The organism is Filimonas effusa (genome assembly GCF_004118675.1).
Classification (GTDB): Bacteria; Bacteroidota; Bacteroidia; order Chitinophagales; family Chitinophagaceae; genus Filimonas; species Filimonas effusa.
Window position 1 is genome coordinate 692,059 of sequence record NZ_SDHZ01000002.1, and the last position, 461,373, is coordinate 1,153,431.

368 protein-coding genes, 1 tRNA gene and 3 pseudogenes (2 of these 372 cut by a window edge) are annotated in these 461,373 nt (G+C 46.3%); 152 read left to right on the plus strand and 220 right to left on the minus strand.

Annotated elements, in window-relative coordinates; genetic code table 11:
• On the plus strand, nucleotides 1–317 hold the 3' end of the coding sequence (fumC, locus tag ESB13_RS14095) for a class II fumarate hydratase (protein ID WP_129004295.1). Its footprint begins 1,081 nt before the window's first position; 317 of the gene's 1,398 nt are visible here — the last part of the coding sequence; the start codon falls outside the window, past its left edge; its stop codon occupies nucleotides 315–317.
• 49 nt (nucleotides 318–366) lie between these two features.
• Here fumC and ESB13_RS14100 read toward each other — a convergent pair whose 3' ends face one another.
• Nucleotides 367–1,239, minus strand: a complete 873-nt coding sequence (locus ESB13_RS14100) for a hypothetical protein (RefSeq protein ID WP_129004296.1) — start codon at nucleotides 1,237–1,239, stop codon at nucleotides 367–369.
• A 111-nt stretch (nucleotides 1,240–1,350) separates the two neighbouring features.
• The gene (locus ESB13_RS14105; protein WP_129004297.1) at nucleotides 1,351–2,349 is read right to left on the minus strand and encodes a 2-hydroxyacid dehydrogenase; all 999 of its coding nucleotides are present in this window, start codon (nucleotides 2,347–2,349) and stop codon (nucleotides 1,351–1,353) included.
• A gap of 78 nt (nucleotides 2,350–2,427) precedes the next feature.
• On the opposite strand from ESB13_RS14105, the gene ESB13_RS14110 reads away from it, so the two are divergent.
• Nucleotides 2,428–3,381, plus strand: coding sequence for a DUF4886 domain-containing protein (locus tag ESB13_RS14110; RefSeq protein WP_220399681.1), 954 nt, complete (start codon nucleotides 2,428–2,430; stop codon nucleotides 3,379–3,381).
• Nucleotides 3,382–3,521: 140 nt separating this feature from the next.
• On the opposite strand, the gene ESB13_RS14115 is transcribed toward ESB13_RS14110, so the two are convergent.
• The 8 genes from ESB13_RS14115 to ESB13_RS14150 all read right to left on the minus strand — a co-directional run bounded on the left by ESB13_RS14115 (nucleotide 3,522) and on the right by ESB13_RS14150 (nucleotide 12,532).
• Entirely contained in the window at nucleotides 3,522–4,040 is a 519-nt protein-coding gene (locus ESB13_RS14115; RefSeq protein WP_129004299.1) for a hypothetical protein, read from the minus strand.
• 7 nt (nucleotides 4,041–4,047) lie between these two features.
• Nucleotides 4,048–4,707, minus strand: coding sequence for a lipoprotein signal peptidase (locus ESB13_RS14120; protein WP_129004300.1), 660 nt, complete (start codon nucleotides 4,705–4,707; stop codon nucleotides 4,048–4,050).
• Nucleotides 4,708–4,763: 56 nt separating this feature from the next.
• Nucleotides 4,764–7,229: a bifunctional UDP-N-acetylmuramoyl-tripeptide:D-alanyl-D-alanine ligase/alanine racemase gene (locus tag ESB13_RS14125; RefSeq protein ID WP_129004301.1), complete on the minus strand. Its 2,466-nt coding sequence runs from the start codon at nucleotides 7,227–7,229 to the stop codon at nucleotides 4,764–4,766.
• A 57-nt stretch (nucleotides 7,230–7,286) separates the two neighbouring features.
• Nucleotides 7,287–8,267 carry a TerC/Alx family metal homeostasis membrane protein gene (locus ESB13_RS14130; protein WP_129004302.1) on the minus strand — a complete coding sequence of 327 codons (981 nt, stop codon included), beginning with the start codon at nucleotides 8,265–8,267 and terminating at the stop codon, nucleotides 7,287–7,289.
• Nucleotides 8,268–8,277: 10 nt separating this feature from the next.
• Entirely contained in the window at nucleotides 8,278–10,035 is a 1,758-nt protein-coding gene (gene gldG, locus ESB13_RS14135; RefSeq protein WP_129004303.1) for a gliding motility-associated ABC transporter substrate-binding protein GldG, read from the minus strand.
• On the minus strand, nucleotides 10,035–10,757 hold the full coding sequence (gene gldF, locus ESB13_RS14140; protein WP_129004304.1) for a gliding motility-associated ABC transporter permease subunit GldF: 723 nt from the start codon (nucleotides 10,755–10,757) through the stop codon (nucleotides 10,035–10,037). Before gldF ends, gldG begins: the two co-directional genes overlap by 1 nt.
• 159 nt (nucleotides 10,758–10,916) lie before the next feature.
• Nucleotides 10,917–11,267, minus strand: coding sequence for a HesB/IscA family protein (locus ESB13_RS14145; protein ID WP_129004305.1), 351 nt, complete (start codon nucleotides 11,265–11,267; stop codon nucleotides 10,917–10,919).
• A gap of 5 nt (nucleotides 11,268–11,272) precedes the next feature.
• Nucleotides 11,273–12,532: an IscS subfamily cysteine desulfurase gene (locus ESB13_RS14150; RefSeq protein ID WP_281275054.1), complete on the minus strand. Its 1,260-nt coding sequence runs from the start codon at nucleotides 12,530–12,532 to the stop codon at nucleotides 11,273–11,275.
• A gap of 30 nt (nucleotides 12,533–12,562) precedes the next feature.
• Between ESB13_RS14150 and mce the strand changes: the two genes are divergently transcribed.
• Nucleotides 12,563–12,976 (plus strand): methylmalonyl-CoA epimerase, encoded by a 414-nt coding sequence (gene mce / locus ESB13_RS14155; RefSeq protein ID WP_129004306.1) that lies wholly within the window; start codon nucleotides 12,563–12,565, stop codon nucleotides 12,974–12,976.
• 102 nt (nucleotides 12,977–13,078) lie between these two features.
• Entirely contained in the window at nucleotides 13,079–13,717 is a 639-nt protein-coding gene (locus ESB13_RS14160; protein ID WP_129004307.1) for a hypothetical protein, read from the plus strand.
• A 192-nt stretch (nucleotides 13,718–13,909) separates the two neighbouring features.
• On the opposite strand, the gene rnc is transcribed toward ESB13_RS14160, so the two are convergent.
• The 4 genes from rnc to ESB13_RS14180 form a co-directional block, all read right to left on the minus strand.
• On the minus strand, nucleotides 13,910–14,614 hold the full coding sequence (gene rnc / locus ESB13_RS14165) for a ribonuclease III (RefSeq protein WP_129004308.1): 705 nt from the start codon (nucleotides 14,612–14,614) through the stop codon (nucleotides 13,910–13,912).
• Between the two features lie 4 nt (nucleotides 14,615–14,618).
• Nucleotides 14,619–15,872, minus strand: coding sequence for a beta-ketoacyl-ACP synthase II (gene fabF / locus ESB13_RS14170; protein ID WP_129005008.1), 1,254 nt, complete (start codon nucleotides 15,870–15,872; stop codon nucleotides 14,619–14,621).
• A 109-nt stretch (nucleotides 15,873–15,981) separates the two neighbouring features.
• Entirely contained in the window at nucleotides 15,982–16,218 is a 237-nt protein-coding gene (locus tag ESB13_RS14175) for an acyl carrier protein (RefSeq protein ID WP_026751146.1), read from the minus strand.
• 77 nt (nucleotides 16,219–16,295) lie between these two features.
• The gene (locus tag ESB13_RS14180; protein ID WP_129004309.1) at nucleotides 16,296–17,537 is read right to left on the minus strand and encodes a sterol desaturase family protein; all 1,242 of its coding nucleotides are present in this window, start codon (nucleotides 17,535–17,537) and stop codon (nucleotides 16,296–16,298) included.
• A gap of 116 nt (nucleotides 17,538–17,653) precedes the next feature.
• On the opposite strand from ESB13_RS14180, the gene ESB13_RS14185 reads away from it, so the two are divergent.
• Nucleotides 17,654–18,094, plus strand: coding sequence for a GNAT family N-acetyltransferase (locus ESB13_RS14185; RefSeq protein WP_129004310.1), 441 nt, complete (start codon nucleotides 17,654–17,656; stop codon nucleotides 18,092–18,094).
• A gap of 79 nt (nucleotides 18,095–18,173) precedes the next feature.
• On the opposite strand, the gene ESB13_RS14190 is transcribed toward ESB13_RS14185, so the two are convergent.
• The 4 genes from ESB13_RS14190 to ESB13_RS14210 all read right to left on the minus strand — a co-directional run bounded on the left by ESB13_RS14190 (nucleotide 18,174) and on the right by ESB13_RS14210 (nucleotide 23,470).
• Nucleotides 18,174–18,650: a YcxB family protein gene (locus ESB13_RS14190; protein ID WP_129004311.1), complete on the minus strand. Its 477-nt coding sequence runs from the start codon at nucleotides 18,648–18,650 to the stop codon at nucleotides 18,174–18,176.
• Nucleotides 18,651–18,742: 92 nt separating this feature from the next.
• On the minus strand, nucleotides 18,743–19,276 hold the full coding sequence (locus tag ESB13_RS14195; RefSeq protein WP_129004312.1) for an RNA 2'-phosphotransferase: 534 nt from the start codon (nucleotides 19,274–19,276) through the stop codon (nucleotides 18,743–18,745).
• Nucleotides 19,273–19,719 (minus strand): hypothetical protein, encoded by a 447-nt coding sequence (locus tag ESB13_RS14200; RefSeq protein ID WP_129004313.1) that lies wholly within the window; start codon nucleotides 19,717–19,719, stop codon nucleotides 19,273–19,275. Before ESB13_RS14200 ends, ESB13_RS14195 begins: the two co-directional genes overlap by 4 nt.
• Before the next feature lie 178 nt (nucleotides 19,720–19,897).
• On the minus strand, nucleotides 19,898–23,470 hold the full coding sequence (locus ESB13_RS14210; RefSeq protein WP_246022544.1) for a vitamin B12-dependent ribonucleotide reductase: 3,573 nt from the start codon (nucleotides 23,468–23,470) through the stop codon (nucleotides 19,898–19,900).
• Between the two features lie 352 nt (nucleotides 23,471–23,822).
• On the opposite strand from ESB13_RS14210, the gene ESB13_RS14215 reads away from it, so the two are divergent.
• Complete coding sequence (locus ESB13_RS14215) at nucleotides 23,823–24,584, plus strand: phosphoglycerol geranylgeranyltransferase (protein ID WP_129004314.1); 762 nt, start codon at nucleotides 23,823–23,825, stop codon at nucleotides 24,582–24,584.
• 63 nt (nucleotides 24,585–24,647) lie between these two features.
• On the opposite strand, the gene ESB13_RS14220 is transcribed toward ESB13_RS14215, so the two are convergent.
• The 4 genes from ESB13_RS14220 to ESB13_RS14235 form a co-directional block, all read right to left on the minus strand.
• Entirely contained in the window at nucleotides 24,648–25,553 is a 906-nt protein-coding gene (locus ESB13_RS14220) for a hypothetical protein (RefSeq protein ID WP_129004315.1), read from the minus strand.
• 274 nt (nucleotides 25,554–25,827) lie between these two features.
• The gene (locus ESB13_RS14225) at nucleotides 25,828–27,117 is read right to left on the minus strand and encodes a M20/M25/M40 family metallo-hydrolase (RefSeq protein WP_129004316.1); all 1,290 of its coding nucleotides are present in this window, start codon (nucleotides 27,115–27,117) and stop codon (nucleotides 25,828–25,830) included.
• 53 nt (nucleotides 27,118–27,170) lie between these two features.
• A complete protein-coding gene (locus ESB13_RS14230; protein ID WP_220399682.1) occupies nucleotides 27,171–27,902 on the minus strand; it encodes a LytR/AlgR family response regulator transcription factor in 732 nt (243 codons plus the stop codon).
• 22 nt (nucleotides 27,903–27,924) lie between these two features.
• Nucleotides 27,925–28,977, minus strand: a complete 1,053-nt coding sequence (locus ESB13_RS14235; protein ID WP_246022546.1) for a sensor histidine kinase — start codon at nucleotides 28,975–28,977, stop codon at nucleotides 27,925–27,927.
• A 265-nt stretch (nucleotides 28,978–29,242) separates the two neighbouring features.
• On the opposite strand from ESB13_RS14235, the gene dxs reads away from it, so the two are divergent.
• A complete protein-coding gene (dxs, locus tag ESB13_RS14240) occupies nucleotides 29,243–31,219 on the plus strand; it encodes a 1-deoxy-D-xylulose-5-phosphate synthase (protein ID WP_129004318.1) in 1,977 nt (658 codons plus the stop codon).
• Nucleotides 31,220–31,481: 262 nt separating this feature from the next.
• Here the strand turns inward: dxs and ESB13_RS14245 are convergent, their stop codons facing one another.
• The 4 genes from ESB13_RS14245 to frr form a co-directional block, all read right to left on the minus strand.
• On the minus strand, nucleotides 31,482–32,312 hold the full coding sequence (locus tag ESB13_RS14245; protein WP_129004319.1) for a segregation and condensation protein A: 831 nt from the start codon (nucleotides 32,310–32,312) through the stop codon (nucleotides 31,482–31,484).
• 114 nt (nucleotides 32,313–32,426) lie between these two features.
• A complete protein-coding gene (gene mscL, locus ESB13_RS14250; protein ID WP_129004320.1) occupies nucleotides 32,427–32,855 on the minus strand; it encodes a large conductance mechanosensitive channel protein MscL in 429 nt (142 codons plus the stop codon).
• A 63-nt stretch (nucleotides 32,856–32,918) separates the two neighbouring features.
• Nucleotides 32,919–33,668 (minus strand): PPK2 family polyphosphate kinase, encoded by a 750-nt coding sequence (locus tag ESB13_RS14255; protein ID WP_129004321.1) that lies wholly within the window; start codon nucleotides 33,666–33,668, stop codon nucleotides 32,919–32,921.
• Nucleotides 33,669–33,861: 193 nt separating this feature from the next.
• The gene (frr, locus tag ESB13_RS14260; protein ID WP_129004322.1) at nucleotides 33,862–34,425 is read right to left on the minus strand and encodes a ribosome recycling factor; all 564 of its coding nucleotides are present in this window, start codon (nucleotides 34,423–34,425) and stop codon (nucleotides 33,862–33,864) included.
• A gap of 120 nt (nucleotides 34,426–34,545) precedes the next feature.
• On the opposite strand from frr, the gene ESB13_RS14265 reads away from it, so the two are divergent.
• Entirely contained in the window at nucleotides 34,546–35,391 is an 846-nt protein-coding gene (locus ESB13_RS14265) for a transketolase (RefSeq protein ID WP_129004323.1), read from the plus strand.
• Between the two features lie 100 nt (nucleotides 35,392–35,491).
• Here ESB13_RS14265 and ESB13_RS14270 read toward each other — a convergent pair whose 3' ends face one another.
• The 3 genes from ESB13_RS14270 to rbfA all read right to left on the minus strand — a co-directional run bounded on the left by ESB13_RS14270 (nucleotide 35,492) and on the right by rbfA (nucleotide 41,014).
• Entirely contained in the window at nucleotides 35,492–39,259 is a 3,768-nt protein-coding gene (locus tag ESB13_RS14270; protein WP_129004324.1) for a DUF3857 domain-containing protein, read from the minus strand.
• A 110-nt stretch (nucleotides 39,260–39,369) separates the two neighbouring features.
• On the minus strand, nucleotides 39,370–40,587 hold the full coding sequence (locus ESB13_RS14275; RefSeq protein WP_129004325.1) for an FtsX-like permease family protein: 1,218 nt from the start codon (nucleotides 40,585–40,587) through the stop codon (nucleotides 39,370–39,372).
• A gap of 25 nt (nucleotides 40,588–40,612) precedes the next feature.
• Entirely contained in the window at nucleotides 40,613–41,014 is a 402-nt protein-coding gene (gene rbfA / locus ESB13_RS14280) for a 30S ribosome-binding factor RbfA (RefSeq protein WP_129004326.1), read from the minus strand.
• Between the two features lie 57 nt (nucleotides 41,015–41,071).
• Here rbfA and ESB13_RS14285 point away from each other — a divergent pair, with 57 nt between their 5' ends.
• A complete protein-coding gene (locus ESB13_RS14285) occupies nucleotides 41,072–42,880 on the plus strand; it encodes an ABC transporter ATP-binding protein (protein WP_129004327.1) in 1,809 nt (602 codons plus the stop codon).
• A gap of 60 nt (nucleotides 42,881–42,940) precedes the next feature.
• On the opposite strand, the gene ESB13_RS14290 is transcribed toward ESB13_RS14285, so the two are convergent.
• The 5 genes from ESB13_RS14290 to ESB13_RS14310 form a co-directional block, all read right to left on the minus strand.
• On the minus strand, nucleotides 42,941–46,504 hold the full coding sequence (locus tag ESB13_RS14290) for a PKD domain-containing protein (RefSeq protein ID WP_164974214.1): 3,564 nt from the start codon (nucleotides 46,502–46,504) through the stop codon (nucleotides 42,941–42,943).
• 75 nt (nucleotides 46,505–46,579) lie between these two features.
• A complete protein-coding gene (locus tag ESB13_RS14295; protein ID WP_129004329.1) occupies nucleotides 46,580–53,881 on the minus strand; it encodes a T9SS type B sorting domain-containing protein in 7,302 nt (2,433 codons plus the stop codon).
• A gap of 18 nt (nucleotides 53,882–53,899) precedes the next feature.
• The gene (locus ESB13_RS14300; protein ID WP_164974215.1) at nucleotides 53,900–55,678 is read right to left on the minus strand and encodes an OmpA family protein; all 1,779 of its coding nucleotides are present in this window, start codon (nucleotides 55,676–55,678) and stop codon (nucleotides 53,900–53,902) included.
• Between the two features lie 20 nt (nucleotides 55,679–55,698).
• Nucleotides 55,699–56,721 (minus strand): PorP/SprF family type IX secretion system membrane protein, encoded by a 1,023-nt coding sequence (locus ESB13_RS14305; protein WP_246022547.1) that lies wholly within the window; start codon nucleotides 56,719–56,721, stop codon nucleotides 55,699–55,701.
• Nucleotides 56,722–56,782: 61 nt separating this feature from the next.
• Entirely contained in the window at nucleotides 56,783–56,998 is a 216-nt protein-coding gene (locus tag ESB13_RS14310; RefSeq protein WP_129004331.1) for a response regulator transcription factor, read from the minus strand.
• A gap of 206 nt (nucleotides 56,999–57,204) precedes the next feature.
• Here ESB13_RS14310 and ESB13_RS14315 point away from each other — a divergent pair, with 206 nt between their 5' ends.
• Nucleotides 57,205–58,896, plus strand: a complete 1,692-nt coding sequence (locus tag ESB13_RS14315; protein WP_129004332.1) for a helix-turn-helix transcriptional regulator — start codon at nucleotides 57,205–57,207, stop codon at nucleotides 58,894–58,896.
• A gap of 135 nt (nucleotides 58,897–59,031) precedes the next feature.
• Here the strand turns inward: ESB13_RS14315 and ESB13_RS14320 are convergent, their stop codons facing one another.
• Both ESB13_RS14320 and ileS read right to left on the minus strand, forming a co-directional pair.
• Complete coding sequence (locus tag ESB13_RS14320) at nucleotides 59,032–60,015, minus strand: TraR/DksA family transcriptional regulator (protein WP_129004333.1); 984 nt, start codon at nucleotides 60,013–60,015, stop codon at nucleotides 59,032–59,034.
• Between the two features lie 4 nt (nucleotides 60,016–60,019).
• Nucleotides 60,020–63,403 (minus strand): isoleucine--tRNA ligase, encoded by a 3,384-nt coding sequence (ileS, locus tag ESB13_RS14325; RefSeq protein ID WP_129004334.1) that lies wholly within the window; start codon nucleotides 63,401–63,403, stop codon nucleotides 60,020–60,022.
• 191 nt (nucleotides 63,404–63,594) lie between these two features.
• Here ileS and ESB13_RS14330 point away from each other — a divergent pair, with 191 nt between their 5' ends.
• Both ESB13_RS14330 and ESB13_RS14335 read left to right on the plus strand, forming a co-directional pair.
• Nucleotides 63,595–64,809, plus strand: coding sequence for a DNA recombination protein RmuC (locus ESB13_RS14330; protein WP_129004335.1), 1,215 nt, complete (start codon nucleotides 63,595–63,597; stop codon nucleotides 64,807–64,809).
• Nucleotides 64,810–64,853: 44 nt separating this feature from the next.
• Nucleotides 64,854–65,480: a class I SAM-dependent methyltransferase gene (locus ESB13_RS14335; protein ID WP_129004336.1), complete on the plus strand. Its 627-nt coding sequence runs from the start codon at nucleotides 64,854–64,856 to the stop codon at nucleotides 65,478–65,480.
• A 9-nt stretch (nucleotides 65,481–65,489) separates the two neighbouring features.
• On the opposite strand, the gene ESB13_RS14340 is transcribed toward ESB13_RS14335, so the two are convergent.
• Nucleotides 65,490–66,248, minus strand: coding sequence for an energy transducer TonB (locus ESB13_RS14340; protein ID WP_129004337.1), 759 nt, complete (start codon nucleotides 66,246–66,248; stop codon nucleotides 65,490–65,492).
• Between the two features lie 198 nt (nucleotides 66,249–66,446).
• On the opposite strand from ESB13_RS14340, the gene ESB13_RS14345 reads away from it, so the two are divergent.
• Nucleotides 66,447–66,884 carry a nuclear transport factor 2 family protein gene (locus ESB13_RS14345; RefSeq protein WP_129005011.1) on the plus strand — a complete coding sequence of 146 codons (438 nt, stop codon included), beginning with the start codon at nucleotides 66,447–66,449 and terminating at the stop codon, nucleotides 66,882–66,884.
• A gap of 60 nt (nucleotides 66,885–66,944) precedes the next feature.
• Nucleotides 66,945–68,315: an oxygen-independent coproporphyrinogen III oxidase gene (gene hemN / locus ESB13_RS14350; RefSeq protein WP_129004338.1), complete on the plus strand. Its 1,371-nt coding sequence runs from the start codon at nucleotides 66,945–66,947 to the stop codon at nucleotides 68,313–68,315.
• Nucleotides 68,316–68,956: 641 nt separating this feature from the next.
• Here hemN and ESB13_RS14355 read toward each other — a convergent pair.
• Nucleotides 68,957–69,511 (minus strand): CopD family protein, encoded by a 555-nt coding sequence (locus ESB13_RS14355; RefSeq protein ID WP_129004339.1) that lies wholly within the window; start codon nucleotides 69,509–69,511, stop codon nucleotides 68,957–68,959.
• 13 nt (nucleotides 69,512–69,524) lie between these two features.
• Nucleotides 69,525–70,562, minus strand: coding sequence for a ferrochelatase (gene hemH / locus ESB13_RS14360; protein ID WP_129004340.1), 1,038 nt, complete (start codon nucleotides 70,560–70,562; stop codon nucleotides 69,525–69,527).
• 178 nt (nucleotides 70,563–70,740) lie between these two features.
• Here hemH and hemA point away from each other — a divergent pair, with 178 nt between their 5' ends.
• From hemA to hemL, 8 genes are all read left to right on the plus strand, one after another.
• Nucleotides 70,741–71,964: a glutamyl-tRNA reductase gene (gene hemA, locus ESB13_RS14365; RefSeq protein WP_246022549.1), complete on the plus strand. Its 1,224-nt coding sequence runs from the start codon at nucleotides 70,741–70,743 to the stop codon at nucleotides 71,962–71,964.
• Nucleotides 71,965–72,003: 39 nt separating this feature from the next.
• Nucleotides 72,004–72,957 carry a hydroxymethylbilane synthase gene (gene hemC, locus ESB13_RS14370; RefSeq protein ID WP_129004342.1) on the plus strand — a complete coding sequence of 318 codons (954 nt, stop codon included), beginning with the start codon at nucleotides 72,004–72,006 and terminating at the stop codon, nucleotides 72,955–72,957.
• A complete protein-coding gene (locus ESB13_RS14375; RefSeq protein WP_129004343.1) occupies nucleotides 72,944–73,654 on the plus strand; it encodes a uroporphyrinogen-III synthase in 711 nt (236 codons plus the stop codon). Before hemC ends, ESB13_RS14375 begins: the two co-directional genes overlap by 14 nt.
• A 2-nt stretch (nucleotides 73,655–73,656) precedes the next feature.
• The gene (hemE, locus tag ESB13_RS14380; protein ID WP_129004344.1) at nucleotides 73,657–74,688 is read left to right on the plus strand and encodes a uroporphyrinogen decarboxylase; all 1,032 of its coding nucleotides are present in this window, start codon (nucleotides 73,657–73,659) and stop codon (nucleotides 74,686–74,688) included.
• 50 nt (nucleotides 74,689–74,738) lie between these two features.
• Nucleotides 74,739–75,749, plus strand: coding sequence for an alpha/beta fold hydrolase (locus ESB13_RS14385; protein WP_129004345.1), 1,011 nt, complete (start codon nucleotides 74,739–74,741; stop codon nucleotides 75,747–75,749).
• A 9-nt stretch (nucleotides 75,750–75,758) separates the two neighbouring features.
• Entirely contained in the window at nucleotides 75,759–76,706 is a 948-nt protein-coding gene (hemF, locus tag ESB13_RS14390) for an oxygen-dependent coproporphyrinogen oxidase (protein ID WP_129004346.1), read from the plus strand.
• A gap of 40 nt (nucleotides 76,707–76,746) precedes the next feature.
• Nucleotides 76,747–77,724: a porphobilinogen synthase gene (gene hemB / locus ESB13_RS14395; RefSeq protein WP_129004347.1), complete on the plus strand. Its 978-nt coding sequence runs from the start codon at nucleotides 76,747–76,749 to the stop codon at nucleotides 77,722–77,724.
• A 238-nt stretch (nucleotides 77,725–77,962) separates the two neighbouring features.
• Nucleotides 77,963–79,249, plus strand: a complete 1,287-nt coding sequence (gene hemL, locus ESB13_RS14405; protein WP_129004348.1) for a glutamate-1-semialdehyde 2,1-aminomutase — start codon at nucleotides 77,963–77,965, stop codon at nucleotides 79,247–79,249.
• A gap of 200 nt (nucleotides 79,250–79,449) precedes the next feature.
• Here the strand turns inward: hemL and ESB13_RS14410 are convergent, their stop codons facing one another.
• Entirely contained in the window at nucleotides 79,450–79,788 is a 339-nt protein-coding gene (locus ESB13_RS14410; protein WP_129004349.1) for a hypothetical protein, read from the minus strand.
• Between the two features lie 426 nt (nucleotides 79,789–80,214).
• Here ESB13_RS14410 and ESB13_RS14415 point away from each other — a divergent pair, with 426 nt between their 5' ends.
• Nucleotides 80,215–80,493 carry a type II toxin-antitoxin system RelE/ParE family toxin gene (locus tag ESB13_RS14415; protein WP_129004350.1) on the plus strand — a complete coding sequence of 93 codons (279 nt, stop codon included), beginning with the start codon at nucleotides 80,215–80,217 and terminating at the stop codon, nucleotides 80,491–80,493.
• A 12-nt stretch (nucleotides 80,494–80,505) separates the two neighbouring features.
• Entirely contained in the window at nucleotides 80,506–80,796 is a 291-nt protein-coding gene (locus ESB13_RS14420) for a HigA family addiction module antitoxin (protein ID WP_129004351.1), read from the plus strand.
• Here ESB13_RS14420 and ESB13_RS14425 read toward each other — a convergent pair.
• The 4 genes from ESB13_RS14425 to ESB13_RS14440 form a co-directional block, all read right to left on the minus strand.
• On the minus strand, nucleotides 80,788–81,345 hold the full coding sequence (locus ESB13_RS14425) for a PIN domain-containing protein (RefSeq protein WP_129004352.1): 558 nt from the start codon (nucleotides 81,343–81,345) through the stop codon (nucleotides 80,788–80,790). The genes ESB13_RS14420 and ESB13_RS14425 overlap by 9 nt on opposite strands.
• A complete protein-coding gene (locus ESB13_RS14430; RefSeq protein WP_220399683.1) occupies nucleotides 81,342–81,806 on the minus strand; it encodes a helix-turn-helix domain-containing protein in 465 nt (154 codons plus the stop codon). The genes ESB13_RS14425 and ESB13_RS14430 overlap by 4 nt, the downstream gene beginning before the upstream one ends.
• A 359-nt stretch (nucleotides 81,807–82,165) precedes the next feature.
• Nucleotides 82,166–82,990: a hypothetical protein gene (locus ESB13_RS14435; protein WP_129004353.1), complete on the minus strand. Its 825-nt coding sequence runs from the start codon at nucleotides 82,988–82,990 to the stop codon at nucleotides 82,166–82,168.
• Between the two features lie 135 nt (nucleotides 82,991–83,125).
• A complete protein-coding gene (locus ESB13_RS14440) occupies nucleotides 83,126–84,052 on the minus strand; it encodes a helix-turn-helix domain-containing protein (protein ID WP_129004354.1) in 927 nt (308 codons plus the stop codon).
• Between the two features lie 250 nt (nucleotides 84,053–84,302).
• Between ESB13_RS14440 and gyrB the strand changes: the two genes are divergently transcribed.
• Entirely contained in the window at nucleotides 84,303–86,282 is a 1,980-nt protein-coding gene (gene gyrB / locus ESB13_RS14445) for a DNA topoisomerase (ATP-hydrolyzing) subunit B (RefSeq protein WP_129004355.1), read from the plus strand.
• A gap of 71 nt (nucleotides 86,283–86,353) precedes the next feature.
• On the plus strand, nucleotides 86,354–86,560 hold the full coding sequence (locus tag ESB13_RS14450; RefSeq protein ID WP_181955304.1) for a hypothetical protein: 207 nt from the start codon (nucleotides 86,354–86,356) through the stop codon (nucleotides 86,558–86,560).
• Between the two features lie 218 nt (nucleotides 86,561–86,778).
• Here ESB13_RS14450 and mfd read toward each other — a convergent pair whose 3' ends face one another.
• Complete coding sequence (gene mfd / locus ESB13_RS14455) at nucleotides 86,779–90,204, minus strand: transcription-repair coupling factor (protein WP_129004356.1); 3,426 nt, start codon at nucleotides 90,202–90,204, stop codon at nucleotides 86,779–86,781.
• 225 nt (nucleotides 90,205–90,429) lie between these two features.
• Between mfd and ESB13_RS14460 the strand changes: the two genes are divergently transcribed.
• Nucleotides 90,430–92,337, plus strand: coding sequence for a histidine kinase dimerization/phosphoacceptor domain -containing protein (locus ESB13_RS14460; RefSeq protein WP_164974216.1), 1,908 nt, complete (start codon nucleotides 90,430–90,432; stop codon nucleotides 92,335–92,337).
• A gap of 27 nt (nucleotides 92,338–92,364) precedes the next feature.
• Nucleotides 92,365–92,976 carry a response regulator transcription factor gene (locus tag ESB13_RS14465; RefSeq protein WP_129004358.1) on the plus strand — a complete coding sequence of 204 codons (612 nt, stop codon included), beginning with the start codon at nucleotides 92,365–92,367 and terminating at the stop codon, nucleotides 92,974–92,976.
• 144 nt (nucleotides 92,977–93,120) lie between these two features.
• Here ESB13_RS14465 and ESB13_RS14470 read toward each other — a convergent pair whose 3' ends face one another.
• Genes ESB13_RS14470 through dtd form a run of 4 tightly spaced genes read right to left on the minus strand, consistent with a single transcriptional unit; the run spans nucleotide 93,121 to nucleotide 96,366 of the window.
• Nucleotides 93,121–94,584, minus strand: coding sequence for a glycine--tRNA ligase (locus tag ESB13_RS14470; RefSeq protein WP_129004359.1), 1,464 nt, complete (start codon nucleotides 94,582–94,584; stop codon nucleotides 93,121–93,123).
• A gap of 32 nt (nucleotides 94,585–94,616) precedes the next feature.
• Nucleotides 94,617–95,570, minus strand: coding sequence for a YihY/virulence factor BrkB family protein (locus ESB13_RS14475; RefSeq protein ID WP_129004360.1), 954 nt, complete (start codon nucleotides 95,568–95,570; stop codon nucleotides 94,617–94,619).
• Between the two features lie 16 nt (nucleotides 95,571–95,586).
• Nucleotides 95,587–95,913 (minus strand): nucleotide pyrophosphohydrolase, encoded by a 327-nt coding sequence (locus ESB13_RS23870; RefSeq protein WP_181955305.1) that lies wholly within the window; start codon nucleotides 95,911–95,913, stop codon nucleotides 95,587–95,589.
• Complete coding sequence (gene dtd, locus ESB13_RS23875; protein WP_181955306.1) at nucleotides 95,914–96,366, minus strand: D-aminoacyl-tRNA deacylase; 453 nt, start codon at nucleotides 96,364–96,366, stop codon at nucleotides 95,914–95,916.
• A gap of 30 nt (nucleotides 96,367–96,396) precedes the next feature.
• On the opposite strand from dtd, the pseudogene arfB reads away from it, so the two are divergent.
• The 3 genes and pseudogenes from arfB to ESB13_RS14495 all read left to right on the plus strand — a co-directional run.
• Nucleotides 96,397–96,804, plus strand: a pseudogene (gene arfB / locus ESB13_RS14485) (alternative ribosome rescue aminoacyl-tRNA hydrolase ArfB); the annotation flags it as partial.
• Nucleotides 96,805–96,838: 34 nt separating this feature from the next.
• Nucleotides 96,839–98,344 (plus strand): oligosaccharide flippase family protein, encoded by a 1,506-nt coding sequence (locus ESB13_RS14490; RefSeq protein WP_129004362.1) that lies wholly within the window; start codon nucleotides 96,839–96,841, stop codon nucleotides 98,342–98,344.
• A 132-nt stretch (nucleotides 98,345–98,476) separates the two neighbouring features.
• Entirely contained in the window at nucleotides 98,477–99,667 is a 1,191-nt protein-coding gene (locus ESB13_RS14495) for a hypothetical protein (RefSeq protein WP_129004363.1), read from the plus strand.
• A gap of 90 nt (nucleotides 99,668–99,757) precedes the next feature.
• Here ESB13_RS14495 and ESB13_RS14500 read toward each other — a convergent pair whose 3' ends face one another.
• On the minus strand, nucleotides 99,758–100,975 hold the full coding sequence (locus ESB13_RS14500; RefSeq protein WP_164974217.1) for an erythromycin esterase family protein: 1,218 nt from the start codon (nucleotides 100,973–100,975) through the stop codon (nucleotides 99,758–99,760).
• Nucleotides 100,976–101,200: 225 nt separating this feature from the next.
• Here ESB13_RS14500 and ESB13_RS14505 point away from each other — a divergent pair, with 225 nt between their 5' ends.
• From ESB13_RS14505 to ESB13_RS14520, 4 genes are read left to right on the plus strand one after another with little or no spacing between them, the layout of a single operon-like run.
• Entirely contained in the window at nucleotides 101,201–102,364 is a 1,164-nt protein-coding gene (locus tag ESB13_RS14505) for an iron-containing alcohol dehydrogenase (protein ID WP_129004365.1), read from the plus strand.
• Between the two features lie 30 nt (nucleotides 102,365–102,394).
• Nucleotides 102,395–103,096, plus strand: a complete 702-nt coding sequence (locus ESB13_RS14510; RefSeq protein WP_246022551.1) for a type 1 glutamine amidotransferase domain-containing protein — start codon at nucleotides 102,395–102,397, stop codon at nucleotides 103,094–103,096.
• A 4-nt stretch (nucleotides 103,097–103,100) separates the two neighbouring features.
• Complete coding sequence (locus ESB13_RS14515; protein ID WP_129004366.1) at nucleotides 103,101–103,988, plus strand: helix-turn-helix domain-containing protein; 888 nt, start codon at nucleotides 103,101–103,103, stop codon at nucleotides 103,986–103,988.
• Between the two features lie 13 nt (nucleotides 103,989–104,001).
• On the plus strand, nucleotides 104,002–104,637 hold the full coding sequence (locus ESB13_RS14520; RefSeq protein ID WP_129004367.1) for an NAD(P)H-dependent oxidoreductase: 636 nt from the start codon (nucleotides 104,002–104,004) through the stop codon (nucleotides 104,635–104,637).
• Nucleotides 104,638–104,770: 133 nt separating this feature from the next.
• On the opposite strand, the gene ESB13_RS14525 is transcribed toward ESB13_RS14520, so the two are convergent.
• The 7 genes from ESB13_RS14525 to ESB13_RS14555 all read right to left on the minus strand — a co-directional run bounded on the left by ESB13_RS14525 (nucleotide 104,771) and on the right by ESB13_RS14555 (nucleotide 115,791).
• Nucleotides 104,771–107,989 carry a TonB-dependent receptor gene (locus tag ESB13_RS14525; protein WP_129004368.1) on the minus strand — a complete coding sequence of 1,073 codons (3,219 nt, stop codon included), beginning with the start codon at nucleotides 107,987–107,989 and terminating at the stop codon, nucleotides 104,771–104,773.
• Between the two features lie 49 nt (nucleotides 107,990–108,038).
• A complete protein-coding gene (locus tag ESB13_RS14530) occupies nucleotides 108,039–108,293 on the minus strand; it encodes a hypothetical protein (protein ID WP_129004369.1) in 255 nt (84 codons plus the stop codon).
• 91 nt (nucleotides 108,294–108,384) lie between these two features.
• A complete protein-coding gene (locus ESB13_RS14535; RefSeq protein ID WP_129004370.1) occupies nucleotides 108,385–108,771 on the minus strand; it encodes a hypothetical protein in 387 nt (128 codons plus the stop codon).
• A gap of 201 nt (nucleotides 108,772–108,972) precedes the next feature.
• A complete protein-coding gene (locus ESB13_RS14540) occupies nucleotides 108,973–109,953 on the minus strand; it encodes a hypothetical protein (RefSeq protein ID WP_129004371.1) in 981 nt (326 codons plus the stop codon).
• Between the two features lie 34 nt (nucleotides 109,954–109,987).
• Complete coding sequence (locus ESB13_RS14545) at nucleotides 109,988–111,889, minus strand: RagB/SusD family nutrient uptake outer membrane protein (RefSeq protein WP_129004372.1); 1,902 nt, start codon at nucleotides 111,887–111,889, stop codon at nucleotides 109,988–109,990.
• 43 nt (nucleotides 111,890–111,932) lie between these two features.
• Nucleotides 111,933–115,112 (minus strand): SusC/RagA family TonB-linked outer membrane protein, encoded by a 3,180-nt coding sequence (locus tag ESB13_RS14550; protein ID WP_129004373.1) that lies wholly within the window; start codon nucleotides 115,110–115,112, stop codon nucleotides 111,933–111,935.
• 283 nt (nucleotides 115,113–115,395) lie between these two features.
• Nucleotides 115,396–115,791, minus strand: coding sequence for a helix-turn-helix domain-containing protein (locus ESB13_RS14555; RefSeq protein WP_164974218.1), 396 nt, complete (start codon nucleotides 115,789–115,791; stop codon nucleotides 115,396–115,398).
• 242 nt (nucleotides 115,792–116,033) lie between these two features.
• Here ESB13_RS14555 and ESB13_RS14560 point away from each other — a divergent pair.
• The 3 genes from ESB13_RS14560 (at nucleotide 116,034) to ESB13_RS14570 (ending at nucleotide 118,465) form a co-directional block, all read left to right on the plus strand.
• A tRNA-Leu gene (locus ESB13_RS14560) sits at nucleotides 116,034–116,115 on the plus strand.
• Between the two features lie 451 nt (nucleotides 116,116–116,566).
• Nucleotides 116,567–117,358, plus strand: coding sequence for a helix-turn-helix transcriptional regulator (locus ESB13_RS14565; protein ID WP_129004375.1), 792 nt, complete (start codon nucleotides 116,567–116,569; stop codon nucleotides 117,356–117,358).
• A 36-nt stretch (nucleotides 117,359–117,394) separates the two neighbouring features.
• On the plus strand, nucleotides 117,395–118,465 hold the full coding sequence (locus ESB13_RS14570; RefSeq protein ID WP_129004376.1) for a hypothetical protein: 1,071 nt from the start codon (nucleotides 117,395–117,397) through the stop codon (nucleotides 118,463–118,465).
• A gap of 348 nt (nucleotides 118,466–118,813) precedes the next feature.
• Here ESB13_RS14570 and rsgA read toward each other — a convergent pair whose 3' ends face one another.
• Together rsgA and ESB13_RS14580 are read right to left on the minus strand one after the other, a co-directional pair.
• Nucleotides 118,814–119,869: a ribosome small subunit-dependent GTPase A gene (gene rsgA / locus ESB13_RS14575; RefSeq protein WP_129004377.1), complete on the minus strand. Its 1,056-nt coding sequence runs from the start codon at nucleotides 119,867–119,869 to the stop codon at nucleotides 118,814–118,816.
• A gap of 288 nt (nucleotides 119,870–120,157) precedes the next feature.
• Nucleotides 120,158–127,198 carry an autotransporter-associated beta strand repeat-containing protein gene (locus ESB13_RS14580; RefSeq protein WP_129004378.1) on the minus strand — a complete coding sequence of 2,347 codons (7,041 nt, stop codon included), beginning with the start codon at nucleotides 127,196–127,198 and terminating at the stop codon, nucleotides 120,158–120,160.
• Between the two features lie 300 nt (nucleotides 127,199–127,498).
• Between ESB13_RS14580 and ESB13_RS14585 the strand changes: the two genes are divergently transcribed.
• A complete protein-coding gene (locus ESB13_RS14585; RefSeq protein WP_129004379.1) occupies nucleotides 127,499–128,107 on the plus strand; it encodes a hypothetical protein in 609 nt (202 codons plus the stop codon).
• A gap of 88 nt (nucleotides 128,108–128,195) precedes the next feature.
• Nucleotides 128,196–129,143 carry a DUF3667 domain-containing protein gene (locus tag ESB13_RS23965; protein ID WP_220399684.1) on the plus strand — a complete coding sequence of 316 codons (948 nt, stop codon included), beginning with the start codon at nucleotides 128,196–128,198 and terminating at the stop codon, nucleotides 129,141–129,143.
• Nucleotides 129,144–129,159: 16 nt separating this feature from the next.
• On the opposite strand, the gene ESB13_RS14595 is transcribed toward ESB13_RS23965, so the two are convergent.
• Nucleotides 129,160–129,885: a LytR/AlgR family response regulator transcription factor gene (locus ESB13_RS14595; RefSeq protein ID WP_129004380.1), complete on the minus strand. Its 726-nt coding sequence runs from the start codon at nucleotides 129,883–129,885 to the stop codon at nucleotides 129,160–129,162.
• Nucleotides 129,886–130,923 carry a sensor histidine kinase gene (locus tag ESB13_RS14600; RefSeq protein ID WP_164974219.1) on the minus strand — a complete coding sequence of 346 codons (1,038 nt, stop codon included), beginning with the start codon at nucleotides 130,921–130,923 and terminating at the stop codon, nucleotides 129,886–129,888.
• Between the two features lie 249 nt (nucleotides 130,924–131,172).
• On the opposite strand from ESB13_RS14600, the gene ESB13_RS14605 reads away from it, so the two are divergent.
• The 6 genes from ESB13_RS14605 to ESB13_RS14630 all read left to right on the plus strand — a co-directional run bounded on the left by ESB13_RS14605 (nucleotide 131,173) and on the right by ESB13_RS14630 (nucleotide 139,238).
• Nucleotides 131,173–132,537 (plus strand): TolC family protein, encoded by a 1,365-nt coding sequence (locus ESB13_RS14605; RefSeq protein WP_220399685.1) that lies wholly within the window; start codon nucleotides 131,173–131,175, stop codon nucleotides 132,535–132,537.
• A gap of 4 nt (nucleotides 132,538–132,541) precedes the next feature.
• Nucleotides 132,542–133,612: an efflux RND transporter periplasmic adaptor subunit gene (locus ESB13_RS14610; RefSeq protein ID WP_129004382.1), complete on the plus strand. Its 1,071-nt coding sequence runs from the start codon at nucleotides 132,542–132,544 to the stop codon at nucleotides 133,610–133,612.
• 20 nt (nucleotides 133,613–133,632) lie between these two features.
• A complete protein-coding gene (locus tag ESB13_RS14615; protein ID WP_129004383.1) occupies nucleotides 133,633–136,806 on the plus strand; it encodes an efflux RND transporter permease subunit in 3,174 nt (1,057 codons plus the stop codon).
• A gap of 60 nt (nucleotides 136,807–136,866) precedes the next feature.
• A complete protein-coding gene (locus tag ESB13_RS14620) occupies nucleotides 136,867–137,445 on the plus strand; it encodes a TetR/AcrR family transcriptional regulator (protein WP_164974220.1) in 579 nt (192 codons plus the stop codon).
• A gap of 53 nt (nucleotides 137,446–137,498) precedes the next feature.
• Nucleotides 137,499–138,515: a hypothetical protein gene (locus ESB13_RS14625; RefSeq protein WP_129004385.1), complete on the plus strand. Its 1,017-nt coding sequence runs from the start codon at nucleotides 137,499–137,501 to the stop codon at nucleotides 138,513–138,515.
• A 153-nt stretch (nucleotides 138,516–138,668) separates the two neighbouring features.
• Nucleotides 138,669–139,238, plus strand: coding sequence for a sigma-70 family RNA polymerase sigma factor (locus ESB13_RS14630; RefSeq protein ID WP_129004386.1), 570 nt, complete (start codon nucleotides 138,669–138,671; stop codon nucleotides 139,236–139,238).
• Between the two features lie 186 nt (nucleotides 139,239–139,424).
• Here the strand turns inward: ESB13_RS14630 and ESB13_RS14635 are convergent, their stop codons facing one another.
• The 4 genes from ESB13_RS14635 to ESB13_RS14650 all read right to left on the minus strand — a co-directional run bounded on the left by ESB13_RS14635 (nucleotide 139,425) and on the right by ESB13_RS14650 (nucleotide 146,325).
• Nucleotides 139,425–140,246: a hypothetical protein gene (locus ESB13_RS14635; protein WP_129004387.1), complete on the minus strand. Its 822-nt coding sequence runs from the start codon at nucleotides 140,244–140,246 to the stop codon at nucleotides 139,425–139,427.
• Between the two features lie 79 nt (nucleotides 140,247–140,325).
• Nucleotides 140,326–141,825: a hypothetical protein gene (locus ESB13_RS14640; protein ID WP_129004388.1), complete on the minus strand. Its 1,500-nt coding sequence runs from the start codon at nucleotides 141,823–141,825 to the stop codon at nucleotides 140,326–140,328.
• Between the two features lie 117 nt (nucleotides 141,826–141,942).
• Complete coding sequence (locus tag ESB13_RS14645) at nucleotides 141,943–145,191, minus strand: TonB-dependent receptor (RefSeq protein ID WP_164974221.1); 3,249 nt, start codon at nucleotides 145,189–145,191, stop codon at nucleotides 141,943–141,945.
• Nucleotides 145,192–145,329: 138 nt separating this feature from the next.
• Complete coding sequence (locus tag ESB13_RS14650) at nucleotides 145,330–146,325, minus strand: FecR family protein (RefSeq protein WP_129004390.1); 996 nt, start codon at nucleotides 146,323–146,325, stop codon at nucleotides 145,330–145,332.
• Between the two features lie 220 nt (nucleotides 146,326–146,545).
• Here ESB13_RS14650 and ESB13_RS14655 point away from each other — a divergent pair, with 220 nt between their 5' ends.
• The 7 genes and pseudogenes from ESB13_RS14655 to clpX all read left to right on the plus strand — a co-directional run bounded on the left by ESB13_RS14655 (nucleotide 146,546) and on the right by clpX (nucleotide 153,548).
• Nucleotides 146,546–148,000 carry a S41 family peptidase gene (locus ESB13_RS14655; protein WP_129004391.1) on the plus strand — a complete coding sequence of 485 codons (1,455 nt, stop codon included), beginning with the start codon at nucleotides 146,546–146,548 and terminating at the stop codon, nucleotides 147,998–148,000.
• A gap of 357 nt (nucleotides 148,001–148,357) precedes the next feature.
• A complete protein-coding gene (tig, locus tag ESB13_RS14660) occupies nucleotides 148,358–149,719 on the plus strand; it encodes a trigger factor (protein ID WP_129004392.1) in 1,362 nt (453 codons plus the stop codon).
• A gap of 111 nt (nucleotides 149,720–149,830) precedes the next feature.
• Nucleotides 149,831–150,022 (plus strand): annotated as a pseudogene (locus tag ESB13_RS14665) (hypothetical protein); the annotation flags it as partial.
• 573 nt (nucleotides 150,023–150,595) lie between these two features.
• Nucleotides 150,596–150,769: a hypothetical protein gene (locus ESB13_RS23800; RefSeq protein ID WP_164974222.1), complete on the plus strand. Its 174-nt coding sequence runs from the start codon at nucleotides 150,596–150,598 to the stop codon at nucleotides 150,767–150,769.
• A gap of 93 nt (nucleotides 150,770–150,862) precedes the next feature.
• Nucleotides 150,863–151,558 carry a ClpP family protease gene (locus ESB13_RS14670; RefSeq protein WP_129004393.1) on the plus strand — a complete coding sequence of 232 codons (696 nt, stop codon included), beginning with the start codon at nucleotides 150,863–150,865 and terminating at the stop codon, nucleotides 151,556–151,558.
• 24 nt (nucleotides 151,559–151,582) lie between these two features.
• On the plus strand, nucleotides 151,583–152,215 hold the full coding sequence (locus tag ESB13_RS14675; protein ID WP_129004394.1) for a ClpP family protease: 633 nt from the start codon (nucleotides 151,583–151,585) through the stop codon (nucleotides 152,213–152,215).
• Between the two features lie 100 nt (nucleotides 152,216–152,315).
• Nucleotides 152,316–153,548, plus strand: a complete 1,233-nt coding sequence (gene clpX / locus ESB13_RS14680) for an ATP-dependent Clp protease ATP-binding subunit ClpX (RefSeq protein WP_129004395.1) — start codon at nucleotides 152,316–152,318, stop codon at nucleotides 153,546–153,548.
• A gap of 71 nt (nucleotides 153,549–153,619) precedes the next feature.
• On the opposite strand, the gene ESB13_RS14685 is transcribed toward clpX, so the two are convergent.
• From ESB13_RS14685 to porX, 7 genes and pseudogenes are all read right to left on the minus strand, one after another.
• Nucleotides 153,620–154,690 (minus strand): sensor histidine kinase, encoded by a 1,071-nt coding sequence (locus ESB13_RS14685; RefSeq protein WP_129004396.1) that lies wholly within the window; start codon nucleotides 154,688–154,690, stop codon nucleotides 153,620–153,622.
• Between the two features lie 111 nt (nucleotides 154,691–154,801).
• The gene (locus ESB13_RS14690; protein ID WP_129004397.1) at nucleotides 154,802–155,941 is read right to left on the minus strand and encodes an acyl-CoA dehydrogenase; all 1,140 of its coding nucleotides are present in this window, start codon (nucleotides 155,939–155,941) and stop codon (nucleotides 154,802–154,804) included.
• A 165-nt stretch (nucleotides 155,942–156,106) separates the two neighbouring features.
• The gene (locus ESB13_RS14695) at nucleotides 156,107–157,141 is read right to left on the minus strand and encodes a ComEA family DNA-binding protein (protein WP_129004398.1); all 1,035 of its coding nucleotides are present in this window, start codon (nucleotides 157,139–157,141) and stop codon (nucleotides 156,107–156,109) included.
• Nucleotides 157,142–157,160: 19 nt separating this feature from the next.
• Nucleotides 157,161–157,934, minus strand: a complete 774-nt coding sequence (locus ESB13_RS14700) for an MBL fold metallo-hydrolase (RefSeq protein ID WP_129004399.1) — start codon at nucleotides 157,932–157,934, stop codon at nucleotides 157,161–157,163.
• 42 nt (nucleotides 157,935–157,976) lie between these two features.
• On the minus strand, nucleotides 157,977–158,267 hold the full coding sequence (locus ESB13_RS14705) for a hypothetical protein (RefSeq protein ID WP_129004400.1): 291 nt from the start codon (nucleotides 158,265–158,267) through the stop codon (nucleotides 157,977–157,979).
• 69 nt (nucleotides 158,268–158,336) lie between these two features.
• Nucleotides 158,337–158,678: pseudogene (locus ESB13_RS14710) on the minus strand (DUF4143 domain-containing protein); the annotation flags it as partial.
• A 314-nt stretch (nucleotides 158,679–158,992) separates the two neighbouring features.
• The gene (porX, locus tag ESB13_RS14715) at nucleotides 158,993–160,549 is read right to left on the minus strand and encodes a T9SS response regulator signal transducer PorX (RefSeq protein WP_129004401.1); all 1,557 of its coding nucleotides are present in this window, start codon (nucleotides 160,547–160,549) and stop codon (nucleotides 158,993–158,995) included.
• Between the two features lie 124 nt (nucleotides 160,550–160,673).
• On the opposite strand from porX, the gene ESB13_RS14720 reads away from it, so the two are divergent.
• From ESB13_RS14720 to ESB13_RS14730, 3 genes are all read left to right on the plus strand, one after another.
• On the plus strand, nucleotides 160,674–161,897 hold the full coding sequence (locus ESB13_RS14720; RefSeq protein ID WP_129004402.1) for an HD domain-containing protein: 1,224 nt from the start codon (nucleotides 160,674–160,676) through the stop codon (nucleotides 161,895–161,897).
• A gap of 85 nt (nucleotides 161,898–161,982) precedes the next feature.
• Nucleotides 161,983–163,035, plus strand: coding sequence for a UDP-3-O-(3-hydroxymyristoyl)glucosamine N-acyltransferase (lpxD, locus tag ESB13_RS14725; protein ID WP_129004403.1), 1,053 nt, complete (start codon nucleotides 161,983–161,985; stop codon nucleotides 163,033–163,035).
• A gap of 71 nt (nucleotides 163,036–163,106) precedes the next feature.
• The gene (locus ESB13_RS14730) at nucleotides 163,107–164,519 is read left to right on the plus strand and encodes a bifunctional UDP-3-O-[3-hydroxymyristoyl] N-acetylglucosamine deacetylase/3-hydroxyacyl-ACP dehydratase (RefSeq protein ID WP_129004404.1); all 1,413 of its coding nucleotides are present in this window, start codon (nucleotides 163,107–163,109) and stop codon (nucleotides 164,517–164,519) included.
• Nucleotides 164,520–164,636: 117 nt separating this feature from the next.
• Here the strand turns inward: ESB13_RS14730 and ESB13_RS14735 are convergent, their stop codons facing one another.
• Nucleotides 164,637–165,047, minus strand: coding sequence for a hypothetical protein (locus ESB13_RS14735; protein WP_129004405.1), 411 nt, complete (start codon nucleotides 165,045–165,047; stop codon nucleotides 164,637–164,639).
• A 208-nt stretch (nucleotides 165,048–165,255) separates the two neighbouring features.
• On the opposite strand from ESB13_RS14735, the gene ESB13_RS14740 reads away from it, so the two are divergent.
• From ESB13_RS14740 to ESB13_RS14760, 5 genes are all read left to right on the plus strand, one after another.
• A complete protein-coding gene (locus tag ESB13_RS14740) occupies nucleotides 165,256–168,465 on the plus strand; it encodes a S41 family peptidase (protein WP_129004406.1) in 3,210 nt (1,069 codons plus the stop codon).
• A 6-nt stretch (nucleotides 168,466–168,471) separates the two neighbouring features.
• On the plus strand, nucleotides 168,472–169,521 hold the full coding sequence (locus ESB13_RS14745; protein ID WP_129004407.1) for an LLM class flavin-dependent oxidoreductase: 1,050 nt from the start codon (nucleotides 168,472–168,474) through the stop codon (nucleotides 169,519–169,521).
• Nucleotides 169,522–169,736: 215 nt separating this feature from the next.
• Entirely contained in the window at nucleotides 169,737–170,039 is a 303-nt protein-coding gene (locus tag ESB13_RS14750) for a polyhydroxyalkanoic acid system family protein (RefSeq protein WP_129004408.1), read from the plus strand.
• 629 nt (nucleotides 170,040–170,668) lie between these two features.
• Nucleotides 170,669–171,424, plus strand: coding sequence for a glycoside hydrolase family 11 protein (locus ESB13_RS14755; RefSeq protein ID WP_129004409.1), 756 nt, complete (start codon nucleotides 170,669–170,671; stop codon nucleotides 171,422–171,424).
• A 352-nt stretch (nucleotides 171,425–171,776) separates the two neighbouring features.
• Complete coding sequence (locus ESB13_RS14760) at nucleotides 171,777–172,079, plus strand: hypothetical protein (RefSeq protein WP_129004410.1); 303 nt, start codon at nucleotides 171,777–171,779, stop codon at nucleotides 172,077–172,079.
• On the opposite strand, the gene ESB13_RS14765 is transcribed toward ESB13_RS14760, so the two are convergent.
• Complete coding sequence (locus ESB13_RS14765) at nucleotides 172,076–172,774, minus strand: zinc metallopeptidase (protein WP_181955307.1); 699 nt, start codon at nucleotides 172,772–172,774, stop codon at nucleotides 172,076–172,078. The two genes, ESB13_RS14760 and ESB13_RS14765, sit on opposite strands and share 4 nt — an antisense overlap.
• Nucleotides 172,775–172,892: 118 nt before the next feature.
• Here ESB13_RS14765 and ESB13_RS14770 point away from each other — a divergent pair, with 118 nt between their 5' ends.
• Entirely contained in the window at nucleotides 172,893–173,408 is a 516-nt protein-coding gene (locus ESB13_RS14770) for a DinB family protein (protein ID WP_129004411.1), read from the plus strand.
• 5 nt (nucleotides 173,409–173,413) lie between these two features.
• Here the strand turns inward: ESB13_RS14770 and ESB13_RS14775 are convergent, their stop codons facing one another.
• Nucleotides 173,414–174,166, minus strand: a complete 753-nt coding sequence (locus tag ESB13_RS14775) for a metallophosphoesterase (RefSeq protein WP_129004412.1) — start codon at nucleotides 174,164–174,166, stop codon at nucleotides 173,414–173,416.
• Nucleotides 174,167–174,371: 205 nt separating this feature from the next.
• Between ESB13_RS14775 and ESB13_RS14780 the strand changes: the two genes are divergently transcribed.
• Nucleotides 174,372–175,271 carry an alpha/beta fold hydrolase gene (locus ESB13_RS14780; RefSeq protein ID WP_129004413.1) on the plus strand — a complete coding sequence of 300 codons (900 nt, stop codon included), beginning with the start codon at nucleotides 174,372–174,374 and terminating at the stop codon, nucleotides 175,269–175,271.
• Between the two features lie 164 nt (nucleotides 175,272–175,435).
• On the opposite strand, the gene leuS is transcribed toward ESB13_RS14780, so the two are convergent.
• The gene (leuS, locus tag ESB13_RS14785) at nucleotides 175,436–178,216 is read right to left on the minus strand and encodes a leucine--tRNA ligase (protein WP_129004414.1); all 2,781 of its coding nucleotides are present in this window, start codon (nucleotides 178,214–178,216) and stop codon (nucleotides 175,436–175,438) included.
• Between the two features lie 140 nt (nucleotides 178,217–178,356).
• On the opposite strand from leuS, the gene ESB13_RS14790 reads away from it, so the two are divergent.
• The 5 genes from ESB13_RS14790 to ESB13_RS14810 all read left to right on the plus strand — a co-directional run bounded on the left by ESB13_RS14790 (nucleotide 178,357) and on the right by ESB13_RS14810 (nucleotide 182,879).
• Nucleotides 178,357–179,232 (plus strand): cell division protein FtsX, encoded by an 876-nt coding sequence (locus tag ESB13_RS14790; protein ID WP_129004415.1) that lies wholly within the window; start codon nucleotides 178,357–178,359, stop codon nucleotides 179,230–179,232.
• A 37-nt stretch (nucleotides 179,233–179,269) separates the two neighbouring features.
• Nucleotides 179,270–179,521 (plus strand): DUF3098 domain-containing protein, encoded by a 252-nt coding sequence (locus ESB13_RS14795; RefSeq protein WP_129004416.1) that lies wholly within the window; start codon nucleotides 179,270–179,272, stop codon nucleotides 179,519–179,521.
• A gap of 89 nt (nucleotides 179,522–179,610) precedes the next feature.
• On the plus strand, nucleotides 179,611–180,408 hold the full coding sequence (locus ESB13_RS14800) for an undecaprenyl-diphosphate phosphatase (RefSeq protein WP_129004417.1): 798 nt from the start codon (nucleotides 179,611–179,613) through the stop codon (nucleotides 180,406–180,408).
• 185 nt (nucleotides 180,409–180,593) lie between these two features.
• Complete coding sequence (locus tag ESB13_RS14805) at nucleotides 180,594–182,045, plus strand: MFS transporter (RefSeq protein ID WP_246022553.1); 1,452 nt, start codon at nucleotides 180,594–180,596, stop codon at nucleotides 182,043–182,045.
• 9 nt (nucleotides 182,046–182,054) lie between these two features.
• Entirely contained in the window at nucleotides 182,055–182,879 is an 825-nt protein-coding gene (locus ESB13_RS14810; RefSeq protein WP_129004418.1) for an MBL fold metallo-hydrolase, read from the plus strand.
• Nucleotides 182,880–183,107: 228 nt separating this feature from the next.
• Here the strand turns inward: ESB13_RS14810 and ESB13_RS14815 are convergent, their stop codons facing one another.
• Together ESB13_RS14815 and ESB13_RS14820 are read right to left on the minus strand one after the other, a co-directional pair.
• Nucleotides 183,108–183,902 (minus strand): DUF3108 domain-containing protein, encoded by a 795-nt coding sequence (locus tag ESB13_RS14815; RefSeq protein WP_246022555.1) that lies wholly within the window; start codon nucleotides 183,900–183,902, stop codon nucleotides 183,108–183,110.
• A complete protein-coding gene (locus tag ESB13_RS14820; protein ID WP_164974223.1) occupies nucleotides 183,903–184,829 on the minus strand; it encodes a lysylphosphatidylglycerol synthase domain-containing protein in 927 nt (308 codons plus the stop codon).
• A gap of 222 nt (nucleotides 184,830–185,051) precedes the next feature.
• On the opposite strand from ESB13_RS14820, the gene ruvC reads away from it, so the two are divergent.
• Nucleotides 185,052–185,627 (plus strand): crossover junction endodeoxyribonuclease RuvC, encoded by a 576-nt coding sequence (gene ruvC / locus ESB13_RS14825; RefSeq protein WP_246022557.1) that lies wholly within the window; start codon nucleotides 185,052–185,054, stop codon nucleotides 185,625–185,627.
• 14 nt (nucleotides 185,628–185,641) lie between these two features.
• Here ruvC and ESB13_RS14830 read toward each other — a convergent pair whose 3' ends face one another.
• From ESB13_RS14830 to rsmA, 4 genes are all read right to left on the minus strand, one after another.
• Nucleotides 185,642–186,031, minus strand: coding sequence for an HIT family protein (locus ESB13_RS14830; RefSeq protein WP_129004420.1), 390 nt, complete (start codon nucleotides 186,029–186,031; stop codon nucleotides 185,642–185,644).
• Nucleotides 186,032–186,036: 5 nt separating this feature from the next.
• Complete coding sequence (gene greA / locus ESB13_RS14835; protein WP_129004421.1) at nucleotides 186,037–186,510, minus strand: transcription elongation factor GreA; 474 nt, start codon at nucleotides 186,508–186,510, stop codon at nucleotides 186,037–186,039.
• Between the two features lie 181 nt (nucleotides 186,511–186,691).
• Nucleotides 186,692–187,624, minus strand: a complete 933-nt coding sequence (locus ESB13_RS14840; RefSeq protein ID WP_129004422.1) for an NAD(P)-dependent oxidoreductase — start codon at nucleotides 187,622–187,624, stop codon at nucleotides 186,692–186,694.
• Between the two features lie 19 nt (nucleotides 187,625–187,643).
• Nucleotides 187,644–188,435, minus strand: coding sequence for a 16S rRNA (adenine(1518)-N(6)/adenine(1519)-N(6))-dimethyltransferase RsmA (gene rsmA, locus ESB13_RS14845; RefSeq protein WP_129004423.1), 792 nt, complete (start codon nucleotides 188,433–188,435; stop codon nucleotides 187,644–187,646).
• Nucleotides 188,436–188,508: 73 nt separating this feature from the next.
• Here rsmA and pdxA point away from each other — a divergent pair, with 73 nt between their 5' ends.
• Both pdxA and ESB13_RS14855 read left to right on the plus strand, forming a co-directional pair.
• Nucleotides 188,509–189,606, plus strand: coding sequence for a 4-hydroxythreonine-4-phosphate dehydrogenase PdxA (gene pdxA, locus ESB13_RS14850; protein WP_129004424.1), 1,098 nt, complete (start codon nucleotides 188,509–188,511; stop codon nucleotides 189,604–189,606).
• 14 nt (nucleotides 189,607–189,620) lie between these two features.
• Nucleotides 189,621–190,490 (plus strand): aldose 1-epimerase family protein, encoded by an 870-nt coding sequence (locus ESB13_RS14855; protein ID WP_129004425.1) that lies wholly within the window; start codon nucleotides 189,621–189,623, stop codon nucleotides 190,488–190,490.
• A gap of 68 nt (nucleotides 190,491–190,558) precedes the next feature.
• Here ESB13_RS14855 and ESB13_RS14860 read toward each other — a convergent pair whose 3' ends face one another.
• Nucleotides 190,559–190,849: a helix-turn-helix domain-containing protein gene (locus tag ESB13_RS14860; protein WP_129004426.1), complete on the minus strand. Its 291-nt coding sequence runs from the start codon at nucleotides 190,847–190,849 to the stop codon at nucleotides 190,559–190,561.
• 93 nt (nucleotides 190,850–190,942) lie between these two features.
• Between ESB13_RS14860 and ESB13_RS14865 the strand changes: the two genes are divergently transcribed.
• Nucleotides 190,943–193,312, plus strand: coding sequence for an outer membrane beta-barrel family protein (locus ESB13_RS14865; protein WP_129004427.1), 2,370 nt, complete (start codon nucleotides 190,943–190,945; stop codon nucleotides 193,310–193,312).
• A 160-nt stretch (nucleotides 193,313–193,472) separates the two neighbouring features.
• On the opposite strand, the gene ESB13_RS14870 is transcribed toward ESB13_RS14865, so the two are convergent.
• The 8 genes from ESB13_RS14870 to ESB13_RS14905 form a co-directional block, all read right to left on the minus strand.
• Nucleotides 193,473–194,099 (minus strand): hypothetical protein, encoded by a 627-nt coding sequence (locus ESB13_RS14870; RefSeq protein WP_129004428.1) that lies wholly within the window; start codon nucleotides 194,097–194,099, stop codon nucleotides 193,473–193,475.
• Nucleotides 194,100–194,121: 22 nt separating this feature from the next.
• The gene (locus ESB13_RS14875; RefSeq protein WP_129004429.1) at nucleotides 194,122–196,347 is read right to left on the minus strand and encodes a TonB-dependent receptor; all 2,226 of its coding nucleotides are present in this window, start codon (nucleotides 196,345–196,347) and stop codon (nucleotides 194,122–194,124) included.
• Between the two features lie 90 nt (nucleotides 196,348–196,437).
• Nucleotides 196,438–198,015, minus strand: a complete 1,578-nt coding sequence (gene atpA / locus ESB13_RS14880) for a F0F1 ATP synthase subunit alpha (RefSeq protein ID WP_129004430.1) — start codon at nucleotides 198,013–198,015, stop codon at nucleotides 196,438–196,440.
• Nucleotides 198,016–198,048: 33 nt separating this feature from the next.
• Nucleotides 198,049–198,612 (minus strand): ATP synthase F1 subunit delta, encoded by a 564-nt coding sequence (atpH, locus tag ESB13_RS14885; RefSeq protein WP_129004431.1) that lies wholly within the window; start codon nucleotides 198,610–198,612, stop codon nucleotides 198,049–198,051.
• Between the two features lie 2 nt (nucleotides 198,613–198,614).
• Entirely contained in the window at nucleotides 198,615–199,109 is a 495-nt protein-coding gene (gene atpF, locus ESB13_RS14890) for a F0F1 ATP synthase subunit B (protein ID WP_129004432.1), read from the minus strand.
• A 90-nt stretch (nucleotides 199,110–199,199) separates the two neighbouring features.
• Complete coding sequence (gene atpE, locus ESB13_RS14895; RefSeq protein ID WP_129004433.1) at nucleotides 199,200–199,448, minus strand: ATP synthase F0 subunit C; 249 nt, start codon at nucleotides 199,446–199,448, stop codon at nucleotides 199,200–199,202.
• A gap of 51 nt (nucleotides 199,449–199,499) precedes the next feature.
• Nucleotides 199,500–200,636: a F0F1 ATP synthase subunit A gene (gene atpB, locus ESB13_RS14900; protein ID WP_129004434.1), complete on the minus strand. Its 1,137-nt coding sequence runs from the start codon at nucleotides 200,634–200,636 to the stop codon at nucleotides 199,500–199,502.
• Nucleotides 200,637–200,715: 79 nt separating this feature from the next.
• Entirely contained in the window at nucleotides 200,716–202,530 is a 1,815-nt protein-coding gene (locus ESB13_RS14905; protein WP_129004435.1) for an ABC transporter ATP-binding protein, read from the minus strand.
• A gap of 65 nt (nucleotides 202,531–202,595) precedes the next feature.
• Here ESB13_RS14905 and ESB13_RS14910 point away from each other — a divergent pair, with 65 nt between their 5' ends.
• From ESB13_RS14910 to ESB13_RS14925, 4 genes are all read left to right on the plus strand, one after another.
• Nucleotides 202,596–204,860 (plus strand): RelA/SpoT family protein, encoded by a 2,265-nt coding sequence (locus tag ESB13_RS14910; RefSeq protein WP_129004436.1) that lies wholly within the window; start codon nucleotides 202,596–202,598, stop codon nucleotides 204,858–204,860.
• A 146-nt stretch (nucleotides 204,861–205,006) separates the two neighbouring features.
• Nucleotides 205,007–206,269, plus strand: coding sequence for an adenylosuccinate synthase (locus ESB13_RS14915; protein WP_129004437.1), 1,263 nt, complete (start codon nucleotides 205,007–205,009; stop codon nucleotides 206,267–206,269).
• Nucleotides 206,270–206,355: 86 nt separating this feature from the next.
• Nucleotides 206,356–206,832: a hypothetical protein gene (locus ESB13_RS23805; RefSeq protein ID WP_164974224.1), complete on the plus strand. Its 477-nt coding sequence runs from the start codon at nucleotides 206,356–206,358 to the stop codon at nucleotides 206,830–206,832.
• Between the two features lie 100 nt (nucleotides 206,833–206,932).
• The gene (locus tag ESB13_RS14925; RefSeq protein ID WP_246022558.1) at nucleotides 206,933–208,153 is read left to right on the plus strand and encodes an anthranilate synthase component I family protein; all 1,221 of its coding nucleotides are present in this window, start codon (nucleotides 206,933–206,935) and stop codon (nucleotides 208,151–208,153) included.
• Between the two features lie 22 nt (nucleotides 208,154–208,175).
• On the opposite strand, the gene ESB13_RS14930 is transcribed toward ESB13_RS14925, so the two are convergent.
• The 13 genes from ESB13_RS14930 to ESB13_RS14990 form a co-directional block, all read right to left on the minus strand.
• On the minus strand, nucleotides 208,176–209,285 hold the full coding sequence (locus ESB13_RS14930) for a lytic transglycosylase domain-containing protein (protein ID WP_129004439.1): 1,110 nt from the start codon (nucleotides 209,283–209,285) through the stop codon (nucleotides 208,176–208,178).
• A gap of 86 nt (nucleotides 209,286–209,371) precedes the next feature.
• Nucleotides 209,372–210,814, minus strand: a complete 1,443-nt coding sequence (gene gatA, locus ESB13_RS14935) for an Asp-tRNA(Asn)/Glu-tRNA(Gln) amidotransferase subunit GatA (protein ID WP_129004440.1) — start codon at nucleotides 210,812–210,814, stop codon at nucleotides 209,372–209,374.
• 36 nt (nucleotides 210,815–210,850) lie between these two features.
• Nucleotides 210,851–211,057 carry a Sec-independent protein translocase subunit TatA/TatB gene (locus tag ESB13_RS14940; RefSeq protein WP_129004441.1) on the minus strand — a complete coding sequence of 69 codons (207 nt, stop codon included), beginning with the start codon at nucleotides 211,055–211,057 and terminating at the stop codon, nucleotides 210,851–210,853.
• Nucleotides 211,058–211,174: 117 nt separating this feature from the next.
• Nucleotides 211,175–211,525, minus strand: a complete 351-nt coding sequence (gene rplS / locus ESB13_RS14945; RefSeq protein ID WP_129004442.1) for a 50S ribosomal protein L19 — start codon at nucleotides 211,523–211,525, stop codon at nucleotides 211,175–211,177.
• A 98-nt stretch (nucleotides 211,526–211,623) separates the two neighbouring features.
• Complete coding sequence (locus ESB13_RS14950; protein ID WP_129004443.1) at nucleotides 211,624–213,474, minus strand: glycoside hydrolase family 2 protein; 1,851 nt, start codon at nucleotides 213,472–213,474, stop codon at nucleotides 211,624–211,626.
• Between the two features lies 1 nt (nucleotide 213,475).
• On the minus strand, nucleotides 213,476–215,638 hold the full coding sequence (locus tag ESB13_RS14955) for an alpha-galactosidase (protein WP_129004444.1): 2,163 nt from the start codon (nucleotides 215,636–215,638) through the stop codon (nucleotides 213,476–213,478).
• Between the two features lie 36 nt (nucleotides 215,639–215,674).
• Nucleotides 215,675–218,029, minus strand: coding sequence for a glycoside hydrolase family 2 TIM barrel-domain containing protein (locus tag ESB13_RS14960; protein ID WP_129004445.1), 2,355 nt, complete (start codon nucleotides 218,027–218,029; stop codon nucleotides 215,675–215,677).
• Nucleotides 218,030–218,066: 37 nt separating this feature from the next.
• Nucleotides 218,067–220,301, minus strand: a complete 2,235-nt coding sequence (bglX, locus tag ESB13_RS14965; protein WP_246022560.1) for a beta-glucosidase BglX — start codon at nucleotides 220,299–220,301, stop codon at nucleotides 218,067–218,069.
• Nucleotides 220,302–220,332: 31 nt separating this feature from the next.
• Complete coding sequence (locus ESB13_RS14970; RefSeq protein WP_129004446.1) at nucleotides 220,333–221,985, minus strand: RagB/SusD family nutrient uptake outer membrane protein; 1,653 nt, start codon at nucleotides 221,983–221,985, stop codon at nucleotides 220,333–220,335.
• A gap of 18 nt (nucleotides 221,986–222,003) precedes the next feature.
• Nucleotides 222,004–225,039 carry a SusC/RagA family TonB-linked outer membrane protein gene (locus ESB13_RS14975; protein ID WP_164974225.1) on the minus strand — a complete coding sequence of 1,012 codons (3,036 nt, stop codon included), beginning with the start codon at nucleotides 225,037–225,039 and terminating at the stop codon, nucleotides 222,004–222,006.
• 32 nt (nucleotides 225,040–225,071) lie between these two features.
• Nucleotides 225,072–226,745, minus strand: a complete 1,674-nt coding sequence (locus tag ESB13_RS14980) for a RagB/SusD family nutrient uptake outer membrane protein (RefSeq protein WP_129004448.1) — start codon at nucleotides 226,743–226,745, stop codon at nucleotides 225,072–225,074.
• Nucleotides 226,746–226,761: 16 nt separating this feature from the next.
• Nucleotides 226,762–230,193 (minus strand): TonB-dependent receptor, encoded by a 3,432-nt coding sequence (locus tag ESB13_RS14985; protein ID WP_164974226.1) that lies wholly within the window; start codon nucleotides 230,191–230,193, stop codon nucleotides 226,762–226,764.
• A 182-nt stretch (nucleotides 230,194–230,375) separates the two neighbouring features.
• Nucleotides 230,376–231,563: a FecR family protein gene (locus ESB13_RS14990; protein ID WP_129004450.1), complete on the minus strand. Its 1,188-nt coding sequence runs from the start codon at nucleotides 231,561–231,563 to the stop codon at nucleotides 230,376–230,378.
• A gap of 150 nt (nucleotides 231,564–231,713) precedes the next feature.
• On the opposite strand from ESB13_RS14990, the gene ESB13_RS14995 reads away from it, so the two are divergent.
• Entirely contained in the window at nucleotides 231,714–232,301 is a 588-nt protein-coding gene (locus tag ESB13_RS14995) for an RNA polymerase sigma factor (protein WP_129004451.1), read from the plus strand.
• Between the two features lie 2 nt (nucleotides 232,302–232,303).
• Here the strand turns inward: ESB13_RS14995 and ESB13_RS15000 are convergent, their stop codons facing one another.
• From ESB13_RS15000 to rny, 3 genes are all read right to left on the minus strand, one after another.
• A complete protein-coding gene (locus tag ESB13_RS15000) occupies nucleotides 232,304–233,908 on the minus strand; it encodes a DUF4832 domain-containing protein (protein ID WP_129004452.1) in 1,605 nt (534 codons plus the stop codon).
• The gene (locus ESB13_RS15005) at nucleotides 233,823–236,111 is read right to left on the minus strand and encodes a glycoside hydrolase family 3 N-terminal domain-containing protein (RefSeq protein ID WP_129004453.1); all 2,289 of its coding nucleotides are present in this window, start codon (nucleotides 236,109–236,111) and stop codon (nucleotides 233,823–233,825) included. The genes ESB13_RS15000 and ESB13_RS15005 overlap by 86 nt, the downstream gene beginning before the upstream one ends.
• 167 nt (nucleotides 236,112–236,278) lie before the next feature.
• The gene (gene rny, locus ESB13_RS15010) at nucleotides 236,279–237,841 is read right to left on the minus strand and encodes a ribonuclease Y (protein WP_129004454.1); all 1,563 of its coding nucleotides are present in this window, start codon (nucleotides 237,839–237,841) and stop codon (nucleotides 236,279–236,281) included.
• A gap of 490 nt (nucleotides 237,842–238,331) precedes the next feature.
• Between rny and ESB13_RS15015 the strand changes: the two genes are divergently transcribed.
• Entirely contained in the window at nucleotides 238,332–238,859 is a 528-nt protein-coding gene (locus tag ESB13_RS15015) for a hypothetical protein (RefSeq protein WP_129004455.1), read from the plus strand.
• A 49-nt stretch (nucleotides 238,860–238,908) separates the two neighbouring features.
• On the opposite strand, the gene ESB13_RS15020 is transcribed toward ESB13_RS15015, so the two are convergent.
• The 7 genes from ESB13_RS15020 to ESB13_RS15050 form a co-directional block, all read right to left on the minus strand.
• Nucleotides 238,909–239,205 (minus strand): cell division protein ZapA, encoded by a 297-nt coding sequence (locus ESB13_RS15020; RefSeq protein WP_129004456.1) that lies wholly within the window; start codon nucleotides 239,203–239,205, stop codon nucleotides 238,909–238,911.
• A 27-nt stretch (nucleotides 239,206–239,232) separates the two neighbouring features.
• The gene (locus tag ESB13_RS15025; protein WP_129004457.1) at nucleotides 239,233–239,523 is read right to left on the minus strand and encodes a hypothetical protein; all 291 of its coding nucleotides are present in this window, start codon (nucleotides 239,521–239,523) and stop codon (nucleotides 239,233–239,235) included.
• 6 nt (nucleotides 239,524–239,529) lie between these two features.
• On the minus strand, nucleotides 239,530–241,965 hold the full coding sequence (gene pheT, locus ESB13_RS15030; protein WP_129004458.1) for a phenylalanine--tRNA ligase subunit beta: 2,436 nt from the start codon (nucleotides 241,963–241,965) through the stop codon (nucleotides 239,530–239,532).
• Between the two features lie 50 nt (nucleotides 241,966–242,015).
• Nucleotides 242,016–243,122, minus strand: coding sequence for a PA0069 family radical SAM protein (locus ESB13_RS15035; RefSeq protein WP_129004459.1), 1,107 nt, complete (start codon nucleotides 243,120–243,122; stop codon nucleotides 242,016–242,018).
• A gap of 259 nt (nucleotides 243,123–243,381) precedes the next feature.
• A complete protein-coding gene (locus ESB13_RS15040) occupies nucleotides 243,382–243,984 on the minus strand; it encodes a 2'-5' RNA ligase family protein (protein WP_246022562.1) in 603 nt (200 codons plus the stop codon).
• Between the two features lie 38 nt (nucleotides 243,985–244,022).
• A complete protein-coding gene (locus ESB13_RS15045; protein ID WP_129004460.1) occupies nucleotides 244,023–244,634 on the minus strand; it encodes a 2'-5' RNA ligase family protein in 612 nt (203 codons plus the stop codon).
• A 177-nt stretch (nucleotides 244,635–244,811) separates the two neighbouring features.
• A complete protein-coding gene (locus ESB13_RS15050) occupies nucleotides 244,812–246,086 on the minus strand; it encodes a sensor histidine kinase (RefSeq protein ID WP_129004461.1) in 1,275 nt (424 codons plus the stop codon).
• A gap of 121 nt (nucleotides 246,087–246,207) precedes the next feature.
• On the opposite strand from ESB13_RS15050, the gene ESB13_RS15055 reads away from it, so the two are divergent.
• On the plus strand, nucleotides 246,208–249,264 hold the full coding sequence (locus tag ESB13_RS15055) for an AsmA family protein (RefSeq protein ID WP_129004462.1): 3,057 nt from the start codon (nucleotides 246,208–246,210) through the stop codon (nucleotides 249,262–249,264).
• A 4-nt stretch (nucleotides 249,265–249,268) separates the two neighbouring features.
• Entirely contained in the window at nucleotides 249,269–249,706 is a 438-nt protein-coding gene (locus ESB13_RS15060; protein WP_129004463.1) for a DUF6526 family protein, read from the plus strand.
• 92 nt (nucleotides 249,707–249,798) lie between these two features.
• Here ESB13_RS15060 and ESB13_RS15065 read toward each other — a convergent pair whose 3' ends face one another.
• The 4 genes from ESB13_RS15065 to ESB13_RS15080 form a co-directional block, all read right to left on the minus strand.
• Nucleotides 249,799–250,245, minus strand: coding sequence for a response regulator (locus tag ESB13_RS15065; RefSeq protein WP_129004464.1), 447 nt, complete (start codon nucleotides 250,243–250,245; stop codon nucleotides 249,799–249,801).
• A gap of 13 nt (nucleotides 250,246–250,258) precedes the next feature.
• Nucleotides 250,259–251,356, minus strand: a complete 1,098-nt coding sequence (locus ESB13_RS15070) for a sensor histidine kinase (RefSeq protein ID WP_129004465.1) — start codon at nucleotides 251,354–251,356, stop codon at nucleotides 250,259–250,261.
• Nucleotides 251,357–251,428: 72 nt separating this feature from the next.
• Entirely contained in the window at nucleotides 251,429–251,671 is a 243-nt protein-coding gene (locus ESB13_RS15075) for a hypothetical protein (RefSeq protein ID WP_129004466.1), read from the minus strand.
• 371 nt (nucleotides 251,672–252,042) lie between these two features.
• Entirely contained in the window at nucleotides 252,043–252,564 is a 522-nt protein-coding gene (locus ESB13_RS15080; protein WP_129004467.1) for a DUF6265 family protein, read from the minus strand.
• A 156-nt stretch (nucleotides 252,565–252,720) separates the two neighbouring features.
• On the opposite strand from ESB13_RS15080, the gene ligD reads away from it, so the two are divergent.
• The 5 genes from ligD (at nucleotide 252,721) to ESB13_RS15105 (ending at nucleotide 261,047) form a co-directional block, all read left to right on the plus strand.
• Complete coding sequence (gene ligD / locus ESB13_RS15085) at nucleotides 252,721–255,543, plus strand: DNA ligase D (protein ID WP_129004468.1); 2,823 nt, start codon at nucleotides 252,721–252,723, stop codon at nucleotides 255,541–255,543.
• 6 nt (nucleotides 255,544–255,549) lie between these two features.
• Nucleotides 255,550–255,741 carry a DUF3606 domain-containing protein gene (locus ESB13_RS15090; RefSeq protein ID WP_129004469.1) on the plus strand — a complete coding sequence of 64 codons (192 nt, stop codon included), beginning with the start codon at nucleotides 255,550–255,552 and terminating at the stop codon, nucleotides 255,739–255,741.
• A gap of 371 nt (nucleotides 255,742–256,112) precedes the next feature.
• Nucleotides 256,113–256,625, plus strand: a complete 513-nt coding sequence (locus tag ESB13_RS15095) for an SMI1/KNR4 family protein (protein ID WP_129004470.1) — start codon at nucleotides 256,113–256,115, stop codon at nucleotides 256,623–256,625.
• Nucleotides 256,626–256,948: 323 nt separating this feature from the next.
• Nucleotides 256,949–259,393 (plus strand): phosphoenolpyruvate synthase, encoded by a 2,445-nt coding sequence (gene ppsA, locus ESB13_RS15100; RefSeq protein ID WP_129004471.1) that lies wholly within the window; start codon nucleotides 256,949–256,951, stop codon nucleotides 259,391–259,393.
• A gap of 334 nt (nucleotides 259,394–259,727) precedes the next feature.
• Nucleotides 259,728–261,047, plus strand: coding sequence for a hypothetical protein (locus ESB13_RS15105; RefSeq protein WP_246022564.1), 1,320 nt, complete (start codon nucleotides 259,728–259,730; stop codon nucleotides 261,045–261,047).
• A gap of 105 nt (nucleotides 261,048–261,152) precedes the next feature.
• Here the strand turns inward: ESB13_RS15105 and ESB13_RS15110 are convergent, their stop codons facing one another.
• The 4 genes from ESB13_RS15110 to ESB13_RS15125 form a co-directional block, all read right to left on the minus strand.
• Nucleotides 261,153–261,869 carry a hypothetical protein gene (locus ESB13_RS15110; protein WP_129004473.1) on the minus strand — a complete coding sequence of 239 codons (717 nt, stop codon included), beginning with the start codon at nucleotides 261,867–261,869 and terminating at the stop codon, nucleotides 261,153–261,155.
• Between the two features lie 95 nt (nucleotides 261,870–261,964).
• On the minus strand, nucleotides 261,965–262,273 hold the full coding sequence (locus tag ESB13_RS15115; protein ID WP_129004474.1) for a hypothetical protein: 309 nt from the start codon (nucleotides 262,271–262,273) through the stop codon (nucleotides 261,965–261,967).
• A gap of 86 nt (nucleotides 262,274–262,359) precedes the next feature.
• Complete coding sequence (locus ESB13_RS15120) at nucleotides 262,360–264,804, minus strand: TonB dependent receptor (RefSeq protein WP_129004475.1); 2,445 nt, start codon at nucleotides 264,802–264,804, stop codon at nucleotides 262,360–262,362.
• Between the two features lie 210 nt (nucleotides 264,805–265,014).
• Nucleotides 265,015–267,486: a TonB-dependent receptor domain-containing protein gene (locus ESB13_RS15125; RefSeq protein WP_246022565.1), complete on the minus strand. Its 2,472-nt coding sequence runs from the start codon at nucleotides 267,484–267,486 to the stop codon at nucleotides 265,015–265,017.
• A gap of 226 nt (nucleotides 267,487–267,712) precedes the next feature.
• On the opposite strand from ESB13_RS15125, the gene ESB13_RS15130 reads away from it, so the two are divergent.
• From ESB13_RS15130 to ESB13_RS15150, 5 genes are all read left to right on the plus strand, one after another.
• Nucleotides 267,713–268,690 (plus strand): hypothetical protein, encoded by a 978-nt coding sequence (locus tag ESB13_RS15130; RefSeq protein WP_129004476.1) that lies wholly within the window; start codon nucleotides 267,713–267,715, stop codon nucleotides 268,688–268,690.
• A gap of 105 nt (nucleotides 268,691–268,795) precedes the next feature.
• Entirely contained in the window at nucleotides 268,796–271,435 is a 2,640-nt protein-coding gene (locus ESB13_RS15135) for an MGH1-like glycoside hydrolase domain-containing protein (RefSeq protein WP_129004477.1), read from the plus strand.
• Between the two features lie 383 nt (nucleotides 271,436–271,818).
• Nucleotides 271,819–272,367 (plus strand): type 1 glutamine amidotransferase domain-containing protein, encoded by a 549-nt coding sequence (locus ESB13_RS15140; RefSeq protein WP_129004478.1) that lies wholly within the window; start codon nucleotides 271,819–271,821, stop codon nucleotides 272,365–272,367.
• A 226-nt stretch (nucleotides 272,368–272,593) separates the two neighbouring features.
• A complete protein-coding gene (locus tag ESB13_RS15145; RefSeq protein WP_129004479.1) occupies nucleotides 272,594–272,773 on the plus strand; it encodes a type II toxin-antitoxin system HicA family toxin in 180 nt (59 codons plus the stop codon).
• A gap of 27 nt (nucleotides 272,774–272,800) precedes the next feature.
• Complete coding sequence (locus tag ESB13_RS15150) at nucleotides 272,801–273,199, plus strand: type II toxin-antitoxin system HicB family antitoxin (protein ID WP_129004480.1); 399 nt, start codon at nucleotides 272,801–272,803, stop codon at nucleotides 273,197–273,199.
• Nucleotides 273,200–273,292: 93 nt separating this feature from the next.
• Here ESB13_RS15150 and ESB13_RS15155 read toward each other — a convergent pair whose 3' ends face one another.
• From ESB13_RS15155 to ESB13_RS15165, 3 genes are all read right to left on the minus strand, one after another.
• A complete protein-coding gene (locus ESB13_RS15155) occupies nucleotides 273,293–274,033 on the minus strand; it encodes an energy transducer TonB (RefSeq protein WP_129004481.1) in 741 nt (246 codons plus the stop codon).
• Between the two features lie 134 nt (nucleotides 274,034–274,167).
• Nucleotides 274,168–274,539 carry a hypothetical protein gene (locus ESB13_RS15160; protein WP_129004482.1) on the minus strand — a complete coding sequence of 124 codons (372 nt, stop codon included), beginning with the start codon at nucleotides 274,537–274,539 and terminating at the stop codon, nucleotides 274,168–274,170.
• Between the two features lie 92 nt (nucleotides 274,540–274,631).
• Entirely contained in the window at nucleotides 274,632–274,847 is a 216-nt protein-coding gene (locus tag ESB13_RS15165; RefSeq protein ID WP_129004483.1) for a helix-turn-helix transcriptional regulator, read from the minus strand.
• Nucleotides 274,848–274,989: 142 nt separating this feature from the next.
• Here ESB13_RS15165 and ESB13_RS15170 point away from each other — a divergent pair, with 142 nt between their 5' ends.
• Nucleotides 274,990–275,832 (plus strand): HEPN domain-containing protein, encoded by an 843-nt coding sequence (locus ESB13_RS15170; protein WP_129004484.1) that lies wholly within the window; start codon nucleotides 274,990–274,992, stop codon nucleotides 275,830–275,832.
• Between the two features lie 42 nt (nucleotides 275,833–275,874).
• Here the strand turns inward: ESB13_RS15170 and ESB13_RS15175 are convergent, their stop codons facing one another.
• Complete coding sequence (locus ESB13_RS15175) at nucleotides 275,875–279,414, minus strand: methylmalonyl-CoA mutase family protein (RefSeq protein ID WP_129004485.1); 3,540 nt, start codon at nucleotides 279,412–279,414, stop codon at nucleotides 275,875–275,877.
• Nucleotides 279,415–279,542: 128 nt separating this feature from the next.
• Here ESB13_RS15175 and ESB13_RS15180 point away from each other — a divergent pair, with 128 nt between their 5' ends.
• Together ESB13_RS15180 and galK are read left to right on the plus strand one after the other, a co-directional pair.
• Nucleotides 279,543–280,487 (plus strand): aldose 1-epimerase, encoded by a 945-nt coding sequence (locus tag ESB13_RS15180; protein ID WP_129004486.1) that lies wholly within the window; start codon nucleotides 279,543–279,545, stop codon nucleotides 280,485–280,487.
• Between the two features lie 5 nt (nucleotides 280,488–280,492).
• A complete protein-coding gene (gene galK / locus ESB13_RS15185) occupies nucleotides 280,493–281,656 on the plus strand; it encodes a galactokinase (protein WP_129004487.1) in 1,164 nt (387 codons plus the stop codon).
• A gap of 122 nt (nucleotides 281,657–281,778) precedes the next feature.
• Here galK and ESB13_RS15190 read toward each other — a convergent pair whose 3' ends face one another.
• Nucleotides 281,779–282,168 (minus strand): RidA family protein, encoded by a 390-nt coding sequence (locus ESB13_RS15190; protein ID WP_129004488.1) that lies wholly within the window; start codon nucleotides 282,166–282,168, stop codon nucleotides 281,779–281,781.
• Between the two features lie 102 nt (nucleotides 282,169–282,270).
• On the opposite strand from ESB13_RS15190, the gene ESB13_RS15195 reads away from it, so the two are divergent.
• The 4 genes from ESB13_RS15195 (at nucleotide 282,271) to ESB13_RS15210 (ending at nucleotide 285,579) form a co-directional block, all read left to right on the plus strand.
• Nucleotides 282,271–282,885, plus strand: coding sequence for a 3-hydroxyacyl-CoA dehydrogenase family protein (locus tag ESB13_RS15195; RefSeq protein ID WP_129004489.1), 615 nt, complete (start codon nucleotides 282,271–282,273; stop codon nucleotides 282,883–282,885).
• Nucleotides 282,886–282,939: 54 nt separating this feature from the next.
• A complete protein-coding gene (gene tsaB / locus ESB13_RS15200) occupies nucleotides 282,940–283,617 on the plus strand; it encodes a tRNA (adenosine(37)-N6)-threonylcarbamoyltransferase complex dimerization subunit type 1 TsaB (protein ID WP_129004490.1) in 678 nt (225 codons plus the stop codon).
• A gap of 109 nt (nucleotides 283,618–283,726) precedes the next feature.
• Nucleotides 283,727–284,056 carry an ArsR/SmtB family transcription factor gene (locus ESB13_RS15205; RefSeq protein WP_129004491.1) on the plus strand — a complete coding sequence of 110 codons (330 nt, stop codon included), beginning with the start codon at nucleotides 283,727–283,729 and terminating at the stop codon, nucleotides 284,054–284,056.
• A 110-nt stretch (nucleotides 284,057–284,166) separates the two neighbouring features.
• Nucleotides 284,167–285,579 (plus strand): MBL fold metallo-hydrolase, encoded by a 1,413-nt coding sequence (locus ESB13_RS15210; protein ID WP_129004492.1) that lies wholly within the window; start codon nucleotides 284,167–284,169, stop codon nucleotides 285,577–285,579.
• A 30-nt stretch (nucleotides 285,580–285,609) separates the two neighbouring features.
• Here the strand turns inward: ESB13_RS15210 and ESB13_RS15215 are convergent, their stop codons facing one another.
• From ESB13_RS15215 to ispG, 3 genes are read right to left on the minus strand one after another with little or no spacing between them, the layout of a single operon-like run.
• On the minus strand, nucleotides 285,610–286,494 hold the full coding sequence (locus tag ESB13_RS15215; RefSeq protein WP_129004493.1) for a lysophospholipid acyltransferase family protein: 885 nt from the start codon (nucleotides 286,492–286,494) through the stop codon (nucleotides 285,610–285,612).
• A gap of 42 nt (nucleotides 286,495–286,536) precedes the next feature.
• Entirely contained in the window at nucleotides 286,537–288,135 is a 1,599-nt protein-coding gene (nadB, locus tag ESB13_RS15220; protein ID WP_129004494.1) for an L-aspartate oxidase, read from the minus strand.
• Nucleotides 288,136–288,180: 45 nt separating this feature from the next.
• The gene (gene ispG / locus ESB13_RS15225) at nucleotides 288,181–290,193 is read right to left on the minus strand and encodes a (E)-4-hydroxy-3-methylbut-2-enyl-diphosphate synthase (protein WP_129004495.1); all 2,013 of its coding nucleotides are present in this window, start codon (nucleotides 290,191–290,193) and stop codon (nucleotides 288,181–288,183) included.
• A gap of 119 nt (nucleotides 290,194–290,312) precedes the next feature.
• Between ispG and ESB13_RS15230 the strand changes: the two genes are divergently transcribed.
• Together ESB13_RS15230 and ESB13_RS15235 are read left to right on the plus strand one after the other, a co-directional pair.
• Nucleotides 290,313–290,582: a hypothetical protein gene (locus tag ESB13_RS15230; RefSeq protein WP_129004496.1), complete on the plus strand. Its 270-nt coding sequence runs from the start codon at nucleotides 290,313–290,315 to the stop codon at nucleotides 290,580–290,582.
• 131 nt (nucleotides 290,583–290,713) lie between these two features.
• Nucleotides 290,714–290,995 carry a hypothetical protein gene (locus ESB13_RS15235; RefSeq protein WP_129004497.1) on the plus strand — a complete coding sequence of 94 codons (282 nt, stop codon included), beginning with the start codon at nucleotides 290,714–290,716 and terminating at the stop codon, nucleotides 290,993–290,995.
• A gap of 23 nt (nucleotides 290,996–291,018) precedes the next feature.
• On the opposite strand, the gene ESB13_RS15240 is transcribed toward ESB13_RS15235, so the two are convergent.
• From ESB13_RS15240 to kbl, 4 genes are read right to left on the minus strand one after another with little or no spacing between them, the layout of a single operon-like run.
• Nucleotides 291,019–291,672, minus strand: a complete 654-nt coding sequence (locus tag ESB13_RS15240) for a tetratricopeptide repeat protein (RefSeq protein ID WP_129004498.1) — start codon at nucleotides 291,670–291,672, stop codon at nucleotides 291,019–291,021.
• Entirely contained in the window at nucleotides 291,666–292,670 is a 1,005-nt protein-coding gene (locus ESB13_RS15245) for a VWA domain-containing protein (RefSeq protein WP_129004499.1), read from the minus strand. The genes ESB13_RS15240 and ESB13_RS15245 overlap by 7 nt, the downstream gene beginning before the upstream one ends.
• Nucleotides 292,671–292,699: 29 nt before the next feature.
• The gene (locus ESB13_RS15250; protein WP_129004500.1) at nucleotides 292,700–293,542 is read right to left on the minus strand and encodes a class D beta-lactamase; all 843 of its coding nucleotides are present in this window, start codon (nucleotides 293,540–293,542) and stop codon (nucleotides 292,700–292,702) included.
• Between the two features lie 56 nt (nucleotides 293,543–293,598).
• On the minus strand, nucleotides 293,599–294,786 hold the full coding sequence (gene kbl / locus ESB13_RS15255; protein ID WP_129004501.1) for a glycine C-acetyltransferase: 1,188 nt from the start codon (nucleotides 294,784–294,786) through the stop codon (nucleotides 293,599–293,601).
• 237 nt (nucleotides 294,787–295,023) lie between these two features.
• On the opposite strand from kbl, the gene ESB13_RS15260 reads away from it, so the two are divergent.
• The 5 genes from ESB13_RS15260 to ESB13_RS15280 all read left to right on the plus strand — a co-directional run bounded on the left by ESB13_RS15260 (nucleotide 295,024) and on the right by ESB13_RS15280 (nucleotide 298,819).
• Complete coding sequence (locus tag ESB13_RS15260; protein WP_129004502.1) at nucleotides 295,024–295,296, plus strand: hypothetical protein; 273 nt, start codon at nucleotides 295,024–295,026, stop codon at nucleotides 295,294–295,296.
• A 106-nt stretch (nucleotides 295,297–295,402) separates the two neighbouring features.
• A complete protein-coding gene (locus ESB13_RS15265) occupies nucleotides 295,403–295,888 on the plus strand; it encodes an RNA polymerase sigma factor (RefSeq protein ID WP_129004503.1) in 486 nt (161 codons plus the stop codon).
• Between the two features lies 1 nt (nucleotide 295,889).
• Nucleotides 295,890–297,188 (plus strand): hypothetical protein, encoded by a 1,299-nt coding sequence (locus tag ESB13_RS15270; RefSeq protein WP_129004504.1) that lies wholly within the window; start codon nucleotides 295,890–295,892, stop codon nucleotides 297,186–297,188.
• A gap of 36 nt (nucleotides 297,189–297,224) precedes the next feature.
• Entirely contained in the window at nucleotides 297,225–298,121 is an 897-nt protein-coding gene (locus ESB13_RS15275; protein WP_129004505.1) for an outer membrane beta-barrel protein, read from the plus strand.
• 176 nt (nucleotides 298,122–298,297) lie between these two features.
• On the plus strand, nucleotides 298,298–298,819 hold the full coding sequence (locus ESB13_RS15280) for a L,D-transpeptidase family protein (protein ID WP_129004506.1): 522 nt from the start codon (nucleotides 298,298–298,300) through the stop codon (nucleotides 298,817–298,819).
• 377 nt (nucleotides 298,820–299,196) lie between these two features.
• Here ESB13_RS15280 and serS read toward each other — a convergent pair whose 3' ends face one another.
• The gene (gene serS, locus ESB13_RS15285; RefSeq protein ID WP_129004507.1) at nucleotides 299,197–300,471 is read right to left on the minus strand and encodes a serine--tRNA ligase; all 1,275 of its coding nucleotides are present in this window, start codon (nucleotides 300,469–300,471) and stop codon (nucleotides 299,197–299,199) included.
• Between the two features lie 64 nt (nucleotides 300,472–300,535).
• Here serS and ESB13_RS15290 point away from each other — a divergent pair, with 64 nt between their 5' ends.
• The 5 genes from ESB13_RS15290 to ESB13_RS15310 all read left to right on the plus strand — a co-directional run bounded on the left by ESB13_RS15290 (nucleotide 300,536) and on the right by ESB13_RS15310 (nucleotide 303,270).
• The gene (locus tag ESB13_RS15290) at nucleotides 300,536–300,883 is read left to right on the plus strand and encodes a hypothetical protein (protein WP_129004508.1); all 348 of its coding nucleotides are present in this window, start codon (nucleotides 300,536–300,538) and stop codon (nucleotides 300,881–300,883) included.
• Nucleotides 300,884–300,952: 69 nt separating this feature from the next.
• Nucleotides 300,953–301,333 (plus strand): glycine cleavage system protein GcvH, encoded by a 381-nt coding sequence (gcvH, locus tag ESB13_RS15295; RefSeq protein WP_129004509.1) that lies wholly within the window; start codon nucleotides 300,953–300,955, stop codon nucleotides 301,331–301,333.
• A 43-nt stretch (nucleotides 301,334–301,376) separates the two neighbouring features.
• A complete protein-coding gene (locus ESB13_RS15300; protein WP_246022567.1) occupies nucleotides 301,377–301,922 on the plus strand; it encodes an RNA polymerase sigma factor in 546 nt (181 codons plus the stop codon).
• Entirely contained in the window at nucleotides 301,922–302,761 is an 840-nt protein-coding gene (locus tag ESB13_RS15305; protein WP_164974227.1) for an anti-sigma factor, read from the plus strand. The genes ESB13_RS15300 and ESB13_RS15305 overlap by 1 nt, the downstream gene beginning before the upstream one ends.
• Before the next feature lie 113 nt (nucleotides 302,762–302,874).
• The gene (locus ESB13_RS15310) at nucleotides 302,875–303,270 is read left to right on the plus strand and encodes a VanZ family protein (protein WP_129004511.1); all 396 of its coding nucleotides are present in this window, start codon (nucleotides 302,875–302,877) and stop codon (nucleotides 303,268–303,270) included.
• Between the two features lie 235 nt (nucleotides 303,271–303,505).
• On the opposite strand, the gene ESB13_RS15315 is transcribed toward ESB13_RS15310, so the two are convergent.
• The 8 genes from ESB13_RS15315 to ccoS form a co-directional block, all read right to left on the minus strand.
• Nucleotides 303,506–304,267 carry a tyrosine-protein phosphatase gene (locus ESB13_RS15315; RefSeq protein WP_129004512.1) on the minus strand — a complete coding sequence of 254 codons (762 nt, stop codon included), beginning with the start codon at nucleotides 304,265–304,267 and terminating at the stop codon, nucleotides 303,506–303,508.
• Between the two features lie 82 nt (nucleotides 304,268–304,349).
• Nucleotides 304,350–305,069, minus strand: a complete 720-nt coding sequence (locus tag ESB13_RS15320) for a sulfite exporter TauE/SafE family protein (RefSeq protein ID WP_129004513.1) — start codon at nucleotides 305,067–305,069, stop codon at nucleotides 304,350–304,352.
• Complete coding sequence (locus tag ESB13_RS15325) at nucleotides 305,069–305,512, minus strand: FixH family protein (protein WP_129004514.1); 444 nt, start codon at nucleotides 305,510–305,512, stop codon at nucleotides 305,069–305,071. Before ESB13_RS15325 ends, ESB13_RS15320 begins: the two co-directional genes overlap by 1 nt.
• A gap of 31 nt (nucleotides 305,513–305,543) precedes the next feature.
• Nucleotides 305,544–306,962: a cytochrome c oxidase accessory protein CcoG gene (ccoG, locus tag ESB13_RS15330; protein ID WP_129004515.1), complete on the minus strand. Its 1,419-nt coding sequence runs from the start codon at nucleotides 306,960–306,962 to the stop codon at nucleotides 305,544–305,546.
• A 6-nt stretch (nucleotides 306,963–306,968) separates the two neighbouring features.
• Nucleotides 306,969–308,153, minus strand: a complete 1,185-nt coding sequence (locus ESB13_RS15335) for a cbb3-type cytochrome c oxidase N-terminal domain-containing protein (protein ID WP_220399686.1) — start codon at nucleotides 308,151–308,153, stop codon at nucleotides 306,969–306,971.
• 13 nt (nucleotides 308,154–308,166) lie between these two features.
• Nucleotides 308,167–308,328: a CcoQ/FixQ family Cbb3-type cytochrome c oxidase assembly chaperone gene (locus ESB13_RS15340; protein WP_129004516.1), complete on the minus strand. Its 162-nt coding sequence runs from the start codon at nucleotides 308,326–308,328 to the stop codon at nucleotides 308,167–308,169.
• Nucleotides 308,329–308,340: 12 nt separating this feature from the next.
• Nucleotides 308,341–310,482 (minus strand): cytochrome-c oxidase, cbb3-type subunit I, encoded by a 2,142-nt coding sequence (ccoN, locus tag ESB13_RS15345; RefSeq protein ID WP_129004517.1) that lies wholly within the window; start codon nucleotides 310,480–310,482, stop codon nucleotides 308,341–308,343.
• A gap of 19 nt (nucleotides 310,483–310,501) precedes the next feature.
• Nucleotides 310,502–310,678 (minus strand): cbb3-type cytochrome oxidase assembly protein CcoS, encoded by a 177-nt coding sequence (gene ccoS, locus ESB13_RS15350; protein WP_129004518.1) that lies wholly within the window; start codon nucleotides 310,676–310,678, stop codon nucleotides 310,502–310,504.
• A gap of 160 nt (nucleotides 310,679–310,838) precedes the next feature.
• Here ccoS and ESB13_RS15355 point away from each other — a divergent pair, with 160 nt between their 5' ends.
• A complete protein-coding gene (locus tag ESB13_RS15355) occupies nucleotides 310,839–311,849 on the plus strand; it encodes a hypothetical protein (protein ID WP_129004519.1) in 1,011 nt (336 codons plus the stop codon).
• A gap of 16 nt (nucleotides 311,850–311,865) precedes the next feature.
• Here ESB13_RS15355 and ESB13_RS15360 read toward each other — a convergent pair whose 3' ends face one another.
• The 4 genes from ESB13_RS15360 to ESB13_RS15375 form a co-directional block, all read right to left on the minus strand.
• Entirely contained in the window at nucleotides 311,866–314,295 is a 2,430-nt protein-coding gene (locus ESB13_RS15360; protein WP_129004520.1) for a heavy metal translocating P-type ATPase, read from the minus strand.
• 11 nt (nucleotides 314,296–314,306) lie between these two features.
• The gene (locus ESB13_RS15365; RefSeq protein ID WP_129004521.1) at nucleotides 314,307–314,825 is read right to left on the minus strand and encodes a hemerythrin domain-containing protein; all 519 of its coding nucleotides are present in this window, start codon (nucleotides 314,823–314,825) and stop codon (nucleotides 314,307–314,309) included.
• A gap of 90 nt (nucleotides 314,826–314,915) precedes the next feature.
• A complete protein-coding gene (locus ESB13_RS15370) occupies nucleotides 314,916–315,626 on the minus strand; it encodes a Crp/Fnr family transcriptional regulator (protein WP_129004522.1) in 711 nt (236 codons plus the stop codon).
• Nucleotides 315,627–315,705: 79 nt separating this feature from the next.
• Nucleotides 315,706–316,677 (minus strand): M23 family metallopeptidase, encoded by a 972-nt coding sequence (locus ESB13_RS15375; protein ID WP_129004523.1) that lies wholly within the window; start codon nucleotides 316,675–316,677, stop codon nucleotides 315,706–315,708.
• A 113-nt stretch (nucleotides 316,678–316,790) separates the two neighbouring features.
• On the opposite strand from ESB13_RS15375, the gene alaS reads away from it, so the two are divergent.
• Nucleotides 316,791–319,466: an alanine--tRNA ligase gene (alaS, locus tag ESB13_RS15380; protein ID WP_129004524.1), complete on the plus strand. Its 2,676-nt coding sequence runs from the start codon at nucleotides 316,791–316,793 to the stop codon at nucleotides 319,464–319,466.
• Between the two features lie 295 nt (nucleotides 319,467–319,761).
• Here the strand turns inward: alaS and ESB13_RS23810 are convergent, their stop codons facing one another.
• The 4 genes from ESB13_RS23810 to ESB13_RS15395 all read right to left on the minus strand — a co-directional run bounded on the left by ESB13_RS23810 (nucleotide 319,762) and on the right by ESB13_RS15395 (nucleotide 321,853).
• Nucleotides 319,762–319,926 (minus strand): hypothetical protein, encoded by a 165-nt coding sequence (locus tag ESB13_RS23810; protein WP_164974228.1) that lies wholly within the window; start codon nucleotides 319,924–319,926, stop codon nucleotides 319,762–319,764.
• A gap of 9 nt (nucleotides 319,927–319,935) precedes the next feature.
• Nucleotides 319,936–320,382 (minus strand): DUF6934 family protein, encoded by a 447-nt coding sequence (locus ESB13_RS15385; RefSeq protein ID WP_129004525.1) that lies wholly within the window; start codon nucleotides 320,380–320,382, stop codon nucleotides 319,936–319,938.
• 132 nt (nucleotides 320,383–320,514) lie between these two features.
• A complete protein-coding gene (locus ESB13_RS15390) occupies nucleotides 320,515–320,775 on the minus strand; it encodes a hypothetical protein (RefSeq protein WP_129004526.1) in 261 nt (86 codons plus the stop codon).
• A gap of 166 nt (nucleotides 320,776–320,941) precedes the next feature.
• Nucleotides 320,942–321,853, minus strand: coding sequence for a HEPN domain-containing protein (locus ESB13_RS15395; protein ID WP_129004527.1), 912 nt, complete (start codon nucleotides 321,851–321,853; stop codon nucleotides 320,942–320,944).
• A 368-nt stretch (nucleotides 321,854–322,221) separates the two neighbouring features.
• On the opposite strand from ESB13_RS15395, the gene ESB13_RS15400 reads away from it, so the two are divergent.
• The 7 genes from ESB13_RS15400 (at nucleotide 322,222) to ESB13_RS15435 (ending at nucleotide 330,067) form a co-directional block, all read left to right on the plus strand.
• Complete coding sequence (locus ESB13_RS15400) at nucleotides 322,222–322,584, plus strand: hypothetical protein (protein WP_129004528.1); 363 nt, start codon at nucleotides 322,222–322,224, stop codon at nucleotides 322,582–322,584.
• A gap of 387 nt (nucleotides 322,585–322,971) precedes the next feature.
• Entirely contained in the window at nucleotides 322,972–323,520 is a 549-nt protein-coding gene (locus tag ESB13_RS15405) for a hypothetical protein (protein WP_129004529.1), read from the plus strand.
• 311 nt (nucleotides 323,521–323,831) lie between these two features.
• Nucleotides 323,832–324,578: a hypothetical protein gene (locus ESB13_RS15410; RefSeq protein ID WP_129004530.1), complete on the plus strand. Its 747-nt coding sequence runs from the start codon at nucleotides 323,832–323,834 to the stop codon at nucleotides 324,576–324,578.
• Nucleotides 324,579–325,065: 487 nt separating this feature from the next.
• Nucleotides 325,066–325,791, plus strand: a complete 726-nt coding sequence (locus ESB13_RS15415; RefSeq protein ID WP_129004531.1) for a DUF4197 domain-containing protein — start codon at nucleotides 325,066–325,068, stop codon at nucleotides 325,789–325,791.
• Between the two features lie 560 nt (nucleotides 325,792–326,351).
• Nucleotides 326,352–327,374 carry a PDZ domain-containing protein gene (locus ESB13_RS15425; protein ID WP_129004533.1) on the plus strand — a complete coding sequence of 341 codons (1,023 nt, stop codon included), beginning with the start codon at nucleotides 326,352–326,354 and terminating at the stop codon, nucleotides 327,372–327,374.
• A gap of 99 nt (nucleotides 327,375–327,473) precedes the next feature.
• Complete coding sequence (gene gatB, locus ESB13_RS15430; RefSeq protein WP_129004534.1) at nucleotides 327,474–328,922, plus strand: Asp-tRNA(Asn)/Glu-tRNA(Gln) amidotransferase subunit GatB; 1,449 nt, start codon at nucleotides 327,474–327,476, stop codon at nucleotides 328,920–328,922.
• A gap of 8 nt (nucleotides 328,923–328,930) precedes the next feature.
• Nucleotides 328,931–330,067, plus strand: coding sequence for a TlpA disulfide reductase family protein (locus ESB13_RS15435; RefSeq protein ID WP_129004535.1), 1,137 nt, complete (start codon nucleotides 328,931–328,933; stop codon nucleotides 330,065–330,067).
• A gap of 283 nt (nucleotides 330,068–330,350) precedes the next feature.
• Here the strand turns inward: ESB13_RS15435 and ESB13_RS15440 are convergent, their stop codons facing one another.
• From ESB13_RS15440 to ESB13_RS15465, 6 genes are all read right to left on the minus strand, one after another.
• Complete coding sequence (locus tag ESB13_RS15440; protein ID WP_129004536.1) at nucleotides 330,351–331,205, minus strand: retropepsin-like aspartic protease; 855 nt, start codon at nucleotides 331,203–331,205, stop codon at nucleotides 330,351–330,353.
• Nucleotides 331,206–331,330: 125 nt separating this feature from the next.
• Entirely contained in the window at nucleotides 331,331–331,840 is a 510-nt protein-coding gene (locus ESB13_RS15445) for a hypothetical protein (protein WP_129004537.1), read from the minus strand.
• Between the two features lie 33 nt (nucleotides 331,841–331,873).
• Complete coding sequence (locus ESB13_RS15450; protein ID WP_129004538.1) at nucleotides 331,874–333,331, minus strand: SusD/RagB family nutrient-binding outer membrane lipoprotein; 1,458 nt, start codon at nucleotides 333,329–333,331, stop codon at nucleotides 331,874–331,876.
• A gap of 10 nt (nucleotides 333,332–333,341) precedes the next feature.
• On the minus strand, nucleotides 333,342–336,581 hold the full coding sequence (locus tag ESB13_RS15455) for a SusC/RagA family TonB-linked outer membrane protein (protein ID WP_129004539.1): 3,240 nt from the start codon (nucleotides 336,579–336,581) through the stop codon (nucleotides 333,342–333,344).
• A 409-nt stretch (nucleotides 336,582–336,990) separates the two neighbouring features.
• Entirely contained in the window at nucleotides 336,991–339,324 is a 2,334-nt protein-coding gene (locus ESB13_RS15460; RefSeq protein ID WP_129004540.1) for an efflux RND transporter permease subunit, read from the minus strand.
• A gap of 99 nt (nucleotides 339,325–339,423) precedes the next feature.
• Nucleotides 339,424–342,840 carry a TolB-like translocation protein gene (locus ESB13_RS15465; protein ID WP_246022569.1) on the minus strand — a complete coding sequence of 1,139 codons (3,417 nt, stop codon included), beginning with the start codon at nucleotides 342,838–342,840 and terminating at the stop codon, nucleotides 339,424–339,426.
• Between the two features lie 118 nt (nucleotides 342,841–342,958).
• On the opposite strand from ESB13_RS15465, the gene ESB13_RS15470 reads away from it, so the two are divergent.
• The gene (locus tag ESB13_RS15470) at nucleotides 342,959–343,594 is read left to right on the plus strand and encodes an MBL fold metallo-hydrolase (RefSeq protein ID WP_129004541.1); all 636 of its coding nucleotides are present in this window, start codon (nucleotides 342,959–342,961) and stop codon (nucleotides 343,592–343,594) included.
• Between the two features lie 388 nt (nucleotides 343,595–343,982).
• On the opposite strand, the gene ESB13_RS15475 is transcribed toward ESB13_RS15470, so the two are convergent.
• Entirely contained in the window at nucleotides 343,983–346,148 is a 2,166-nt protein-coding gene (locus ESB13_RS15475; protein WP_129004542.1) for a hypothetical protein, read from the minus strand.
• Nucleotides 346,149–346,285: 137 nt separating this feature from the next.
• On the opposite strand from ESB13_RS15475, the gene ESB13_RS15480 reads away from it, so the two are divergent.
• The gene (locus ESB13_RS15480; protein WP_129004543.1) at nucleotides 346,286–346,963 is read left to right on the plus strand and encodes a response regulator transcription factor; all 678 of its coding nucleotides are present in this window, start codon (nucleotides 346,286–346,288) and stop codon (nucleotides 346,961–346,963) included.
• A 41-nt stretch (nucleotides 346,964–347,004) separates the two neighbouring features.
• Nucleotides 347,005–348,054 carry a sensor histidine kinase gene (locus tag ESB13_RS15485; RefSeq protein WP_129004544.1) on the plus strand — a complete coding sequence of 350 codons (1,050 nt, stop codon included), beginning with the start codon at nucleotides 347,005–347,007 and terminating at the stop codon, nucleotides 348,052–348,054.
• Nucleotides 348,055–348,636: 582 nt separating this feature from the next.
• Here ESB13_RS15485 and ESB13_RS15490 read toward each other — a convergent pair.
• Nucleotides 348,637–349,836: a hypothetical protein gene (locus tag ESB13_RS15490; RefSeq protein ID WP_246022570.1), complete on the minus strand. Its 1,200-nt coding sequence runs from the start codon at nucleotides 349,834–349,836 to the stop codon at nucleotides 348,637–348,639.
• A 169-nt stretch (nucleotides 349,837–350,005) separates the two neighbouring features.
• Here ESB13_RS15490 and ESB13_RS15495 point away from each other — a divergent pair, with 169 nt between their 5' ends.
• Nucleotides 350,006–350,599, plus strand: coding sequence for an FUSC family protein (locus ESB13_RS15495; RefSeq protein WP_129004545.1), 594 nt, complete (start codon nucleotides 350,006–350,008; stop codon nucleotides 350,597–350,599).
• A gap of 92 nt (nucleotides 350,600–350,691) precedes the next feature.
• Here the strand turns inward: ESB13_RS15495 and ESB13_RS15500 are convergent, their stop codons facing one another.
• From ESB13_RS15500 to ESB13_RS15510, 3 genes are all read right to left on the minus strand, one after another.
• The gene (locus tag ESB13_RS15500) at nucleotides 350,692–350,973 is read right to left on the minus strand and encodes a hypothetical protein (protein ID WP_129004546.1); all 282 of its coding nucleotides are present in this window, start codon (nucleotides 350,971–350,973) and stop codon (nucleotides 350,692–350,694) included.
• Between the two features lie 296 nt (nucleotides 350,974–351,269).
• Nucleotides 351,270–352,742 carry a hypothetical protein gene (locus tag ESB13_RS15505; protein ID WP_129004547.1) on the minus strand — a complete coding sequence of 491 codons (1,473 nt, stop codon included), beginning with the start codon at nucleotides 352,740–352,742 and terminating at the stop codon, nucleotides 351,270–351,272.
• 24 nt (nucleotides 352,743–352,766) lie between these two features.
• Complete coding sequence (locus ESB13_RS15510) at nucleotides 352,767–355,535, minus strand: TonB-dependent receptor (RefSeq protein ID WP_129004548.1); 2,769 nt, start codon at nucleotides 355,533–355,535, stop codon at nucleotides 352,767–352,769.
• 184 nt (nucleotides 355,536–355,719) lie between these two features.
• Between ESB13_RS15510 and ESB13_RS15515 the strand changes: the two genes are divergently transcribed.
• The 7 genes from ESB13_RS15515 (at nucleotide 355,720) to ESB13_RS15545 (ending at nucleotide 361,387) form a co-directional block, all read left to right on the plus strand.
• Nucleotides 355,720–356,367: a DUF47 domain-containing protein gene (locus ESB13_RS15515; RefSeq protein WP_129004549.1), complete on the plus strand. Its 648-nt coding sequence runs from the start codon at nucleotides 355,720–355,722 to the stop codon at nucleotides 356,365–356,367.
• A 24-nt stretch (nucleotides 356,368–356,391) separates the two neighbouring features.
• On the plus strand, nucleotides 356,392–357,405 hold the full coding sequence (locus tag ESB13_RS15520) for an inorganic phosphate transporter (RefSeq protein WP_129004550.1): 1,014 nt from the start codon (nucleotides 356,392–356,394) through the stop codon (nucleotides 357,403–357,405).
• A 65-nt stretch (nucleotides 357,406–357,470) separates the two neighbouring features.
• On the plus strand, nucleotides 357,471–358,526 hold the full coding sequence (gene galE, locus ESB13_RS15525; RefSeq protein WP_129004551.1) for a UDP-glucose 4-epimerase GalE: 1,056 nt from the start codon (nucleotides 357,471–357,473) through the stop codon (nucleotides 358,524–358,526).
• 43 nt (nucleotides 358,527–358,569) lie between these two features.
• On the plus strand, nucleotides 358,570–359,535 hold the full coding sequence (locus ESB13_RS15530) for a transketolase family protein (RefSeq protein ID WP_129004552.1): 966 nt from the start codon (nucleotides 358,570–358,572) through the stop codon (nucleotides 359,533–359,535).
• 104 nt (nucleotides 359,536–359,639) lie between these two features.
• Nucleotides 359,640–360,185 carry an RNA polymerase sigma factor gene (locus ESB13_RS15535; RefSeq protein ID WP_129004553.1) on the plus strand — a complete coding sequence of 182 codons (546 nt, stop codon included), beginning with the start codon at nucleotides 359,640–359,642 and terminating at the stop codon, nucleotides 360,183–360,185.
• A 37-nt stretch (nucleotides 360,186–360,222) separates the two neighbouring features.
• Entirely contained in the window at nucleotides 360,223–360,969 is a 747-nt protein-coding gene (locus ESB13_RS15540; RefSeq protein WP_129004554.1) for a hypothetical protein, read from the plus strand.
• 13 nt (nucleotides 360,970–360,982) lie between these two features.
• Nucleotides 360,983–361,387, plus strand: a complete 405-nt coding sequence (locus tag ESB13_RS15545; protein WP_129004555.1) for a hypothetical protein — start codon at nucleotides 360,983–360,985, stop codon at nucleotides 361,385–361,387.
• A gap of 83 nt (nucleotides 361,388–361,470) precedes the next feature.
• On the opposite strand, the gene ESB13_RS15550 is transcribed toward ESB13_RS15545, so the two are convergent.
• The 8 genes from ESB13_RS15550 to purD form a co-directional block, all read right to left on the minus strand.
• On the minus strand, nucleotides 361,471–362,211 hold the full coding sequence (locus ESB13_RS15550; RefSeq protein ID WP_129004556.1) for an MBL fold metallo-hydrolase: 741 nt from the start codon (nucleotides 362,209–362,211) through the stop codon (nucleotides 361,471–361,473).
• A gap of 32 nt (nucleotides 362,212–362,243) precedes the next feature.
• Entirely contained in the window at nucleotides 362,244–363,584 is a 1,341-nt protein-coding gene (gene rodA / locus ESB13_RS15555) for a rod shape-determining protein RodA (RefSeq protein WP_129004557.1), read from the minus strand.
• Nucleotides 363,585–363,587: 3 nt separating this feature from the next.
• Nucleotides 363,588–365,711, minus strand: a complete 2,124-nt coding sequence (gene mrdA / locus ESB13_RS15560; protein ID WP_129004558.1) for a penicillin-binding protein 2 — start codon at nucleotides 365,709–365,711, stop codon at nucleotides 363,588–363,590.
• Nucleotides 365,712–365,777: 66 nt separating this feature from the next.
• Nucleotides 365,778–366,311: a rod shape-determining protein MreD gene (locus tag ESB13_RS15565; protein WP_129004559.1), complete on the minus strand. Its 534-nt coding sequence runs from the start codon at nucleotides 366,309–366,311 to the stop codon at nucleotides 365,778–365,780.
• The gene (gene mreC / locus ESB13_RS15570; protein ID WP_129004560.1) at nucleotides 366,308–367,159 is read right to left on the minus strand and encodes a rod shape-determining protein MreC; all 852 of its coding nucleotides are present in this window, start codon (nucleotides 367,157–367,159) and stop codon (nucleotides 366,308–366,310) included. The genes ESB13_RS15565 and mreC overlap by 4 nt, the downstream gene beginning before the upstream one ends.
• A gap of 28 nt (nucleotides 367,160–367,187) precedes the next feature.
• Nucleotides 367,188–368,213 (minus strand): rod shape-determining protein, encoded by a 1,026-nt coding sequence (locus ESB13_RS15575; protein WP_076375708.1) that lies wholly within the window; start codon nucleotides 368,211–368,213, stop codon nucleotides 367,188–367,190.
• Nucleotides 368,214–368,280: 67 nt separating this feature from the next.
• Nucleotides 368,281–369,564, minus strand: a complete 1,284-nt coding sequence (locus tag ESB13_RS15580) for a tetratricopeptide repeat protein (RefSeq protein WP_129004561.1) — start codon at nucleotides 369,562–369,564, stop codon at nucleotides 368,281–368,283.
• 19 nt (nucleotides 369,565–369,583) lie between these two features.
• Nucleotides 369,584–370,867, minus strand: a complete 1,284-nt coding sequence (gene purD, locus ESB13_RS15585; RefSeq protein WP_129004562.1) for a phosphoribosylamine--glycine ligase — start codon at nucleotides 370,865–370,867, stop codon at nucleotides 369,584–369,586.
• Between the two features lie 208 nt (nucleotides 370,868–371,075).
• On the opposite strand from purD, the gene ESB13_RS15590 reads away from it, so the two are divergent.
• Together ESB13_RS15590 and ESB13_RS15595 are read left to right on the plus strand one after the other, a co-directional pair.
• Nucleotides 371,076–372,797: a peptide MFS transporter gene (locus ESB13_RS15590; protein WP_129004563.1), complete on the plus strand. Its 1,722-nt coding sequence runs from the start codon at nucleotides 371,076–371,078 to the stop codon at nucleotides 372,795–372,797.
• Nucleotides 372,798–372,809: 12 nt separating this feature from the next.
• Nucleotides 372,810–374,855: an OPT family oligopeptide transporter gene (locus ESB13_RS15595; RefSeq protein ID WP_129004564.1), complete on the plus strand. Its 2,046-nt coding sequence runs from the start codon at nucleotides 372,810–372,812 to the stop codon at nucleotides 374,853–374,855.
• Nucleotides 374,856–375,152: 297 nt separating this feature from the next.
• On the opposite strand, the gene ESB13_RS15600 is transcribed toward ESB13_RS15595, so the two are convergent.
• The 5 genes from ESB13_RS15600 to ESB13_RS15620 form a co-directional block, all read right to left on the minus strand.
• The gene (locus ESB13_RS15600; RefSeq protein WP_129004565.1) at nucleotides 375,153–376,958 is read right to left on the minus strand and encodes an OmpA family protein; all 1,806 of its coding nucleotides are present in this window, start codon (nucleotides 376,956–376,958) and stop codon (nucleotides 375,153–375,155) included.
• A gap of 14 nt (nucleotides 376,959–376,972) precedes the next feature.
• Entirely contained in the window at nucleotides 376,973–377,971 is a 999-nt protein-coding gene (locus ESB13_RS15605; RefSeq protein ID WP_129004566.1) for a PorP/SprF family type IX secretion system membrane protein, read from the minus strand.
• A gap of 26 nt (nucleotides 377,972–377,997) precedes the next feature.
• Nucleotides 377,998–380,289, minus strand: a complete 2,292-nt coding sequence (locus tag ESB13_RS15610; protein ID WP_129004567.1) for a DUF7507 domain-containing protein — start codon at nucleotides 380,287–380,289, stop codon at nucleotides 377,998–378,000.
• Between the two features lie 246 nt (nucleotides 380,290–380,535).
• Nucleotides 380,536–381,720, minus strand: a complete 1,185-nt coding sequence (locus ESB13_RS15615) for a helix-turn-helix domain-containing protein (protein WP_129004568.1) — start codon at nucleotides 381,718–381,720, stop codon at nucleotides 380,536–380,538.
• Nucleotides 381,713–382,819 (minus strand): helix-turn-helix transcriptional regulator, encoded by a 1,107-nt coding sequence (locus tag ESB13_RS15620; RefSeq protein WP_129004569.1) that lies wholly within the window; start codon nucleotides 382,817–382,819, stop codon nucleotides 381,713–381,715. Before ESB13_RS15620 ends, ESB13_RS15615 begins: the two co-directional genes overlap by 8 nt.
• Before the next feature lie 988 nt (nucleotides 382,820–383,807).
• Here ESB13_RS15620 and ESB13_RS15625 point away from each other — a divergent pair.
• Nucleotides 383,808–384,167, plus strand: coding sequence for a hypothetical protein (locus ESB13_RS15625; protein ID WP_129004570.1), 360 nt, complete (start codon nucleotides 383,808–383,810; stop codon nucleotides 384,165–384,167).
• 7 nt (nucleotides 384,168–384,174) lie between these two features.
• Here the strand turns inward: ESB13_RS15625 and acs are convergent, their stop codons facing one another.
• Nucleotides 384,175–386,106 (minus strand): acetate--CoA ligase, encoded by a 1,932-nt coding sequence (acs, locus tag ESB13_RS15630; protein ID WP_129004571.1) that lies wholly within the window; start codon nucleotides 386,104–386,106, stop codon nucleotides 384,175–384,177.
• A gap of 116 nt (nucleotides 386,107–386,222) precedes the next feature.
• Here acs and ESB13_RS15635 point away from each other — a divergent pair, with 116 nt between their 5' ends.
• The 4 genes from ESB13_RS15635 to ESB13_RS15650 are packed head-to-tail and all read left to right on the plus strand — an operon-like array spanning nucleotide 386,223 to nucleotide 389,539.
• Nucleotides 386,223–387,701: an MFS transporter gene (locus ESB13_RS15635; RefSeq protein WP_129004572.1), complete on the plus strand. Its 1,479-nt coding sequence runs from the start codon at nucleotides 386,223–386,225 to the stop codon at nucleotides 387,699–387,701.
• A 21-nt stretch (nucleotides 387,702–387,722) separates the two neighbouring features.
• On the plus strand, nucleotides 387,723–387,938 hold the full coding sequence (locus tag ESB13_RS15640; RefSeq protein ID WP_129004573.1) for a DUF6814 family protein: 216 nt from the start codon (nucleotides 387,723–387,725) through the stop codon (nucleotides 387,936–387,938).
• A 26-nt stretch (nucleotides 387,939–387,964) separates the two neighbouring features.
• Nucleotides 387,965–388,870 (plus strand): gliding motility-associated ABC transporter ATP-binding subunit GldA, encoded by a 906-nt coding sequence (gldA, locus tag ESB13_RS15645; RefSeq protein ID WP_129004574.1) that lies wholly within the window; start codon nucleotides 387,965–387,967, stop codon nucleotides 388,868–388,870.
• 3 nt (nucleotides 388,871–388,873) lie between these two features.
• Entirely contained in the window at nucleotides 388,874–389,539 is a 666-nt protein-coding gene (locus tag ESB13_RS15650; protein ID WP_129004575.1) for a DUF2461 domain-containing protein, read from the plus strand.
• Between the two features lie 7 nt (nucleotides 389,540–389,546).
• Here the strand turns inward: ESB13_RS15650 and ESB13_RS15655 are convergent, their stop codons facing one another.
• The 8 genes from ESB13_RS15655 to ESB13_RS15690 form a co-directional block, all read right to left on the minus strand.
• Entirely contained in the window at nucleotides 389,547–389,903 is a 357-nt protein-coding gene (locus ESB13_RS15655) for an MmcQ/YjbR family DNA-binding protein (RefSeq protein ID WP_129004576.1), read from the minus strand.
• Between the two features lie 86 nt (nucleotides 389,904–389,989).
• Nucleotides 389,990–390,979, minus strand: coding sequence for an aspartate-semialdehyde dehydrogenase (locus ESB13_RS15660; protein WP_129004577.1), 990 nt, complete (start codon nucleotides 390,977–390,979; stop codon nucleotides 389,990–389,992).
• A gap of 267 nt (nucleotides 390,980–391,246) precedes the next feature.
• Entirely contained in the window at nucleotides 391,247–393,280 is a 2,034-nt protein-coding gene (locus ESB13_RS15665; protein WP_129004578.1) for a M13 family metallopeptidase, read from the minus strand.
• 83 nt (nucleotides 393,281–393,363) lie between these two features.
• Nucleotides 393,364–394,287: a PfkB family carbohydrate kinase gene (locus ESB13_RS15670; protein ID WP_129004579.1), complete on the minus strand. Its 924-nt coding sequence runs from the start codon at nucleotides 394,285–394,287 to the stop codon at nucleotides 393,364–393,366.
• Between the two features lie 180 nt (nucleotides 394,288–394,467).
• The gene (locus ESB13_RS15675) at nucleotides 394,468–396,480 is read right to left on the minus strand and encodes an OmpA family protein (protein WP_129004580.1); all 2,013 of its coding nucleotides are present in this window, start codon (nucleotides 396,478–396,480) and stop codon (nucleotides 394,468–394,470) included.
• 45 nt (nucleotides 396,481–396,525) lie between these two features.
• Complete coding sequence (locus ESB13_RS15680; protein ID WP_129004581.1) at nucleotides 396,526–397,527, minus strand: PorP/SprF family type IX secretion system membrane protein; 1,002 nt, start codon at nucleotides 397,525–397,527, stop codon at nucleotides 396,526–396,528.
• Nucleotides 397,528–397,566: 39 nt separating this feature from the next.
• The gene (locus ESB13_RS15685) at nucleotides 397,567–401,709 is read right to left on the minus strand and encodes a PKD domain-containing protein (protein WP_129004582.1); all 4,143 of its coding nucleotides are present in this window, start codon (nucleotides 401,707–401,709) and stop codon (nucleotides 397,567–397,569) included.
• Between the two features lie 34 nt (nucleotides 401,710–401,743).
• Nucleotides 401,744–410,599 (minus strand): right-handed parallel beta-helix repeat-containing protein, encoded by an 8,856-nt coding sequence (locus ESB13_RS15690; protein WP_164974229.1) that lies wholly within the window; start codon nucleotides 410,597–410,599, stop codon nucleotides 401,744–401,746.
• 365 nt (nucleotides 410,600–410,964) lie between these two features.
• Here ESB13_RS15690 and ESB13_RS15695 point away from each other — a divergent pair, with 365 nt between their 5' ends.
• From ESB13_RS15695 to paaE, 4 genes are all read left to right on the plus strand, one after another.
• Nucleotides 410,965–412,989 (plus strand): tetratricopeptide repeat-containing sensor histidine kinase, encoded by a 2,025-nt coding sequence (locus ESB13_RS15695; protein WP_129004584.1) that lies wholly within the window; start codon nucleotides 410,965–410,967, stop codon nucleotides 412,987–412,989.
• A 17-nt stretch (nucleotides 412,990–413,006) separates the two neighbouring features.
• Nucleotides 413,007–413,627 carry a response regulator gene (locus tag ESB13_RS15700; RefSeq protein ID WP_246022571.1) on the plus strand — a complete coding sequence of 207 codons (621 nt, stop codon included), beginning with the start codon at nucleotides 413,007–413,009 and terminating at the stop codon, nucleotides 413,625–413,627.
• A 106-nt stretch (nucleotides 413,628–413,733) separates the two neighbouring features.
• Nucleotides 413,734–414,324 (plus strand): TetR/AcrR family transcriptional regulator, encoded by a 591-nt coding sequence (locus ESB13_RS15705; protein WP_129004585.1) that lies wholly within the window; start codon nucleotides 413,734–413,736, stop codon nucleotides 414,322–414,324.
• Nucleotides 414,325–414,536: 212 nt separating this feature from the next.
• Entirely contained in the window at nucleotides 414,537–415,607 is a 1,071-nt protein-coding gene (paaE, locus tag ESB13_RS15710; protein ID WP_129004586.1) for a 1,2-phenylacetyl-CoA epoxidase subunit PaaE, read from the plus strand.
• Between the two features lie 369 nt (nucleotides 415,608–415,976).
• On the opposite strand, the gene ESB13_RS15715 is transcribed toward paaE, so the two are convergent.
• The 3 genes from ESB13_RS15715 to ESB13_RS15725 all read right to left on the minus strand — a co-directional run bounded on the left by ESB13_RS15715 (nucleotide 415,977) and on the right by ESB13_RS15725 (nucleotide 419,039).
• Entirely contained in the window at nucleotides 415,977–417,530 is a 1,554-nt protein-coding gene (locus ESB13_RS15715; protein WP_129004587.1) for an Rne/Rng family ribonuclease, read from the minus strand.
• Between the two features lie 350 nt (nucleotides 417,531–417,880).
• Nucleotides 417,881–418,738: a tetratricopeptide repeat protein gene (locus ESB13_RS15720; RefSeq protein WP_129004588.1), complete on the minus strand. Its 858-nt coding sequence runs from the start codon at nucleotides 418,736–418,738 to the stop codon at nucleotides 417,881–417,883.
• A gap of 10 nt (nucleotides 418,739–418,748) precedes the next feature.
• Nucleotides 418,749–419,039, minus strand: coding sequence for an HU family DNA-binding protein (locus ESB13_RS15725; protein WP_129004589.1), 291 nt, complete (start codon nucleotides 419,037–419,039; stop codon nucleotides 418,749–418,751).
• A 151-nt stretch (nucleotides 419,040–419,190) separates the two neighbouring features.
• Here ESB13_RS15725 and mutY point away from each other — a divergent pair, with 151 nt between their 5' ends.
• The 6 genes from mutY to ESB13_RS15755 all read left to right on the plus strand — a co-directional run bounded on the left by mutY (nucleotide 419,191) and on the right by ESB13_RS15755 (nucleotide 425,278).
• Nucleotides 419,191–420,255 (plus strand): A/G-specific adenine glycosylase, encoded by a 1,065-nt coding sequence (mutY, locus tag ESB13_RS15730; protein WP_129004590.1) that lies wholly within the window; start codon nucleotides 419,191–419,193, stop codon nucleotides 420,253–420,255.
• 413 nt (nucleotides 420,256–420,668) lie between these two features.
• Nucleotides 420,669–421,124: a single-stranded DNA-binding protein gene (locus ESB13_RS15735; protein WP_129004591.1), complete on the plus strand. Its 456-nt coding sequence runs from the start codon at nucleotides 420,669–420,671 to the stop codon at nucleotides 421,122–421,124.
• A gap of 114 nt (nucleotides 421,125–421,238) precedes the next feature.
• Nucleotides 421,239–422,603 carry a gliding motility-associated protein GldE gene (gene gldE, locus ESB13_RS15740; protein ID WP_246022572.1) on the plus strand — a complete coding sequence of 455 codons (1,365 nt, stop codon included), beginning with the start codon at nucleotides 421,239–421,241 and terminating at the stop codon, nucleotides 422,601–422,603.
• A 32-nt stretch (nucleotides 422,604–422,635) separates the two neighbouring features.
• The gene (gene gldD / locus ESB13_RS15745) at nucleotides 422,636–423,247 is read left to right on the plus strand and encodes a gliding motility lipoprotein GldD (RefSeq protein ID WP_246022574.1); all 612 of its coding nucleotides are present in this window, start codon (nucleotides 422,636–422,638) and stop codon (nucleotides 423,245–423,247) included.
• A 55-nt stretch (nucleotides 423,248–423,302) separates the two neighbouring features.
• Entirely contained in the window at nucleotides 423,303–423,890 is a 588-nt protein-coding gene (locus ESB13_RS15750; RefSeq protein WP_129004592.1) for a DUF3109 family protein, read from the plus strand.
• An 11-nt stretch (nucleotides 423,891–423,901) separates the two neighbouring features.
• Nucleotides 423,902–425,278 carry a LutB/LldF family L-lactate oxidation iron-sulfur protein gene (locus ESB13_RS15755; RefSeq protein ID WP_129004593.1) on the plus strand — a complete coding sequence of 459 codons (1,377 nt, stop codon included), beginning with the start codon at nucleotides 423,902–423,904 and terminating at the stop codon, nucleotides 425,276–425,278.
• A 23-nt stretch (nucleotides 425,279–425,301) separates the two neighbouring features.
• Here the strand turns inward: ESB13_RS15755 and ESB13_RS15760 are convergent, their stop codons facing one another.
• From ESB13_RS15760 to ESB13_RS15790, 7 genes are all read right to left on the minus strand, one after another.
• Nucleotides 425,302–426,453 (minus strand): serine hydrolase domain-containing protein, encoded by a 1,152-nt coding sequence (locus ESB13_RS15760; RefSeq protein ID WP_164974230.1) that lies wholly within the window; start codon nucleotides 426,451–426,453, stop codon nucleotides 425,302–425,304.
• Between the two features lie 151 nt (nucleotides 426,454–426,604).
• Nucleotides 426,605–428,125 (minus strand): bifunctional phosphoribosylaminoimidazolecarboxamide formyltransferase/IMP cyclohydrolase, encoded by a 1,521-nt coding sequence (purH, locus tag ESB13_RS15765; RefSeq protein ID WP_129004595.1) that lies wholly within the window; start codon nucleotides 428,123–428,125, stop codon nucleotides 426,605–426,607.
• Between the two features lie 31 nt (nucleotides 428,126–428,156).
• Complete coding sequence (locus ESB13_RS15770) at nucleotides 428,157–430,250, minus strand: ComEC/Rec2 family competence protein (protein WP_129004596.1); 2,094 nt, start codon at nucleotides 430,248–430,250, stop codon at nucleotides 428,157–428,159.
• A 129-nt stretch (nucleotides 430,251–430,379) separates the two neighbouring features.
• The gene (locus ESB13_RS15775; protein WP_129004597.1) at nucleotides 430,380–431,600 is read right to left on the minus strand and encodes a DegT/DnrJ/EryC1/StrS family aminotransferase; all 1,221 of its coding nucleotides are present in this window, start codon (nucleotides 431,598–431,600) and stop codon (nucleotides 430,380–430,382) included.
• Between the two features lie 50 nt (nucleotides 431,601–431,650).
• Nucleotides 431,651–433,210, minus strand: coding sequence for a glycoside hydrolase family 10 protein (locus tag ESB13_RS15780; RefSeq protein WP_129004598.1), 1,560 nt, complete (start codon nucleotides 433,208–433,210; stop codon nucleotides 431,651–431,653).
• A gap of 49 nt (nucleotides 433,211–433,259) precedes the next feature.
• Nucleotides 433,260–433,712, minus strand: coding sequence for a MarR family winged helix-turn-helix transcriptional regulator (locus ESB13_RS15785; protein WP_129004599.1), 453 nt, complete (start codon nucleotides 433,710–433,712; stop codon nucleotides 433,260–433,262).
• Nucleotides 433,713–433,769: 57 nt separating this feature from the next.
• Nucleotides 433,770–434,801: a radical SAM/SPASM domain-containing protein gene (locus ESB13_RS15790; protein ID WP_129004600.1), complete on the minus strand. Its 1,032-nt coding sequence runs from the start codon at nucleotides 434,799–434,801 to the stop codon at nucleotides 433,770–433,772.
• Nucleotides 434,802–434,886: 85 nt separating this feature from the next.
• On the opposite strand from ESB13_RS15790, the gene ESB13_RS15795 reads away from it, so the two are divergent.
• On the plus strand, nucleotides 434,887–435,669 hold the full coding sequence (locus tag ESB13_RS15795) for a glycoside hydrolase family 25 protein (protein ID WP_129004601.1): 783 nt from the start codon (nucleotides 434,887–434,889) through the stop codon (nucleotides 435,667–435,669).
• 85 nt (nucleotides 435,670–435,754) lie between these two features.
• Here the strand turns inward: ESB13_RS15795 and ESB13_RS15800 are convergent, their stop codons facing one another.
• The 4 genes from ESB13_RS15800 to ESB13_RS15815 form a co-directional block, all read right to left on the minus strand.
• Nucleotides 435,755–436,177, minus strand: a complete 423-nt coding sequence (locus ESB13_RS15800; protein WP_129004602.1) for a YybH family protein — start codon at nucleotides 436,175–436,177, stop codon at nucleotides 435,755–435,757.
• Nucleotides 436,178–436,300: 123 nt separating this feature from the next.
• On the minus strand, nucleotides 436,301–436,990 hold the full coding sequence (locus ESB13_RS15805) for a class I SAM-dependent methyltransferase (RefSeq protein ID WP_129004603.1): 690 nt from the start codon (nucleotides 436,988–436,990) through the stop codon (nucleotides 436,301–436,303).
• Between the two features lie 114 nt (nucleotides 436,991–437,104).
• Complete coding sequence (locus tag ESB13_RS15810) at nucleotides 437,105–437,893, minus strand: alpha/beta hydrolase (RefSeq protein WP_129004604.1); 789 nt, start codon at nucleotides 437,891–437,893, stop codon at nucleotides 437,105–437,107.
• A 72-nt stretch (nucleotides 437,894–437,965) separates the two neighbouring features.
• Entirely contained in the window at nucleotides 437,966–438,562 is a 597-nt protein-coding gene (locus ESB13_RS15815; protein WP_129004605.1) for a Crp/Fnr family transcriptional regulator, read from the minus strand.
• Between the two features lie 85 nt (nucleotides 438,563–438,647).
• Between ESB13_RS15815 and ESB13_RS15820 the strand changes: the two genes are divergently transcribed.
• Both ESB13_RS15820 and ESB13_RS15825 read left to right on the plus strand, forming a co-directional pair.
• Entirely contained in the window at nucleotides 438,648–439,295 is a 648-nt protein-coding gene (locus tag ESB13_RS15820) for a hypothetical protein (RefSeq protein WP_129004606.1), read from the plus strand.
• Nucleotides 439,296–439,472: 177 nt separating this feature from the next.
• Nucleotides 439,473–440,927, plus strand: coding sequence for an RNA-binding domain-containing protein (locus tag ESB13_RS15825; RefSeq protein ID WP_164974231.1), 1,455 nt, complete (start codon nucleotides 439,473–439,475; stop codon nucleotides 440,925–440,927).
• Between the two features lie 23 nt (nucleotides 440,928–440,950).
• Here the strand turns inward: ESB13_RS15825 and ESB13_RS15830 are convergent, their stop codons facing one another.
• The 5 genes from ESB13_RS15830 to mnmD form a co-directional block, all read right to left on the minus strand.
• Nucleotides 440,951–441,946, minus strand: a complete 996-nt coding sequence (locus ESB13_RS15830) for a PorP/SprF family type IX secretion system membrane protein (protein WP_129004607.1) — start codon at nucleotides 441,944–441,946, stop codon at nucleotides 440,951–440,953.
• Between the two features lie 65 nt (nucleotides 441,947–442,011).
• Nucleotides 442,012–442,968, minus strand: a complete 957-nt coding sequence (locus tag ESB13_RS15835; RefSeq protein ID WP_129004608.1) for a T9SS type B sorting domain-containing protein — start codon at nucleotides 442,966–442,968, stop codon at nucleotides 442,012–442,014.
• 18 nt (nucleotides 442,969–442,986) lie between these two features.
• Nucleotides 442,987–443,844 (minus strand): hypothetical protein, encoded by an 858-nt coding sequence (locus ESB13_RS15840; protein ID WP_129004609.1) that lies wholly within the window; start codon nucleotides 443,842–443,844, stop codon nucleotides 442,987–442,989.
• A 21-nt stretch (nucleotides 443,845–443,865) separates the two neighbouring features.
• Nucleotides 443,866–445,476: an immunoglobulin domain-containing protein gene (locus ESB13_RS15845; protein WP_129004610.1), complete on the minus strand. Its 1,611-nt coding sequence runs from the start codon at nucleotides 445,474–445,476 to the stop codon at nucleotides 443,866–443,868.
• A gap of 328 nt (nucleotides 445,477–445,804) precedes the next feature.
• On the minus strand, nucleotides 445,805–446,506 hold the full coding sequence (gene mnmD / locus ESB13_RS15850; RefSeq protein ID WP_129004611.1) for a tRNA (5-methylaminomethyl-2-thiouridine)(34)-methyltransferase MnmD: 702 nt from the start codon (nucleotides 446,504–446,506) through the stop codon (nucleotides 445,805–445,807).
• Between the two features lie 37 nt (nucleotides 446,507–446,543).
• On the opposite strand from mnmD, the gene ESB13_RS15855 reads away from it, so the two are divergent.
• The gene (locus ESB13_RS15855; RefSeq protein ID WP_129004612.1) at nucleotides 446,544–447,152 is read left to right on the plus strand and encodes a DNA-3-methyladenine glycosylase family protein; all 609 of its coding nucleotides are present in this window, start codon (nucleotides 446,544–446,546) and stop codon (nucleotides 447,150–447,152) included.
• On the opposite strand, the gene ESB13_RS15860 is transcribed toward ESB13_RS15855, so the two are convergent.
• The 12 genes from ESB13_RS15860 to ESB13_RS15915 form a co-directional block, all read right to left on the minus strand.
• A complete protein-coding gene (locus tag ESB13_RS15860; RefSeq protein WP_129004613.1) occupies nucleotides 447,142–447,570 on the minus strand; it encodes a hypothetical protein in 429 nt (142 codons plus the stop codon). The two genes, ESB13_RS15855 and ESB13_RS15860, sit on opposite strands and share 11 nt — an antisense overlap.
• Nucleotides 447,571–447,846: 276 nt before the next feature.
• Complete coding sequence (gene obgE, locus ESB13_RS15865; RefSeq protein WP_129004614.1) at nucleotides 447,847–448,839, minus strand: GTPase ObgE; 993 nt, start codon at nucleotides 448,837–448,839, stop codon at nucleotides 447,847–447,849.
• A gap of 32 nt (nucleotides 448,840–448,871) precedes the next feature.
• On the minus strand, nucleotides 448,872–449,465 hold the full coding sequence (locus tag ESB13_RS15870; RefSeq protein ID WP_129004615.1) for an acyltransferase: 594 nt from the start codon (nucleotides 449,463–449,465) through the stop codon (nucleotides 448,872–448,874).
• Nucleotides 449,466–449,564: 99 nt separating this feature from the next.
• Nucleotides 449,565–450,347: an enoyl-CoA hydratase-related protein gene (locus ESB13_RS15875; RefSeq protein ID WP_129004616.1), complete on the minus strand. Its 783-nt coding sequence runs from the start codon at nucleotides 450,345–450,347 to the stop codon at nucleotides 449,565–449,567.
• Between the two features lie 117 nt (nucleotides 450,348–450,464).
• On the minus strand, nucleotides 450,465–450,983 hold the full coding sequence (paaD, locus tag ESB13_RS15880) for a 1,2-phenylacetyl-CoA epoxidase subunit PaaD (protein WP_129004617.1): 519 nt from the start codon (nucleotides 450,981–450,983) through the stop codon (nucleotides 450,465–450,467).
• A gap of 89 nt (nucleotides 450,984–451,072) precedes the next feature.
• Entirely contained in the window at nucleotides 451,073–451,933 is an 861-nt protein-coding gene (gene paaC, locus ESB13_RS15885; protein WP_129004618.1) for a 1,2-phenylacetyl-CoA epoxidase subunit PaaC, read from the minus strand.
• A 56-nt stretch (nucleotides 451,934–451,989) separates the two neighbouring features.
• Nucleotides 451,990–452,289, minus strand: coding sequence for a 1,2-phenylacetyl-CoA epoxidase subunit PaaB (gene paaB, locus ESB13_RS15890; RefSeq protein ID WP_129004619.1), 300 nt, complete (start codon nucleotides 452,287–452,289; stop codon nucleotides 451,990–451,992).
• Nucleotides 452,290–452,317: 28 nt separating this feature from the next.
• Nucleotides 452,318–453,274 carry a 1,2-phenylacetyl-CoA epoxidase subunit PaaA gene (gene paaA / locus ESB13_RS15895; protein ID WP_246022577.1) on the minus strand — a complete coding sequence of 319 codons (957 nt, stop codon included), beginning with the start codon at nucleotides 453,272–453,274 and terminating at the stop codon, nucleotides 452,318–452,320.
• A gap of 137 nt (nucleotides 453,275–453,411) precedes the next feature.
• Nucleotides 453,412–454,014: a porin family protein gene (locus tag ESB13_RS15900; RefSeq protein ID WP_129004620.1), complete on the minus strand. Its 603-nt coding sequence runs from the start codon at nucleotides 454,012–454,014 to the stop codon at nucleotides 453,412–453,414.
• Between the two features lie 130 nt (nucleotides 454,015–454,144).
• Nucleotides 454,145–454,498, minus strand: a complete 354-nt coding sequence (locus tag ESB13_RS15905) for a Rieske (2Fe-2S) protein (protein ID WP_129004621.1) — start codon at nucleotides 454,496–454,498, stop codon at nucleotides 454,145–454,147.
• Nucleotides 454,499–454,506: 8 nt separating this feature from the next.
• Nucleotides 454,507–455,694: a GTPase HflX gene (gene hflX, locus ESB13_RS15910; protein WP_129004622.1), complete on the minus strand. Its 1,188-nt coding sequence runs from the start codon at nucleotides 455,692–455,694 to the stop codon at nucleotides 454,507–454,509.
• A gap of 174 nt (nucleotides 455,695–455,868) precedes the next feature.
• Complete coding sequence (locus tag ESB13_RS15915) at nucleotides 455,869–456,615, minus strand: outer membrane beta-barrel protein (RefSeq protein WP_129004623.1); 747 nt, start codon at nucleotides 456,613–456,615, stop codon at nucleotides 455,869–455,871.
• A 202-nt stretch (nucleotides 456,616–456,817) separates the two neighbouring features.
• Between ESB13_RS15915 and ESB13_RS15920 the strand changes: the two genes are divergently transcribed.
• The gene (locus ESB13_RS15920; protein ID WP_129004624.1) at nucleotides 456,818–457,195 is read left to right on the plus strand and encodes a response regulator; all 378 of its coding nucleotides are present in this window, start codon (nucleotides 456,818–456,820) and stop codon (nucleotides 457,193–457,195) included.
• Here the strand turns inward: ESB13_RS15920 and ESB13_RS15925 are convergent.
• From ESB13_RS15925 to ESB13_RS15940, 4 genes are all read right to left on the minus strand, one after another.
• Nucleotides 457,192–457,830, minus strand: coding sequence for a response regulator transcription factor (locus ESB13_RS15925; RefSeq protein WP_129004625.1), 639 nt, complete (start codon nucleotides 457,828–457,830; stop codon nucleotides 457,192–457,194). The genes ESB13_RS15920 and ESB13_RS15925 overlap by 4 nt on opposite strands.
• Nucleotides 457,827–458,504, minus strand: a complete 678-nt coding sequence (locus ESB13_RS15930) for a sensor histidine kinase (RefSeq protein ID WP_164974232.1) — start codon at nucleotides 458,502–458,504, stop codon at nucleotides 457,827–457,829. The genes ESB13_RS15925 and ESB13_RS15930 overlap by 4 nt, the downstream gene beginning before the upstream one ends.
• A gap of 77 nt (nucleotides 458,505–458,581) precedes the next feature.
• Nucleotides 458,582–459,262: a hypothetical protein gene (locus ESB13_RS15935; RefSeq protein ID WP_129004627.1), complete on the minus strand. Its 681-nt coding sequence runs from the start codon at nucleotides 459,260–459,262 to the stop codon at nucleotides 458,582–458,584.
• A gap of 3 nt (nucleotides 459,263–459,265) precedes the next feature.
• The gene (locus tag ESB13_RS15940; RefSeq protein WP_129004628.1) at nucleotides 459,266–459,694 is read right to left on the minus strand and encodes a hypothetical protein; all 429 of its coding nucleotides are present in this window, start codon (nucleotides 459,692–459,694) and stop codon (nucleotides 459,266–459,268) included.
• 164 nt (nucleotides 459,695–459,858) lie between these two features.
• Here ESB13_RS15940 and ESB13_RS15945 point away from each other — a divergent pair, with 164 nt between their 5' ends.
• Entirely contained in the window at nucleotides 459,859–461,118 is a 1,260-nt protein-coding gene (locus tag ESB13_RS15945) for a pyridoxal phosphate-dependent aminotransferase (RefSeq protein WP_129004629.1), read from the plus strand.
• 75 nt (nucleotides 461,119–461,193) lie between these two features.
• On the opposite strand, the gene ESB13_RS15950 is transcribed toward ESB13_RS15945, so the two are convergent.
• Nucleotides 461,194–461,373 carry the 3' portion of a hypothetical protein gene (locus tag ESB13_RS15950; RefSeq protein ID WP_129004630.1) on the minus strand. It continues 72 nt past the right edge of the window, so 180 of the gene's 252 nt are visible here — the last part of the coding sequence; its start codon lies off the right edge, out of view — the gene reads right to left on this strand; it ends in the stop codon at nucleotides 461,194–461,196.

A 461,373-nucleotide genomic window follows, 5' to 3' on the forward strand; every position in this document is an offset into this window, starting at 1 on the left:
ATGTATTCAAGCCTGTAATGATCTACAACTTCCTGCACAGCGCGCGCCTGATTGGCGACGGTTGTGTAAGCTTCAACGATAAATGTGCAGAAGGCATTGAGCCTTTACATGACAATATCAAAAAGCATGTAGACAACAGCCTGATGCTGGTTACAGCTTTAAATACCAAGATCGGCTATTATAAAGCGGCGGAGATCGCCCAGAAAGCACATAAAGAAGGCACTACCTTAAAAGAAATGGCAGTGAAGTTAGGCTACCTGACTCCTGAAGAATTTGATGAGTGGGTGGTACCTGCTAAAATGGTAGGAGAATTATAGTTTATAATAAAATCTAAAGAAAAAAGCCCGGAAGTGATCCGGGCTTTTTTTATAAGGTAGATACTCTTGCCCTGAACTGCCCGCTTATATTTATCGTTCCCCCGGCAGCTGCCACTGCAGCGCCGCTGAAAGTACCCTGGGCTATGCGGGTAGTGTTATCGTAAGAAGTGATGGTGATGGTAACATTGCCTCCCGCGGCCGCATTGTTTGGTCTTGCCGCATAGATCTCCGTTGAAGTACTGGCTTTTGCAAAAAGGTAATCGGCAGCGGTTTGCGTATTATACGTATCGCCTGCATTAAGTGTACGTGCGGTGGACAAAGCCATTACCAGCCTGAAGGTGGTGTCGGCATTGGCAGCGCTTCTGCCCACAATGGTGAACGCATTTACACCGCCGGTTTCGGTAGAAAAGTAGGCGGTATCGATGGTTCCGTTATAGCTTTTAGCAGGATCGGAAAACTGCCAGGCAGTGGCCGACTGGTTAGGATCACCGGCACCGCCGCCATCTGTAGCTGTTACAGAAAAGCCGCAGGTAGTGGTATCGAAACTTACCGTAAAGTCGCTGGTAATGGGCAGAATGGGTGTACCTGTTGCGCCTAGTTTTACTTTATAGGAACCCACTACAGAAAAATAGCCTGAATCGACAAAGGAGATCCCGTTCAGCGTATCTGTACTTATGTAGTAAGAACCGGGTTTATTGATGGTAAGGGAAACTTCTGCGTAGTTGGAGTCGTTCATGACAACACCTGCATCGTAGGTACCGTGGATGGTGATACCGGAGCAGTTGCCGTTTTCATCTTTTACAAGGGCACCGGTAGCCGGCGTTCCCCCGCTGCCGGTTTCCAGGCTATATTCTTTGGCGCAGGAGGCCAGTAAGCAGACAGCTGAAAACAATACGATTCCCTGGCGTAATAACTTTCTCATTTACAACAAATTGTATTTATGTCAATGACATGACATCCCTTGCTGAAGAGGGTTGCCGCCATCAACATCATCTATCTTGCATATTTGATGCCGTTTTTTATCAGATGGATATTATACCAATAACGCTGCCTTTTGGGTTAAATTGTTTGCTTCGGCGAGTTCCGCAATATTTTTAAGGGTGGTAATAGCGATCTGGGAGAGGGCTTCGGCGGTAAAGAATGCCTGGTGGGCTGTTACAAGCACATTAGGGAAGCTCATCAGCCTTTGAATGGTATCGTCGGTGATGATATCGTCGGAAAGATCGCGGAAGAACAGTTTTTCTTCCTGTTCGTATACGTCGATGCCCAGGGCGCCTATTTTGCCGGCTTTCAGGGCTTCAATTACAGCTGCGGTATCTATGAGTCCACCCCGGCTGGTATTGATGATGGTGACGCCTGGTTTTACCAATTCCAGGGTATCTTTATTGATCACGTGCCTGGTTTGCTCTGTCAGCGGGCAATGCAGTGAAATGATATCGGATTGTTTCAGTACTTCTATCAATGGCAGGAACTCCACGCCTGCTGCTTCCATTTCTTTATTGGCAACCAGGTCGAATGCGAGGATACGGCATCCGAATCCCTGCATGATGGTACAAAAGGCGCGGCCGATATTACCGGTTCCCAGTACGCCAACAGTTTTGCCGTGGATATCGAATCCGAGTAGGCCGTTCAGTGCGAAATTCTGTTCGCGGACGCGGTTATAGGCTTTATGCGTTTTACGGTTCAGGGTAAGCAGCATGGCAACGGCATGTTCAGCCACTGCTTCGGGTGAATAAGCCGGCACGCGACATACCCGAAGGCCGTAGCGTTTTGCCGCTTCGAGGTCTACGTTATTGAAGCCGGCGCAACGCAGGGCAATGATCTTTACGTTCAGGGCAGAGAGCTGGATGATCACCTCTTCTGTGACCTTATCGTTCACGAACACACATACTGCATCACTTCCCTGCGCCAGGTTAACCGTTTGAAGCGTCAATTCAGACTTATGATAAACGATATCAAAACCGTAGCTGTCATTAAACTTATTGAAGAATGTTTTGTCGTACTGCTGTGTCGAAAAGAAAATGACCCTCATAAGAAATGAATACCTTTAGTGGCATTGCTAAGATAAACAGAGAACAGTATTAATCATTCAACCAATATGCTATTAATTATGAGAGAAATACTCAAAAACTACCGGTTTGCCTGCCTTACAATTTGTTTGTTCCTATTTGCTTCCGCACCAGCGCTTGCGCTTCCTTTAAAAGAAGATACCCTGCACCAAAGCGCCCTTGCCAAAAATGATACACTCCGTTTGTTCATTATCGGTAACAGCTTTTCACAGAATGCTTCCAAGTACCTGCCTCAGCTGGCAGCAGAGGGCAAGCACCCTTTAAAAATAGGCCGCGCTGAATTACCCGGATGCCCCATGGAAAGGCATTGGCGCCATGCCGCTGCTGCAGAGGCTAATCCTGCCGACAGTAATGGCATGCCTTATAAAGGTAAGTCGTTGCGTACGCTGCTTTCCGAAGACAAATGGGATATCGTGACCATTCAGCAGGCGTCTGTCTTTTCTTCCGATTCCAGTACGTATTATCCCTATGCGCGTAACCTGTACAATTATGTAAAGTCTATTTGTCCCGGTGCAGAGGTGGTGATCCACCAGACATGGGCGTATCGTTCCGATGACAAGGTTTTTGGGCAAACAAGTCCTGCGCCTCATAAAACGAATGCCAAAGATGCAGAGGAGATGTACCTGAAATCACGTGCGGCTTATCATAAAATTGCAGGGGAACTGAAGATACGTATACTTCCTGTTGGGGATGCTTTCTGGAAGGTGACCACAGATCCGGCCAGGCAGTTTAAAAAAGATACATCCTTCAATTATGCCAATCCTGTTTACCCGGCGGTGCCTGATCAAACCAATTCATTACATATGGGGTACAGGTGGGAAAACAAGAAGTTCGGTTACGATGGGCATCATGCCAATACAGCGGGTTGTTTTTTGGGAGCGCTGGTATGGTATTCGAAGTTATTTCATGAATCGCCGCAAAAGCTCAAGTATTGCCCCGGGGGTGTGAGTGCGGAGTTTTGCTCTTATCTTAAGAAGGTAGCGGCAAAAGAATAGAGATAATATTACACATTATATTCCAGTACCAGTAAGCGTTGATAGCTTTTTAGCAACAGTTTCTTTAAACATTTTAATAAAAGTTACAACGCTTCCTCCTCTTCTCTCATGACATTATCCAGGCAATAAAAAAGAACAAACTAGCTCTTCAATACCGGGCGTTGGCGGGGAGGGATCTTTATAGCCGGGTTGAGATTCGGCAGTATTTTTCTTAAGCTTGTTATGTCTTTACCTGAAGCATCTACGAACGTCCAGTTAACACCATTATCTGATGAAATTGCAATGAGTGTAGATGTATTCTGTAAAATTCCTTCCGGCATTTTAATCTCTATATGCTGCGCTATAGTTGTCTGCCATTCCTTTCCATACATTACCATTTGGGCAGGTTCACCAAAAGTCACTTTTTCGAAATTGATTCCTTTTTCTTTCATTTCATCGATCCCTTTCTTCACCACTTCAATCATTTTAGGAGCCCCTCCCATCGATTTAACTATTGACGGATAGGTATAAAGTACAAAGGTCTTAAGATCGCCACTGATAAGCGCTTTGCCCATATTAGCTGCCTGCTGCTTTAAATTCGCTGCAGCATCTTTCACCTGCCCAAACGAGGCCGTAAATAATACCAAAAGGAAGATAGAAGTGAGGCTAAAGGATTTCATATATTATCTACTCCACCGGTGTTCCGGCTTCTTTTTCTTTGGCGATTTTGTCTTTGCTTTGGGGGAAGAACTTTTGCTGCCAGATGAGGATGGCTATTACGCCGGCTGAAATGGAAGCATCTGCGAGGTTGAATACGGGGCGGAAGAATTCGAACTCTTCGCCGGCCCAGAAGGGGAACCATTGCGGGTAATGCGCATTGGTGATCAGCGGGAAGTATAACATGTCAACCACCTTGCCATGCAGGAAGCTGGTGTAGCCGCCGCCTGCGGGGAAGATCTTCGCAACGTTCTGCATAAAGGGATCGCTGTTCTCGAAGATGAGGCCGTAGAACATGCTATCGATAAGGTTGCCCAATGCACCGGCATAGATAAGGCCTGCACAGATGATGAATCCTTTATGATATTTTTGAGCAATGAACTTACGCAGGTAAAAGGTACCGATAACAACCGCCACCAGTCTGAAAAGGGTAAGTAAGATCTTGCCGATGCCGCCGCCAAATTTCCAGCCCCAGGCCATTCCCTCGTTCTCAACAAAGTGAAGGCGGAACCAGCTGCCCAGCACGCGGTGCTCTTCACCTATGTAATAATTGGTTTTAATATAGATCTTCAATGCCTGGTCTGCCAGCAATATCAACACGATCAGCAACACCAAATGTTTTCCTTTCATATACTTGTAAAAAGGGTCGTTATTTATTAGTGGGCCAAAGATAGGGGCTTTTTTTACTATTCCTCAACATATACCCGCTTTACCCGCTGGCCTATGGCAGTAAGTATTTCGTAGGCAATGGTGCCACTCCATTCAGCCACCTGCTGAACGGGAAGGTTGGGACCAAAGACTTCTACCAGGTCGTTTTCGGTGATGCCGGGAATATCGGTAACATCTACCATGAGCATATCCATACAAACGGTGCCTACTACCGGCGCCAGCTGGCCTTTGATCCACACTTTGCCGTTGCCATTGCCCAGTTTCCGGCTGTATCCATCGGCATAACCGATGCGGAGGGTAGCAATGACCGAGTCGCGGGATAGCTGGCCTCTGCGGTTATAACCTATTGTTTCTCCTGCTTTTACGTTTCGCAGCTGGGCAATGGTGGTGGTAAGGGTGGCCACTGTTTTCAGCGACAGCTGGTGCGTATTGGCGGAATCAACGCCATATAATCCTATTCCCAGCCTAACCATATCGAACTGAAGGGCAGGCAGGCGGAAGATGGCGGCGGAATTGGAAAGGTGGCGAATAAACGGATACCCCAGCGCCTCCTGTATTTTGTGGCAGTTTTCGCGGAACCTGGCGGCCTGTTGCCCGGTGAACGCATCTTCGGCAGGGTCTTCGCTCGCTGCCAGGTGGCTGAATACGGAGCGGACCGCTATACGGTTACCATACCGTTCGAGCAGTGCCTTCAGCGCAGGCATATCGTGCGACTCAAAACCCAGGCGATGCATACCGGTATCGAGCTTCAGGTGAACGGGATAAGATTCCAGCGCCTGCTGTTCCAGGAAATGAAGAAAGGATTGCAAGACCGGAAACGAAAACAGCTCGGGTTCCAGGTTATACTGTACGAGCGTTTCGAAAGCCGCTTCGTCGGCATTCAAAACCAGCACGGGCAGGCTTATCCCTGCTTTGCGGAGGTCAACCCCTTCATCGGCATAAGCCACTGCGAGATAATCGACCTGGTGAAATTGTAAAACACTTGCCACCTCGGCGCTGCCGCTGCCATAGCCAAAAGCTTTTACCATTGCCATGAGACGGGTGCCGGGTTTCAGCTGCTGCTGGTATTGTTTGAGGTTGTGACTTAAGGCGGAAAGATTTATTTCCATCATCGTCTGATGCACCCTGCGGGCCAGCATGGTCACCATTTGTTCGAAGGCAAATAAACGTGCGCCTTTCAGCAGAATGGCTTCGTTACGGAAATGATTGGCGTTCACCTGTTGCAGGAACTGTGCAGTACCGGTGTATTGCTCTACCCGCGCGGGCAGGCTGGCTAATGCCGCTTTCCATTGCTGCCATAAGGGGCCTATGGTAATAACACGCCCTACCTGTTTCTGTGCCAGCATATGCGCTACGGCATGGTATACCGGTTCGGGCGTATGTTCCGGCAGATCGGACAGGATCACTGTTTTGCTATGAAACTGTTGTTGCTGTTGCAGGAACTCCAATGCAATGGCAAACGAGCTAAGATCGAAGCTATAGCTATCGTTGATAAGGGCGCATCCGTTCAATGCCTGTACCAGTTGCAGGCGCATGTCTACGGGTTGCAGCAGTAACATTCTTTCCGCGATACTATCATCGGGCATTTCACTATGCAGTAATACTGCCCAGCATGTGATGGCGTTGCGCACAGACGCTTCATCGGTGAAAGGAATAACGATGGTACGTTGCTGCCCATTATATATAGCGGTGATGCTTGTTGAGTGTGCGGCTCTTTCGGTGCCAGTGATATATAAGTCGGCTTCTTTGGTATGGCCGGTGGTAAATAACGGTACTTCAAGATCCTGGGCGGCCTGTTTTACCCTCTCGTCGTCGATAGCGCAGAAGAGCAGTTGCACCTGTTTAAACAGCAGCATTTTTTCCTGCAGTTTCTGCTGCCAGCTGCTGAAGCCTTCGTTATGTGCTTCGCCGAGGTTGGTGAAGATGCCGTAGGTGGGTTGTATTATGTGCTGCAACTGCTGCATTTCGCCGGGCAATGAGATGCCTGCTTCGAAGATGGCCAGCGAATGATGGCTGTTCATTTGCCAAACACTTAGCGGCACGCCTATCTGGGAGTTGTAGCTGCGCGGGCTGCGCACAATACGTTCATCGGGTTGCAGGAGCTGGAAGAGCCATTCTTTTACGATGGTTTTACCATTACTGCCGGTTATACCCATTACGGGATACTGAAACCTGCTGCGGTGCCTGGCGGCTATGAGCTGTAATGCTTCGAGCGTGTTGCCGACCACGAGGCAGGAAACATTTTTTATTTCGGGAGGCAGGGTATCGTGCTGGATCATAAAGAACCTGACACCCCTGTTATAGGCTTCGCGGATATACTTGTGTCCATCGCGCAGGGAAGTTTGCAGTGCAATGAACAACGAAGTTTCCGGGAAAGAGATCCGCCTGCTGTCGGTAACGAGGTACTGAATTTCGCCGGCGGCATGATCCTGGATAAGGCTGCCGCCGGTAAAACCGGCGATCTCAGCAATAGAATAGGCCATAATACATTATGTTATATACAATAGCAACGCTACTGTCAACTATATCACCTGCTGTTATTACAGGGAGCCATCTTTAACTTCGGGTGGCACACCTTTCCGGGCAGCATAGAGGGAGTACAGTATAGAGCCTGCTATACATACTACGATAACGGCCAGCGATATATAAATAGATATACGGATGTGGAAAAACTCGATGAGCATTTTCACACCTATAAAAACCAATACAACTGCGATACCCTGCTGCAGGTAATCGAATTTGGAAACGGCGCCGCGCAGCAGGAAGAAAAGACTTCTTAAACCAAGTACCGCAAAGATGTTGCTGGAGTAGATCACGAGCACATCATCGGCTGTAAAAGGCTGGTCGGCTCTTTCCCGTACCAGGGATACTACAGTGGGGATGCTGTCGAGTGCGAATACGATATCGGTAGCGGCAAGCATGAGCACCACCATGGCAAGACTGGTGAAATAGATCTTGTTGTTATGCTTCAGCAGGTAACGGCCTTCGGGCGGAAGGTTGGTGACCCTGAATAACCTGGTAGCCCAGATATAGATCTTCGATTTTTCGGGTTCGAATTCTTCTTCTTCTTTCTTTGCAAACAGCTTGATACCGGTATAGAGCAGGAAAGCACCAAAAACATAAAGCAGCCAATGAAACCTGGCGATAAGCTCAATACCCAGTGCAATGAACACTACACGGAAAAGAATTGCCAGCAGAATACCTATGAGCAACGCTCTTCCCGAATCCTGCTCTCCTACTTTAAAGAAGGAGAAGATAAGGATGAACACGAAGATATTATCGATACTAAGACTCCATTCCATGAGATAGGCGGAGACGTATTTGGTAGCCACCACGGCATCTTTTTCGAACCAGAGGAAGACCCAGAAGGCCAGCGAAAGTCCCACCCAGAACAAGGTTTGGATAAGCGCTTTTTTGATGGTGATGGTGGCGTTCTTTTTACTCATCAGCCCCAGATCGAACAACAATGCTATTACCAGTACGAGACCAAAAACGAGATAGATCAACTGATTCGTGCTCATTGATTTTTATTTAAACTGCTTTCACAGCGAATTTGTTTTTACGGCGCCATTGCAATACGAGGCCAAACAGTAATACCAGCAGAACAGGAATGACGATATTAATGAACTGCCACAGACCGCGTTGTTCTGTTACCTTTTGTTTATCGAGCAGGCGTAGGGTGATGTCTTTGTTTCTGCTTTCAAAGATACCACTGGTACTAACGAGATAATCAACACTGTTGAGAAAAAATTCCCTGTTGGCAAAACGATAGTTTTCGAAAGGCAGCATCCCCATAGGCAGAGGCCCCGTGGTAGTGCTTACGGCATTGGTAGCGATATCGGCATCGGAGATCACTATTTGTTTGGTGGGTGTTACGGAAGCCTGTGCAAATGGTTTTCCCAGCGCACGGGCAACAGAATCTTTTACCGCCGGCACCAGCCTGTTGGCAAAGAGGGAGGTGAATTCACCTTCGAGCAATACTGCTACCGGGATATGACTTTTATTGAAGGAGCGGAAGTCATCTTCTGTTCTCACACTATTAAGACTTACCAAAGCCGGAGAGCTGAGCGTACGGCTGTTTGAATCGGACGCCAGCAGAACGGTTTTACGCACACCCGGCGACTGAACGGTATCGATACTCGAGGGGAATACCGGTAATACCCTGTCGAGGTTCCTGGAGATAGGGTTGTTGTTGGCTACCGACAGGAAGGGATAATAAGGCCAGGGCTGGCGTTGCATCCTGGGACTGTTGTCGGGATTGTAACCAATGACCAATGGTATTTTGGAACAGTTGAGATCCTGCAACAGGTCACTGTTGATACGTACGCCGTATTTGAAAAGCAGGTCGTCGATGTTGAGGTTTCTGTCGAATGCCACGAAATCGGCCTGGCTGCGCATGAGGCTATCCAGTTCTGCATAGAGTTTATCGATACACCAGATGATTTTCCCGCCGTGCATTACATACTGATCGAGTTTCAGTTTGTCTTCATCGGTGAAGGGGATAGTTGGTTTTACGATGAGTAAGGCGTTGATGTCTTCGGGCCTGGGATAACCTTGTTTAAGATCGAATACGCCGAGGCGGTATTCGTTACGCAGGTTTTCGCCGAGGTCGTTTACGCGGAGGTCTACGGGTTCGCCATTGCCTACGGCATAGGCGACGGTGGGAATATAGGTGCGGGTAAGCTTATCGATAGCATCGGCAAACTTGAATTCGAGCAATGCTTCGGCTGCGTTGCGGGTAGCTTCTTTGTCTTCCTGCGGCACATCGGTAAGCACGTTATAGTTGCGGAACACTTTGCGGCTGCTGCGCAGGTCTACGGCATAGGGTTTCCTGTTCTTGTAGTACACCAGCGCCGAAGGCATGATCATCTGGCTGGTGGCTTTGGCGTCGTCGTTGGAAACAGTTTCACTTCTTTCAAATACTACACCCATACGTGCAAGACTATCGAAGAGCACCATTTTAGCTGTGTCGGAAAGACCTTCGCCGGGCTTTTCGAATTCCACTCTTACATTATTATTACTTACATCGCGGAACTCGGCAAGCAGGTCTTTTACGGCATTGCCCAGTTTACGGTAATCGGAAGGCAGTTCGCCGGTAAGGAAGACCTTAACTGTAACGGGAGTATCGAGCTGCAGCAGCAGTTTCTGTGTAGAAGCGCTAAGGCTGAAACGTTTTTCGGCAGTAAGATCTACACGGTGATGCCAGCCAACGGAGATAGCGCAGACTGTAAAGAACAAGGCCAGGATTATCATCCAACCCCAGCGGGAGCGTATGAGACCACGGATCATTATCGCTTGGTTATATTTCGTTGCGTAATAAAGAGGAAGAAGTAAATGATGCCGGCAAAATACACCAGGTCGCGGGTATCGATAACGCCGCGGCTGATGCTGTTATAATGGAAGTGAATGCCGAACATTTCGATATAGTAATCGGGCCCTGCACGAAACACCGGTAATTTACTGATAGCTTCAAAGCCGGTGTATAACAGGAAACAGATAAAGGCTCCTGTAATAAACGCCACTACGGTATTGGGTGTAAAGCTGCTGGCGCAGATGCCTACAGAAGTGAATACGGCGCCCAGCAGGAAAAGGCCGATATAACTGCCGATGGTGCTACCTACATCTATCCCTCCTATTGCGCTCAACTGTTGAATAGAGATCCCATAAATAACGGTAGGCAATAACGCCACCGCTACAATGATGAGCGCTCCGAGGAATTTACCCCATACGAGCTGTGCGGGTGTGATGGGCCATGTTTTCAGCAGTTCGAATGTTCCTGCTTTGTATTCATCGGACAGGCTGCGCATGGTAATGGTGGGCACCAGGAAAAGCAGGATCCAGGGACAAAGGTTGAAGAAGCCGCTGAGGGAGGCATAGCCAAAATCGAGCAGGCTGGTATCGGGGAACACGAACAGGAAAAGGCCGTTAAGCAGGAGGAAGATGGCTATAGCAATATAACCGGTTAAGTTATTAAAGAACTGCCGCCATTCTTTTTTACAAATGATCCACATAGCCCAAAGCTAAGTTTTTTTAGGATGGATTGAGTTGAATAAGAAAGCAATACCCACGGCAGCTTTCAACCGCATTCCGCAGTTCATAAGCCGCCCTGAAAATAAAGAGGCCGACCGCTATTATTTGGCCAGCCCCGGTTTTATTTTTTGTAAAGCCTGTTATACTGCAAAGCTTTCGCCGCAGGCGCAGCTCCGGGTAGCATTGGGGTTATTGAATGTAAACCCTTTGCCATTGAGGCCATCGGAGAAGTCGAGTTCGGTATTCACGAGGTACAGGAAGCTTTTAAGATCGGTCACCACTTTCAGTCCTTTATCTTCAAACACCTGGTCGCCAGGTTTCAACTGGTTATCGAAATCCATTTTATAGCTCAGGCCGGAGCAACCTCCTCCTACAACAGATACACGCAGAAAATAAGAAGGATCATCTCCATGCCCTGCCTCTTCTATCAGCTTTACCACCCTTTCTTTGGCTTTATCAGTTACTATGATACTATTTTCTGTAGCAACCATGATTTCTATTTTAAGTTAATGTATTCGGTTTTACTGTTTTTGAACATTTCCCAGCGGGGGCTCAGTTGCCTGAGCTCATTCACCACCTGGGTCACCTGTTCTACCACATAGTTTATTTCTTCTTCGGTTGTGAACCTTCCTATTGCAAAACGCAGCGAACTATGTGCCAGATCGTCGTTCACGCCCAGCGCCTTCAGCACATAACTGGGTTCCAGCGAAGCGGAGGTACAGGCCGAACCGGAAGAAACGGCAATATTTTTATTGATGCCCATGAGCAGGCCATCGCCTTCGGTATAATTAAACGAGATGTTGGCTGTGTGTGGCAAACGTTGTGTAACACTGCCATTGAGCTGCGTTTCTTCTATAGCCAGCAAAGCAGTTTCCAGTTTATCGCGGAGGGCTTTGTTCTTTTTACTTTCGGCATCCATTTCGAGGCGGCAGATCTCACATGCCTGCCCCAAACCTACAATACCGGGAACATTTAAAGTACCGCTGCGCATACCGCGTTCATGGCCGCCGCCGTCGATTTGGGCGGTTAGTTTTACCCGGGGATTTTTCCTGCGCACGAATAAGGCGCCTACGCCTTTGGGACCATATATTTTATGACCACTGAAGGCCAGGATATCGATACCATCGTCGTTCACGTTCACGCGGATCTTACCTACGGCCTGCGTGGCATCGGTAAAGAAGAGCACACCGTGTTTTCTGGCGATGGCGCTTATTTCGGAGATGGGCTGAACCACACCGGTTTCGTTGTTCGCATACATCACAGCAACCAGGATAGTAGAAGGTTTTATAGCTGCCTCCAGTTGTTCAAGGTCAATGAAGCCTTCTGGCGAAACGGGCAGGTAAGTGATCTCCGCACCCAGTTTTTCGAGGTGGCGGCAGGTATCGAGCACTGCCTTATGTTCTGTAGCTACGGTGACGATGTGATTGCCTTTGCCGGCATACATTTCGAACACGCCTTTGATGGCGAGGTTCACGGCTTCTGTAGCGCCCGATGTAAAAATGATCTCTTTGGATTCGGAGCCCAGCAGTTTTGCAATTTGTTCGCGGGCATATTCCACTGCTTCTTCCGCCTCCCACCCGAAGGGATGCTGGCGACTGGCGGCGTTGCCAAAATGTACTGTAAAATAGGGCATCATAGCTTCCAACACCCTGGGGTCCATGGGTGTTGTCGCATTATGATCCAGATATACGGGTACTTTCAGCATCATCTCCAGTCCAAACTTTAAAATAGTATACAACAAAAATAAGGCAAACATGCCTACATTAGGTGTTAAAACGATTGTTCCATGCAAACACTTGAACATATTGGAATTGCTGTAAAAAGCCTGCAAACCGCTATCCCGCTTTACAAAACACTGCTTAACACTACCTGCTACAAGACAGAGACGGTAGAAAGCGAAAAAGTAAATACCGCCTTTTTTCAAACAGGCGAAGCCAAGGTGGAACTGTTAGAGAGCACTGACCCTGAAGGTGTTATAGCCCGTTATATTGAAAAGCGGGGAGAAGGATTACATCATATCGCTTTTGAAGTAGCCGATATTCATGCTGAAATGAAACGGTTGGAAGATGCCGGGTTGCGGTTGTTGAATCCTGTACCCAAAAGAGGGGCAGATAATAAGCTGGTTTGTTTTATACATCCTGCCAGCACCGGCGGGGTATTGATGGAAATATGCCAGACCGTGCCCGAAAACCTCCCTTAATACTTTGTTTAATAACAACTTATTACAATAACACCACGTTAAAGGTTTGATTTACAGCCAGTAGGGAATAAAGGTTGCTTACACAATGGTAAAGCAACAGCTATGAAAAAGATAAAAGCACTTATCATATTGCCTGTCATGGCATTAGCGCTGCTGGCACAGGGATGTGGCAGCAGTTCGCGGATCACCACCAGCTGGAAGGATACGGAAGCCAGCATGCCTGCCTTAAAAAAGGTATTGGTGCTGGGCTTATTCATGGACAAAGACCGTGTGCTGCGACTGAAGACCGAACAGGAGCTGGCCGCCAGTTTAAAGGCATTGGGTTATGACGCCATTACCGCAGCCGAGGAATATGGACCAAAGTCGTTCCAGAACATGAAAGAAGAACAGGCGCTGCAAAAACTAAAATCCATTAATGTCGACGGCATTGTAACCGTTACGCTGCTGGATAAAAACAAAGAAAAGTATTATGTTCCCGGTAATGTAAGTTATGCGCCCTATCCTATTATGCGCCGTGGTTTCTGGGGTTATTATTCTTATTACTATCCACGCGTGTATGATCCGGGGTATTACCAAACCAGCACGACCTATTTTTTTGAAACAAGTTTGTATACGGTAAACGGTAACAGGTTACTGTATTCTGCGCAATCGGAAGCGTTTGATCCCTCCTCGGTAAGTTCACTGGCTAATGATTATGCGGTGGCTATTGTGAAGGATATGAGGAAACAGCGGGTGATTTAGGGCGTCAGGGCCCCGTGGCTTTTGCTAAAAAAAGAGGGGGTTTGGCCGGGTATCGCTTAAAGCTTCCTAAAAGCTTCTTTAAAGCTTCTCAGGAGCTTCTTTAAGAAACAGCTTTTTTTTAGCAAAATGCGTTGCCCGGCATTCATTTGCTAAAGATCTTGTCAGAGCATTCGCTGTTACTTTAAAGCTGTTTTATAGTTTCAGTCTTTCTATGGCCTGCTGTGCGGCGATCTGGCTGGCGTCTTTTTTATTGAAGCCTTTGCCCTGGGCAATGGTTTCGCCGTCGAGTACAGCGCCGATGGTGAAGACGCGGCGGCCGTTTTCCATTTTTTCTTCGAGGGTTTCGAACTCGAGGATCTTGCCGTTCTTGCTGGCCCAGCCGATGAGTTTGTTTTTGAGATTGATATCTATTTGTTCGAGATCGTCGACAAAGAGGTGGGGCAAAACGATATGGCGAAGTACCCAGGTTTGGGTGCGCTTATAGCCTTTATCGATGTAAACGGCGCCTACAACGGCTTCGAGGGTATTACCGAAGATCTGGCTTGCTTTGAGGGAGCCATCGAACTTGTTGTAGATGGTGAGTTTTTTGAGGCCCATTTTGAGGGCGATATCGTTAAGCTGCTGGCGGTTCACCATTTTGCTTCTCATTTCGGTGAGGAAGCCTTCACCGCGATAAGGATACCGCTTGAATAAATAGTCGGCTATTACGGTACTAAGTACTGCATCGCCAAGATATTCAAGACGCTCATTATTTTCTTCCGGTCCTTCTTTAACCGATCTATGGCTCAGCGCCGTCTGGTATAGTGAGATATTGCCGGGTTTTATGCCCAGAACATTAGTCAGCTGCCTTTCAAACGTTGGTTGGCCTTTCTTAAAGATGTTTCTGAAAAATTGCACAGCCTCAATCTACATATTTTTTCACTATCAGCGAAGCATTATGTCCACCAAATCCGAAAGTGTTGCTTAATGCTGCGTTGACGGTACGTTTCTGGGGTTTCCAGAATGTAAAGTTCAGGTTAGGATCGAGGTCGGGATCGTCGGTAAAGTGATTGATAGTAGGAGGAACGATATCATGCACTACGCTCATCACACAGGCGATAGCTTCGATAGCGCCGGCGGCGCCGAGCAGGTGGCCTGTCATAGATTTGGTAGAGCTGATATTGACGTTATAGGCATGTGCGCCAAAGACACTCTGGATGGCTTTTACTTCGGCGAAGTCACCTAAAGGAGTAGAGGTGCCATGAACGTTGATGTAGTCGATTTCGTGTGGTTGCATACCAGCGTCGTCGAGGGCTGCGAGCATTACATTTCTTGCTCCGAGGCCTTCGGGATGAGGTGCTGTTATGTGGTGTGCATCGGCAGCAGCGCCGCAGCCACCTATTTCGCAGTAGATGCGTGCACCTCTTGCGAGGGCGTGTTCAAGTTCTTCGAGCACGAGCATACCTGCGCCTTCGCCCATTACAAATCCGTCCCTGTCTTTATCGAAAGGGCGGGAAGCTGTTTTGGGGTCATCATTTCTTTCGCTGAGGGCCTTCATGGCGTTGAAGCCACCTACGCCGGCTTCGCTCACCACACTCTCACTGCCACCAGCGAGGATGATATCGGCTTTACCAAGGCGGATAAGGTTGAAGGCATCCATTACTGCGTGCGTAGAGGAAGCGCAGGCAGAAACGACTGCGTAGTTGGGACCTCTTAAGCCGTGGCGCATAGAGATCTGGCCTGCGGCGATATCGAGGATCATTTTGGGAATAAAGAAAGGGTTGAAACGGGGTGTTCCATCACCCTTTGCAAATTCGGTCACTTCATTCTGGAAGGTGATCAGGCCACCGATGCCACTGGAGAAGATAACGCCAATGCGATCTGCATTCATGGTTGCTTTGTCGATGCCAGCATTAGCCATAGCCTCATCACTTACAGCCAGGGCTGTTTGTGTGAAACGGTCAATTTTCCGCGCTTCTTTTTTGTCGAGAAACTGGGTTGGTTCAAAATTTTTAAGCTCGCAGGCGAAACGGGTTTTGAATTTACTGCAATCGAACTGCTGTATAAAATCCGCACCAGAGGTTCCGTTTAATAAGCCATTCCAGTATTCGTCGAGCGTATTTCCTATAGGTGTTAAAGCGCCAAGACCGGTGACTACTACTCTTTTTAATTGAATATGCTGCATGTATGGTAAGCCCATGTTTGAAGTGATAATCCGCCCGCGGGAGCAAAAAAAGTGCTTCCGCCAGGCGGATTAATAATATCGCATAGAACGGGGGGAGCCGTTACTTGGCATGCTCTTCCAGATAAGCCACTGCCTGACCAACGGTAGTAATAGTCTCGGCTTGTTCGTCAGGGATAGAGATGTTGAATTCTTTCTCGAACTCCATGATCAGCTCTACTGTGTCTAAAGAATCTGCGCCCAGATCGTTGGTGAAAGAAGCCTCATTGGTTACTTCAGCTTCGTCTACTCCTAATTTGTCAACAATGATCTTCTTTACTCTTGTTGCAATGTCTGACATTTTGAAAAAGTTTTGTTACAGGCGCAAAAATATAATTTTTGGCATTCCGGCAATTATTTAGACCATTTTTGTTTTTACTATCCACCATTTTCTTTTTCAGTGCCTGCTTCAGCGCCGAATAAATAGTTGAAATAGAAGCCCTTCACAGTATTGAAATAGTAGGTAAATACCGCCAAAATCAGTGTAATTACCGATAAAGTAATGGCTTCCTGCCTTAAAAAACCAATTCCGGCAAGTACTATAAGGAGGCGTAAATATTCGAGATAGAACACCCATTTTTTTTGTTCCATGATGGCTCCTGTGTTGATCAAACTAATTAAAAGGAATGCCGAGAGCAGGGTTAGCTGGGAAGCGGAAAGCATTTTTTCGAAAAGACAGACCATGAAAAGCAATAATAGCGACACGGCTGTTTGTACCGAAATATACTGCCGCTGTACCCTGGTCATTTTCAGGTTTTGCTTGCCGGCGAGGAGTTTGTCTTCCAGGAGATCCCTGTTGCCGGCATCGAGGTTATCGGGTTTGCCGAAGATGATGTTCAGGCGTTGTTTCCATGAGCTGGCTTTTGAAACGGCGTAGGCTATTTCGAGCAGGAAGTGGAAGTGCTGCCATAGAAAGCTATAACGTTCCAGGGGTTTGGTGAGGCCGTAGGTGATCCTGATATCTTCTTCTTTCTGAAAGGTGCCAAAGAGTTTATCCCAGATAATGAGCACATCGCCATAGTTCTTATCGAGGTACTCGTCGTTGGAGGCGTGGTGCACCCGGTGGTGCGAGGGTGTCACCAGCACATATTCGAGCCATCCCAGCCTGCCGATAGTTTGCGTATGAATGAAAAACGGGTACAGGCCGTGGATGAGCAGGAAAAGCGTGATCATTTCGGGCGGGAAGCCTATTAAAGGCAGCACGGCCCAGAAAAGGCTGCGTACAACGGCCTGGAAAACGGTAATACGTGCCGAAACGGTGTAATTAAAGTCTTCGCTCTGGTGGTGGACCACATGCACCGCCCAGAACAGGTTGATCTCGTGCGCCAGGCGATGGTACCAATACCAGACGAGGTCGGTAAGCAGGAAAAGCAGCACCCAGGTGTACCAGTGCGGGGTAATGGAGAAGAGCGCGAAGTTATCGTAGATGTATTTGAAGAAGTAAAAGAACAGACCTGTGACAAAAACATCTGTCAGTCGTTCTGCGATGCCCACGTTAAGATTGGCGATGGTTTCCTGGAACTGGAAGTAGTTTTTGCCTGTTTTCCGGCAATACCAGTATTCGAGTCCAATGAAGAAGAGAAAAAAGGGAACTGCCCAGCCGATAATGTTTAAGCTCATAGACGGATCTTTTAGTCTACCGCTAAAGTAGAGTAAATATCTATTCGGTGTATCCCTCTCCTGTTTTCTGTATGGAACTAAAGGCTTATCTTGGGGAACAACAGCTTCTAACGATTATGGCAATCAGAGTAATAGATTATGGCACCCCGGAATACAATCAGATGCTGGAGCTCAGGTACCAGATACTGCGTAAGCCGCTGGGGTTGGAATTTGTTCCCGAAGAACTGGAAAAGGAAGTGGATGACATTCTCATTTGCTGCATGGAAGATGACAAACTGGAAGGCTGCTGCCAGCTCACGGATATTGGCGATAAAACGTTGCGACTGAGGCAGATGGCTGTGATCTCGGGCTTACAGGGCAAGGGCGTAGGGCGTATGCTGATGCAGTTTGCCGAAAACATAGCACGTGATCTTGGTTATAAGAAAATAGTGATGCATGCGCGTAAAACGGCCCTTGGCTTTTATGAAAAGCTGGGGTACAAGGTTGTAGGTGAAGAATTTGAAGAGGTGTTGTTACCGCATTTTGAAATGGAGAAGGAGTTGATTTCCTTAAGATAAACGAATAAACGGCAGTAGTATAACGGCATTCTATGCCACAACCTAACGGCGCAGCAACTGCTATCAATTACAACCTTGCTTATTTAGTGCCGATCTTACTTCGCAGGAGGGCGCGCAGCTCATGGGTGAATTCCTGGCTCATATTGTCTTTGGGGACCAGGAAGAACGAACGGGTATTGAAGTAGAGATGAATGAAGTTAGGACTTTCGATATAAGTAGAAAAGGAACTCCAGTTCCAGTCCACATAACCACGGGTACTTTCGAGACGAACAAATTCTTCGCGGAAAACGATGGTAAAGGAATCCAGGAAGGTCTGGCTTCTTTTATAGACCGTGAGCGGTAACAGGTACCAGAACGAAGCCATCATAAACAGCCAGAGGCAGGATCCGAGCAGGAAATACTCCGGGCGCACTTTCTTCATGTAAAACAACACCGCAGCAACGATCGCAAATACATTCACCAGGATGATGAGAATACGTATTTCCGGGCGTGAAATAAAGTGATAACGGAGGGCCTGTAACACTTTTTTCCTGTCGTATGAAAAGCTAAGGTGCATATGATGTTCTATAAAATACGCAAAAATAGGTAAAAATAGACCAGCTTATTGATCTGGATAAGTTGTTCCTGCATACTCTGCTTTTTGTTTCATCAACACTCCAGGTATATCGGCGGAATGGAATCTGACAGCCAGATGCCGTTTTCTTCTTTATAAAATAAAACCTGGTTATTAAAAGCCTGCTTTGCTTTTACTTTAATGATCACCAATTCGCCTGCCCTACGGCTGCCTACTATTTTAGCGGTGCGCTCATCGATGGACAAATGCACATACTGCCTGTCCATTGACAGCAGCCCTTTTTCTTTTATGCTTTCCAGGTAACCGCGGATGGTTCCGTGGTATAAATATTCAGGCGGCTCCGATGCCTGTTTTACGATCTTCTCTTCTATGGAGTGCCCGTAGTAGGCTCTTATTTTTCCATCCAGTATCTGGAATCGCTTTTTTTCGGCTTTAGCAAGCATTTCTATGATGGCCTCTTCCGTGGTAGGCAGCCCTTTATCGTTTAGTGCGTTCAGCAGGCTGGCAAGGGATACCCAACCTTCGTTATCCAAATGAAGGTTGTACTCCAGCGGTGCATGGCGAAGGGCGTGTGAAATAGTTTTACTTATTTTTATTGCATCAGTCATAAAGAGAATGTATTTGAGCGCCCACCTGTTAATATAGCATCGAATTCCTTTTCAAAGGCTAATTTGTTTTCCTCGAAACCAGGTTCCAGGGAAAAGACGAAATTTTTAGCCCGCAAATGGTCCAGGAATGCTTCATTTATTTCCATGTACAGGAATTTCTTCAGGTAATGAGGGAAATAGGAGGGCCAGATCCATACCCCGTCTGTAAAGTAAGCATCCGGACCAATCAACTCCCTTGTTTGAAGATCTGCGACATATCCCATCCAGCCTGTTAAGAAACAGCCTTGTTCAAGATAGGTCATTAGCTTTTTATTGTCGGCACGTTGCCTATCGGTAAAAGCATTCACCGGTGTAGAATTGAGTACATCCTTAAACACCGCAGCTCCAGGAATATATTTGTCGTGCTCAGTTATAAAGCCAACAAGTTTTATAGGTAGAGACATTGTTGAAAGGTTGAGGGTGCCAGGCACATGCCCGGGAGCTTAAAATAAAGAAAAATAAACGGTATTGAATTCATTTCATCCAACAGCAATGACAAAAGAGTAAGCAACAGGCATACATAGAAAAGGGCCACCCCGGATTGGGACAGCCCTTTTCTATATATTATCTATCGTGGTAAAATTAACTGCACCCCATGCTATTACCACAGTTAAGGCATTTATAGCAGGTGCCGCTGCGTACGGTAATGTGTCCGCAGGTATTACATGCAGGTGCATCGCTTTGCATACTCTTGGCTGCTGCATTCATAGCCGCAAGGCCCGCTTCTGTTTTTACTGCTGCTTTTTGTGTCTTATGAGCCGATGGGCTTCCACCGCTGTTGGCGGAGCTACCCGATGTTATCGTTAAACCAGGTGTCGCTGCTCCGGATGCAGAAGCTGAAGAAGCCACTGTAGGCGCAACTCTTACGCTGCTAAGTTCAGGCTTTTCCAGTTCGGCGATGAGTTCATCGTCTTCTGTGCCGAGATTCTCCACTTCTGGTTTATCCAACACATGCACCAGATCGGTACGGCCCAGGTATTCGTATGCCAGTGCGCGGAATACAAAGTCGATGAGGGATGTGGTGGACTTGATGTTCGGGTGATCGACCATACCGGAGGGTTCGAATTTGGTGAAGACGAACTTCTCAACGAATTCTTCCAGTGGCACACCGTATTGCAGGCCTACTGAAACTGATATGGCAAAGCAGTTCATGAGGCTGCGGAGGGTTGAACCTTCTTTGGCCAGGTCGACGAAGATCTCGCCGAGGGTACCGTCGCCATATTCACCTGTGCGCAGGAAGATGGCCTGGCCGTTGATCTTGGCTTTTTGTGTAAAGCCGCGGCGTTTGTTTGGCAGTGAGCGGCGTTCTACGATACGGGCCAGTTCGCGTTTCAGCTGGGTATCGGGGGAAGCCTGTACCCTTTTCTGCACTTCATCGAGCAGTTCCTGGATGGTGAGGCTGCCGAGGTCGATCATGGTTGCGCCCTGCTTTTCGGCAGCAGCGGATGTACCTGCTGCTACTGCGTCGGTAGCTGCCGCCTTGCCGACTGCATTGCCGGTTGTGGCTGCATTGCCGGTTATGGCTGCACTGTTGGCTGTGGCAGCACTGTTGGTTGTGGCTGCCTTGTTGACTGTGGCAGCGTTATCGGCTGTTTCTGTATTTTCTGCTGTGGTTTCGTCGCCGGTCTTTTTCTTTTTATCGGATTTGGTGCTCAGGGGCTGAGACAGTTTAGAGCCATCGCGATAAAGGGCATTGGCTTTGAGGCCCAGCTGCCAGCTCATGAAGTAACATTCGGCGATCTCTTCTACCGATGCTTCGTGCGGCAGGTTGATGGTTTTGGAGATGGCGCCGCTCAGGAATGGCTGGCAGGCTGCCATCATACGGATATGGCCGTGGGCGTGGATATAACGCTGGCCTTTTTTACCGCATTTGTTGGCGCAGTCGAATACCGGCAGGTGTTTTTCCTGGAGGAAAGGAGCGCCTTCGAGTGTCATGGTGCCGCAAACATAGTCGTTGGCAGCGTCGATCTCTTCTTCGGAGAAGCCGAGGGCATCGAGGAGGTCGAAGTTCCAGTCGGCGTACTGTTGTTCTGTAAAGCCGAGGCGTTGCAGGCAGTCGTCACCGAGGGTGAAGCGGTTAAAGAGGAAACCTATTTCGAAAGCAGCTCTTGCCGCGTCGTTGAGCTTTTTAATTTCTTCGGGCAGGAAGCCTTTCTGCGCGAGGGACTGGTTGTTGATGAAGGGTGCGCCGTTGAAGCTGGCGGCACCTACGGCATAATTGATAATGTTTTCTATCTGGCCGTTGGTATATCCGAGGCGTTCGAGTGCTGCCGGAACGGACTGGTTGATGATCTTAAAGTAGCCGCCGCCGCTGAGTTTTTTAAATTTCACGAGGGCGAAATCGGGTTCTACGCCGGTGGTATCGCAGTCCATCACCAGGCCGATGGTGCCTGTAGGTGCGATCACGGTAGTTTGTGCGTTGCGGTAACCATATTGTTCGCCGAGCTGAACGGCGTCGTCCCATGCTTTTGTGGCTGCGGAGAGCAGGTAGTTGGGGCAATATTTCGCCTGGATACCTACGGGTTTTACGCTAAGGCCTTCGTAGGCGTCGGCTGCGTCGTAAGCTGCGGCCCTGTGGTTACGCATGACGCGCATCATATCGACCTTGTTTTCAGCATATTTATCGAAGGCGCCGAGGAAGGCGGCCATTTCGGCGGAGGTTTTATAAGCGATACCGGTCATGATAGCCGAGATCGCGCCTGCGATGCCGCGTGCTTCTTCGCTATCGTAAGCGATGCCGCTAACCATGAGCATGGTGCCGAGGTTGGCGAAGCCCAGTCCGAGTGTGCGGTAGTCGAAAGACAGCTGTGCCACTTCTTTAGATGGGAACTGTGCCATGAGGACAGATATTTCGAGCACTACGGTCCATAACCTGCAGGTATATTCGAAGCCGGTAACGTCGAAGCGGTTTTGTGCTGCGTCGTAGAACTTCATGAGGTTTGCGGAGGCGAGGTTACAGGCGGTATTGTCGAGGAACATATATTCCGAGCAGGGGTTGGAGGCGTTGATGCGTCCTCCCTGCGGGCAGGTATGCCATTCGTTGATGGTGGTATCGTATTGTGTACCGGGGTCGGCGCAGCGCCATGCGGCGTAGGCCACCTGGTTCCAGAGGTCCCTGGCGGGGACTGTTTTCATTACCTTACCGTTCATCCTGCCTTTGAGTTCCCAGTTGCCGTTTTCTTCGAGCACTTTGAAGAATTCGTTGGGGATGCGGATGGAGTTATTGGAGTTTTGTCCGGATACGGTAGCGTAGGCTTCGCCTTCGTAGCTATTATCGTAACCTGCGGCGACCATGGCAGCGACCTTTTTCTCTTCTTCCACTTTCCAGTTGATGAATTCGAGGATCTCGGGGTGGTCGAGGTCGAGGCAAACCATTTTAGCTGCGCGGCGTGTGGTGCCGCCGCTTTTGATGGCGCCTGCTGCGCGGTCTCCGATTTTCAGGAAAGACATAAGACCTGAGGAGGTACCTCCGCCGCTAAGTTTTTCGCCGGAGGCGCGGATCTGGGAGTAGTTGGTACCTACGCCGGAGCCATATTTAAAGATACGTGCTTCGCGTACCCAGAGGTCCATGATACCGCCTTCGTTCACGAGGTCGTCGTTCACGGAGAGGATAAAGCAGGCGTGTGGTTGCGGGCGTTCGTATGCGTTTTCAGATTTCTTCAGTTGTTTGTCATTGGGATCGACGTAGTAGTGTCCCTGTGGTTTGCCGGTGATGCCATAGCTTTCGTGCAGGCCGGTATTAAACCATTGGGGGCTATTGGGAACGCATGCCTGGTTAAGGATGCTGTAGACCAGTTCATCGTAGAAGATCTGGGCGTCGTTGGCGGAGGCGAAGTAGCCATACCGTTCGCCCCAAACTTTCCAGCAGTTAGCCATGCGGTGTGCCACCTGTTTAACGGAGGTTTCGCGGCCTGAGGAGCCATCGGGCTGGGGCACGCCTGCTTTGCGGAAGTATTTCTGAGCCAATATATCTGTCGCTATCTGGCTCCATTGTTTCGGCACTTCCACGTTATTCATTTCGAAAACAACTTCGCCATTAGGATTACGGATTACGCTGGTACGGTAATCGTATTCGAATAAATCGAACGGGCTCACTTCATCTTTGGTGAAGCGGCGCTGAAATAACAGCCCCTTGGGGGATTGTTGTTTAGCCATATCCAGAACAGTTTATATAGAGGTTAGAAAATGATAGTTTCCGGGTACCGGGTAGAGGGCGAAATTAGACCCCTGGGTGAGATTTTAAAAGGTGGAAATATCAACAGATTGTGGACAATAAAAAACCATTACCGGCACGAAAAACGGCATCTCATTTGTACAGGTAATGTGTATTGTGGATTTTTTTACAACATTTTCGCGGTGGTATGGCCTAAGATTGCTTGTTATTTCACATCTTTATGTTTAATATCCTGCCTTGAGAGCTGACTACCCCCCAGTCGACCTTAAAAAATAATAAAAATTAAAACGGGAACTTTTTGCATTTTTGCAGGGAGCACCTATAACAATTTGCATGAAGCATAAGCTATACCATCAATTGGCGGAGAGAAGGCAACTGGGACGAAAATCGTTCGCAGTGCTTATCGATCCTGATAAAGTGGATATTCCTCAACTAGATAAGCTGATAGCGTTGGCGGTGAATTCCGGCGTGGACTATTTTTTTGTCGGGGGCAGTTTGGTTATTACCAATCATTTAGATGAATGCATTCAACATATAAAAGCGTCGTGCGATATCCCGGTGCTTTTATTTCCTGGTTCGCCTTCACAGGTAAGCCGTTATGCTGATGCGTTATTATATCTTTCTCTTATTTCGGGCCGTAATCCTGAGTTGCTGATTGGTCAGCATGTGCTTAGTGCGCCTATGGTGAAGAAAAGCGGTCTTGAAATTATCCCTACCGGTTATATGGTGATAGATGGCGGTGCGCCCACCACTGTTTCTTATATTTCAAATGCCACTCCTATTCCATCGGATAAAAATGATATAGCGTTATGTACTGCGATGGCCGGTGAAATGCTGGGTATGAAGCTGATATATATGGATGCCGGCAGCGGCGCCAAACGTCCTATTTCAGAGACGATGATAGAAAGGGTTTCGGCACATATCGACTGTCCGCTGATCATTGGCGGCGGTATTGTTAATCCTGAGAAGGCTTATCTTAATTGTAAGGCCGGGGCCGATGTTATAGTAGTGGGTAACGCCATCGAGAAAGATCCTTCGCTGATAAAGGAAATGAGTGCTGCTATCAGGCAGGTGGGGGTAGTAGAAGGCAGATGAGATTAAAGCAGACAAGTTTTAAGCGTTAGCAATATATAATAGCCGCCTCAATACCCGCTGCATTTATTTGCGAAGCCGCTTTTGAGCATTGTAATGAGAATCAATCAGGCCCTGCAGGACACATATATTGGAGTTGCCTGCAAAATAGGCTTCCGCAGGCAACAGTGTATGATTCACATTAACGCTTGAATAATCGACTTTTCCGTTTGTTTCACGAGCACCTGGATATTCTTCATAATAATAAAAGAAAAGGTGGCCTGATTTAACATAACCAAATATATCTCTGGCTCCCCCTACTCCAGCGGGATCCAAAGCTATTCGCTGCTGAAAGCCAACAGGCTGTTTTCCCATGGCAGCTATTGCCCCATAAGCTACTGAATCGCTCACACTCGTATCCAGTAGCCTGTAGCCAGAGACGGGGCTTTTCAGTGCCGTCCCTACAAGTTGCCGTCCTTTTAAAACAACATAAAGCACCTTGCTGGTATCAAGATTATAATATTCCGCAGCATTGACTCCTGTGTCATACATGACTATATTCGGCACTATATAATATACGGGTATAGCTTGAAATGTATAATCGCTAACATCTGTCAAATATTCCAGGGTTCCCAACATGCTGCGCTTTACCCCTTTTTCTTTTTTCAGACTTTCTGCAATCTTTGCCTTCACTTCGGGCGCCTGCACTTCTGCTTTTTTCATAAAGCTCTGATAAACGGGATGGTTGATATCACCCGGTTTAACCAAATCATTTACAAAATAGGTCTGATAAAAGCCCACCACAGAATCCTGCTTTTTATAGGCATTCGGGTAGATTTTACCAATAGCAGTATCTATATTTCGTGTAATGACATATTTAGAAGGAGCTTCAACGGCAGGCTGACTGATCGTCTCATCCTTAGTTTGTTTCGCATGTTGTGCATATATATTACCTGCCCATAACATGCAGGCTATTAGTATTGTTACTTTCATATCAGTAAATTTTGCATAACACATCTCTTATTATAAAAATCATAAAAACATGAAACCGGGAGAGTAGAAACAATCCCGGGTATATTCATGAGAAAACTAAACCAACAAGAGTATCTTATATGTAGTAACAATGCTATGTTTCCACAACATCATTCCATTGAGTTAGTAAGTTAATAGGTATATCGGAAACCAATGTCCCTGCCGGTGTCAAGGTATGGGGGAATACCGGTTAAGCGCCCGGCAAAGGTAATAAAAAATTAATCTTTTTGCGTGCTTATTTTAGACTGTTGGTATCAACACGGGATGGAGTGTCTTTACCGCTGACGATCGAAGCGGAGCTAATGGCTATCGCCTTTATCACTTCTGTCATATTAGGAATATCCAATGTTTTAACCTCGTCGGACAATTTGTGATAATTGGGTTCGATATCCATTTTAGATGTTGATATGGTATGCGCGGGAACGCCGAGTCGTGCCAGGGTTGCGTTATCTGAGCGATAGAACAATTGTTCTTTGGGATATGGATCGGGATAGAAGCGGAAAGCAGATCCCTGGAGGTTCTTTTCGAGGATAGCGCCCATATCAGTTTTTTCATATCCTGTTATATAGGCCGATTTATCGCCCCATTTGGAAGGAGTGCCTATCATCTCGATATTAAACATGGCTACCACCTGTTCGGGGTTCAGTTGTTTTGAGAAGTATTGGGAGCCGAAGCCGCCGATCTCTTCGGCGTCGAAAGCTACAAACAGGATGGTACGTTCGTTATTATTAAGGGTTTTGAAGTATTTGGCCAATAAGATCACTGCGGTGATGCCTGCCGCGTCGTCGTTTGCGCCGTTATAAACGGAGTCGCCATTTTCAGGAGTACCGGCGATACCCAGGTGATCGAAGTGACCTGAGAAGATCACGTATTCATTTTTGCGGGTACTGCCGGGCAGTACGCCGGCGATGTTACGCAGTTCGAGCTTATCGACTTCCTGTACCAGTTCGAGCAGGTAGTTATCGGGTATGGTTGAAGTAAGTACGAATAAGATATCGGGTGAGTTATCGAAGATGCTTCTTCTGAGGCTATTGAGCCTGGGGAATACCGAGGCATAGCTTTCGTCGATCCATACGATGGTATTCTCTGAGCCCTGCAGGTAAGCGGCAGCGCGCATCAATGCATTACGACCTTCGCCGGGGCCTATAACGGCTGTGGCGTAGCCTGATTTATTGGAAACGCTTAACATGCCTTTGGGAGAGATACCTATCAAGCGATCGCTTCCCAGCTTATTGCCATTAAGTACCACATTGCTGCTTCTGAGTTTGGTTTTAACCATGCTGAAGGGCTGCTGGAAACTGGTTCCTTTCATGGGCTGCAGTCCTGCTTTTTGGAACTCTTCGGCGATAAAGGCTGCTGCGCGGATACCTCCGGGGGTACCGGCTTCCCTGCCCTGCATGTGATCGCTGGCAAGCGTTTCTTCGATACGCAACACTTCGTTTCCGCGGATGATGCCGTTAAGATCCTGGGCGTGTGAATGACAGACTGCCAATGATATGGCTGCAAATAAGATAATATGTTTCATCAGGTATGTTGTTCAGATTAAAATTAAGTGTTTGAGCCGGGGCTACTATATTTCTATAAGCTCATCATTTCCTTAAACTTCACTGTCTGGCGGCGGCTTACTTCAATTTTCTCTCCTCCTTTCAGTTCGAGCAGCAGGCCACCATTGAAGTAGGGTTCAATGCGCTCGATCCAGCGGAGGTTGATGATATGTTTCCTGTTGGCGCGGAAGAAGGTACGTTCGTCGAGTCTTTCTTCCAGGGCGTTGAGAGATTTTAAGATCAGGGGTTTGTTGGTGCCGAAGAACACTTTGGCGTAGTTGCCCACGCTTTCGAAGAGTCTTATTTCGCCGAGCTTTACAAACCAGCAGCGTTCGCCGTCTTTTACGAAGACCTGGTCTTCATCGGTCAGGGGTCCCCTGTTAATGCCGGCTTCTTCTGCTTTTTCGCGGTGCAGTTCGTCCTGCAGTTTACAGATGGCGTCGGTAAGGCGTTTGGGTTCGATAGGTTTCAGCAGGTAGTCGAGCGCATTTACTTCGAAAGCCTTGAGGGCGTATTCGTCGTATGCTGTTGTAAAGATGACGCGGGGAGATTTTTCGAGTTCGGCCAAAAGGTCGAAACCTGTTTTACCGGGCATCTGGATGTCGAGGAAAATAAGGTCGGGGTTGAGGCGTTCTATTTTTTCAATGCCTTCATCTACGTTCGACGCTTCATCGATCACTTCAACGGATGCGTGCTCCTGGAGCAGTTTTTTGAGTTCGTTTCTGGCCAGACGTTCATCGTCGACAATGATTGCTTTAATAGACATATAATAGTTTTAAATGTACAACCTACATATTATGGATAGGCATGGTAACTTTGGCTTCCACCATGTTATCGCCGCTATCCTTTATTTCAAAAGCAGCTTTGGATCCGAACAGGATCTTGAGCCTGTTATAAGTACTGGTAAGTCCAAATCCTTCGCCGTTCGATTCATTTGACAAGTTACCTGTATTCTGCACTATGAGCTCATGCTTATCGCCTCTGAAGTCGGAAATGATCCTGATGAGACCGCCGTTGACCTGTTTTGAAATACCGTGTTTAATGGCATTTTCCACGAGTGTTTGCAACATCATGGGTGGCACGGGCTGGTCGAGTGTATCTTCATCGATATCGTAAGCGACGTTGAGCCTGTCTTCGAAGCGAATGTATTCGAGGGCCAGGTAGTCTTTTACGATATTGAGTTCTTTTTCAAGGGGTGTTGTTTCCTGTTTTTCGGCCTGCATACTGCTACGCAGTAAGTTACTTAATTCTGTGATAGCGGTACGGGCGCGCTGCGGATTTTCATCGACCAGTGCGCGGATGCTGTTGAGGGCGTTGAAAATGAAGTGCGGGTTGATATGCGCTTTGATGGTTTTCAGCTGGAGTTCTTTTACGAGGCTTTCGAGCCTGATCTTATCCATCATTTCGGCCCTGTTCCTTACTATATAATGATAAGTGAAGTAGATGAGGTTCCACATGAGCAGGAAGAGGAAGGTGCCCATGGAGGCTCTCAGCAGCTTTTTCAGGGAAGAGGTTTCCTGGCTCACGCCTGTTTTGGCGCCTATCAGTTCTTCGAGGCTGATACTCAGGAATGCGTATAAAAACGCGAAGAGCAGTGCTGAAGAGAGCAGGTACATGAACTGCTTCGAGACATCTAACCGTAACAGTCCCAATGACTTGATTAGAGTTCTGAGCAAATGGGTAACGGCCAGGCCAATGAGGGCATCGCCCACCAGCATGTGAAAGAACAGGGGCTGCGGTTCGTGGGGGATGGTATAAAAAAAGAAGCCGTAAATGATACAGTACGCGCTCCATCCGGTTATCTGGCAGATCCAATAGGGGGATAAGATTTTCTTTCTCATGGCCATGTACCAAAAATAAATAAGGAAGACGGCATTAAGGATTTGATTTGTGACCAGAGGCCAAATGGCTGGCTAACTGGTGTTGGTTAGGGTGGCGGGGTGGTGTTGGAGGAGGGGCGGGCGTTTAGGGGCCGGGGGTGGCGTTGGAGCGCCGGGGGGTGGCGTTGGGGGGAAACCCGGCGCGTTTATTGTGAAAATGAGGATCAATAATTTAGGGATGTGCACACTGGTAAAAGCCCTATTTTTACAAAATAAATTTCGATCAATGACTATAACACCTGGCCCCCTGCTGAATGGAATTGACAGTCCTGAGGATCTCAAAAAGCTAAGCCGGGAACAACTACACCAGATATGCGACGAGTTGCGTCAATACATCATTGACGTGGTGAGCGTATATGGCGGGCATTTTGCTGCCAGTTTGGGAGTAGTAGAATTAAGTGTAGCGCTTCATTATGTGTATAATACGCCTTACGACCAACTGGTATGGGACGTGGGTCACCAGGCCTACGGGCATAAGATACTTACGGGCAGGCGCGACAGTTTTCCTACCAACCGGAAATACAATGGGATCAGCGGTTTTCCCAAACGCGGCGAAAGCGAATACGATACGTTTGGCGTAGGGCATTCTTCCACTTCCATATCCGCGGCATTGGGTATGGCCATTGCTGCGAAATATAAAGGCGAGAACCGCAAGTCGGTAGCTATCATCGGTGATGGCGCCATGACGGCGGGGATGGCTTTTGAGGCGCTGAACCATGCGGGTGTTGCCGACGCCGATATGCTCGTGATATTGAACGACAATTGCATGAGCATCGATCAGAACGTGGGTGCACTCAAAGAATACCTGACTGATATTTCGACTTCACAGACCTATAATAAATTCCGGGACGATGTATGGCATATCCTGGGAAAACTTCCTGTTGGCAAAAACTTCAGCCGCGATATGGTGGGTAAACTGGAGGCTGGCATCAAAGGAATGGTAAGCCGCAGCAGCAACCTGTTTGAGTCGCTGAAAATGAGGTATTTTGGTCCTATTGACGGGCATAATATCACCAAGCTGGTTGATACGCTTAATGATCTGAAGAAGATACCCGGCCCCAAGCTGCTGCATATTGTAACGGTGAAGGGTAAGGGGTATACGCTGGCAGAACAGGACCAAACCAAATGGCATGCACCGGGATTATTTGATAAGGTGACGGGCGAAATTTACAAGAAGAAGTTTGAAGTTCCCCAGCCTCCCAAGTACCAGGATGTTTTTGGGCATACGCTTGTTGAGCTGGCGGAGCAGAATAAAACGATCATGGGTATTACCCCGGCGATGCCGAGCGGCTGTTCCATGAAATTTATGATGGAAAAGATGCCCGACCGTGCTTTTGACGTGGGTATTTGCGAGCAACATGCTGCAACGCTGAGCGCCGGTATGGCCACGCAAGGTTTGAGGGTGTTCTGTAATATTTACTCTTCGTTCATGCAAAGGGCGTACGACCAGGTGGTACATGATATTGCGATCCAGCACCTGCCTGTAGTGCTTTGTCTTGACCGTGCAGGCCTGGTTGGAGAGGATGGTCCTACCCACCATGGTGCATATGATATTGCTTATTTCCGTTGTATTCCCAATATGGTTATCAGCGCTCCAATGAATGAGCAGGAGTTGCGTAACCTGATGTATACGGCCCAGCTGGAAAGTAATACCTCTCCTTTTGTGATCCGTTATCCGCGTGGGGAGGGTGTGATGCCTGAATGGCGAACTCCTTTCGAGGAAATCACTATCGGTAAGGGCAGGAAACTGAAAGACGGGCGGGATGCAGCGATCTTATCGTTTGGCCACCCCGGCAACTTTGCCACTGCGGCTATCAGGGAGCTGCGTACCGAAGGTCTTGACCCGGCGCATTATGATATCCGTTTTGTAAAGCCACTGGATGAAGCGTTGTTACACGAGGTATTCAGCAAGTACAAACATATTGTTACTGTAGAAGACGGTACTGTAAAAGGCGGGTTTGGCAGCGCCATCCTGGAGTTTATGGCCGAGCATAACTACCAGGCGCAGGTAAGCATACTTGGTGTGCCGGACAGGCTTGTAGAACATGGTACGCTGAAGGAGTTACATCATGAGTGTCACTACGATGCTCCTGCTATTGCGATGGCGGTAAGGCAAATACTGGCCAACCAGGTAAGTGTTACTCCGCATGGGGTGCTGGCTACGGACAACCCGGTTAGTTTCCGGGGGGAGCTGAACGGGTAACATCATTACGCCTGCAGGCGACAAATTAGCAGCATTTTACAGATCTTATATGGCCCTTTGCTTTGCAAGGGGCTTTTTTATACCCGGAGGGCCGGGGTAAGGCGGCTTTGATGGGGGTTATAGGCAGCTTTAATGCGGCTTATAGGCGGCTATATAAAGCGTAGTCTTGTTGCAGGTAGTTGGTGCAGCTATTCTATCAGCCCTGTCATTTGCCGTTTTGTAGCAGGCTGTTGCTGGTTATTATGTATGCTGTCAACTGTTTTTAGAACAATGCGCTTACGGGGCCCTGGCCTTCGCGGTCGTCTTTTCTTTCGTCGTTCATGAAGGTGCTGGTGGGATCTTCTTCCCTTTCCTCGTTCCATTCGAGGATGAAATTGTTCTTTCCCTCTCCTATCATGATGCCCATGTATTTCAGCTGCACCAGTTCCAACAGGGAGAGAAACAGGAAGATGGCATGTACCCTGTCGTTACACACTTCGAAGATCTTTTCGAAAGATACTGTTTTCTCTTTCTGTACCAGTCCCATCATGTGGTGACGGCTATCGTCCATGGTGTAGTTGTATCGTACGACGGTGTGGACCGGTTTGTGGTTTTTGTCGTGGATGCGCTGCATCACCTTTTCGAAGGCTTTCATGAGCTTGAAGAGGGTGATATTCTGGATTTCGGTGCCTTCGGAGGCGTCTTCGCCGATGGAAGACAGTTCTTTCTGGAGGTTACCTCTTTTCACCATGAGCATCCTGATGGCTTCCATTTCGGCCATTTGAGTGGAGGCTTCTTTGAACTTCTTGTATTCCAGGATCTTATCAACCAGTTCCTGGCGGGGATCGATTTCATTACCCTGGGCGTCGATCTCTTTGCGGGGAAGCAGCATTTTTGCTTTGATGCGCATGAGGGTGGACACAAACAGGATGAATTCGCTGGAGAGTTCTATGTTCAGTTTTTCCTGGCTATGCACATACGCAAGGAAATCCTTGATAATATTGTTGATAGGAATATTATAAATATCTAATTCGTCGCGCTCGATGAAAAACAGCAACAGGTCGAAGGGGCCTTCGAACTGCGGGAGTTTGATCTGATAATTAGGCGTTTGCAATACCTGGGAAATTTAAGCTCTGTTACAATTGGGCAAATGTATTGCTAAAGGCCCAACAACGGTAGTTAAAACCGGTGTGGGCCTTTAGAATATGAATATCTTCTGGATAACTGTTTATTTTTTGAGGGAATCGCGGATTTCCATCAACAGTTTTTCGGTAGCGGTAGGGGCAGGAGGTGCTGCCGGTTTGGCTTCTTCTTTGGTGCGCATGCTGTTTATAGCCTTGACCATGAGGAAGATAATAAACGCCAGCAGGATGAAGTTCAGGAGCACTGTCAGGAAGCTGCCATAGGCGAAGATAACGGCGTCGGTTACTTTACGTGCGTCTTCGAGGGGCAGGCCTTTGGCCACATCGCCTTTCAGCACCAGGTAAAGGTTACTGAAATCGGGCTGACCAATGATAGCCGATACGATAGGCATAATGAGGTCTTTTACGACACTGTCGACGATTTTGCCGAATGCAGCACCGATGATAACCCCCACTGCCAGGTCGACGACGTTGCCTTTCATGGCAAACTGCTTGAACTCTTTGATGAAACTCATACGGATTATGTTTTTGAAAGGTGAAAAAAACGATTTGACCTACTGAAACTGATCTGAAAGATCTTATTCTTTCTTAAGTCCGGGGTAGCGCATTTTTAATGATTTCAAAGTATCGCGCAGCGTGGTGGCGATAATATGTTCTTTGTACCAGTTATTATCGGATGGCACGATGGTCCATGGAATTTTGTTACAGGTATGGAAGCAGTCTTCGTAAGCTTTCATGTAGAGTTTCCACAGTTTGGCTTCGGTGAAGTCGGCTTCGTTGTATTTCCATTGTTTTGTTTTATCGTCGAGTCGTTCCTGCAGGCGTTTGGCTTGTTCTTCTTTTGAGATATGCAGGTAGAATTTTAGGATGCTGGTATTGTTATGTTCTTTGAGCAGGTTTTCGAAGTCGTTGATGGCTTTCATGCGTTTGACGGCGGTTTCATCGTCGATCATTTTATGTACGCGGGTGATGAGCACGTCTTCGTACTGAGAGCGGTTAAACACCTGGATCATCCCTTTTGCGGGCGTATCGCGGTGAATGCGCCAGAGGAAGTCGTGACTTAGTTCGCGGGCGGTAGGCGCTTTATATGATTCTACCCTAACGCCCTGTGGGTTAAGATTACCGAACACCTTGCGGATAGCACCATCTTTACCGCTGGCGTCCATGCCCTGGATGATCACGAGCACGGAGTGCTTACTTTCGGCATAGAGCAGGTTTTGCAGCTCGTTGAGCTCTTCGGCCAATTCGAGGTTTTGTTGTTTTACTTTGTCTTTCTCCAGGTTTCCCGGTGCTTTTGTACTGATATCGTCAAGTTTAATTGCTCCCATGTAACAACGTTTCATTAAATATAGAAAAAACTGCGCGCATCATTTGCCTGGCAGCCCATCTAAAATGTTTTGGCCGGAAAATGAACGGCGATATTAACGGAAAGGCCCGTATCATATTCTGACACAGGCCTTTCTAAAAATATTATGCCATTGTGAGCTGAAGTTCTGCGATTCTGCTCTCTGCCATCTATTACTAGATCACCATCATTTCTTTTTCTTTTGCAGCGAGATGTTTGTCTACAAGAGAGATAAAGCGGTCGGTTAATTCCTGTACGCCTTTTTCCGCATCTTTGGCGATGTCTTCGCTGAGGCCATCTTTCTGTAATTTCTTGATGCTTTCGATGGCGTCTCTCCTGATGTTGCGGATAGCTACTTTAGAGAATTCTCCTTCGCCAGCTGCTTTCTTCACCAGTTCTTTTCTTCTTTCCTCTGTAAGCGGCGGCATAAAGAGGCGGATTTGAACGCCATCGTTCTGAGGCGTGATGCCTATGTTGGCCATCATGATAGACCTTTCGATGGGAGCGAGCATATTACGTTCCCAGGGTTGTATGCTGATGGTTCTGGCGTCGAGCACAGTGATGTTTGCCACCTGGCTTATGAGCGTAGGCGCGCCGTAGTATTCAACGGTAAGGCCATCCACCAAAGCCGGACTGGCTTTACCGGCCCGGATCTTTGCCAGCTCAGATTCGAGGTGATTGATCGCCTTTTTCATCAACGATTCTGCGTCATCCAGTATCAGATCCAGTTCTTCTGCCATAATTCTTATTTTTTGATGCGGGCAAAGCTAATAAATCCGTTTAAAAAGGCATTCACTTTTCGCCACGAGGTGCAGGAGAAGTGGTGTTTTTTAGGTAGGTTTGTCAAAATTTATGCTATCATGGCTGATGTTCAAGAGTTAAAACAGATCGCATCCCAGGTTAGACGGGATATTGTACGAATGGTACATGCTGTTCAAAGCGGTCACCCCGGTGGTTCCCTTGGGTGTGCAGACTTTTTAACCACCCTGTACTTTAACGTAATGGAGCACAAACCTGTTCCGTTCAACATGGATGGTACCAACGAAGATTTATTCTTTTTATCGAATGGTCATATATCCCCGGTATTCTACTCGGTACTCGCGCGTTCAGGTTATTTCGACGTAAAAGAACTGGCTACATTCCGCAAAATCAATTCCCGTTTACAAGGGCACCCTACTACGCATGAGCATCTTCCTGGAGTAAGGGTTGCGAGCGGTTCTCTGGGACAAGGTATGAGTGTTGCCATTGGCGCTGCTCTTGCCAAAAAGATCAATGGTGACAAACACCTTGTTTTCTCCCTCCATGGCGATGGTGAATTAGACGAAGGTCAGAACTGGGAAGCTATTATGTTTGCCGGCGCTAAAGGTGTTGACAACCTGATCTCTACTGTAGACCATAACGGCCAGCAAATTGACGGTCCTACTGATAAAGTAATGAATCTTGGCAGCCTGCGTGCTAAATTCGAAGCATTCGGATGGCATGTACTTGAAATGGACGGCAACGATGTTGACGATACTGTGAAAGTTCTCAACGAAGCAAAAGCTTTAACCGGCAAAGGCAAGCCCATTGGCATTATCATGAAAACCGGTATGGGTAAAGGAGTTGATTTCATGGAAGGCAGCCACGAATGGCATGGCATCGCTCCTAACGACGACCAGTTAGCAAAAGCCCTGGCGCAATTACCTGAGACATTAGGTGATTATTAGGACCAGACAGCAGAATGGCAGATTTGCTTCCCCACATAATTTTAAAGGCTGGCTCTATGAGCCAGCCTTTTTTATATTTGATCGCTTCTGATCCACTACATTACTTCATTGCAATCATTTTCTGCTCTGCCTTTACGATCTTTTCGAAGAAAGATTTAAAGGCAACATAATCTGCAGCAGGGATTGTTTTCCTGTCGGCAATGAATTTACGGGTCACTACCAGCTTTGAGGGCGTCACCAGCTTATAGTCGATAGAGAAGCTGATGTTTTTGAACTGTAACGATTCATTGACTGGCAACTCAATAAACTTCTTGCCTTCGGGCGCTACTATGGTTACCTGTGTTTCATATTTATCTACGTCTTCATAATAAGCGTAGTTGATAGGAAGCGTACGGGTATCGGCGGCAAAGTTGTTCAGCGAAGCCACCACGTCGGGATAGACTATGCGGAAGGTTTGCATACTGCCAATTTCGGCTACCTCATCTTTTACGCGATAGCTATAGTTGTAGGTTACCGAATCGTTTAAAGGGGCCAGGTCGTCGAACTTAACAGACAGCAGTTTCACGTTGTTCTTGTAAGAAGATGCAACCGAGGTTTCCATTTCTTTTATCTGCTTTTCTTCATCGAGGTTCAGGTATGTGGCACGTGTGCCGGAAGCAGGATGACCGTACCGGCAGGTGGCAACGCTGGTGATAAGATCATTGCCATCGAATTTGATATCCACCTTTCTTTTCACAACATCTTTTGTACGGTTGCTGGTTGTGAGGTATTTCAACTCGGCAGGCTGTGTTGTTTTACGCAGGGGAATATCGAGGATCAATGCGTTGGTAAGGCTATTGGGCAAACTTGCAAAAGGCAGGTAGTTATCGGTGAGTTCGATGTAATAGGGTTTGCCATCGAGCTGGGCTTTGGCTATACAATGGTTGAATTCAAGAGAAGGCAGGATCATGGCTTTTTCTCCATTGTCTCTTGTGTCGACCAGCACCATCTGGCATTCTATATCGGCCATGCGGCATAACGTGAGGAAAAGATTTGACAGGTCTTTACAGTCGCCCAGTCTTGTATTGAGCGTGAGCGAAGCGCGCTGGGGCACGTGTGAACTCTGGCGGAACGAAACGGAACTGTAGCGGATATTATTTTCGATATAATCGTACAGGATACGGGCCTGCTGGAACTGCGTCAGCTTTTTCCTTTTTTCTGCAGGCAGCAGGGTTTGGAAAAGCGCTGTGATCTCGTAATCTTCTTCGGTGGTATTGCTGGTGAGATCGCGATACCATGTGGCGATATCATTCCATGACGGCAACGTTGATATATGCAATACGGCGCCTACGTCGCAGTTGTTGGGTGCAAGTTTTTCTTCTTTTAATGGTTCACGTCCGCTGGCCTCCCATACATACTGTTTAAAGTTCTCCACTTTTGAAATAACAGGTTTGAAGCCGGTGCTGTTTACCACTTCATATTTCACCGGCTGGTTTTCGGGCAGCAGCAGGGTATACTTTGCATAGGCAGTATAGATCTGTCCGTCGAAGTGGAACTGATCCCAATACTCTTTTGCAAACCTGCCGTACACATAGTTTTGAAGACGATATTTGAACACCAATACATCGCCTACACCCAGGTTGGTGAACACCACTTCGTTACCATTACGTTCACCTTTGATAGTAGCGCCGGAAGCTTTTACGACTTCTGCTTTTTCGATCAGCAGTTGCTGGGAATTGCCATAACCGATGCTGGATTCTTTGTATTTATCGATACCTTTTTCGTTGGTAATCTTGATCATGAAGAGGATATACTCTTCGGTAGCGCCGCCGGGATGCATCACCACATTCTTTTCATCGTGCAGGATGTAATAACCATAGTCGGTGTTTTTGGCCTCTTCCGGTTTATCCTTTTTGATGGTAGCTTCTATATCGGTTTGCGGGAATAAGGTGTAAGTTTCCGACTTACCGTTCAGCTTACGTATTTTATTGATCACAGTGTATTGATTGGGATCGTAAAGCAGCGATTTTTCGTAAGCAGCAATGGCTTCTTCCGTTTGTTTTTTCTCGCTTTTGATATCGCCTAGCTGTTCCCAGTAATTTTCGTCATAAGGAGAAAGGTCGAGGGCCTGTTTTACAAACTGTTCCGCCTTATCATATTTTTTCTCGCCATAGAAATAGTTCGACATATGAATAAGTTCTGCCGGATCGTAGGGAGCGATCTTCTGCAAAAATTGTTTTTGCTGGAAGCTTTTATCGCTTTGGCCCTGTTCCTTCAGCAGCTCGGCATATTTATTCACTACGGTGTAGCTGTATCCATTTTTAAGGAAAGTTTCATAAACCTTAAGGGCTCCCTTAGGATCTTTGTTCACTTCTTTTTTTATAGAATACATCATAGGCAGCAGGCTTTCGAGTTGCGGGTATTTTTTATATCCTGCTTCTACTGTTGCTATCAATTCTTCGTACTTCTTCTCCTGCGCCAAAAGAGAAATGCGATAAGAGAGCGTTTCTTCGTCCTGTCCGTACAGCTGTTCTCTCGTAATTACTTTCTTCAGCGCTTCTTCATATTTTTCATTGTTGATATCGGTTTTGATATCAACTTCCAGCGTCAGGTAGCTTTGCGGGTCGGCTTTTTTGAGTTTTTCAAGTTCTTCCAGCATAACACTTCTGTTCTCTTCCTTCAGGAGAACAGACAGCAGGTTCATACGCAGCAGGCAGTTAGCCGGTGCTCTTTGCAATGCCGTTTCTGCCACATGACGTGCTTCGAGCAGTTTGTTGTTTCTCAGGTAAGTATTTGACAGCAGCAGATAGTTCACGAGGTTATTAGAATCGGCAGCGATTTTATCGGAAAAGAACTTTTCTGCGAAATGCGTCCGGGGAGCGGCGGGTGTTCCGGTTGCTTTCACAACGGTATAAGGCTTATAAGTACTGCCGCCCTGCAAACCGGGGATTGCATTGAACTTGTCGTCGGTAAGCCTTATAATGAAACATGGAGAACTGTTGCCGGTAAAGCTCACCTGAACGAGTATGCGGTTGGCGCCTTGTTTGAGTTTTGCTTTTGTAGTGAAACAGTCGAGCTCGGTAACTCTTTCCTTGTATTCAGAAATGATGAGTTCATCATTCACCCATACTTTGGTAGCGCCCGAGGAGCCGAGGCTCAGCAGCACCTCCTGTGCAGCGGGAGCGTCAACAAAAGTCTGCGCATAAACTGTAGCTGTTCTGCGGTTGGTTTGATAGCAAACCGGCGTCCATCCCACATTTGCCTCCAATGCCGGTACAAACCATTTTATATTGGCATTGGTAAGCGAGGTAAAAACAGCATCGGCTTCGGGATGATCCTGCGGGCCGAAGTTTTTGTAGTAGCCGCTATAGGAAAGGTTTTCAAACGGGCCTACATATTGCCAGTTGGCAATAGCGCCCAGCTTTCTGAATTCATCTTCAGCCGCCTCGAACTGGTTCGAAGAGATAAGGTGCATTGCTTTCTGATAATGCGTTGCTGAAACCAGGGAGCCATGGGCTTTACTGTCGGTAAGCAGTTTTTCCATCAGTTTCACCTGGTGGGGGAAGTTTTTTTTGCCATACTGGCCCAATGCAGCCATATTAAACCATAGGGCATACACATAGGGACTGGGGTCGGCGATCTTATCGTAAACGAAAGGGATAAAATCCGTTGCTTCGTCGTCTTTCCCGTTGTATTCTTTCAGATAAATGTAGGTAAGATACTGATCCGGGGTAATGGTCTTGTTTTGAAGGGCTTCCTGCAACAAAGTTGTTGCTTTTTGTCTGTCGCCGTTATTAAGCGCTTCCCAGATGCTTTTATTATCGTTCTGGGCAAGGGCGGCGGTGGCAAAACATAAGAGGAGACCCACCGTACAGAGAATGCGGTTCATAAGATTGGGTTGATTTTTTTCTGAGCCTAAATATAGCGAATAGATGGTAGAATGGCCTACAGAAACTATGTGTAGAATGCAGTCCTGTAAGGGTTTTCGGGTAATAAGGTTTAGCTTTTGAGGATGAACAGCTGTGCGGCGGCTTTGCGCGATGGAATCCAGGCGGCGAGTATGGTTACAAAAAGCACTGTAATGGTCACCAGCAGAAAGTCCCAGCCAAGCATCTTTACCGGGTAGTAATCGATGATAAAGGTGCCGCCTTCGAGTTTTACCAGCTTGAATTTCAGTTGTACGATACAAATGATAAAAGCGAGCAGCATACCGGCTACGCCTCCTACGGTGGCCAGTACCAGCCCTTCGCCCAGGAAGATCTTCTGGATGGTTTGATCGTTTGCGCCGATAGCCTTGAGCACTGCGATATCTTTCTGCTTTTCGAGCACCAGCATGGTAAGCGCTCCTATCATATTAAACGCAGCTACCACCAGGATCAGGGAAAGGATGCCATATATGACCCATTTTTCGACCTGCATAACGGTGAAAAGGCTCTGGTTCTGTTCGAGCCGGGTGCGTACTACAAAGTTTTTCCCCAGGGTTTGTTTCAGTTGCTGCTTTACGCGCTGCAACTGTTGTTCGCTGGTTACGGCCAGTTCTACGCTGCTGTATTCATTGGGTCCCAGATCGAGCATATACTGCACAAAGGGGAGGTTGGTGAAAGCGTATTTATTGTCGAATTCCTGCTGGATCATGAAGGCCCCGGCAATATTTACATCGAAAGAGCGCATGCCTTCTTCTGCGGAGAAGTTGGCGGCGCTGCGGTCGGGCAGGTAAATGGTGAGTGTTGACAAGTTAGATTCAGGATCTACGGCTACGGCGTTTTCAATGCCGGCGCCGGCTACCAGCAGCGGGTGCGATGTTGAGCCCAGGTTATAGCTGCCACGGGTAACATGCTCCTGCAGGCGGTTCACAGCGGGATAGAACTCGTCGACCCCTTTCAGCGTAACAATAGACTGGGCGTCGCCATTCATGAGCATGGACTTTTCTTCTACCACGCAGCTAATGTCCTTCACCCCGGCGGTATGCCTGATGGCTTTCAGTTGAACCGTATCCATTTTAAAGAACTTGCCTGTGGCAGGCGAGATCTTGATATCGGAATAGAAATCGCTATACATGCCGCGCACCAGGTCTTCAAAACCATTAAATACACTCAATACCACAATAAGGGCAGCCGTACCTACGGCGATAGCCAGCACGCTTATCCAGGCAATGATATTAATGGCATTCGTTGATTTCTTAGACCTGAAATAACGCCATGCGAATAGCAGTTCCAATAATTCTTATTTAATCTTTAGGAAATCAGTTTCCGGTATTTTCTTCGTTATCCTGGCTTTTGCGGATGGCTTCATCCTGTTCATTGATATTTTTGAACAGGTCTTCCATTTTAAATACATGCTCCAGGGTATCATCGAGGTAAAAATGTAATACCGGTATACGGCGCAGCTGGTTTTTCACCCTGTTGCCGAGTTCTTTTTTGATCTCCCATGCGCGGTCATCGATCTTTTTCAGGGCCGCTTCCATATCTTTTACCTGGAACAGGCTGATATAAATCCTGGCTTCCAGCAAGTCTGGCGTTACTTTCACAGAGGAGATCGAGACCATGCCCCCATTCATCATATTAAGCCCAAAGCGCCTGAAGATATCATTCAATTCTTCCTGCAGCACACCTGCCACCTGTCTCTGACGTTTTCCTTCCTCCATAACTCTAACGTTTGTTTGGCTGTAAAATTAGTTACTTTGCGGGTTTTAATACAGATTATGAAACGTTTTGAGCGGATATTTAAATATATAGGGGTTTATAAGGGTAAACTGGTATGGTATGTTATCTGCACCATCCTGGGCACACTTTTCGGTATTTTCTCGATTGCGATGTTATCGCCGTTCCTGTCGCTGATCATAGGGGACCCTGGTAAAGCGGACGCCACCAAACAGGCGATCGAGTCAAATGCGGCCACCCATTATGTATCCGATTTCTTAAATGGCGTGATCCAGGAACATGGAAAAATATACGCGCTGGCAGTTATCTGCCTGTTCATTATAGTGGCCACACTGCTGAAGAATCTCTTCATTTACCTTTCCAACCTTATTTCTGCACCTATCCGAAGCGCTATCACTACCAAGCTGCGGAACGATCTGTATGAAAAGATACTGGTGCTGCCTGTGGGTTATTTTACCGACCAGAAGAAAGGTGATATCATTTCGCGGATGACCAATGACGTTGCGGAAATAGAAAGTTCGGTTGTAAGCACCATGGAAGGCCTTATCAAGGACCCGCTGACAATACTGGGTTACCTGATATGCATGGTGGTGTTAAGTCCCATGTTATCGCTGTTTTTGCTGGTGTTGCTGCCGGTTACGGGGTTCGTTATCGGCCGTATCAGCCGTACGCTCAAGCGCCAGTCGCAGGATGCTGCGGAAAAGCTGGGAGGCGCCCTTTCTATCATGGATGAAACGCTTGGCGGCATAAGAGTAGTGAAAGCCTTTCTGGCGGAGAAGTTGTTACGCGGCCGTTTCGAGAAAGTGAACCACGATATTTTTCTTATCCGCAATAAAATGAACTCCCGCCGCGACCTGGCTTCGCCGCTTACCGAGGTATTGGGCGTAGCGGTACTTGCCATTATCTTATATGCCGGCGGTATCCTTGCCATTAAATACAACAGTTTTCCGGGTAATGACCTGATGGCCTATATCGCGTTCTTCGCCATTATAATCAACCCTGCCAAGAACCTGTCGACCGCTTTCTTTAATATACAACGCGGAGCAGCGGCCATAGAGCGGGTAGAAGAACTGCTGCAGGCACCTGTTATAGTGGAAGACAAGGGCATTTTACCGCTTGATTTCCAGCAAAGCATCGAATTCCGCAATGTTAGCTTTGGCTATGGTGAACATACGATCCTGAAGAATATCAACCTGGTTATTCCCAAAGGGAAAACAGTGGCACTGGTTGGCAGCAGTGGCGCCGGTAAGAGTACGCTGGCCGACCTGGTTCCGCGTTTTCATGATATCAGCTCCGGCCAGTTGCTGATCGACGGAACCGATATCCGTGAATACAGTCTGAATGCTTTAAGGAGCCAGATCAGTATTGTAACACAGGAGCCTATCCTGTTCAACGATAGTATAGCCCAGAATATATCGCTGGGTAAGCCAGCGGCCAGCAAGGAGGAAATTGTTCAGGCGGCGAAAATTGCCAATGCCCTTCATTTCATTGAACAGAAAGAAGAAGGTTTTGATACCAATATCGGCGACAGGGGAAGTAAACTCAGTGGCGGAGAGAAACAACGTCTTACCATTGCCCGGGCGGTATTGAAGAATCCCCCCATTCTTATCCTGGACGAAGCTACGTCTTCACTGGATACAGAAAGTGAAAGACTGGTACAGGATGCCATCAATAATATGATGCAAAACCGTACTTCGCTGGTGATAGCTCACCGTTTAAGTACGATCCGCCACGCCGATGAGATCATCGTATTACAAAAGGGAGAGATAGCCGAACGCGGCACACATGCCGATCTGCTGGCCCAGGGCGGCATTTACAGCCGTTTGATAGCCTTACAGGAAGTAAAATAAAAGCGGTATAGCCTTTTAAAACTATACCGCCGGATAAAGGGTTAACGGGTTCAGTTACTATCACCTGATGATAGTAACTGAGCCCGTTAAAGGTTTAGAGCCGTTATTCAGATTAATCACATAATAATACGTTCCAGCAGGCAGGATCTTCTGGTTATAATTACCATCCCAGGAACGCCCCGCTCCCGCCGATTCCCATACCCTGACACCATACCTGTTAAATACCTGAACTATTACCCTGCTGTAGTCCGTGATATTTTTTATCATCCACGTATCGTTGATGCCATCACCATTAGGAGAAAAAACATTGGGTATCTCCAGAAGCCGCGACACCTTTACACTGGTGGTGTCAAACGACTGGCAGTTATACAGCGAGGTAGCCGTAAGCGTATAAGTAATATCCTTCTCTACCAGGGCCACAGGATGTAATATGGCATCACTGCTTAACCCCGTTGCCGGCGTCCAGCGTAAAGCAGCCGTAACATCATTTATACTTCCGGCAAGTGTAACAGTAGTACCCTCCTTACCTACACGAACCGGTCCCGCATCTACAACCGGTTTCGGATACAATACCACTGTCTTTTGCGTGGTATCCGAAATACATCCCGATGCATCCGTTACAACAAGCCGCACACTATAGGTTCCGGGACGCAGATATTGTTTTACAGGGCTGGTCTCCCACGCCACTGTTCCATCACCAAATAGCCAGTTATGAGCAGTAATAACGGCACCACTTTCTTCACTGGCATCGGTAAATGTATGTGCAACACCTTCGCACACACCTTCCTGCGTAACGGTAAACCCGGCCTTCGGTTGAGGTAGCACCGCAATCGTTTGGGAAATGGAATCCTTACAGTCTCCGCTGGTTTCATAAATATACCAGACACGTTGCGTTCCCGCACCCGCCTGCTTTGCATTAAAATGACCATCACTACCCGTTCCGGGGCCCTTATAAAAACCTGAGCCAGGCACACCGTTCGTTACACGCGCTTTATCTATCAATACATCAGTTCTGTTGCCGCATATACCGGGGATAGCATCAAAGTTCATAATGGGCCTGAGCGCAAAACTGGCCTTGACAGTGGTGTCATGTACACATCCTTCACTGGTAGTAGCCTTCAGTACAAGGGTATATTCTTTGTAATCTGTATAACGGTGAACGGGGTGTTGTAACGTAGAGCTGTTAGCAGCCCCCGAACCCGCATCACCAAAATTCCAGAGATACGTCATTGGCTGCGCATCGGCCACACTGCTGGTATTCGTAAACCTTACCTCACCACTTGCATCCAAACAGCCGCCGGGAAAACTAAATGCCGCAACAGGCCGGGCATATACCTGTACCACATGAGTAACAGTATCGCTGATACACGTTTCACTGATCCGGGCAACATGCTTCACCATATAAATACCATGATGATCATAACGTATACCGGGAGCCTTATTGTTGTTATCTATAACCCTGCCATCGCCTGATGACCAGTAGTACGACTGGAAACTGGCAGGACCACCATACGAAGCCGCACTGGAAGCAGACACCTGCGACTGCTCACAAACAGCAGAAGCAGATAAAGAGAAGTCAGCCACAGGGGCCGGGTAAACCTGGATAGCTATGGTAGTATCCGCCACACAGCCATCGGGCATAATACCCTGCATACGCACCTGGTAGTTGCCGGCAGCAGCATATAGTTTCTTTGGCGCCTCCTGCCATAAAGTATCGGCAATGGCAGCAGAAAAACTCCAGCGGTAACGGCTAGCCGGCGTTAAAGGTGTAAAGTACAACGTATCGAGCCGGCAACCGGTATAAGTTTGTGCAGCAGGACTATTGGAGTAAGAGAACCCGGCTTTTACAGCAGGCTTTACCACCACGGGAATATTCACTACTTCGGTATGATTACAGCTCTCCAGCGAAGGATGGGTGTAATACACCGGCAGAATCTTATTGCCGGTATCGGTATAGGCAACAGGCTGTTTTAAAGTGTATTGGTAATACCAGAGATTGTTCACCCGCTGCGAATCCACAGGTTCAGGCGAAACTTCCACCACATCAGTGGCAGGTGACATAGCCCCACCTTCGCTAAACGCCCAGCGCAGGACAGTAGGTTTGATGGATATAAATACCGACGGAAAAAAGGGCGTATTACGACAGGTATAACTGCTGGCACCTGGCGCTTCGCTATATTGATTCTTCACCTCCCCCTTGCCACGCAGGTTATTCATCAGGGTTCCTGCATTATATCCATACGATTCAGTGCCTCCCTGCCCGTAGGTGACAGCAGTAAAAGCCGAATCGCTTTCTACTTTCACCTGCGCCTGTGCCGCTTTCCATCGTTTCACTACAACCGAATACCCTGGAAGCGCCGGGTGGGGGTAACTATGATCGTAAGTTGCGCTGCCATCTATACGCAACGACAACAAGCCCTGGGTTGGGATAATAAGCGTAAGATAGTTCACCTCTATTTTAGTATTGGTAGTACGGAAGAACACCACCTTCTTTATAGCCTGTTCCACCGGGCTTAAATAAATCATTTCTTCATCACCTACAACGCTCCCGTTGCAGCCGGTCGAAGGCATATACTGCGCTACCATAATAGGCTTGTTGGCTGTAATATAATCAGCACTGCTGCTGGCAAATTGGTAATAACGCCCCGGCGTAAGGCCGGGTAACAAAGCGCCGTTGATCCTTACTTCAGTAGCAGGATCTTCTACCAGAACGCGGTAATAACAGGGCATTGAAACAGTAGCATCCTGGCTCAATGAAAACGGAGCTGTCAGGTATCTCTTGCCCCAGGCCTGTGCAGGAAACAGTTGCTGAATAAAATTATCTCCACCCAGCGGCGTGCAGTTTCCCATGCTCATTTGGGTGCGGCTGCTGCCGCTGAAAGCTGCCACAGGAAAACATTTCCCCTCGTCGTTAGGCACTACTTTTATCGTAGAACCACTTACGTCATATCCGCTTCCCACCGGCACACTTGTTCCGGAGCCCAGCATCTGGTACACCTGTCCCTTGTTAAGCACCACATTAAATTTTTCACCCGCCGTTCTGCCACCACGTGTAGGCACAGTTGTCGTAATCTCTATCCTGGTGTTATCATGCGCCGCTATTACATGCAACCAAGAAAAACAATCGGTATTAAAACGTTGCGTAAAGTTGAGCGACGTATAATTGAATCCCCAGGTTTCTACAGGCAATAACATAGTAGCGCCCGAGCTTTGGAGTCCAAAAATATGCGCATAGGCAACAATAGGCACATCACTTTCTATATGAATGCCACGGTTAAAGATGCCCTCACTCCCGGTGCCTCCAAAAGAAACGGGAGGAGTGTACAGCCGGGCGTCCGACACGCCGCTTTTAGGCATATAATCGGTTGCTAAAGCCGAATTGGCAGGCACTTTATAGGTTTTCTTCCAGCTGGTGCCGTTAATACTCACAGTCACATTCGCAGGCTTGTCGTCGGTACTCAGATACAATACCATTTCCTGGCCATTGGTATTACCTGCTTCAAAAAACTGGTGATGCCCATAAGCCACCCAAAAATCCTGGCCGCTGTTACTTAGCTGCTGCCCGCACACACGGCTTATACCCGCTACCAGTATTACTGAGATTATTATAAACTGTTTTATCATATAGTTGTCCTGAAACAGCAACGACCATTGCCGGTTCTTCACCGGCAATGGCCTTTGCTATCGTTTATGATCACATTATCTGATCAGGTTAATAGATCCCTTCCGGTATTCCACCGTTCCATCCTGTAGTGTTGCCTGTACCACGTACATATATACGCCCGATGGCATTTCCTTTCCATTGAACCTGCCGTCCCAGCTCACCTGCGCACCGGTAGCATCAAACACTTTCTGCCCCCATTGGTTAAACACCATCACCTTCAGATTTTTAAACACATACCCATATACCTGCCAGGTATCGTTACGCTGGTCGTTATTAGGCGTGAAAGAGTTGGGGATAAATATCTGGTCTGGTAATGTTTGCCCGGTAACCGCCGTGGAAAGCCCCGTCTGGCACAACACAGCACCATTGGCCCTTACTACCAGCGTGGCCTGCGTAACCGGAGCCAGCGGCGTAACAGTGTACGTAAGACTTGTACCGCCACCTGCAGGTGTGATAAAGTTGGCACCACCATCAAGCGACACATCATAACCCGTAGCGCCCGGCACATTGTTCCAGCGGAAACGAACAAAGTTCACCCCGGCAGAATCTACCGTTACCACAGGTGATGGCAATGCAGCATAAATAGCTACCACTGCTTTTCCCCTTGGATTACTGATGCAACCCTCTGCCGATACCGCTTCGGCATAATAGGTTCCCGTTGCAGTAACAGAATAGGATGTCCCTGAATGAACCGAAGTTCCTCCTGTTTCCTGTGTATACCAGTTGTACGTTATACCGGTAACAGGGCTCGCTATAGCCAGTGCACCTGTTTCATTGGGGCAGATGGTCAATGTATTGCTTGCCAGCGTAACTGAAGGCAGACTATAGATCGTTACATCTTTGGCAGTATCACCAATACAACCTTCTTCAGTAACAATACGCAAGGAAACTGCCTGAGTTCCTGCAACAGCAAACGTTTTGGAAGTTTGTTGTCCCTGGGCCGTAGCAGCGTCGGAGAACGTCCAATTCCAGCGGTTCACCACAAACCCCGGTGTATTATCAGTACCTGTTAAGTCGATAGGTTTACCCGCGCACACAGCTGCAGGCGCAGCCGTGAAGTCCGATACCGGAGCGTCCTTCACAAGTATGTTCAATGCAAACGCCAGGGTTTTGCTGCATCCGCCAAAACTGGCATGTTTCACGACCACCGGCAACACATAACTACCGGCATGATCGATAGAAACATCCTGTGGCAACACGTAGTTGTAATAAGTAACGCCATCAACCACCGTAGTGCCTGCGGCAACGGGGTTGGCCTGCGTTATATCACCCGCCGGCCGCGCACCCGTTATAGCACTGAATGTCCAGGTGATCGATTCCGCTTGTAACGGTATACGTATGGAAGGCCTGAAAGGCGCTTTGGCGCAGGTATATTCATTAGTGGCACTGCCGGTGCTGTTCAACGTATTTTTAATACTTGTTGATATGCCCGGATTGGAAATGCGGATGGCTATATTACACGCATAATTATTTAGAAAACCAGAACCATATGATACGCCTGTAAAAGGCTGGTCGCACGTAACCACTGCCTGGCCCGAAATGGGTGTTGACCATTGTTTCACTACTACAGTGTACCCGGCAAGATTAGGATGCGCATAAGTATAGGAAAACGTATTACTATTATCGATGCGCAGTGAGGCCAGCGCAGCAGTAGGCACTATTACAACAGTACTTTGCTCTGTTGTGGCAGAGTGCATCATACGTGGCACAATACTGCTGGTAACCCCCTGGTTCAAAGCGCTCACATAGGTAATTTCAACATCCCCACCGGTATTGCCACAGTAATTGGGCGATGGCGCCATTTGCGCTACCGACACAGGCTGGTCTGCTTCTATGTAATCGGCAGTATTACTCGGAAATTCATAATAGTTGCCCGGTACTACCAGTCCCGATAACACAGTACCGTTACGCTTCACCTGGGTAGCAGGATCCTTTACCACAACACGGTAAAGCAGGTTGAAACTGGTAGCAGGAGTTCCCGGAACAGCTACCGGCGCTGTCAGGAATTTTGTACCCCATGCCGATGCCGGGAAATTCTGTTGCAAATAGCCGTCACCAATCAAAGGATCAGGCGTTCCGCATCCCATATAGGTATGGCTGCTGCCCGAGAATACAGCTACAGGATAACAATTGCCATGTTCATTCGCAATCGAAAGCACACGTGTTCCCGTAAGATCATAACTATAGTCGTAACTATTCTGCCCCGGCTCGTCTTTAATTACCGCACCCATGAGCTGGTAAACCTGGCCCCGCATTAATGTAACGGTAAACGGAACACCCGCATCCCTTCCACCCATGGAAGGTTGTGAGGGCGTTATCTGAACTACAGTACTGTCATGCGTTGCAACAATATTTATCCACGACGATCCCGGGTTCACATTGTAGGAACTGAATACCCGCTGCCGCATATTGATACTTGTATAGTCGTATCCATATGTACCCGATGGCAACAGCATGGTGGCGGCATTCGATGTTTCACCTAACGGCACATACAAAGCTGCATAAGCTGCAACAGGTACATCACTGGTGATACTGATACCTCTGTCATACATGCCTTCGGCCTGTAACCTCGCATCGTTGATACCGGTTTTAGGTATAGGTTGTGTTACAACAGTTGTATTGGCTGCTATCGTATATGTCTTTTCATAGGTAGTACCATTCACTCTCACCGTAACATGCGCTTCCTTTTCCGCATTCAGATATAGTAATAGTTCCTGGTTGTTAATGCTCTTAAAAGACAGTACATGACCATAAGACAACCAGAACTCCGTTCCCCTGTTCGATGAATCGAAAGTCTGGTAAATAATTGGTGACCGGCTTACGGTTTTATTTCCATCAGTTAATCCGGTCATTTGAGCAGGCACAGGCACACCCGACTCTGCAATCGTATTCCGGAGCGTGTCGGTCACACTGGTTGTATTGACAGACCAGCTACCGCCCAATGCCGCCTTGCCCGATTTAATATAACCATACGCAGGCACATCACCGAGCCAGGAAGGCACATAATATTGCCTGATATCCGCATTATAATTACCGGCAGGCATATCTGCCGAGAGGTAATAGTACATCGACTGCGCGCCGGCAGCTACTCCCTGCGGTTTAACACCCGAATAACGGCGCAGTGCAAACGAGGCCGGCACATTCGCTCCCCAGGTAATACTGGCTACCACATCAGACCCCAATGTAAAGGTCTGCGTTGCTCCCGCTACAGGTGCAGCAGGACTAGCTGTCAATACTTCCGGCTGCGATGTTGGTACAAATTCATAAGCGCCCAGGTCAGGCACCCCGTCCTGCAAACTAACAGGCCTTACATTATTGTTGATATCGGTAGCATTGCCCGCCAGCTGAACACCCCTGCCATGCATTGCCCATACATGAGAACTGGACAAATCAGGTGTGAGTGTTTCAGCATTATCGAAGGCAGGCGCATAATTCATACTGTTCACATCCCAGCCCGAAGCATTCTGCCATTCGGCCAGCGTGGCATACGTGGCGACAGGCGTTGTAGAAGACAACAATACGCCTCCGGTACTGTAAAGCAAGTTATAGTCACTGTTGATAAAGCTGAAGAGCGATACCCCCATAGCCCTGTTACCACCGCTGTGGTAAAAGATATTATTCCTGATATTTATATTGCCATAGCTGTAAGTAATATGATCGAAATAAGCAGCCATATTGGTAGCAGTGGCAGCTGCAGAGCTGTTGTTTACAGAGTTATTCCAATATTTAACATTGACACCATTGGCGCTGTAAATACCATAAGCCGTATTTGCAGTAGTTTTAACCGCTATCACATTATTCACAGTGGTATTACCGCTGGTAGCATATTCATACAACCCATACACATTACCCGTAACATTATCTACAGCCTTGATCCTGTTATTGGAAATAACTCCGGACACTTCCGCTGTGCTGCGGCATAAATTGGCGTAAATTCCGTATGCGTTACCTGTAGTATTCCTGATAGTAATATTATTCCCGGTAAACTGGTAAGCGGTATCGCAATACATGGTGTAAATGGCATAGGCAGTAGCGGAAGCCGGCGGAGCCGTGGTAATGGTATTCTGCTTTATCTGCATCCGCCTGTTGTAGGTGGCATAAATACCACTGTAAAATGCGCCGCTCACATCATTGCCCTCTATAATATTCTCGTTACCCATGGCAGTCAGCGATACGCCAGACAACATAACACCATAAGCACCTCCCTTCACCACATTCCCTCTGATGACATTACCGCTTCCCGTCATCGTATTAGAGAAAATTGCAGCGCTGGTATTGGCCGTAGCAGTGGTGGCAGGCGCCGTAACATTACAGTTCACAATACTATCGTACGAAGAAATATTGGCAATATCAATAGCCCTGGCATAAGTAGTGGCCGTGGTAGTAACAGAAAGATTCCTGAAACTCACATAGGCAGCGCTATCCAATTGCAACACATAGTTGGCCGATGCAGTAGCCGTTCCTGAAGTAAGTATTACAGAGGCAGGATCTCCTGTAAGGCTCTGAAATGTAACCCGGCTGTTGGCGCCCGCACCAGTGATGGCATTAATCCTTATCCTTTCATTATAAGTACCCGGGTAAACATTGAAAGTAACGGCGCCGCCAATGCCGCAGCGCATAGCTGTTATAGCCGTTCCAAAACTCTGGAAATTGCCGCTTCCCGCTGCCGCAGCAGGATTGATGGTATAGGTGCCCGCCGGTAATCCCGGGTTTACCGTAACCTGTACCGGGTTGGAGATAGCTGTGTTACCGCCGCAGGTAAGCACCGCACGGTAATAAATATTGGATGCAGCCGCTACCGCCGTATCAGGATAAGGCAAAACACCGCCAAGGTTCGTCCAGGTACCGCTGGCAGTACTAGCATACTGCCATTGAACAGTCTGGCCGGTGCCGGTAGTATTACCTTCCAGCCCCAGCTGAACAGGCAAGGCCATACAAACATCTGAATTGGGAAAGGCAACTGCATTCCCGCCTGCCGGGCTGGTATTACAAGGTGGCAAACTGAATTCAAAAGCCCCAAGGTCGGGAGCTGAATTACTCCGCAACGCACCTTTGATATCAACCGTTACACCCTGCGCCGATCCCCTGTTATCCAACACAAGCGAAACCGGTGTGTAGTCGCCATTGGCAGTATCCTTATAAAATGGATTATAACTGAAAGAAGCACCATCCTGGTTCACCCCTTTCTTCCAGTCGTTCAAAACATAATAAGTAACATTGTTATAGAATCCCAGTGCACCCCCGGGCGCATTTACATAATAATTATTATTATTTAAAGAATCGCTGGTAGCAGGCGTACTGCGATAGAGTGCATGTTTCACACCAGCGCCGCCACGGGTGATGGTAATAATATTATTGAAGAACTGGATGCCTACCGCCTGCTGGTTCTGATAGTAAGCCCTCGCTACATTGGTGGCAGTGCTGGCAACATCGTCAAGCGAAATGGTATTGTGATGATACAGCACATAATCGGAACTATTGTTGTAAATACCGTACTGCGCCCCCATACCATTTACCCTGTAAACAAGATTATTCGTTACCCGGTTTTCAAGTCCTTCAAAAGCATCGGTACCCGAATGCTGAATAGCATAAAACGTAGAAGTACTGCCTGGTGCAGCGCTGAACGGATCATGAATGCGATTACCCGTTATCACTGAAAGGGTATTTAATGTGCTTACCATCACACCATAAAAATCACCCGGGGTGCTTAAAGCAGGTCTGCTGATATCATTATTCTTCACTACCGTACCAACACTGCCGGCCACATATACACCATAGTTAAAGAAATCTCTCAGGCGGTTGCCCTGCACCAGGTTCCGGGCAATAGCCTGCGTATTGCTGCCCACCACCGTAACCGAAACATATCCCCCGGTTATCGTATTGTTGATAATACTATTGCTGTCGCAAAGCGTAGCCCCGTTTGCGGTAGCGCCGGTGGCAGAAGAATTCATCACAACACCGGCGTATGCATTGTTATAGGCACTTAAAAGGTTTGAAGTAATGGTACAGTTGCTTATCGTATTACTATCCGCATCATTAATCAGTTGCACGCCATACCCATAGTAAGTTCCGGTAGCCGGCGTAGTAGCATCTATTACCAGGTTATTCAGCCGGATATGATCTGCACCATTCAGCTTTATCACCGCACGCTCATTGGTATTCACCGAAGGGAACTTAATGGTTGCACCGTTCCCGTTAAACACCACGGCATTCGCGGCCGAAGCGCCGGGAACCGGGTTTATGATCAATTGTTCATTATAGGGGCCACTGCCTGCAACTACATTAAATACCACAGGCCCGTCGATACCACATTTAATATGATTGTAGGCATCATTGAACGACTGGAAATTGCCCCCGCCTGCAGGCTGGTTGCTGTTAATGGTAAAGGTCCCGGATATGAGCGCAGGCGATGATACAAAAACGGGATCCGATGCATCGGAAGCGCCGCCATTAGTACACGTTACCACACAACGATACCAGGTACCCGCAGACTGGCGGGTGGTTAAGAAAGGATCTGTAGCGCCGGGAATCGTAGCCCAGGTAACATTGTTCACCGAATTCTGCCACTGGTAGCTAAGCCCCTGGGCAACACTGCTGCCGGTAAGACTTAACAGGAAATCGGTATCAGGGCATATGGTAGTCACAGAAGACGCCGTAACACCTCCCTCCGGTGTTCCCGAACAAGCAGCTGCAGGCGTATAACTGAAAACGATATTAGGACGCGTATTGACGGCACCGTTGTTGGCAGTACCAGCCGTTCCGCATAAACTACCCATGTTATTGGCAACAAAGCTATGCGAGGCATTAAATGCCAGCCCGGTTGTCCAGGTTATAAGCGGGTTGCCTGTGTTGGTAACAGCAGTAGCATTGTTGGCCGCTCCATTGCATATCTCTACTACAATATTCCGTTTCCCATCCCATACAAATGGAGTTGAAAACGTCAGGGTATTAACACCTGCTACAGGCACATAATCTAAAGGACCAAACAAATTCGTGGCCGGCACCGGCTCCCATGTGCTGATGTCGAGCGAGGTTGTTAATGTAGTTCCCATTTTAACAGCCAGCGCTTCTGCCTTTCCGGAAAAAGTTCCCATCCCCGTAACATTGAAACGAATAGCCGTAATGGTTCCGGCCTGCATACCCGCCGCCGTTAATTCAGCAGCAGTGTAAAGATATTGTGCCCGCTGGCCTTCATTATTATCCTGTAAAGGACAAGGATACGAGGTGGCGGCATTGGCAGCTGTGCCACTGCCTATAGTAATATTTGTTTGCGCATGTACAGTAAAAAAGTTCAATAAACCTATCAGCACCAGTAGTGCGGGCAGTTGTAACTTCATCGCAGGTAGTTTTGGCTTTTACTTAAGTATTTTCAATTCGGTACGCCTGTTCTTTTCACGGCCTTCGGGATTGTCCCTGCCATCGGCATGGGTATTGGGAGCTATGGGTTTATCGGCACCATAACCTTTTGCACTCACCCGCTTCTTATCTATTCCCTTACTCACCAGGTAAGCTACCACATTATCGGCGCGGCGTTGCGACAGCAACAGGTTAAACTCATATGATCCTGTGTTATCGGTATGCCCGCCTATTTCAACAACGAGGTCAGGATATTTCATTAGCGTATCTGCCAGCTGATCTAATACGATAAACGAAACAGGTTGCAGTTCTGCGCTGTTCAGTGCATAATACACATGTTCCAGTACCTGTGAAGCAAACACAGGAGCAGCAGGCTTAACCATGGTATCGGGAACAATAACTGCTACCGGCGGTTCAGCAACAGCAGGGCGAACAAATTGTAATGCCATCAATTCAAGACAGCATTCCGCATCCCGGTCCGAACTCAGCAGCGCCATCTCCAGCGGATCGGCGCTTGCCGATAAACTGGCGAAATACATATCATCTTTAACGGAGTTGACAGGATACCCAAAGTTTACCGGCGTTTGCCAGGCACCAATATTACCCTTACTATAGTACAGGTCATATCCGCCCATCCCGGTACGTCCATCCGATGCAAATACCAATCTGTTGCCGGGAGCATGATAATAAGGAGCCTGTTCATTACCTGCCGTATTGATGGTATTACCCGCATTAAAAACCCGTACAGCATGCCCGCTGCCATCCAGCTCAGCACACCAGATATCAAGTCCGCCTATACCACCAGGCCTGTCGCTTACAAACAGCAGGTACCTGCCGCCAGGTAACAAAAAAGGTTGCTGCGCCTGGTAACCGGGTCTGTTAACCAGCGTATCCAGCAACACGGGTTGCGACCAGCCATTACCGTTCCTCCGGCTTATATATAATGCAGCCGACTTCTTTCCCTTAATTATGTTCCACGCAGTAAAGAACAATGTCTTCCTGTCGTCACTAAAACTGGCAGTTCCCTGGTGCTTATTGGCACCAGGAATAGCAGCAGGTGCCGCAGGCGCCATGGAACCATTGCTAAACACAGCCTGATAAAGCCTGTTGGTATGAAGTTCACTTCCCTCCTGCCAGGTAGCAGTAAAAAAAACGGTATCGGCTGCTAATAATGCCGGGGCATAACTGGCGCCGGCTTTACCTTCAGCCAGCTTTTTTATCTTATACAGCGCAATATCGTCTTTAGCCATTTGCGCTTTAATGAACTGCAAATTCACCAGCTCCCTTTCGGCTATCACCTGCTGCTCGTGGGGCAGAGAATGCTTTTGCAAGAAAGCGGCAAAAGCGCTGGCAGCGGCATCATAATTACCCAGCGCCCTTTCTCCGGCAGCATAATAAAATCCGGCAAGCGGAAACATACCGCTGTCGCCGGCAGCCACCTCTGCATATAATGGTGTGGCCCTGGCAATATTCGTCAGTTGCCGGTAACTCTCCGCCAGCCTGTAAGTGGCCACCAGCTTGTTGCCCGGTGCAGCAACAGGTGCAGCAGCAGCCGCTGTTACGACATAAGGACCTCCGTTGACGTTCTGTTTATCTTGCCCGGATAAATATTTTTCGTAGTACAGTGCCGCCGATGCAAAGTCTGCTTTGCCAAAATACTTGTCCGCAGCTTTCAGGTAATCTTTCGAAGCCTGAGCATACAAACCGGCCGGCAATAACAACCATAAGGCCATTAGCTTCACAAGCCGCTGATAAGGGTTATGTAATGTTGAAATCATGTTCAGGTAGTTTTGGTTTCTTATAATCGGGGACATACAAAATCCACCTCGGGCGTCTTCGCTTTTTTACGGCCGGTAAATGCAAGTGATATCTCAAAGCTGTTCACCCCATGTACCATTTTACCTAAATCCGACACATTGATATCATAGCTGGCGCTTAGTACCATGTTGTCGAACGAATAACCTGCCTGCACCGCAACAGCATCCTGGATACGGAAGTTGGCGCCCAGCAGCAGCGAGGTGTTGGCATTGGCGCGAAGCTGGGCATAAGCGCCTATCATCTTTTCTTCGGCTTTACCCTGGCGCAGGAAAAGACCATGCGGTGTAAGGGCCAGATTATCATTGATGCCAAGCCGCACACCGGCATGAAGCGTATAACGCATAGGCATGTTCACCTTGCCGTCGCTGCTGGCGAAACTATCATCCGGACGGGTGAGATGCGAAACCGCAAAGCCGCCGAAAAGATTTGCCTTTTTACCAGGCGAGGCATCGAAATACAGCATCCCCGCACCCGCATCAAAAACAGTGGAAGAGGTGCGGCCGAACACTTCCCTGGTTGCATTTGCACTGTTATAACCGGTTACCGGGTTCCATTGATCTCCAAAACTGAGCTTCGACGTGTTGAAACGGCGTTGAATAAGTCCGGCCTGCAAGGCCAGCGAAATACGATGCTGCCCGGCAGCACCAAACCGGATAGCCGTAAAAGCAGCATTGCCATAGGCTGTGGTATAATTATATCCGCCGTCGCCAGCACGCTGGTTCAATATGTTCACACCTACATTCAGGCTTCTGGGAGTAGTAAGATCCAGCGATACGCCCGTTGTGGAAAAGGCACTGGCGATACTGCTCCACTGGTTACGGTAAATAGCCGCTGCACGATAATCGCCGTCAAAAGCACCTGTTAACGCAGGGTTCAGCCAGGCAGGATGCACATAATACTGGGTAAAATGAGGGTCTACCTGCGCCCGGAGCACATTGACACTGCCTGCCAGCATACACACAAAGGCCACCCGGCAAAACAGTTTAGTTAGTTTTGTGGTCATCTGTAGTTTTGGTTTGTCGATATTACTAAAGCGGTGATGGTTCAAAGGATAGCAGCAACCATTACAGCAGGTTTACTTCCATCGCGCGCCTCAACATGCCGGCTGTATTTCTTGCCTCCAGCTTCCTGAGAATATTTACCCGGTGATTCTCCACTGTACGTACACTTAAAAACAATTCAGCGGCAATATCCTTCGACGTCCTGCCAGCAGCTACCAGTTGTAACACCTCTTTTTCGCGACGCGAGATAAACGCATTTGCAGTAGTTTGGTTCCTCATATGCGATATTGTTTACTGCAAACTACCAAGTTGTACTCATAGGTAATAAAATTGGATGCGTACAAAAAAAAGACAATTTAAAAATTGAATATCAAACATTTACATATGCAAGTCTACACTTTATGGACATAACTTATTAACATGGCAATCTGATTTGAAAGCTATATATTGCAGTTCCGCGGGATTTTACTGCCCCCTTTATGCTTATGAGGTGGATTTTTATTCTGATAGGATGTGTTTTTTTCACGCCAATGGCATGGAGCCAGTCTGCCGATAGCCTGTTCCTTTTAAAGGACTATGAAAAGATTCCCTATATCAGTCGCCTCCTGCGCCAGTCATACAAAGGAGCAGATGAAAAACAGGTGCTCGCATTCTACGACGCCCTCCAGGAAGCTGCCTTTAAAAAAGACGACGCCACTATACAAATCGCCGCCCTGGCCTTTCTGGCACAATATTATACCCTCCAGAACAACCTGTCCAAAGCACAACAGTATTATGAAGAGGGACTGGAACTGTCGCACCTGCGCCGACTGAAATACCTCGAACCGGTAATGTTACACCTGGCAGGCAATAACGCCTATAAACAAGACCGTTACGCCTCGGGACTCGAAAAACTGTTGCGCGCACACACCCTGATGGAAAATCTCGGCAGCCAGTATTTCCCCGATATGGGACAATATCTTTACGACCTGGGTTATGCCTATTTCTATTATTATGAAGACCTTGTAGAGGCGTTACGCTTTGTACAAGCCGCCATGAAATATCCCATGCCTTCCGAAGAAACGGATATCGGCTGCCATAACATACTCGGATTAATATACCGGGCAACAGGAGAAGCGAATTTATCCGACTCCTGCTTCAAGATCGCCCTTCATAAAGCGGAAGCAATCCGCGACACCGCCAATATCGGCGACGTATCGGGCAATATAGGTTATAATCATATGCAGGCCGGCAGGCTCAACGAAGCAGAGGTGTTTATGAAAAAGGACTATCACCTGAGTATGCTGAAGCAAAACTGGACAAGCGCCTGCCTGGCTAAAATGACCTTATCGAGCATTGCCCTGGCCCGGAACAACACCGCAGCATCACTTGAATATATCCACGACGCCCGGCAATTGGTGCATACCCACCAGGCACAGCTTACCCGTAAAGCACTTTACACCATCTACTACTTCATTTATATGAACCTGAGCAGAACGGCCAGGCTTCAGGGAAACGACAAAATGCTGATTGGTGTACTTGATTCTATGATCCTGTATAAAGACAGTCTCTTCCGCTCACGCGAATCACGTGAAAAAGCATCGGTACAAATCAAGCTTATCAAAGAAAGCAATCAATACCAGCTTGAACTGCTGCGCAGCGAGGAACGGCGTAACATATTGTTCCGCAATACCCTCATCATTATAATACTGCTGGTAGTGGTAGTGGCACTTCAAATTGTATATCGCCTGAAAAGAGTAAACAAAAACAATGAAGAGCAGTTGACAGAATATGCAAATGTGCTGGTAGAAAAAAACCAGCTACTGGAACAGTTCAGCAACAAAATGCAAGAGCTTGAAAACCAGCCGGAACATATAGAACATCAAATAGAAGACATTTTCAAAGAATTACGCTCCCGTCCAATATTGTCGGAAGACGATTGGCTGCATTTCAAACAGTTATTTGAACGCATTTACAAAAACTTTTTTACCAATATCACCCAGCATATTCCAGGCATCACCCAAAGCGAGATCCGTTTGCTGGCCCTCACCAAACTCGGACTTTCCACTAAAGAAATGGCCGACCTGCAAGGTGTTGCCGCCGACAGCATCCGCAAAGCCCGCTATCGCCTCCGTAAAAAAATTGAACTCTATGTCCACGAAAACAAAAACATAGCCCAGGTACTGAAAGAACTATAAACCTCAGCCTCAACCAATATACTCCGCCGGTTAACAGTAAAAAAAAGCAGGATGTATTGTATTGAATACATCCTGCTGCTATCTTGAAATAGTATCCAGGCACTACTGTACTATCACTTAAACCCATCCGGTCCCCTACTGCTCCGCAGAAGGTTTCACCAGGCCAAGCTTCGCTTCGAGGCTAAGGGTTGCATGGGGCACCGCACGAAGACGTGCCTTATCGATAAGTTTACCCGTTACACGGCAAATACCGTAAGTTTTGTTCTCGATACGGATAAGGGCTTTCTCCAGATGGTCTACATAGGTTATCTGACGACTGGCCATCTGGCTGAGCTGCTCGCGCTCCATGCTCATACTGCCATCTTCCATGGTCATATAACGGTTCTCTGTTTCGTCGCCACCCATTTCATCTTTACGGGTGATAAGACCTTGCAGATAAGCCAGTTCTTTTTTAGCCGCTTCCATTTTTTTGTTGATCAGTTCCCTGAACTCATTCAACTCTGTGTCGCTGTATCTTACCAATGGTTCGTTTGATTTAAGGTTATTTTCTCTTTGTTCTAATGGCCGGTATTCCGGATTATAAGGTACACTAGTTTTTACAGAAATCTTCGGCACTTTTACCTCTTTAAGGGGTTCTACCTTTTTAGGTACAGGCCTTGGAATAGCTGTAGGTTTTACCTCAGCAGTTTTGGGTTTAGGAGAAGCGGCCGGGGCCGGTGGCGCAGCTACCGGTTGAGGCGTTGGTTTTGCTGCTTCTTTTTTTACAGGAGCAGCAGCTTTAGCGGGTGCAGCGGGTTGTTTTACAGGTGTAGCAGGTTTTACCGATTTCGTTTGGGTACTGGTGGTCGGTTTAACTGCTACCTTTTTTGCAGGAACTTTGGCCTTTGCTACCACTTTTTTGTCTTCTGCTTTCGCAGCTGGCTTAACAACAGGTTTCTCCGCCGCTTTTTTCACCGGGGCTGCTTTCTTCACAGGCTTAGTGACCTGTTTAGAGGCAGACTTGGTTGCGGGCGTCGTCACCTTCTTAGCAGGCGCTGCTTTTTTTGCAGGCTTAGCTGCCGGTTTCGCCGACTTGGTGGGTTTAGAGGCTGGTTTCGCTGCTTTCTTCTTGGTAGCCATACGATTAACCTTTTTTATTAACGCTTACTTTTAGCAAAGTGTCATTCACCTCAATTTCAGTGCCGTCCTGCAATTCAGGCACGAATTCTATTTCATCTGCCAAAATTTCAGCACAAATATAGTTTTTAAATTTGTTTAAGGATTCCCCGAGGGTCCCGTTATCAACCAATTTTACGAATATACGGTCTGTTAAATCAAAACCACTCTCTTTTCTAATATTTTGTATACGGTTTACAAACTCGCGGGCATCCCCCTCCTGCTGTAATTCGGGCGTAATTGTGATGTCGAGCGCCACGGTAAGACTGCCTTTGCCCGCTACACTCCATCCCGGAATGTCTTCGGCCACGATCTCCACATCTGCCAGCACCAGTTCTACTGGTTCACCATCGATGTTTAACGTGTAAGTTCCGCTCTTCTCGATACTTGCAATATCATGCTGGGAAAATTTGCCGATTGCTGCGCTCACAGCCTTCATTTTAGTTCCCATTTTAGCCCCCAGCGTCTTGAAATTCGCTTTTATCTTCTTATTGATCACTCCCTCGGTTTCGGTGAGGTATTGGATCTCTTTCACGTTCACTTCCGATTTCAGCAGGTCTTCCACCTTGCCGAGCTGTTCTTTCATTTCGGGGTTGAGCACCGGTATCAGCACCTTTTGTAAAGGCTGGCGCACCTTGATATTCACCTTTTTACGCAGTGAAAGCACCAGTGAGGAGGCATCCTGCGCCAGTTGCATTCTTTCTTCAAGGCCGGTATCTATCGCTGCCTCATTTGCTACAGGGTAGCTGGCATGGTGTACTGAAGTAACATCGAAACGGTAGGTCACCGCATTCAGCTGACGGAAAACGGCATCGCTGAAGAACGGAGAAACGGGAGCTATCAGGCGCACCAGCGTCTCCAGACATTCATACAATGTTTGATAGGCGCTGATCTTATCGGCCTCATACTCACCCTTCCAGAAACGGCGGCGGCAAAGACGTACATACCAGTTACTCAGATGTTCATCCACGAAGGTTTCAATAGCACGTCCGGCCATAGTGGGCTCATAATCATCCATAAACGCAGTGGCCTGTTTCACCAGTGTATTTAGGGAGGAAAGGATCCAGCGGTCAATTTCGGGACGTTCTTCCAGCGGAATGTAAGCTTCCTTAAAGGCAAAGCCATCCACATTCGCATACAGCACAAAGAACTGATAGGTATTATAGAGGGTACCAAAGAATTTGCGTTGCACTTCTTTAATGCCTTCGATATCAAATTTCAGATTATCCCACGGAGAGGCGTTGGTGATCAGGTACCAGCGGGTAGCATCGGCGCCAAAGTTGTCGATGGTTTCAAACGGGTTCACCACGTTACCGAGGCGTTTACTCATTTTGTTGCCATTCTTATCGAGCACCAGGCCGTTCGATACCACCGTTTTATAAGCCAGGCCGGGATATTGTTCTTTTACCTCGAAACCAGCCTGTTTCAGTTCTTCATGAATATCTTCTTTTACAAGCGAAGCAATCGCATGTAAAGTATAGAACCAGCCACGCGTTTGGTCAACGCCTTCGCAGATGAAGTCTGCAGGATAGTTCTGTGCAAAGATCTCCTTGTTTTCGAAGGGAAAATGCCATTGCGCATAAGGCATGGCGCCCGAGTCGAACCAAACGTCGATAAGATCGGAAACCCGTTTCATGGGTTTGCCGGAGGCGCTGATCAATGTGATATCGTCAACGAAAGGCTTGTGCAGGTCAACTGTAGACAATTCAATGCCTTTGTTCAACCCGGCGGCGGCGGCTTTTTTGAATTCGGCCTGCAGTTCTGCCACCGAACCAATACATAGTTCTTCGGCACCGTCTTCGGAACGCCAAACAGGTAATGGCGTACCCCAATAGCGGCTGCGGCTCAGGTTCCAGTCAACCATGTTCTCCAGCCAGTTACCGAAACGGCCTTCACCGGTAGATTTGGGTTTCCAGTAAATGGTCTTGTTCAGTTCCACCATACGATCTTTCAGTGCGGTGGTTTTAATGAACCAGGCATCCAGCGGATAATACAGGATCGGTTTATCGGTACGCCAGCAATGCGGGTAGCTGTGTTCGTATTTTTCCACTTTGAAGGCCCTGTTTTCCTTTTTCAGTTTAACGCAGATATCCACGTTCACATCAACATAGCCGTCATCATCTTTATAGTTCTTAACGTAACGGTTGCTGAATTCTCCAAGACCGTCAACGAACTTACCCTGGCGGTCTACCATTACCAGGATACCAATATTGTTTTTCTGACCTACCTTAAAGTCATCTGCACCAAATGCAGGCGCCGTATGAACGATACCGGTACCGTCTTCGGTAGTAACGAAATCGCCTGCGATGATACGGAACGGATCGCCACCCGCATTGGCGGCACTGTTTGCCTCGTAAGCAAGCAACTGCTCGTAACGCAGGTTCTCCAGTTCTTTTCCTTTAAACGACGCCAGCACTTTCCAGGGCAGGAGTTTGGTTTCAGGGGTATAACCGGCGAAATCGCCGTTCTCGCCTTCGGGCTTGAAGTATTTGGAAAGTAATGCTTTTGCCAGCACTACGTTCACAGGTAAATGTGTATAGGGATTGAAAGTAGATACCAGCACATACTCGATGTTGGGTCCTACGGTAAGTCCCAGGTTCGAAGGTAAAGTCCATGGTGTGGTGGTCCATGCCATGAAGAACACTTCTTTGCTGGCCTCATTTGCCACTGCTTTGAACAGGGCAGCGGCTGCGTCGTTTTCCACCGCTTTGAACATGACAACGGCGCTGGTATCTTTTACGTTCTTGTAAGTACCAGGCTGGTTCAGCTCGTGCGAGCTAAGCCCCGTGCCGGCAGCGGGAGAATAAGGCTGAATACTGACGCTTTCGTACAGCAATCCCCTGTTGTAGAGCTTTTTAAGCAGCCACCAGAGCGATTCTATATAGTTGTTGTCGAAAGTGATATAAGGATCGTTCAGGTCAACCCAGTAGCCCATTTTACGGGTAAGGTCGTCCCATTCGTTCTTGTAACGCAATACCGTTTCGCGGCATTTCTGGTTGTACTCGGCAATAGAGATCTTTTTGCCGATATCTTCCTTGGTAATGCCCAGCTCTTTTTCAACCTGTAGTTCTACGGGAAGACCGTGGGTATCCCAACCGCCTTTTCTTTTAACCTGGAAACCCTGCATGGTTTTATAGCGACATACCAGGTCTTTCAGGGTGCGGGAAATGACGTGGTGAATACCAGGCTTACCGTTGGCGCTGGGAGGTCCTTCGTAAAACACGAACGGCGTTTTACCATTCCTCAATTCCACGCTCTTCTCAAATGCCTGGCCTTCCTGCCACTTAGCCAGTATATCCTGCTCTATCTTCGGCAGATTTAATCCTGAAAATTCCTGGTATTTATTGCTCATAATCAAAAAAAGACGGTCTGTGGGCTAATTTAAAGGCTGCAAAGGTAAGAAATTACAAGGGCATTTGATGAAGGGAAACCAGCGCCCTGCGTGTTAAATACGTGCTATCTTCGACGCTGAACAAACAATAGACCAACGGATAACAGCGGGTAAAAAAGCGGCTATCCTTCTTTCATCCTCATTTTTTACATATGATATTGATATACATAGGGTTACTGATCATTATCGCGTTGCTCGCCGCTTTGCTGGTGATGGTGAACAAACAAGCCTCCCGGGAGCCGCAATGGAGCCGCCTTGAAGCCGCCGTAAAGCAGGAAATAACCGCCAACCGCCAGGAAGCAGCCGAACAGGCCCGGCAGGGACGCATGGAGCTGTCATCTGCCTTACGCGATCAGCATATGTCAACCTTGTCGCGGCTCGATCATATGCGCGAGGTGATGGAAAAAAAGATCAGTGAGCTTCAAACGGGCAACGAAAAGAAACTGGACCAGATGCGGGCCACAGTAGATGAAAAACTGCAGAAAACACTGGAAACACGCCTGGGCGAATCGTTCAAGCTGGTAAGCGAACGCCTCGAAGCGGTTCATAAAGGCCTGGGCGATATGCAGCAACTGGCCACAGGAGTAGGCGATCTGAAACGTGTGCTCAGCAATGTTAAAACCCGCGGCATCCTGGGCGAATACCAGCTCGAAAACATGCTGGAACAACTGCTTACACCGGAACAGTACGCCAAAAACGTAAAAACAAAAGAAGGCTCGTCCGCATTGGTTGAGTTTGCACTCAAACTCCCCGGCAAAGCCGATAAGGACAAGGCCATGTGGATGCCGATAGATTCCAAATTCCCCAGAGAAGATTTTGAACTGTTAACCGATGCTTACGACCAGGCCAACAGCGAGATGGTAGAAGAATACCGCCGCCGCTTTGTAAAAGGCATAAAGAAATGCGCCGGCGACATCAGCAGTAAATACATTGATCCGCCCAACACAACAGACTTTGCGCTGCTATTCCTCCCCTTCGAAAGCCTTTATGCCGAAGTGTTGCGCACACCCGGCCTCTTTGAACAGGTACAACGCGAATGCAAGGTTATCATAACTGGGCCTACTACTCTTTCGGCTATTCTCAACAGCTTACAAATGGGCTTCAGGACCCTGGCAATAGAACGCCGGTCGAGCGAGGTATGGCAACTGCTGGGTGCAGTGAAGACCGAATTCGGCAACTTTGGCGCTATTCTCGACAAAACACAGAAAAAGATCCAGGAAGCAGGAAATGTCATAGAACAGGCCGGCATACGTACCAGGGCTATTGAAAGAAAGCTGCGCACCGTGCAGGAACTGCCGCGCGACGAGGCCGATCAGTTACTTGAGAATGGCAGCCAAACGCATTTTTTACCTGAAACAGAAGCATAGACCGGCCGATAGCGCGTAACTTGCCGTTCTTTGAGCGCAAGCATATGCAGCAGGTAACACTCAACTATCAACATACAAATGTACATCTATGGCTCCCGGATGCGGAACAGGTTAAAGCTGCCTACTACGAAAGTAAAAGCAGGGACGCCGGCATTGCATTCCCACACTGGAGCAAACTATGGCCATCGGCACTGGCCATGGCTTCCTTTCTCGATAAACACGCCCACTATATCCAGGATAAACAGGTGGTGGAACTTGCAGCAGGGTTAGGCCTGCCTTCACTGGTAGCAGCCGCTTACGCCAAACAGGTGCACAGCAGCGACTACCTGCCCGAAGCAGTGGATGTAATAAAGCAGTCGGTACAACTCAATCATCTCACAAACATGACCTGCGAAGTACTGGACTGGAATCATTTGCCAGCCGCACTACGTGCCGACGTAGTATTACTGAGCGATATCAATTATGAACCTGAAGCTTTTGAGCAATTATACAAAGTGATTGCCGCCTTTATACATTCCGGCGCCATTATACTGCTAAGCACTCCGCAGCGCCTGATGGCACGACCTTTTATAGAACGTTTATTGCCCTGGTGCACTTACCAGGAAGAAGCGATAATAGAAACGGCAGAAGGACAAACTTTTATAAGTACACTGGTACTGCAGTCCGGCTAAAACCAATACTTACTCTTTGTTCTCCATCTTCGCATAAGTCAATTCCTGCTTTTGAAAGAAACGTACTTTTTTATTGAACTGGATAGCAGGATTCCAGCGCGGACTGTTCTTTATAACTTCTATTGCATGTTTATCGAGCGCATCCTGACCTGAAGAAGTTCTTACATGCACATCTCCAACAGCGCCATCGGGCAGTATAGAAAACATCACCAGAACCTTACCGCTGATCTTGCCTTGTGTATATTCTACGGGCTGACCAGTTGCCAAACCCTGCATCAGGTAAGCCTTCCAGGCGCTGTCACCTCCGGGAAAGCTGGCAGGCTGAAAAACAACAAATGGTGTTATCTCTTTACCGTCTTCGTCCCATCCGCGTTGTACGTCATATTTACCGGGCGCTGTTGTATGAAAATAGGCCCTTTTATGACCACTCGGATAAAAAAACCATCCTTCGCGGCGCTCTCCTTTTTCAAACAGGATAGAATCTCTTAAAGCTCTTCCCCTGTAACGTTTCACATATCCCTGTTCAATAGTAGCTGCTGAGTCGAGATAACTGCCCGACATGAGGAGCACACTGCTGTCGGCACGATAAAGTTCTTTATGAAGCAATTGGCCCTGCCAGTAAAGCTTTGTGTAAAAAGCAGCGGAGTCCTTTATCGTGGGCTTCCACAATGCATTATAATAAACATAGGTAGTTTCCTTTTGCGCAATAACGGCAAGCGGCATTACCATCAGAACTATCAAAATAGTACGAATTGGTTTACTGAACATAGTAATGGGAGTTAATACGTATTGTTAAAATTAAAAAGAATTGACTATTCCACCTAAATGAACGGTGAGCAAGCCTTAATTGTAGGTGTTTACTTAATTTGCATTTCCTAAATTAGTAATATGAATGATCTGCAACCACATGCATCGATGCAGGCAGGATCTTTCATACAGCCTTTCAAAAAGCTACATTACATACATATGAAACAATTATTCGTAATTCTCATCTTAAGCACAATGGCACTTCAATCAATGGCACAAACGAAAGACGAGCAGGCTGTAACAGCTGCCGTAGAAAACATGCGTAAAGCAATGGTAGATGGAAGCAAAGCTGCACTGGAAAAGCTGGCCGACAATAAACTTACCTACGGACATTCGAACGGGAAAATAGAAGACAAAACCTTGTTTGTTGAGAATCTTACCAATGGCAATTCAGATTTTGTAGATATAAAATTAACGGACCAAACAATCGCCGTTGAAGGCAGTACAGCCATTGTACGTCATCGTTTGTTTGCACATACCAACGATAAAGGAAAAGCACCCGGCACCGTAGATCTCTACATTCTGCTGGTATGGCATAAAGTGAAAGGCGAATGGAAGCTGCTGGCGCGCCAGGCGGTTAAGGTACCTGTTGCGTAGTGACGAACGTCATTGCCCGGGGGCGGTGATACTGGTAATTTTGCGATAGAAATCATCAGTATGACCGTCCCCGTTTCTCTTTTGCACAAGTATAATGTGCCTGCGCCACGATATACCAGTTATCCCACCGTTCCTTTCTGGAAAGAGATGACTGCCGCAGGCCCATGGCTTCAATCCTTCGGGCAGCAGTTCGGTGAGCAAAATCATACAAACGGCCTCAGTTTATACCTGCATTTACCTTTTTGTGAAGTATTATGCACCTATTGCGGTTGCAATAAAAAAATCACAACAAATCATAAGGTAGAGTCTCCCTATATCGAAGCCCTGCTGAAAGAATGGGCGCTTTACCTGGAGCAGATAAACAGTAAGCCCATTATCAGGGAGTTACACCTCGGTGGAGGCACCCCCACCTTCTTCTCTCCCGAAAATCTCCGGACATTACTGCAAGGCATTTTAAAGGACGCCATCATACATCCCGAACATGATTTCAGTTTCGAAGGCCATCCCAATAATACCACAGAAGCACATTTACAATGTTTGTACGACCTGGGATTCCGCCGTGTTAGTTATGGCGTACAGGATCATGATGCGCGCGTACAACGCGCCATCAACCGCATCCAGCCTTTTGAAAATGTAAAACGTGTTACAGAACAGGCACGCGCTATCGGCTATCACTCGGTAAACTTCGATCTTATCTATGGACTGCCATTCCAGACACTCGAAAGCATCGACCACACGATCAGGCAATCGATAGACCTGCAACCCGACCGTATCGCCTTTTACAGTTATGCGCATGTTCCGTGGACCAGCAAGGCGCAACGCCTGTTTACAGAAGCCGATCTTCCAACAGCCCCCATGAAACTACTGTTGTACCAGCAGGGCAAGAACAGGCTGGTAGAAAAAGGATACCGCGATATAGGCATGGATCACTTTTCATTGCCAGCAGACGACCTCTATAAAGCATGGGAAGAAGGCCGTTTACACAGGAACTTCATGGGGTATACTACACAAAACTCCAATATACTCATAGGCTTGGGCGTATCCTCCATCAGCGATACGGGAGTAGGCTATGCACAGAATGAAAAAACCATTCATGACTACTACGCCCGCATCGAAAAGAATGAATTGCCCATATTCAAAGGCTGTGAGCTTACCACCGAAGACATTTCGTTTAAAAAATATATTAAAGAAACCAGTTGCCAGGGACGTACCACCTTTGCTGCTGCCGACCTGGACCTGCTGCGCCAGTACAGCTTCCCCGAACTGAAGCTGCTCGCAGCCGATGGTCTCGTGAACTGGAACGAAGAAAAATTAGAGGTAACAGAACTGGGCCGCCACTTCATCCGTAATATCTGCCGGTCATTCGACCTTCATTTATTAAGAAGTCAGGCAACCCCTTCCAACAAACCTTTATTCAGTCAGGCGATATAAAACCGGGCAAAAGCTGCCAACCGCCGTCGCTGGCCGATCCCAAAGACATCAGCCGCCGGCAACAGGTTACCGCCATCAACATAATTACTTATAAGCAGCAGAAATCAGCACTGCCTGCAGTTTCAACAAAACAGAGGGTGTATCGCAAGTCCGATACGCCCTTGTTTTATTTGGTATCCTCCCCCGAGGAAGAGCTACCACCTTTAGAGCGGTTCTCGGCAGCCAATTCTATTGATGAACCCTCTCCTGTCTGTTACACAAAAGTTGTATGCCCGGATCAGCTCCCCTAAACAGCACCTGAGATATACGACCGGTATACCATAAGTATATCTCAACCGCACCTGTATCGCACTAACATCGCACTCGTATCGCACTTGCATCGCACTTGATCCCCCTTAACGCTCCCTGATGGCAGCACTTTTTCTCCCGAACGTAGCTTTCCCAAAAACCTGGCAGATCCAAAACCTGGCGGGACGCTAAAACCTGGCAGGTCCAAAACCTGGCAAGCCCAAAACCTGGCAGATCCAAAACCTGGCGGGACGCTAAAACCTGGCAAGCCAAAGGCCTGGCAGCCACCAAACATACCTGCGCTAACTGGCAGGCAAAATCCTCCCGGTTGGCGCCGGCTCATCCCGTAAAATTCAGCTTTTCTTCATCCTCAGGATCTTGTAGATCTTGATGGCGCTCATGATGGCAATAATGAAAAGAATAAACCCTACCGATGCCCACAAGAAGCTTAAGCTTTGTTTTACCGTTGCCAGCATCACAATAGCCACCAGCAAGATGGTTGCCACTTCATTCCAGATCCGCAATTGCTGCGAAGTATATTTAAACACCCCGTTGATCTGTTGCTTAAAAATGAGGTGAATAGTATAGAAATAAACATAAAGCACTACTACAAACAACAATTTAATGGTAAGCCAGTAACCACCGGGTTCCAGCAGTATCAGGTGCCAGTTGTTCAGGAACATGATAACAGGCCCCAGGATAAGCGTAATGATGGCCGAAGGCCATGTAATGCCATACCAGAGGCGTTTCATCATAATACCAAATTGCTGCCGCAATGCATTCTTTGCCGCTTCTTCTTTTTCTCCCGCTTCTATGTTATAAATAAAAAGACGGGGCATGTAAAAGAGGCCGGCAAACCAGGTAACAACGAAAATAATATGCAGGGCTTTAAGGTAAGCGTACAACATGTATGCAGATGATTTAGTTTCCGGATGCTGCGTTTAACGACATATCAACCACTGTTTCCACCCACTGGGGCTGAACATTTAAACAGGGAATATGCGTAAACGATTCGCCGCCTGCATGCTCGAAGATCTCCTTGCCACCCATCGCTATTTCTTCCAGCGTTTCCAGGCAGTCGCTTACAAATGCAGGACATACTACCAGTATCTTTTTCACACCTTCGGCCGGTAATTCTGCCAAACGGTTGGCAGTAGCGGGTTCCAGCCATTTATCCCGTCCCAGGCGCGACTGGAAGGTTTGCTCTACCTTCTCTTTAGGCAGGTTCAGCGCTTCTGTCACCAGGCGTGTTGTTTCAAATGTCTGATGACGGTAACACTGCGTATGCGCCACAGAAGGCTTTGTACAACAGTCTTCCGTTTGCAGGCAATGACAACCCGTTACATCACCCAAACGGATATGCCGCTCAGGTACACCATGATAACTGAACACCACTTTATCATATTCCTGCTCCAGGAAAGGTTTGATGCTTCCGGCCAGTGCATTGATATATTCGGGATGGTTATAATACGGCGGTATAACAGATAATTTAAACTTATAACCATACTTTTCCTTCACTTCCTTCATATACTCCACCGCAGTTTCATAACTGCTCATTGCATAATGCGGATATAGAGGGAAAAGAACCACTTCCTCCAGGTCAGGCACCTGCTGTAACAGGCTGTCGTAAGCCGCTTTAGGGCTGGGACTGCCATAACGCATCGCTATCTCAACAGGCACAGGCATTTTGTCCTGAACCGCCTCCTGTAATTGTTTGGTTAATACAATCAGCGGGGAGCCCTCTTTCCACCAGATAGAGCGGTAGGCCTCGGCAGACTTGGGTGCACGGAACGGAACAATGATCCCTTTAACCAGCATGGCGCGGAAAATATAAGGGGCATTGATCACCCTTTTATCCATCAGGAACTCATCGAGGTACTTACGCACATCTTTCACTTCAGTAGAATCGGGCGAACCCAGGTTCATCAATATAACAGCGCTCTTCTTGTGTAATTGCATATGTGGAGAAAAATGGCTGCAAATTTAGTCAAACAATATCTTAACCACCGATTTTTGCCTTTTCGCTAAGGATGTGACAGAGAAATGACAATGGAATGACTGAGATCATACACATATGGCGTCTCGTGAAGTTACCTTTGCGATCTACACAAGAAAGGTTATTAGTAGGAAAGCGAATATGGATGTAAACCAATTTTTTGCGGCAGGAATTAACTACAAAAAGACAGACGCGTCGATCAGAGGACAATTTGCTGTCAACCCCGAACAATATGCGCTGGTATTATGCAAAGCTGCGCAGGCAGGAATCAGGGAATTATTTGTATTGAGCACCTGCAACCGTACCGAAATTTATGGCCTGGCCCCCGATGCAGAAACCCTGATGGCGTTATTATGCAGCCAAACAACAGGCTCCATTGAAGATTTTACCGAACTGGCATATGTGAAGCGCGGGATGGAAGCCATAGAACATTTTTTTAATGTAGGCGCCGGCCTTGACTCACAGATCCTGGGCGACTATGAAATAGTAGGGCAGATTAAACAGGCTATCAAGTTCTCGAAAGAATATGGCTTCATAGGCGCTTTCCTCGAACGTTTATACAATACCGTATTACAATCATCAAAAGCCATCAAAGGCGAAACCGAGCTGAGCAGTGGCACTGTATCCGTTTCATTTGCCGCCATCCAGTTCCTGAAACAACAGCTTACCCAACCTGCCAATAAGAAGATCGTATTGCTGGGAACAGGCAAAATAGGCCGTAATACCTGCAAGAACCTGGTAGATTATCTTGGTTGCCGCCGTATAACGCTTATCAACCGTACCGACGAAAAGGCAGCGGCACTGGCAGGCGAATTAGGTTTACAATACGCGCTGTACAGCGACCTCGAACAACAGGTTACGGAGGCCGATGTGGTTGTAGTAGCTACCCATGCCGAAGGTCCTGTTTTCAGCAAACAACTGCTCGAAAACAGCGGCAGCAAAATACTGATAGATCTTTCCATACCCAACAATATAGATCCGGCAGCAGGTTTATTACCGCATATCACCCTGGTGAATGTAGACGGCCTGTCGAAGATCAATGACGAAACCCTGCAAAAGCGGCTTGAAGAAGTACCGCATGCAAAAGCTATCATAACCACTCATATCGGAGAATTCGTAGAATGGTGTGGCATGCGCAGGCACGTGCCCGCATTGAAAGCCGCCCGCCAGAAGCTGATGGAATTACAGCAATGCGGTTTATTCCTTGCCACACACCCGCATATTGCAGATTCAGATGTAGACAAACATTCCGAGATGGTGCAAAAGGTGATCAACAATATGGCTTTACGCATGCGCAGGCAACAGCTACCCGGCTGTTCTTATATTGAAGCCATCAATGATTTTTTTACCGTACGCGTTAACTAATTTTGGGCCGCTCTAAACAGGGCGTCTCAATCTTTCAAAATGAATCAAGCACTTAAAATAGGTACAAGAGACAGTGAGCTGGCTGTTTGGCAGGCTACGCTGGTACAACAGCAACTGGCAGCACACGGCATCAGCAGTGAACTGGTCTTTATTAAAAGCGATGGCGATATAGACCTGGTAACACCTTTATATGAAATAGGCGTTCAGGGTATTTTCACCAAAACGCTCGACGCTGCCTTGTTAAGCAAAAGAATAGACCTGGCCGTTCACTCTATGAAGGATGTGCCTACACAACCTGCAAAAGGCATTGTTCCGGCAGCTGTGTTAAAGCGGGCGTCTTACAAAGACCTGCTGGTATATAAAGGTGAATTACCCAACGCCATTGCGCATTACAACGCACAGGCAAACTACCCGCCGCTGACCATTGCCACCAGCAGTATCCGCCGTAAGGCCCAATGGCTGCACCGTTATCCCGGTCACAACATAGAAAACCTGCGCGGCAACGTCAATACACGCCTGCAAAAGGTGGCAGACAGTAACTGGAACGGAGCCATTTTTGCCGCGGCGGGACTGGAACGTATTGAAAAACGTCCCGAACAATCCATAGAACTGGACTGGATGTTACCCGCAGCAGCCCAGGGCGCCATTATGGTTGTTTGCAGAGAAGACGACAATGCCACACTGGAAAGCTGCGTCTTACTCCACGATACGAACACAGCGCTTTGTACCCGCATTGAACGTGATTTTCTCCGCACTTTATTCGGCGGCTGCTCAACTCCTATCAGCGCATTGGCGGTAATAGACAAAAACCTGCTTAGCTTTACAGGAAATATTCTTTCGCTGAATGGGCAGCAAAAATTAGAGATCAGTGAAGAAATAGAGCTGGACAACGATCCGGCTCTGATTGAAGCCATAGGAAAAAAAGCTGCTGATACATTGCTGGCGAGAGGAGCCGATAAAATAGTAGAGGAGATTCGTCATGCAGGCAGTTAAATCACATATCCTGTGTACCCGTTCATTAGAAGAGCCGGTATTATCAAAAGCGGCAGCAGCCGGAGTTGTTATAGACACTGTTTCTTTTATAGAAACACAGCCCGTTGTCACCGAAGTTTTTAAACAAACCGTAACAGAAGTAGCGGCCAACCCGGCCACTATCGTTTTCACCAGTATGAATGCTGTTGATGCAGTGGTTAGCCAGCTGGAACAAATTCCAACGCATTGGCATATTTACTGCATCGGCGGTATCACCAAAGAACTGGTGAAGAAGTATTTTGGCGAACAATGCCTGATGGGCACAGGCAAAAGCGCTGCACTGCTGGCCGAAAAGATCAGCCATGCAGCTGCAACACCCGAAGAAGTTGTTTTCTTCTGCGGCGATCAGCGCCTCGATGAGTTGCCGCAGGCTTTACAGGCGCACCAGATCAAAGTTCGCGAAGTGGTTTCCTATACCACTATCCTTACGCCGCAAACCATAGATATCAATTATGATGCGGTAATATTTTTCAGTCCCAGCGCTGCACACAGCTTTTTCTCCGAAAACACGGTACATACCGATATTCCATTATTCGCCATAGGAAAAACAACCGCTGCCACCATTCGCTCGTACGTAGCCAATACCGTTATCACCAGCGAATGGCCCGGTAAAGAACACATGATAGATTTAGTGATAGAATATTTCAACAAGCGATAAACATGCTACAAAACGACTTATTGTTACGTACCCTGAGAGGAGAAGCTACAGAAAGAACACCAGTATGGATGATGCGCCAGGCCGGACGCTATCTTCCCGACTATATTAAACTGAGAGAAAAATATTCCTTCTTTGAACGCTGCCAGCGTCCCGAACTGGCAACAGAGATCACTTTACAACCTGTTGATCAGGTAGGCGTTGATGCGGCTATCATCTTCTCCGATATACTGGTAGTACCACAGGCGATGGGATTGGAAGTGCAACTCATAGAACACAAGGGACCAGTATTACCCGATCCTATTAAAACAGCAAAAGACCTGGAGCGTTTACGCATTCCTGACGTAGAAGAATCCCTCGGCTATGTGTTTGAAGCGCTTCGTCTTACCAAAAAAGAATTAAACGGCCGTGTGCCATTGATAGGCTTTGCAGGCGCCCCCTGGACACTGTTATGTTATATGGTACAAGGCAAAGGCTCCAAGACCTTCGATGAAGCAAAAGCATTTTGCTATACACAACCGGAATTGGCCCACCAGCTCCTGCAAATGATCACCGACACTACCATTGCCTACCTGAAAGCACAGGTAAAAGCAGGTGCCGATGTTATCCAGCTTTTCGATAGCTGGGGTGGCTTATTAAGTCCCGCCGATTTTGAAACCTTCTCATTGCGTTACATGCGCCAGATCATTGCAGCATTAAAAGACGAAGTGCTCACCATCTTATTTGCCAAAGGCGCCTGGTTTGCGCTGGAAGAAATGGCGGCAACCGGGGCGAACGGTTTGGGTATCGACTGGTGTATCACACCTGCAATGGCACGTAAGCTTGCCGGCAACAGCGTTACTTTACAGGGTAATTTTGACCCCGCAAGACTATTATCACCCATCCCCGAAATTGAGAAAACAGTGAAACAAATGCTGGCAGATTTCGGCCCGGGCAAACATATCGCCAACCTGGGGCATGGTATTTTACCCAATGTTCCTGTAGATCACGCCAGGGCGTTTGTAGATACGGTGAAACAGTACAAACACACCAATTAAGTCAATACAGGCGCCTCCGGCGCCTTTTTGTATATTTAAATGGAAGGAATATGAAGCAAACACTAACGGCATTGTTCACTGCAATGCTCTTACTGGTATCAGCGGCATCAACAGCCGTGGCGCAGCAAACGCCTGTTCAACCCCTCGGACTTTGCCTTGAAAACTACACCTATCCCTATGCAGTAAAATACATTTCATTGCAGATCCAGGGCGAACAACTGAAGATGGCGTACATGGATGAGCAACCTGCCAACTATAACGGCCATAACATCATGCTGCTGCATGGTAAAAACTTTGGCGGAGCCTATTGGGCCACAACCGCCAAAGCCCTGCTGGCAGCAGGTTACCGCGTCATCATACCCGATCAGATCGGTTTCGGCAAATCATCGAAGCCACAACATATACAGTACACATTCCAGTTACTGGCTCAAAATACAAAAGCAATACTCGATAGCCTGCACATTACGAAAACAAGCGTATTGGGCCACTCTATGGGTGGCATGCTGGCTACCCGGTTTACATTGATGTACCCGCAGATAGTAGAAAAGTTCATCCTCGAAAATCCCATAGGACTCGAAGACTGGAAACTCAAAGTACCCTATCAACCCGTAGAAGCATGGTATAAAAATGAACTGAAGCAGAACTACGCCAGCATCCGCAAATACCAGTCGGAAAGCTATTACGACAATAAATGGAAGCCCGCCTACGACGAATGGGTGAACATACAGGCCGGCTGGACGCTAAGCCCGGAATACGCCCGGATAGCCTGGAACGCAGCACTTACCTACGACATGATCTTCACCCAGCCCGTATGTTATGAGTTTGAAAATATAAAAGCCCCCACCCTTCTCATCATAGGCCAGCGCGACCGCACGGCCTTAGGGAAAGCGCAGGCTTCAGAGGAAGACAGGAAAACACTGGGTAATTACCCGGCCTTAGGCAAGCTTACACAGCAAAAGATCAAGGGCGCTAAACTGGTGCCTATCGACAACGTAGGCCATTTACCCCATATCGAAGCCTTCGATAAATTCATACAACCTTTGTTGGCATTTTTACAATAACAAGCTTTCATGGATACAGCAAAATATAAAACAGCAACAAAAGCATTCAGGGGACGCTGGATAGATTATATCCATGGATTGCAGAACAGCATCTGCGCCGGCCTGGAAGCAGCCGACGGCAAAGCCCGCTTTGCAGAAGAAGAATGGTCAAGAGCCGAAGGCCGCGGCGGCGGAGGCATCACACGCATCATCGCCAATGGTAATGTATTTGAAAAAGGTGGCGTGAACACCTCCGTAGTATACGGTCACGTAACCGATAAAATGCGTAACCATTTAAAGATGGACGGCGCCAAATGGTTTGCCTGCGGCCTCAGCCTGGTACTGCATCCCGTTAACCCTTTCGTTCCAACAGTCCACGCCAACTGGCGCTACTTCGAGTTATACGATGACCAGGACAACGTTGCCGACCGTTGGTTCGGCGGCGGCTCCGATCTTACCCCCTATTACCTGTTCGAAGAAGATGCCATTCATTTTCATCGCACATTAAAAGAAGCCATCGATCCCTTCGGCGATCAGCTATACAACGCTTACAAAAAGCAATGCGACAATTACTTCGTCAACCACCACCGCAACGATGAACGGCGCGGCATAGGCGGCGTATTCTACGATCACCTGCGCCCCGAAAACGATGAAGCTGCCGAAAACCTTTTCCGCTTTCAGCAAGCCAATGGCAACAGCTTCCTGCAAGCCTATGTCCCCATCGTTGACAAAAGGAAAGACAGTCCTTACAATGCAGAACACAAACACTGGCAGGAGATCCGTCGCGGACGTTATGTAGAATTCAACCTCATACACGACAGGGGTACCATCTTCGGTCTCAAAACCAATGGCAGAACAGAGAGTATACTCATGAGCCTGCCCCCAACCGTAAGGTTCGAATACAACTACCAGCCCGCTCCAGGCAGTGAAGAAGATAAACTATGGCAAGCCTGCCTCCATCCAAAAGAATGGATATAAAAGCACGCAGGAACAAATTAAAAAAGTAAAAAAGAGCAACATGTACATACAAAGAAGAAACAGGATATTACGCACCAACGCCTCTATCAGGAGTATGGTGGCAGAAACGATTGTAACTCCTAACGACTTCATAGCACCCTTATTTATAGACGAAGGAACAGGTGTAAAACACGAAATCCCCTCCATGCCCGGTTATTATCGCCATTCGCTCGATAATACCGTAAAAGAAGTAAAAGAACTCTGGAGCCTGGGTATCAAATGCGTGAATACCTACATCAAGTGTAAAGATGAACTGAAAGACAATACCGGTAAAGAAGCATGGAACCCCGATGGCCTCATGCAACGTACCATCAAAGCCATCAAAGATGCCGTTCCTGAAATGATCATCATGACCGACGTGGCATTAGATCCTTACTCCACCTACGGCCACGACGGTATCGTAAAAGACGGTGAAATTGTAAACGACGAAACAGTGGAAGCCCTGGTTAAAATGAGCCTGAGCCATGCCGCTGCCGGTGTCGACTTCCTGGCTCCCAGCGATATGATGGATGGTCGTATTGGTGCTATGCGCCAGGCGCTGGAAGAAAATGGCTATACCAAAGTAGGCATCATGTCGTACAGCGCCAAATACGCATCCTGCTTCTACGGCCCCTTCCGCGATGCACTCGATAGCGCTCCCGGATTCGGCGACAAAAAAACCTACCAGATGAACTATGCCAACCGTATAGAAGCCATCAAAGAAACACTGATGGACATCGAAGAAGGTGCCGACATTGTAATGGTAAAACCTGCCATGGCCTACCTCGATATCATCCGTGAAATAAAGAATACCGTAGAAGTTCCCGTAAGTGCCTACCAGGTAAGCGGTGAATACGCTATGATCAAAGCAGCCTCACAAAACGGCTGGCTGGATGAAAACAAAGCCATCATGGAAAGCCTGACCTCTATAAAACGTGCAGGAGCAGACCTTATTTCCACTTACTTTGCCAAAGAAGCGGCCCGCTTGATCGCAGGTTAACAACAAACGCATGCGGTATCCCCAACAGGCAGGTACCGCATGAGCAGGTACAGCATGAGCCGATACCGCATGAGCAGGTACAGCATGAGCCGATACCGCATGAGCCGGTACAGCATGAGAAGGTACAGCATGATCAGGCACAGCATGAGCCGGTACCGCATGAGCAGGTAAACGAACAAAGTATTCGCGAACAGGTTACCCGCCGATAAATCAATCAGGCATTAAACAACAATTCTACATGTATCGATACGAATCAAGCAAAACACTATTCGAAAGAGCGCAGCAAAGCATTCCCGGCGGCGTGAACTCACCCGTACGCGCCTTTAAAAGCGTTGGCGGCACACCCGTATTCATGAAAAGCGCCAAAGGTGCTTATCTCTATGATGCAGACGATCAGCAATACATCGACTATATCGCCTCCTGGGGTCCCATGATCCTGGGTCATGCTTACGAGCCCGTAGTCAAAGCCATCCAGGAAAAAGCAGTACACTCCACCTCATTCGGCACCCCCACTGAACTGGAAATAGAGATCGCAGAGCTCATCAAAAGTATGGTTCCCAATGTTGATCTTATCCGTATGGTCAACAGCGGAACAGAAGCCTGTATGAGCGCCCTGCGCCTGGCCCGTGGTTATACCGGCCGCAACAAATTCATCAAATTCGAAGGTTGTTATCACGGCCATGCCGATCCCTTCCTGGTAAAAGCAGGCAGCGGCGTAGCCACCCTGAACATACAAACCGTTCCCGGCGTTACCGCAGGTATCGCCAACGACACCTTAACGGCCCCCTATAACGATCTGGCAGCAGTAAAAGAACTGGTAGCCACACATAAAAACGAGATCGCCGCCATCATCATAGAACCCGTTGCCGGCAACATGGGTTGTATATTACCGCAACCCGGCTTCCTCGAAGGCCTGCGTACCCTCTGTAACGAAGAAGGCATCGTATTCATCTTCGACGAAGTAATGACCGGCTTCCGCCTCAGTGCCGGCGGCGCGCAGCAAACCCTGAACATCGATGCCGACCTGGTTACCTACGGCAAAGTAATAGGTGCTGGTATGCCTGTAGGTGCTTTCGGAGGTAAACGAGCGATCATGGAACATATCGCGCCGCTTGGTAACGTATACCAGGCCGGTACCCTCAGCGGTAACCCTATCGCCATGATAGCAGGTTACACACTGTTACAGGAACTGAAACAGAAACCTGCTATCTATACCGAACTGGAAGAAAAAACCGTTTACCTGAAAAATGGCCTCGACAAAGTGCTGGCAGCTTCGGGCCTTCCATACGTGATCAACCAGAAAGGAAGTATGTTAAGCGTGCATTTCAGCAGCAAGCCGGTTACCGACTTCGCCTCTGCCGCCGCGGAAGGAACAGAACGTTTCAAACAGTTCTTCCACAACATGCTGCAAAACGGCATCTACCTTCCGCCTTCTCCTTTTGAAAGCTGGTTCCTGAACAACGCCCTTACAAAAGAAGACCTCGATAAAACAATCGAAGCAGCGCAGAAGAGTTTGCCGCAGTAACGCCTATTTACAAACAGGAACATTTATAAACAAAACGGTCCTATATCGCACAATGATATAGGACCGTTTGTTTGTATCGATAAGAGTAAGCTTACAATATCATACACTTGCGCCTCCTGCCGTTTTTGAGAACAAGCGTATCATTATCGATAGCCAGGATAAACTTATGCTCCAGATCTTTTTGCCAGCATTTTAGCGTATCACCAACTTTGAAGATCCAGACATCCTTTTTTTGCAAACAAATAAATAGCAGAACTTTCCAACAATGAGCTGTCTATAGCGCTTACTACAATGTAATTCCCGCTCACCAATTCGTATATGCTGAAGCCAAACTTTCCGGTTGGCGTAAACACCAGGCTATCCTTATAGAACAACCTGTCTTTCGAATCGACTCTGACATTCAGTCGCGGAACAATTAATCCTCCACAATCCGTGCTATCACTATAAACGCCCTCAGCCTTAAACAAAGGCGTTAGCTGCGCCCGCAATTCACTGGCGCCAGACACGCAGATCAACAGAAAAAGTATGACTCTTAACATCGCTATTTATTATAAAGATTATCTGGCAGCCGTCCTTCGAAGTCCTGCTTAAGACGCTGATAAACCTTCCCACCGGGCTTGTTCCACACTACGAGCTCTCCTTTGTACTCCTCATCAACAAGTATACAGGTATAGGAACTATTTTGCCGGGCATTACCACGCCACATCCCGGCAAGCACTACCAGTCAACAAATGATTTGCTTCATATCGCTGTAAAGACTAAATATAATTAAAAAGACAGCTATTATAATACGCCTCCCCCAACCATTCGTCCCGGACATATATCCCCTTGCTATTCACCCCATAAACATGTCTTCTTAGTATAAATACTACAGCAAAACGGTAACTGACTACTTGTTAAAAGTTAACCTTTTTTGAAAAATAACCGTAACATGTAACATAACACGTCACAATTACACTAACTTTATGATAGCAAGCATTCACCACAAAGGCTTAAAACTATTCTGGACCAGGGGAGACGCGTCCAGGCTGGCGCCGGGGCAGGTCAAAAAAATCAGGAATATTCTTACCATGCTGGATAACGCAGTCATGATCGAAGATCTTAACTATCCTGGCTCCGGCCTGCATAGCTTGAAAGGAAATCTGGCGGATTATTGGGCGGTTTCAGTAACAGGGAACTGGCGGATTATCTTCCGGTTCATAGATGGTGATGCACATTTGGTTGATTATCTCGACTATCATTAAAGAAAGAGGCATATGCTCAAAAGAGGCTTACCGCCCGTTCACCCGGGTGAAATTTTAAAAGAAATGTATCTCGATCCATTAGAGATCAGTGTAACAGAGCTGGCCGATAACATCGGGGTGGCGCGGCGTACCGTATCGTTACTAATTAATCAGCATTCCGGCGTAAGTGCCGAAATGGCCCTGCGTCTTGCCAAAGCCTTCGGCACTACGCCCCAATTCTGGCTAAACATGCAACAAAGCCACGACCTCTGGAATGCAGAGAAGAGGGTTATTTTGAAAAGCATCAAACAGCTATCACATTAATAGCTTCACTGAGCTGGTCATACCACATTTATCAAGTATAGCCAGCACATCATTACGATTAAGAGGTGGTTTTCTTAGCCGGGCAATCATTTTTTCAAACGCGAGGCAAGCAACATCAAAATCTATAAGGATCAGATCCCTTGCAAAATAATCCGGGTGAGTAATCTGCAGGTTATAAGCAGCAACATATTTTGAAGGAAAATCTTTTGTATTTGCTGTAACGATATGTGTTGCTTCCGCTTTGATAGCTGCCGCCAGTACATGCCTGTCATCAGGATCGGGAAGCTGAAGATCACTAATTATCTCTGCAAACCTCGTCACTTCTGCATCCGGAAATGCAATATTCATTGCCTGCACTGTTTGAACAATATTTTCTCTGACAAGATCCGGTCTGTTTTTCAATAGGTTATTCACCCATTCCTTCTGTATTATTTTAGACCATTTAGGCTGAAACAATCTTGCATCAGCTAAACTCAGCAATAAGTCACGAACAGGCGCCGGATACAAAACATTCGCATCTAATACTGCAATCGTACCGATCGCTTTCATAACTCGTAACCAATATTGAGATCCTGCGCCTGGGAAGCTATAAAGTTTAGTTGCTTTTCCCGGATAGCTTTCTGAGCATGCTCGTAAAGTAAAAGATCTTCGAGGCTTACCCTACGGTGTGCCCCCACTTTTTTAAATGGAATCTTTCCCTGCTCTAACAATTTTACCAGGAATGGACGGGATACGCCAAGCAAATCGGCAGCTTCCTGTGTAGTTAGTTCTGCTTCTATGGGAGAAACCTGTACCGCTTTACCTTCAGCCATATTCTCCAACAAAAACTTTAAATACTGAACAACATATGGCGGGATTTCTACAGCTTCCATTTGCTCACTGACACTGGATTGAATAGAAAGATAAACACGGGGAATTTTCTTTTTCCCATTCATCTTATCTAACTCACTCATTGCTGCCTTCGCAAATTTTTGTTCAGCCCTTGTAGGCTTTTCCATTACTGTTTTCATACTGCCAAAATACGAAACATTCGAATTATTCGAAACAAACGAAAAACTATTTCTTTAATTACTTAACCTCACACCCTCCTCAAACCCGGAATCGTACCCGCAATAAATTAACAATCAACCATTCCCTGTGCCTATTGCCTTCAAATATAAAAGCGGCGCAATCGCTTGCTGCTGAAAAGCAGAAGGCAAAAATGTGCAGTTTGCCTTCAAATATAAAAGAGGGTGGGTCATAAATAAAAATAGCCGCTGAGAATTGCTTAAACGCGAACCCGGCTCCATCAGGTACCCGAATAAAACGAGGCCGTATCGTACTTATGATACGGCCTCGTTTATAAAAATTTCTATACTGGTTTCAGCATCTATTTTTTCAAAGGCACACTTACACCGATATTAGCTATCATTTCGTAACAGCCAAAGGTTTGGCTGGCTTTACCTTCGTAGACTTTCAGGTTGTAGTACCTGGCGCCTACCAGCTTGTTACAATATTCGAGGAAACCGTACTTGAAGAAAGTAGCCCTTACTGCTGCTTCACCACCAATCGCAAAACCGCCAAACTGGAAGCCCGCATCATTGGACTGATCGAAAATCGTATTCTCTACGTGCGGAATTACGATGCCCACACCACCTTTCAACAGCAACGAAAGATTGAACCACTTACTATTGAAATTAGACAGTTGTTTGCGGTGAACAAGGTTGAACAATAGAAAATTAGCCCCATTATTCAACTGGTAAGTCAGCTTCTGCGGATCGTTGTTGGGGATATAATAATCGACGTCCTTGTGATTCTGCGTGCCTTTGATATGCAGCAGCTGGTCGGGTTTTACCTGGTATTTGGTATGATCGAAGTTGATCTCAAAAGCCCAGTTGTCTTTGAAGAAATAACCTACCCGGTAGTTGTACTGGGGAATGCTGATGGCTTTGGTAAAAAGGCCATCATTCCATCCCGGCTTATCTGCTGCCAGTACTTTTACGAATTTGTAGTCGTTGCCAAGCGAAGGTTGTTTTACATGAATGGAGCTTGCCGTATACCATTCTTTGTTATATCCCCAGGAAACATAGAATTCCCCTTTTTTCCCTGGTTGAAACTGTTGGGAAAGGGATTGGTTCTGGGCCTGGGCCGAAGGGGTATGCCATGTAAAAGCAGCCAGCATACCAACGGCTGCCATAAGTACAGATCTGTTCATCTTTGGGTTGTTGAGCAATTAATGATTTAATGCTCTACAGTTGGTTGGGTTACAAAGTCTAATGCCGTAAAAACTACGACGAAACCAGTGCAAAGGTTTTACGCCGTTATGTTTTCAAGGCAGCAAAAGCGCGAACTAGCGAAACAGCAGTTCACAAGGTTTTAAGCCGGTATGTTTTTTAAAGGCAGCAGAAAAATGCGAGATAGAAGAGTAGCCGAGCATTGCTGAAACATCGGTTACGCTTAATCCTTTCTCATAGAGCAGGTATTTGGCATGCTCCATCCGCTGCTGCTGGTAAAAATCGAAAATGGTAGTTCCGAACACCTCTTTGAAACCTTTCTTGAGGTAACATTCGTTCATAGCCACTTTACGGCTTAGTTCTTTGATAGTAATGGGATCGCCAATATGACGAAGCAGTATTTCACGGGCCAGGTAAATACGCTCGCGGCCGGTTTCGTCGGCCAGGAACTTACAAACAAAGCCTTCTTCTTTTTCGTCGACCAGGCATTCGAGGCTGTACAACAGCAATTCATGCACTTTGGCGTTCACAAATATATTTTCCATGGCGCCGGCATAGCTATGATTTAAAAGAGCATCGAGGGAAACCCTTTTGCGGCTGCACACGGGGAAGATCTTGGTAAAGGAATGCGGATGCTTGAATGCCAGCACTTCATCTTTCCGGCTCACCAGTTTTACATTGTGTACAAACTGATGCAGGAAGGTGGCGGAAAAGTGGAACGAGAAAACGTCCACTGTTTCATGGCTGCCGCTGCAATTCTGCGTTGGCAATTCTGCACACTGGGAACAGCTTTTCTCGAAGCAATATTTGTTCGCCGTTGTACAGTAACGCAGTTCCAGGAAGTTTTCTTCCGGTTTCTGGTCGTTATAATGGTATACCAACATGCCCGTATCTTCACTCGTCCATTTCTGCTGGGCATAATATCTCCTGATCACATATTGAATGGAGCCGGGAATATGTTGTTCTTTAAGATGCAACAAGTTCATACTCGGTTCAATAGTATTCCTATGCGCTACTTTCAGTATATCCAAAACTTGTAACATGATTGCGCAAATTTAATGTATCTACATGTAACATTCGACGAGGTTACACCGGGTATACCCCATTTCTGGCAATAAAATGACGAAAAGAGGCCCATTGGGACAGGGGGAAGGGATATTTCCACATACTGTTCACAAACCTGTTAAAACGTCAGTTTAGGCAGGGTTTTTAGTTATAAACCCCTTAATTTTTCGTAGTTTTGCAGGCTCTCATTCTATAATAACATACAACTGTTCATATTTATATCTATCTATGAGTGAAGAAACGATGAACGTGGAAGCCCCTGTACAAAGTGGTTATGGTGCAGACAGCATTCAGGTGCTGGAAGGGCTGGAAGCGGTACGTAAAAGACCGGCCATGTATATTGGTGATGTGGGTGTTAAAGGTTTACATCACCTTGTGTATGAAGTAGTTGACAACTCTATTGACGAAGCCCTCGCCGGCTGGTGTAAAAATATTGAAGTTACTATCCATGAAGACAATTCCATCAGTGTTCAGGACGACGGGCGGGGTATCCCTACCGGCATGAACACCAAGGAACAAAAAAGCGCCCTGGAAATAGTAATGACAGTACTTCATGCCGGAGGTAAGTTTGATAAGAATACATATAAAGTTTCCGGTGGTTTGCATGGCGTGGGTGTGAGTTGCGTTAACGCATTGAGCACCGTACTGCATGTAACCGTACACCGCGAAGGAAAGATCTTTGAACAGGAGTACCGTACGGGCATTCCCCAGTATGATGTACGCGAAATAGGTGTCAGCGAGCTTACCGGCACAAAGGTACATTTCTGGCCTGACGGATCTATTTTCCAGACCACCCTCTACAATAAGGACATTCTTGAAGGCCGTTTGAGAGAACTGGCTTTTCTTAATAAGAAGATCAGCATTACCCTTACCGACCTGCGTGAAAAAGACGAACAGGGTAATGTTTATGTAAAAAACTTCTACAGCGAAGGCGGTATTGTTGAATTCGTAGAATTGCTGGATGCCAACGGGAAACGCACACCGCTGATACCTAGCACCTTATATGTAGAAGGACATGATGCCAACAGTAATGTCGCCGTTGAGGTTGCCATGACCTACAACGATGATTTCAAGGAGCATATCTTCTCGTACGTTAACAATATCAATACTATAGAAGGTGGTACGCACGTTACCGGTTTCCGCCAGGCGCTGACGAGGGTGTTTAAATCGTATGGCGACAAACAGGGTCTTTTTGAAAAGGCCAAGGTGGAAATTGAGGGTGACGACTTCCGGGAAGGTTTAAGCGCCATTGTTTCGGTAAAAGTGCCGGAGCCACAGTTTGAGGGTCAAACCAAGACCAAACTGGGTAACAGCGATGTTAGCGGTATTGTGCAAACCACGGTAGCTGCTGCACTGCAAAATTACCTGGAAGAGAATCCCAAGGAGGCTAAAAACGTTATTTCCAAGATCATATTGGCGGCCCAGGCCCGTGTTGCGGCTAAAAAAGCACGCGAGATGGTACAACGCAAAACCGTTTTAACCGGTGGCGGCTTACCTGGCAAGCTGGCAGACTGTTCGGAACGTGATCCGGAACGTTGCGAATTATACCTTGTGGAAGGTGATTCGGCAGGTGGAACGGCTAAGCAAGGCCGTGACAGGAGCCACCAGGCTATCCTGCCGCTTCGGGGTAAAATCCTTAACGTAGAAAAGGCTATGGAGCATAAAATCTACGAAAACGAGGAAATCCGCAACATTTTCACTGCCATGGGTGTTACAATTGGAACGCCTGAAGATCCTAAAGAACTGAACTTAAGCAAATTACGCTACCATAAGCTGATCATCATGACGGATGCCGACGTGGATGGCTCGCATATTGCTACGTTGATCCTAACGTTTATTTTCCGTTATATGAAGGCCCTGGTAGAGCAAGGCCACGTTTACCTGGCGCAGCCGCCGCTGTACCTGATTAAAAAGGGTAAAGAACAGGCATACGCCTATAACGAGGTACAAAGGAAAGAGCTGGTAGATCGCATCTCCGGCGGTAAAGAAGACAGTGTCACGATTCAGCGATATAAAGGTCTTGGTGAAATGAATGCCGATCAGTTATGGGAAACAACCATGGATCCGGCCCGCAGAACGCTGAAAAAGGTAACTATAGAGAGCTTGGCTGTTGCTGATGGCGTATTCAGCATGCTCATGGGCGATGAAGTTGCTCCCCGCAGGGAGTTTATTGAAACGCACGCCAAATACGCCAAAATCGATGCTTAATACTGCTTATGCGGTATGGCATTCTTTTGGAAAACAGCCTATTTTTACTAATTTTTTAAAATCAAAGACAAATGGACACATCAAAAATGATCAAGGCATATTGCTTAAAGACTAAGGAGAAAGATGTTCCCTTACAGGATGCAGTGATTTCTAAAACAGCTAAAGGCGGTTATATTGCTAAAGGTCATGATGGCAAGGGTAATAAAATGAGTGCTATCCTGGGTGAAGCAAAAGCGCTTCAGGCAATCGCTGACGGCGTAGCCAAGAAAGACTTCTAGTCTCGGGGCAGACACACAACTTTATAGAAAAGCGGCTGTATCTTTTCAGATGCAGCCGCTTTTTTTATTCTTGCTTTTGCTAAAGATTGCTAAAAAAAGAAACATTTTTAAAGAAGCTTTTGAGAAGCTTTAAAGATGCTTTTAGGATGCTTTAAGACAGCCTTTTCAAAATCGCCGCTTTTTTTAGCAATCTTTAGCAAAAACGGTGAAAATATTTTCTATTGCTTATCGCCTATCACTCCTTTTTTCATCAGATCCAGGAAACGATGCATATCGTTCATGTCTTTGATATCATCGACCACCAGCAGGAAGTTTTTAGCAGATTGCTTTAACCGCGCCTTATTGGTTCCTGTTTGCAAATACTGAAGAATATTTTTAAAGAGATCGGATTCAAAATAAGGAGAATCGTTCTTGTTGATAAAGTAACAACGCAACGTATCCTCTTTCAGCGCCATTTTCTCGAATCCCAATGATACTGCCAGCCAGCGGCAGCGCACCGTTGTGAACAGGTCATCTACCGATTGGGGCATGGGACCAAACCTGTCGAGCAACTCCTGGTGGAAAGCCTGCAATTCTTCGTCCTTTTCGCAGTTATCGAGACGTGTGTACAAAGACAGCCGTTCTGTAATGCTTTCTACATAAGAGTCGGGGATAAGCACTTCAAGGTCGGTATCGATGGTACAATCGCTGACGAAGTCATCCTGTTTGCTGATCTCTTCTTTGAACAGCTCTTTAAACGAAGTCCGTTTCAGTTCCCTGATGGCCTCGTCGAGGATCTTCTGGTACATTTCGAAGCCTATATCGGCCATGAAGCCGCTTTGTTCACCACCGAGCATATTACCTGCGCCACGGATATCGAGGTCGCGCATTGCTATCTGGAAGCCGCTGCCGAGGTCGCTGAACTGCTCGAGCGTTTGTAAACGCTTGCGGGAATCGGTAGGCAAAGTACTTACCGGCGGCGCCAGCAGGTAACAGAATGCTTTCCTGTTACTGCGTCCTACCCTGCCTCTCAACTGGTGCAGGTCGCTTAAGCCAAAGTGATGCGCATTGTTGATAATAATGGTATTCACATTTGCGATGTCGACGCCGCTTTCCACAATATTGGTACAGATGAGGACATCATATTTACGGTCGATAAAGTCGAGGATCCGTTCTTCGAGTTCTGCGCCGTCCATTTGACCGTGTGCATAGGAGATACTCAGGTCGGGGCATAAAGCCTGTATGAGGCCGGCCATTTCCTTTAATCCCTGTACCCGGTTATGAATAAAGAACACCTGTCCTCCGCGCTCCGTTTCAAAGTAGATGGCATCTCTGATGACATCCTGGTTAAACACCTGGATTTCCGTTTGAACGGGCTGGCGGTTGGGCGGCGGGGTATTGATGATACTGAGGTCGCGCGCTCCCATAAGAGAGAACTGCAGTGTACGTGGTATGGGTGTGGCTGTAAGGGTCAGGCAATCCACATTCGTTTTCATGGTTTTCAGCTTCTCCTTGTGCGCCACGCCAAACTTCTGCTCTTCGTCGATGACCATTAATCCCAGGTCTTTGAACTTCACTTCTTTCCCCAGCACGCCATGTGTACCAACGAGGATATCGATCTTACCTTCTTCGAGGCGCTTCAGCGTTTCTTTCTTTTCTTTCGAAGATTTAAAACGGTTGATGAAGTCGACTGTTACGGGGAAGTCTTTCAGCCTTTCTTTAAACGTTTTGTAGTGCTGGAAAGCAAGGATGGTTGTAGGCACCAGTACGGCGGCCTGTTTGCCATCGACAACCGTTTTGAAGGCGGCTCTTATGGCAACTTCGGTTTTACCGAATCCAACGTCGCCACAAACCAGGCGGTCCATAGGTGAAGGCTGCTCCATATCCCTTTTCACATCTTCGCTGGCTTTAGCCTGGTCGGGTGTGTCTTCGTATACAAACGAAGCTTCGAGCTCGGTTTGCATATAGTTGTCAGGCGTATGTGCAAAGCCTTGCTGCGCCTTTCTCTGAGCGTATAATTGAATCAGGTCGAAGGCTATTTCCTTCACCTTCGCCTTTGTTTTTTCTTTCAGTTTACTCCAGACCTCGCTGCCCAGTTTATTTACTTTGGGCACAGTACCTTCTTTACCTGTGAACTTGGAGATCTTGTGGAGTGAGTTGATGTTTACATACAGGATGTCGTTATCCTTATACAGGATACGCACCATTTCCTGCACCTTACCATTGGTTTCAATTTTCTGCAAACCGCTGTAGGTACCCACACCATGGTCGATATGTGTTACATAATCGCCCGGCTGCAATTCACGCAGTGTTTTAAGCGTGATTGCCTTGTTCTTGTTAAAGGCCTGTTTTACGCGGTATTTATGATAACGCTGGAAGATCTGGTGATCGGTATAACAAACCACCTTAAGATCGTGGTCGATGAAGCCGCTGTGGATAGAAGTGGCTACCGGAACAAACTGCAGCTCGGTATTGAGATCGGTGAAAATAGTATTCAGCCGTTCGAGCTGCCGTGCCTGTTCGGCAAACAGGTAGATGGTGTATTTATTGGTTTCATGTGATTTGAGATCCCTGATCAGGAGATCGAACTGGCGATTGAAAGAAGGCTGCGGTTTGGTATTGAATTCAATTTCAAAAGTCGCCAGTTGCGGCTTGTATCCTATTTCAATCACCTGCCTTTGCTTTAACTGGCGCTCTATGGTTGCTGCGGGAACGAAATCGTGCAGGGATACTTCCTTCAGTATTTTGGTATCGTCTTCATCGTCCTGCACATCGGGTGCGGGTTCGTTACCGGCGGCTTCCATTCTTTGCAGGTACAGCCCCAGGTCTTCTTCCTGCTGACTGATCTTTTCTTTGATCACATCCCAGTCGTCGAGCCAAACCATCATATTTTCGGGCAGGAACTCGAGCAGGGTCACTTTTTCACCTGTCGTGAACTGTGTTTCAATATTCGGGATGATACTTACCTGCAGCAGTTTGCGTTCGCTCAACTGTGTTTCGGGATCGAAGATCCGGATACTGTCCACTTCGTTACCAAAAAGCTCTACACGGTAGGGTTTATCATTACCAAACGAGTAGATGTCGAGAATGCCGCCCCGTACTGCAAACTGGCCCGGTTCATATACAAAGTCGGTACGGACGAAGCCATACATTACGAACAATTCGAGCAGTCCATCAACATTCAGGGTATCATTTGCTTTTATCTGGATGATATTACCGCTGAGTGTTTCGGGCAGCACCACCTTTTCGAACAGGGCTTCGGGGTAGGTGATGATCATTTTACGATTACCGCCGGCTGCAAGCCTCGTCAATGCTTCGGTACGAAGCATTACATGAGAACTGTTGAGCAGTTTAAAGTTCTTCCTGTTTTTAAACGAAGAGGGGAAATAGAACAGGTCGATGGCCCCGGTCAGGTTTTCGATCGTATTGTGGAAATATGCCGCTTCTTCGGCATCGTTCAGGACCACGAGGTGATTCAGCTTTTTGGTTTGCTCAAGCTGGAAAATAGCACCAAGCAAAAATTCGCGACTACTACCTTGTAAATTCTTTAGGAAAACCGGCTGTTTTGTGTTTTCCGGATGATCAGCGGCAAAAGCCAGCCTGTCCGCCAACTGTAAAAGGCGGGGGGATTGTTTGTACAGCTCCAACAACGCACTAAGATTCATAAACGGGAGCAAAGATAAAAATAAAAAACGCAGCCCGGATAGGAAAATACGCCCATATCTCCTATTGAGCTGCGTTCGACAAAGAGTATGCAATACTAACTGTCAAGCTCTTATCTAGTTACGTATTGCAGCAGGGTCTGATGCAAATATAGTATGAGCGCATAGCAGGGAAAATAGACCCCAGGGTCTGATTTTATGAGACCATTAAATCCATCATATTTGCATATGAAGTTTCTGCGGCTTAAAGTGTTTTTGATCATACTATCGGTGCTGTTCATAGCGGCACCGGGCAAGGCAGATACTTTACGTTTATCTCAACCTGAACAGCTTGCAGCGCCGCTGTCGCTTACCCCCTATCTGCAGGTAATGGAAGATTCGCTGCATCTTTACTATCTGGGAGCTATAGAATCGCATCCGCAATGGTTTCGCCCTTATAACCGTTTTCAGAGTCATCATCCCCGCAGCACCTACTGGCTGAAGATGGAAATAGCGACAGACAATTTATGGCAACCCGAATCCCTTGCCCTGGCTTTCGAGAATATAAGCCTGGTTGATCTTTATTTTTCTCATTCCAATGAGCCTTACCAACACCAGCAGGCAGGTATATTCCGGCCGGCCAGCGCCATCAGTCCCGATGACAGCCGCACTTTTTTTTCTTTCCGGCTCCAGGCAGGCAAACACTACACAATTTTCCTTAAAGTATTACATGAAAAAGGATATAAGCCGGAACTACTATTCAAGCTCCAGCAAAAGGAAGGATACCTCCGGACCTTACAACGAAAAATACTTTCGGATAGCCTTACATTCGGCGCATTGATCATATTTCTGCTATATACCCTGCTTTCGTGGATAGTAAGCCGTTTCAGGCCTTATGGCTGGTTATCGCTGATGATTGCCGGTACTGCCTTATATAGCCTTAGTATGAATGGTTACTTTATAGACCTGTGCTTTCCGGAACATCCCGCTACAGGGTGGCTATTTAACCTGCCGTTTATACAGATCGCCTTTTTAGCTGTATTTCTGCTGATGATGGATTTCTGGCAGATAAAAACTGCCGCTCCCAAGCTATATAAATACGGTATGGCAGGTATGTACCTGATGATTGCATTTGCAATAGCAAAAAATATCATGCTCGCCGTCACCAACGACTACAGGCTGGGCAATATACTCGTAGCCTGTTCCTTTCCCATACCTGGTTTCTTTTTCGCTTATGCGATATGGCATTGCTGGAATCATCTCAACCATGCCCAACGTTTCCTGGCATATGGGATCATCTTATTTGGCGTATCGGCGATAGCAGTGATTACGGTAGTAATGGTAATGCACGAACAGGCTATTACCATCAACCCCTACATCTCCAATTTCACCGTACTCATTGTGGTACTGCTCTTTTCTATTGGTTTGAAAGAAGAGCTTCGTCAATCGGAGATCAAGCGGAATGCCTCATTGCAAAGACTTGCACTTTTACAAAAACTTCAGAATGATTCACTTGAAAAAAAGGTAGCGGAAAGAACAGAGCAGCTGGTAGCGCGTAATGCCCGTATTGAAACGCTTATCAATGAGCTACACCACCGGGTAAAAAATAACCTGCAATTATTATACAGTCTAAACCAATTACAGCTGCCCATTGTGTTGGACAGCAAGGCGCAGGACATCCTGAAAAGCAATATATCGAAGATCAAAGCCATGATCCTCGTTAACCAGAAGCTTTACCAGTTTGATGATATCAGTTCGGTAAACCTGAAAGAATTTATTGAGGAGCTCTCAGCCTATTCGGAACGCATTTATGATACCAAAGGCACTGTTCGTACCAGTCTTTCGCTACCTGATGATATTACTATGGATGCTTCGCACATTCTTAGTTTCGGGCTTATTGTAGCGGAGTTACTCACCAATGCTTACAAGTATGCTTTTGCCAATACGCAGGAGCCACTGATCCGAATGAGCATAACCCCCATTACGGAGCATACCATCCAGTTCGTGTTTTCGGACAACGGGCCGGGTATGCCTGCGGGCCGTGAAAATGTATCGATGGGTGTTCCACTGATAAAAGATCTTTCCCGCCAATTAAATGCGACGGTAGAAATTCGCAATGACAACGGATTAATGTATACATTTACGCTGGCCGTTTAACTTTATGCTACCCGTTTGTAACTCTATATGCGAATCCTTATCATTGAAGACGAGATCATTATCGCCCGGTTTATGGAACAACAGTTAAGATCACATTTTAACTGCGAGATCCGGATAGCACTATCAACCGCCGAGGCTGCGCTCGAAATGGAACAATATTCCCCCCATCTCCTGCTATGCGATATCAATCTTAATGAAGACCAGAATGGCATTGAGCTGATAGCGAACCTGCAGAAGCATTACCTGTTCGAGGTCATCTTCATTACTTCGTACCAGTCGAAAGGCATTATTGAAGATGCGGCCCTTACCAAGCCTGCCAATTATATCATTAAACCTGTTGACGAAGTACAGTTATATGCCGGTGTACAGCTGGTGCTCACCCGTTTGAACGGCAATCCGCCTTCCGGCAAAAAGCAGCCTTCCGCCACCAATGTGCTCAATCATACGGAAAGGGAGATCATAAAACTCATTGCTCAGAAGAAAACGACCAAGGAAATTGCCCAGATGTTATTTCTGAGTCCGCATACCATTAAGAACCACCGCCATAATATCTGCCGCAAGCTGGAGCTTGATGACGAAAATAATGCCCTGCTTACATGGGTGTTACAGCAGAATATCGATGGGGATGCGCGATGGTAGCGCTTAGAGCCGTGAACGGCAGCGCGGTGGAATGGCAGCGCGGTGGAATGGCAGATGATGCAATGCCGGAAGGAAGTATATAAACTAATAAGGGGCTGACCATTACTTTTGGTCAGCCCCTTATTAGTTTATTGCTGAGGATACTTAGAATGTTTCTTTCAGTACCAGGTCTTTGATCTTATCGATATGGATACGTTCCTGGGTCATGCTATCGCGGTAGCGGATGGTTACCGTTTGATCTTCTTTGGTCTGGTGATCTATGGTAACACAGAACGGGGTGCCGATGGCATCCTGGCGGCGGTAGCGTTTACCGATGGCATCTTTTTCTTCGTAGAAACACCTGAAGAAAGGTTTACAGCTGTCGACCAGTTCTTTGGCAATTTCAGGCAGGCCGTCTTTCTTGGTTAAAGGCAGAACGGCCAGTTTTACCGGCGCCAGTTTGGCGGGCAGGTTCAATACCACGCGGCTGTCGGTGCTGCCGTCTTCCTTGGTAAGGGTTTCTTCGTTATAAGCATTAGAGAGTATGAGGAGGAACATACGATCGAGGCCGATAGATGTTTCAATGACATAAGGCACGTAGTTACCATAAGGTTTGCCTTCTTCATTGAGGTCGGTATCGAAATACTGCATCTTTTTACGGCTGTACTGCTGATGCTGTGTAAGGTCGAAATCGCTGCGGGAGTGGATACCTTCCACTTCTTTAAAGCCAATGGGGAAGTTGAATTCGATATCGCAGGCTTCCTTGGCATAGTGGGCCAGTTTCACGTGATCGTGGAAGCGGTATTTAGCGGGGTCGATGCCCAGGCTCAGGTGCCATTTCAATCGTGCGTCTTTCCAGTATTGGTACCATTCGCCTTCTGTGCCGGGGCGCACGAAGAACTGCATTTCCATTTGTTCGAACTCGCGCATTCTGAAGATGAACTGGCGGGCAACGATCTCGTTACGGAAAGCTTTACCGGTTTGTGCAATACCGAAGGGCACTTTCATACGCGCCGTTTTCTGCACATTCAGGAAATTCACAAAGATACCCTGAGCGGTTTCGGGACGCAGGTAGATGGTTTCGGCATCGCCAGCTACGGAGCCCAGTTTTGTATCGAACATCAGGTTAAACTGACGGATCTCGGTCCAGTTAACGGTACCGCTTACGGAACAGCTGATCTTATTGTCTTCGATCAGTTGTTTGAGTGCGGTAAAATCTTCTTTTGCCAGCAAACGTTCCATTTCAGCCAGCAGGGCTTCTGCTTCCTGTTCCTTACCGCCTTCGGTAAGTTTATCGGCAAAAGCTTCTATGAGGTGGTCGACGCGGTAGCGTTTTTTGCTGTCTTTGTTGTCGATCATGGGATCGCTGAAATTGTCGACGTGACCGCTGGCCTTCCAGGTAGTAGGATGCATAAAAATGGCAGCGTCGATACCTACGATATTATCGTGCAGCTGGGTCATTGATTTCCACCAGTAATCCCTGATATTCTTTTTCAGTTCACTGCCGTATGGGCCGTAATCGTAAACGGCGCTTAGGCCGTCGTAGATCTCACTGCTGGGGAAAACAAAGCCATATTCTTTAGCGTGCGATATAATCGCCTGAAATTTATTATCCTGTATACTGCTCATAGTGGCAGCAAATATAATAAGAACGGCATTTATTACTTAGCCTTTTCTGATGCGGCAACGACTTCCTGGGCGGCCAGGGATTCGTGATTTTCTTTTTCTACCTGGACTATATAAACCGCATAGTCATTGGGATAGATGTTCCGTCCGCGGAAACAGGCATATACCCGGGTAAAGCCGGCGCCGAAATAGAGGATAGCGGAAGAGTAGTACACCCATAATAACAACAGCACCATCGACCCGGCGGCACCATAGGTGCTGGCAACGGTACTTTTAGACAGATAAAAACTGATGCCGAATTTCCCCAGCATAAACAATATGGCGGTAGAAAAGGCCCCCATCCATACGTCTTTCCACTTCACCCGTGCATCGGGCAACACTTTAAAAATCACCGCGAACAAAAAGCTGATGACGCCAAATGTGACAACGTAATTGGTAATATAGGCGAGGTTGACATTGTTGTCGGGAAAAATCCGTGTCAGTTGATTCAAAAGCGTATCCATTACAGTATTTACCGCCAATGATACCAGCAGGATAAAGCCAAGTCCCACCACCATTGAAAAACTTATTAGCCTGTTCAGCACAAATTTGAGAATACCCTGTCCTTTTTTAGGTTTGGTTTTCAGATGCCAGATGGTATTAATGGAAACCTGGATTTCAGTAAACACACCTGTTGCGGCAAATACAAGCGATACAATTCCAATAACAGTAGCAAGCGTATTACTTCCCGAAATAGCCGCATTCTTCAGCATATCCTGCACCTGCGAAGCAGCCTGGGCACCAAGAAAATCATTCAACTGGTAATATACGCTTCCATTAATGGCGTCCCTGCCCCAGAAGAGATCCGCGATGGAGATGATGATGATAAGCATGGGGGCCAGTGCGAAAATGGTGTAATAAGCCAATGCGGCGCTCATGCGCAGGACACCATTATCCAGGAAGTCGTTTATGGCCTGCCAGAACATTTTTCCCCAGTCGCGTATTTTCATAGTGGGTCAGATTAGGTTACTTTAATTTTTCATTGTTCAGGTGTCGGTCACTGTCCCTGATGTTCTTCTTTTCGAAGTTCTTTTGTAAAGCATCGGTTAAATCCACGCCGGTTTGGTTAGCCAGGCATATCAAAACCCAAAGCACATCGGCCATTTCATCGGCCAGCTCTTTGCCTTTATCGGATGCTTTAAAAGATTGCTCCCCATAGGTACGAACCATTAACCGGGACAGTTCACCAACCTCTTCCATTAATATGCCAAGATTGGTGAGTTCTCCGAAGTAGCGCACTCCTACCGTTTTGATCCAGGTATCTACCTGTTCCTGGGCGTTTTTGATGGTCATTTATTCTTTGTTTTTAGAGTCTATGATAATGGTCACGGGGCCGTCGTTCAGCAATTCCACTTTCATATCGGCGCCAAAAACGCCGGTCTGGATTTTTTTGCCCAGGTGAAGCTCCAGCCTGGCTATCATTTTCTCATACAACGGAATAGCTACAGGCGGCTTGCTTGCCCTGATATAAGAAGGACGGTTCCCTTTTTTGGTGCTGGCATGCAGTGTGAACTGGCTTACCAGCAGTATGTTGCCGCCGGTATCTTTGATACTAAGGTTCATGACATCTCCGGCATCGTTAAAGATCCGGAGACCAGTTATCCTGGCACTCAGCCAGTTCACATCTTCATCGGTATCGGCATCTTCTATCCCTACCAATATTAATAAACCTGCCTGTATAGCTCCCACCGTTTCGGCGTTTACGACAACCGAAGCATGGGACACTCTTTGAATAACTGCCCGCATGATAGTAACTTTTAGTCTTAACTTTAACCTATGAAGATAGAGATAACGCCTGAAATAGCATTCCGTACGGCGCGAAGCGGCGGTAAAGGCGGTCAGAATGTGAACAAGGTGGAGACGATGGTGGAGGGGCGCTGGCAGGTTGGGGATTCGGCATTATTGACAGCGGAGCAAAAGCATGTTATACTAAAAAAACTTTCCAATCGTATTACATCGGAGGGGAGCCTGCTGGTAAAATCGCAGGCGCACCGGACGCAGCTGGGCAACAAGGAAGAGGTTATACTTAAGATGAACCAGCTGGTACAACAGGCGCTGGAAAAGAAAAAAGCCAGGATTGCGACGAAACCTTCAAAAGCATCGCAGGAGCGGCGGATAGAGCATAAAAAGCAGGCTTCCGGGAAAAAGCAAAACCGGCAGAAAATAAACCGGTACGATTACTGATCCACAAGTATTTTTGTTTCAAACAGGCATTGCGTTGAGTAATATTAAGAAATTAGCAGGGCAGACATTATGGTATGGAGTGAGTGCTATCGGGGCCAGGTTTATAGGCTACCTGCTGACACCGGTTTTAACTTATTCCGACAATATTACGATCGCCGATTTCGGCAAAATGGGTCTTATTTATTCGCTCATCCCTGTTTTAAATGCCGTATTCACCTACGGTTTTGAAACAGCCTATTTCCGTTTTGCCTCCAAAGACCAATACAAAAACAGTCTTTATAATACCGCGTTTCTGTCGCTGGTTTTCTCAACACTGGTGTTCACCTGCATTTTATGGCAATTCCAGGGAGCATTGGCAAGTTTTGCGGGTTTGACCGATTTGCCAGAACTGGTACACCTGGCTATTTTTCTCATTGCGCTTGATGCTTTGAGCACTATCCCCTTTGCCAGACTGCGGCAACAGGAGCGTCCTAAAAAATATGCTTTTATAAAAACAGCAGGCGTTATCCTGCACTTGTCGCTTTCCTGGTTCTTTGTCAATACCTGTCATGATATTGTGGCTAAGCACCCCAACCACCCGCTTAGTCTTATTTATGATATCAATAAGAACCCGATCTACTATGTAGTATTGGCAAACCTGATACAGGCCATATTTACTTTTGTATTACTGGGCAAGGAGCTTTCAGAGATCCGGCTGCGTATTAATCCTTCGTTATGGAAGGAAATGCTGGTTTACTCGCTGCCGTTGCTGATCGTAAATCTCGGCGGCATTGTCAACGAAACCTTCGACCGCATCATGCTTCGTGCGTGGGTGCCGGGTTCAGTGGTATTTAAAGACCAGCAGGTAGGAATCTACAACGCGTGCTATAAGTTATCGATCCTCATCACATTATTTGTGCAGGCGTTTAAAATGGGGGCGGAACCTTTCTTTTTTAAACAGGCTGAAGGACAAAGCCCTCAGCGGACCTATGCCCGTGTCATGAAGTTCTTCGTGATCGTACTCACGTTTATGTTCCTGGTGATCACCCTGTTCATGCCCATCTGGCAAATTATGATCCATCCCAAATACCGATCGGGTTTATCGGTTGTGCCTATATTGGTATTTGCCAATATTTTCCTGGGCATATACTATAACCTCAGCATCTGGTATAAACTGAGCAATAAAACCCTCGCCGGTACTTATATTACCTTTATAGGCGTGGGTGTAACTCTGGTAATCAACTACTTATTCATTCCACATTTCGGATATATTGCCAGTGCCTGGGCTACTTTTCTTTGTTATGGCACTATGATGGTCGTTAGCTACCGCTGGGGACAAAAGGCCTATCCGGTGCCCTATGCCTGGAAAAAACTGGTGGCTTTTATGGTGATAGTGGCGGTGTTTTATTTTATTCACCTGGGGCTTACCAGGTTATGGCACAACACCGTTTTCTCGCTGGCGGTGGGTGCTGTTTTAGTGCTTGTTTACGGGCGATTTTTACTGCTGGTAGAGAAAAAAGAGTTTCAGAAACTGCCTGTTGTCGGGAAATTTATAAAGTAAGCCTAATATGAGGCATGCAATTTGAATTTACCCACAGTCGAAACTGGTATTTCCCTATTTTCACGCGTAAGACAGGGACCTCTCTGTTGACCCGAAGCGTTAAAAGAAGAAATAGCCTAAAATATTAAACGGATGAAACGATTTCTGACCATCACAGCAATTGCCCTATCAACCAGTACCGGTTGGGCGCAGGTATCTGATTCATTGAATGACAAAGAGTTACGGGAGAGGATATTAAGTGAGATCCAAGTCAATTTTGACCGGCGTACCCGCACCATCGATTCTACAGTGTTTCGTCTCGACGAAAAAGTAGGTGATCTCGACAAATCCATCAAAGAATCCAAAGACGCCAAGGAAAAAGCCGACAAATTACTGTTGCGGGTTCAGGCTCTTGAAGACAAGCAGCGTGCAATTGACCAGAATGAACTGAATATATTCCAGGCCAACTACCAGTCGGCCCTGGTAAACCTGGTATCTATGGACCGGGAAATCAAGCCTTTATTATTATTCAACTCTACGCAGGCATTTTTTGGCGGACTTGGCGAAGCTGCCAATCCAATGAACTATCCCGGCTTCCAGGAATGGTACAAGCAATTCAATACCTACCTGCAAAGCAATAAAGAGAAAAGCCCGATGCTCAGCATCACCAGCAGCCTGCTTAATGTTACCGGCAGCGCAACAGGACTGGTGCCCTTAACCGGCCCCATTACCTCTGCCCTTTTCAGCAGTATGACCAGCTATATCGACAATATGGGCAAAAAAGAAAAAGACCTGAAGGCCCAGAGCGAGAAAATGCTGGCGCTTACGATGAAACTGAGCCAGTTCAACTACGATAAAGACCAGATCGAGAACGAATGGGAAACCATTACCAAAGAGCTGAAAGATCTGCAGGGGAAATATGAAAAATCCATTACCGAGAACCTGAAAACGCTGAACGTTAGTACAGCAGACTTTTCGGCCAATTTCACCAAAGAAAACGATGCGGAAAAAAGGTATCTCTACCTGACTGAATTACGCAAGAAGGCAGCAGAAAAGGTTTCCAAAGAAAAAGAAGCCAACCCCAAAGAATGGAAACAGCAGGTGTTTGTACCTATGAACGAGGTACAGTCGTTAAAGCTGCGTTTTGGTCAAACAACCTTCCGGATCAGCCAGAATATTGTAAAGTACAATGATCTTTTCGCCAAATACCGCAACGATGAGCAACTGGGCAGCCGTATCAAAGACCTGGAAGTACGCTTAAAAGAATTACAGGAAACATTTGATAAGGCATTTGATCCATTGGATTATATCAACTCTGCGAATAAGATGTATAAAGTGAGTTAATATAGGGTGTAAGCATTTTACGTCAACGTATAAACCAGCCGGCTAAACATCTCCTGAATGTTTAGCCGTTTTTTTTTATAAAGGCCTTGTTTACCTGCAGGGATACATTTCCTTTATATAAAAGACGCCATCATAATGCCGGTTCCAGCTTTCTTTCTGATAAATATGCCCTCGTCCCTTCATATAAAATGCTTCCTTAAAGTCCGGATATTTTTTATTGAAACGCCGGAAGTTGATGAAGGCAAATGGATCTCCCTTTTCGAGGAGCCAGCCATCTATACTTTCTTTCTGGCCAAATGAAACAGACTGTATTTTTTCCCTGTCGCCGTGCATTCCATCGTTAAACCATCCATGACTGCCAATTGCGGACGTAATACCCAGGCTATAAACGTTGCCCTGCAACGCTGCTGTTTCTGCCAAAAGGGAGCCCATATTCCTGCTTATCCACCTATTCTGAAGGCTGTTGCTATGCTTCATTATATGACTGTTTGCGGCCCAGACTATGATCTTTTCGCCTTTGTATTTTGAGCTTGCCAGCCAACTGACATTATCTGCCATTTGCCGGTCTCTTATAGAATCTGCCGCCTTCATCATTACCTGCTGTTGCCGCCCCCGTTTCATATATTCGTACTGCCTGACAAGTTGAAGCAGGTTGTTCGTTACCAGTATCCAATAATCATCTCCGGTTGATTTCTCCGGCAACTGCGTTTTAAGCTGTAAAAGCGCATCTTCCAGAAACGGATAATCAGTCTTATTTGCGGCTTCGAGATCTTTGTGCCTGATGAACGCATTAAGAGATGAAAGGAACCTGTTATAATGAGCTGTTCGGGCATAAGGCAGTTCATATTTCCGGAAGATACTATCCAGTTCCGTCACCAGCTTTTTACGGCTATAGTCCATAAGGAACTGGTTGTCGATACCCGTTATGCGAAGCGGCCTGCCTGTTGTATATGTCTGCAGCATATAATGGTAGAAAAGATCGTTTGTTGTTGAGCAGTTTGCCCATACGGAGCTGATATTATTATGCAAAAACTGCCGTATCGAGGCTGTATCAGTTGCCACCGTTTCAAGACCACGTGTCAATGCATAAAGATCACTTTCCATAGCCAGGACATTAAATCCCAGGCTATCGTGCAGATACTTAACAATTTTTGATTTGGCTAAAAACGCAGCGCCATCACCATGCCACTGCTCTCCCAGCATTACGATCCGGGCATTGCCTATTGCTTCACCAATAGGTTTAAGATCAGCCTGTTGCAACTCTGCATTCTTTATGAGATAAGATTCTTTCCTTACAAAACTCTTCATCCGGCTATTTGTGCAACCAAACAATAAGAATACTGTTATAAAGAACATCCATTTATTCATTTGCTGAATTTAATTCATCCTAATATGAACGCAAAATGCCCTGTTATATATCCTTTACCTGCCAATTATTTCCCTGTTCGTAAAAAAGTATCATAATCACGCAGATTCGTATAAACAGGCAATTGGCAGATGGTTCTAATTTTGTATTATTAAAACAATCGGTTTATGACCAATTTCGAATTATACAATCCTACCCGGCTGGTGTTCGGGGCAGGACAAATCGTCAAGCTGAAAGACCTGGTACCGCAAAACGCGAAAGTATTAATGGTTTATGGCGGTGGCAGCATCTTCAAAAACGGCATTTATGAGCAGGTAAAGAATGCTTTAGAGGGCTTTTCCATTACTGAGTTCGGCGGCATTGAGGCTAACCCGCATTATGAAACATTAATGAAGGCTGTTGAAGTCATCCGCAAAGAAAAGCTTGATTTCATTCTTGCTGTTGGCGGCGGCTCGGTGATAGATGGCGCCAAATTCATTTCGGCTGCTGTAAAATTTGAGGGTGACCCTAAGGAGATCCTGTATAAAAGGATGGCGATACGTGATAATGCGGTTTCTTTCGGCACAGTACTTACTATTCCCGCTACCGGCAGTGAAATGAATTCCGGATCGGTAGTTACCATTGCTGAAACGCAGGAGAAACTGGCGTTTGGCGGGCCGGCCCTATTCCCCGTATTTTCGGTTTGTGATCCCAATGTGATTGTATCGTTACCCAAGCGGCAATTACAGAATGGTGTGATAGATGCTTTCACGCATGTGATGGAGCAGTACCTCACCTACCCTGCCGACGCTTATTTGCAGGACCGGTTCTCGGAAGGCATTCTTCAGACACTCGTGGAAACAGGCCCCAGGGTAGTGGAGCAACCTGACAATTATAAGCTGGCAGCCAACTTCATGTGGAGCTGTACCATGGCGTTGAACGGTCTGATACAAAAAGGGGTGCCTACCGACTGGGCTACACATATGATAGGTCATGAATTGACAGCCCTCTATGGCATAGACCATGCGCGCACACTGGCAGTTATAGCGCCTAACCTGTACAGGGTGTTGTTTAGCGCCAAAAAGGAAAAGCTGGCGCAATATGGCCGCCGTGTATGGAATATACAGGGTGATGATACGGATGCTATTGCCCGCGAAGCCATCAGCAAAACAGAAGCATTCTTCGATGAAATGGGTATGGAGCGTAAGTTATCGGCTTATACCCCGGATTACGCGGCTACCGCGGATATTATCGTAAAACGCTTTGAAGCACGCGGATGGGCGAAGCTGGGAGAGAACGGGATCGTGACACCCGACAAGGTGAAAGAGATCGTGGAAATGAGCTACAATTAATATGCATTTATTTCTTTAAAATATAAACTCATGTCAACAGCAATCATTAAAATACTGATCGTACTTACGTCTCATAGTCAGCTAGGCAATACCGGCGAGAAAACCGGTTTCTGGGTAGAAGAATTTGCGGCCCCCTATTATGCGCTGGTGGATGCCGGTTATGATGTAACAATAGCATCGCCGCTGGGAGGCCAGCCTCCTATCGATCCTAAAAGTGCAGCCCCGGAATCGCAGACGGAAGCCACCAAGCGCTTCTACGCCGATAAGGCATTACAGGAAAAGCTGGCACATTCACAAAAGCTGAGTGATGTAAAAGAAAGTGATTATGCCGCCATCTTTTACCCCGGCGGACATGGTCCTTTATGGGATTTAACCAATGACAAACATTCTATTGCCCTGATAGAAGCCTTTTATGCCAGCGGCAAGCCCGTTGCAGCCGTATGTCATGCTCCTGCCGTACTGTTACATGCACACACGCCTTCCGGCGAACTGATCATTAGCGGCAAAAAAGTTACCGGCTTCTCGAATGAAGAAGAAGCGGCTGTTAAACTCACTAATGTAGTACCTTTCTTACTGGAAGATGAGCTGAAGCAATCGGGAGGTGTTTATAGCAAAGGAGCCAACTGGGGCAGCTATATATTACAGGATGGTCAGCTGATCACTGGTCAGAACCCGGCGTCTTCAGAAGCAGCAGCGAAGGCATTGATGTCTTTACTGGAAAGTAAAAAATAATACTATGCAACATTTCGCGAAACTCGAGAACCTGATGCATAACTATGGCTATCCGCCGCCGGAAAGCCCTATGTTCAGCATGGTACGCTGTAATGGTGGCTGTGGTACCGGGGTTCAGAAGTTCACTACCGATTTTTATATTATCAGTCTTAAGAAAATGAAATCGGGCAGTATCACCTATGGCCGTACCAACTACGACAGCAATGGAGGATCACTGTATTTTATGAAGCCGCAGCAGATGGTGGAATTGCGCGATGTAGAACTGGAAGAAGGTGGCTTCAGCATTTATATCCGTGAAGATTACCTGTTCGGCCATCCGCTTCACGACGATATCAAGAAGTATCATTATTTTGATTATGATATCAATGAGGCACTTCACCTGTCGCCTTCGGAGGAAAAGGCTATCTGGGACCTGTTCGATAAAATTGAAGCGGAATATCATAATACGCAGGATGAATATACGCGGCAGATCATACTCACGCATGTAGACGCGATACTGAAATATTCGCAGCGTTATTATAAACGCCAGTTTCTTAACAGGGCAAACCTTTCCGGAGTAATGGTCACCCGTTTTAACCGTCTGTTGGAGGAATACCGACAAAGCGGTAAAATGGAGAAGGACGGTATTCCAACGGTGAAGGGGGCTGCGGAGCAACTGCATGTATCGCCGCGTTATCTTTCAGATCTGCTGAAGACAGAAACGGGGAAAACAGCGCAGGAACTGATACATTTGTTCCTGATAGCGGAAGCCAAGAATATACTGATAGGAACTGATAAGACTATTGCAGAAACAGCTTATAGTCTTGGATTTGAAAACCTGCCTTATTTTTCGAGGCTGTTCAAGAAGCAGGTAGGCAAGACGCCGGTGGCTTTCCGCAATTCGTTGAATTAAAAACAAGTTAGTTATGGCACTCATAGAAGATTTAAAATGGCGTCATGCCACGAAGGCTTACGATCCGAATAAAAAAGTAAAAGAGGAAGATCTGCAGAAGATACTGGAGGCGGCGCGACTGGCTCCTACTTCTTCAGGTTTGCAGCAGTTCAGGATACTGGTACTCACGAACCAGGAAATCAAAAAGCAACTAAGTGCGCATGTATTGAACCCGGAAGTAATGGTTGATTGTTCTCATGTGCTGGTATTTGCTGCATGGGACCGTTATACGGAAGAGCGTATAGACAGCATCTACGATCGTACTACCGACGAAAGGGAACTGCCTCGCGGCCGCTTTAGCAGCTATACCGATAAGATAAAGAGCATATACCTGCCGCAAACTGCAGAAGAGAATTTTGTACATACTGCCCGTCAATCTTACATTGGCTTTGGTATGGCGATAGCGCAGGCTGCTGAGCTAAGAATAGACAGCACCCCGGCAGAAGGTTTCGACAATGCCAAGGTTGATGAAGTGCTTGGCCTTGCATCGAAAGGATTGAAAAGTGTTACGCTGCTTTACCTGGGCTACCGCGATGCGGAGAAAGACTGGTTGGCAAGTATGAAGAAGGTTAGGAATACGATGGAAGAGTTTGCTATTTATATAAAATAATGCTAAAGAAGGCTTTATTCCTAATATTACAACTGGGTTTACCGACTTATAGCATTCTAAAAAGAGCAGAAAAATATACAACAAAGGATGGCTGTTTTTTAATTTAAAGCAGCCATCCTTTGTTATTGAATCATTAGAAAGAATATCTCAATCCAGCCTGCATCTGGTAGCGCGATCCAAAGAAGTCGATGGAATAAGGCGCTGAATTAGGCTTCTTCCAATTGTCGTACTTAGGATAAGCAGTAGCAGTTCCTGCAACAGAAGGAGATCCCAGTCCGATATCCGCTGTTGAGTTAAAGGTATTGGGTGAGAAATACTGATGTCCCCAATTGCCATTCAACAGGTTTGTCAGGTTAATGATATCATACGTGAAGGTAATGGTATGCATATGTTTGCCTGTCTTGATATTAAAGTCCTGTGCAAAACGGAAGTCAAGCTGCGTATTCCAGGGCGTACGTCCACCATTACGTTCGGTAAAATTACCTCTTCTTGAATTGAGGTATTTGTTGCCATCGATATACGCATCGAAAGCAGCAGCAGTTGCCTGATTCGTAAAGAAATTACTCACTTCTGCTTTAGTAGGAATGTATACCAGTCCCACCTGCTGGCCGGCGTTATTAATGGTATTAAGTGTACCATAGGTAAACGGAACTCCAGACTGCGTATTAAAGAACAATGCAAAGTTAGAAATGAATTTATTGCTCTTGTTCCAATCGAGACGATAGTTCACTGTAGATACGATACGGTGACGCACGTCGAAGTTAGAGTAGGCCAGTCCAGGACTGTTTGGATTTAATGCCTGGTTTAACTGCCAGTTAGATTCCATTGAGTTACGAATACCATTGGTGATATCTTTAGACTGACCATAGGTATAAGCAGCCATAAAATTCAGACCAAAGGGGAACGTTTTGTTCACCTGGCCTGTAAGGCTATAACGGTAACCTTCTTTGGTATTTGACAAGAGGTAGGCGTTGGTGAATAAGCTGTTGATCTTCGATTTAGGGAAGATCGGCTGCTGCTTCTGCGTATCATACACCATATAAGTTGGCGCATCGGTGATATTTACCTGCTGGAATTTCAGGTCATAGATCACTTTTGTATAGATACCTTCTACGCTGAACTTCCATTGATTATCGGTGGTATATTCCATTGCCAGACTGCTTCTCCATGCCTGTGGCATTTTAAAGTTATTATCGATCAGGTCGACCTGTGTTTGTTTGGCAGGATCGGAGATATCCCAGTTGTTTTTCTGGGCATAATTCGCTTCACCATTGTTACCGGAAATGGCATCGCGGATAGGATCTGTACCAGCCACTTTTGCAGGCGGGTTGCCATCGTAAGAACCGTATGTTACACCGTTATTATAGTAGGCATATCCTAACCATGCGAAAGGAATACGGCCGGTAAAGACACCTGTACCGCCTCTCAGGATAAGGCTTTGATCTCCTTTAACATCATAATTGAAACCAATACGGGGAGACACCTGTACTTTACCCAGGAATTTGTTCTGAATGTTTTTGGGTAAGGTATAGTTGTAGGTAGTTCCATAATTAGGATCTACAGGAGAGCCGGTTGTTTTGGAGCTCAGCGGCTGCTTGTTAGGCATATCTGCGAGGTCGAAACGTAAACCAGGCGTCAGTTTGAAACGGCTGCTTAGTTGAATTTCATCCTGCGCATAGGTGCTGTAGAGATTTACTTTAAACTGAGCAGGCGGGTTGTTCATGATATAATCGCGCGTATTATTTGTATAATTATAGTTTGTTCGTACGCGCTTGGGATTATTTTCAAGGAAATCTTTGATAGAACCATATTCTACCCTACCATTCCAGGAGTTCACGAATCCATAAGTGATGTTATAGAACTCGTTGTGAGTACCAAAAGTAAAGGTGTGGTTGCCTCTCAGGTAGGTAAAGTTATCGGTAAATTCAAAAGTCTTTTGTTTCATATTAAAGATGCTCGCCTCCCGATCGGTCCCAAGGAAGATAGTGCCACTATTGTTGGCTATCTGAATCTGTGGTAAAGCAGGGTTAGATAGCGGGTTGCGATAGTCGTGTATATCTGAATAACCTAATACCAGGCTGTTCGATAATGAATTCGAAAAACGTGTTTTCAATTCAGCTACAGTAGAAGTTTGGTTATTCACCTGTTTGAAGTCAATGCTGCTAAAACGGAAATTTTGCTGGTCGCGTTCGAGGTTCGTTGCCTCTGAGCGGATGGTATTGTTACGGATAGAAAGCTGGTTTTTGCTATTGATATGCCAGTCTACGCGGTTAAAGAACTTCGTAGAGTTGGAATAGATCTTATAGTTACCATAGGTACCTGCATCTACGCCATATGTGTTCTTCATGTAATCTGAGATCTGGATAGCCTGTGCTTCTGTGATAACGGGCATATCGGAAGATCCTGCTGCGAGGATCACGGGGTCCTGACGACGGGTGATCTCTTCGTTTGTGAAGAAGAAGAGCTTGTTTTTGATAATAGGCAAACCAACGCGGAAGCCTGTTTGGTAGTCGTGAAAATCGGAAGGCATTTTAGACTTGTCGCCGGCGTTGTTTTTACCGGTCAGGGAAGCATTGCGGCCAAAGCCGTAAACGGAGCCATGCACTTCGTTGGTGCCGCTACGTGTAACTGCGTTGATAGAGCCGCCCAGGAAGTTACCTATTTTAACATCGTAAGGCGCGAGGTATACCTGGATATCCTGGATAGCATCCATAGAAACAGGATTGGTACGGGTGCTGCTGCCGGGCTGACCAGATGCGTTGGTTTGTCCACCCAATGAAGGGCTAAAGCCGATGGCATCATTGTTAATAGCACCGTCGAGCGTTACGTTGTTATAGCGAAAGTTGGTACCCATGAAAGAGTTGTTGCTACTTTGAGGGGTTACCCGGGTCATGTCCTGCAGGCTACGGCTGATGGTAGGCAGGCTTTTCAGCTGGTTCTGACCAATCTGGATACCGGCGCCTGTTTTGAGGCCGTTTTTACGGCCACCTTTTACAACTACTGTTTCCAGGATAGCAGATTCGTCCTGCATTTTAAAATTAATGGTGTTTGTTCCAAGCGTAAGCTGCAGATCAGTTTTCACCTCTTCTTTTTTACCAACAAAGCTGACAGTAATGGTGTAAGGACCACCGGGATTGAGGTTCGCTATCAGATAACGTCCATCTTTATTGGTATGCGCATCGTAGCTACTGCCGGTAGAAGGGTTCACCAGCTTGATAGAAACACCGTCCAGGACTTCGTCTTTAGGACCAATAATCCTTCCGGATACCTGGGCGGATGTGATCTGTGCCTTCACACTCAGCGAGGTACAGGCAAAGAGCATAAAATAGAAAGCCAATTTAAATAGTCTCATATACAACTATGTTTTAAAAAAAGGGGTAAACTGTTTATCAGGTGAATAATTAAAGTTTCAAATGTTTAGATCTCGAAGCACGAAGTTTCAGACGTGTATTGGTTTGGACATACTCATACTGCTTGATCAGCGTTCTGAGCTGCGCAGTCAGATCGTCGCATTGCCTGAAAATGTTCTGAAGCAACATCAACGTCTGTTTGAATTCTTCTGTCTGCGTATCGCAGCCTTCATTTTCAAGCCGTGTGATAGTAGTCCATGCAGCGTCCAAAAACTTATCGTGCCTTGCCTGTGAAAGGAAGGACATAAAGCTGCATTGGATGATGAATAATGTAAATACCAGATCTATCGGCCAGGGAATGGATAGCGCCTGTTCAGAGAGATCACAGATAGAAAGATCAAACCAGATCTGGCGGAGGGCAAAATAATGCAGAGAAGTCGTTGCTAATGAATTGACAGCCTCGATCGGGTTCCGATGTCATATTAATGGGCTTGTCGGGTGTTTTTATTGTTGGATAGAGGTTGCGGATATTATCGCAAACAATTTTTTGAGTGAGCTTATTAAAGGAATGCTGGTCTTCGCCGTGAGATTCGGGGAACAGGGAGTGGTTACCTGTAATTCCTTCCACGATCATCTCTACGAATGAGTCAATATCATCTCTATGACCCGATCCGAGCCTGAGTCGTCCATGGAAAATATGGTCGGTATCAATGCTCAGATTGAAGATCTGCATTGCCACCAAGAATACAATGGTCCTGGATAAATGATATCGTAATGTCCTCATCAAACCGAAGGCAAAGCTATTCTCATTTCTGCGTGACCCGGGTGAAGCCTACGTTAAGAAATCGTTACCAAACACTCAAGCTTTCGAAATACAATGGTCATCCGATTGCTATGGAAGCCGTTGATACCTTATAACCAAAACGGCTTGAACCAGTTTTCCCTGATTCAAGCCGTCTCATTTTTGTATTATAGCAGCTGGCCGTTATGGCTGCATTTTCCATGATAAATTAATGTATGTTCTGCCTTCACTGTCTTTTTTCGCTACATTAAACAGGATAACGCCGTATTTGCCTTCGTGGTTCCTAAAGAAGACAAACTTACTTGTAAACATATTATTGCGATCGCCTTCGGCCCTTTTATCGTATGCGGTTTGTATAAAGGGAATAAAAGTTTTCTTTTTGGCTTCCGTTATGATCTTGTCAACTGTATTGAAGTTAACCCTCAGCTTTTCTTCGGACCCATCTTCCGGGGCAGAGAAGACAGTTGCCCTTTTTGTCCATTTACTGAAATCGTATAATTTATTAGGATTAGGGTTGGCTGCGATGGGATATACTATCAGCGGGTAATAGGTAACCGTTGAGTCGACACCGTTGAATTTCACCAGGGTATCTTTCCGTGTCATGTAAAATCCCATATCGACGCTGTCGGATTTGGCAGCACCGTCGAGGTAACTAAATGTACGCGCTGTTGTAAATGAAATGAAAGAATATGCTTTGCCGGCAGTATCAGCTATATAGATGCTACGATTTGTAAAATAGCTGAATTCCGACTTCACTTTAATTCTTATTTCTTTATATCCATCGCCCAGATAAACAGAAGCCCTGTTCACGGCCCATATGCGATAAGTAGTATAACCTACGCCCATATCTTTTCCGTAGAACTTGTAGGTGCCGGTAGCCTTTTTCGTTGGCTGGATATTAGTAACCGTTCCCCCGGACTGGCCTGCTTTAAACAGCGCTATTCCATACATTTCCTCGCCCGGGCATTCGATGGTGTAATTCACCGTTACGGAATCGGTAGCAGAAATTTCTATCAAGCCATCCTCTCCGGGAGTTTTATCCATCTGAAGGTCGAGCGTAACATTGAACATATTAAAGATGTTCGGCGCTTCTTTAGCACAGGAGGTTAGTAATAATCCAAACCCCGCAACCAGTGACATTTGTTTTATATCAAAAAGTTTCATTTCGTCTTTATTTAAAGTGAACGGGTATTTCATTTTAGTCCAACGGATCAAACGTACCACCTTCCCAGCCGATAGTTTGTTCGAGCAATGAACTGGATTGAAGGAATACGTTGTTGAATCCAAAGAAGTAATAGTATTCCGGCATAGACATACCACCGACGCCACTTGGGAGATTTGTTCCTTCGTAAGGCAGGAAGAAGCGGTCTACCGTTGCGGGGTTATTGATATCGATGGTATCACGGTTGGCTCTTGTAGGATCGGACGCCATTGCTTTTACCAGAAAATCTTTAACGGTAGCGCTATCTTTTACAGCTGGTCCTACCCAGATTTTACCGGTGGCTAATTTCGGGCCTTCCTTGAAGTAGTAAAGGGCTCCTGTAAGCAAATGCATACGCCTTGTTCTCCGGAGATCATCGTTTCTCTTACCTTCAAAAGCAAACTCTACCATTCTTTCATTGAGGATGAGGTCGCGCATCTGGTCTTTATCGTTTGCGAGAGCGAGGCCATAATCGTAATTACCTTGCTCTATGCCTGCCCTTTTCCTGATAAGCCTAACCATTGCTTTGGCTGTTCCCAGATCGCCTGTTTCATTAGCAGTTTCGGCATAATTGAGCACTACTTCCGCGAAGCGCAGTTCAATCCAATCCATACCACTACCGCCGACGTCGTTATATTTAACATCTGCCACAGCAAGGTTCGGAGAAGTAAATCTTTTGACATACATCGCAGATTTATCATCGCCACCGCCGGTATACGTCCATTGTCTTCGTGTACTTTTAGCACTCAATGCCCAGTTGCAGCCATTGAAACCGATAGTTACATTAAAACGCGGGTCGCGGTTTATCCAGAAATGGGTTTCATCATATTTATATGCGGATGATGCGGCAGTAATAGGCACGCCGTCTTTCATCGTATAGGCGTTTACCATTCTAACACTTGGTTTGTAACAGTCTTCAACAGATCCACCTTCGGACGCCGGTCTGCTTCTGGCCTCTACATTATTTCCTTTTTTATTGATGGCGGTACCGTATGACCTGACGATCAAAGCTTCTCTATTCGCTACGCCTTCGGTCTGGAAAACAGTTGCATAGTTAGACATCAGATCATAGTTGCCTGCTTTACAGATCTCGTAAGCTTTGCGGGCGGCCTCATTGGCTTCCTGCCAGCGTGCCGGCTCATAAGTATGTTTGCCGTCGTTTATGGGATTAAACTGGGGGCTGGCCCATAATAACAATGCTCTTGATTTAAGCGCCGCTACCGCTTCCTTGTTTATTCTGCCAACGGGCTCTTTGTAGGTTACACCTTCGAGATTTGATGCAGCCGCATCGAGGTCTGCAATGATCTGCTTAAACATATCCCTTGCTTTTGAGCGCCTTACCAATTCGACACTCTGAGGGTTAACTGTTTTAGTGATCAGTGGCACACCTCCGTAATACTTGGTCAGGTTGAGATAAACCATGGCCCTCAATGCATAAAACTGTCCCATAAACTCTTTGATCTTTTCCTGAGAAAGACCTTTGCTATTGGGCAGGTTATCAAGGGCCATATTACATTTCGAAATATCGAAGTAGCGGTTATCGCCGATATTGGTACCCTGGTATTTGGTACCGATATATTTAAAATTATCGGCGATGAGCGTACCTTTTGCGTTAAACAACTTTTGTGTCAACTCCTGTGTAGACCCATAAGCATTTTCATCGCTGGCATACGTGATCCCGATATTGTTAGCGGTATTCTGGAACGGGAATTCGGGCATGATGACCTGGTAGGTTTCGTTCAGAAAATATTGAACAGAGCCTTCGCCATCCCAGATACGGCCGTCGACGCCATCGTGGTCTACCACTTCGAGGAAGTCGGAAGTCTTTTGGCAGCCGTGCAATGTCATGAGCAGCGGCAGCGCCAGTATTTTTATGGAAGTATATAATTTACGCTTCATTGTTTATTCTTTTTAGAATACATTCATATGGTTCAGTGCCATGTTATAAGCTAAGGTTTACCCCTAAGGAGATGGTTCTCAAGGTGGGGTAATCGTAGATATAGCTGGAATAAGGGTCTTTGTAAGGCAATGGATTTTTCAACACCCAAAGGTTATTGCCTGTAAGTACCAAACGTGCTCCGCTCAGGCCGGCTTTCCGAGTTAATGAGACCGGCAGCGTATAGCTAATGGTCATATCGTTCACCCTGATCATGGTTCCATCAACGGCCCAGAAATCGGACTGTACATCGAGGGTGGGGTCGTCACCTCTTGGGAACCTGCCGTTGGGATTATCAGGACTCCATTGGTCTTTCCACATCGTAGACACGTTGGTATAAGCTGTCGGGCGTTCCTTCCTGATCTTGGAATCATAGAATTCTTTTCCGCCAAACCGGGCCGCAATGTTCACATTGACTGTAAATGCTTTGTGAGATACGGAGAACTGCGCATTGGTCGCTATTTTGGGATCCGTTCTTTTAAACATCAGGGTTTTATCGGCAGCAGTAATTACACCATCTCCATTAATATCTTTAAAGTACAACCATCCCGGCTGTGGAATCCTGGTATAAATAGTATAGCCAGGGTTTTTATTGAGGAAGGCGTCCACTTCGTCCTGGGTTTTGAACATACCCTGAGCGATGAGGCCAAAGTTTCCTGTATTGTATACGCGGGGATCGGTGCCCAGCTGGTATTGCCAATCATCGGGATAATTGATCCAGAGGTTGTTGGAGTTGATAAACATTTGTGTGATCCTGGAGTTACCAAATCCGAAGTTGACACTAGCTTTCAGGTTCCAGTCGTTCCTGAAGGGCTGGTTATAGGAGATAGAATATTCAGAGCCCCAGTTGTAGCGTTGCATGTAGTTCATGACAGGGGCGGTAAAACCTGCGTACATGGGATAGTTCTTATCATTACCCTTATCGAATGCATCGTAGCCATAGCTCTGGAAGAATTCGATGCCCAGGTTCAACCTGTTCCTAATGAGGCCGATCTCAAAACCAACATTTAGTGTTCTTTTCCGTTCCCAGGTAATATCAGGATTTGGGATGATCTGTGGCTGCAGGCCTGGCACTACTGCTGCCCCTCCCCAATAGTAAGACTCTTTATTCACCTTAAAACGTTCCTGCCAAAGTCTTGCATCGATGCGGTCATCGCCTGTAAGGCCCAAGCTGGCTCTCACTTTAAAGAAATCTATAAAGTTGACATTGTTTCTAAAGAAGCGTTCATCGCTCATCACCCAACCGACACCCACAGTAGGTGCAACACCCCAGATCTTTCCTTTTGCAAAATTTGAGGAAGCGTCGAAGCGGGTAATACCGGTAATAGAATATTTACCCTTGTAGCTATAGGAGAAGTTAGTAAGGTATGAACGCTTAGTTGCTTCGGTCATTGTTGCCGATGGCGGAGACGCTGTTTCAAAAGCCCATGGCTCATCGAAACCCGGTATATTCTGTTTCCGCCAATCCTGGCTCATGCCGGAACCTTTGGATGCAGCCTGTTCGCCAGTTCCCATTATCGAGAATTTGTGGTCGCCGATGCTCTTCTGGTATTGCACTGTTACGAAGAAACGATAACCGCTGCTCTGCGACTGAGAGCGCTCCAGCTTCGAATTTGCGTCGGCATTGGCTATTACCGTATCCCTGATCTGTTCTTTGTACAATACGGTATTAAACATATTGTAGCGCATGAGCTGGTAGCCGGGCGTGAAAGTTGCGTTTGTAGCATTGCTGCCGGTTTGAGAAGCCTGGAATCTAACGGTAAGCCCCTGCAACCAACCTGATTCCGGCTGGTAGATAAGGGCTGCGTTAATACCGTATGAACGGCCATTTTCATTGGTATAGAAGCCAGACGAAGCCATACCTCCGGGGTGTATGTTATCGTATTTGTCCTTGCCAATCATTGGATTCACGTAATTGCCGTTAATGGTATAAGGCACCCAGCGTGGCATCGTATAGATCTGGTCGAGGAAATCCTGGTCGTTAGGGCTTTTAGGGTTCTGACTTTTCCTGATATTGTTATCGACGTTGAAGTTGATCTCCGTTCTGAAGCCTTTGCCGAGTTTAGCAGACAGGTTACTGCGCAGTGTGTATTTATCTGCTTTGATATTTGCGTAGTTACCATTCTGACTTTGATAACCTCCACCCACTGCAAAGGTCACCCTATCGGAGCCGCCTGACATATTCAAGCTGTGGCGCTGCGTTAATGAAGGCTGCCAGATCTCATCAATCCAGCTTTTATAATTGAGGTTCTTCAGGTAGTTGTTCAACGAAGAATCTGAGAATACGATATTTTCCTCGTTTTCCTGTTTATAGGCGTAGCGATTTGACTGGTTGACAGCTAATGCCAGTTCGTATGCAGAAAGCATTTCAGGCATTTTTGTTGCGTCGTTCACTCCTGCAAAACCGGTATAAGAGAATTTAGTAGGTCCTGCTTTGCCTCTTTTGGTAGTTATAAGTACCACCCCTTTTGAACCTGATGCTCCATACATGGCGGCGGCGGCATCTTTAAGGATGGTAAGGTCTTCAATCATGGTAGGATCAAGCGCATCGAAAACTGCTTTATCTACGATGATATTATCTATCACATATAAAGGCTCGGTGGTAACGCCGTATCCTGCCGCTGTTGTAGATACAGCGGAGTTACGGATGTTCAGTGATATGGCTGATCCTGGTTTACCTGAAGTAGCACTTACACCGAGGCCAACAATACGCCCTCTTAATGCGGCGGCCACATTAGGTACGGGAAGATCCTGAATTTCACTTCCTTTTATTGTTGGCGTTGCAAAGGGGTTGTCTCTTTTACGCGTACCCTGACTGTAGCCCACCACGATAACATCGTTCAGGCTGGTGTTGGAGGGTTGCAGTACAATATCAACAGCACTTTTTCCTTCCAGTTTAATTTCCAGATTAGCCATACCAACATGTGAAGCGATAAGTGTTGTAGCATTGACAGGCACATCAATTTTAAATAAACCTCCGGGCTGGCTCATCACTTTAGCACCACCTCCTTTGGCTTCTATCACCGCATTTTCGAGCGGAACGCCCTTATCATCCTTAATAGTACCTGTGATCGTCTTTTTGATTGCGGCACTCTGCGAAGAAGATTCGCTTTTTTCTTGCGAGTAGGAAACGACGGGCACAGCTACGAAGAAGCCAAAGGCCCAGGCAAGCAGGATCGGTTTCATAAGCAAACTAATGTTTTAAATAATCGTTAAATAATTCAGGCTGCTAAATTAGCAACAACAACATGCGACCAACAATGACACATTCGTTTATAATGATGGATTATTTAACTATTTTAAATTCTTAAAAATCTATGAAAGTCAATGCCAGAAAGGATTACAGAAAATACAAAAAGCAGCAAGCACCCTCATGAATGAGGGCAGGCAAGCTGCTCAATTAATCGATTGGTTAATACATGCTTTAATACGTATTTGACATTGTAATTAAAGCAGGCACAAGATATATTTACAAACTTTTTATTTTTTCACGACTTGTTATGCTTTTTTCACGATCTGTTTTACACCATTCTCTAGGAGCAGCGCCGTGGATTTTTTTAAAGTCGATACTGAAATTGGGCAACCTGTTGCGATAGCCACATATAACAGCAACTTGCTGAATCGTATGCCGTTCTTCGGACAACAAAGCAGCGGCGGTTTCAAAACGTTTTTGCAGCTGGTAATGAATAATGGTGCAACCAACGATTTCCCTGAAGGCGTTGCGGATCATATTCTGTCCTATTGTTGTTTGCAGCAATAAGTCGGGCACTGTTTTGCGGCTAAGTGGGTGTTCGTCTATATAATGCTTTAATACAAAAACGGCATCGACAACCGCAGTTGAATAGTATTTGGGAGATACTGGCATAAGCAATCGTGTTTTAGCAATCGTATTTTCTTGCAATTCGACTATAGGCAGCGTTTTGTTTTTCATACCTCAGTCATTGCCAGTATTGATGGTTGTTTCATACGGGCAACAGTTATTAATACGACCAACTGCGAATAACACCTCCGGGGCAGAAAAAAAAGTTAAAACAGATGCAGAAGAAAAATAGGGGCAAAAGCAAAATTCCCCTACATTTGCAGCCCCGGTAATATCGGGACGCTACCGCGGATGTGGCGAAATTGGCAGACGCACTAGACTTAGGATCTAGCGGAGCAATCCATGTAGGTTCGACCCCTATCATCCGCACGAGTTGAATTTCAACGAATTAAAAAGACTGTCCGATGGACGGTCTTTTTAATTTTTATGTGTTTTCAAACGAGTTTCAAACATTCGGAAATAAACCGGATAACTCTTATAGGTAACCGTAACCCTGACTTTACCGAGCCTATCTTTTTTTCAATCTAACTTATAACAGCGGAAACCTACCAACACCCGTTTGCTTGTTAGCACATTGCAGAGAATTCACAATCCATTTTCTGGGCATACGATATTCGCAGTATGCTTCCAGCGTTTTCAAGATCCGCTTTGGGGTAAACTTTATGTGCCGAATAGATCAGCAAGTGGCAGTTTTCGTCGCCAATTGTATTTCATGCAGCTTTTTTTGTACGTTAGCTATACGAAAGCAACCTGGCTCGGTTTCTCCCGGTTTAGTTTATTGCTATTGCACGAAGCTGTTTTTGGTTAGCTGCGACTTCAAATGAATCTGCTAGATAAAGGGCAATATTTAGGAACTACATTTGGTGATTTTATCTCCAATGATCTTTCAATTATCGGAAGCGTTCATCAAAAATCTGAATCACAATTTCACCAGCACAAGAATGCCTACTTAAGCATTTTACTACAAGGTATTTACATAGAAACTTCAAAAGCAAACAGCATACGTGTTTTCCCAAGTGAGATTATTTATCGTCCAGCATTCTATGTTCATAAAAACACTTTCGAAAGCGCCAATGTAAAATGTTTGAATATTGAGTTCAGTGATGAATGGTTCAGAAAATTAGATATGAAGCCTCTCAGCAATATGGTGTCATTTAATAAAATAAACAATTTCCCATTTCTATTTCAGCTCATTACAGATTTTGTTCATTACAATCATATTGATATTGCAGAAGACCTGTTACTTGATCTTACAACCAAACTTATTTCAAAGCCATCAATTTGTAAGCGAATTCCCTGGATAGAACAACTAATTGCCATTATTGACAATGAAACCGAATGCGTACATTCCCTGAAATCTCTTTCTGAACGAATTCATCAGCATCCCAATTATATGGCAAGAGCTTTTAAGTTGAAAACCGGAATGTCTATAGGGCAATATCAAATAGAACAAAAACTTAGCAAAGCCACGAAAGAACTACTGTTAACATCTTCAAATATTGTTACAATCGGGATTAATAATGGCTTTTTTGACGAAGCACATTTCATCAAAACTTTCAGGTCCAAATATGGCATAACGCCACATCAATTCAGACGACTTGTAAAAAGTTAATCTGATACAATTTTACCACCACACAAAAACTCATTTTTGCAAAAAGATGAAATGAAAATTATTTGTTCAATTTTACTAGTCTTCATACTAACCAATTATTCTTCAGCCCAAACAGATAGCATTGACTATAAAAACGTGTACAAATATGCGCTTGACGGGGAAGTAGGCAAAGCTGTTGAGATTCTAAAGAAAAGCGACACAAATAATGTATTAGATAAAAAAGGCGAACAATTCCTCACCGAAATGAAGCTACGGTTTTTCTATGAAAATGACCAAAGCGATTACCTGAAAAAGCACGCTTCCACAATGGATAGCTTGCTGATAATTTACCGTGACTACTGGAGAAAATCATTATTAAGCAATAGCAATTATGATTCTTTACTCATTAAAAATTTGTATCATTTTCTTAAGAGGAAATACCCTGCCGTAAAAGAAAATACGGACTCTATAAGTACCTATTATAAAGAATATATTCACTCTTTGGGATACCATACTACTGAATTTGGCAGAACCGGCAGGCTGTATGATTTATTAGTTTGGAGAACTGAAACAGACACACTTTACCATATTAAAAACAAAACGGCAAACTTGTCTGTTCCAGTTGTGTTTATGGAAGATTTTATAAGTCTGGGCTGGGCGGAATATGCTACATTAGGAGAATATCATTCTTCAGGCTGGACAACAAAAAGCAAACTGTATTGCGTAAAACATAAATACGATTTGAAGAGTGAAAAGTTCCTGATTTCATTTTTAGGACACGAAGCACAGCATTTCCAGGATTATATCGATTTCAAAGATCTATCATCACCAGAATTAGAATACAGGGCGAAGCTGGCCGAACTTTCTTCGGCAAAAACCAGTATCTACAAGCTTATTAACTTCTTTATCACCAACAGCAATTACCAGAGCGAAAACGGGCATTCTAAAGCCAATTATTATGTAATCAGCCATTTATCACAATTCCTTTTTAAGAATGATTTTGAAAACAGTATTCAACGGTGGAAAACCATTAAACCACAAAAAATAAATAAAGCGGCCTTAACATTATTAGATGAGAATTCCACCTTTTTAAGGCGAAAGGAAAACAACATACACGATTCAAGATAAATGGCAAATTCCAGATATAAAATAAGAGCTTTACATGCCCTTCTTTTCAACTCCTCATTCTTTCAGCACTTCAACACATCTGGATAAGACCTCTTTATTTTCCAGCCAAGGAGGGATTATTGATCCTGTCCCCAATCCCGGACATCGCTAAAGTAGAGGTTTCTGGCTCGCCCCTATCATCCGCACATTGTTTTTCAATGAATAAGAAGAGGCCGTATCGTACTTATGATACGGCCTCGTTTTTCTCGGGTACCTGATGGAGAAGGGTTTCCGTTTAAGCAATTCTCAGCGGCTATTTTTATTTATGAGCCACCCTCTCCTTTATTTTCAGGTATCACTGATTGACAATCAGCGGTTTGCTTTACGCTTTTTTACTTCTGCTACAAGTTTTGAAAAGGATCTATCGCGTTTACGTTTTTCGTGTTCTGAAGCAGAAAAATGCCAGGCTTCCCGCCGAAGCTTCAGATAGCTTTCATAAACTTTATGGCTTAATGTACCATTACTTATTGCCTCCAAGACCGCGCAGCCCGGCTCGTTTATATGTTCGCAATCTTTGAAACGACATGACCCGGCATAATCAGAGATATCCAACATTCCTGCAAGCGCATCGGGATCGTCGAGCGCCAAGCCAAATTCACGAACGCCAGGCGTGTCGATTAAAACACCCGATCCATCCAGCAAGACCATTTCACGACGGGTAGAAGTATGCCTCCCTTTTCCCGTAGACTGGCTGATAGCAGAGGTTAGCAACGCTGCCTTCCCACAAAGCGCATTCACCAGTGAGCTTTTGCCTACTCCTGATGAGCCGACCAGTACCACTGTTTCACCTTCGGCAATGCATTCCTTTAACTGCGTAATGGTTTGAGGCTGATGAATACTTACATACAATACCAACATCCGGCCAGCCAGGTGTTTGACCTGTTCTTCAATTTCATATTTATCAAAATCCAGATCAGCTTTATTAAGCACCAATATGGGCTTGATATTTTCTTCCAGGATCTGAACCATGAAACGTTCGACCTTCCGAACATTGAAGTCATCGTCAAGACCTTGTACAATAAAAGCTTTATCGACATATGAAGCTATGGCTTGTTTGCCGGCAACTGTTCCGGTCTTCCTGCGACACAATGTCCGTTCGCGCGGTAACATATCAACTATCACTCCTTTATCCTCATAGAATGGTTGAAAAATAACCCAATCGCCTACGCAAGGCAATTCAAAGTCCGATTTACCGAACATCATATTCCCTGTTAGTTCACATTGAAACAACCCGTTTTGAGCAATAACTTCATAACATGTTTTGTGCACTATGGATACACGACCATGGGCGAGATTTTTATAGGCAGCTCTTTGTTTTACCTGGTTTAGCATATCATTCCAACCATATGTATTTAAATTAATCATGGCTTTTATCTTTTACTTTGAAAAAACATAGCCGCAGAAGTGTTTCTACCTGAGGTATAACTCTTGCCAATGACGTTACAACGTCATGAATCTTGCAGCGATATTTATTGAAATGCAGGAACTGTTCCCGGAAAGGTTTATCCGGGAATAAACGGAGGGACAATCTGTATCAGAAGAACAGATTGTTTACTACACCAAATCCGACTTATGTGAAATGTTAGTCATCCGGCAAAGTTATATAAATTAAAAAGGTCCGACGGGGCGGGCCTTTTTAATTTTTTCTTAGCGTCAGTGTATTTTAACAAGCGTTATTGTTTTTTTGATCATTCCCTGGCTGACTTCAATGATGTATATACCGGGTTTGTATTCTGCTCCAAGCTGCAGCGTGCTTTGGCCGGGGGCGCTCTGCTTCGCTTCGATGGTGCGCCCAAGGAGGTCGAATACTTTTATGTATACATTACCTTTTTGAGGGCTGGCATTAATGGTAAGCCTGGCTGAGCCTGACGTTGGATTGGGAGCAAGCCCGAGTTGCAACGGATTTCCCTGGCCATTTCCATCTTTAGGATCAAGAAGATCGTTAATAATGGTTTCCAGCAAAGACGAGCCGTTGTTAATGCTGATATTACCTCCTGCCAGCGTGAGTTCTTCTGTGCAGCTGCCATTCCAGTTACTTGCAAACCATAGTTCACCTGCTTTTGTGGTGACTGTAATTGCAAGCGCATCGGTGGCGCCGGCATTATTACGATCGGTCATTTCCATCGACATTACGGCATCTGATTCTACAGCTACCGGAGCTACAGGATTGGTGATGTCGCGGATCACTGCTTTACCACTAAACTTAGCTCTGGCCGGCAGGATACCCAACCGTGGCATTACTGATAACGCAGACAGCAGTTCTCCTTTTACCTGATACACATGCAGTCCATCTGATTCTGTACGGCGGATGATTGTATTGAAGCTTCCCTGCAGGTTTTTAGTACCGCGCTTAAACTTAATGTTGAAACCAAAATTGTTCAGACTTCCGGCATCACCTGCTTTTTTACCAGCTGACCGTGTGAGCTTAATGGCTCCTCCGCCGCTCACAAACTCGCTAAGGGATTTCGCTATTGTAACAATGGTATTGTCTTCGGAAACATTACGCTGGTAGTATCCAGCGACCTGGATACCAATAGTAAAATCTTTTGCATTGCTGCTACCAATATTGGCGTTCCAATGACAGGTAGCCACACCTACCCTGCTATCATTTGTATCGGGAAGCGTTACGGGAACAGTTGCTATTACCATATTTGTTTCGCGATCGATGAACGAGACCTTTGCGTTACGAATGTCGCCGGCAGATGAATCTGTATTTCCGGAGATACCTTCGCCGGTGATATCGCGGATGATGGCGCTTAATGTTACTGTTGCTGAAGTACCTGAACCAGTGTTTGCAAATACAGTTCCTGTGTAGCGGGCCCTGGCATCTTCCGGCAGGATGAGATAAGGAATACTATCTATAGCGGGCAAAAACAAACTATCGCCGTTAAAGGAAGATGTAAGCATATAATCAAGCGCCGGGTGCTGTGTTACCAGCAGGTTTGCCATGGCTTTACCGGCGGTGTTGGTCACTGCACTTATGAGCTGGCTGCCGAGGCTAAAACGAACAGATTTGCCGGATAATACAGTGCCAGTCAACTGATCGGTCAGAGCTGCGTTCAGGAACTGTTTATCAGAATATTGTTGCGAGCTATCGCCGGAGTACACCAGTTTAGCGAGCCGTTTTTTAACTGTTACCGTTGTTTTTGCCTGTGCCATGTTGCCACCGGCATCTGTAACGGTAAGTGTAATTGTATCTATGCCTGCGTTTGCGGTTGTAAATGTATTGGGTGATACACTTATGGTGAATTTCCCGCTATTGTCTGAAGAACTATCATCAACCTGTGCGGCAGTTATAGCGGCAATGCCATCGAGGTTAAGCAAGACCTCTACTGCTTTGGCGCGGGCTACCGGCGCTATAACATCCCTGATAGCACCAGCCTGCCCGACAACAAAACTGCCGAAGCCGGTATAGTTGGTTACAGTTGCATAGTATGGGTTTGCCGTTGTACCGGCACCGGAAACAATTGCCGGCAATTCTGTCCAGCCTGTGTCATTGAATCTGCCTTGTGCTATTGTGGCGGCAGGATCGAGGCCGGCGCCCTGGCTTTCTGTTACCCAACCCAAGCCAATTGACAGCCTGGCCGCAGCAGGCGTTGCCGGTATAACAGCATATTGCCTGTTCACTACTTTTGTGCTATCAGAAACGGGATAACCTATTGCCGTTTTAATACCTACTCCAATAATATCAGCCGTTCCGCTATTGTTTAGTTTTACCGGGCTGAAAATATTACCGGCACCAACCTGATAAGTAACATCGCTGGCGCTAACTTTTGTTTTCAACAAACCTCCTTCTGCGATATTAAAGAAAACTACCTGCGGAAAGTTTTTATTGGTTGCTACAATATTAGTAGCTGTATTACCTGACCCGATTGTTCTGGCTCCTGCATCTACCACACCACCCGCACCTATATTAAGTAATACAGTGCCGGCCGGCGCTGTTGTTGCAGCGGTGATAAACCGGATAGCATTCCCCATCAGCCATGTTCCATTTATGTTGACAGTAACAGCACCCGGTAAAGTTGCATGCGCTACAACACAGGAAGTACCTGTTGTGCGCATATCAAGTGTTCCGTTGATGTTGAAAGTATAGCTTCCAAATTCGCCTATGGTGTTGGTTGTTGGGCTACTGCCGGCCTGAAGGTAACCGGAGCTGCCCATTGTAACGGTTTTTCCTTTATTGATCGTGATTGTAATGCTGTCGTCGTTTTGCGGGTTTCCTGTCCATGGCAGCGTAGTGGCAGTTGAATAGTTTGCACGCATATAGCTTGCCAGGTTAAGATCTGCATCTACCACAACTTCCATCGTTTGCGCCATATTATTCACCGTAAACGTATTGAGATAATAGCTGCCAGTGCCGGTGATATAGACTTTGCCGCTGACGCGGTATCCTTCAAAATTCGTCCTGTTTGTTGCGATGGAAGCGGAGCCTACCGTGCCAAAATTATTCATGCTGGCAGCCACACGCAACGTACGCTGTGCAGCAGTACCGCTGGCGCCATCGCTGGTTCCGGAAGCAAGGGTCGCTCCCTCTTCCACTACAAGGTTGTTTACAGTGGTAGTAGCATTCAAGAGCACTGTGTGCCCTGCCTGTATTGTTACTGTTGGGGTAGCGCCGGATGGAGGCGTAGCCGTGTTATTCCAGCTATTGCCATCGAACATTTCCCAGATAGCTGTGGTTACTGTTGCATTGCCCCAATTGCCACTGGCAGCTGAACGATAATCGCCTGCTGTAAGCATTGGGATATTAGCTGTTTTAAAATTCCACACGGTACCCGTTGTTGTACCATTGCTATTTTCAGCATCGATACGCCAGTAATATTGCGTATTGGGGGTGAGCGCTGCAGCAGTAAATTTTGGTGTACCGGCTGTTACTTCGCCCAGTTTTATCAGCGTATTTTCACTGGCGCCCAGGTAGATCACATAAGTATCGGCATAATTACCTGCCCAGCTAAAAGCAACCGACTGATCGTTGAGCAGGATATTACCGGCATTGTTGCCCGGAAAGGGATTAGTTGTAACGGACGGCATGGTACCTGCAAGCGGTGTAGTGATCGATACCACCGGACTATATACAGACATACTCAACGGGCTGTGGGCTTTGATGCGATAGAAGTATGTTATGCCGGACTGCAGGCCAACATCGTTGTAAGAAGTTGTATTTGCAGGGGGGTGAGCAACATCGGTAAAGTTTATATTATCAGCGCTTCGTTCCAAGATGAAGTAGTCTTCGTTGTCTGAATTGTCGGTCCAGCTGCAATTTATAACGCCGGGCAAACCAGGTGCGGCCACGGGGGCGTTCAGGATGAGACCGGAAGGCGTTTCTACAAAACCGGGGGTTTGTACAGCCAGCTCTCCTGTAGCGGGTTTAAATGCCCAGAGCAAGTTGGGGCCCGGCGTGGCGGGTTCGAACCGGGTAATGGTTCCGGCTATAGCGCCCTGTACATTGAAAATCCTGAATTTATCTCCTGAAGCCGGCGTACCTGTAAAGCTGATCTTCAGCTTACCACCATAGACGATGTCCTTTGCAACAGACAACGTATCGCATGTGTTATTGTTTTTGTTGATATCGACCGTTATAACAGCAGATGACTGCAGTGTAAGTTTATCTTTGAGGGTTAGTTTACTTATTGTACTATCGCCGGGTTCCAGCGTACCGGCAATAGCCACTTCGGCGGCTATTACTCCTTTGCCGGCAAGTGTGGCTTCTTCTTCGACCGTTACTTTGCCAGCGCCGGCATTGTTTCCGTTTACAATTAGTTTTCCTGCTTCAACGGTGGTGGTGCCTGCGTATGTGTTATTGCCGTTTAAGCGCCAGCTGCCAGTTCCTGTTTTTATAATGGTAGTGATGCCATTAACGTCGGTTGTAGCACCATATAAATGGTTGTTGATACTACCGTTAAAGGTTTCATTTGTACCTATCCCACCTACTACGTAGGTAGTTACGCCATTACCAAAACTCGCCGTTTTTGTTCCGCCGCAGGAAAGCCATGTTCCTGCATTACCTGACAGGCCGCCGATGGAAAAGACGTTGTTGTTACTAAAGGCAACGATCTTGGTATTACCTGTGATGACCAGGCGGTTGTTAGGGAAACCGGCGCCATTATCGATCGCAAGCAAGCTGTAACCATCGGCGGTATTTATACCATTTGCCACGAGGGTACCGGTAAAGTCGCTCCAGTCGCCCTGGATAATTTCTCTCAGGTAAGGGATGGTGTAGTTGAGCGTACCAGCGCCGTGCACTGTCATTGAAAGGTTGGCAACGGGATCGGGCTCGAAGCCGTTGGCAGTGCCCTCCTCTATGTATAATTGCAGCGGATAGTTCTCGTAAATAGAATTGCTGCCATTGGTGGTACGGTAGGTACCGTTATGCAAGCGCAACACATTTGAAGTTCCGATGCCCTGGTTATTATCGATAATATCACCTGCCAGTGTAGCACTGCTTACAGGGCTCACTTCCAGTGTACCGCCATTGATCACTGTTTCACCTATGTAGGGATTGGCATTCTTCAACACCAGTTTTCCGGGGCCAGACTTGATAAGTCCTCCTTCACCAGACAAGACGCCACTAAAAGTGACAGTGCTTGCGCTATTGGCCACATTGAACCCGGTAGCAGCATCCAGCGCTACATTCCTGTCGGTAGTGGTTGTGTTGCCGGAATAGCGCCACTCTCCTCCTTTCCAAACCCAATTAAAAGCGTAGTTGGCTGAAGCGCCAATGGAGCTGGGCATGCCACCGTTTGCCAGACTGTTGAGTTCGAAAATACCATTGTGCAGGACAGTAGCACCTGTGTATGTATTGCTAGTAAGCAGCGCAACTTTGCCGCTGCCAGCTTTGTTCATGGACCTGGTGCCGGTGATGTAACCCAAACCTGAGAAGGTATAGTTACCGGCACTATTCACCAGCATATCGCCTGTGGCCATTGGGGCGGTGATGTTCACATTTTTTCCGGCCGCGCCTGCTTCCGGAAAACTAATGGAGCTGCTGTCTGAAAAGGCTACGGCCATACCGGAGCTATCGGTCCAGTTCCTGGTTAATTTATCCCAATCCTGGCTTAGTGCGCCTGACCAGGTTAATAACGGTTTGAAGGTGGCGGGATCCAGGACCGGCACTTCCACGGGTTTGGTTTTGGCTATCAGCTCATTTGAATAGCCCGATTCTCCGAAGGCATTGAAGGCTTTCACACGAAATGTATCTACTTCTTCGGGCTGCATACCTGTTATCGAGCAATAGTTTTCATTAATGCTTGTTGTTCCAATTTGCACCCAGGCGCCGTTGACCATTCTTTCGACTTTATACCCCTGTTCTTTTTCGGTGTAGTCGAGCCATGAAAGATGCAGGGTGTTGGATGTGGCGGAATCCTGTTTCAATTTCATCGGGGCCCTTAAGTAAGCCTGGCTATTACTTGCTGTAATGCTATTGATATAGTTTTCTATGTTTGTATAACCGGAGGCGGTTATCATCATTGCATCATTGGCAGACGGGTTGGTACCATTGGCTGTTTCCCAGGCGTCGGGCATACCATCGTTATCGGAATCGATGCGGGTGTTACCAGGCCATAGCGTCCAGGTTGCGGGTGTGCCAAAAGGAAGCGTATTTTCATTGGCGATCAGTTCCCCTTTTTTTCCAAAGGATCGTACTTCGTTCAGCACATAATAATCGGCATAATCGCGATAAGGGAGGCTGGCGCCTACAACCGGCAACAGCGAATCGACCAGCAGGTTTGCGGGCAGGGTGGGCACTGCGGGGAAAGGAAAGGGAGCAGCCTGAAAATCGGGTGGTCCTACGTATTCGCCGGGCGGGATAAGATAAGGATCGAACAAGCCATTACGGCTGCTATCGAAGATATTGCCAGAGGCATAGATATGATAGTTCAGATTTCCGAGGTTAAACGGCGGCACCCCGTTGGCAGGGCCTTTGATGAAACAACTGTTAATGGCATTGGCATAGGAGTGACCTTCCGATTCGCCTCCCATGATGTAGGCACCATCTTTCCAGTTGTATATGATGTTGTTGACATATTGATTGACCCCTTTTATTTTGTTGTTACGGGTACTATTGCCGGCATAGAGATTACGATACAGTGTGATGCTGTCGGCCTGGATGAGTCCGCCTGCCGAATGGGTCAGCAATCCCTGGGAGATCATACAATTCTGGAGGGTGATATTTTTGGCTGTGGTGGAGTTGATAGAAAAGGTTTCGTCTCTTCCCCAGGAGAAAGAGCAGTGGTCGATCATGATATCGTGGCCGTCGGCGATACCACCTGCATCTTTTCCATCATCGCCGACGATCCCCATTCTTATCCTGAGGTAACGGCAGATGGTATTGTTGGCGTTTGAAAAAGACCAGCCATTTCCGTAGACGGTAATACCTTCACCGGGGGCTGTTTGTCCTGCTATATACAGATTAGCGGCGACAATCATCCGGGAAGTGATCTTTATGACGCCGGCGACATCAAAGACGACGATCCTGTTTGGCTGACTGAGGGCGTCGCGCAGGGAGCCAGTGCCGTTGTCGTTCAGGTTTGTAACGTGATATACCGATCCATATCTTCCTCCGACGGCGTATTTACCGAAACCTTCGGCGCCCGGGAAGGCCGGCGTTTGGGCATAAGTCTGGAGAACGGATAGAAAAGCGGAGAGACAGATAAGACATAGCAGTTTCAGCTGCTTAAGCGTGTAGCATTTTTCCATGGCATTTCGCAATTGTGACGTTATTCAAATTGGTTCAATCGTTGGATATCCGGCTGCAAGCGTTATAAAAATGATGACCGGACTGTTACAAACGTACATACCAGGGTACAGGAAGAGGTTCTTATATGTGCGGAAAAGGTTTGATGCGGTACAGGACCATGTATTTGACGAAAAATGCAGGGGGGGGGTAATTGCCGGGAAAACTTTTCGAGCCTGCCCAGTGGATAAGGCCAACAAAGGCCCCGGCGGGTACCTGTTACTGGTGGCATAGTTTTTTTCCTGCTTGCAGAAAGCAAGTATATGTCTTCATCTTACCCATCATTGATACCGGAGCATTATACCGGAGAGGAAACAGAAACCAGTTCGCGTTATCATGCGGAGGAGCGGGAACAATCAACGGCTGTTTTCCGGGAGGCCTTCCGGAGGTTGAAACAAGTAAATAAATGGAAGGAATGGAGTGGAAGCCTGTCATCTTCCTTTGAGCTGATTGACAAGACCGGTTCACCTGTGAACGGTGAAGCGGAGGTGGGGTTGTATATCCGGATCGACATACCCGGGCCCGGCAATAATGCGGGGGATGGGTATGACTGGGTTTATATTGAGAAGCTGGAGTATATAGGCGTGAATGATGACGAAGAGTGGGCGGTAATGATTGCGCGTCCGGCGGAGCCACCGGGGAAGGATGAAACGGCTCATTTTCTTACAGATAGGGCTACCAGTTCTTTTGTCATTCACCGTGATACCCTCGAGGTAAAGGCTACTGTACTGGGCAGGAACGAAATTCCCAATACGGAGAGCTCAGGAATTGTTGACATTGTACGGAATGCCATTGTAGGCTCTTCGGGGGCGATTGGGGTTTCGAAGCTGCAATGGAAGGCATTAACGGCAGGCCTCCTGGAAACGACGTAACATAAGGCCGCAGTAAGATAGCAGTACCAGGCATGTTAAGAACAGCCAGCTTTTCTTAAATTGCCGGTTAGAAATTCTAAAACTGCTTATGGCACATCATAACACCCTTAGACAAGATAAGACCTGTGAGAACTGCGGACACCAAGTTGAAGAGATCTTTTGTCCTCATTGCGGACAAAAAAATGTAGAAACCCGGCAAAGCTTTGGGCACCTGATTGGTCATTTTATAGAGGACTTCACGCATTACGATACTGCATTCTGGAAAACGATCAAGTTCCTGTTGTTCCGGCCTGCACGTTTAACAAAGGAATACCTGGCAGGTAAACGGATGAGTTTTGTATTACCTGTAAAGCTTTATATTTTTATCAGCTTTATCGCCTTCTTTATGCTGGCTATTGCGCAAAGCCGGAGCCGGTCTGCAGAAGCTCATGAGACCACCCATGCCGTTGCAGCAACCCAACATGCTCCTAAAAAGCAGTTCAGGTTCAATGGTGTAAAAGTAAACTCGGCGCATGAACTGGATTCCGTGGTCGCTGCTAACGGATATACCCAGGGAGGGATCTTTCACTGGTTCATTAAAAAAGTATATGACGTTAGCCAGAACAATGCTTCGGGGGAACATTTCAGTGAAACCTTTACTCACACCGTGCCGAAAGTATTGTTCCTGTATATGCCTTTGTTTGCTTTCTGGCTTTGGCTGGTACATGGCAAAAAGCGCTGGTTATTCTTTGATCATGGTATTTTCACGCTTCATTATTTTTCGCTGCTGTTATTATTAACGGCTATCGGCGCCACGCTGGAGGTGTTATTGTCGTTTGTATTCAACAGAACGGTAGTGAATGAGGTTGGTGATATAACAGGCAATCTCATTTTCTTATATGCCTGCTTTTATTTGTTTGCAGCCCATAAAAAAATGTACCAGGAAGGCGGGTGGGTATCGGCGTTGAAATGCCTGCTACTACTACTTATCAATACTGCCTGTATCATTGTTGCCGTGCTATTGATTATAGCGTATGTTTTGTACAGCGTGCATTAGGTTGTTCCGAGGATGGCTATTTGATCCAGTCTTTGATGAAGCGGATGAAGGCTTCTTTGTGGCTTTCGCCGACGGGAATGTTCATGTCGTTGATCTGGACTGAGGTTTTGGTGATGGCGGAGATCTTGCCCAGGGAGATGATGTAGGAGCGGTTGACACGCATGAACTGTGAGGATGGGAGTTTTTCTTCCATACTTTTCATAGTGTTGAGAGACATGATGCTTTTGCCGCCTTCGAGATGAACTTTGACGTAATCTTTTACGCCTTCGACATAGAGGATCTCATTTAAGAAGACTTTCACCCAGCGGAACTCTACTTTAAGGAACAGGTAGTCCTGTTCTACTGTGACGGTGCTGGCTGCTGCTTTTTCGAAGTAGGATTTGGCTTTTTGTGCGGCGCGAAGGAATTCGTCGTAGTTAAAGGGTTTGAGCAGGTAATCCAGTGCATCGACCTTATAACTTTCCAGTGCGAAGTTATTATATGCCGAGGTGAAGATGATACGCGGGGCGGTATCGGATCTATCCTGACTAAGGATCCTAGCCAGTTCCATACCGTTGAGGTCGGGCATCTGGATATCCATAAAGATGACCTGTATTTCGAGGCTATGCAATGCTTTAAGGGCTTCTATCGCGCTGGAGTACCTGCCTTCCAGTTTGAGGAAAGGGGTTTGTTCAATGAACTTGCATACCAACGTAAGCGCCAGGGGTTCATCATCGACTGCTATGCAATTTAATTGTGTCATCTATAATACTAATTCAAGGTGTACGTGAAACTGGTTATTATTAACAGGGCCATAAGACAACTTATGCCTGCTGGCATAAACCAGGTTGAGCCGGCGGATGGTGTTGGTAAGCCCAATACCTCCGTCGTCGATAGCTGTCACTCTTTCTTCAAAGATATTATTATTTACATCTACGGTGAGCAGGTTGCCGTTTTGTTGTATTACGATATCTATCCTGCTTTGGTGAATGGTGCTTACGCCATGTTTAAAAGCATTTTCGATAAAGGGCAGCAACAGCATGGGGGCTATTTCATGATCGGTGAATGTGGCCGGCGCTTCCAGGTTCACGGTAGTAAATTCGCTCATGCGCAACTGCATTAGTTCGATATAATCTTTTACGAAATTAACTTCTTTACTGAGGAAGGTTACATTGTTCTGTGTTTCGTATAAGAGGTAACGCATCATACGGGAGAGCTTATGTAAAGAGGTTCGGGAGATCTCTACATCGATGAACGTAAGTGCGTAAATATTATTAAGCGTGTTAAAGAAGAAATGCGGATGGATCTGGGCTTTCAGGAAAGAAAGTTCGGCATCGAGCTGTTTTTGCTGCATTTGCTGGCTATGCAGGCGCTCTTCCTGCCAGATCTGAACAATGGCAATAACGGTGCTGATGCAAATGATCATGATGGTGGTAAGCAGCAGTGAGGCATCGAGGTTGGTCCAGCCTCTCAGATTAAGGTTGAGCTTGGCTCCCATTCCTGTTTCGATAGCTGCTTTCAGAATTTCTCCTACCCCGAACTGGTAGTCTATCAACCTGCTTACGACCTGCATTCCGAGGATCAATGTTGCGTGGAGGACGAGGAAGTAGGCACGTTTTTGTTTCCGGAAGAGTTTAGGTACAAGGATCTTGGCATTCAGGTAATACACCCCCATCAGGAGAAGCAGGAGGAAAGTTTGCTTCAGCCAATATTCTTTCGGTATAGGGAATCCGAGCGTAAGGGGGAGATGTGCGATAAAGATAAATGCGAGCAAAGACCATAGCAGGGCTTGTGCAAGCATCGATGTATATTTTCCTGAGCTCACCATATAAAGCATTCTTAATGCAAAAGTAAGTTTAGAAGGGCAGTGATCAGTTTTCAACCTGCCAAAGTGGTTCCAGAGCCGATGAAAAGCCGTTTTTGAGATACCTAACGGGGAAAAGGGCCGATCGCAGCCGGTAAATCCTATGGAAAGGGCTATTCGTCGGTTGTGAGCGTCGGAAGGTCAAATAGTTGGAAACTGCGCGTTTTCATCGCGTTCCTTTGTTTTATGAAATACCATTTATTTACTTCCCGGAAGGCCAGGTGGCTTTTATTCATGCCATTGCTACTGCTATATCATACAGTGCCTGCGCAGGATCTTAGTTTAAAAGATGCCTTACAATATGCATTACAGCACTACACCGCCGCGCGTAAGGCAAAGCTGGAGGTAGAGAACAGTGCATATAAGATACAGGAGACCAGAGCAGCTGCTTTGCCCGAGGTGAGCGCCAGCGGCGGTTTGACCTATAATCCTTTGTTACAGTTAAGTGCGATACCTGCGGAGTTATCGCCGACAGGGAGCGCCACACTGATTGCGTTTGGACAGAAGTGGAATTCGAATGCGGGTGTTAGTTTAAGCCAGAAGTTATTTGACCAATCGGTATTTACGGGATTAAAAGCCACCAAGGCCACCAGGGAATATTACCTGTTAGCCCAGCAACAAACGGAGGAGCAGGTGCTGGAGCAAGTGGCCACCGCTTATTACCAGGTGCTGGCCCAGCGGCAAAAGGTTGCTGTAGTTGACAGCAATATCCGGACTACTACCGAGATGCAACGCATTATAAAGGGACAGTATGAAAGCGGTTTAGCGAAAAGGATCGATGCGGACCGTGTTGCTGTTAATCTCAACAATTTAAACAGCCAGCGGCGGCAATTACTTAGCGAGGTAAGTCTGAAAGAAAACCAGCTGAAGTTTTACATGGGTTTACCGATACAAACGCCGATCATTATTTCGCAGGATGCGTTAGTACATATTGTGCCCCGTGCTATTGCCGACGGCGACTCTGCGGTTGTAACGCAGCGCAGCGATTATCTTGTGTTGCTAAAGCAGGCGGAGTTACTAAAGTTCCAGAAGCAAGCGACAGAGGCGGCCTACTACCCCAGCTTATCATTGGCGGGCAATTATAGTTATCAAAGACTTTCGAACAGTTTTCCTTTTGGCAAATCGGGGCCTTCTTCACCGGGCTGGTTTGATGTTGCTTCTGTTGGGTTAAACCTGAAGGTGCCTATTTTCAGTGGTGGCGGTAAAAAGGCCAAGGTGCGGCAGGCTGATATCGACGTCAGGAAATTACAGGAAGACATCACAGATGTAAAGCAGTCGCTTAACCTGGCGTATGAGAATGCCAGGAGCCAGATCAACAACAGCATACTTACGCTAAATACGCAGGAGGCCAATGTGCAGCTGGCACAGGCGGTATTCAATGATACGCAGAACAATTATAACCAGGGGCTGGCCACTCTTACCGACCTGCTGGATGCCAGGAATGATCTAACAGAAGCGCAGAACAATTATACAGGCGCTTTGCTGGATTATAAGCTGGCTGAGATACAAATGATAAAATCAAAAGGACAAATCAAATCATTATTAAACTAATTATATGGGAAAGCCCTTAAGAATAATCGTAACAGTATTAGTAGTAATAGCCGTTATAGCGTTGATAGGCTGGGTACTCAGCAGTAACAAGAAAAAGAATGAGGCGCAAACTGCGGCGGTAGCGGAAACAAACAGCGCTGCCATTGCAGTAACTGTTGACACGGTAAAACGTACGCAGCTGGCGTTGAGCTTTGCTGCGAATGGCAATTTTATGGCTGCAAGCGAGATTAGTCTTGCCGCCGAAAAATCGGGCCGTGTTACCCGGATACTTGTTGATGAAGGCAGTTATGTAACGAAGGGGCAATTGCTGGTAACGATAAAGATGAACCAGCTTTCTGTGGAGCTGGACAATGCGAAGGCCAGCTATGCCAATGCCCTTCGGGATAAAGAAAGATATGAGAATGCATTTGCTACGGGTGGGGTTACACGCCAGCAGCTGGACCAGGCGATACTCACCCTTAAAAATGCGGAAGCCAAAGTACAGCAGGCGGCTATTTCGATTGACGACGCCAATATACTGGCGCCATTCAACGGCGTTGTCAACAAACGTCATATAGAGCCGGGCGCTGTGCTTTCGCCAGGCACAGCGCTTTTTGACATTGTAGATGTGTCGAAGTTAAAGCTACAGGTGCTGGTGAATGAAAGCCAGGTGGTGCTGCTGAAAAAGGGCGACAATGTTAAGATCAAGGCAAGTGTATTTCCAGATAAGACGTTTGACGGCGTGATCAGCTTTATTGCTGCGAAGTCGGACGAGTCGCTCAATTTCACTGTTGAGCTGGAGGTAAAGAACCAGGGAGAGAACCTACTCAAGGCTGGCATGTATGGCACTGCCTCTTTCGAGTTTCCTGCAACCGCTCCTGCGATCGCCATACCACGCAGCGCTTTTGTGGGCAGTGTAAGCAGCAACCAGGTGTTTGTGCTGGACAAGGACAAAGCCCGGATAAGAAAGGTAACAGCAGGCCGTATTACCGGTGATGTTGTTGAAGTGCTGGACGGTTTATCGGAAGGTGAGGTTATCATCAGCAGCGGCCAGATAAATCTTGTAGACGGCAGCCAGGTTCAGACTGTCAAGTGATCACAGCATAAAAAGCAGCAATGAAATTAGCAGAAATATCCATAAAACGCCCTACCCTGGTAATAGTACTGTTTACGGTACTTATAGGCGGGGGCATACTCAGTTATACTTCGCTCAATTATGAGTTGTTACCCAAGTTTGCGCTTTCGACGATATCGATAAGTACGGTGTATCCGGGCGCTTCGCCCAGTGAGGTGGAGAATACGGTGACGCGTAAGATAGAAGATGCGGTATCTTCTATGGAGAACATTAAAAAACTGGAGGCGAAGTCTTTTGAAAGTTTATCAACGGTTACGATTACCCTGAATACCGGCGCTGATGCGGACTATGGTCTTAATGATGCACAGCGGAAGGTTAATGCGATACTCAAGGATCTGCCTGATGATGTAGATCCGCCTTCCCTGCAGAAGTTTTCGATCGACGACTTACCTATCATTACGTTATCGGCGTCGTCGTCTATGGAAGCGGGCGCTTTTTATGACCTGATGGATAAGCGCATAGGGCCTGCTATTTCGCGGGTACCGGGTGTTGCGCAGGTTAACCTTGTGGGTGGACAGGAAAGGGAGATACAGGTGAACCTGGATGCGGAGCGTTTACAGGGTTATCATCTTTCGGTAGCACAGGTACAACAGGCGATACTCAGTTCCAATCTTGATTTCCCTACAGGTAGCGTACAAACGAGGGAGCAGGACATTCTTATCCGTTTAACGGGTAAATACCGGAATGTTGAAGAACTGCGTCAACTGGTTGTTGCTACCACCAATGGTGTAGCTGTACGTGTTGCGGATGTAGCTGATGTACAGGACACGCAAAAGGATGTAGAGAAGCTTGCACGGGTTGACCAGAAGAGCGCTATCGCGGTACAGATCACCAAACAAAGTGATGCCAATGCGGTTGCTGTGAGTGAAGCCGTACAGAAGATCGTTGCGCGGCTGGAGAAAGACTATGCCGTCAATCATGTTAAGCTGAGCTTTGCGAATGACAGTTCCACCTATACGCTGGAGTCGGCCGATGCGGTTATTCACGATCTTATACTGGCGGTGATACTGGTTGCTTTTGTGATGTTGTTTTTCCTGCATAGTATCCGTAACTCCCTGATCGTAATGGTATCTATTCCGGCTTCACTGATCGCTACTTTTATAGGGATGCAGTTACTGGGCTTTTCACTGAACCTGATGTCGCTGCTGGGTTTATCGCTGGTGGTAGGGATACTGGTGGATGACGCCATTGTGGTACTGGAGAATATTTACCGGCATATGGAAATGGGTAAGAACCGTGTAAGAGCTGCCTATGACGCTACGCGGGAAATAGGTTTCACGGTAACGGCCATTACGCTGGTTATTGTGGTGGTGTTTCTGCCTATTGCCATTACCACGGGGCTTGTATCGGATATCTTAAGGGAGTTTTGTCTTGTGGTTGTTATCGCGACCTTGTTATCGTTATTGTCGTCGTTCACGATTGTGCCCTGGCTATCGTCGCGTTTTGGCAAGCTGGAGCATGTGAGCAACAAGACCCTTTTTGGAAGGCTCATCCTTGGTTTTGAGAAGGGACTTGACAAGTTCACCAGTTTCATCACACGTTTACTCAACTGGTCGTTACGTCATAAGATCATTACGCTGGTGACGGTGCTGGCATTGCTGGTTTCTTCGTTCTTTTTACTGGGAGCGGGTTATATAGGCGCCGAGTTCTTTCCGAAGAGTGACAAGGGTGAATTCCTGGTGCAGATTGAGATGCCGAAGGATATTGCGATCGAGCAAACGAACCAGATGGCCTTACGTGCGGAGCAGTTTCTGAAGAAGCAGAAAGAGGTTGTAAAGATCATTACCACTGTAGGCCAGGCGAGCGGTGATGTGGGCGCTTCGCAGTCGAGCGCTTATAAGGCGGAGCTGGATGTATTTCTTGTTCCCAAGTCGGAGCGTGAAGATGATTCGTACTTATATGCTGCGAAAATAAAAACGGCGTTACAAAAGGAGCTGGTTACTCCTAAAATAAAAACTGCGGCAGTAAACATATTGGGTACTGCGGAACAGGCGCCGCTTGCATTAGTTGTAATGGCTCCCACGCTTGATACTGCGATGGTATTTGCGGAGCAGGCGATGCAATCGCTGCGTTCCATCAAAGGCGCTACCGAGGTTAAGTTATCGGTAGAAGCGGGCAATCCCGAGATCAACGTAGAGGTGGACAGGGATAAGATGTCAGCGCTGGGGCTTACTTTACAGGAAGTAGGCACTACGATGCAAACTGCTTTCAATGGTAATACCGATGGTAAGTTCCGGGCGGGAGAATACGAGTATGATATCAATATCCGTTTCAGCAGTTTCAACAGGGGTTCGGCAGAAGATGTGAACAACCTGCTATTTATCAATAGCCGCAAGGAGCAGATCAGGCTATCGCAGTTTGCAACGGTGAAGCAGTCGTCGGGTCCGAGCCAACTGGAAAGAAGAGATAAGAGTGTTTCTGTAACCGTGGAGGGGCAAACCGTTGGGCGTCCAACAGGTACGGTTCAGGCGGAATGGCAGGAAGCCATCAACAAGCTGAAGCCTCCAACAGGCGTTACTTATGTGTGGGGTGGCGACCAGGAAAACCAGGGTGAGGGTTTTGGCACTTTAGGGATTGCGTTACTGGCTGCGATCATACTGGTATACCTGATCATGGTGGCGTTGTATAACAGTTTTGCGTATCCCTTCGTGGTGTTGTTCTCTATTCCTTTATCGATCATAGGAGCTTTACTGGCATTGGGTTTAACCAATAATACGCTGAACATATTCACCATATTGGGGCTGATCATGCTTATTGGTCTTGTTGCGAAGAATGCGATCATACTAGTAGATTTCACCAACCAGCGAAAGGCTGAGGGTGAAAGCACCGAGCAGGCGCTGATACAGGCCAACCATGCGCGTTTGCGCCCGATATTGATGACTACCATCGCTATGGTGATAGGTATGATCCCTATTGCGATAGCAAAGGGTGCGGGCGCTGAATGGAAGAACGGCCTGGCCTGGGTTGTCATTGGTGGTTTGATAAGTTCATTGTTCCTGACATTGATAGTTGTGCCGGTGATGTATTCCATCATCGACAAGCTTAGTAATAAGTTCGCCAAAAAGGATAAGCAGTCGATAGATGCGCTTATGACAGCCGACTACACGCCCACTGAGGTCGGCGAAGATGGCTTCTCACATTCTCATGTTCAATGATGAATGCAACTCCCTGTGTTCAGCCATGGGGAGTTTTTTTATTACCAGCAATTCTCGGCTATGAACACATCTGAACAACTGCTGATAACCGGGCAAAAGCTGTTCGGTAAACTTGGAATAAAGGCGGTGACGGTAGACGATCTATGCAACGATCTGCCTATTTCGAAGAAGACGTTTTACAAGTTATACGACGACAAGAAGGAGTTTGTGCTGGAAGTAATGCGCTATTCGATCAAGCAGCTTAAAAGAGAATTGATTGCATGCAGGAGGAACTGCGACAATGCGATAGAGATGTTGTTTGCGCAGCAGGATATTTTATCGGGATTCTATGAGATGCGGCCATTATTTGATCCTGAGTTCCTGGAGCTATGCCCGAAGGCTGTACGGCTTATCATTTCATTCCGGGAGGTATTTCTTGCTGCAGGCATCGAGCGGAATTTGAGAGAAGGAGTAGCGGCAGGGCTTTACCAGGAAGCGTTTGATTTGAAGGAAGTGACGAAGGCCTTTTTGCTGCTGATAGATATACTGCTGCTGACCAAGGGTCCGGACAAGGCAGCAGCAAAGGGGGCGCTGATGATATTTATCAATGGGATCACCACGTCTTGCGGGAGAGCGCTATTAATGCAGATCAGGGGATAAAGGAAGTAAGCAGAAGAAGATGTTTTTAACACCAACCAATAACTACCATTCAAATGAAAAAGAGCCGGCTACTGGTAACATTACTATTGTTTTCGGGGAGTTCGTTTGCGCAGAACATTTCTCCGAAAGTTATGCAGCATATGAAGGACTCCATTATACTGAGTCAGCTTCGCGCTGCCGCGTTGAAATACCCTATATTAAGACAGGGATCGGTTTCAACGGAAGTGATCAGCAGAACCAAGATCAGTTCGCAACTTTACGGGGAAGATCTCTATGAGGGAGAGGCACAGATAACAAGAGTACGGGCTAATTTCAATTTACCTATTTACCGTAAGGGGAAACACCTGTTTTCCACTACTTTGAATTACCTGGGGCAGCAGTTTGACCTGAATAATGCCAACAGTTTAAACCCGCGGTTTCCTGCGGTGCAAAACACCGAAGTATATAAAACCACGCTTAACCTGATTGCCAGTTATAGCAGGAGCGACAGTATTTTTCACCGTCCTGTTAATTTCAGCGCGAGCGTTTCGGTGTTAACTGACGGGGAGTTTTCAAATGCACGGCTGAATTATCTCGGCGTCATCAATTTCCCGCTCAGGCGTACGGCTACTACAGCCTATTCGGTGGGGCTGATCGTAAACATCGATCCCTCCTCTCCTGTTCCTGTGTTTCCTATTTTCAATTACTGGCATCAATTTAAACGCCCGGAGATTGAATTATTCATTGACCTGCCATCGCGGATAGCGCTCAGGAAGCCGTTGAGGGGGAAGACGGCTGTATTGCTTGGATCTGAATTGGGAGGGAGTTTATCGTTCCTGAATATGAACAACAGTTACTTACCGAAGCGGACCATCTATACTACGCTGGAGATAAAAAGCGGGGCTACGTTCGAGTATTCTTTCAGCAAGTACCTGATGCTGGGTGTGAATGGCGGGATACTATCGACGGTGTCGTCGAGGCACCTGGAGAAGAGCGCCAAAATGAATGATTATTTCATTAAGAATAGTATTCATTCTGCGCCTTACGTCAATGTTTCGCTATCGTTGTTGCCTGCTTTCCTGCATTTATAGGGGCTGGCGGCGGTTGTTATATTAAATTTTCCGGCAACTGTTTTCATATGTGTTCACAATGAATCAGTTGCCATTTTCGTATTATCGGGGATCCTTTCAAATTAACAATGGAGTAACATTGCGATGCTACTTTACATGGCATAAAACTTAGCCATGAAAATATCTACTGCCGGGGAAAAGGAATTACATTTTAAGGCAATTTACCTGGAGACATTTGAAAAATTAAACAGGATATTGCTAAGTTCCCTCAAAAACGAATCGCTTGTTTATGATGCACTGCAGGAGGCTTATCTTCAGTTATGGTTAAAGTGGGATCGGCAAAGCCGGGAAGCAGATCATTATCCATTTCTTTATTTCTATGCGCGTAATTATGCGTTAAAGCAGATAGCCCGAGATATCAAGCGGGAGTTAATACAGCATGATATTTACAAGGGTACGGATTCGAGCAATCTTGAGCGTGAGCTGGAGCGTAAGGAGTGGCGTTTGCAGTTAAGCCAGGTTATCAACAAGTTACCTGCGCGGCGTCGTGAGATCTATCGTTTATTCAAGGAGGAAGGGATGAGTTATCAATCGATTGGGGAGAAGCTGCATATATCGTCGAAGACTGTTGACAGTCAGTTAGCCAAGGCTGTGAAGACGATACGCAAGGAGATCAGTTCTGTTTATTGTTTACCTAAGCTTAGTGGGATTGGCTTTTTTTTATCAGTATTTTTAGAGTGGTAACAATTTCTTTACAATAGTTTTTATTATTTTTACTATGAATTCGGCAGCGGCTAAAAAGCTGGTGTTTGAAAATCATAGTTATAAAGGCTTATCTGCTGTCTGGATAAGCCTTTTTTTATAGCCATCCCGGAAGCCATTCTATTTTATGGCACCGGGATGGTTTTTATGTTTGGGGGATTGGGATGGTTATTGGGCAGCGATGCGGTAGAAGATTGTTTTGGGCTGGCGGACCTTGTTGGTGGCGCTGGCGCCGGGTCCGATGCCCATAGAAAGAACGAGGTTGTTTGTCCATATAATAGAAGTACCGGTCATGTTAGTTTGTATATATCCCATATTGTTCTGGCTTACGCTCATCACCTTTTCGTTTGAAGTTGCGTTATAACCTTCCAGGACGTAGCGTGTATTTTTTGCACCTGCGGGTACCAGGCTGTTGGGATCGGGCAATTGAATATAATTGCTGAACTGTTGTTTGGAGACACCTGGCATTTTCTTTACCAGTGCGGTTTGGGTACCGCCGAGGGTGTAGTACACCAGGATATCGATGTTCATGACATCGGGCAATGTAGCATCGAGCGTTACGAAACGCACCAGAAGGCTGTCTTTGTCGGGTTTGTGCGAGAGGTCGTTATCGTTGAACAGGGCAGCGGTTCCTGTGTAGAGGAAGTTTGCCATTATAAATTCTTTACCGGGCTGGATATGGACAACCGTATCTGTAATGGCCTGCTTACTATTTTCATTCACGAGTGAGATCTTATGTTCTCCGGCTTTGAGCAAGATAGCGTTTGCGGTACCTGGTTTTACGGGCGTTAATGTATCGCGGGTTTCGCCGTCGATCTTAACGAGTAAAGAGCCGGGAGCAGAGAATGTTGAAGTTGGGCTAAAGCTAACACTTCCGTATCCTACGCCAAGAAGATCTTCTCCTTTACTGCAGGAGGAAGACAATACGATCACAGCAGAGAGTTTTACTACAAGAATAACAAATGCGGAAGTAATGTTTAATGGTTTCATTTTTTTTAATAAGACCCGGAGCTACATAGCTCCGGGTCATTTTTTAATGATAGTCGAATATTGTTAACTTATACCATCCTTAGTAAGGATTTGTTTGAGGCGCATAAGAAGTCCAGTTCTGCACATCCCAACGAGGGCCGCTTGCAGGACCGAAAGCACCTGCATAACCTACGCTGCTGAAGCTGGTTAATGCGCCGCCCGGGTGAGTTACGCTCACGCCGGACAGGGAGAATAAACCATCGGCAGGAGAAGGGCTAAACGGATCGTCGTTATAGCGATAATCGGGAGTAGCTACAGCACCGCAAGCGCAGGTGATGCTGAACGGATTGCTGAGCAACAGGTAGTCGTTAGTGATCAGCGCAGTAGAGCGATCAACAGAAGTACCACCGCTGGCAGGGTTTGTAGCAGCCGTGAATCCGTGAACTGCATCGAAAGCGAAGAGAGAAGGTGCAACAGTAGCAGCGCTATAGTTAACACCTGTAGCGAAGCCACCTACCAAAGAGTTCACGAAAGTGAATTCAGTAGTTTGGCGGAAGAGGGCGCCAACACCAGCGCTACCAGATCCGATAGGACCAGGGGTAGCTGAGTGTCCGATCAGGGTGAGGTTAGACAATACCGGGTGTGTAGGCCTGTTGCCTTCGGTAAGCGCGTTATTGGTATTGTTGTTACACTCGATACCGTTAGGGTTTGTAGAGTAGCCACCAGCGCAAGGCAGTTTAATGCCGGCAGCAAACTGGATAGCACCCTGATAGCCGTTATCGAAGTCGAAGTCATCGTCATCGCAGCCATAGGCGATGAGGTTTTTAGCGTTCACTGAGCCGCCGAAGAATTCGAATGCGTCATCAGCGCCATAAGAAACCTGGATGTTTTCGAGGATAGTAGCAGAACCTACGCCACCGAGTGTAAGGCCGTTAAGTTCGTTATCGGCTTCGAGCACGTCACCTGCGAATTCGATACGAACGTTTCTGAGTGTGCTGGCGCTGGCAGCGTCGGCATTTACAGAAGCATCGTTTGCACCGCCATTGCTACCATACTGGATGCTGGCAGGATATGACAGGAATGAAGAAGAAGGAAGATAAGAAGCGGCGATACCTTCGATAATAACCGTAGGCGCTACGTTGATAGGAGCGCTACCCAGGAGCACTACACCACCCCAGTCACCACGGCCCCTGCTGCATACAGGCTGATCGGTAGTGAAGACGATAGGTGCATCGATTGTACCATCGGCGATAATTTTAGCGCCTTTAGCAGACAGGAGGAAGGAAGGATTTCCTGAAGTGCTTGCTTTACGGCCTTTGATGAAGGTGCCAGGCTGAATAGTAAGCGTGGCATTGTTTACAACGAAAGTAGGACCATCGATGAGCCAAACCCTGTCGTTTGTTAAGGTAAGCGCAGATGATATTACGTTAGGAACAGTAGCAGTAAGAGAAGGCACAGCGCGGCTGTCGAGGTAAGAGCTGCCGGCCCTGTTAAACTCAGGCGTTGCGTCCTTTGTTTCAGTAGTGTTTTTTTTACATCCTGTTGCCACCAGCAAAGCGCAAATAGCGGCAAGAGCTAAAAAGTTGATTCTTGAAGTCATAGTCTTTGGGTTTTAAAAGATAAGCTGCATATGAGGCCGGTGTGCTGTCTTACACCGGGCATCATTGTTGTGTTTTTACGTTTAATTTTTTTTGTTGTTAACGAATACAGACTAGCATTAAAAGCGGTAAATAAAGTTTATCGTGTAGGTAACGCCGAACTTATAACGGCGTACTACGGTGTCATAATCCTTATTAAAAGAAGTTCCTTTAGGATCGTTATATTCTGCCGGGAATGTTGAAGGCTGGCCGGGGTATTGTTCTACGGAAGGTGCGGTTGGTGCAAATCCGAAGGGGTTACCTACGTCGAGCTGGTTTCTATAGAACACTTGTTCCTGGTTGAGCAGATCGTTGATATTGAGTTTTATCTCGGCGCGTTTTTGTTTCAGGAATTTATAGCTCAATTGAAGATCGATAAGGTCGCGGGATCTTTCATATTCATCTGACGCCCTGTCGGGAGAGGCGAATACGATACGTTTGCCATAACGGTTATAAGCGACATTCACTCCGAAGCTATTTCCTGCGTACAGCAGTCCTCCGTTCACGATATAGGGAGACTGACCTGCCAGGGGTCTATTACGCGTGGGTGATACTTTATTTCCATCTTTATCTACGGCATCTCCATCTCTAAAGACAACAGAGGCATCGATCCAGGTGAAGTTTCCTGAGAGGAACAGGCGTGACAGGAAAGCCGAAGAAGGAGAGATGAAGCCAAATGATTTTCTGAAGTCGAATTCCAGTCCTTTATCTTCTGCTTTTTCGAGGTTTTTATACTGGAACACGTTAGGATACAACAGTGTTTCAATAGGGTTTTTGAATTTTTTATAGAAAGCGGAGACGCTGATCACTTCGCCTGGTGACGGAAAGTATTCCAGTCGCAGGTCGGCGTTGTTCACCTGAGTTGTCTGAAGCGGGCTACCTGTAACGGTATTAAAGTAATCGTAGTCGAAGTAGGCGAAGCTGGACAGTTCTCTAAAGTCGGGTCTTGCCAATGTTTTATACCATGCTGCTCGTGCATTGAGTTTACTTGAGATGGCATAGATTGCGTTCACAGAAGGGAGCCAATCTGTTTGATTGATACCTGTTACTGTACGATCGGTTGCCTGTGTTTGTTTATTCCAGACAAAATCGCAGACCTCCTGTTTATTTGCTTCGGCGCGGAGACCTCCTATGAGTCGTAATTGTTTGAGGGGTTTGAGGTCGAGCATCAGGTAACCTGCGTGCAGGCGTTGGATGCCTTCGTATCCCTGGGAAGTTTCGGCTTCGTCGCGGTTGCGTCCCTGTCCGCTTATGGAATGCAGATACAGGTCTTTTGCGAAGTTTTCCTGTGTAAATACCTGGTCGTAGGGAGTTCCTTTTCCATAGTTGCCATCGGAAAAGACGAGCATACGATAGAGATCGGCGCCGAAACTGGCATTACGGGATTTTCCCTGGTATCCTAATTTAAAGGTCTGGTTTAATTTGAGCAGTTTAAACGGCACCTGGAAATTGGCCGCCCAGTTATAAATTTTTTCATTAAGGTTAGCATAAAAGAGGTTACCATTTTTGAGCCTGTTATCAACAAGATCGTAACCGAGGTAGTCTTCGGGTGGTGTTTGTCCGGGCACACCAATATTGAGCCTGGAGACAACGCGGCTATAAGGCTGATCGCGGTCCATTTTGCCTGCTGAAGCAAACCAATCGGCTTTTACTCCTTTTTTACCGATTGCATGTTCGCCACCGAGTTGAGACTGGAAGAGCTGGTTGATGACGGTAACGCTGTTATAGCTATCCTGGCGTGCATCGCTGTTATCGATGTCGATGCCTGTGTATTTCCATAACTGGTCGGAGAACCTGCGGTTATAGGTATTCTGCCAGGTAAATTTATGTTTGCCTATCTGGTAGCCCATATTGAAGCTACCTCCCAGGGTAGTCGCATATTTGTTGGCGGTACCTGCGTAGTCGAATTTAAACGGATCGTGGAGGTCTCTTTGCTGGATAGTTTGTTCGTTACGATAGGTTAATGCAGCCACCAATCCCAGGCGGCTATCGTTTGAAAAAGGCATTACCCTTCCGAGCTGCACCTGATAGTTCTGGGTTGGCATTGCCGTATATTTTTTCAGTGTCCAGTTTTCGGGCATGGTGCTGAGGAACTGGTGCATTTTCTGGCGATTGGGGTCGCTGGCGGGTGTTGTTCTTGACACTTTTGATTCCATGTTATTGTATTCGCCCCATGACATGCCTTCCGGTTTTTTATGGACATCGGATGCAAATCCGATCCAGGCGTTGTTCCCCCTGTTGAGGCCTATCATATCCTTTCCCGTGCTTTGCGTATTATAGCCTGTGCCTACAGTGAGCTGGAGGAAGTTTTCGGCAGGGATGTCTTTGGTTTCAACGAGTACGAGGCCACCGGAGAATTCGCCTGTGAGGTCGGGAGTAGCGGTTTTATTGACCACTACCCTATCGAGGATGGAGCTGGGCACCATATCGAAGGCGAAGTTGCGCCTGTTGGGTTCGGAGCTGGGGAGCATGGCGCCGTTGAGCAGTACGTTGTTATAACGTTCGCTGAGGCCGCGTACCACAACATATTTGTCTTCGGTGACCTGGAGGCCGCTGATCCTTTTCAATACCTGGGCGGTATTGTTATCGGGGGTACGGCTTATTTGTTCTGCAGTGATACCATCGGACACGGATGCACTGTTTTTCTGGCGGATATAAAGACCCTCTACAGAAGCCCTTTTATAACTGGTGGATACCACTACGTTGCTGAGAGATTTATCTTCCAGTGTCAGCAGTACGTTGAGGCTGGTATTCTGGTCGGCGGTAACGGTGATATCGGTAACGCGTTTTACCTGGTAGCTCATGAAGCTTACTTCCATGGTATATACACCCGGGGTGAGACTTAGCTGATAAGCACCGTCGGCACCGCTTTGTGTTGTTGCTGCTGATGGTATGATCTTGATAACGGCACCTGGTAAGGATTCGCCTTTTTCGCCGAGGACGAGGCCGGAGATCTTGCCGGCTGCGATTTTTTGGATGTTCCTATGTGAGAACTTCTCCTTTGTTTCGATACGTACGGAGATTTCATTTCCCCTTATATCGTAGGCCAGTGGCAGTTTTTCGCGCAGCTGGCGTAATGCGTCGGATACAGGGAGCCGGGAGAAGGAGAGTTTATCGACAGTTACTTTACGGGCAGCTTCCTGGTCGTAAAAGAACTGGCAGCCTGACTGGGATTGGAGCTGCTGCAGGACTTCGTTAAGATTAGCGCCGGTAAGATCGAGTGTTATGCGGGCTCCTTTTTTTGCTGTTGTATTTGTTTGTGCGTTTACGGTTTGTATTGCCAGGATAAGCAATAACGAAAGAGCAAGCAGGCAGCGCTTATGCTTCAAAAATATACTTAGTTTTGTTGAAGGTGTACACATAAAAATTGTAATAGGTCGTAACTATTCAGTTTTAGTATCCGGGGGAGTACCAGTCGTAATGGTATTCCCCTTTTGTTTATAATGTAATGTTGGCTGGATCGAGGACTATCTGCTTATCACATAAACGTTACCTCCTTTCTTTTTAAAGTGCAGGCCGTGGATGAACAGGATACGTTCGAGTGTTTCCTGTACATTGTTTCTGCGATAAGCACCACTGATCCTTTTATTGTTAATAAGGCTATTATCAGCGACTTCGATGCTGATGTTGCATGCGCGTTCGAGGCGATTGAAGACATCATGCAAAGGGATGTTCTGAAAGACGAGCCTTCCGGATGTGAACATATCTTCTTTACCTGCCACATCGATAGGCTGAACATCCATAGCAGCTTTGGTGTTTGAATAGTTGAGCTGTTGTCCGGGCCGGAGCAGACGTTGTTCTTTTGGAGAACTGATAGACACGGCGCCTTTTACGAGTGTTATCATTACGTGTTGTTCATTTTCGTAGGCTTCGATATTAAAAGCAGTGCCGAGCACTGTTGTGGAAAGCGCTCCTGTTGTTACGCGGAAGGGTTTGAGTTTTGCCGCTGCCACGTTGAAATAGGCTTCACCTTTCAAGCGTATCAGGCGGGCGGTATCGTTATAATTCTTTTTATCGTAGATGATCTCGCTGCCGGGTGTTATCCAGATATGCGTTCCGTCGACCAGTTGAACAAGCCTGATGTTATGTCCGTTGTTGGTGACGCGTGTAAAGTCTGTTTCCGCTACTGCAAGAGATTGTAGTTTTTCGTTACGGAAGAAGAACCATGCGGTGGCAGCGATAAGGATAAAGCTTGCCGCTACGGTAGCCCAGGGATTCAGTGTGCGTATGCGGCTTTTTTTTGCGGGCGCATCTTCGCGGGCGATGCGTGTTGTAAGCGCTTCGAAAAAAGCATCGCGGTGAGCGGGTTCTGTTTTTATGTTATTGCCATGTTCCGCCGCGGCTTCTTCGGCATATTCATCGAACACACGGTGGTCGTTACTTTCGAAGTACTCCCCTACCTGTTTCTTTTCCCAGTGATTGCTCCACCCCGCAAAAAAACTTTTTAATATTTCCCTGTTCATATTGTTTGTTGTTTCCGTGGTGTTTTGCAACGACCGTACACCAACAATAATCTTCGAGGGGAGCGGACTCCCTACTGTTAATTAAAATTTCTTTTGCTTTTTTTTTGCGGGCAGCGCGGGATGTTAAGCCAGTATTTTATTTTTTCTGCGGATAGGGAGTTGTTGCTGGCGGCGGCTTATTAACGGGCAAACGGCTCATCGCTTACGGGAGACATCTGTTATGATAAGCTATTATTCCGCCCGGTTATATACCATACTGGTTTTAATCATTGCCTTCGGCAGTTGTAAAAAGGAGCAGCAACAGTTATTATTACCTGCTGAGCAGCAGTGGATACTTGACAGTATGCGTACTTATTATTACTGGAATGACCAGCTACCCTCTCAACCGGCAGCTGCGGGCAGCGCCAGTGATTTTTTTGCGTCCTTATTATATAGTAAAGACAGGTTTTCATTTGTCACCGATCCGGGGGCGGAAAAGAAAGAATACAGTTCTTTTGCGTGGTATGGATTTGAGTATGCTTTGTTAACCGGGATGAGCACACCGGATAAACTTACGGGAGTAATAACGCTGGTGGTTCCGGGAGGTCCTGCTGCCCGGCAGGGGTTGAAAAGGGGAGATTATTTTACTGCTGTAAACGGGATAGCCCTTACGGCATCGAGTAAGCCTGTAGCTGAGCAGTTGTTACGTAGCGGCGACGGAGTGAGGCTTACTACTGCCGCATTTAGTGGTGGCATATTACAAGAGGGAGTTACGTTGCCTGTTTCTTATAGTTATTATAGTGAGCAGCCTGTTTATACTTCAAAGGTGCTGAGTGCTGGTGACCGGAAAGTGGGTTACCTATTTTATAACCAGTTCAATGGTTACTACGACCAAGTGTTGCTGAATACGCTAGCGGGATTGAAGCAGCAAGGGATACAGGAACTGATCCTGGACCTGCGTTATAACCCAGGCGGGGATGTGTCGAGTTCAGCCAAGCTGGCGGCGGCGCTGTGTAATGCCAGCGCAGATCAGCCTTTTGTCATTTACCAGGCGAATCGTAATGGTGGGCGGCGGACCAGTTCATTTCAAACTACGATCAGGGAGAACAATTATATGCCGTTGTCTTTTTCAGAGATAGCGGGTTACCGGGTTTCACTGAGTCGCGTGTTTATACTTACCGGAGGGGGAACAGCTTCTGCGTCGGAATTACTGGTAAACAGCCTGCGGCCCTATATGCGGGTGATACAGATTGGGGGGCGGACGATGGGAAAGGATATGGCAAGCTTCGCTATAAACGACCGGAGCATTCCACGGAAAACGGATCTGGTGCTTCACCCGTTGGTCTTTAAATTATATAATGCCAATGGACAGGGTGATTATGCAAACGGTCTTACGCCGGACGAGTTAGTGGATGAATGGAGTGTATTGCCGCTGCTTCCGTTTGGGGATGTGCAGGATCCTCTGATCAACAGGGCATTGGCGTTAATAAGTGCTTCGCCTACTGGCAAGAGGCTGGCAAATGCAGCAGACTTGACTACTGCTGGAACACCCCGCCCAATACGCTGGAGAAACCGGAATTTTCCGGACGGCACCTACGATATTACGCCTGCTACTAACGGCGTGTTATACCTGGTTTCGGAACAAACAACGCGGCCCGCGTTGCCTGTAGAAGTATCGGGAGACCGTTTCAGATAATCCGGAATCAATATTTCTCAAATCGCCGTTTATCATAATGAAAAGTCAAAAATTCCTTTTTGGTGGTGGTAATAAGTCCCAACACAATAGATAAAGGCTCTCTGTAAGTTGCAGACCATTATACTATTACCTGCTTGAGAAATCCGTACCCGTTTTACTGTGTAAAAGTTAAAATTCGGGCGTAAACGCTCAAAATCTTCCTTTTTAAGACAAACTGACAGCTTCCGGTGGCCGGAGGGCGCTATTCCAGTGTGATTTTTTCCACATACCGAAATTAATTCCCTAATTTTGCCGCCCCTTCTAACCTGCAAGGGTCCTGAAAAGGAAAAATAACAGGAATATTATAAAAGTGTAACAATGGCAATTGTAACCAGAGAGAACATAGGTCTCTTAACTGACAAGCTTACCGTTACGGTAGCCCGTGAAGATTATTACCCGGCTTTTGAACAAAGTCTTAAAAAATACGCCAAAACCGCGAACATCCCCGGTTTCCGTAAAGGAATGGTTCCTGCCAGCCTTGTGAAAAAGATGCATGGCCAGGGCGTGTTTACTGAAGAAGTATTACGTCGTGTTGAGAAAGAGCTTGGCGATTACATGGCGAAAGAGCAACTGGACATTTTTGCCCAGCCGCTGCCCATGGAGAATGATGCGCGTGCTTTTGACATGAATAATCCTGCCGATTATGTTTTTGCGTTTGAAATTGGTTTAAAGCCTGATTTCGCGCTGAACACCGGCGATATTGCTGTAACACGTTACAAAGTGAACGTTACAGAAGATATGATCAACGACGAGGTTGAGCGTTTACGCACCCGTCATGGTAAGATGACTGATCCTGAAGCTGCCGAGACCGACGAGCATGTATTAACTGTTCAGTTTGACGAGACAGATGCTGCAGGTAATGTTATAGAAGGTGGTATCAGCAAATCGAATTCACTGCTGGTGAAATATTTTGCCGAGTCTATCCGTCCTACCCTGATTGGTTTAAAGAAAGACGCGACTTTACAGATACAGCTGGCTACTGCTTTCGACAGCAAAGAGCGTGAGTGGGTAATGAGCGACCTGGGCTTAAACAAAGACAGCGATGCTGATGCCGACAAATATTTCCGTTTAACCATCACCAAAGTTGGTTTGATAGAGAAAGCCGAGCTGGCTGAAGAATTCTTTGAAACAGTTTACCCCGGCCGTGGTGTAAAGACTGAAGAAGAGTTCCGCAACACTGTAAAATCTGAGATCGAGGCTTATTATGGCCAGCAATCCAGCAACCAGGTACATGACCAGATCTATCATCACCTGGTAGATCATACCAATATGGAGTTTCCTGCTGAGTTTCTGAAGCGCTGGTTACAAACCGGTGGTGAGAAGCCTAAAACTGCTGAAGAGGCGGAAGCGGAATATCCAAGTTTTGCCAACCAGTTGAAGTGGACGCTGATCAGCAGCAAACTGATCAACGACAACAAGATCACTGTTGAGCCTGCTGAAATCAAAGAACACGCTAAACAGCAAATGCTGGGTTATATGGGCGGTCAGTCGCTTGACAGCGCTCCCTGGCTCGATGAATATACCAACAGAATGATGCAGGATCAGAAGTTTGTTGAGAATGCTTATTTCCAACTGCAAACCACCAAGTTGTTCCAGTTACTGGAAGGCCAGGTGAAGGCGAAGGAAGAAAGCATTAGTGCGGAGGATTTTGCTTCGAAGTTGCATCACCACCACCACTAGGCTATATCTCAATCAGATAATAAGAAGAGGGTGTATTCATAAGTGATACACCCTCTTTTTATGTGTATCCTGTCCCGTCCTAAAATATGTTGACACAATCATCATATGAATATGGAAAATGCAGTAACGCCTCTGTATCAAAAGCGGACTCAAAAAGATTACAGTTTAGCTTTCAAATTACAGGTAGTGAATGAGGTAGAAAAAGGCTTATTAAACCAGGATCAAGCTCAACGGAAATATGGTATCCAAGGAAACATGACCATTTTAGTTTGGTTAAGAAAGCATGGGAGCTTAGATTGGAACTCAAAAAAGAAAATGGGTCAGTCTACCCCCAGGAGCCAACCTCATTTTTTATGGCAGGTGACAGCATTAACGGCGGCCGTATCTACCCATTGATACAGCCGCCGTTTTTAAGTAATAGCCAGGATAGGAAGCCTGCGTCGGGGGGTGTCAGCGATATTGCAGTTGGGTTGAAGATGGCCGATCGTAGCTCCCGGCCGGCTTCAAAAAGACCTGTTACGGCTTGCAGGCGGCATTAAGACGGCTTATAAACGGCTATATAAAGCGTTCTTTTTCGTAGTTGGCAGGCGGAGGCACGGATGCATTTTGCTAAAAAAAGACGCGGTTTTGGGATGTATACGTCAAAGCTTCTTTAAAGCTTCCTTAGAGCTTCTTTAAGGCTTCTTAAAAAAGAAGCCTTTTTTTAGCAAAATAGGACTTTCCCGGGAAAACCAATAGCCTGTTTGCAGTCACCAGGGCTTGCAGGCGGGGACTGCGGTTGAAACGCTGGTCACTTACAGGCCTGTGGCATCTCTTCTTAAAAACTTTACGGGCATTTGTTTTTTTCGCTACCTTTTGGGTATTAAAACGTACACTATGGAGGAACTGATCAAGCGTCTGGTTGCTAGCGGGTTAACAGAGCAGCAGGCTTACAAGGCTGTAGAAATAGTCAAGGATTTTGCGAAGGAGAAATTCCCTTTATTTGCCGGCGCCATCAATAAGGTGTTCGACAAATACGGGCCTAAGGAGGAAGATGACTTTTTAGGTTAATGCGGGGGAAATGGCCTGACGAGTTGTCGTTTTTATGGCTTTGCATAATATTTGGGTAATAACACTATCTTTCAATTTATAAATAGACTCATTATGGATTTTGGAAAGGAATTCGAGAAATATGCAATCAAACACCGTGGTATCAGCGGTGCGACCCTGCATAGTTACCAGCAGCATAATTTTACCAACCTTACCCCATATATCATTGAAGAACGCCCTTTAAACGTGGCGAGTATGGATGTATTCAGCCGTTTGATGATGGACCGCATCATCTTTATGGGTGATCCTATCAATGATTATGTAGCCAATATTGTAACGGCGCAGTTACTGTTTTTGGACAGTACCGACCGTACGCGTGATATCCAGATGTATATCAACTGTCCTGGTGGCAGTGTGTATGCAGGTTTGGGTATTTATGACACCATGCAGTTTGTAAGTCCTGATATTGCGACCATTTGTACGGGTATTGCTGCCAGTATGGGTGCGGTGCTGATGTGCGCCGGTGTTCAGGGCAAACGCAGTGCTTTAAAACATTCCCGTATCATGATTCACCAGCCCAGCGGTTCTATCGGCGGGCAGGCTTCGGACATACAGATCACTGCGAAAGAGATCCGTAAGATCCGTTTCGAGCTGGATGAAATACTGGCGAATCATACGGGTAAAGATGTTGCTACCATTGCTGCTGACAGGGACCGTGATTTCTGGATGACAGCGCAGGAAGCGAAGGACTACGGCCTGGTTGATGAGGTATTACTTATCAACCCGCGGAAAGACAGAAAAGACAAGTAATTAACTAAAAACAGCCTAACTACCATGATACAGTCTGAATATATGAATCCTTTTTTATCTGAAGAGGAAGAAGAAAGTCCGAAAGAGGAAAAGCAGGAGCAGATGTCACCCCAATTGATGAAGAAAATGGAGAAGCTGTTCCTGGAAAAGCGTTCCATTTACCTGTGGGGCGGAGTAGATGATAAGTCGGCGCGTGATATAGTAAGCAAGTTATTGGTTTTGGATGCGGACAAACCCGGGAAGGAGATCAAATTATATATTAACAGTCCTGGTGGGGTTGTTACGAGCGGGATGGTGATTTATGATACCATACAGCTGATCTCTTCTCCTGTAACCACTATTTGTATGGGACTGGCGGCGAGCATGGGTTCCATTTTACTGAGTGTGGGCACGAAAGGCAAGCGTTTGATCTATCCGCATGGCGAGGTAATGATACACCAACCCAGTTTAGGAGGTTATTTCCAGGCGACTTCGGCCGATATTGAAATTCACGCTTTGCAAATGGAGAAAACCAAATTGCTTGGTGCTGAGATACTTGCGAAGAATTGTGGCAAAAGTGTAGAGCAGGTATTACGTGATTTTGACCGTGATTACTGGATGGATGCCAAGGAGGCTATTGCATACGGCATTGTGGATGGAATTGTAGAGAAGCTTTAGCATTAAAAATCATAAAATTTGGAGCTAAAACCGCTGTCTGCCGGCGGTTTTAGTATTTTTGTACCTTCCGATATCATAGGGAAAGAATATTATTTTATTTATGGCAAAACAATCCAGCTTACATTGCTCTTTTTGTGGCCGCAGCCGCGACGAGGTGAAGATACTGATAGCCGGTCAGGAAGGGCATATTTGTGAGAATTGTGTAGAGCATGCGCAGGAGATCATAGCGCAGGAGTTACAGGTAAAACAGGAGCAGTCGTCGTCGCAGTATACTTTTTCTGTGAAGCGTCCTTTGGAGATCATGCAATTTCTAGATCAGTATATTATCGGTCAATATGAGGCGAAGAAGGTAATATCCGTAGCGGTATACAATCACTTTAAACGTATTACCCAGAAGGTCCAGGACGATATAGAGATCGAGAAGAGCAATATAGTAATGGTTGGGGAAACGGGAACGGGTAAAACGCTGCTGGCGAAGACGGTAGCGCGCCTGTTGAATGTTCCTTTCGCCATTGTAGATGCGACTGTATTCACCGAAGCGGGTTATGTGGGTGAGGACGTGGAAAGTATGCTTACGCGTCTTTTACAATCGTGCAACTATGATGTAACAGCTGCCGAGAAGGGTATTGTTTATATTGACGAGATAGACAAGATCGCGCGTAAGGGGGACAATCCATCCATTACGCGTGATGTGAGCGGAGAGGGTGTTCAGCAAGGTTTACTGAAAATGCTTGAAGGCACTGAGGTGCTGGTTCCCCCCCAAGGCGGCAGGAAACATCCTGAGCAAAAGATGATAAAGATAAACACGAGCAATATCCTGTTCATCTGTGGTGGTGCGTTTGACGGTATTGACAAGGTCATTGCCCGCAGGATCAATACCAATGCTATTGGTTTCAGTGTAAACAAGGAGCAGCAGGAGCTTCAGAAGAAGAACATGCTGCAGTTTGTAAATGCGCAGGATCTGAAAGGGTTTGGCCTGATACCCGAGCTGTTAGGCCGTTTACCGGTGGTTACTTACCTGGAGCCATTGGATGTAGCTACGCTGCGTTCTATTTTAACCGAGCCTAAAAACAGCCTGGTGAAGCAATATACCCGCCTGTTTGACATGGAAGGTATTGCGTTGAAGATAGATACCGACGTGCTGGATTTCATGGTTTCGAAAGCTATGGAGTTTAAGCTGGGTGCGCGTGGTTTACGCAGCATTTGCGAGCATGTGCTCACAGAAGCTATGTTTGAACTTCCGGGTACTGATGCCAAGGAATTTCATGTTACGCTTCCTTATGCCCAGGCTCAGTTCAGCAAGAGCAAGATGGGGATGCTGAAGGTGGCATAACGGATATCATTAAAAATAGAAAGCCGGAGAAAATTCTCCGGCTTTTTTTTATGCTTTGACCCGGGGGATTTTTATTCTTTTTCGTAGCGGAATTTTACGGCTATGGTGGAGCCGCGGGAGGGTTCGCTTTCGATGAGGAGTTCGGCTTCGTTCTTTTCGATGAGGTCTTTTACGAGGATGAGGCCGAAACCGCTTCCTTTTTCGTTGGAAGTGCCTTTACTGGAGACATACTGGCGGGCGCCTACTTTGGCCAGGATATCCTTGCTCATACCTATGCCTGTATCTTTTATGAGAATATAGGCATATGTTTCGTCTATTACGGAGGTGAGCAGGATCTCGCCTTCGGACGGGGTGAATTTTATGGCGTTGGTGATAAGGTTGCGGAAGATGATCTTCAGCATTTCACGTTCTGCGCGCCATTCGAGGTGTTTATCGATATGATTGGTGACTTTGATCTGTTTGTTCTGGATGGGGATACGCTGTTCTTCGATGAGGGTGGCGTTCATGCGGTGCATGTTTACCCTGGTGCGTTCAATTTTGAGTCCTTTCATCTGACCGCGGATCCAAAAGAGGAGGTTATCGAGGAGGGAGAGGCTGCGAACGTATTGGCTTTCGAGTTGTTCGAGCAGTTCTTCGGTTTCTTTTGGGCTTACGAGTTTGAGGTTGATGAGGTCGAGGATACTTTTTGTATTCACGAGCGGGTGCCTCAGGTCGTGTGAGATGATAGAGAGGAGTTTGTCTTTCAGTTTATTATCTTCTTCCAGTTTCTGGTTTTGGCGGGAGATGGCCCTGTTGAGCTGATCGAGCGCCGCGGCATTTTTCTGGATGATCATATTTTTTTGTTTCAGCGCGTCGCTGAAGATGCGGACCTTTTTGTAATTAAGGTAAAAAGGTATTGCCATGAGGAAGCAAAGGACCAGCAGCAGCGCTGCGAGGATGAGGAGCCGTTTTTGATTTCGCAGGGTTTTTTGGGCTGCTTGCACTTTAAGCAGCGCTTCTTCATTTACCTCTTTGAGTTTATCGGCCTTAGCGCTAAGGGAGTCTACGATTTCGGCATTAGTTTGCTGATCTCTCGCATAAGTTACATTGTATTGCGAGCAGATACAACATAGAATCAGTAAAATCAGAAGTCGTTTAATCATTAGGGGGCTCTGTTGCGTAAAGGGGGCTTGAAGGTAGTTAACAACGGTGGTAAAACAAAAGCCTCTCTACGCAACAGGCCGAATAATAAGGGTAAAAACTCGATTTTTATCTTATTTTAATACCTCTCTTGCGATCACAAGTTTTTGGATCTCGGATGTACCTTCGCCAATGGTGCAAAGCTTGGCATCTCTATAGAATTTTTCTACGGGAAAATCTTTTGTGTAACCGTAGCCTCCAAAGACCTGAACGGCTTCATTAGCGACTTTTACGGCGACTTCGCTGGCATAGTATTTTGCCATAGCGGCCTGTTTGGTCATGGGCAGTCCTTTTTCCTTGAGTTCGCAAGCCTGGAGCGTAAGCAGGTCTGCTGCTTCGATCTCTGTTGCCATATCGGCGAGTTTGAAGCTGATACCCTGGAAGTTGGCTATCGGCTGATCGAACTGGTGGCGTTCTTTGGCGTATTGGATGGCTGCCTGGCAGGCTCCTTTGGCGATGCCCAGGGAAAGGGAGGCTATAGAGATACGTCCGCCGTCGAGGACCTTCATGGCCTGGTGGAATCCGTCGCCTACTTCGCCGAGTTGGTTTTCTTCGGGGATGCGGCAGTTTTCGAAGATAATTTCGGCAGTTTCGCTGGCGCGCATGCCGAGTTTGTTTTCTTTTTTACCGCCGCTAAAGCCTGGTGTCCCTTTTTCGATGATGAATGCGGTGCAGTTTCGTGGCGTACGGGGTTCGCCGGTGCGGGCCAGTACCACCGCCACGTTACCGGAGATACCGTGCGTGATCCAGCATTTGGTGCCATTGAGCACCCACTCGTCGCCATCTTTTACGGCAGTACATTTCATATTACCTGCATCGCTGCCGGTGCCGGGTTCTGTAAGTCCCCAGGCGCCAATATGTTCGCCGGAGGCCAAGGCCGGCAGGTATTTATGTTTTTGCGCTTCGTTACCGAACTGCAGGATATGGCCTGTACAAAGAGAGTTGTGGGCTGCCACGCTGAGGCCTATGGAGCCGCAGACCTTTGCAATTTCTTCTATTATGGTTTTATAATCGAAATAGGTAAGACCTGAGCCACCGTAGATCTCGGGGACCAAAACGCCCATCATACCTAATTTTCCCATTTCCCTAAACAGATCGGCGGGGAAGGTTTGTGCTTCGTCCCATTCCATGACATAGGGCTTAATATGCTGCCGGGCGAATTCCTTTGCCGTTTGGGCAACATGCTGCGTAATCTCGTAGGCTGTTCCTTTCATTTAGCTAACAATTGTTAGGTTCAAAACTAATGGTTTTATTTTCATTTCATTCAGAAAACTTAAAACCTTTAGAAAATTAACAGGTGAGAAGGCTTTGCGGTTTACGGTGTTTTATGATATTCTGGGGAACTTTTAAAGTTATACTGGTTTACAAGTATTTGGAGATTAGAGTGGGCTTGGATCGATAGGCAGCACGGCGTACCAGGCTAGTCTGTGGCGGAATATTCCAGGAGCCAGGGGTGTGGGTCCGGCAGACTTCAGCTGTAATACTGCAGGTATGAACCGGGCTGCATCGGGGCTGGTTTGCAGGAATTCGGGTTTATAGTTCCTGTTTCCGGGGATAGCCGTTGCTGTGAAGGCATTGGGGTATTCGACGGTTGTTTTTACGGCGGGGGGAGCAACGGTGGTGGTATCTACATAGAGATAAGGCAGCATGAGGCTGAAAACGCTATCGGGCAGACCGTAGGTTTGTTGTACCTGGTAAACAGACTGGAAGTTGCCCAGTTTGTTTCTGAAGGCGACGATACGTTTGGACAGCACCTCTCCTATTCCCGGGAATTTTTTCCAATCGGCGGCGGTGGCGGTATTGATGTTTGTGGGGATCAATTGTTTTCCGGGTGAAAGTTTACGGGAGGGGGATGTGGGTGGGGATGATTGAAAAGCAGTGGTTTGGCGTGGTAAAGCGGCTACTGATTGCAGGGTGGTGGTGCCTTGTTGTGGTAAGGCGGCTGAAGGGTATGACGTGGTGGCTGTTTGCCGTGGTGCGGGGATAGAGACATATGGGATGAGCCTGTTGGCTTCTTCGGGGCGGAGGCCGTAGATCTTGCGGAGGTCACCGGGTTTGCGGAAGGTTCCTCCTTTTTCCCTGTAGTGCATGAGGGTGAGGATAGTTTTGGGGGGCAGTCCCAGTTGCTTTAAGCCGGCTTCGGTGATGGTGTTTGGGTTAAAGGCGAACAGGTGAATAGCTGTTGCGGGCGGGGCGTTATATGTTTCAGCATTTATTGTTCCTGTTGCTGCGGGGGGCATTTGTTTGTTGTTGAGGCTGTTCATGGCTGCCAGATCGAGTTGGGGCGCGGGTACCGGCGGGTTGAAGCAGCGTGGGAGGAAGATGAGCAATAAAATGGTAAACAGGAGGATAAGGAGTGCTGCCCTTTCCTTACGGGAAAAGTGGAAATAGTTTTTCCATAGGTGTTCTTGCATAGTAAAAGGATTCAGGAGTTTAGCAATCAATTGCTAATCCGTCGTATGCGAGCCTGATATGACCGGGCAGTGTAGCGTTGACCTCGTTGTGTTTTCCGAGCTGGTGACTTATGTGCGTAAAATACGCCTGTGGCACCTTTAGTTCGTTCACGAGTGCGGTGGCTTCGTCAACGGTAAAGTGAGAGATGTGTTCTTCTCTGCGCAAAGCGTTGACCACCATTATTTTTGAGCCTTTGATCTTTTCTTTCTCGCTATCATCGATCCGATTAGCATCTGTAATATACGTAAAATCGCCGAGACGATACCCAAAAACAGGCATTTTGTGATGCCATACCTGGATGGGGGTTACGGGGATATCTCCTATCTGAAACGGGGTTTCATCGATAGTGATGAGGTTGATTTCGGGGATCCCGGGGTATTTTTTATCGGCAAATGCGTATGCGAATTCGCGCATGAGGGATTCGGTGGTCATGGCATTGGCGTAGACGTTCATAGGCTGCTGCATAAAGTAGTTATAGGGGCGGATATCGTCGAGGCCGCCGATATGGTCTTTATGCGGGTGGGTGAAGAGGACGGCGTTGAGGGTATCATTGGAGATACGGAGCATCTGGGTTCTGAAGTCGGGGGTGGTATCGATCACCAGTTTGGTTTCAGGACTTTCGATGAGTACGCTGCTGCGCAGGCGTTTGTCTTTCTGGTCAGTGGAGGAGCAGACATCGCAATGGCATCCAATCATTGGTACGCCGCTGCTGGTGCCGGTTCCTAAAAAAGTGATACGGAGTGAAACAGACATTCTATTGATATTGAGTTCTTCCTATTCTTTATTGCGCTTTGGCTATTCGCTATCGGGCTCTTCGGCTGCTGCCGAGGCGTTTTTCAGTATTTGTTCGTACAGCTTTTGTGAGCCGTGGGTGAGCTTATCAAAGTCGATATTGAGTTGGGGGATCAATTCCTGGAGGGTATTGATCCTTCCTTCAACGTTGAGGAATTTGTTAAGCACGACCACTCTTTTTTGTTCGAGCAGGCACCAGCCGCTTTGAAAAGTACCACGTTCATACCGAACAACATACGCTGCTTCGCCCAGGATATCCTCGAGTTTGTCTAAAGTAGATTGTGTATATTTCATGAGTTACAAAGGTAGGAAAGAGATGGTAGAATGGGGGATGAAGGATGGCAGAAATATGCAACCGAGGTATTAAAGCAGGAAATCTTCAATAACCGCAGGAGCTATTACCGCGTTTTTAGCAGCAGGATAGTTCACTGCAAAAGTTTGCGGGAAACGCACTTTTTCTTTAGGATTCCATTTTATTTCAAAGGCAGTAATTTCATTCTGCCCTTCTTCGATCCAATCAATTTCCTGTTGCTGAGTGGTGCGCCAGAAGTAGTGTGCCGCATCACTTCCCTTATATCGCAGCAGCTTTACCCGTTCTGCAATAACAAAGTTTTCCCATAAGGCGCCCAAGTCTGTTCTTGTTTGTAATGGCATAAAATTATTAATGATGGCATTACGGATGCCACAATCGTAGAAATAGACTTTTTTACCTTTTTTATTTCATTCCGGACATTCCTGCTTAAAGCTGGTAACCTGAAGATCACAAATGCTTTTTCCAGTAAATCGATATAACGATCTATGGTTCTACAAGCGTAGACTTGCCGCACTGACGCGGGCCAGCTGAAGAGCGCTCTGTACGGTTCTTTCTATCATTATCCAATATTACTCTTACAAAAGCATAACAATACAGGATTCAAATCCCTAATAGTTATAATAATACGAGATTTAAATCCTTAAAAATTATAACAATACGGGATTTGAATTACAGAAAAGGCATAATCATTAATAATCAATCCACATTATTTACTCACCATTTTAATGACGGGGACGATCATTTCTTCGAGGCTTACGCCGCCGTGCTGGAAGGTGTTGCGGTAGTAGTTGGCATAGTGGTTATAGTTGTTGGGATAGCAGAGGAATTCGTCTTCGCGGGCGAAGATGTAGGAGGAGTTGACATTGGGGACGGGGAGGCCGGCGAGTTTGGGGTCTTTGAAGGCCAGGACGTCGCGGGCTTCGTAGGCCAGGTTGCGGCCGTGTTTGTAGCGAAGGTTTGTGGTGGTTTGTTTGTCGCCGACGACTTTTACCGGGTTTTTGACGCGGACGCTGCCGTGGTCGGTGGCGAGGACGAGCGTTATTTTTTTGCCGGCGATCTTTTTGAGGGCCTGGTTCAGGAGGCTGTGTTCGAACCAGCTTCGGGTGATGCTGCGGTAGCTGATTTCGTCGGCGGCGAGTTCTTTCAGCACCTCCATTTCGGTGCGGGCATGGCTTAGCATGTCGACGAAATTGTAAACGATGATATTGAGATCGTTCTGGAGGAGGTTATGGATGTTGTTTACCAGCTGCTGGCCATCGGCATGGTTGACGACCTTTGTGTAGCTGAATTTGATGTCGTCGCGCCTGAGACGTTTGAGCTGGGCTTTGAAGAATTCGGCTTCGGACATATTTTTACCGCCTTCATCTTCGTCGTTGCGCCAATCGGCGGGGAAGGATTTTTCGATCTGGGCGGGCAGCATGCCGGCAAAAAGGGCATTGCGGCTATAATGGGTGGCGGTTGGCAAAATGCTATAAAACGATTCTTCTTCGAGGATGCGGAAGTTTTCCATAAAGAGGGGCTGGATGGCTTTCCACTGATCGAACCGGAGGTTATCGATGAGGATAAAAAAGACCGGGGTACCTTTTTCAACATGGGGCAGCACTTTAAACTGCATAAGGTTATGGCTCATGACAGGCGCGTCGGTTGCGGCAGGGTTGAGCCAGTTGAGATAGTTGCGGGAAACGAATTTGAAGAATTCGTTGTTGGCCTCTTGTTTTTGGGACTGGAGGACTTCCTGCATTTCGCGGCTATCGGTCTTTTCCATTTCCAGCTCCCAGTAAACCAATTTCTTATAGATATCCATCCAACCGTTGTGGTCGGGTTCGCTGTTGAGGGCCATAAAGAGGTTGCGGAATTGCTGCTGGTAGGCTGTTGTGGTTTTTTCGGCTACCAGTCTTTTATTATCCATGATCTTTTTAAGGCTTAGCAGGACCTGGTTGGGATTTACCGGTTTGATAAGATAATCGCTGATCTGGTTGCCGATGGCTTCGTCCATCAGGTTTTCCGTTTCATTTTTTGTAATGAGGACTATGGGGATCTGCTGATTGACTTCTTTAATACGGGAGAGCGTTTCGAGGCCGGTAATACCGGGCATGGTTTCATCGAGCAGCACTACGTCGACCGGGTTATCTTTTACATAGTCGATGGCTTCGAAGCCGTTGGTGAGTGTTTGGACATCGTAACCTTTACTTTCCAGGAACATTTTCTGAGATTGCAAGCTTTCGATTTCGTCGTCGACCCAAAGTATAAGTCCCAATGCCATATTAAATTATTTATAAGTAGATCAAGCCGAATGCTAAACCGGAGAGATTGTTTTCCTGTTCAAAATACAACATTCGGCATAAATTCTTGGCCTATCTTGCAGGCGCGAATCAAGTGCTAAAAACATGCCATCTATCAAGCGGAAAATTATCAATGACCCGGTTTACGGCTTTATAACGATCAATCATCCTTTAATATTTGATATTATCGCGCATCCGTGTTACCAGCGTTTACGGCGTATTAACCAGATGGCCATGGCGCAGCTGGTGTATCCGGGGGCGGTACATACGCGTTTGCATCATTCGCTGGGGGCCTATCACCTGATGGGGCAGGCGGTGACGGAGTTAAGGGCCAAGGGTACAGTGATAACGGAAGAAGAGGAAATAGCTGTAAAGGCTGCGATATTGCTGCATGATGTTGGGCACGGGCCTTTTTCGCATGCGCTGGAGCACCAGCTGGTACAGAATGTACATCATGAGGAGTTGAGCCTGGGGATCATGAACATGATGAATGAGGACCTTGGTGGCAGGTTAACACTTGCTATTCAGATGTTTACAAATGAGTATCCGAAACCATTCCTGCACCAGCTTATCAGCGGGCAGTTGGATATGGACCGGATGGACTACCTGACGCGGGATAGTTTTTTTACCGGTGTGAGTGAAGGGGTTATTGGTTATGACCGGATATTAAAGATGCTGGTGGTACAGGATGATGAACTGATGGTTGAGGAGAAGGGGATTTACAGTGTAGAGAAGTTTTTAATAGCGCGCAGGCAGATGTACTGGCAGGTGTACCTGCATAAAACGGTGCTGGCGGGCGAAAAAATGCTTGTTAAAATTCTGGAGCGGGTAAGGGAGCTATATCCTGTAATGGCAGAAAGTTTGCGTACCTATGGTCCGCTGGATGATTTTCTAAGCAACGAAACGGCAGCGCAAGGTGTCTTTTCCATGGAAGCGTTTTGCCGGATAGATGATAATGATGTGATGTTTGCGGTGAAGAAGTGGAGCAGTCATAGTGACAAGGTGCTTCGCCTGCTAAGTACCCACCTGTTAAACCGCAAATTGTTAAAATGTCATATACAGGCGGAGATGGTACCGGAGGAGCTAATACTGAGAGAAAGGAAGCGCGTTGCGGTGGATCTGGGCATCACGGAGGCGGAATCGGGGTATTTTGTGTTCTCCGGGGAGGCCACCAATACCACCTATAAACTAGGGAACGAGCATATTAACATAGCCTTTAAAGACGGGAAAGTGAGGCAAATTTCGCAGGTTGACAACCCGCTCATCCATCAAACACTTTCTACCCCTGTTAAAAAATTCTATTTTTGTACGATGGCGGGTACGAAGTAGCAATAAGTTATGGCGTTGCCCGTTCATTTAATTCAAATCGCGCCGGATAATTGTTAAAGTTTCCGGGGTGTATAAACTATCTATTATGCAATTTAGTGCTGCACAAGTTGCCATGTTAATCAATGGCAGTGTAGAAGGAGATGGGTCAGTAACCGTAGGGTCGTTCGGTAAGATCGAGGAGGCGCAGAAGGGGCAGCTTGCTTTTTTAGCGAATCCGAAATATGAGGATTACCTGTACAGCACTTGTGCATCGGTAGTGATCGTGAATAATACGCTGGAGCTGCGTCAGCCGGTACAGTCGACATTGATACGCGTAGCAGACGCTTATACGGCTTTTGCCAGCTTATTGCATAAGTACCAGGAGATCATGACGCAACAGTTAAGCGGCATACAGGAGCCGAGTTATGTAGCGTTGACAGCCAGTATGGGTGAAAATGTGTTCCTGGGTGCGTTTGCCTATGTGAGCGAGAACGTGAAGATTGGCAATAATGTCAAGATATTTCCTGGGGTATTCCTGGGTAATAACGTGCAGGTAGGGGATAATACCATCATACATGCGGGTGTTAAGATATATCACGACTGTAAAGTAGGAGCGAATGTTACGATACATGCCGGTACTGTTATTGGCAGTGACGGGTTTGGTTTTGCGCCCCAGGCCGACGGTACTTACCAGAAGGTACCGCAGATAGGTAATGTTGTGATAGAGGATTATGTAGAGATAGGCGCCAATACGACCATTGACAGGGCTACGATAGGTTCAACGATGATACGCACGGGCGCCAAGCTGGACAACCTGATTCAGATAGCGCATAATGCGGAGATAGGGAAAAACACTGTTATTGCGGCGCAGGCTGGTGTAAGCGGCAGTACCAAGATAGGCAGTCATGTACAGATAGGCGGCCAGGCTGGTATTGTAGGTCATTTACAGATAGCCGACGGCAGCCGGATCAACGCGCAGAGCGGTGTTACAAAGTCTATTAAAACGAAGAATACGGCGGTAACGGGTACGCCTGCGTTTGATTATACGAGTTCTTTGCGGAGCCAGGCCATGACGCGTAATTTACCTGACATGGAGAAAAGGATTGCCGAGCTGGAAAAGCTGGTACAGCAATTAATAGAGGAAAGGGTGAATATATAAATGAAAATGCGCCCTTTTGGTTGTAACCCTTATTTTTGCCGCTTTTATGGCTCTAACCATTATAGATATTCATGGACGTAAATTTTAACCCAGACAAACAACATACGCTGAAAGCAGCGGTAAGCATTAGCGGTACCGGTTTACATACCGGGGTTATGGTGGATATGACGCTAAAACCTGCACATCCGGGTTTTGGCATTCAGTTTCAACGTATTGACCTGCCTAACCAGCCTGTTATCAAGGCTGACTGCGATCTGGTAACCGATACCAGCCGTGGTACTACTTTACAGGTAGGTGATGCCCGTGTAAGTACTGTGGAACACCTGCTGGCTGCCCTGGTAGGCACTGGTGTTGACAACGTGCTGATTGAATTAAACGGTCCTGAAATCCCTATTATGGACGGCAGTTCGCAGCCTTTCGTAGCGTTAATTACAGAAACCGGCATACTGGAGCAGGAAGCAGCCAAAGCCTGGTACAGCATTGACGAGAACATTTACCACTACGATGAGGAAAAGCGTGTTGAGATGGTAGCTATGCCTGCCTTAGACTACCAGATCACTACTCTTATTGATTTCAACAGTCCTGTTCTGGGCACGCAATATGCGCAACTGAAAAGCATGCGGAGTTTTGTTCAGGATATAGCGCCCTGCCGTACTTTCAGTTTTTTACATGAGCTGGAAATGCTGCTGGAGAACAACCTGATCAAAGGTGGTGACATCAACAACGCTATCGTTATTGTTGACAAACCTGTAAAACCGGAAGAAATGGGCCGTTTGGCCAAAGCTTTCAACCGGGACAAGATAGAGGTTAAGAATGAAGGTTACCTCAACAACCTGGAATTGCGTTTCCCCAATGAACCTGCCCGTCATAAGCTGCTTGACGTTGTGGGTGACCTGGCGCTTATTGGTTATCCTATTAAATCGAGGATCATTGCCAACAGGCCCGGCCATAGCACGAACGTGGCTTTTGCGAAAAAGATCAAACAGTACATCAAAAAGAACAAACATGTGAAAGATGTACCTGTTTATGATGCTTCAATTGCTCCTGTATATACCCTGGAACATATTGAAAAGACATTACCTCACCGTTTTCCATTCCTGCTGGTTGACAAGATCATTGAGCTGAGCGATAAACATATTGTGGGTATCAAGAACGTTACTTTCAATGAATGGTTCTTCCAGGGGCATTTCCCCAATAACCCTGTCATGCCCGGTGTATTACAAATAGAGGCCCTGGCGCAAACCGGCGGTATTCTTTGTATCAACGCTATGCCTGAGGGTAAATATGATACTTACTTCCTGAAGATAGACAACTGTAAGTTCAAACAAATGGTAAGGCCGGGTGATACAATGATCCTGAAGATGGAGCTGGCTGCTCCTATCCGCCGTGGCATTTGTGAAATGCATGGTACGGTGTATGTTGGCGGCAAGGTTGCTACTGAAGCCGACCTGGTGGCACAGGTGGTGAAGAGAGCCGGGTCTTAGAATAGCATTAGGTACGCCTTTAAAAAAGATGTGTACTCATAAACAGAAAAGAGGTTGTAACGCTATTACAACCTCTTTTTCTTTTTTCAAGGTTGGTTGGTTGCTTTCTTTTGTCTTTTATTCTTTCACCTTTACTTCACGGCTGATGGTGGTAACGGTGTTGATCTCTATTTCTTTTACGATACGGTCTTTACCGGAAGATATGACGATCACATACTTGCCGTCTTCGGCGCGGTCGAGGGAATAGCGGCAGCCATAATTTGCATCCCTGATCGTTGTATCGGCTACAATACCGGACCATGAATGCGTGATCCAGATACTAAGTCTCTTTTTTTCGGGATTGGTTACGCGTAATACGAAAGCGTCGTCGCTATCCTGCGTTACCTGTGCAGTGAATGCGATTCCTTTTTCGAGTTTACCTGCTTTTTCGGCTTTAGCGGCGTTTTCTGTCTTTTCGTTAGGAGTGCCGGCGAGGACGGTGGTGGTGATACCAAGGAGCAACATTACGGAGAACACTAACTGTTTCATATAATTTTTTTTCTTTTAAGGCCTATTGGCCTGATAACGATGCAAAATTGAGGAGGGCAGGTTAAGGGATCATTACCGAAATCACAACTAAAGTTTAATTCTGAGCTTCTATACGAGTACCCTTCTTAGATGTTCTTTTACCCAGCTCATACGACCTTTTACGTAAAAGCAGTTATTAGTATGCAAAGCTTATTTTAACTTAGCTACCATGAGAAAAAGTCTACCACTATTGGCGCTGCTGTTATCGGTAATAACAGCAACTGCGCAAACAACACCAAAATGGCTACGTTATCCGGCCATTTCCCCTGACGGGAAAACCATTGTATTTGGCTATAAAGGCGATCTGTATCGTGTTGATGCGGGTGGCGGAGCCGCTGTGCCGCTTACGCTTCATGAAGCGCATGATATGATGCCTGTATGGAGCCGTGACGGAAAGTATATTGCTTTTGCCAGCGACCGTTATGGCAATTTTGATGTATTTGTGATGCCTGCGACGGGCGGAACGCCGGTACGCGTTACTTATAACAGTGCCGCCGACTATCCTTATGATTTTAGTGTGGACAATAAATATGTAATATATGGCAGTGGCAGGCCTGCACCTGCAACCAGCGTTCGTTTCAGCAGTCCGCGTTTATTTCAAAACCTTTACCAGGTACCTGTAACCGGCGGGCGTTCTGTTCTTGTAAGCGCTGCCGGTATGGAAAATGCGCATTATAACAGCAAGGGCACGCAGCTGGTATTCCAGGACAGGAAGGGATATGAAGATCCCTGGCGTAAACACCATACCTCTTCTGTTACAAGGGATATATGGATAATGGATGTTGCAGGCAATACCTATCGCAAAATTTCTGGTTTTGAGGGTGAAGACCGTGAACCTTTGTTCAGCGCGGATGACCAATACATTTATTACCTCAGTGAAAAAGATGGTACTCAGAATATTTACAAGGCTCCTGTTACTGCACGTATAGCGGAGCAGCAGCTCACCCGTTTTAAAGAAAATCCTGTAAGGCATTTAAGCAGATCGGCCAACAACACGCTTTGTTTCAGCCAGGATGGAGATATTTATACACTTGATGCCAATGGCGGCAGTGCGAAGAAAGTTGAGATCGTGATATACAATGACGGTCGCAGCGGGGTAACGAAAAATGTACCTGTAAGCGGTGGCATTACGGAGTTTGTTTTAAGTCCGAATGGCAAGGAGATCGCTTTCATTACACGTGGGGAGCTGTTTGTAACCAGTGTTGAAGGCGGCCAGACCAAACGGATCACCAACACTCCCCAGCAGGAGCGTATGGTTCAATGGAATCCTGACGGACGCAGCCTGGTATATGCTGCTGAGCGCGGCAATAGCTGGGATATTTACCAGACTTCCCTGACGCGCAAGGATGAGCCTTATTTTTATGCCTCTACTGTATTACAGGAGAAGCTGCTGATACATACCAATGGAGAATCATTCCAACCACGTTATTCACCTGACGGCAAAGAGATCGCTTATATTGAAGACCGTAACCTGCTGAAGGTTTATACTCTTGAGAGCGGGAAGACAAGGACTTTGTTACCTGCAGGGCATAACTATTCGTACAGTGATGGCGACTGGGATTTCCAGTGGAGTCCTGACAGCAAATGGCTTCTTATAGAAGATCAGCGTGGCCAGGCGTTCATCAACAATACTGCGCTGGTGCGTGCCGATGGTTCGCAACCATCGATCTACCCTGTGAGCAGCGGCTTTGGTGAAGGCGGCGCCAAGTGGGCATTGAATGGCAAGCTAATGACCTGGATAAGTGACCGTGAAGGCCGTAAATCTGTTGCCAACCAAGGCAGCCGTGAAGTAGATGTTTATGGTGTGTTCTTTGATCAGAACCAGTATGACCGTTTTAAGCTCAGTAAAGACGAATATTCGCTGTTACAGGAGAAGGAGAAAAAAGAAGATACAGCGAAGAAGGGCGATAAGAAAGAGCCGCTGGTACTGGACCTGGAGAATCTTGACAACAGGCAACTCCGTCTGACGATCAACAGTTCATCGCTCAGTGATTATGTATTAAACAGCGATGCCAGCAAGTTATTCTATTTATCATCTTTTGAGAAGGGGTATGACCTGTGGGTAACAGAGCCAAGGACCCGTGAAACGAAGATACTGGCGAAGCTGGGCAGTTCGGGCAGTGGCATAGAGATCAGCAAAGACGGGAAGAGCCTGTTTGTAAGCAATAACGGTGGTCTTGTAAAAGTAGATGCGGAGAGTGGCAAGGTAACGCCTATAGCCATTAACGGGGAGATGGTATTGAATGCTGCCGAAGAGCGCAATTATATTTTTGAACATGCCTGGCGCCAGTCGCAGAAGAAGTTTTATGATCCCAAGTTACACGGTGTAGACTGGAAGCTTTATCATGATACGTATGCCAAGTTCCTGCCTCATATCAGCAATAACTACGATTTCCAGGAGCTGCTGAGTGAATTACTCGGCGAGCTGAATGCTTCACATACCGGCGGGCGTTACAGCGCTTCGCAGCAAGGCGCTGATGTAACTGCGTCACTGGGTTTATTATATGATGAGACCTATACCGGTGAGGGGTTAAAAGTTGCCGAAGTAATTGCGGGTGGTCCTTTGGATAAGTCGGGCGTTAAAATAGCGGCCGGCGACATCATTGAAAAGATAGATGGAGAAAATGTTGGTGCCGCTATTGACTGGGCGATGTTACTGAACCGGAAGGCTGGAAAGAATACATTGTTATCGCTTTACCGTGCTTCTACGAAAGCGCGTTGGGAAGAAAGGGTAAAACCCATCACCATTGCCGAAGAAAATGGTTTATTATACACCCGCTGGGTGCGTCGTATGACAGAGATGACGAATAAGTTAAGTGGCGGTAAGGTTGGTTATGTGCATGTGCAGGGTATGAATGACGGCAGTTTCCGTGAGGTTATGGACAAGGTGCTTGGCCGCAACATGGATAAGGAGGCATTGATAGTAGACACCCGTTTCAACGGAGGCGGCTGGCTGCATGATGATTTGAACACATTTTTAAGCGGAAAGGTGTACCTGCAATTTGCACCACAGAGCAATTTAGCAAAGGGTGGTGAGCCCATGCGCCGCTGGCATAAGCCAAGCTGTGTACTTATGAGTGAGGGCAATTACAGCGATGCTTTTATCTTTCCTTATATCTATAAGCAAAATGGCATTGGAAAGCTGATAGGCATGCCTGTTCCGGGTACAGGAACTGCGGTATGGTGGGAGACGCAGATAGATCCCACGCTTGTATTTGGGATACCTATGATCGCCACCATTGGCAAGGAAAACAGGCCTACGGAGAACCTCCAGGTAGAGCCGGATATAAGCGTACCGCTGACTTACGAAGCTTTTCTTGCAGGCAAGGACGAGCAACTGGAAACGGCGGTAAAGGAGATGTTGAAAACAATAAAGTAGAGATATATGGAATTGGGAATCAGCTCATTTGGGGAAGTTCAGCCCGATGGCACCGCCGGGAATGCGCGAAATGCGCAACAGCGGATGCAGGAGTTACTGGAAGAGATAAAGCTGGCGGATGAGGTTGGGCTGGATGTGTATGCGTTGGGCGAGCATCACAGGCCTGATTTCATTATTTCGGCACCGGAGGTGATACTGGGTGCGGCAGCGGCGGTGACAAAACGGATCAAGTTATCGACTGCGGTTACGGTATTAAGTTCCGCCGATCCGGTACGTGTATTTCAGCAGTTTGCCACTATTGACCTGTTGTCGGGCGGCAGGGCTGAAATTATGGCAGGGCGGGGTTCCTTTATAGAGTCGTTTCCGCTGTTCGGCTACGATTTAAAGGATTATGATGCGCTGTTCACTGAGAAGCTGGGGATGCTGATGGCATTAAACGAGAAAGAGGTTATCAGCTGGCGGGGGCAGTTCCGTCCTCCTGTTCATAACCAGGGTGTATATCCAAGGCCCTACCAGGCTTCGCTTCCCATATGGCTGGGAGCAGGCGGCACACCTGCTTCGGCGGCGCGGGCCGGCAAACTGAATTTACCGCTTACCATTGCCCTACTGGGAGGCACTCCGGAGCAATTTGTACCGTTTGTAGAACTCTATCGCAAGTCGGCACGCGATGCCGGTCATGATATAGATAAGCTGCAGCTGGCGATCTGTCCGCAGTTTTACGTGGCGGAAGCATCGCAGCAGGCTGCTGATGAATTTTATCCCTCATACGAGGTTCTGATGAACCGGGTGGGTAAGGAACGGGGCTGGTCGCCTTTAAGCCGGCCGCAGTTTGAATACCTGCGTGAAAGTGGTCCATTGGTAGTAGGTGATGTGCAGCAAACGGTAGAGAAGATACTTTATATGCATGAGTTGTTTGGCAATACACGATTCCTGGCTCAGTTTGTAACAGGCTATATACCTCATAAGCAGGTATTAAAGTGCATTGAACTATTTGGGACACAGGTTGCGCCTGCAGTTCGCAAGGCGTTAAATGAGAGGAAAAGTTTTAATGTTTAAACGAGAATACTTACCGTAGGGTATACATTACAAATTCTTTTACATTATTTAACAAAGTTCCTTATCTTGCGATCGACGCGAAAGCGTTACTACAACTTCGATTTAACTTGGTGTTTTTCATAGGTTAGCAACGCCCCATTGTTTCTACATTAGGGGCTTTTTTATGTTCGCCGGAAGGGAAAAATGTGTAATCTTGGGCATTCTAAAAAAGTTATATGTCAAATCTATCGTTGAATATTCCTCATAACCTTACGCAGGAAGAGGCGCTTACGCGTATCAAGAAGTTAATTACAGATCTGAAAGAAGAGCAGAAAGGGAATTTTTCGGATGTAAAGGAAGACTGGCAGGGTAACAAGGGGGCATTTACTATCAACGCCAAAGGCTTTGAACTCTCCGGCACCATCACTGCCAACAGCAACGATGTGGCCATAGAAGCCGACCTCCCCTTCGCCGTTACTTTTTTCAAAAGCACCATCGCTTCCATGATCACGGAACGCGCTAAAAAATTGCTGGCGTAAAACAACATCCTGAAAAGGCCACAACTATTAAAAGTCAAAACAAGTCCCGCGGTTTCAGTCGCGGGACTTGTCTTTTTTGAATAAAAATGTACAACCCGGCTTAAAAAGATTTACCCAAACTGTTCTTATCTTCCTCTACCCCGTGGATAAAATAGCCGGCTTACAATAGTATCAACTCATAAATCCTAAAAGGATCAGCCCGAATTAATATTTATATTATTTAAAAATAAATAGTTTATAACTTTCTTAATTAACAATGCTATCATAATAGCAACATAAGGTTCCCTTTAAATATCAAATGTTCCATTGTGCTCAAAACGGGCAGCCAGGCTCATCAATATCCACTTTCGTTAATTCGGAATAGAAAGGCACGCGAATACTTTATTTTTTTCATAAACATATTTTTTACACCTGCCGTGTCACCAGACAGGTAAATGGGAAAATACTATATCCGAATACTGACAGGTGAAATACTGATGTGTGTTTGTAATGCCTATCGTTGCTAATTAATGAAAAGTTGAAAGTACCCGGGTAAGGATTAAACATTCTTTTAATAAATTTATTGATTATTACCTTTGTTCCATTTTTTTATATGTTTTTTTTGTCTCTCTTACTAAAAAAATATATATATGAAAAAACGAAACTCACTAACGAAAGCATCCAGGATGGTTGCTTTGCGCACTGCTGCAATTGTTGTAATTGCAGCCGCCACCATTTTAACAGGCTGTAAAAAAGAAACAGCGCCCCAATCAGAGGCATTGGAGCTTCAACACCTTTCCAATGAAGTTCAATACTACCAATCGGGCACTAATAACGGCTTTTTTTGGTCACTTTGGAAAAGTGATGGAGCCACAGGTACTGTGAATTACTCAAATGGATCTGACGGAAATTACAGCGTGAGCTGGAACGGGTTCAACGGCAATTTTACGTGCGGCAAAGGCTATTCCGTAGGTTCCTCCTCCTATAAAATAGGATATAATCTCGGCGTTTATTCCAACTCCGGCGGTGGTACTTTTGGCTGGTACGGATGGAGCAGAAACCCTTATTATGAGTATTATGTGAATGAAACATGGGGTGCAGTATCACCTCATACCGGCACTTATTTAGGTACATTTGAAAGCGATGGGGCAGGATATAACGTATGGACCCGTTGGGTAACAGGTAAAAATATAGATGGTGGCGATGGCTTCAGACAGATTTACAGTTCCAGGGTCAACAAAGTGACTACCGGACAAAATCGCGTCATTACTTTTGCCAACCACTACAACAAATGGAGCAGTTTCGGATATACGCTCGGTCAGTTGAATATTCCGGCTATTATGGTGTCAGAAACCTGGGGCACCAATACGAATGGCAATATTAACTGTACTATTTGGGCGCAATAATAATAGCCCGATTAATGACAGGTAAATACTGCCTGACATGAAACCAGGCAGTATTTACTGTGGTTTTTACAATCACAGATCCGGATAGGAAGGCCGCTTTATTTTATTTAAAAAATCAGTTATGACGAGATCAATACCTTGTTTCCTTGCATTTTTCATTTTAGCTTTTCCGGCATGCAAATCGCCAAATCTTAAAGGCACCGAAGGAAATAAAAAAAACCTGATTGGGCAATGGCACAGATTTTCAATGGAGAATGGGTATAGCGAATTTGACATCGATTCGTCATACATTGTTTTTTATAATCAGAAAGTTGGCCGGTTCCAACTTCCTTATAAAATAGAAAATGATTCTTTGAAATACCTTACCCATCCTTATTCGGCCAAGATTACAGACTACGGCGACTCCGTAATTCTGGAAGGGAATGACAGTACTAAAGCCACTTTATACAGGTTTAAAGATTCCCTGCCGCCTTTTAAAACAATTCCGGATGTAAAAGATTCTTTGTCGTTTGCACTATATATCAAAGATTTCGATAAAAGATTAGTGCGGGAATTTGAAAAAGCCGGACTAAAAATCACTGATCGTACAGAAAAACAGGAAGCGCCTGCCTACGAGCAACTATTAAAAAAATCAATAAAAAATAAAACCCGCTAATCCCTATCCCGCGAATTCATAAACAAAAGAATATAATACAATAAAGTTGCTATAGAACTTATCGCTGCTACAACATAGGTACGGGCAGCCCATTTCAACGCATCAGCCGCCTTATCATGTTCAGCATGCGTAGTCGTATGGGTAGATTCAAGCCATTTCAGCGCACGGTTACTCGCATCATATTCTACCGGCAATGTAATGATAGTGAAAATGGTAGTGATGGAAAACAGGATGATGCCTACCAGCAGGATGGTTGGGTTTTCGCGACCTGCCAGCAAACCCAGGCCCGCCAGGATCACCCACTGCGATAGCTGGCTGCTGATATTTACCAGGGGCACTATTGCACTCCTGAATTTCAACATACTATATGCAGTAGCGTGCTGTACGGCATGTCCGCATTCGTGGGCTGCAACTGCCGCTGCAGAAATACTCCTGCCTTCATACACATCAGGGCTAAGATTCACCGTCTTGTTCTGTGGATTGTAGTGATCGCTCAAAAAGCCGGGCGTAGAGATCACCTGAACATCGTAAATGCCGTTATCGCGCAGCATTTTTTCAGCGATCTCTTTTCCGCTAAGTCCGTTGGCGAGGCCCAGCTTGCTATACTCTGTAAACTTGCTTTTTAACCTATTGCTAACAATCATGCCTATGATAAACATGACGCCTGCAATAATGTAATATCCTATTAAACCCATAGTTGTTGATTTTAGGTGCAGACAATACAACAAAGCACCTGCCAAATGGTTCCGGACTGACAGGTCTTCATGAAGCGGTTGTTTGTTTGTTAACTTTACAGCGATCAAACCGGAAAACATGCAACAACAGCAAGCTCCTGAAGTGTGGATGCGCGGTCCGATACCTGGCATAACGGGCCTGTTACAACCTGCAGCCCATGCTGTTTTACAGGTAAAAGCAGAACTGGCGCAACTAATTGAAGATTATGACAATACCAGGTTATGGGAGCAAACCGGCGGTGTTGCTTCGGCAGGTTTTCATTTACAACATATGACCGGTGTGCTGGACAGATTAGGCACTTATGCGCAGGGGAACCTGCTTTCGGAGCAGCAAATGTTAGAACTGCAACAGGAAGGCAAAGCTCCTTTCCCGTCCTGCACAGCGCAGCAGCTTGCCGACCGGTTTTACCGTCAAACTGACCTGTTCCTGGAATTGTTAAAAAATACTCCTGAAACGGAGCTTTTGTCTCCCAGAGGCATAGGCCGGAAGCAGTTGCCTTCGAATGTACTGGGAATTCTTTTTCATGCAGCAGAGCATTCGCAACGGCACCTGGGGCAGTTGCTTGTAACTATAAGGCTGCAACGTTTATTATAGCTGCGTTACAGGTATTTATCGACAGGATCGGACTGCCAGTATTCATAACTGTGAACGTTCATGATAGTGAGTCTTGCGCCCTGTCCTGCGCCGGTATCGATATTCCAGATATTGGCTGCGCGCATGGGCTGATCGGTATCCCAGTTCAGTAAATTGGTATGCCCGATGAATATGTCGTTAAAATGTTCTACCATTTTAAAACTGATCTCATCTTGTTTACCGCGTTTTGTTGCTTCGAAAGACAGGGCCTGGGTCCATAGTGTACGGTTCCAGTAATATTCTTCGGGCTGTTGCTGCATAAAAGAGACGGTACGATCGAAGCCGGCATGAACAAAACAGTTTCCGATTTCATCGATATAATAAGAGCGCATGTTTTCGTAGAACGCACGGTGGGTAGCAGGTACGTCGTGCTCATAAAAGTTAGTTACATAACCATTGAGATCCTGTGTTACCCAGGCTTCTTTACCTGCATGTTTCAGGTAAGAAAAGACGGTGCTCATGGCTCCTCCTTTCCAATTCATGGGATGTTTGCCGGTGCGCAGGAACTGGATGAACCAATCGTCATGATTTCCTTTAAGCTGTATAAGCTTTCTTATTTTCAGCAGTTCTTCAACGCATTCAAATACCTGGTCGTTTCTGTCTGTTACGTCGCCAAGTTGAATAAGCGTATCCTCTTCGTAGTTAAAACGGGCCCGTTGCAGGCATTGCAGCAATGCTCCGTATGCGCCGTGTATATCTCCCATTACAAAAGTTCGCACTTATTAAAACTTTACTTCCATACAATTTAAAACAAAAATTAATACCAGTTACCCCTTTTGCGTGGCAGCTTATTCCCCAAACAGGCTAGCAGCTGCCCCAATATACGGGATGGCAGCCGTTGGCTGCATAGGCGGCACCGGCATGGTATGCTTTTATTAGCCTGTTATGTAGCAAACATGTATCATCAACATCAAAACATCTTGTATGAGCTTTATCAAAATCAATAATGGAGGATCAGAAACGGACACGATACATCTTCATTATGAGGACCTGGGTACGGGCCAGCCTGTGGTATTTGTACATGGCTGGCCTTTATCGGGTGATATGTGGGAATACCAGGTAACGGAGCTGGTACAGCAGGGGATAAGATGTATCAGTTATGACCGGAGGGGATTCGGGAAATCGTCACGTCCTGCTTCCGGTTATAATTATGATACGATGGCTGAAGACCTGCATGCACTGCTTCAAACGTTACAGCTTGAAGATGTAATACTGGTAGGCTTTTCCATGGGTGGCGGCGAGGTAGCCAGGTATATGAGCCGCTATGGCGGAGAAAGAGTATCGCGTATTGTATTTATCAGTTCGGTAACGCCTTATATGCTTAAAACAACTGATAACCCTGAAGGGGTGGATAAAAGTGTATTTGAGGAAATAATGGCAGGTTTAAAACAAGACCGCATTGGTTTCCTGGACGACTTTGGCAAGAAGTTCTTTGGCATTAACCTGCTTCATCACCCGGTAAGCACACCGTTACTGGATTATTACCGCGACATAGCAGCATTCGCCTCTCCTATTGCCACACAGCAATGTGCGATCGCTTTTTCAAGCACGGATTTCCGTGACGATCTTAAAACAATCACTGTTCCTACGCTTATCATACACGGTACGGCTGACAAAACCGTTCCTATTGAAGTAAGTGGGGACAGAACTGCTACCCTGCTTCCGCATGCGCAATATGTTATTTATGACGGCGCGCCTCATGGTTTGTTTTACACACATAAGGAAACACTCAATAAAGATCTACTGAAGTTTATTAATGGCAGAGAAGCCGAGGGTGAAGGTCCGTTGCAACCTGTTGGGGCGTTTGAGGATAGCAGGTTTTAAAGATGCAGCATTGCAGGCGCATAAAAAGAGGGTAAAGTTCGATACACCCTCTTTTTATGCGTATTCTGATGGAGCCGGGTACCCATTTAAGCGATTCTCAGCGGCTATTTTTATTTATGAGCCAACCACTTTTTTTATTTACCAGGTTTCTATCGGGAAACTAATTATACTACTACGTTGATCATTTTATTTGGAACATAGATGAATTTTCTCACCTCTTTTCCTTCCACCCATTTCTGCACGACTTCATTTGCGAGGACGATCTGTTCCACTTCGGGTTGCGTGGCACTGAGATCGATGGACAGACTGGTACGCACTTTTCCGTTAATGCTGATGGGGTATTCTTTTGCTGATTCCTTTACGTATTTTTCTTCGAATACGGGATAGGATGCATCCAGGATGCTGGTAGTATGGCCCAGATCGTGCCATAACTGTTCGCAGATATGGGGTGCATAAGGAGTAAGCAGGATGAGCAACGCTTCCAGGATCTCCTGTTTGTTACATTTAAGATCGCTGAGTTCGTTCACGCATACCATGAATGCGCTTACTGCGGTATTGAATGAAAAGCGTTCGGTATCTTCTTCAATCTTGCGAATCGTTTTATGTAATACTTTCAGCTCGGCATCGGTTGCTTTACTGTTGTTCCACAGTTTACCTTTTACTTCATCGTAGAACAAACGCCATAACTTACGGAGGAAGCGGTGTACGCCTTCGATACCTTTTGTATCCCAGGGCTTGCTTTGTTCAACGGGACCGAGGAACATTTCATACATCCGGAAAGTGTCGGCGCCATATTTCTCCACCAGGTCATCGGGATTGACTGTGTTGAATTTGGACTTTGACATTTTTTCTACTTCTGTAGCACAGATGTATTTGCCGTTTTCGAGTATGAAGGTGGCATTTGCAAACTCGGGTTTCCATTTTGTGAAGGCTTCGGTATCGAGTTCTACGCCGTCGACAATGTTTACGTCGACATGGAGCTTGTCTACTTCGTACTGATCGATAAGACCTGCGGATACATATTGATGAGTGCCTCTTATGCGGTATACAAACCGGCTGCTACCCTGGATCATACCCTGGTTCACCAGTTTTTTATAAGGTTCATCGAAGCCAATGAAGCCGAGGTCGTATAATACTTTCGTCCACATACGGCTATAGAGCAGGTGACCTACGGCGTGTTCGGTACCACCGATATAGAGATCAACCTGGCCCCAGTAATCGCTTACCTTGCGGTCGCAGAAAGCCTGGTTGTTATGCGGGTCCATATAACGCAGGAAGTACCAGCTGCTGCCGGCGTAGCCAGGCATAGTGTTGGTTTCGAGATGTCGTGCCGTCCATTCCGGAACATTAGCCAATGGGCCTTCACCTTCGGGTCCGGGGCCGTATTTCTCTATATGCGGTAATTCGAGCGGCAATTCCGATTCTTTCAGCGGATAAGCGATACCATTGATCCATTGAATGGGGAATGGCTCACCCCAATAGCGCTGACGGCTGAAAGCAGCATCGCGCATACGATAGTTGACCTTACGTTTGCCGATACCCATTTCTTCGAGCCTGGTAAGAACGAGGTTCATGGCATCGCGCATAACCGTGCCATCGAGAAAGCCGCTGTTGCTCAGCTGTACCTCTTTGGTAGCGTTGGCTTCGGTGCCGTTAAATGCATCGCCAATGATATTGGTGATGGGAATATTGAAGTGCTGTGCAAATTTGAAATCCCTTTCATCGCCACAGGGCACAGCCATGATAGCGCCGGTGCCATAGCCTGCGAGTACATATTCGGAGATCCAGACAGGAATTTCCCTGCCGTTAAAGGGGTTGATCGCGTAAGCGCCGGTAAAGCAGCCTGAGATCTTTTTCTCAGCTTGTCTTTCCCTGTCGCTCCTGCTTTTTACATATGCGATATAGGCATCTACTTCGGCGGCCTGGGCATCGGATTTCAGGTCTTCTACCCATTCGAGTTCGGGCGCCACCACCATAAAATCGACACCGAAGATGGTATCGGGGCGGGTAGTGTAGACCTTCAGCGTATTTACCTTGTTCAGTTGGCTTTTTACCTGGAAGTCGATTTCAGCGCCATAGCTTTTACCAATCCAGTTGGTTTGCATTTCTTTCATAGCGTCGCTGAATTCGATGCGGTCGAGTCCTTCGAGGAGGCGGTCGGCATATTCAGTGATACGGAGGTACCATTGGCGGAGTTTCTTTTTCACTACGGGGTGTCCTCCCCTTTCGCTTACGCCATTGACCACTTCGTCGTTTGCGAGTACGGTACCGAGGGCTTCGCACCAGTTCACTTCGCCATAACCACAGAAGGCGAGGCGGTATTCCATTAGGATGCTTTGTTGTGTAAATTCATCAAAAGCTGTCCATTCGGCCGCGTTAAAGCTACCGTGGAAACATCCTGGCACCTCGAACTGGCTGTTGGGGATGGGGTGTTTTTTATTACCTTCTTTTTCGAAAGCTGTTACGAGCTCTGTAATGGGTATAGCCTTCTGCTGATTACGATCGAAGAAGCTGTTGAAGAGTTGGAGGAAGATCCATTGCGTCCATTTATAGTAACCCGGGTCGGAGGTGCGGATTTCGCGGCTCCAGTCGAAACAAAACCCGATATTATCGAGCTGGCGGCGGAAGTTGGCGATATTGCTATTGGTGGAAACGGCCGGGTGAACGCCATTTTCGATCGCATATTGTTCAGCAGGCAGACCGAAAGCATCGTATCCCATTGGGTGGAGGACATTGAACCCTTTGAGGCGTTTGAACCGGGCGAAGATATCGCTGGAGATGTAACCCAGGGGGTGCCCTACGTGCAAGCCTGCTCCGCTTGGGTAGGGGAACATGTCGAGCACATAATATTTAGGTTTGGGGCTAATGTTCTGCACCTTATATGCGCCTGACTGATTCCATTGTTCCTGCCAGTTTTTTTCAATCTGCCTGAAATTGTATTCCATAAAAGAGGTAACTCGGTTTTTAAAAACTTAAAATAGGAATGGTTGTTGGTATTTTATGATGTTTCAGGCCGCAAAGTTAAGTTTTTAAGGGGGTAAATGCCCTAAATTTGCGGGTTACTAACATAGTATAAAACAGCAGCATGGCTCAATTTGGTAAAGCATCAGCGAAACGCAGCAAGCCCAGTTACATCATGAGCATCATTGGTGTAGCCCTGGTACTGCTTATTATGGGTATTATGGGATGGTTTTTCCTGAATTTCAGGCAGGCCAGTAATGCCTTTAAAGAAGATATCCGTTTAAGCGCTTACCTGCGGACCCTGAATAAGGATTCGATCGCGCAGATACAGCAATTCATATCGGCGCAGCCTTACGCGAAGGATGTAAAGTATGTGAATAAGGAAACCGCCAAGGAACTATGGAACAAGGAAAACAACGAAGACTGGTCTAAGTTCCTGGATTACAACCCTTTACCGGAAAGCATCGATTTTTATACCCGTGCCGATTATGTTAACCCGGACAGTTTAAAAAAGATCTCTGCGAGCCTGATGGCTGCTTATGGCAACCAGATCACGGAGTTACAATATCCGCAGACGCTGGTAACCAACCTGAATGAGCGGGCGAATAAGCTGGGGCTTATTTTCCTGGTGGTAGCCATTGTGCTTTGTGTTATTGTGATTGTAAGTATAGATAATACGATCCGCCTGGCGATGTTCAGCAACCGTTTCCTGATAAAGACCATGCAGATGGTGGGAGCTACGCGTGGGTTTATTGCCCGTCCGATGGGTTTGCGGGCGGTTTTAAACGGGCTCATCAGCGCGGTTATAGCGATTGTGATATTATTTAGTATGATGCAGTGGGCTGAGAGCCAGTTTCCGCAGTTAAAAGCCATCCGCAACACGCAGCTGACGATCATTTTGTTTGGCGGCATGATACTGGTGGGCGTAGGCATTTCGTTATACAGCACGCACCGCAGTGTGATGAAATACCTAAAAATGAAACTCGACGACCTGTATTAATCGTTTTTTGCTATTTTGCGGCAACAAAAGAAGAATTATGTCTGAAAATAAACCCAAAAACAGTTCTGTTTTATTCACTAAAGAGAATTATGTTTTGATGCTTGTGGGTGGGGTAATAGTGGCGCTGGGCATGTTATTAATGTCGGGCGGTAAAAATGACCCTAATGAATTTGATTATAAAGTGGTGTACAGTACAACCCGTATCACTATAGCTCCTATCGTGATAGTACTGGGGCTGCTGGTAGAGATCTACGCGATCTTCAAGAAACCAAAGCAGCAGCAAGCCTGATAAATAGTTATATTTTTTATAAGCGATGGTTGGTTAAGCCATCGCTTTTTTTTGTTCTTCATTCCTAATCCAAGCATCTGTACGTTCTTATGACTCCTTTAGAAGCCGTTATCATTGCTATTGTAGAAGGTATTACCGAATTTCTGCCCATTTCATCGACAGGGCATATGATCATTACCAGTTCGCTGATGGGCATTGCCTCGGATGATTTTACCAAGCTGTTTGAAGTAGCCATTCAGTTGGGCGCTATTGTTTCGGTTGTTATCCTTTACTGGAAGAAGTTTTTCCCACTAAACAGGTGGAGGTTTTACCTTAAGCTGCTGGTAGCGGTTATACCTGCACTGGTGTTGGGCGCTTTGTTTTCGGACAAGATAGACGAGTTACTGGAGAGCCCGATGACTGTAGCGCTTTCGTTGTTGGTGGGCGGTGTTGTATTATTGTTCATCGACAAGCTGTTTACTGCGCACCATATAGAAAAAGAAGAAGACATTACATTTAAAAAGGGCTTTATCATTGGGATCTGGCAGTGCCTGGCCATGATGCCCGGTGTAAGCCGCAGTGCTGCCAGTATTATCGGTGGTATGCAGCAAAAGTTATCGCGCGGCCTGGCGGCGGAGTTTTCGTTCTTCCTGGCGGTGCCTACCATGGCTGCTGCTACGGGTTATAAACTACTGAAAGCATTTAAGGAAACACCTGAGATATTAAAAGACAGTCATAATCTGGCCATGCTGGCGCTGGGCAATGTAGTAGCGTTTGTTGTGGCGCTGCTGGCGATCAAATTCTTTATCAGTTATGTACAGCGTTATGGCTTTAAGCTGTTTGGCTGGTATCGTATTATAGTGGGTGTTATACTGATATTCCTTATATCACAAGGTTACCTGAAATAAAATCCGTTTCACCGGATAATGATCAAGGCTCCTCAGGCAAAACGCTTCGGGAGCCTTTATCATGTAATAGTTCACCTGCCACGGTAAGTGCGGCTGACCTGCAGGATGTAAGCTGCGGTTTATTCTTTTTTATCAGGCTATAATATTATTTTAGGGCCTGGTTTTCATTTGAAATCAACCTTATTATGCAAACTGCCTCCAAAAAAGTAATTAACGGCTGGGCTATGTACGACTGGGCCAACAGCGTTTATAACCTGGTAATCACCACTACCTTTTTTCCCATTTATTTTCTATCGGTGACCAAGGGAGATGATGGAACCGGGATGGTAACCTTGTTTGGGAGGAAGTTCGTAAATGCTTCGCTTTATGATTATACATTGGCGGCGGCTTATCTTATTATCGCTCTTTTATACCCGGTATTGACATCTATTGCCGATACACGGGGCAATAAAAAGAAGTTCATGCGTTTCTTCTGTTATATGGGCAGCCTGGGATGTATGTCGCTTTTCTTCTTCGACAGTTCCAATATATGGCTGGGGTTACTCGCCTTTACCCTTGCGGCAATGGGTTATGTAGGCAGCCTGGTTTTCTACAATGCATTTTTGCCGGAAATAGCTGCTCCTGAGGACAGGGACCGCATTAGCGCCAAAGGATTTTCTTATGGCTACCTTGGCAGCGTACTGATGCAGATGATCGGTTTTGGTCTAGTTATTTTTATGAAGGGGAAAGAAGGGCTCGCTTCGCAAATCACTTTTCTGCTGGTTGGGATCTGGTGGATAGGTTTTGCGCAAATCACCTTCAGGCGTGTACCTGAAACGCCCAAACCATTTGCAGTTAAAGGCAATGCGTTGAAAGACGGTTTCAGGGAAGTAAAAAAAGTGTACGAGGAAATAAAGCACCTGCCTGTTCTGAAACGCTTTTTACGTGGTTTCTTTTTTTACAGCATGGGCGTACAAACAGTAATGCTGGCAGCTACTTTATTTGGCAGCCAGTTATTGCATCTGGCAGATTCCAAGCTGATTGTAACAGTGGTACTTATTCAGCTTGTTGCTATTGCCGGCGCCATACTAATGAGTCGTTTATCGGGCAAGTTTGGAAATATAAGCGTATTAATAGGCGTTGTGTTTTTCTGGATACTTATTTGCGTTGCCGCTTATTTTATTGCCAATGTAGCGGAGCCGCTGGCGCCTCAGCATGATGCGATAGAAGTATTAAAGAAGCAATACACGGCAGCAGTAAGCGCCGGGGATACAGGTTTGGCAGCGCAGCTTACCACCGCTATAAGTGCAGCCGAAGCCAAATTAGCGCCAGCTCATACATCGGTTGAGTTCGGGTTTTACGGATTAGCAATAGCAGTAGGTTTGGTGATGGGGGGTATACAGTCGTTAAGCCGCTCAACCTATTCCAAGCTTATGCCTGAAACCAATGATACAGCATCCTACTTCAGTTATTATGATCTTACGGAGAAGATAGCCATTGTGATAGGGATGTTCAGCTTTGGGTATATAGGAGAAATAACCGGTAACATGAAGAATTCTGTGTTATCTTTGATTTTCTTTTTTGCTGTCGGCATCATCTGGTTATTTACAGCACTCCGTATCCGCAAAACACAGCCTACTGGTGTCGCGGCATCTTAAACCGATAGCATGAAGCTTTATACCATTGACACAGAACTGTTCAAATTAGACGGTGGCGCTATGTTTGGCGTAGTACCCAAGAGTATCTGGAACAAGTTGAATCCTGCTGATGAAAACAATTTATGCAGCTGGGCGATGCGACTTTTATTAATTGAAGAAGGCAACCGCCTTATGCTTGTAGATGCCGGCATAGGTGATAAACAGGACGCCAAATTCTTTGGTCATTATCACTTACACGGCGGTCATACTTTAAAGACCTCCTTAGCTGCGCACGGCTTTGGCCTTGATGACATCACCGATGTTTTTTTAACACACCTGCACTTTGACCATGTAGGCGGCGCTATTAAAAGAGAGGGTGACAAACTGATCCCTGCCTTTAAAAATGCAACCTTCTGGAGTAATAAAGAACATTGGGAGTGGGCTATCAATCCCAACGACAGGGAAAAAGCTTCGTTTCTTAAGGAAAACATATTACCGCTACAGGAAAGCGGTCAGTTGAAATTTACGGATGAAGGCTTTGATGCATTCCAGATACATATTGCAAATGGCCACACCGAAAGCCAGATGCTTCCCAAAATTCAATACAAAGGCCGCACGATCGTTTATATGGCTGACCTTCTGCCTTCAACAGGGCACCTGCCCATGCCTTATGTAATGGCGTATGATATGTTCCCGCTCACTACTTTAAAAGAGAAAAAGGCTTTTCTTACTGAGGCTGTAGAGCATGATTATGTATTGTTCTTTGAACACGACCCGGTGAATGAATGCTGCACCCTTCAAATGACTGAAAAAGGAATCAGGGTGAAGGAAACTTTTAAATTAAGCGAGTTATAGTATCAATGTAAGCGTGGGAAGTGGAAAAGTTATGATGGCAGGGACGTGCAGTCTCTACACTAATAATTTTAGTACAGGAAATTCCATTTGCTAAAAAAAGGTCTTTTTTCAAGGAAGCTTCTGAGAAGCTTTAAAGAAGCTTTAGAGATGCTTTAAGGTATATCCGGCAAAAGTGGCCTTTTTTTTAGCAAAATGCTTGTTCAAGGGTTTTTTCTTTCCACTCTTATCTTAATTCCAGGACTGCAGTGAAGTAAGCGGGTAACGGATATTGCGGTACTGCATCATATCGACCTTGATGCTGCCGACGGCTATGGGACTTTCGATACGTACGGGGATATGGTTGGGATCGTCGGTTACCCATACATTCATTTTTTCTCCTCCTTCGAAGATGGTACCTTTTACCAACAGCGGCTTAAACTTGATGGCCCTGAACTTACCGTATTTTGTTTTGATGGTTTCTTTACCGAGGTACCTGATATAAAGGCTGTAGACTTCATTATCGAGGAACATCTGGAAAGGAATTCTATCGCCGGCTTTGTATTTATCGAAATTGATGTTCCGTGCGTAATAAACGGCGCTTAATACATCCTGAATGCAGGCCGGCACTTTGAATACGCCATCGGTAGTGACGGCAGTGTTGGCCTGTTTGTTGAAAGTTACGTTCTCATGTTTTTTGTAACCGCCCTCATCCACATTACGGATGAACTTCAATGGCTGAAGCGTATTGGTATCGATAAATGATTCATATTTATCGCGCACCTTGAAGATCCAGTCGTACTTTGAGTTGGATGTGCCTGTTCCTGTAATATGAAAAACCGGTCTATTATTTAGTTTTTCGAGGTTGCAATTAAAGGAAGCGGTGCCGGCGTTAACATAGATACCTGCTACAGCGTAGAAGATATTAAAGCTGATGAACTCGCCGTTCTGGAAAGCTGTATTCCTGATGCCACAGAAGTCATCATCATCGGCAGACAGCCTTACCCAGGCCATAATGCCCAAACAAAGTGTAATAAATTTCTTCACTTATTTCTTAAATAGTTTGATACCTAATATAAACAAACTTCCGGCCAATGATGGTAATATTAAGTTAATACCCCATATACCAGCCGCTGTAGCAATAATACCAACTGTATTCGTGCTAAGCAAACCAAATAATTGTAAACTGGCCTGGCCACGCACGCCAAGTTCAGCCATGGGTATTGTAGGTACTATAGCCAGTACGAGGAATAAAACGGACACCATCCACCAGCCCTCGATCCAGCCTATATTAACCTGGAATACCTGCAGAAGCAGAAGATACTGGATGGTAAAAACAGCGAAACGGCCTATAGAAAGTGAAAGCACCCTGGTTAGTTCTTTCCAGTGAAAGGTTTCCACTTTCTGTATAAAAAATGCATATTTCGACACAAAAGGAATACGCTCCACCAAGGCTGTGATCCTGGAGAGTTTAAAATATACCAGCAGCAGCAGGATGGTACCTACAATAACGGCATACAGCAACCCATCGAACCAGAAAATGGAAAGTCCCACCAACTGAGTATCGGTATCCAGTATATTCAGGCGCAGGTAAATAAGTCCTCCTATGCCTGCGAGCAGGGTAACGATAAGCTGGCTAACACTTCCTACCAGGGTTAGTGCAATAGAGCGGAGGCGGTTTCCTTCATCCATATAGAGGATCCTGCCTACATATTCCCCTACTCTATTAGGTACGAATAAAGACAGGGCAAGGCCTGATAATACTGCTTTAAATGCCTTAAAAAGGGAAATTTCCTGAACAGGCGCCACCAGCACCTGCCATTTGCGGCCTTCAATACCCCAGTTAACGAGGCTCAACGCCACTACCAGCCAGAACTTCCATTGCTGGGGACCTTTCAGAGAACTAAGGATGGTATCCCATGACTGATGCAGATTTTCCTGGTTTTGGACGCGCCGGTAAATCACATACGACAACGCAACAAACAATATCGGTCCTACTATATAATTCAGTAATATCTTATACTTACGCTTCAGCTTCCTGTAATTTTGCTCAAACGTACATTAATTTTTCCGCTCATCGTCTTAAGAGAAGAACCGAAGCGGAATTATAGCTGCTTCCGGAAATGGATAGGCATTGTACACAGGAGAAACAGGCATAAATATCAATATCAAGTTTGAAACGTTTATTTTCACGTTGTGATTAAGAAACCCGACTATATTATTCTTGGCATTGACCCCGGCACCCTGGTAATGGGTTACGCCGTATTAGAAGTATATGGGCGGCAGGCAAGACTGCAGGTAATGGATGTTCTGAAACTGGCCCATAAGAAAGATGTATATGAGCGCCTTGAAATGATACATACCAAGGTATCGGAACTCATACAACATCACCGGCCGGATTATTTTGCTATTGAAGCGCCTTTCTTTGGTAAGAATGTGCAGAGTATGCTGAAACTTGGAAGAGCACAGGGCGTAGCTATTGCAGCTGCTATGCAGGGACGTGTGCCGGTAACTGAATACTCTCCTAAAAAGATAAAGCAATCGATCACCGGAAACGGCAGCGCCGATAAGGAACAGGTATGGAAGATGCTGCAACAGGTATTAACAATTGAAGAGCAGCCCAAGTATTTTGATGCTACAGATGCTTTGGCTGTGGCATTATGCCATCACTACCAGCAAAGCAGTCCTTTATCGAAAGCCACTAAAACATTAAAAGGCTGGGAAGAATTCATTTCTCAAAACCCCGACAGGGTAAAGATCAATCCCAGGTAAGTAAAGTCTTTTTATTATAAATGTGCCAGAATTTGTTTTTGCGCGTGTTCCAGTTCTCCGGGTGTTGCCTTTTGTTTTGAAGCCATGATATCGGCATCGGCCATGCCATTCATTGGCAACAGGTGAACGTGCGCATGCGGCACTTCAAAACCCAGTGTAAGAATATTCACCCTATCGCAAGGGAAGGCTTTTTGGATTGCCTGCGCCAAGGGTTGCGCAAAAGGCAGCAGCTCACTAAGATAACCAGCAGGCAGATCGAACAAGCGGTCTGTTTCTATTTTGGGCACAACGAGTGTATGGCCAGGCGTAGCAGGAAAAATATCAAGGAATGCGAAGAACTTATCGTTCTCCGCAATCCTGTAACAAGGAATTTCACCTGCGATAATTTTAGAAAAGAGGGTCATATCAATTAAATAGCGATATTATCTATTTTAAATTTGATAACGCCTGTAGGCGCCTGCACTTCAGCAACATCACCTTTGACTTTGCCGAGCAACCCTTTGCCAATAGGAGAACTGATAGAGATCTTACCCGCTTTCAGGTCAGCCTCTTTTTCTCCTACCAGTTGATAAGTCACTGTTTTCTTTGTAGCTATATTGGTAATGGTCACCCTTGTTAAGATAGAGACCTTACTGGTATCGATTTCATCTGTGCTTACAATACGCGCGCTGGCCACCTGGCTTTCCAGCAAAGCCATTTTGGCTTCGAGGATCCCCTGTGCTTCTTTGGCAGCGTCGTATTCCGCGTTCTCACGCAGGTCGCCCTTTTCACGTGCTTCTGCGATGGCTCTTGATGCAGCTGGCCGGTCAATCGTCTTCATCCGGTGTAACTCTTCCATCATTTTGTCTAGTGTCTCTTTAGTCACATACATGATGTCACTCATATCAGAATCGGTTTTATGAGGGATAAAAAAATAACAACGCCACACACCACGTGTAGCGTTGCCGAACTACAAAAATACAAATTAGTTTTATTTGCCAACCTTTCCGGGGTGCTTGTTATTTGTTAAAAGCAGCTTTAGCGGTTGCCGTTGAAACAGGCAGGATGGTTATTTTATTATGATCTTAGCCTAAAATATCCAGTTTGTCAAGCACCACTTTGGCCATTTTGAAATAGGCTTCGTGGCTATATCCTGCTATATGCGGCGTAACCATTACCTGGGGGAAGCTGCACAATTGCTCCAGCTGTGCTTTTTGCTCCGGGGTATGGGTTGCAAGCTTCTCATTTTCAATAACATCGACACCTGCTGCCCTGATGAGTCCCTTATCCAAGGCCCTGATTAAAGCAGCCGTATCGGTTACTTTTCCCCTGCAGGCTGTCAGGAAATAAGGTTTTTGCTGTAAGGATGCGAAGAAAGCATCATTCGCAAAGTGATGTGTTTCTTCGGTCAGTGGCAGGTGAAGGCTTACCACATCGGCATAACGGGCCAGTTGTTCGGCAGATGCTTCATGAACGTTCCCGCCGGCGAAACCAAATTTATACTTGTCGTAAGCCAGAATGGTGACATCGAAGCCTGAAAGCAGTTTCGCAAAGGCGCCGCCTGTATTACCAAAACCGATGATACCAACAGTTTTCCCGGATAGTTCCGTACCCCTGTTCTCATCGCGAAGCCACAGGCCATTCTTCACTTCATCGAAACTTGTATGCAGCTTATTCATGAGAGAAAGCAGGGTACCCAACATATGTTCGCCTACCGCGTTGCGGTTACCTTCGGGACTGCTTACGCAGGTAATGCCCTTTGATTCGGCATAAGGAACATCAATAAGCTCCATACCGCTACCCAAACGGCCAATCCACTTGAGTTGGCCGGCTTTATCGAGGATATTTTTATCGATGGTAAGTCTTGTAGTAACAATAAGACCGGTTACATCGGCAATCGCAACACCTAGTTCATCATAAGTGATCGCAGGTGTATATAATACTTCGTATCCGTTCTTTTCCAGCGTATCTGCCAGATAGGGATGCACTTTGGCAGTGACAATAACCTTAGGTCTCATAATACGTATTAATAGCTGATTACTCGTTAATTGTTGTAATGTCGTCTTTTACCTTACCCTGCATCTTAAAAGTGAGGGCGGCAAAATCACTTACCTGCAATTGTTCTGCCCGTTTTTCGAAGATGGGGTCCTGAAGTACATCAGGCAGGAACAGCGAACGCGTTGCATTACGTAGTGTTTTCCTGCGTTGGTTGAAAGCCGCTTTCACCAGTATAAAGAAGTCTCTCCCGCTGCGCATCGCAGGAACCTCATTTCTGCGCACCAACCTTATCACACCACTCATTACTTTAGGAGGCGGATTAAACGCTTCCGGCGGCACATCAAACAGGTATTCCACATTATAATAAGCCTGAACCAATACACTCAGAATGCCGTAGACCTTGTTGCCGGGCTGCGATACTACACGCTGGGCCACTTCTTTCTGGAACATACCTATAACCTCCGGCACCTGCTCTTTCCAGTCAAGTACCTTAAACAGGATCTGTGACGAAATATTATAGGGAAAATTACCAACCACCGTAAAAGCCCCTTCGAAAGGAGGCCTGGTATCCAGTATACTTTCATGAATGATCCGGCCTTTAAGAGACGGATATGTATGTTCAAGCCAGGTTACCTTTTCGGTATCCAGCTCTACCGCCTTAAAGTCAATACCGGGTAATTCTATCAGGTATTTTGTAAGCGCACCGCCACCGGGGCCCACTTCCACCAGTTGTGCGAAGGGATGTTCCTGAAGCGCTGCCACAATCTGCCGGCAAAACTGCTCGTCTTTCAGGAAATGCTGTCCTAACGATTTCTTAAGCGTGTATTGCATTGAATGTCAAAAGTAGAGGTTAAATAGCAAATGTGGAATGGTAGCTGTATTTTTACACATTAAACAGTAACGCATGAGTCATGAATTACAAAAACCGGTTATAGGCTTTAGTTGCGGCGATTTGAACGGGATTGGGATGGAGCTGATCATTAAGGCACTGAGCGACAACCGTATTTTTGATATATGCATTCCGGTGGTATTTGCAAATGGCAAGAGCCTGAACTTCTACCGGAAAGGCTTACCCGATATCAACTTCAGCTATCAGCCTGCAAAAGAGCTGAATAAGCTGAACCATAAACAACTGAATGTATTCAACTGCTGGGAAGAAGAGGTACAGATAACACCCGGCCAGCTAAACGAAACAGGTGGAAAATATGCACTGCTGTCGCTGGAACAATCAGTAGAAGCCCTGAAAGCAGGACATATTGATGGTTTGGTAACCGCACCTATTCATAAAAAGAATATACAATCAGAAAACTTCAACTACAGCGGACATACCCCCTATCTGAAAGCCATGTTTGAAGTGCAGGACGTGCTGATGCTCATGACCGCCGAAAATATGCGGGTAGGTCTTGTTACAGAGCATGTGCCCGTACAGGAAGTTGCTAAATATATCACAAGGGAAAACATCCTGAATAAACTCGATCTGCTGCATACCAGCCTGCAAAGAGATTTTGGTGTTTCCAAACCCAAAATAGCAGTCCTGGGCTTAAACCCCCACGCAGGAGATGAAGGCCTGATAGGCACTGAAGAAGAAAATATCATTAAACCCACAGTAAAAGAAGCACGTCAGAAAAACATGCTTGTTTTCGGCCCTTACAGCGCCGACGCCTTCTTTGCAAGAGGCCAGTACCAGCAGTTCGATGCTGTGCTTGCGATGTACCACGACCAGGGTCTTATCCCCTTCAAGTCATTGGCTCTTGGCGAAGGTGTAAACTATACCGCTGGTTTACCCATCGTACGCACCAGCCCCGATCATGGAACAGCTTTTGATATTGCCGGCAAGAACAAGGCCAACGCCAGTTCCTTCCTCGAAGCAATTTATACCTGTGTAGATATTATACGCACGCGCGCAGAATACGCCAATAACCACGCCAACCCGCTGAAGAAAATCAGTGCCCGTGTGTTAGCCAACGCCGTGGATGAAAAAATAGAAGAAGACAACAGCTAGTTCAATACATAACTATGATACGGATTGAAAACGACAGCCTTCAGGTGGCTATAGCACCTAAGGGAGCGGAATTACAAAGCATCGTACACAAAGGCAATTCCCTCGAATATTTGTGGAGTGGAGATCCGGCCTTTTGGGGTAAGAAAAGCCCGGTTTTGTTCCCAATAGTAGGCGGGTTGAAAAACAATCAATATACTTATGGTACTGAATCTTACCCTTTAAGCCGTCATGGTTTTGCGAGGGACATGGTGTTTGAAGTAAAATCACAGGAGCCGGCAAGCGTCACATTTGCAATTACCAGCAACGAAACAACACTGGCGGTTTATCCTTTCCATTTCTCGTTTTCAATCACCTACCGGCTCGAAGGCGAGCGCCTGCATGTTACTTACAATGTAACAAACGAAGGCAAGGAAAACATGTTGTTTTCTGTAGGCGCCCACCCGGCCTTTAAAGTGCCATTGGCAAACAATACCGGCTTTGAAGACTATTATCTTGAATTCTCTTCTGTTGAAAATACCGGCACCTGGCCGCTTTCAGCAGAAGGCCTGATAGAAGAAGAAGCCATTCCGCTTCTGAATAATACCAACACACTTTCTTTAAAGAAATCCCTGTTCTATAAAGATGCCCTGGTTTTAAAGCAATTACAGTCAAACACAATCAGCCTGAAAAGCCATCAAACACCTCATGGACTTACCATGCAGTTCGACGGATTTCCGTTTATGGGTATCTGGTCTGCCAAAGATGCCGACTTTGTTTGCCTGGAACCATGGTGCGGTATTGCCGATAGCGTATTTTCCACCGGCAACTTACTGGAGAAAGAAGGTATTAATAGCCTGAATCCGGGAACAGCCTTTGAGAGAACCTGGACTGTTTCATTTTTTTAATATTATTATGTTACAAAGCCTGCATCGAACAGATAAGGGCTTTGTAACAGCAGTGGAAACGTTTTGCATCAAATGAGTTCCCTGGGAAAATCAATGCTGTTTACAATCAGGAAACGAATCAACTGATCATGCTTATCCTTGATATCGGAGCTGCAGGTATTGGCTAAAGGACATAATACAGGCACTTCTACATCCAGTATCTCCGAAATCTTCCTCAACAAAGTAGCCTGCAACTGAGTTTTTCCATTTTCAATATCAGAATATGACTTTTGGGAAATGCCAAGCTGTAATGCCATATACTCCTGAGAGTAATCCCGGGCCCTTCGCTGCGCCCGGATCTTTGTTCCAGAAACCTTCATATTCCAGTAGTTAAGGGTATAATTTAGAAGAAAGCAGTATTGTCCGCATGTGAGGTTCTTCTCAAATTTACGATTTAATACCAGCCAAACCGGATGAAAGAAGGTATCGTATTGTTAATACTTTTTATAATTACCACCAGCCTGCATGCACAGCAGCTGAAAGGAACTGTTACTGATTACAAAGGCCGCCCCTGCCCATCTTTAGAGATCCTGGTTTCCAACAGCCAGTACCAAGCATCAACTATAAGTTCAGCATCCGGAGCATTCAGCATTACCCTCCCGGCAAAGGGTAATTATCTGCTGCTGATAAAGCAGCAGGGCCAGGTTTTATTTCAAAAGGAAATTACAGTAGATAGCATCTCTATACAAAAGCTGACTGTAAACACCAGCATTCTGGATGAAGTAACAGTATCCACTGCCATCAAAAAGAAAACCATCGAAAGAAAAACAGATCGCCTCATCTTTAATGTAGAAAATTCGATTTCTGCAGCAGGAGGTGACCTGATAGATGCCATTAAAATAACACCCGGAGTAAAATTTGTTAACGATCAGCTTTCCCTTATCGGCAGAAGCGGTGTAACCGTCTTCATCGATAACCGGCCACTACAGCTTCCCAATGAAGAACTTATTGCGTACTTAAAATCGATAAGAGCAGATGATGTAAAAAGTATTGAAGTGATCAGCAACCCTCCTGCACAATATGAAGCCGAGGGTAATAGCGGCATTATCAATATCAACCTTAAGAAATCAGGAAAACAAAGATGGAACGGCAGCGCTACAGCCGCATTCAGGCAATCAAAATACAGCAGCGCCAATGAATCAGCTCAATTGAGTTACAATAATAAAAAACTATCGGCCTATGGTAATATAAGACATTCCATGGGTACCGGATTCTTCCGCCGCGAAGAAGGAGAAATCGATTACCCCGATAAACAATACCGTTCACATAGCACTCTGAAATCTGAACAGGGAAAAAACCTCAGCCTTACAACAGGTCTGGACTATACCTTCAGCAAAAAAATCTCAGCAGGAGGACAATACATCTACAGCAATAACAATGTTACCAACGAAAACACGAATAACACCTATATCTATGGTCAGCCCAACAACCTGATTCAGACCCCAACAAACGGCAAAGCAGAAAACACAAATCATAACGGCAACATCCACTTTGCATACCAGATCGACAGCACAGGCAGTACCATCAATTTCAACGCAGATTATTTCAGCTACAGGAACCCGAAAAGTACCTTGTTTTCAACAAGGGAATATGAAGACTTTACCCGGGATATACCTGAAAAATATATCAGTGCCGATAACCGTAGTTATCAGAATATAACCAACTATGCTTTCCAGGCAGATGTTACTCAGAAACGAAATGGATATGAGTTCAATTACGGAGTAAAATACTCAGGAATTCAAAGTGATAGCTGGTTTAAATATTACGACAACACCTCAGGAACGCCCATCCTGGACGAAGGCAAAAGCAACGAATTCGACTATAAAGAACACATGCAGGCAGCTTACTTAACCGGAAGCCGGAAATGGAACAAACTCGAACTCAAAGCAGGCATCAGGCTGGAACATACAACAACAGAAGGCTATTCAGCCTCGGCATTAACCAGTAAGAATAATTACACCCGGTTATTCCCCACACTTTATGCGATGTATGATGTCACTTCAAACGTTAGCGCAGGCATTAACTATGGCAAAAGAATACAACGCCCGCGTTATACAACCCTTAATCCATTTGTCAGGTATATCAATCCATACTCAACCTCGCAGGGCAATCCATTGTTGCAGCCATACCAGACAAATAATATGGAGCTGTTTCTTCACTATAAGGATAAATGGATCACCAACCTCCACCTCAGCTGGTCCGAAAACGTATACGAACAACTAAACCATATCACCCCTTCGAATATCAATGCGGCTTTCAGGTATGAGAACTTCTTTGACCAGCTGTCTTTTGGGCTGTCGGAAACCTATACATTCTACCCGGTAAAAAGATGGGAAAGCTATAATTCAGCCGACCTCTACTACCGGGAAATAAAATCGTCCATTCCCCAAACCTCTCCCAATTGCAGCAGCTGGAGCGGCTACATTGAATCGAACAATAACCTGCAGTTAAACAAGACCAGGACACTCGCCCTTTCAATAAATTACTGGTACCAGTTTCCCGAATACTATGCCGTATATTATACAAAAGCCTACTCATGCCTGAGCATAGGATTCAGAATATTACTGGACAATAAAAAATGGACGATTGCACTGAATAGCGAGGACCTGCTGAGAAATCAAAGAATAAAAAACAACACCAGTTTCAATGGCCTTCCTTCCCGCAACTTTAATTATGAAGACAGAAGATGCATGCGTATAAGCTTACGCTACAACTTCGGCAGCGCTCAATCCGGCAGAAAAGCCTTAAATAACAGTAATGAGGAAGAACGCAACCGGTTGTAAATAATAAAAGCCCTGAACACTGCTATTCCTTTATTCAATTCATAAAAACGCCCCTAAAAAGTCAGAAGCTTTTTAGGGGCGTTTCAACTTTAAGATAAATATACCTTTCGGCACTGAGGTTATAGGTCACTGAATAGATCCCACAGTGGTGCCATATCGTCTATTGACACTGAGCCAGCATCTTCTCAGATTCTGCCAGTCCCCAATGCGGGAACAATGGCTTTGCAGGCTCAGCCTTGCCCAATGCGATTGCTTTTTCAAACAATGGCTTAGCCTTGTCTTTACCTCCGCCAAATTGTGGCGGTGTTCCAAACAAACTCATTCCCTGCAGGTAATAAAGACGCGGATTATTGGGATCCAGCTTCATTCCTTTCTGTAAAGCTGCTGACGCCTGCGCGCCGTAAGTCTGCCAGCGGCTCATAGGGTCTACCATCATCTGAACAGTAGCGATCATATTACGAACCGTACATAAATCGGCATTGTCTTCTATGCTCTCTGCTTTCGATAGCAATGCATTGGCTTTTGCTGCAATGGCATCTTTATCAGCAGTTTTGTCTGAAAACCCGATTCTTGCCTGTATCAATGCAGCGTAGTAATAGGGTAACCACTGCGTTTTTTCTGCTTCTGCAATTCTTTCAAAAGCTGCAGATAACGACTGCAGATCGGCCGATGTTTTTGCTGAATCGAATAGCGCCAGCTTTTGTTGCATCGCCTGCACATATTTATCGGACTGGGCCTGTACACTTATTATGCCACATAAGGTGAGCATCAGGAGGAAAGCTTTCATGTTTATTTTTTTAGAAAGATAATTAAAGATTGTTATTAATAATATCATCAGTTCTGTCTACGCCCCAGCTCAGGAAAATTCCTATAAGGAAAAACCGCTTGGCAGGTGGCAGTATGGGGCTTTTTACCAGGCCGCTGTAAGAATAATTGTATCCCGATACCTGTTGAGCTCCCAGCACATTGGTAACGCTGGCTAATAATACCATATTCGTTCTTGCTTTAGGATTACCGGCATTGGGTACATAGTTCATACTAAAGCCCAGGTTATGAAAGTCTTTTGTAGTTCCGGCATCGGCAATGCGATATTTCTGATTGGTCTGCTGCTGCAGGTTATAATAAGGCCGGCCTGTAGCAAAGCTATACGTAAAGTTAAACCCGGTTTTTATGCTGGTAAAGAATCGCTTCGTAACCAGGGAGACTGTATGGTCAGCTGCGAAATTGGGCGTCATCCGTTCGGGGAAATTGAGGTAATCACGTTTCGTATCGAGGTACGAATAACTGACCCAGTAATCAAAGCCCTTGATAGACTGCCTGTCGCGCCATAATACCTCTACCCCCTTTGCATAACCATCGCCATTGTTACTGTACTCCGGCGCCGTTTTTACCAGGTGTTCATATTTTTTATAATAAGCCTCCGCCCTGAATAACCGGAGACGTGTCATTTTTGTATAGTTAAGAATATAGTGGGAGGCCTTTGTATAGCGCATATCATTTCCCCTTAACTGGCTGTTCTCGGGTTTCTGGAAGAAGATCCCATAAGCCAGTGAAACCTGCGCATCTTTTGAAGTTTTATAGGCAAAGGTAGCACGAGGTGCCACGGCCATTTTATCGATGCTTGAATTATGCTCCAGGCGTCCACCAACCGTCAACGCCAGGTCGTTGGTGATATAGATATTCGACTCCGCAAACAGCGCCTTATAATGGTCGGGCAATACATAGCTGGAGTCGTTATAACTGATATTGTTACGTGAGTACCAGTATTCCGATCCAAAGCGGATATTATTGATGCCTGAAAGCCTTTTCTCCAATACCAGCCTTGCCTGAGCCGCTATCTGCTTGTTATGCAGCATAAAGTTTTTATCGCGCATCCAGAATACAGCATTTGAAAACTGCTTGTCTGCATTCGCCTGGTCCTGTACGTGCTGTGAGATATCATCCTTGTTGATGCTGAACCCCGTGCCAGCCTGCATCTTCCAGCCATTCCCTAGGTTTTCACGCCAGCTGAGATTATTATACCAGTTGTAGTTCGATAATCCGAAAGCATCTTTTAAATAAGAACTGTCTATATCTTCCCTTCTAAGCCCCAGATCACTTTTCGAGAAGGTAGTATAGTATTTGATAATACCGTTCTTTGTTTTGATCCTGAAATTAGCATCGCCGCCATGAAAGACCGGTGTTTTAAAGTAGTCGGGCTTTTGCTTCACGATATTGAAATAGGCCGTCAGGTTGGTATAGTTATAGTTAACACCCCATGACGACTTTTTATTTTTTGCAAGCTGCTGTGTACCTATACTGGCAAAAATGGGCGACAGGGAAGCATCTACTTCGGAACGCTCGGGCATATCTATGGATTCCATTACCAGTGCAGCAGAAAGCGCCTGGCCATAAAGTGCCGAATAGCCACCCGTACTGAATACCATTCCTTTGAACAGGAACGGCGAAAACCGGCCCCGCTGGGAAATATCCGGAACACTGGAAAAATAGGGGTTGTTAACCAGGGTACCATCAATAAACTGTTTGGTTTCATAACCGGTACCACCTCTTACGAATAACCCTTCCTGGTCATTTATCTGCTGGGTACCCGGAAGTGTTTTTAGAGCAGCCGTAATATCGGCATTAGCGCCGCCCGTGGTAGCCATATCCAGCGAACTCATAATATTAGCGCGCTTGGCATCACCAGCCGGAAAAGAACCCGCCGATACAACAACGGCCCTTAATTCATCGATCTGCTCTGCCAGTGAGGCATTTACCGATATGGCAGCAGTTCCCTGTATGATGATAGTTTGTTCAAAAGGTTTATATCCCATAATGGAAATAACCAGTAATTGTGCGCCTGTTTCAGTAGTCTGGAAACTATAGCGCCCCATAGAATCGGTGGTAGCGCCATCGTAAGAATTTTTTAAGGTTACCGAAGCCAAGGGTATAGGGCGGCCTTTTTTGTCTTTCACGGAGCCGCCTATCGTAACCTGCGTCCATCCGGAACATACCACTCCCAGAGCCAGGCAAAGTAAGGCGAGTTGTTTTCTCATATTATGTTTTGGTAAGGGCAGCAAACATAATAAAAAAATAAGAGCCCCGCAAAGCAGGGCTCTTAATATCACTCAAACTTCATAAAAGTACTATTTGTACTGAGGGATCAGGCTTTGAGCCAGTTCCACCATTTTGGCAACACCATCATCAGGTAAGCCGCCTTTTTTGAATTCAGCCAGTACTTCAGGAAGTTTATTTTCCATTTCCATCAGGAAGTGTTCTTCAAACGCTTTTGTTTTCCTAACTGCAACATCACGAAGCAGACCTTGTGTACCCAGGTAGATGATCGCTACTTGTTTTTCCACAGGGAACGGAGTGTACTGCGCTTGTTTCAGGATCTCCACGTTACGGGCACCTTTATCAAGAACCAGTTTGGTAGCAGCGTCGAGGTCACCACCGAATTTAGAGAAGGCTTCCATTTCGCGGTAAAGGGCCTGATCGAGTTTCAGGGTACCGGATACCTTTTTCATGGATTTGATCTGAGCGTTACCACCCACGCGGCTTACGGAGATACCTACGTTGATAGCCGGACGGATACCCGCGTTAAACAGGTTTGATTCAAGGAAGATCTGTCCGTCGGTGATAGAGATAACGTTCGTTGGGATATAAGCCGATACGTCGCCCGCCTGTGTTTCAATGATAGGCAGCGCTGTTAAGCTACCACCACCTTTCACCAGGTGTTTGATAGAATCGGGAAGATCGTTCATTTGTTTGGCGATAGAGTCGTTGTTGATCACTTTCGCAGCACGTTCCAGCAAACGGGAGTGCAAGTAGAATACGTCACCGGGATACGCTTCACGACCTGGAGGCCTTTTCAGCAGCAGCGACACCTCACGGTAAGCCACCGCTTGTTTACTCAGGTCATCATAGATGATCAAGGCAGGGCGACCGGTATCGCGGAAGAACTCGCCGATAGCAGCGCCAGCAAATGGAGCGTAGAACTGCAGCGGAGCAGGATCGCTCGCAGAAGCAGATACGATGATAGTATAAGCCATAGCGCCGGCATCCTGCAGGGTTTTCATTACACCTGCAACAGTAGATGCTTTCTGTCCTACGGCAACATAAATACAATAAACAGGTTTGCCAGCGTCATAAAACTCTTTCTGGTTGATGATGGTATCGATACAGATGGCAGTTTTACCAGTCTGACGGTCACCAATCACCAGCTCACGCTGACCACGTCCGATAGGGATCATAGCGTCGATAGCTTTCACACCTGTTTGAAGTGGTTCTTTAACGGGCTCACGGAAGATAACACCAGGCGCTTTACGCTCAAGTGGCATTTCGTACAGTTCACCGGAAACAGCACCTTTACCGTCGATAGGTTCGCCGAGGGTATCGATTACACGTCCTACCAGGCCATCACCTACTTTAATAGAGGCGATTTTACCGGTACGGCGTACGCTGTCGCCTTCTTTAATGCCCTTGCTTTCACCCATCAATACAACACCTACGTTATCTTCTTCCAGGTTAAGTGCAATAGCTTTAACGCCACTAGGGAACTCAACGAGCTCACCGGAACGAACGTTGTTCAAACCATATACACGGGCAATACCGTCGCCCACCTGGAGCACAGTACCCACTTCTTCCAGATCAGCTGAAGCATTGAAATTGCTCAGTTGTTGCCTCAATATCGCTGAGATCTCATCGGGTTTTATTTCAACCATATTATTGAAGTTTGAGAGTTTTAAATTTTTATACTAGCCAACTTTACTGCTGTACAGGTTCTGGCTAAATTGTTTTTTGATATCCTCGAGGTCGCGCTTAACAGAAGCATCCACCCTTTTGTTATCGAACTCAATTACGAAACCGCCTATGAGCTCTTCATCAACGGCATGTTTAAGCTGGATATTAGGCAAACCGGTTTCTGTTTTGATCCTTTCGGAGATAGCGTTTTTCACGTCGTCACCTACAGGAACGGCTGTAATGAACTTAACGGGATGAATATTCTTCATCGCATCATATTGTTCGATAAAAGCCTGTGCAATTTCAGGAAGTACGCTTTCACGTCCTTTAACGGTAAGTAAGCGGATAAAGGCGGCCGTTAATTCAGAAACGTTGGGAACAACCACAGCGTTAATAATAGCCAGCTTTTTATCGGCTTTAATAATGGGACTGCGCAGCAGGTTAGTGAATTCCCGGCTGGCTTTACATACCGCCTGCAGATACATCACGTCGTTATAAACCTGTTCCAGCTGAGCTTTCTCAGTAGCCAGATCTATAAGGCTCTTTGCGTATCTGCCGGCTAAACGTGGATTATGCATGATTAATTCAGTTTAACGCCGTCAGCCAGCTGCTTGATATAATTTTCCTGTTCTGCTTTATTAGCCAGTTCTTTACGCAGCACTTTTTCAGCTACATCGATCACCAGGGCACCCACCTGATTTTTAACTTCAGTCAATGCCTTGTTCTTCTGCTGTTCAATAGCATTTTGAGCGTCGGTCAGAATACGGTCGTATTCCGTCTTTGCTTTCTCTTTAGCATCAGTCACCAGTTTGTCAGCAGTTTCTTTCGCATCTTTCAGCAGAGCCGCTCTTTCTTCACGTGCTTTTGCCAGCAGGGCCTCATTTTCGTTCTTCAGCTGTGCCATTTCGGCTTTCACTTTTTCAGCAGAAGCTATAGAAGAAGCGATATTGTCTTCCCTGTCTTTGAGGCTTGTCAAAATAGGCTTCCAGGCAAACTTCTTAAGGATAAGAAGCACTACGATAAACGCAATCAGCGACCAGAAGATAATCCCTAACCCAGGTAATAACAGTTCCATGTTTATATGATGATTTGCTTATGAGCTAAAATATACTGCATCTTCGGCCCTGTGCGTCAGATGCAGTAATGTTTTGTTCGGGGTAATTGACTAGTTTGATAAAACAGCCAATAAACCTGCGATAACTGCGAACAGGGCAACACCCTCGATGAACGCAGCAGTCAGGATCATGTTACCACGAATGTCGTTTGCAGCTTCGGGCTGACGAGCAATAGATTCTACTGCACCTTTACCGATCTGACCGATACCGATACCAGCACCAATTGCTGCTAAACCAGCGCCAATAGCACCACCCAGTTGAGCAGTACCAGCTTCCAGTAAAATGTTCATTAAAGACATACTGTGTGATTTTGAATTATAAAAGAGTTGTTTCTATTGTTGTTTGAATTATTACAGCGCAAAAACCTCCTCGTCGTGGTGACCGTGCTTGTCATCGTGACCATGACCTGATTCAAAGGCCTGGCCAATGAATACAGCGGTAAGGTTGGTAAAGATGAACGCCTGGATAAAGGCAACCAGTATTTCGATCATATAGATGAATACGGAGAATGCAACAGATACGGGAGAAAAACCCCAACCTGCTACCGGGCTCATATTACCGAAGATAAAGATCAGCGAAACGAAGCTGAGGATTACAATGTGTCCTGCAGTCATGTTCGCAAAAAGACGAATCATGAGGGCTGCGGGTTTGATGAATACACCAAGTAATTCTACAGGGATCAGGATCAGTTTCACCAAAAAAGGCACCCCCGGAGGCCAGAAGATATGACCCCAGAAATGACTGTTGGTGCTAAACAGGATAACAAGAAGTGAGACAACCGCAAGTACAGCAGTAAAGGCAATATTACCTGTTACATTCGCTGAACCCGGAATCAATCCTATTACGTTATTGATAAAGATGAAGAAAAATACGGTAAGCAGGTAAGGCATGTATTTTTCATGTTTACCATGCAGGTTGGGCCTGGCTACATCGTCGCGAACAAAAGTGATAGCCACTTCTACAACGTTCTGGAAGCCGGATGGCGCTTTATGAGCACCGTTGGTTTTATATTTTTTAGCTACCGATAACATGATCACCAGCAGCAGGATAACACCAATGAACATTTGTACCACATTCTTGGTAAGAGAGAAATCGTACACTTTTACAGATTCATCGGCGGAACCATCTTCCTTTACAGGAATGATCTTGTTCTTTTCGAGTTTGTATCCCTCATGGATCTCGTGTCCGCCATGACCGAATGCTGAAGAGGAGAAGGTAGACAACCCTCTTTCAGGAGAGTACAGGATAATAGGCAAAGGAATAGAAGCGTGAAAATCACCTACCGTAAAGAAATGAAACTCATGAGCGTCAAGAACGTGTTCGATGATAGTTTCACCGGCATTGAACTTACCAGGCTCTTCTGTGGCATGGTGCGCAGCGGTTGCTTCATGTTGCTCATTTTCCTGTGCAAAAGAAGCATTAGGGAAAAATCCGATTAAAAGGCTAAAAGCCGCTGCCAGTAGGTATTTTATGCTTTTGAACGCCATACGATCCTCAAATTTGGCCGCAAAGATAGGAGTTGGGCCACGAAAAAAAAATGAAACTTGTCGTGTTATGGGCGAAATTCTAAGAAACTTGTCCCCCTGCCTGTTTTTCAAACTGCATGCTATGCAGGGTAGCGTAAAATCCACACATTGCCAGCAGTTCGGAATGTGTTCCCATTTCCCTGATCTCTCCCTTATCGAGCACGATGATCTTATCGGCTTTGCGGATAGTGGACAGGCGGTGGGCTATCACAATCGAAGTCCTGTCTGCTATAAGGGTATCAATGGCGTGCTGGATAAGCAACTCACTTTCGGTATCGATAGAGGAGGTAGCCTCGTCGAGGATCAGCACGGCGGGATTATAAAGCAGCGCCCGTATGAAAGAGATCAGCTGCCGTTGCCCCAGGCTGAGCGTTGTGCCTCTTTCCATAACGTTATAGCTGTATCCCCCGGGCAATTGCATGATAAAATCGTGTACCCCTATCATTTTAGCAGCCTGCACTACCTGCTCCTTGGTAATATCCGGGTTGCGAAGCGTAATATTCTCCAATACCGACCCCGAAAAAAGGAATACATCCTGTAATACCACCCCTATGCTGCCACGAAGCTTGTTAAGCTGGTAGTCTTCAATATTTACGCCATCGAGCGTAATGGAGCCGTGCTGGATATGATACAACCGGTTGAGGAGGCTGATAACAGACGTTTTCCCGCTCCCGGTATGTCCTACCAGGGCCACTGTTTCGCCGGGTTTTACATCGAAATTGATATTCTTAAGAACGTAATTGGGCTCATTATAGGCAAAAGAAACATTGTTAAATGCCAGGGCGCCTTTTACTACCGGAGGGTCATAGCTTCCTTCTTTCTTTATATAATCCTCATTATCAAGCACTTTAAAGATCCTTTCGGCAGCCACCATCCCCATTTGTATCACATTGAACTTATCGGCGATAACGCGCAACGGCCTGAAGATCTGGTTGAGGTATAGTATAAAGGCTATCAGCAAACCCGCTTCCAGCTGCTTACCTGCCACCCACCAAACCAGGATACCAGTGCTTACCGCCAGTACCACTTCCACAACAGGAAAAAAGATTGAATAGGCAAAAATTGCTTTGATATTGGCGTTTCTATGATCGCGGTTGATGTCCCGGAATTTACGATACTCACGGCCCTCCGAAGCAAAAGCCTGTACCAGATGCATACCCGTGATATGCTCCTGTGCAAAAGCATTGAGCGCCGCTACCGCATTACGCACTTTAATAAAGCTCTTGTTAACGCTTTCCTTAAAATAGTACGTAGCAATGATCATGATAGGGAAAGGAATCAGGCTTACAAGCGTAAGCTTCCAGTTGATCCATAACATGGTTGCCAGCGTAATGATGATGGAAAGCAGGTCCGAGATAATGGGAATCAACCCGTCGGAAAAAATGTCGTTGATATTTTCAATGTCGTTAATCGTGCGGGTGGTAAGCGTACCAATGGGTGTGGTATCGAATTGCTTTAGGTTGAGCTTTAATATTTTACGAAACACAGTAGTTCTCATATCCTTCACCACGCTCTGCCCCATCCACGAGGTGATGAAGCTGAAACTAAAGCGCACAGTGGTTTCAATGAATATGAAAATGACCTGGAAAATGGTCACTGCGATAATAAAACGGGAGGCATCGCTGAGATCGGTGTTAAAGAGCACCCATTCCAGCCATTGAGGCACATGAACAGATTTTCCTGTAGCCTTATCTATCGTAAGTTGTATGAGCAACGGACGCACAGGTGTAAAAACGGCAAGTACAATGGCAAGTACAATACTCGCCACCAGTTGAATACGGTACGGTTTTACAAATACGAATACGCTGCGTAACAGAGAAAAATCGAAAATCTTTTTTTTTGCACCCTCGTTCATGATGATGGGCCAAAGGTAATAAGTTAGCGGAAAGCAGCCTGCTTTTTCGTAAATTCGTATTTAATATGCAGGAAACGCAACCGACAGTACCCGAACAGGTTTTACCGAAATATACGCTAACAGAGGAGCAGGAAAAGAAAGAGATTCTGCGGCATTATCGTGCTTTATTGCGAAGCTTACGTCCCAAATTAAAAAGAGGCGACAAGGAGTTATTACGACGCGCATTTGAAATGGCTGTGGATGCCCACAAAACCATGCGTCGGAAAAGCGGGGAACCCTATATTCTTCACCCGCTGGCGGTAGCGTCTATCTGCGTTGAAGAAATAGGCCTGGGTATAAGGTCCACTATCTGTGCCTTGCTGCACGATACGGTAGAAGATACCGATATCACACTGGATGATGTTGAACGGGAATTTGGCAATGAAATAGCCCGGATCGTTGACGGGCTGACCAAGATCTCCAATGTAATGGATACCAACTCCAGTCAGCAGGCAGACAATTTCAAAAAGATATTGATGACCCTTACGGATGATCCGAGGGTAATTCTGATAAAACTGGCCGACCGTTTACATAATATGCGTACGCTCGACTATATGAAGCGCGAAAAGCAGCTGAAAATAGCCAGCGAAACCATTTGGGTATACGCTCCCCTCGCGCACCGCATGGGTCTTTACGCTATCAAGACAGAAATGGAAGATCTGTCTATGAAGTATATGGAACCCCAGCAATACAAGGAAATTGCACGTAAGCTGGCCGAAACAAAACGGGAACGTACACGCTACATCAATGAATTTGTAAAGCCATTAAAGGATAAACTGGTACGTGCCGGTTTCGACTTTGAGATCTATGGCCGCCCCAAGAGCATACATTCCATTTGGAACAAGATCAAGAAAAAAGGAGTTGCCTTTGAAGAGGTATATGATCTTTTTGCAATACGGGTCATCCTAAATTCCGCTCCTGAAAAGGAAAAAGAAGAATGCTGGAAAGTGTATTCCATGATCACCGACGAATATACCCCCTCGCCGGAACGCCTGCGCGACTGGCTCAGCAATCCCAAAAGCAATGGTTACGAAGCGCTGCACACTACTGTAATGGGCCCGCAGGGCAAATGGGTAGAAGTACAGATCCGGACCAAAAGGATGAACGAAATTGCCGAAAAAGGCCTCGCTGCCCACTATAAATACAAAGAAGGCAGCGGCGATGAGGACCGCTTCGACAAATGGTTCACCCAGATCCGTGAAGTGATCAGCGGACAGGATACCGATAGCGTCGATTTTCTGCAGGATTTCAAAACCAGCTTCCTGGCAGAGGAGATTTACGTTTATACCCCTAAAGGCGACGTAAAAATGCTGCCTGTTGGTTCCACCGCCCTGGATTTCGCCTTTTCAATTCACTCCGCTATCGGCAGTAAGTGTATTGGCGCCAAGGTAAACCATAAACTGGTGCCCATAGGCCATAAGCTGCGCAGTGGCGATCAGATAGAGATCATCACCAGCAATAAGCAGAAACCTCATGAAGACTGGCTGAACCTGGTAGTAACGGCGAAAGCCAAGAGCAAGATCAAGGACGCCCTGAAAGAGGAAAAGCGGAAAATAGCCGAAGAAGGCAAATACATTGCACAGCGGAAAATTGAAGGTGTAGGAGCCGCATTCAACCAGCATAATATAGAAGAACTGGTAAGCTTTTACAAGCTCCCCAGTCAGTTAGACCTTTTTTATAATATCACCGTCAAATTAATTGACTTAAAGGAACTTAAAGATTTTCAGGTCCTGGGCGACCGGCTGGAACCACCCAAACCCGTTAAACCGGTCACAGAAGCTAAAACCGAGCACACCGAATATAAACCAACGCATAATAAAAAGGATTCAGAGCTCATTATCTTCGGCGAAAGCAGCGACAAGATCATGTATAGTCTTGCCAAATGCTGTAATCCTATTCCGGGCGACGATGTCTTCGGTTTTGTAAGTACAGGTAAAGGACTGATCATTCACCGTACTACCTGCCCCAATGCAACACAAATGATGGCCAATTACAGCCATCGTATTGTAAAAACCAAATGGGCCAAGAATAAGGAGATTTCGTTCCTTACCGGAATTAAGCTGGTAGGACTGGACGACGTAGGGGTTATTAATAAGATCACTAATGTGATCAGTGGTGAATTACGGATCAATATAGCCGGATTAACAATTGAATCGAAGGAAGGCCTGTTCCAGGGCTCTATAAAGGTATTTGTACACGACAAAGAAGAGCTGGACGAACTGGTGAACCGTTTAAAGCAGCTTAACGGCATACAAACGGTTGATCGTTTCGATACGGAAGAGATCCAGTAAAAAAGCGGGCCGGAACAGCGGCCCGATAGGCAGTTGGAGAGTTACGGCATTATTTGACTGGGAATTGCAGAAATACTTTTGCCCGATTCATGCGTTTAAAGGGTCTACTGTTTATTTTTGCCACTCATTTTCAAAAAACAAACTCAATGGTTGACGTAATTCTGGGGTTGCAGTGGGGTGACGAAGGCAAAGGCAAGATTGTAGATTTCTTTGCTCCTAACTACGATATTATAGCCCGTTTTCAGGGCGGTCCTAACGCTGGACATACTTTATATGTAGGCGACAAGAAAGTGGTGCTGCACCAGATCCCTTCCGGCATTTTTCATCAAAACACTGTAAACCTTATCGGCAATGGTGTTGTACTTGATCCCGTAACCTTAAAAAGAGAATGTGACACAGTTGCATCTTTCGGGATTGACGTAAGAAAAAACCTGTTCATTTCAGAAAGGACCAACCTGATCTTACCAACGCATCGCGCATTGGACAAAGCTTCTGAATCATCTAAAGGCGATAGCAAAATCGGCTCTACCTTAAAAGGTATCGGCCCTGCCTATATGGATAAAACCGGCCGGAATGCCATCCGCGTGGGCGACCTGCTTGACAAAAACTTTACTTCACAATATATCAAGCTGCGTTTAAAACATCAGAAGCTGCTCGATAACTTCCATTTCAATGAAGACATTTCCGCCTGGGAAGACGAATTCTTTGAAGCATTGGAGTTCCTGCGCACATTGAATGTTGTTAACGGAGAATATTTCATCAACAATCACATTTCCCAGGGCAAAAAGGTTTTGGCCGAAGGTGCACAGGGTAGCATGCTCGATATCGATTTCGGCACCTTCCCGTTCGTAACTTCTTCCAACACCATCTCTGCCGGCGTATGTAACGGATTAGGCGTTGCGCCTCAAAAGATCCGCGAAGTACTGGGTGTTACCAAAGCATACTGTACACGCGTAGGCAGCGGCCCGTTCCCAACAGAATTGCACGATGAGCAAGGCGAAGAATTACGCAAAACAGGCAACGAATTTGGTGCCACTACAGGCCGCCCGCGCCGTTGTGGCTGGATTGACCTGGTTGCATTGAAATACGCTTGTATGATCAACGGTGTGACCCAGGTGGTAATGACAAAAGCCGATGTGCTCGACGCATTTGAATCACTGAAAGTTTGTACTACATATAACGTCAACGGTGAAGAAAAAGCTGAAGTGCCATTCCAGATGACACGTGTTAACCTGGAACCTGTTTTCCAATCTTTCAAAGGCTGGAATCAGGACACTACACAAATTAAAAAAGCAGATGCTTTGCCGGAAGATATGACGCAGTATATTGCATTCATCAACAAATATGTGGGCGCTCCAATCCGTTATGTATCCAACGGTCCTGGACGCGACCAGATAGTAGCCTTATAGTGTGCGGCACAAATTTGCGCACGTGCAAAAAAAATTTTTGTTGATTAAAAAACTCGTTGAAATTTTACGAAGTAATTTTTCGGAATATGGCAGCAAAACCAGTCAAAGAGAACAAAACTACAGGCCGCTCCTCTGCTGCGGCTAAAAACAGCGAAGAAAAACCATCCACAAAATCTAAAGCACAATTAGAAGAGGATGATGATGATTTAGAAGACGATGACGACGACTTTGAAACCAAGTCTCCATCTAAAAAGTCAGCAAAAGCAGCTCCTAAAAAAGGCAAAAAAGACGCCGATGAAGAGGACGATGACGACGACGACGATGACGACATGGACGATGATGATGACTGGAACAAGGCTGAAGATGACGACGACAACTGGGATCCCGATTTTGATGAATTCGATGTTCCTAAGTCTAAAGGAAAGAAATCTTCAGGTGGCGGCGGCGGTAGCAGCAAAAAAGGAGAAGATGAAGACGACTTTAAAGTAGATGAAGACTTCAAAGAGTTCGACCTCTTTGGCGATGATAACGGCGACTTCAACGATGACGACGACGACTTCTAGTGTTGTGCTCAGAACTATTGAAGCATACCCAATTAAAGATCTGATCTTATTTAAGCAACAAATGCTAAGCTGGAGCCTCCAGTTTAGCATTTGTTGTTTTTTGGATAACAATCAGTATGCGCAACCGCACCACAGCTATGAAAGTCTGCTGGCTGTTGGCCCTGTATCGGCATTCGCCCCTTCGCCGGAAATTATAAATGACGGCGCCGCATTGCTGAATGCATTGCAGCAATACACGGAACAACACCAGGACTGGCTCTTCGGACATTTCAATTACAACTTTGCCGGAAGTGTTACCGGTGCATTATCTCCCGCAACTACCAGTGCACAGCGCCACGATTTCCCGGTGTGCTATTTGTTTCAACCCGACATAGTTATACAGCTGGAAGCGAGCCATGCAACAATCAGTTGCCTGCAAAGCAATCCCGCCGATGTTTACGCAAGCATATGCGCAACGCATATGAGCAATACTCCCGCACCAACAAAGTCCGGCATCACAATGCAACCCAGGTTTACGCGTGAGGAGTACTTACAAACAATTCAACAACTACAGCAACATATTCTTCGCGGCGATTGTTATGAACTCAATTTCTGTCAGGAGTTCTTTGCAACAGATGTAACCATAAACCCGGAATTATTATATCAAAAACTAACCTCTCTCTCTCCTACCCCTTTCGCTGCCTATTACAAGTTAGGCAGCCAATATGCGCTTTGTGCCAGCCCTGAGCGTTATATCCGCAAAACAGGCAGTCAACTGATATCGCAACCAATCAAAGGCACCTCGGCCAGGATACCACATGATACTGCTGCCGATGAACAAAGCAGGCAAAACCTGTTGCACAGCGCAAAGGACAAAAGCGAAAACGTAATGGTGGTTGACCTGGTACGAAACGATTTGAGTAAAGTATGCGAAGAAGGATCTGTGCATGTGCCGGAGCTGTTTGGAATATACAGCTTTCCGCAGGTACACCAGATGATCTCGACAATAGAAGGCCGCTTACTGCCTGGCTTACATCTCAGGGAGGTGCTGGAAGCCAGCTTCCCGATGGGCTCTATGACAGGCGCTCCCAAGAAACGGGTAATGGAACTTATAGCGCAGTACGAACGCTCGGAACGTGGTTTATACTCCGGCTCTATTGGTTATATAAAGCCCGGCGGAGATTTTGATTTTAACGTAGTGATCAGGAGCCTTTTTTATAACACCATTACACGATATCTGAGCTATCAGGTAGGCGGCGGCATTACATTCTATAGTGAAGCTTCCAGGGAATATGAAGAATGCCTTCTCAAAGCCAAAGCAATAGAGAAGGCAATTCAATAAAATTATAATAAACGAAGTAAGGCTACAGCTTTACAACCAGTGTAGCAGTATCTGTATCAGGTCCGGCTAAAAACACACGCACACTTTCCTGCAGAATTTCCTGCCTGTGATCTTTAAACAGCGATAGTTTATCCAGTGGCAAACGCATGTCGTAAGTGCTGCCCTGTAAAAGAGCTTTATCAAAACCAGGATTCAGCTTATTGAATTCAGTTAGATCAAAACGCAGCCTGGTAGCAATCACTTTCGAATTGTATTTACCTGCAAGTGCCACCGTTTGGGTATTAGCCAGTTCCTCTTCAGTCAGCTGACGCTGCCCAAGGAGCACTGCAATATTATCCTTCTGGATTTTGGTTTCCGCCGCAGTGAGTGTGGTCCAGCCACCGCCGCCTTCAAAAATATAATGAGCGCCAATATATTTCTTTACATGCTTTCTTGTTTGCTCTGGCAGGAAAGATTGCAGCACCCAGAAATTACGGCTGCCCGACTTACGGATGGCCTGTTTTACACGGCCAATACCACCATTATAAGCGGCAACAACCAGTAACCAGTCACCAAACTCGTCATAAAGCTCTTTCAGCAACTGACAGGCAACGTAAGTGCTTTTGGCAAAATCACGCCTTTCATCAACACCTTTTCCCATTTTCAGCTTAAAACGTTTTGCTTCATCGGGCATCAGTTGCCAGGGACCAACAGCACCGGCACTGGATACAAGCCCTTTGCGCAGATGGCTTTCTATTACAGAAAGGTATTTCAACTCAACAGGCAGATCATTTTCAGTTAATATCTGGTCGTAAAGATCAAAATACTGCTTTCCCCAGACCTTCATCTTGTCAAATTCTTCGCCCTCCAGGCGAACATAGGCATTCACAAATTCTACCGCTTTGGGATTGATCTGGAAGAAACCCGGCGTAGCGGCATTATATTCCTGCCGGTCTCCAAACAGGCTTTTAAACCCTCTTACAGCAGTGCTGTCGTTGTTGCGTACTTTATAAGGAACAGTTGGCTCGTTCCTGTCATTGGTAAATGACATCACCACCATACTGGCTATAATAAGTAAAAGAATACCCGGCGTGACCCTGGCTAAAAATATGCGAAACTTCGCCCTGGCAAAAGAGCCCTTGCCTTGCATCATGTTTTTGCATTAAAAAGTGAAACAATAAATACTTCCTATCGAAGAGTATAGGCCGAAATCAATCTATATTAAAAAACAATCTAATCTTAATTCTGTTCGCTCAGGTGTATTAACCTTTTGGAAAGGCGCAGCAAAGGTACTTCATTCATTTGAGAAGTCATGACCTGCATACCAAAAGGCATGCCAGATGTGTGTTTGAACAGCGGAAGAGAGATTCCGGGGATACCAACGAGGTTCGCAAAAACTGTATAAATGTCAGCAAGAAACATCTCGATAGGGTCATTACTCATTTCACCAAGGCGGAATGCCGGGGAGGGAACAGTGGGTGAAATGATGGCGTCGAAGCAATTAAAAACTTCCTGTGTTTTTTGGGTTAAAAGCTGTCTAACCTGCTGGGCTTTAGTGAAATAAGCATCATAGTAGCCAGAGCTGAGCACGAATGTGCCAAGCATGATCCGGCGTTTTACTTCTTTCCCAAAACCTTCGCTGCGGTTCTGTTTGTAAAAAGCTGTCAAATCTTCAGCTTCCTGTTTCGAGCGATAGCCAAATTTAACACCGTCGTAGCGCGACAAGTTGCTTGAGGCCTCTGCAGTGGTCAAAATATAGTAAGTAGGCACTACATAGTCAAGCAGCTCGAAATCAACAGCTTGTACTTGATGGCCTGCATCTGTTAATTTTTTTGCAAAATCAAGAAATGCCGCCTTTATCTCTGGGTCGAGGCCCGGATGATCTATCGATTCTTTAAAATAAGCAAATTTGTAACGGGCCGTATCCTCGCCTTCAACAGCTGTAGCAAGGGGTATAGGAGCAGGACTGGCAGTGCTGTCATAGTCATCGGCACCAGCCATAGTTTCAAGCGCCAGCGCAACATCGTCAACCGAAGAACCAAAGATTCCAATCTGGTCAAACGACGAGGCATAGGCAATAAGTCCATAACGTGAAATACGCCCATAAGAGGGTTTAAGACCTATAATACCACAGAAATCAGCTGGCTGGCGTACAGAGCCACCGGTATCGCTACCGAGGGCAAGCATACACAAACCGGCCTGAACAGCTACAGCAGAACCTCCTGAAGAACCACCAGGTACACGCTCGTTGTCAAGTGCATTCAACACAGGGCCATAAGCAGAATTCTCATTACTGCTGCCCATTGCAAACTCATCGCAATTCTGACGGCCAATAATGATAGCGCCTTCCAAAAGAAGCCGCTCTACTGCTGTTGCGGTATAAATAGCTGTAAAACCTCCCAGGATACGGGAAGCGGCAGAGAGAGAATGCCCTTTGTAGCTGATAACATCCTTAATTCCAATCACCACGCCATGCAGCTTACCAGAGATACCTGCGTGCGCACGCGTCTGATCAAGCTCCTGCGCACGGGCAATAGCTTCTTCTGTAAAAACTTCTACAAAAGCATTCAGGTGGCGGGTGCTATCAATTTGCTGTAAATAATAATGAACGGCCTCCACACAAGTGGTATCGCCGTTCACTAATGCATTATGATAGTCTTTGATGCTAGAGAACCGGAACAAAGGCTATAAAGAGATTAGAGATGAAAAAAGAAACGATTACTGCTGAGTTGTTGTAGCAGAAGGAGCTTTGTCCTTCTCTTTAATGCCTTCTTCGAGTTCTTTCTTCACATTGTCTTTGGCATCATTAAATTCACGGATACCACGTCCCAGTCCCCTCATGAATTCAGGGATCTTACGGCCGCCAAATAGCACCAGTACTACGACTGCGATCAGCAAAATTTCCTGGAAACCCAAACTGCCCATAAAAATAAATTGAAGTTGTAAAAAACAAAGGTATTACTTAAGACCTAATAAAAAAGCGAAAGTTTAGCTATTTCCAAACTTTCGCTTCCTATAATATATTCCGGTATCAGAAGGAATTTAGATACGTTTTTCCTTAATTCTAGCACTTTTACCGCTACGCTCACGGAGGTAGTACAGTTTAGCACGGCGAACCTTACCAACTTTGTTCAGCTGGATAGAATCGATATTTGGAGAAGCATAAGGGAATACCCTTTCAACACCTACGCCATCGGAAATCTTACGTACGGTGAAAGTAGCGGTAGCGCCGTTACCTTGAGTTTTCAAAACGTCTCCACGGAAACTCTGAATACGTTCCTTGCCACCTTCCACAATTTTATAGTTAACGGTAACGTTGTCACCGGCTTTAAACTTCGGATATTCCTTCTTAGCGGTCAGTTGCTCGTGAACAAATTGAACTGCTGCATTCATGACTAAAAATTTAAGGACTGCAAAGGTAATGGTAAAAAATCAACTGTCAAAATTAAAACGGATTCTTTCCGCACAAACCAAGGACAATTTCCTGCAAATTATTGCTTATCAGGCAATTGCAGAATATTATTTGGCGGTTTTATTTTTTCATCCATGCTTTTATAATAATGATACATTATAAACCAGGCTTTCTTCTTAAAGCCACGGTCGCTCAGCAGCCCCTTCCGGTTCCAGCCCTCCTGGAAACTGGCATGCATGCGGAAGGGACTTCTGAAATCGGCAAGAACCCACGGACAAACACCGGCCAGAAAAGGGATCTTATCAAACATGGCAATGTTATCGATATATAGCCGCTCCTGGTATTCCTCGGTCCACAAGCTCGCCGTATCCGCAGATCCATGGTTGCCATAAAGCGCCTCCCCGCCAAACTCCGAAATGATCAGCGGTTTGTTGAAATCCGATTTCCACACCACATTACCCGGCCCCGCAGGCCAGGGATGATACCAGCCCATATACTTATTGGCAGCCAGCACATCCAGCTGAAGGCTGAAACTATCCTTGATCAGTATTTCGTTCTTATTATACTTAAAAGCGTCAAAAGCCGACGAAATAAGCCGCGTAGGGTCCGCCTGCCGCGCTTCCGCGGCCATACGGGTCAACACCGCATTCCGGGCCGCAGAAGGAGCCGTTTCATTCGAAAGACTCCATATAATAATACCGCAGCGATTCTTATCACGATCAATCATCTCATGAAGCATCGTCGAAGCCCTTTGCAAGATCACAGGATTTGTGAACTGAATTCCCTGCCATACCGGGATCTCTTCCCACATCATCAGCCCCATCCTTTCCGCCATCCGCACCGTTTGCTCGCTTTGCGGATAATGAGCCAGCCGCACAAAATTGCAGCCCAATTCCCGCGCCGACGAAAGCAGCTGCCTGGCATCAGACTCGGAAAAAGCCCGGCCCTGCCGCTGTGCTATCTCCTCATGAAAACTCACCCCCTTCAAAAAAACCGGCTTGCCATTCAGTAATATCTGTGTACCCGAAACCTCTATGGAACGAAACCCTATTTCGTCCTGCAAACAATCTTGTTCCGTACTTATCCGAACCCGGTACAACCTGGGATTTTCAGGACTCCATAACGTCAAAGCTGCTGCAATATCGATCGATGCCCTTCCCAAAGTATCTGTATACACTGTTTTCCTGATACCCGCTTCGCCAATCTCCAGCGTTACGGCCCTTTTACTATCGCGGGCACTTAATTGCACCCAGCCCCCCAATTGAGAACGGGAACCCTTTTTCAACTGAATGAAGTAATCGCTTATATGCACATCAGGCACTTCCGTAATAGTAACACTACGGGTAATACCGCCGTAATTCCACCAGTCAAATTTCCTTGCGGGAATAGCATCAACCCTTCTCTCGTTATTTACTTTTAAAAGCAACAGGTTTTCACCCGACCGCAGCATAGCGGTAATATCAAAACGAAACGAAGTAAATCCTCCTTCATGACTCCCCACCTTCTCGCCATTTACAAATACATCACAACGATTACTAACACCTCCAAAATCCAGCAGATATCGCTTCCCGGGCTTCACCCCACAATCAAAACGCCTTCTGTACCAGATGCTCCCCTCATAATATTTGAGCTCCGGACGCTGCGAATTCCAGTCACCCGGCACCTGCAACGTTTCACTGTTATCAAAAGAATACTCTACAAAATCAGCTTTACCGGCAGGTTGTTTATTCCTGATAATTTCATCGGCACCGCCCTTATCGTACCAATCTACAGCCACCTGCCATTTACCATCAAGCATCCAATGTTGCCTCCCGGCATCGCCGCTGTGCAACAGCTGCCTGTCTTCTGCGTCCTGGCTCTTAGCCGCGGGTAAAACACCTATCAGCCAAAAGCAGCAAGCAATGCCTATCCTGTTTATCTTTCTGCTCATACTATAAAACACTTATTTCAATAACAGCGCTGGTTAAAGCTTTCAAATGCCAGCTGCATATATCAAGCCCCACTTTCATTAAAAAGTCGCCGCTGAACGTTTTGCCATTATCCGGGAACACCGGTTTGGCACCCGGCGCCAGGTTTATCTCTTCCAGCTTATATTCTTTCTTCGGATCCAACCCCTGTAACCTCACCCTGGCAACAGTTTCATGCTCTCGCACGTTAAGATTATAATTAAAGAGCAGCCCTTTGCTTTTCTCCCTATTTACATACATCAGCACAGCCCTGTTTTCCTCATAAGGAGAAACCAGCCTGTACATATCACCAAACCACACAAGGCTGCTTAAACGTTTGTAGTTGGCTACAGCCTGCTTGCTGAATGCCAGTTCATCGGCAGTCATCTTACTTACATCTATATCATAACCCAGCTTACCCATCATAGCCACATCCGTTCTGAACTTCAGGGATTGTTTACCCCATGATGTAACATGACTGGCAACTGTTATAGAAGGAAAAAGATAACTATACCCCCACTGCATATAAACCCGCTCCAGCGGATCGGTATTATCACTGGCCCAGAATTCAGTAAAATATTGCAGGGCATGATAATCAATACGACTGCCGCCTCCCGAACACAACATCATAGGAAAATGAGGATACTTTTTATGCAGGCGGTCCAGTACCTTATAAAGATTCAATACATAATCAACATAAAGGTTCGATTGATCCTGCTTCAGATAAGGCGACCAGGCATTCGACATAAAACGATTGCAATCCCACTTTACAAAAGCAAGTCCGGGATTGTTGCCTATAAGCGCATCCATAGTATTAAACACGAACTCTGCTACTTCCGGATTGGCCAGATCCAATACCATCTGGTTACGCTGGTAGTTTTCAGGACGGTCGGGAAGACGTAATACCCAATCGGGATGTTTTTCATAAAGCTCGCTTTTAGGATTCACCATCTCGGGCTCCATCCATATCCCAAATTTTGTACCCTTAACCTGGGCTTGTTTAATAAGAAAACCTATACCATTGGGCAGCTTGGATCTTGTTGGCTGCCAATCACCTAAGCCAGCTTTATCGTTGCTCCTGGGATACTTATTTCCAAACCAGCCATCATCGAGCAGGAAAAGATCTGCCCCAATCTTATTCACATCATCAAGTATCGATACCAGCTTCTGTTCGTCAAACTTAAACGATGTTGTTTCCCAGTTATTCAGCAATATCATACGCGGCTTATCACCTTCCATCACACTATACAACCGCGCCCACGCATGCATATTACGACTGGCCTGCCCCCGCCCACGGGCAGAATAGGTAAAAATGAAAGCAGGTGTCGTAAATGTTTTACCAGCTGCCAGCTTATAAGCAGATGCATAAGGATTGATACCAGAGATCACCCTTAAAGAGTTGCTTTGATCCAGCTCGAAATGAAACCTGAAGTTACCTGTCCAGGCAAGAGATCCAGCCAATACCTCACCTGTGTTTTCATCGGACAGCTTATTAAGCGATAAAAGGAAAAAAGGGCTCTGGAACATGGCAGCCCTGGTTCCCAATTTACTGTCTATCTCTTTGATGCCGCTGGTAAGTTTACTTTCCTGCATCTTCATTTCAGCAGCCCAATCGCCATGAAACTGCGTCAACCAGTAGTCCTTCGCCTCAAAATGTAACATCGAAGAAGCATAGTCGTATAAAGTGATCTCACCGCTCTCTCCATTATGGATCTCCGTCCAGGCTTTAATTACATCTTCAGCCGCAAATACCTGGTAGTGCAGCTCAACAGCTACCGGGTATTGAGGATCTTTAAGCTTTATGACAGTTTCCGAAACATTGGCATCCACCTGTTTAACCTGGTGATCCTGGTAAAAAAGCTCCAGCGAAGGATTGCCGTTGGTATGTGTAACCCTGATAGCTGGCTGCAACTGATCATCCATCCCCCCGGTAACATAAGCGCCTTTGCCCCTGGGCAGTTTATTATTATCAGCTGTCACAAGCTTTTCACCCAGATATGACTGATAAAGCCGCCCATTGCTGCCTACAGTTAAAACCATTGAAGTATGCGCTGTCTCCAGCACTATCCTTTTCGTTTGAGCCATTATTCCCGTCGTCAGCAACAACGTCAAAGACAATGCTGCCCGTATTATCATTTTGTTTTTCATTATCACACATTTTATCCCGATACTTACACTACAACTTTATTGCACAGCAGGTTTTGCCTCCAGCATTAAAGCGTCTGACTTCAGCCCTTTGCATGAGGCTTTGATATTTATTTTACCGGCAGTAGTTTTACTCCGCACAACGAGCAAGCACTTACCCTCATGCACTTTTCTGCGATCCGCAACAAATAACTCATCCGACATACGGTTACTGTTGGCAACACCCGCCAGTTCACCTGCCCCGCTTATCTCAAAACGAATTTCATTGGTAGCGTCCGGCACCAGTACACCTTGCGCATCAACCACCTTTACAGCAACGTAGGCAAGATCAAGACCATCTGCAGTCACATGCAGGGAATCTGCCGACAATACAATAGCATGCGGCTTGCCCGCTGTTTTAATTTCATCCACCGCAATCTGCTTTCCGTTCTTTCGTGCAACTGCTTTTAAGGTACCAGGTTCAAAATTCAGCTCCCAGCTTATTTTATTCTTTTGAAAATCTTTCATTTGTTTAACCCCAACTGAACGGTCATTCAAAAACAACTCCACTTCATCCCCCGTTGTAAACGTATAAAGCGTCAGCTTCTGAGCGTTCTGCCAGTTCCAGCCTTCAGACATCTTCAATGTATTCATAAATACATCATTCCATACCCTTGCATCATTATGCGTAGCATCAAACACTGCTATCTTAACCATAGGCTCCTGGGAATACAGGCTCTGGATGTAATAAGAAATAGGTTTCCAGAAATCGCACCAGTCGATGATCCCGTTCCAGCCCTTCGATGGCCAGGCAAACGACTCTCCTATATAATCGGTGCCACCCCAGTAAAACTGGCCGCATGCATAGCTATGATCATAGCTGAAAAAGTTTTCACCTCCATTATCTGTGGTCATTTCACTGGCCAGGAAAATAAGCTGCGGAAATTTCGGCCGGTCGCGTTTGTAAAAACGGGTCATATAGTTATCGCTTACCACATCCATATGAAAAGCCATAGTGGCAGGCTCATATTCATCACGTGAAGGATAAAGACCGGCAGTTACCTTGCGGGAAGGGTCAAGCTGGTTCACAAAAGCTTTCATCCTCTTAAAAAGCGCCACAAATGACGTGTCTTTATGTTGGTTTTTCACAAACACCTCGTTACCTACACTCCATATAAAAACAGAAGGATGATTCCTGTCCCGCCTGATAAACCACTCCAGGTCCGGACGCCAATGGTCTTCAAAAACAATATCAGGACCATAGTACTCTTCACTCCACTTATCATAACTCTCATCAAACACCAATATCCCAAGCTCATCACACATATCGAGAACAGACCTGGCATGAGGATTATGAGCCAGCCTTATTGCATTCACGCCCATCTGCTGCAAACCCAGCAAACGGCGCTTAAACCCTTTATCAAAAGCAGCAGCTCCTAACGGACCAAGATCATGATGTATATTTACACCATTCAAAAACAGCTTGCGCCCATTTAGAACAAACCCCTGTTCAGGATTAAAGGAAACCGTACGAACGCCAAAACGCGTATATTCTGTATCTGTAATACGGCTACCCGCCATCACTATGGTCTTTACGGTATATAGTGCAGGCGTTGTAACATCCCAGCGTTGCGGATGCGGCAGCACCGCCTCCTGGTCAAAAGTATAAGCTTCATTACGCTTTAAAGGCACCACACTGGTAACAGTTTGCAATTCAGTTCCGCCAGGTGAAAAAATAACGGTTTTAACAGTAACCAGCGAAGCAGAGTCGTAACGGTTAACGATATCAGTCTTAATAGAAACCATTGCCTGATCATCGTTTACAATGGGAGTAGTAACATATATACCATTCTCAACAACATGTAATGGATCTTTAACATGCAGCCATACATTTCTATAAATACCCTCACCGGTATACCAGCGTGAGCTGCGTTTATAAGTATTATCATAGCGCACAGCCAGCACATTGGTTTCACCAGATTTCAGGTATTGCGTTATATCAAAGCCGAAACCGGTATATCCATTCAGATGTTTTCCCAGAGGCTTACCATTCAGCCAAACCTCCGCATCACGATAAACACCTTCAAATTCAACAAACACCATCTTACCGGCACTATTGGCAGGCGTTACAAAAGCCTTTCTGTACCACCCTATATGCCTGGGACGGAAACCATTTTGCCTGGTGCCGCTGATAGAATCAAAGCTGCCGGCAATACTGCCGTCATGCGGCAAATTCACACGCTGCCATTTACTATCATCAAATGAGGAGTTGGCAGCGCCTGGAATATCTCCCGTTGTAAACCTCCAGTCAAAATTCATCAACTGAGCCAATGGACGTTTATCCTGTGCAAATGCCTGGCCGCAAAAAAGCAGGAAGAAGCAAGCCCAGGGCAACAATATTTTCAATCTGTTCATAACTACGCTATACTTTTATTATAACTGGTGTAAAACACTATAACAAGGTAAGATCAGCCTGTGCCCTGATATCATCTGAAGCGCTGCCAACCATTAATTTAAAACGACCCGGTTCAGCTATCCACCTCAGGTCCTTGTCATAAAAAGACAATTCATGGGCAGATATACTGAAAGAAACAGTAGCCGATTCACCCGGCTTCAAAAGCAGTTTGCGAAACCCTTTCAGCTTTTTCATGGGCTGAACAATGGACGCAACGGGATCGCTGATGTAAAGCTGCACAATCTCCTCTCCCGTATACCTGCCGGAATTGGTAACTACTACGGATAAGATCACAGAATCCCGCTGCTGCATACTAACCTTACTTAATTGAAGCTCCGAATAAGCAAAAGAAGTATAACTCAGGCCATGCCCAAAAGCATAACGCGGCGTATTAGCCATATCGATATAACCCGACTTATATAACATATTTGGCGAACTGCTTAAAGGATGTCCCGTTTTATAACCATTATAGGTCAATGGCACCTGCCCCACTGAACGTGGAAAAGTAACAGTAAGTTTAGCCGAAGGGTTATACTTGCCAAACAACACATTGGCAATAGCATTACCACCTTCATTCCCGGGCCACCAGGCATAAACAATAGCATGCGCCTTATCAGCAATTTCATTGAATACCAGCGGACGCCCCGCCAGCATGATCACAATCACAGGCTTCCCCGTTGCATATACCCTGCGGAATAATTCTTCCTGTTGCCCCGGAACAGATAGCTCAGCTCTCGACTTCGACTCACCGCTCATATCCCAGGTCTCCCCTATTGCCATAACCACAACATCAGAAGCAGCCGCAACCGCAACGGCTTCGCCGATACCGCTGGTATCAGCACCTTTTACGTCAACCCCCTTTACGTATACCAGGTTGGCATCCCGCCCCAGGTATTTGCCAAGCCCCTCGTAAATACTTACAACCTTCGAAGTATCATTATTGGGGATCCAGTTGCCTTGTAAATCACGCTTTGCATTGGCCAGCGCCCCAATCAAAGCAATCTTCTGCCTTCCTTTTTGTAAAGGCAACAATTGCTTTTCATTTTTCAGTAATACAATAGAACGTTCGGCTACATGTAACGCAGCTGCCGTATGCCGGGGATTACTCATTGCTTTCTCCTCCCGTTCCACATTGCAGAACCGGTAAGGATCTTCAAATAATCCCAGTTCAAACTTTTTGTAAAGAATACGCTTAACAGCATCATCTACCAGCTGAATAGCAACCTGCTTCTCTTTCACCAGCTTTTCCAGGTTTTCAAGGTAACTGCGGCTTACCATATCCATATCACAGCCTGAACGCATAGCCTTCAGCGCCGCATCATATTTATCTGCTACATACCCCCAATGGATCATCTGGTCAATACCACCCCAGTCGCTTACAATAAAGCCATTATATCCCCAGTCACCTTTCAGCACCTTACGCTGCAGGAAATCATGTGCCGCCGCAGGAATACCATTGATTGTATTGAACGAGCTCATGAAAGTGGCCACACCTGCATCAACAGCCGCTTTAAACGGCGGCAGATAGGTTTCCCAAAGCTGGTGATCACTCATTTCAACATCATTATAATCACGTCCCGCACTTACGGCGCCATAAGCCGCAAAATGTTTGGCGCATGCCATCACAGAATTAATACCGCCAGGCCTTTCACCCTGGAAACCAAGCACACGCGCTTTTGCAATGCGCTCACCCAGGTAAGTATCTTCACCCGCCCCCTCCATAATACGCCCCCAGCGCGGATCACGCGTTATATCAACCATAGGGGCAAAAGTCCAGTGCACACCCGCCGCCGCAGTTTCTTCAGCCGCCACTTCAGCCGCCAGGCGAATAGCATCCATATCCCACGACATAGATTCTGCCAGCGGAATAGGAAACACCGTGCTATATCCATGAATTACATCAAGCCCGAACAACAACGGTATTTTAAGACGCGATTGTAAAGCCACCGCCTGTATCTCTCGCGTATCCTTTGCACCCTTTACATTCAGCAAAGAACCAACAAGCCCGCTTTTAATATCACTGAGCATGTTAACATTACGGTCAGTAACCGGGCCAGTCACATTCTTACCGGAGTATTGATTCAACTGCCCTATCTTCTCCTTCAGTGTCATCAGTCGCATGAGCGAATCTACACGCTGGCTTATCGTCTTGTGCTGGGCTATGGCGCCGCCTGCCAGGCAAAAGCACGAGGCGGCCGCCAGCACAGCATTTCTAAACTGAGCTATCATCATAATCTGTTCAATAAATTCAAAGCTGTACAAATCAGTAATCAGGATTCTGCCCCAGATTACCCGCCTTATCCAGTTCCGCCTGCGGGATAGGATACAAATAATTCTTGTTGCTGAATACCCTGTCTTCTATAACAAAAGGAGTATAAGTAAGTGTAGTGCCCGACTTCGTGATCTTCATGCCGTGAACAGGCTTGTTGAAATAAGTCTCTCCCTGCTTCCAGCGACGCACATCAAAAAAACGCTGCTCCTCAAAACATAACTCTACTCTCCGCTCATTTTTAATACGCTCCCGCATATCAGCCTGGTTAAGCCCCGTAGGTAAAGCAGGCATTCCCGCCCGAACTCTTACCGCATCTACCGACTTATACACTTCCGCATTAGGCCCTGCCGCCTCATTCAACGCCTCTGCATACATTAAGAGTATATCGGCATAACGGAAGAACACCCAGGGACGACGAACTGAAGTAGTACCTGTAATATTATAAGTGGCACTGCTACTCAGGAACTTCCGCATATAATATCCCGACTTGGTGGTATTTACATTGGTAGGAATATTATCGAGGCCACCATCAAAAGTTTCTACATTTCGGGAAAGGCTGCCCGTTTTAAAGTTGGCGCCATTATATACCACAAAAAGATTAAGCCGGGGATCTCTGTTCGCGTAAGGATTTTTAGGATCATAACCCGAACCGGCGTCAGTAATAGGTTTACCTGTTTTCATCTCAAAAGCATCTACCAGCTCCTGCGTAGGATTGGTCCTGCCCAGGCCACCGGTAAAGCCAATAGGAGCATTGTACGATTCTATAGTATTTACCGATCCTGCAGGCGTAGCAAAAATCACCTCTTTGTTGTAAGCCGTAGCAGTATTGGTATAGTTCCAGAGATTAGGATAATCAGTAGCGCTTAATAACCCATGTTTGTTCTGGTCAATGACAGCTTTGGCCGCATCCGCCGCTTTCTGCCACCTGGAAACCTCATTACCCGCATTGTATAAAGGACTGGCATATATCAAAAGCACCTTCGCCTTTAGTGCCATACCCGCCGCTTTGGTAGCCCTGCCATAATTGGCCGCATCCCAATCCTTCGTATAACCAGCAGGTATCTGGTTAATAGCCGAATCACAATCCATCACAATCGCATTCACCACCTCCTCTACCGATTGCCGCGGCAAATTCAGATTCTCTGACACTTCAAAAGGACGCATCGCCAGCACTATTCTGCCATAACGCTTAAAAAGCTCGTAATGAAACATAGCCCTGAGAAAGAAAGCTTCGCCTCTCAACCCGGGAAGATCCGTAATGGGATAAAGCGCACTGGCAGGCGACTTCTTAAGAAATGTGTTCACCACCCTTAACCCATTATAAGAGTTTGTGTATTGCTCATCATAGGTCCGCAGTGGCCCCCAAGTGCCATTATTAAAATAGTTGATGTTGCTATTCAGGTTCGAATTCACAGCCTCGTCACAGGCGCTGGCCATAATAGCGCCCGCATTATCTACATTATACCGGCTGACGAGATAATTATACCCGGTGTTCAGGAATTCCCTGACACGGCGATCCGTTACCCAGATAGACTCCTCAGGAATAGGCCCCAGCGTATATTCAGGCTCAAAAAAATCCTTACTGCATCCCGTAATAAATAGCAGCAAAGTGATTAGTCCGTATGGTACATATAACTTCTTCATGGCAATTCGTATAAGTCTTTAAAATTTTACACTGATACCCAGTGTATACGTTTTCATATAGGGATAATTGGACCCGATACCTGCATCTGGCGTCTCAGGGTCAATACCTGATCCCAGTTTAGAGATGGTGAGCAGGTTAAACCCGCCTACAAAAAATCTCGCACTTTGCATCCTCAGCCTGTTGGCTGTTTTCTCAGAAAGAGAAAAGCCAACCTCAAGAGTTCTCAGTTTCAGAAAATCACCGGAACGAAGCCAGAAATCAGAATTAGCTGTATTGTTGCCATTATCTGTAATGCCAATACGAGGATAACTGGCAGTAGCCGCATTTTCAATCGTCCATGCCTCCTTCGATAACTGATTTAACCCATTAGGCCCTGCGTATACCACAGGCTTAATATCAATCGTGCGCCCGTGCACTCCCTGGAATTGAGCGCTGATATCGAAAAGCTTATAACGGACATTCAGCCCAAAACCATAGTAAACATTGGGAATATCTGTATAATCGGTATTTACAGCATCGCGGCTGTCAATAATATTATCACCGTTTACATCTTTGTATTTGATATCACCCGGCACAACCAAACCCGATAATGTTTGCTTGGGGCTATTATTTATTTCATCCTGGCTTTGAAATAAACCTTGCGACACATAAAAACGTTTGGTCCCGGAAAGTGCTACATTGCCAATGTTATGATCTACAGGCGACTGATACGCTAACGTGCCGGAAGGCAATGATTGACGCAATATTTTATTGGCGGCATAAGTAAAATTCGCATTCAGTAAGAAATGGAAGTCTTTAATATGCTTTTGATAAACAGCTCCCATATCAAAGCCTTTGCTGCTCGCTTGTCCATAGTTAACAGCGCTTACTCCTACACCCAGTATACCTGGCATATTCGCACTGTTAAGTATATCTATACGCTTTTCAGTAAACACATCTGCCGACAACGACAGCTCATTCTTCAATAGCGAAAGATCAGCCCCTATATTCAAACGATCGATCTTCTCCCACGTTGTAAGCGGGTTGCCCGTAGGACTTACCTCATATGCCGTAGTTGTGCTGGAGAAAGAGGAACCAAGAATGGGTCCTGCTCCACGGGTAAACAAAGCCCTGTAAGGAAGACGTACCCAGTTGCCATTGGCATCATAGGTGGGCGCCAGGTTACCGGTACGCCCATATGAACCTCTTAACTTAAGATAGTTGAGCCATTTGGCGCCTTTCAGGAAACCTTCATCCGATATCACCCAGCCTGCAGACACAGCAGGGAAGAAGCCAAAACGACGACCGGGGGCATAGTTTTCAGACCCGGAATAACTACCGGTAAATCCAACAAAATAACGGTCGTTAAAGCCATAATCGGCACGGGCCACAAAAAGCCTGCCCCGGTAATCAATTCTGTCAACAGCTGCGCTCATCGATTGCTGCGCACGAACAGAAGCATTGATCTTGTGTTTTTGCGCAAACACACGATCATAATCAAGACCAAGCCACACTTCATTATTTTTGGTACTGGTGCCAAAACCAGCATAACGGTAAGCCAGAACAGCCGGTGTACGATAAGTTTGGCTAGGTGTTACAGCCTGGTTCACTACCGCATAGTTCATGGTAAAACCATGGCTGTAGTTACCATAACCATCGTAAGAGAAAAAGATGTTGGCAGAAAGTCCTTCCGTAAAAATATCCAGCTTCTGCTTTGCAGCCAGCGACACATTCAGCACATTGGCAATAACATTATAAGTACCGGTAGACTGAATTTGTCCAAGTGGATTATTCTGGTAAACCGAAGTTCCACCATAACTACTGTCCTTGTTAAGAATGGGAAAAGCATTCGGAGGCAGGTTATACAAAGTGTTCAACACGCCTGAAGTACGGTCTCCCATATCATATCTTCGCTCACTCCTTAATCCGGCAAGTAACGACAGGCTTAAAGTCTTCGTAACATCATAATCAAGATTCACCCTGAAATTATAGCGCTTGTAGCTGAAGTTGGCATTGTAATCATCGGTCTTCGTTTCTTTAAATAAACCTTCCTGGTTATAATAGCTTATGGTAGTGTAATACCGCACTCTTTCGCTGCCACCTCCCAATGAAAGATTATAACGTTGCACCGGCGCTGTTTTACCAAGAAACCTTTCGAGGTAGTTGTTATCAGGAAACAGGTAAGGATCTGTATGGTTCTTATAAGCATCCAGGGCGGCCTGGTTATAAGCCGGGCTCTGTCCCACATTGCTTAACCCTTGGTTATACAGGTTCGCAAAATCATAGGAATTAAGCGGCTTGACGTATTTACTTGCCGACTGAAAACCTGCAAGCACATCAAAGGTGATGAAATTCTGATTAGGTTTCCCATGCCTGGTATTGACAAGTATAGCCCCATTACCGGCATTCAAACCATACCAGTTCAAAGCAGCAGCATCTTTAAGCACACTGATACTCTCTATTTCGGTCACATCCATATCACTAAAATCTCTTTCAACACCGTCTACCAATATCACAGGGTCACCACCTTGAGTATAAGACGATTTACCTCTTACCTGGAAACCAACATTCTCAGTACCGGGCTGATGCCCGGTAAGCTGTATCAGCAGCCCGCTGTACCTGCCAGCCAAAAGACTGGTCAGGTTACTTATGGGAAGTTTAGGGAGATCATCAGTTGAAGCGCTGCTTACAGCATAATTCAATTCACGTTTGGTACGTTTACCAAAAGGGATGCCCACATAATCTTCTTCAGTATCCATAACATCCGATTCAGCGAATATCACACTCATCGCAGAAGACTTTCCGGCAACACGCCAGATACTGCGAAACCCGTTCCTGGTAAATACCAGCGTATCGCCCGGGGTGCCTGCAATAGCAAACTCTCCGTTTTTACCTGAACTGGTAGCTACGCCGGTACGCTTTACTGTAACCAATACCGATTGCATGCTATTCCCTTTTGCATTGGTAACCCTGCCACTATAGGTATTGTCGCCGGCAGTCTGAGCTTTGGTTTCCATCGCTGCCAGCGAGAGCAAACCCGAAAGCAGGATGAGATATCTTTTATATTTAGTCATTTTAAACTGAGTTTTGTTAGCCATAATAGTTCTTACCATCCTGGATTCTGTATCAGCGCGCCTGAAGTCTTATTCATTTCATTTTGAGGAATGGGATACAGGTACATGCGGTCCTGGAATACCTTTTGGAAAGAAGATAATTCCACAACAGTATAACTGAATGTACCGTCTGCCTTCTTGATGATCTTCATACCCTTCATCGGTTGGGCAACTATTGCCTCTCCCTCTTTCCAACGGAGTATATCCCACCATCTCATATCTTCAAAAGCAAACTCTACAGCTCTTTCGTTATGGATCCTTGCACGCATCTGGCTTTTTGTAAGCCCCTCAGGCAAGTCAGGCATGCCGGCTCTGCGTCTTATAGCATTAACAGAACCATAAACTTCAGAATTAGGTCCAACTGCTTCATTCAGCGATTCAGCATAATTCAGCAACACTTCAGCATACCTGTAAAAAACAAAGTTCAGTAAGGCCGAAGCTGTGGAACCCGACTTGGCCGTTTCTGGCCAAAGCCGCTTAAGATAATAGCTCGTACGGGTAAAATTGGTAGCACTGCTTGCATCAGTTCCGTAAGTGATGCTTCCCGAACTGCTTGGCTCCGTTTGCCAGGTTTGTACAGCTCTACCCTGCCAGGTCACACCATTATACAGGAGGTTCACATAAAACCTCGGATCCCTGTTCACATAAGGCGCCTGGGGATTATAACCCGAGGTAGCGTCCGTTATGGGTTTGCCATTCTTCATCTCGTATAGATCAACATGGTTTTGTGTAGGAGATAAATTGGATTGCGCACCGCCCATACTCGTTGGAACAAGAAAATCACTGATATAAGTTCCTATATAAGAACGGGGACTCCGCGGCCATATCCGGATATACTCCTTCGAAGTAGCCACCTGCAGCACATTCGCATAATCAGGCTCCAGCGCATATTTATTAAGATCAATAATAGCCTTCGCAGCATCGGCAGCCTTCTGCCACTTCGCAGCATCATTCGATGTATTATGAAGCGGGCTGGCATCAAGCATCAGCACCCTTGTCTTCAACGCCATAACCGCTGCTTTCGTAGCCCTGTTGGCCTGGGCAGCCGGGTTAGGCCAGTCATCATTGGTAGTAGGCAGTATAGCCATAGCCTCATCAAGATCCTTAAGTATCTGGGCTAACGTTTCCTCATAAGTATTACGCGGCAAGTCTTCAGCAGCCTGCGTAAACTCCTGCGGAGCTGTCATCACCAGCACGCCTCCGAAACGTTTGATTAATTCAAAATAGAAATAAGCGCGCAGGTATAATTGCTCTCCTTTGATATACGAAGCATTATACTCCGCAGTCCAGGGCGTTTTATCTATATTGGCAAGCATAATGTTTACATTACGGATCCCCTTGTACATCTGGGTATACACACCAGTAACATCCGATGCCGAATTATCCAGGAAAAGACCCTTATTCATCACAGCCACTTCGGCCTGTGCATTGTTCGCAATAGATTCGTCGGAGAACTGTGATGTCATTCCTTTATAACCACTCAGACGCCCATAATCACTGAGACTAAACGAATAACTGTTATCACCATAGCGGGAAGCCAGCAATGGATTCTGAAAAATCTCATCAAGCGTTGCCTGAACGCCAACATCACGTTGCAGAAAATCTTTTTTGCAGGAGGTGTTATAAGAAACAATAGCAAGAATCGGCAAGAACCTTAGAAACTTCATAGTCAATACTTTTAATTTAAAAGGATAGGTTCAATCCAAAATTGATGATCTTGGTAGTAGGTATCACTGTCATATTGTAGTTGTAAGTACCTCCCACAATATTGTTTTCAGGATCTACTCCATAAAAATTTGTCCACGTAAGCAGGTTTTGACCACTCACAAGTATAGTAAGACCAGTTAACCGTAACCTGTCTATAATACGCTTGGGAAAAGAGTAGGCAAGCTGTATATTCCTGAGCTTTATATAAGAAGCATCCTGTAAGAAAAAGTCATTGACATTTTCATTAGGATTAGGATCCAGACCAGGACGCATGGCAGGCCAGGTAGGATTAACATTAGTCTTTGTCCACCTTCCAAGCATGGGAGCATAATACTGGTTCAAACCACCACCATAGAATATAAGATCAGAACTCACATTGGTAACAGCATTCACCAGGGCCGACAACTGAAAACCTTTATATCCCACCTGCATATTTAATCCGGCATTATATTCAGGTATATTAGGATTCCCTATACGCATACGGTCAAGACTGGTGATCTGTCCGTCACCGTTCAGATCGGCAAATTTGAAATCACCCGGAATAGATTTCACACTCGTGATATTATTAACAGGGCTCTTATCTATTTCAGCCTGGTCCTGGAAAAAACCTAGTACATGATAACCATAATAAGTTCCAATAGGAGCACCTGTTTGCTTCAGGTTAGGCAGGGTTCCCGGAGCTTCATCTATCACCCTTCTTTCATTACGTGCAAAGCTCATGTTAGCAGTAACAGAATAAGACACCTGGTGTTCCCTGTTCTGGTAAGTAACAGATAATTCATAACCACGGTTATAATTCACACCGTAATTGGTATTGGGAACGGTAGCACCATAAGTAGCAAAGCTGGTATTGTTCCGGCTGATAAGTATATCGGAACGTTTGTCATCGAACACATCAGCAGTAACAGCAAGTTTGCCATTGAAGAAAGAAAGATCAAGTCCGATATTTCTTTTAAGGGATACTTCAAAACTTACATAAGGGTTACCATATTGAGTCTGGGTATAAGTGGGTGCATCAAACTTACTGGTAGGAATACCAAATGGCATTGAAGTTCCTGCACCAAACCTGTCCTGGTAATAGAAACGGCCGGTACCAGGACTGGGAATACCTACCCTGCCTATAGAAGCTCTCACCTTCAGCAGGTTTATCCAGTAATATTTACGCATGAACTTTTCGTTGGCAAGATTATAACCAACAGACAGAGAGGGAAAGAAACCATAGCGATAACCTTTGGCATAGTTCTCTGAACCATTATAAGTAGCGCTGCCCGTTAAAAAATAACGTCCGCCATAATTATATGTTGCCTGAGACACCACCCCCTGGTTGGCAAAAGGCCCGGCAGCATCAAGCGCTGCCTGTAATTCACGCTGACCAATTACGTTAGCACTGATATTATGCTCACCAAACGAACGTGCATAGTTGATAAAAAGCTGAACATTGGTTTTCGTATAGCCTGTACGGGTATATTCAGGATTTCCCAGGTAATCGTTATAGCTGGTAGAATAAGGAGAAAGCTGTTTGGTGGTTCTGTCCAGGTTAAAATATCCTATACTTCCCCGCTGTATCTTACCGGTATTGAAGCTGGCGTCATAACCAAACTGAGCCTTTACCGACAATCCCTTTGTAACAAAGTCGAGCTTTTGATTCAGGGTAAAAACACTTTCACCAACATTGTTATCGGTAAAAGCATAACCACCCCAGGTAAGATAAGCATAAGGGTTGGCAGTATTTACCCCTAACAGCGGCATGTTTACAATATGATTATAAGTGTTGTCAAGCGCCTGAACCTGCGGATCATTGGAATTGGTATACTCCGGGAAATAAGGCAGCCCCCACGAAGCAATCTTCAAGGCCCTGCCTATAAGCCCCTCTATACCATTACCAACTACACCGGCAGGATCGTTATATTGACTCATACCGGCAGGACTGTAACGGTGTTCATTACGCCCCGAAAGGTTTGCCTCGAAAGTAGTAGTGTTCGTGAGCTCAAAACTTAAACGGGCTCTGAAATTATAACGCTTGTAACTTGGAGTGGTAGCAAACTTTAGCGGCGTCTCAAACTTCTTGAAATTACCATCCTCAAACTGGTGCCCGAACGAAGTAAAATACTTCACCTTACGGGTACCGCCGGATACAGTCAGGTTCTGCTGGTTCTGTGTCCACCTTTTACGGGTAAGCACCTCATACCAGATGACGTCAGGATATAAAAGAGGATCTCCTGTTTTATCTTTAAACAATTGCAGTTCTTCATTTGTGAAACTACGCGCAGCCCCCACGTTATCCTGCCCTTCAGAATAAAGCATAGCACTCTCATAAGCCGGCAGTATGTCAGGACGGGAAGTAGGGCTCAAAATACCGACGTTATTACTGAAAGTAACTTTAGGCGTCCCTTCTTTTCCTTTCTTGGTTGTAATAACAAATACGCCGTTCGCCCCTTTCAAACCATACAAGGCAGTAGATGCCGCATCTTTCAGAATATTGATGCTTTCAATTTCATTAGGATCTATATCACCAAAGGTGGTCCTCTCCACACCATCAACAATGATAAGAGCATTGGCGTTCGATGAAACCCTGCCACGGATATACAACGCAGCAGTGTTAAAGCCCGGGCGACCCTGCCCCTGTTGCACTACCAGGCCAGGCACATTACCCGCAAGCGCCTGCGTAACATTCGTAACAGGCGCCTTAAGCAACTCCTTGCCCGATACAGTTGTAATGGCGGCAGTAACATCCGCACGCTTCTGCGAAGTATACCCGTTCACTACAACTTCCGTAAGCGAAAACTGCTGCTCCTGCATCACTATATTGATCTGGGTTCTGCCATCTACAGCAACTTCCTGGTCCGCAAATCCTACCGATGAAAAAATAAGAACAGCATTATTATCACGAACTCTGATGGTGTATATGCCCGAAGTATTGGTAGCAACTGCCGTATTCCCGTTTTTGATCTGAACAGATACACCATTCATAGCTTCCCCTTTGGCATCAGTGACCTTACCAGTGATCACAACATCTTTCATGGGTTGCATATATCCCGACAAAGCCGCTCCCTGCAACGACCGCTCTCCGGTAACGATACCGGCTTCTGCCGGTTCATAGGAACGCCGGCCCGCAGGCAAAGGACGAACGATAACGGTATTGTTCTCTATAATGTAAGTAAGCGGCTGATCTTTAAAGCAGGCGTCAAGTACTTCATTAAGCGTAGCGCCACGCATCGAAATATTAACCGGCCTCGCTTTCGACAACTGATCACTATCGTACAAAAAACTGATACCGCTTTTCTTTCGTAACTCCTTGAATACATCTTCGAGTAACGCGCCTTTCATCGAGATGTTGATCTTCTGGGCATATGGAGAAGCCGCCACCTGCAAAAAGATCGTAGTAAGCAATATGATCATTATTTTCATAACCATAGGCTTTTTAGACAGGGCAAAAGACCCCATATGGCATAGCAATGCACTAACTGTTTTAAACATTAGTTGAGGTTATTTAAAAAAATTCTGAAAATAAGAGACAAGCAATTCCTGGCGGCAGTCGTTACCTGCCGGCAAATAGTTCACGGGGATTAAAAATTGAAGTGTATATTAAATTATGGCATAACAATGATTTTTCTTCCTTCCATTTTAAAATGCACAGACCCTGTCAGCTCAAGAGCCCGCAACACAAGAGATACATCATTAAAACGTGATACAGTACCACCAAAGTTTTTATTTCTGAAGTCATCAGCAAATTCTACATCTACATCATACCAGCGCGAAATTCGTTTCATGATAGAATGTATATCCTCATTATTAAAAACAAAGAACCCATTCTTCCAGGCCACCACCTCATCCAGGTCTACACGCTCTACATCAAAATCAGCACTGCTCGCACTTACAATCCCCTGCTCGCCCGGCTTCAGCAATACTTCGCTCTTTTTACTGGTAAGCTTAACAGAACCTTCCAGCAAGGTCGTCTTCACGTGCTTTTCGTCGTTATAGGCATTAATATTGAAATGAGTTCCCAACACATGAACCGTAGTACCCTTTACCTGTACTTTAAAAGGACTCTTGCTGTTACGCGCTACCTCAAAATAAGCTTCACCCGACAGCTCTACCGTTCTCTCCTTTGCCGGAAACGCGGCAGGATATTTCAATACAGAAGCAGCATTGAGCCACACCTTGGTTCCATCGGAAAGTATTACCTGGTATTGACCGCCACGTGGCGTGGTAATACTGTTATAGGCCTGTGCCAAAGCAGCCGTTGTTTTTCCCGCGTCATCCACCATACGGTATACGATCACGCCATCCTTAAGCTTCCTTACCTGAACGCCGTTTAGTACAGTTATATCGCCATTGCCTGCATCATTAAGATCCACAATAGCGCCATTTGCCATAGTAAGATAAGCCTTGTCTCCTCCCGGAGCTATAGGCTGTACACTATCAGTTCTGTTAATAGCAACTGGCTGCCGTCTTAATTCAGGTTGTTTTCCTTTCATCCAAAGAGCTGCCGAAACTGTAACTACTATAACAGCTGCCGCCGCAGACCATATCACACTCCTCCTGATAATAGAACTACGCTTAACAGCCACTTCCTGTCGCTCCGCCCTGATATGTGCGTCCAGCCTCTGTTTAATACTGCCATAGATCTCCTGTTCATTACCAAGGGAACGTTCCCATTCTGCATCAGGAAGCGTTATATCATCCTTAAACGATTCCAGCAGCCCGATTTCTTCAGGCGTGCACTCCCCTTGCTGGTATTTCCTGAACAGAATAAGATATTCTTCTTTGGTAATCATTCGGCTTAATTGATGGTCTCTATAGTCTTAGTATGCTTTTCAGCATCGCACACCCATGAAAAATAAAATATTTTAATCATCACTTAACAAACATTTCTTATTACTTTTAAAGTGCCATTACATTCCAGTCTAACGAAGTTGCCATCATTCATGCCTAATGTATTAAAATCCGATCTAGAACTTTGGCTAGCAGTTCGTAACGATAACGAATTGGCTTTTAATGAGCTCTTTCATCGCTATTGGTCCAGGTTATATAAAGCAGCCCAATACAAGCTCCGCGATAAAGAAACAAGCTCCGAAGTAGTACACGATATCTTCTTAAGCCTCTGGCAAAGACGCCATCAGTTAGAGATCAATAACTTTTCAGGATATCTGCTGATGTGTATCCGTTATCAGGTTTATACACGACTCAAGCCAGCCAAAGCACCCGTATCTTACCAGGCTCAGATGGAAGACAACACCTGTGCGTTAACATGGAACAAGGGTGAAATTAATATTCAGGAACACGAACTCCATGAAAGCCTGCAGGAATGCGTTAGCCAGCTGCCCAAACGCTGCCATGAGATCTTCCACCTTAGCAGAATAGAACACCTCTCCAACCAGGAAATAGCAGAACGCCTGGGCATCTCAAAAAAATCTGTGGAAAATCAGATCACCATGGCGTTGAAACATTTGAGAACTGCATTTGAAGGAGCAGGCATCTCCATTATACTGCTCGACTTCCTTCTCAGAAAATAAATTTACTCTACACTAACTTCCGCCAACGGCAACCAGCCGTCCGCAGTTATCGCTTCCTTAACAGCAAGTAGGATCCCTGCTCTATTGCTATTGGTAGTATCTGCTATAGCAACCGCCCAGCGGTAATCACCCTTAGCTAAAGCATCAGTTATGATAGAGGTAGTATAAGTTGCAGGTGCCCCGTTTAACCATTGCGATACATCTGTATTGTTCTCAACCCAAATGCCACATACGGCACCGCTCTTTTTGTCTGTTAACGCAAAAGCGACCTTGTATTTTTGATTCCACTGTGGCAGGTTCGAAGGACATATCCCGATTCCCAGGTTGCTCCAGCGATGCGTAATGGTAACAGGCCTGCCTTTTATAATCTTCCCGGGTAGCTTAATCTCTTCAGGATACAAACGGTAACCGCCTATGGCAATAAACTTTTTAACAAGCGGCATAGCAGTTTCAAACCACGACGAAGCTTCTTTCATATCCCTCAGGTCCATCATATTGGCATGGGCCGCTGCTGCATCATCAAATTCTCCTTGCCAGGCCTCGCCCCAATTCCTGTACCCCCTTGGATCTTTAAGATAACCATCACCATTATGAAGCCAGCCTCCTTCACAAATCACCGGCCGCCGTGGAAACCAGTCTGCAGCAAGCCGCTTCTCCCACTCCTTATAATAACCCGTCATACCAAATGCATCATGACGCAGTCCAAACCCCTTGGCAAACACGGCCTCAAGCAATGACCTGCTCAATGAATCGGGCGCGCCCCAATCTTTCGGCGTACCTATTAACCGGTGATAATTAATAACCAGGGGTACACGCGTAAAATACTGCTCATAAAGCCCGTTCACCCACTCAAACACTTTTACACGATTGGTATTATCAATATAATTCACAGAATGCGACTCCCCCCATTTACCAAGTCCATACGCATCTATAAAATCAACAAGAGCCGGCTTATTGAATTCAGCAGCAAATGCCTTCAGGAACTGCTCATATTTTATCTGAAAAACACGATCATCAACATAAGGACTCCATACGCCCCGCCTGCCCGAAAAGAATCCCCTGGCGCCGGCTTCCCTTACAAAACCCGGCGTAAAATCCTTTGGCTTATCCCTGCTATCTACCACTATCCGGAAAGCAAGTTTCATCTTCCGCTCAATCGCGCCGGCAATCAGCATCTTGATAATGGCATTGCTTTTCCAGCCGTACACATGCTCCTCCGGCTCCATATCCGACCACGCCACACGCAGATAAAGTACATTGGCAAAGTCCCCGATCCCTTTACCGCCATAAGCAATGGCCAGGGAATCAAATTGCTGCCAGTAATCCGGCTTCGCAAAAGCATTTGCATATATGGCCCATCCCGTAAGAGGGTTACCTAAATTCCGCTCCTTTTCAGGGGTAAGCCTTACAATAGTTTCCTGAGCCATCAAAGACTGAAATCGTAACAAAACAATTACCAGCAACAAAAACCCCTTATTAATACACATACACTTCTTTTTATCGGAAGAAAATAACAGCAGCTCATCTTTTACCAGGAGGAACAATAACAGCAACAGACTGCCTGAATAACAGAGAATGAACTTGCTCAACAATAACTTCTTGCTCAAGGGTCGCAGTAGCGCTTTGAACAATGTTCCGCGAAGAGGTCCCTGCCTTAAAAATATATTTACCCTTATCTGCTATCCACGCATGCCTGCCCGTATTAAACGATGCCAAAGCACGCATATCCAGCTCCAGGTTTATTTCCTGGGCTTCTCCGGGTTGTAATAGTTTGGTTTTGGCAAAAGCCCTCAACTCCTGTACAGGCTTACGAACACCTCCTGCCGGAGCAGTTACATACAATTGCAACACCTCTTTCCCCGCCACTTTGCCTGTATTAGTAACAACCGCCGATACAATTATTTTATCTTTAATAATAGAGGAATTAAGCTTAAGTGGTGATATCCTGAAACTTGTATACGAAAGACCATACCCGAACGCATAGGCAGGATCGACCTTAAACGCATCATGATAACGGTAACCAACATAAATACCTTCCTCGTGTTTTACCTCCGTAGGATAACCCGCAGGCGTCCCCGGAAAGTTGCCGGAAGAAGATACATCAGCATAACGCTGAGGAAATGTGGTAGCCAGCTTACCCGATGGATTAACTTTCCCGCTTAACACATCGGCAATAGCATCACCTCCTTCCTGCCCCGGCTGCCACGCCAGTAAAACAGCATCTGCATATTGTGTCCAGCTTCTGGTATCGGTAACACCACAAAGATTTAGCACAACAACAAGCTTTTTCCCTCTTTTATGAAATGCAGTAGCAGTACGTTTTATCAGCTCAAGCTCCGATGGCCTCAAATAATAATTTGAATCAAGGCTGCGGTCTTTTGTCTCCCCCGAATTACGCCCGATGGTAAGTAAGGCAATATCATTCCCCAAAGCGGCGGCAGCAAGCAACGAATCAGACATTGCCAGCTCTAAAGGACGATTCTTATAATCACTCACATAAGGCCGGTATCGCTCTTCCAATTCCTTATTAAGCACATACCCCGCATTCGTCAATCCTTTAGCCAGCGATACCGTATAAGCCCTGTTAACATCACCGCTTCCCATACCTCCTGCGATGATCGCATAACTGGTATTGCCCAGCAACGCTATGCTTTTATATTTATCCGCAAGCGGTAATACGCCTTTCTTATTTTCCAGCAGCACAGCCCCTTCTGCAGCAGCTTCACGCGATATCCTCGCATGCGCTTTCATATCGGGTGCATTATTGTATTTGTACTGAAGAAATGAAGGCGACTGCACTACAATACGAAGTATCCGCTCAACATTACGGTTAAGCACTTGCTCACTGATAGAATCTTTTTTAACCGCCAGCACGATACGGCTTATCTGTGCAGCACTGCCAGGCATGATCATATCATTACCGGCATTCATCTGGTCAGGCAAATTCACAGCCTTTCCGCCCCAGTCGGTCATAACATACCCTTCAAATTTCCACTCATCACGCAGGATCGTAGTAAGCAGGTCTTTTCTTTCCGAAGTATGTACTCCGTCAAGCAGGTTATATGACGACATTACAGTCCATGGCTTAGCCTTCTTTACAGCAATCTCAAATCCCCTGAGATAGATCTCCCTTAGCGTCCTTTCATCCATAACAGCATTGATATCAGAACGGCTGGTCTCTTGGTTATTGGCCACAAAATGTTTTATGGAAGTACCTATGCCATTCGATTGCAAACCGGTGATGATAGCAGCCGCAATATTGCCCGTTATAACAGGATCCTCTGAGTAATATTCAAAATTGCGCCCGCCCAGCGGATTACGATGAATATTAACCCCCGGCGCCAATATAATATCAGCACCAAACTCCTTCACTTCATTACCAAAAGCCTCCCCTACACGTTGCACCAGTTCCGTATTCCAGGTCGAAGCCAGCGTGGTGCCCGAAGGAAACGCCGTGGCAAAATAAAGATGATCATCGTTCTTCCGCTTCACATTCATGCGAACACCCGCAGGCCCGTCAACCAACACCATGGCAGGAATACCAAGCCTTGGAATAGCATTGGTAACACCAGCCCCTCCCGGTATCCGGAAATCAGAACTGCCTATCATCGTACCATCAGTAAGAACAGAAGGTTTGGCATCACGCCCGCCACCTATCACAATAGCAGCCTTTTCCTCAAGTGTCATAGCAGCCACCACCTCCGCAATAGAATTCTTACCAAGCTGCGGCACCACTGTCTGCCCCATTATCCCATTGCATAACAAAACAGCCACCGCAACAGGCACTATAGATAAAATATTACTTTTCATTTTAAATCAGAATATAACTATAAAAGGATGTTCATCCCTATAGGTATATATTCCAACCTCCCACACCCATTCCACCTGGCCATTTAACGATCCCCAAACAAAATCTGCCCATTCATTCAAAAAAAAAGCCGGAGCAAATACTCCGGCTTACAAAAAATATCGAACCCTTACCTTGCCACATTCACCGCACGTTTCTCACGAATAACGGTTACTTTAATCTGGCCGGGATAGGTCATATCAGTTTGAATCTTCTGGGCAATTTCAAAGCTCAGTTTATCACTGTCGGCATCAGTTACTTTATCAGCCTCTACTATCACACGTAACTCACGGCCCGCTTGTATAGCGTATGCCTTTTCAACACCCTGGTAACCTTGCGCCAGCTGCTCCAGGTCTTTAATACGCTGAAGATATTGCTGCATGATCTCCCTTCTCGCACCAGGCCTTGCACCGCTGATAGCATCACAAGCCTGAACTATCGGAGAAATCACATATTGCATTTCCATTTCATCGTGGTGAGCGCCAATAGCATTTACAACAGCAGGATTTTCACCATATTTCTCAGCCAGCTTGGCACCCAGCAATGCGTGGCTCAGTTCAGTTTCCTCATCAGGCACTTTACCTATATCGTGAAGTAAACCCGCTCTTTTCGCCAGCTTGGGATTCATTCCCAGCTCAGCTGCCATGATACCACATAAATTAGCAACCTCACGGCTGTGCATCAGCAGGTTCTGACCATAAGAAGAACGGAAACGCATTTTACCCACCATACGTACCAGCTCTTTATGTAAACCATGAATACCTAATTCAATAACAGTACGCTCACCAATCTCCATCACCTGCTCTTCCAGCTGCTTGCGCGTTTTCTCTACCACCTCTTCAATACGGGCAGGGTGAATACGGCCATCTGCAACAAGACGCTGCAACGACAAACGCGCAATTTCACGACGCAAAGGATCAAAAGAAGAAAGAATAATAGCCTCAGGGGTATCATCTACAATAAGGTCAACACCCGTTGCAGCTTCTATCGCACGAATGTTACGACCCTCACGGCCAATGATCTGACCCTTGATCTCATCACTCTCAAGATTGAAAACAGTAACCGTATTTTCAATGGTCTGCTCCGCAGCAGTACGTTGAATACTTTGAATAATGATCTTCCGCGCTTCCTTATTCGCCTTTTGCTTCGCGTCCTCCACAATCTCCTGCTGTAATACAAGAGCCTGGGTTTGAGCCTCATGCTTCAACCCTTCTATTAATTGAGTCTTGGCTTCATCAGCAGTAAGACCGGAAACTTTTTCTAAACGGCGGATATGCTCCTCCTGGTGTTTCTCCAGTTCGCTGCGCTTTTGGTTTACAACCTCTATCTGGCGGTTCAGATTTTCCTTGATAGCCTCGTTCTCTTTGATTTGCTTATCTAACGAGTTTTCTTTCTGGGTAATAGAAGTTTCCTTTTGCTTCGCGCGGTTCTCTGAGTCAGCTATTTTTTTATTGCGCTCCAGCACCTCTTTTTCATATTCAGCCTTCAGTTGCACAAAACGTTCCTTCGCTTCCAGTTGTTTTTCCTTCTTAATGGTCTCAGCTCTTATCTCAGCTTCCTTTAAAATAGACTGGGCCTGTGTATTCGCATCGTCTATCTGCTTCTGTGTATTCTTGGCGAAAATGAATTTACCTGCTATTATACCTACTACCGCCGCAACTATGCCTACTATAACAATAGTTATTTGATCCATGCTCGTGAAAAATTATTAATGGGTTCAAAATCTTATATCTCTTTCTCACATCTTACTCTCTTTTATCGTTATATTATAAATGGAATAAGCGTAAGCCGCGAAGATAACTAAAGCAAGTCAAATTCAGGAATTGGAAAATAGTCCAAAAATGGGACTTCTTTTTCCCATAAAGGGATTTTATAACGTTTCAAAAAATAAAAAACTACTGAATATCAACATCTTAAAAAAACCTGGGATTATGGCACCAAACTTGGCATAGTCATATTGTCCGTTTTTAATCCGAAGAAAACTGTGAACAAAAAAGAGCCGGCTGCTGAACCGGCTCTTTTATTTTATCCCCCTTATTACAGGTATCCCTCCCTTACAGCATATTCTATTATCTATTCATATCTTTACACATATGTTACTGCCACATAATTAACCTTTCGGCCCGTTTCTTGCCGGTAGCTAAACCACCGGTAAAACACGAAATCTAAATATCAATATAACAATGAACAACTTAAAACACCTGTTCCTTCTTTCCGTTATCGCCTTATGCGCAGCCTGTAACCGCCCCGATCCCAATAAGTTTTTCGACATCACAGTATTAAATTCCAACATCGTATTCGATTTTGGAACCGAACAGTTCGTCAGAAATGTAAAAGGCGCCGCTACTGAATATCCCGGCTCAACCGAAAAGAAAAAAGGAAACGAAGCCCGGCAGGTGATCCAGGCCAAAGCTGATTATATCAAAAAGACAATAGAAAAAATAGAAGCCCTCACCCCGCCGGATGAAGATGCCGACAAGATCAAAGAAAAAGCATTGAAACTCTATCGTTTCGCATTGCCCGTATATGAAAAGGAATACATGCAGTTAGCCCAAAAATGCGACCAGAAAGCCAGCGATCAGGATATAAACACGTTGGCCGGTGATATCGAAACAAAATACGCCGCCGCCTTCGACCAGCTTCACGGCGATCTCTACGAAACAGGAAAAACCTACGCTAAAAAACACAACATGAATGTCAAGTTCCGTTAAAACAACACACCACCATACACACTAACCATATGAAAAACACCACAACTCTTCACTTTCCCTCCATACCGCGCTCAACCATCGCCTCCATCGCCGCCAGCTTTTCACTAATTTCCTGGTAAGCAATAAGTTCGCTCCCAGCCCTCGACTGCTCAGTAGCAAACCATATCAGCGCCATCGCAATATAATCCTGCATATCCTTTCCCGCAAAGTTCGTCTTGAACTCAAGAATCCGGTCATTGATCAGCTTAATGATCTTACGCACCAACTCCTCGTCCTTAGGTTCAATCTTCAAACGGTAACTGCGGTCACCAATCACAATATTTACCGGTATCAGGTCTTCAAGCATGTTAATACAATTAATAGATCACCACGATCAGGCGTTAAGCAGCGCCAGGCATTTATCAATCTCCTTCAAATATTGGTCAACCCGTTGCTCCAGGGCCTTCCGCTCTTCGGCAGTCTGCGTTTTCGCATTCACCTGCAAAACGTCAACCTGTTGCTCCAACTGGTTGAGCCTGAAGTTTTTGTTCTCCAGTGCCGCCTGATGTAATGCCAGGTCCCTTTTTAACTGCATATTTTCTTTCTGCAGCGCCTGGTATGACTTCAGCAGCAACTGGAGTTTTTCCTGTAAATTTTGTATTTGCGTATCCAGGTTCAGCATCACATGGTATTATTTCCTGATTTCAGCCTGCAGCTCCTGTTCAAAAGCATGGATCAGTTTATTCATCATACCATCCGTTTCCTTATCGGTGAGCGTTTTTTCTTCATCCAGGAAAGTAAAATTGATGGCCATTGATTTCTTGTCTGCACCAAGTTTATCGCTTTCGAATATATCGAACAGTCTTACCTGCTGCAACTTCGATAATTTGGTTTTACGTATCAGCGTCTCAACAGCATCATACGTCGTGTTCTTTTTCACAACAATCGCAAGATCACGCTGCACAGCCGGAAATTTCGATATTTCACGGTAAGTGATCTTTTTCGCCTGCCCCTGCTGCACCAGCTGGGCAATATTGAGATCTATAAAATAAACATCCTGTTTCAGATCAAAACGCTGCAATAAACTTTTGCTTACCACGGTCAGCCTTCCTAAAACAGTCTTGCCCTGTTGCAATTCCAGCTCCAGCGGATGATGCTCCTGCTCCCTTTTCACCCACTGCACACCTTTCACACCCGCTAATTCAGGCAATGCCTCGGCAATACCCTTGGCAAGAAAAAAATCAGCAGCATGGGCTTTCTCCTGCCAGCTTTGCTCATTCCGCAAACCAGTGATATAAAGACAAAGATGCTCTTCTTCATGATAATGACCCGGACCACTGGTAGAATAGGTCTTGCCAAACTCAAAGAACCGGAGATTCTGATTCCTGCGGTTGATATTATAAGCAAGCGCCTCCAAACCGGTTTCAAGCATGGAAGGACGCATGACATCAAGCTCGGCGCTTAGGTTATTGATCATCCTAACCGCCGTCTCCAGCGTTGCTTCCGAAAAATAAGCGCTGTTGGTAATAGAGTTGGTCATAATCTCATTAAACCCTTTGCCCACAAGGTAGCCCGCAATCTTCTCCTTCAGCCCTTCCTTGAAGCTTAACGTCTCAACTGAAGGAGCTATTGTGATGGAAGTAGGTATTTCAATATTATCAAGCCCGTCAATACGCACAATCTCTTCTACCACATCAGCAGGCAGCGAAATATCAGGTTTACTGTAAGGAACAGCCACCCAAAGCTCATCCATACCCTCTTTGATAATTTCAAAACCAAGACTGGTAAGAATGCGTTTCACCGCATCAGGATGATAGTTTTTACCGCTTAGCTTCTTCAGGTAATGATATTTCAGCGCCACCTCAGCCTTAGGTTTAGGAGCCGGGTAACAATCAATAACATCCGAAACAATAGAACCGCCCGCCACTTCTCTTATCAGCAGAGCAGCACGTTTCAACACCTGCACACAGCTCGAAATATCCACCCCTTTCTCAAAACGGGTAGCCGCATCGGTACGCAAGCCGTGACGAAACGAAGTTTTACGGATTCGCTGCGGGTTAAACCACGCGCTCTCCAGGAATATATTGGTAGTGCCCGCCGTTACGCCGCTATGCAAACCCCCAAATACACCCGCAATACACATAGGCCCTTCCGCATCGGCAATGACCAGGTCATCCGGGTGCAGCTTCCTTTCTTTCTCATCAAGCGTAACAAAAGGAGTACCCTCAGGCATATTCTTGATAATAACCTTGCCCCCCCTTATCTTATCCAGGTCAAAAGCATGTAACGGCTGACCGGTTCCATGCAGTATATAGTTGGTAATATCAACAATATTATTAATAGGACGAAGCCCTATCGACAACAGCTTATCCTTCAGCCATTCAGGAGATTCCTGCACAGTAACACCCTTGATGGTAACACCGGCATAACGCTGACAAGCCTCTTCATTCTCAACAGTCACCTGAACCGGAACCTCCGTAGCATCAGGCTTGAAGCTAACATTCAGAGGATTGATAGCCCGCAGCTCCTTCTTGAAATGATGGGTGAGATAAGCGCACACATCCTTTGCAACACCAAAATGACTCATCGCATCCATCCTGTTCGGAGTAAGCCCAATCTCATACACCCAGTCTGAATAAGGTTTGAAATAAGCTGCCGCCGAAGTTCCCGGCACCGCACTATCAGGCAGTACGAGAATACCAGCATGACTTTGCCCCATGCCAATTTCATCTTCAGCGCATATCATACCAAAACTTTCTACGCCGCGTATTTTAGCCAGCTTCATAGTCATAGGCTCACCACTGCTGGGATAAATGGTAGCGCCAACAGTGGCTACTACAACCTTCTGACCCGCAGCTACATTGGGAGCGCCACATACTATTTGCAATGGCTCGGCGCCACCGGTATTCACTTTTGTCACCTTCAGCTTATCAGCACCAGGGTGTTTTTCACACGCCAGCACCTCACCAATCACCAAACCCTGCAACCCGCCTTTAATACGCTCGTATTTCTCAAGGCTCTCCACTTCCAGCCCTATACTCGTTAATATTTTAGACAACTTATCCTGGTCCAGGTTTGCTTCACTGGAAGGCAGGTAAGAGCTAAGCCAATTATAAGATATTGTCATTATTGTTGCTTTGAACAGACTGCAAATATAAGCCCGGGCGCCGTTAACAACTAAAACAACCTTGTTTGTTCCCCCGGACGACGGAACAAAGTGCCGTCAAGCTCCCATCGCTCATCATCCAGATGATACAATTTTCTATACGTTTTATACTGTTGACGCACCAGGTCAGCTATAGGCCCCTCACCCCGCATCCGAAGCCCAAAACGACTGTCATTCACCTGGCCGCCATGCCCCGACTCAATAAGATGCCATACCTTATCTGCCCTGTCAGGAAAATTCTTGAAAAGCCAGTCATGAAATAATAATTTAATAGCACCATTGAGCCTGATAAAGGTATAAGCGCTGAAACGCGCGCCCGACTCACTCGCCGACTTCATGATAGCCTGCATCTCATGCTCGTTAAGCCCCGGTATCATAGGCCCCAGCATTACGCCGGTATGCACTCCCGCCGCACTAAGCTCGCTGATCACTCTCAAACGCTGCGCCCCCGTAGCCGTACGAGGCTCCATCACCCGCCGTAGATCCTCATTGAAAGAGGTCACCGAAATCAGCACACTCACCAGCCGCTTCCGAGCCATCTCCTGCAACAGATCCTTATCCCGCAGTATACCGGCGTTCTTAGTGATGATCCCCACCGGCTGATTAAATTGAAGACACACCTCCAGCAACTGCCGCGTAAGACGAAACTTACGCTCCGCAGGCTGGTAACAATCCGTATTGCCACTCAGCGAAATAGGCAGCGGCTCCCACTTGGGATGCATCAGGAACTTCCGCAGCAACGCCGGCGCATTCTTCTTCACAATGATCTTTTGCTCAAAATCAAGCCCCGCACTATACCCGTAATACTCGAACGAATTCCGCGCATAACAATAAATACAACCATGCTCACAACCCTGGTAAGGATTCATACTGTAATACATCCCCACATCAGGGCTGTCCACCTTGTTGACAAGACTTTTAGCCTGCTCCTCGAGAAAAACAGTGGCAGGATTATCTTCCGTCCAGTCGTCAATCCCCTCTACAAATTCCCTGACTCGCTCATGCGAAAGAAAACGGTTGGGCGTATTTATCTGGGCGCCCCTCCCCGAATGGTATTGTTCATTATTCCCCGGCACAGGTCTCGGCCGGGCATTAGGATGCTGCTCTTTAGTATTCATAGCGCCGTTATTATGGAAAGCTCTCCTTCCCGTTAAATGGTGTTTTTCTGATAAAATGACGCGCTCTTTCAAATGAAATATGTTCGCATTGCTTACCGCCAGTCGTACAGTATGCTGCATAACATGCCCCCTCCGAACGAAATACCATTACGAAGAAGTACCCTTTCAAATGAAATACGCTTTTGAATGAATGCTTTGGGGAAGACTGTATGTCAGGAAAAAATGTTTTTCAGGAGATAGGTAGCTTTTTAGAAACAGCTCAAAGAAATAATGCCCCCTGCGTAGCCGCAGTAGATTTGTTCAGAAGCGGAAAACTTGCCACCTGCTGGTACGATCGCATACCCGGCGCCCTCTTCAGCAGCAGCAAATGCTCCGCAATAAATAGACCCGAAAAAGATAGATGCTGGTATTCCTTCCACGCCTGCTCATATTGCTGCGGCTGTAGCCTGCGCGCTACGGTAAGATGCGGCTCGGTAATAAAATGAGGCTTTTCACTGCCCTTCACCAGCCTTTGAACCAATTTCAGTTCCCGTACCATATACCTGATAGCCTGCTTTCCAATAATATTGATATAAATAGTATGCGAAGGAAAACTGCCGAAATCGTTAAGTTCGATCTTCATCGGCGGGCATGCACTAGCAATAGCACCAATATGACGCGTGATCTTCTCCTCCGCCATAAGTACCTGCTTAAATCGCAGTAAAGTAATATGAGGCTTGCCAAATGCTGCTGCAGCAGCATTATACTTTTCAGCAAATTCATTCTTACACGCCATGATCTTATCATACAGGTCAGCATGCGGCTGAATTACCAGGAGATATTCGGCTTCAGGATAACCGGCTACCGGGCTATTTGTTGTCATACAGGTTCATTTATTGGTCACACAGGTCATTCAGCCATTCAGGCCGCATATTGATCGCTTACAGAAGACCTCAGCCCAAAAGCCTGTATCTTCCTGCAGGTGCCATCCGCACTCTTGCGTATAAGCGCCAGCTGCTGCACCTCAAACGACGCATGAAAACTTCGCCTGGCATAATCGGGCGTCGCCTTCTCAAATACAGCCGGAGGCAACTTCGAAGCAAGCGGTATAAACGCTTTACTATAGCGTAATAAAGGTGGACATTGGTTATCCTTCAAAAAATCACATACTGGCTGAAGTCCCGCCGCAAGCTTTAAAAAAGGCTCCTGGTCCTGCACACGCAAATACAACGCCTGTGGCGGTATAGCACCATAGTTATTCAGCGTTACCGTAAAACCAGGCTGCTGCGCAATCATCCGCCTTAGCCAGCGGATCAGGATATCCTCCATAGCTTCCTTCGCCGTAAAACTGGCTACAGCTATATCAGGAGGCATACTGTCCGCAACCCCCTGACGGTAAAGCCCGTTAAAAAAATAGCGCTCCTCCATCACCTGCGTACGAACACTCGCATCAGGCTGTACCACCAGCAGATACTCAAATGTCTCAGCCGATGGCACATTAAACATTCCGGTTGTTAAGCATCCTGTTTCCATAAACTTTCATTTCAGGGAATAAATTTAAGGACAAATACTAAATAAATTAGTATTTTTGGAAAAGAATTTAGCACCTGGAGAAAAACACCACCGCACAGCGTTGAAAGGTAATGATAGTAGACAGGGGCGTTGCAACCTATGAATGCTGGCGGCAGCAATGCCGCCAGCACAACGCTGTTACCCCGCATCCGTATAAACAGGAATGGATATATAAAAGGTGCTGCCCATATGCTCTACCGACGAAGCCCATATCTGCCCGCCCTGCAGCTTCATAAATTCTTTGCACAAATGTAAACCCAAACCACTCCCCTTCTCATTGCCCGTCCCATAACTTGAATCAATGCTCAAAGTAAACAAGTGCTTCAGCCGCGCAGCATTGATCCCTACTCCTTTGTCACGTATCATAAGCACATAACGCCCCCGCGTGATCCGGTTCGTGATCCAGATCTCACCACCCACAGGAGAAAACTTGATAGCATTTTGCACAATGTTCCTGATCACAAGCTCCATCATGTCAACATCAGCTTTCACAGCCGGCTCCGCAACCAGCTCCACATGTATCCTGATCTGCTTCCCCGTAAGAAACCGCTGCTGTATTTGCAGCACATTATTGATACAAGACCTCAGGTCAACCTTCGTTAACCGCGCCCGCGCACCCTGCATTTGTGTCGACGACCACGCCACCAGGTTCGTGAACATATCAAGCGTTGCCTTATTGATATTCAGTAACTCCTTCTGCAATTCCTTCCTGTCAGCTTCATCATGCTGAAATTCGTTGATCAGCTGACCAAGACTTACCGCAGCCGCCAATGGACTCTTCAGATCATGCGAGATCACGGAAAACAATTTTATTTTTTCAAGATGTGCCTGGTCCGCAACTCCCTTTTCCCTTAGGTAATTATTACGCAGGTAAATAGTGATCCAGTACATACCTACAAGTATCACCAGGTAACTCGTGAGCAGGTCTACAAAACGGTCCTGATCTTTCACATAGGTATAAGGCACCAGTTCCGGACGATAATATTCAACAAACATCAAAGCAAGCGGCACCATGAAATGGGCAAGGAACAACAGAAAATGCCAGCGCTTGGGAGAAAAAGCAATAAGCAATTGAAATGTTAAAAAAAACAACGACAGCGTCGGCCCATAACTGCCGGCATTAAAAAAGAAATTAAGAATAAGTACCCCGTAACTAACAATAGTATAAATCGCAACCCCAAGCAGGTAACGCTTCTTGAAACGCGAAAGATAATAGAACGTAAACTGCGCAATGATAAGCACAATGATCATCAGGGTAACATTCATCAAACCTATTAGCATATTAATAGGCAGCAATACCAGCAATATGATCAAAGTAATGATAGCAATGGAATTAAAAGCAATAAGCTCAGCTGTGAATTCAGGAGAATCACCCACTAACCAGGTCCAGGTATTTTTAATCTTCTGTTTCAAACGCAGGGGGTTATAAGTACGCCACTATGCAAATTAAGTAAATAAGCACGCAATTTGATAATTCCCTTAAATAGTATCTTAGCGTTAACACCCTCATTTAAATCATATAAAAACTCCGCGAATGCTTAAAAAAATTATAAAAATCACCGGCATAAGCCTGCTCGTATTGATAGCACTCTTGTTTACCCTGCCTTTTATATTCAAAGGAAGGATCATTCGTATAGTAAAAACACAGATCAATAAAAATATTAACGCAAAAGTGGACTTCACCAACGTAACCGTCTCCTTCTTCCGCCGCTTTCCACGCGTATCCGTAGCTATCGATAACATGAATATCGTAGGCCTGTCGCCATTCCGCGGCGATACCCTGCTAAGCGCAAAAGAAGCCAACCTTGCCCTTAACCTATGGAGTGTAATTAAGGGAGATGAAATGCAGATCCATTCCGTTATAGTAAAACAACCAAGGGTCTTCGCACTGGTCAATAAACAAGGACAGGCCAATTGGAATATCATGAAGCCCGACACCTCAACAACTGCAGCAGCCGACACCGCAACCGGTAGCTTCCGCATGCAGCTCCAACACTACGTTATAAACGATGGCTATATCGTTTATAAAGACGAACAGGCCGGTATGAGCAGCGAAATACAACACCTGCAACACGAAGGTAGCGGCGATTTCACAGCCGACATGTTTACCCTCAGCACCAAAACCAAAGCAGATGCCGTAACCTTTACCTATGGCGGCATCCCTTATCTGCTCAATACCACCACCAGCATAAACGCCGATATCCAAATAGAAGCAGCTAAAATGTTGTTTAAATTTAAAACAGAAGATATCAGCGTCAATGACCTGAAACTGCAGACAAACGGCTCCTTCCAGCTGCTAAACGATAGTACCTATAAAATGGACATCAACTTCAACGCCCCATCCAACGACTTCAAAAGTATCCTGTCATTGGTCCCCGCTGTCTATAAAAAAGATTTCGACAAAATCAAAACCAGCGGTAAAGCTACCCTGAAAGGATTCGTAAAAGGAACTTATACCCCTGTTCAAATACCCTCCTACTCCCTTGAACTAGGGATAGAAAATGGTTTCTTCCAATACCCCGACCTGCCCGCCCCCGTTCAGAATATCCAGTTGGCCATGCACATCAGCAATCCCGATGGTATCACCGACAATACAGTTGTTGATATTCAAAAAGGACATATTGAATTTGGAAAAGACCCGTTCGATTTTCACCTGCTCTTAAAACAACCCATGACTAACCGGTATATCGACGCAGGTGCAAAAGGTAAACTCGACCTCGCAGGCGTTACCCAATTCGTAAAACTCGACGCAGGTACCAAACTTTCGGGCCTCGTAAATGCCGACGTCCAGGCAAAAGGCGACCTTGCCGTAGTCTTGGCACAAAAACCCGGTAACTTCACCGCAAGTGGCTTCGCAGAAATAAGCAGGTTATACTACGCCTCACCCGCATTCCCGCAGCCAATTCAGAATACAAGCGCACGTATCGTCTTCACCAACCCCGATGGCGTCCCCGATCATACCACCATACAAATACCAGCAGCACACATCGAAGTAGGTAAAGATGCAGCAGACCTCACACTCGTGCTCAAAACACCGGCATCCGATCCCGATTTCAACGTAACGGCAAAAGGAGACCTCAACCTCGCTAACATTGCACAATTCTACACCTTTGAACCAGGCACTTCACTGTCAGGCCAGCTGCAGGCCAACATAGCATGCAAAGGAAAGAAATCAGCTATCGATGCCAAACGCTACGATGCCATACAAACCTCGGGTAGCATACACGCAAATAATATTTTATACAAATCCAAAGACTATCCCGATGGCGTAGCCCTCAAAACAGGTGATGTAACCTTTAACCCCGCACGCGTTGCCATAAGCAACGTAGCCGGCAGCTTCATGCAAACAAACTTTACCGCAGGCGGCGGATTCGATAACCTCTTTGGTTATGCCCTGAAAGACGAAGCACTGAAAGGAAGCCTCCAGGTTAAAGCCGATAAAATAAACCTTAACAAATGGATGGGCTTAAGCAACACCACAACCGACACCACCACCACAACAACATCCGAACCATTCATCGTGCCTTCCAACCTGCAGCTCACCCTCTCCGCCAACGCCGGTGAAGTCACTTACGACAAAACAACCTACTCCAACGTAGCAGGCACACTCGACATAAAAGACCAGGCTATACAACTGAAGAATGTGCAAATGCAGGCGCTGGGCGGTAGCCTCGCACTCAATGGCTCATATGCCACAAAAGAAGACAAAAAGAAACCGGCTATCACCCTCAGCTACGATGTAAAAGACCTCGACATCCAGAAAACTTTTTATGCCTTCAATACAGTGCAGAAACTGATGCCCATAGGCCAGTTCATAGCAGGAAAATTGAGCTCGCAGCTCACCTTAAAAGGACGGCTCGGAGAAACCATGATGCCCGAACTCGGCAGCCTTACAGGCAACGGTAACCTGCTGTTGCTCCAGGGCGTCTTAAGCAAATTCGAACCACTAAGCAAACTGGCATCAACACTTAACATCGCCGACCTCCGGGACCTTACCTTGAAAGATCTCAAAAGCCAGTTCGAACTGGCTAATGGTAAAGTGCTCGTAAAGCCCTTTAACCTGCAGGTAAAAGATATCGGGATGGAAATAGGCGGCATGCATGGCATCGACCAAAGCATCGACTATGTCATCAACATGAAGGTACCACGCGAAAAACTGGGAGCAAAAGCCAACCAGCTGGTCAACACCCTCGCATCAAAAGCCAGCGCACAGGGCATCAGCATTAACCCCGGCGATGTTATCAACCTCAAGATCAACCTCGGCGGCAGCATCACCAAACCCACCATCAGCACCGATCTTAAAGGAGCAACAACCAGCCTCGCAGAAGACCTCAAACAGCAGGCGAATAATTTTGCAGCAGAAAAGAAAGCCGCAGCCGACAGCGCCGTGGCAGCTGCAAAACAAGCCGCCAGGGATACACTCCAGTCAGTAAAGAATAAGGTGATAGAAGACGCAGGCAAAGCATTGAAAGAACAGTTGCTGGGAGCAAAAAAAGATAGCACCGCAACAAAAGACAGCTTAAGCACACGCCAGAAAGTAGAAGAAGCAGGTAAAGGCTTATTAAAAGGAATACTTAAAAAGAAACAATAAACAAATGAAAACACAGAACTATAAAAACCACGTACGGTACTACCCGCCACATCACTTCATGTTTTACCCCATCGTGCTGGCTATGCTCATCATCAGCATTCGCAACATCATGCGCAATACGGCAAATACAAATGAATGGATAATGCTTACAGCCCTGGTAATAATGCTTACCTGGCTGGCATTCATGACACGCCAGCACTACGCGCTCATGTTACAAAACAGGCTGGTACGCCTGGAAATGTCTTTCAGGTATTATGTCTTAACACAGTCACGGCTCGAGCTGCTCCAGCCACAACTCACATTCGGACAATTGGCGGCACTTCGCTTCGCCAGCGACGAAGAACTGCCCGCACTCGTACAACGTACACTCCGGGAACAACTAACCCCCGATCTCATAAAACAGGCCATCAAAAACTGGCGCCCCGATCATATGAGGGTATAAGAACTACAACCACACAAACCGGTTCCCAATATTGCACAAAGGCCGTATCAAAAACAGATACGGCCTTTAAATATTATAATTTATCAAAATAATTAAGCAGGACTCTTCGAGCACTCCTCGAAATACTGCGCAGCTATCTCCTCCATCATCTCGGCACGCAGCGGCTTATTCATAAACCTGATCACATCATTGTTGCCAATAGCACGGCGCTCATCATCAGGATTCAGCGAAGTCGTAAGCATGATCACCACGATCTTTGCCTTCTGATCCGATGATAACTTGGTATACTCCTCCATAAAATCCCAGCCCGACATGCCAGGCATGTTGATATCAAGGAATATAATACCCGGACGAGGCAACTCAGTAGAACACTCAACCTTCGAACCATGGGTAAGAAAGTCAAGCGCCTCCTGTGCAGACTCCGTCGCCTGAACATGCACATCCACCTGCGACTTCTGTATAGCCTTTGTGTGAATGAAATTAGCCAGATGATCATCATCTACTAACAGTACACAATCGAGGTTTTTGAATTTTTTCATGATACGATGAGCGTTATATAATATTAAGTGTAAAATAAAAGGTACTGCCTTCTCCTGGAGTCGATTTTACCGACAATTGCCCCTGATGCATTTCCACAATTTTCTTGCAATGAGCCAAACCAATACCATTCCCTTCAAATTCAGCCCTGTTATGAAGCCGTTGAAAGATCATAAATATCTTATCGCGGTGCTTTTCATCAATACCAATACCATTGTCCTTTACCTCAAAATACCATTGGTTATCCCTTCGCTCTGCCGAGATCTCTATAACCGGCGACACCCCTTCCTTTTTGAACTTGAGCGCATTGCTTATCAGGTTCTGCATCAGTTGACGAAGCTCCGTCTCAAAACCACGCACTACGGGCAAACTGGTATAGGTAATGGTAGCATCGGCTGCCTCTATAGATACCCGCATATCTTTCTTGAGCGTCTCCATAAGCACATTAAAATCAACCTCCGATATAAGCTGCTGACGGCCTATACGCGAATAATCAAGCAAACCCTTGATAAGACTCCGAAGCCTTAACGAAGCCTCCTCTATAAAATTAACATACGTCGAAGCCTGCGCATCTGCCTCCAGCGCCTCGGCATATTCAGCCTTGATGAGCTCTATGAAATTGGAAATCGTAAGCAAAGGTTCCTGGAGATCATGCGACGCGATATAAACAAACTGCTCCAGGTCACGGTTAATACGGCCAAGCTCCTCCATACGCTTCATCGCAGCCTGCTCCGCTAACATCCGCTCCGTAAGATCACGGGTTACCTTCGTAAAACCTATCAGCGAACCGTCATCATCATGCACTGCCGTAATAAGAATGCTCCCCCAGAAACGCGTACCATCTTTACGCATACGCCATCCCTCGGCTTTAGCCTTCCCCTCATCAGCAGCCTGCTTTATTAAATGCGCTGGCTTATTCTTTAAAATGTCCTCAGGTGTGTAGAATATACTGAAATGCTGACCTATGATCTCCTGGCTCGTATAGCCCTTGATCAAACTGGCCCCTCGGTTCCAGTTCGAGATGCGCCCGTTGACATCAAGGGACACAATAGCATAATCTTCTATTTCATCGAACATCCTTTTATAAAGACGCTCGTCGGTTTTCAGGGACATCGGAATACGGTTATATGCAGCTTACAAAGTGTAAAACTACGGCAAAACTCATGTCCCGGATGTTATCAACACCTAAAAATTTGGATAAAGACGCTTTATACGCTCAATCCAAGTATGGATCATATCAGGATTCATCTGCGAAGTGAAGTTGGGCAGATGAAAGCGGATGGTCATATGCTTAGGGTTCTGTATAAATATAAAGTTACCTCCTAGGAAGATAGAATAGCCCTCAAGTCCGCCAGGCGTTGCAACCTGCTCAAATTTTCGGGTAGTGGCAATCTCTTCGAAATCTGTAATCACACAAACGTTTTCCATGCGACTAAATTAGAATATTTTCCCATATTGTTCAATTACCTTGCCAATCACTTTGTTTACCGACTTTTACCTACACCATTCCCCCCTAAACCTAGGGAGATAGACAAAATGTCTGAAATTAACAAACGTTAGTCCTCCCATAACTATGAAGGTCTGACAGCACAGCCGCCACATAAGAAATATCTCCCCCACCCTTACAAATAGGAATAAATATTGCCATATAACCCGGTGCAGCAACAAATCCCCCGCAGCAAAAGCCATAAACCCACCACCAAAAAAGTACGCTTTATATAGCCGTCTTAAAGCCGCCATGGAGCCGCATTAATACCATTGATATCAAAACAATAAACCGCCAGCCAATAACAACTAAACTAGCGCACTACCCGGCTCATCGGAAACTGCCTCACCATCGCCTTCCCATCCAAACGCCCCGATATCTCCGCCATAAGCGAATCAGCCGCTAGATGCCTGTAAGTGATCCTGGTAGGAAAATCATGCGCAGGGTTCTCAAAAACCAGGTACGATGGCGTACCGGAACGCATAACAAATGCAACAGGCTTCCTGTCGTTTTGATTCATCGTGGTCGCCACATACCATAACTGGCCATTACGATGCTCCAGGCTCACCACCTCGAGCATCATCGTATCCGCTGCCTTCAGGTAATAACTTTTGCCATAAAAAGTACTGTCATCTATCTGCTGCCAGCTTTCGTAAATAGCCCCGTTGCTTTTCTTTTGCTGCCAGGTTCCCAGCAACCACTTCAGCTCACTTATACGAACGCCATCACCAGGCAAACCACCCACTTTGAATATCGAAGCCCCGCCCGGCATCAAAAACAGGCAGCAAGGCAATAGAAAACAGAAGTATTTAACCACGTTCATAAGCATTGTCATTGGTCGAAGTAAGATAAACATAAATAATTGCCGCCACAACTCCATCCCCCTTTCACATTAATGTCATCCATTCCTTCCCGCACCCCCTTCCCCCTGAAACAGAATTTTTAGTCCCCGGATAAAGCGAATTGGCACGAGTATTATTGCATATTTAATATGACACTCACAACCTATAGAAAGAAAAGGTCCTTTAACCAAACCCCGGAACCCCAGGGTGGCAAGGCCGGCACCAAAGCACTCCATTTCGTGGTACAGCAGCATGCTGCCAGCCACCTCCACTACGACTTCCGCCTCGAAATGGACGGCGTCCTGAAAAGCTGGGCCATACCTAAAGGCCCTTCATTGAACCCGCAAGACAAACGCCTCGCCATGATGGTCGAAGACCACCCCTACGATTACCGCAACTTCGAAGGCATCATCCCAAAAGGAAACTACGGCGCCGGAACCGTCATCGTATGGGACCAGGGTGAACTCGAACCGCTGGAACCATCAGGAGATAAGAAAAAAGATGAAAAAGCCCTCCTGCAACAACTCAAAGCCGGCTCATTGAAATTTAGCCTGCATGGCACCAAGCTCAAAGGTGAATTTGCACTGGTGAAATTGAAGAACGCCCGCGAAAACAACGCCTGGCTCCTCATCAAACACCGCGATAAGTATGCAAAAGAAACCGATATCACTAAAAAGAATAGATCCGTCATAAGCGACAAAACACTCGGGCAAATAGCAAAAACCAGCGATGTTATCTACGAACACGGGAAACTAAGCAAGGCCAAAACCAACACCACATCAAAAACAACTAAAAAAACAGCCCCCCCCAAAAAAACAGCTCCAAAGAAAACAACAAGCCGTAATAAAAAAACCGTTGCAGCTGCTAAAACTACTCCCGGCAGGAAAACCACCTCCCGGTCAGCAGCCACCCCAAAAGCAGCCGTACCCAAGGCTGCCACAAAAGCAACCACCCCAAAAACAGCCGCCGCAACAACAAAACCGCAACAGCCACTCCCGGTAACAGGCCCCAAAGCCGCTTTCCCCAAAACAGCCAAACCCATGCTGGCAATGCTCGCCAACAAACCCTTCAACGCAGAAGGCTGGCTCTACGAAGTGAAATGGGATGGCTACCGGGCACTGGCCCTTAGCCACAAAGGCAAACTCGAACTCTTATCACGCAACGCAAAGTCTTTTAACGATAAATTCTACCCCGTTTACCAGGCAGTAAAAGATTGGGGCATCGATGCAGTGGTCGATGGAGAGATCTGTGTGTTGAACGAAAAAGGCATCTCCCACTTCGGCTCCCTCCAGAACTGGCGAAGCGAAGCCGATGGCGACCTCGTCTACTACGTATTCGACCTGCTATGGCTCGAAGGGCGTAACCTTATGTCCCTGCCACTAACCCAACGCCGCGCACTATTGGCTTCACGTATGCCCAAAGACAGTATCATCAGGTTCAGCGAAGCCTTCGAAAGCACAGCCACGGAATTTCTCGAAGCCGCCACCAACCTCGGCATGGAAGGCATCATGGCCAAAAAAGCAGATAGCGAATACATCCCCGGAGAACGAACATCCAGCTGGATAAAGATCAAAGCACACAAACGCCACGAAGTAGTAATAGGAGGCTATACCCGGAATGAAGATACACCCAGGCCTTTCAGCTCCCTGCTCGTAGGCATATACGACGAAGAAGGACATTTTGTATATACCGGCAAAATAGGCACCGGCTTTAACATAGCACAGCAGAAAGAAATGCTGGCCCAATTCAATAAACTCAAACGCAAGACCTCCCCCTTCGAAATAGTACCCGATATCAACAAACCATCACGCTTCCGCCCCAATCCGCCCGAAGCAAAAGCAACCTGGCTCAAACCACAACTGGTTTGCGAAGTAAGTTATACCGAAGTGACCACAGACGGCGTCATGCGCCACCCCAGCTTCGAAGGCATGCGAACCGATAAAGAAGCAAAAAAAGTAGTAGCCGAAAAAGCTGTAGCCGTAAGCAACCTTACAAAAAAAGAAGCCACTAAAACAGAAAAAATGTTAAAGCCGGTATCTAAAAAAGGACGCAAAACTTTGTTGAACCCAACAGAGGAAACACAGGTCAAAACTGTCAATGGAAACGAGCTCAGCTTCACCAACTTAAGTAAACCATATTGGCCCAACGACGGCTACTCAAAAAGAGACATGCTCAACTATTACTACCAGGTAGCACCATATATCCTCCCCTACCTGGTAGATAGACCACAATCATTGAACCGTTACCCCAATGGCATCAAAGGCGGTAGCTTCTACCAGAAAGACGTAACAGGCAAAGTCCCCGATTGGATTCAGCAGTTTCCCTACACAACAGGCGAAGGTGAAGACAAAAACTTCATGGTAGCGTCCAACGAAGCTAGCCTCTTATATATGGCCAACCTCGGTGTAATAGAAATGAACCCATGGAGCAGCACTATCCATTATCCCGATTACCCCAACTGGTGCCTGATAGACCTTGATCCGTCCAAAAGCAACACCTTCGATCAGGTCATCACCGTTGCGCAAACAGTGAACGAAGTGCTGACGGAAATGAAGGTAAAAAGCTATCCGAAAACATCCGGCTCAACAGGCATCCATATATATATACCATTAGGCGCACAATACACCTACGATCAAAGTCAGCTGTTCGCAAAAATGATCGCCGCAAGCGTACAACAACGCCTGCCGGAATTCACCAGCATCGAACGCATGACACGCAAACGAAAAGGAAAGCTGTATATCGATTACCTGCAAAACCGCCCGCAGGCAACACTGGCAGCCCCCTATTCATTACGCCCAAAACCCGGGGCAACGGTCTCCATGCCCTTACACTGGGAAGAAGTGAAAAAAGGATTGCAGCTCAAAGACTTCAACATCCAAAACGCCATAGCACGCATAACATCCGAAGGCGACATCTTCCGCCCCGTATTAGGCAAAGGCATTAACCTTGAAAAAATTATTAACCTGAAATAAAATACCATGAGCGACAACAAAGCCTACACCGGCAAACAAGACCGCATCAGGATCAGCTCAAAAGATCCCAACGAAGTAGAATATGTACATCGCTTGTTCCCCAGCCTCACACATGAACAAATAGTGGAGGCCATCAAACGGGCCGGCCCGCTCCGCCAGGAAGTGATGAAATATCTCAAAGAACTAACGAAACAATAAAACCTGACCATATGCATAACATGACATTCGTCACATAATCCGTTGAAACAGCTCCCCTTCAAATAAAGGATACGCACTTCAACGAAATAAAAAAATCTCCGCCGGGCAACGAAAAAAAGCATTGGTCCACAATAAAATGATCAGGTCAAAAAAGTACACATCGTCCCTTTTTATGCACCAATACAATAGCACAAAGTCGATCCTAAAGAAAGATTAATGCTTTTTTTCTCCTCGGCAAACAAGCCCGCGCCGCTACGCCCGCGAACGCTGAAACCCTTATTGCGTCTGCACTACACTATAAACTTTATTTCTGCACAACACACTATGTATGCTATTTTTTTCGTTGTTTTAAAGGAATAACGTTTTAGTCTATGAAGGATATAATAAGAATCAAAGCAGAGATCCTCGGAGGCTTCACACAAAAGCCACGGCCGGTACATTCCGATAGCGAAATAGAAAAGTTTGTCGCAGAAGTAAAACAACGCATGCAGGTATTACCCGATGCCGATGTTATTGAATTCGTCACCGTTTATGGTGGAGCAGCATTTAAATACGAAGTGTTTATCCCTGTAACGGAGAAGCTCGACTTCTTACCCGTAAACGCTCCGCTCACTACTGTCATCGGATGGAATTCATCACCTTCTATCCTCTCCTACATCGATACCTATTATAAAAAAGAACGTATCGCCGAACGCTTCTTCCCCCTCTTCGAAGGCGGCGCAGGCGACTTTATCTATTACTCCCTCGAAAAAGATACAATGGGATCTATCTACTACTGGCACCCCGAAGCAGGCCGTGCTTATAAAGTATTGCTGTCCCGCTCTTTCCTCGAATTTATGGGCGCACTATACAGCCACAAAACCTTATCGGCCCTGGCAGTCTAGTCCATTCATAATAATAGCACACCCAAAAAGAAAACAGCTGTATTCCCCGTTCAGGCAATTCTCACCCGAAACAGGAATACAGCTGTTTTGCTATCCATGCCCCTTTACCGCAAACAAAAAATCACCATCGTCAACATTTAATATTTATTCACGCTAACCGCCTCATCAGACAACACTCCATCCAACCAAACCACGAATAATTTAGAACAACTTTATTATAAAACGTTTAAGCAAAGAATTATTGCAAAACTTTCGGAAGTATCCATGTAAAACGATGCATGTATCATTGCAGGCATTCAATTCCATGTAAACTTCCGCAAACTATGAACACGACAACGATTGCCTGGCTTTCAGAAGTAGGCATTAACGACCTGGAACAGGTAGGAGGAAAAAACGCCTCCCTGGGAGAAATGATTCAGCACTTGGGTAAATTGGGCATCCGCATTCCCAATGGCTACGTGATAACCGTAGAAGGTTATCGCAGCTTCTGTAGCTACAACCACCTCGAACAACAGATCCGCGACCTGGTGAACGCTATAGACCATAACAGCGTTACATCATTGCGACGCGTAGGCCAGCAGGTCCGTCAACTGATCCGCAACTCCAAATTCCCGCCGGAACTGAGTAAACAGATCATCGACACCTACCAGCAGCTTTCAGCAAACTACGCACAGGAAGCCACCGACGTAGCAGTACGCTCTTCCGCCACAGCCGAAGACCTGCCCGACGCATCCTTTGCAGGCCAGCAGGAAACCTACCTCAACGTACGTGGCCCCGCCGCACTCATGGATGCCGTCCGCAATTGCTTCGCATCACTCTTCACAGACCGCGCCATCAGCTATCGCCAGCGATTCGGGTACGATCACTTCGCAGTAGGCCTCTCCGTATGCGTCCAGAAAATGGTCCGCTCCGATCTCGGCGCCGCAGGTGTGGCTTTTTCTCTCGACCCCGAAACAGGCTTCCGCGATATCGTCGTTATCAACGGCGCATTCGGCCTCGGCGAAATGGTCGTGCAGGGAGCCCTCTCACCCGACGAATTCATCGTCTTCAAACCTAAACTCAAAGAAGGCTACCCCGCTATCATCGAAAAAAAACTGGGCCGCAAAGACCAGAAAATGGTCTACGGCGACAACCCCGATGAACGCGTACGCATCATCCCTACAGAAAAACCCGCACGGTCTCTGTTTTGTATCCCCGATCATTTCATCCTCCAGCTCGCAGGCTGGGTATGCCAGATCGAAGATTATTACAGCAACCTCAAAAACCATTATTGCCCCATGGATATAGAATGGGCAGTAGATGGCTTAAGTCAGCAACTATACATAGTGCAGGCCCGCCCCGAAACTGTCCAAAGCCGTAAAGAACAACAAACCGTTACCAGCTACAGCCTCAGCAAACCCGATGGACTGGAAATAAACACGCTCTGTAAAGGCATCGCCGTAGGCGACAAAATAGCCTCCGGGAAAGTCAACATCTTCTACTCTCTCGACGAACGCGTCGAAGGAGAAGCCTTCCGCGAAGGCGATGTGCTCGTAACCGACATGACCGACCCCGATTGGGAACCCATCATGAAAAAAGCTTCGGCTATCATCACCAACAAAGGAGGACGCACCTGCCATGCAGCCATCGTTGCCAGGGAAATGGGTGTACCCGCTATCGTAGGCTGTGTCAATGCAACAGAAATATTACAGCCCGGCACGCTTATCACCGCCTCCTGCGCCGAAGGAGAAGAAGGCTTCGTATACGAAGGAGAGATCCCTTTCCAAAAAACAGAGACCAACCTCTCAACACTGCCCGGGATCAGGACCAACCTCATGCTAAACGTCGGCAGCCCTGCTATGGCATTCCAGTTTGCACACCTGCCCCATAGAGGAATAGGCCTCGCTCGCGAAGAGTTTATCATCAACAATTACATCAAGGCACACCCACTGGCGCTCTTGCACCACCACAACCTCAACGACCCCGCTCTGTCCGGAACAATTGACAAACTCATCGCAGGTTATAAAAACGAACGCACCTACTTTATTCAAAAGCTGTCTTATGGCATCGCACGCATAGCCGCAGCATTTTACCCCTACAAGGTCATCGTCCGCTTCTCCGATTTCAAAAGCAACGAATACTATAACCTCACCGGGGGAAAATACTTCGAACCAAAGGAAGAAAATCCTATGATAGGCTGGCGCGGAGCCTCACGCTACTACTCCGAAGAATACAAAGAAGCTTTCGGACTCGAATGCGCTGCCATCAAAAAGGTCCGCACCGAAATGGGCCTCAACAACGTAGTGGTAATGATCCCCTTCTGCCGTACAGTCGATGAACTGCTGAAAGTAAAAGCCACCATGAACGAATATGGCCTCAAACAGGGAGAAGATGGCCTCGAAATATACCTCATGGCCGAACTACCCTCAAACATCCTCGTAGCAGAAGAATTCGCCCGGCATGTAGACGGCTTCTCGATAGGTAGTAACGACCTCACACAGCTCACCCTCGGCCTGGATCGTGACTCCACCCTTGTCGCAGGCCTCTACGACGAAAGAAATAAAGCAGTGCTCAAACTCATAGACATGCTTATTCAAACCGCCCGCGAAGCAGGGGTCAAAGTAGGCATCTGTGGCCAGGGCCCCTCAGACCATCCCGACTTTGCACAGTTCCTCGTAGAACGTGGCATCGACTCCATCTCCGTAACCCCCGATTCTCTCATCAAAACCGTCCATGCCATTCACGAAGTGGAAAAACGAATGCACCGCGAAGCACCTTTGACCTGTTAACAGGGTACTTACACCCGGTAGAACATCAATCTCAACCCGGCAACAATAGCGCCGCTTAAATAAAAACTGAAGCCCGGTATAATACAATGGGGCTGCCCAAACAAATGGTCGGCCCCATTCTTCATAACAAAACCTGCCCCTTGAAAACAGCGGAAGCGCTTAAGCTATTCTTAGCAATTATTCAATGATATCTTTCCTTAAATAGATTTTTTTTACAAGGTTACATTTGCATGCAGTCCTTTAGCTTTGCAGCCACGCCGGAGACCAGGAAAATATAAACCAACCTGCTGCAAGAGCTGGCAACAGGTTATATATGTAAAATCAAAGCATTAGTATGAGAAAGCTTCGATTGGCGGGTGCTTTAGTGGTATTATTACTATCAGGCAACGGAGTTATGGCACAACAGTTCAAAGACGGAAAGCTATGGTTGAACGAGGATGGAACCAACTACTTCAAAATGACGCTCCACTCCCAGTTCTGGATCCGTAATACCGAAATGAATCCCGGCAGTACCATCAATGGATATCCAAAGAACAACTTCACCGATATAGGTATCCGCAGGGCAAGGGTCCAGGCATTCGGACAGGTTGCCGACAGGGTGTTCTTATACTCCCATTTCGGCATCAACAACTTCAACTATGGAGCAGACCGCAAACCTTCATTCTTCGTTCACGACATTACAGGCGAATACGAGATAGTACGCAAACATCTCTGGCTCGGAACAGGCCTCGCAGGCTGGAATGGCCTTACACGCTTCTCCGGCCCCTCAACTGCTACGATCATGGGCCTCGACATCCCACTATTCGAATTAACAACATTTGAAGCAACCGACCAGTTCCTCCGTAAATTTAGCCTCTACGCAAAAGGAAAATTCGGCAAGTTCGACTATCGCGTGATCATGAGTAACCCCATGTCTGTACAAAAAAGCAACGGCTACTCCGCCGCCATCAGCGAAATATCTAACTTCTCTCCCAAACCGCCTAAAATGCAATGGCACGGCTATTTCCAATGGCAGTTCCTCGACCAGGAATCAAACGCCACCCCTTACGCAACAGGCACCTACCTCGGCAGCAAACGTGTATTTAACATAGGCGCAGGATTCCAATACCAGCCCGAAGCTATGTGGCATAAAGGTGCAGGCAGCGACACCGTCACAACCGATATGCGCCAGTTCGCTGTAGACGCCTACTACGATGCACCCGTTAATAAACATACAGGCACCGCATTAAGCGCTTACGCAGCATTTGTAAACCTCGATTATGGCCCCGGATATCTCCGTAACCTCGCAGTAATGAACCCCGCCAATGGTACCACCATGCCAAACATCATTAACGGCAGCGGTAACGGTTACCCCACTTTCGGAACAGGTAATGTAGTATACGCACAGCTAGGTTATAAGTTGAAAAACAACCTCATTGGTACAACAACGCTTATGCCCTACGCCAGCGTACAGCACGCCAGCTATGAACGCCTCGATAAACCAATGACCTTCTGGGACCTGGGCCTAAACTGGCTGCTGAAAGGACATACCTCAAAACTCACATTCGCATATCAGAACAGGCCGGTCTTCGAAACACGCACCCCCGGCGCCAATGCACAATTAACCAGCCACAAAGGCAGCTACATCCTGCAATACCAGGTCTTCCTGAACTAAATGAACGCTATAAATAGAAACGAGGCTGTATCATGATCGGTACAGCCTCGTTTATTAAGCCCCTGCAGCAAAGGCGTATTAGTCTAAAACTTGCGCAGCAGCATTTTAAAAGACAACTGTTATCACCTCAGCACCCCCATCCCCCATAACATCTTCTAGGTTCTTGGTAATATTTACTGCGCTCCCGCCAGCCGATAAAGTAGCACCTGGCCCCGAAACCGATTTAGCCACACGCGGCAAATGAAAAACAGCGTCATATGTCATGATAGAGGCTATGCCGAACATCGATTTCAAAAGCGCCATACCCTGCTTCATATCAGCCTCGCTCATACCGGTCTGCCCATTTGCAGATTTATTGTTGTCAAGCTGTATTAAAAGCGTATCCTTACCCTTCCAATGAATCTGTTGCTCCTGCGGACCACCAAAAGGAACCTGGTTCCTTATCTCATCAGGCGTCTTCAAATGAACCGAAGAAAATTGATTATAAGCCTCCAGCGAAGGCATTGAAAAACGAACGCTTCCCGAAGAGCTATTCCTATTCCAGCGGCTGAACAATATTTTTACATCCTGGTTGTTGATAGGAAGCCGTTCAAACACCGCTCCCACAGAATCCCACGCCATAGCCAATGTATCAAAAGACAAAGACTGCGGCTGCCCCGCCATAGCTAAAAGACCCTTTAATTTATTGGCCGTTATTGTATCAAGATGCATCAGCATATTACGGTCTATACTGTTGTCACCATGTAAATGAATATCTTCTTTAACGGAACAGGAAGCCAAAGCTACTACTGTAGCAGCAACAAGCAGGAGTTGTTTTATCATGAAATAAAAATACCACCGATCCTGGATAAAAACACAACAACCCGCCAGCAACCCGCAAAAAAAGCCGTATCACATTTGCGATACGGCCTGTCTGTTTACCTGTAATAACGGTCATAGCCACGTCCACGGCCATGATGGTGATGCGGCGGATAGCCTCCCCTGCCACGCCCTTGCACAACAATAACCTGCGGCGGAGGCGGCGGCTGATGGTACACAACAACCCTGCGCGGAGGCGGAGGAGGACAAGGCTGCTCATAAACCACTACCCTCGCTGGCGGAGGTGGAGGAGGACAATACCCAGGCGATCCAACACCTATGTTCACATTCACCCGCACCTGGGCCCCGGCTTCATTTACCAGTGCAGCACCGGCACACATAGCTGCAACCAAGAGAATCTTTTTCATGTTACTGTTTATTGGTTGATCAGCTTATTTCGAATTCAATGCCATATTTAGCGCACTATTTGTTAAAGTCAGCCAAACCCACGTTTCTAATTGCCACCGGAATTAATACGCCTGCTTTCTTCCTCCGAAGCAGTCTTTCGTTGCCGGGAAGCCTTTACCTGGCTGCTACCAAAACGCCACGACAAATTTAACTTCAATTGCCTGCTTTCCCATTTACCATTGGCCACTACACGCTGCCCCGCAAAATCACTTTCCGACCACCATTGCAGCATATGAAACAGGTCACTTACAGAAACTTTAAACAACATACGCTCCCCCGCAAATGAATACTGCCCACCCGCATTTAACGTCCATTGCTTCCGCGACCTGAATGTGCCCTGGTTAATAGTCGGAGAGTTATAAAAACCGGATATTTCACCCGTAAAACGCTTGCTAAACTTATAACTATGCTGCATATATAAGTTTACACTCAACATGCCATGATCTATGGTTCGCCCCTCACCCAAATTAGCCCTGTAATGCGAATAGTTACTGCTGATACTTAAGAAACCAGTGTATTTGTTGTATTGTACAGGCAAACTTATATCCAGGCTAAACGCATCCTGGCTGGCCAGGTTTTCCCACGTCACATAAGCTTTAGACCGGTCCGCCGTATCAGGCAATTGCGTGAATACATCGGTAACACGACTATAGCCTAACGCAGTCGTAAGCTTGTATTTATATACATTCGTCATCCGCACACTATGTGTATATTGTGGCTTAAGCTGCGTATTGCCTTTCTCATAAGTATATTCATCGAGCTTAAACTCAAAAGGATTCAAATCTTTGTAAGCAGGCCGGTCTATACGCCTGCTATAAGACAACGACCACTGGTTCCCAGGATGCTTATTCCAGGTAATGGCAGCGCTGGGAAATAAATCCGTATAATTCCGCTCAAAGCTCGAATCATAAATAGCATAACTATCATTCACAATCCGGTGACCAATAGAAGTCCCCTTGGAATTGGTGTTTTCTACCCGCAGTCCTGCCTGTAGCATAACTCCCTTGAACTGCTTGTTATAATTCACATAACCAGCATTTATATTTTCATTATAATTGAAAATATTTGATCTTAAAGTATCCAGCGACTCCTTATTTGTCCAAACATTGTAACGAAGTAAATCATTATCGGAATCCACAAGGCTCGATTTTATACCTATCGAGAGTTTCCCCTTTTTGTAATCCTGTTCGTAATCAGCTCTTAAAGCATAAGTTTTGATATCGGTAGGCGTAGACATCCTGTAAACAGCCTTACTCATCACAGCAGAATGAGAAGGAGTATAATAAATGTTAGGTTGAAACTGGCCGGTACGCACAGTATAGCTGCCGTAATCTGCATCCACGTTAAACTCGTGTCCAAGTGTATCGGCAAAGCGGTAATTCAAATTCGTATTCAGGTTATTCCTTTTATCGTTGATCATATTGGCAGCCTCCAGCAATCGGTCCGGCTTTCCGGCAGGCGCATAACTGATAACATTGTTACTCAACATGTCGTAGGTACCCTTATTTACATTACCCATTACCGCTATTCCAAAAGTGTTATTCCTGTTGGCATAATAGTCTATACCACCACGAAAGGAATTACCCTCAAAAGTAATGGTGCGAAAAGCGTGTTGATCAAAAACAGAATCCAGCAGCTCCCTGTAGAACGTATTGGAAGATTCATTACGCGATTTATTATAATTATAATTGCCAAAAAAATTTAACTTCTTATTCCTGTGATTGATAGCAAAAGAACCATTGTATTTGGAATAAATACCAATATTGTATCCTGCCGAAACCGTACCATTCGTACCAAAAGCCTTATTCTTCTTTAACCGGATATTGATGATTCCGGCATTGCCAGCCGCTTCATATTTGGCCGAAGGATTGGTGATCAGCTCTATCGACTCTACCTGGTCCGACTGCATCGCTTTCAGGTAAGCACTCAGATCCTTGCCGGAAAATGGAGATGGTTTCCCATCTATAAAAACCTGTACGCCATTTTTGCCGCTGAGGCTAATATTTTCATCCTTATCTACCAACACACCAGGCGACCTGCGCAATAGCTCCAGCACATCATTCCCAATAGCATTGATCGTGTTCTCTACATTCACAATCGTCTTATCCGCCTTCACCTCTATCATCGGCTTCTTGCTGGTAACAGTAACACCCTGCAAATCAGCTACAGCCTTGGAAAGCACTATCGTCGAAACCGTTATCCCCGATTTACCGGTAACAACAAAAGCACCACTGAATCCCCGCACATAACCTATATAAGTGACATTCAAAAAATAAGTGCCTGCAGCAACTCCGGCAAACCGGAAGGCGCCATTTTTATCAGTGACTTCATTTTTCAGAACAAGAGAATCAGGTAAACGCAAAAGTGAAACTACTGCATGGGCTACAGGCTTATTATCTGCATCTCTTACAGTTCCTGAAATCTGTTGGGCTTGTGTAACATGGGCAAATAATAGAAACACAAGAATTGTGAGGGAGAAGTTGGGGTTCATGGCAAGTATATTTACAGAAAAAAACCTAAAATAAGAAGAGGCACCCCCATATAGCAAGCACACATATATTAACGGAATGAAATAAAACATGAGCGGTATCTGAACACAAAATACCCCTCCGGCCAATCTCATCGATCGCAGGAGGGGTATCGCCACAAGGTTATATATTATGCCTGGCTATATATTATGCCTGGCAAAAACTGCACAGCCCTAATTCCTTCCGCCAGGCCCTCCGCTGCCACCTCCATCGCCATTGATACGCTTGTTCTCTTCCTCCGTAGCCATCTTGCGCTGACGCGCAGCCTTCACCTGGCTGCTGCCAAAACGCCACGACAGGTTTAACTTCAGCAACCTGCTCTCCCATCCCCCATTGGCACGTACCCACTGACCCGCAAAATCACTTTCCCCCCACCAGCGCATGGTCTGAAACACATCGCTGACAGTAGCTTTTAACGTCATATTACCTTTCATGAACGAATATTGCGCTCCCACATCAACACCCCACATCTTCCGCGATTTGAACGTCCCCTGGAATATAGAGGGCGAATTGTAAAACCCCGACACTTCACCCGTGATATCTTTCGTGAACTTATAACTATGCTGCATATACAACAGCGCATTAAACGCACTAAGATCAACGGTGCGCCCCTCTCCAAACTTGGCTTTATAGTGAGAATAACTGCTGCTCAAATTGAAAAACCCTGAATACTTCTTAATCTGTACCGGCAAACTTATATTCAGGTTTACCACATCCTGGCTCGCAAGATTCTTACGGCTTATAAAAGCCTTCGAACGCTCCGCCGTATCAACCAGTGACGAAAATATGTCCGACACATGGCTATAACTTAATGCCGTCGTAAGCATATACTTATACACATGCGTTACCCGTACACTATTCGTATACTGCGGGTTTAGCCGCGTATTACCCTTCTCATAAGTATATTCATCGAGCTTGAACTCAAAAGGATTCAGATACTGGTAATTAGGCCGGTCTATACGCCTGCTGTAAGCCAGCGACCACTGGTTGGCAGGATCCTTATTCCAGGTAACAGCCGCACTCGGAAACACATCGGTATAATTACGCGTAAAGCTCGAATCATACCTGGCATAATCACCATTCAAATATTGATACCCGATAGAAGTGCCTTTCGCATTGGTGTTCTCCACCCGTAGCCCCACCTGTACCATCACACCTTTTAACTGCTTGTTGTAGTTCACATAACCAGCATTGATATTCTCATTATAATTGAAAGTATTCGATCGCAAAGAATCCATGCTTTCTTTACTGCTTAATACATTGTAACGGCCAAAATCATTATCGGCATCCACAAGGCTCGATTTCACACCCATCGAAAGTTTGCCCTTCTTATAATCCTGTTCATAATCCGCCTTTATAGCATAAGTATTGATATCGGTAGGCGATTTCATCCTGTATACAGCCTCACTTATAACAGAAGAACGTGATGGCGTATAATAAGTATTAGGCTGAAACTGGTCCGTACGCAAACGATATGCGCCGTAGTCCGCATCAATGTTCAACTCATGACCAAGCGTATCCGCAAACCTGTAGTTGAAATTAGCATTCACATTATTCCTTTCATCACTAACATTATTGCTTGCATCCAGCAAACGGATGGTCTTACCCGTAGGCCGGTAACTGATCTCCGTATTACTCCTCATACGATTGGTATGGCTGTTGATATTACCCATGACAACAAATCCGAAAGTATGATTCCTGTTGGCATAATAGTCAACCCCACCTCTGAACGCATTACCATCAAAGGTGCCAATATCCAAACTATGCTGATCAAATACAGAATCAAGCACTAACCGGTAAAAATCAGTAAAGGATTCATTACGAGCCTTATTGAAATTGTAGCTACCGTAATAATTGAGTTTTTTATTCCTGTGGTTGATGGCAAAAGAACTGTTGTATTTAGAAAAAATACCAACATTATATCCCGCCGAAAGCGACCCGTTCGTCCCAAAAGCCTTATTCTTCTTAAGCCGGATATTAATGATGCCCGCATTGCCAGCCGCCTCATATTTAGCCGAAGGATTGGTAATAAGCTCTATCGACTCCACCTCGCTCGACTGAAGCGACCTTAAATAGGCCGCAAGATCCTTACCCGAAAAGGGGGAGGGCTTGCCATCTATAAAAACCTGTACACCATTTTTTCCGCTAAGGCTCAGGTTGTCATCCTTATCAACCATAACGCCGGGCGATTTACGCAGAAGCTCCAGGGCGTCATTCCCAACAGCGTTGATAGTATTTTCAACATTTACAATTGTTTTATCCGCTTTCACCTCTATCATAGGCTTTTTACTGGTCACCGTAACACCCTGCAGGCTTGCAACAACCTTCGACAGCACGATAACAGGAACCGCGATCCGCGATTGTTTGCCAACCTTAATAACATTACTGAATGCAGAAGCATAGCCAATATGAGAAACACTTAAAAAATAAGCGCCTTCAGCAACTGTAACAAATTCATATACACCGCCCTTATCCGTTACCTCATTTTTTAAAATAACGGAATCAGACAAACGCAAAAGCGATACAACAGCCTGCGTTACAGGCTTATTATCAGCATCTTTTACAGTCCCTGAAATTTGTTGGGCTCCGGCTGCACTGGCCAGCAGCAAAAACATAAGAAGCACGAGATATTGGTTTGGGTTCATAGCGAGTTGATTTATCGAAGAAAAGGAAACAAAAATGCAGTGAAATAAACCCACTCGCCAGGCAAGTATGTATTAACGGCATGAAATAAAACATAAGTGGCAACCGGGCGATTTTTGTTATCTCCTGTTATTGCCGTATCTTTCCCCATCTATGTTATATGTGCGAACAAACCATAACATGGATCCCTTTGGTTGTGCCAGCGTAACTCACAAAAACCCAAATTCTATGTTTTCGACCCTGGCTCCTCAGCATCGGTATGCCATGGTGAAGTATATAGCAATCAGGATGACCGTGATGGTATGCTATTGTTATGTCTTTACACTAAGCGCAAATGCCCAAACCCCACCGGCCGGCTCGGCCGGCAAAAAAGGCATAGATACCAGTGCCGCTATCATCAATACAACCGGCCCCGCCAATACACATTCAGAAGATTCCGCCACAGTAAAACTTTCCAGGAAAGCCAGGAAACTCCAGGCTAAAGCCGATAAAAGAAGAAACGCCATCGCATTGGCCGAAGAAATCGCCTCCGCAGCGAGCCCCGCCACCGGCCTGCCCGGCGACAGCACCAGCCAGGCACATGACACCACAGGAAGCGGCAAACCGGCCAATAAAGGAGAGATCACCAAACTCGAAGACTGCGAAATCCCCTTCGAAATGGCCTACAACATTAAACATATGAGGCCCTCTGAAATGGATTCCCTCAAAATAGTCTTCCAGAAAATAGTCCTCGAAGAACAGGAAGAAAAGATCGTAACCATACGAATGCGCTTCTCCGATGACCATATCCACGGATACATGACAAAAGCACCTATTCACCACTCCAACAAATATGTAGTGGTGAATATGCCTATTAACGTAAAGATCCAATGGTGTTGCACACCCGATTCTACCCACCCGAAACACTGCGCCGCCACCTTCGCAGAAATAAAACACCTCGACTCTACAGAACACTGTACACGATGGACACAAACTGACGACGGCACCCATATGGTCGAACAGGTAGCAGCCGCCAAAGAACGCATCGATAAACGCTCCAAAAAGAAAAAACCATTCTTTGGCAGGGTAGTTGAGTTTTTCCAGTTTAAACCCAAAGAAAAATATATCCTGATTCCTGTAGATAAAACGTTCAGAGAGCTGCTGAAGCCGCCTGTCCAGAATACGGATAATCAGCATACAACACCAACCAAAATCAATCAGTTCTAAACCCGCTACGCACTGCAACTCATTTTAATAGTGAGTTAGTGTTAATTTCACATGATCCGGCTTCGGCTGCCTGCCAATAGTAGATTGATCTAACAGCGTGTAATTATGACAGCAGAACAACAACGTTTAAAAGCAAATGCAAATAGAAAAGTACCACTCGAACAATGGGGACCATATTTATCGGACCGGCAATGGGGTACAGTAAGAGAAGATTATAGCGAAAATGGAGATGCGTGGAATTATTTCCCTTTTCACCATGCCCACAGCCGCGCTTACCGATGGGGCGAAGATGGCATCGGCGGCATTTGCGATTTCTTCCAGAACCTCTGCTTCTCCGTTGCCATGTGGAACGGTAAAGACAAAATACTGAAAGAACGCTTGTTCGGCCTCGGCAACTACGAAGGCAACCACGGCGAAGACGTAAAAGAACTCTATTACTACCTCGATAATATTCCTTCGCATTACTATATGCGGATGTTATATAAATACCCGCAACAGGCATTCCCTTACACCGATCTGGCCGAAACAAACCGCAACCGCAGCAAAGCAGAACCCGAATACGAAATCCTAGATACCGGCGTATTTAACGACAACAAATACTTCGACGTTTATATCACCTACGCTAAATTCAGCAAGTGCGATATTGGAATTAAAATAGAAGTGGTTAACCGTGGAAAAACAGCGGCGCCCATCACACTGCTGCCTACACTATGGTTCTATAACCGCTGGCAATACGGTGGCGTAGAAAAGAAACCTTCCATCACCCGTGTGAATCACGGCACCGTGAAGGCAAAACATGAACGGCTGGGCTCCTATTATTTTTATTTCCCTAAAACAGAAGACCAGTTCTTTACCGAAAACGAAAGCAACAACGAAAAGCTCTTTAAAAAGCCTAACGCAGCCCCTTTCGTAAAAGATGCCATTAATGACGCCATTATAGAAAACAAGAATGTCGATCTGCTGCGCAAACTGGATAAAGGCACTAAGTTTTCACCCGTCTTCAAATATAAAGTGCCCGGAGGCGCCGCTAAAACGCTATACCTGCGCTTATCAGACAACCTGATAGACGAACCCTTCGCACACGGGTTCGAAGAAATTTTTCAGCAACGCAAAACAGAAGCCGACGACTTCTATAAAGCCATTTTACCCGCCCACATCACAGAACAGCAAAAGCAGATCCAGCGGCAGGCGCTCGCAGGACTATTATGGAGCAAACAATATTATCATTTTGATATCGAACGCTGGCTCTCCGTCCCCGATGGCATTTCACCGCTAAGCACCCAAAGAACATTGGGCCGCAATCACGATTGGCCGCACCTTAAAAACCAGGATATCATTCTCATGCCCGACAAATGGGAGTACCCCTGGTATGCCGCATGGGACCTGGCATTCCATTGCATCCCCATGGCCATGATAGACCCCACATTTGCCAAACACCAGTTGATCCTGGTAATGCGCGAATGGTATATGAAACCCGATGGCCAGCTCCCCGCATACGAATGGAATTTCAGCGACGTAAATCCCCCCGTACACGCCTGGGCCGCCCTGCAGGTCTATCATATCGAAAAAAAGAATACCGGTAAAGGCGACGTGGCTTTCCTGAAACGTATCTTCCAGAAACTGCTTATCAACTTTACCTGGTGGACAAACCGTAAAGACCCCAACGGCAATAACATCTTCGAAGGCGGCTTCCTGGGTCTCGATAATATAGGCGTCTTTAACCGCAGCATCCAACTGCACGGACAAATGGCCCTGGAACAGGCCGATGGCACCAGCTGGATGGGCATGTACGCCCTCAACCTCATGGATATGGCCATCGAAATTGCCATGCATGATATTTCATTCGAAGACACTGCCACCAAATTCTTCGAACACTTCATCCTCATCGCAGAAGCATTGAACGAACTGGGCATGTGGGACGACGAGGATAAGTTCTTCTACGATATGCTCGTAGCCCCAGGCACTCAACCATTGCGCCTGAAAATTCAGTCTATCGTAGGCCTTACAACCTTATTCGCTGTATCCATCATCGAAAAAACAGTATCCCGCCGCCTCGACGATTTCACCAAACGCATTACCTGGTTCGAAAACTACAGGACCAAAAACAATAAGTTCTGGCCCAACGAAGAACGCACAGGCAGCAACAATATTTTACTGTCGCTTATCTCACAGGAAAAACTCACCGCATTACTGCAACGCCTGCTGAACGAAACAGAATTTCTTTCCAATGGCGGCATAAGGGCGCTCTCCAAATACCATGAACAATACCCCTATTCCGTTCAGATAGATGGCGTAGAATACTCTATTCAATACGATCCCGGCGATTCCACCTCCAACTTTTTCGGTGGCAACAGTAACTGGCGCGGCCCCGTATGGATGCCCATCAATTACCTCATCATACAGTCCATCAAAAAGTTCGGCGAATTCTACAACGGCCGCCTCGAAGTAGAATACCCCACCGGCTCCGGCAAAAAAATGGAACTGAAAGAAGTCGCCGACGCCCTTACCAAAAGGGTAATAGGCCTCTTCGAAAAAGACCTTTCAGGCGCCCGCCCCTCACACGGCAAATACAACTGGTTTTACCAGCAACCGGGCAACGAAAACCTTATCCTCTTTTATGAATATTTCCACGGCGACACCGGCAGCGGCCTTGGCGCCGCCCACCAGACCGGCTGGACAGCTCTGGTAGCTTCACTAATAAGCGAAACAGCAGAAAAGAAAGATAAAAAACAATCATCCACCTGACAGCTCACCCTACCAGGTAATAACAACACTGCCCCGGCCCAACCCAAAACGAGGGCAGCGTTGTTATTATCCCAGCTTTCAACTGAAACGGCATCCTCCCAAACCACACCCACAAGAGCAGGCACAAAAACGCTATAATCACAATACCTGCAATTTCTCCATACACGCTAATAGGGCATATATGGCGCACCTCCTCTTGCCGGCGCAGAAATAATAAAGAGTATTTATCCTGCATCAGTTGATACGTCCGGCTAACTTGTTAAGCAACTCCCCTCCCTGAGTCACAATAAGCTGACTTGCATTAACAATATCATGTACCTCGGGGGCATGGCTTTTGCAGCACTCCACAGGCAAATTCATTTGTTAATATAAAAGCAAACACTATGTCAACACTCAACGGTAAAAAAGTAGCGATCTTAACCGAAAATGGTTTTGAAGAAGTAGAGTTAACAAGTCCCAAAGAGGCCCTGGAAAAAGCAGGCGCCACCGTGCATATCGTATCAAAACAGGAAGGAAAGGTCAAAGCCTGGGATCATGACCACTGGTCCATAGAATTACCTGTAGACGTATCTCTATCCGAAGCAATTGCAGAAGACTACGACGCCCTCCTGGTCCCCGGCGGCGTACTAAACCCCGACCAGATGCGCGGACAGCAGGAATATGTATCCTTTGCTACTCATTTCCTCGAATCGGGTAAGCCACTGGCCGCCATCTGCCACGGCCCGCAGTTACTCATCGAAACAGGCCTGCTCGAAGGCCGCAATATGACCTCCTACCCTTCCATTAAAACCGACCTCGTCAATGCCGGCGTAAAATGGGAAGACAAAGAAGTAATTACAGATAACGGCCTGGTAACCAGCCGCAGCCCCAAAGACCTGGAAGCATTTAACAAAAAAATGATAGAAGAAATTGCCGAAGGAGTACACGCCTAGGCATTAGCCATCCAACCTCAAAAAAAGAACTAAAAGCCTGTAATGCCGCCCGTATTACAGGCTTTCAATTTCCCGCCCACGCCCCTCCGGCACAGTAACAATTCCAATATCCCCCAACGAAAACTGCGCACATTTAATTTTATTTAAAATACGGATCCCTATCAAAATAAGTAGTAAATTTACTACCTTTACAATCGATCCTTATAGATCATTTCAACCGCTAACCATGAAATACAGCGAATTACATCGAAAGATTCGTCGTAGTGGCTGGACGCATATACGTACAGAAGGCAGCCACTACATTTACGAAAAGGAAGGGCGAACCTACCCTGTTCCTTTTCACGGAACCAAAGAGATAGGCGAAGGACTGAGAAAAAAAATAATAAAAGAAATGCAACTTAACTAACCTCATTCCATTAATAACAAACTCAAAATGAAAACAGTAAGAATTATCATCGAAAAAAGTAAAGACCACTACAGCGCCTATGCCGAAAATATAACCGGCATTTACGGAGCAGGCGATACGGTAGAGGAAGCCAAAACCTCGATCCTGGAAGCAATTCGTTTATTGATGGAAAACAATTCAGAAAAAAACATACCAGCCATTTTAAAAGGTGATTATGCACTGGTATTTAAATTCGATATGGAAAGTCTGCTAAAATACTACGGCAAAGTATTTACAAAATCTGCACTGGAACACATTACCGGCATTAACCAGCGCCAGCTGCAACATTATTCAAGCGGCCTCAAAAAACCAAGACCTGCTCAAAAAGAAAAGCTGCAAAAAGCGCTGCACGCATTAGGTAGCGAACTTATGTCGGTGGAATTGTAGCAACATCATATCTCATTACTTTTAATCCGGCATAACCATTATTCAAATGCAATAGTTCAATCTGCATTTATGCCCATTAGTACACAAAACAATCTAATTGGCATAAGTAAGCTTCTGCCGCTGACGGTAAATGACCGGCTGATTATATTGTATCGCAGGGTTCCAGTCAGGGCCGTTTCTAACAATGTTTAAAGCATGCTCATCAAGTTCGGGATATCCCGAACTGCTGCTTACCCGAACATCCGTAATATGCCCCTGCTTATCCACTGAAAAGTCGATTACCACATCTCCACCAATAGCGCCCTTCTTATACGCTCGCGGCTGGTTCTTAACCAGGCTTGCTGCCAGGTACTCGCGCCAGGCCTTATCACCACCGTTAAAAGTAGCCTGCTGCTGGTAAATAAAATCCGGAATGGGCCTGCCAATACTGTCTATCCCTTCTACCGCAACAAAATCCCCTTTTTTATCAAAGTGCACAACAGCCATAAGAGGACCACTTTTGTAATAATGATACAAAAGCACCATATTGCCCCTTTCATAAATAGCAGAATCCTTTAATCTGCCCGATTCATAATATATCCTGAACACGCCATCCATCATTGGGGTTTTGGCAGATGAATCCGTCAGTGTCTTATCATGAATAAGCACATTGTCACTGTAACGGTACTGGAACAAATGCCATCCATTACCCTCTTTTACCAGCTTATCTATAGAAGCTATGGAATCTTTGCCTGAAGTGGGCTTGGGATTAAGATTGTAACGATACACGGTATCATTCTGTGCAAACAACGCGCTGCCCCATAAAACAAGCAGCACTGCGAAAAGGGATTTCATGTTATAGGGTTTAGTACTGGTAAAAATTAAAGCTTCCTGTCCGGACGCAAATAAGGCGCCGGCAAGATAATATTTTCTTTTCACCGCAGCACTACACCCCCGCCGCAAAAGAGTCCGCCACCGTTTAAAGGAACTTAACCGTTACCCTCACCCCCTTCTACCGCAGGTCTAAGACATATCTGCGCCGCTTCCTGCGCAAGCATATCCTGCGCCTGCTGCTCACTGCCTCCCGCCGACAATATTTTACATGCTATGCCTGCCAACCGCCGGTAGTCCGCAAAGCAACGCTGCAGTTTGGGAATACCATTATAAGCCGCACTGGCGAGTATGGAAGCCTGCGCCATATTGGCAGCACTTTTACGGCTGCCCGCAAAAGCAGGATCCGAAAACCAGCGCTTCCCGGTGAGGTTGCTTTTCTTACGCAGAAATCCCTTCCCACCCCGCTTGTAAAAATTTAATTTACCAATAGTGCCTTCCCGTATTACAGGACCGGTTTGCTTTGCCATAACTTTAGAATTGTATCAATTATAATAGTTAAAACAAAAACATACTATGACTTTTATCATTAAATATATCTAAAGTATAAAAAACGCATCTGCTATTCCCGCTTCTTCGTAGCCCACAACAATTCACGCACATCTACATCCAGCGCCGCCGCTATCTCTACAAGGGTTTCAAGAGAAGGTTGCATATCATTAAGACACCAGCGCGAAACCGTAGCATCATGCCTTTGCATCTTCTCCGCCAGCCACTTATTGGTACGCCCCTGCTCCGCAAGAACTACCTTCAAACGATTGAGTTGTTTCGCAGCCATAAAATTGATTTTCTATAAACTAATATAACAACATAAGCGCATTATTTGATATAATAAGTTCATTAAACAGCACATTGTGCATAATTACACCATAACTTATTTATCTAAATCAACTAACTTGCTCACCTCTAATCACAAACCAATGAAACGCCATTTACCGGAACATCAAAAGGTCATTGCTAACGCAATAGCCCGTGCAGCAGGCATTTGTAAAGTTTATCTCCTGGGAGTTGCCACAGAATTGCAATCCTATTCCATTTTTAGTCATTGGGCATATACCGATATAAACTACAAGCCAGGCTTCAACCCAAACGCCTGTTTTGTATTCGTACTTATCGATGCCGAAGGACCACGTAGCATTCATGTAGTAAGAGAAAAGATCGAACGCCTTTCATTGCATAATGTCACTATTATCCCCTGGGTAATGTCACGCATTAAGTTCCGGCAGCTTTTAAATAGCGGCGATTATTTTGCGAATTGTGTTCACAACAATTCCCTTCTCTGGCACGATGCCATGCCCGAAGCTTTAATCAATAACGAAGAGCAAACCAATCGATCGGATACACATTTAAAACCTATACATGAAGAAGCAATAGCCTTCGCACAACGGGCGTATTCTTTTATGGCAGGCGTCGAACTGTATATGGGAAGAAAAGAATATGCACTCGCAGCCTTATTATTACACCAAAGCGCAGAACAGTTATTTACTGCCCTTATTTTCGCTCAAACAGGTTACAGGCCACAATCGCATAATCTCGAACGGCTGTATCAGTATGCACGTTTTATTTGTCCCGCACTGGCAGTAGTACAGCACGAAACGCCCGAATTCATACCTCAATTGTTGCAGTTAACCAAAGCCTACCTCGAGTCACGTTATGGTTCCTGCCAGGTTACCCAATTTACGCTACAGGCAGTAGCAGGCCGCCTGTATCAACTGCATCTTACAGTCACGGGAACGGCAAGCATAGTGCACAACGCCGCTTGAGTAACAGGTAATTACATAAAGACAGTTCATTTACCTTGACCGCTACATATTTCTGCGATATTGCCCTCCTACCTGGTATAAGGCATGCGTTATCTGCCCCAGGCTGCAGTATTTTACGGTTTCCATTAGTTCGGCAAATACATTCTTATTACTGGTGGCCGCTTGTTGTAAACGCAACAAGGCTTCCGTTGCCTTGCTGGCATTCCGCGCTTTAAAAGCAAGCAAATTGGCTATCTGCTGCTGCTTCTCTCCATCAGTGCTCCGTATCACCTCATTGGGGATCATAGAAGGACTGCCATTTTTATTCAGAAAGGTATTTACACCAACTACCGGTAACTCACCGCTATGTTTCAGGCTTTCGTAATACAGGCTTTCTTCCTGTATTTTATTCCGCTGGTACATTCGTTCCATGGCGCCCAATACCCCGCCACGTTGTGTGATACGGTCAAACTCCTGCAACACCGCCTTCTCCACAAGATCCGTAAGCTCCTCTATGAGAAAAGAACCCTGGGTGAAATTCTCCGTTTTCGCGCTGCCTAATTCCTTATTGATGATCAGCTGAATAGCCATGGCGCGGCGTACACTTTCTTCCGTTGGCGTAGTGATCGCTTCGTCGTAGGCATTGGTATGCAAACTGCTGCAATTGTCGTATATGGCGTACAACGCCTGCAGTGTCGTACGTATATCGTTGAAATCTATTTCCTGGGCATGCAAACTGCGGCCGCTGGTCTGAATATGATATTTCAGCTTTTGCGATCTGTCGTTTCCTTTATACTTGTACTTCATAGCCTTCGCCCATATACGGCGCGCTACACGGCCTATCACACTATACTCCGGATCCATACCGTTGCTGAAGAAAAAGGAAAGATTCGGCGCAAAATCATCGATGTTCATACCCCGGCTCAGGTAGTACTCTATATAAGTAAAGCCGTTGGCCAGCGTGAATGCCAGTTGGGTAATAGGGTTGGCCCCCGCTTCAGCAATATGATAACCACTGATACTTACACTATAGAAGTTTTTTATTTTTTCATCGATGAAGTACTCCTGTACATCGCCCATTAGTTTTAGCGCAAATTCAGTAGAAAAAATACAGGTATTCTGAGCCTGGTCTTCTTTTAAGATATCAGCCTGTACAGTACCACGCAAATTTTGAACGGCCTCAGCTCTTATCTGTGCATAGATCTCTGTAGGCAACACTTCATCACCACTTAAACCCAGCAGTTGTAACCCCAGCCCATTGTTGCCGGCCGGCAATGGTGGGCCTGTTATATTCTCGTTAACGCCACCATCTGATACCACATTGGTTTCATGCTTGCCGGAACTGCCATTATAACGGGGCTGCTGCGTTCCTTCGAATTTTTGGCTAACCAGCTCATTCACCCTTTGCCAGCCCTCGTTGGCTGTGATATATTTTTCACATTGCTGATCGATAGCTGCATTCAGGAAGAAAGCCAGCAATACAGGAGCCGGACCGTTTATGGTCATGCTCACCGAAGTTTTGGGATCGCAGAGATCAAAGCCGCTGTATAACTTTTTGGCATCGTCAACCGTTGCAACGCTTACCCCCGCATTGCCTATTTTACCATAGATATCAGGACGTTCATCGGGATCTTCCCCATAGAGCGTTACACTGTCGAAGGCAGTGGACAGTCGCTTGGCGGGTTGTTCAAGCGACACATAATGAAATCGTTTATTGGTTCGCTCAGGACCACCTTCACCGGCAAACATACGCGTGGGGTCCTCGCCTGTTCTTTTCAACTCAAACACGCCGGCTGTATAAGGAAAACGGCCCGGCAGGTTTTCCTGCAATTGCCAGCGCAAAAGATCACCCCAGTCATTGTAGGCAGGCAGTATCACTTTCGGGATGCGCGTGCCGCTCAATGAATGAGAAACCAGCGATTCCCGGATGAGCTTACCACGAACCTGGTATTCCAGTGCATCCTGTTTATAATGTTCCTGTAATACAGGCCAGTTTTCCACGAGCTGCAAACATTGCGGATGTATCTGGCTCTTTGTTTCAGCCAGCAGCAACATAAGCGCCTCCGTCACCTGATCCCCTTTTGCCGGCAGCGCCTCTATTGTTCCGTTTAACTTGTACCATAACGAAGCCAGCTTTACCTGTTCTGCTGCCCAGGAATCATAATCACGGATAGCAGAGGCAATATCACTGAGATAACGGGTTTTATCAGCCGGGATAATAAGAGAAGATACAGAAGTTTCACCGGGTATATCGGGAACCGCACTCCCGAACGTTACGCCGCTTTTGGTATGTACGAGCTGCATGATGCCGGCAAAAAGCCTGTTCATCCCCACATCGTTGAACTGCGCAGCAATGGCGCCCAATACCGGCAACGAGTCGTTGGAAGCCGTCCACAGTTGACGGCTTCGTTTATATTGTTTCCGCACATCGTCGAGAGCATCGAGTGCCCCGGCTTTGTCGAATTTATTGATCACGATAAAATCAGCATAATCGAGCATATTGATCTTTTCCAGCTGCGAAGGCGCGCCATATTCGGGCGTCATCACATAAAGACTGAGATCGCAATAATCAAGTATGGCGGCATCACTTTGTCCCACGCCGGCAGATTCAAGAATGATAAAGTCATACCCGGCATTCCTGCAAATATCGATGGCATCCTGAACACAGTGGCTAAGGGCCTTATCTGCATCCCGGGTAGCCAGCGAACGCATATAGGCACGGGGAGAACTGATGCTGTTCATCCTGATTCTATCGCCAAGTAAAGCGCCGCCGGTTTTCTTCTTCGAAGGATCTACCGAAATAACCGCAATGGTCTTATCAGTATAGGTATGCAGGAAACGGCGTACCAGCTCATCGGTAACAGACGATTTCCCCGCGCCGCCCGTACCGGTAATGCCCAATACAGGGGCAGGCCGTATCGCTTCTGTAGGGCCAACCGCCAGCTTCATTCCCTGACCAGCCGCTCCCTGTAGCTGCAAACCAGTTTCAGCCATCCTCTGGCCCGGCTCCGATGCCTGTATTACTGACACAGTTGCCTCTTCACTTAACGCAGGCATCTGAAAAGCTTCTTCATTTTCAGCCAATGTAACAGCACGCGCAATCCTGCGGATATCGGCGCTCTCGTTAAGCGGTTTCTTCCCGTTCCAGCAGGAAGAGGCATTGTTAAATGCCGTTACGGCATCAGCAGAAACACAATGCGACAACAGATCAGAGATCATACCCTCCAGCCCCATAGTACGACCATCGTCGGGACTATAGATCCGTGTGATGCCATAATCATGCAGTTCTTTTATCTCATGTGGTAAAATGGTACCTCCGCCGCCCCCAAAGATCTTTATATGATCACAGCCATTTTCACGAAGCAGGTCTTTCATGTACTTGAAGAACTCTATATGACCGCCCTGGTACGAAGTGATGGCTATAGCCTGTACATCCTCTTCAATAGCCGCCTCCACTATTTCAAGCACACTGCGGTTGTGCCCCAGGTGTATGATTTCGGCACCCTGCGACTGCAGGATCCTGCGCATGATATTGATAGCGGCATCATGCCCGTCGAATAAGGCAACGGCTGTTACCAGTCGTATTTTAGCTTGAAGACTCATTGGCAATTATGTGTTTTCGTTCCCTAACAATCGTTAGCCAAATATAACCTAATGTTGCCAGGATTTGAGATTTATCATAGGGAAATAAGTACAGGCCATGTACCTTTAATACCTAAACGATTCTTACTATGTCTTTTGAAGTACGCATATCAGGCAATAACACAGATCAGGCAATCATTTTAGAGGATACAACCAGCGGCACCAAAGCAGAGATATACCGTTTCGGAGCTTTGCTTAATAACTTTTCAGTGGTGCTGGAAAGTGGCTTGTTTAATACAGTAGATGGCTTCCAAAACCCGGCCGGCGCTACGCAAACGATTACGCCCTTCTTTCAGAGTGCAAAACTCAGCCCCTTCCCGTGCCGGCTGAAACTGGGTAAATACCATTTCGGCGGCAAAGACTTCACGATCCAAAAATATTACGACGCTCCAAATGCATTACACGGCCTCTTATACGATGCCGTTTTTGATATAGTGAGTACCGCTTCCGATGCCTCAGGCGCTTCGGTAACACTCCAACACCACTACAACGGCAGTGATGCAGGATATCCCTTTAACTATGATATCCAGGTGATATGGGAACTGAAACAGGGTAATACCTTAACGGTAACCACAACGGTTACACACGAGAACCCAACAGCCATCCCTATTGCCGATGGCTGGCATCCGTATTTTAAACTAGATGATACCATAGATAGCTGTACGCTTCAGTTCAACAGTAACTCCATGCTGGAATTCGATGCAACGCTCATTCCTACAGGTAAAATACACGACGACAAACGCTTCGCTGATCCCGCTGTACTGGAAGGCATTTTCCTCGATAACTGTTTTGCATTGGATACCACCGTTCAGCAACCGGTTTGTATCCTCGAAGGCAAACAACTGCGCCTGACCATCATTCCGGATCAAAGCTATCCCTACCTGCAGCTTTATACGCCATCGCATCGTAAAAGCATTGCCATCGAAAACCTGAGCGCCGCACCCGATGCCTTTAACAATGGCATTGGCTTAATGCGCCTCGAAAAGAATACCCCGGCTATATTTTCAACAACATACAGATTAGAAACCATTTAATTCAGATGAACAACCAGGAACAACAAGTAAAAAAGGCTTTCGAAGAAAAGTTCGGGGCGGCGCCACGACTGTTTTTTTCACCCGGCCGCATCAACCTGATAGGAGAGCATGTTGATTATAATGATGGCTTTGTAATGCCTGCCGCAATCGATAAAGGTGTTGTATTCGCTGTTGCCCCCAATAATACCAGCAAATTAAGGGTGCATAGCATTGATATGAAGGAAGACCTGGAGGTTGAACTCAGCGATATTAAAAAGAAAGAAGGTTGGCCTAACTATATATTGGGAGTAGTAGACCAGTTCCAGAAACGCGGTTTACCCCTGCAGGGATTCGACGTAGTATTTGGCGGCAACCTGCCCTCAGGAGCCGGCTTATCCTCTTCCGCTGCTGTAGAATGTGGCCTCGCTACTGCCTTAAATACCATTTTCGACCTGAAACTCAACAGGGTTGCTATCGCACAGCTATCCCAAAAAGCAGAACATACTTTCCCCGGCGTTAACTGCGGTATCATGGACCAGTTCGCCAATATGATGGGAGAAAAGGATCATGTGCTGCTGCTCGACTGCACCAGCCTCGAATATAAGGCGCTGCCTTTGCAGATCCCCGGGTATGTGATCATGCTCATTAACTCCAAAGTAAGCCATTCCCTGGCCAGCGGTGAGTATAATATCCGTCGCCGCCAGTGCGAAGAAGGCTTAACTATCCTCAAACAACATTATCCCCAGGCTAAAAGCTTCAGGGATATAACGCCCGAACAGGTAAAACAGGTTAAAGAACACCTCGATGCCGACGTATACCGCAGATGCTTGTATGTAACCGAAGAAATTACACGCACACAGGCAGCTGCCAGCCTCTTGCAACAAAATAAAATACAGGAGTTCGGACAACTGATGTTTGCCACACACGAAGGTTTGAGCAAATTATACGACGTAAGCTGCCCTGAACTCGATTTCCTGGTAGAACAGGCACACCAGCATCCTGGCATTATCGGCTCCCGTTTAATGGGTGGCGGATTTGGAGGCTGCACCATCAATATAACAAAGGCCGATGAAGCGGAATCTATCGCAGCTGCTATTTCCGACGTTTACACATCCAGGTTTAAACATGCACCGGAAGTGTACATTATGCAAACCGGCGATGGTACTTACGAAATGCTTAGCCAACTTTAATTTCCCGCATTTTAACCAGGAGTTAAAATGCAGTTTATAAAAATACAGGAACACAAAACAGCCGGTCATTTGCCACACTGCATGGCAGATGAACCGGCTGTTTTTTAGTCTGCACCCTTTGCCTATGCCAGGCTTACAGTAGCTATAATACTGATTTCTACGTTCACATTTTTAGGCAGTGTTTTAACCGCCAATGTTTCACGGGCAGGGAAATCGCCTTTGAAATAAGCGCCATATACCTCGTTAACAGTGGCAAAATGTGCCATGTCGCTCAGGTAAATATTGGTTTTCACTACGTGTTCAAAAGTAAGTTTAGCCTCGTCAAGCACCGCCTGGAGGTTCTTCATTACCTGCTCCGCCTCATCCTTGACAGAGCCCTGTACCAGCTCATTGGTAGCAGGATCAATAGGAATTTGACCACTTACGAATAAAAGCTCACCGGTTTTCACAGCCTGGCTATAAGGGCCAATGGGGGCTGGCGCCTTATCGGTTTTAATGATTTGTTTAGACATAGTATTTGATTTGCCGGCAGCAATTTACGGTCATTATTATAAAAGTTTCGGTAAACATTGTACTTTAGCTTTTGAAACGTACCGGAAACTTAAGCTTGTCGTATGCAAATAGCAGTGAGATCCTATGCCTGGCAACAAGAGGCATTGGAACATAAAGGTTTTGGCAGTGCCCGGATCCGGTTTATAACCAGACCGGAAGAACTGAGCCAGGAACACTTTGATGTGGTGATCGACCTGCTGTATACTCCCGGAACTACTTATCCTCTTTTACCTGTGAATACCTTACTGTTGGTACACGCCGTAACCGCAACCTGTAAAAGGCTGCCGGAAGGGGCTGTACGGCTAAATGCATGGCCGGGCTTTTTGCAGCGGCCGGTGATGGAATTGGCAGCAACAGACGGTAATTCAAAGGCGCGCACAGAAGAGTGTATGGCTTGTTTGGGATGGCAGTACGAATGGGTCGCCGATATTCCAGGCTTCATAAGCAGCAGGGTTATAGCTGCCATCATCAATGAAGCTTATTTTGCCCTGGAAGAAGAACTGAGCAGCGCGGCCGAAATAGATACCGCCATGCGCCTCGGCACCAACTATCCTTTCGGACCTTTTGAATGGGCACAACGGATAGGGGTAAATCAGGTTTATGAATTACTCAACATAATGAGTACTGAAGATGAACGTTATACGCCGGCCGCCTTACTGGCTTCGGCAGTATCATAAAGGGAGTTTATAAATGGCTGCAGGAAAATTGTAGCTTGCATATTAATTGAGAGTATGGCGCTTATTTTAAATATTGATACAGCTACCGAAAGAGCCGGTGTTTGTTTAAGCATGAACGGCAAGGTGCTGCACGAACTGCAACATGAGGATCAAAAGAATCATGCAGGCTTTGTACAACCTGCTGTCAGCGACCTTATGTTGAAATCAGGCTATAAGCTGGCCGATCTCGATGCCATAGCAGTAACAGCCGGCCCCGGCAGTTATACAGGCTTGAGAGTAGGCCTGGCTACAGCTAAAGGACTCTGTTTTACTTTAAGCAAGCCATTGCTGATGGTCAATACCCTTGAGGTAATGGCACAGGCAGTATTAAGGGCAGAAGCTCCTGCTTCTGATAGGCTACTATGTCCTATGATAGATGCCCGGCGGATGGAGGTGTTTACCGGAATGTATACCACTCAGCTACAGGTAGTACAATCTCCCTCAGCTGTTATTTTAACAGACGAAAGCTTTAAAGAAATACTGGACAAACAGGTCGTAATGTTCACAGGAAACGGAAGCACTAAATTCAAAGAGATCATCACCCATGATAATGCGCTCTTTAGCAATGTGCAACACGAAGCCGGTGACCTTGGCGTACTTGCAGAACTTGCGTTCCGGAATAACCAGGTTGCAGACCTGGCATATAGCGAACCGTATTATCTTAAAGAATTCTTTAACCCAACAATGAAATAATTAAAAGCTGTTTAAAACTGAGGGAAAACCAGGGTTACGTGCAATTCGTAACAATATATTTATAATATCTTTACAATGAATTATTTTTTTAACACATTTTCTTTACCCAATGAACGCCCTGCAAAGTACAACTAACGATGCCAAAGGGGGTGTAAAAGTAGATTACATCCACCTGAAGAAAGCGGCCCTCATACTTAGGGCGCTAAACCATAAATTGCGTCAGCAAATGGTAAAATTGCTGGACGAGAACAAACGTATGACCGTAACGGAGATATATGTAAAACTCCGCCTCGAGCAGTCGGTTGCCTCTCAGCATTTAGCTATCCTGCGCCGTGCCGGTATTGTCGCCACGCAAAGGGATGGAAAGTTCATCTACTATGGCGTTAATTACAAGCGGCTCCAGGAAGTGAACGACTTCGTTGAGCAATTGGTAGCTTAAGCTTCACTGCCCTCAATTCCAATATCTACATTTATGTAGCCTGGCCCACTCAGGCATTTTAACATTCCTGGCTTAGATCATGATTTGTATCTTTGCCAAAAGTTATTGTCATGTACGTAGAGCAATTGTACACGGGATGCCTGAGTGAGGCGGCTTATTATATAGAAAGTGAAGGAGAAGCGGCTATTATTGATCCGTTACGCGATATCGACGCCTACCTGCAACTGGCCGCTAAAAGAAATGCCAGCATAAAATATATCTTCGAGACTCATTTTCATGCCGACTTTGTGAGCGGACATATAGACCTCTCACAAGCAACAGGCGCTCCCATTATATACGGACCAGGCACTGTAGCCGGCTTCAAACCTTATGTGGCAAAGGACCAGGAATTCTTTACTTTAGGCAAACTCCAGATCCAGGTACTGCATACTCCAGGCCATACGCTGGAAAGCACTTGCTACCTGCTGAAAGATGCTTCCGGTAAAGACTATGCCATCTTCACAGGCGATACCTTATTCGTCGGCGATGTTGGCCGCCCCGATCTCGCCCAGCAGGGAACTGAATTAACCGTGAGCGATCTGGCAGGCATGTTATACGATAGCCTGCAGCAAAAGATCATGCCATTGGCTAACAATGTAATTGTATACCCTGCACATGGCCCCGGTAGCAACTGCGGCAAAAACCTCGGCCCCGAAACGCATAGCACCATCGGCGATCAAAAACAGCACAACTATGCGCTGCAGCCACAAAGCAAAGAAGCGTTCATTAACGCTGTAACAGAAGGACTTGGCACCCCACCGCTTTATTTCCCCATTAACGCAAGAATTAACAAAGAAGGTTATACCAATTTGGATACGATCATTGAACAAGGCTTACAACCTTTAAGCGTAGCCGCTTTCAAAGAAAAGCAGGCCGAAACGGATGCTATTATGCTGGATACAAGACCCGGCCCCATGTTTACCGTAGGCTTTGTTCCCGGCTCCATCTTTATTGGACTGGAAGGCCGCTTCGCCGAATGGGCAGGCAGCCTGTTACCTTTCGATCAGCCTATCCTGCTGATCACAGAAGCAGGACAGGAAAAAGAAACCCTGATCCGCCTGGCACGCGTTGGCTTCGATAAGATCATAGGCTACCTCGAAGGCGGATTTGAAGCCTGGCAGCAAGCCGGTGAAACCATAGACATGATCATCGACGTAGAAGCCGATGAACTCGCCATGGACCTCCCCTTCGATGAAAACCTGGTGGTAGTGGATGTTAGAAAAGAAGTGGAATTTGCCGACGGACATGTAAAAGATGCCATTAACCTTCCGCTCGCCAGCTTAACCGATCCCGGTAACCTGGCCGACTTCCACGATACGCACAATCTTTATATTCATTGTGCTGCAGGTTATCGCAGCGTAATAGCTGCTTCACTTATCAAACGCCAGGGCATTCATAACCTGCGTAATGTAGTAGGCGGCTGGGCACGTATCAAAGAAGAAACAAAGATCCCCACCGAAAAAACAGCTGAAATTCTTAACTAAGTATAACGTGATCTGGCAGTTACATAACTGCTAGATCACCAGCTTTTCATGTAACTCGGGAACATATTCCCATTTCCAGCGCTTATGGCTCCATAAATAGTTGGAAGGATGCTCCCGTACGCTGTCTTCAATATAGCTGATCATTTTACGGGTTATCTCACCTTCAGGAAGACTGCGCGGCTCCGTGGTCAGCAGCTCCATATGTGCTTTATAATACCCCCTTTTCTTGCCAGGCATGATCTTGCACATGACCACGGCAGTATTATTAAACTTCGCCCCTTTTTCAGGACCTTTTACAAAAGGGGTCATTTTACCAAAGAAAGGAGCCCAGTATGCATTATCCGGCCCGCCAGGGTTTTGATCGCCCACCAGCACCAATGCATATTTATCTCTGGCATAAGGCGTAAACTCCTGCCTGTAACGGGTAGCAGCAATAAGTTTAGTGCCAAACCGCGTTCTTAGTTTTACAAAGATGCGCTCCATAGCTTTCGCCGTGATAGGCATATATACTACCAGGAAAGGACCTTCAACATTGGCAGCATAACTGGCATTGGCAAATTCCCAGTTAAACTGATGCCCAAGGTGTACCTGTATTTTAAAGCCTTTATCACGCAGCTCACGCATGATATCATAATTGCAGACAAAGTGCCTGTTCAACTGCTTTTCGGTTATAGAAAGCAACTTAACCGTCTCAATAAAATTATCAAGAAAACGCTGGTAAAATTCCTTGGCGATCTTTACGCGCTCAGCTTCGGACTTCTCCGGGAAGGCTATTTCCAGGTTATTCATTACTACATCGCGCCGGTAACGGACTACATAGTAAAGAATAAGATAAACTACATCACTCAAAAGATGCAACACCCTGAATGGCAGCAGTGAAAACAGGTATAAAATGGGGTATACTATGTAATACATATTCTAACACAACAAACCACAAAATTAACAGCTATCTCCCATTTAAAGGGTAATATTCTGAAGCAATGCACTTTTAGCCGGATGGTCGGTGTTGAAATGCAACCCACGGCTTTCCTTCCGGAACTGGGCGCCCTTTACTACCAGGTAACCTACGGTGATAAGATTACGAAGCTCACATAACTGGGGCGAAACCTTCGTTGTTTCATACAACTGCTCTGTTTCCTCATAAAGCAGGTCAAGCCGCTTCATTGCCCTTTGTAAACGCACATCGTTACGTACAATACCAACATAATCGCTCATTAATTGCTGTAACTCCTTCAAACTTTGCGTAATAAGGATCATTTCCTTCGGATCGGTAGTACCCGAAGCATTCCAGTCCGGGATAGGCACAACAGGAGCGTTCTCGTTATAGTGTGCTACGGTATGTAAAAAGGCCCTGTGCGCAAATACCATCGCCTCCAGCAAACTATTGCTGGCAAGACGGTTCGCACCGTGCAAACCGGTACTGGCACATTCTCCGCAGGCATACAGGTGCTGTATCGATGTACACGCCCACTCATCTGTTTTAATACCACCACAGCTGTAATGCGCAGCAGGAGCAACAGGAATAAAATGCTGCATAGGGTCAATCCCCAGGCTTAGGCATTTCTCATAAATATTGGGAAAATGATGAATGAACTTCTCCTTATCCATATGCCGGCAGTCGAGCCACACATGCTCCGTACCCGTTCTTTTCATTTCACTGTCTATAGCCCTGGCAACAATATCGCGGGGAGCCAGATCTTTACGCTCATCGTAACGCGGCATAAAGGCTTCGCCTTCTTTATTGCGTAAAATACCGCCATCACCCCTTACCGCCTCCGTGATAAGAAAAGAGGGCGATACACCTGGCTCATATAACGCGGTAGGATGAAACTGGATGAATTCCATGTTCTCGATACGCCCCTTGGCCCTGTATACCATAGCAATACCATCACCCGTGGCAATACGCGGATTGGTAGTGGTACGGTAAACCTGGCCGCAACCACCGGACGCCAGCAACGTGGCATTCGCGGCAATCTTTTCTATCTGATTGGTACGCAGGTTCAGCACATATACACCATAACAGGTGATATCCTGCGTCGATTTGGTGACAAGATAACCCATATGATGCTGCGTGATAAGATCTACTACAAAACAGTGATTTACCAGCTCTATATTGGGCGTGGTCATGAGCGTTTCAAGCAACGCCCGCTCCATTTCTTTCCCCGTAACATCTTTATGATGCAGGATCCGGTGCTCACTATGCCCGCCTTCCATACCCAGGGCATAATTACCCTTGGCATCTTTATCGAAACGCGCACCGTATTCTATCAGCTCTTTGATACGCTCAGGACCCTCCTTTACAACAATCTCTACCGCACGTGGGTTGCAAAGCCCGTCGCCTGCTATAAGGGTATCTTCAATATGTTTTTCAAAACTATCCCTCGCTGCATCCCACACGCCTGCTACCCCGCCCTGCGCATACTTCGTATTCGTTTCGTCGGCCTGCGTTTTTGTAATAACAATTACTTTCTTGGTAGGATATTGTCTGGCGACTTTAATAGCATACGTAAGTCCTGCTATACCTGAACCGATCACGAGAAAATCTGTCTGCATCATGGTAATAGAACAAATAGTGAATGGGGATGCAAGTTAACAGTTATATCATGATGTTGTTTCTACCCAGGCGCCGTTTTCTTTCAGCAGATCTATCAATTCACCTACTGCTACGTCGCTGTCAACATTACGTTTCACCACATCCTTGCCTTTATAAAGCGTTATCTTACCCGGCCCGCTGCCAACATAACCAAAATCGGCGTCAGCCATCTCACCCGGACCATTTACAATACATCCCATAATAGCGATCTTAACCCCCTTAAGGTGGTTGGTTACCGCCCGGATCTTTGCAGTCGTCTCCTGCAAATCAAACAAGGTTCTGCCACACGATGGGCATGAAATATATTCGGTCTTGGAGATACGCGTACGCGTAGCCTGTAGTATGGAAAAAGAAGTAGAGTTGAGGAAACGATGGTTATTGTCGATAGCAATATAGTTCCTCCCGCTCACCTTTGTATTGTGCATTTTTGCAGGATCGTTCATCAGCCATATACCATCCCCCATACCATCGAGCAGTAAAGCGCCCGTATCGGTAGAGAATTGGATCAACTGCTCATCAGCAGTAGCGCCTTTACTTTCAGCACAAAGAATAACCGGTGTTTTTATCTGGTGTTCCATCAGGTACACCATGGCGCAACGCACATCGGCCATTACATGTTTGCTGGAAGAGAAAAAGCAGAAAACAGCTGTAGGGTCTGCCGCCGCCGCATCAAAAATGTTCTGCCTTACCACTTTATCTATCGCATGCGTATCGATACCTATGAAGTTAATATGCGGAGAACGTTTTTTGGCGTCAAGATATTCAATGCCCTGGAAAAGCGGGAAACAGTTATCGGCATCCATTTGCTGCCATACATCCGGATTGCAGATCACCTTGATAGTGCCCGGCAAACCAAAATCAATGCGATGATCAGCAGTATAAATATAATCTGCAGCGCCATCGCTGATATTCCATTTATCCGTAGGTGCATCGTACGTGTAACCTATTGCCTGCAGGTCTTCAGGCTTGATCGCCTGCTTTTGCATAAAATCCGCCACAACAACCGGGACCTGCTGCGCGCCTATATTCGACACCGCATTCGTAACTCTGCGCTTGTACTGAAAAGGAGAATAAGGCAAACTGGTAATGGCAGGCGGCGTTGCCTTTAAACTGCCGATGCCAAATGGCTTACGCTCTCTGCCATGATAACGGCTTACAAGATCTTTACAAACCGGGATCTCAAACTCAGGATCTTCGGTTAAACTAACCCGGATAGTATCGCCTATACCATCTTCAAGCAGGGTACCAATGCCAATAGCCGATTTTATACGGCCATCTTCACCATCGCCGGCTTCTGTTACACCAAGATGAAGCGGATATATCTCACCAAATTCCTGGTCCATTTGCTGCACCAGCAACCTGTAAGCCTGAACCATCACCTGCGGGTTGCTCGACTTCATACTCAACACAATGTTATGGTAGGCTTCGTCCCTGGCAATACGCAGAAACTCCATAGCGCTTTCCACCATCCCCATAGGCGTATCGCCGTAACGGCTCATGATCCGGTCGCTTAAACTGCCGTGATTGGTGCCAATACGCATCGCAGTACCATATTCCTTACAGATCTTTACCAACGGCGTGAACCGGGTTCTGATGCGCTCTATCTCCTCCACATAGTCTGCGTCCGTATATTCTATCAGCTCAAATCTCTTTTTGTCGACATAGTTCCCCGGGTTAACACGCACCTTTTCCACAATGCGCGCTGCCACTTCGGCAGCATTGGGAGTAAAATGAATATCGGCCACCAATGGCACACTATATCCCCTTTTGTGCAACTCATCTTTAATAACCTGCAGATTTTCAGCCTCCTTTTTGCTTGGAGCCGTAATACGTACCAGTTCTGCCCCTGCTTCTATGCAACGGATGGTTTGTTCCACTGTACCAATCGTATCCATCGTGTCGGTGGTTGTCATGGTTTGCACACGTACAGGATGAAAATTCCCCAAAAGAAGTCCCCCTACATTCACCTCGCGCGTTTTCAGCCGGCTGTAAGAAGTTAGTGAGTTACAATATAAATGCATAGCTTTTATTCTGCGACAAAAATAAACATTAAAGAACACGGGTTTTTCCTAATTTTAAGTGTAAACTTTTCCGCACAATGATCCCGGTTTCACCAACCGGTTCCTCATAACTTTGTTTTATGAAAAGACTAGCCTACCAGTCAGGCGGAAATCCTCCTTATCAAAAGCAACAATCCCGTAAGGCGGTAGACGATTTACCTTATGTAAGCACGCATTCCCATATAAGAGTGCGCAAATACTGGCGCTATATTTTCCTGGGAGTAGTGCTGCTCGCAAAGGTTTTTCTCATTCTATCCATCTATTATTACGTAGAATACCGGCATTCTCAAAAACAACAACAGCAAATACTGGCTCCCGCAGCAGCTGCCAGCAACAAACTATTTCGTTAAAGAAAACATAATGAATCTTTACTAAAATTTTCTGGCAAGGTTATTGAAATGATATAGATGTTTTTTAAGGGTTTAGGGTTGAAAATATTGCCTGGGTTTCTACCCGGGCTTTCTTTTTTAAATACATTACTATGAAAAGGCTCAAGATAATATCCGCGGAAGACTTAAACAGCCTGGAATCAGCTGTAAACCAATGGCTTTCAGACAATAAAAACATTACCGTTCTTTCAGCCGATCTTAAAATGGCTCCGGGCAACAAGCATGTGTACCATTTGCTTTATACAACTGGCCCAACAGAAGAGGAAGGAAAATTACACGCACTGGCAGTAGTGGAACCGGGCTCGGTTGTTACTACAGAGGCAGGTGCCGTTGTAGAAGTGATCACAGAAGCTTCAGCTCCTGAAAAAAATTAAGCCGGCAATGCCGGCTTTTCTTTTTACCAATCTTTTTTATTCTGATTAGGAGTGGATCGTCCTTTCTGGATCTGTCGCTGCAATTGCTTTTCATTATCCCGCAGCTGTCCCAGCATTTCTTCCGCCTGGCTTTGGTTCAGCTTCGAATTGGTTTTCTCCTGCTGGGGCTTCGGCTGCTGCTTCTGCGGTTGAGGCTGCTGGTTTTGCTTCTGATCCTGCTTTTGCTGCTGTTGTTGCCTTAGCTCATTCATCGCCTTCTGCAGGTTTTCTCTTGCCTGCTCATCGTCCGGCGCCAAACGTAAAGCCTGCTTGAAAGCATCTATCGCCATCTGCAGTTTGTTGTCTTTGGCAAGCGCCAGCCCCTTATTATAATAGGCCTTGGCCTTTGTTGCCGTATCAACAGATTTACCGCCACCCACGTCATTGAACATCGCTGCGGCATCTTCCCCTTTCTTTTGCTTCTCCATGGCATTGCCAAGATTGAACTTGGCAGCAACATTTCCCGGTTCCTTCAACAACGCCTTGCGATAATACAATTCAGCATTGGCATAATCCCCCTTCCTGTACAGATCGTTTCCTTTCTTTACAGAAGCGTCTCCCGACTGCGCATACGATGGCAGCGAAATGGCGGAGCATAAAAGCAACACGCCTGTCAGTTGTTTTATTGTCTTTACCATCTTTTTTTTACTTCAGGGATGAACAATTCAGCAATCAGCAACAGCACTACAAAAGCCAGCAGGTAAGGAAAGATCGAAGCATATCCCGATCCGCCCGTCCCCGATAAAAACGCCTTTTTTTCCATGGTGCTCAAACTGCCGGCAACATCCAATGCGGTATTGGCAGCATTCTCCAGGTTGTGGTAAGTACCACCACTCTTGGCCGCCAGGTCGCTTAATTCCTTTTCATTCAGCTTCGTTACCACCATATGGCCATTTTCGTCACGTTTGTAATCGAAAGTGCCAGGCTCTTTAATAGGAGCCCCTTCGGTAGTACCTACACCTATTGTATGCAAAATCACGCCATGTTCGTTCAACTGGCGTAAAATTTCATGAGCTTTGGGATCATGGTCCTCCCCATCGGAGATGAGTACCACGGCCTTGTATTTCTTTTGCTTGGTATCCAATGAGTTATCACATAACTCAAGCGCGTCGCCAATAACGGTTCCCTGAACAGGCACCGCATTGGGGTTTGCATTTGAAACAAATAATTTCGCCGCTTCCGGGTCCGATGTCAATGGCATCTGCAGGTAAGCCTTGCCCGCAAAAAGCACCAGGCCTACCCGGTTGTCGCCTAACTTATTGATAAGCAAATTGGTGAACTGCCGCGCTTTCTCCAGGCGTGAAGGCTTTACATCTTCGCTAAGCATACTCTTACTCACGTCAAGCGCTATCATAACATCGATACCAGCCTTCTTTTCCTTATCATCTTCGGACGACGGTACCCGCACATTCGCAAACGCCAGCACACCAACGCCTATGGCCAGTATTACCACAACAAATTTCAGTACATATTGCCTCGGTGAATAATTCTGCGTCAGCAGATCGATAAGATGCGCATCTCCCAGTTTCTTCTTTACCCCTTTCTTCCAGCGCAGCACCAGCAGAAACAATATCACCAGTGGAATGATAACTGTAAGCCCAAGTAAATAATCCGTTCGTTCAACTGAAAAATGCATGCTGGTAAAGTAAGTGTGACGAAATTAACCTATTTTTTCCCTTGCATGAACCCCCTATTTGTAAGGATTGACATGAGTAGCTTTTTACGTATTTCTATCATTGGCGCATCATGATCGCCTTCTACATTCAGTACGAAAAAATAAGGATGTTTATTTTCTTCTATCCATCCAACGATCCATCCCAGCGATCTGCCATTTTCACGAAAACCCAGCCCGGTTTTATAGGCAAGTGTATAATTAGCATTCTTCTCACGGATCATCACCTCTTTCACAACATCCTGGGTACTCTTTTTATGGAAAGGTAACTGGTTGAAATACAGTTTTTTCACAAGTCCCATTTGTTCGTCAGCCGTCACCTTCACCGAATTATCGATCCAGAACGAATCTACATGCTGGATCACGGGACGGCCATAACGGCGGCCATAGCCAAGACTGTCGAGCCATAACTGCATGGTATCTTTTCCTATGCGGCGGGCAACCTCCTGGTAATAAGGCAGGGCCGACACTTTAAAGGCTTCCTCCATGGTCAGGTCTTTATTCCAGTCTTTCGCGGTATCGCCACCGGGGAAAATATGCACTTTGCCATCCCAGGGTATTACCATATCCTTTCCGGAAATGGCCCCTGTTTCCAGGCCAATCAGGGAGTTTACTATTTTGAAGGTAGAAGCCGGCAGGTAGGCCGAGTCTTTGAATCGCGGCAGGTTATATACCAGGAAATTGTTCTGCCCGTTATCGTACAATCCAAAGCTTCCTGTAACCTTGGCACTGTCGAAATAGGCGCCTATACTATTATCTACTGTAACGTTATTGGGAGTACAGGAAAAAAGATATCCCAGAACTATAAGCCAGGACAATTGAAGAAGCTGTTTCATGGAGCCAAAAGTAAGAAAATAGATGGTAGTGGTACTACCATCTATTTTCCGGCTGGCTATTTCAATACACCCAGCGCTTTACCAACTTTGGTAAACGCCGCGATGGCTTTGTCGAGATGCGCCTGCTCATGTGCAGCGCTAAGCTGAACACGTATACGCGCCTTGTCTTTAGGCACCACAGGGAAAAAGAAGCCAATGACATAAACCCCCTCCTCGAGCAGCTGGGCCGCAAAGTTCTGCGCCACTACTGCATCGTATAACATAATAGGTACAATCGGGTGGTCGCCGGGTTTAATATCGAAACCGGCAGCCGTCATCTTTTCACGGAAATATTTGGTATTATATTCCAGCTTGTCACGCAGGGTAGTAGCTTTTGACAACATGTCGAGCACCGCAATAGAAGCCCCCACGATACTTGGCGCTACTGTATTGGAGAACAGGTAAGGCCTTGAACGCTGACGTAACATTTCAATGATCTCCTTTTTACCGCTGGTAAAACCACCTGAAGCGCCGCCAAGCGCTTTGCCAAGTGTGCCGGTAATAATATCGATACGCCCCATTACATTCCTGTATTCATGCGTACCGCGACCGGTTTTACCAAGGAAGCCGGAAGAATGACATTCATCGATCATCACAATAGCATCATATTTATCGGCAAGATCACAGATCTTGTCAAGCTGGGCAATGGTGCCATCCATGCTGAAAGAACCGTCGGTTACAATGATCCTGCTGCGAAGCTGGCTGGTTTCCTTCAGCTTCTCCTCCAGGTCTTCCATATTGTTATGCTTGTAACGGAAACGCTGCGCTTTACAAAGGCGAACGCCATCTATAATAGACGCATGGTTCAGTTCATCGCTGATGATGGCATCCTGCTCATTGAAAAGTGGTTCAAAAACACCACCGTTGGCGTCAAAGGCAGCTGCATATAAAATAGTATCTTCCGTACCCAGGAACGTAGCAATTTTCTGCTCCAGCTCTTTATGAATATCCTGCGTGCCGCAGATAAACCGGACACTGCTCATTCCATAACCATGCGTATCAATGGCTTTATGAGCAGCTTCTATTACCGCCGGATGCGAAGAAAGCCCCAGGTAGTTGTTGGCGCAAAAGTTAAGTACCGTTTTACCATTAACAACAATTTCAGGTCCCTGCTCGCTGGTGATCACCCTTTCTTTCTTAAAAAGTCCGGCCTGCTCTATTTCCAGCAGTTCCTGTCCTATACGTTTTATAAATTTTTCGTTCATATGCATTATTTAAGGCAAGCGCAAAGGTAGGGGAAGCCTCCCTTAACTAACAAGCATAAGCAGAATAAAAACTTAGGACAAAACAGGGGTACCCTACCCGTGAAAACACGGGTAAAGCCCAGTGAATAAGCACTTTACAGCGTTAATGATTTGTAAAAAGACGCTAAAAGATTTTTTTCACCTTGACGAGTAACTTTATGACGAGTATATTCGTATTACCTGAAACAGTTCAGATTTATGAAACCACATCATCAATCAATTGTAACCTTAGAGAGCAGGGCCTCATCAAACAAACAGGGAAAAACCTTTAAGTCCTCCCCTGTACTTATCTTATCGGCCTGTGCCGCTGTTATCGGCGGTGTTGGTTATTATGTGCAAAGCAGTTTGCCTGCAGTAGGGGCTTACAAGCCCGCGACACAGCAAACAGCTCCCCAGGTCGACAGACCGGCAGCCGTTGGGCATATGATCTGGGAATCGGCAACACGACTTATAATATCCGCTCAACAATAGTCCCCCGCCTTCCGGGGGATTTTTTTTCTCCAATGGTGTAACCTTTATTTCTTTGCTTCGTATTACATGCAAAGCCTCATTAAACCAGGAGCAAGTATCGCTGTTTATGACTGAACTAGAGTATAACGAATGTGTGAACCTGTATGCAGACAATGTCTACAGGTTTATCGTTAAGAATATCAGGCATTCGGAAGACGCCCGCGATATTGTGCAAACCGCATTTGAAAAAATGTGGCGCACCCGGGAAACAGTTGAAACAGAAAAAGCGAAATCCTTCCTGTTTACAGTGGCCTATAACCAAATGATCGACCACCTGCGGAAAACAAAACGCGTATCATTGCAGGATTCTTTTACAACCGATACCCGCTCTCTTCATCAACCCGCTCACCGGGCAAAGCAAACATTACATGAAGCCATCAGCCGGCTCAATGAAATGCAACGCAGCCTGGTAATGCTGAAAGACTATGAAGGCTATACCTATGAAGAGATCGGAAAGATCACCGGCCTCAATGAAAGTCAGGTAAAAGTGTATTTACATCGCGCCCGCCTGGCATTGAAAAATTATCTGGTAAGTCCTGAAAATGTGTTGTGATATGATGTTGAACAGAGATAATTATGAAATGTATTTCCTGCTGTATATCGATAACGAGCTGGATGCGGCTCAGCGCGCGGAAGTGGAAAGCTTTATTCAACAGCACCCCGACCTTGCCATAGAGCTCGCAGACCTGCAAAACACATTATTGACAGAAGATACTCCTTCCGTTTTCCCCGATAAAGCAATGCTTTACCGCCAGGCCGGTAAGGAAACTGACCTCCTGTTATATATCGATAACGAACTGAACACGGCAGAAAAAACAAACCTGGAAAAAGAACTGCAACTTTCTCCGGCATTGCAACACCAGTTGCAGCAATTGCAACAGGCTGTTCTGCCTCATGAAAATATCGTCTTTGAACACAAAGAAGATCTTTACCGGTACCAAAGAAGGCGTATTATTCCCATCTCGCCCTTTGTAAGACGTACGCTTACTGCTGCGGCAGTGATGGCAGCCGTAGCAATAACCGGATGGTGGTTATTCCATAACAGTAATGCAGATGTAGCGCAACCTGGTCAGGCGTTCAATAAACCGTCTGACATCGCCACGCCATTTGCTCCGGCGCCAGGGCCAGGGTTACAGGGCAGTAAAAATGCGTCTGAAGCCTCCCAGCCAGCGGCGGCGCAACCTGAAGCAACTGCTTCGGACCGGAAAGAGCGCGAACAAGGCCGTACTCAAGTACAACAGCCCACTGCTCCCACCGTTGCCGGGGTACACAAGTCTGCCGCAACTGCCACCGGGCAGAAGCCGGCTTCTGCCGCAACCCCGGCCGCTCCCCTTATAGCCGGCATTGCAGGAAACGACAGAAACAAGCCACAGCCTGCCGGCACACCAACAGTAACAGCAGCGATAGCTAATACAGGCAACGCTGTATCACAGCCTTCCCGCGCAGCTGTACAGGCCAACATCAAACCGGGGCAGGAAGCTTCGCTCATTGTAACGCCGGCAGCAACAGGCGGACAACCAGCAGCTGCAGCAGGTAACCTGATCGCTAAATCAACATCACCCCGCTCAGTTACACCGGGAAACCATGACGCCACAGATAATACAGAACTGCCCGAACGGTCGGCAGGCACATTGGCGGCAACACCGCATAACACAACAGCTGCAGGCACACTGGCCGCGATGCCACATAACACAACAGCTACTGGCGCAACAGTGAAACCAGCTGTTTATACCGAACTCGACGTAACAGAAGAAAATGAACCTCTTTATATAGGAAACCTGGAATTAAATAAAAATAAACTAGCGGGAATATTCAAACGTGCCGGCCGCCTCTTCGGAAAACAAGGCCGGTAATACAGAACAAAACCTTTAGAAAAATCAGCACTCATTATGAACAAACTAATTCTACTAACCCTGGCGCTATGCGCCGGAGCAGCCGCCTATAGTCAGGAAGACAGCAGCAGGCAATCCACAACCGATACTGTTAAGGCAGGCAACTTTATCATTATCAAGAAAAAGAAGACCAACCCGGAAGGCGGGGCCGACAGGTCTACACAGGTAAAGTTCGACGTGAAAAAGCGCTACAGCAACCGCAATAGTAATATCTCCACCAACTGGTTCATTTTTGACCTGGGATTTGCCAACTGGCGGGATAAGACAGATTATAACGGCCCTGCCTTTACCGGGCAGCGTTCCCCCGATGGCTATATCAGGAATATCCCTTACACCGGCAAATCCGATAACCCGGTGAACAAAAGCAGCTTCAACCTGCGTAATGCAAAATCATCGAACGTAAATATCTGGCTGTTCATGCAGAAATGGCATATGATTAAAAAGGTGGTGAACCTGAAATACGGCCTGGGACTGGAGATGTATAACTACAGGTTCGATTCGGACATCAGTTTCCGTAATACGCCACAGCCCTATGCGTTCATGGACTCTGTTTCATTTACAAAGAACAAATTATACGCTGGTTATATCACCGTTCCCCTGTTGCTGAACTTCACCCCTTCGGGAAGCTCCCGCCGTGGCATCACTTTCAGTGCAGGTGTAAGCGCAGGTTATCTTGTTGGCAGCAGGAACAAACAAATCAGCGCCAACCGTGGCAAACAAAAGACAAAGGGAAATCTTGAAATGGAGCCCTGGCGTCTTGCGGCAATAGGTGAAATTGGCCTTGGCCCTGTACGGCTGTACGGCAGCTATAGCCTCAACAGCCTGCAAAAGAAAGCCGAAACAGGCCTCGAACAATATCCTTATGCAGTAGGTGTGAGGTTTAGCACCTTCTAATTCCGGTGCTTTAAGCCCTGTGTTACCATACGGGCTTTAGAAATTACTTTTTTTCTCATGTACATATAGTAACTGAGTCGTGCCGGGTCTCCGGCACGTTTTTTATTATAAATGCCAATCACAACATAATCCGGGAAGTATTTTTTACGTTCTAACCTCAAACTACCGTATTAAATATGAAAAATTGGCACAGACTCGCCTTTCTGCTCCTTCTTTTCTTTGCCTGTACTTCTTTCTTTCACCGCAACTACCTGGCGGGTGGTTATTACATCGTTATCGACAAAAGCGACTACGAACTAAGTGTGTACGATAAGGAAGGATGGCTTGTAACCTATCCTGTCGTTTTCGGCAGCAGCGATCAGAGCGACAAACGTTACCAGGGCGACAAACGTACCCCCGAAGGCAGCTTTACCATTGCCAGCAAACGCCCCCATTCCAAATGGGACCGGATGATGTTACTTAACTACCCCACACCAAATGATATTGCCGTTTTTAACGAACGGAAACGCCAGGGAAGCATTCCCGCTAACGCCCGCCTGGGCGGCGGCATTGGCATTCACGGCACCTGGCCCAATCAGGATTTTACTGTCGACCATTTTCAGAACTGGACTGAAGGTTGTATCAGCATGAAGAACATTCATGTTGAACAACTGTACAAGATCATTGAAGTAGGAACGCAGGTGACTATAAGGAAATAGAAAATGAAGCGCTGTTTACAGCAACAGATCCATTAAAGGAATTCCCCGCAAAGTGTGGATCACATATTCGTGATGAATCTTTTTCGTAAGATCCCGCCCGGATGTTTTTTTAGCAAACAGGAATTTCAGCAGCCTTTTTAACTGGTATTAAGGATGCTCTTAGGAAGCTTTTGAGAAGCTTTAAGGATGCTTTGTCTAATTTATTTAGCATTACGCGCCAAAGAATAAAATTGCTAAAAAAAAGCGGCCTGCCCCTTTTAAAAAAAGAGGCTGACCATTGCTTTAAGTGTCCCTGTAAAGTTTACACTTTTAAGGGGCACTTCAGCTTTTGGTCAGCCGTATTAAAATTATCCTGGTCCACAGCTTTCAAGATAGCCTTATCCGATCGTTTCAGAGCGGAAATAAGGCTGGAGCGCCTGGGGAATGCGGATAGCGCCATCGGCCTGCTGATGATTTTCGAGCAGGCAGGCCATGATCCTGGGTAATGCCAGGGAACTGCCGTTAAGGGTATGTGCAAGCTGCATTTTGCCATTACTGTCTTTGTAACGGCATTTGAGCCTGTTAGCCTGGTAGGTTTCGAAATTACTTACGCTGCTCACTTCCAGCCAGCGCTGCTGCGCGGCGCTGTATACTTCAAAATCGTAGGTAAGCGCACTGGTAAAGCTCATATCGCCACCACAGAGGCGGAGGATACGATAAGGCAACTCCAGCTTGTTGAGTAAAGCCTCTACATGTGCTACCATCTGATCAAGCGCCTCATAGCTTTTTTCACGGGCTACCACCTGAACAATTTCTACCTTCTCGAATTGGTGAAGACGGTTAAGACCACGAACGTCTTTACCATAACTACCTGCTTCCCGACGGAAACAGGGGGAATACGCCGTCATTTTTACCGGAAGCTCTTCCTCTTTCAGGATCACATCGCGGTAGATATTGGTCAATGGCACCTCAGAAGTAGGGATCAGGTACAGGTTGTCTTCATTCACGAAGTACATCTGTCCTTCTTTGTCGGGCAGCTGGCCGGTACCATAGGCAGAATCTTCATTTACCACGAAAGGCGGGATATGTTCCACATAACCGGCATCGGTATTGGTATCGAGGAAGAACTGGATAAGAGAACGCTGTAGTTTTGCGCCTTTGCCTATATATACAGGAAAGCCGCTGCCTGTTATTTTATTACCGAGTTCAAAATCGATGAGATTGTATTTTTTTGCCAGGTCCCAGTGCGCCAATGCGCCTTCGGGAAGCGATGGCATAGCGCCACCTTCACGTACCACCACATTTTCTTCGGGTGTTTTTCCCGGAGGAACGATATCGGCAGGCAGATTCGGCAGCTGTACGAGTGTGTCGTGCAGCTCTTTTTCCACTGCCGTCATTTTCTCTTCCAGTGGCTTCAGCTGGGGATTTAACTGGGCTACTTCCGACTTCAGGGCTTCAGCTTCTTCTTTTTTACCCTGGCCCATCAGTTTTCCAATATCCTTGGAGGCCGCGTTCACTTTGGCCTTTATTTGATCAAATTCGGCTTGAATTCTTTTCCTTTCGTCATCCAATGCAATGATCGAATCCACCAGCTCGGGTTGTTTGAAGTACTTCACTGCAAGCTTTTGCTTTACTTCCTCCCTGCTTTCGCGTAATACGGTCACTTGTAACATAATCGTTCAGTTTGAGGCAAAGATAACTGAGTGCGTGAATAATAGGAACAGCTAACTTTGTGTAATGGCAATGACATCTGATGATTTACAGCAACGCTGGTGGAACCTGGAAGCCAAACTGGTGGAACGCTTCGGCAAAAAGCCGGACATGGACGCTATCTTATTTCTTATAGGCATCCAGGAAACCAACTTTATCTCGAAAAAAATTACAAAGGAACAGAAGCAGGACCTCATGCATGTTGCCGTTTGTACCATACTAAGTGCAGGCGATTTTTATGCTCCCGAGGGCAAAGATGAAGACGGCTGGCCTCATTTCCGCCAGCTCAAAGCATTACCCGACCTGTCTCTTCCCGAGCAGGAAAACTTCCTGAAAGACTATATTTTATTCTATTTCGAACAATCCGGCTTTTAGCCGGTTGGTGGCCGTTACTTGTTGCTTTTATTTTTTTAACCAATATTTGCAACACTAAATATATAAACCATGAATTTTCCTGGAGATCTGAAATACACAAAAGACCATGAATGGGTGAAGCTGGTAGACGGTAATACTGCACTCGTTGGTATCACCGACTTTGCGCAGGGCGAGTTGGGCGACATTGTGTATGTTGACATTACCTCTGTTGGTAAAAGCTTAGGGGCTGAAGAAGTATTTGGAACCGTAGAAGCAGTAAAAACTGTAAGTGATCTGTTCTTACCCATAGCTGCTACCATCGAAGAAGTGAATCCCATCCTGGAAAAACAGCCCGAACTCGTAAACAGCGATCCTTACGGCGAAGGCTGGATGGTGAAGCTCACCGTTAATAATATCGCCGATCTCGACGGATTGCTTTCTGCTGAAGATTACGGCAAACTGGTAGGCTAACAGTAAAACAGCCCAACTCCGTACACCAACTATTTTAGCCCCTATGGCGGAATTCACGAAGCTTGAAGAAAACGAATTGGTGATGCTGTTAAAGCGGCGTCACCAATCCGCTTTTGAATACCTGTACGATAACTATGCAGGTGCATTAAACACCGTTATCTTATCTGTTATTCCCGACCGGGAACTCGCTAACGACATTCTCCAGGAGGTTTTTGTAAAAATCTGGCGGCAAATAGACACCTACGACGAAAGCCGTGGCCGTTTATTTACCTGGATGACCAATATTGCCCGAAACGCTTCTATTGATATGGTACGAAGTAAAGGCTACCGGTACCAGCAACAAAACCGGGAATTAACGGACTCCGTATATCAATCGGGCGAAAGCTCAACCCAAATTCCTATAGAACGAATAGGACTTCGTAAATTAGTTCATCAGTTGAAACCGGACTATAAAGAGCTCGTCGAGTTATCCTATTTCCAGGGTTTTACACAGGAAGAGATCTCTAAAATGCTTGGTATTCCGCTGGGAACTGTAAAAACAAGGTTAAGGGCAGCTTTGATCCAATTAAAACAATTAGTTAAATCGTAGTGGATATACAGGCATACATACAGAGCGGTATTATCGAAAGTTATGTCCTCGGGCTTGCCAGCCACGAGGAAACTGAAGAATTACTCCGGCTGGCCAGTGAGCACCCGGCCGTTCAAAAAGCTATCCTTGCAGCAGAAGCTGCTTTTGAAAGAAACGCCATCGCCAATGCCATTACCCCGGGTAATGACATTAGGAATAACCTGCTGTCGGCTTTGCAGCAGGATTTTACAGCCAGCGCGCCGCCAGACGAAGACTTTGCTCCAAGGCAGTCTTCTCTTACAAGCATTAAGACAGGTTCTTCCAAACCTGTAGTCAAAGCTTCCATCTGGAAAGCAATGGCTGCTGCTGCCATCATCCTGCTTGTAGTGAGCGCTGCAATTAATTTCTACCTCTATAATCATTATCGTTCATCGCACGATAAGTACGTTGCCCTGCTGGCCGAAAAAAACAGCCTGCAGGCATCTGTAGACATCACCCAGGCCCGCTTTCAGCAGATGAATGAAAGTATGAGCCTTATGGCCGATCCTGCCATGGCGCTGGTAAAAATGCCGGGAGTAGCGGGTAAGGAATCAAATCTTGCAACCGTTTACTGGAATAGCCAAACCAAAGAAGTTTACCTGCTTCAAAATCATTTGCCCCAGGTTCCCGCCGGTAAACAATACCAGCTGTGGGCAATCGTAAACGGCAAACCTGTTGATGCCGGTATGGTTGCAACAACATGTACAGGCCTCTGTAAAATGAAAACCATTCCAACGGCACAGGCTTTTGCCATTACACTTGAAAACCAGGGTGGCAGCCCTGTTCCGGGTCCCGATATGTTTGTTCTTGGTAAAGTATGATTTCCTGATTAACGTGTATCAGCTCCGGCTGGGGTTCCAGCCGCATTTATTTTCGATAAATATAACAGGTAGTTCTTCTGCAGCCTGCTATATTTGTTGCAAATGCATACTTAGTGAAACAGTTACTCAGAAATTTTCTGCCGGCAATTTTGTTCTTCATTCTTTCTGTGGTATTGTTAACCCTGCCCGGCAATGATCTGCCTGCAACAGGATTCTTTAACCAGATACCTTATTTCGACAAATGGGTGCATATTGGCATGTTTGCCATACTTACCTACCTGTTTGGTGCAGCACTCTATAAAAGCTTCAACTATAACCGCCGTTTATTGCTATTGACTGTAGCAGCAGGCATTATCTATGGCGTTGCAATGGAGTTTGTTCAGAAATACTGGACCACCGGAAGATCGTTCGACATTACAGATATTATTGCGGATACCGCAGGCTGTGTACTGGCATACCTGACTTTACGTATACGGTTCAGAAAGTCATTATCACAGAACCCTGTATAAAAAAGATTGGCCCCCGTTGAAACAGGGGCCGCAACCAAAACTAACTGCTTATGAGAAAATTGACTACTTGCTTTGTAATAATATTTGCAAACAGAATGCCAGAAAAAAAACCACTTGTTAAAACTTTCTAAAGATCTCCTCTCACTTTATGCTCTGACTACCGTTTGTTTACTATACAAAATTGCAACTAAGTTTAATAAAAAAATGTTAACTGAACCTAAGAATTTGTTAACTGTTACGGCATCACTTTAGCGTTCAAAAAGTCGTACTGCTGCAACATTCTTAACTGCTTGGATCCTGCCAGGTTCTGTAACTGCAGCAAATGATTTTCGTGGTGCATATCGGTGCCGCAATAATCGTATAAGTGTTCCTCAATCAACCAGTTACTAACAGCCTGCACCTGTCTTCCGTAATGCCCGATCTGCGCCAGCAAGTTCAGTTGTAACATTACTCCCATGTCTTTCAGCTTGCGGAAAACATCCTTTCTGTCGTGGTAATAAGCATAACGTTCGGGATGCGCCAATACCGGCTGATAACCTGCTGTCTGTATTTTAAAGAAGATATCAAATACCCTGAATGGCTCGGCATAGAACGACAGTTCAACCAGCACCTGGTTCTCCCTGATCACGAGTAAAGGTTCTTCCTGGAGCAATTGGAGAAAAAAATCATCAATATAATATTCGGCTGCCGCGCGAACGCTGATATCAATCCCCTTTGCTTCCAGTGCTTTATTTAGCTGATTTAAGCCCCAGGATATCGTTTCTCTTGTGTTCTGGAAATGTCCCCATTTGATATGCGGGGTAGTAACAATATTGCGGAAACCAAGTTTCTGTAATTGTTCTATGAACCGGATACTGTCTTCAAGCGTTTTGGCCCCATCGTCAATACCAGGTATCAGGTGTGAATGTATGTCGGTACCAAGGAAGGCAAATGCTTGCTCCTGTACGATATCTATATTTTGTTCCTGGCTTCTGCTCTTAAAGATATTAAACAACATGGCATTTGCGTTTAAGGGGGCTAAGGGGTGTTTGTTTTATTGTAACAATAAAGTTAGGAAGAATATCGACTGTATTGCCCCCTTATTTCAAGGGACTGCATGCCGCGCCATCATGATGCATACCGGGAATGGGCCAGGAGGAGATGAAAGGGACATTAAGGTTAAGACCGCGCAATAAAAGTATAGCGCCTGCCAGTAAGGCAATACAAGGAGCTACTTTACGGATAAGGTTGCGTGCGGGAATACTGATGGCATAGCCAAGCAACGACAATCCGGCCATAGCCGGCACTGTACCCAGGCCATACATTGCCATGAATACCAGCCCTTTAAAACTATCTCCCCACATGAAAGCCCCTGTAGCGGCTATGTACACCAATCCACATGGTAACAGTCCGTTGGCAATACCCAGCAGGTAAATACCCGGCAGCTGCCGTTGTTTCATGCAATAGTTCATCAGCTGATAAACAGGCTTGAACAGCTGCTGTATATAAGGCAGCCGGTAATGTTTGCCGCTGGTGACAGATAATAAAGAAATAACGATCATCACAATGCCGGCAATGATCGCTATCCATTGCTGGATACCTGGCACCAGCACAGTTCTTCCCAGCCAGCCAAACAAAATACCCAGCAACAGGTAAGAGGTTATTCTGCCTCCGTTGTATAACAGCACACCCGCTGTCCGCCGGGGGCCTGATAAATGATGCAATGGCAACGCCATTGCAAGAGGACCGCACATACCTATGCAGTGGGCGCTGCTTACCAGGCCCAGCATGAATGCAGGTATGATCACGGCCAGGAACATTAATTTATGTTTATTGGTTTCTCCACATAGTAGGTACTATCATCGGCCTGCCAGCTTAATTTAACCTGGTAGGCGCCCTGTGCCAGCAATCGCTTGCTCACCAGCTGCACCAACTGGTTGCCCTGCGTATCGAGCTTTAAAGGCAATTTCAGATCCTTTGAAGCATCGCTGCCGCAATAAAACAATAACTCGCCTGTAAGTGTTCTGGCTTTCAGTTCTGAAGGCATCACAACCGTTACAAAGCTGCTATCCTGCGTTAATGTTACAGCGCTTAGCTGCGCTGCATTACGGGCGCCATCAATCTTCTGCTGGAAGCGCAATTCTTCCTTATAGTAATCCTTGGTTACCAGCTCAAAATTGGTGTGCATCGATTTATATACCAGTGTGCCTATCAGCGCAGCGAATGCAACGAACACCAGTACCAATTTGTTTCCCCAGCTCATGATCTTCGTTTTAATGTATTAAAAAAGGTATCTAATCCTCATCTGCCGCAACCGGGCCGGCAAATGACGAACTTACGGTTACCACTTCCTTATCCCCTTCGTAAAGCGACAGGTGAATTGTTGTTTTATGCTCCTGTATCACCTTGCGGGGCAATACTACAAAGAAGGTTCCGGTGCTTTGCCCTTCTTTGGGAGCTACTATAGGCTTACCAATAATATTAACAGCGCCTTCAATATCCTTCAACCGTATGCTCAACGGTATATCCTTCACTGTTTTATTGATAAGTTTTACCGTATACAGGTTGGAAATACTATCCTTTCCTCTTTCCTGGAATAGTATACCGGGCGTTCTGATAACGGTAGCGCCAACATCTTTCCTGGTATACAGTAATACCGCAAGCACCCCCACCATCAATGCACACAAAAGGGTGTACAATTTCATACGTGTAGTGTAGCGTAACGGTTCGTTGTTAAGGATCGTGTTCTCCGAAGCGTAACGGATAAGCCCTTCCGGCTTATTGATCTTGTTCATGATCTTGTTGCAGGCGTCGATACATGCCGTACAACCCACACACTCCATTTGAACGCCATTGCGGATGTCTATGCCGGTAGGACAAACAGTAACGCACTGAAAACAGTCGATACAATCGCCGAGGTTTTCATTTTTCTTGAAATTACCGCGGGGTTCGCCTCTTTTGTAATCGTAGGCTACTACTACCGAGTTCTTGTCGAGGAGCACCCCCTGCAGCCTGCCGTAGGGGCAAACTGCTGTACAAACCTGCTCCCTGAAGAAAGCATAAACAGCATAGAAAATACCACTGAAGATCAATATCGCGAAGAAACCTCCCATGTGTTCTGTGACAGGCTCGGTCATGATCTTCTCCAGCTCCCTGATGCCTATAATATAAGCAAGAAAACAGTTGGCTATCAGAAACGATAACAGGAAGAATGCAACATGTTTACCACCGATCTTCAGGATCTTCTTTGTATGCCAGGGTTGTTTCTGTAACTGCTTCTGATAAGCAGCAGAACCTACAATCCAATATTCCAGTCTTCTGAACAACAGCTCCATAAAAATCGTTTGCGGACATATCCAGCCGCAAAACAAACGGCCGAAAGCTGCTGTAAAGAGGATGATGAAAAAGATGAACGTTATCATCCCTACCCCGAATATAAAGAAGTCCTGGGGCCAGAACACCTTCCCGAACAGGATAAACTGGGCATCGGGAATATTGAAGAGGAATAAGGGTCTGCCATCTATATGAATAAAAGGCAGGCCAAAAAACACCAGAAAGTAAATATAACTGAGTGCAGCACGATAGTTATAAAGTTTACCGGCAGGTTGAACCGCATAGATCCACTTCCGCCTCCCGCTTTTGTCGACTGTGGCTATACGATCTCTGAAGTCTTCCTTCTCCCTGCCTTTCCCTGAAACATCTGCTGCACTCATGTTACACTATTTTAAAGAAACCGCCGTACTGTCTTTGGGCTGCGCCTGCTGCCCGCCTTTCTCATCATAAAGCTCGCCCTGGGGTTCTTTAGGCGTTGCAGGTTTTGTGCCATGCAGCGACTTTACAAAGCTTGCCAGTTGCGCCAGCTGAACGGGCGAAAAGTCATCTTTCCAGCTCTTCATACCTTTTTCGGGTACGCCGTATTTGATTGTTTTAAATACATCCTTTACATCACCACCATGTAGCCAATAGTTATCGGTAAGATTAGGACCTACACCGCCGCCGCCATCGGCAGAGTGACAAGCGGCACAGTTAGAGGTAAAGATCTTTTTACCGCTTTCGAGAGCCGCGCCATCCGTAAGTAATGTTACTGTATTCTCGTCCACATTATTGGCTGCTTTCGCCAGGTAGGCCTGCTTCTCAGCTTCAGCCTTCACCATTTCCTGCTCAAACTCTTCTTTACTTAAAGGAGCGCTGTGCGATACGTGGTAACGCCATAGATAAATGACAGCGAAGATGATACACACATAGAAAAGGTATAGCCACCATGGTGGAAGCTTATTATCCAGCTCCCTGATACCATCATAGTTATGGTCGAGTTCAATATCAGACTCTTCATGCAATGACCTGAAGCTATTAAGCTTCATCCAGAGATTTTTAAGCCGTTCTTTCTTCGGAACCTCTGCGGCAGCAGCCTGCTCTCCGGCTTCGGCAACTGTTAAACGTTTTTCCCTGGCCAGCAGCACCTTCAGGTTATAGAGCAGGATGAACAATACCAGCAGTTCAAGGCCTATCACAGAAAGCAACGCATAAAACGAAACCTTCGATAATCCGCTGATGGTAGTGGATACCGGTTCAGCAGCTGCGGCAGCCGCATCAGCAGCTTCCTGTGCATTGGCTGCCGTTGCCAGCATCATCACGCAGGCCAGCACTGTTACCACTTTTGCAAGCGGATTTTCGCCCTGGGCCTTCTTCACTTCTTTTACCCGCTGATAATAAAACTGCGCAGCACTGATCACTACATAGGCCAGTCCGCCTATCGCCAGCAACAGCCCTACGATCACCACCAATAAAGTGATGGCAAGGGGATTTGAAAGTTCGCTTTTAGCAGGAGGTCCTGCAGCAATACCCGCAAAAGGCATGGCCATCATTAAAAGCAAGACTGCAGGGATTCTGTATTTCTTTAACATTATCAGCAGTTTTTTAATTGTCAAGGGGAATTCTGTTAATACGATCGATCAGCTTCTTGTCTGCTTTAAATGCCCATACCGCCATTATAACAAAGAAGGAAAAAAAGATAAAGAACGAACTGAGGGCAAATATGTCAACTCCCGTGATCTTTTCGAGATAGTTTATAAATTTCATGGCATCACTGTTTTAATTACGGCTAACCGCATTTTCGTCAGTAGATTTTAATTTAATATCAGTGCCTATGCGTTGCAGGTAAGCGATCAGGGCAATAATTTCGGCATTGGTTTTAACCGAGATCTTGTCCTTTTTCAGGTTGTCTTTAATTGCTTTAGCCTGTGCATACAGATCGGCGTTCGCCACCTTGTCGTATCCTTCGGAATAAGGGACACCAAGCGTTTGCATGGCCCTGATCTTGGCAGGTGTAGACGTTGTATCGAGCGACCTGGTCAGTAGCCATGGGTAGCTGGGCATAATAGATCCGGGCGACATGATCCGTGGATCCATCATGTGGTTGTAGTGCCAGCTGTCGGGATACTTTCCGCCTATGCGCGCCAGATCCGGACCTGTACGTTTACTACCCCACTGGAACGGGTGATCATAAACAAATTCACCTGCTTTGCTATACTCGCCGTGGTAGCGGGCTACCTCATCGCGGAACGGACGAACCATTTGCGAGTGACAGGTATAACAGCCTTCACGGATGTAGATATCACGACCTTGCAGCTCAAGCGGTGTATATGGCTTTACAGACGCTATTGTTGGTACGTTGTTTTTAATGAGGAAAGTAGGAACCATTTCCAGGGCACCGCCTATGGCAACAGCTATCAGGCTAAATACCAGCATCTGGATGGGACGTTTTTCAATCCAGCGGTGCCAGTGTTCTTTACCATGTGCTTCTATTACTTTAGGAAGCGGCGCTGCTTCGGCAGGTTCGTTTTCCAACAGGTTACCTGCTTTGATAGTTTTAAACAGGTTATAACACATGAAGAATACACCGGTCAGGTATAACAAGCCACCAACACTCCTCATGATATACATGGGCAGAATGTTCGTTACAGTTTCAAGGAACTGGTACTTCAATTGCCCTTCGGGAGTAAAGGTTTTCCAGGCAATGCTCTGTTCGAAACCAGCCCAGTACAGGGGAACCACATAAAGCACGATACCAAGTGTACCTATCCAGAAGTGATTGTTAGCCAGTTTTTTGGAATAGAGCGGCGTTCTGAAGATGCGTGGAATGATCCAGTATAATACACCAAAGGTGAGAAAACCGTTCCAGCCCAGTGCCCCAACGTGTACGTGTGCAATGGTCCAGTCGGTAAAGTGTGAAATAGCATTTACCGACTTCAGACTTAGCATGGGGCCTTCAAAAGTAGCCATACCATAACAGGTGATTGCTACTACCATGAATTTGAGAACAGGTTCTTCTCTCACCTTATCCCAGGCGCCACGAAGTGTGAACAAGCCATTTAACATACCACCCCAGCTGGGTGCAATGAGCATTACGCTGAACACAACGCCAAGGCTTTGTGCCCAATCGGGCAATGCTGTGTATAATAAGTGGTGAGGGCCTGCCCATATGTATATAAAGATGAGGGCCCAGAAGTGGATGATAGATAAGCGGTAGCTGTATACCGGCCTGTTCGCTGCCTTAGGCAGGAAATAATACATAAGGCCCAGGTAAGGTGTTGTAAGGAAGAATGCCACGGCATTATGTCCGTACCACCACTGCACCAATGCATCCTGTACACCTGCATACCAGCTATAGCTTCTTAATGCGGAGTAAGGAATTTCGAAGGAGTTCACAATATGCAGCATTGCTACTGTAACCCAGGTAGCGATGTAGAACCAGATAGCTACATAGAGATGGCTTTCGCGGCGTTTGATGATAGTGCCGAACATATTGATACCGAACACCACCCAAACCAAGGTAATGGCGATATCAATAGGCCATTCAAGCTCTGCATATTCTTTACCGGTAGTATAACCGGCAAGCAGGGTCACTGCAGCAGCAACAATAATCAGCTGCCAGCCCCAGAAATGAATTTTGCTCAGCAGGTCACTGAACATCCTGGCTTTACACAATCGTTGAAGGGAATAATACACTCCCATGAAAATACCATTGCCCACAAATGCAAAAATCACTGCATTGGTATGCACGGGTCGCACGCGGCCAAACGTTGTAATCGCCGTATTAAAGTTGGCTGCCGGCAAATAAATTTGGATGGCAGCAAGCAAGCCTGCCAACATGCCCACGACGCCCCATAAAACAGTGGCATACGCGAACAATTTGACAATCTTGTTGTCATACGAGAATTGTTCTACTTGCATAGTAGTCATTGGTTTAATCTTAATCTTTACTTTTTTTGGTACTGTCATCTATCATCTCGTCCCCATCGAACAAGATCCTGGTTGGAGGGCTGATCTCATCTTTATATTGCCCGCTTTTCACGCTCCAAATGAAGCCTGCGAGAAATAAGGCGGCAACCGAAATACTGGCTATCAGTAAAAGGACAATTACATTCATGGGTAGTAGTGTCAAAACAACATGACAAAATTAGAAGGGGCACCTACCGTGTTCTATGACATTTCTCAACTTTCACAATGACTTTAATCATGTTTTAAATGATCAAAAACACTATTTAGCATATCTTTTGAGTATGTATCAATAACGTAAAAAATGCCATATGCTTAAAAAGACTTTGATTTTCAGTTTGTTGACCTTAGCGGGTTGGCAGGCTTGGGCACAGGATCCGATAACAAGAGATAAGGGCTTCTACCTCAAGGCCGCAGGCGGTTATTTCTTTAGCGTATCACCTGGTCAATTCCCCAATGTGGGTCCCTATGAACCCAAAGAGATCTATCAAACCGTTAATCCCGCAACAGGTGCCTACACCGTTACTTCGCAAAAGATCCTCACAGGCTCCTACGGTGCCGGTGCGCGTGGAGGCCTTACATTTGGATACCAATTCACACGCTATGTTTCTGCCGAACTGGCAGTTAACTATTATCATAGTAAGAAGAACCTCATGACCTACCAGAACACTACTATCCAGAACACGACCACCAAAGCCGGGGAGGTAAGGTCTCATGGACATGTGAATGCGTTAGATGTGGCTCCCAGTCTTGTGATGAGTCCTGGTTTGAGCGGCAGGCTTAACCCTTATATACGTATTGGTGTAGTTGTGCCGGTATGGGGCCGTCTTATCATTGAAACAGAAGGATACCGTTTGAGCAGTGTACCAGGTCAGCCTGCACTTAGCGCACAAACCAATATCCAGCGGGAAGAAAAAGTGAAACCCAATGCTACCATTGGGTTTCAGGGCGCGTTGGGCGTAACGCTAAAAGCAGGCAACCGTTTGTCTTTTTTTCTTGAAACGGAATATCGGAATGTTCCTGTCGTAGGCAAAAGCAAAGAAGTAACAGCCTATAACGAAACAACGAATGTTATCAATAACACCAATGGCAGCGTTGTAAGTAGCAGCTCACGCGGCATCAATGACCTTTCTACCGCGGAGCGCAACACTACCTACCACACGACAATCAATCAGAATTCAAATACACCTACCGGTACCACAGATCCTGCTCATCCAACTCAAACACAGTATAAAGACAATAACAGGCCGGCTGACGATCTGAGATCCTATATTAATATAGGCGGCCTGGGGTTAAACCTGGGTATCCGGCTGAATATCTGACGTTAAGAACTTTTCTTTAGCGGGCATGGAAATCCAACGGTATTTCCATGCCTTTTCTTTTCAGGCTTCTGGCAGCCAGGTTACTGGCGCCAAAAGTGATCAATAATATACTCAAGCTACTTGCAGGCATCAGTATCGCCGCTATCATAGGCGACATCAAAGCCTGCACTGAAATGGTGATCCCTACTATATTATATAATATGGAGATTACAAATGCAGCCATTACAATACGCTTGTTGGTCTTACACAACTTTATCATACTTGCCAGCGAAGACAAACGTTCCGCATCCAGGATAGCATCACTTGCGGGCGTAAAGCAGTTGGCGTCGTCGGACACTGCTATGCCCACTTCCGATTGTTTCAGGGCGCCGGCATCATTCAAGCCATCGCCTATCATGATCACTTTATGACCGGTATCCTGCAAACGGCGGATATATTGTAACTTGTCTTCTGGACTCTGGTTAAAGAGTAAGGTAACATCATGCCCCAGCAGCTTTCTTAAATATGTTTTTTCTCCTTCATTATCACCACTTATCACTGCCAGTTTATATCCTTTTCTCAGTTGCCTGAGCAAGCCGGGTACTTTATCGCGGTATTTGTTTTTCAGGATAAACCGTCCCATGACCACTTCTCCCACGGATACATATACAGCGGTCTCTTTTTCATCGTCAACACCATCCTGGCATACAAACTGGCGTGAACCTATTGTTACCAGTTCGCCATCGATGATACCTTCCAGGCCTTTGCCTTTTGTTTCACAGAAACTTTGCACCTGTTTTTCGGGACGTTGATTTGCCCATCGTACAATGGCGCGGCTCAGGGGGTGATTGGATTGTGAAGCCAGCGCCACTACTTTCTGGCGCACCTCTTTCGACAGCTGTTTGCCATAGAATTCCACATCCTGGTTGCGGCTGCTGGTAAGCGTTCCTGTTTTATCGAATACGATACAATTTGCATTGGCGATATCTTCTATCACCTGGGAGCTGCGCAGGTAAAGCTTATGACGTCCGAGGCGGCGCAGAATATTACCGTTGGTAAAAGTATTACTCAGCAGCAATGCGCAAGGGCATGCCACGATAAGTATTGCGGTTACTGCATCCCAGATCTTTGAAGCATCGGCGAAATACCAGTAGGTAGCCGCGCCTGCTGCAATGGTAAACAGGATCCATGTAAAATAACGGCTCAGCAAATGCACAAAAGAACGTTCTTCGTCCTGTTTCTGCTGCTGCCATTCGTCACGATTCCACAGGCGGGTAAGATAACTCTGAGATACTTCTTTAATCACCAGCACTTCAATATTACCGCCCACCTGTTTGCCGCCGGCGTATACCAGTTCACCCATCTCTTTCCGTACCGGCTCACTTTCGCCGGTGACAAAACTGTAGTCGATGAGTGCATGTCCGCGCGTAATGATACCATCTGCCGGGATCAGTTCTTCACTGTGAATGAGCAGCGTATCGTCGAGTTTAATATCCGGAAGTGTGATCACTTCTTCCTGATCTTTTTTCAAACGGGTAACAGCAACAGGGAAATAGGAGGTATAATCGCGTTCAAAATTCAACTGGTTATAGGTACGTTCCTGCAACACCCTTCCTGCAAGCATGAACAGTACGATGCCCGACATGGAATCGAAGAAACCTGAGCCGGTTCCGGTGAACACCTCGTAGAGGCTGCGACAGAAAGTAACGATAATAGCCAGTACAATGGGCGCATCGATATTCAGGAAGCCGTGTTTCAGTCCCTTCCAGGCGCTCTGGTAAAACTCCGAGGCACTGTAAAAGAATACAGGCAGGCTCAGCATTACGTTAAAGATCCGGAAGATATTAAGCAGGTATTGTTCCTGCACATCTATCCCCAGGTATTCGGGGAAGCTGAACAACATGATGTTCGCAAAACAAAAGCCAGCCACGCCGAGCTTATACAGCCGGGAGCGGTCTACTTTCTGCACTTTACCGGGCAGGAACTGGTTAAGGTTTATATAAGGTTCGTACCCTATGCTGGTAAGCAGTTCGGCCAGTTTCCGTACCGAGAGCTGGCGGTGATCGAAGAAGATCTCCACTTCCTTTCTTGGAAAATCGACCTTGGAAGAGAAGACAGCGGGTTCTATTTTATGAAGATTCTCGAGCAGCCACAGACAGCTGCTGCAGTGAATATGCGGTAAGTAAAAGGTGATGAAGGTTTGCGCTTCATCTTTATAGCTGATGAGCGCCTGCTGTACTTTTTCATCGTCGAGGAACATGAACTTGTTTTCCCTGACCTTCTGGCGTTGGTTGACGCCGGGCGCCTGATTAATGGAATAGTACCTGCACATGTCGTTTTGTTCGAGGATACTGTAAACCATGCTGCATCCATCGCAACAAAAATTCTTATCCTGAACCTGTATAGGGTTCTCGCCACAATCTTCTCCGCAATGATAGCAGGTGGATTTAATTTCCATCAATGCCATACAAATAACATTTATAGTTTTTTAGTGGTACGCGGCGGTTGCTGAACTGCCGGGTATAGTACGTTCTGATCTACATGAATCCATTGAAAAACGGCTGTTTCCAACAGAAAAAAGGCGTTTACACAGGTTTTCCAGGCGGCGCTATCACGGGGTGTAATCATAAAATTATTCAGCAGGTGCCTTACGCGTTGCATCAGGGCGGTGATAACAGATTGGCGGGCTTTTATAACCCGTACGGTTGCGTCTTTCACGCAATATTGTTTATGACCGTTTTTCCGGATACACGGAAAAATGATCCCCGATTCTTTCAGTAGCAGATGTTTGAGCTCATCGTTCAACTTGCCGAAGAGCAGGTGAACCAGTTCGGAAACAGCTACAGGCAACCCCGGAACTTCCGGATGGCCAGACAAGAAATCGCTGATCATTTTGCAAGAGGCAGTGATAGCCAGGTGGTAATCCTGTTCAACCAGGTTACATAATTCTTCAGGAGTTAGCACGTTCTCGGCGTGTCCCAGAGGGTACCATTGCATACGCTGCCTATTTAAACAGCAAGTTACCTTCTGTTAGTATAAATAAAAATGAGCAAGGTCAATGCGGGAGATGACTTTTATCAGAAAGGTCTAATCTTGCAGATTTGCAACCTGAAGCAGCTCGCGGCTGTTGGTGATCTTAATTTTCTTACCGTCGAGATCAATGACGCCATCTTTTTTGAACTCTGATAACAGGCGTATGGTTGACTCTGTAGCCGTACCTACCAGGTTGGCTATTTCCTCTCTCGACAACCGTACATTTAACGTAAGACCATCAGTTTCATAACCATACGTTTCTTTGATGAACAACAGCGTTTCTGCCAGCCGCTCCCTTACCGGCTTCTGTGCCAGGTGGGTGATCTTCATTTCGGCCTTATGCAGTTCGTCGCTCAGTAAACGCATTACTTCAAAGGCCAAACCCGTATCGTGTTTCAATACCCTTACAAAAATATCCTTGGGGATAAAACAAACCTGTGAATCTTCCAAAGCCACTGCCGTACCGCCATAACGGTCGCCGCTCAACAATGCCCTGTAGCCAATGATATCACCGCCACGAAGTAAACGGGTGATCTGTTCCTTTCCGTCGTCGCCCAGATGCGACAACTTTACTTTACCTGAATTGATACAGTAAACGCCAAACGGGTAAGTCCCCTCATTAAAAAGGACCTGGCCTTTTTTGTAAATATTGCATATTTTCTGAAGGCTGAATTCCGCAAGATGCTCCTCCCTGGTCTTGCAAAAGACCGAATGACACTTCCTGGCACATGCTCCACAATCCGAGGTCTCTGTAATTACTTTCATGCTGATTGGATTGAGAAACAAAGATACCACGTCCGTTCATGACAAATGGCAGATAAAGAGATGATAGATATCAGTGCTTTTAGTCAAAGCTTTGGTTGCTTGCAGCGGCTAATTTTAACAATCTGTCAAATTGTTCGGGGGATAAATCATTGGAAAAGTAATAAACAGGATCTATACGTTCTCCGCTTTTATGTACTTCGTAGTGGCAGTGAGGCCCTGTACTTTTACCTGTGCTGCCCACATAACCAATTACCTCACCGCGTTTTATGCGTTCACCTACGCGGGCTTTTATTTTATACATGTGGCCATAGAGTGTTTCATAACCATAGCCATGGTTAATGATCACATGATTGCCATAACCACCGGCGTTATAATTTGCTTCTTTGATCACCCCATCGGCAGTAGCGTAAATAGGGGTACCCTGTGGCGCTGCAAAATCCAATCCGGCGTGAAACTTTGCCACCTTATATACAGGATCGATCCGATAACCGAACCCGGATGCGATGCGGTTGAGATCTTTGTTGCTGACAGGCTGAATGGCGGGGATACTGGCCAGCAGTTTCTCCTTATTTTTGAGCATGCCGTCGATTTCGTTGTACGATTTCTCCTGGTAAGCAGCCCTGCGGGCCAGGTTGTTCAGTTGGTTGGTCATATCCGAAACCAGCTGCGATTCGCCCATGCCGCGCACCATGGCCATTTCCTTATTGTTTTCCATTTCCTTCACCCTTGCACTGTCGGGGATGGGGGTGGCTTCGAAGATCGCCCGGTACACATCGTTATCCCTTTTTTCGAGTTCAGCCATCTCCTGCTGCAGGCGGCGGATCTCGGCCTGGAAGATGCTGTAACTGTTCCGCAGGTCTTCGTTCTGCTGCAATAACAGCTTTTCCTTTGGAGAATCGATATACTGAAAGGCAATGGCTACAATGATGGCAGCACTTACAGAAGCTGCGGCTATAAAGCCGAAAATACGTAAAAGTTTCACCCGCAACGGCGTAATCAGCTTTTCGTAACGGAGCGTATGTGTATTATAGAAGTACTTAATTTTTTTCATCTTCTGCCCGCCTTTCAACTTCGCCCCTAAATATTACCTTTGAGGCCTTTTGTAAGCAGACAAAGATAAAGGCTTACACATTAAATATAGTATCAAAAAAAGGCTCATTCATTATGTTGACCAGTGCGGCTATCAGACAGCAGTTTTTGGAATTCTTCAGGTCCAAGGGACATACGATCGTTCCTTCGGCTCCTATTGTCGTTAAAAACGACCCTACGCTGTTGTTCACCAATGCGGGTATGAACCAGTTCAAAGACTATTTCCTTGGTAACCGCGAACCCGAAACACCCCGCGTTGCCGACACCCAGAAATGTCTCCGAGTAAGTGGCAAACACAATGATTTAGAGGAAGTTGGAGTAGACACGTACCATCATACGATGTTTGAAATGCTGGGAAACTGGAGTTTTGGCAACTACTTTAAAGCCGAGGCCATTGCCTGGAGCTGGGAGCTGCTGACCGAGGTGTACAAGCTTGACAAGAACCGTTTGTATGTGACTGTTTTTGAAGGCGATGCCGAAGAAAACCTTCCCCCCGACTCCGAGGCGCGTGATGAATGGAAGAAATGGATCAGTGAAGACCGCATTTTATTCGGTAATAAAAAAGATAATTTCTGGGAAATGGGCGATACTGGTCCTTGTGGTCCCTGCTCAGAAATACATGTCGACTGCCGCCCGGACAGTGAACGTGCCCAGGTTGACGGCAAAACACTTGTCAATGCCGATCATCCCCAGGTGATAGAGATCTGGAACAATGTATTCATGCAGTTCAACAGGCTGAAGGACAAAAGTCTTGCGCCACTGCCCGCCAAACACGTTGATACGGGGATGGGCTTTGAACGACTGGTACGTGTAATACAGGGCAAAAGCTCGAACTACGATACCGATGTTTTCACCGGAACCATAGCGGCTACGGAAGCCATCACGGGCAAAAAATACGAGAACAGCGACAGCAGGGAATCTGTTGCGTTTCGTGTGCTGGCCGACCATATCCGTGCGATATCCTTCACTATTGCCGACGGGCAGTTGCCTTCGAATACGGGTGCAGGTTATGTGATCAGGCGTATTCTTCGTCGTGCTGTTCGTTATTATTATTCTTACCTGAACTATAAGCAGCCGTTACTTCACCAGCTTTTACCCCTTATTGCAAAACAATTTGCGGGGGTATTCCCGGAACTGCAGCAGCAGGAGGCGTTTGTCGCCAAAGTTGTGAAGGAGGAAGAAGAAGCATTTTTGCGTACCCTGGAAAAGGGACTTAAAAGAATTGACGATATCATTTCCAACACCGGTGCTGCCGGTAATGCCAGCGCCAATAGCACTGCTAACACAGGCAAAAAAGCGACCACAGGCACGTTAATCAATGGCAAAGACGCCTTTGAACTTTACGATACCTATGGTTTTCCCATAGACCTTACCCGTCTTATTGCCTCTGAAAACAATCTTACTGTTGACGAAGCGGGTTTTGAGGTCGAAATGCAGCAGCAGAAGCAACGCAGCCGCGCCGCTACCGCTATTGATACGGAAGACTGGGTAGTATTGCAGGAAAATGCAGTCACTTCATTTGTGGGTTATACTACGCAGGCCACCAAAACCCAGGTAACCCGCTACCGTAAAGTGAAGGCCAAAGGAAAAGAAGCTTACCAGCTGGTTCTTGAGGCTACGCCTTTCTATGCCGAAAGCGGTGGACAGGTGGGCGATACCGGTTTGCTCAGTTTTGCCGGTGAAGACATTACCGTTATCGATACCAAAAAGGAAAACAATCTTTATATACAATTTACGGAGCAGCTGCCGCAGGATATTCATGCTCCTGTTCTGGCAGTAGTAAACGGTATCCGCCGCAGTAATATAGAGGCGCATCACAGCGCCACCCACCTTTTGCATGCAGCCCTCCGCCAGGTACTTGGTGCACACGTGGCCCAGAAAGGAAGCCTGGTTAATGAAGACCAGCTGCGGTTCGACTTTTCTCATTTTGCGAAAGTATCTGACGACGAATTGACTGCTATCGAGCAGCTCGTAAATGAGAAGATCAGGCAGAACATTCCTGTAGTGATCAAGGAAATGTCGAAAGACGAAGCGGTTGCGATGGGCGCCATGGCGCTTTTCGGTGAAAAGTATGGCGACACGGTACGTGTAGTGATCATGGACCCGAATTATTCCATAGAGCTTTGCGGTGGCACCCATGTTGGCGCTACAGGTCAGCTGGGTTATTTCAAAATAAAACATGAAAGCGCCGTTGCCGCGGGCGTACGCCGTATTGAAGCAGTTAGCGGCGCAGCAGCGGAAAGGCTGATCCTCGAGCAGTTTGAAACGATCCGTCAGGCGAAAGAGTTACTTAAAAATCCTAAGGAGCTGCTGAAAGCCATTGAGAACCTGGCTGCCGAAAGCAATGATCTGAAAAAGAAACTTGAAAGCCTGGAAGCGCAGCAGCTGGCCGTGCTGAAGAACGAATTACTACAGCAGGTAAGCACCGTAAACGGAACGCAGTTCATTGGCGCAGTAGTATCTGTAAGCAGTGCCGATGGCCTCAAAAAGCTGTGTTTTGACCTGAAGAGCCTTCAGGGTGATTATGCAGCGGTACTTGCGGCTAATATAGACGGCAAAGCACAGGTAGCAGTATTGCTTTCCGACAGCCTTGTAGCCTCTAAAGGACTGGAAGCGCCAAAGATCATTAAAGAACATATTGCCGGACTCATTAAAGGCGGCGGCGGCGGCCAGAAAACGCTGGCTACAGCGGGTGGACAAGACGCCAGCAACCTTGACGCAGTTATTGTGAAAGTGAAGGAGCTGTTGTAGCAAATACTATTTTAAAATTGCAAGACAAGGCTGGCCATTATTTTTAGCCAGCCTTGTCTTTTTATTTAGCTCCTGCCGGAAGCTCATGTTTTAGCGTTCACGCAATGAAAAAAGCAACATACTTCTTCGTAGCAACCGGCTTCACCACTCCTCCTTCTCCCCTATCATGCTCCATTCTAATTCTCATACAATCACTATAAGCAAGAGTTCAGGCACCTTCATTCACAAGCCAAATTGAAAGGCATAAAAAAAGCCAGGAGATTCCCGGCCTATAATTTAAATAAGATGATTTCTATTATCTCGGCAAAGGAGACTTCAACTTACGTAAAAGTTTATTAGCCTCTTCCAATTTTTTAGGGGCCAATTCCCTTCCTTTTAATTTATTAAGGTCTTCGTCAACAATAAATGTAATTTCTCCTTTTGAGAGCACACTTTTGTATTTTATTACCTTGTTATTCATAATACGAATTTACACTTTTTTTCTTTTAATCAAAAATGCGGTCATTTCCATATTAGGTGTAAACGGCATAATGTCTTCACCAACAAACGCATAGATATCAAAATCACAAGATAATTCTCTTAAATTAATCCCAACCGCCATCCGGTAAAGCCTGGTCCTCTCCCGGGTGCTGCCTCTAAAAAAGATCAGCCGGTCAGGATATCTTTTGGTATAGGCCATTACTACATCTACAACAGTCGCCAGTATCTTGTTTCTGTCACCGTTATCGCTTATGCTAAAATCATCAATTTCGCCATTTGCGCCTATATCTCCAAAAGCAAGGTTATATACATCTTTCCATTCAGTTGCAGAGAAAACAATTCTTTTAGAAATATTGCCTTTTTTGCCTTCACTAGTAAAATCAACTACCCTAAAATCTTCTGTAATCCTCAGATTCCTATATATCTCATATCGCATTCCACTTCTTTTAAACATTCCAGATCATCATCGTTATCTTTTCATCATTGCCCCGCATATGACATCCCAAAAACTAAATCTTTCCATCTCCCCCCTTCATTAAGCTCCTTGAACAATAAAAGAAGTTTTTTATCATAAACATTTTTTATCATTCGTTTTCATTTTCTCGTTCAAACGATTCATATCCTTCAAAAATCTCCTGAGGTCTTCATATAGCAGCAACATTTCGCTGTTCTCCTTTCCTGAATTAACCTCTTCGGTCTGGTAAACATAACAACTATACAACTCCCATAACACCTTTTTCCATCTCTTGTAAGGAACTTCAGAAAAGAAGTTGCGAATTTTCAAGATCTCCGATTCAATTACTTCATCGGGTATTCTTTGAATGCTCATGTTGTGTAATATTATAGGTAAACAAAAAAGGCCTGGCAATGTATTGTTACTCCACCGGCATATAGCCGGTAGAAATCACAAAACAATTGTCAGGCCTTGTTAAATAAAGAAACAGTATAATAGCGAATGGATCAGCCGAAGCACCTGTTTGCAAACAGCGAACGACTTAGGCAGCAATGGGCGTTGCCCCATCGGTAATGAATTCATAGGCATCCTTTATCTTTTGCAATAAGAGGCTGCTATGTTCTATTAAGATAGCGGTATCGGATTCCGTTACACCAAAAGCATTATTATAACGGCTATTGGTATAAGCTTTTTGAAGCAGGTAAAACCTTTGTACATCCCGCTTCATATGTCGCGGAAAAGTTTGGTACACATCAATACTAAACCGCCTTGCCAGCCGCATTAACCTGCTAAGATTATGCGTTCTTACCTCAAACTGCATAAGCGGCACCAACAGTGCAGAAAGCCCCTGTTCAACAGCCTGGTGTAACATAAAACAGGCAAGCGGGTATTCCTCAGCACGGTAATAGCTAACAGCTCCTTGTAAAAACTGCTTGGCATGGCCCATATAAGAAACATGAATATTCCTGAAAAAGCCACTCATGCCTCTGTTATAATAACCAGGCGGCGAAGCGGCATTAATCCTGTCCGCATCATACATAAGGTTCTCATGCCTGCAGGCATTAATAAAAAAGGAATTCCCTGCCGCAATCATTTCATTTATACGTGTAATTTTAAACAGCGAAGCAAACACAGGGGCAATATCACAACTCCGGCTATGAACCAGGTTCTCCAATCGATCGATAGGGCGATGTTCCTGCTCCCCTATCAAGATCAGCACATCATATTCCTCTCCCAGCGCTTCCGGAAAACAAGGATAGGTTCCCAGCAAGTATATTTTCTCAACATCCATTTCATGAGTAAGGAAGCTTACTAATCGCTCCTTATGGTAATTTGTTTCCTGTATGCCGGAGAATGATTCAATTCCAATGACTTTGGCATTTACTGAACTTTCATCGGAAGTAACGGGAGGTAGCTGCCTTATAGGCGGCAGGTGCTTTAAAGTGGTTTGCATGTAATCTTACATTTATGGTGAATAATGTAAGTCTACTGTAAGCGAAGCCTTCCCTATATAATAAAATAAGGTGAGCCTCGTCTTACCACTCAGAGGCACCGCGAAGAGCCCGCAGCTGATAAGCTGATAGAGGCCCACCCTATCTCGTATAGAATGGGCTTTTACTACCATCTCAGCTGCACTGAAAATTCGCGGTTTTCTGAGCGAGACTTATAGCAAAATCCTTATTGGTATCAGAAATGCAATTTATGACTTTATGCACTCTCATACGCAAGTTGCTATACAAATATAAGTAACTGTATTCATACTGTAAACATTTTAGCATCTTTTTGTCTACTTTTTTATACACATATCTTAGTTCTTTTACTTTGATGAAAACTAAAAACAATAAAATAGATAGAGGAGCATTATTGTCGAGCGCTGTTACGGCAACCGGCATCAATAAAGAAGATATTGCCCGCAGGGCTGGTTATAGCAGAGCTGGCTACTATAAACATATCAAAGACCCAAACTTACCCTATCATATTCTAATGGCCTATGGAAAAGTGATTAACCGGGATTTTACAGATGAATTTCCTGATATGCCCAAATATCTATTTGATAGTATTAATGCAAAACAGCCGACACTCACAGAAGCCTTACAACAAATTGAGAATTGGAAAATGAAATATCTGGATTTATTGGAAAAATATAACAGAATTATAGAAGATAGATTAAACTCTGGAAAATAAAAATACATTTCACTGTTTTTGTAAATTTATACGCAATACAGGTAAGAAATGAATGAAAGACGTGACAAAGCCCGGCTACAAGAATTTGGAATAAAACTTCGCTCGCTGAGAGAGCAGTTGAATTTAAGTCAGGACGAAGTTGTTTCCAGATGCGATATTGCAAAGTCAACCATTTAGTTTAATCGAAAACGAGAAAAAAGATTTCACATTCACAACATTCCTCGAACTGGCAAGAGGATTAGGCAAGCACCCCAAAAAGTTATTGGACGAAGATTTCGATTTCCTGAAAGATTGGTAAAATATTATAAAAATATCCTTTTGCCATATGATTTAATTATAGCTACCTTTATCGTACAGGTTTCAGCACTCCGTTTTCAAATTATATTTATGGAACGGAAAACACCCAGAAAAAGAATTCAGCCAAAGAAAGGGCTGTTATTACCTATTGAAGATCCAGATGCCTATGTAAAAAACAAATGCTCCGAACGGGCCAGGAAAATAAAAACGATCAAGCCCAACTTTGATTTTAACCTTTGGTTCGATAAACATTACCAGATTCGCACTCAATTTGGCGATGAACATGGCATTAGAGAAGGAATAGAAGCTGAAAAAGTTGAATCCCTCGTTAATCGCGCCATGAATCATCTAATGACTTACAGCGCCATTTTAAAGAATTTTGTATTCATTAATCATGGTGAAAATGGTAAAAGAAACGAGCGCGTTATACTTCAGGAAGAAACACCTGAAGGCCTTCTTAATATTGTGATCGAAGTACATTTAATTGAAGCTGGCATTTACGAAGTCACTGTTAAAACAGCGATGTGTATCACTGACTTTAATTTAAGTGATGGTCAATTTGCCATACAACTAGTTGGCAATAAATCTATTTTGAAAAGAAGAGAACAAGGGGCAATGAAAATGATTTATTTTTTATAAATAAATAAACTTTTTTTTATAAAAATCACTTTTCTTTTCTACCTTTACAACAGCAAGATAGGATTAATCTCTGGTCAGCCGAAAGGTAGGATTTTAATCTGGACAGTCTTGCATAGTGAAAGCCGTTATCGAAAGATCGCGGCTTTTTCTATTATACCCTATTCAGTTCCGGATAAAGTTGAAAAACATACAACCCTCTCTCATCCATTCACCCCTTTTTCTTTCCATTGGCCACAAATATTCATTTCCACTATGCAGTACACAAATTTTGTTTTATACAAAATATTACAATTGCCCCGTAAACAAAAAGCATGGCCAAACAAACAGGTCCCGTCATCTGGGAAACAACTATAGATCTCGTCTCTCTTTACAAGAGATGCGGGGTTGGCTGTGCACGTATGAAAAGTAACCTTACTGCCGAACGCTGGCGCTCCGACCCCCTTTTTGCAGGCAGCCGCAAAAGCGCCGCACGTATGGCGCTGGCTGCTAAACTCGCCAGCTCCTTTTACCAAACCATTCCGCAACATCAGCGCCGTTATTCTCTTTACAAACAATTAGTAGGCGTAGCGCAACATATGCTCTGCAAAGGATATAATATTCAACAGGTAAACAAGGTCCTCGATTTCGCTGTTTGCCGCTACCTCAGAAAGCTACAGGCTGCGGCCGCTGACAGGAAACCTGGGCGCTCTCCTTTCGCAGCAACATTTTCATTGAAGGCCAAACCGGCATTTACAGCGGCTATACCGCATCTATTTTTAGAGCCGCAGTTCACTACCATAACAATCAGTAACTCAACCTTCGGGTTGCGGCCCGTAATAATGCCACCCCGCGGCAGCCCAGCGCCTATTAACGGCTGTACACTAAACAGGAACCCCACCAGCCGGAGCCTACCCTCTATACATCAATACTCCTGTAAAAGCCAGCCATTCACCATGGCAGGGCTTATTATGTCCATACCCCCACAAACAGGCTGCTTCATTCTCAAAACAGCCGCAAAACTCCTGGAAAACATTTCCGGAAACAACTTTCAGCCCTCCAACTGTTTTATAGTCCCATAAAAACACGCCTCTCCACCCGTCTACGAAAAACTACGCTTTAAATACGAACGATCAGTATACTCAAGAGCTACTATCAGCGAACGCATACCCGAAAGAAAGTAAGCGGTATATGAGTAATAAACCAGTTCCAATTTCTCAAAATGGGACAAAAATTCCGGTTTTGAGACTTTTTAACCTTTTTTTCTCCCTTAAATTAGTGATATTCAATAGATTTGCAAGTTGGTATCATAATTGATCCCAATTAAATGTCCGTTTTTAATCCGAAGAGAACTGTGAACAAAAGGGCCGGCTGCTGAACCGGTCCTTTTTTCTTTTCATAACTTACCTGTCTTCGCAGCTGTTGATACCCATTCCGTCACGCTCCTGCTTATACCTATTGCGATTTTATCCGATCTTCTATTCATCACAATCTCCCTTCTATCATCAGCATCTATAGTGTATTCCCTACCTTTGCCATCCCATTAAAAACATAAACATTATACCCCGTATGAAGTACGCCGTACTCTTTTTTGCATGTATCGCCCTGTCATTGTCAGGTTGCGACAGCACCCGCCAGATCCTGAACAATCTTCCCCAGGGCAGCAGTGGCCTTACCTCGACACAAATAGCAGCCGGGTTGAAAGAAGCCCTTACTATTGGTACGCAGAACAGCAGTAATGCACTGTCGGCTGTGAACGGTTATTTTGCCAATGCAGCAGTGAAAATTTTGCTTCCGCCGGAAGCCCAGAAAATAGAAAGCACTTTACGCAGCGTTGGCCTGGGAAGCGCAGTAGATAAAGCTGTTTTATCGCTCAACCGCGCTGCCGAAGAGGCTGCAAAATCTGCAGCTCCCATCTTTGTAAACGCCATCAAGCAAATGACCATCACCGATGCGCTTGGCATTCTTAAAGGAGGTGATAATGCAGCTACTAACTTCTTTAAAAATAAAACTACCAGCAGTCTTACGGCAGCTTTTTCGCCCGTGATAGGTAATGCGCTCAATAAAGTAGATGCTACCAAGTATTGGGCTGATATGTTTTCGCTTTATAACAAGTTTGCCAAACAACCTATTAATACCGATCTAACGGCGTATGTAACAGGCAAGGCCATTGATGGTATTTTCTACCAGGTTGGACTCGAGGAACAAAAGATCCGGGAAAATCCGTCTGCCAGGGTTACCGATCTGCTTAAAAAAGTATTTGGCAGCAGCCAGGCGCAGGGCGGAAAATCATAAATGCCGCTGTATTTAAAACAGATTCCATTTTACCATACCCAGGGGCTGGCCATTGTTTTGGTCAGCCCCTTTTACATCCGGAGCAATCTGTAGCCAGGCAGGGGCAACACCCTATTGCACTTGTGAGGCAACACCCTGTTACACCTGTGAGGCAACACCCTATTGCACTTGTGAGGCTACACCCTGTTACACTTGTGAGGCAACACCCTATTGCACTTGTGAGGCAACACCCTGTTACACCTGTGAGGCAACATCCTATTGCACCTGTGAGGCAACACCCTGTTACACTTGTGAGGCAACATCCTATTGCACTTGTGAGGCAACATCCTATTGCACTTGTGAGGCAACACCCTGTTACACCTGTGAGAGCCCAACCTGCGGGGTAAGGCTCTGTTACACCTGCGAAGGCAAATACCCGGATGCACCTGTGAGGAGGTGTATCTGCGCCGGGCAGGCAGGGAAGAATAGTTGCGATTTTAACATTTCCGAAATATTTCGTACATCAGATTTTCTCCCTATATTTGATCTACTAAACATTTCGTACAACAAATATTCTGACTATGGCATTCACAAAAAATACGCTTGTATTAATGGCGCTGGCTGCTGGCTGTTTAGCCGGTACCCTGCAGGCCCAGGAAGCTCCTGCGCCACCTAAAGATGCACCCAGGGAAATAAAATCGGAACAGATCATTGTTCGTAAGAAAGGTAATACCAAGGAAAGAGTCACCATTGTATTAGATGGCGACAGTGTTACCGTCAATGGCAAGCCGCTCAAAGATTTCGTTGATGATAGTATAGAGGTTAAAATGGCAAGAGTGGGCCGTCCTCCTATGCCTCCCAGAGGGCCACATCCTCCTGTTGCGGGCTTCCGCTGGGATGATACGGGTGGCGCCAAGGCGCTGCGCGGTTTCAGCCGCCATTTTCGCGGATTTGGCGCTCCGGCCTTACTCGGCGTATTTACAGAGAAATCGGACAAAGGAGCTGTTGTTAAAAACGTGGTAAAGGAAAGTGCGGCAGAAAAAGCCGGGTTGAAAGCCGGAGATGTTATCACACGTGTAAATGACAGCACGATCACTGACAATGAAAGCCTGGCAGAGGTTATCGGTGAATACAAACCAGAGCAGGAAATTGCGATCACTTACTTACGCGATGGCAAGGAAAACCGTACAACTGCCAAACTGGGCAAAAATAACCGTTTATACAACTTACAGTTCGATGATACATTTGATCTGAAAGATGTTCCTGAACTTCGTAACTTCCGTTTTGACATGAAGGATATCCCGGGTGGCTTTGTTTGGGGTGGTCAACCCCGACTGGGTTTACAGGTTCAGGATGCGGAAGACAAAAAAGGTGTTAAAATACTGGAAGCCAGAGAGAATAGTGCGGGTGCAAAAGCGGGGCTTCAGAAAGACGACGTCATTACATCTGTCAATGGTAAAGATGTGACTGGTGTTGAAGAACTCCGGATGCAACTGAAAGAGGTAAAAGCGGGCGATGTTATTAAACTCGAATACCGCCGTAAGAACAAACGCCGTTCTGCGGAGGTTACATTCCCCCAAAAGCTCAGGACCTCCGATCTCTAGTCTCTTTGATTTTCGTTTATACAGTTTTACATGTGCAATGACCGTTGTTCTCTAACAACGGTTTTTTGTTGTGTCATTTATAGGTATTTTCGCGATACAATGAACCAGTTCTCAGATAAATACGAAGCCGTTATCGGCCTTGAAGTACATGCCCAGTTAGCTACGGAAAGTAAGTTGTTCTGTGGCGACGCCACTTCGTTTGGAGCAGCGCCCAATACCCAGGTAAGCGCGATAACGCTGGGGCATCCGGGTACACTGCCCAAAACGAATAAAAAGGCGGTAGAATATGCTATTCGCATGGGTCTTGCCTGTAATTGCGACATTGAACGTTATAATTACTTTGCGCGTAAAAATTATTTCTATCCCGATCTTCCCAAGGGTTACCAGGTTTCGCAGCATACCACGCCTATATGTGTAGGGGGTACTGTGGCCATTAAAACCACTGCCGGTGCGCGCGATATCAGGTTAAACCGTATCCATATTGAAGAAGACGCCGGCAAAAGCGTTCACGATATCGATCCACATTATACCAGTGTAGATTATAACAGGGCTGGTGTTCCCCTTATTGAAATCGTTACCGAACCGGATCTGCACAGTGCAGATGAAGCCTACCAGTATGTTACGGAAGTAAGAAGACTTGTGCGCTGGCTGGGGATCTGTGATGGTAATATGGAAGAGGGTAGTTTGCGCTGCGATGCCAACGTTTCTATCCGTCTTAAAGGAGATACGAGGCTTGGCACCAAGGTGGAGGTTAAAAACCTGAATTCGATCCGCAACGTTAAAAAGGCTATTGAATTTGAAATAACGCGGATGATTGCTATCGTGGAGTCGGGCGATGCCGTAAAACAGCAGACGCGCAGCTTCGACGCCAGCAATGATACCACCTTTGCGATCCGTGACAAGGAGGAAGCCAACGACTACCGTTATTTCGCAGAACCGGACCTAGCTCCTTTCAGATTAACCGAGGCGTTCATTCACGATATTAAAACAGCGCTGCCGGCCTTACCTGCCGAACTGATGGCGCAATACCAGCAGCAGTTTGGGTTGTCGGAGTATGATGCTGTTCAGCTTTGCCTCGACAGGGAAACCACGGAGTTCTTTAGCCAGGTAACAGCGCACACGACAAATTACAAAGCCGCCGCCAACTGGATCAATGGTCCGCTGAAGCAATATATGAATGAGCATAAGCTGGGTTTCGCACAATTGCAGCTGACGGCCGAAAAGTTGTCGGCGCTGATGCAATTGGTAGAAGGCGGCCAACTCAGCTTTTCTGTTGCGGCATCGAACATTCTGCCTGTGTTGATACAAGACCCTGGCAAGGATGCACTTACCGTAGCCACCAACCTGAACCTGTTACAGGTTAGCAGCAGCAATGAACTGGAAGAATGGGTAGATGCTGCACTTGAAGCTATGCCGGATAAGGTACAGGAATATAAAAAAGGCAAAAAGGGTTTGATAGGCCTGTTTGTGGGTGAGGTAAAAAAGCGCAGCAAGGGCAAAGCAGATCCTAAAATAGTAACCACACTTCTCCAGGAAAAATTAAAATAACCGACTTTATGAATAAAATCTTAACAGTGGCGCTTGCCCTGCTAATGCTAAACGCATGCAAACCCAAGGAATACGGCGCCTTTATTGTCACGGGCAAGATATTACACGCTCCTGCCACCGCTAAAATACTTTTGCAGGACCTGCCTTTCAATGGTACCAAGCCGGTAGTGATAGATTCTGCCACTATTAAAAAAGACGGCAGTTTTACCTTGAGAGGAGTGGCACGTGAAGAAGGGATCTACCGCCTTAGTATCGATGAGCAGGGTCCGTCTATGCTTTTCGTAAATGACGCGCACAGCATTCATGTTCAGTTTGATATATCGGACTTCAGGAAACCCGAGGTTAAAGGTTCCAAGGCAACAATTGCCTTATATGATTTCCTCGACAATTACAGGGGTAAAGACTCGGCGCTCGTAGGTACTTTTATGGCCATCGATACATTACGTGTAAAAGCAGGAACAGACAGTCTTATTCAAGTGCAATACCAGAAGCGCGACCAGCAATTAAAGGCATTGAACAGAACCATCACCGAGTTTTTGAAACAAACCGAAAGTCCTGCTTCTTCCTTTTATGTGATTGCCCTTGGCGCCAAATCTATGCTTCCTGAGGAGCTGAAGCCATTGGCGGATGCAGCTTCTGCGAAGTTTAAAGAACATTCCGGGCTAGCTATTCTGAAGAGCCAGCTAGCCATGGAAATATCGGGTAATAAACAAGATGCACCTTATGCCCTGCTGAATCAACAGGCGCCTGAACTTGCCATGACCGATGTTAACGGTAAGCCCGTGCGCATAAGCAGTTTCAAAGGCAAGTACCTGCTGGTAGATTTCTGGGCAAGCTGGTGTGGTCCATGCCGCGAGGAGAATCCTAATGTAGTTGCCGCTTACAAGCAGTTTAAAGACAAAAACTTCGAGATACTTGGCGTTTCACTTGACAGTGATAAAAGCAAATGGGTTCAGGCTATTGGCAGGGACAGTCTCAGCTGGCCTCAAATGAGCGATCTGAAGCAATGGGAAAGCGCCGCTGTGGGTACTTATCAATTCAATGCCATTCCTTTCAATGTTCTTATTGATCCGAGCGGTAAGATCATCGCGAGCAGGCTTACTGGTCCCAAGCTTCAACAGAAGCTTGCGGAGGTACTGAAATAGCCCTTGCAGTGCACTGCAACAGTCCCATGCAGAAATGTACTGAAAAGCCTTTTCCTATTCTGTGTAAATGCAACAGCAATAAGCATATAACAACAAATTGCCTTTTAACACCTATTGTTGCAGGCAGGCGAATAAAACGAGGCCATATCATAAGCGCGATACGGCCTCGTTTTTCTCGGGTAACTGATGGAGAAGGGTTCCCGTTTAAGCAATTCTCGGCGGCTATTTTTATTTTATTGCTCAATGAAATCATCTCCGGCAAGTGTATTATAACATCTGTGCTTTATTCAATTATATATATTTTCTTTTCGGGGATGCTAATGGCTATTTTTTTGCCGAGCCAGTTGATACTTGTCAGGCCTTCGTAGATAAGTCCTTCTACAAATACTACGCGTGGTGATTCTTTTTTGCTGACGCCGTTTTCGGTGGTTATAGACTTAAGTGCGCCAATATAATAGCGATTTGTTTTCAGGGTATCGAATTCGCTTTTCCTGCTGATCACCTGCATGCCGGCCGTATCAATGGACAATGGTTTCATGAGGCGGGAGCTGATATAGTAAACATCCTTACCGGAGCCGGCATCGAGGAGCACCTGGGCATTGAGGGTATCGTTTAGTTTTACATTCGTGAAAATGTCCACTGCTTTGCCTGCGTGATCGGAGAGCTGGATATCGATGGATCTTTTTTTATCGGCGGGCTTCAGGGTTCCGAATGTCAGCGTTTTATTGGTATAGTCGATTGTAACGGGGATGTTACGGAAGGCCTGTAAGGAGATGAGGCCGTCGATCCCGGGCAGATCGAGATCGAAGCTGCAGTAGTACTGGTCTTTGAACTTTAAGGTGCCTAAAGACAGCTCTTTTGAGACCAGCAGGTTGGCTGCAATCTCCTCTCCTGTTGAGCGGTGTCCTACAAAGAAGTGGTGTGTTGGCTGCGCGTGGAGTTTCTTTGCATATTTTCCGAAGACTGCGTTCAAACCTGCGCCTGTATCGAACACAAAGTTTCCTTCTTCTCCATCCATAGTGGCTTTGATGATGATATGACCGCTGCCTGCCAGGGTAAAGGGAATGGTAACCGGGGCATCCTGGGCCTTTACGAGGAGGCTGACTGACAGTAGTATCAGCAACATAGTTTTCTTCATAGCAGTTCATTTGTTGATTTCAGCAAAAGTATTTCATTCGGCGTTCAAAAAAGAGGGTGTGGTTCCTGCATAAAAAAGGGTGCGCGGACATGAGCCGGCACCCTTTATGGTAAACAAGTAACTGATTATTTATTTACATACACCCTAACGGCGTTTGTTTTAATCTGCTGTCCATTATCCAGAGTTACCAGGAAGAAGAAATAACGAGCCAGGTAAGCTGCTGTAGCGCTGCCCCTGTTTGCTTCTGTAGGGATAGCTCCACCTGTTTTTGTTACATATTCTGCCAGTGTAGTGCTATAACTAGCTGAGGTTCCACTGCCTGCTACCGGCGTATTATAATAGTAGCTTGCAGTAGTGTTCAAGCTGAGATAAGCGGTACCGGAGGTTCCGGTTGCCACACGTGTGATTTCTTTGATAGTTCTACCACTGTTGGCAGGAATGTTCAGTTTGAAAGTGATAGCACCTCCTGCATTATAGGAAGTTGCAACCACCGGGAAGTTGTTCATCAGATAAGTATCTGAGAAGGTCACCGCCACCTCGGGGACGCTGTTGGATACACCATCGAAGCCATCCTTTTTGCAGGAGCTGAACGCCACCAGCAGCAGGCATAAAATATAAAGAGTTCCTTTTTTCATACTTGTAATTTTTATAATTGCCCAATCGGTTTACTAAAGCGCCCACCAAACTTTTACGTTTGTTAAAGGCCTTGGGTTAGGCTGGTTAGGATTCGCGTTAGATTCGCTGGAAACATAAGGATAACGGCGTGGCATTGTGTTTGGGTCATCACCTTCTGTAGTCAACGGTATCGTTAACGCAGGGTAACCAGTTCTCCTGAAATCGTTATAAGCTTCATAAGCGTTATTAACGAGGGAGATATACTTCTGGGTAATGATCTGCTTTAACTTGTCGGCGGTAGTACCTGATAGTGTAACAATTGAAGGATTATCGTTGAAGTAGGTTGTGATCTCAGCATCTGTTAAACCAGCAGCTTTCATGGCAGCTTTGATACCAGCCTGATAAAGCGTATTTGGATCACCTGCGGTACCAAAGCGCAGTGCAGCTTCAGCAAGGATAAAAGATACCTGATAGGAGCTGAGCAGTCGTACAGGAACATCACCACTGGTACCTACAACGAACGTACCATACACAGATCTGTTACCAGCAGGAGTAGGAGCCGCAAACGGAGAACCGTTATCGTATGCAGTGAATACACCGTTAGGCTTTGTAAAGTACTTAGCCAGACGAACCGTATCATTTTGTGTGCGCATAAAGCTCAGGAATCTTGCACTCAGCATTTGCGTACCTGTGATAGATCCTGCGAAATCCTGTACATAATATGCGTTGGGATTTGCTGTGGTATAAGGCACATTATAGTCGTAAGTAGCGGCGTCGATATAAGGAGCACTGCTGCTAAGCACACTGTTGATCACTGATTTAGTGGTATCAGGAGCAACATTGGAAACCTGCAGGGCGAACTTCAGTAATAAAGAGTTACCGAAGCGGGTCCATTTTGCGATAGTACCTCCATAAACCAGGTCGTCGGTCGTAGGCGTAAGCGCTGTAGTTTTGGTAAGGTCGGCCAAGCCTTCTCTCACCAGGTTGAATAAGCTTTGTATTCCTTTTGAAGAATTTCCGAGGTAGATATCCTGTTGCGCTTCAAAAACAGGTGTAGGGAATTCCAGCCCGCGGCCTGCCTGTGTATAAGGGATATCGCCCCAGAGATCGGTAGCCATGGCTATCACATAAGCCTTTTGCAATTTGGCGATACCCGCGTAAGCAGGGCTCAGTGCATTGGTTTTATCGATCAGGATGTTGATATTATTCAGTGAACCACCGAATACTTCACCATTCCATTGGTTATCCATGCTACCGATATTCCACTTGTCATAAGCATAAGCAGTACCGCTGATACCTGCGCTATACTGCATCAGGTGTGCTGCGGCTTTGCTCAACTCGTTACTGTTAGCGAAAGCCATGGACATAGTAGTAACCGGCAGGATCGTTTTTGGAGGAACGTCCGTTGGGTTATTTGGATCAGTATTAACATCCAGGTATTTAGAGCAGGATACCAGCGTCAAAGAAGCTAAAGCTGCACCCGCCAATGTATTTTTTAGTTTGAACTTCATAGTAATAAATTTAAAGAGTAACACGTAAGGCGGCACCGTAGTTTCTTGTATTAGGAGCACTCAACAATTCCAGACCGCGGATATTACCCGCACCCTGTGTATTCATCTCCGGATCTATAGGAGAGTTGGGAGCATAGAAGAACAGGTTACGTCCATAGATGCTCAGCCTTACACTTTTCAACACACCGCTTTTGATAACATCACCAACAAATTCATATCCTAAAGACACTTCGCGAACACGGAAGGTAGTAGCATCGAACACTGCAAATTCATTTGAAGTGCTAGCACCTGTGCTGGAACCAAAGCTGCCATTCCAATATGTTTGGGAAGGAACCTGGATATTGTTCTGAACATAAGAACCATCGGCCCTTGCTATAACACCGGGAAGTACTTTTGGTAAGTCTCGGTCTACAGCAGTTTCTTTCAGAGAACCATTTGCCCGGAGTGTACTAACAGTGAAAGAAACGATATCGCCGCCTTGCTTGTAGTCGAGCAGGAAAGAGAAAGAGAAACGTTTGTAGTTGAAAGTGTTGGTTAAACCTGCGCTCCAGTCCCTGTTAGGATTTGCAACGATCTGGTTAGCCAGGTAACCAGCATAGTTACCAGTGGTAGAGTCGATTAAACGCTCCCCTTTGCTGTTAGTCAGGAATTTAGAGCCTAAGACTACACCAAATGGCTGACCTTCAACGATAGAAGGAATAAGGCCTGAATAAACAAATCCACCGATCTGGAAACTTTTTACAGAGTGGTCGGCTATGACATACTGAACTTTGTTTTTGTTCTTAGTGAAGTTGCCGGAAACGTTCCAGGAGAAATCTTTAGTTTTAACAGGAGTACCTGAAACTGTAAGTTCAATACCCTTGTTAGTCATTCTACCTACGTTAGCAACTTTAGAAGAATAACCTGTAGAGCCTGCAAGACCTACCGAAACGATCTGGTCTTTACTTAGCTGGCTATAATAGGTGAAGTCGATGTTAAGATTGTTTTTAAACAAACCAAGGTTAAAACCGCCTTCTTTAGAAGTTGTGAATTCCGGAGTAAGGTTAGGATTCGCAATTACATTGGAAGCACCGAAACCGGCAGTTGTTCCATACGGGAAGTTGAAAGAGGCTACGTTATTACCAAGTGCATAGGAATAGAAAGTGTTGCTGGTAGAATAAACAGCAGCATCTTTACCCACTCTAGCCCAACCTAAACGCACTTTCGCGAAAGAAAGGACATCTGATTTGAGACTGGGGATCGCATCGGTAAGCACAAGGCTGGTATTAGCAGCAGGATAGAAATAAGTATTATTTTTCTTAGGCAGTGTAGAAGAGTTATCTACGCGGCCTGTTAATTCCAGGAAGAGGTAGTTATTATATGCCAGTGATAGCTGACCATAGAAGCCCAACAAGCGCCTGGTAGAACTGTATTCGTTAGAGAGGGAAAAATTGGTGGCATTGGTAATGTTATAGTAGCCAGGAACAGTTAAACCATAGCCCACTTCAGAAATTTGCTGGCTTTTCACCTGGTTGATGTTTTGACCTAAGAGCAGGTTTGCATTCAAACCTTTGGTGAAGATGTCATTTTTCTTTGCAGTAATCATGAGGTCTCCGTTGATCTCATTCCTATAGTACATATCTTCCATGACACCACCAGTAGCTGTACCTGCAGCACCGGTGAATACGCTACGAACGATTTGTGTAGAACCTATAGCAGTAACCCTTTTCCTACGGGTGGTATAAGCATCCACACCTGCGCGGTAAGAAACGTTCAGCCAGTCGGCAACGTTATATCCAATAGTAAATGAACCGAGGATACGTGCTGTATGGCTGGTAATAGGGTTCTTATTAAGCGCGTAGTAAGGGTTATCACCACCGCTGATAGTATCTTTCAGACCAGTACTATACGTGTTAGGCAGGAACCAGTTATTGTATCCACCAGGCGTAGTATAGTTGTTCTTGTAGTATTCCATATCAATGCTCCTAGGAGTAGAATAAACCCTTGTAGTAGAACCGTAAGATGAGTTAGCACCCTGTGTTGCAGAATTCTGAACGGTAGAGAAGTAAGTTGCGCTTCCCTTGACGCTCAGTTTATCGGTAAGCTGGCTGGAAGCGGAGAACTGAATGTTGGTTCTGTCGAATTTGGTAGTAGGGATAATACCACGGTTATTAGAATTACCAATAGACAAGGTGTAGTTATTCTGTGCATCTCCTGCATTGATGCTGAGGTTATTTTCTACAACTTTACCTGTTTCAAAGAAATTTAAAATATTATTAGGGTAAGCTTTGTACTCAATAGTTTCACCCGGGTTATATTTTCTTCCGTTTACAACAGGGCTAGTGCCGGGAGCAACTATAAGACCATTGGCCAGTGTAGGAGTGCTGCCGAACTTAGGTCCCCAAGAGTTAGTAGAAATAGCAGAGAAGACACCATTTGCGCCCTGGCCATATTCGTTCTGTAGTTCGGGGAAACCGTAAATCTTTTGCGCCGTGTAAGAAGAGTTATAAGTAACGCTTACAGCACCTTTTTTACCAACACCTTTTTTAGTGGTGATAATGATGGCACCGTTAGAAGCTCTTGAACCGTATAACGCAGCAGCAGCGGGGCCTGAGAGCACGTTTACGCTTTCAACGTTATTAAGGTTAAGATCCATAGCCCTGTTTGCGGACTGATCGGTGTACAAACTAACAGTACCTTGATCGAGATCGTTACTGATAGGAATACCGTCCACTACGAATAAAGGTTGGTTACTACCAGAGAAAGTAGTCATACCCCTGAGGATAATGTTAGTAGATGCACCTGCAGAACCACCAGCAGAAGTGATATCGGCACCCGCTACTTTGCCTTGCAGGGCATTGAGAAGGCTACCGTCACCTTTATCTGCGATTTCATCGCTTTTAATGGTTTGAGTAGCGTAACCCAGGCTGCGCTTGCTTTTGGTGATCGCAAGAGCGGTTACAACCACATCGGACAGGTTCTGACCAGTAGCATGTAACGTAACATTGAAATTAGACTGGGTGCCCACTTTTACTTCCTGGGAGCCATATCCAACTAAAGAAAGAATAAGTGTAGCACCTTGCGCGGCAGTTACGCGAAAAGTACCCGCGTCATCAGTAGTCACCACTTTTTTTGTTCCTTTAATAAGCACTGTGACGTTAGGAAGCGGCACAGCTTTCTCATCCGTTACCTTGCCGGTAACTGTGCGTTCCTGTGCCCAGTTTTGGATCACAAGCAGGCAAGCACACACAAGTAATAGCAGTTTTCTCATGTAAACTGGTTTTGATTTAATTAAAAACTTGTAAACAAAAAATACATCTACGTTTAAACGCAGATAAAAGCTTCAGAACTTAGTCTTTACGCAAAAAAACTTCATCAGCATTTTTGCCGGCCGGACATAGGATCCCAAGCAAAACAGAGATTTATATTAGGGTTGCTTTTTAGCCGAAATAATGGATAAACCGGAGATTGGATTTTTGTCCGGTGGAGGATAAAAGCTATATGGCATATAGCCACCGGTGGGGCGCGCACCTACAGATGCGTACGCAAGATTGTTACTTTTTCTCATGTTTTTATGCAGCTTGTTAAACTTTATAGAATACGTCTTTTTTTAACTTGCCTGGTGCAAGCTAATAAAAAGAACAATAAATGCGAATATTAATCTTAAGTTAAATCAAAATTTAATGTTGTTTCTTTCGAAAAAGCCAAATTAAAACTGGTAATAATATTAAGTTAGTGAGTGTTCCTGTAACTAAAGTGAGGGACGTTAACCAACCAAGCGCTTTGGTTCCACCGAAATCGCTTATGCAGAAAATAATGAATCCGGCGATGAGAACCAACGAGGTATATATGATACTTACGCCCGTATGGTGAATTGTTTGTATAAGCGTAGGTTTGACTTCGCCATTATAAATTGGGAGTTCCTGTTTATAATTGACTAGAAACCGTATCGTGACATCGATGGCTATACCCAGGGCCACACTAAAGACAAGTACGGTAGAAGGTTTTAGAGTTACCCCTGTCCAACCCATTACGCCGGCGGTAACCAGCAACGGAATGATGTTCGGAATTAACGAACAGAGGAGTATGCGGAAGGAACGGAACAGGTATAACATACATAAGGCGATGAGGCCAAATGCCCATAAGATACTGTCGCGTAAGCCATTTATGATGAAGATGGAGCCTTCGAGAAAGGTTACGCTGCTGCCTGTGAAGGTTACATGATATTTTGCGGTATCGAAAGTCTGGTCGGCCACCTTGCGGAAATCGGACAGGAGCACCGGCAGTTTCCGGCTTCCGATATCTTTCATGTTCACGCTAATGCGGGCCACCTGTTTATTAGAGTCGATAAATGTGGATAACAGTTTATCGATGCCGCCGGATTTGGGTTTTACGCCGGAGGAATCTTTGGAGCCGTTGCCCTTGAGGTATTGGGACATTACGGGGATATCGAACTCGGTAGGAACGGCATAATAGGAGCTGTCGCCATCGTAAAACGCCTGGCGGGCAAATTTCAATCCTTCGACGAGCGAAAGCGGCCTGGCGGTTTCGGGCCTCATGGCTATGTAGTGAGAGAAGGAGTCGATCTTCTCAAGCGTTTGCAAGCCACGCAAGAGGCCGTTTTTCTTTTTGGTATCTACCAGGATCTCCATTGGCATTACGCCGTTGAAGTTTGATTCGAACCATTTCAGGTCTTTATATATAACATCTTTTTTTGGAAGATCGTCGACGATGAAGCCTTCGCTTTTCAATTGGAAGATGCCTGTGATCGCAAAAATGGTAACCACTGCGGTTACACCGTATACCCAGCTGCTATGTTTGAATGTCCATTTTTCAATTTTCACCAGCAGGGCTTCGAGTGTTTTATTTGTGAGGTAACGCATTTCACGGGCTTTAGGCACGGGCAGGTAACTAAGTACGGAAGGAATAAATAAGAGTGTGATGAAAAACAGCACCATGATATTGATGCCTGCCACGGCTCCGAATTCTTTCAGGAGATCGCTTTTGGTAAGTGCGAACACGCCGAGGCCTATTGCTGCTGCGATATTACAGAACAGGGTTACGATCCCCATTTTACCTACCATGTTCACCAGCGCCAGTTTTTTGTCGTTGGTTTCTTTAAAGGAGGTATGGTATTTATTGAGGAAGTAGATACAGTTGGGGACGCCTATCACCACTACCAATGGCGGGATGAGGGTTGTTAACAGGGTGATTTTATAACCGAAGAGCACCATGGTGCCAACGCTAAAGATCACTCCCATTCCTACCACCAGCAGGCTCATGAACATGGCGCTTATGGAGCGGAAGAACATTAATAATGTAATGGCGGACAATACGAGTGAGCCAATGAGGAACCACTGCAGTTCTTTCTGGATCTTATTGGCAACGGAGGTGCGGATGAAAGGCAAGCCGCTCACGTGTACCTGCAGTTGTGTTTCCTTTTCAAAAGCATGAACCGGGGCCATAATGTCGTTAATGAGGCGGGTTCTTGATTTGCTGTTGGCTGTATCTTTATTCACCGTAACGGCAAACAGGTAAACTTTAGATTCCGGGTTGTATAAGATGCCGTTGTAAAAGGGCATTCCTTCGAAAATGGCGCGGCTGCTGTCAAGTGACGCCTGGGAGCTTGCGGGTGTTTCGAATATTTTTCGTGGTACCAGTTTCTCGCTGCTGTCTTTGGCCAGCTGGATGGCTTCGGGTGCATCGAGGATAGCCTCTACCCCTTTTACCTTGCGCAGTTCCTGGTGCATTTTAACTGCTGCGTTAAATACGGGAACCGTAAAGAAGTCTTTCGTTTCTACTCCCAAGACCACTGTGCTGCCATCGGTACCGAACTTTTTCAGGAAAGCCTGGTAGTCCTGGTACTTCGCATTGTCGACGGGTATCGCCCGGGTAAATTCGTAGCTGATCTCCACTTTAGAAGCGTGGTAGGCCATGAAGGCTGTTGCAAGCAAGAGGAAGATTAATAAAGGTAATCTGAAACGAAGTATGAACTGTCCTAAACGATACCACATATGCTACTTGGTCAAAGAGGTAAATAATGGTGCAAAGAAAGGCAAAAAAAGAGCCCCACAAAAATGTAGGGCTCTAATGCTATTACTGTTTTTGTTAATTTAAAAGTCAAGTCCGAGTGCAAAATAGTACACAGGGTTCTTAAACAGGGTGCCCATGGGGTATCCCAGGTCGAATTTCAGGAAGTACCCGAGCACTGTAGTTCTGGCGCCGAAGCCGTAACCGCCGGCAAACGGGCCAATACCCCCGGCACGCAGTTTTACGGTAAGCGGGTTACCTTCTTCAGGCACTTGTCCTAATTGGGGGTCGTCGCGCATGGTGACGAAGTACGAGGTTGGGCGTTCGATATTCTTGAAACCTCCCGCCCAGGCGGTACCCAGGTCGAAGAACTGCACCAGCTGGAAGTTGCGGATGAATGCGCTATTGATAGGTTTACTGAATAAAGTGCTAAAGACAGGCAGGCGCAGTTCACTGTTCATTACGACAGCATTATTACCATTGGCAATGTTTTGTTTAAAGCCACGCATGTTCACTGCCAGCGACTGGTAAACGTAGTTCTGGTCTGCGGCAGGTGCGGGATACTGGTTGTATTTGGGTCCGAGCCAGCCGTCGACACCACCCAGGTAATAAATGATCTTCTGGTTGCCAAAAGAGAAGTCGCCTGCTGCACGCACCGCCCAGATGAAGTTGCGGTAGATCTTGAGGTAGTGGCGCGCATCGAAACCCACGTTGAAGACATTGGTACCTGTTTCGGGTGTGGACTTACTGATAGATTTATAAAAATCGCCATAGACCTTGTAACGGAGACCGTTCCAGATGTTCTGTGCAGGGTTGATGGTATTATCGTAAACGAATTCGAGGTGGCTTACCAGGGTTTTGGCAACGGTATCGGGGATTGCCAATCCTTCCTGTACGGGCTGGCCGTCGAAGATGCTGAAAGGCCTGATGGCCAGGCGGTCGGTACGGTAGCCGACATTGGCCCTTATGCTTCTTACCTCATCCAGCGGATAGGAAAGGTTCACCTGGTAGAGGTTGGTAAACAACTTATTCTTAAAGAAATTAAGACCTGCGGAAGATCCTTTGTACATACCATAATAGTCTTCGGTTGTACTGCGGAAATAGGTAAGTCCCCAGTCGAGGCGTCTTCTCAGGTTTTCGAAGGTCATGAACACGTCTTTGTCGGACAGGTTGTTACCGAAGCGGAAGCCGCCGGCGATCTTAATATCTTCCATGAGATCGCTTACGCCTACGCGGAGTGACCAGTTAAAGTCGGAGCCGTTGTTGAGCTGAACGGGTAATGCGCCGCCCTGGTAAGGCTGGAAGCGGTTGATAAGGATATTATTAGAGATACCGGCCAATACGTAGTCGGAGCTGAACTTATACTTATAGTTGAACAAACCTGCTTTTTGCAAGACCGATTCCTTCATGGTTGCCACGGGCGTTGATTTAGCCACTGGCGCTGCGGGCGTGGTTACGCCGCCTGCCGGTGGTGTAACCGGGCGTGCGGGGCGTTCTTCTTCGAATTCGTTCTGGAAGACGTTGTTTTTAGGATCGGTTGCGGGTCTTGGCGTAGGCTGGATGATAGTACGTTCTTCGCTCACCCTGTCTTCCTGCATCCTTTTTTTCATATAATCTGTTGGGCGGGCAGTAACATTCCGTTTCCGCAGTGTTGCCGAGTCGACACGTAATTTATACAGGAATTTGAGGTCGCCTTCCCGTCGTACTTCGCTCACCTGTCCGTTGTTGCCGGCTATGCGGGTTTCGAGCAGGTTGCTCTGGTAGTTGGTGATGGGGAAAGTATAGGTAGAGTCTTTGAACACCTGGAAATAGCTAATGCTATCGGGTTCGGACTTCTGCCATGCGTTAAGTGTTGAGTCGATTTCCTTGTTGCTTGGGTTGCGGAGGATCTCGTCGCCTATCTGGTAGAGCGTATCGAGTCCGTCTCTTGCGGTAGAGAAGAATCCTGCCCAGCGGTTTTTGATACCATTTTCGTCACTTACGAATGTAAAGTGGTTGGTATTATACTGCATGGGGAAACGTGCGTCGCCGAACTTCATATTTGTGAGGCGGGTAATTTGTTTAAACTCGCTCTGGTTGTTGATGTCGACGAGGAAGATATTAAACTTATTCCTGCTGGGCAGGACGGTATCGGAGCTGGTGTAATCGCCCAGTGGCCTGTTTGAAGCGAAGATGATACCTGAGCGGTTAGGGAACGAAACGAATGTAGGATCGAGATCGTCGTAGATATCGTTGGTGATTTGTTTCACCCTTTCGTTATCGATGCGGTAGGAGAAGATATCGCTATGGCCGTTTTTAACGGCGCTGAGGAGCAGGGTATTGGCGTCGAGCATAAAACCTGCGTCGAGGATCTGTTCAAAGCCTTTGATCTCCTGTTTAAAGCGTTTGATACGGGCTACCGCGTCGTAAACGAACATATATGTTTTGCCTTCGCGCCAGTAAATTACGAGCAGGCGGGATCCTTTACCATCCCATGCGAGGATGGGGTAATTGGGATTGATGTCGCCGGCATAGGTTTTAACGCCGTAGCCGAGCAGGATATGTTCATCGTAGTTACCATCGACGAACTTCACGCTGTAATGTCCTTTTTTGAACTGGACCACTGCGTAGGAGTTATTGCGCGGGTTGGGATTAGGCTGAAATTTGTACACATCTTTTTTTGCTACATCTTCCACTATTCCCAGCCGTCCTCTTGGGGCATTGCGGCGCTGTTTGAGGTCTTTGATGTATTTATCTTCCTCATATGTCATGAAGTCTTTCAGGACTTCCTTGAATTTCTTTTTCGCGATGCGCTGGGAAGCTGTGTTGAGGTTTTTATACAAGCGGGCGAGGTAGAGGAAGTAGGTTACGTTCTCTTTTTTATATCGCTCGGAGATATAATACCAGAATGAGTGGCCTGCCACTAAAGGTTTGTCGAATGCGAACTGGTAGAAGTTCTTGTATTTGGAGCTGAGCATGATATCTCTCAGCTGGTCGTCTTTTTCGGCGTTCCAGGGTTCGGCGATATAGGAAACGTAGCCGTCTGTAAGCCATTTAGGGAGATCGAGGAGTGCCTGGTTGCTGGCGATTTCGCCGATATCGTCGCCAAAGAGGATATTATCGACGAGGATTCTGGCGATGCCTTCGCGGACCTGGCGGCGGAAGTTATTGTGGTTACCATCGTAGTAGAGGATGACCTTATTGTTCACGAGTTTGGTGAGCCCCCCGGCGTTCTGGACGTCCAGTTCACCGCCGATATTACTGGTTTTGTAATCGTCGTAGGTGTTGTAGATAATGAGGTTTGCCCTTCGTTGCAGGGAATATTCCACTGCGTCTTCAATGGAAGCCAGTTCATCTTCAGCTACCTGGGCAGCAAATTTGCCCAGTTCCAGGCCGCCCTGGTTAAAGTAGGTGTTGAAATTTGGGGTCTGGTAAAACTTCCAGTTGTATTTTTTGTACTGCAGCTTGTTCTTACCAAATGTAACAGAGTTTACCTGCGCTACAGTAAGGAATGGAAGCAAGGCCGTTGTAACTAATAAAATCCAAAAACAACTCCTGAAGCATTTAACTTGCATATCCGATCTTTAGATTTTTAAAATTAGCATAATTACTTGTAAAAGGCCTTGTAAAAATACGGTTATGATTAAGGTTGACGCATTTACATTAAACCCCTTCCAGGAAAATACGTACGTATTATCGAACGAAAAAGGTGAAGCCCTTATTATAGATCCCGGATGTTACTTTTCCGCTGAACAGGATACAATAAAAAGTTTTATAGACGAATCGGGCTTACGTCCGGTTCAACTGCTTAACACCCATTGCCACCTGGACCATGTGTTTGGCAACAAGTGGGCAGCAGCCACCTGGAACCTGGAATTGTATATTCATCCCGAAGAGGAAAAGATGCTGAAGATGGCCCCGGAATCGGGCGCCAGGTACGGTTTGACCTTCGACAATTACGTTGGTCCGGTGCATTTTATAGCGCCTGGCCAGGAAATAGTGTTGGGTGACGACAGGCTGGAAATACTGCTGGCACCCGGTCACTCTCCGGGCAGTCTTTGTTTTTACAGCCGTGAACAAGGCTTTCTCATTGGCGGTGATGTTCTTTTTCATGAAAGTATCGGGCGCAGTGATCTTCCTTTCGGTAATCATGAGCAGCTCATCAACAGCATTACGACGCAGCTTTGGCCGCTACCTGATGAAACGGTAGTATATCCCGGGCACGGGCCTTCTACTACCATAGGTCATGAAAAGAAGCATAACCCGTTTTTGTAAAATTTGTTCTTACAGCCGAAAATGAGGCTGACAGGGCGTGGCTAAGCCAGCTGGTAATTTGAGGGCGGTGCCGGGGGCGAAAGGCAGCAAGTATGATTTGAGGGCAGTGCAGGGTGCCGGAGGGCGTCAAGTGCGATGTAAGAGCGATGCAAGTGCGATGTAAGTGCGATGTAAGTGCGATGTACCTTCGATTATGGTATACTTATCATATATACAAGTTTACTGAAATAAGAAGAGGTGGCTCATAAATAAAAATAGCCGCTGAGCATTGCTGAAACGGGGCCCCTTCTCCATCAGGTGCCCGAGTAAAACGAGGCCGTATCGCACTTATGATACGGCCTCGTTTTATGAGTGTTGTTTTATTTTCTTTTCTGCGGCCGGGCATCTGTTACTCCTCTCCTGCTTCGGGCAGGTTCATTTTGCTGTAGGCCATGATAAATACGGCTCCCAGGTTCCTGTGCGGAGGTACGTAGTCGGCAAAGGTTTCGTTGTTTTTAAACATTGCCGACAGGTTGGTCCACAGATGCGGCCAGTTGAGGTCTTTACCGCTGCGGGCAGTTTCCATGAGGGCAGAGATCATAGGTGCATTGATTAAACCGGAGCCGGTTTGTTTTGAAGATATGATCTGTGCGTAAGGACAAATGCCGAGCACCTGGTTAAGGCTCTGGTAGCCGCCGCAGCTGCCGAGCAGGATCACTTTTGCGGAAGGTGCGAGCTGTGCAATGGTTGCATTCAGGTAATAACTGTGGCCCCTGTGGATCACCACGGTAGGGTTCAGGTTCTTTTCTGCCAGGTATTTATTAAGGTTGGCCTGCGCTTCGGCGTCGAGGCCTTTTTCTTCGTCCAATGGTTTGTTGGCGTAAATGGTCACGGGAACGCCTTTGGTTGATGCCACTGCTACCCAGTCTTTCGTATGGGTGATCTTCCAGTTAGCGTTGGAGAAGCCATTCAGGAAAGCATTGAAGACCGTTTTCCCGTCTTTGTCGCCATAGAAGAACTGTTCTACTATAATACGTCCGCTTGAATCGCGCAGCGATTGGTTAGGCATAAAATAGACGGGGGGGATACCGAGTGTGGTTGCCACATCTATTTTATTTGCCGGATCCATGGAGAGGAACAGCGTATTGAGAATGCTGTAGATGTGCTGTCCTCTTGTGTTCCCGCTGTTTCCAGCTTCTTCGAGGTTTAGCTGCACCTGGTTCAGGATGAGCGCCTGGAGGTTCTTATCGGTGATACTGGCGTAGGAGTTGGCAACGTCGACGGCATCTTCGAGGCTTTTGGTTTTATCCAATCCTTTTACGAATGCTTTCATCAGTATTTCGGCGTTCTCTTTTTCCATTGTTTTCAGGAAATGGTCCAGCGTGTTGTAGTTGGCGGCCATTTTAATCCATTTCTTAAAGTGGTCGAACTTTACGCGCATGAGTAAGGAGTCGCCGCGCGGCACTTTCATTTTCTGGAAGACCATGGGATAAACGCCGTGGGTATAACTTGACGTATAGATCTCTTCTTCGCCGAGTGTTGCGAGGTAGTATAATTCCTCTGTTGTGAGCTGTTCGAGTTTTTTGAAGCGTACGTTATCGGGCAGTTCGTGGAGGCCATTGATCTCATTAATGAATACATCTCTTGCTTTCTGCTGGAGCCTTGCTGTAAGCGTTGGCATTACGAGCGGGGTGTCGCGCCTGATAAGACGTCCTGCGTAGTCAATTTCGGTTTGAACGAGGAGTTTATAGTATTTAATGCTATCGTCCATGACAGCGTCTATTTCTTCAAAAGTTCTTTTGCCGCGGTATAGATCGTCGAGGAACGGGAAGTATTGTCTGCCGGTTTTCATGCGGGCCATTTTGGCGATCACCTTTACCAGGGGGTCTTGCGACGTGCGGATCTTTGCACCCAGTTTATTCGTTGCTGCGGCGAAGGTGTAGAGTTCTTCCTGGTCGCGGCGGGCAGCGAGGGCAATGAGCGAATCGGCATAGGGGCTATCGGGGTAACGGGTAAGGATAGACATGGTTTTCGCAGGGTTTTTCTGGCATTCTTTCAATACCAGCAGGTCTTTTGCGGGTTTTATGCCTTCGTTACCCTGGAAAGCGAAGCTACTTACCAGCAGGTATCCTATTTCGAGGCGGTTTTTATTAATAACGGGCAGGATGGACTGGTGATCATGTTCGAGCTGCATTGCTTCGGAATAGGCTGCCAGTGCATCGGCGAATGCGAGGGGTTTTATTTTGCGGGCGTTTACATTGGAGAGAAATGCCGTCATTACGTCGTTTAGTCCGCGCAGGTATTTGATCTTATCGTTATCGCTGAGCGTGGAATCGAGCTCAATGGCGGTCTGGAAGTTGTCGACTTTTGTGCCGATGGTGTATTCGGCGTGCATTTTTTGCTCCTGGTCGGCATTGGCGAGGGGGAGCGCTCCTATTGCTTTTTGAAGTTTGTCTACGTCTTCATGAAACTTTCTTCTCATCAAAGGGATCTGAACATCTGGCTTTACACTTGTTTGAGCCTCAGCGAGTGTGGTAAATCCGAGCAAACCAGCCAGTAGAAATATTTTAATCATGCGCGTCATATAAAGGATGTATCTTCCTAGTGCAAAAATACGACCAAAGCGGCAAGCCCCACCCTTAACAATTACATAATGCTGTATTCCATGTGATTACGGGAGCAAAAATTAATTTTGTGTAAACATATTGTTAAATGGACTCCAAGGGAAAGAAAGTGTTGATAGCAGATGACGAACCGGATATATTAGAGATCATAGGTTATAATTTGCGCAAAGAAGGCTATGAAACCCATACTGCCAAAGATGGCGAAGATGCCCTCCAGAAAGCCAAACAACTCGACCCCGACCTCATTATCCTGGACATCATGATGCCTAAAAAGACGGGCGTTCAGGTTTGTGAATTACTTCGCGCCCAGCCTGCCTTCCAGGACACGCTTATTATTTTTCTGACAGCGATGAGTGACGAAGCCTCTCATATCAAGGGGTTTGAGACCGGCGCTGACGATTATGTAAATAAACCCATTAGCCCCAAAGTTCTCACGAGCCGGGTGAATGCGCTTTTCCGTCGGGTAAACAAGGAAGACGGCAAAACCCTGCAAATTGGCAATATCAGTATAGACCCGGTGAAGTTTGTGGTAGCGGTAGACGGGAAAGAGGTGATACTTGCCAAAAAAGAGTTTGAACTGTTACACCTGCTGGCTTCGAGGCCGGGACGCGTGTTTTTGCGCAACGAGATCCTGAGCCAGGTGTGGGGAACTGATGTTATTGTAGGCGATCGTACCATTGACGTTCATATCCGCAAAATACGGCAGAAATTAGGCATCGACTGTATCACCACAGTTAAGGGGGTTGGCTACAAATTCGACATTTAGCGGAGGGAAAAGCCATTCGATTTCCGTAGTTTTAGCTAGTTATGTTTACTACTAAAAACCTCTCGCCGAATCAGTTGTCGGCCTTTACGGCTCTGATCCTGTCCATTCCCATCGGATTGGGATTTTATATTGTGCGTCCGGATGTGGTGATCAGCGTCTCGGCATTCCTCATCACTTTTGCGGGCAGTTATTTTCTTATCAGGTTTGTGTTGCAATGGTTTATTTACCGTAAGATAAAACTGATCTATAAATTCATTTACCAGACGAAGGCTTCGAAAAAGGAGGAGATGTATTATAAATATATTCTTCCTCAAAAAAGCATTGACGAGGTAAGGGAAGATGTGGAGCAGTGGGCTGAACAGCAGCGCAAGGAGATTGCCGTACTTAAAACGAACGAGGCTTATCGCAAGGAGTTTTTGCAGAACCTGGCTCATGAGTTCAAGACGCCGATCTTTGCTATACAGGGTTATGTTGACACCCTGCTTAACGGGGCGCTTGAAAATACGGAGATAGCGACGCGTTTTCTTGAAAATACGTCCAAGAATGTGGTTCGTATGGTGAACCTGGCAAGCGACCTGGATGAGATATCCCGTCTTGAGAGTGGCGAGCAGCCTTTGTATAAAGAAAACTTCATTATCCAGGATATGATCCGTGAGGTGTACGAATCGCTGTCGATCAAGAGCAGCCAGCGTAATATCAAGTGCACTATCAAAAAGGGCTGCGAGGCTCCTATTGCGGTGTTTGCGGATAAGGAGAAGATACGCCAGGTTATCATCAACCTTGTGGCCAATGCCATCAAATACGGTAAAAAGGATGGTCATATTGTTGCCAGCGTGTATAAGACTGATGAGAAGCATGCGCTTATAGAAATCAGTGATGATGGCATTGGTATTGGTGAAGAGCATTTACCCCGCATATTTGAAAGGTTTTACCGCACTGACCGCGGGCGCAGCCGTGATGTAGGCGGCACCGGGCTGGGGCTGGCGATATGTAAGCATATCATAGAGGCGCATAATCATGTCATGCATGTGCGGAGCAAGCTGGATATAGGGACTACGCTTGGGTTTACGCTGGATATCAAGAAGGAGTAATCTTATTGTTTATATTTTTCAAGGCCCCGTGACCTATTCCTGAGGTTGCGGGGCTTTTTTTTGTATTGCCGGGGCTTGCTTTACAATAGCTGAGCAGATTTAAGGCGGCTTTATCTGCCGTTGGTTGCCCGTATATAAAGCGTTCTTTTTCGCAGACAGGGGGTGGTCTGCCGGGGAGTATATTCCATTACGGCTGGCCGGCGGCAGTGTTATTTTTCCAGGAATAAAGATACTTAAAAAGAGCCTGGCAAAGGGAGAGGATACTGTGTGCAGGTTGTTCCGGGAAATGCAAAGGCCCCGGTGAAAAACGGGGCCGTCTCAGGCATGAGAAAAATCTGCTTAGTTACTTGTGTGTGTGCTATGAACCAAACTGTACAGCAAAGTTGCCTCCTGCATGTAAACGAATTGTAAACGTAACGAGAAGAGAATATTAAGAATTATATCTATCAGGCGTAGCTGCGGGTATTACACCTATAAAAGTAAATACGGCGTTTGTTTGACGAAGGGCGGCATCTATTGAATCAGGTTGCATGTTCCGTTATGTGCCAACGGGACGTTTCGCGGAATAGACCCGAAGAAGCATTAATAGGGCGTGTAGGCGTAGACGACTTCGTAGGGGGCTTTGCTGAGTTCGGGGATGATCTGGCCAATGGCGAGGTCTTGTTTCTGGGGGCTGGGTTCGCAGATGGAGAATTTGCGTCCGTTATAATCGATACTTCTGCCTACGGGTTTGGGGAACTGGACGGCAATGGTGACGTGTTTGGGATAGTGCAGTACCAGCATAGGCAGGTTATAGATCTCTTTAACCAGGCAGAAGAACAGGCTGGCCCTGTCTTCGCAGTCGCTATGTTCGGAAAACAGGGTTTGTTCGGCGGTGAGACGTTTTTCACCTCCAAATACCAGGGAATCGGGCTGGAAGAGGAAAGCATACCTGGTGAAGTTCATCAGGTATTCTATACCACCTTTTACTCCTACCCCTTTCAAGCGTTTTTTGAGTACGGGGATAAGGGAGCTGTTGGTTTCTTTACTCAGCGGGATATTAAAATAGGAGTCGTAATCTACTACGGGGTAGTTTGCAAAGATCTTCTGGACCTGTGTATTCAGTTTTACCCGGAAGCTGTAGTTATTTTCGTTGTAGTCGAATTGCAGGTCTTTTTCTACGTAGTCATTTTCCGTAAAGTCTGGTAAGCGGGTGACTTTGTATGAGAAGTTACCTGTGGCTTCGGGGAGGAAGAGCGGGAAGACCGCGAACCTGTTCTTTTCGAAATCTATTTTCCGGTAGTCGTGATAGTTGAGGCAGACGTACTGTTTGTCGCCTTTCATTCTAACGGGGATATTATAGATATTTTCTTTACTATAGATATAGAAGAGCAGGAAGCTGCCGGAAGTGTTGAGCATTACATCGTAGCCTGATTTAGCCATCAGGAACCATTTATAGAAGGTATAGCGATGGTAGTTATCTTCTTTGGGGCTAATCTCCTGGGCGGTTCTGCGTACCAGCTGGTAGTAGAGCCAGTCTTCGGGGTGATGTTGTTGTTTGTACTGTTGCAGGGCGTCGGTAATGGCGGTATAATTCGCGTGTTTTACCTGCAGGTAGGCGTCGAACAGAGCGGTATCGGAGAGCGGTTCGGGGAAATTGATGAGGTCGGTTTTATCGAACTGGAACCGGATGGTGTCGCCGCAGAAGTTAAATACATGGGAATCTCCGCGTTGGCCCGATACAGTCAATTGGCACAGGATGAGGCCTGTCAGCAGGAATAATATGGCAATTTTTTTTGGCACTTCTATTCTTTCTTCACGTTAAAAAACCGTACCAGCTATTAAGGTACTAAGCAAATTTGGTTTTTCCATATTAAAAAAACCTTGACCGGGATCAGGGATATCCTGACAAGAATCAGCTCTTTGTAAGGGTTTAAAGTCCTTAATTTTGCAGTCCAAATGATGAACAACCATGATTGATCCGGGCAAGTTCCGCTCCCATACGGGCATTACCCCCTACGAGTTTGTTGAGTATATTATAAAGTGTGTAACAGGTGTATCGGCTATTTTCCCGTTGTTCATGCTTTTCCCGGACTGGCACGATGATATTTACTGGATGATCATTTCGCTGATGATCTCCATGACCTATAATAATGAGAGCAAGGCGGCTATAGAGCGGATGCGGGGGAATGTGATAGGTTCTATTGTAGGAGGAGGATGCTGGTTCCTGAAAGCCTTTCTCACCCGGTTTGGCACCATAGCGGTTAACCAGAATGCGGCTTTACTTATTTGTATCATCATTGGTCTTGTAGTTATTATTACGGCTTGTGCGGGCCTTAGGATGATAAGTGTTGCCAGGACGGCGCTGGTGGGCTTTTTTATTGTTATTATTTATGAAGATCATCATCATTCGTGGCAGGGTGCTGTTATAAGGTCGGCGTCGGTGGTAGCGGGGTGTATGGCGGGGCTTTGCATTAATAAGTCGTTTGCCTGGGGTAGCAGGGTTTTGTTTGGGGAGAAGATGAAGGGTACGGGCAAGGGGGCTGACGGAGATAGTATTTATTGAAAAAAAATATGATTCAAAGAGGCTGTCTCAAATACTGAGCAGCCTCTTTGCGTTGCTAAGTCGCTTACCGATATTGATTCTGAGCTACTTGTTTACAACAACTGCCTTACTAAGAAACTTGCCTTGCAATTACTGTACGACAATTGGGTATAAAGCCGGAACAGCATATCGCCTTCGATCACATATTTCCCATTTTGCAGCGCAAGCGTTGCAGAGTCGAAACCTATGCTTGCAAAATACTCTTTTACTTCTACGGGTATTTTGTCAGTGATGGCGTTTTGAGTGAGTTGTATTCCCTGTTTTTCTTTTTTACAAGAGGTAGCCAGTATAAGCAATGTGCATACAACTGCAATGACATTAAATTGTGTCTTCATAATTTGTTTTTTACTATTATAGATTGAAAAAGAAGTTGAAAAAATCCGGGTATCCAGGCAGAGAGAATCATTTCAAACAGCAAATAGCTAAAAAGAATATCGAAAACTCGGGCGACCTTTTTCATAGCAAGATGTTTTGCCGAGAAGCTACACTCACAGGTTAAAAAAGTCAAGGAAATCACATTGTGAAAATGTTAAATAAAAAAGCGGACCGTATCAATCAGTGATACGGTCCGCTTCATGAAACATTGAATTGAATGCTTGCTTTTGATCAGCAATATTCAACTTTTCCCATCCTAATAAACAGTAGTCAAAGGATCGAAGTTAGTCCAACCTTGCATCCAGTTGTCGCTAGGCCCAGAGAAGGCTCCAACGTAAGTCACCTGAGTGAAATAGCTGTTCTGAATTTTAGTGCTGCTAGAGAAAGAAGCCTTGCCCAGTAAAGGAGAGGTCGCCTGAGGACGAGCGTCAATTGTTTTCAGATCGCCGCTCATATTCACGAATTTGAAATCAGCGATGCTATTGTAAGTAGTATCGTTATTGTTACCAGACTTCATGAACCAAGTTTTTGCGTCGAAACCGTTAGTAGCGTTGGTTGCGATTTTTGCACCTGCTGCTCCTTTGAAGATACCACCGATAGCGCCTACGAAAGTATTTTTGATTTCGAGAGAGTCGGTGTTTGTTGCCGTAGCAGAACCATTACCGTCGATATACACACCGGCGGGAAAACCAACCAGAGCACTATTGAAGATAGAGTTACGGCTGTTTCTGCGGATGAAAGCTGCGCGGTTGAATACTGCATTGCTGGGAATGCTTGCGCCGCCGTTAATAGCCGAAGGTCCAATAATAGTAACGTTAGAGAACACAGGAGCAGTCAGCGGAGCTGAATAAGTACCTGTAGGATCGTTATCAGACTCGAAACCGTTGGAGTCACCGGGCAGTAAGTAGTCGGATATCTCTTTATCGCGGATAGCCAAGGCAAACTGAACTGCCCCATTAAAACCGTTATCAGTATCGAAATCATCATCAAGACCACGATAAGCTACGAGGTGTTTAGCGTTTACAGTACCACCGAACCATTCGAAAGCATCATCGCCACCGTGTGAGCACTGTACGTAGTCGATAGTGGTACCTTTACCTACACCAATCATGGTAAGGCTGTTAAGTTCTGAGTTGCTTTTGTTAGAAAGCGCCACACCAGCGAACTCGATCCTTACATATTTCAAGATACCGGAGTTATCGTTTGCATCGGCACCACCACCAACGATATGTGTACCAAGTTCTTCACCATCAGCATCGGAGAAGCCTTCCATTTGACGGCCTACTGCACCACCGAAAGTAGTGTTAACAGGCGCTCTACCGAGGATCATTACCCCCCCCCAATCACCGGCTTTACGTGAACCTACAGGCTGTGCGCTGGTAAATACGATAGGCTTAGAAGCAGTACCTTCGGCCAGTATCCTAGCACCTCTTTCTATAACGAGGAATGAGTGGTATTTTTTCTTAGATGTTTGGGCTAAAGGAAGGGCTTTAATAACCGCACCGGGCTTAATTGTAAGAGTAGCGCCGCTTCTAAAGAAAGTACCGCCATCCAGAAAATAAGTCTTTCCTTCTTCGAGTGTTATGTTTACTTCAATTGCACCCCTCAGAGTATCGCCACTCAGGCCATTCTCTACTCCTACTGAAGGTCCATTGTCATCATTCTTACTGCAGGATACAGCAGTAATAGTTGTAGCAATCAATGCTGCTTGCAATAGCTTTCTTTTCATAACGATTTTACTTTCTTGTTTGTTTTAGAAATTATAACTGAATTGAAGATTCATATTGGTGCCGTAAGTAAGTTGGTTGATCAGCATATCACCACTGGTAGCTGAGCCTTTCTGATATTTTTTATTACCGTCCATATCCCAGTAGAAAATATTCCTTTTATTAAGGATATCTGTTACACTTAATTTAAGAGATGCGCGTTGAGAAAGCCTTTGTGACACTTGCAGGTCAAGCAGCGGGCGTGGGTGTTCCCACATTTGCGGCACGTTCACGTTACCAACCTGAGAAATACGTCTTCCTATTACGTTGAATAAGATAGTAGCATTTGTTCCTGACAATTCATGATCGTATTGCAGTCCTGCGTTGATCACATAAGGACTTTGCCCCTGCATTGGGCGTTCTTCTTCACCTAAGTAACCATCGGGTATCGTGATCTTACTTTTAATGTAAGCAAGATTGGTAAAGAATGTAAATTCCTGTAATTTCTCAGAGATAAAATCGAGACGCTTTCTAAGATCGAGTTCAGCTCCGTAGTTCAATGCACTTTTCGCGTTCCAGAAAGAATAAGTAGGGGATCCTTGTCCAAGGTCGTACTGCATTTCAATAGGTTTATCGAAATATTTTACGAAAACACCTACAGTAACCAGTTCGCCTGCCCTAGGATACATTTCATACCTGATATCGCCGTTAGATATTTTTGTGCGTTGCAGTTTCGTGTTACCTACGATAGAACCGTTACGTGCAAAGTCATAGAAGGTAAAAGGAGATATTTCTCTAAACTCTGGCCTAGATACTGTTTGAGAGGCGGAAACCCTTAAATTGGAACGGGTATTTAATTTATAAGTAAAATTAAGAGAAGGCAGGATGTCTGTAGCTGAATTGCTGGATACACTTAAGCCTTTACCTCCAAGGTTTTGCCTGAAGCTTTCTACTCTTACGCCCCAAACGATACGTGCTTTATCGCCAAACTGGTTATCGGACTGGATAAATCCTGCTACCAGATCAGCATTTCCGATGTAAGAATCTGCTGCTGTAGTTCTGTCTTCGAGATAGAACTTATTTGTGCCGTAGTTTGCCTTATCGAAGATCTGATCTGCCGGTAAATACCTTAAGTCATCTTTACCACCAGTATTAGGTCCTGCATAAGAGAGGGTTAGACCTCGGGAATCGAAAGTTCTTCTTTTCTTCTGGTACAAGCCACCCAATTTCACTTGCTGTTGTTTATCTGCCAGGTGGTAAGACCATGCCGCATCGGCACTACCACCATAGATATTTTCGTTCAGGCTGGAGTAGAAACGTCCGGCGTTGTAGGCTTGTCCGCCTGTTGCATAATACACGCCATTGTTATCCATCGCATATTTGAGCCTTCTCATATCGGGAATATCCTGTTTCAGGTTGGCGAAGTTGCCATTCCATTTGATGCGGATACCTGCACTTTTAAGAATATGCTCGCCTATCAGCTGTGTGCTATATAATCTGTTTGAAGTAAAGGAAAGTTCACCACTTTTAATAGGCGCTTTAATATCGCTGATGATATCAGCGCCGGTTCTTTCGGCATACTGGTCGCTGGAATTAATATTGTATGTGTTTTTCCAACTGAATTTATTTGTACCAGAACGGAAAGTAAAGTTAGCAAGTGCTCCTGCCATCGTATTGATGGCATATTGTTTATCGGCATACTCGAACTGAGGTACTCTTTCCAGGTTATAGTTGTTCCTTAGTACATCTATGAACCTTGCCTGCCTGTTATAGTTAAGAGAGAATACTCCACCGAATGCTTTGGAAGCCGATAATGACTTATTGAAACCGCCGTTCAGTTGCAATACAGCGTTAACCGGCATGCTGGATTTATTAGCGCTCCACACATCGTTCAATGACCTACCTGCTTCAGCGCCTGCCGCCACCGTTTGGTTAATACCTATTGTATTAGGGAAACCAGAAGGCAGTTTGCGATCTTTATCAGCCAGCCCCAGGAAGTCAAGCTTACCTCCTTTATAGGTATAGAAATCATTTTTTGCCACCTGCAGATTTACACCAGAGCCTACGTTAATTTCAAAGAAGCCTTTTTCAGGAACGTCTTTCGTGTTCACCTGTACCAGACCGCCGGCAAATTCGCCAGGCATTTCGGGTGTAGCCGCTTTATTGATAATAATATTCTCAATAATAGAAGAAGGGAAAATGTCGAAAGAAAAAGTTTTACGGTCGGGTTCTGTAGAAGACATGAGGGCTCCGTTTAAAGTAGCCTGATTGTAACGATCTGACAAACCGCGAACGATAAGGTATTTTCCTTCCTGTAAGGAAACACCTGGTACGCGTTTCAGAACTTCACCTGTATTACGATCGGGAGAACGTTTGATTGCTTCCGCCGATACAACCTGCGCTACAGTATTGGTATTTTTTTGGAACTGGATCAAAGCATTTACAGATTCTTTACGGGAAGTGGTTTTAACTACTACAGATTCCAGGTTGCCCACTGAAGTATTCAAGAGGATTTCCAAATCGGTTGTTTTTCCTGCAGCGATATTAATTTCGCTGATTTGTTTTTTTACGAAACCTAAAGCTGATACTTCTATTTCATACATTTTTCCCTCTGGGAGAGTTAAAACATATCTACCTTCAACGTCTGTGATAATTTTGGGGTTGTGTCCGGCAACTTTAATAGTTGCGCCGGCAATAGGATTATTTTTTTCATCAATGACTTTTCCTGATAATTTGCCGAATTGAGCAAATACAGTAATGGACAGCAAGGAAGCAAGTACAGTTAAGGCATGCCTGAGGAATGAGACTTTATACATTATGGACTTTTAGTACCGCAAAACTCTATGGCGAATGTTAAGCAAATGTTACCCCAATATTATCAACCGGTTAACTAAACATTCCATGTTACCAAACGTTATTTTTCAATGTTACCAAATTATTAATTCTTGACAGGGCTGCTTAGAGCCCTATCATAATTTTAAATTTGCCAAAATTTTTCTAATGGGAATCAATAACATCGGCAGGATTTTCATGCCTAAGAACCGGGTTTTTTACGAACTGTTTGAGGATGTGGCAACTACAGTAGAGCAAATGGGTCAAGTGATCAAGCAAGTAGTTTATGAACACGATGCCGACAAACGAGCCTCCCTGATAGGGCTTATCGAGGACCTGGAACACAAGAATGATGACCATACCCATAAGATCTTTACGGAGTTAGGGCGCAATTTCATCACTCCTTTCGACCGTGAAGACATTCACTATTTAGCAACTGCGCTTGATGATATCTGTGATTATATTTATGCAACTGCTAAAAAGATCAATTTTTATAAGGTGAATCCGAATGATTCTGCTATTCAGAAAATGGCGGAATTGATAGAGCAGGGCTGTATAGAGATCAAAAAAGTGGTATACGGGCTGCGTGACATGAAGAACCTGCGCCAGATGACAGAGGGCATGGTTCGTGTAAACAGCATTGAGAATCAGGCAGATGATGTGTTCGACATGAGCATTGAGCGCCTTTTTGAGCATGAAAACGACGTAAAAGAGCTAATTAAAAAGAGAGAGATCTACCAGGCAATGGAAACTGTTACAGACAAGTGCGAAGATGCCGCGAATGTGATAGAGTCCATCATTGTCAAGTATGCCTAATCCCCGCCCTTAAATTAGCTTTATATGGTCACCATATTGATTGTTATTATAGTACTGTCTTTTATTTTCGATTATATCAACGGGTTTCACGACGCAGCTAACTCTATCGCGACCATTGTATCTACCAAAGTGCTTACCCCTTTCCAGGCAGTCGTCTGGGCAGCTTTTTTCAATTTTGGCGCATTTTTCATTTCCAAATATTTAGTAGGGGGATTTGGTATTGCCGATACCATTGCGAAAAGTGTAACCCTTGCGAAAGGCGATCCGCTGGCGATGTATGTGGTACTGGCCGGTCTTGTATCCGCTATTATCTGGAACCTTATTACCTGGTGGTTCGGGATTCCTTCGAGCTCTTCGCACGCACTTATCGGGGGACTTATAGGTGCGGCAGTAGCGCACTATGGCACTTTTGGCGTTGTAGTGGCTGCCAAGGTTGTACCTATTGTACTGTTCATATTCATGGCGCCTTTGATAGGTATGTTCGTAGCGTTTATCATCACGGTTATTATCGTTCATATCTGTAAGCGGGGCAATCCTTATAAAACGGAGAAATGGTTTAAGCGTTTACAGCTGGTATCATCGGCCCTGTTCAGTCTTGGCCATGGCAGTAACGACTCTCAAAAGGTAATGGGTATTATAGGTGTGGCAATGGTTGCCAGCCATTATATTCCTGATCTGAAATCGATACCTGACTGGGTGCCTATCATGTGTTTTATTGCGATGGGTCTTGGCACCTTAAGTGGTGGCTGGAAGATTGTAAAGACGATGGGCTCACGTATTACCAAGGTTAGTCCGCTGGAAGGCGTAGCTGCCGAAACGGCGGGTGCGATCACGCTGTTTCTTACGGAGCATTTCAAGATACCTGTATCAACTACGCATACGATCACCGGTTCCATTATCGGTGTAGGCGCTACCAAACGTTTATCGGCTGTAAGATGGGGTGTTACTGTTAACCTGGTATGGGCATGGGTACTTACCATACCTGTTAGTGCGATAGTAGCAGCGATCACATTTTACATCATCAGACTGTTTGCATAAGAAGCTATCTGATAGCATACGCATATCCCCGTTTATACGTATTTTGCATACTCATAAAACGAGACATGGCTAAAATTCTTGTAACCGGAGGATGTGGCTTCATAGGGTCGCACACGGTAGTTGACTTGATCGAAAACGGGTTTGATGTTATCTCCATTGACGATAATTCCCGCTCTACCACTTACCTGTTAGATGGTATAGAGAAGATCACCGGAAAGAAGTTAAAGAACTATAAAGTAGACCTCAAAAATTTTGACGACACGCTGGCGGTATTCCAGGAAAATCCTGATATCTCCGGCGTGATTCATTTTGCGGCCTTTAAAGCGGTGGGAGAATCGATGGAGGTTCCTCTTGATTATTTCGAGAACAACATGTTTTCGCTGATCAACCTGCTGAAATGTGTAAAAGAGTTCAGGATAGATAATTTTGTATTCTCCTCGTCGTGTACCGTTTATGGCAATCCTGACAGCATTCCTGTTACCGAACAAACTCCCGAAAAGCCTGCAGAGTCTCCTTATGGCGCAACCAAACAAATGGGTGAGCGCGTGATCAGGGAGTTTGCGCGTGCTTATAACCAGAATGCAGTTTTACTTCGTTATTTCAATCCTGTAGGCGCACATCCTTCCACCTTTATCGGCGAGCTGCCGCTTGGCAAGCCGCTGAACCTGGTTCCTGTGATTACGCAGACAGCTATCGGCAAACTGCCCCAGATGACGGTATTCGGGGACGATTATGAAACACGTGACGGCAGTTGTGTAAGGGATTTTATACATGTGTGCGATATTGCCCATGCGCATACCCTGGCCATTCAATACATGATAGACAAACGGCAGAAGAGCAACTGTGAGGTCTTTAACCTGGGAACCGGCAATGGCGTTACGGTACTGGAAGCCATCAAGGCATTTGAAAAAGTAACCGGGCAAAAGCTCAATTATAAGATAGCTCCCCGCCGCCCTGGCGATGTAGTAGCTATTTATGCCAACAACAGTTATGCAGTAAATACCCTTAAATGGGATATCCGTTATGATCTGGACCAGATGATGGATACGGCATGGCAGTGGGAATTAAAGGTGCAACAGGACGAAGCGCTGATGAAACAACAAAATCCTGCGCTGAATTAGCAAAAGCCGTTACTTTGCACGGCACACTCAAAACCAACAAAACATGATAAAAGATATCCAGGTTCTTAATGAAAAGGAAACAAGGGGTGGCTTTGGAGAAGGTGTTTATGAAATAGGTAAAGAAAATCCTAACGTAGTAGTGCTCACGGCTGATCTGGCCGGGTCCATGAAGATTGCGCCATTTATCAAAGAATTTCCCGAAAGGTATGTACAGGTAGGTATTGCAGAAGCCAACATGATTGGTATTGCTGCCGGTCTTACTATTGGTGGTAAGATCCCTTACACTACTACCTTCGCCAACTTCAGCACCGGCCGGGTTTATGACCAGATCCGCCAGAGTGTTGCCTATAGCGGCAAAAACGTAAAAATATGCGCCAGCCACGCGGGTTTAACCCTGGGTGAAGACGGTGCTACCCACCAGATACTGGAAGATATAGGGATGATGAAAATGCTTCCTGGCATGACGGTTATTGTACCTTGCGATTTTAACCAGACCAAAGCGGCTACCAAAGCGATTGCTTCGTACGAAGGTCCTGTGTATCTCCGTTTCGGACGTCCAAAATGGCCTAATATCACCAAAGAAGACGGCAGCGACTTTGTTATCGGCAAAGCCCAGGTTCTGAATGAAGGTAGCGACATTACTTTGTTTGCCTGCGGCCACCTGGTATGGAAAGCTGTTGAAGCAGGACGTATACTGGAGGAAAAGGGATATAGCGTGGAATTAATCAATATTCACACTATTAAACCACTTGACGAAGAAGCGATCCTGAAATCCATTACCAAAACGCGTTGTGCGGTTACCTGCGAGGAGCATAATATTCTTGGCGGTCTTGGTGACAGCATTGCCCATGTAGCAGCTAAGCATCTGCCTATTCCTATTGAATTTGTAGGAACGAAAGATACTTTCGGCGAAAGTGGCAAGCCTACTGAGCTTTTGGCAAAATATGGCTTAGATACTCCTGATATTGTTGCAGCTGCGGAAAAAGCACTTGCACGTAAAGGGAAATAATAATATTTGTCCGGGTGTTAACAATGACAGGCAGCTTACGCTCCCTGTCATTGTTCATTCTGATAAGATCCCCGTTTCATTAACACATAAAAACACCAAGCTGCATGCATCCGGATGATAAAGAGCTGTTGCATATGTTCAGGCAGCCGGAAACAAAAGAGAGGGCATTTACCGGTATTATCAAAAAATACCAGGAGAAGCTTTACTGGCACATCCGCCGTATGGTTGTAGACCATGACGATGCGAACGATGTGGTGCAGAATATGTTCATCAAAGTATGGAATGCCCTGGATAACTTCCGGGAGGACAGCCAGTTATATACATGGCTTTACCGTATTGCCACGAATGAATCGCTTACCTTTATAGAGCAGCAGAAAAAGAGGGCCGCTATCAGTTTGAGTGATGTAGAAAGCGGGTTGAGCAATAAAATACTGGCGGACAAACATTTTGACGGCAGTAAACTGGAGTGGAAGCTGCAATTAGCCATTCAACAATTACCTGAAAAACAACGTGTTGTTTTCAATTTACGCTATTTTGATGAAATGCCTTACGAGGAAATGAGCCGGGTTCTGGAAACAAGTGAGGGTGCACTTAAGGCCAGCTATCATCATGCGGCTAAAAAAATAGAGGACTTCATCAGGAATCATTAAACCGTTCGGGAATACGCCAGTCAAACCAGGTGATAAGATGGACTTAATGAACAAAGAAAGGGACATATGGGAAAGTGTGAAGAATGACAATGTGTATTCTGTGCCTGAAGGTTACTTTGATAATCTTGGCAGTGAAGTTATGTCCGCAATATTCCTGGAATCCGGCAAGCGAAATGCGCAACAGGGTACTTACACCATTCCCGACCACTATTTTCAAGACCTGCCTACGGCCATACTGGCCCAATTAAAAGCCAATCCAGGCAATATATCCTCCCCTGTTGAAACAGCTGAAGACCACGCTCTTATTGACAATGCATTACTGGCAAGGGTAGGCAACGGCCATACCTATTCTGTGCCACAGGGCTATTTTGAAGAATTGCCTGCCCTGTTACTTACCAAGGCCAGCGGTAAGGAAAGACCAAAAGTTATTTCCCTCCGTTCTGTTACGCGCCGCTGGATGCCGTATGCAACCGCTGCTGCGCTATCTGGTTTCATGGTACTTGGCGCCTTTATTTTTAGTGGTGATAATGCCCAGCAATCCTCCTCCCAATACTATGGTAATTTCAATAGTATAGATGTAAAAAAAGGAGTATCAGATCTAAGTGAATCTGAAATAGCCGGTTATCTTAATACACATCCGGCCGTCTACGATTTACGTAATTCTACCACCCGTCCGGTTGAAGCCGATATACAACGTTCTATAAAACACATCAGTGAAGAAGAGATCACAGATTATTTGCAAGACAACTGGGAGCCAGGAGAAAGCCCATTAAAGGGGATATAAATTTGAATTAAAGATGAAAAAATATTTCTTTTTCATATCATTTTTACTGTTGCATGGCTATTTTTGCACTGCGCAGTCTGAAATGGGAGCCAACCGAACGGAAGCTATCAAAATCGCTTTTATCACAAAAGAATTGAATTTGAATCCTGAGGAAGCGCAAAAGTTCTGGCCGGTTTACAATGAGTACCTTGCTGAGCTGAAAAAGGCAAGGCAAAGCTACAAAGACGATGAGTTGGCATTTGAGGAAGCGATTGTAGGGGTAAGGAAAAAATACAAACCGGAATTTAAAAGGCTGCTGAAAACGGATGAGCGGGTTAATAAAACCTACCTGGCGGAAAGAAGGTTCAGGGAGATCCTGAAAAAGGAACTGGACAACCGTAAAAAGCTCAGAAAGCCAGCCAATCCCAGAACATACTAAAACGATTTTATCACCAGATAATAAACTCGGTGTTTTTCATAGGTTAGCAACGGCCAGCTCTGTCTAGGGCGGGCCTATTTTTTTTATGCCTGTTTGTACACTGCCGATTTCACGTCGTGGTAAAACAGGAAAGTCCAATGTTCCTTATTACCTTCTTCCCACCATAGCTTACGCAGTTCCATACATTTTTTTCCATCGTAGTCGTATTTGGCTACGAAGCGGCTTTTCATCTGTTGCAGCTGGGGGGCATCGTCGCCTCCAAAGAAAATAGTTTCACCACCTTCTTTTATCCAATACACCTGGTGAAAAGGGCTATGTCCGCCAGTGATCTGGTAGCTGATATAGCCATCTATTTCGCCGTCGCCATTCAGCAGGGTCACCTGCGGGTTATTTTCGAGCACCGCTAATTCTTCGGGCATAAAGGACGGGAAGCCTGTTTCGAAGGCATACTCCAGTTCTTGCTGTTGTATATAATAGGTGGCATTGGGGAACGTGATATGATAGTTGCCCAGTTTATCGCGATAGCTAACGCCGCCTGCATGGTCTTTATGCAGGTGCGTCATGAGCACTTTTGTAATCTGAGCGGGTTCGATACCATTTTCACGCAGGTTCCTGATGAGCTGCAATTCTCCTTCTACGGAAAAGCCAAGGCCGGCATCGAGGAGCAATATATCTTTTTCAGTGATCACGACAAAGGGCTGTACTTCTACCAGCAGGCTTCCTGCCGCCCTATTCTGGATATCATCGGTATCCATGTTAAAGGGAACCAGTACTTTGGTTTTGTCTACTGTAAACGAACCTTCGGACAAGGGAATAACTTTCATAAACACAAAATTCAAAAGTCAAAAAATCCAGATCATCTCAACACCATATGCCTGTCTGCATCGAGCCGCACCATAATGAATATCAGGATCGTGAAAGTCAGGAGCGATGAACCGCCATAACTGATCAGGGGTAACGGGATACCTATGATAGGGAATAAACCTATGGTCATACAAACATTGATAGCGATATGAAAAAACAGGATACTGGCTACGCTATAGGCATATACCCTGCTGAAAGTGCTTCGTTGGCGTTCTGCTATCCGTACGATCCGGAAGAGCAGCAGCATATAAATTCCGAGAAAGAGAAAGCAACCTGTAAAGCCAAAGGCTTCGCCCAGCGAGGTAAAGATAAAGTCGGTATGCTGTTCCGGCACATATTTACCCCTTGTTTGTGTTCCTTTCAGGAAGCCGCGGCCTACCATTCCGCCTGAGCCAATGGCTATTTTACTTTGCCGTACGTTGTAATCGTCCGGTTTTTTTACGGGTTTATCGGCAGCAGATGCTTCGTTGGCGCTTTTGTTCTGGCTACAGTCGTATTCTTTACCCACCATGCTGTAGATACGGGTGCTCTGGTAGCAGTGGAATACATTATTGAAGATGTAAGGGACTGCAAAACGTTGTACGCCAACGCAGACGCCCCAGATCAGTACTATTGCGATCAACAGGCCGTTATTTCTTTTTACCTGCCTGCGCATGATATAGATGGTAATAGCTGCAATACCTGTAAGGATGATGGCCAGCAGGTTGGGTTCCATGATAAGTGTTGCCACAACCAGCACCCCGAAGGAGGCGCCAACTATAAGAATCCAGGAAGGCAGCCCTTCACGGAACATAACGATAAAGAAGGATGCATACACCAACGCCAGGCCTGTTTCGTTCTGCAGGATGGATAAGGCGGCAGGCGCCAATGCAATGACAGCTGCTATGAGCTGTGAGGTAGGTTTGGAGAAGTCAGTTTCCTGTCGCGATATATATTTTGATAATGCTAGCGCCGCAAAGATCTTACAAAGTTCTGCGGGCTGCAGGTTAAAGCCACCTCCCAGCGGGATCCAGCTTTTGGAACCGTTAATGTTTTTACCCAATACAAACGTAGCCAGCATCAGCAGTATACCGAAGGCATACATCAGATTGGCGAAAGCCGTATACAGTTTGCTATCGCTTAACAGCACAAACACAACCATCAATGCGCAGATGCCGGCAAACAGCAGTTGTTTACTGTAGTTGGTTTTGCCAGATAAAAAGCCGGCTAATACGTTGGTATCCTGGCGATACTCTACCATGAAGATGCAGAGGATACCTATTGCCACCAATACAGCATATAATAATACCACCAGCCAGTCTACGCCTTTTGATATAGAATTGTCCTGAGTCATTGGTTATACGCGTTGATAGGTTGGTTTAGGTTTATTACGTTGTTCGTCGGGCAATACTGCTGCCGGTGTTCGCCTGATCCGTTTGTTCCCGGTGTCTTTGCCGGCCGGTTGCTGGGGAGCGTCGATGCGGTATTGTCTGATATTGCTGTTGCTGGAATCTACTTCGGTTTGTTCTTCTATTACCAGCGTATCGTTCATTGCCTTCTGGGCTTTTACCTGGGCAATACTGTCTTTAATTCTTGCCATGCGGGACAGGCTATCCATTGCCCTGCGCATACGTTCGGGAATGAGGTTCATTTTGGCGATGTTTTCCGCTTTGTCTTTCCGTTCTTTTCCTGCGATAGAATCTTTCAGGTATTTTTCGATCATCAGGCTGGCGATAGGCGCTGCCGAAGAGGCGCCGAAGCCGGCGTTTTCGCACAGTACGGCGATTGCAATACGTGGATTATCGCGCGGGGCAAAAGCGCCAAAGAATGCGTGGTCTTTTTGTTTCACGCCGCTCAGATAGTTTTCCACGGTACCTGTTTTACCGCATACTGTTACGCCAGGCACCTGGGCGTAAAAGCCGGTACCATATTCCATTACGCCCTGCATACCGTTGTGCACCGCTTCAAAGACCGTATCGGGGATATGGTTACCGTAGTGTTTTACTTTATACTCGCGCAGCAGATCGAACTTATCACCGCCTTCGATGCTATCGATGAGGTGTGGAGTGTAGTACCATCCTTTGTTGGCGATGAATGCCATTACATTCGCCAGCTGGGTGATGGTGGTTTGCACCTCGCCCTGGCCTATAGAGTTTGAAATGATATTACAGGATACCCATTTAGGGCCGAAGATCTTTTTATAATAGTTGGAGGTAGGGATATTACCACCCGATTCGTAAGGGATATCGATGCCCAGCTTATTACCCAGGCCAAAGGAGTAGGCGTATTTATTAAACACCTTTAAAGCGCTATCTGCACTTCCGTACCTGGGCTGATCTATTATGCGTTTGAATACGGTGGCGAAATAGGTGTTATCGCTATGTGCAATGGCGCTGGTAAGATTGAAGGTGCCACGGTCGAGACATTTCGGGCGCCCGGTTCCACAGCCATAAAATGCGCCGCTACAGGAAATAGAAAACTTTTCATCTATAACGCCTTCGGTAAGACCGATGATACCCACTACCGTTTTAAAGGTAGAACCCGGAGAGTAACGGAGTGTTACTGCGCGGTTGATGAGCGGCAGCCTGGGATCGCGGAATAACTGGGAGAAGTGTTTGCGCCGCTGGTTGCCTGTTAAAAGATTGGGATCGTAGGTGGGGCTGCTAACCATACAAAGGATACCACCTGTCCGGGGGTCGATAGCTACGATACTGCCCACCTTGTTTCCCATGAGTTTTTCGCCCAGCTGCTGCAGCTCTACGTCGAGGCTCGAGTGCAGGCTTTTACCGGCGATAGCTGTAGTATCGTAAGCGCCGTTTTCGTAAGAACCCTGGATACGGCTGCGGTTATCGCGGATGAGGTATTTGATACCACGTGTACCCATGAGCACTTTTTCGTAAGAACGTTCCAGGCCTGTCATACCGGCGTAGTCGCCCATTTCATATCCTTCGTCTTTATGCCTGCGTAAAAAGCCTGTATCTACCTCACCCAGGTAACCCAGGATATTGGCTGCGGCGGCAAAGGGATAATCACGTACGGGACGGTCGGACAGGATAAAACCCGGGAACTTGTACATGTTTTCGTTCAGCCGCGCATAGAGTTCGGGTGTTAACAGCGGTTCGAATACGCTAGGCTTGTAGGAAGTATTTTTGATGATGGCGGTAACGATACGTTTTTTAAATTCTGCCGTATCGATACCCAGGATCTTGCAAAGGGTAAAAGTATCGGTACCACGGATCTCGCCAGGCGTTACCACGAGGTCGTACATGATGGTATTTTCAAGTACTGCCCTGTGTTTCCGGTCGTAGATAATGCCCCTGTCGGGGTAGATCACTTTTCTGAACCGTGCATTACTTTCGGCCTGCATACGGTACGAGGAAGAAAAGATCTGCAAATGCAGCAACTGCCCTATGATAACAAGGAACACAACGACAAAGATGATCTGCACTATTCTGCTACGCGACTGGTTGTAAACCGGCATTGTTGTATCGGATAAAGAGATGGGTGATTAATAATGACACAAAAATATTCAAATATTGTGCAGTAATTAAGCAGCATTTGTTTTAAAACGGGCTTTGCGATAAAACAACATCTCGGCGATAAAGATCAGCAGCAGGCTTACCGCTGTTGTTGCCGCCACCTTACCCATAAAAAACAGGAAATCACCAAACTGCAGCCATTCTATCAGTACGAGGTAGGTATGGTGTACAAAGGTGAGTAATACGATATATACGCTATAGGGAGCAAAGCCCAGGCTTTTGATACCGGGTTCGCCATAGCTGATCTCTGTTTTTTCCTGTGGCAATAATACGTTGAGTAAAAAAGGCCGCAGGTAAGCGATAAGTACACAGGGGGCAGCATGCAAGCCGGGAGTGCCGGAGAAGTAGTCCATACAAAGCCCAAATACAAATGCCACGAGCATTAAAGCGAGCCTTGGCATATTAAACGGCAGCCAAAGGATGAAGAGGAAGTACACATAAGGCTTTACGAACTGATGCAAAGGCGGCACTTTATCCAGCACATATGCCTGGACAAGAATAAACAGGATGAACCTGAAAATATTTTTTACCAGTGTACTCATTGATTCTTAGGTGTTTGTGCCTCCAATGCCTTTTGTTCCTTCCAGGTTTCGTTTTCTACAAGGTAAGCAAACTGCAGGGTAAAGAAATTGGTAGCTGTTTGCACTTTCATTGTATAAAAATTGCTGGATTGTTCGCTTTCGATCTTGCTAACGGTTCCGACCATCAAGCCGGGCGGGAAGTTTCCTGACAGGTTGCTGGTTAATACCGTATCGCCTTGTTTCACCTGGGCGCTCTTGGGGATATTTCTGAGGATAAGGTGGCGCGGATCTCCGCCATCCCATTCCACGATACCGGAGTAAGAGCCTTTCTTGAGCATGGCGCTTACTTTGCTGTTTCTGTTGAGGAGGCTCATGACGCGTGCATAGTTACTGCTCACCAGGATCACCTTACCAACGATACCATCGGGCCCTACCACTGCCATATCTTTGGTTACACCCTGGCTGGCGCCGCGGTTGAGGGTAAGGTAATTGGTTTCGGATGACAGGGAGTTACTCACCACCTTGGCGGGCAGCCAGCTGAACTGCCTTACCCGGCCCAGCGTATCTTTATAAGTAGTATCGATCTGGAGGACCTTGTTATTGCCGGGGCCATCGAAGTTTGAAAGCAGGCTATTGCGCAGGCGGGCGTTTTCTTCGGCCAGCTGCCTGTTGGTTTCCTTCAGGTGAAAGAAGTATTCTATATTATTATACTGCTTATCGGCCCTGCCGCTGAGTTCGTTGGCTGCATTGGCAAAGACGGCTTCGTATGTTTTATTGTAGTTTACCAGAATGGCAATACATACTCCCTGCAGCACAAAGAATACCACCAACGTAAAAAAGCGCCTGATGAAAAGAATAATATTACGCATTCGGGTAAAACCAGGAATTGCCTGGTAATTATCTCATGATAAAAGGAAACCGCTGATAATTTTTAAGAGCAATACCGGTACCGCGCACAACGCTTTTCAACGGATCGTCGGCAATATGCACCGGCAGTTTTATTTTCTGGCTCAGTCTTTTATCGAGGCCGCGCAACAGGGCGCCACCACCGGTAAGGTATAAACCGCGACGGTAGATATCGGCTGCCAGCTCGGGCGGCGTGGTTTCAAGTGCTTTCAGAATAGCTTCTTCTATTTTGAAAATACTTTTATCCAGCGCTTCTGCCACTTCCTGGTAGCTTACCATGATTTGTTTGGGGATACCTGTTACCAGGTCACGTCCGTTTACAGGCAGGTCGTCGGGAGCATTTTCCAGGTCCTTCATTGCGGCGCCTATCTGTATTTTGATCTGTTCGGCCGTTCTTTCACCGATGAGCAGGCTATGGTAGCGGCGTAAAGCCTCCATGATATCTGAAGTAAATTCGTCGCCGGCGATACGGATACTCTGGTCACATACGATACCTGCCAGGGCGATAACGGTAATACCTGTTGTACCACCTCCGATATCGATGATCATGTTACCTACGGGTTCTTCTACGTCGATGCCAATACCCAGGGCTGCGGCCATGGGTTCGTGGATGAGGTAAACCTCTTTTGCTCCGGCCTGTTCGGCACTGTCGCGCACGGCTCTTTTTTCTACTTCGGTAATGCTTGAGGGAATGCAAATCATCATACGCCAGCTAGGGGGGAACAATGGTTTTTTGGGGTAGATCATTTTGATCATTTCCCGGATCATTAATTCCGCAGCATTAAAGTCGGCGATCACACCATCTTTCAGGGGGCGAACGGTACGAATGCTTTCATGGGTTTTCTCGTGCATCATCAGCGCTTTTTTACCCACCGCAAGCACTTCTTTCGGGTTGTTGCGGTTTAAGGCAACAATAGAAGGCTCGTTCACTACAATCTCTTCATTATGTATGATCAGGGTATTGGCGGTACCCAAGTCCATCGCTATTTCCTGTGTAAAAAAGTTAAACATTCCCATGTCTCAAAGAATTCCGTATGTGATTAATGTTTGCAAATTTGATTGAAATAAACGAACAGAGAAAATATTATTCCAATTTAGCTTTTTCTTCTGTTTTTTTCTCGAGCTCCTGGAACCACTTACGCGTTTCTTCGGTGAAAAACGGCAGTGTTGTTTCGGGGTACTTGTGTTGTACCGATTGCGCCAAATCCTTTGCTATAGCGATTTTCCCTTCTTTCATCGCCAGGTTTACAGCTGTAGCGTAGGTGAAACGATAATTATTCAGCACCTGAATATTATCCCGGTTATTTAAATAGGTTTTGGGATAAGAGGGAATGTATTTAAGCTTTCGAAGACGTTTTATCAATGTTGAAAGCTCTGTGGTCAGGCTGTCGGTAACAAGTTTATTGGTAAGTCCGTTACATTCGAGATAGTCGGTAAGGAAAAGGCTCATTACGGGGGGCACGTCGCCGGGGAAAAAGACATCTTTTTTAAAGGCGTTCTGCTGGAGCACATTCAGCAGGATACGGTCGGCGCGCAGCATATACTTTTTACCATAGGTAGGCCATAGTTTCCAGGATATGCCTGTATCGGAATGGGCGGGATTTTTATCCTGTATGTTCACCACTTTCACATCCCAGCGTACGATATCGAGTTTTTCGAGATCGGCCGGTGCGATGGAAACGGGCAAACGGTTCTTTTTCACCAGCCATCCGGGATACCAGCGGGCATTCAGGAGGTTGAGGTCGACACAGTTCACGTCGGTCCGGTATTTTTCTATCGTTTGCAGGTAATTAAGATAGTGGAGGTACATGTCGCCGTTGGTGAACAGAAAGGCGTCGCGGGAGCATTCTTCGAGCACCTGGCGGAAATACTGCAGTACGGTACTATTGATGCCGCCACGCTCACTGGCTTGTTTCAATGCCCAGTACGAAGAATCGGGTTTATTGTCGTAGGCATAGCGGATAGCCTGGGAGCCCCACACTGTCAGGATCTTGGTATGCGGGTCGAGCGTCAGCAGCTCGCCGGTGTAGACGTCGTTGCTGATGGCAATGGCCTTTTCGAAGGCCTCGCTGGACTTGATTGTCAGCTTCAGCTGCTGACGGATCATGGCATCGCCATCGGCCGAGTTCAGCCGATCGAGCGCATAACCATAGAAATACCAGGCTTCGGCGGATTTATCGTTTTTGGCGAGGGCCGATTCCAGCAATCGTATCGCTCTGTTATAGTCAGGCTGTTCGTCGACGCCATTGAGCTTCATTTCTTCTTTGGCTTTTTCCAGGTCGCGCTTAAATTCACTATCCTGGGCTATTACCAAAGAGCAAGTCAGCAGGCAAAAAATCCATGTCAGATGTATTCGGGGGCGATTCATTCGCTCAATTTAGCAAGAGTTACTCAAATTCAAAGCCAATATCTTTCCTATAGTAAATACCTTCAAAATCAATGCCTTCGAGTGCCTTACGGGAGGCAGCGACGGCTTCGCTCATGGTTGCGCCATAAGAACTTACTGCCAGCACGCGGCCGCCGTTCGTAACTACGCCTTTCTCCGTTTCTGTGGTGCCGGCATGGAAGACGATAGTTTGTTCCGGATCGGTACCGTTGGCGTTAATTGTAATTTTCTTTCCTTTTTCATAATCGCCGGGATAACCGCCGCTTACTGCCATTACGGTAGCGCAGTAACGGCTATCGGTAGTTATCGCTACCTGATCGAGCCTGCCATCGCAGGTATCGAGCAGTAATGTTACCAGGTCGTTTTGCAGCAAAGGCATTACCACTTCGGTTTCGGGGTCGCCCATGCGGCAGTTGTATTCGATCACATATGGTGTACCTGCCACATTCATCAAGCCGAAGAATACGAAGCCTTTATAGGTGATAGCTTCCTGTTTAAAGCCATTGATGGTAGGCGCCACAATGGTTTGTTCTACCTTTTGCATAAAGGCGGCATCCATGAACGGAACGGGGCTTACGCATCCCATACCGCCGGTATTGAGGCCGGTGTCGCCCTCTCCTATGCGTTTATAATCTTTGGCGTGGCCGATTATTTTATACTGGCTGCCGTTGGTGATCGCAAATACGCTTACTTCAATTCCCTGCAGGAATTCTTCTACCACCACTTTTGCAGAGGCGTCGCCGAACTGTTTGTTGACGATCATTTCCTCAAAAGCTTCCAGGGCTTCTGCATGGGTTTGACTGATGACCACCCCTTTGCCTGCGGCCAACCCGTCGGCTTTTAAAACAATGGGTAAGCTGTGCTGCCGCAGGTATTTTTTTCCTTCTTCAAAATTATCGGCAGTGAATTCGGCATAGGCTGCTGTGGGAATGTTGTGACGCTGCATGAATTTTTTAGAGAAGGCTTTGCTGCCTTCGAGCTGCGCTCCTTCGGCCGAAGGGCCGAAGACCTTTATATGTTGTAAAGCAGGGTCATTTGTAAAATAGTCGTAGATACCTTTTACCAGCGGTTCTTCGGGACCAACAATCACCAGGCCGATCTCATTGCTGAGGCAGAACTGCTTTTGAGCAGCAAAATCGTTGACGCCGATCTTTACATTGATGCCGCAGGAGGCTGTTCCGGCGTTACCGGGGGCTATATAAAGTTTATCGCAATTGGTGCTCTGACGTAATTTCCAGGCAAGTGCATGCTCTCTGCCACCTGATCCTATCACTAAAATGTTCATATTATACTATTGACTATTATATATAAGCCTGGGCTAAGGCTGTTGGAATATGGTATCTATAATGGCGAAAGTATCAATTTTAGAGCGAAATGCAGGTAGAATGGCCGCTAACGTTCGACAGTTTTTGTGGCTGGTTTTGATTTTATCTGTATTTTGGGCCGCCCAAAAGGCAAAATCCCCAATTAGTAAAAGAAAAAAGAAACGAGTAATGAATGATGTTTCTGCCTCCAAAGGGCACCCCAAAGGCCTCTATATTTTGTTTGCAACGGAGATGTGGGAAAGGTTTAACTACTATGGCATGCGTGCTGTTCTCATTCTCTTCATGACCAAAGCGCTGCTGTTCGACAAAGCATTTGCCTCTAATCTTTACGGTAGTTATACCAGTCTTGTTTATCTCACTCCGTTAATCGGGGGCTTTGTTGCCGACCGGTATTGGGGAAACAAAAGATCTATCATTGCCGGTGGTATTTTAATGGCTATCGGGGAGTTTATCCTGTTCTTTTGTGGTTCAGTTTATGCCAGTGCTCCGGGTTTATCGACCCTGCTTTTCTTTTCGGGCCTGGGTTTCATGATTGCGGGCAACGGTTTTTTCAAGCCCAATATATCTTCCCTGGTTGGCCAGCTATATCCTAAAGGCGACAGGAGAATTGATGCCGCTTACACCATTTTTTATATGGGGATTAACGTAGGTGGCGCTTTAGGTCCTATTTTATGTGGTACACTGGGAGACACTGGCAGCCCTGCAGATTTCAAGTGGGCGTTCCTGGTAGCCGGTATTGGTATGACCATCAGCGTGCTGGTTCAGAAATTCTTCCATAACAAATATGTTACAGCACCCGGCAACAGGGAAAAAGTATTGGGTCTGACACCTGCGGGCGCCAATCCCAATTTTTTAAAGCCTATTGTGATGGTAGGCGGCCTGATAGGTTTTTCTATTTTAACGATAGGCTTACTGTATTTGGAAGCAAGGGTTGTTAGTTACCTGACCTACCTGCTTTTAGCTGCGGTTATACTTATTGCGTTCATGATCTTCTCTGATAAAACACTTAGCAGAATTGAGAAAGAGCGGATCTGCGTTATTTTCATTGCCGCTTTCTTTGTGATCTTTTTCTGGAGCGCTTTTGAACAGGCAGGCGCTTCGCTCACCTTTTTTGCCGATGAGCAAACCGACAGAAGTCTTGGTTTAAATATCAGCCTTCCTATTGTTTATATTGTTGCGGCTGCAGGCCTTTTCGGCATTGTGCAGTTGTTGAGAAAGGCCAGTAAAAACCTTGCCTCTGAATATGATAAGGCGTTAAGGTTCATTGTCTTTGGTTTATTATCCATTACAGGTGTAGCCATCATAGGTGGTGTTATTTACCTTGCCGCCAAAGGTCAGTCCATTTCCATGAATGAAGTTCCGGCCAGCTTCTTCCAGTCGCTCAACTCCGTTTTCGTGGTAAGCTTTGCGCCTATTTTTGCATGGCTTTGGGTTAAAATGGGTAAAAGAGAGCCTGGTTCTCCTACCAAAATGGCGATTGGTCTTCTCTTACTTTCCATAGGTTATCTCTGGATTGCTTTTGGGGTAAAAGATATACCTGCCGGCACAAAGGTGTCGATGATATGGCTTACGGGCATGTATGCTTTACATACCTGCGGGGAGCTTTGCCTGTCGCCCATTGGTCTTTCCATGGTTAACAAGCTGGCGCCTTTGAAATTTGGTTCATTGCTTATGGCGGTATGGTTCCTGGCCAATGCGGTAGCGAACAAGCTGGCCGGCATCTTAAGCTCATTATATCCCGATGGCAAGCCTACACGTTTTCTTGGTTACGAAATGACCAACACCTACGACTTTTTCATATTATTCGTGGTAATGTCGGGTGTAGCGGCGCTGGTATTGTTCCTTATTACCAAGAAGCTGCAGAAGATGATGCACTTCGATAAAGACTAAACTTATTGCGCTATGTCTGAAAAGAAAGCATTCCAGCCATTTGTATCGCCTGATACTAAAATGAAGGAATTTACCCTGAAAGCTGTACTTATGGGCAGCATTTTCGGGATCATTTTTGGTGCGGCCACTGTGTACCTGGCGCTTAAAGCTGGTTTGACGGTATCGGCTTCTATTCCTATTGCGGTAATTGCGATTACGCTGGGGCGCCGTTTTCTGAATACCACTATTCTCGAGAATAATATTATACAAACAACGGGATCTGCGGGTGAAAGTATTGCTGCGGGCGTTGTATTTACATTACCGGGGTTCCTGTTCCTTACCGACGGCGGGGGGGAGCAGTTCTTTAATTATATGACCATTCTTACGCTGGCCATTTTCGGGGGCATTCTTGGCACTCTTATGATGATACCGCTGCGGAAGGCGCTTATTGTTAAGGAGCATCATACCTTGCCTTACCCTGAAGGCACTGCCTGCGGCGATGTGCTCATTGCCGGTGAAAAAGGCGGTGATTTTGCCAAGACTGCGTTCTGGGGCCTTGGTTTTGCCTTTGTTTACGCTATTCTGCAAAAGATCTTTCATGTGATAGCAGAAGCGCCTTATTACATGACGAAGCAGGCCAATAAGTTTTTCCCTTCTGCAAGGGTGAGTGGAGAAATCACTCCCGAGTACCTGGGGGTGGGTTATATCATTGGTCCCAAGATTGGCGGCGTACTGGTAGCAGGCGGTGTTTTTGCGTGGCTTGCGGCCATTCCATTGCTGGCCTCACTGGTGCCTGCAGACGTCATTGCAGCACAGCAGGTGAAGCTGGGTTATCTTGCCAATGTTGCGGTTAGCGGCGGCAAAGGTGGCTGGGATGCGGCAACGCATACTTTCAGCGATTATTCGGCCGCTATTTATTATGCCTATATCAGGCAGATAGGCGCCGGCGCCGTAGCAGCAGGCGGTTTCATTACGCTTATTAAAACCATACCTACTATCATCTCTTCTTTCAAAGGCAGCCTGGGTTCCATTAAAACTTCAGAAGATGCCGGTGCGGTTAAACGCACCGATAAAGACCTGAACATTAAAGTGGTATTGTTTGGCAGCCTTGCCCTGATCGTATTAATGGCTCTTCTGCCACAGATACCTGGCAACGGCGTTGGCCAGAAGCTGCTGATAGGTTTGCTGGTAGTGATATTCGGCGCTTTCTTCGTTACCGTGTCGTCCCGTATTGTGGGATTGATTGGCTCGTCCAATAATCCTATCAGTGGCATGACCATTGCAACGCTTATGGGCACCTGTCTTATTTTTATAGCAGTGGGCTGGAGCGGTAAGGTATATGAGCCTATGGCGCTGGTGGTAGGCGGCCTGATATGTATCGCTGCTGCCAATGCGGGCGCTACTTCCCAGGATCTGAAGAGCGGGTATATTGTAGGCGCTACTCCCAAGTACCAGCAAATGGCTCTTTTCATTGGTGCTATCGTTTCATCGATCGTTATAGGGTTAACCGTTAAGTTCCTGGATAAGCCTACTGCGGCTATGCTGGCAGAAGATCCGACATTAACACATGCCATTGGCAGCGCCGTTTATCCTGCCCCACAGGGTACCTTAATGGCAACGCTGGCGAAAGGCATTCTTTCGTTTAACCTCGACTGGCAATTTGTTCTGGTAGGTGTAGCTATAGCCATCACCATGGAGCTTTGCGGTGTGAAAGCGCTGAGCTTTGCGGTGGGTGCTTATCTGCCGTTGTCGACTACCTTACCTATTTTCATTGGCGGCCTGATACGTGGCTTTGCCGATAAGAAAACGGGTAAAGCGGCTACTGCGGAAGAAGAAGAACTGGGCAAGGGTAACCTGTTTGCCACCGGGCTTGTTGCCGGGGGTGCTGTAGCCGGTGTTATCATTGCCGTGTTATCGGGGATAGACAGTACTGCCGCGGGGCTGCTGAAGGTAAATACCGAACATGGTCTTACGCAAATGCTGGGAGAGAACGGCTATATGTTGTTAGGAACTCTGTTCTTCCTGTTCATGGGATTTGTTTTGTACCGGATAGCGGTGAAGAAAGACAAACCTGTTTAATAGTTTAGTATTATAGAAAAAGAGGTTGGCTCATAAATAAAAATAGCCGCTGAGAATTGCTTAAACGGGAACCCTTCTCCATCAGTTACCCGAGAAAAACGAGGCCGTATCGCACTTATGATACGGCCTCTTTTTTATTGCTTATTGCGGGGATCAGTGCGGGCATAAAAAAGCCAGCTCTATGAAAGAGCCGGCTTTTGATTTTACCTTTTCAGGCTGTAAAGTAGCCCCCGCTACTATTTTTTCGGAACCGTACAGGATCAGGTTTTGATCCTTGTTACGGGCCGGATATTTTGTTTATCGTTTCAGAATGGTTACTTCGGTACGACGGTTTGCCTGATGTTCGGCTTCGGTGCATGGTACGCCGTCTTTACAGCCATTCGTCAATCTTGTTTCGCCATAACCGTTCGCTTTTACACGCCAGGCCTGTATCCCTTTACTTTCGAGGTAGTTTACAGCGGCTATCGCCCTGTTCTGCGACAACTGCATGTTATAAGCAGCAGATGCACGGCTGTCGGTATGAGAACTTAATTCAATTTCCATTGTGGGGTATTTCTTCAATACGGCCACCAGCTTATCCAAACCTCTTGCCGCATCGGGCCTGATGTTGTATTTATCAAGATCGTAGTATACATTAACGAGGATCAGGGTTTCACCTACTTCGTAGGGGCGGTCTGTATCGTCGTTATCGCCACCGATAGTACGTTTCTTATTGGGATCTTTTGCCACAGGCGGCTCTTCTTTTTCAGGAGTTGGCGTTACAGGCCCGGGTATGATGGTAAATGCATAGATGTCATCGGAGCCTTTACCGCCCAGCCTGTTCGAGGAAAGATAACCTGCGTTGGGGCCTGTAAGTGTGTAATAGAAATCGTCGTAGCTGGAGTTGAAGGGAGGCTTCAGGTTAACAGGTGCTGTCCAGTAAAAGCGTGTACCTGTTGTTTTGAAGATATCGTAACCGCCCATACCCGGGTGCCCTTTGCTGGCAAAATAGAAAGTTCCATCGGGTCCGAAAGTAGGGAACGATTCTTCATCAACGGTGTTGATTTTGGAACCGCAGTTCTGGGGTTCGCCCCAACTACCATCGGTTTGTTTTACTGAATACCAGATATCTGTTTTACCGAGAGAACCTTCTTTGTCGGAGACGTAATACAATATTTTTCCAGAGGGGTCCAGAGCGGCGAGTCCTATCGAGTACTCTTTCGCGTTATTGTATTTGAAGGGTTGTGCCGTTCTCCACTTGCCAGCAGTATCACGGATACTATAATATAATTCGAGTTTACGTGTTCCTATGCTACGGATAAGGTTGCCTACCTTTTCATCGCTATACTCCAGGGCTTTATCGTTACCGGGGTTGGTAACGGTAAAATAGGCAGTATCTATATTGCGGGAGAAGGTAACAGGTCCTACGTGGTACATATTCTGATTGAACACCTCGCCCAGGTCGCCTATTGCAGCAGCATCGGGGTTAGGGGTTGCCTGGTATAACTTCATGAAAGGCCTGTCCGTCCAGTCGTAGTTATCGCCATTCGCCTTTTTATTTGTTTCGAGCAGTTTGGTGCGTGTAAATTCTGAAGTGAAGGCTATCTGGCTACCATAAGCAGCCACCCCCCAATCTGCGTCTTTAGAGTTCAGTTCTTCTGCATTACGGATGGAATCCTTTGCGGGTTTTTCGAGCCATAATAAAGCGGAATCACATCCTGCGAGCTTGGCTTTTGCCAGTTTGGCATCGCCGGGTCCGGCAAGGTATTCGCGGAATACGGAGCTTGCATTATCGTATTGCTCCAGTGTTTTATGCAGTTCGCCAATCTTCAGCAGGATAGAGCGGTCTGCATTGGGATATTTCTGGCAATAGAGCTTGTACCATTTCAAAGCCTTCTCATATTGCTGCATGGCTTCATAAGCGCGTCCGAGCTTGTAGTAGACGTCGGGTTTTACGTTTTTCTTTTCAGCCATTTTTTCATAGGCCTCTGCTGCTTTCACATATTGATACCTGGCAAAATAGCGATCGGCTATTTGTCCGTGCGACGCCTGTTCCTGGCTGAATGCCTGTGTTACTGAAAACAATGCGCCTGTTATAAAGATTGATCGTATGAATTCTTTCATTGCTACAGTAGTTTTTAGAAGTACCTGGGAGATAATACGCGCCTGTCTTTACGTGGAAACAGGAGGCCTACTGAAATCTCATGCGTACCTTTTTCATAAGGATTAAGGCTGCTGATGGTAAAATCATAAGCATAGCCTATACGGATTTTATCTGTTGCATAAATGTCGATAATGGCGGCAATAGCGTCACGCTTCTCAAGGCCTTCGAGGTTATCGGCTTTGGCCCATATGCGGGCGCCTGTGCGGTAGGAAGCGCCTATCCACAAACGGTCGGATAACAACAAGAAAGCATTCAGATCTATATTGCTCGGACCTTTGAAGTCTTCTTTCCAGAGGAAGCTTGGTTTCAGCTTTATATCGTCGGAAAGGTTCAGGATGGTTCCCGCCCCCAGGTAGATATGCCTGCTGCGTTCCATGGTCTTATAAGTTTGACCGTTCTGAGAATATTTACTGGCGATGGTATAACTTGACAACAGGTCGTCGACCGAAGCGCTTATATAATATGAAGGTGTGCTATAGTAGATACCGAAGTTTGCATCGGGAACGATCCTGCTTTCATTGCCAACAGGGATCAACTGATCGTTGCCATCTACATATTTGAAGGCATTGCCATCGAGGGAGTATTGTTTAATACCCGCTCCTATCCCCAGACTCAGCATTTTTGTTTTGTCGTCGCTCATGGGAATGCGGTAAGTGTAACCTGCTATGAAAGAGGTTCCGCGCTGTGGGCCTAGTTTATCGGTCATGATACGGGCGCTTAAACCCATCTGGTCCGACTTGCCCACGAGTCCGTCTACAGAAGCGGCCAGTGTTTTAGGCGAACCTTCGACGCTTGCCCACTGTGAGCGGTAAATGGCGCTTACATAAGTATCGCCGCGGTAACCGGCATAGGCTGTATTAATAAACAGCGGATTAAAAACGTACTGGCTGAACTGAATATCCTGCTGTGCGCGGGCTGTTATATTCAGACCACTCAGTATTACCAGTAAACAAAGGATATATTTAGTTTTCATTGCTAATTTTTTAAATGATCATCACATTATCTTAATAACTGAACCCATCCGGAATATCTCACCTTTCCTGAGGGAGTATTAAGCAGGAGCGCATAGTAGTAAGTACCTTCATTTAGTCCTTTGCCATCCCAGTCGTTCTGGTAGTTAGCGGACCGGTACACCATGTTACCCCACCTGTTAAAGATCATCAGCTCGGAATTGGGGAAGCTGCTGAGCCTGGTTATTCTGAACTGGTCGTTTTTACCGTCGCCATTAGGGGTGATCACGTTAGGAATAAAGACTTCCCTGTTTCCATCGATCACGAATTTTACAGATACGCTGGCTGTTTGCGGCGTCATCGGCTGATTTGCCGGTGTTCTTGCATTTACCGTAACGGTATTATCAACAGTAGCCTTGTCGAGGTCGGCCTGCGCTACGAGATAATTAGTTTTAATGGTATCGGTAACACCCGGAGCCAGGGTTGCAATCGTTTGATTGAGTGCTGTGAGCGGGTCTACTACTGTAACGGCATTCAAGGTAACATTACCTGTATTTTTTACCGTGATCGTGTAATGGAGTGCATCGCCAATAGCGCGGTAAGACTCTTCGGCCACCAGCTTTTTCACTTCAAAAGACGGCGTTTGAACGATAGGCGTTACGGTACAAGGTGCGCAAAGCGGATCGGCCGGCGCCCCGGGCAAGGGAGTAGGATCGGTAGATTCTGCATGAACGTTGGCATTGGACGGGTCTTTACCATCGGCCTTCGCCAGGTTACTTACATATCCTCTTTCAATATCGGCCTGTGTTACCGTATGACGGGCAGTAATATTGGCACCTGCGCCTACGGCAAGAGAAGCGATGGTTGAAGGTGTTATGCTGTTGGCATCGGCATTGGCATCGGTAATCACCACATTGGTAAGGATGACGTTACCGGTGTTACGCACCACCATATTATAGTTGATAACATCTCCTACTTTGGTATAAGGGCCTGCCAGCGCCGTTTTGGTAAGAGAAAGTTCGCCGCCGCTTATAACAGTACGTACTGTTGACACGTTGTTTGAGACGTCGTCGTCGGGTATTACGGTAGGCAGGGCATTTTCAGGCTTCACAGTAGCCGTACTGGTGAGGCTGTTTCCCGTGGGAAGCCCTTTTATGGTACCGGTAATAACAAATGTACCTGTACTGTGCGGCTCCAGCTCCACCACTGCATTTATAGCATTAGTTTTCGTGGGCTGGGTTGTAACCTTATTACCGGCATAGCCATCGGCACTGAAGGCAATATCATCTATGGAGAATAAAGAAGCTGGCACCAGTACACCATTGCCATCCTTAATTTCTACAGCTACCGGTAATCCTATTGCCGGATCATCGGAGTCGTTGCGGACCACTACAGTATATTGTAATTTTTCATTTTTTGATGCTGCCGCCTTATTAACCGACTGCTCTATAGAAACGTTACCTGGCGTAGTAATTCTAAGGTTCCTGATCTCGTGGTTATTGATACCGGAGCCTGTTGAAGCTGCGAACCCGAGTTTCAGGTTGGCAGGCGGAGGGCTGGCCATGGTGGCTGTAAATACAGTTGAGAACTTACCTGTAAGGGAGGTTTTCCATTTTACAGTAACGTGGTAAACGCCACCTGAAGGTTTGATCTCAATTTGAACGCGGCGGTAGAACTGCGTTGATGTGGGGCGTACCGGATAGATGCCTGCCTGGATAGATCCATCGCTGCTCAAAGGCAGTTGGGTACTGGTCACATAAGCATATCCTCCTGAAGCGGGGCCACGCAGTCCTATGGAGTTAGGGCGGAAACCAATACCGCCTACACGTCCTTCATTATTGTTGGAATAGTTGCCATATTCGTCGAGCCCCACGCCGATATAGCCGCCGGAGAGGCCTTCGATGGGTGGATTTTCGAGTAATTTAGGGGCATATCCCAGCGAGCCGCCGAAGGCGCCTACTTTAAAAATGGGTACTGCGGCGTCGAAAAGGAAAACGTTGATACCATCGGCACCATTGTAGATATCCTGTTTTGTACGCCAGGTCACGTATTCAAATTCGACCAGCACACCCAGGGTAGAAGGGAAAGCGTTGTTAACGTACGCGTAACCGCTTTGGTCATTGGCGTCGGAGGTAAGCCGCAACCAGCCTTCGTTAACGGGATCTTCCTGCCCGGAGGTAAGCTTTGCACCTCCTCCCCTTACGATGCCGGTTTCGTCGCTGGTTTTAAAAGAGTTGTTAATGGTAAACTGTGCTCGCCCCTGGTAGGTTAACAGGAATAAAAAAAGGAAAAGAATTCCGGGAAAGGTTCTTCTCATTTCGGGTAATCTGGATTTCAACATATTTAGCAGATATATTTTCAGGTAATACGGGCGATTGCACCAAATAGGGTACAAATATGGGTCGATGTACAGGAAATTTCGTTTCAGCTAAGCGGGATGCACAGGTTCCTACACAATTGACACGGTGAAAGTAAGATGGAACGGGGGGCAGGCAGATTAAAAAACAATTAATGGAAATTAAATGTTATATAAATAGGGCGTTTTATGAGCTTCTTAGCAACAAGAATGCTATAAAACCTGTTTCCGTTAACGTTGCAATTGCTGGTCGCGGTACTCAGAAGGCGTACATCCCATCTGAGCTTTAAAGTACCGGTTAAAAGTTGTTTTGGAATTAAATCCACTTTCAAATGCCAGGGTTTCCAACGTACCACTTTCACTTTTACCTATCAATTCACAGGCGTGTTCTACCCGAAATACGTTGATATACTGGTAAAAGTTTTTGCCGATGCGAATGGAAAAGAGCTGGGTAAGATGGTGTTTGGGTATTTTCAATTCTTTGGCGAGGACCTGTAAAGAAAGATCTGGATCGAGATAGTTCTTTTTTTCCCGGAAGAGCAGGTTCAACTTGTTTTCATATTCATCCAGCAGCTCCGCCGGCAGGAGTGATTTCTGGTAAGGCAGGCCGGCCTCGTTTACCTCGCCGTCGTCTTCAGACTTTTGCTGGTTATGCGAATGAAGCAAATGGTCGTCCGTTTCGCCGGGATGGGCGCCTCCGTCTATTCCGGGGTTGTGCGGCTGTAAAGGAGCAGATTCCTTTTGAAGTCCATGCTGCATCAGGCGATTTACATTGTAACGGAGCATGAACGCCACCATTGTTAACATGATAAGGTAAACGCCGGTACGTATATAGAGATAATTCCGTGCAGTTCCGGCAGGCGGAGAAGCAAAAGAGACTATAAAGAAATAGATAGCGGCTACAAAGATGACGCTTCCAGCTATTGTAACCAGCCGCTTTTCTTCGGACCACGATTTCCTGTCCTGTTTTTCCATCAACCCTTTTACCGCGTAGGCAACAAATGAGCAACAGATACAGCTATAGAGCACTCTTCCATATTTTAAAAGGAAATCGACGGAAAAATTTCCTGATACAGCGATAAAGGCATAACCCACCAGACCGATCAAAAAGGGCAGGGCATGCCAGAAAGCCGTAGACAACCTGAATGGTCTGCCATTATAACTATAGGACGACCAATAGAAAAAAGGACCATACATTAATCCGAAGGGCGCTGCCCAATCGAGGTAGCGTTTGCCGGGAAAGGCCATCTGGCAGACGAGAATATGCGCAACATGCACTAACATAAATGCAGTGGCTACGAATACCAGCCTGTCGAGAAATGTCAGCAGCTCTGCTTTATAGCCCAGGTATAACGTTACCAGGATTAACACAACCAGGCTACATAACATATATTCCAGAACAGATATGCTATGCATCGGCAGCAATTCGGTTTTTGATATTACGTGCGGCTGTCATTTTAACCCTGTATTCAGAGGGGGTACATCCCACATATTCCTTAAAATACTTATTGAAGGTGCTTTTTGAGTGAAAACCACATGCCTGGGCAAAAGATTCGAGTGTATAATTTTCACGGCTATTCTTTAAAAGCTGCATCGCATAAACGATGCGATGCCCGGCTATAAACTGGTAGAAGCTGTTTACAAAGAAGACGCTGAGGAGTTGAGACAGATGATGACGGGGGATCCCTGTTTCGGCCGCAAGTTTTTCCTGCGACAGGTCCGGATCGAGAAAGCACCGTGATTCTTCCAGGAAACATTGAACCTTTACTGCATAGCTATGGAGTGTAGTTTCGTCGAGCGTTGACCGGCGGTACCTGGATCCGGCTCCCTGATCTTCGGGCAACTGCTGCTTTTCGGGCCCGGTAGCTATGTTGCGGCTATCATAGATCTGTTGATGCAGGTTTTCTTCCGGCAATGTCTTTATGGCTGCAATTTCCCTTATTGCAAACAGGGCCACTACCACCAGCAATGCATACTGCCCTCCCTGTGTATTCACGTCGAGTTGAAGGGCCGGCCAGCATAATTGCGCTATACCTGCCAGTTGCATTATTGCAACAAATACATAGATTACAGTTACCTGTCCCAGGAAACGCTGCAAAGAAGGGTGCAGCATCCGTTGCCGCCTGTTAGACAAACTGATGGTTATCAGATAAACAAACAGAGAAATTCCGGCCAGTCCAGACAACTGATTGTACCATATCATGGCTGTTTGCAGGCCGGCATGTTGCAAGACCGATTTAGACAGCAGCAATGCCGCTCCCAGCAACATGCATCCAAAAGGAATAAAATGCAGTGCTTTTTTACGAACCGGACGTTTCACACCCGCAGCGGTCAGATACAGGAAATATAACAGGGGGCCGTGCAGAAAGAACAGCGGACTTTCTATCTTGATAAGATCATTACCCGGAGCCATAGTAATAGCGGCGATATACCAGGCAACCTGGAATAAGGCCAACGCCAGTATAAGCAGCAGGGAAGTGCCCACAACTCTGAAAAGCTTCACAACTAAATACATGAATCGCTATGGATAGAATGGGGCAAAGATAAGAATAGATGAGAGATAGCAGCTAACAGATGGCAGGGGTATAAGTAAGGGAAAGATGAAAAAGAATGAGGGGAAAGTATAATGATGGTATACTCATCGTCCGTATATAAAGCGTACTTTTTCGTAGACCGGGGCGATATTCTGTGGGGAAGCAGCAGATACAAAAAAAAGGGTCTTCTGTAGAAACAGAGGACCTCTAACGATTGCTTGCCATATGAAAATTCTTACTAAAATCTTTTTGGGGTAACTGAAGCTACTGTGTTGGTAGCGTTGCTTTCAATTACAATACAAATATACTTACGGATCTTACCTGCTACAACTCAATTTGTAAGTGTATTTATTACGCCAAAGCTGATAAAAAAATCACAAAACCCTTATCTGTATTGCGTTTCAGCTTTTTTTTGCTACGATGTCCAAGGCAAAAACGGACTTTTAAAAGGACCCGACTTAAGTTTTTTTTAACTAGAATGAGGGAAAGCTATAACATTTTGGGAAGGAAAATATCAATCTGGGGAATGTTGGCCTCATTTTTGAGGAAGGCGAAACTCAGCTTAAAAACAATTAAAAAAATTATATCTACTGTTTATCAATGAGTTATATGCAAATAGCTCCTTTTACCAGATAGAACGGCAAGATTATGGAATTAACAGGAAACAGAGGAGCGATCCTCAACAGGCTAGTCTACGAGAAACGAATAAGGCAGCCGGAGAAACACCACCTATAGAAGAACAGACTGTTGAAAAACACCAGCACCAGGAAAACACCACCTGTGAAAAACAAGAACCTGTGAAGAACCGGACCTATGAAGAACAAGATCTATGAAACACCGTTGACCATGAAAACACGAGGCTATGAAAAACACATGTGAAAGACACCAGAGACCTCGTTTTTAAAACACTATGAACCAAAAAGCCGGACCTGTGCATAGCCGGTCCGGCTTTTAAAAAACTAATTCACGATGGAAAACTTATATGACGCCCAGCAACAAATTGCTCAACTGCAATTCCGCCATACCAGCGACGTATTAACCCTGCGTCTGCATATGCTGGAAATGATGGCCATGTTGTCATCGCATCACCAGCGCGTAAGCAATCCCGTTTTACGTCATCATATAAAAGTTACTTTTTATCACTTACAGGAGCTGTACAAAGAAACCGACAATACTCCCGTAAGTTTTAAAAAGGCAAAACGCGAAGTTTTAGAAACGATTCAGAACTATATATTCAAAGCCAACATGCTCGATACAAAAACCGAGTATTTGTCTTCATCCGTACCGTCTACTCCTGTTGCACAAGCGGGTATACAGGCCGTTGCCTAACCTACTATCACAATTTACCTTGTTTGATCTCGTCAACAACAGCGGGATCAAGCAAGGTACTTGTATCTCCCAGCTGCTCCAATTGTCCTTCCGCAATTTTACGCAGGATCCTGCGCATGATTTTTCCACTTCTTGTTTTTGGTAATCCGCTCACAAACTGAATTTTATCTGGTTTGGCGATAGGCCCGATGATACGCGATACCGTTTGAAGAATATCCTGGCGGGTACTATCTTCATCGCCATGCAGGCCGGTTACAGTCACATAAGCATAGATCCCTTGTCCTTTAATATCATGAGTGTAACCCACTACGGCACTTTCCACTACACTTGCATGCATATTAATTGCATTTTCCACTTCAGCAGTACCTATTCTATGCCCGCTTACATTTAATACATCGTCTACGCGGCCGGTGATCCTGTAAAAGCCGTCATCGTCGCGCAGGGCGCCATCGCCGGTGAAGTAAAGGTTTTCGTAAGTAGCGAAATAGGTGGTACGGCAGCGTTCATGATCGCCATAGGTGGTACGCAACATACCGGGCCAGGGGGCTTTGATGCAAAGGTTTCCTTTTACATATCCGTCTTCTGCTTTTTCCGTTACTTCTTTACCGTTTTCATCTACCAGTATTGGCTGTACGCCTGGTAATGGCAGTGTGGCCCAGCTAGGCTTGGCAGGTGTGATACCGGCCAGGTTGGTGATCATAAGGCCTCCTGTTTCGGTTTGCCACCAGGTATCTACAATGGGGCAGTTCTTTTTACCAATATGTTCGTCGTACCAGTGCCATGCTTCTTCGTTAATAGGTTCTCCCACGGTACCCAGCACTTTTAACGAGGAAAGATCTTTTCCTTTCAGCGGGTCGAGGCCAAAGCCCATCAGGCTTCTTATGGCCGTTGGGGCTGTGTAAAGAATATTTACTTTGTATTTATCGACGATATCCCAGAAACGGCCGGCATCGGGCCAGGTAGGCACGCCTTCGAACATCACAGAGGTAGCGCCTGCGCTTAACGGACCGTAGAGAATATAACTATGACCTGTGATCCAGCCGATATCGGCGGTACAGAAATGAACCTGTCCGGGCTGGTACTGGAAAGCGTTTACGAAAGTATAGTTGGTCCATACCATATAACCGCCGCAGGTATGTACCACACCTTTGGGTTTGCCGGTGCTTCCGGAGGTGTACAAAATAAACAGGGGGTCTTCGGCGTCCATCACTTCCACATCGCCAAAGCCTTCTACACCAAGTGTATCGGTAACTTTCAGCATTTCATCTTCCCACCATACATCGCGGCCTTTGATCATACTTACGGGGGTGCGGGTGCGGGTATACACGATCACCCTTTTCACCATTTTGTTCCCGATGAGCGCATCATCGATCACACTTTTCAACGGAATGTCTTTGGCTCCGCGGAAAGCGCCGTCGCAGGTAACAATGAACGCTGCTTTTGCATCTTCGAGCCTGTCGGCAATACTCTGCGCAGAGAAGCCGCCGAAGATGACGCTATGGATGGCTCCTATACGTGCGCAGGCCAATACAGCATAAGCCAGCTCGGGCACCATACCCATATAGATACACACCCTGTCGCCTTTTTTCACACCGTTGTTTTTAAGTACCTGTGCAAACTGACATACACGTTTGTGCAGCCGTTCGTAGGTGACGATACGGGTACGTTCTTCGGGATTATTGGGTTCCCAGATGATGGCTGGTTTCTCACCCAGTTTTTCGAGGTGACGATCCAGGCAGCTTTCTGTAATATTCAGCCTTCCCCCTGAAAACCATTCGATACGGGGTTCTTTAAAATTCCAGTTCAGCACCTTATCCCATTTTTTACGCCACTGGAAATTAGAGGCGACATCGGCCCAGAAGGCTTCGGGATCTTCCACACTTTTTTTGTAAGCTTCATTGTACGATTCCAACGACTTGATCTGATACGGATACGACATAACAATCTGTTTTGAGAAGTGACAATCTGTTTTTTGTGTGGTTTAAATTTACGGCATCATCACATTCAGTAAATAAATTTTATTTATATTACTGTTCTTTAACACTTGCCATATTCATGAATCAGATTAACCGTAACCTTTACCGCGTTATTGGAGCGTCGTCGCTGGGCACCCTTATAGAATGGTATGACTTCTATATTTTTGGCAGCCTGGCCACCATTATCTCCAGTAAATTCTTCCCTCCCGGCAACCCTACCGCCGCTTTCCTGGCAACGCTGGCCACCTTTGCCGCCGGATTTATTGTACGTCCTTTTGGAGCGCTTGTTTTTGGCCGTCTTGGTGATCTTGTTGGCCGCAAGTACACATTTCTTGTAACACTGGTGATCATGGGCGGCGCCACTTTTTGCATTGGCCTTATCCCCGATTATAATAGCTTTAAAGCGGCTCCGCTGGTGGTGTTGCTGCTAAGGTTGTTGCAGGGGCTGGCATTGGGTGGTGAATATGGCGGCGCCGCCACTTATGTTGCGGAACATTCTCCTGAACACCGCAGGGGCTATTTTACGAGCTGGATACAAACAACGGCTACGCTGGGATTATTTGTATCACTGGCAGTTATTCTTATATGCCAGCGCAGTATGAGCACAGCCGCCTTTGAAGACTGGGGCTGGCGCATCCCGTTTTTATTAAGTATAGGCCTGGTAGGCGTATCCGTTCTTATCAGGATGAAAATGCAGGAGTCTCCTCTTTTCTCCCGGTTAAAGGCGGAAGGGAAAACAGCTTCGAACCCGCTGAAAGAGAGTTTCGGCCATAAGGCCAACCTGAAAATGGTGCTGCTGGCGTTGTTTGGCGCCACTATGGGGCAGGGAGTGGTTTGGTATACAGGCCAGTTTTATACGCAAACCTTTTTGCTTAAGATCTGCAGCCTGGAAGCAGCGCAGGTGAATACCTGGATAGGCATAGCCCTGTTGCTGGCGACGCCGTTCTTTGTGATCTTTGGTGCGCTGAGCGACAAGATTGGCCGTAAAACCATTATGCTTACGGGAATGCTGCTGGCGGTGTTTTGTTACCGTCCCATATTCAAGGCATTTCACTCCATGAGCGATACTTCCCTAAAAACAATTGCATCATCGTCTGCCGATGCAGGACGCACTGCAGATGATAAACCTGCAGTTGTCAACACCATTCATTATACCGACGGCAGCAAGCTTGTTTCCACGCAATTACAAAGCGCCGATAATCTTAGGGAAATAAAAAAGGTTGTTACGCTTGGGGATGATCACCGGTGGAAGTTTGTAGGCCTCATTTTCGTGCTGGTGCTTTTTGTGACGATGGTGTATGGGCCCATTGCCGCCTTCCTGGTAGAATTATTTCCTATACATATTCGTTATACCAGTATGAGCTTACCTTACCATATAGGCAACGGTGTGTTTGGCGGCCTGGTTCCTTTTATAGGTACGCTCATGTACGAGTATTCAAAAACGCCGGCTAATCCCGGCGGCGATATACTGGCGGGGTTATGGTATCCGATAGGAATTGCAGCGGTTTGTTTTGTGATAGGAATTCTTTATTTAACCCGGCGGCATTCCGTTCACTAATAACGCTCAAATACTTGCCATATGAATCTTTTAAAACGTTGTCTCGGTATTTTCTGGCTTTTGCTGGGGCCTTTGTCTATGGGCTATCTCATTTTTGAAGCCTGTCAAAAGATCTCTGCCCACCCGGTACAGGATGTTTACCTGCCGTGGATCATCATCATTATTGTATTTCTGCCGGTAGCCATAGGCCTAATGGTATTTGGTTATTATGCACTGAAAGGAGAATATGACGTGTGAGGAAACGGATGCCTTATCTTTGAGGTATGTCTATAGAGGTTTCACGGCTTACTAAAATTTACGGTACCCAAAAGGCGGTCAGCGACCTGAGTTTTTCATTAGGCAAAGGCGAGATCGTTGGATTCCTGGGGCCTAACGGTGCAGGAAAAAGCACCACCATGAAAATGATCACAGGCTACCTGCAACCCGACAGCGGTATAGCCAGGGTAGCAGGCCTTTCGGTAAAAGAACAGCCCATTGCGGTCAAGAAAAAGATAGGTTACCTGCCCGAAGCCAACCCTTTGTACCCGGAAATGTACGTACGTGAGTACCTGGCTTTTGTTGCAGGCATTCATGACATCAAAGACAGTAAAAAACGAATTGAAGAGGTTATTGCGTTAACGGGGCTGGTGCCGGAAAGCAATAAAAAACTGATGCAGCTGTCGAAGGGGTATAAACAGCGCGCCGGGTTGGCTGCCGCATTAATTCACGATCCGGAAGTGCTGGTGCTCGATGAACCTACCAGCGGGCTTGACCCCAACCAGATCGTAGAAATACGCAACGTCATTAAAGAACAGGGGTTGAATAAAACGGTTCTGTTCTCTTCCCATATTCTGCAGGAAGTACAGGCTGTGTGCAACCGCATCATCATTATTAACAAGGGCATATTGGTTGCCGATGACTCCCTGGCCAATTTGCAGCGGGGCAACAAACAATCTATACGCGTAGTATTTGAAGAGCCGCTGGAGCCAGCCTGGCTGGAACGTTTGCCGGCTATTACTTCGGTGAGCAAAACAGCTGCTAATACCTGGCAGCTGCAAACAACGGATCATAATGCCGCCCGCAAGCAATTGCTGGAACTCGCATTAAGAGAAAATCTCAACATTGTTCAACTTCAAAATGAAGGTGGCAACCTGGAAGAACTGTTCCGGTCGCTCACTCATTCCAAATAAGATATGGAAACGGCAAGTATTCAATTCCTGAAATCACTGGCAAAAAACAATCATAAAGAGTGGTTCGATGCCAACAGGCCTAAGTATGAAGCAGCCAAAGCCGATTTTGCCGAGCTGGTCGCAGCCGTTATCAGCGGCACCGGCAAAGCCGATGCTACTGTAGCTGCACTGCAACCCAAGGAATGTATTTTCCGGATCAACCGGGATGTGCGCTTCAGCAAAGACAAATCGCCCTATAAGCCACATTTCGGCGCCAGCATTACGCGCGACGGGCGGAAAAGCATGTATGCAGGCTATTATGTACATATTCAGCCGGGCAATCAAAGTTTTATCGGCGGCGGCATATGGATGCCGGAACCCGGCGTACTTAAGAAGTTAAGACAGGAAATCGACTACTGCTTCGACGAATTCAGCAGTATCATCAATCATAAGAAGTTTGTGGCAGCATACGGCGCACCGGAGAGAAGTGCAGAGTATGTGCTAAGCAGGCCGCCCAAGGGTTATGAGGCAGACAATCCTGCTATTGAATTCATTAAGCTGAAGAGCCTGGTGGTTTCTAAATTGATCCCTGATGAAATGCTGACGCAGAAGGATCTTGCAAAACAAATAGTGGCCTCGTTTGGTACGTTACAGCCGCTGATCGCTTTTATCAACAGGGCGTTGGAATAGTGGCAGACTAATCCAGGCCGAGGCCTTCGCGGTCTTTTTTAGGAAGCGATTTTATAGCCAGTTTATAGGAGTTAACGATCATTTTGCGGAGTTGCTGCAGGTTTAGCGTGCCATCGACAGCGACCGTATTCCAGTGTTTTTTATTCATATGATAACCGGGCTGAACGGCGGGATATTGTTCACGGAGTTCAAGCGCTTCGTCGGGGTCACATTTTACATTAAACTGCAAGGGGTTGCTATCAAGGCCGCAGAGCAGGAATATTTTTCCTCTTATTTTAAAGACAATTGTATCCTCGCCAAAAGGAAAATCTTCGGCTGCTTCGGGAAGGGAAAGACAATAATCTCTGAGATCTTCGATATTCATATAACAAGGATATAAAAAAACCGGGAAACGGGCAACTGAAGACCCGCGTCCCGGTAGCATATATCAAACTAACCCATATTCCTGTATTAGAGCAGACCTTTTCCGCTGAGGTATTCTGCAATCTGAACAGCATTTGTAGCTGCCCCTTTGCGCAAGTTATCACTTACAATCCACATATTAAGCGTATTGGGCTGAGATTCGTCGCGGCGTAAACGGCCTACGAAAACTTCGTCTTTTTCGTGCGCCCATAACGGCATAGGATAAACCTGGCTGGCGGTATCGTCCTGCAGCACCACGCCGGGAGCGTTGCTCAGCAGTTCTTTTACTTTTTCGAGGTCAAAATCATTTTCAAATTCCACATTCACGCTTTCGCTATGGCCGCCTACTACAGGGATACGAACGGTGGTTGCCGTAACCTTGATGGAGTCGTCACGCATAATTTTGTTGGTTTCTTTCACCATTTTCATTTCTTCCTTGGTGTAGCCGTTATCCAGGAACACATCGATCTGGGGAATAACGTTAAGGTCGATCTGGTATTTATAAGCCATTTCCCCTTCCGCTCCTTTTCTTTCATTAAACAGCTGGTCTACCGCTTTTTTACCGGTACCGGTAACACTCTGGTAAGTACTTACCACTACGCGTTTGATCTTGTATTGCTGGTGCAGGGGATTTAAAGCCACTACCATCTGGATGGTAGAACAGTTAGGGTTGGCGATGATCTTATCTTCTGCAGTGAGTGCATCGGCGTTGATCTCGGGCACTACCAGTTTTTTGGTAGGATCCATACGCCATGCGGAGGAGTTATCGATAACTGTGATGCCAGCTTCGGCGAATTTAGGCGCCCATTCAAGGGAAGTACCACCGCCGGCGGAAAAGATAGCTACAGCAGGTTTTGCAGCAATACCATCGGCCATACTTACCACCTTGTACTTAGCTCCTTTAAATTCCACTTCCTTACCAACAGACCTTTCGGATGCCACAGGCACCAGTTCAGTTACGGGGAAATTGCGTTCAGCGAGAACCTGCAACATTTTAGTGCCTACAAGCCCTGTGGCACCAACAACAGCTACTTTCATAAGACCTCCTACCCTCCTTGACGGAGGTTTTTTAAGTTAAAGAATGGTTGCAAAAAAAACAGCCTTCCCCACCAGGAGAAGGCTGTTTAAGTTATGTTGATTAACACACAAACGTTAGGCAGCTTCTCCCGGAGAGAACTGTTTCTTAATACGCTTTGTATGTTTCGTCATTTTCATTTGCAGAGCGAAGCTAGTTGTTTCTATTCAATTTTAATATAAGCGCCCAAAATTTTTCTTAGAACCATTATCACTTCGTCTCCGGATCTTTTACCATATCTTGATACGCTCCGCTTCAGGCTTGTACATTTTATCGCCCGGTTTTACATTAAACGCCTGGTAAAAGGGTTCAAAGTTCATGAGCGGTGCAATTACACGCCACATAGCAGGTGAATGCGGATCGGTTTTAACGCGCTGGCGAACTGTTTCGTCTTTGAACTTACTACGCCACACCTGAGCAAACGACATGAAGAACCGCTGGTCTGGTGTAAAGCCATCGATCTTAGTGGTGTCCTGTCCCTGTTTGGTCATTTTGAACGCGTCGTATGCAATGGCAATACCACCCATATCGGCGATGTTTTCACCTACGGTGAGCGCACCATTTACATGCAGGGAATCCAGCACGGTAAAGCTGTTATACAACGCAATTACCTGGTTAACCTTGGCCTGGAATTTTTCCTTATCGGTTTTATTCCACCAGTCTTTCATGTTGCCATCCTTGTCGTATTGAGAACCCTGATCATCGAAGCCATGTGTCATTTCATGACCTATCACCATACCTATGCCGCCATAGTTGATGGCATCGTCGGCATTGGGATCGAAGAAAGGAAACTGAAGGATACCCGCGGGGAATACGATCTCGTTACGTGTAGGATCGTAATAGGCATTGATGGTAGGAGGGGTCATTTGCCACATCGTTCTGTCTACCGGCTTGCCTATCTGGCTAACGTAAAACTCATGTTCATTTCTTGCGGCAGAAACTCTTGCTTCAAAGTATTTGTCTTTTTCAACAGACACTTTGCTATAGTCTCTCCACTTATCCGGGAAGCCGATCTTTTTAGTGAAGGCGTGTAATTTGGCTTTTGCAATAACCTTGGTGCTATCACTCATCCAGTCAAGATTACCAATCCTGTGTTCGAATGATTTCTCCAGGTTATTTACCAGTTCAAGCATTCTTTTTTTAGCATCTTCCGTAAAGTATTTCTTTACATACAACTGGCCCAGCGCCTCGCCAATGTTACCATCAACGGACTGGTAAATGCGCTCCCAGCGCGGTTTCAGTTTTTGTGCGCCTGTTAACGCTTTCGAATATTCGAACTGTGCATCTACAAACGGACTGCTCAATGCAGCAGCAGACTTTTGAAGCACACGTGCTTTAAGATAGAGTTTCCAGTCGTTAATGGAAACTGTTTTCAGCATTTCGTTGAGCTTGTCGTAATAAGCAGGCTGTGCTACGTTCAAAGAATCGGCAGTAACGCCGGCTGTTTTCAGTACAACAGGCCAGTTGATCAGCGGTTGTCTTTTAGCCAGATCAGCTACAGCCGTTTTATTGTAGTTGGTTTTGGGATCTCTCAGTTCAACATTAGTGCGATGCGCTGCCGCCATTTGTTTTTCAATTCCGAAAACAGTGATCGCATTGGTTAAGGCAGTCACAGAATCGGCACCAGTTAAAGCGAAGAGCGCTTTAACATAGTTGGAGTACGCCAATTGAATTTTAGCTGTTGCAGGATCTTCATTGAAGTAATAGTCCCTGTCGGGCAGGCCCAGCCCGGACTGATAAATGCTGAAAATATTAACAGCGCTGTTTTTCTCATCAGGTCCTACATAAAATCCCAGCATAGTGCCCAGCCCATCCTTATCCATTTCCGGAACGAGCGACATGATAGAAGCGGCATCTTTCAGTGCGTCTATCTTCTGCAACACAGGTTTAACAGGCTCATACCCTCTTTTATCGATAGTTGCGGAGTCCATGCCGGCCGCATAGAAATCACCTACCAGCTGTTCAATACTTCCTTTCGCATTACTGCCTTTTGCAGCACCTTCCAGCAATCCGCGCAGATGCTCGCGTGTGCTTTTATCCAGTTCGGTAAAAGAACCCACACCGGTTTCTGTTGCGGGGATCTCTGCATTTTTAATCCATGCCCCGTTAACGTACTGGAAAAAGTTGTCTCCCGGCTTCACCGTCTGGTCGATATTAGATGGTTCCAGGTAACGTTTGGCACCTTCGCTTTTGTTACCAGAGCATCCCACCATACCGGCGAGAACCAGGGCAACAGCAGGTAATCCGTACACGTATTTCTTCATACCTATTCTTTTAAGTTAAGATTTGAAAATAAAAAAACTTCCGTTGACGGGAAGTTTTATTTGATAAACGATCTTATAGTTATTTATACAAGGTTGATATCGAAGTTCACCAGCTGCACAAATTCGCTGAGGCGTTCATCGATATCAGCTTTGGTAATTTCTTTAAGTCTGTCGGCGCCAAAACGTTCCACACAGAAGCTTGCCATGGCAGAACCAACGATGATAGCTGTTTTCATGTTCTCGAAAGAGATATCCTGTGTTTTAGCCAGGTGTCCCATGAAACCGCCTGCGAACGTATCACCTGCGCCTGTGGGGTCAAAAACATCTTCCAGTGGCAGTGCCGGAGCAAAGAACACACTGTTTTCATGGAATAACAACGCACCGTGTTCCCCTTTCTTGATGATCAGATAACGTGGCCCCATGGTCAGGATCTTGCGGGCAGCCTTCACCAGGGAAAATTCACCTGTAAGCTGGCGCGCTTCGCTATCGTTAACCAGGAGTACGTCAACCATTGTGAGCACTTCTTTCAGGTCGTCCATAGCGGTGTCCATCCAGAAGTTCATGGTATCGAGCACGATGAGTTTCGGGCGCTTTTTCAATTGCTGGATCACCGATTTCTGCAGCTTGGGCATAAGATTGCCGAGCATTACGAATTCGGCGCCCTGGTAGCTTTCAGGAACTACAGGGTTGAAATCGGCGAGTACGTTTAAATCGGTCACCAGGGTATCGCGGGTATTCATATCCATATGATATTTCCCGCTCCAGTAAAAAGACTTTTTATCAGCCACCACTTCCACACCTTCTGTAGCTACGCCGCGTTGCTGAAGCGTTTCCAGTTCCGATGCCGGGAAGTCGTACCCAACAATAGAAACCTGCTGAACAGGCTGAACAAAATTGCTGGCAGCATAAGCCACGTATGTTGCAGAACCTCCAATAATTTTTCCTGATTTACCAAAGGGCGTTTCTATATCATCGAACGCCATTGTACCCACTACTAATAATGACATAAGTTTATTTCGGTTTTTTACCGGCGGCAAACCTATTGCATTTCAGTCATACCACCATAAACCCGGCCTGTTAAAACAGGCCGGCAGCGTACATATACATGAGAAAACTAATTAAAACCGCTTCCTGAACCTGTCTCCGGCCATAAGCCGGGTATCGGTCCCCGCAGCTCTTGCTATTGGCTACCGGGCCAGTACCTTCATTTCGGTACGGCGGTTCTTTTCCCTTCCTTCCGGATTATCGGTTCCATCGTCATTTGTGTTAGGCGCTATCGGCAGGCTGGCGCCATATCCTTTAGCAGTTAAACGCGTTTTATCGATGCCTTTGCTTACGAGGTAAGCAACGACATTCGCCGCCCGCTGTTCAGATAAACGTTGGTTTAAGAGGTCGGAGCCTTTATTATCGGTATGGCCGCCAATTTCAACTTTAATGCCGGGGCGGCTTTTCAGGAGCGCCACCACATCGTTCAGCGCCGGGTAAGATTCGGGCTTGATATCGGCTTTGTTAAACTCGTAATAAACGTTATTTAATACCGTTACTTCCTCAACCACCGGCGGTTGTTTGGCCATACATACGGGATCGGCTGTTACATTCTCCCCTCCTTCTGCCGCCTTCGTTTGTAGGGGCTGGCTCACTTTCACATATCCATCGAGCATTGCAGTGCCATTCAATGGCTGCAATGTCTCCATTGTAAAAGTATAACGCCCTTCGGCATCGGTAATGCCGCTGTAAAGCTGTTTCCCGGTAGTTTTATCAGATACTTCTACAGTTACACCTGCCAGCGGGGTATGGTTGTCGCAGGCAATGATCTGCCCGCTTACACGTGTCAGCGGGTTTCTCTTCTGCAGACCAAACAGCTCCAGGCAACAAACATCGGCCCTGTCTGAACTCAGCACCACCTGCTCCAGGATATTATTGCCCTTGCTAAAGCTGGTAAAATACATGTCGTCTTTAATGGAGTTAACCGGGTAGCCGAAGTTTTGCGCTTCAGTCCAGCCGTTACCTGTTGCTTTACTGAAAAACAAATCGTATCCACCCATGCCCGTTCTGCCCTCGCTGGCAAATACCAGGGTGGCGGAAGCTTCGTGGAAATAAGGCGCTTGTTCATTGTAGGGGGTGTTAACAGCCGTGCCTGCATTAGCTACCGTTAGAGGTAATCCTTCAGCTCCCAGTTCAGCAATCCATATATCATATCCGCCTGTACCGCCGGCCCGGTCACTCGCAAAAAGCAGTTGCCTGCCATTGGGCATCAGGTACGGTTGCTGGCTGTTGGCTCCAGGCTTGTTAACTGTGGTATCCAAAGCCACCGGTGCCTGCCAGTTACCGTCGGCACTTTTATGACTAACGTAAATGGCAGCATTTTTCTTTCCGTCGCGGGTACTCCAGCGGGTAAGATAAATGGTATTACCATCAGCAGACACAGTTGCTGCGCCTTCATGTAAGTCGTGATTAGCCGGCAATGCCGCTTTTTCTATTCCTGTTAAGTTCCCCCCGGTATAAACAGCCTGGTATAAACGGTTGGTATGTTTTTTACTTGCAGCAGCATTGCTATCGGGCCATGTGGCTGTAAACAGCAGCACATTATTCGCCAGCTGCACCGGAGCATAGCTGGCCCCTTCTTTACCAGCACTTACCGGCCTCATTGAATACAGCGCCACATCTTTCTTTTGCAGTTGCTGTTGTATATAACGCAGATTCGCAGCTTCCCGGCGGGCCTGGCTGGCGTACTGGTCCTGCCCGGTGTACTCCTGTAAAAAATGATTCAAAGCCTGCTCCGCTTCTGCATACTTACCCAGCGCCCGGAGAGCAATAGCGTAATGACATTGCAACAACGGATACTGCGTTGTGACTGTATCTGCCAGCTGCCCGTACAAAGGCGCCGCTTTCGTATAATCCTTCAACAGGCGATAGCTCTCCGCCAACTGGTAGGTTGCTTTAAACCAGCCACCCGTAATATCAGCCTTCCTTTTTGCTTTAGCCGTATAAGGATCAAATTGGTCCCCGGCTTGTTTGCCCCCCTGTAAATACTTTTCATAATAAGCAGCAGAGGATGCATAGTCGGCTTTACCAAAATAGTTATCTGCCGCTTTTAAATAGTCGTAGCTAAACTGTGCTCCTGCAGAAAGGGCCAACGCCAGAAAAGCAGTTAACGCAGTGCTCTTGACAACTGAACCGGTATATAATATTCGTTGCATTTATTAAATAATAAAAGGTAAAAAAGATGAATATCGGTATAACAATTACAAACGGGGACATACAAATTCCACCTCTGGTGTTTTTGCTTTCTTTCTGCCTACAAACGTCAATGATATTTCAAAACTATTGGTCCCGCCAACCATCTTACCCAGGTCGGAGGTGTTAACATCGTAGCTTGCACTGAACACCATGTTATTATGAGTGAACCCAGCGTATACCGAAACGGCGTCCTGCAAACGGTAGTTGAGTCCCAGCAACAGATCGGTACTTACCGCCGCCTTTAGCTGGGCATAAGTTCCAATTACTTTTTCTTCCATATTACCCTGGCGCAGATAAATAGCATTTGGGGTAAGACTCAGTTCATCATTCACAGCCAGTTTTACACCACCATGAATAGTATAACGCACGGGCATTTTTTCGTTCACCACCGCAGCAAACCTGTTTTCGGGCCTGGTGATATGGGACGCAGAGAAACCTCCGAAGATATTAGCCTTTTTACCGGGTGTAGCATCGTAATATAATACACCCGCGCCCGCATCGAATGAGGTGGCAGAAGGATTGGTAATAGCTTCCTGTGTAGGTATCATGCCACCCGTTACCGGGTTCCACTGGTCATTGAATACCAGCTTCGACGGGTTAAACTTCCGTTGTATTAAACCTGCCTGTAAACCAAACACAAGGCGATGGTATCCGGCCGCGCCAAACCTTACACCGGTATAAGCAACATTACCATAAGCAGTTGTATAATTAAATCCCCCGTTACCGGCAACCTGATGCACAATACTAACGCCCGCATTAAGATTTTTATTGGTAGTAAATTCCAGCGACGCACCCATAGTAGAAAAAGCACTTGCCACGCTGTTCCATTGATTACGATAAATGGCAGCAGCCCTGTAATCGCCATCAAATACACCTGTAAGCGCAGGATTTAACCAGGCCGGGTACACATAGTATTGTGTAAAATGCGGATCAACCTGTGCAGTAGCCCTTCCTGCAAGCAAGGCCGTAGAAAACAGCAGCAGCGTGATTTTGATAATTCTTTTCATTTCTATAAGCTTTATGTTTTGATGAGGGTGCTATTTGATTTAACGAATGATTGTAACGGGTCCGGCAATGCGCTTCCAGGTTGCCGATGGTGCAGTTATCATATAGTAGTAAGTACCTGCCGGCAACAACTTGTTGTTTGATGTACCGTCCCATGGCACGCTATACCCCTTTGCTGAATAAACCTGCTGACCATACCTGTTGAAAACCTGAACCGTAACTCCGGCTCCGTATTCCGACAATCCCTCTATAATCCATTTATCATGAATGCCGTCGCCATTGGGTGTAAACGAATTAGGAGGATTGATAATGGTAAGCGCTTTTACCACCAGCTGATCTGTAGCTGTACAATGCCCCTCTGTACTGGTAGCAGTAAGGGTAAACACTTCATCGTGTGTTGCAATGAACGAGGGTCTTAATGTATTGGCATTGGTTAGTTCAGCAGCAGGCGTCCATGTGAACTGTAATGCCTCCGGTTTATTTGCAGTGGCGGCAAAAACAACCGCGGCACCTTTTACCACCGAAACAGGATCTCCCGCATCAATAACAGGTTGCACATATGCCTTAACAGGTTTAACAGCAGGCAATGAAGTACAACCTTTATCATCCGTTACTACTAATGAAACAGAATAGGCACCTGCTTCTTTATAGCTTTTCGCCGGCATTTGTACCGTAGCCATGGTACCATCTGCGAAGTTCCATTTCCAACCGGTAATGCTTCCGTTGGCAGAACTGCTGTTATCTGTAAAGCTATGCTCAGCGCCCTGGCAAGCCGCTTCAGGCACTACCTTAAATGCAGCGGCAGGCCTGTCATAAAATGCAGCGAAAGCCCTTGATAGGGTATTAACACAACCATAAGCCGTGGTCACTTCCAGTGAAATGTTATAATTGCCTCTGGCACTATAAGTATGCCGGGCGTCTTTTGTTGTGATATTGGCGCTTCCATCTCCCATATTCCATTTGTACTGCATAACACTATTGTCAGGTGTTTGCGACTGGTTGGTAAAAATGGCTTCCCCGGGAACACATACAGCATCGGGCGATGTAAATACGGCTTTAGGCATGGGATGAACGGTAGTTGTTTTCTCTGTTACCTCAGAAGTGCAACCGTTGACATCCGTCACTATCAGCTTTATTTTATAAGCACCGGCATTGGCATAAGTTTTAGTGAAAACATTTCCGTTGTTATAAATTGCGTTAGAACCATCGCCCAGATCCCATTTCCAGGAGTTGAGAGACGATGAAACTGCAGAAGACTGGTCGGTGACAACAACTCCTTTATCCTGGCAAACCTCTTCTGTAACACTGAATGCCGCTGTTGGCAGCGCATGTACCGAAATACTGGCATCTACAGAATCGATACATCCACCATCCGTTGTAAATACATACCGGATAATATGTGTTCCCGGGCCAGCCGCAGCCGGGTTAAAATTGCCGGCGGCATCGGTTCCCTTACCCTTATAAATACCGGCGCCTGATACCCCATTGGTAATTGTTGCTTTCGCAACGGAGAACGCCGGCACATTTTCACACACCGATGCCAACGCTGGAAAATTGAATTGCGGCTTAACAGAAAACTTAGCATGCACAACGGTATCTTTCCGGCATCCTTTTTCGGTAGTTACAGCATAACTGATCGTAAAGTTGCCCAGCCGGTAAGTATGAGAAGGACTGGCTTCTGCTGATGTATTAGGATTAGCGGCATTGGCAGCAGGATCACCAAAATTCCAGGCATGCGCCGCGATGGACTGGCCATCTGCGGCTGATGCTTCCGAAACAAACGGAACCACTCCATTTTCAGGAAGACAGCCCGCCGGATAGGTGAATTTTGAAGTTGGATTCGCATATACCTTAATGGTTGTTCTTGCCGTATCGCTCACGCAAACAGTGCCGGATTTACCTGCCATCTTAAGATGGTAGGTACCAGCCTGCTGGAAGAGATAATCTCCTACGACTTTGGTATTTGCCGTTTTACCATCACCCAGGTCCCAATACCACCCGGTAAAGTAGCTGTCTTCTCCTCCCGGAACCACTGCTTCCAGGTGCACAGTACTGCCTTCACAAAGCTCCAGCGCAGATGCCTCGATTTCAACTGAAGGTCCCCCGGATATAATTACTTTTTTTGTTGTATCGGCCACACAGCCTTCTTCTGTTACCACCTTCAGGTTAACCTCATGTTCACCCGAAACATTAAATGCCTTGGAAGCATTTTTAGTATCGGCCGTTTTGCCGTCAGGGAAGGTCCATAGCCATTTTTTCACCACATAACTTCCGGAAGAATTTGCATCCCATGTAAGCGTAGCAGCTTCAGCGCTGCACCCTTCATGCAGATAGGTAAAATCGATCCCAGGCCTGTCCCGCACTTCAACCTCCAGCCTGAAATCTTCTGTATGATTACAATTATCGATAACAGGATGTGAGCTTTTTACGGGAATCCGGTAAAGCCCCGTTTTCTCAAACTTATATGTTCCGGGCAATGTATACTTATAATAGTTGGTACCCTTGATAGTTACAATTGCAACGGAAGTTGGGTTATTTAGAATAACATCCTGTGCAGGTAAAATGCCAGTTACTTCAGAGAGCCTCCATTCCAGTCTTGTAGGTTGATAAATAGTAAGAATAGACAATTCAGCAGGTGTTCCTTCACAGGTGTAGAGATGAACAACATCGTTACCTGCTTCGGGATTATGAAGCTGAGGAATACCGTTGAGGTTATTAATCATGGCGCCGCCGTTATAGGCATAGCTATCGTCGCGGCCCACGCCATAAGTGATAGATGTAAACGCTGAATCGCTCTGTACGGAACACTGCGCATTCGCTGCCGGCCACGATTTTACCACTACTGAATAACCCGGCATATTAGGATGAGCATAAACATGTCCAAAGTTCTGCGTTCCGTCGATACTAAGCGAGGTAAGACCCAGCGTAGGGATTATCAGTGTAAGAAAGTTGGTGGTAAAGATGCCCGAAGCGTTCCTGAAGAGAGTAACTTTCTTAATGGCCTGTTCCAGCGGGCTCAGGTATACCATATCGGGGTCACCCAGCCCGTCCCAGTCGCACCCTCCGGCACCTAGCCCAGGCTGTGGCCTCGAGGGCATATATTGGATTACCATAACAGGCTGATCAGCCTCTATAAGGTCGGCGGTTTTACTAACAAACTCGTAATAGGTACCATTTACCAGCCCCGTCATAATAGCACCGTTTCTTTTGACAACGGCGGAAGCATCTTTTACAAGCACCCTGTATATGGTGCTGTTGGAAATGGTGGGATTGTTACTGCTTGAAAACGGCGCAGTAACATATAATTTTCCCCAGGCCTGAACAGGAAACGCCTGCTGGAAAAGGTTATCGGCATATCCCGCTGCGTTTTGATTACAGGTAATGGTAGCAACATTACTTCCACTGAAAACGGCAATAGGATAGCAGGTGCCTGCTGAATTTGCTACAGACTTTATTTTAGTTCCGGTAAGATCTCTACCAGTATTGCGGCTAACCGGCGCACCTACCAGCTGGTAGATCTGACCTTTGTTTAAAGTTACTTTAAAAGCCTGGTTGGCCGGCGCTCCTCTTCTCAATGGCACAGAAGGCGTGATCTCTACTTCCGTATTATCATGATCGGCTATTACAAATGCCCAGGAAAGACAACCATTCCCCGGAACAGAACCCGGTGTTATCTGAAAGCTATTCGCTGAAATATAAGAGTAGCCCCATGATTCGGTTGGGATAAGCATAGAAGCGGCAGAAGCATAATCAGCGCCAACATAGGCATATGCCACGATAGGCACATCACTTTCTATATGTATAGACCTGTTATAGATTCTCTCCAACCCTCTTCCGTCAAATGAAGGTTCCAGGTCGTATAACCTGCAATCATACATTCCCGATTTGGGCATATAGTCGGTAACCAATGTGCCATTGGCCGGTACTGTATAATTCCTCACCAGCTGTACGGGATTGCCTGTTACAGGAGCTTCTCCTGTGATAGTCACTTTTACGCTGGCCCTTTGTTCCGCACTGAACTGGAGCACCATGTTCTGTGCATTTCCCAGGCCATCACCTTCCTCCATGGTAAAATGCAGGCCGTAGCCTGCCCAGAAGTCAGTTCCTTTATTGGAAAAGTTCTGGGCAAAGGCTACGGTTGCAAAAGCAAACATATGAATCAATAACAGACACGTATATCTCATAACACATCGGTATTCATTAGGCGCGTATTTATAACTATCTTATCAGGTTTACAGATCCTTTCTTAACAGTTTTTGAACCGTCTTTTAACGTGATCTCGGCAACATAGATGTAAACGCCTGATGGCTGGTATTCACCCTTATACTTTCCATCCCATCCATTGAGGTCGGCCGATTCGTAGATCTGCTGGCCCCACTGGTTAAAGATGTGCAGCCTCATGCTCTGAATCAGGTATCCTTCTATTTTGAAGAAGTCGTTTCTGCTGTCGCCGTTAGGAGTAAAGGCGTTAGGAACGAAGATCTGTTCAGGACGGGTTGTCACCTGTACCTGTGATTCTTTATCGGAACAATGATTGGGATCTACTGCTTTTACCTGGATGGTAATGGCTTTGCCGCTTTCAAGCGCTACTACGGTATGTGTTAAACCTGAACTTCCGGAAGAAGGAGCGGCCCATGTATTTCCACCATCTATCGATACCTGGTAAGCAGTTACATGTTCAACAGGCAACCAGCTTATACGGAACATATTAGTGCCCACCGTATCTACATTAATTACCGGCGCCGTAATTAACGGCCATGCCTGGGTGGTAATGCGGGTTCTTGGCTTCGAAGTACATCCGTTCCATACGCCCTCTACATAGTAGTCTTTAATACCTGCCAGATCATTCAATGTATAAGTAGCCCCGGTATGAATAGCTGTACCACCTGTTTCCGTGCTATACCAGTTATATACGGCACCTGGTTGCGGGTTCAGCACTGCCAGCGTTACTGTCGACTTTTCACAGCTTTTTACAGTATCTGTTGCAAAGCGCACATTGGCAACGTCTTTAATAGTGATGTTACGGGACGCTTCTGCAATACAACCCGCTCTTGTAAGCGCCTGCAGTTTCACCACATAGTCGCCTGCTTTATTATACAAGTGAGCCACCTGCCGCGTAAACACATCGCTGCCGTCGCCCAGATCCCACTTATATTTCTCCGCGGCATCACCATCGGCGGTGGTTACCACCGGCGTAAACAATGCCTCTTCGTTCAGGCAACCGGAATGACTCAGTTCAATGCCTGCCTGCGGACTGGCAACCACTTTAACGGTAACCAGCCTCTGAACAGTATTAGAACAGTTGCCTATTAAATCATCTTTGTATTCAATTGGAATAATATAGGTTCCTTCTTTAGAAAAGGTATAAGGTGTTTTTACAGTATACTGGTAGAACACCTCACCATCAATAATAACGGTGCTGTCTGCAACCGGATCGGTTTGTACCACATCGCTGGCAGGTGACAGGCTGGCCACCTTGCTGAACTGCCATACGATCCTGCTTGTTGTGGAGGGCAACAATACACTGTGCCTGAATGGAGTCCCCACGCAGTTGAAGGCACTAAAATGGCCTGTGGAATCATATACGTTCCGCAGCCCTGAGTTGATCCTGTTTGGCAAAGTATAACCTAAATGGAAGCCGTAAGAATTGATGCCTCCCATTCCATATAACACAGCCGTGAATAAAGAATCACTTTCCACTACACTTATGCCGTCTTCTGCAGGCCATTTTTTAACGACTATGGAATAGCCGGGTTTATTCTGATGGGCATAGGTATGGGAGAAACTGGAAGAGCCGTCTATTTTCAGTGAGGCCAGGCCGCTGGTAGGAATTATTACCATCAGTGTTACCTGATTGGCAGCACCTGCGATACCTCTTTCCATTCTGGGGAAAACAGCTTTTTTGATGCCGTTCTTTGCAGCCACTACCGTAAACATTTCTCCACCGCCGCCCGACAATCCACACTGATAGTCTGAGTTCGCCATATACTGTGTTACCATGATAGGCTTATCACCAGTGATAACATCCGCCGTATTGCTATAGAAAGTATAATAGTTGTTTACCGGGTTGGCAAGTGGCGTTCCGTTAACACGCACTACTGTTGATGGATCTTTCACCATCACCCTGTATACAAACGTCTGAGGTACCGACGGATCTTCTTTTGAAGACGCAGGTGCGGTAAGATATTCCTGCCCCCATGCATTTGTTGGCATGTTCTGCTGAATCAGATACTGCCCGCCCAGCACACTGAAATATTCTGCATCACATCCGATAAACGATCTGCCGCTGCCGGAAAATACCGCTACAGGATAACACTGGCCATCCGAGTTGCTTAACGAGCGAACATAACTTCCACTTAAGTCCTGCGACATATCGGAAGTAATCACAGCACCCAGCACCTGGTATACTTCGCCCTTATTCAACACCACTTCAAACGGCACTCCTGCCTTCCTGCCGCCTACGGTAGGATTAGAAGGAACAATCTGAACCTTAGTGTTGTCATGATCAGCGATCACATAGAACCAGCAATAAGCGTTCTCATCAAACATATTATCCTGCCGGTACGACATGGTATAATACTCGTACCCATACGAAGCAACAGGATAAAGTAATGTAGACCCCGTAATAGGACTACCCACCATGTTATCGCCCCGTACGAATGCATTAATAGGCACATCGCTGTTGATGCTGATACCCCTTTGAGAAAGCCCCTCTGTATAGAGTAAAGCGCCCGACACCCCTGTTTTAGGAACAGGATCACTAAGCATATAGGTGTTTGCCGGCACATCATAAGTTTTAGACCATGAAGTACCATTGATTCTTACAGTTACTTTGGCATCTTTATCAGCGCCGCCCATGACTACAACAAACTCATCCACACCAACGCTATACCCCATATAAGACTGCCCAAAGCCAACCCAGAAGCGGGTTCCTTTTGTTGCAGAATCCATCCTGCTCAGGGTATCTGTTACAGGATAGCTAACAGTAGGATCGGTAAGGCCCGTGAACTTGTCGAGGAAGGTCACAGAAGGCTGGCTGATAATATTGGCAACAGTATTCACGCCACTCTGCGCATCTACACGCCACGTTCCTGCCTGCTCCGTTCTTCCCAGCCTGATGCGTTCTTCATCGTCAACAAAACCTCTCCACGGTTTAAGGTAGAACTGCTCCATTGTAAAGTCGTAATTACCAGCCGCAGCAGGTGTTGCTTCGGTATAGAAGTACATATAGTCTTTTCCGGCAGGTATCGAAGGCGGCACTGTGCCTGTGAACCTTCTTACAGTAATACCCGTTGGAACGCTATTACCCCAGGTAACAGCTGCCACAGTATCGGTGGCCATCATAAAGTACTGCCGTGTTCCGGCCGCCGGAACTGCAGGATACGGTACTGCTGCAGGAGGCTGTGAAGTTGGCGTAAACTCATAAGCCCCAAGATCAGGAACGCCTTCTTTCAGCAACGTAGCACGTTTAACACCATTGATGCCCTGACCATTATTGAAGATATGCGCTCCCCTTCCTTGCATGATCCATACATCAGGCGCCGCAACATCAGGAGCCAGATCCTGGCTGGTTAATAAAGCAGGTTTCGTAGCAGTTGAAATAGAATTGATATCAAGGCCAGATAAAGCTCTCCAGTCCTGTAATGTCGCAACAGGATTAGAGGTTCCATTTTGCACCAGTACACTTCCTTTGGCATATAAGAGATTATAGTCGCTGTTAAAAAGTTCGTAACTGTTTATATAAAGCGCCTTTCCGTTACCATCGTTCGCAAACACGTTGTTCATGACATCAACACGGTAGCGAAGTTCAACAGGAACGCCATTATCGGTAAAGTAACCTGCGTAGTTGTTGGTGCCCGATGCAGAAGTATTATAGACTGTATTGTTATAATATCTTGCACTGCGGCTGTTAGTATTATATAAACCGTAAGAGGTAGTGCTGGAAGTATTCAGGTATATTACGTTATTAACAACACCTGCATACGAAACAGCGCTTATATACATACCATAGAGGCTGCTGGTATTGCTTGTAGCCGCAATCACCTTATTCCCCTGTATGGTGTAATTATCGGCGTTAGGAATATCCGAATTCGCGATATAGAGACCATAAGCAATACCAGATTTATTACTGATTGTAACTTTGTTGCCGCTAACAGAGAGAAGACCGCTATGGTAACGGTTATAAGTTCCATAAGTAGTACCAGCGCCTGAAAGCGTGATCACGTTATCGTTAACAGCAGCATTGTTCCAGTAAGTAGTATAAATACCATATTGGTAGGGCTGGGTAATAGTGTTACCGTTAACAGCCAGGCCTTCTCCTTTCAACAGGCTGGAACCTTCGAGGTAAATAGCACTCGCACCATTGCGAACAGTATTTCCCGCAATAACGATCTGTTTAAAGTTACCCGGTGCGGCATAAATACCTACCTTATTGGTATTCGCAGCAGTAGCTACTCCGGATACGATCACGTTATTGATAATGCTGTCGTACGAAGAAGTGCCGGCCAGCACTACAGCCCTGGAAACGGTGGCGTCATCTGCCTCTATAGTGATATTGTCGAACGTGATATAAGAAGCGCTGTCAAGCATCAGCACATAGTTATTGGCCGATGTTGCCAGTTCAGAAAGCTTCACGTCGGCAGCATTGGTGGCCGATTTAAATGTTACCCTGCTGGCAGCATCGGCACCGGGGATGCCCTTTATGAGCAAACGCTCACGATAAGAGCCCGGGCTTACCACGAACGTTACCGCCCCCTCAATACCACAGGCCATAGCCGATACCGCCTGATTAAATGATTGATAGTTGCCGGAACCATCCTTTTTAATAGTATAGGTCCCGGCCGGTAAAGCGCCATTTGTTGTTATCCCGGTAACAGAAGAAGTATCTGTTACATTCATGCAGGTGATATAAGCCCTGAAGAAATGATCGCGCGCTAACCGGGTAACGAATTCATTGGTATACAATGGCTCGGAAATAGTCGTCCACGGACCAGTTGCAGTAGGTGCACTCTGCCATACCGTGGTCTGGCTTCCGCTCGAAGTAGCCCTGTCGAGGTTAAGGGTAATTTTGGCACCCATACAAATGCCTGTAGCCGGACTGGCAACAGCATCACCAGCACGCACACCGGAAATACAGGACGAAGCAGTAAACTCAAATGCACCAATATCGGGCTTGCTGGCGTCCCTGGCTTTACCGTTAATATCCCTGCTGATGTTTACAGGTGTACCTGTATTGTCTACCGGCAATATTGTTGGAGAAAAATTACCTGTAGCAGTATCGGCATAGATCGGATTGATACTGGTAGAATGCTGCTCCTTTACTCTTAATATAGCTTTCCACTCGTCGAGCGTTGTACGGTTAGCGTTCCGGTAACCAATATGATTATTGCCACTGACCCCGTTTATGTAATAATTATTATAATCAACAAACGAAAGAGGTACCACATCTCCGCTAACTATATTCAATCCAATTTTGGTTCCTGTTCCGCCCCTGGTAATAGAAACCATGTTGTTAACAATTTCCGTTGCCAGATTGGCATTGCTTACCCTGAAACCGGAAGTAGCAGCCGCATTTTGATTGGAAGCATCATCAAGAGAGATCGTGTTATGATAATACTTCACAGCTATTCCCATTTCGGAAGACACACCATTCTGAGTGCCTGCACTTTTAATCCTGTGAATAAGGTTATTGGAAATAACAATAGGCCAGTTCATCATTTGGTCGGTTCCTGTATACTCCAATAGCAGACCATTAAATGTAGAGGTCGAAGCCGGGTTTCCGCCGAACGGTGTAAAAATGCGGTTCGCATTTACAGAAGCACTTCCGTTTGTTCCTGAAAAATGGAGACCATTAAAGCCGCCTACGCTCGTACGTGCAGGTCTTGATATTTCATTTCTTTCTATGATAGTCTCTCCCGTACCAACAATATAAATACCGGTCTGGTAGAAATCTTCGATCTTATTGCCCAGGACCTTGTTATTATGAATGAACTCGTCGTAATTGGCATCATAGCGCTGATGTCCTGCCAGTGTAATGCCATAATACCCACCGCGTATGGTATTGTTCTCAAACACGTTACCATCTGAATAATACTGGTTGGTATATTCATCGATAGGGTCTTCATGAGAATTGCTGATCACAATGCCTGCAAAGTTGGTTGACGAACTGCTGGTTGTGCTCGACAGAATAGTAGAATTCTTTACAGTGTTGCTGTCGGCATTCAGCAGGTGCACACCATAACCGTAGGTAGTGCTGCCAGTAGCATCTATTACAAAGTTGTCGAAAATGAAATGAGTCGCATCCTGGAGCTTTATCACTGCCCGCTGGCCGGAAGTTGCACCGGTTGGTTTTATGATGTTGCCATTACCTCTGAAAGTAATGGTATTGGTAGCGGATGCACCTTTTACTTTTCCAAAAATGATCCTTTCTTCATAAGGCCCGCTGCCTGAAGCCACATCAAATACGATGGGCCCGGCTATACCACATTCCAATGCCCCGTAGGCTGCCGCAAAACTGGTAAAGTTAGTTGCACTGGCAGGCTGCGTTTTATTGATAGTATACGTTTGAGAAGGGAATGCCTGGAATACAGTTAACAATACTGCATTGGTATATGACACTTGTGCTCCGCAGGTAACTTTTACCCTGTAATATTTTGTCTCTGTAGCGGCAAAACTAAACTCCGGGCTGGTGCTTACGCTTCCTGCCGGCTGGTAGGTGCCTGTTTCTGTTAAAGAGGATTCTAACTGATAGGTTTGTGAAGCTCCGGAAGTATTGCCTGTAATGGTAAGCAATACGGTAAGATCAACACAAATTGTCGATTTGTTTAAAGCGGCCACGCCAGGCGTTGGCGGAGTGGCGCAGGGAGGTGTTGTAAACTCAAAGGCTCCCGGATCGGGCGTATTAGAACGTGCAAGCCCCGTGATATCGGTTGCCACAGACAGGTTTTCGCCTATGTTATCCAATGCCGGTTGCGTAGGTTTCATATTCCCTGTAGCGGCATTTTCGAATAAAGGATCTACCGCCACCGAAGCAGCATCCTGCCCTGTTGCTGCCTGCCATTCGTTCAGGAACTGCGTATAGGTACCATTCATATAACCGAGGCTAACCCGGCCTATGCCAGCTGCGGCATAAAGATTGTTCCTGTTGCACTGAACTTCATGAAGATTATTTGCAAACCAGATGGCCGTTTTAATTCCGGGCCCGCCCCTTGTTACAGCAATATTATTATTCTTGAACACTACCCCCGCCCCACCCGACAGGTAAAAGCCGGTGTTGACGATATCTGCATCGCTTGCAGGCACAGGCCCGTCAAGCACAATAGTGTTATGCTGGAAAAATACGTTATTGGTACTGTTGCTATAAATACCGTAAAGATTGGGTCCCCCGTTGATATTATAGATCAGGTTGTTTTCAACAACGTTGGGGAAGGTGGATAAACCAGACGCCACATCGAAATAGATCCCATAAAAATTATTGAAGGCGTTTAATGTAGTACGCCCCTGGTACATGTTGGTGATGGTATTTTTCGTAACAGATAATCTTGTATTGGTAGCATTAAAATAAATACCCGTAAGCGGGTTGCCCTGGTTGGTGCGGGTGGGCCGCGAAATGAAATTGCTATCGATGATAGTGTTGGAAGAAAGTGTAACACGAATGCCCGATACTCCAAAATCTATAATCCTGTTACGAAGCAGTTTATTAAACCTTGCAGCCGCTGTTGTACTGCCCGCAATGGTAATACCATAGGAGCCGCCTGTGATAGTTGAACCTTCCACAATATTGCCATCGCAGGAAGCATCTACTGCTGCAAATGGATTATCTACCGTTCCACCTATAAAAACCCCTCCATACCCGTTATTCGTACCGGTAGTCCGTGAAGTAATGGTACAGTTCCTGATCGTATTTGAATCAGCATCGTTAACAAGCTGAAAACCTATGGCATAACTGCTTCCAGACGATGTAACTGCAAGGTTATTAAAGACGAAATAATCTGCACCATCAAGCTTAATGGTCGCCCTGTCGGCAGTTACCGTTTCCGAAAATGCAATTGAAGCGCCGGCATTACCATTAAAGGTAATAGTGTTCACTTCGGAAGTGCCGGCTACTCTATTGAGGATAAGTCTTTCATTATAAACACCGGAACCAGCAGCAACATTAAAGACCACCGGCCCGTTGATGCCACACCTGATATGGTTGTAGGCATCGTTAAACGATTGGAAATTACCATTGCCTGCCGGCTGATTTTTATTGATAGTAAAGGTACCTGCTATCGGCTGGGGTATACCTACCCTTACATCGGCGGAAATTGCCGTTCCGCCGCTTGCACAGGTTAAAACAGCCCTGTAGTAAGTGGTGGCTGTTTGGGTAAAATCTCCTGCCGGAGCAGTAGCGCCTGCAATATTGGTCCAAACATTCCTGTCTGCAGAACTTTGCCATTGATAGCTTAGTGCGGAAGCCAGAGAGGCACCGTCTAATTTCAGATACACCGATTCGCCGCTGCATATTTCCGGCTTTGCAGCCACAGCAGTGCCACCGGTAAGGGTAGCAGCGGAACAGGCGGGCGCCGCTGCCCAGGAAAATGTAATGTTCGGACGATTGGCAGTTGTGCCTGTTTCTGGTTTATCGGTGGCATTACAAAGGCTGCCCTGGAAGTTTTCGGCAGTGGAATGAGAAGCGTTGAACGACAAACCAGTGGTCATTTCTACCAGGGTATTGGCCGTTGTTCCGCCCGCATCGGTATTGTCGGTACAAAGTTCAATAACGATATTATCGGTACCGTTCCAGAAAAAGGGGGTAGTAAAGGTAAAAGTGTTCGCTCCCATTACCGGCAGATAAGTGGCAGCGGTATACACAGGAAGGGTTCCGGGTTCCCAACTGGTACTGCGGAGAGACGACGCCGAAGTGGTTCCTATTTTAAAATTCAGATTATCGATAGGATCGGCAGGGTCAACATAGTTAAACCCTGTTACGGTGAACTTGATAGCGCTAATGGTACCAGCCATCATGCCTGCGGCATTTAATTCAGACGCCAGGTATAAATACTGCTGGCGCGAAGAACTTCTGGCATCCTGCATAGGGCATGGATATGCCCAGTCGGTGTTTGAAGTCGTCCCCGTTCCTATCTTAATATCTGTTTGCGCGTAAACAGACAGTGAACATAGAAAAGCTGCTGAAAGGGCTAAAATTAACCGGTAAAAATGTTGCATATCTGTGTTGCTAGTTTTGGAATTAGTAGAACCTCTCCCCATGCACATACATGAAACAAATTCTCATATAAGCATGGTCTATAAGCGTGGATAAAATTATTAAGGGCCTTACTGCCAGATGTAAGGCGAAAGGTTCAAATAAAAAAATGAATGTAAATGACTATTTTAGCACGTTCAAACGCGTATAAAACAGGAATACAGGGTGCAGCCGTAAATATTTAATTATATGGCATATGATGTGTGAGGAACTAACCAGGGCTAACGCGCTGATGAGGAGCTATCTGTGGGTATTGATATTGATACTGGCTACCGCGACTGTTTATGGGCAATCGGAAAAGCCAATACCCGATACCAACCAGGTAAAACACTACCTCAACCGTTCCAAAGCGGTCTTCAGCCGCTTAAGCGACAGCAGTTATTTTTACCTGAGCGAAGCGCTGCGGGGAAGTTATGGTAACCACTATAGCAAAGGCATCGTCAGCTCCCTTACCGAATTAGCTGCCTGGCATTACGGCAGTAATGCCGACCTCGCCGTGAAATACGGTACAAGGGCTTTATATGAATTTATCAGCAGCGGTTTACCCAACTACCAGAATGTCCGTTACAGGATCTATAATATCCTGGCCAAATCGTATGAAGCCAAAGGCATGATCGATTCTTCGGCTTATTACTTTTATCTGATGAGTGAGGCAGTTGAATCCGGCGAAATTCCCGCCAAATCGTACTTCGCGCTTTCACTGTATACGCAATTGGCAATGTTCTGGCTTACCAGCAACTGGGATGTGAATGGCGGCTATATTGAACCCACACAATACTTCATTGGTAAAGCAAAGATGGCCGACCAGGCTATGAGCGATACCATCACCGATTTATCCGGTATCAGCTATATGTTACAGGGCGGTTACTATAGCGCCGTCAAAAACTATGATTCCGCACTCTGGTACCAGATGAAATACCTCGAGATCCGCAAAAAGAACAAGGTAGAGAACATTACCTGGGATGCAGCAACCTATCTCAACATCGCAGAGATCTACCTCGATAAGAACCAGCCCGAACTTGCGATTCCCTACATTCAAAAAGAACTGGCCCTGAAGCAGGCGCTGGCCAGCGCCACCAGGTACCTGGTATACGGTTATTTTTTCCTGGCCAGGGCTTATTATCAGCAAAAACTTTATGATAAAAGCATCACCACATTCGAAGATACCTGGCAGTTATTCAACAGAGACGAATTCCTTGATAAAGAAGTAGTAGAAGCCTATAAGATAGCAGCCGACGCTTATGAAGCCTCCGGCAAACTGCCTCAAGCGCTGCGTTATAAAAACACCTATATCCGGCTGCACGACAGCTTAACCAGGAAAGACAAACTGGATATGATGCACCGCCTGCAGATCAAACACCGGATCACAGAAAAAGACAAGGCGCTGGCAGAGCAAAAACTGGCTACGGCACAAGCCGAGAACAGGGTACGCGCCAAAAACCTATGGATAGCCATCATTTCATTCGTTGCCATTTTTGTATTTACCCTGTTTGTGGTTTGGCGAAGAAGCAGTATGCAACAACAACGTTTACAACAGGAAAAGATCAATAATTTCCAGCAACAAATGGAGATTGCAAATCTCAGTGCCGCCATTGCCGGAGAAGAAAGGGAACGATCGCGTATTGCCCGCGAACTGCACGATGGCATCGGCGGCCTAATGGCAGCATCGAAAATGAATTTTGAGCTGGTCAGGAAAACTTATAGCCTCGACAATGAACATAATTTCAGGGATGGTATTTCTCTGCTGGAAGAAGCCGCTTCGGAACTGCGTAAAACAGCGCACAATATGATGCCTGAAATATTGTTACAGGATGGTCTTGTTGTAGCTGTGGCTTATTTCTGTCATAAAGTGGGCAGCAACAGCACTACCGAAGTGCATTTCCAGACTTCCGGCGCCATAAGACCATTCCCTCCCCAATTCGAACTCGCAGTGTACCGCATTGTGCAGGAGCTGGTCCACAATATCCTCAAACACGCCCAGGCCACACAGGCCATAGTACAGATGGGCTTCAGCGATACCATTTTTGATGTTACGGTAGAAGATAACGGCATCGGCATTCCGGCCGACATCATGGACCGCTCAAAAGGAATAGGATTGAAAAGTGTATTTGAACGGGTAAAAGCAATAGGCGGCAACCTGCAGATCCAGAACCTGCCGGAAGGTGGTACCAGCATTTATTTTGAAGTAAGCCTGAAAAAGGAAAACTTTGCAGAAGTTTGACCAAAACCAGCAGCATTATGATCAAGGTAAGCATGGCCGATGACCATCAGATTGTCCTCAACGGGCTTGAAAAGATGCTCTCCGGCTTTCCCGAAATTGAAATCACAGGTACTTATACCAACGGCGACCTGTTGCTCGAAAGCCTGGTTACCAGTAGACCCGATGTATTGCTGCTCGACATACAAATGCCCGGTAAAAACGGTATTGAACTCGCCGGCATCATTACCCGTAAATATCCTTCCGTAAAGATCATAGCACTTACAAACGTTGATATCCTCGTACAGGTGAAAAAAATGCTGAAGCAGGGCTCTATGGGGTATATCATGAAAGATGTAGGCCCCGATATCCTCTTCAAAGCCATCTGCACTGTATACCAGGACGAACAGTTCATCGACGAACGCCTCAAAAAACAGCTGCTGAGTAATTTTTCGGCCGCCCCCTCCGATAAACTTATCACCCGACGTGAAAAAGAAATATTACAGTTGATCACGGAAGAATATACCAATCCCGAGATAGCGGCCAAACTGCATATCAGTCCGCATACAGTCGAAAACCATCGTAACCACCTGTTACAAAAGCTGGGCGTAAAAAACACGGCCGGACTGGTAAAAGCAGCTATTGAACAGGGACTTGTATAGGCTTATTCCCCTGCTGGCCTGCATTTCCTGCCTTGTCTGCTCTATGAAACCGGTAGAAAGTTGTATATTCCCGCTTTAGTTTATTTACTAGCATCATTTTGATGAGATGGCACGTATTAAAACAGACAAAGATGTTACCCGGCGGGAGGTAATCACGAAAGCTGCCGCAAGCCTGTTCCGCGAAAAGGGGTATAAGGCCGCCAGCATGCGCGATCTCGCAGTAAAAGTAGGCGTTGAAGCCGCCAGCCTTTATAACCATATCCGTTCCAAAACAGAGCTCCTTCACGATATCTGCTTCAATATCGCCAATTTATATTGGGAGCATATGGGCCAGGTCGATAATTCAGGTATGACCGCCAGCGAAAAAGTAGAAAAACTGCTGCGCTTCCAGATCCACCAGATGATCGACAACTACGAAGAGGTTTATGTAAGTGACAGGGAATGGCGCCATTTGGCCGAACCTTACCTGAGTAACTATAAAAACCAGCGCCGTACGTATCGCAAACGATTTGCCTCCATCATCGAAAAAGGTATTGAACAAGGCGAATTCAAACCCATCGACGCCCCCACAGCAGTGCTGATCATGCTTCACGCAGTGAATGGTATCGACTCATGGCACCGTTCAAAAGACAAGATCACCGCTGAAGCGCTCGAAGAAAATATGATCACCATAATGATCGAGGGGTTGAGAAAATAGAGTTCCAGGCTTATTGGTAGCCCTGTTTTTCGATTGTACTTGTCTCCGGTCTTGCCGTTTTCATCTCTTATTAGTTTCCCGAAACGGTTTTGAACGCCTTAAGGCGAAGGATGCATGAAAACTCAGTGAACATTTTACTGAACAGGGAATTGTATGCCTTAGACCCGGCAATTGTCGCTGAATAGCCATACTTTTACTACCAATTGTTAGCCATGCATTTTGAAAAGCTTTCTATAAAAGACGTACGCCAGGAAACAACTGATTGTGTATCGGTGGCATTTAATATCCCCGAACACTTACAGGAACAGTTCAGGTATAAACAGGGCCAGTATTTAACCCTTCGCACCGTTATTGGTGATGCCGAAGTGCGCCGCTCCTATTCCCTTTGCAGTTCTCCATTAGAGCAGGAATGGCGGGTTGCCATTAAAAAAACACCCGGCGGTGTATTTTCCAGCTTTGCCAATGAACGGCTGAAAGCCGGGGATACGCTGGAAGTGGCCCCTCCCGAAGGTCGCTTTTTCACAGAACTGGTTGCCACGCAAAGCAGGCAATACGTTGCCATCGCAGCCGGCAGCGGTATCACTCCCATTCTTTCGATCATCAAAACCATTCTTCAAACAGAACCGCATAGCTCCGTTACACTTGTTTACGGCAACCGCAACCGCCATTCCATCATCTTCCGCGAAGAACTGGAAGCGTTGAAGAATAAACACATGCATCGCTTTCGCCTCGTTCATATCTTAAGCCGCGAAATGATGGACGCCAGTATCAATACCGGCCGTATTGATACCGAAAAGTGCAATACGCTTTTCACCCGTATGCTCACACTCCGTGCCGATGCCTTCTTCATCTGCGGTCCGGAAGAAATGACGCTTTGTGTGCGTGACTTTCTCCTCGGAAAAGGCATCGACCGTAAAAAAATTCATGTAGAACTGTTCACCGCCGGGGCAGCAGGCAAACCCAAAGCAACAGCAACACAACAGGCGGCTGACCAGGGCCCCACCAGCGAAATCAGTATTAAACTCGATGGCTCGGTATTCAATTTCAACCTGCCTTACGATAGCGAAAGCATTCTTGATGCCGCCATGCGCCACGGCGCCGATCTCCCCTTCAGCTGTAAAGGAGGTGTTTGCTGCACCTGCCGCGCCAAAGTAATAGAAGGAGAAGTGGATATGGAAATCAACTACGCCCTGGAACCCGAAGAGGTTGAACAGGGATTCGTTTTAACATGCCAGTCCCACCCCCGCAGCGAAAAAGTAGTGATAGATTTTGATGTAAAATAGAAGGAACGGCAGACGCCCGATGAAGAATAGCAGGCATTGGATAATAGCCGTTAGCATAATAGCCTGGGCGAGGTTGCAGGGGAGCAAGTGCGATGCAAGTGCGATACAAGTGCGATCTATGTCCGATATATGTCCGATATATGTGCGGTTAAGGGATACTTATGATTGCCCAAGCCGGTGGGGTTCATTTCCCCCGGGAAATCAGTGAAAACGGGCACTCTTTCCGGGACCAGGCACAAAAGCGGCTGTATCTGCGATACAGCCGCTCAAAAAGGTCTAAATCCATTTCCTATACACCTTAAACTTTATTTCTTCCTCTCAACATTCAAACTGTAAAATCCATTCTAAAAAGCTTTCTGCCGCCTATGCTCACAACTTGATCTCTTCTTCATTTGCATCAAAGAAATGGTACTCTGTAAGGTAGTAATCCGAAGCCGGCTTTATCTTGATAGGGGTTTTGTATTTCCTTCTCCATTTCCAACGGGTAGAAGACATCAGGAAACCTTTGGTAAGATGCGAATGAACAATGGGATGCACCAACAGGGTAAGGTTCTTGTGCTGATGGGTTACCAGGTAATGTAAGCGCTTTTCAATCTCATCCTCCAGGAGTAAGGCCGGCGCTACTTTACCGGTGCCGTTACAGGTAGGACAGGTTTCAGTAGTATTGATGTTCACCTCGGGACGCATACGCTGACGCGTAATTTGCATAAGACCGAAACGGGAGATCGGTAATACCGCATGTTTAGCCCTGTCGGAGCGCATGAAGCCTTCCATGGCATCCTGCAGTTTCTTCTTGTTATCGGGCAGCTTCATGTCAATGAAGTCCACCACGATAATACCGCCGATATCGCGCAGGCGCAACTGGCGTGCAATTTCTTCTGCTGCTTCAAGGTTGGTTTCCAGTGCGTTCTCTTCCTGGTTATTACTTACACTTTTATAGCCGCTGTTCACGTCAATGACGTGAAGCGCCTCGGTATGTTCTATGATCAGGTAAGCGCCGCTGGGCAGGTTCACTGTTTTACCAAAAGAAGATTTCACCTGTTTGGTGATACCATATTGATCGAAGATGGGTGTACCATTCGAATGGTAAACCACGATATCGCTTTTATGGGCGGCAATCTTCTGTATATAGTTACGGGTATCGTTGTAGATATTTTTATCATTGATAACCACCTTGTTGAAATCTTCATTCAGCAGGTCGCGGAGGATACTGGTAGTTTTATCCTGTTCGCTCATGACTTTGGTAGGAGGAACGGCGCCTTTCAGGTTCTGCTGAATGGTTTCCCAGGAACGGATCAGGGCCAGCAGGTCTTCATGAAGTTCTGCAGTATTCTTCCCTTCTGCTGCCGTACGAACGATAACGCCATAGTTTTTAGGCTTAATGGCTTCTACTATCTTCTGAAGACGCTTTCTTTCGTCAGAAGAATGAATTTTTTTGGAAACGGCAACAATGTCGTTGAAAGGAGTTACCACTACAAACCTTCCGGGCAAAGAAATTTCGCAGCTAAGGCGGGGACCTTTGGCGGCAATGGGTTCTTTCAGAATTTGTACGAGGATATTGGGTTTTCCATTAAGGACTTCATTGATCTTGCCTGTTTTAACGATTTCAGGCTCTATCTGGAATTTGGAGAAATCGAAGCCTTCCTTGGTGTTAACATTGATGGCAGCGTGTGTAAACTTAAGGATCGATCGGGCGTAGGGACTAAGGTCGGTGTAATGAAGGAAGGCATCTTTCTCGAAACCAACATCAACAAAGGCGGCATTTAATCCCGGGATCAGCTTCTTTACCTTTCCCAGGTATAAATCGCCTACTGCGAAATTAGCATCGGCCTTCTCATTATGGAGCTCGACCAGCTTTTTATCTTCAAGCAGGGCTACTTCTACGCCTGTTGGCCCTGCATTGATAATTAATTCTTTATTCACGAATAGCAACTTTAAAATATGTTTCTGTACCAATTCCCATGTTGGGGCATGGCAATAAATCAGCCAACAAACATCCCAACACAATTCCAGCCACTTTGGTCTGATAAGGAAAAAGGTAAAGTTGCGAGGCGGAAGTCAAGGAATAGCTGTCTGGTACAAGGTATAAATGCCGGATAGCTAGCGCTCTCCGGCATCATACAATTATGACAGTAAGAAAGAAACTATTTATTTCTTCTTCTTATGACGATTTTTTCTGAGTCTTTTTTTGCGTTTGTGCGTTGCAATTTTATGACGCTTTCTCTTTTTACCACAAGGCATACGTAAATCTGTTTTTAGTTATACAATTGAAATTATTGTAACATTTTAATCCGCTCTGCTATCTCCTTTTTCGCTTCAGGGAAAGGTATCAGCTTCTGGATCATGGTATACCACTTCACCGCATTTACCTTATCACCCTTTTGTTCGTAGGCTTCTGCCAGGTGGAACATAGCCTCCAGGTTATCGGGCTGACCCTTTACTACCAGGAGAAAACGTTCAATAGCTTTATCAAACTGCCCGCTTTTCATACCACCCAATCCCAACACCATCTGTGCATACAAATTGCCCGGATCACGCTGTGCCACTTCCCTTACTTTCGTAATCCCCTCCATAGGGTTGTCCGACACATTTCCAAACATATAACACGCACCTAATCCAATAATGGTAGAATCATTGGCTGGATTGATCGCAAGCGCCTTTTCAAACAGAGCTTTTGATTGTAACCCCAGCCAGTTTTGTAAGCCGGGATTCCCCTCTGTCATCATTTCTTCTAATAACAAACGGGCTGCAAAGGTGAGGCTTTTTTCAGAATTTTCCAATTTGGCAACCTCCGCATGATAATAAAGACCAAGTGCATTGTTGTGAAGACTGTCACCCCAGAAATGGGCAAGCTGACGGTAAGCGTTCATTTGCTGCAATTTTACATCGCCACGCGTAACACTGTTCTCTATTTGGGTGACATACTGTAACTGGTTGGCATTCAAATGCTCATGAGCATCTTTAAGCAACGCTTCCGTCGTAATTACGCCGGTGCTGCCAACATGTTCATGCTTGTCATGCGCTGTTTCGGGGGTATTTTTTTTCTTCTCGGGTACGGTCCGGCCAAAGAAAAATAACAGGACAAAAAGTGCCAGCGCACTTCCTGTAACAATAAATTGCTGCTTTTTCATCCGCACGAAGTTACTCTTCCTTGCGCATTTGCTTTACCTCGTTAACGAATTCTTTAGAAGGCTTGAAGGCGGGAATGAAATGCTCCGGTATCTCAACCGCAATATTTTTCTTGATATTACGGCCAATTTTAGCAGCTCTTTTCTTGGTGATAAAACTACCAAATCCACGTATGTAGATGTTTTCACCTTTTGAGAGATTTTCTTTGATCTCTTTCAGCATCGTTTCAAGCGTTACCAAAACATCTACCTTTGGTATCCCTGTTTTATCTGAAATGTTATTGATCAAGTCGGACTTTCTCATTTGGTTTTTATTTAATCTTGTTATGCAAACGCAATCTAAAATAAAACAAAATTGGACACTTATAAAAGAAAAATAGATTTTTTTTAAAAGATGTTGCGGGTTGAGCCGCAAATATTTGGGGTTTACCCCACACATTACCCTTTTTTAGCACATGACAACCAGCAAAAAATTCCGTACCGCCCTTCTGCAATGGAACAAATTGGATAACAAGCGGCAAATGCCATGGAAGGGAGAAAAAGACCCCTATAAAATCTGGCTTAGCGAAATTATCCTTCAGCAAACCCGCGTAGAACAAGGCTGGGCATACTACGAACGTTTCATAGAGCGGTTTCCAACCGTTCAACAACTCGCAGCAGCACGCGACGAACAGGCTTTTAAACTCTGGGAAGGTCTCGGCTATTACAACCGCTGCAAAAATCTCCTGTTCACTGCACGTTATATTACAGAAAATTACAATGGAAGGTTTCCGGACAGCTACCCCGATATCGTAGCGCTCAAAGGCGTGGGCCCCTATACCGCCGCCGCCATCGCCTCTTTTGCCTTCAACCTGCCCTATGCCGTACTCGACGGCAACGTGTTCAGGGTGCTCTCAAGGGTATTTGGTATCGATATCCCCATCGACAGCACACAAGGCAAAACGCTTTTCGCTGAATTAGCCCAGGAAACGCTCGACGATACCAGGGCCGGCGAGTTCAACCAGGCCATCATGGACTTCGGCGCCACGGTTTGTAAACCGCTCGCCCCTCTTTGCACCGTCTGCCCCATGCGCCATTTTTGCGAAGCCTACCGCCATGGCAACGTAAACGTATTACCCGTTAAGCAAAAAGTACTGCAAAAGAAAACGCGCTGGTTCAGCTGGTTTGTTCTCCGCGTTAATGATAAAATGTTTATCAGGAAACGCGGCAGCGGCGATATCTGGGAAAACCTGCACGAATTTTACCTCGTAGAAACACCCGCCCAGCCACACTGGAACAAACAGGAATTGGATACCTTGCTCAAAAACCAGCTCGCGGTAAACAACTATGAACTCGAAAATGCAGGGCCCGTAACATCACAACAGCTTACCCACCAGACAATAAAAGCACAGGTGCTTACCCTGCGCTTGCCCGAAATCCCCGAATCGCTGCGGGAAAAAGAATGGCTGCCCTACCGGAAGGTATCACAACTGGCCTTCCCAAAACTGCTCAGCCAATGGCTGGCAGGCTGGAAACTATAAACCATCACTGCAAACCTTACTTATATAAGCAATAAAACGTCGCACATTTAAGGGACTCCATCAACCTGCCACCCCGCTGGCATCATCAACCCGGGTTATTCCGGCCTCTTTCCAGACCAGCTGCACCAAAGCCGCACTAAAGCCGCCTTAGAGCCGTCTTAAAGCCGCTCTTAAATTACACCCGCCCTTTCCCGATTTTCACAAATGCCTTCCACAGGCCGGTTGTTTTGGCATGAATTTTCCGTTGTGAACACAAACAATGTGCATCAGGGATCAGGGAACCCCGGCTTATTCAAGGGGTTTATTCTTAAAGATATACTACCAGATTTCATTGTTTTTATTTAATTTTCAAAAAGAATTAATTTTAAAGAACAAGTCCGTATTCAATAAAAAGGCGATTTAAAACCAATTGTATGAGAGGAGTTAACAGAGTAATGCTCATTGGCAACCTGGGTAAAGATCCGGATGTACAATATCTTGAAGGAAATATAGCCGTAGCAAAGTTTCCCCTGGCGACAACAGAAACGTATAAAGACCGAGCAGGTAAACTGATCTCCCAAACGGAATGGCATACAGTGGTACTGTGGCGCGGACTTGCCGAGCTGGCCCAGAAATACCTTCACAAAGGCAGCCTCATTTATGTGGAAGGCCGCCTGCGTACCCGCAGCTGGGAAGACAAAGAAGGTAATAAGAAATTCGCCACCGAAATCGTAGGCGATAACCTGATTATGCTGGATAAACGCGGCGACGGCCATACAGGCTTCTCCGGCCCGGCAATAAGCTCAGGCGAGTCTATGGAAGGCTTCGACAACGACGATATCCCGCCTCCCCCTACCCATGGAGACCCTTCAGAAGGACTGCCTTTCTAATCGTAATCCAACAAACTCGTATTATAACGATGTTCTTTAATTGCCTTAAAAAACCTGCATCGGATTTTTCGTTCATTACGGCGTAACTTTCTGAAAGAAAAATTTGATGTAGGTTTGGCACTATTAAAAGCAACAATATTGGCTACTGATCACCCGTTTTCGTTCCTGCCGGCCGTTTACCCCGGCGGAATCGCAGCTATAGATACGCAGGCTACTACCGTTTTGGTGATCCTCCTGGTCATCCTGCTGGCATTCTCATTTGCCGTATCGGGCGCCCAGGTGGCGTTTTTCTCGCTTACGCTGAAAGACGTGAACATGCTCAAAACAAAACAGCAGAACGCCTATAAACGTATCATAGACCTGCTCGAAAATCCCAAGCAGCTGCTTGCCAACCTCGTCGTAGCCAATGTTATTGCCAATGTAACCATCGTTATCATCGCCAACCTGGTAATAGATGACGTAGCCAACCTGCAAAGAATTGAAATGGTTTGGCTGCAGTTCCTCATCAAAATAGTAAGCATCGCAATATTGCTGCTGTTGTTCGGCGAAATCCTTCCCAAAGTAGCAGCCACCAATAACAATATCCGGTTTGCACGCGATACAGGCATCATTATAGAAGCAGCAAGCTACCTGTTCAGCGGCCTTTCAAAAAGACTGCTCCGTTTGTCCGATGTCATTGAAAAGAAATTCGCTGTCAGGGCTACCAGCTACCATCTCTCAGAACTAAACGACCCCGATGCCGATACAGAAGATGAGGCCGCAGAAAAAGAAAAAAATATCCTGCAGGGCATCGTCAAATTCGGCAACATTACGGTTAAACAGGTCATGAAAACCAGGGTCGACGTCTCCGGTATTGAATATAATACCAGCTTCAGCGAACTGGTGGCCAGGGTCGAAGAACTGCACTACAGCCGCCTGCCCGTTTACAAGGAAAATCTCGATGAAGTGGCAGGGCTCATTCATACAAAAGAACTGCTGCCCTATCTCGACCAGCCCGATAATTTTAACTGGCATACCCTCATGCAGCAACCTTATTTCGTGCATGAGCAAAAACTGATAGAAGACCTGTTGCAGGAATTCCAGCAGAAAAGGATCCACTTTGCCGTGGTTGTCGACGAATTTGGCGGCACCAGCGGTATCGTTACCCTCGAAGATATTGTGGAAGAAGTGATCGGCGATATCAAAGACGAATTCGACGAAGAAGAAACTTTCTATAAAAAGCTCGACGACAGCACCTATATCTTCGAAGGCAAAACCATGATCTTCGACGTGTGTAAGGTCATGAACCTGCCACTCGACACGTTCGATTCCGTAAAAGGCGAAGGCGACTCCCTCGCAGGCCTCATACTCGAGATAGCCGGAGAAATTCCACAGCCCGGCCAGGTGATAGTACAAGGCGATTTTGAATTTACTGTGCTCGAAATCGAAAAAAACAGGCTCCTGAAAATTAAAGTGGCGATAAAAATGGAAGCCGCGTAGGGAACCTTAGTTTTGCATCAAACTTTTTTACATTGCGTTACTTTCCAGGGTTTACCTCGTTTCCCGTTATTTTTTTGCTGGCAGTGCTGCTGGCAGGCGTTATGCCGGCGTGTAACTCGCCTTATACTCCCAAACCCAAAGGTTATTTCAATATTGCCTTCCCGACCAAACAATATCAGTTGTTCAACGAGCCCGGTTACCCCTATTCCTTCGAATACCCGGTATATGCACAGGTAGTAAGAGACACTGCCTTCATGGGCGAAAAACCCGAAAACCCATGGTGGATAAACGTCGATTTTCCACAATTCCACGGAAAAGTTTATATCAGCTATAAAACCATAGGCGCCTACAAACTCGAAAAACTGCTGAACGACGCCTTTAACATGACCAATAAACATTCCATGAAAGCCAATGCTATCAACGATTCACTGATAACAACAGCAAACGGCATCCATGGCATGTTCTTCAACGTAGGCGGCGACGTAGCCACTGCCAATCAATTCTTTCTGACAGATTCTACCCGCCATTTCCTGCGCGGCGCCCTCTATTTCGATGCCACGCCCAACCAGGATTCCCTGCTGCCTGTAAATAATTTCCTGGTAGCAGATATGAAGCACATGATCGAAACGTTTAAGTGGAAATAAGGAAACCCCAACCACTAAATTTTTAGAGTTAACTTTGTCTCTTAATTGATGTGTGATGATAGCGATAGATAACGTATTGATCAGTGATGCAGTAGTAGAGGAGCAGTTTGTATGCGACCTCAACAAATGTAAAGGCGGATGCTGCGAAGACGGCGATGCCGGCGCACCGCTCACCAAAGACGAACTGAAGCACCTGAACAATTACTACCATGTACTGCTTCCCTATATGACCCCGGAAGGGATCAGGGAAATTGAACGACAGGGTAAATATATTTACGACGCAGAGTTCGGCTGGGTAACCCCAACTATCAACGGCGCCATATGCGCCTATGGCTACCGCGATGAACATAACATGATAAAATGCGCAGTGGAACAGGCTTATAACGACGGTAAAATACCCTGGAAAAAACCTATCAGCTGTCATTTGTTCCCTATACGCATCAGCTCCAGCGATATTGAGCCCGATATGGAATACGTGAACTACGAACCAAGGGAAGACCTCTGCAAAGCCGCCTGCAAACTGGGCAAACAGCTAAAGGTGCCCGCTTATGTCTTTTTAAAAGAAGCTATTATCCGCATGTACGGGGAGGATTTTTACAATACGCTCGACGCTACCGCCCAACACATGAAAGCTAATAAATAATCCTTATCCCTATGAAGGAAACAGCAGCTGGTTTCATCGCAAAAAGTACTATTAAGGCCGGCGACAAAGAACATCGCCGTAAGATCAACTTTAATATCAATCGCTATAACGCAGCCGTACCGTTAGGCAAAAAGCAGTTCTCCAATGTGATGCTCGCCCGCGAACGCGCAAAAAATGTGAAATGGCGCGCCATAGAAACACTTGACCAGCAGCTCGAAGAATTCGAACGCACCATCACCGCCCGCGGCGCAAAAGTAATATGGGCCCTGGATACCGGTGAAGCGCTGGCAGCCATAGGAAAGATCTGCGATGAAAAAGCCTGCAAAACCGTTGTCAAAAGCAAAAGCATGGTAACGGAAGAAATTCACCTGAACCAGTTCCTCGAAAAACGAGGCATCGAAAGCGTGGAAACAGACCTCGGTGAATATATCCAGCAACTCGACGGCGAACCGCCTTACCATATCATTACCCCGGCCATGCACAAGAACAAGGAGGATATTGCCCGCCTGTTCGCCGATAAACTGGGCGTACCGCAGGGCCTCACCCCCGAAGAACTGACCAAAGTAGCCCGTCAGAACCTCAGAGATAAATTTGTTCAGGCCGAAATAGGCGTTACAGGCGCCAATTTTATCGTAGCCGATGTAGGAGGCATTGCTCTCACCGAAAACGAAGGGAATGCCCGTTTAAGCTGCGCCTGGCCCAAAACGCATATCGTGATCGTGGGACTCGAAAAGGTCATTCCTTCTATGCAGGACCTCGCCTTATTCTGGCCACTGCTCTCTACCTACGGCACCGGCCAGAAGGTAACAGTGTACAACTCCCTCGTCACCGGACCCCGCCAGCCCGGCGAAACCGATGGCCCCGAAGAAATGTACGTGATCCTGCTCGACAACGGCCGCACCAACCTCCTGCAGGCACCCACACGCGAAGCATTGTATTGCATCCGCTGCGGCGCCTGCCTCAACGCCTGCCCCGTTTATAAGAACATAGGCGGTCACGCGTATGAAACAACATACAGCGGCCCTATAGGTAAGGTCATTACACCGCATCTGCGCGGCATGAAAGAGTACAAACACCTTAGTTACGCCTCCAGCCTCTGCGGTAACTGTACCGAAGTTTGCCCCGTTCGCATCAACCTTCATGAGCTACTCATGGAAAACAGGCATGAAGCCGTTGTCACAGGCGAAAGCAGCCTCAGCGAACGCATCGCCTGGAAAATGTGGCGCCAGGCCAGCCTCAACCGCAAAATGATGAACCTCGCCAACGGCAACATCAAGAACAAAGTAGTGAACACCATCTTCAAAGGCTGGAAACAACATAGAGATGAACTGCACTTCAGCCAGAAAACATTCAACGAAATGTGGGCCGAAAAAAAGAAATCACTTTAATGAAACAAAGAACGGTATAAGCACTACTCTTTAAAGATATTGCCATACAATCCATCGATGAGCGCCTTCCAGTCGCTAGCAGTATTGATATCGCCATTGCATATAAAGATCAGCCCTTTCTTATCAACAGGATTATAGGAAATAAAAGACGAGACGCCGTTTGCTTTCCCCGTATGCATATACAATACCGCTCCATGCCCCGTTGTGTACTTCGACCAGGTATAAAACGCCGGCAGAAAATCATCCGGCGTCAGCGTTTGTATAGCCTTGCTGTCAAAAACCTGCACATTACCCCATTTCCCCTGTTGTGTCCATGCTATCAGAAAATGAGCAAGCTCCTGCACATTGGTATGCAGGCCACCGGCAGGATAATCGGGAAAACCACCATACCCCCATGGCTGGTTTTGCTTCAGCGAATCAGAATAACTGTAAGGCATAGCCAACGTCAACGAATCTATTTCACGCAGAAACCATCCCGTGCAATTCATCTCAAGCGGCCGAAATAGTTTTGACTTGCAATATCTTTCAAAAGACGTCCCCGTAATACGTTCCGCCAGGTACCCCAGCAAGGCTATCCCCATATTGGAATAAGCAGCCTTTGAACCCGGTGGATAGTTATAAAAGTTCTTCTCCTGATCGTAATGTTTCCCCTGGAACGAAAAGTATTCCCTGATAAAAGTCCCCAATGGAATCACAGGATCACCATGATTGGCATCCCAGAACTGGCCCAGATAATCTGCATTATCATCAATGGAGGAGGTATGTTTCAACAACTGCCCGAATGTAATAGCCGCCAGCGGAAAATGCGGGTTAACCAGTTTGAAATCGAGATACTTGTTCACATCATCCTCCAGCTTAAACCTGCCATCGGCATAAAGCTGCATCATCGCCGCCGCAGTGAGTGTTTTAGAAACAGAAGCAGCTTCAAAAATGGTTTTATCTGTTACCTTCTTTTTCATCTTCAGGTCCTGATAACCATAGTATCCGGTCCATATAATTTTACCGCCGTCAATAGCAGCTGCCTCAAAACCAGGAATATGCAAGGCTGCCATTTTTTGCTTCACCAATATATCTGCTACCGGCATCATGCCGGATACAGTATCTGTTCCCTGTGCCTCCTGCGACCTGCAAACACAGGCAGTTAAACATAGAATGGTAAAAAGAATGTATTTCATATAAACAGTTAGTGCTTTTTTAACCGGTCCCGGCCCGGAAAATATATCTCTACAATTTATCATAAAAAAAGTCAGGGAAGAACAAGGCTGCTGCCTTATTTTTCCCTGACCTGTCAATTATAAACATCCCGGTTACCCGGACTTACTGTTATTAGTGCCTGAAATGCCTCATATTGGTCATAACCATCGCAAGGCCATGATTTACACAATATTCAATACTGTCTTTGTCGCGGATAGAACCACCAGGCTGAATAAATGCTTCAATACCTTCAGCATGCGCGATCTGAACACAATCATTAAAGGGGAAGAAAGCATCAGATGCCAGCACAGCGCCTTTCAGTTCAAAATTGAATTGTTTCGCTTTTTCAATAGCATGACGCAGCGCATCGATACGGCTGGTCTGACCACAACCTTTACCTACCAGCTGCCTGTCTTTTATCAAAGCAATAGCATTGCTTTTCAGGTGCTTGCAAACGATGTTCGCAAAAGCCAGGTTGGCTTTTTCCGCATCGGTACAAGGGCGGGCGCCTACTTCATTCCAGTCTTTGTAATTGCCTTCATCAGCACCCTGAACAAGTGTACCATTCAGCAGTGACTTATATTGAGAAGCCTGTGTAGCCTTTGCACCGGTAAGCTGCAACAATATCCTGTTCTTTTTGCTTTTCAGGATGTCCAGCGCATCAGCATCGAACGCAGGCGCAATAAGCACTTCAAAGAAAATTTCATTGATGGCCTCTGCTGTAGCCTTGTTAACCGTAGCATTGGTTACCAGCACACCGCCAAACGCACTTTCAGGATCACCCGCCAAAGCAGCATCCCAGGCCTCTTTTACAGTAGCACGGGCAGCAATACCACAAACATTGGTGTGTTTAATGATACCGAAAACAGTAGCATCGGCATCACTGAACTCCTGGATCAGCTGAATGGCAGCATCTACGTCAACCAGGTTGTTATAAGAAAGCTCCTTCCCGTTCAACTGGCTGAATAAAACAGTAAGATCACCATAGAAAGTAGCAGACTGATGCGGGTTCTCACCGTAACGCAGCGACTGCTGGCTTTTCTGCTGTACCGTTTGAATAGCAGTAGCCGGGTTAAAATAGTTGCTGATAGCTATATCATAATGCATCACCACCTCAAAAGCTTTGGCAGCAAAGGCCTTGCGCTGCTCGATGGTAGTAGTGCCTTCCTGCTCTTTCAACAGTTGCTCAAGCTCTCCATAATCGTCCTTGGCTGCAATAACAACCAGGTCGCGGAAATTCTTCGCTGCAGCCCTTATCATAGAAGGACCGCCAATATCGATCTTCTCGATGATCGCTTTCTCTTCACTGGTATTACGCAGCGTCTCCTCGAAAGGATAGAGGTCTACTATCACCAGGTCAATTTCAGGAATATTGTATTGCTTCATCTCAGCCAGATCCTGCGCCTCAAAACGCCTGCCCAGGATACCACCAAAGATCGAAGGATGTAAAGTTTTAACCCTTCCGCCAAGAATCGACGGATAGGTAGTAAGGCTTTCCACCGCCACACACGGCAGTCCGAGGTCTTCAATAAATTTCTGGGTGCCGCCGGTAGTATAGATAGTGATGCCAAGGCGGTGAAGTTCTTTCACAATGGGCTCAAGTCCGTCTTTGTAAAAAACAGAGATTAAAGCAGACTGGATTTTCTTTTGCATGCCGATATATATGTTTGATAGAAATACGGTGTTACAACTCCATTACAAACGCCCCTGAAGTGGCAACGGAATGGAAGCGCAAATGTAGGCTGTCGCATTGTTTTTTCCATTTTTCTATTTTCCACAGGGGATTGCTGCCGTCAAAAACCAGCTGAGCGCCCGGAAACAAAGCACACAGCCGCGTTAGCGGCATCTCCGGCGGCCCCGTTAAAAGTAAGATATCCACCGGCTGCGCCTTCATTTGCGCCGCCGGAAACCAGCCCGGTTTTATATTGGCCAGCCGTTTGCCGCCAAACGTCACCACTGTAAATGGCTGCTGCACCGGCAAAAATACGGTCCTCCGGATGCGCCAGAAGGTCTGCGAAGCCAACACCGGCCCCTCACCCAGCAGGTATTCTGTTCTCCCGTGAATAAAGCCCGCCACCGTTTTCCCCGGCACCTGGTACACCACAATCCTGCATTGCCGGCTGGCCCGTACCAGGCTGCACACCTGGGCCAGCACCAATAACACTGCAACCACAAAAGCCGGCAGCAGGCGATGCCCTCTCCTGTCGCCTTTACGCCACGCCCAAAGGCAGCAGCCAATAAAAAGATAAAGCAGTATCAACTGCAAAGGACCCAGCTGTACCGCCTTCGTAAGCGCAAAAGGAATATGATCCATATAACGGATAAAATCATTCATCCACCTGATCCCCGTTTCCACCGCCAGCCCAACCATCCTGGCAAACCCCGGCCACCAAGCAACAGCCACCAGTAAGATCTCCAGGTAAAGCACCAGCGCCGACAACGGCACAGCCACCAGGTTGCTTATCAGGAATAGGTGCGGGAACTGGTGAAAATGATATAACAAAACAGGAAAAGTGAACACCTGCGCCGAAACGCTCAGCGCTATCATCTGCCAGAGATACAACACCAGCCTGTTCTCAAACCCCGGCCAGCGATAAACCGCTTTATACAAAAGGGCAATGCCACCAACCGCAGCATACGACAGCTGAAACCCAACGTCCCACAACATATACGGATCATATACCAACAGGCAGAAAGCAGACGCCGCAAGGTTATTAGCCAGCTGATGCCGCCTGCCAATGACCTGACCCACAGTAATAAAAGAAAACATAACCGCGCTGCGCAACACAGAAGCCTGCGCGCCGGCAAGCAGCGTAAATGCCCAAAGAACAGCCAGCATCAGCAACGGCCGCCACCACCCCTGGAGTGGAAAACGCCCTCCACAGGTTAACACGAACACCAGCATTCCATAGATCAAACCCAGGTGCAGGCCGCTGATCGCAATAATGTGCACCACTCCCGTACGACTATACGCCGCCAGCAGCTCTTTATCGAGAGCAGTGCGATCGCCAATAAGCAACGCCACCGCTATAGCCGCTGCTTCAGGCTGTTTTATATAGCTGTACAGCACATGGGTCACCCAGGCCCTTGAATCATATAAGGCCGCCCGCACATCATACCCCGGTTGCTCCGGCAACATCAGGAAACTCCCCGGCGGCAAATAAACCTGGTGATGCCAATGATGCAAACCACACCACGAAGCATAGTTGAACTGCCCCGGGTTACCATTGCTGCTGATAGGCTGCAATGGTAAACTAAATACAATACGACTGCCATATAACAACAAAGCAGCACTTGCACCTGCACTGTCTCTCTCAATCCGGCCAGCGCCGGCCAGCGCTTTTGGCCGCCCCGCGTACAATATGATCTCCCCTTCTGCCGGCTTCCAGCGCCCGTCCAGGAACAAAGCGGTAACAGTAGCAACAGCTTTTCGGGAACGCACTTTCTCCTCCGGCCGCTCGTTGATCACAGCCGCTACCGGTATGCCAGGCCTATACCAGTGCCCGTACCACAGCTTCCGGTTACGCACATCGGCCTTGTACATAATAGCCGCTCCACCCGTTGCCACCAATAACAAAAGCACTACCCCCTGACACCAGCGCAGCAGATACCGGTAAGCTAATGGCAGCAGGTGCCATATCAGCAGCAACACCAAAAGAATAGCAGAAACAACAGATAAATGAAGCAGTGAAGGCCGCAGGTAATGATAACAGCTGATGCCGCCAATAAGCGCCAGCAATAATCGCAGAAACGGTGTTTTCCTGTAAAGGCTTAGCATAGGAAAGGGTTTATAGGCAACCTGCCTTATATACCGGCAGGTGTTATCGGAAAGCTGTTTTTACACAGGCGGAAAGTATTCCACATTCTTAAAACGCGAACGGGGCCTGAGGCCCCGTTCGCTATTATGTTATGCTGAAACAGTTTGTTCGCGTAATACTTTTTGGATCACAGCCACCAGCTTTTCACCTTTCTCTTTGATCTGTTCCTCTGTCCACAACAGGCTGATGCCGGTTGAAATACAGCGGCCAATAACGGCGTCACTTGCAGAGAAATCCTGGGTCTTTAACTTAACCAGCGCCTCGGTTTGTGCAGCTGATAAAGCATGAAGCGACTTTACTTCCTTCAGGTGATCCCATTTGCGGATATAATGCCAGTTGTTATCAAACCAGTAAAAGTTACCCGCTGCAATACCCTGCGCCTTTAATTCAGTGATCACCGCGCGGGCAATATCCTGGGAAGGCAGGAACCAGCTTAACTGCGAGCAGCTGTCCCCTTCAGGATCAGGAATGGTCCTGAACGAAACCTCAGGCACCTGTGAAAGAATTCCTTTCAGTAAACCATGATTTTTCTTCTGGATGGCCAGGAATTGATGCACCTTCCCGATCTGCGCTAAACCAACAGCAGCATGCAATTCAGAAATACGGTAATTGTACCCGAGGAAAGGATGCTGGTCTGCTCCCCTGTCGGCACCGCCTTTATGATCATGCCCATGATCGGAATAACCGTCACTGTTGGTATAAACCGCTTCGCTATTGGTCATCACCACACCGCCTTCACCACAGGTAATGGTTTTTACAAAATCAAAAGAGAAAGTACCCGCATCACCAATAGTGCCTACATATTTTCCTTTATAAGTAGCGCCAATGCTCTGACAGGCATCTTCGAGCAGGATAAGCTTATGCGCTTTACAGATCTGCTGCAGTTCATCCAGCCATGCCATGCTGCCGCACATATGCACCGGCATCACACACTTGGTTTTAGGCGTGATAGCCTTACGCACAGCCTCAGGATTTAAAGTAAGGGATTCGTCAACATCTACCAGTACGGGCACAGCGCCTGTGCTCAATACCGCTTCAAAGCTGGCCACAAAAGTGAATGCCGGCATGATGATCTCATCACCTGCACCAATACCCAATGAAGCCATGGCAGTAGTTAATGCAGAGGTGCCGCTCGAAGTAAGCTGCGCATACTTGCTGCCGAATGTTTCACAAATAGCTTTCTCAAGCGCTACCGCTTTCCAGTTACCTTTACGCGCACCGTCAAAACCATAACGCATAATGATACCGGTTGACATGACGTCGTTGACTTCCTTTTTTTCTTCCTCGCCGAATAATTCAAATCCTGGCATATGTATTAGTTGAATGTTATAAATCTGCTTTTACAACGGCAAAATTAATCCTATTTCGGGATTACCCAGCCTTTCTCGGTTTTAATGAACTCCACCACATTGCTAAGCGCACTCTCGTTATTATTCTTGTCGAGCGTGGTAATGGCCACATAACAGTTTTTCCAGTCGTAAGGAAGGTCGTTATTGAAGATATTGAACGAGAATTTGCCCTCCTGGCTGGTAACGATCACCTGCCTGGGCTGCTTGCCAAGTACCGCAGGCGTATTGGTAAAATATACAACGATCCCCTTAACAGGCTTACCCGGGTTCTTCAATTCGGCGTCGATCTTCAGGAACGGGTTTGCCGCATACTGGCGCTCACTTTCCCTAGCATTCACGATCATAGGTTTGCCCGGCGGAATACTGTCTATCCAGGGCATTGGCGGAATAAGCGCCGGGTATTTGTAATACCTGCTCTGTAAACTGTCATTCCAGCCGTTGGGATTGGTTTCAAATGTTTTACTGCTGAAATAAGCGCTGCCCTGCACATTCTCATACTGGCGGAGTATCTCTATCTGCTCCGGTATCTGGCGACGGTTGCGCCAGGCCGTATTGGTTCCGGCACGGTAAATACCATGGCCTATATATACCTGCGTGCCATAGGCATGATCGGACCACCAGCTTACCAGCGTTTCAAAATCACAGAGTTTATGGTCAATTTCCCAGTATAACTGCGGTACTACATAGTCAATCCACTCTTCTTTCATCCAAAGCAGGATATCCGCATAAAGATCGTCATAGTTGGTAGTGCCCGCACGCGTATCGCTGCCTTCAGGATCCTGGCTTTTGTTACGCCACACGCCAAAGGGACTGATACCGAACTTAACACGCGGATTGGCCTCCTGTATAGTATGATGCAATAACTTGATGATGCTGTCGCAGTTGCTGCGCCGCCAGTCGTTTTTACTCATCCCACGGCCATATTTCCGGAAGCTTTCATTATCGGGAAACTCTTTGCCCGTAATACGATAGGGATAGAAATAGTCATCCATATGAACCGCATCGAGATCATAACGCATCACCAGGTCGCGTACCACACCCGCTACATGCTCCATCACTTCCGGACGCCCCGGATCAAAATAACGGATATTGCCATAGGTAAGGAACCATTCAGGATGACGGCGGGTAATATGATTTTGAGCAACAGAAGATTTGCCTACATGAAATACCGCACGGTAAGGATTAAGCCAGGCATGAAATTCCATACCACGCTTATGCGTTTCCTCGATCATGAACTGCAGCGGATCATAAAAAGGCTCAGGAGCCAGCCCCTGCCTGCCATTCAGATATTCACTCCAGGGCTCCAGCGCAGAGGGATAAAAAGCATCGGCAGCAGGACGTACCTGCATGATGATAGCGTTCATACCATTACGCTGGTGCATCTCCAGCATACGTATGAACTCAGCCTTCTGCTGTTCCACACTCAGCCCCTTACGGCTGGGCCAGTCGATATTTTCTACCGTGGCCACCCATACGGCACGAAACTCATACTTGGGTGAATACTGCGCCCGCGCAGTTCCTACCATCAAAGCCATTAAACCGGCAAGCCATCCAATGCAGATCCGCCTCATATCTCAAAAAAGAAATTAAGTGAACTGCGAAGATAACCGTAATAGCCAGCTATTCGTTACGCATTTTATCTAATAAACTGTTTAAAGTAGATGCTTCCTCGGGAGTGAGCGCCTGCGACACCATTTTATCCAGCTCATGGTTACGCACATCAAGCCTGTCTAAAACAGCAACCCCCTTCTCACTAATGGTAATATCCACCAGCCGCTTATCGGTTTTGCAAGGCTGTTTTTCAACAAGCTCTTTTAAAAGCAGCCTGTCTACAATCCTGCTGGTATCGCTCATCTTGTCAAGCATACGCTCGCGGATCTGTAAGGTACTGAGCGGCTTCGCACTGCCACGTAAAATGCGCAGGATATTATATTGCTGAGGAGTAATATCTTCCGGGTCGAGAAAACGTTTTTGTTTTTCAGTGATCCAATTTGAAGAGAAGATAATATTGATCATTACCTTCTGGTATTCATTACGGAATTTGGATTGGTTTATAGCTCTGTCGATGCTCATAGCGTATTGAATAACGGATTAAGGGAGTTACCTTCTAAAGATAAGCTTTTTTTAATTTTATTCCTCCCAAACCGTCAAGCCTTCGCTGCAATTTGCACAGATGTCTATATTTCTTCTGCTTGTCATTAATTCACGCCTGAACTGCCGGTAGTTCTCATTATTCCAGGCCTGCTTAAAAGATTCAACCCGCATATTCCCCAACTGGTGCATCGCATCCTTATCAAAACAACACGGAACTACCAATCCGTCCCAGGTGATCACATTGGCATGCCAAAGCTTCCAGCAATGGTTGTTCAAACCGCTTTTGATGGTCATTTCACCGTTTTTATTACGGCGATAACGGCTGTATTTATCGATAGAAGGGATCAAATTATGCGGATCATTCTCATAATCATACACTTGCGCAGTCTTAAAACGCACCTGGTCCACGCCTATCTCCTTGGCCAACTGCTTAATCTCCTCTATCTGGTGCTCATTGGGCTTCACCACCAGGAACTGGAAGAACACAAAAGGCTTTTTGCTGTTCAGCTCCTTCTTCCACTTTACAATATTGCGGGCGCCCTCAAGCACTTTGTCAAGTTTACCCCCCACACGGTACTGCTGGTACACATCCTGGGTAGTGCCGTCAATGGAAATGATCAGCCTGTCTAACCCGCTTTCCACCGTTTTCTTAGCCCTTTCCTCCGTCAGGTAATGCGCATTTGTGGAAGTAGCCGTATAAAGCCCCTTACTGCTGGCATACTTCACCATCTCCAGGAAATCAGGATTCAGATAAGGCTCCCCCTGGAAATAAAAGATCAGGTACAACAGCTCCCTGGAGATCTCATCGATAGTGGTGCTGAAAAAATCCTTTTTGAGCATGCCCGTAGGACGGGTAAAAGAACGCATACCACTGGGACATTCAGGGCAACGCAGGTTGCACGATGTGGTGGGCTCAAAAGAAATGGAAATAGGATACCCCCACTGTATAGGTTTGTTCCGCAGCTTGCTCAGCTGGTAACTGGAGAGTACCTTAAGTGCGTTCCATATGCGCCGGGGCGTTAGCTTCGACACCAGGTTAACGCTATCATTGAAATTGAAATACGCCATGATGTAGCTGTAAAAATAGGGATATTACTGCTGGATTCGCATATAAATCAGCACTTTTGCAGGCATTAGCACTTATCACTGCTTCATGGCAAATAAACCCATCGTCAAAAACCGCCGCACCTGGCGCCACCTCACTTCGCAGTTACTACTTGCTACCCTGCTATGCGGCGGGGGCTGGTACCTGCTGCAGGAATGGCTCGCCGAACAGGAAGGTTTTGAACACTATACCGGGTTTAATATCAACATCCCACGCGGCTACAAGCTGCATGGCATAGATGTAAGCAAACACCAGGGAACCATTAAATGGCCCGCCGTAAAAAACATGCAGGACAAAGACGTCCGCATCGGGTTTGCCTTTATAAAAGCTACTGAAGGATTGGGCAATGTAGACAGGCAGTTCCGCCGCAACTGGGCCAAAGCTAAAGACGCCGGCATCCCTCGTGGCGCCTATCACTTTTTCATCGCCACCAAAAGCGGACGCGCACAGGCGCTCAACTTCATCAATACTGTACAGCTGGCCCCCGGAGACCTCCCCCCCGTGCTGGACGTAGAACAACTCTACCGCTCCAAACCCGCCCAAATGCGTAAAGAAGTAAAAGCCTGGCTCCAAATGGTAGAAGACGCCTATGGCGTAAAACCAATCCTGTATTCCTATGTCGATTTCTACGATAAATACCTCGGTTCCGAGTTCAACAGCTACCCGCTATGGGTGGCGCATTATATGCAACCCGAACGCCCGCGCATAACACGCAACTGGCTCTTCTGGCAACACAGCGAAACCGGCTTCGTCAACGGCATCAGGACAAATGTCGACTTCAACGTCTTTAACGGCGATACCACCGCATTCAGAAAACTACTGATCAAATAAAAGCAGCAGCGCAAGTCATTGAAGAATACGGCCAGCGCCAGAATGCCTGCTGCCAGCGGGATCAACAACACAGCGGCGCCAATCTTTAACTGCTGTGATCGGCGACAATACACCATTGCCCCTTTATTTTACGCCAGAGAAGCGTAAAATGACCTTCCAGGTTGCCAATCGTTCTTTCAAGATGCCATTTGCCAACGACAAAAAAGTTTTTATCGGAAAGACGGCGCACCTCCAGTATATCGAATTGCAGCTTCCCCATAGCAGTAGTATCCGGGTACCCCTTTTTATAGCTGGCGAGCGTTTTATCCCATCCCCGGTTCACTCCCGATTTACCAATGAAAAGCAGGCTGTCGCTATGCCAGTAAGGAATCATAAATGCTTCCAGGTCGCCACGATTCCAGGCGCCGGTCTGCCCGGTAAGCAAAGCGCGTATCTTCAGCTCATCCTTTTCCTGTGCTTTGCCGGCAACAACCACCAGCATAAATGCAAATGCAAGTAATGTTCTCATATATCAGTCGTATAAAATTATCTTACCCTTCGCCGGCAATCACAAAGCCCAATCTCCACACCGCTGTACCGTCACTCACAAACACAAATCTCCTGCACCTCTGTACCGGTAACCGCAACACCGCTACCCCATCGTGAGCTTTACAAGATATTGCCCGTATTCATCTTCCTGTAACAGTTCCATACGCCAGCCCTCCGCAGCAGCAATGGCTTCCAGCCGGTTTTTATCGATATAAAGCCAGGAGAACCAATCAGTTTTCTGGCCCTTGTATTCATAACGATACGCGATCTCACCATAGTACGGACTTTCCGGCAATGCACGCCCTTCGTAGAGATAAGCAATATCGGAAGAATCGAACAGCAATTGACCACCAGGCTGTAACAAAGTCCTGGCATGTTGCAGGAAACGATGCAGACCTTCTATAGTACCTGCAATACCAATTCCATTCATCAGCAACAGCAGGGTATCATAACCACCTGATGTTACAGTAAAAAAATCCTGGGCTACTACCTGCTGTACACCACGTGCTTCCATCACAGCCGCTGCCGCAGGCGAAATATCGAGCGCCGTAACAGTAATACCTTGCTGTTGCAACCACAACGCATGACTGCCCGCACCGGCACCTACATCCAGCACCTTACCAGTACATTGCTTTAAAGCCAGCAACTCCATCTCAGGCATATCTTCTTCCCGCCTGAAATACACATCCACCGGCATCTCCTCCTTTGGACCATACTTATTATGGATCCAGAGTTTACCCATCTTCAGCATCTGATAGTAATCGTGTATAGCCTTGCCCAGTACATCTTTCATTGGGCCAAAGATAAAGTGTAGAAAACAGATCGCAGATAGTTGGTTTTTAGAGGACTTATTTTTATTGGCGCTACAGCCAGCGCAGTGGTGTAGCATAGGTAATTAATAAAGCAGCTATTGCCGTTGCAGCCAATCGAGAATATAATCGGCATCTTCACGCCAGGTCGGTTGCCCCAGAACAAAGTGGTTACGGCCGGGAAACTCTTTATAATCGGTAACGGAGCCATTATCCTTCGCGTATCTTTTATAGTTGCGGATGTTCAGGTGCGGGGGAAGAATATTATCTTCTGAACCGGAAGTAATCAGCAAAGGTGCATGGGGCTTTTTGAAATCAACCTTCGCAGCGCTGCTTAAACCGCCCCTGGCAACAGTCTTCGATTCGGGAATGGTATTTTCGTCATAAGCCTTTTGTTGCTCCTCCAGCGGCATTCCGTTTACAAAGGCGTACTGCCAGTCTTTGAACGACATCAGGTAAGTCTTTTTGATAGAAGTAAACAACCCCAATGATTTCCAGCCCGCCTTCAAAAATGAAAATTCATAAGGAATGACACCCAACGGAGGTACCGGGTGAATGGCAACCCCTGCCGCAGCTAATCCCCTGTTAACCAGTATCTGGGTGATCAATCCGCCTAATGAATGCCCTATGATAATAGGTTTTTCGGGAAAACTCTTTACAATATCCGCATAGTGATTCACCAACTGATCGAGGGTTAAAGCGGCAAGATCGGTGTCGTTAGGCTGCCGGTTACGCAGCTCAGCTGCAGTGCCGTTTTTGTAAGGCCAGGCGGGAGCCACGGTTTGGTATCCTTTACTTTGGAAGTAAGCTTCCCATTCGCTCCAGCCGCTGTTAACAACAAAAGCACCTGTGATAAATACTACATTTTTGGTGGTGACGCTTTTCATAATACTATTGTTTTATTGGTAATTGAATAACACAAAGCTCAACAGTATTCCACACAAGAATTTTAACCAGGGTTAAGATTTACCACGCACTTGCATCCTTTTGCGGATGCGACTCAAAGAAGGCCCCTGGATACCCAGATAAGAAGAAATATGATATAAAGGCACCACATTAAACAAGTCCGGATGCTGCTCCATCAGTTGAACATAACGCTGCTCTGGCGTCCGGAATAAAAAGTCTTCGGTGTGATTCATGACCAGGTTGAATGCCGTTTCTGCTACCAGCCTGCCAAAACGTTCCCATTCATGCGATTGCTCATAAAGTTGTTTCAGATGATTGATATGTATGTACAATATCGTCGACTGGGTCATGGATTCGGTATGATAGTTACAGGGCCGTTGTTCCAGGAAACTCTTATACGAAACGACAATCTGGTTGCTGGTATAAAAAAGCAGGTTCTTTTCTTCGCCGGTTTCCTCATGAACATGATAGGTTCTGAATACACCGTCGATCACAAAACCCAGGTGTTTACATACATTTTTATAGGCGTTGTAGAACTCCCCTTTTTTATATTCTTTCCGTTCCCAAAAGGGTAAGGAACGCTCGAATTCTTCAGGGCTGATACCTGCAAAACTGCTTAGGGCCTGCTCCAGCAAAGTGATCTCGGACATATCTTAAAATTAAGATTTTGTAAGGAATGCCACCAGTAAAATAAGTTATCTTTATTTCCGTTCTAAACTATTAAAACTCAATCTTATGATACGCTTCTCCCTGCTCGCGGCCGCTTGTCTGGCTATTTCTCCCTTCTTCTCAAAGGCCCAGGACCCCGACATGCCCGACTTCCGCAGCAAAAGAGAGAGTGTATTGAAAATGACTGAAAAGGATATTCAAAGCGACCTATCCACTTTTACCATGGCCGGCATCGACCTGTTTGCCGGGCAACCCAAACTAAAATCGATACCGGTAGCTTCACATGACAACAGCCAGATAACGCTGGAAGAAGAAGACCTGAAAGTACAGGTAACGGCAGCAAGATTCGACCCATCGAAACACAAGCTGAACTATGTAGAAAAATACCTGATCAAAATTGATGGCAGGGGTTATTATGGCGGTTATGGCACCGTACCGAAAACCAGTGTTTCCGGCGTTACACTCATCACCGGCAACGACACAATCGTATTACCTCCCGCAGCTTATGCCGATCTGCACAATCCCGAATTCACTTATACCGACAACAAAGGGCAACTCAGCTCCTATGTAAGTGTGTACAGGTCGGGCGACAAACGTAAGCTCTATATCTATCTGCTGAAACGAGAGCCCTCCGGCAGCTACGAAGTAACCTGGGTAATACAAGATAAAAAATACCTCCGCCGCGTAGTCGACTTCGGCTTCCTGAAACAATAATCAGCTCTTTATACAAAAAAATTGTAGCTTTCTGTAGCCGCAATAATCTTACGACCCCGGTAAAGTGGCTTTACGGCAGTAAAATTTCTATCCACGCTAAACTGGCACAACAACAGCCTAAAATGAACAATAATTTTCCTTTAGCAAAAAAGTGTTTTTTGGAAAAATCATTGATTCATGAAGCAAGAGCGAATAAAGCGTCTATTAAAGCAAAAAGAAAACATTAGTCTTGAATTCAAGAAAGATAGGAATGCCCTGCCAGCCAATCTTTTTGAAACCATCTGTGCAATGCTTAACAGAGAAGGTGGCGACATTTTTTTAGGCATTGATGACAAAGGCAATGTTAAAGGAGTTGAAGAGAATGTAGTGATGAAGCTGGTAACAGATTTGGTAAACCTTTCCAATAACCCGCAAAAGCTCGATCCTCCTTTTATATTGTTTCCACAAGTGCATGAAATAGATGAAAGAAAGGTTATTCATATACAGGTACCGGCAAGCTCCCAGATTCATAAAACTGCAAAGATCATTTACGACCGCAGTAACGACGGCGATTTTAAAGTAGAGCAGCCACACCGGATCGCGGAAATAGCAAACCGCAAGCGCAATCATTACACAGAAGGCATTATATACCCGGGACTACGGATGGAGGATTTTAAACAGGAATTATTTATTAAAATCAGAAATCTTATCCGCAGCAATAACCCGGCTCATCCCTGGTTGGCGTTAGATGATAAGCAAATAATGGAGATTTCCGGCCTATGGAAAAAGGACTACCTGAATGGTCAGGAAGGATTTACGCTCGCTTCCGCTTTACTACTGGGCAAGGATGATGTCATTCAACAAATTATACCGCATTTTAAGATAGATGCACTGGTAAGAATAAACAATACCGGACGTTATGACGACCGGTTGTACATTCAAACCAACCTGATTGAGGCCTATGAGCAATTAATGGATTTCGTAACCCGCCATTTACCCGATAAATTCTACCTGGAAGGAGATCAGAGAATAAGCCTTCGCACGACCATATTCCGGGAAATAACAGCCAATCTTATCATTCACCGGGAATATACCAATGCTGCACCGGCAACTTTTGTTATTTATGAAGATAGAGCAGAAACCGAAAATCCTAATAATCCGCATGGCGAGGGTCCTATTGACCCCACTAATTTTGCACCTTTTCCTAAAAATCCATTGATTGCCAAGTTCTTTATTCAATTGGGACGGGTAGAAGAACTAGGTTCCGGGGTATTAACCACCAGTCGTTTAACTAAAGAATATGCCGGAAAAGGCAATGCAGAATTCCTGGAAGGAAGCACCTTTAAAACAATTATCCCTCTCAATTTCAGAAATACTGTATCATCCGTTGATACAGTAACTGATACAGTAAATGATACAGTAAGTGATACTGTAAATGATACAGTAAAACAGCGGCTGACAAAGATTATAAAGGAATTAAACAGGCAACCCGGCCTCAAATCCAAAGACCTAGCAAAAATTACCGGCGTATCGGAGGTATCTATACGGAGAGACATGCAGCGACTTACCCTATTGGTAGAATTCAGGGGTGCACCCAAAACAGGAGGGTACTTTCTAACCAGCTATATGCTATCAAAACTGGATAATAGGTAGCAACAGCATGATACCTGAAATAACTAAAAATAAAAACAGCGCATCTGGTCTACTTTTTTACCCGTACGCTGGCGGTTCATATAATAGCCGATCGATATTTCATGCGTAGCATTGTTGTACGACTGAAAGCGGTTTAAGGTATAATCGTAGGAATATCCTATTCTCAACTGCGGCGTCGCATACACTTCCACCATGCCTACTACGGCGCTTCTGCGGGTAAGCCCCTCCTGCAAATTGGGTTTATCATACAACCGCACGGCTGTCCGGTAGCTGGCGCCCACCCATACCGTTTCCTGGAACAATAAAAAACTGTTCAGATCAAGACTTGTTGGGCCACCTTTATCATCTTTGATCAAAAAAGTAGGCTTCCATACGATCGATTCCGATAGCGGCACCAACCCACCGGCTGTGAGATAAAAATGCGGCCTGGGAACGATAGCTGCCAGTGAAGGCGATTGCTTTTTACTCATAAACTGCGCAGCAAGATGATCCACAGAAAAACCCGCAAAGAAATTCTCCGTCGTATAATAGGCGCCCGCACGCGCATCGAACAGCAGCGACTGCTGCCTGTTGCCGGTTAAATACGGATCATTGATATTACCCGGATCCAGCTTACTGGCATCGAGTCCCAACTGTACCAATCCCGCACCAATACCCAGGGCCAGGTACTCTTCACGCTCTTCGGACAATTTGATACGGTAGGCATAATTACCATAAGCGGAAAGATTACTCTGCGCGCCTATTTTATCGTGAACTACCTGTAAGGCCAGCCCCATTCTGTTATCATGTACACTGCCATCTATCGCCAATGACATGGTCTGTGGCGCGCCGGGTATACCAACCCATTGCGAACGATAGAACGCATGTGCATTCAACTCTTCCCGGTAACCGGCATAGGCGGGATTTATATAAATGCCGTTAAAGATATATTGACTGAACTGCGCATCCTGCTGAGCATCTGCCTTAAACGACAGAACCAGCAATAAACACAACAATCCTTTTGTTACATTCTGTGCCATTGTACAACGCTTTAATCATTAACACGAATAGGATATTGGACATCAGAATCAACAAGTCATGGTTTTCATTTAGGTCGCACCAGGGTAACATACCCTTTCAGTTCCTGCCATTGTCCGCTGCGGTCTTTTATGCGCAGCAGGTAGAAATAAGTGCCTTCACTCAAGCCGTTTCCGTCCCAGTTATGCATATAACGCTTTTGCTCAAACACATGGTTTCCCCACCGGTTAAGAATGATCAGTTCGTTTTCAGCATATTGTTCCAGCCCTTTGATGATAAGCTGATCATTTACGCCATCGCCATTAGGCGTAATAACATTGGGGATATGCACTGCCAGCACCTCCTTCTGATGTACCGCTTTATTGTTAGCCGTCATCGTATCAGCCTGCGTGGCAGATACCGTTGCCGTATTTACAACAGTACCGGCACTAAGTGCTTTAGCTACCAGCGTAAGATCTGCACTGGTATTCACAGATAGTACCGGTATACGCCAGCTCACTTTATGTGTAGCAACATCATAACTTACTTCGCCGGTAGAGGGCGGCATAATAGACTCAAGTTTCAACGAGCGGGGCAGGCTATCGACAACAACAACCCCTGTCGCATCGGAAGGCCCCCTGTTCAATACATTGAGATAATAATTGAAAGCCGCGTCTGCCACTACCGGCCTGGTATCAGCACGTTTGGTAACCGCCAGGTCGGCATAAGGACCATTCACCGTAGGATCGTCGACCAGTGCTATTTCTACCGGATCGGAACGCTCCGAGCCACAGTTGCCGGCACTAAAAGCATCCACGGTATAAGATCCGGGCTGATTGGTCACATACTGCGCATACACCGCACCTGGAATGGGCCGGCCATCGACATACCATTGGAAAGCAACACCGTTACCGGCACTGGCTGTCAGCGTAGCCCATTCCCCTCGTTTTAAGTAATGCGTAAAGGGGCGTGGCGAGCCTTGGGCGAAGGCCGCCAACGCACACCATACAAGGGCTATGCTTAGTATAAATGCTCTGATCAGCATGAATGAAACAAGTACAACCTACTGGATAGTAATGGTAGGTTTGTTCGGTTTCGGAACAACCACAACAACAGCAGTCGTCGTATTGCCGCTCTGTGTAGCCGTAGTGCCATACGTTGCGCAGGTTTTGACATTATAAGCCACCTCTACCTCGAACGTGTATTCTTTCCTGGTCGTAGCACTCGCATCAGCAGGATCCACCAGGGTATAAGAGCTTCCGGAAGCGCCAGAGATTAAAGTACGGGTAGTACCTTCCACCTTATACCACTTGTACGTTAATGCAAAGTCGGTAACAGCAGGGGCAGGTAAAGTAGGGAATGCATTAGGCGTACCATCGTAGGAAGGAGTGGCACTAAATACAATTTCATTGGAAGAACCCGTAGGAGCGCCATTCTGCGCACAATAAGTAAGAGAATTTGCATCGGACTTGTTGGCACTTGAAGTCAGCTTCAGTTTAGGCAACACGAATACAGTAAAGATCACCGGATCGGCAGGACAGGCAGCCGCACTAACAGCCGCAGTTACCTGGTAGGTATGCCATCCCGGCGTAGCCGCAGATATGATCAGCTTTTCAGGCTGACTTGCATCAGGCGTTCGATTGGCCACTGCACCAAAACTACCATCAGCCTGCTTCTCTTCCCAGCTATAGCCGGTGTAAGCAGTTGTTCCGTCTGTAGTACTGGACACCAGTGTAAAACCAGTATTCTCAGCACAGAATAATGTAGAACCGTTACTGGTAGAAGTACCCTGGGTAGGGTCATTACTGTTCTTGGACAAATCGGCCGGTGTGCTGATCGTTTGCGCCTGCGACTGTAAAGCAAAGATTACGGCGAATACTGCAATACCCTTTTTCATCAATTTCACGAGGAGTGGTTTCATTTGCTGAATTTTTATTTGTTTTTAGTTAGGCTGAATACTTAGTGAAGGCGGGCCGGGATGCGGGACTATCGTAATAGTACCTTGTCCCCTGCTGTCGCTGGTACATTGTGTCGAGGCATCATGTGCATCAACATAGTACGTGGTGAAAGCAGGCGGCGTGCCTGTGGTGAAACTGGTTCCTGAGGATATTGAATTGGATAAAGGAGTGCCTCCCGATGCAGTACTATACCAGCGATAGGTCATACTTGTGACGGGATTCGAAAGCGTGAGTGTAGCAGACTGGCCTGTACACACCGTAACAGGTGGTACTACAGGCGTAGCCGGTGTAGGATAAATCGTGTAGGATATTGGAGAGGAAGCCGCAGTGTTATTGCAACCGCTGCGCGAAGCTTTTATGGTATAGTTGTAATCTCCCGCCGTAGTAATCACAGGCGTGAAAGTTTGCCCGTTAGCGGAAACGCCCGTACTAACAGGATTATTGGCAGCATCGTACCAGGTGTAAACGGTACAGTTCTGCGGACCGGTAACATTCACAGCAAAACCTGAAGACTGATTCAAACAAAACGCAGACGGCGTAGGCGTTGTGTTGATCGTTAAACTGGATTGCGGACGCTGTTGAATGCGGCTAACATCATAGATACGCAATGCCCCACCCAATGCCACATTCAACAAACCGGCAATTCTTATCTGAACCCTATCGAAAGAAGCGCCCACCTTCATGGTAAGGATGTATTTGTCCGTGCTGCCGTTCAACAAACGTAATGATAACAAACCGCCGCCGGCAGTAAGTTCTGAGCCTGCTGCCGCACTACCAAGGTAAGGTTGAATAGATAAGCCATTCAACAAACTCAACGTCAAAAGACTTCCCGGGTACTGCAGCACAATCTGTACGCTATCGCCCGCATCGGAAGCCGTTGGAAATACCGGGGTAAGATATACATACCCCAATGCCTGAACAGCAGCATTCAACTCTGCATAAGTAGTGTAATTAGCGTCGGCATCGATGCTATTATAAGGATTATTAACAGCTCCTAACACGGTAGCCGCATTCAGTCCTATAAGACCATCCGAGCCGTATAGAACATCCATTCTTTGATCGCAGTTGATATTTCCCGGCGCATCTTCCAGTATATATGCACCGAAAAGATTCAGCGAAAGCCCGGCCCCCAACACACCACCAAGCAACTTTACATATACGCCATTATAGATCTGCGCCGGCGTAACTGTCAGTTCCACATTGCCGGTACCGCTTAATACATTGGCAAGATCAACACTGGTATAGATCGCTGTAGGAGCAGTAGCATAAGCCCCGCTACTGTATAAAATATTGTTGTTGTCTGCAAGCCCGGTAAAAGACCCTATCTCTATACCATTGACAAGTCCCAGCAAACCTGCGGGCATACTGAACTTAATGGTCACCGGGGTATTCGCTGGAATATCCCGTGGGGTAGTTCCATTCGTAGTAAACTGTAAGAACTGGGTGGTGTTGATAAGCCCTAACGCCGAGAGCGTTACAGATAAGGTGGAATAGGTTGCAGGATCATTATCGGCAGCCGCAGCAGCCGAAGTAAGCGTACCACGCAATCCCAGCAGCGCTCTTCCTTCTTTTTGCATATCAGCATAACGCCTCACCTTCCGGGTACATTGAGCCGATACAGTATTAACAATAAAAGACAGGAGAAAAACCAACAGTAAGTTTAAAACGACGAATCCGCCACTGATTACAGGGGAGCCATGTTTTCGATTTGTATTAATATGTGCACACGCCGGTACTGGAGACGGTGTCTGCATAGATTAATTGGATTTAGGGTGACAGATTAAAACTTACAAGGATAATGAACTGTAAAACACGATAAAAAAAATCATAATAACTCTTGCCTGCACAAAAGGAACGAAAATGACAAAAGAGGCTCATTCGTGAACAGAATGAACAAAATGCACAGCGATATTATAAATTATTTCAAACCAACGAGATAGGCTTATGAGCCCTTAACATCTCTCTTTTGTGAGGAGGACCCTGGATTTTTTCTACTGTAAAACCGGCAGCCTGCATTGCCTTGCGCACAATACTTTTACTACAGTAGGTAAGCAGGATACCACTAGGTTCAAGATAACCGATCAGCTGCGAAAAGATCTCTTCTGTCCACAGTTCGGGCTGGGCCCTGGGGGCAAAGGCATCGTAATAAATGATGTGAAACCGGTGGTCTGTTTGCAGGTCCTGCAAAGCAGCGTGCGACTTATGCAAGGTAAAATAAGGTGTCAGCGACAGGTCTTCGTTCCAGGCGCTACTATGAAGCTGTTCCAGGTAAGGAGCCAGACTGGCATCATTCAACTGATCGGCGTAGTTCAGTCCGTCAGCTTCTTCAGCAGTGAGGGGATATTGCTCTACCGACTGGTAAAATACCGGCTGTTCAGTGAGGCGGGCTTGCTGCAGTGTAAGCAAGGCATTTAAACCGGTGCCGAATCCCATTTCCAGGATACGGACAGCTTGTTCAGGCGCTTCGGCTACCTGGGGTTGCTGTAACCAGTATTTCCAGCCGGAAATAATGAATACCCACATACTTTCCTGTATGGCACCATAAACACTGTGAAAAGTAACGTCCAATGAGGGAATGGAAATCGTATGCGATCCGTCGCGTGTTATCTGCTTGCTCCTTTTCATCGGAGCAAAGATCGGAAATAGAACTATCTTAGAATATATGGACTACATCACCCACCTTCAAAAAGATAAAAAGCTGGCCCGCATACTTATAGCGCCCATTGAAGCGCCTGTTGTCCGCAGGAATATACCACTGCGACTGATGGCCAGCATCATGAGCCAGCAGTTAAGCACCAAAGTCGCGAAAGTCATCTACCACAGGTTCCTGTTGTTATACAAGGGTAAAGAACCCAGCTGCAAACAAGTGCTGGCTACCGATCCGGGTGTATTACGCAGCATAGGTCTCAGCAACGCCAAAGTTCAGTATGTATTGAACGTGGCCACGTTCTTTATCACCGAAAAGCTGACCGATAAAAAGCTGGCTTCCCTCAACAATGACGAACTCATTACCTTACTTACGCAGATAAAAGGAGTAGGCAGATGGACAGTAGAAATGCTCCTGATGTTCTCACTGGGCCGCGAAGATGTATTTGCCGTTGACGACCTGGGCATCCAGCAGGCTATGATTCATCTCTATAAACTGGATAATACTGATAAGAAAGCCCTGCGCCTGAAGATGCTCAGGATCTCAGATAAATGGCAGCCTTACCGCTCGTACGCCTGCCGCCATCTCTGGCAATGGAAAGATACGCCGGCCCCTACAGCTTAGTAACTACCACATGCTCCACTAAACGGGTGTCGGAATTTACCTGGAACGTTTGTGCAAATTCGCGTGAAGCAGTTCTGATCACGAACGTTGGCAGGGCATCCTGCTCATCAAGCAACAGTTTTACCTTTTTGGAGAACTGGGTTTCGTTGAATACGCCTTCGTAAAGGACCTCATCCGAATCGTTCTTCACTACCAGGGTGAACTTCTCACCAGTAGGATTGGCGTAATTAACAGAAAACCAAACATTGCCATCTTCTGTTCCAAGATACTTCACGTACGATTTCTTTTCTTTCGCCTGTACGGAATCAATACCGGAATCAGCGGCTTTGGTTACAAGAGGAGTCACTACTAAAGCACCGAAAACCAGACCGGATGCTACTAAAGCTTTTCTAAAAGTCCCACGCATAATTTGTTTCATAAAATGAAATTTAATAGTCAACTAACAATCGGCTACAATCATTTGATTTTAAAAAGACAAGCGGGACAAACAAAGCGTTAGGTTAGCTGCCAACAAGCATCGCAGGAGATTGGACCCTGTTATTTCCCCGGAGCAGTAGATTTCATATACCGGGTTATTTACAGGCACAAAACTACGCAAAGCCATCAATAATAGCAAGCAATGAAACAATTAATTAACAAACGAACAAACATTCATGTCGTTTGTACCCTTAATTAACAGCAATTAAATATATAGTTATTTATTCAATATCTTCCACAGGTGATCTTTCAGCGGCATAAGCCCCTGTTGTGTTACAGATGAAATAAAGAGGTGTGGAATATTCTGGGGAAGCTCTGCCGCAATGGCTTCTTTCAATTCATCATCAAGCATATCGGATTTACTGATAGCGATAACAAATTCCTTCTGCAGCAATTCAGGATTATATTGTTCCAGCTCACTTACAAGTATTTCAAATTCTTTGCGGTGATCGGCACTATCTGCAGGGATCAGGAAAAGCAGCGCAGCATTCCTTTCTATATGCCTGAGGAAACGATGTCCTAAACCACGGCCTTCTGCCGCCCCTTCAATAATACCGGGTAAGTCGGCAATACAGAATGATCTGCCATCGCGATAGGCTACCATGCCCAGCTGGGGAGTAAGCGTAGTAAACGCGTAGTCCGCGATCTTGGGTTTAGCGGCTGTGATAACAGAAAGCAGTGTAGATTTACCCGCATTGGGGAAACCAACCAGCCCTACATCGGCAAGCACCTTCAGTTCCAGCGTTTTCCAGCCTTCTATGCCCGGTTCGCCGGGTTGTGCATGTTCGGGCGCCTGGTTGGTAGGTGTTGCAAAATTGGAGTTACCCAAGCCGCCACGGCCACCTGGCATCCATATCTCTACCTGGCCATCTTCCAGGATCTCAAGTTCCTGTTCACCGGTTTCTTCATCACGGGCTATGGTTCCCAATGGAACTTCGATGATGATATCTTCTCCGTCGCGGCCGGTTGAATTGTTTTTACTGCCGCTTTCACCGTTTTCGGCCAATACATTCTTGAAATAACGCAAATGCAGTAAGGTCCAGAGCTGTGCATTTCCTCTCAGGATAATATGTCCGCCCCTGCCGCCATCACCACCATCAGGGCCGCCCATTGCTGTAAGTTTATTACGCATAAAGTGCCGGCTACCTGCTCCACCGTGCCCGCTGCGGGCAAAAATCCTGATATAATCAATAAAGTTAGACCGTTCCATCGCGCAAATATCGGTTAGAACTTTGCAAATGCCTAGTGCTTATTATGATTCCAGCTTTTATAATCTGCCTCCTGCACAGTTCCGCCAGCCGCAGGCTCCCTTAAAGGTTCACAGGGCTGCCAGTGTTCCGCCATTTCCGCGGGAAGCGCCTGGTACAGCCGGGTGCCTTCCGTTTTCCACGTGATCATCTCATCACTCACCGCTTTAATGCGTTTTGCAGGGTTACCTGCCACCAGGCTGCGGCGGGCATAATGTTCCCCCGCTTTTACAAAACTCAGCGCTCCAACAATACACTCCTCTTCCAATACAACATTATCCATGATCACGGCATTCATTCCTATAAGACAGTTCCTGCCAATACGCGCACCATGGATCACCGCACCATGGCCAATATGTGCAGCCGCCTCCAACACCACCGTTATCCCCGGGAACATATGAATAGTGCAATTTTCCTGCACATTACATCCATCTTCAATAATAATAGCCCCCCAATCGCCACGGATAGCAGCGCCAGGCCCGATATAAACATTCTTCCCAATGGTCACATTACCCGTAACAGCGGCCTGCGGATGTACAAATGAAGATTCATGTACAACCGGCGTCCACCCTTTAAATGCATAGATCATATCAGCTCTGTTGAAATATCAATTCAAATTGTTCATGAAGCACCTCCCGGAGCAGTAATACTAATCCTCTATGGTGCATCGTATCCTAAACAAGCAGGGTTACTCCCCTTTGAATACCGGCGCCCTTTTGTCGATAAACGCCTGCACACCTTCTTTGAAATCATGGGTATGCGCAGCCTTCTGCTGCAGGGTATCTTCCAATTGCAGCTGTAATTCCAGCGTATTGGCAGCCGCAGCGTTCAACGCCATTTTAGTATAGGCTAAACCGGCAGTAGGCATTTGTGCTAATGTTTGCGCTATCTGAACAGAATGGCTTTGAAATGCCTCTTCCGGTATCACCTGGTAGATCATGCCCATACGCTCTGCTTCCGCGGCACTTATTTTATCACCCAGCATCATCAGCGCACTTGCTTTCTGAAAACCAATAAGACGGGGAAGAAAATAGGTCCCGCCGCTATCGGGAATAAGCCCTATTTTCGAAAAAGCCTGCACAAAAGAAGCCTTTTCCGAAGCTACTACTATATCGCAGGCAAGCGCAATATTGGCGCCCGCACCAGCCGCCACACCATTTACCGCAGCAATAACCGGCTTGGGCAGATTACGGATCCGCGTTATCAACGGGTTATAATGTTCCGATAAGATCCTTTCCATCCCGGGGCCCTGCGGATCAACCACCTCTGCCAGATCCTGCCCGGCACAGAATCCCTTGCCGGCACCGGTTATATAAACTGCACGAACGGCCTTATCGGCACAATCGTCCAGCGCCGCCTGTAAGGCCAGCGCCATTTCACGGTTAAAGGAATTGAGTTTATCAGGACGATTTAATGTTATCATCGCCACGCCGTTTTCTACGGCAAAGAGTATGGAAGAAGATGCTGGCATAATGCAATGGTTATGTATTCATATACAACCTGCACGAATGATGCCGGTTGTGTATTAAAGATACGTTTTAAATAAATGGTGGATAGTAGCAGGCGAACAACTGAAGGCCCTGGCTTTTTAGTGGCATTTAAAGTAATCGAAAGGCTCAAGACAATCGTCGCATTGATAAAGGGATTTGCAGGACGTAGCGCCGAAACGGCTGACAAGGTGCGTATTATGGGAATTACACCTGGGACAGGGTACTCCCGCCTCAGAGAAAAGCCCGGTGCTTAATTCATGATGGGCTGCATATTGCGGAGGAGCAATACCATAGGCTTTCAGTTTATTACGGCCCGCCTCCGTCATCCAGTCGGTTGTCCATGCAGGAGAGAGTACCGTATTTACCTGAATATCATTGTAACCGTGTTCCAGTAAAACCATTCTTATCTGCATTTTAATGGTATCCATGGCAGGACAGCCGCTATAAGTAGGAGTAATGGTCACAACCACTTCGCCCTCTCCCGTCACTTCTACCTGGCGCACAACACCAAGATCCAGGATGGTGAGCACAGGAACCTCCGGATCGCAAACTTCCTGTAATAAGGCCCAAACCTGTTCCTCCTGGTTATCGCGCACCGGCATCATAGACTTCTTCATTGGTTGGGTTTATTATTATAATGGTTTTGTACTTTACCATGATGACCGGCATTCATAGCCTGGATAGTAACAATTCATTATCTGACCATCTACCATTCGCTGCCCGGATAAGCTCTTTGCAGGAATTGCATTTCAGCAAGAATGTATCCCAGGTATTCTGTATGCCTGCCCTCTTTCCCACCTGACTGATGCCAGGAGGCAAAAGCCGGCATATCCAATGTAGCCTCTTCAAAAACAACTGCAACCCTTGTCATCCAGTCTTCTTTCAACGAAGCATAATCAACAGCATAGCCCGCCACGGAACTGGCTTCCATGCCGCAAGCACCTGCTGCAACGTCCTCCATCACGCCTGTTTCCCTTTCCCAGGAAGCAGACTGGAACAACTCGCCGGTAAAAGGCCAGAGTTCCGAAATCGCTTTTAGAATGCGGCGGCGGCTTTCTTCCGTTCCATCACCAAGACGTATCACCCACTCACTGCTCCATTTTACATGGTATGCCACTTCTTTTAAACTCTTCGCTGCAATAGCAGCCAATTCACTGTCGCGGCTATATTGCAGCTTTTCATATAGCAACAGCTGGAACACACTCATAAAAAACTGGCGCGTAATGGTCACAGCCCAATCACCATTCGGTTGCTCCACCAGCAAACAGTTGCTGAAGTCTGTAACATCGCGCAAATATGCCAGGCTATCTTCAGTGACAGGTTCGCCGGGAGCAAGCGTCCCTCTTACCTGTAAAAGCCATTCAGCCCCGGCATCTTCGTAAGTATTGATAAGTGTTGCCGCATGCTGGTATAACATACGGGCCTGCCCAATAAGGTCCAGGGCTATATTAGACATGGCAATATCCTGCTCCAGTACAGGACCATGCCCGCACCATTCGCTGTTGCGATGGCCCAGTATCAGTGCATTATCTGCCAGGTGAATTAAATATGAGATCCTTTGCTGCATCGTTAGCCTTATTTATCGTTACCGTTTTTAATATCCTGTACAAACACAATCAAAACCTACATGTGTTTCAACTCATCGGGGAGATCGTAAAAAGTAGGATGACGATATGCTTTGTCATTGGCAGGATCAAAGAAAGCACCCGATTCATCGGGATTGGATGCATGTATGTATTTGCTTTCCACCACCCATATACTTACGCCCTCCATACGGCGGGTGTACACGTCCCTGGCATTTTCAAGCGCCATCTGCGCATCGGCAGCGTGTAAACTTCCTGCATGTTTATGGTCAAGCCCCTGCCTGCTCCTGATAAAGACCTCCCATAACGGCCATTGACTTTCATTTTCTTTTTCCGGCATATCGCAATACGTATAGTAGTTAAGAATATTAAGCAGCACTGGTAGCCATGCGTTGCTTTCGTTTGGCCGCATGCGCCGAAGCTGCGTCCCTTACCCATTGCCCTTCGTCCCAGGCATTGCGGCGCGCATCGAGCCGCTGCTTGTTACAGGGACCGTTACCGCTGACAACCTCCCAGAATTCCTTCCAGTTGATCTCACCAAAATCGTAGTGGCCTGTTGCTTCATTCCATTTAAGATCAGGATCAGGCAGCGTACAGCCCAGTATCTTCACCTGCTCTGCACAGATGTCAACAAACTTCTGCCTCAATTCATCATTGGAAAAACGTTTGATCTTCCACTTCATGCTTTGGGCAGAATGAGGAGACGCATCGTCGCTGGGTCCAAACATCATTACACTCGGCCACCACCAGCGGTTAATTGCCTCCTGGAGCATACGTTTCTGGGCAGGACTTCCTTTCGACAATACCAGCAGGCTTTCAAAACCCTGGCGCTGGTGAAAACTTTCTTCCTTGCAAACCCTTACCATAGCCCGGGCATAAGGTCCATAGCTGTTGCGGCAAAGCGGCACCTGGTTCATAATGGCTGCGCCGTCTACCAGCCAACCAACAGCGCCAATATCGGCCCATGTTAACGTGGGATAATTAAAAATGGAAGAGTATTTGGCTTTACCGCTATGCAGCTGATCATACATTTCATCGCGGCTGATGCCCAGCGTTTCTGCCGCAGCATACAGGTATAAGCCATGCCCCGCCTCATCCTGCACCTTAGCCAGCAGAATAGCCTTACGCTTCAGCGAGGGCGCCCGGGTGATCCAGTTGCCTTCCGGCAGCATACCTATTATTTCGCTATGGGCATGCTGGCTTATCTGCCTGATAAGCGTTTGCCGGTAAGCCTCGGGCATCCAGTCCTTAGGCTCTATCCTTATCTCATTATCGATCTTATCCTGGAATACCTCTTCCAAAGTAAGCGTTGCAGCCATAGCCATATCTACCTGTTTGCTGTAAATATACAGCTTTTCGCCCACCCGCTAACTATCGTTAGTTTAAGTACCTCGCAGGTTAACACAAAAAAGGGCTGCCCTTTCTTTTGGAGCAGCCCCGGAGAACAAAACCTTATGGCAATCTATTTCCAATTGAACAACGAAAGCGCCGCTCCCAGTTGTAATTGCCTTGATTTCCAGTCATGCCGCCCATCAATCCCGTTCACATCAGAAAAGCCCTGGGTATAACGTCCGTAGATCCTGAATTTTTCAAGTGTGAGGGTAACACCCGCAGCCACTCCAAGATCTGTTTTCGTAAATGCGTCGCGGCCGTTTTTCAGCAGGTTATCATCTTCAAAAACCAGCCAGTTAAACTGCGGGCCAGCCTGAAAAGATATTACGCTGCTGAGTTTATAACTCAATAACACTGGTACGCTTATATAACTCAGCTTAATATCCTTGTCCGAAGAAGCCACCCCTTCATTTACATAATAGGTCATGAAGTTGTCGGCACGCTCTGTACTGCGATGAGAAAAATAAAGCTCGGGATTTACACTCCATTTCTTTCCCAATGCTATTTCTGAGAAAGCACCCACATCAATTCCCTGCTGCAAAGAGCTGTTCATCCCATTACCGGAATTTGCCGACATGTTAATTCCGGCTTTGATCCCAAGATTAATTTTCTGTGCACCTGCAGCCGTTGTTACCATAATAGCAGCCATCAATAAGATCCATTTGCAGTTCATCTCTTACAAATTTTAAGGGTGATAAAATCAGGAAGCAATAATAATGGCAACAACCGTTATGATTTAGTTATTATAGATCAGAAGGGTAAATATATCTGCCAACCGCAAAACTGTTGCAGTAAAAGGGGGGTTAAAGCCAGCCAAACAGGCCTGAACTTTCTATGCCTACGTAAATTCCGTCTTCACGCTGTTCTACCGCATATACTTTCAGGTAATAACCTTCTCCGCTGGTATTTCTGCCGTTTTTTAGGCTGAACTTATAGCGATGCAAGGGACAAACGATATTGCCGGCGGCATCAACAAAGCCGTCGGCCATTACGCCACTGGCATGCGGGCATTTAAAAGCGGTTGCAAAAATGGCGTCCTGGAACAATACCAGGGTAAGCTTTTTACCCGCCACCTCTGCAACGCACATATTATTCGATTGCCAGCTAAAGTCGGCCACAGCATCGGCCAGTTTATGCCAGTTGATCTTTTTGCTCATTTAGGAAACTAAAAGTATACGGTTTTATAGGGATACCGCTGTTTATACATATCCCGCACCTTCGTAAGAATGAATGTACGCAAAGCGTCTATATTCAAACGTTCGGTAGCCGATATAAATATGCAGTTACCTTCGGTGATATTGTCCCATTTTTCCCTCAGATCACGCAGGATCTCTTCTTTCACATCATCTTCAAGCCAGCTATCGAAATACTTCTCTTCATACAGGTCCATTTTATTGAACACGGTAAGAACAGGTTTGTCGAAAGCCTTCAGTTCCTGCAGCGTTTTATTTACCACACCAATATGCTCCTCATGCTGGGGGTGTGCAATATCAACCACATGGATCAGGATATCGGCCTCCCGTACCTCATCGAGAGTGCTCTTAAAACTTTCCACCAGGTGATGCGGCAGCTTACGGATAAAACCAACCGTATCGCTCAACAAGAACGGCGTGTTTTCAAACACTACTTTACGGGTGGTGGTATCGAGGGTAGCAAATAATTTATTCTCCGCAAATACTTCGCTTTTACTGATCAGGTTCATGATGGTGCTTTTACCTACGTTGGTGTATCCCACCAGCGACACCCTGATGAGTTCGCCACGTTCTTTACGCTGTGTAAAAGCCTGTTTATCTATTTCTGCCAGGCGTTTGCGCAACAATGAGATCTTGTCTTTTACGATCCTGCGGTCGGTTTCTATCTCCGTTTCCCCCGGTCCCCTGGTACCAATACCACCACCCTGGCGTTCCAGGTGTTTCCACATACCTTTCAGGCGGGGTAACAGGTATTGATACTGCGCCAGCTCTACCTGAACCTTGGCCTGTGCCGTCCTTGCCCTGCGGGCAAAAATGTCGAGGATAAGGTCGCTTCTGTCAATGGTTTTTACACCCAGTTCTTTTTCTATATTAATGATCTGAGATCCTGTAAGCTCATCATCGAAAATGACCAGGTCTATATCTTTACCCTGTACAAATAACTTGATCTGTTCCAGTTTACCCTTCCCTACAAAAGTGCGGCTATCGGGATGTGGCAGCCGCTGGGTAAACGTTTTTACCGAATTAGCTCCGGCAGTTTCCGCCAGAAATGCCAGCTCATCGAGGTATTCCTGAACCTGCTCCTCCGTTTGGTCCTTTTGTATAAGACCTACGAGAACAGCCTTTTCTTCACTTTTTATTTTCTGTTGCTTCTCTATCAAATGACTCTGTTTTTATCAAACCTACATGAAATTTTTCGATCCTCACTCCTACGCAAAGAATGAACGAAAAATTGCATGGGTACTCCTCCTGACCATAAAAAACATTATTTACAAGAGAAAAAAATGGCTGGCAAGGAAATCCTTACCAGCCACGACCTATATTATCAAAATATCTTATAACCCGGTTAAAGTAAGACCTATGTTAAAAGGATTGATCGCTGGCCCTGCCCCGCTCTTCAGCAGGGAAGTGAACTGGTAAGAGCCTGAAAGAGCGATATGCCCCAGCCCTATACGCCCGATCGCAGCTAAACGGGTGCTGTTAAAGAACCTTTTGTCGTATTCTTTCCTGATATAACCGCTGCCGTAAAGCGACTGCCCTGAACTGTTCTGGTAGTTTTTACCCTTGGTATAGGCTTTCAGCAGGAAACCCGCTTTAACACCAAAAGAAGCTTTAAACCCTTTGTCGGGATTCTCGGGATGCTGAGCATACCTGATTTCAAGCGGTACGTCAACATAGATCGTCGTCAGCTTAAACTTATTGAACCTGTCGCCACCGGAAGACCTGTCCGAGAAAGAAAGGGTAGAGCCGGTTCCGCTGATATTTACTATTTTATCTTTGAAAAAGATATTATCAGCACCTATACCCGCACCTATGCCAAGACTGAAATGCGGATCGCTTTTAAAGGGCTTATCCAGCATGAAATAGAAGTTGAAAAACCTGGAAAAACCTCCTGGTTTAGCACTATCCGGAACGTTACCAGCCCATCCGGCAACACCATACTGAAGCACGAGGTGATCATTGGGCCTGTTGCTGAGATCCAGTTTCTTAGGCTTTCCAATCGTATTCGTTAGCGAATCCTGTGCTTTTGCAGAACCTATAGTAGCTAATACCAAGATCGCTGCAATTACTTTATTCATCATGCAGTTTTTGTTATATCGGGCAAAAATAAAAGAATTGATGCCACGCAAGTGGTTAAAAATAAGCCAAAACAGCCTATCGCGGCAAAAATACAGCGCCAGCTTATTCGAAATTTCAAGTTTCAGAAAAAGTGTATTAACTTACTCTCACTCTGAGGAAAAAGCGGACAAGTTAACCTACGTATATCAGCTCTTAACATAAGCTATGAAGATATTAATCGCAGAAGACGAACAAGTTACTCTATTAACCCTGGAACAATGTCTAAAAACGGAGGGCTACGATGTTATAACCGCTCAGGACGGCAGGGAAGCCTTAAATAAGCTGGAAAATGAACTCCCCGACCTTATTCTTACCGACATTATGATGCCGTTTACCTCCGGGCTGGAACTGATAGGTATCCTTAAATCATCTGCCAAAAGCGGTATCCCCATCATCGTTCTATCGGCAATCGACGAAGAATCAACCGTTATGCAGGCATTTCGTCTTGGAGCAGACGATTTTGTGACCAAACCTTTTCATCCCAGAGAGCTGTTGTTAAGGGTAAAGCGTTTTCTACAGCTGCACAGCCCTGTAAACAGTTAAACTGTAACCAGGCTGTTACGGATGGCATAAAGCACCAACCCTACACGAGAAGCAATTTCAAGCTTCTCGAACATATTACTGCGTAATCCCTCAACCGCCCTCGGTGTAATGCCCATTTCGTCTGCAATCTCCTTGTAGGATTTTTCCGTGCAACATAGCCTGAGAAAAGCAACTTCCTTGTCAGACAATTTCATTTCCCCTTCATCTTCATCCGATTTTATAGCCAGGTGCACCAGCTTGCCGGTGATCAGTTCGTTCATATAAAACCCGCGATTGGCTACCTCATGCAAGGCGGCGCTTAACACCCCCGGTTTGCTGTCTTTCAGGATATATCCCTGCGCACCATTGCGTAACATCCTGATGATGGCCGCATCATTATCCATCATAGACAAGACCAGTACTTTGACCTGCGGATGGTGGCGGCGGATCCATTTGGCGGTTTCAAAACCATCCATTTCAGGCATTGTGATATCAAGCAGCACTACGTCGGGAAGACCATGGATCTCAACCTGTTGAATAAAGTGTTTTCCGTTATCTGCTTCAAAGATGACCTCAAAATCGCCAAAGCCTGCAATAACTGCCGCCAGCCCATTCCTTAGCAATACATGATCGTCAACGAGTGCAACTTTTGTCATACAGTAAATGTATTTAATAGCGGTTGTATGGCAATGACAATCTTAGTTCCCTGTTGCGGAGCGGTACAGATAGTAACACTCCCATTAATATCACGGGCGCGCTGCTGCATATTTTTGAGTCCAATGCCCGTTTTCCCCTCTTCCAGTTTATCGAGTTCAAAACCAATTCCATTGTCTTTAACTGTAATAAGGGCAGCATTTTCGGTGTTTTCAAGACTGACGCTGATAAGACTCGCTTTGGCATGTTTCAGGATATTATTCAATACTTCCTGGATCATACGGAAAACAACGATCACCTGCCTGTCGTCAAGCGCCAGCTCCAGGTCGTCGCCAATAAGCTCAGTTTTAACGGTAACAGCTTTTTCAATGAGGGTAAGCTCATGGGCTATAGCAGCCTGAAGCCCGAGATCGGTGATTTTTTCACCATTGAGACTTTTGCTCAGGTCTCTCAGGTCGGTAATGGCTTTACTGAGCAGGTTTTCGGTGATGGCAAGTTTGTCTTCGAAATTTTGAACGTTAATCGTATTCAGGTTTAGTTTGGCAAGGCTTAGCGCCTGCCCAATGTTATCGTGAATTTCCTGGCTGATGTTACGGAAGGTTTGTTCCTGTATTTCGAGCTGGGATTTTAAAAGAGTGCTTTCAAATTTAGAATGCAGGTTATCAATGTCTTTCATGTGCACGATTCTACGACGATAGGACTGAATCATGAATAAATAGAAGAAGATTACAAAAAACAGCAGTAGCGCTGAGGCTACGATAATGATGGGTGCTGCGACGAAGAACGGCGGGGAGGTCGATTGTAACATGATAAACCTACTATAAAAAAGGCAAATTTAAGAATATATGTAACATTCATCAGCCTCCATACAAAGCGTGCCTGGTCGGGGATACCGAGCAGCATATACACTTTATATGAGATTAACGCCAACGTACTTAATGCGCAGCTCACCAGGAAAGCGCTTACAAACCAGAAAACAGGAAGCCGTTGAAAGTGGAGGATATCATCACTTTTAGAAAGCTGGAGCATATAATACATCGACAGCAACAGAATGGTAAGGTTGCCAACGGTAACGCCATTACCATTGAAAGCTGTAAAAAAAGGCTCCCAAAGTGCTATATTGATCAATTCAAAGATGGTGTATCCCCCTGCTACGAAGTAAAAAACCGATTGTTTTTTACGCAATATCAGAATAAGCAGGTAGTAGGTAACCGATACCAGTTCTGCCCAATGAATAATATGATATAAATATAGGTTACTTATGTAGTGGTATCCCATATAACCACAGATGCCATATATAACTGTGTTGAACAGCAGGTAAAAAAACAGGAACCATTTATGGTAGTCTCCTATTTTTTTACGCTGGAACAGGTAAATAATCAAGGTGAGCAACGGCATATAGGTGTCGCTAAATCTTAGCAGGTGTTTTAACATAAATTAGTCTCCGCTATTTAAGGCATTATCAGGCCCGCACATAGCGGGACAGGGTTCAGGATCACCGATCCCCGGATCATCCGGAAATTCATCTTCTCCACCACCATTTTTTGCTGCAATTGAAACACTGCCGGAGCGTGCTGCAGAAAGATCAGATGGGTCGCCGATGAAAGGAGGAATACCGAAGTCGCAATGCATGCCGTTGATAAGCTGTGTGCCTACGATCGTGATGGTAGGAACCATAATGTCTTCAACTGTTTTGCAGCCGATGTAAATGCGGAGGCCGTCGAGACCGCCATTTTGCGCCATCAGTGCATCTAAAGATGCTTTGCTGAGCGTGTAAGCCCTTGGCGTGGTAGGAGGCAGGTTCTTGATATGTGCCCTGAAGGCAGCAATCTCCTGCTTTGCCGTCCACCATTTGTTTTTACGCATAGTAGTCGTTTTTTGGGGTTGTACATTGTTTACTACGCTGGCAAAATAAAAGCAGAAATCCCGAACATCAGCAGTGATTTTTCACGGGTTTGAAGTGTGATTTTCCACACCTGCCATTGTGGTTTTCACCGTGATAACCACAATATTGTACCTTTGGCCCCATTATGAGTACCAAGCTTAGCCAATTGGCAGAAACATTGATCGGTTCTGAAATAGTAAGACTCGGCAATGAAATAAACGAACGTATCCGCCAGGGTGAGAAGATCTACAACTATACCATCGGCGATTTTGACCCCTCTATTTTTCCTATTCCGGCCGAACTGGAACAGCTTATTACAAGCGGTTACCAGCAGCGCCATACGAATTACCCGCCGGCCGACGGCGTACCTGAACTGAGGGCTGCCGTATCAAAATTTCTGAAAGAATGGGAAGGACTGGATTACAATACCAATGAAATTTTGATCGCAGCAGGCGGCCGTCCTTTAATTTACACCATCTTCAGAACACTGGTAAACGCCGGCGATAAAGTGATTTACGCTGTTCCTTCCTGGAACAACAATCACTATACGCATCTTACCAATGCCGAACATTGTGTCATTGAAACCACCCCGGAACATAATTTCATGCCTACGGCGGCAGCTATCGCCCCTCATATTAAAGGAGCGGCCTTATTATGCCTGTGTACGCCGCAGAATCCAACAGGAACAACCCTGCCGGAAGAAGAGCTGCGTAAGATCTGTGAACTCGTGATCGCCGAAAACAACAGCCGTGCAGCGGATGAGAAGAAATTATATGTTTTATACGACCAGATGTACTGGACGCTCACTTATGGCAGCATCAAACACTGCGATCCCATTACGGTAAATCCTGCGATGAAAGAATATACCGTTTTTGTAGATGGTATTTCCAAAGCTTTCGCAGCAACAGGTGTACGTGTAGGCTGGTCTATGGGACCCGCACCGGTTATAGCGCGAATGAAAGCCCTGCTGAGCCATCTTGGCGCCTGGAGCCCTACTGCTGAACAAAAAGCCACTGCCGCCTATCTTTTGCAGAAAACGGCTATCGAACAATACCTGCAACATTATAAGGCAGAACTGGAAGAACGGTTAACCGCCATTTACAAAGGATTTGCTGCACTTAAGGCAAAAGGTTATGCTGTAGACGCCATCGCACCGCAGGCAGCTATTTATCTCACCATCCAGCTTAATCTTGCCGGAAGATCGAATAATGGCCGGTTATTGGAAGATCAGGCGGCCGTTACAAGCTATATCCTGGATAAAGCAAAGCTGGCTGTAGTTCCCTTTTATGCATTCGGCGCCAGCAAACAGTCGCCATGGTATCGTTTAAGCGTAGGAACCTGTAAGAAAGAAGATATCCCGGCTATGTTAGCGGGGCTGGAAGCAGCGCTGGAAGAATTGAAATAATACAGCAATACTGCCCGGCAGGAGAGCACATTATAATAGCCATAAAGCGGGTGACCGTTTTATGGCTATTTGTTTTTAATTCTTATTGCAGATAAACACGAATGGTTTGGCCAATGATCGTTTTACGATCTGGCGTTTTACCTGATCAGGTGTGCTAAAGATCTTGTGTTTGGGAAAATGAATGATCTCATTCGCAATGCTGAATGCATCGATACTTTCTACATGTACCAGAAGTTCGTTCAGCATTTCAATTTC

Coding starts and splice junctions, on each gene's coding strand:
- ESB13_RS15945 (WP_129004629.1), top strand. CDS start 459,859: ATGAGTACCAAGCTTAGCCAATTGGCAGAAACATTGATCGGTTCTGAA.
- ESB13_RS15425 (WP_129004533.1), top strand. CDS start 326,352: ATGGCATTCACAAAAAATACGCTTGTATTAATGGCGCTGGCTGCTGGC.
- gldG (WP_129004303.1), bottom strand. CDS start 10,035: ATGATCCGTGGTCTCATACGCTCCCGCTGGGGTTGGATGATAATCCTG.
- ESB13_RS15035 (WP_129004459.1), bottom strand. CDS start 243,122: ATGAATACTAAAGAGCAGCATCCTAATGCCCGGCCGAGACCTGTGCCG.
- ESB13_RS15920 (WP_129004624.1), top strand. CDS start 456,818: ATGAAGATATTAATCGCAGAAGACGAACAAGTTACTCTATTAACCCTG.
- hemB (WP_129004347.1), top strand. CDS start 76,747: ATGTACATACAAAGAAGAAACAGGATATTACGCACCAACGCCTCTATC.
- ESB13_RS15415 (WP_129004531.1), top strand. CDS start 325,066: ATGAAGTACGCCGTACTCTTTTTTGCATGTATCGCCCTGTCATTGTCA.
- ESB13_RS15150 (WP_129004480.1), top strand. CDS start 272,801: ATGAAAACAGTAAGAATTATCATCGAAAAAAGTAAAGACCACTACAGC.
- ESB13_RS14540 (WP_129004371.1), bottom strand. CDS start 109,953: ATGAAACTTTTTGATATAAAACAAATGTCACTGGTTGCGGGGTTTGGA.
- nadB (WP_129004494.1), bottom strand. CDS start 288,135: ATGATGCAGACAGATTTTCTCGTGATCGGTTCAGGTATAGCAGGACTT.
- ESB13_RS14100 (WP_129004296.1), bottom strand. CDS start 1,239: ATGAGAAAGTTATTACGCCAGGGAATCGTATTGTTTTCAGCTGTCTGC.
- ESB13_RS14765 (WP_181955307.1), bottom strand. CDS start 172,774: ATGGGTTTAATAGGATATTACATTATTGCAGGCGTCATGTTTATCATA.
- ESB13_RS14410 (WP_129004349.1), bottom strand. CDS start 79,788: ATGTTAAGAGTCATACTTTTTCTGTTGATCTGCGTGTCTGGCGCCAGT.
- ESB13_RS15075 (WP_129004466.1), bottom strand. CDS start 251,671: ATGGAAAACGTTTGTGTGATTACAGATTTCGAAGAGATTGCCACTACC.
- ESB13_RS14225 (WP_129004316.1), bottom strand. CDS start 27,117: ATGAAACATATTATCTTATTTGCAGCCATATCATTGGCAGTCTGTCAT.
- gldA (WP_129004574.1), top strand. CDS start 387,965: ATGTCTATAGAGGTTTCACGGCTTACTAAAATTTACGGTACCCAAAAG.
- ESB13_RS14800 (WP_129004417.1), top strand. CDS start 179,611: ATGACTCCTTTAGAAGCCGTTATCATTGCTATTGTAGAAGGTATTACC.
- ESB13_RS15800 (WP_129004602.1), bottom strand. CDS start 436,177: ATGAGAACATTACTTGCATTTGCATTTATGCTGGTGGTTGTTGCCGGC.
- ESB13_RS15650 (WP_129004575.1), top strand. CDS start 388,874: ATGGAAACGGCAAGTATTCAATTCCTGAAATCACTGGCAAAAAACAAT.
- ESB13_RS15160 (WP_129004482.1), bottom strand. CDS start 274,539: ATGGCAAAGCAAACCGGTCCTGTAATACGGGAAGGCACTATTGGTAAA.
- ESB13_RS14335 (WP_129004336.1), top strand. CDS start 64,854: ATGCAGCAGGTAACACTCAACTATCAACATACAAATGTACATCTATGG.
- ESB13_RS15180 (WP_129004486.1), top strand. CDS start 279,543: ATGTCTTTTGAAGTACGCATATCAGGCAATAACACAGATCAGGCAATC.
- ESB13_RS15235 (WP_129004497.1), top strand. CDS start 290,714: ATGAAAAGGCTCAAGATAATATCCGCGGAAGACTTAAACAGCCTGGAA.
- ESB13_RS14860 (WP_129004426.1), bottom strand. CDS start 190,849: ATGAAGGTTTCTGGAACAAAGATCCGGGCGCAGCGAAGGGCCCGGGAT.
- mfd (WP_129004356.1), bottom strand. CDS start 90,204: ATGAATCTTAGTGCGTTGTTGGAGCTGTACAAACAATCCCCCCGCCTT.
- rny (WP_129004454.1), bottom strand. CDS start 237,841: ATGGATCAAATAACTATTGTTATAGTAGGCATAGTTGCGGCGGTAGTA.
- ESB13_RS23870 (WP_181955305.1), bottom strand. CDS start 95,913: ATGACCATCAAAAACGCCCAGGAACAGGTAGATACCTGGATCAAAACG.
- ESB13_RS15505 (WP_129004547.1), bottom strand. CDS start 352,742: ATGAAAAGAAAGCTATTGCAAGCAGCATTGATTGCTACAACTATTACT.
- ESB13_RS14595 (WP_129004380.1), bottom strand. CDS start 129,885: ATGACACAATTAAATTGCATAGCAGTCGATGATGAACCCCTGGCGCTT.
- ESB13_RS15830 (WP_129004607.1), bottom strand. CDS start 441,946: ATGGCACAGAATGTAACAAAAGGATTGTTGTGTTTATTGCTGGTTCTG.
- ESB13_RS15510 (WP_129004548.1), bottom strand. CDS start 355,535: ATGTATAAAGTCTCATTCCTCAGGCATGCCTTAACTGTACTTGCTTCC.
- ESB13_RS15125 (WP_246022565.1), bottom strand. CDS start 267,486: ATGAACCCAAACCAATATCTCGTGCTTCTTATGTTTTTGCTGCTGGCC.
- ESB13_RS15315 (WP_129004512.1), bottom strand. CDS start 304,267: ATGTTGTTTAATATCTTTAAGAGCAGAAGCCAGGAACAAAATATAGAT.
- ESB13_RS15460 (WP_129004540.1), bottom strand. CDS start 339,324: ATGTGGTATCGTTTAGGACAGTTCATACTTCGTTTCAGATTACCTTTA.
- ESB13_RS14610 (WP_129004382.1), top strand. CDS start 132,542: ATGGGAAAGCCCTTAAGAATAATCGTAACAGTATTAGTAGTAATAGCC.
- ESB13_RS15470 (WP_129004541.1), top strand. CDS start 342,959: ATGATTAAGGTTGACGCATTTACATTAAACCCCTTCCAGGAAAATACG.
- ESB13_RS15005 (WP_129004453.1), bottom strand. CDS start 236,111: ATGAAAAGTAATATTTTATCTATAGTGCCTGTTGCGGTGGCTGTTTTG.
- ESB13_RS15265 (WP_129004503.1), top strand. CDS start 295,403: ATGACTGAACTAGAGTATAACGAATGTGTGAACCTGTATGCAGACAAT.
- ESB13_RS14475 (WP_129004360.1), bottom strand. CDS start 95,570: ATGAAAATACGCGACTGGGGAAAAATGTTCTGGCAGGCCATAAACGAC.
- ESB13_RS15615 (WP_129004568.1), bottom strand. CDS start 381,720: ATGCATAGCATATCTGTTCTGGAATATATGTTATGTAGCCTGGTTGTG.
- ESB13_RS15785 (WP_129004599.1), bottom strand. CDS start 433,712: ATGAGCATCGACAGAGCTATAAACCAATCCAAATTCCGTAATGAATAC.
- greA (WP_129004421.1), bottom strand. CDS start 186,510: ATGAGTGACATCATGTATGTGACTAAAGAGACACTAGACAAAATGATG.
- ESB13_RS15875 (WP_129004616.1), bottom strand. CDS start 450,347: ATGCCAGCATCTTCTTCCATACTCTTTGCCGTAGAAAACGGCGTGGCG.
- hemH (WP_129004340.1), bottom strand. CDS start 70,562: ATGCAATTACACAAGAAGAGCGCTGTTATATTGATGAACCTGGGTTCG.
- atpF (WP_129004432.1), bottom strand. CDS start 199,109: ATGGAACTGTTATTACCTGGGTTAGGGATTATCTTCTGGTCGCTGATT.
- kbl (WP_129004501.1), bottom strand. CDS start 294,786: ATGAACGAAAAATTTATAAAACGTATAGGACAGGAACTGCTGGAAATA.
- ESB13_RS15755 (WP_129004593.1), top strand. CDS start 423,902: ATGAAGGAAACAGCAGCTGGTTTCATCGCAAAAAGTACTATTAAGGCC.
- ESB13_RS14970 (WP_129004446.1), bottom strand. CDS start 221,985: ATGAAGAAGTTATATGTACCATACGGACTAATCACTTTGCTGCTATTT.
- ESB13_RS15395 (WP_129004527.1), bottom strand. CDS start 321,853: ATGCAAACCACTTTAAAGCACCTGCCGCCTATAAGGCAGCTACCTCCC.
- ESB13_RS15015 (WP_129004455.1), top strand. CDS start 238,332: ATGAACAACTTAAAACACCTGTTCCTTCTTTCCGTTATCGCCTTATGC.
- ESB13_RS14875 (WP_129004429.1), bottom strand. CDS start 196,347: ATGAGAAAACAACTCGCCTTACTTTGCCTGGCTCTGGGAGTGGTATGT.
- ESB13_RS14305 (WP_246022547.1), bottom strand. CDS start 56,721: ATGACCACAAAACTAACTAAACTGTTTTGCCGGGTGGCCTTTGTGTGT.
- ESB13_RS15580 (WP_129004561.1), bottom strand. CDS start 369,564: ATGAATCGCCCCCGAATACATCTGACATGGATTTTTTGCCTGCTGACT.
- ESB13_RS15370 (WP_129004522.1), bottom strand. CDS start 315,626: ATGAAAGTAATTACAGAGACCTCGGATTGTGGAGCATGTGCCAGGAAG.
- ESB13_RS14285 (WP_129004327.1), top strand. CDS start 41,072: ATGAAACGTTTTGAGCGGATATTTAAATATATAGGGGTTTATAAGGGT.
- ESB13_RS14555 (WP_164974218.1), bottom strand. CDS start 115,791: ATGCCAGTATCTCCCAAATACTATTCAACTGCGGTTGTCGATGCCGTT.
- ESB13_RS15045 (WP_129004460.1), bottom strand. CDS start 244,634: ATGGAAACAGGATGCTTAACAACCGGAATGTTTAATGTGCCATCGGCT.
- ESB13_RS14200 (WP_129004313.1), bottom strand. CDS start 19,719: ATGTCTCTACCTATAAAACTTGTTGGCTTTATAACTGAGCACGACAAA.
- rsmA (WP_129004423.1), bottom strand. CDS start 188,435: ATGCAATACACGCTTAAGAAATCGTTAGGACAGCATTTCCTGAAAGAC.
- paaD (WP_129004617.1), bottom strand. CDS start 450,983: ATGAAGAAGTCTATGATGCCGGTGCGCGATAACCAGGAGGAACAGGTT.
- ESB13_RS15495 (WP_129004545.1), top strand. CDS start 350,006: ATGATTGATCCGGGCAAGTTCCGCTCCCATACGGGCATTACCCCCTAC.
- ESB13_RS15770 (WP_129004596.1), bottom strand. CDS start 430,250: ATGCTAAGCCTTTACAGGAAAACACCGTTTCTGCGATTATTGCTGGCG.
- ESB13_RS14915 (WP_129004437.1), top strand. CDS start 205,007: ATGGTTGACGTAATTCTGGGGTTGCAGTGGGGTGACGAAGGCAAAGGC.
- ESB13_RS15605 (WP_129004566.1), bottom strand. CDS start 377,971: ATGAAAACTAAATATATCCTTTGTTTACTGGTAATACTGAGTGGTCTG.
- ESB13_RS14670 (WP_129004393.1), top strand. CDS start 150,863: ATGGATTTTGGAAAGGAATTCGAGAAATATGCAATCAAACACCGTGGT.
- ESB13_RS15660 (WP_129004577.1), bottom strand. CDS start 390,979: ATGAAAGTAGCTGTTGTTGGTGCCACAGGGCTTGTAGGCACTAAAATG.
- ESB13_RS14615 (WP_129004383.1), top strand. CDS start 133,633: ATGAAATTAGCAGAAATATCCATAAAACGCCCTACCCTGGTAATAGTA.
- paaA (WP_246022577.1), bottom strand. CDS start 453,274: ATGGCTATGGCTGCAACGCTTACTTTGGAAGAGGTATTCCAGGATAAG.
- ESB13_RS14630 (WP_129004386.1), top strand. CDS start 138,669: ATGAAAATATCTACTGCCGGGGAAAAGGAATTACATTTTAAGGCAATT.
- ESB13_RS14675 (WP_129004394.1), top strand. CDS start 151,583: ATGATACAGTCTGAATATATGAATCCTTTTTTATCTGAAGAGGAAGAA.
- hemE (WP_129004344.1), top strand. CDS start 73,657: ATGCTACAAAACGACTTATTGTTACGTACCCTGAGAGGAGAAGCTACA.
- ESB13_RS14520 (WP_129004367.1), top strand. CDS start 104,002: ATGGCACTCATAGAAGATTTAAAATGGCGTCATGCCACGAAGGCTTAC.
- ESB13_RS23965 (WP_220399684.1), top strand. CDS start 128,196: ATGGCACATCATAACACCCTTAGACAAGATAAGACCTGTGAGAACTGC.
- ESB13_RS15820 (WP_129004606.1), top strand. CDS start 438,648: ATGATACGCTTCTCCCTGCTCGCGGCCGCTTGTCTGGCTATTTCTCCC.
- obgE (WP_129004614.1), bottom strand. CDS start 448,839: ATGGAACGGTCTAACTTTATTGATTATATCAGGATTTTTGCCCGCAGC.
- ESB13_RS14840 (WP_129004422.1), bottom strand. CDS start 187,624: ATGAGACCTAAGGTTATTGTCACTGCCAAAGTGCATCCCTATCTGGCA.
- ESB13_RS15905 (WP_129004621.1), bottom strand. CDS start 454,498: ATGAGCAAAAAGATCAACTGGCATAAACTGGCCGATGCTGTGGCCGAC.
- ESB13_RS15690 (WP_164974229.1), bottom strand. CDS start 410,599: ATGCAGGATGCCAGAAGTTCTTCGCGCCAGCAGTATTTATACCTGGCG.
- mreC (WP_129004560.1), bottom strand. CDS start 367,159: ATGCGTAATATTATTCTTTTCATCAGGCGCTTTTTTACGTTGGTGGTA.
- ESB13_RS15565 (WP_129004559.1), bottom strand. CDS start 366,311: ATGAGTACACTGGTAAAAAATATTTTCAGGTTCATCCTGTTTATTCTT.
- ESB13_RS15095 (WP_129004470.1), top strand. CDS start 256,113: ATGAAGGATATAATAAGAATCAAAGCAGAGATCCTCGGAGGCTTCACA.
- ESB13_RS14185 (WP_129004310.1), top strand. CDS start 17,654: ATGGCAATCAGAGTAATAGATTATGGCACCCCGGAATACAATCAGATG.
- ESB13_RS14465 (WP_129004358.1), top strand. CDS start 92,365: ATGCGAATCCTTATCATTGAAGACGAGATCATTATCGCCCGGTTTATG.
- ESB13_RS14695 (WP_129004398.1), bottom strand. CDS start 157,141: ATGCAAGAACACCTATGGAAAAACTATTTCCACTTTTCCCGTAAGGAA.
- ESB13_RS15135 (WP_129004477.1), top strand. CDS start 268,796: ATGACAGCAGAACAACAACGTTTAAAAGCAAATGCAAATAGAAAAGTA.
- dxs (WP_129004318.1), top strand. CDS start 29,243: ATGACTATAACACCTGGCCCCCTGCTGAATGGAATTGACAGTCCTGAG.
- ESB13_RS14650 (WP_129004390.1), bottom strand. CDS start 146,325: ATGAACAGGGAAATATTAAAAAGTTTTTTTGCGGGGTGGAGCAATCAC.
- ESB13_RS14960 (WP_129004445.1), bottom strand. CDS start 218,029: ATGAACAGATTGAAAATATTGTTGCCCTGGGCTTGCTTCTTCCTGCTT.
- ESB13_RS15815 (WP_129004605.1), bottom strand. CDS start 438,562: ATGTCCGAGATCACTTTGCTGGAGCAGGCCCTAAGCAGTTTTGCAGGT.
- frr (WP_129004322.1), bottom strand. CDS start 34,425: ATGGCAGAAGAACTGGATCTGATACTGGATGACGCAGAATCGTTGATG.
- paaC (WP_129004618.1), bottom strand. CDS start 451,933: ATGCAGCAAAGGATCTCATATTTAATTCACCTGGCAGATAATGCACTG.
- ESB13_RS14190 (WP_129004311.1), bottom strand. CDS start 18,650: ATGCACCTTAGCTTTTCATACGACAGGAAAAAAGTGTTACAGGCCCTC.
- porX (WP_129004401.1), bottom strand. CDS start 160,549: ATGGCATTGGGACTTATACTTTGGGTCGACGACGAAATCGAAAGCTTG.
- paaE (WP_129004586.1), top strand. CDS start 414,537: ATGCATTTTGAAAAGCTTTCTATAAAAGACGTACGCCAGGAAACAACT.
- ppsA (WP_129004471.1), top strand. CDS start 256,949: ATGAACACGACAACGATTGCCTGGCTTTCAGAAGTAGGCATTAACGAC.
- ESB13_RS15110 (WP_129004473.1), bottom strand. CDS start 261,869: ATGATAAAACAACTCCTGCTTGTTGCTGCTACAGTAGTAGCTTTGGCT.
- ESB13_RS15550 (WP_129004556.1), bottom strand. CDS start 362,211: ATGAAAGTTATTCCCTTGTCCGAAGGTTCGTTTACAGTAGACAAAACC.
- ESB13_RS14855 (WP_129004425.1), top strand. CDS start 189,621: ATGATACGGATTGAAAACGACAGCCTTCAGGTGGCTATAGCACCTAAG.
- ESB13_RS15635 (WP_129004572.1), top strand. CDS start 386,223: ATGAATCAGATTAACCGTAACCTTTACCGCGTTATTGGAGCGTCGTCG.
- rbfA (WP_129004326.1), bottom strand. CDS start 41,014: ATGGAGGAAGGAAAACGTCAGAGACAGGTGGCAGGTGTGCTGCAGGAA.
- ispG (WP_129004495.1), bottom strand. CDS start 290,193: ATGCATTTATATTGTAACTCACTAACTTCTTACAGCCGGCTGAAAACG.
- ESB13_RS14975 (WP_164974225.1), bottom strand. CDS start 225,039: ATGACTAAATATAAAAGATATCTCATCCTGCTTTCGGGTTTGCTCTCG.
- ESB13_RS15480 (WP_129004543.1), top strand. CDS start 346,286: ATGGACTCCAAGGGAAAGAAAGTGTTGATAGCAGATGACGAACCGGAT.
- ESB13_RS14290 (WP_164974214.1), bottom strand. CDS start 46,504: ATGATAAAACAGTTTATAATAATCTCAGTAATACTGGTAGCGGGTATA.
- ESB13_RS14420 (WP_129004351.1), top strand. CDS start 80,506: ATGCTCAAAAGAGGCTTACCGCCCGTTCACCCGGGTGAAATTTTAAAA.
- ESB13_RS14310 (WP_129004331.1), bottom strand. CDS start 56,998: ATGAGGAACCAAACTACTGCAAATGCGTTTATCTCGCGTCGCGAAAAA.
- ESB13_RS15195 (WP_129004489.1), top strand. CDS start 282,271: ATGCAAATAGCAGTGAGATCCTATGCCTGGCAACAAGAGGCATTGGAA.
- ESB13_RS15900 (WP_129004620.1), bottom strand. CDS start 454,014: ATGAACTGCAAATGGATCTTATTGATGGCTGCTATTATGGTAACAACG.
- ESB13_RS23800 (WP_164974222.1), top strand. CDS start 150,596: ATGGAGGAACTGATCAAGCGTCTGGTTGCTAGCGGGTTAACAGAGCAG.
- gldF (WP_129004304.1), bottom strand. CDS start 10,757: ATGTGGATCATTTGTAAAAAAGAATGGCGGCAGTTCTTTAATAACTTA.
- acs (WP_129004571.1), bottom strand. CDS start 386,106: ATGTCGTATCCGTATCAGATCAAGTCGTTGGAATCGTACAATGAAGCT.
- mrdA (WP_129004558.1), bottom strand. CDS start 365,711: ATGCCGGTTTACAACCAGTCGCGTAGCAGAATAGTGCAGATCATCTTT.
- ESB13_RS15210 (WP_129004492.1), top strand. CDS start 284,167: ATGTACGTAGAGCAATTGTACACGGGATGCCTGAGTGAGGCGGCTTAT.
- ESB13_RS14215 (WP_129004314.1), top strand. CDS start 23,823: ATGAAGCATAAGCTATACCATCAATTGGCGGAGAGAAGGCAACTGGGA.
- ESB13_RS15720 (WP_129004588.1), bottom strand. CDS start 418,738: ATGAAAAAGCAGCAATTTATTGTTACAGGAAGTGCGCTGGCACTTTTT.
- ESB13_RS14470 (WP_129004359.1), bottom strand. CDS start 94,584: ATGAGCAGTATACAGGATAATAAATTTCAGGCGATTATATCGCACGCT.
- ccoS (WP_129004518.1), bottom strand. CDS start 310,678: ATGAATGTAATTGTCCTTTTACTGATAGCCAGTATTTCGGTTGCCGCC.
- ESB13_RS14810 (WP_129004418.1), top strand. CDS start 182,055: ATGAAGCTTTATACCATTGACACAGAACTGTTCAAATTAGACGGTGGC.
- ESB13_RS14805 (WP_246022553.1), top strand. CDS start 180,594: ATGCAAACTGCCTCCAAAAAAGTAATTAACGGCTGGGCTATGTACGAC.
- ESB13_RS15925 (WP_129004625.1), bottom strand. CDS start 457,830: ATGACAAAAGTTGCACTCGTTGACGATCATGTATTGCTAAGGAATGGG.
- ESB13_RS15590 (WP_129004563.1), top strand. CDS start 371,076: ATGAATGATGTTTCTGCCTCCAAAGGGCACCCCAAAGGCCTCTATATT.
- atpE (WP_129004433.1), bottom strand. CDS start 199,448: ATGTCTTTAATGAACATTTTACTGGAAGCTGGTACTGCTCAACTGGGT.
- ESB13_RS15535 (WP_129004553.1), top strand. CDS start 359,640: ATGCATCCGGATGATAAAGAGCTGTTGCATATGTTCAGGCAGCCGGAA.
- ESB13_RS14460 (WP_164974216.1), top strand. CDS start 90,430: ATGAAGTTTCTGCGGCTTAAAGTGTTTTTGATCATACTATCGGTGCTG.
- ESB13_RS14415 (WP_129004350.1), top strand. CDS start 80,215: ATGATAGCAAGCATTCACCACAAAGGCTTAAAACTATTCTGGACCAGG.
- pdxA (WP_129004424.1), top strand. CDS start 188,509: ATGAGTCATGAATTACAAAAACCGGTTATAGGCTTTAGTTGCGGCGAT.
- ESB13_RS15240 (WP_129004498.1), bottom strand. CDS start 291,672: ATGGTAAAGACAATAAAACAACTGACAGGCGTGTTGCTTTTATGCTCC.
- ESB13_RS14730 (WP_129004404.1), top strand. CDS start 163,107: ATGGACGTAAATTTTAACCCAGACAAACAACATACGCTGAAAGCAGCG.
- ESB13_RS14220 (WP_129004315.1), bottom strand. CDS start 25,553: ATGAAAGTAACAATACTAATAGCCTGCATGTTATGGGCAGGTAATATA.
- ESB13_RS14605 (WP_220399685.1), top strand. CDS start 131,173: ATGAAATACCATTTATTTACTTCCCGGAAGGCCAGGTGGCTTTTATTC.
- paaB (WP_129004619.1), bottom strand. CDS start 452,289: ATGCCGGAAAAAGAAAATGAAAGTCAATGGCCGTTATGGGAGGTCTTT.
- ESB13_RS15405 (WP_129004529.1), top strand. CDS start 322,972: ATGGAACGGAAAACACCCAGAAAAAGAATTCAGCCAAAGAAAGGGCTG.
- clpX (WP_129004395.1), top strand. CDS start 152,316: ATGGCAAAACAATCCAGCTTACATTGCTCTTTTTGTGGCCGCAGCCGC.
- gyrB (WP_129004355.1), top strand. CDS start 84,303: ATGAGTGAAGAAACGATGAACGTGGAAGCCCCTGTACAAAGTGGTTAT.
- ESB13_RS14450 (WP_181955304.1), top strand. CDS start 86,354: ATGGACACATCAAAAATGATCAAGGCATATTGCTTAAAGACTAAGGAG.
- hemF (WP_129004346.1), top strand. CDS start 75,759: ATGGATACAGCAAAATATAAAACAGCAACAAAAGCATTCAGGGGACGC.
- ESB13_RS15065 (WP_129004464.1), bottom strand. CDS start 250,245: ATGAAAAAATTCAAAAACCTCGATTGTGTACTGTTAGTAGATGATGAT.
- mutY (WP_129004590.1), top strand. CDS start 419,191: ATGACAACCAGCAAAAAATTCCGTACCGCCCTTCTGCAATGGAACAAA.
- ESB13_RS14620 (WP_164974220.1), top strand. CDS start 136,867: ATGAACACATCTGAACAACTGCTGATAACCGGGCAAAAGCTGTTCGGT.
- ESB13_RS14905 (WP_129004435.1), bottom strand. CDS start 202,530: ATGAACGAGGGTGCAAAAAAAAAGATTTTCGATTTTTCTCTGTTACGC.
- ESB13_RS15545 (WP_129004555.1), top strand. CDS start 360,983: ATGAAAAAATATTTCTTTTTCATATCATTTTTACTGTTGCATGGCTAT.
- ESB13_RS14125 (WP_129004301.1), bottom strand. CDS start 7,229: ATGGCCTATTCTATTGCTGAGATCGCCGGTTTTACCGGCGGCAGCCTT.
- ESB13_RS15860 (WP_129004613.1), bottom strand. CDS start 447,570: ATGAAACAAATTATGCGTGGGACTTTTAGAAAAGCTTTAGTAGCATCC.
- ESB13_RS14175 (WP_026751146.1), bottom strand. CDS start 16,218: ATGTCAGACATTGCAACAAGAGTAAAGAAGATCATTGTTGACAAATTA.
- ESB13_RS14120 (WP_129004300.1), bottom strand. CDS start 4,707: ATGAAAGGAAAACATTTGGTGTTGCTGATCGTGTTGATATTGCTGGCA.
- ESB13_RS14115 (WP_129004299.1), bottom strand. CDS start 4,040: ATGAAATCCTTTAGCCTCACTTCTATCTTCCTTTTGGTATTATTTACG.
- atpA (WP_129004430.1), bottom strand. CDS start 198,015: ATGGTTGAAATAAAACCCGATGAGATCTCAGCGATATTGAGGCAACAA.
- mscL (WP_129004320.1), bottom strand. CDS start 32,855: ATGAGTTTCATCAAAGAGTTCAAGCAGTTTGCCATGAAAGGCAACGTC.
- ESB13_RS15940 (WP_129004628.1), bottom strand. CDS start 459,694: ATGCGTAAAAACAAATGGTGGACGGCAAAGCAGGAGATTGCTGCCTTC.
- ESB13_RS14565 (WP_129004375.1), top strand. CDS start 116,567: ATGAATCTGCTAGATAAAGGGCAATATTTAGGAACTACATTTGGTGAT.
- ESB13_RS15655 (WP_129004576.1), bottom strand. CDS start 389,903: ATGAATATCGAAGATCTCAGAGATTATTGTCTTTCCCTTCCCGAAGCA.
- ESB13_RS15515 (WP_129004549.1), top strand. CDS start 355,720: ATGGGAATCAATAACATCGGCAGGATTTTCATGCCTAAGAACCGGGTT.
- dtd (WP_181955306.1), bottom strand. CDS start 96,366: ATGCGGGCAGTTATTCAAAGAGTGTCCCATGCTTCGGTTGTCGTAAAC.
- ESB13_RS14505 (WP_129004365.1), top strand. CDS start 101,201: ATGACCAATTTCGAATTATACAATCCTACCCGGCTGGTGTTCGGGGCA.
- ESB13_RS15340 (WP_129004516.1), bottom strand. CDS start 308,328: ATGAAATTTATAAACTATCTCGAAAAGATCACGGGAGTTGACATATTT.
- ESB13_RS15930 (WP_164974232.1), bottom strand. CDS start 458,504: ATGAAAGACATTGATAACCTGCATTCTAAATTTGAAAGCACTCTTTTA.
- ESB13_RS14755 (WP_129004409.1), top strand. CDS start 170,669: ATGAAAAAACGAAACTCACTAACGAAAGCATCCAGGATGGTTGCTTTG.
- ESB13_RS14425 (WP_129004352.1), bottom strand. CDS start 81,345: ATGAAAGCGATCGGTACGATTGCAGTATTAGATGCGAATGTTTTGTAT.
- ESB13_RS23810 (WP_164974228.1), bottom strand. CDS start 319,926: ATGAATAACAAGGTAATAAAATACAAAAGTGTGCTCTCAAAAGGAGAA.
- ESB13_RS15620 (WP_129004569.1), bottom strand. CDS start 382,819: ATGTATTTAGTTGTGAAGCTTTTCAGAGTTGTGGGCACTTCCCTGCTG.
- ileS (WP_129004334.1), bottom strand. CDS start 63,403: ATGAGCAATAAATACCAGGAATTTTCAGGATTAAATCTGCCGAAGATA.
- galK (WP_129004487.1), top strand. CDS start 280,493: ATGAACAACCAGGAACAACAAGTAAAAAAGGCTTTCGAAGAAAAGTTC.
- ESB13_RS15500 (WP_129004546.1), bottom strand. CDS start 350,973: ATGAAGACACAATTTAATGTCATTGCAGTTGTATGCACATTGCTTATA.
- ESB13_RS14790 (WP_129004415.1), top strand. CDS start 178,357: ATGGCTCAATTTGGTAAAGCATCAGCGAAACGCAGCAAGCCCAGTTAC.
- ESB13_RS15270 (WP_129004504.1), top strand. CDS start 295,890: ATGATGTTGAACAGAGATAATTATGAAATGTATTTCCTGCTGTATATC.
- ESB13_RS14320 (WP_129004333.1), bottom strand. CDS start 60,015: ATGGCTACCAAGAAGAAAGCAGCGAAACCAGCCTCTAAACCCACCAAG.
- ESB13_RS14740 (WP_129004406.1), top strand. CDS start 165,256: ATGAGAAAAAGTCTACCACTATTGGCGCTGCTGTTATCGGTAATAACA.
- ESB13_RS14655 (WP_129004391.1), top strand. CDS start 146,546: ATGATAAGCTATTATTCCGCCCGGTTATATACCATACTGGTTTTAATC.
- ESB13_RS14255 (WP_129004321.1), bottom strand. CDS start 33,668: ATGGGAGCAATTAAACTTGACGATATCAGTACAAAAGCACCGGGAAAC.
- ESB13_RS15825 (WP_164974231.1), top strand. CDS start 439,473: ATGAAGCAAGAGCGAATAAAGCGTCTATTAAAGCAAAAAGAAAACATT.
- pheT (WP_129004458.1), bottom strand. CDS start 241,965: ATGACAATATCTTATAATTGGCTTAGCTCTTACCTGCCTTCCAGTGAA.
- ESB13_RS15680 (WP_129004581.1), bottom strand. CDS start 397,527: ATGAAAAGAATTATCAAAATCACGCTGCTGCTGTTTTCTACGGCCTTG.
- ESB13_RS14745 (WP_129004407.1), top strand. CDS start 168,472: ATGGAATTGGGAATCAGCTCATTTGGGGAAGTTCAGCCCGATGGCACC.
- ESB13_RS14340 (WP_129004337.1), bottom strand. CDS start 66,248: ATGTTCAGTAAACCAATTCGTACTATTTTGATAGTTCTGATGGTAATG.
- ESB13_RS15725 (WP_129004589.1), bottom strand. CDS start 419,039: ATGAGAAAGTCCGACTTGATCAATAACATTTCAGATAAAACAGGGATA.
- ESB13_RS15175 (WP_129004485.1), bottom strand. CDS start 279,414: ATGAGTCTTCAAGCTAAAATACGACTGGTAACAGCCGTTGCCTTATTC.
- ESB13_RS14345 (WP_129005011.1), top strand. CDS start 66,447: ATGAAACAATTATTCGTAATTCTCATCTTAAGCACAATGGCACTTCAA.
- ESB13_RS15205 (WP_129004491.1), top strand. CDS start 283,727: ATGAACGCCCTGCAAAGTACAACTAACGATGCCAAAGGGGGTGTAAAA.
- ESB13_RS15080 (WP_129004467.1), bottom strand. CDS start 252,564: ATGACAATGCTTATGAACGTGGTTAAATACTTCTGTTTTCTATTGCCT.
- ESB13_RS14230 (WP_220399682.1), bottom strand. CDS start 27,902: ATGTCTATTAAAGCAATCATTGTCGACGATGAACGTCTGGCCAGAAAC.
- ESB13_RS14780 (WP_129004413.1), top strand. CDS start 174,372: ATGAGCTTTATCAAAATCAATAATGGAGGATCAGAAACGGACACGATA.
- ESB13_RS15435 (WP_129004535.1), top strand. CDS start 328,931: ATGAATAAAATCTTAACAGTGGCGCTTGCCCTGCTAATGCTAAACGCA.
- ESB13_RS14295 (WP_129004329.1), bottom strand. CDS start 53,881: ATGAAGTTACAACTGCCCGCACTACTGGTGCTGATAGGTTTATTGAAC.
- alaS (WP_129004524.1), top strand. CDS start 316,791: ATGTTGACCAGTGCGGCTATCAGACAGCAGTTTTTGGAATTCTTCAGG.
- ESB13_RS15060 (WP_129004463.1), top strand. CDS start 249,269: ATGAAAACACAGAACTATAAAAACCACGTACGGTACTACCCGCCACAT.
- ESB13_RS15575 (WP_076375708.1), bottom strand. CDS start 368,213: ATGGGAATGTTTAACTTTTTTACACAGGAAATAGCGATGGACTTGGGT.
- ESB13_RS15290 (WP_129004508.1), top strand. CDS start 300,536: ATGGCAATGACATCTGATGATTTACAGCAACGCTGGTGGAACCTGGAA.
- ESB13_RS14720 (WP_129004402.1), top strand. CDS start 160,674: ATGCCATCTATCAAGCGGAAAATTATCAATGACCCGGTTTACGGCTTT.
- lpxD (WP_129004403.1), top strand. CDS start 161,983: ATGCAATTTAGTGCTGCACAAGTTGCCATGTTAATCAATGGCAGTGTA.
- rsgA (WP_129004377.1), bottom strand. CDS start 119,869: ATGATTAATTTAAATACATATGGTTGGAATGATATGCTAAACCAGGTA.
- ESB13_RS14330 (WP_129004335.1), top strand. CDS start 63,595: ATGATATTGATATACATAGGGTTACTGATCATTATCGCGTTGCTCGCC.
- ESB13_RS15790 (WP_129004600.1), bottom strand. CDS start 434,801: ATGGCGTATTTCAATTTCAATGATAGCGTTAACCTGGTGTCGAAGCTA.
- ESB13_RS15055 (WP_129004462.1), top strand. CDS start 246,208: ATGCTTAAAAAAATTATAAAAATCACCGGCATAAGCCTGCTCGTATTG.
- ESB13_RS15520 (WP_129004550.1), top strand. CDS start 356,392: ATGGTCACCATATTGATTGTTATTATAGTACTGTCTTTTATTTTCGAT.
- ESB13_RS15355 (WP_129004519.1), top strand. CDS start 310,839: ATGCTTAAAAAGACTTTGATTTTCAGTTTGTTGACCTTAGCGGGTTGG.
- ESB13_RS15455 (WP_129004539.1), bottom strand. CDS start 336,581: ATGAGAAAACTGCTATTACTTGTGTGTGCTTGCCTGCTTGTGATCCAA.
- ESB13_RS14210 (WP_246022544.1), bottom strand. CDS start 23,470: ATGGCTAAACAACAATCCCCCAAGGGGCTGTTATTTCAGCGCCGCTTC.
- mnmD (WP_129004611.1), bottom strand. CDS start 446,506: ATGAAAAGGAGCAAGCAGATAACACGCGACGGATCGCATACGATTTCC.
- ESB13_RS14770 (WP_129004411.1), top strand. CDS start 172,893: ATGCAACAACAGCAAGCTCCTGAAGTGTGGATGCGCGGTCCGATACCT.
- ESB13_RS15540 (WP_129004554.1), top strand. CDS start 360,223: ATGGACTTAATGAACAAAGAAAGGGACATATGGGAAAGTGTGAAGAAT.
- ESB13_RS14535 (WP_129004370.1), bottom strand. CDS start 108,771: ATGAGGACATTACGATATCATTTATCCAGGACCATTGTATTCTTGGTG.
- ESB13_RS15915 (WP_129004623.1), bottom strand. CDS start 456,615: ATGATGAATAAAGTAATTGCAGCGATCTTGGTATTAGCTACTATAGGT.
- ESB13_RS15675 (WP_129004580.1), bottom strand. CDS start 396,480: ATGCAACGAATATTATATACCGGTTCAGTTGTCAAGAGCACTGCGTTA.
- ESB13_RS15610 (WP_129004567.1), bottom strand. CDS start 380,289: ATGTTGAAATCCAGATTACCCGAAATGAGAAGAACCTTTCCCGGAATT.
- ESB13_RS14525 (WP_129004368.1), bottom strand. CDS start 107,989: ATGAGACTATTTAAATTGGCTTTCTATTTTATGCTCTTTGCCTGTACC.
- ESB13_RS14110 (WP_220399681.1), top strand. CDS start 2,428: ATGAGAGAAATACTCAAAAACTACCGGTTTGCCTGCCTTACAATTTGT.
- ESB13_RS14145 (WP_129004305.1), bottom strand. CDS start 11,267: ATGGTTGCTACAGAAAATAGTATCATAGTAACTGATAAAGCCAAAGAA.
- ESB13_RS15445 (WP_129004537.1), bottom strand. CDS start 331,840: ATGAAAAAAGGAACTCTTTATATTTTATGCCTGCTGCTGGTGGCGTTC.
- ESB13_RS15115 (WP_129004474.1), bottom strand. CDS start 262,273: ATGAAAAAGATTCTCTTGGTTGCAGCTATGTGTGCCGGTGCTGCACTG.
- rodA (WP_129004557.1), bottom strand. CDS start 363,584: ATGACTCAGGACAATTCTATATCAAAAGGCGTAGACTGGCTGGTGGTA.
- ESB13_RS14510 (WP_246022551.1), top strand. CDS start 102,395: ATGTCAACAGCAATCATTAAAATACTGATCGTACTTACGTCTCATAGT.
- purD (WP_129004562.1), bottom strand. CDS start 370,867: ATGAACATTTTAGTGATAGGATCAGGTGGCAGAGAGCATGCACTTGCC.
- ESB13_RS15130 (WP_129004476.1), top strand. CDS start 267,713: ATGTTTTCGACCCTGGCTCCTCAGCATCGGTATGCCATGGTGAAGTAT.
- ESB13_RS14495 (WP_129004363.1), top strand. CDS start 98,477: ATGAAACGATTTCTGACCATCACAGCAATTGCCCTATCAACCAGTACC.
- gcvH (WP_129004509.1), top strand. CDS start 300,953: ATGAATTTTCCTGGAGATCTGAAATACACAAAAGACCATGAATGGGTG.
- ESB13_RS15120 (WP_129004475.1), bottom strand. CDS start 264,804: ATGAACCCCAACTTCTCCCTCACAATTCTTGTGTTTCTATTATTTGCC.
- ESB13_RS15390 (WP_129004526.1), bottom strand. CDS start 320,775: ATGAGCATTCAAAGAATACCCGATGAAGTAATTGAATCGGAGATCTTG.
- ESB13_RS14635 (WP_129004387.1), bottom strand. CDS start 140,246: ATGAAACCATTAAACATTACTTCCGCATTTGTTATTCTTGTAGTAAAA.
- ESB13_RS15625 (WP_129004570.1), top strand. CDS start 383,808: ATGGAAAACTTATATGACGCCCAGCAACAAATTGCTCAACTGCAATTC.
- ESB13_RS14355 (WP_129004339.1), bottom strand. CDS start 69,511: ATGTTGTACGCTTACCTTAAAGCCCTGCATATTATTTTCGTTGTTACC.
- ESB13_RS15440 (WP_129004536.1), bottom strand. CDS start 331,205: ATGAAGAAAACTATGTTGCTGATACTACTGTCAGTCAGCCTCCTCGTA.
- tsaB (WP_129004490.1), top strand. CDS start 282,940: ATGGCGCTTATTTTAAATATTGATACAGCTACCGAAAGAGCCGGTGTT.
- ESB13_RS15530 (WP_129004552.1), top strand. CDS start 358,570: ATGATAAAAGATATCCAGGTTCTTAATGAAAAGGAAACAAGGGGTGGC.
- ESB13_RS14235 (WP_246022546.1), bottom strand. CDS start 28,977: ATGAGAAAGAAAATCTTATCCCCCTATTGGATCTGCCAGATAACCGGA.
- ESB13_RS15190 (WP_129004488.1), bottom strand. CDS start 282,168: ATGTCTAAACAAATCATTAAAACCGATAAGGCGCCAGCCCCCATTGGC.
- hemN (WP_129004338.1), top strand. CDS start 66,945: ATGACCGTCCCCGTTTCTCTTTTGCACAAGTATAATGTGCCTGCGCCA.
- ESB13_RS14640 (WP_129004388.1), bottom strand. CDS start 141,825: ATGACTTCAAGAATCAACTTTTTAGCTCTTGCCGCTATTTGCGCTTTG.
- ESB13_RS15735 (WP_129004591.1), top strand. CDS start 420,669: ATGAGAGGAGTTAACAGAGTAATGCTCATTGGCAACCTGGGTAAAGAT.
- serS (WP_129004507.1), bottom strand. CDS start 300,471: ATGTTACAAGTGACCGTATTACGCGAAAGCAGGGAGGAAGTAAAGCAA.
- ESB13_RS15695 (WP_129004584.1), top strand. CDS start 410,965: ATGATGTGTGAGGAACTAACCAGGGCTAACGCGCTGATGAGGAGCTAT.
- ESB13_RS15670 (WP_129004579.1), bottom strand. CDS start 394,287: ATGTCATTATTAGTAGTGGGTACAATGGCGTTCGATGATATAGAAACG.
- ESB13_RS14150 (WP_281275054.1), bottom strand. CDS start 12,532: ATGTTTGCCTTATTTTTGTTGTATACTATTTTAAAGTTTGGACTGGAG.
- ESB13_RS14705 (WP_129004400.1), bottom strand. CDS start 158,267: ATGAAATATACACAATCTACTTTAGACAAACTCGAGGATATCCTGGGC.
- ESB13_RS15600 (WP_129004565.1), bottom strand. CDS start 376,958: ATGAAAGAATTCATACGATCAATCTTTATAACAGGCGCATTGTTTTCA.
- ESB13_RS15410 (WP_129004530.1), top strand. CDS start 323,832: ATGGCCAAACAAACAGGTCCCGTCATCTGGGAAACAACTATAGATCTC.
- ESB13_RS15280 (WP_129004506.1), top strand. CDS start 298,298: ATGAAAAATTGGCACAGACTCGCCTTTCTGCTCCTTCTTTTCTTTGCC.
- ESB13_RS15835 (WP_129004608.1), bottom strand. CDS start 442,968: ATGCTGATCAGAGCATTTATACTAAGCATAGCCCTTGTATGGTGTGCG.
- ESB13_RS14750 (WP_129004408.1), top strand. CDS start 169,737: ATGTCAAATCTATCGTTGAATATTCCTCATAACCTTACGCAGGAAGAG.
- ESB13_RS14600 (WP_164974219.1), bottom strand. CDS start 130,923: ATGCTTGCACAAGCCCTGCTATGGTCTTTGCTCGCATTTATCTTTATC.
- ESB13_RS14160 (WP_129004307.1), top strand. CDS start 13,079: ATGAAAAAGATAAAAGCACTTATCATATTGCCTGTCATGGCATTAGCG.
- ESB13_RS15090 (WP_129004469.1), top strand. CDS start 255,550: ATGAGCGACAACAAAGCCTACACCGGCAAACAAGACCGCATCAGGATC.
- ESB13_RS15810 (WP_129004604.1), bottom strand. CDS start 437,893: ATGAAAAGCGTCACCACCAAAAATGTAGTATTTATCACAGGTGCTTTT.
- ESB13_RS14910 (WP_129004436.1), top strand. CDS start 202,596: ATGCAGGAAACGCAACCGACAGTACCCGAACAGGTTTTACCGAAATAT.
- ESB13_RS15780 (WP_129004598.1), bottom strand. CDS start 433,210: ATGAGGCGGATCTGCATTGGATGGCTTGCCGGTTTAATGGCTTTGATG.
- ESB13_RS14830 (WP_129004420.1), bottom strand. CDS start 186,031: ATGACCCTCTTTTCTAAAATTATCGCAGGTGAAATTCCTTGTTACAGG.
- ESB13_RS14265 (WP_129004323.1), top strand. CDS start 34,546: ATGGCTGATGTTCAAGAGTTAAAACAGATCGCATCCCAGGTTAGACGG.
- ESB13_RS14500 (WP_164974217.1), bottom strand. CDS start 100,975: ATGAAGAGTTTTGTAAGGAAAGAATCTTATCTCATAAAGAATGCAGAG.
- ESB13_RS14385 (WP_129004345.1), top strand. CDS start 74,739: ATGAAGCAAACACTAACGGCATTGTTCACTGCAATGCTCTTACTGGTA.
- ESB13_RS15260 (WP_129004502.1), top strand. CDS start 295,024: ATGAAACCACATCATCAATCAATTGTAACCTTAGAGAGCAGGGCCTCA.
- ESB13_RS14795 (WP_129004416.1), top strand. CDS start 179,270: ATGTCTGAAAATAAACCCAAAAACAGTTCTGTTTTATTCACTAAAGAG.
- ESB13_RS14195 (WP_129004312.1), bottom strand. CDS start 19,276: ATGACTGATGCAATAAAAATAAGTAAAACTATTTCACACGCCCTTCGC.
- ESB13_RS14270 (WP_129004324.1), bottom strand. CDS start 39,259: ATGAACCGCATTCTCTGTACGGTGGGTCTCCTCTTATGTTTTGCCACC.
- hemA (WP_246022549.1), top strand. CDS start 70,741: ATGGATGTAAACCAATTTTTTGCGGCAGGAATTAACTACAAAAAGACA.
- ESB13_RS15805 (WP_129004603.1), bottom strand. CDS start 436,990: ATGAAAGATGTACTGGGCAAGGCTATACACGATTACTATCAGATGCTG.
- purH (WP_129004595.1), bottom strand. CDS start 428,125: ATGCAAAAGAAAATCCAGTCTGCTTTAATCTCTGTTTTTTACAAAGAC.
- ESB13_RS14530 (WP_129004369.1), bottom strand. CDS start 108,293: ATGTCCTTCCTTTCACAGGCAAGGCACGATAAGTTTTTGGACGCTGCA.
- ESB13_RS14985 (WP_164974226.1), bottom strand. CDS start 230,193: ATGAAAATAATGATCATATTGCTTACTACGATCTTTTTGCAGGTGGCG.
- ESB13_RS15170 (WP_129004484.1), top strand. CDS start 274,990: ATGAAACGCCATTTACCGGAACATCAAAAGGTCATTGCTAACGCAATA.
- ESB13_RS15275 (WP_129004505.1), top strand. CDS start 297,225: ATGAACAAACTAATTCTACTAACCCTGGCGCTATGCGCCGGAGCAGCC.
- ESB13_RS14515 (WP_129004366.1), top strand. CDS start 103,101: ATGCAACATTTCGCGAAACTCGAGAACCTGATGCATAACTATGGCTAT.
- ESB13_RS15450 (WP_129004538.1), bottom strand. CDS start 333,331: ATGAAGTTCAAACTAAAAAATACATTGGCGGGTGCAGCTTTAGCTTCT.
- ESB13_RS15840 (WP_129004609.1), bottom strand. CDS start 443,844: ATGAAACCACTCCTCGTGAAATTGATGAAAAAGGGTATTGCAGTATTC.
- ESB13_RS14990 (WP_129004450.1), bottom strand. CDS start 231,563: ATGATTACCAAAGAAGAATATCTTATTCTGTTCAGGAAATACCAGCAA.
- ESB13_RS15020 (WP_129004456.1), bottom strand. CDS start 239,205: ATGCTTGAAGACCTGATACCGGTAAATATTGTGATTGGTGACCGCAGT.
- ESB13_RS14690 (WP_129004397.1), bottom strand. CDS start 155,941: ATGAAAGGAACAGCCTACGAGATTACGCAGCATGTTGCCCAAACGGCA.
- ESB13_RS14865 (WP_129004427.1), top strand. CDS start 190,943: ATGAAAGAAGGTATCGTATTGTTAATACTTTTTATAATTACCACCAGC.
- ESB13_RS14940 (WP_129004441.1), bottom strand. CDS start 211,057: ATGGGCAGTTTGGGTTTCCAGGAAATTTTGCTGATCGCAGTCGTAGTA.
- ESB13_RS15385 (WP_129004525.1), bottom strand. CDS start 320,382: ATGCGATATGAGATATATAGGAATCTGAGGATTACAGAAGATTTTAGG.
- ESB13_RS15775 (WP_129004597.1), bottom strand. CDS start 431,600: ATGCCAGGATTTGAATTATTCGGCGAGGAAGAAAAAAAGGAAGTCAAC.
- ccoG (WP_129004515.1), bottom strand. CDS start 306,962: ATGAGTGCAGCAGATGTTTCAGGGAAAGGCAGGGAGAAGGAAGACTTC.
- mce (WP_129004306.1), top strand. CDS start 12,563: ATGCAAACACTTGAACATATTGGAATTGCTGTAAAAAGCCTGCAAACC.
- ESB13_RS15700 (WP_246022571.1), top strand. CDS start 413,007: ATGATCAAGGTAAGCATGGCCGATGACCATCAGATTGTCCTCAACGGG.
- ESB13_RS15795 (WP_129004601.1), top strand. CDS start 434,887: ATGGCAAATAAACCCATCGTCAAAAACCGCCGCACCTGGCGCCACCTC.
- ESB13_RS15595 (WP_129004564.1), top strand. CDS start 372,810: ATGTCTGAAAAGAAAGCATTCCAGCCATTTGTATCGCCTGATACTAAA.
- ESB13_RS14930 (WP_129004439.1), bottom strand. CDS start 209,285: ATGATGCAAGGCAAGGGCTCTTTTGCCAGGGCGAAGTTTCGCATATTT.
- atpH (WP_129004431.1), bottom strand. CDS start 198,612: ATGCATAATCCACGTTTAGCCGGCAGATACGCAAAGAGCCTTATAGAT.
- ESB13_RS15140 (WP_129004478.1), top strand. CDS start 271,819: ATGTCAACACTCAACGGTAAAAAAGTAGCGATCTTAACCGAAAATGGT.
- ESB13_RS14545 (WP_129004372.1), bottom strand. CDS start 111,889: ATGAAGCGTAAATTATATACTTCCATAAAAATACTGGCGCTGCCGCTG.
- ESB13_RS14950 (WP_129004443.1), bottom strand. CDS start 213,474: ATGAGCAGAAAGATAAACAGGATAGGCATTGCTTGCTGCTTTTGGCTG.
- leuS (WP_129004414.1), bottom strand. CDS start 178,216: ATGGAATACAATTTCAGGCAGATTGAAAAAAACTGGCAGGAACAATGG.
- ESB13_RS15760 (WP_164974230.1), bottom strand. CDS start 426,453: ATGAAATACATTCTTTTTACCATTCTATGTTTAACTGCCTGTGTTTGC.
- ESB13_RS15935 (WP_129004627.1), bottom strand. CDS start 459,262: ATGTTAAAACACCTGCTAAGATTTAGCGACACCTATATGCCGTTGCTC.
- ESB13_RS14105 (WP_129004297.1), bottom strand. CDS start 2,349: ATGAGGGTCATTTTCTTTTCGACACAGCAGTACGACAAAACATTCTTC.
- ESB13_RS14300 (WP_164974215.1), bottom strand. CDS start 55,678: ATGATTTCAACATTACATAACCCTTATCAGCGGCTTGTGAAGCTAATG.
- ESB13_RS15155 (WP_129004481.1), bottom strand. CDS start 274,033: ATGAAATCCCTTTTCGCAGTGCTGCTTGTTTTATGGGGCAGCGCGTTG.
- ESB13_RS14435 (WP_129004353.1), bottom strand. CDS start 82,990: ATGAACAGATCTGTACTTATGGCAGCCGTTGGTATGCTGGCTGCTTTT.
- ESB13_RS15105 (WP_246022564.1), top strand. CDS start 259,728: ATGAGAAAGCTTCGATTGGCGGGTGCTTTAGTGGTATTATTACTATCA.
- ESB13_RS15215 (WP_129004493.1), bottom strand. CDS start 286,494: ATGTATTACATAGTATACCCCATTTTATACCTGTTTTCACTGCTGCCA.
- hemL (WP_129004348.1), top strand. CDS start 77,963: ATGTATCGATACGAATCAAGCAAAACACTATTCGAAAGAGCGCAGCAA.
- ESB13_RS14995 (WP_129004451.1), top strand. CDS start 231,714: ATGCCTAATGTATTAAAATCCGATCTAGAACTTTGGCTAGCAGTTCGT.
- ESB13_RS15230 (WP_129004496.1), top strand. CDS start 290,313: ATGAAAAGACTAGCCTACCAGTCAGGCGGAAATCCTCCTTATCAAAAG.
- gatB (WP_129004534.1), top strand. CDS start 327,474: ATGAACCAGTTCTCAGATAAATACGAAGCCGTTATCGGCCTTGAAGTA.
- tig (WP_129004392.1), top strand. CDS start 148,358: ATGGCAATTGTAACCAGAGAGAACATAGGTCTCTTAACTGACAAGCTT.
- ESB13_RS14180 (WP_129004309.1), bottom strand. CDS start 17,537: ATGAGCTTAAACATTATCGGCTGGGCAGTTCCCTTTTTTCTCTTCTTC.
- ESB13_RS23805 (WP_164974224.1), top strand. CDS start 206,356: ATGGCAGCAAAACCAGTCAAAGAGAACAAAACTACAGGCCGCTCCTCT.
- ESB13_RS15165 (WP_129004483.1), bottom strand. CDS start 274,847: ATGGCTGCGAAACAACTCAATCGTTTGAAGGTAGTTCTTGCGGAGCAG.
- ccoN (WP_129004517.1), bottom strand. CDS start 310,482: ATGCAAGTAGAACAATTCTCGTATGACAACAAGATTGTCAAATTGTTC.
- ESB13_RS15250 (WP_129004500.1), bottom strand. CDS start 293,542: ATGAAACAGCTTCTTCAATTGTCCTGGCTTATAGTTCTGGGATATCTT.
- ESB13_RS14130 (WP_129004302.1), bottom strand. CDS start 8,267: ATGAGCACGAATCAGTTGATCTATCTCGTTTTTGGTCTCGTACTGGTA.
- ESB13_RS14980 (WP_129004448.1), bottom strand. CDS start 226,745: ATGAAGTTTCTAAGGTTCTTGCCGATTCTTGCTATTGTTTCTTATAAC.
- ESB13_RS14375 (WP_129004343.1), top strand. CDS start 72,944: ATGCAGGCAGTTAAATCACATATCCTGTGTACCCGTTCATTAGAAGAG.
- ESB13_RS14955 (WP_129004444.1), bottom strand. CDS start 215,638: ATGAAAAACAAAATGATAATACGGGCAGCATTGTCTTTGACGTTGTTG.
- ESB13_RS15360 (WP_129004520.1), bottom strand. CDS start 314,295: ATGGCATTGATGGAAATTAAATCCACCTGCTATCATTGCGGAGAAGAT.
- ESB13_RS14685 (WP_129004396.1), bottom strand. CDS start 154,690: ATGATTAAACGACTTCTGATTTTACTGATTCTATGTTGTATCTGCTCG.
- ESB13_RS15335 (WP_220399686.1), bottom strand. CDS start 308,153: ATGTTAAAGAAATACAGAATCCCTGCAGTCTTGCTTTTAATGATGGCC.
- ESB13_RS15040 (WP_246022562.1), bottom strand. CDS start 243,984: ATGACAACAAATAGCCCGGTAGCCGGTTATCCTGAAGCCGAATATCTC.
- ESB13_RS15705 (WP_129004585.1), top strand. CDS start 413,734: ATGGCACGTATTAAAACAGACAAAGATGTTACCCGGCGGGAGGTAATC.
- ESB13_RS15365 (WP_129004521.1), bottom strand. CDS start 314,825: ATGCAATGGTACCCTCTGGGACACGCCGAGAACGTGCTAACTCCTGAA.
- ESB13_RS15375 (WP_129004523.1), bottom strand. CDS start 316,677: ATGAAAAAAATTAAGTACTTCTATAATACACATACGCTCCGTTACGAA.
- atpB (WP_129004434.1), bottom strand. CDS start 200,636: ATGGCGTTCAAAAGCATAAAATACCTACTGGCAGCGGCTTTTAGCCTT.
- ESB13_RS15300 (WP_246022567.1), top strand. CDS start 301,377: ATGGCGGAATTCACGAAGCTTGAAGAAAACGAATTGGTGATGCTGTTA.
- ESB13_RS14580 (WP_129004378.1), bottom strand. CDS start 127,198: ATGGAAAAATGCTACACGCTTAAGCAGCTGAAACTGCTATGTCTTATC.
- ESB13_RS15245 (WP_129004499.1), bottom strand. CDS start 292,670: ATGCATTTTTCAGTTGAACGAACGGATTATTTACTTGGGCTTACAGTT.
- ESB13_RS15855 (WP_129004612.1), top strand. CDS start 446,544: ATGGACTACATCACCCACCTTCAAAAAGATAAAAAGCTGGCCCGCATA.
- galE (WP_129004551.1), top strand. CDS start 357,471: ATGGCTAAAATTCTTGTAACCGGAGGATGTGGCTTCATAGGGTCGCAC.
- ESB13_RS14735 (WP_129004405.1), bottom strand. CDS start 165,047: ATGAAACAGTTAGTGTTCTCCGTAATGTTGCTCCTTGGTATCACCACC.
- ESB13_RS15685 (WP_129004582.1), bottom strand. CDS start 401,709: ATGAGATATACGTGTCTGTTATTGATTCATATGTTTGCTTTTGCAACC.
- rplS (WP_129004442.1), bottom strand. CDS start 211,525: ATGAATGCAGCAGTTCAATTTGTTCACGAGCAACTGACCGCTAAGAAG.
- ESB13_RS14585 (WP_129004379.1), top strand. CDS start 127,499: ATGTCTTCATCTTACCCATCATTGATACCGGAGCATTATACCGGAGAG.
- ESB13_RS15665 (WP_129004578.1), bottom strand. CDS start 393,280: ATGAAGAAATACGTGTACGGATTACCTGCTGTTGCCCTGGTTCTCGCC.
- ESB13_RS15320 (WP_129004513.1), bottom strand. CDS start 305,069: ATGTTCCTGGCCGTGATCATACCTGCATTCATGCTGGGCCTGGTAAGC.
- ESB13_RS15870 (WP_129004615.1), bottom strand. CDS start 449,465: ATGATCTATGCATTTAAAGGGTGGACGCCGGTTGTACATGAATCTTCA.
- ESB13_RS14440 (WP_129004354.1), bottom strand. CDS start 84,052: ATGTTACAAGTTTTGGATATACTGAAAGTAGCGCATAGGAATACTATT.
- ESB13_RS14430 (WP_220399683.1), bottom strand. CDS start 81,806: ATGAAAACAGTAATGGAAAAGCCTACAAGGGCTGAACAAAAATTTGCG.
- ESB13_RS15070 (WP_129004465.1), bottom strand. CDS start 251,356: ATGTCCCTGAAAACCGACGAGCGTCTTTATAAAAGGATGTTCGATGAA.
- ESB13_RS14700 (WP_129004399.1), bottom strand. CDS start 157,934: ATGTCTGTTTCACTCCGTATCACTTTTTTAGGAACCGGCACCAGCAGC.
- bglX (WP_246022560.1), bottom strand. CDS start 220,301: ATGATGATAGCTCAGTTTAGAAATGCTGTGCTGGCGGCCGCCTCGTGC.
- ESB13_RS15475 (WP_129004542.1), bottom strand. CDS start 346,148: ATGATTAAAATATTTCTACTGGCTGGTTTGCTCGGATTTACCACACTC.
- ESB13_RS14625 (WP_129004385.1), top strand. CDS start 137,499: ATGAAAAAGAGCCGGCTACTGGTAACATTACTATTGTTTTCGGGGAGT.
- hemC (WP_129004342.1), top strand. CDS start 72,004: ATGAATCAAGCACTTAAAATAGGTACAAGAGACAGTGAGCTGGCTGTT.
- ESB13_RS15640 (WP_129004573.1), top strand. CDS start 387,723: ATGAATCTTTTAAAACGTTGTCTCGGTATTTTCTGGCTTTTGCTGGGG.
- ESB13_RS14550 (WP_129004373.1), bottom strand. CDS start 115,112: ATGAAACCGATCCTGCTTGCCTGGGCCTTTGGCTTCTTCGTAGCTGTG.
- ESB13_RS14315 (WP_129004332.1), top strand. CDS start 57,205: ATGAGGTGGATTTTTATTCTGATAGGATGTGTTTTTTTCACGCCAATG.
- ESB13_RS15145 (WP_129004479.1), top strand. CDS start 272,594: ATGAAATACAGCGAATTACATCGAAAGATTCGTCGTAGTGGCTGGACG.
- ESB13_RS15325 (WP_129004514.1), bottom strand. CDS start 305,512: ATGAGCTGGGGAAACAAATTGGTACTGGTGTTCGTTGCATTCGCTGCG.
- ESB13_RS15750 (WP_129004592.1), top strand. CDS start 423,303: ATGATAGCGATAGATAACGTATTGATCAGTGATGCAGTAGTAGAGGAG.
- ESB13_RS14870 (WP_129004428.1), bottom strand. CDS start 194,099: ATGAAAGCTTTCCTCCTGATGCTCACCTTATGTGGCATAATAAGTGTA.
- ligD (WP_129004468.1), top strand. CDS start 252,721: ATGACACTCACAACCTATAGAAAGAAAAGGTCCTTTAACCAAACCCCG.
- ESB13_RS15485 (WP_129004544.1), top strand. CDS start 347,005: ATGTTTACTACTAAAAACCTCTCGCCGAATCAGTTGTCGGCCTTTACG.